The 461,373-nt window shown below is 54.7% G+C and carries 405 protein-coding genes, 9 tRNA genes, 3 rRNA genes, 5 pseudogenes, 1 riboswitch and 1 other annotated feature (2 of these 424 only partly in view); of the genes and pseudogenes, 252 read left to right on the top strand and 170 right to left on the bottom strand.

Features of this window, described 5'->3' with window-relative positions; genetic code table 11:
* Positions 1-804 carry the 5' portion of an aspartate ammonia-lyase gene (gene aspA, locus K7B04_RS02940; RefSeq protein WP_163447343.1) on the bottom strand. The gene continues 633 nt to the left of window position 1, outside the view, so only the first 804 of its 1,437 coding nucleotides appear in the window; it begins with the start codon at positions 802-804; its stop codon lies off the left edge, out of view.
* Between the two features lie 337 nt (positions 805-1,141).
* Between aspA and K7B04_RS02935 the strand changes: the two genes are divergently transcribed.
* A complete protein-coding gene (locus K7B04_RS02935; RefSeq protein ID WP_064546798.1) occupies positions 1,142-1,618 on the top strand; it encodes an FxsA family protein in 477 nt (158 codons plus the stop codon).
* Positions 1,619-1,670: 52 nt separating this feature from the next.
* Here the strand turns inward: K7B04_RS02935 and yjeH are convergent, their stop codons facing one another.
* Entirely contained in the window at positions 1,671-2,906 is a 1,236-nt protein-coding gene (gene yjeH / locus K7B04_RS02930) for an L-methionine/branched-chain amino acid transporter (RefSeq protein WP_163447344.1), read from the bottom strand.
* Positions 2,907-3,158: 252 nt separating this feature from the next.
* Here yjeH and K7B04_RS02925 point away from each other — a divergent pair, with 252 nt between their 5' ends.
* Positions 3,159-3,452 (top strand): co-chaperone GroES, encoded by a 294-nt coding sequence (locus K7B04_RS02925; protein WP_003855929.1) that lies wholly within the window; start codon positions 3,159-3,161, stop codon positions 3,450-3,452.
* 35 nt (positions 3,453-3,487) lie between these two features.
* Entirely contained in the window at positions 3,488-5,134 is a 1,647-nt protein-coding gene (gene groL / locus K7B04_RS02920) for a chaperonin GroEL (protein ID WP_064546803.1), read from the top strand.
* 71 nt (positions 5,135-5,205) lie between these two features.
* Here groL and iadA read toward each other — a convergent pair whose 3' ends face one another.
* From iadA to K7B04_RS02905, 3 genes are read right to left on the bottom strand one after another with little or no spacing between them, the layout of a single operon-like run.
* Positions 5,206-6,369 carry a beta-aspartyl-peptidase gene (gene iadA, locus K7B04_RS02915; RefSeq protein WP_163447345.1) on the bottom strand — a complete coding sequence of 388 codons (1,164 nt, stop codon included), beginning with the start codon at positions 6,367-6,369 and terminating at the stop codon, positions 5,206-5,208.
* Positions 6,370-6,378: 9 nt separating this feature from the next.
* Positions 6,379-6,840, bottom strand: coding sequence for a YjiG family protein (locus tag K7B04_RS02910; protein ID WP_163447346.1), 462 nt, complete (start codon positions 6,838-6,840; stop codon positions 6,379-6,381).
* Positions 6,821-7,498: a nucleoside recognition domain-containing protein gene (locus tag K7B04_RS02905; RefSeq protein ID WP_223803459.1), complete on the bottom strand. Its 678-nt coding sequence runs from the start codon at positions 7,496-7,498 to the stop codon at positions 6,821-6,823. The genes K7B04_RS02910 and K7B04_RS02905 overlap by 20 nt, the downstream gene beginning before the upstream one ends.
* Positions 7,499-7,741: 243 nt before the next feature.
* On the opposite strand from K7B04_RS02905, the gene K7B04_RS02900 reads away from it, so the two are divergent.
* Positions 7,742-8,095, top strand: a complete 354-nt coding sequence (locus tag K7B04_RS02900) for a DUF4156 domain-containing protein (RefSeq protein ID WP_163447348.1) — start codon at positions 7,742-7,744, stop codon at positions 8,093-8,095.
* A gap of 50 nt (positions 8,096-8,145) precedes the next feature.
* On the opposite strand, the gene epmB is transcribed toward K7B04_RS02900, so the two are convergent.
* A complete protein-coding gene (epmB, locus tag K7B04_RS02895; RefSeq protein ID WP_167577073.1) occupies positions 8,146-9,174 on the bottom strand; it encodes an EF-P beta-lysylation protein EpmB in 1,029 nt (342 codons plus the stop codon).
* Positions 9,175-9,214: 40 nt separating this feature from the next.
* On the opposite strand from epmB, the gene efp reads away from it, so the two are divergent.
* The 3 genes from efp to sugE all read left to right on the top strand — a co-directional run bounded on the left by efp (position 9,215) and on the right by sugE (position 10,554).
* The gene (efp, locus tag K7B04_RS02890; RefSeq protein WP_163447350.1) at positions 9,215-9,781 is read left to right on the top strand and encodes an elongation factor P; all 567 of its coding nucleotides are present in this window, start codon (positions 9,215-9,217) and stop codon (positions 9,779-9,781) included.
* Positions 9,782-9,950: 169 nt separating this feature from the next.
* A complete protein-coding gene (gene ecnB / locus K7B04_RS02885) occupies positions 9,951-10,097 on the top strand; it encodes a lipoprotein toxin entericidin B (RefSeq protein ID WP_035894229.1) in 147 nt (48 codons plus the stop codon).
* A 139-nt stretch (positions 10,098-10,236) separates the two neighbouring features.
* Complete coding sequence (gene sugE / locus K7B04_RS02880) at positions 10,237-10,554, top strand: quaternary ammonium compound efflux SMR transporter SugE (protein ID WP_167577072.1); 318 nt, start codon at positions 10,237-10,239, stop codon at positions 10,552-10,554.
* A gap of 107 nt (positions 10,555-10,661) precedes the next feature.
* Here sugE and frdD read toward each other — a convergent pair whose 3' ends face one another.
* From frdD to frdA, 4 genes are read right to left on the bottom strand one after another with little or no spacing between them, the layout of a single operon-like run.
* A complete protein-coding gene (frdD, locus tag K7B04_RS02875; protein ID WP_064546815.1) occupies positions 10,662-11,018 on the bottom strand; it encodes a fumarate reductase subunit FrdD in 357 nt (118 codons plus the stop codon).
* A 10-nt stretch (positions 11,019-11,028) separates the two neighbouring features.
* The gene (gene frdC / locus K7B04_RS02870) at positions 11,029-11,424 is read right to left on the bottom strand and encodes a fumarate reductase subunit FrdC (protein ID WP_064546818.1); all 396 of its coding nucleotides are present in this window, start codon (positions 11,422-11,424) and stop codon (positions 11,029-11,031) included.
* 10 nt (positions 11,425-11,434) lie between these two features.
* Positions 11,435-12,169, bottom strand: coding sequence for a succinate dehydrogenase/fumarate reductase iron-sulfur subunit (locus K7B04_RS02865; protein WP_167577071.1), 735 nt, complete (start codon positions 12,167-12,169; stop codon positions 11,435-11,437).
* A complete protein-coding gene (frdA, locus tag K7B04_RS02860) occupies positions 12,162-13,952 on the bottom strand; it encodes a fumarate reductase (quinol) flavoprotein subunit (RefSeq protein ID WP_163447353.1) in 1,791 nt (596 codons plus the stop codon). The genes K7B04_RS02865 and frdA overlap by 8 nt, the downstream gene beginning before the upstream one ends.
* A 311-nt stretch (positions 13,953-14,263) precedes the next feature.
* On the opposite strand from frdA, the gene epmA reads away from it, so the two are divergent.
* A complete protein-coding gene (gene epmA / locus K7B04_RS02855) occupies positions 14,264-15,241 on the top strand; it encodes an elongation factor P--(R)-beta-lysine ligase (RefSeq protein ID WP_065356629.1) in 978 nt (325 codons plus the stop codon).
* 225 nt (positions 15,242-15,466) lie between these two features.
* On the top strand, positions 15,467-16,969 hold the full coding sequence (yjeM, locus tag K7B04_RS02850; protein ID WP_163447354.1) for a glutamate/gamma-aminobutyrate family transporter YjeM: 1,503 nt from the start codon (positions 15,467-15,469) through the stop codon (positions 16,967-16,969).
* A 76-nt stretch (positions 16,970-17,045) separates the two neighbouring features.
* On the opposite strand, the gene K7B04_RS02845 is transcribed toward yjeM, so the two are convergent.
* Together K7B04_RS02845 and K7B04_RS02840 are read right to left on the bottom strand one after the other, a co-directional pair.
* Positions 17,046-19,139, bottom strand: a complete 2,094-nt coding sequence (locus K7B04_RS02845; protein ID WP_223803458.1) for a glycoside hydrolase family 36 protein — start codon at positions 19,137-19,139, stop codon at positions 17,046-17,048.
* 21 nt (positions 19,140-19,160) lie between these two features.
* On the bottom strand, positions 19,161-20,399 hold the full coding sequence (locus K7B04_RS02840; RefSeq protein WP_163447356.1) for an oligosaccharide MFS transporter: 1,239 nt from the start codon (positions 20,397-20,399) through the stop codon (positions 19,161-19,163).
* Between the two features lie 248 nt (positions 20,400-20,647).
* Here K7B04_RS02840 and K7B04_RS02835 point away from each other — a divergent pair, with 248 nt between their 5' ends.
* The gene (locus K7B04_RS02835; RefSeq protein ID WP_167577067.1) at positions 20,648-21,646 is read left to right on the top strand and encodes a LacI family DNA-binding transcriptional regulator; all 999 of its coding nucleotides are present in this window, start codon (positions 20,648-20,650) and stop codon (positions 21,644-21,646) included.
* Between the two features lie 107 nt (positions 21,647-21,753).
* On the opposite strand, the gene mscM is transcribed toward K7B04_RS02835, so the two are convergent.
* From mscM to rsgA, 3 genes are all read right to left on the bottom strand, one after another.
* Complete coding sequence (mscM, locus tag K7B04_RS02830) at positions 21,754-25,077, bottom strand: miniconductance mechanosensitive channel MscM (protein ID WP_163447358.1); 3,324 nt, start codon at positions 25,075-25,077, stop codon at positions 21,754-21,756.
* Between the two features lie 20 nt (positions 25,078-25,097).
* The gene (gene asd, locus K7B04_RS02825; RefSeq protein ID WP_167577065.1) at positions 25,098-26,060 is read right to left on the bottom strand and encodes an archaetidylserine decarboxylase; all 963 of its coding nucleotides are present in this window, start codon (positions 26,058-26,060) and stop codon (positions 25,098-25,100) included.
* A 119-nt stretch (positions 26,061-26,179) separates the two neighbouring features.
* Positions 26,180-27,235, bottom strand: coding sequence for a small ribosomal subunit biogenesis GTPase RsgA (rsgA, locus tag K7B04_RS02820; protein WP_191091013.1), 1,056 nt, complete (start codon positions 27,233-27,235; stop codon positions 26,180-26,182).
* A gap of 107 nt (positions 27,236-27,342) precedes the next feature.
* On the opposite strand from rsgA, the gene orn reads away from it, so the two are divergent.
* From orn to K7B04_RS02800, 4 genes are all read left to right on the top strand, one after another.
* Positions 27,343-27,888, top strand: a complete 546-nt coding sequence (gene orn, locus K7B04_RS02815; RefSeq protein WP_223803457.1) for an oligoribonuclease — start codon at positions 27,343-27,345, stop codon at positions 27,886-27,888.
* Positions 27,889-28,068: 180 nt separating this feature from the next.
* Positions 28,069-28,144 (top strand) — tRNA-Gly (locus tag K7B04_RS02810).
* A gap of 28 nt (positions 28,145-28,172) precedes the next feature.
* Positions 28,173-28,248 (top strand) — tRNA-Gly (locus K7B04_RS02805).
* Between the two features lie 27 nt (positions 28,249-28,275).
* Positions 28,276-28,351 (top strand) — tRNA-Gly (locus K7B04_RS02800).
* Positions 28,352-28,620: 269 nt separating this feature from the next.
* Here the strand turns inward: K7B04_RS02800 and queG are convergent.
* Positions 28,621-29,760 (bottom strand): tRNA epoxyqueuosine(34) reductase QueG, encoded by a 1,140-nt coding sequence (gene queG / locus K7B04_RS02795; protein WP_163445870.1) that lies wholly within the window; start codon positions 29,758-29,760, stop codon positions 28,621-28,623.
* On the opposite strand from queG, the gene nnr reads away from it, so the two are divergent.
* From nnr to K7B04_RS02695, 20 genes are all read left to right on the top strand, one after another.
* Entirely contained in the window at positions 29,759-31,285 is a 1,527-nt protein-coding gene (gene nnr / locus K7B04_RS02790) for a bifunctional ADP-dependent NAD(P)H-hydrate dehydratase/NAD(P)H-hydrate epimerase (protein WP_223803456.1), read from the top strand. The genes queG and nnr overlap by 2 nt on opposite strands.
* Positions 31,278-31,739 carry a tRNA (adenosine(37)-N6)-threonylcarbamoyltransferase complex ATPase subunit type 1 TsaE gene (gene tsaE / locus K7B04_RS02785; protein ID WP_163445868.1) on the top strand — a complete coding sequence of 154 codons (462 nt, stop codon included), beginning with the start codon at positions 31,278-31,280 and terminating at the stop codon, positions 31,737-31,739. The genes nnr and tsaE overlap by 8 nt, the downstream gene beginning before the upstream one ends.
* A 16-nt stretch (positions 31,740-31,755) precedes the next feature.
* Positions 31,756-33,120 carry an N-acetylmuramoyl-L-alanine amidase AmiB gene (gene amiB / locus K7B04_RS02780; protein ID WP_223803455.1) on the top strand — a complete coding sequence of 455 codons (1,365 nt, stop codon included), beginning with the start codon at positions 31,756-31,758 and terminating at the stop codon, positions 33,118-33,120.
* Positions 33,121-33,129: 9 nt separating this feature from the next.
* Positions 33,130-34,974, top strand: coding sequence for a DNA mismatch repair endonuclease MutL (gene mutL / locus K7B04_RS02775; RefSeq protein WP_223803454.1), 1,845 nt, complete (start codon positions 33,130-33,132; stop codon positions 34,972-34,974).
* Positions 34,967-35,917 carry a tRNA (adenosine(37)-N6)-dimethylallyltransferase MiaA gene (miaA, locus tag K7B04_RS02770; protein ID WP_064546853.1) on the top strand — a complete coding sequence of 317 codons (951 nt, stop codon included), beginning with the start codon at positions 34,967-34,969 and terminating at the stop codon, positions 35,915-35,917. The genes mutL and miaA overlap by 8 nt, the downstream gene beginning before the upstream one ends.
* Positions 35,918-36,066: 149 nt before the next feature.
* Positions 36,067-36,372 (top strand): RNA chaperone Hfq, encoded by a 306-nt coding sequence (hfq, locus tag K7B04_RS02765; RefSeq protein WP_052284691.1) that lies wholly within the window; start codon positions 36,067-36,069, stop codon positions 36,370-36,372.
* Between the two features lie 75 nt (positions 36,373-36,447).
* Entirely contained in the window at positions 36,448-37,728 is a 1,281-nt protein-coding gene (hflX, locus tag K7B04_RS02760; protein WP_163445865.1) for a ribosome rescue GTPase HflX, read from the top strand.
* Positions 37,729-37,884: 156 nt separating this feature from the next.
* Entirely contained in the window at positions 37,885-39,144 is a 1,260-nt protein-coding gene (gene hflK, locus K7B04_RS02755; protein ID WP_163445864.1) for an FtsH protease activity modulator HflK, read from the top strand.
* 2 nt (positions 39,145-39,146) lie between these two features.
* The gene (hflC, locus tag K7B04_RS02750) at positions 39,147-40,151 is read left to right on the top strand and encodes a protease modulator HflC (RefSeq protein ID WP_064546859.1); all 1,005 of its coding nucleotides are present in this window, start codon (positions 39,147-39,149) and stop codon (positions 40,149-40,151) included.
* A gap of 70 nt (positions 40,152-40,221) precedes the next feature.
* A complete protein-coding gene (locus K7B04_RS02745; protein WP_064546860.1) occupies positions 40,222-40,419 on the top strand; it encodes a DUF2065 family protein in 198 nt (65 codons plus the stop codon).
* A gap of 102 nt (positions 40,420-40,521) precedes the next feature.
* Entirely contained in the window at positions 40,522-41,820 is a 1,299-nt protein-coding gene (locus K7B04_RS02740) for an adenylosuccinate synthase (protein WP_163445863.1), read from the top strand.
* 228 nt (positions 41,821-42,048) lie between these two features.
* On the top strand, positions 42,049-42,474 hold the full coding sequence (nsrR, locus tag K7B04_RS02735) for a nitric oxide-sensing transcriptional repressor NsrR (RefSeq protein WP_064546863.1): 426 nt from the start codon (positions 42,049-42,051) through the stop codon (positions 42,472-42,474).
* A 38-nt stretch (positions 42,475-42,512) separates the two neighbouring features.
* Positions 42,513-44,969, top strand: a complete 2,457-nt coding sequence (gene rnr, locus K7B04_RS02730; RefSeq protein WP_167577061.1) for a ribonuclease R — start codon at positions 42,513-42,515, stop codon at positions 44,967-44,969.
* A gap of 75 nt (positions 44,970-45,044) precedes the next feature.
* Complete coding sequence (locus K7B04_RS02725; protein ID WP_223803453.1) at positions 45,045-45,932, top strand: AraC family transcriptional regulator; 888 nt, start codon at positions 45,045-45,047, stop codon at positions 45,930-45,932.
* Positions 45,933-46,010: 78 nt separating this feature from the next.
* Positions 46,011-47,084, top strand: coding sequence for a Gfo/Idh/MocA family oxidoreductase (locus tag K7B04_RS02720; protein WP_167577059.1), 1,074 nt, complete (start codon positions 46,011-46,013; stop codon positions 47,082-47,084).
* Positions 47,085-47,097: 13 nt separating this feature from the next.
* Entirely contained in the window at positions 47,098-47,826 is a 729-nt protein-coding gene (locus K7B04_RS02715) for a ThuA domain-containing protein (RefSeq protein ID WP_223803452.1), read from the top strand.
* Positions 47,823-48,791, top strand: coding sequence for a sugar phosphate isomerase/epimerase (locus tag K7B04_RS02710; RefSeq protein ID WP_223803451.1), 969 nt, complete (start codon positions 47,823-47,825; stop codon positions 48,789-48,791). Before K7B04_RS02715 ends, K7B04_RS02710 begins: the two co-directional genes overlap by 4 nt.
* 2 nt (positions 48,792-48,793) lie before the next feature.
* Complete coding sequence (locus K7B04_RS02705; RefSeq protein ID WP_167577056.1) at positions 48,794-49,861, top strand: Gfo/Idh/MocA family oxidoreductase; 1,068 nt, start codon at positions 48,794-48,796, stop codon at positions 49,859-49,861.
* Positions 49,862-49,989: 128 nt separating this feature from the next.
* Positions 49,990-50,721: a 23S rRNA (guanosine(2251)-2'-O)-methyltransferase RlmB gene (rlmB, locus tag K7B04_RS02700; protein WP_163445856.1), complete on the top strand. Its 732-nt coding sequence runs from the start codon at positions 49,990-49,992 to the stop codon at positions 50,719-50,721.
* Between the two features lie 110 nt (positions 50,722-50,831).
* Positions 50,832-52,445 carry an isovaleryl-CoA dehydrogenase gene (locus K7B04_RS02695; protein ID WP_223803450.1) on the top strand — a complete coding sequence of 538 codons (1,614 nt, stop codon included), beginning with the start codon at positions 50,832-50,834 and terminating at the stop codon, positions 52,443-52,445.
* A 57-nt stretch (positions 52,446-52,502) separates the two neighbouring features.
* Here K7B04_RS02695 and yjfN read toward each other — a convergent pair whose 3' ends face one another.
* Positions 52,503-52,790, bottom strand: a complete 288-nt coding sequence (yjfN, locus tag K7B04_RS02690; RefSeq protein ID WP_275957282.1) for a DUF1471 family protease activator YjfN — start codon at positions 52,788-52,790, stop codon at positions 52,503-52,505.
* A gap of 116 nt (positions 52,791-52,906) precedes the next feature.
* The gene (bsmA, locus tag K7B04_RS02685; RefSeq protein WP_223803449.1) at positions 52,907-53,215 is read right to left on the bottom strand and encodes a biofilm peroxide resistance protein BsmA; all 309 of its coding nucleotides are present in this window, start codon (positions 53,213-53,215) and stop codon (positions 52,907-52,909) included.
* A gap of 205 nt (positions 53,216-53,420) precedes the next feature.
* On the opposite strand from bsmA, the gene yjfP reads away from it, so the two are divergent.
* Positions 53,421-54,149 carry an esterase gene (gene yjfP, locus K7B04_RS02680; RefSeq protein WP_163445852.1) on the top strand — a complete coding sequence of 243 codons (729 nt, stop codon included), beginning with the start codon at positions 53,421-53,423 and terminating at the stop codon, positions 54,147-54,149.
* On the opposite strand, the gene ulaR is transcribed toward yjfP, so the two are convergent.
* Entirely contained in the window at positions 54,146-54,901 is a 756-nt protein-coding gene (ulaR, locus tag K7B04_RS02675; RefSeq protein WP_167577052.1) for an HTH-type transcriptional regulator UlaR, read from the bottom strand. The two genes, yjfP and ulaR, sit on opposite strands and share 4 nt — an antisense overlap.
* A 149-nt stretch (positions 54,902-55,050) precedes the next feature.
* The gene (gene ulaG, locus K7B04_RS02670; RefSeq protein WP_223804112.1) at positions 55,051-56,115 is read right to left on the bottom strand and encodes an L-ascorbate 6-phosphate lactonase; all 1,065 of its coding nucleotides are present in this window, start codon (positions 56,113-56,115) and stop codon (positions 55,051-55,053) included.
* Positions 56,116-56,477: 362 nt separating this feature from the next.
* Between ulaG and ulaA the strand changes: the two genes are divergently transcribed.
* The 6 genes from ulaA to K7B04_RS02640 are packed head-to-tail and all read left to right on the top strand — an operon-like array spanning position 56,478 to position 60,883.
* On the top strand, positions 56,478-57,878 hold the full coding sequence (ulaA, locus tag K7B04_RS02665) for a PTS ascorbate transporter subunit IIC (protein WP_163445849.1): 1,401 nt from the start codon (positions 56,478-56,480) through the stop codon (positions 57,876-57,878).
* Positions 57,879-57,889: 11 nt separating this feature from the next.
* The gene (ulaB, locus tag K7B04_RS02660) at positions 57,890-58,195 is read left to right on the top strand and encodes a PTS ascorbate transporter subunit IIB (protein WP_163445848.1); all 306 of its coding nucleotides are present in this window, start codon (positions 57,890-57,892) and stop codon (positions 58,193-58,195) included.
* A gap of 9 nt (positions 58,196-58,204) precedes the next feature.
* A complete protein-coding gene (ulaC, locus tag K7B04_RS02655) occupies positions 58,205-58,672 on the top strand; it encodes a PTS ascorbate transporter subunit IIA (protein ID WP_223803448.1) in 468 nt (155 codons plus the stop codon).
* 12 nt (positions 58,673-58,684) lie between these two features.
* Entirely contained in the window at positions 58,685-59,335 is a 651-nt protein-coding gene (locus K7B04_RS02650; RefSeq protein ID WP_223803447.1) for a 3-keto-L-gulonate-6-phosphate decarboxylase UlaD, read from the top strand.
* Positions 59,336-59,345: 10 nt separating this feature from the next.
* The gene (locus tag K7B04_RS02645; protein WP_167577049.1) at positions 59,346-60,200 is read left to right on the top strand and encodes an L-ribulose-5-phosphate 3-epimerase; all 855 of its coding nucleotides are present in this window, start codon (positions 59,346-59,348) and stop codon (positions 60,198-60,200) included.
* Positions 60,200-60,883, top strand: coding sequence for an L-ribulose-5-phosphate 4-epimerase (locus K7B04_RS02640; RefSeq protein WP_223803446.1), 684 nt, complete (start codon positions 60,200-60,202; stop codon positions 60,881-60,883). The genes K7B04_RS02645 and K7B04_RS02640 overlap by 1 nt, the downstream gene beginning before the upstream one ends.
* Before the next feature lie 80 nt (positions 60,884-60,963).
* Here the strand turns inward: K7B04_RS02640 and K7B04_RS02635 are convergent, their stop codons facing one another.
* Positions 60,964-61,239: a DUF1471 domain-containing protein gene (locus K7B04_RS02635; RefSeq protein WP_163445843.1), complete on the bottom strand. Its 276-nt coding sequence runs from the start codon at positions 61,237-61,239 to the stop codon at positions 60,964-60,966.
* Positions 61,240-61,577: 338 nt separating this feature from the next.
* On the opposite strand from K7B04_RS02635, the gene rpsF reads away from it, so the two are divergent.
* The 5 genes from rpsF to K7B04_RS02610 all read left to right on the top strand — a co-directional run bounded on the left by rpsF (position 61,578) and on the right by K7B04_RS02610 (position 64,094).
* A complete protein-coding gene (gene rpsF / locus K7B04_RS02630; RefSeq protein WP_042321529.1) occupies positions 61,578-61,973 on the top strand; it encodes a 30S ribosomal protein S6 in 396 nt (131 codons plus the stop codon).
* A 6-nt stretch (positions 61,974-61,979) separates the two neighbouring features.
* Positions 61,980-62,294, top strand: coding sequence for a primosomal replication protein N (gene priB / locus K7B04_RS02625; RefSeq protein WP_064546888.1), 315 nt, complete (start codon positions 61,980-61,982; stop codon positions 62,292-62,294).
* Positions 62,295-62,298: 4 nt separating this feature from the next.
* Positions 62,299-62,526 carry a 30S ribosomal protein S18 gene (rpsR, locus tag K7B04_RS02620; RefSeq protein WP_000135199.1) on the top strand — a complete coding sequence of 76 codons (228 nt, stop codon included), beginning with the start codon at positions 62,299-62,301 and terminating at the stop codon, positions 62,524-62,526.
* Between the two features lie 41 nt (positions 62,527-62,567).
* Entirely contained in the window at positions 62,568-63,017 is a 450-nt protein-coding gene (gene rplI / locus K7B04_RS02615; RefSeq protein ID WP_163445842.1) for a 50S ribosomal protein L9, read from the top strand.
* Positions 63,018-63,164: 147 nt separating this feature from the next.
* A complete protein-coding gene (locus K7B04_RS02610) occupies positions 63,165-64,094 on the top strand; it encodes a DMT family transporter (protein ID WP_163445841.1) in 930 nt (309 codons plus the stop codon).
* A gap of 85 nt (positions 64,095-64,179) precedes the next feature.
* On the opposite strand, the gene K7B04_RS02605 is transcribed toward K7B04_RS02610, so the two are convergent.
* Positions 64,180-64,821, bottom strand: coding sequence for an OapA family protein (locus K7B04_RS02605; RefSeq protein WP_223803445.1), 642 nt, complete (start codon positions 64,819-64,821; stop codon positions 64,180-64,182).
* 206 nt (positions 64,822-65,027) lie between these two features.
* Here K7B04_RS02605 and fklB point away from each other — a divergent pair, with 206 nt between their 5' ends.
* The 3 genes from fklB to nudI all read left to right on the top strand — a co-directional run bounded on the left by fklB (position 65,028) and on the right by nudI (position 67,945).
* Positions 65,028-65,648, top strand: a complete 621-nt coding sequence (fklB, locus tag K7B04_RS02600) for an FKBP-type peptidyl-prolyl cis-trans isomerase (protein WP_035893271.1) — start codon at positions 65,028-65,030, stop codon at positions 65,646-65,648.
* Between the two features lie 302 nt (positions 65,649-65,950).
* A complete protein-coding gene (gene cycA, locus K7B04_RS02595) occupies positions 65,951-67,357 on the top strand; it encodes a D-serine/D-alanine/glycine transporter (RefSeq protein WP_163445839.1) in 1,407 nt (468 codons plus the stop codon).
* A gap of 162 nt (positions 67,358-67,519) precedes the next feature.
* On the top strand, positions 67,520-67,945 hold the full coding sequence (nudI, locus tag K7B04_RS02590) for a nucleoside triphosphatase NudI (RefSeq protein WP_163445838.1): 426 nt from the start codon (positions 67,520-67,522) through the stop codon (positions 67,943-67,945).
* 36 nt (positions 67,946-67,981) lie between these two features.
* Here the strand turns inward: nudI and ytfE are convergent, their stop codons facing one another.
* Entirely contained in the window at positions 67,982-68,644 is a 663-nt protein-coding gene (gene ytfE / locus K7B04_RS02585) for an iron-sulfur cluster repair protein YtfE (RefSeq protein ID WP_223803444.1), read from the bottom strand.
* A 231-nt stretch (positions 68,645-68,875) separates the two neighbouring features.
* On the opposite strand from ytfE, the gene K7B04_RS02580 reads away from it, so the two are divergent.
* Positions 68,876-70,525: a methyl-accepting chemotaxis protein gene (locus K7B04_RS02580; RefSeq protein ID WP_223804111.1), complete on the top strand. Its 1,650-nt coding sequence runs from the start codon at positions 68,876-68,878 to the stop codon at positions 70,523-70,525.
* A gap of 3 nt (positions 70,526-70,528) precedes the next feature.
* Here the strand turns inward: K7B04_RS02580 and K7B04_RS02575 are convergent, their stop codons facing one another.
* The 3 genes from K7B04_RS02575 to K7B04_RS02565 all read right to left on the bottom strand — a co-directional run bounded on the left by K7B04_RS02575 (position 70,529) and on the right by K7B04_RS02565 (position 73,324).
* Positions 70,529-71,494 (bottom strand): DMT family transporter, encoded by a 966-nt coding sequence (locus tag K7B04_RS02575; RefSeq protein WP_223803443.1) that lies wholly within the window; start codon positions 71,492-71,494, stop codon positions 70,529-70,531.
* 75 nt (positions 71,495-71,569) lie between these two features.
* A complete protein-coding gene (locus K7B04_RS02570; protein WP_223803442.1) occupies positions 71,570-72,394 on the bottom strand; it encodes an AraC family transcriptional regulator in 825 nt (274 codons plus the stop codon).
* A gap of 81 nt (positions 72,395-72,475) precedes the next feature.
* Positions 72,476-73,324 (bottom strand): SDR family oxidoreductase, encoded by an 849-nt coding sequence (locus K7B04_RS02565; RefSeq protein WP_223803441.1) that lies wholly within the window; start codon positions 73,322-73,324, stop codon positions 72,476-72,478.
* 84 nt (positions 73,325-73,408) lie between these two features.
* On the opposite strand from K7B04_RS02565, the gene K7B04_RS02560 reads away from it, so the two are divergent.
* Positions 73,409-73,795 (top strand): helix-turn-helix domain-containing protein, encoded by a 387-nt coding sequence (locus K7B04_RS02560; protein WP_167577044.1) that lies wholly within the window; start codon positions 73,409-73,411, stop codon positions 73,793-73,795.
* Positions 73,796-73,817: 22 nt separating this feature from the next.
* Here the strand turns inward: K7B04_RS02560 and cpdB are convergent, their stop codons facing one another.
* Entirely contained in the window at positions 73,818-75,761 is a 1,944-nt protein-coding gene (gene cpdB / locus K7B04_RS02555) for a 2',3'-cyclic-nucleotide 2'-phosphodiesterase (protein WP_223803440.1), read from the bottom strand.
* 212 nt (positions 75,762-75,973) lie between these two features.
* Between cpdB and cysQ the strand changes: the two genes are divergently transcribed.
* Complete coding sequence (cysQ, locus tag K7B04_RS02550; protein ID WP_163445830.1) at positions 75,974-76,720, top strand: 3'(2'),5'-bisphosphate nucleotidase CysQ; 747 nt, start codon at positions 75,974-75,976, stop codon at positions 76,718-76,720.
* On the opposite strand, the gene K7B04_RS02545 is transcribed toward cysQ, so the two are convergent.
* Positions 76,717-77,271, bottom strand: coding sequence for a YtfJ family protein (locus K7B04_RS02545; RefSeq protein ID WP_163445829.1), 555 nt, complete (start codon positions 77,269-77,271; stop codon positions 76,717-76,719). The genes cysQ and K7B04_RS02545 overlap by 4 nt on opposite strands.
* 324 nt (positions 77,272-77,595) lie before the next feature.
* On the opposite strand from K7B04_RS02545, the gene K7B04_RS02540 reads away from it, so the two are divergent.
* The gene (locus K7B04_RS02540) at positions 77,596-77,802 is read left to right on the top strand and encodes a DUF1107 domain-containing protein (protein ID WP_064546918.1); all 207 of its coding nucleotides are present in this window, start codon (positions 77,596-77,598) and stop codon (positions 77,800-77,802) included.
* A 56-nt stretch (positions 77,803-77,858) separates the two neighbouring features.
* On the opposite strand, the gene araC (K7B04_RS02535) is transcribed toward K7B04_RS02540, so the two are convergent.
* The 9 genes from araC (K7B04_RS02535) to K7B04_RS02495 form a co-directional block, all read right to left on the bottom strand.
* The gene (araC, locus tag K7B04_RS02535) at positions 77,859-78,731 is read right to left on the bottom strand and encodes an arabinose operon transcriptional regulator AraC (protein WP_167577041.1); all 873 of its coding nucleotides are present in this window, start codon (positions 78,729-78,731) and stop codon (positions 77,859-77,861) included.
* Between the two features lie 20 nt (positions 78,732-78,751).
* Complete coding sequence (locus K7B04_RS02530) at positions 78,752-80,761, bottom strand: beta-galactosidase (protein WP_167577040.1); 2,010 nt, start codon at positions 80,759-80,761, stop codon at positions 78,752-78,754.
* 18 nt (positions 80,762-80,779) lie between these two features.
* Positions 80,780-82,003, bottom strand: a complete 1,224-nt coding sequence (locus K7B04_RS02525) for an oligosaccharide MFS transporter (protein ID WP_163445826.1) — start codon at positions 82,001-82,003, stop codon at positions 80,780-80,782.
* A 192-nt stretch (positions 82,004-82,195) separates the two neighbouring features.
* Entirely contained in the window at positions 82,196-83,539 is a 1,344-nt protein-coding gene (locus K7B04_RS02520) for a hemolysin family protein (RefSeq protein ID WP_163445825.1), read from the bottom strand.
* Between the two features lie 143 nt (positions 83,540-83,682).
* The gene (locus tag K7B04_RS02515) at positions 83,683-85,227 is read right to left on the bottom strand and encodes an MFS transporter (protein WP_163445824.1); all 1,545 of its coding nucleotides are present in this window, start codon (positions 85,225-85,227) and stop codon (positions 83,683-83,685) included.
* A gap of 88 nt (positions 85,228-85,315) precedes the next feature.
* A complete protein-coding gene (locus K7B04_RS02510; protein WP_223803439.1) occupies positions 85,316-86,338 on the bottom strand; it encodes a Gfo/Idh/MocA family oxidoreductase in 1,023 nt (340 codons plus the stop codon).
* Positions 86,339-86,350: 12 nt separating this feature from the next.
* Positions 86,351-87,418 (bottom strand): Gfo/Idh/MocA family oxidoreductase, encoded by a 1,068-nt coding sequence (locus tag K7B04_RS02505; RefSeq protein ID WP_223803438.1) that lies wholly within the window; start codon positions 87,416-87,418, stop codon positions 86,351-86,353.
* A 2-nt stretch (positions 87,419-87,420) separates the two neighbouring features.
* Entirely contained in the window at positions 87,421-88,599 is a 1,179-nt protein-coding gene (locus tag K7B04_RS02500) for a Gfo/Idh/MocA family oxidoreductase (RefSeq protein ID WP_223803437.1), read from the bottom strand.
* 19 nt (positions 88,600-88,618) lie between these two features.
* Positions 88,619-89,773, bottom strand: a complete 1,155-nt coding sequence (locus tag K7B04_RS02495; protein WP_223803436.1) for a Gfo/Idh/MocA family oxidoreductase — start codon at positions 89,771-89,773, stop codon at positions 88,619-88,621.
* Between the two features lie 189 nt (positions 89,774-89,962).
* Here K7B04_RS02495 and K7B04_RS02490 point away from each other — a divergent pair, with 189 nt between their 5' ends.
* Positions 89,963-91,021 (top strand): LacI family DNA-binding transcriptional regulator, encoded by a 1,059-nt coding sequence (locus K7B04_RS02490; protein WP_223803435.1) that lies wholly within the window; start codon positions 89,963-89,965, stop codon positions 91,019-91,021.
* Here the strand turns inward: K7B04_RS02490 and msrA are convergent.
* Positions 91,018-91,662 (bottom strand): peptide-methionine (S)-S-oxide reductase MsrA, encoded by a 645-nt coding sequence (gene msrA, locus K7B04_RS02485; protein WP_167577034.1) that lies wholly within the window; start codon positions 91,660-91,662, stop codon positions 91,018-91,020. The two genes, K7B04_RS02490 and msrA, sit on opposite strands and share 4 nt — an antisense overlap.
* A 270-nt stretch (positions 91,663-91,932) precedes the next feature.
* Here msrA and tamA point away from each other — a divergent pair, with 270 nt between their 5' ends.
* The 3 genes from tamA to K7B04_RS02470 are packed head-to-tail and all read left to right on the top strand — an operon-like array spanning position 91,933 to position 97,786.
* Positions 91,933-93,666: an autotransporter assembly complex protein TamA gene (gene tamA, locus K7B04_RS02480; RefSeq protein ID WP_167577033.1), complete on the top strand. Its 1,734-nt coding sequence runs from the start codon at positions 91,933-91,935 to the stop codon at positions 93,664-93,666.
* Positions 93,663-97,439, top strand: coding sequence for an autotransporter assembly complex protein TamB (gene tamB, locus K7B04_RS02475; RefSeq protein ID WP_223803434.1), 3,777 nt, complete (start codon positions 93,663-93,665; stop codon positions 97,437-97,439). The genes tamA and tamB overlap by 4 nt, the downstream gene beginning before the upstream one ends.
* Positions 97,440-97,441: 2 nt before the next feature.
* The gene (locus K7B04_RS02470) at positions 97,442-97,786 is read left to right on the top strand and encodes a gamma-glutamylcyclotransferase (RefSeq protein ID WP_064546942.1); all 345 of its coding nucleotides are present in this window, start codon (positions 97,442-97,444) and stop codon (positions 97,784-97,786) included.
* Between the two features lie 102 nt (positions 97,787-97,888).
* On the opposite strand, the gene ppa is transcribed toward K7B04_RS02470, so the two are convergent.
* Entirely contained in the window at positions 97,889-98,416 is a 528-nt protein-coding gene (gene ppa / locus K7B04_RS02465; protein WP_064546944.1) for an inorganic diphosphatase, read from the bottom strand.
* 402 nt (positions 98,417-98,818) lie between these two features.
* On the opposite strand from ppa, the gene ytfQ reads away from it, so the two are divergent.
* The 5 genes from ytfQ to K7B04_RS02440 all read left to right on the top strand — a co-directional run bounded on the left by ytfQ (position 98,819) and on the right by K7B04_RS02440 (position 105,081).
* Positions 98,819-99,775 carry a galactofuranose ABC transporter, galactofuranose-binding protein YtfQ gene (gene ytfQ, locus K7B04_RS02460; RefSeq protein WP_163445815.1) on the top strand — a complete coding sequence of 319 codons (957 nt, stop codon included), beginning with the start codon at positions 98,819-98,821 and terminating at the stop codon, positions 99,773-99,775.
* A 130-nt stretch (positions 99,776-99,905) separates the two neighbouring features.
* Positions 99,906-101,408 (top strand): galactofuranose ABC transporter, ATP-binding protein YtfR, encoded by a 1,503-nt coding sequence (gene ytfR, locus K7B04_RS02455; protein ID WP_163445814.1) that lies wholly within the window; start codon positions 99,906-99,908, stop codon positions 101,406-101,408.
* Between the two features lie 10 nt (positions 101,409-101,418).
* Positions 101,419-102,444, top strand: coding sequence for a galactofuranose ABC transporter, ATP-binding protein YtfT (gene ytfT, locus K7B04_RS02450; protein WP_223803433.1), 1,026 nt, complete (start codon positions 101,419-101,421; stop codon positions 102,442-102,444).
* Positions 102,431-103,432, top strand: coding sequence for a galactofuranose ABC transporter, permease protein YjfF (gene yjfF, locus K7B04_RS02445; RefSeq protein WP_163445812.1), 1,002 nt, complete (start codon positions 102,431-102,433; stop codon positions 103,430-103,432). Before ytfT ends, yjfF begins: the two co-directional genes overlap by 14 nt.
* Before the next feature lie 86 nt (positions 103,433-103,518).
* On the top strand, positions 103,519-105,081 hold the full coding sequence (locus tag K7B04_RS02440; protein WP_163445871.1) for a methyl-accepting chemotaxis protein: 1,563 nt from the start codon (positions 103,519-103,521) through the stop codon (positions 105,079-105,081).
* 149 nt (positions 105,082-105,230) lie between these two features.
* Here the strand turns inward: K7B04_RS02440 and fbp are convergent, their stop codons facing one another.
* Complete coding sequence (gene fbp, locus K7B04_RS02435; RefSeq protein WP_064546953.1) at positions 105,231-106,229, bottom strand: class 1 fructose-bisphosphatase; 999 nt, start codon at positions 106,227-106,229, stop codon at positions 105,231-105,233.
* Between the two features lie 177 nt (positions 106,230-106,406).
* On the opposite strand from fbp, the gene mpl reads away from it, so the two are divergent.
* Together mpl and K7B04_RS02425 are read left to right on the top strand one after the other, a co-directional pair.
* On the top strand, positions 106,407-107,774 hold the full coding sequence (gene mpl, locus K7B04_RS02430) for a UDP-N-acetylmuramate:L-alanyl-gamma-D-glutamyl-meso-diaminopimelate ligase (RefSeq protein WP_167577029.1): 1,368 nt from the start codon (positions 106,407-106,409) through the stop codon (positions 107,772-107,774).
* Between the two features lie 155 nt (positions 107,775-107,929).
* On the top strand, positions 107,930-108,451 hold the full coding sequence (locus K7B04_RS02425) for a GNAT family N-acetyltransferase (protein WP_223803432.1): 522 nt from the start codon (positions 107,930-107,932) through the stop codon (positions 108,449-108,451).
* 36 nt (positions 108,452-108,487) lie between these two features.
* Here K7B04_RS02425 and yjgA read toward each other — a convergent pair whose 3' ends face one another.
* Positions 108,488-109,039 carry a ribosome biogenesis factor YjgA gene (gene yjgA / locus K7B04_RS02420; RefSeq protein ID WP_064546960.1) on the bottom strand — a complete coding sequence of 184 codons (552 nt, stop codon included), beginning with the start codon at positions 109,037-109,039 and terminating at the stop codon, positions 108,488-108,490.
* A 106-nt stretch (positions 109,040-109,145) separates the two neighbouring features.
* On the opposite strand from yjgA, the gene pmbA reads away from it, so the two are divergent.
* The 12 genes from pmbA (at position 109,146) to K7B04_RS02360 (ending at position 119,954) form a co-directional block, all read left to right on the top strand.
* Complete coding sequence (gene pmbA, locus K7B04_RS02415) at positions 109,146-110,486, top strand: metalloprotease PmbA (RefSeq protein WP_163445809.1); 1,341 nt, start codon at positions 109,146-109,148, stop codon at positions 110,484-110,486.
* Between the two features lie 60 nt (positions 110,487-110,546).
* A complete protein-coding gene (cybC, locus tag K7B04_RS02410) occupies positions 110,547-110,933 on the top strand; it encodes a cytochrome b562 (protein ID WP_223803431.1) in 387 nt (128 codons plus the stop codon).
* Positions 110,934-111,222: 289 nt separating this feature from the next.
* Complete coding sequence (locus K7B04_RS02405) at positions 111,223-111,561, top strand: glycine dehydrogenase (protein WP_077248635.1); 339 nt, start codon at positions 111,223-111,225, stop codon at positions 111,559-111,561.
* A 10-nt stretch (positions 111,562-111,571) separates the two neighbouring features.
* A complete protein-coding gene (locus K7B04_RS02400) occupies positions 111,572-111,934 on the top strand; it encodes an SFCGS family glycine-rich protein (protein ID WP_004206501.1) in 363 nt (120 codons plus the stop codon).
* 2 nt (positions 111,935-111,936) lie between these two features.
* Complete coding sequence (locus K7B04_RS02395; protein ID WP_163445807.1) at positions 111,937-112,236, top strand: DUF4312 family protein; 300 nt, start codon at positions 111,937-111,939, stop codon at positions 112,234-112,236.
* 21 nt (positions 112,237-112,257) lie between these two features.
* Positions 112,258-113,034, top strand: coding sequence for a DUF4311 domain-containing protein (locus K7B04_RS02390; RefSeq protein ID WP_065358445.1), 777 nt, complete (start codon positions 112,258-112,260; stop codon positions 113,032-113,034).
* Positions 113,035-113,046: 12 nt separating this feature from the next.
* On the top strand, positions 113,047-113,691 hold the full coding sequence (locus K7B04_RS02385) for a DUF4310 family protein (RefSeq protein ID WP_065358444.1): 645 nt from the start codon (positions 113,047-113,049) through the stop codon (positions 113,689-113,691).
* A gap of 41 nt (positions 113,692-113,732) precedes the next feature.
* Positions 113,733-114,866 (top strand): amidohydrolase/deacetylase family metallohydrolase, encoded by a 1,134-nt coding sequence (locus tag K7B04_RS02380; protein ID WP_223803430.1) that lies wholly within the window; start codon positions 113,733-113,735, stop codon positions 114,864-114,866.
* The gene (locus K7B04_RS02375; protein WP_223803429.1) at positions 114,850-115,968 is read left to right on the top strand and encodes a DgaE family pyridoxal phosphate-dependent ammonia lyase; all 1,119 of its coding nucleotides are present in this window, start codon (positions 114,850-114,852) and stop codon (positions 115,966-115,968) included. The genes K7B04_RS02380 and K7B04_RS02375 overlap by 17 nt, the downstream gene beginning before the upstream one ends.
* Entirely contained in the window at positions 115,965-116,705 is a 741-nt protein-coding gene (locus K7B04_RS02370; protein ID WP_163445804.1) for a KDGP aldolase family protein, read from the top strand. The genes K7B04_RS02375 and K7B04_RS02370 overlap by 4 nt, the downstream gene beginning before the upstream one ends.
* A 164-nt stretch (positions 116,706-116,869) precedes the next feature.
* Entirely contained in the window at positions 116,870-118,021 is a 1,152-nt protein-coding gene (locus tag K7B04_RS02365) for a lactonase family protein (RefSeq protein ID WP_167577022.1), read from the top strand.
* A 22-nt stretch (positions 118,022-118,043) separates the two neighbouring features.
* Positions 118,044-119,954, top strand: a complete 1,911-nt coding sequence (locus K7B04_RS02360; RefSeq protein ID WP_163445802.1) for a PRD domain-containing protein — start codon at positions 118,044-118,046, stop codon at positions 119,952-119,954.
* A 17-nt stretch (positions 119,955-119,971) separates the two neighbouring features.
* Here K7B04_RS02360 and nrdG read toward each other — a convergent pair whose 3' ends face one another.
* From nrdG to treR, 5 genes are all read right to left on the bottom strand, one after another.
* A complete protein-coding gene (nrdG, locus tag K7B04_RS02355; RefSeq protein ID WP_163445801.1) occupies positions 119,972-120,436 on the bottom strand; it encodes an anaerobic ribonucleoside-triphosphate reductase-activating protein in 465 nt (154 codons plus the stop codon).
* A 108-nt stretch (positions 120,437-120,544) separates the two neighbouring features.
* A complete protein-coding gene (nrdD, locus tag K7B04_RS02350) occupies positions 120,545-122,683 on the bottom strand; it encodes an anaerobic ribonucleoside-triphosphate reductase (protein WP_223803428.1) in 2,139 nt (712 codons plus the stop codon).
* 384 nt (positions 122,684-123,067) lie between these two features.
* Complete coding sequence (treC, locus tag K7B04_RS02345) at positions 123,068-124,711, bottom strand: alpha,alpha-phosphotrehalase (RefSeq protein WP_223803427.1); 1,644 nt, start codon at positions 124,709-124,711, stop codon at positions 123,068-123,070.
* A 55-nt stretch (positions 124,712-124,766) separates the two neighbouring features.
* Positions 124,767-126,188 carry a PTS trehalose transporter subunit IIBC gene (gene treB, locus K7B04_RS02340; protein WP_163445798.1) on the bottom strand — a complete coding sequence of 474 codons (1,422 nt, stop codon included), beginning with the start codon at positions 126,186-126,188 and terminating at the stop codon, positions 124,767-124,769.
* 194 nt (positions 126,189-126,382) lie between these two features.
* A complete protein-coding gene (gene treR, locus K7B04_RS02335) occupies positions 126,383-127,330 on the bottom strand; it encodes a trehalose operon repressor TreR (protein WP_223803426.1) in 948 nt (315 codons plus the stop codon).
* Between the two features lie 358 nt (positions 127,331-127,688).
* Here treR and mgtA point away from each other — a divergent pair, with 358 nt between their 5' ends.
* On the top strand, positions 127,689-130,397 hold the full coding sequence (gene mgtA / locus K7B04_RS02325; protein WP_223803425.1) for a magnesium-translocating P-type ATPase: 2,709 nt from the start codon (positions 127,689-127,691) through the stop codon (positions 130,395-130,397).
* 60 nt (positions 130,398-130,457) lie between these two features.
* On the opposite strand, the gene ridA is transcribed toward mgtA, so the two are convergent.
* The 4 genes from ridA to K7B04_RS02305 all read right to left on the bottom strand — a co-directional run bounded on the left by ridA (position 130,458) and on the right by K7B04_RS02305 (position 132,469).
* Positions 130,458-130,844 (bottom strand): 2-iminobutanoate/2-iminopropanoate deaminase, encoded by a 387-nt coding sequence (ridA, locus tag K7B04_RS02320; RefSeq protein ID WP_000047541.1) that lies wholly within the window; start codon positions 130,842-130,844, stop codon positions 130,458-130,460.
* Positions 130,845-130,917: 73 nt separating this feature from the next.
* A complete protein-coding gene (gene pyrI / locus K7B04_RS02315; protein ID WP_163445795.1) occupies positions 130,918-131,379 on the bottom strand; it encodes an aspartate carbamoyltransferase regulatory subunit in 462 nt (153 codons plus the stop codon).
* A 12-nt stretch (positions 131,380-131,391) separates the two neighbouring features.
* On the bottom strand, positions 131,392-132,327 hold the full coding sequence (gene pyrB, locus K7B04_RS02310; RefSeq protein WP_223803424.1) for an aspartate carbamoyltransferase: 936 nt from the start codon (positions 132,325-132,327) through the stop codon (positions 131,392-131,394).
* A 37-nt stretch (positions 132,328-132,364) separates the two neighbouring features.
* Entirely contained in the window at positions 132,365-132,469 is a 105-nt protein-coding gene (locus tag K7B04_RS02305) for a pyrBI operon leader peptide (RefSeq protein ID WP_191091012.1), read from the bottom strand.
* A 264-nt stretch (positions 132,470-132,733) separates the two neighbouring features.
* Between K7B04_RS02305 and K7B04_RS02300 the strand changes: the two genes are divergently transcribed.
* Positions 132,734-133,186 (top strand): YhcH/YjgK/YiaL family protein, encoded by a 453-nt coding sequence (locus K7B04_RS02300; RefSeq protein ID WP_163445792.1) that lies wholly within the window; start codon positions 132,734-132,736, stop codon positions 133,184-133,186.
* Positions 133,187-133,225: 39 nt separating this feature from the next.
* Here the strand turns inward: K7B04_RS02300 and argF are convergent, their stop codons facing one another.
* Complete coding sequence (gene argF / locus K7B04_RS02295; RefSeq protein ID WP_065358336.1) at positions 133,226-134,230, bottom strand: ornithine carbamoyltransferase; 1,005 nt, start codon at positions 134,228-134,230, stop codon at positions 133,226-133,228.
* 160 nt (positions 134,231-134,390) lie between these two features.
* On the opposite strand from argF, the gene rraB reads away from it, so the two are divergent.
* The 3 genes from rraB to K7B04_RS02280 all read left to right on the top strand — a co-directional run bounded on the left by rraB (position 134,391) and on the right by K7B04_RS02280 (position 136,595).
* A complete protein-coding gene (gene rraB, locus K7B04_RS02290) occupies positions 134,391-134,810 on the top strand; it encodes a ribonuclease E inhibitor RraB (protein WP_163445790.1) in 420 nt (139 codons plus the stop codon).
* Positions 134,811-134,861: 51 nt separating this feature from the next.
* Positions 134,862-135,620 (top strand): tRNA isopentenyl-2-thiomethyl-A-37 hydroxylase MiaE, encoded by a 759-nt coding sequence (gene miaE, locus K7B04_RS02285; protein ID WP_163445789.1) that lies wholly within the window; start codon positions 134,862-134,864, stop codon positions 135,618-135,620.
* A 144-nt stretch (positions 135,621-135,764) separates the two neighbouring features.
* Complete coding sequence (locus K7B04_RS02280) at positions 135,765-136,595, top strand: topoisomerase II (RefSeq protein ID WP_163445788.1); 831 nt, start codon at positions 135,765-135,767, stop codon at positions 136,593-136,595.
* Positions 136,596-136,620: 25 nt separating this feature from the next.
* Here the strand turns inward: K7B04_RS02280 and K7B04_RS02275 are convergent, their stop codons facing one another.
* The 4 genes from K7B04_RS02275 to pepA form a co-directional block, all read right to left on the bottom strand.
* Positions 136,621-137,124, bottom strand: a complete 504-nt coding sequence (locus K7B04_RS02275; RefSeq protein ID WP_163445787.1) for a GNAT family N-acetyltransferase — start codon at positions 137,122-137,124, stop codon at positions 136,621-136,623.
* A 218-nt stretch (positions 137,125-137,342) separates the two neighbouring features.
* Complete coding sequence (locus K7B04_RS02270; protein ID WP_223803423.1) at positions 137,343-140,198, bottom strand: valine--tRNA ligase; 2,856 nt, start codon at positions 140,196-140,198, stop codon at positions 137,343-137,345.
* Entirely contained in the window at positions 140,198-140,641 is a 444-nt protein-coding gene (gene holC / locus K7B04_RS02265) for a DNA polymerase III subunit chi (RefSeq protein WP_163445785.1), read from the bottom strand. The genes K7B04_RS02270 and holC overlap by 1 nt, the downstream gene beginning before the upstream one ends.
* A gap of 113 nt (positions 140,642-140,754) precedes the next feature.
* Positions 140,755-142,266 (bottom strand): leucyl aminopeptidase, encoded by a 1,512-nt coding sequence (gene pepA / locus K7B04_RS02260; RefSeq protein ID WP_064546996.1) that lies wholly within the window; start codon positions 142,264-142,266, stop codon positions 140,755-140,757.
* 153 nt (positions 142,267-142,419) lie between these two features.
* Between pepA and K7B04_RS02255 the strand changes: the two genes are divergently transcribed.
* The 3 genes from K7B04_RS02255 to lptG all read left to right on the top strand — a co-directional run bounded on the left by K7B04_RS02255 (position 142,420) and on the right by lptG (position 144,716).
* Entirely contained in the window at positions 142,420-142,470 is a 51-nt protein-coding gene (locus K7B04_RS02255) for a hypothetical protein (protein ID WP_223804110.1), read from the top strand.
* Between the two features lie 63 nt (positions 142,471-142,533).
* Complete coding sequence (lptF, locus tag K7B04_RS02250) at positions 142,534-143,634, top strand: LPS export ABC transporter permease LptF (protein WP_223803422.1); 1,101 nt, start codon at positions 142,534-142,536, stop codon at positions 143,632-143,634.
* Positions 143,634-144,716 carry an LPS export ABC transporter permease LptG gene (lptG, locus tag K7B04_RS02245; RefSeq protein ID WP_163445783.1) on the top strand — a complete coding sequence of 361 codons (1,083 nt, stop codon included), beginning with the start codon at positions 143,634-143,636 and terminating at the stop codon, positions 144,714-144,716. The genes lptF and lptG overlap by 1 nt, the downstream gene beginning before the upstream one ends.
* Before the next feature lie 163 nt (positions 144,717-144,879).
* On the opposite strand, the gene K7B04_RS02240 is transcribed toward lptG, so the two are convergent.
* Positions 144,880-146,379, bottom strand: coding sequence for a helicase HerA-like C-terminal domain-containing protein (locus tag K7B04_RS02240; protein ID WP_163445782.1), 1,500 nt, complete (start codon positions 146,377-146,379; stop codon positions 144,880-144,882).
* A gap of 134 nt (positions 146,380-146,513) precedes the next feature.
* Between K7B04_RS02240 and K7B04_RS02235 the strand changes: the two genes are divergently transcribed.
* A complete protein-coding gene (locus tag K7B04_RS02235) occupies positions 146,514-148,151 on the top strand; it encodes a dihydroxyacetone kinase subunit DhaK (protein ID WP_223803421.1) in 1,638 nt (545 codons plus the stop codon).
* A gap of 45 nt (positions 148,152-148,196) precedes the next feature.
* On the opposite strand, the gene K7B04_RS02230 is transcribed toward K7B04_RS02235, so the two are convergent.
* The 3 genes from K7B04_RS02230 to K7B04_RS02220 form a co-directional block, all read right to left on the bottom strand.
* Entirely contained in the window at positions 148,197-149,216 is a 1,020-nt protein-coding gene (locus K7B04_RS02230) for an NAD(P)-dependent alcohol dehydrogenase (protein WP_223803420.1), read from the bottom strand.
* 74 nt (positions 149,217-149,290) lie between these two features.
* The gene (locus K7B04_RS02225; RefSeq protein ID WP_163445779.1) at positions 149,291-149,872 is read right to left on the bottom strand and encodes a class I SAM-dependent methyltransferase; all 582 of its coding nucleotides are present in this window, start codon (positions 149,870-149,872) and stop codon (positions 149,291-149,293) included.
* Positions 149,872-150,885 carry an HNH endonuclease gene (locus tag K7B04_RS02220; RefSeq protein ID WP_163445778.1) on the bottom strand — a complete coding sequence of 338 codons (1,014 nt, stop codon included), beginning with the start codon at positions 150,883-150,885 and terminating at the stop codon, positions 149,872-149,874. Before K7B04_RS02220 ends, K7B04_RS02225 begins: the two co-directional genes overlap by 1 nt.
* 275 nt (positions 150,886-151,160) lie before the next feature.
* Here K7B04_RS02220 and K7B04_RS02215 point away from each other — a divergent pair.
* The 10 genes and pseudogenes from K7B04_RS02215 (at position 151,161) to K7B04_RS02170 (ending at position 162,926) form a co-directional block, all read left to right on the top strand.
* Positions 151,161-151,245: transfer RNA gene (locus tag K7B04_RS02215), tRNA-Leu, on the top strand.
* A 199-nt stretch (positions 151,246-151,444) separates the two neighbouring features.
* Positions 151,445-152,704 carry an integrase arm-type DNA-binding domain-containing protein gene (locus K7B04_RS02210; RefSeq protein ID WP_223803419.1) on the top strand — a complete coding sequence of 420 codons (1,260 nt, stop codon included), beginning with the start codon at positions 151,445-151,447 and terminating at the stop codon, positions 152,702-152,704.
* A gap of 246 nt (positions 152,705-152,950) precedes the next feature.
* Positions 152,951-153,961 (top strand): DUF4917 family protein, encoded by a 1,011-nt coding sequence (locus K7B04_RS02205; protein WP_063411620.1) that lies wholly within the window; start codon positions 152,951-152,953, stop codon positions 153,959-153,961.
* A 43-nt stretch (positions 153,962-154,004) separates the two neighbouring features.
* Positions 154,005-154,580, top strand: coding sequence for a restriction endonuclease subunit S (locus tag K7B04_RS02200; RefSeq protein ID WP_223803418.1), 576 nt, complete (start codon positions 154,005-154,007; stop codon positions 154,578-154,580).
* Positions 154,581-154,599: 19 nt separating this feature from the next.
* Entirely contained in the window at positions 154,600-156,207 is a 1,608-nt protein-coding gene (locus tag K7B04_RS02195) for a type I restriction-modification system subunit M (RefSeq protein WP_223803417.1), read from the top strand.
* Positions 156,207-157,412: a restriction endonuclease subunit S gene (locus tag K7B04_RS02190; RefSeq protein WP_223804109.1), complete on the top strand. Its 1,206-nt coding sequence runs from the start codon at positions 156,207-156,209 to the stop codon at positions 157,410-157,412. Before K7B04_RS02195 ends, K7B04_RS02190 begins: the two co-directional genes overlap by 1 nt.
* Before the next feature lie 58 nt (positions 157,413-157,470).
* Positions 157,471-160,386, top strand: coding sequence for a type I restriction endonuclease subunit R (locus tag K7B04_RS02185; protein WP_223803416.1), 2,916 nt, complete (start codon positions 157,471-157,473; stop codon positions 160,384-160,386).
* 144 nt (positions 160,387-160,530) lie between these two features.
* A pseudogene (locus K7B04_RS02180) lies at positions 160,531-160,689 on the top strand (M48 family metallopeptidase); the annotation flags it as partial.
* A 157-nt stretch (positions 160,690-160,846) separates the two neighbouring features.
* On the top strand, positions 160,847-161,761 hold the full coding sequence (locus K7B04_RS02175; protein WP_223803415.1) for a restriction endonuclease: 915 nt from the start codon (positions 160,847-160,849) through the stop codon (positions 161,759-161,761).
* 391 nt (positions 161,762-162,152) lie between these two features.
* Positions 162,153-162,926: a hypothetical protein gene (locus K7B04_RS02170; protein ID WP_223803414.1), complete on the top strand. Its 774-nt coding sequence runs from the start codon at positions 162,153-162,155 to the stop codon at positions 162,924-162,926.
* A 202-nt stretch (positions 162,927-163,128) separates the two neighbouring features.
* Here the strand turns inward: K7B04_RS02170 and K7B04_RS02165 are convergent, their stop codons facing one another.
* The 5 genes from K7B04_RS02165 to K7B04_RS02145 form a co-directional block, all read right to left on the bottom strand.
* A complete protein-coding gene (locus tag K7B04_RS02165) occupies positions 163,129-164,493 on the bottom strand; it encodes an FRG domain-containing protein (RefSeq protein ID WP_223803413.1) in 1,365 nt (454 codons plus the stop codon).
* A gap of 405 nt (positions 164,494-164,898) precedes the next feature.
* Complete coding sequence (locus tag K7B04_RS02160) at positions 164,899-165,210, bottom strand: hypothetical protein (protein WP_210180473.1); 312 nt, start codon at positions 165,208-165,210, stop codon at positions 164,899-164,901.
* A gap of 68 nt (positions 165,211-165,278) precedes the next feature.
* Positions 165,279-166,862, bottom strand: a complete 1,584-nt coding sequence (locus tag K7B04_RS02155) for a hypothetical protein (protein WP_210180474.1) — start codon at positions 166,860-166,862, stop codon at positions 165,279-165,281.
* A gap of 701 nt (positions 166,863-167,563) precedes the next feature.
* A complete protein-coding gene (locus tag K7B04_RS02150; RefSeq protein ID WP_223803412.1) occupies positions 167,564-168,595 on the bottom strand; it encodes an inovirus-type Gp2 protein in 1,032 nt (343 codons plus the stop codon).
* A gap of 350 nt (positions 168,596-168,945) precedes the next feature.
* Positions 168,946-169,149 (bottom strand): AlpA family phage regulatory protein, encoded by a 204-nt coding sequence (locus tag K7B04_RS02145; protein WP_023315141.1) that lies wholly within the window; start codon positions 169,147-169,149, stop codon positions 168,946-168,948.
* A 345-nt stretch (positions 169,150-169,494) separates the two neighbouring features.
* Here K7B04_RS02145 and K7B04_RS02140 point away from each other — a divergent pair, with 345 nt between their 5' ends.
* The 15 genes and pseudogenes from K7B04_RS02140 to rrf all read left to right on the top strand — a co-directional run bounded on the left by K7B04_RS02140 (position 169,495) and on the right by rrf (position 182,889).
* Complete coding sequence (locus K7B04_RS02140) at positions 169,495-170,658, top strand: hypothetical protein (RefSeq protein WP_210180477.1); 1,164 nt, start codon at positions 169,495-169,497, stop codon at positions 170,656-170,658.
* A 352-nt stretch (positions 170,659-171,010) separates the two neighbouring features.
* Positions 171,011-171,445, top strand: coding sequence for a hypothetical protein (locus K7B04_RS02135; RefSeq protein WP_068795348.1), 435 nt, complete (start codon positions 171,011-171,013; stop codon positions 171,443-171,445).
* Between the two features lie 59 nt (positions 171,446-171,504).
* The gene (locus K7B04_RS02130; RefSeq protein WP_210180478.1) at positions 171,505-172,344 is read left to right on the top strand and encodes a hypothetical protein; all 840 of its coding nucleotides are present in this window, start codon (positions 171,505-171,507) and stop codon (positions 172,342-172,344) included.
* Positions 172,345-172,950: 606 nt separating this feature from the next.
* On the top strand, positions 172,951-173,772 hold the full coding sequence (locus tag K7B04_RS02125; RefSeq protein WP_210180481.1) for a DUF932 domain-containing protein: 822 nt from the start codon (positions 172,951-172,953) through the stop codon (positions 173,770-173,772).
* Between the two features lie 70 nt (positions 173,773-173,842).
* Positions 173,843-174,313, top strand: a complete 471-nt coding sequence (gene radC / locus K7B04_RS02120; protein WP_223803411.1) for a DNA repair protein RadC — start codon at positions 173,843-173,845, stop codon at positions 174,311-174,313.
* An 8-nt stretch (positions 174,314-174,321) separates the two neighbouring features.
* A complete protein-coding gene (locus tag K7B04_RS02115) occupies positions 174,322-174,543 on the top strand; it encodes a DUF987 domain-containing protein (RefSeq protein ID WP_223803410.1) in 222 nt (73 codons plus the stop codon).
* A gap of 33 nt (positions 174,544-174,576) precedes the next feature.
* Positions 174,577-174,942, top strand: a complete 366-nt coding sequence (locus K7B04_RS02110; protein WP_223803409.1) for a type IV toxin-antitoxin system YeeU family antitoxin — start codon at positions 174,577-174,579, stop codon at positions 174,940-174,942.
* A gap of 33 nt (positions 174,943-174,975) precedes the next feature.
* Positions 174,976-175,329 (top strand): TA system toxin CbtA family protein, encoded by a 354-nt coding sequence (locus K7B04_RS02105; RefSeq protein ID WP_210180485.1) that lies wholly within the window; start codon positions 174,976-174,978, stop codon positions 175,327-175,329.
* A gap of 78 nt (positions 175,330-175,407) precedes the next feature.
* The gene (locus tag K7B04_RS02100; RefSeq protein ID WP_210180486.1) at positions 175,408-176,244 is read left to right on the top strand and encodes a DUF4942 domain-containing protein; all 837 of its coding nucleotides are present in this window, start codon (positions 175,408-175,410) and stop codon (positions 176,242-176,244) included.
* Between the two features lie 682 nt (positions 176,245-176,926).
* Positions 176,927-177,089: pseudogene (locus K7B04_RS24540) on the top strand (type VI secretion system tube protein Hcp); the annotation flags it as partial.
* A 685-nt stretch (positions 177,090-177,774) separates the two neighbouring features.
* Positions 177,775-179,313: ribosomal RNA gene (locus tag K7B04_RS02090) — 16S ribosomal RNA — on the top strand.
* A 70-nt stretch (positions 179,314-179,383) separates the two neighbouring features.
* A tRNA-Ile gene (locus K7B04_RS02085) sits at positions 179,384-179,460 on the top strand.
* A gap of 39 nt (positions 179,461-179,499) precedes the next feature.
* Positions 179,500-179,575: transfer RNA gene (locus tag K7B04_RS02080), tRNA-Ala, on the top strand.
* Between the two features lie 198 nt (positions 179,576-179,773).
* A 23S ribosomal RNA gene (locus K7B04_RS02075) occupies positions 179,774-182,681 on the top strand.
* Between the two features lie 92 nt (positions 182,682-182,773).
* Positions 182,774-182,889: ribosomal RNA gene (gene rrf, locus K7B04_RS02070) — 5S ribosomal RNA — on the top strand.
* The 16S, 23S and 5S rRNA genes sit together here with 2 tRNA genes alongside, the layout of an rRNA operon.
* 78 nt (positions 182,890-182,967) lie before the next feature.
* Here rrf and K7B04_RS02065 read toward each other — a convergent pair.
* The 7 genes from K7B04_RS02065 to trpS all read right to left on the bottom strand — a co-directional run bounded on the left by K7B04_RS02065 (position 182,968) and on the right by trpS (position 192,673).
* Complete coding sequence (locus tag K7B04_RS02065; RefSeq protein WP_223803407.1) at positions 182,968-183,711, bottom strand: Crp/Fnr family transcriptional regulator; 744 nt, start codon at positions 183,709-183,711, stop codon at positions 182,968-182,970.
* A 51-nt stretch (positions 183,712-183,762) separates the two neighbouring features.
* Positions 183,763-185,133 (bottom strand): MFS transporter, encoded by a 1,371-nt coding sequence (locus tag K7B04_RS02060; RefSeq protein WP_223803406.1) that lies wholly within the window; start codon positions 185,131-185,133, stop codon positions 183,763-183,765.
* 66 nt (positions 185,134-185,199) lie between these two features.
* A complete protein-coding gene (locus tag K7B04_RS02055; protein WP_163449109.1) occupies positions 185,200-186,312 on the bottom strand; it encodes a mandelate racemase/muconate lactonizing enzyme family protein in 1,113 nt (370 codons plus the stop codon).
* 171 nt (positions 186,313-186,483) lie between these two features.
* Positions 186,484-187,608 carry an ABC transporter permease gene (locus tag K7B04_RS02050; RefSeq protein ID WP_163449108.1) on the bottom strand — a complete coding sequence of 375 codons (1,125 nt, stop codon included), beginning with the start codon at positions 187,606-187,608 and terminating at the stop codon, positions 186,484-186,486.
* Positions 187,608-190,337 (bottom strand): ribosome-associated ATPase/putative transporter RbbA, encoded by a 2,730-nt coding sequence (gene rbbA, locus K7B04_RS02045; RefSeq protein ID WP_223803405.1) that lies wholly within the window; start codon positions 190,335-190,337, stop codon positions 187,608-187,610. The genes K7B04_RS02050 and rbbA overlap by 1 nt, the downstream gene beginning before the upstream one ends.
* Positions 190,334-191,401 carry an HlyD family efflux transporter periplasmic adaptor subunit gene (locus tag K7B04_RS02040; protein WP_167576979.1) on the bottom strand — a complete coding sequence of 356 codons (1,068 nt, stop codon included), beginning with the start codon at positions 191,399-191,401 and terminating at the stop codon, positions 190,334-190,336. The genes rbbA and K7B04_RS02040 overlap by 4 nt, the downstream gene beginning before the upstream one ends.
* 264 nt (positions 191,402-191,665) lie before the next feature.
* Complete coding sequence (gene trpS / locus K7B04_RS02035) at positions 191,666-192,673, bottom strand: tryptophan--tRNA ligase (RefSeq protein WP_223803404.1); 1,008 nt, start codon at positions 192,671-192,673, stop codon at positions 191,666-191,668.
* A gap of 646 nt (positions 192,674-193,319) precedes the next feature.
* Here trpS and K7B04_RS02030 point away from each other — a divergent pair.
* The 7 genes from K7B04_RS02030 (at position 193,320) to K7B04_RS02000 (ending at position 201,821) form a co-directional block, all read left to right on the top strand.
* Positions 193,320-193,658 (top strand): YebF family protein, encoded by a 339-nt coding sequence (locus K7B04_RS02030; RefSeq protein ID WP_163448861.1) that lies wholly within the window; start codon positions 193,320-193,322, stop codon positions 193,656-193,658.
* Positions 193,659-193,753: 95 nt separating this feature from the next.
* Positions 193,754-194,221 carry a MarR family transcriptional regulator gene (locus K7B04_RS02025; protein WP_163448860.1) on the top strand — a complete coding sequence of 156 codons (468 nt, stop codon included), beginning with the start codon at positions 193,754-193,756 and terminating at the stop codon, positions 194,219-194,221.
* Positions 194,222-194,225: 4 nt separating this feature from the next.
* Positions 194,226-195,293 carry an HlyD family secretion protein gene (locus K7B04_RS02020; RefSeq protein WP_064547065.1) on the top strand — a complete coding sequence of 356 codons (1,068 nt, stop codon included), beginning with the start codon at positions 194,226-194,228 and terminating at the stop codon, positions 195,291-195,293.
* Positions 195,283-196,344: a DUF2955 domain-containing protein gene (locus K7B04_RS02015; protein WP_167576976.1), complete on the top strand. Its 1,062-nt coding sequence runs from the start codon at positions 195,283-195,285 to the stop codon at positions 196,342-196,344. The genes K7B04_RS02020 and K7B04_RS02015 overlap by 11 nt, the downstream gene beginning before the upstream one ends.
* 80 nt (positions 196,345-196,424) lie before the next feature.
* On the top strand, positions 196,425-198,095 hold the full coding sequence (locus K7B04_RS02010; RefSeq protein ID WP_167576975.1) for a hypothetical protein: 1,671 nt from the start codon (positions 196,425-196,427) through the stop codon (positions 198,093-198,095).
* Positions 198,096-198,333: 238 nt separating this feature from the next.
* Positions 198,334-200,745: a hypothetical protein gene (locus tag K7B04_RS02005; protein ID WP_223803403.1), complete on the top strand. Its 2,412-nt coding sequence runs from the start codon at positions 198,334-198,336 to the stop codon at positions 200,743-200,745.
* The gene (locus tag K7B04_RS02000; RefSeq protein ID WP_167576973.1) at positions 200,742-201,821 is read left to right on the top strand and encodes a glycoside hydrolase family 88 protein; all 1,080 of its coding nucleotides are present in this window, start codon (positions 200,742-200,744) and stop codon (positions 201,819-201,821) included. The genes K7B04_RS02005 and K7B04_RS02000 overlap by 4 nt, the downstream gene beginning before the upstream one ends.
* A gap of 98 nt (positions 201,822-201,919) precedes the next feature.
* On the opposite strand, the gene K7B04_RS01995 is transcribed toward K7B04_RS02000, so the two are convergent.
* From K7B04_RS01995 to K7B04_RS01980, 4 genes are all read right to left on the bottom strand, one after another.
* Positions 201,920-202,189, bottom strand: a complete 270-nt coding sequence (locus tag K7B04_RS01995) for a DUF3343 domain-containing protein (RefSeq protein ID WP_223803402.1) — start codon at positions 202,187-202,189, stop codon at positions 201,920-201,922.
* The gene (gene yjiL / locus K7B04_RS01990; protein WP_223803401.1) at positions 202,186-202,947 is read right to left on the bottom strand and encodes a putative 2-hydroxyacyl-CoA dehydratase activator YjiL; all 762 of its coding nucleotides are present in this window, start codon (positions 202,945-202,947) and stop codon (positions 202,186-202,188) included. Before yjiL ends, K7B04_RS01995 begins: the two co-directional genes overlap by 4 nt.
* 8 nt (positions 202,948-202,955) lie before the next feature.
* Positions 202,956-204,107 (bottom strand): double-cubane-cluster-containing anaerobic reductase, encoded by a 1,152-nt coding sequence (locus K7B04_RS01985; RefSeq protein ID WP_223803400.1) that lies wholly within the window; start codon positions 204,105-204,107, stop codon positions 202,956-202,958.
* 89 nt (positions 204,108-204,196) lie between these two features.
* Positions 204,197-204,439: a DUF2164 domain-containing protein gene (locus K7B04_RS01980; RefSeq protein WP_064547081.1), complete on the bottom strand. Its 243-nt coding sequence runs from the start codon at positions 204,437-204,439 to the stop codon at positions 204,197-204,199.
* A 112-nt stretch (positions 204,440-204,551) separates the two neighbouring features.
* Here K7B04_RS01980 and K7B04_RS01975 point away from each other — a divergent pair, with 112 nt between their 5' ends.
* A complete protein-coding gene (locus K7B04_RS01975; RefSeq protein WP_223803399.1) occupies positions 204,552-205,496 on the top strand; it encodes a TauD/TfdA family dioxygenase in 945 nt (314 codons plus the stop codon).
* Between the two features lie 2 nt (positions 205,497-205,498).
* Here K7B04_RS01975 and K7B04_RS01970 read toward each other — a convergent pair whose 3' ends face one another.
* Complete coding sequence (locus tag K7B04_RS01970; RefSeq protein ID WP_163448851.1) at positions 205,499-206,935, bottom strand: PLP-dependent aminotransferase family protein; 1,437 nt, start codon at positions 206,933-206,935, stop codon at positions 205,499-205,501.
* Positions 206,936-207,113: 178 nt separating this feature from the next.
* Here K7B04_RS01970 and K7B04_RS01965 point away from each other — a divergent pair, with 178 nt between their 5' ends.
* On the top strand, positions 207,114-207,278 hold the full coding sequence (locus K7B04_RS01965; protein ID WP_223803398.1) for a DUF1127 domain-containing protein: 165 nt from the start codon (positions 207,114-207,116) through the stop codon (positions 207,276-207,278).
* Between the two features lie 40 nt (positions 207,279-207,318).
* Here K7B04_RS01965 and K7B04_RS01960 read toward each other — a convergent pair whose 3' ends face one another.
* Complete coding sequence (locus tag K7B04_RS01960) at positions 207,319-207,960, bottom strand: LysE family translocator (protein WP_223803397.1); 642 nt, start codon at positions 207,958-207,960, stop codon at positions 207,319-207,321.
* A gap of 47 nt (positions 207,961-208,007) precedes the next feature.
* Positions 208,008-208,751 carry an AraC family transcriptional regulator gene (locus K7B04_RS01955; RefSeq protein ID WP_223803396.1) on the bottom strand — a complete coding sequence of 248 codons (744 nt, stop codon included), beginning with the start codon at positions 208,749-208,751 and terminating at the stop codon, positions 208,008-208,010.
* Between the two features lie 222 nt (positions 208,752-208,973).
* On the opposite strand from K7B04_RS01955, the gene K7B04_RS01950 reads away from it, so the two are divergent.
* Complete coding sequence (locus K7B04_RS01950; RefSeq protein ID WP_223803395.1) at positions 208,974-211,514, top strand: penicillin acylase family protein; 2,541 nt, start codon at positions 208,974-208,976, stop codon at positions 211,512-211,514.
* A gap of 137 nt (positions 211,515-211,651) precedes the next feature.
* A complete protein-coding gene (locus K7B04_RS01945) occupies positions 211,652-213,022 on the top strand; it encodes an NAD-dependent succinate-semialdehyde dehydrogenase (RefSeq protein WP_223803394.1) in 1,371 nt (456 codons plus the stop codon).
* A 46-nt stretch (positions 213,023-213,068) separates the two neighbouring features.
* Here K7B04_RS01945 and yjiA read toward each other — a convergent pair whose 3' ends face one another.
* The 3 genes from yjiA to btsT all read right to left on the bottom strand — a co-directional run bounded on the left by yjiA (position 213,069) and on the right by btsT (position 216,496).
* On the bottom strand, positions 213,069-214,022 hold the full coding sequence (yjiA, locus tag K7B04_RS01940; protein ID WP_223803393.1) for a GTPase: 954 nt from the start codon (positions 214,020-214,022) through the stop codon (positions 213,069-213,071).
* An 11-nt stretch (positions 214,023-214,033) separates the two neighbouring features.
* Positions 214,034-214,237: a YbdD/YjiX family protein gene (locus K7B04_RS01935; RefSeq protein ID WP_035893372.1), complete on the bottom strand. Its 204-nt coding sequence runs from the start codon at positions 214,235-214,237 to the stop codon at positions 214,034-214,036.
* Positions 214,238-214,345: 108 nt separating this feature from the next.
* Positions 214,346-216,496, bottom strand: coding sequence for a pyruvate/proton symporter BtsT (btsT, locus tag K7B04_RS01930; RefSeq protein WP_065357081.1), 2,151 nt, complete (start codon positions 216,494-216,496; stop codon positions 214,346-214,348).
* 420 nt (positions 216,497-216,916) lie between these two features.
* On the opposite strand from btsT, the gene K7B04_RS01925 reads away from it, so the two are divergent.
* The 3 genes from K7B04_RS01925 to K7B04_RS01915 are packed head-to-tail and all read left to right on the top strand — an operon-like array spanning position 216,917 to position 221,478.
* Complete coding sequence (locus K7B04_RS01925) at positions 216,917-218,206, top strand: ABC transporter substrate-binding protein (RefSeq protein ID WP_223803392.1); 1,290 nt, start codon at positions 216,917-216,919, stop codon at positions 218,204-218,206.
* 11 nt (positions 218,207-218,217) lie between these two features.
* Positions 218,218-219,300, top strand: coding sequence for a glycoside hydrolase family 88 protein (locus K7B04_RS01920; protein WP_223803391.1), 1,083 nt, complete (start codon positions 218,218-218,220; stop codon positions 219,298-219,300).
* Positions 219,301-219,315: 15 nt separating this feature from the next.
* Positions 219,316-221,478: a glycosyl hydrolase family 28 protein gene (locus tag K7B04_RS01915; RefSeq protein WP_223803390.1), complete on the top strand. Its 2,163-nt coding sequence runs from the start codon at positions 219,316-219,318 to the stop codon at positions 221,476-221,478.
* A gap of 5 nt (positions 221,479-221,483) precedes the next feature.
* Here K7B04_RS01915 and K7B04_RS01910 read toward each other — a convergent pair whose 3' ends face one another.
* Complete coding sequence (locus tag K7B04_RS01910) at positions 221,484-222,392, bottom strand: GntR family transcriptional regulator (protein WP_163448841.1); 909 nt, start codon at positions 222,390-222,392, stop codon at positions 221,484-221,486.
* Between the two features lie 146 nt (positions 222,393-222,538).
* Between K7B04_RS01910 and K7B04_RS01905 the strand changes: the two genes are divergently transcribed.
* The 3 genes from K7B04_RS01905 to tsr all read left to right on the top strand — a co-directional run bounded on the left by K7B04_RS01905 (position 222,539) and on the right by tsr (position 226,585).
* Positions 222,539-223,582, top strand: coding sequence for a zinc-binding alcohol dehydrogenase family protein (locus K7B04_RS01905; protein WP_275957288.1), 1,044 nt, complete (start codon positions 222,539-222,541; stop codon positions 223,580-223,582).
* Between the two features lie 86 nt (positions 223,583-223,668).
* Positions 223,669-224,679, top strand: coding sequence for an Ldh family oxidoreductase (locus tag K7B04_RS01900; protein ID WP_163448839.1), 1,011 nt, complete (start codon positions 223,669-223,671; stop codon positions 224,677-224,679).
* 238 nt (positions 224,680-224,917) lie between these two features.
* Positions 224,918-226,585 carry a methyl-accepting chemotaxis protein gene (tsr, locus tag K7B04_RS01895; RefSeq protein WP_223803389.1) on the top strand — a complete coding sequence of 556 codons (1,668 nt, stop codon included), beginning with the start codon at positions 224,918-224,920 and terminating at the stop codon, positions 226,583-226,585.
* A 26-nt stretch (positions 226,586-226,611) separates the two neighbouring features.
* On the opposite strand, the gene K7B04_RS01890 is transcribed toward tsr, so the two are convergent.
* The 15 genes from K7B04_RS01890 to K7B04_RS01820 form a co-directional block, all read right to left on the bottom strand.
* Entirely contained in the window at positions 226,612-227,127 is a 516-nt protein-coding gene (locus tag K7B04_RS01890; protein WP_223803388.1) for a GNAT family N-acetyltransferase, read from the bottom strand.
* Between the two features lie 39 nt (positions 227,128-227,166).
* The gene (locus K7B04_RS01885) at positions 227,167-227,643 is read right to left on the bottom strand and encodes a hypothetical protein (protein WP_223803387.1); all 477 of its coding nucleotides are present in this window, start codon (positions 227,641-227,643) and stop codon (positions 227,167-227,169) included.
* Positions 227,644-227,646: 3 nt separating this feature from the next.
* Entirely contained in the window at positions 227,647-228,387 is a 741-nt protein-coding gene (locus K7B04_RS01880) for a winged helix-turn-helix domain-containing protein (protein ID WP_223803386.1), read from the bottom strand.
* A 109-nt stretch (positions 228,388-228,496) separates the two neighbouring features.
* The gene (locus K7B04_RS01875) at positions 228,497-229,465 is read right to left on the bottom strand and encodes a spore coat U domain-containing protein (protein ID WP_223803385.1); all 969 of its coding nucleotides are present in this window, start codon (positions 229,463-229,465) and stop codon (positions 228,497-228,499) included.
* Complete coding sequence (locus tag K7B04_RS01870) at positions 229,456-231,675, bottom strand: fimbria/pilus outer membrane usher protein (RefSeq protein WP_223803384.1); 2,220 nt, start codon at positions 231,673-231,675, stop codon at positions 229,456-229,458. The genes K7B04_RS01875 and K7B04_RS01870 overlap by 10 nt, the downstream gene beginning before the upstream one ends.
* Positions 231,659-232,414, bottom strand: a complete 756-nt coding sequence (locus tag K7B04_RS01865) for a molecular chaperone (protein WP_223803383.1) — start codon at positions 232,412-232,414, stop codon at positions 231,659-231,661. The genes K7B04_RS01870 and K7B04_RS01865 overlap by 17 nt, the downstream gene beginning before the upstream one ends.
* Before the next feature lies 1 nt (position 232,415).
* On the bottom strand, positions 232,416-232,910 hold the full coding sequence (locus K7B04_RS01860; RefSeq protein ID WP_223803382.1) for a spore coat U domain-containing protein: 495 nt from the start codon (positions 232,908-232,910) through the stop codon (positions 232,416-232,418).
* 231 nt (positions 232,911-233,141) lie between these two features.
* Positions 233,142-233,675 (bottom strand): LuxR C-terminal-related transcriptional regulator, encoded by a 534-nt coding sequence (locus K7B04_RS01855; RefSeq protein WP_163448831.1) that lies wholly within the window; start codon positions 233,673-233,675, stop codon positions 233,142-233,144.
* A 5-nt stretch (positions 233,676-233,680) separates the two neighbouring features.
* A complete protein-coding gene (locus tag K7B04_RS01850) occupies positions 233,681-234,316 on the bottom strand; it encodes an EAL domain-containing protein (protein ID WP_223803381.1) in 636 nt (211 codons plus the stop codon).
* A 194-nt stretch (positions 234,317-234,510) separates the two neighbouring features.
* Positions 234,511-236,805: a phosphatidylglycerol--membrane-oligosaccharide glycerophosphotransferase gene (opgB, locus tag K7B04_RS01845; RefSeq protein WP_167576950.1), complete on the bottom strand. Its 2,295-nt coding sequence runs from the start codon at positions 236,803-236,805 to the stop codon at positions 234,511-234,513.
* 186 nt (positions 236,806-236,991) lie between these two features.
* Positions 236,992-237,483: a DUF2501 domain-containing protein gene (locus K7B04_RS01840; RefSeq protein WP_223803380.1), complete on the bottom strand. Its 492-nt coding sequence runs from the start codon at positions 237,481-237,483 to the stop codon at positions 236,992-236,994.
* 69 nt (positions 237,484-237,552) lie between these two features.
* Positions 237,553-238,290 (bottom strand): DNA replication protein DnaC, encoded by a 738-nt coding sequence (gene dnaC, locus K7B04_RS01835; protein ID WP_163448828.1) that lies wholly within the window; start codon positions 238,288-238,290, stop codon positions 237,553-237,555.
* A 2-nt stretch (positions 238,291-238,292) separates the two neighbouring features.
* Entirely contained in the window at positions 238,293-238,832 is a 540-nt protein-coding gene (gene dnaT / locus K7B04_RS01830; RefSeq protein ID WP_163448827.1) for a primosomal protein DnaT, read from the bottom strand.
* 115 nt (positions 238,833-238,947) lie between these two features.
* A complete protein-coding gene (locus K7B04_RS01825; RefSeq protein WP_163448826.1) occupies positions 238,948-239,421 on the bottom strand; it encodes a threonine/serine exporter in 474 nt (157 codons plus the stop codon).
* The gene (locus tag K7B04_RS01820) at positions 239,412-240,188 is read right to left on the bottom strand and encodes a threonine/serine exporter ThrE family protein (RefSeq protein ID WP_223803379.1); all 777 of its coding nucleotides are present in this window, start codon (positions 240,186-240,188) and stop codon (positions 239,412-239,414) included. The genes K7B04_RS01825 and K7B04_RS01820 overlap by 10 nt, the downstream gene beginning before the upstream one ends.
* Before the next feature lie 279 nt (positions 240,189-240,467).
* On the opposite strand from K7B04_RS01820, the gene pobA reads away from it, so the two are divergent.
* The 4 genes from pobA to bglJ all read left to right on the top strand — a co-directional run bounded on the left by pobA (position 240,468) and on the right by bglJ (position 244,196).
* On the top strand, positions 240,468-241,652 hold the full coding sequence (pobA, locus tag K7B04_RS01815; RefSeq protein WP_223803378.1) for a 4-hydroxybenzoate 3-monooxygenase: 1,185 nt from the start codon (positions 240,468-240,470) through the stop codon (positions 241,650-241,652).
* A gap of 3 nt (positions 241,653-241,655) precedes the next feature.
* Complete coding sequence (locus K7B04_RS01810; protein WP_167576947.1) at positions 241,656-242,546, top strand: helix-turn-helix domain-containing protein; 891 nt, start codon at positions 241,656-241,658, stop codon at positions 242,544-242,546.
* Positions 242,547-242,826: 280 nt separating this feature from the next.
* Complete coding sequence (locus K7B04_RS01805; RefSeq protein ID WP_223803377.1) at positions 242,827-243,552, top strand: response regulator transcription factor; 726 nt, start codon at positions 242,827-242,829, stop codon at positions 243,550-243,552.
* Complete coding sequence (gene bglJ / locus K7B04_RS01800) at positions 243,513-244,196, top strand: DNA-binding transcriptional activator BglJ (protein ID WP_223803376.1); 684 nt, start codon at positions 243,513-243,515, stop codon at positions 244,194-244,196. Before K7B04_RS01805 ends, bglJ begins: the two co-directional genes overlap by 40 nt.
* Here the strand turns inward: bglJ and K7B04_RS01795 are convergent.
* Complete coding sequence (locus K7B04_RS01795; RefSeq protein ID WP_163448820.1) at positions 244,193-244,663, bottom strand: YbaK/EbsC family protein; 471 nt, start codon at positions 244,661-244,663, stop codon at positions 244,193-244,195. The two genes, bglJ and K7B04_RS01795, sit on opposite strands and share 4 nt — an antisense overlap.
* 337 nt (positions 244,664-245,000) lie before the next feature.
* On the opposite strand from K7B04_RS01795, the gene K7B04_RS01790 reads away from it, so the two are divergent.
* Complete coding sequence (locus K7B04_RS01790; protein ID WP_163448819.1) at positions 245,001-246,344, top strand: PTS sugar transporter subunit IIC; 1,344 nt, start codon at positions 245,001-245,003, stop codon at positions 246,342-246,344.
* A 37-nt stretch (positions 246,345-246,381) separates the two neighbouring features.
* Here the strand turns inward: K7B04_RS01790 and fhuF are convergent, their stop codons facing one another.
* Both fhuF and K7B04_RS01780 read right to left on the bottom strand, forming a co-directional pair.
* A complete protein-coding gene (gene fhuF / locus K7B04_RS01785; RefSeq protein WP_163448818.1) occupies positions 246,382-247,170 on the bottom strand; it encodes a siderophore-iron reductase FhuF in 789 nt (262 codons plus the stop codon).
* Between the two features lie 102 nt (positions 247,171-247,272).
* Positions 247,273-248,337 carry a GGDEF domain-containing protein gene (locus K7B04_RS01780; protein WP_163448817.1) on the bottom strand — a complete coding sequence of 355 codons (1,065 nt, stop codon included), beginning with the start codon at positions 248,335-248,337 and terminating at the stop codon, positions 247,273-247,275.
* A 228-nt stretch (positions 248,338-248,565) separates the two neighbouring features.
* Here K7B04_RS01780 and K7B04_RS01775 point away from each other — a divergent pair, with 228 nt between their 5' ends.
* Entirely contained in the window at positions 248,566-248,805 is a 240-nt protein-coding gene (locus K7B04_RS01775; protein WP_163448816.1) for a DUF1435 domain-containing protein, read from the top strand.
* A 35-nt stretch (positions 248,806-248,840) separates the two neighbouring features.
* Here the strand turns inward: K7B04_RS01775 and K7B04_RS01770 are convergent.
* The 4 genes from K7B04_RS01770 to rsmC all read right to left on the bottom strand — a co-directional run bounded on the left by K7B04_RS01770 (position 248,841) and on the right by rsmC (position 250,418).
* Positions 248,841-248,927, bottom strand: a tRNA-Leu gene (locus K7B04_RS01770).
* Between the two features lie 35 nt (positions 248,928-248,962).
* Positions 248,963-249,048, bottom strand: a tRNA-Leu gene (locus K7B04_RS01765).
* A gap of 27 nt (positions 249,049-249,075) precedes the next feature.
* A tRNA-Leu gene (locus K7B04_RS01760) sits at positions 249,076-249,162 on the bottom strand.
* Positions 249,163-249,386: 224 nt separating this feature from the next.
* Positions 249,387-250,418, bottom strand: a complete 1,032-nt coding sequence (gene rsmC, locus K7B04_RS01755; RefSeq protein WP_223803375.1) for a 16S rRNA (guanine(1207)-N(2))-methyltransferase RsmC — start codon at positions 250,416-250,418, stop codon at positions 249,387-249,389.
* Between the two features lie 227 nt (positions 250,419-250,645).
* Between rsmC and K7B04_RS01750 the strand changes: the two genes are divergently transcribed.
* The 9 genes from K7B04_RS01750 (at position 250,646) to K7B04_RS01710 (ending at position 258,518) form a co-directional block, all read left to right on the top strand.
* Positions 250,646-251,059 (top strand): DNA polymerase III subunit psi, encoded by a 414-nt coding sequence (locus tag K7B04_RS01750; RefSeq protein ID WP_167576944.1) that lies wholly within the window; start codon positions 250,646-250,648, stop codon positions 251,057-251,059.
* The gene (rimI, locus tag K7B04_RS01745; protein ID WP_167576942.1) at positions 251,028-251,474 is read left to right on the top strand and encodes a ribosomal protein S18-alanine N-acetyltransferase; all 447 of its coding nucleotides are present in this window, start codon (positions 251,028-251,030) and stop codon (positions 251,472-251,474) included. The genes K7B04_RS01750 and rimI overlap by 32 nt, the downstream gene beginning before the upstream one ends.
* Before the next feature lie 17 nt (positions 251,475-251,491).
* Positions 251,492-252,169: a pyrimidine 5'-nucleotidase gene (gene yjjG, locus K7B04_RS01740; RefSeq protein ID WP_163448862.1), complete on the top strand. Its 678-nt coding sequence runs from the start codon at positions 251,492-251,494 to the stop codon at positions 252,167-252,169.
* 92 nt (positions 252,170-252,261) lie between these two features.
* On the top strand, positions 252,262-253,851 hold the full coding sequence (gene prfC / locus K7B04_RS01735; protein WP_163448812.1) for a peptide chain release factor 3: 1,590 nt from the start codon (positions 252,262-252,264) through the stop codon (positions 253,849-253,851).
* 396 nt (positions 253,852-254,247) lie between these two features.
* Positions 254,248-254,844: a molecular chaperone OsmY gene (gene osmY, locus K7B04_RS01730; RefSeq protein WP_167576941.1), complete on the top strand. Its 597-nt coding sequence runs from the start codon at positions 254,248-254,250 to the stop codon at positions 254,842-254,844.
* A 128-nt stretch (positions 254,845-254,972) separates the two neighbouring features.
* On the top strand, positions 254,973-255,134 hold the full coding sequence (locus K7B04_RS01725) for a DUF1328 domain-containing protein (RefSeq protein WP_064547200.1): 162 nt from the start codon (positions 254,973-254,975) through the stop codon (positions 255,132-255,134).
* 121 nt (positions 255,135-255,255) lie between these two features.
* Complete coding sequence (locus tag K7B04_RS01720; protein ID WP_223803374.1) at positions 255,256-256,317, top strand: patatin family protein; 1,062 nt, start codon at positions 255,256-255,258, stop codon at positions 256,315-256,317.
* Positions 256,314-257,093, top strand: coding sequence for a metal-dependent hydrolase (locus tag K7B04_RS01715; RefSeq protein ID WP_223803373.1), 780 nt, complete (start codon positions 256,314-256,316; stop codon positions 257,091-257,093). The genes K7B04_RS01720 and K7B04_RS01715 overlap by 4 nt, the downstream gene beginning before the upstream one ends.
* Positions 257,094-257,240: 147 nt before the next feature.
* Complete coding sequence (locus K7B04_RS01710; RefSeq protein WP_163448808.1) at positions 257,241-258,518, top strand: NupC/NupG family nucleoside CNT transporter; 1,278 nt, start codon at positions 257,241-257,243, stop codon at positions 258,516-258,518.
* Here the strand turns inward: K7B04_RS01710 and K7B04_RS01705 are convergent.
* Complete coding sequence (locus K7B04_RS01705) at positions 258,513-259,376, bottom strand: YjjW family glycine radical enzyme activase (protein WP_223803372.1); 864 nt, start codon at positions 259,374-259,376, stop codon at positions 258,513-258,515. The two genes, K7B04_RS01710 and K7B04_RS01705, sit on opposite strands and share 6 nt — an antisense overlap.
* Positions 259,348-260,898: a YjjI family glycine radical enzyme gene (locus K7B04_RS01700; protein WP_223803371.1), complete on the bottom strand. Its 1,551-nt coding sequence runs from the start codon at positions 260,896-260,898 to the stop codon at positions 259,348-259,350. Before K7B04_RS01700 ends, K7B04_RS01705 begins: the two co-directional genes overlap by 29 nt.
* Positions 260,899-261,156: 258 nt before the next feature.
* On the opposite strand from K7B04_RS01700, the gene deoC reads away from it, so the two are divergent.
* The 5 genes from deoC to yjjJ all read left to right on the top strand — a co-directional run bounded on the left by deoC (position 261,157) and on the right by yjjJ (position 266,999).
* Positions 261,157-261,936 (top strand): deoxyribose-phosphate aldolase, encoded by a 780-nt coding sequence (gene deoC / locus K7B04_RS01695; RefSeq protein ID WP_064547166.1) that lies wholly within the window; start codon positions 261,157-261,159, stop codon positions 261,934-261,936.
* A 179-nt stretch (positions 261,937-262,115) separates the two neighbouring features.
* On the top strand, positions 262,116-263,438 hold the full coding sequence (gene deoA / locus K7B04_RS01690; protein ID WP_223803370.1) for a thymidine phosphorylase: 1,323 nt from the start codon (positions 262,116-262,118) through the stop codon (positions 263,436-263,438).
* 52 nt (positions 263,439-263,490) lie between these two features.
* Positions 263,491-264,714, top strand: coding sequence for a phosphopentomutase (gene deoB, locus K7B04_RS01685; protein WP_163449615.1), 1,224 nt, complete (start codon positions 263,491-263,493; stop codon positions 264,712-264,714).
* Between the two features lie 58 nt (positions 264,715-264,772).
* The gene (deoD, locus tag K7B04_RS01680; protein ID WP_000224865.1) at positions 264,773-265,492 is read left to right on the top strand and encodes a purine-nucleoside phosphorylase; all 720 of its coding nucleotides are present in this window, start codon (positions 264,773-264,775) and stop codon (positions 265,490-265,492) included.
* A gap of 178 nt (positions 265,493-265,670) precedes the next feature.
* The gene (gene yjjJ, locus K7B04_RS01675) at positions 265,671-266,999 is read left to right on the top strand and encodes a type II toxin-antitoxin system HipA family toxin YjjJ (protein ID WP_223803369.1); all 1,329 of its coding nucleotides are present in this window, start codon (positions 265,671-265,673) and stop codon (positions 266,997-266,999) included.
* A 4-nt stretch (positions 267,000-267,003) separates the two neighbouring features.
* Here the strand turns inward: yjjJ and lplA are convergent, their stop codons facing one another.
* Both lplA and K7B04_RS01665 read right to left on the bottom strand, forming a co-directional pair.
* Entirely contained in the window at positions 267,004-268,020 is a 1,017-nt protein-coding gene (gene lplA, locus K7B04_RS01670; RefSeq protein WP_223803368.1) for a lipoate--protein ligase LplA, read from the bottom strand.
* A gap of 18 nt (positions 268,021-268,038) precedes the next feature.
* Complete coding sequence (locus tag K7B04_RS01665; protein ID WP_079943222.1) at positions 268,039-268,671, bottom strand: YtjB family periplasmic protein; 633 nt, start codon at positions 268,669-268,671, stop codon at positions 268,039-268,041.
* Between the two features lie 104 nt (positions 268,672-268,775).
* Between K7B04_RS01665 and serB the strand changes: the two genes are divergently transcribed.
* The 11 genes from serB to K7B04_RS01610 all read left to right on the top strand — a co-directional run bounded on the left by serB (position 268,776) and on the right by K7B04_RS01610 (position 280,021).
* Positions 268,776-269,747 carry a phosphoserine phosphatase gene (gene serB, locus K7B04_RS01660; RefSeq protein WP_163449612.1) on the top strand — a complete coding sequence of 324 codons (972 nt, stop codon included), beginning with the start codon at positions 268,776-268,778 and terminating at the stop codon, positions 269,745-269,747.
* A 10-nt stretch (positions 269,748-269,757) separates the two neighbouring features.
* Complete coding sequence (radA, locus tag K7B04_RS01655; RefSeq protein WP_163449611.1) at positions 269,758-271,140, top strand: DNA repair protein RadA; 1,383 nt, start codon at positions 269,758-269,760, stop codon at positions 271,138-271,140.
* Between the two features lie 118 nt (positions 271,141-271,258).
* Positions 271,259-272,485, top strand: a complete 1,227-nt coding sequence (nadR, locus tag K7B04_RS01650; RefSeq protein ID WP_163449610.1) for a multifunctional transcriptional regulator/nicotinamide-nucleotide adenylyltransferase/ribosylnicotinamide kinase NadR — start codon at positions 271,259-271,261, stop codon at positions 272,483-272,485.
* A gap of 468 nt (positions 272,486-272,953) precedes the next feature.
* Positions 272,954-273,730: an ABC transporter permease gene (locus tag K7B04_RS01645; protein ID WP_167576922.1), complete on the top strand. Its 777-nt coding sequence runs from the start codon at positions 272,954-272,956 to the stop codon at positions 273,728-273,730.
* Complete coding sequence (locus K7B04_RS01640) at positions 273,727-274,389, top strand: ABC transporter ATP-binding protein (RefSeq protein ID WP_163449576.1); 663 nt, start codon at positions 273,727-273,729, stop codon at positions 274,387-274,389. The genes K7B04_RS01645 and K7B04_RS01640 overlap by 4 nt, the downstream gene beginning before the upstream one ends.
* Positions 274,390-274,417: 28 nt before the next feature.
* Entirely contained in the window at positions 274,418-275,542 is a 1,125-nt protein-coding gene (locus K7B04_RS01635) for a stealth family protein (RefSeq protein ID WP_223803367.1), read from the top strand.
* Positions 275,543-275,689: 147 nt separating this feature from the next.
* On the top strand, positions 275,690-276,766 hold the full coding sequence (locus K7B04_RS01630) for a glycosyltransferase family 2 protein (RefSeq protein ID WP_223803366.1): 1,077 nt from the start codon (positions 275,690-275,692) through the stop codon (positions 276,764-276,766).
* Positions 276,706-277,977, top strand: coding sequence for a CDP-glycerol glycerophosphotransferase family protein (locus K7B04_RS01625; protein ID WP_223803365.1), 1,272 nt, complete (start codon positions 276,706-276,708; stop codon positions 277,975-277,977). The genes K7B04_RS01630 and K7B04_RS01625 overlap by 61 nt, the downstream gene beginning before the upstream one ends.
* Positions 277,978-277,979: 2 nt before the next feature.
* Positions 277,980-279,158, top strand: coding sequence for a DUF6270 domain-containing protein (locus K7B04_RS01620; RefSeq protein WP_167576918.1), 1,179 nt, complete (start codon positions 277,980-277,982; stop codon positions 279,156-279,158).
* Positions 279,159-279,239: 81 nt separating this feature from the next.
* A complete protein-coding gene (locus K7B04_RS01615; protein WP_223803364.1) occupies positions 279,240-279,572 on the top strand; it encodes a hypothetical protein in 333 nt (110 codons plus the stop codon).
* Entirely contained in the window at positions 279,515-280,021 is a 507-nt protein-coding gene (locus K7B04_RS01610) for a hypothetical protein (protein ID WP_346015170.1), read from the top strand. The genes K7B04_RS01615 and K7B04_RS01610 overlap by 58 nt, the downstream gene beginning before the upstream one ends.
* Positions 280,022-280,254: 233 nt before the next feature.
* Here the strand turns inward: K7B04_RS01610 and K7B04_RS01605 are convergent, their stop codons facing one another.
* The 6 genes and pseudogenes from K7B04_RS01605 to ettA all read right to left on the bottom strand — a co-directional run bounded on the left by K7B04_RS01605 (position 280,255) and on the right by ettA (position 288,725).
* Complete coding sequence (locus K7B04_RS01605; RefSeq protein ID WP_163449318.1) at positions 280,255-281,502, bottom strand: capsular biosynthesis protein; 1,248 nt, start codon at positions 281,500-281,502, stop codon at positions 280,255-280,257.
* Between the two features lie 16 nt (positions 281,503-281,518).
* Positions 281,519-283,540, bottom strand: a complete 2,022-nt coding sequence (locus tag K7B04_RS01600) for a capsular polysaccharide biosynthesis protein (RefSeq protein WP_223803363.1) — start codon at positions 283,538-283,540, stop codon at positions 281,519-281,521.
* 59 nt (positions 283,541-283,599) lie between these two features.
* Entirely contained in the window at positions 283,600-284,124 is a 525-nt protein-coding gene (locus K7B04_RS01595; RefSeq protein ID WP_223803362.1) for a hypothetical protein, read from the bottom strand.
* A 1-nt stretch (position 284,125) separates the two neighbouring features.
* Positions 284,126-285,412 (bottom strand): annotated as a pseudogene (locus K7B04_RS01590) (polysaccharide biosynthesis/export family protein); the annotation flags it as partial.
* A 31-nt stretch (positions 285,413-285,443) separates the two neighbouring features.
* A complete protein-coding gene (locus K7B04_RS01585) occupies positions 285,444-286,613 on the bottom strand; it encodes a capsule biosynthesis protein (RefSeq protein ID WP_223803361.1) in 1,170 nt (389 codons plus the stop codon).
* A 444-nt stretch (positions 286,614-287,057) separates the two neighbouring features.
* A complete protein-coding gene (gene ettA, locus K7B04_RS01580) occupies positions 287,058-288,725 on the bottom strand; it encodes an energy-dependent translational throttle protein EttA (protein WP_223803360.1) in 1,668 nt (555 codons plus the stop codon).
* Positions 288,726-288,944: 219 nt separating this feature from the next.
* On the opposite strand from ettA, the gene sltY reads away from it, so the two are divergent.
* The gene (gene sltY / locus K7B04_RS01575; protein ID WP_223803359.1) at positions 288,945-290,882 is read left to right on the top strand and encodes a murein transglycosylase; all 1,938 of its coding nucleotides are present in this window, start codon (positions 288,945-288,947) and stop codon (positions 290,880-290,882) included.
* Between the two features lie 63 nt (positions 290,883-290,945).
* Positions 290,946-291,275, top strand: coding sequence for a trp operon repressor (gene trpR, locus K7B04_RS01570; protein ID WP_163449313.1), 330 nt, complete (start codon positions 290,946-290,948; stop codon positions 291,273-291,275).
* Between the two features lie 57 nt (positions 291,276-291,332).
* On the opposite strand, the gene yjjX is transcribed toward trpR, so the two are convergent.
* Positions 291,333-291,851 (bottom strand): inosine/xanthosine triphosphatase, encoded by a 519-nt coding sequence (yjjX, locus tag K7B04_RS01565; protein ID WP_167576908.1) that lies wholly within the window; start codon positions 291,849-291,851, stop codon positions 291,333-291,335.
* 53 nt (positions 291,852-291,904) lie between these two features.
* Here yjjX and gpmB point away from each other — a divergent pair, with 53 nt between their 5' ends.
* Positions 291,905-292,552, top strand: a complete 648-nt coding sequence (gpmB, locus tag K7B04_RS01560) for a 2,3-diphosphoglycerate-dependent phosphoglycerate mutase GpmB (protein WP_163449311.1) — start codon at positions 291,905-291,907, stop codon at positions 292,550-292,552.
* Here gpmB and robA read toward each other — a convergent pair.
* Positions 292,549-293,418 carry an MDR efflux pump AcrAB transcriptional activator RobA gene (robA, locus tag K7B04_RS01555; protein WP_163449310.1) on the bottom strand — a complete coding sequence of 290 codons (870 nt, stop codon included), beginning with the start codon at positions 293,416-293,418 and terminating at the stop codon, positions 292,549-292,551. The two genes, gpmB and robA, sit on opposite strands and share 4 nt — an antisense overlap.
* A gap of 211 nt (positions 293,419-293,629) precedes the next feature.
* On the opposite strand from robA, the gene creA reads away from it, so the two are divergent.
* Positions 293,630-294,112 carry a protein CreA gene (gene creA, locus K7B04_RS01550; RefSeq protein ID WP_163449309.1) on the top strand — a complete coding sequence of 161 codons (483 nt, stop codon included), beginning with the start codon at positions 293,630-293,632 and terminating at the stop codon, positions 294,110-294,112.
* 40 nt (positions 294,113-294,152) lie between these two features.
* On the opposite strand, the gene arcA is transcribed toward creA, so the two are convergent.
* Positions 294,153-294,869: a two-component system response regulator ArcA gene (gene arcA / locus K7B04_RS01545; protein ID WP_015966004.1), complete on the bottom strand. Its 717-nt coding sequence runs from the start codon at positions 294,867-294,869 to the stop codon at positions 294,153-294,155.
* Between the two features lie 96 nt (positions 294,870-294,965).
* On the opposite strand from arcA, the pseudogene yjjY reads away from it, so the two are divergent.
* The 7 genes and pseudogenes from yjjY to K7B04_RS01510 all read left to right on the top strand — a co-directional run bounded on the left by yjjY (position 294,966) and on the right by K7B04_RS01510 (position 301,766).
* Positions 294,966-295,107 (top strand): annotated as a pseudogene (gene yjjY, locus K7B04_RS01540) (protein YjjY).
* Positions 295,108-295,507: 400 nt separating this feature from the next.
* Positions 295,508-296,194, top strand: a complete 687-nt coding sequence (locus K7B04_RS01535; RefSeq protein WP_223803358.1) for a tRNA/rRNA methyltransferase — start codon at positions 295,508-295,510, stop codon at positions 296,192-296,194.
* 189 nt (positions 296,195-296,383) lie between these two features.
* A complete protein-coding gene (gene thrL, locus K7B04_RS01530; RefSeq protein WP_074398816.1) occupies positions 296,384-296,473 on the top strand; it encodes a thr operon leader peptide in 90 nt (29 codons plus the stop codon).
* Positions 296,412-296,529 (top strand) — a sequence feature (Thr leader region). It overlaps the preceding gene by 62 nt.
* A gap of 25 nt (positions 296,530-296,554) precedes the next feature.
* Positions 296,555-299,017, top strand: a complete 2,463-nt coding sequence (gene thrA, locus K7B04_RS01525; protein WP_223803357.1) for a bifunctional aspartate kinase/homoserine dehydrogenase I — start codon at positions 296,555-296,557, stop codon at positions 299,015-299,017.
* 1 nt (position 299,018) lies between these two features.
* Positions 299,019-299,948, top strand: coding sequence for a homoserine kinase (thrB, locus tag K7B04_RS01520; protein ID WP_167576902.1), 930 nt, complete (start codon positions 299,019-299,021; stop codon positions 299,946-299,948).
* A gap of 3 nt (positions 299,949-299,951) precedes the next feature.
* On the top strand, positions 299,952-301,238 hold the full coding sequence (gene thrC / locus K7B04_RS01515; protein WP_163449305.1) for a threonine synthase: 1,287 nt from the start codon (positions 299,952-299,954) through the stop codon (positions 301,236-301,238).
* Between the two features lie 195 nt (positions 301,239-301,433).
* Complete coding sequence (locus tag K7B04_RS01510) at positions 301,434-301,766, top strand: DUF2502 domain-containing protein (protein ID WP_163449304.1); 333 nt, start codon at positions 301,434-301,436, stop codon at positions 301,764-301,766.
* A 32-nt stretch (positions 301,767-301,798) separates the two neighbouring features.
* Here K7B04_RS01510 and yaaA read toward each other — a convergent pair whose 3' ends face one another.
* Both yaaA and K7B04_RS01500 read right to left on the bottom strand, forming a co-directional pair.
* Positions 301,799-302,572, bottom strand: coding sequence for a peroxide stress protein YaaA (yaaA, locus tag K7B04_RS01505; RefSeq protein WP_163449303.1), 774 nt, complete (start codon positions 302,570-302,572; stop codon positions 301,799-301,801).
* 66 nt (positions 302,573-302,638) lie between these two features.
* Positions 302,639-304,069 carry a sodium:alanine symporter family protein gene (locus K7B04_RS01500; protein WP_223803356.1) on the bottom strand — a complete coding sequence of 477 codons (1,431 nt, stop codon included), beginning with the start codon at positions 304,067-304,069 and terminating at the stop codon, positions 302,639-302,641.
* Positions 304,070-304,322: 253 nt separating this feature from the next.
* Between K7B04_RS01500 and tal the strand changes: the two genes are divergently transcribed.
* Positions 304,323-305,276, top strand: a complete 954-nt coding sequence (tal, locus tag K7B04_RS01495; protein ID WP_163449301.1) for a transaldolase — start codon at positions 304,323-304,325, stop codon at positions 305,274-305,276.
* A 57-nt stretch (positions 305,277-305,333) separates the two neighbouring features.
* Here tal and K7B04_RS01490 read toward each other — a convergent pair whose 3' ends face one another.
* Entirely contained in the window at positions 305,334-306,272 is a 939-nt protein-coding gene (locus K7B04_RS01490; RefSeq protein ID WP_223803355.1) for an Rpn family recombination-promoting nuclease/putative transposase, read from the bottom strand.
* 194 nt (positions 306,273-306,466) lie between these two features.
* On the opposite strand from K7B04_RS01490, the gene mog reads away from it, so the two are divergent.
* Together mog and K7B04_RS01480 are read left to right on the top strand one after the other, a co-directional pair.
* A complete protein-coding gene (mog, locus tag K7B04_RS01485) occupies positions 306,467-307,054 on the top strand; it encodes a molybdopterin adenylyltransferase (RefSeq protein WP_167576893.1) in 588 nt (195 codons plus the stop codon).
* A gap of 125 nt (positions 307,055-307,179) precedes the next feature.
* On the top strand, positions 307,180-308,475 hold the full coding sequence (locus K7B04_RS01480) for an MFS transporter (protein WP_223803354.1): 1,296 nt from the start codon (positions 307,180-307,182) through the stop codon (positions 308,473-308,475).
* Positions 308,476-308,513: 38 nt separating this feature from the next.
* On the opposite strand, the gene K7B04_RS01475 is transcribed toward K7B04_RS01480, so the two are convergent.
* The 4 genes from K7B04_RS01475 to K7B04_RS01460 all read right to left on the bottom strand — a co-directional run bounded on the left by K7B04_RS01475 (position 308,514) and on the right by K7B04_RS01460 (position 311,939).
* Positions 308,514-309,899: a hypothetical protein gene (locus K7B04_RS01475; RefSeq protein WP_223803353.1), complete on the bottom strand. Its 1,386-nt coding sequence runs from the start codon at positions 309,897-309,899 to the stop codon at positions 308,514-308,516.
* 183 nt (positions 309,900-310,082) lie between these two features.
* Positions 310,083-310,649: an acetate uptake transporter gene (satP, locus tag K7B04_RS01470; RefSeq protein WP_163449296.1), complete on the bottom strand. Its 567-nt coding sequence runs from the start codon at positions 310,647-310,649 to the stop codon at positions 310,083-310,085.
* A gap of 127 nt (positions 310,650-310,776) precedes the next feature.
* Positions 310,777-311,502 carry an acidic protein MsyB gene (gene msyB, locus K7B04_RS01465; protein WP_167576887.1) on the bottom strand — a complete coding sequence of 242 codons (726 nt, stop codon included), beginning with the start codon at positions 311,500-311,502 and terminating at the stop codon, positions 310,777-310,779.
* 32 nt (positions 311,503-311,534) lie between these two features.
* Entirely contained in the window at positions 311,535-311,939 is a 405-nt protein-coding gene (locus K7B04_RS01460) for a DUF2541 family protein (RefSeq protein ID WP_223803352.1), read from the bottom strand.
* Positions 311,940-312,296: 357 nt separating this feature from the next.
* On the opposite strand from K7B04_RS01460, the gene dnaK reads away from it, so the two are divergent.
* From dnaK to K7B04_RS01440, 4 genes are all read left to right on the top strand, one after another.
* Positions 312,297-314,219, top strand: coding sequence for a molecular chaperone DnaK (gene dnaK / locus K7B04_RS01455; protein WP_163449293.1), 1,923 nt, complete (start codon positions 312,297-312,299; stop codon positions 314,217-314,219).
* An 87-nt stretch (positions 314,220-314,306) separates the two neighbouring features.
* A complete protein-coding gene (dnaJ, locus tag K7B04_RS01450) occupies positions 314,307-315,443 on the top strand; it encodes a molecular chaperone DnaJ (RefSeq protein ID WP_163449292.1) in 1,137 nt (378 codons plus the stop codon).
* 428 nt (positions 315,444-315,871) lie between these two features.
* Positions 315,872-316,822: a LysR family transcriptional regulator gene (locus tag K7B04_RS01445; RefSeq protein ID WP_167576883.1), complete on the top strand. Its 951-nt coding sequence runs from the start codon at positions 315,872-315,874 to the stop codon at positions 316,820-316,822.
* Between the two features lie 115 nt (positions 316,823-316,937).
* Positions 316,938-317,282 carry a phage holin family protein gene (locus tag K7B04_RS01440; RefSeq protein ID WP_223803351.1) on the top strand — a complete coding sequence of 115 codons (345 nt, stop codon included), beginning with the start codon at positions 316,938-316,940 and terminating at the stop codon, positions 317,280-317,282.
* A 68-nt stretch (positions 317,283-317,350) separates the two neighbouring features.
* On the opposite strand, the gene K7B04_RS01435 is transcribed toward K7B04_RS01440, so the two are convergent.
* Both K7B04_RS01435 and K7B04_RS01430 read right to left on the bottom strand, forming a co-directional pair.
* Entirely contained in the window at positions 317,351-317,884 is a 534-nt protein-coding gene (locus tag K7B04_RS01435; RefSeq protein WP_223803350.1) for a putative peptidoglycan-binding domain-containing protein, read from the bottom strand.
* 16 nt (positions 317,885-317,900) lie between these two features.
* A complete protein-coding gene (locus tag K7B04_RS01430; RefSeq protein WP_163449288.1) occupies positions 317,901-318,344 on the bottom strand; it encodes a transcriptional regulator in 444 nt (147 codons plus the stop codon).
* Positions 318,345-318,682: 338 nt separating this feature from the next.
* Here K7B04_RS01430 and K7B04_RS01425 point away from each other — a divergent pair, with 338 nt between their 5' ends.
* The 14 genes from K7B04_RS01425 to nhaR all read left to right on the top strand — a co-directional run bounded on the left by K7B04_RS01425 (position 318,683) and on the right by nhaR (position 335,338).
* A complete protein-coding gene (locus K7B04_RS01425; RefSeq protein WP_223803349.1) occupies positions 318,683-320,800 on the top strand; it encodes a glycosyl hydrolase family 18 protein in 2,118 nt (705 codons plus the stop codon).
* A 78-nt stretch (positions 320,801-320,878) separates the two neighbouring features.
* Positions 320,879-323,860: a chitinase gene (locus K7B04_RS01420; RefSeq protein ID WP_223803348.1), complete on the top strand. Its 2,982-nt coding sequence runs from the start codon at positions 320,879-320,881 to the stop codon at positions 323,858-323,860.
* A gap of 300 nt (positions 323,861-324,160) precedes the next feature.
* A complete protein-coding gene (locus K7B04_RS01415; protein ID WP_223803347.1) occupies positions 324,161-324,847 on the top strand; it encodes a winged helix-turn-helix transcriptional regulator in 687 nt (228 codons plus the stop codon).
* Positions 324,848-325,207: 360 nt separating this feature from the next.
* Positions 325,208-325,762, top strand: coding sequence for a fimbrial protein BcfA (locus tag K7B04_RS01410; RefSeq protein WP_167576873.1), 555 nt, complete (start codon positions 325,208-325,210; stop codon positions 325,760-325,762).
* 68 nt (positions 325,763-325,830) lie between these two features.
* On the top strand, positions 325,831-326,517 hold the full coding sequence (locus tag K7B04_RS01405) for a fimbria/pilus periplasmic chaperone (protein ID WP_223803346.1): 687 nt from the start codon (positions 325,831-325,833) through the stop codon (positions 326,515-326,517).
* A gap of 22 nt (positions 326,518-326,539) precedes the next feature.
* Complete coding sequence (locus tag K7B04_RS01400; protein WP_223803345.1) at positions 326,540-329,134, top strand: fimbrial biogenesis usher protein; 2,595 nt, start codon at positions 326,540-326,542, stop codon at positions 329,132-329,134.
* Complete coding sequence (locus tag K7B04_RS01395) at positions 329,135-330,142, top strand: fimbrial protein BcfD (protein ID WP_223803344.1); 1,008 nt, start codon at positions 329,135-329,137, stop codon at positions 330,140-330,142.
* Complete coding sequence (locus tag K7B04_RS01390) at positions 330,143-330,676, top strand: fimbrial protein BcfE (RefSeq protein WP_167576865.1); 534 nt, start codon at positions 330,143-330,145, stop codon at positions 330,674-330,676.
* A gap of 15 nt (positions 330,677-330,691) precedes the next feature.
* Positions 330,692-331,210: a fimbrial protein BcfF gene (locus tag K7B04_RS01385; protein WP_223804107.1), complete on the top strand. Its 519-nt coding sequence runs from the start codon at positions 330,692-330,694 to the stop codon at positions 331,208-331,210.
* Positions 331,203-331,910: a pili/flagellar-assembly chaperone gene (locus K7B04_RS01380; RefSeq protein WP_223803343.1), complete on the top strand. Its 708-nt coding sequence runs from the start codon at positions 331,203-331,205 to the stop codon at positions 331,908-331,910. The genes K7B04_RS01385 and K7B04_RS01380 overlap by 8 nt, the downstream gene beginning before the upstream one ends.
* A gap of 31 nt (positions 331,911-331,941) precedes the next feature.
* Positions 331,942-332,775, top strand: a complete 834-nt coding sequence (locus K7B04_RS01375; RefSeq protein ID WP_223803342.1) for a DsbA family protein — start codon at positions 331,942-331,944, stop codon at positions 332,773-332,775.
* A gap of 24 nt (positions 332,776-332,799) precedes the next feature.
* The gene (locus tag K7B04_RS01370) at positions 332,800-333,087 is read left to right on the top strand and encodes a hypothetical protein (protein WP_223803341.1); all 288 of its coding nucleotides are present in this window, start codon (positions 332,800-332,802) and stop codon (positions 333,085-333,087) included.
* 154 nt (positions 333,088-333,241) lie between these two features.
* Complete coding sequence (gene nhaA, locus K7B04_RS01365; RefSeq protein WP_223803340.1) at positions 333,242-334,411, top strand: Na+/H+ antiporter NhaA; 1,170 nt, start codon at positions 333,242-333,244, stop codon at positions 334,409-334,411.
* A gap of 27 nt (positions 334,412-334,438) precedes the next feature.
* Entirely contained in the window at positions 334,439-335,338 is a 900-nt protein-coding gene (gene nhaR / locus K7B04_RS01360; RefSeq protein ID WP_163448213.1) for a transcriptional activator NhaR, read from the top strand.
* 94 nt (positions 335,339-335,432) lie between these two features.
* On the opposite strand, the gene rpsT is transcribed toward nhaR, so the two are convergent.
* Positions 335,433-335,696: a 30S ribosomal protein S20 gene (gene rpsT, locus K7B04_RS01355; protein ID WP_003018940.1), complete on the bottom strand. Its 264-nt coding sequence runs from the start codon at positions 335,694-335,696 to the stop codon at positions 335,433-335,435.
* 123 nt (positions 335,697-335,819) lie between these two features.
* Here rpsT and K7B04_RS01350 point away from each other — a divergent pair.
* From K7B04_RS01350 to rihC, 7 genes and pseudogenes are all read left to right on the top strand, one after another.
* Positions 335,820-335,999, top strand: a pseudogene (locus K7B04_RS01350) (DUF2575 domain-containing protein).
* A gap of 25 nt (positions 336,000-336,024) precedes the next feature.
* A complete protein-coding gene (gene ribF, locus K7B04_RS01345; RefSeq protein ID WP_064547274.1) occupies positions 336,025-336,963 on the top strand; it encodes a bifunctional riboflavin kinase/FAD synthetase in 939 nt (312 codons plus the stop codon).
* Between the two features lie 37 nt (positions 336,964-337,000).
* Entirely contained in the window at positions 337,001-339,850 is a 2,850-nt protein-coding gene (ileS, locus tag K7B04_RS01340) for an isoleucine--tRNA ligase (protein ID WP_223803339.1), read from the top strand.
* A complete protein-coding gene (lspA, locus tag K7B04_RS01335) occupies positions 339,850-340,338 on the top strand; it encodes a signal peptidase II (RefSeq protein WP_223803338.1) in 489 nt (162 codons plus the stop codon). The genes ileS and lspA overlap by 1 nt, the downstream gene beginning before the upstream one ends.
* Positions 340,339-340,478: 140 nt before the next feature.
* On the top strand, positions 340,479-340,928 hold the full coding sequence (gene fkpB, locus K7B04_RS01330; RefSeq protein ID WP_064547280.1) for an FKBP-type peptidyl-prolyl cis-trans isomerase: 450 nt from the start codon (positions 340,479-340,481) through the stop codon (positions 340,926-340,928).
* Position 340,929: 1 nt separating this feature from the next.
* A complete protein-coding gene (gene ispH / locus K7B04_RS01325) occupies positions 340,930-341,880 on the top strand; it encodes a 4-hydroxy-3-methylbut-2-enyl diphosphate reductase (RefSeq protein ID WP_163448216.1) in 951 nt (316 codons plus the stop codon).
* A gap of 66 nt (positions 341,881-341,946) precedes the next feature.
* A complete protein-coding gene (gene rihC / locus K7B04_RS01320; protein ID WP_223803337.1) occupies positions 341,947-342,861 on the top strand; it encodes a ribonucleoside hydrolase RihC in 915 nt (304 codons plus the stop codon).
* Here the strand turns inward: rihC and K7B04_RS01315 are convergent, their stop codons facing one another.
* Positions 342,862-343,767 carry a LysR family transcriptional regulator gene (locus tag K7B04_RS01315; protein WP_223803336.1) on the bottom strand — a complete coding sequence of 302 codons (906 nt, stop codon included), beginning with the start codon at positions 343,765-343,767 and terminating at the stop codon, positions 342,862-342,864.
* 92 nt (positions 343,768-343,859) lie between these two features.
* On the opposite strand from K7B04_RS01315, the gene K7B04_RS01310 reads away from it, so the two are divergent.
* The 8 genes from K7B04_RS01310 (at position 343,860) to K7B04_RS01275 (ending at position 355,567) form a co-directional block, all read left to right on the top strand.
* The gene (locus tag K7B04_RS01310) at positions 343,860-344,492 is read left to right on the top strand and encodes an alanyl-tRNA editing protein (RefSeq protein WP_223803335.1); all 633 of its coding nucleotides are present in this window, start codon (positions 343,860-343,862) and stop codon (positions 344,490-344,492) included.
* Between the two features lie 269 nt (positions 344,493-344,761).
* Positions 344,762-345,583: a 4-hydroxy-tetrahydrodipicolinate reductase gene (gene dapB, locus K7B04_RS01305; protein ID WP_223803334.1), complete on the top strand. Its 822-nt coding sequence runs from the start codon at positions 344,762-344,764 to the stop codon at positions 345,581-345,583.
* A gap of 455 nt (positions 345,584-346,038) precedes the next feature.
* Positions 346,039-347,187, top strand: a complete 1,149-nt coding sequence (gene carA / locus K7B04_RS01300) for a glutamine-hydrolyzing carbamoyl-phosphate synthase small subunit (protein WP_223803333.1) — start codon at positions 346,039-346,041, stop codon at positions 347,185-347,187.
* Positions 347,188-347,205: 18 nt separating this feature from the next.
* Positions 347,206-350,430, top strand: a complete 3,225-nt coding sequence (gene carB, locus K7B04_RS01295; protein ID WP_223803332.1) for a carbamoyl-phosphate synthase large subunit — start codon at positions 347,206-347,208, stop codon at positions 350,428-350,430.
* Between the two features lie 193 nt (positions 350,431-350,623).
* Positions 350,624-351,388: a transcriptional regulator gene (locus K7B04_RS01290; RefSeq protein WP_163448223.1), complete on the top strand. Its 765-nt coding sequence runs from the start codon at positions 350,624-350,626 to the stop codon at positions 351,386-351,388.
* 10 nt (positions 351,389-351,398) lie between these two features.
* A complete protein-coding gene (locus K7B04_RS01285; protein WP_167577348.1) occupies positions 351,399-351,863 on the top strand; it encodes a hypothetical protein in 465 nt (154 codons plus the stop codon).
* A 287-nt stretch (positions 351,864-352,150) separates the two neighbouring features.
* On the top strand, positions 352,151-352,762 hold the full coding sequence (locus K7B04_RS01280) for a helix-turn-helix transcriptional regulator (RefSeq protein WP_223803331.1): 612 nt from the start codon (positions 352,151-352,153) through the stop codon (positions 352,760-352,762).
* Between the two features lie 75 nt (positions 352,763-352,837).
* Entirely contained in the window at positions 352,838-355,567 is a 2,730-nt protein-coding gene (locus K7B04_RS01275; protein WP_223803330.1) for an autotransporter outer membrane beta-barrel domain-containing protein, read from the top strand.
* A 60-nt stretch (positions 355,568-355,627) separates the two neighbouring features.
* Here K7B04_RS01275 and celB read toward each other — a convergent pair whose 3' ends face one another.
* From celB to K7B04_RS01260, 3 genes are read right to left on the bottom strand one after another with little or no spacing between them, the layout of a single operon-like run.
* A complete protein-coding gene (gene celB / locus K7B04_RS01270) occupies positions 355,628-356,977 on the bottom strand; it encodes a PTS cellobiose transporter subunit IIC (protein WP_223803329.1) in 1,350 nt (449 codons plus the stop codon).
* 49 nt (positions 356,978-357,026) lie between these two features.
* Positions 357,027-358,331 (bottom strand): 6-phospho-beta-glucosidase, encoded by a 1,305-nt coding sequence (locus K7B04_RS01265; RefSeq protein WP_223803328.1) that lies wholly within the window; start codon positions 358,329-358,331, stop codon positions 357,027-357,029.
* 16 nt (positions 358,332-358,347) lie between these two features.
* Complete coding sequence (locus K7B04_RS01260) at positions 358,348-358,653, bottom strand: PTS sugar transporter subunit IIB (protein ID WP_106925318.1); 306 nt, start codon at positions 358,651-358,653, stop codon at positions 358,348-358,350.
* Positions 358,654-358,917: 264 nt separating this feature from the next.
* Here K7B04_RS01260 and K7B04_RS01255 point away from each other — a divergent pair, with 264 nt between their 5' ends.
* Positions 358,918-360,003, top strand: coding sequence for a MurR/RpiR family transcriptional regulator (locus tag K7B04_RS01255; protein WP_163448229.1), 1,086 nt, complete (start codon positions 358,918-358,920; stop codon positions 360,001-360,003).
* Positions 360,004-360,053: 50 nt separating this feature from the next.
* On the opposite strand, the gene K7B04_RS01250 is transcribed toward K7B04_RS01255, so the two are convergent.
* Positions 360,054-361,274: an amino acid deaminase gene (locus K7B04_RS01250; protein WP_163448230.1), complete on the bottom strand. Its 1,221-nt coding sequence runs from the start codon at positions 361,272-361,274 to the stop codon at positions 360,054-360,056.
* A 202-nt stretch (positions 361,275-361,476) separates the two neighbouring features.
* Here K7B04_RS01250 and K7B04_RS01245 point away from each other — a divergent pair, with 202 nt between their 5' ends.
* Both K7B04_RS01245 and K7B04_RS01240 read left to right on the top strand, forming a co-directional pair.
* Positions 361,477-362,907, top strand: coding sequence for a D-aminoacylase (locus K7B04_RS01245; protein WP_223803327.1), 1,431 nt, complete (start codon positions 361,477-361,479; stop codon positions 362,905-362,907).
* Positions 362,908-362,931: 24 nt separating this feature from the next.
* Complete coding sequence (locus K7B04_RS01240; RefSeq protein WP_163448231.1) at positions 362,932-363,327, top strand: RidA family protein; 396 nt, start codon at positions 362,932-362,934, stop codon at positions 363,325-363,327.
* A gap of 232 nt (positions 363,328-363,559) precedes the next feature.
* Here the strand turns inward: K7B04_RS01240 and K7B04_RS01235 are convergent, their stop codons facing one another.
* Positions 363,560-364,423, bottom strand: a complete 864-nt coding sequence (locus K7B04_RS01235) for a MurR/RpiR family transcriptional regulator (RefSeq protein ID WP_163448232.1) — start codon at positions 364,421-364,423, stop codon at positions 363,560-363,562.
* Positions 364,424-364,588: 165 nt separating this feature from the next.
* On the opposite strand from K7B04_RS01235, the gene K7B04_RS01230 reads away from it, so the two are divergent.
* From K7B04_RS01230 to folA, 5 genes are all read left to right on the top strand, one after another.
* Positions 364,589-365,476 (top strand): ROK family protein, encoded by an 888-nt coding sequence (locus tag K7B04_RS01230; RefSeq protein ID WP_223803326.1) that lies wholly within the window; start codon positions 364,589-364,591, stop codon positions 365,474-365,476.
* 102 nt (positions 365,477-365,578) lie between these two features.
* On the top strand, positions 365,579-365,818 hold the full coding sequence (locus K7B04_RS01225) for a YgdI/YgdR family lipoprotein (RefSeq protein WP_163448268.1): 240 nt from the start codon (positions 365,579-365,581) through the stop codon (positions 365,816-365,818).
* A gap of 193 nt (positions 365,819-366,011) precedes the next feature.
* Positions 366,012-366,545, top strand: a complete 534-nt coding sequence (kefF, locus tag K7B04_RS01220; RefSeq protein WP_163448234.1) for a glutathione-regulated potassium-efflux system oxidoreductase KefF — start codon at positions 366,012-366,014, stop codon at positions 366,543-366,545.
* Positions 366,538-368,406, top strand: coding sequence for a glutathione-regulated potassium-efflux system protein KefC (kefC, locus tag K7B04_RS01215; RefSeq protein WP_167576833.1), 1,869 nt, complete (start codon positions 366,538-366,540; stop codon positions 368,404-368,406). Before kefF ends, kefC begins: the two co-directional genes overlap by 8 nt.
* 148 nt (positions 368,407-368,554) lie before the next feature.
* Complete coding sequence (gene folA / locus K7B04_RS01210) at positions 368,555-369,034, top strand: type 3 dihydrofolate reductase (RefSeq protein ID WP_223803325.1); 480 nt, start codon at positions 368,555-368,557, stop codon at positions 369,032-369,034.
* A gap of 87 nt (positions 369,035-369,121) precedes the next feature.
* Here the strand turns inward: folA and apaH are convergent, their stop codons facing one another.
* Genes apaH through lptD form a run of 6 tightly spaced genes read right to left on the bottom strand, consistent with a single transcriptional unit; the run spans position 369,122 to position 375,857 of the window.
* The gene (gene apaH / locus K7B04_RS01205; protein ID WP_163448236.1) at positions 369,122-369,970 is read right to left on the bottom strand and encodes a bis(5'-nucleosyl)-tetraphosphatase (symmetrical) ApaH; all 849 of its coding nucleotides are present in this window, start codon (positions 369,968-369,970) and stop codon (positions 369,122-369,124) included.
* Positions 369,971-369,972: 2 nt separating this feature from the next.
* Positions 369,973-370,350 carry a Co2+/Mg2+ efflux protein ApaG gene (gene apaG, locus K7B04_RS01200; RefSeq protein ID WP_163448237.1) on the bottom strand — a complete coding sequence of 126 codons (378 nt, stop codon included), beginning with the start codon at positions 370,348-370,350 and terminating at the stop codon, positions 369,973-369,975.
* Positions 370,351-370,353: 3 nt separating this feature from the next.
* On the bottom strand, positions 370,354-371,175 hold the full coding sequence (gene rsmA, locus K7B04_RS01195; RefSeq protein WP_064547358.1) for a 16S rRNA (adenine(1518)-N(6)/adenine(1519)-N(6))-dimethyltransferase RsmA: 822 nt from the start codon (positions 371,173-371,175) through the stop codon (positions 370,354-370,356).
* Entirely contained in the window at positions 371,168-372,157 is a 990-nt protein-coding gene (gene pdxA, locus K7B04_RS01190) for a 4-hydroxythreonine-4-phosphate dehydrogenase PdxA (RefSeq protein WP_223803324.1), read from the bottom strand. Before pdxA ends, rsmA begins: the two co-directional genes overlap by 8 nt.
* A complete protein-coding gene (surA, locus tag K7B04_RS01185) occupies positions 372,157-373,443 on the bottom strand; it encodes a peptidylprolyl isomerase SurA (protein WP_163448239.1) in 1,287 nt (428 codons plus the stop codon). Before surA ends, pdxA begins: the two co-directional genes overlap by 1 nt.
* Before the next feature lie 53 nt (positions 373,444-373,496).
* Positions 373,497-375,857 (bottom strand): LPS assembly protein LptD, encoded by a 2,361-nt coding sequence (gene lptD, locus K7B04_RS01180; protein ID WP_223803323.1) that lies wholly within the window; start codon positions 375,855-375,857, stop codon positions 373,497-373,499.
* A gap of 183 nt (positions 375,858-376,040) precedes the next feature.
* On the opposite strand from lptD, the gene djlA reads away from it, so the two are divergent.
* The gene (gene djlA, locus K7B04_RS01175) at positions 376,041-376,865 is read left to right on the top strand and encodes a co-chaperone DjlA (protein ID WP_223803322.1); all 825 of its coding nucleotides are present in this window, start codon (positions 376,041-376,043) and stop codon (positions 376,863-376,865) included.
* A gap of 102 nt (positions 376,866-376,967) precedes the next feature.
* On the opposite strand, the gene rluA is transcribed toward djlA, so the two are convergent.
* From rluA to araB, 6 genes are all read right to left on the bottom strand, one after another.
* The gene (gene rluA / locus K7B04_RS01170) at positions 376,968-377,627 is read right to left on the bottom strand and encodes a bifunctional tRNA pseudouridine(32) synthase/23S rRNA pseudouridine(746) synthase RluA (RefSeq protein WP_163448242.1); all 660 of its coding nucleotides are present in this window, start codon (positions 377,625-377,627) and stop codon (positions 376,968-376,970) included.
* A gap of 11 nt (positions 377,628-377,638) precedes the next feature.
* On the bottom strand, positions 377,639-380,545 hold the full coding sequence (rapA, locus tag K7B04_RS01165) for an RNA polymerase-associated protein RapA (RefSeq protein ID WP_163448243.1): 2,907 nt from the start codon (positions 380,543-380,545) through the stop codon (positions 377,639-377,641).
* A 130-nt stretch (positions 380,546-380,675) separates the two neighbouring features.
* Complete coding sequence (polB, locus tag K7B04_RS01160; RefSeq protein ID WP_223804106.1) at positions 380,676-383,045, bottom strand: DNA polymerase II; 2,370 nt, start codon at positions 383,043-383,045, stop codon at positions 380,676-380,678.
* A gap of 103 nt (positions 383,046-383,148) precedes the next feature.
* On the bottom strand, positions 383,149-383,844 hold the full coding sequence (gene araD, locus K7B04_RS01155; protein ID WP_223803321.1) for an L-ribulose-5-phosphate 4-epimerase: 696 nt from the start codon (positions 383,842-383,844) through the stop codon (positions 383,149-383,151).
* 177 nt (positions 383,845-384,021) lie between these two features.
* On the bottom strand, positions 384,022-385,524 hold the full coding sequence (gene araA, locus K7B04_RS01150) for an L-arabinose isomerase (RefSeq protein ID WP_223803320.1): 1,503 nt from the start codon (positions 385,522-385,524) through the stop codon (positions 384,022-384,024).
* A gap of 11 nt (positions 385,525-385,535) precedes the next feature.
* Positions 385,536-387,242 carry a ribulokinase gene (gene araB / locus K7B04_RS01145; RefSeq protein WP_223803319.1) on the bottom strand — a complete coding sequence of 569 codons (1,707 nt, stop codon included), beginning with the start codon at positions 387,240-387,242 and terminating at the stop codon, positions 385,536-385,538.
* Positions 387,243-387,580: 338 nt separating this feature from the next.
* Between araB and araC (K7B04_RS01140) the strand changes: the two genes are divergently transcribed.
* A complete protein-coding gene (gene araC / locus K7B04_RS01140) occupies positions 387,581-388,426 on the top strand; it encodes an arabinose operon transcriptional regulator AraC (protein ID WP_163448247.1) in 846 nt (281 codons plus the stop codon).
* 129 nt (positions 388,427-388,555) lie between these two features.
* Entirely contained in the window at positions 388,556-389,323 is a 768-nt protein-coding gene (locus tag K7B04_RS01135) for a DedA family protein (protein WP_163448248.1), read from the top strand.
* 37 nt (positions 389,324-389,360) lie between these two features.
* Here K7B04_RS01135 and thiQ read toward each other — a convergent pair whose 3' ends face one another.
* From thiQ to sgrR, 4 genes are all read right to left on the bottom strand, one after another.
* Positions 389,361-390,059, bottom strand: a complete 699-nt coding sequence (gene thiQ, locus K7B04_RS01130) for a thiamine ABC transporter ATP-binding protein ThiQ (RefSeq protein WP_163448249.1) — start codon at positions 390,057-390,059, stop codon at positions 389,361-389,363.
* On the bottom strand, positions 390,043-391,653 hold the full coding sequence (gene thiP / locus K7B04_RS01125; RefSeq protein ID WP_167576815.1) for a thiamine/thiamine pyrophosphate ABC transporter permease ThiP: 1,611 nt from the start codon (positions 391,651-391,653) through the stop codon (positions 390,043-390,045). Before thiP ends, thiQ begins: the two co-directional genes overlap by 17 nt.
* Positions 391,629-392,612, bottom strand: a complete 984-nt coding sequence (thiB, locus tag K7B04_RS01120; protein ID WP_223803318.1) for a thiamine ABC transporter substrate binding subunit — start codon at positions 392,610-392,612, stop codon at positions 391,629-391,631. Before thiB ends, thiP begins: the two co-directional genes overlap by 25 nt.
* Before the next feature lie 30 nt (positions 392,613-392,642).
* Positions 392,643-392,741, bottom strand: a riboswitch (TPP riboswitch).
* 35 nt (positions 392,742-392,776) lie between these two features.
* On the bottom strand, positions 392,777-394,432 hold the full coding sequence (sgrR, locus tag K7B04_RS01115; protein WP_223803317.1) for an HTH-type transcriptional regulator SgrR: 1,656 nt from the start codon (positions 394,430-394,432) through the stop codon (positions 392,777-392,779).
* 87 nt (positions 394,433-394,519) lie between these two features.
* Here sgrR and sgrT point away from each other — a divergent pair, with 87 nt between their 5' ends.
* Positions 394,520-394,672 (top strand): glucose uptake inhibitor SgrT, encoded by a 153-nt coding sequence (sgrT, locus tag K7B04_RS01110; RefSeq protein ID WP_074398820.1) that lies wholly within the window; start codon positions 394,520-394,522, stop codon positions 394,670-394,672.
* A gap of 88 nt (positions 394,673-394,760) precedes the next feature.
* A complete protein-coding gene (locus K7B04_RS01105) occupies positions 394,761-395,939 on the top strand; it encodes a sugar efflux transporter (protein WP_167576808.1) in 1,179 nt (392 codons plus the stop codon).
* Between the two features lie 48 nt (positions 395,940-395,987).
* Here the strand turns inward: K7B04_RS01105 and K7B04_RS01100 are convergent, their stop codons facing one another.
* From K7B04_RS01100 to K7B04_RS01080, 5 genes are all read right to left on the bottom strand, one after another.
* Positions 395,988-396,953 (bottom strand): carbohydrate kinase, encoded by a 966-nt coding sequence (locus K7B04_RS01100; RefSeq protein ID WP_223803316.1) that lies wholly within the window; start codon positions 396,951-396,953, stop codon positions 395,988-395,990.
* A gap of 10 nt (positions 396,954-396,963) precedes the next feature.
* On the bottom strand, positions 396,964-398,331 hold the full coding sequence (locus K7B04_RS01095; RefSeq protein WP_223803315.1) for a NosD domain-containing protein: 1,368 nt from the start codon (positions 398,329-398,331) through the stop codon (positions 396,964-396,966).
* Between the two features lie 32 nt (positions 398,332-398,363).
* Positions 398,364-400,052, bottom strand: coding sequence for a glycoside hydrolase family 32 protein (locus tag K7B04_RS01090; RefSeq protein WP_223803314.1), 1,689 nt, complete (start codon positions 400,050-400,052; stop codon positions 398,364-398,366).
* Complete coding sequence (locus tag K7B04_RS01085; protein WP_163448257.1) at positions 400,036-401,457, bottom strand: glycoside-pentoside-hexuronide (GPH):cation symporter; 1,422 nt, start codon at positions 401,455-401,457, stop codon at positions 400,036-400,038. Before K7B04_RS01085 ends, K7B04_RS01090 begins: the two co-directional genes overlap by 17 nt.
* Positions 401,458-401,594: 137 nt before the next feature.
* Positions 401,595-402,605: a LacI family DNA-binding transcriptional regulator gene (locus K7B04_RS01080; RefSeq protein ID WP_223803313.1), complete on the bottom strand. Its 1,011-nt coding sequence runs from the start codon at positions 402,603-402,605 to the stop codon at positions 401,595-401,597.
* A 233-nt stretch (positions 402,606-402,838) separates the two neighbouring features.
* On the opposite strand from K7B04_RS01080, the gene idnO reads away from it, so the two are divergent.
* The 3 genes from idnO (at position 402,839) to K7B04_RS01065 (ending at position 406,020) form a co-directional block, all read left to right on the top strand.
* Complete coding sequence (gene idnO, locus K7B04_RS01075; protein WP_223803312.1) at positions 402,839-403,603, top strand: gluconate 5-dehydrogenase; 765 nt, start codon at positions 402,839-402,841, stop codon at positions 403,601-403,603.
* 58 nt (positions 403,604-403,661) lie between these two features.
* Positions 403,662-404,945, top strand: a complete 1,284-nt coding sequence (locus K7B04_RS01070; protein ID WP_223803311.1) for an MFS transporter — start codon at positions 403,662-403,664, stop codon at positions 404,943-404,945.
* 82 nt (positions 404,946-405,027) lie between these two features.
* The gene (locus tag K7B04_RS01065; protein ID WP_223803310.1) at positions 405,028-406,020 is read left to right on the top strand and encodes a LacI family DNA-binding transcriptional regulator; all 993 of its coding nucleotides are present in this window, start codon (positions 405,028-405,030) and stop codon (positions 406,018-406,020) included.
* A 45-nt stretch (positions 406,021-406,065) separates the two neighbouring features.
* On the opposite strand, the gene leuD is transcribed toward K7B04_RS01065, so the two are convergent.
* Genes leuD through leuA form a run of 4 tightly spaced genes read right to left on the bottom strand, consistent with a single transcriptional unit; the run spans position 406,066 to position 410,747 of the window.
* Positions 406,066-406,671, bottom strand: a complete 606-nt coding sequence (leuD, locus tag K7B04_RS01060; RefSeq protein ID WP_223803309.1) for a 3-isopropylmalate dehydratase small subunit — start codon at positions 406,669-406,671, stop codon at positions 406,066-406,068.
* A 10-nt stretch (positions 406,672-406,681) separates the two neighbouring features.
* Positions 406,682-408,082: a 3-isopropylmalate dehydratase large subunit gene (leuC, locus tag K7B04_RS01055; RefSeq protein WP_064547409.1), complete on the bottom strand. Its 1,401-nt coding sequence runs from the start codon at positions 408,080-408,082 to the stop codon at positions 406,682-406,684.
* 2 nt (positions 408,083-408,084) lie between these two features.
* Complete coding sequence (leuB, locus tag K7B04_RS01050) at positions 408,085-409,176, bottom strand: 3-isopropylmalate dehydrogenase (RefSeq protein WP_163448264.1); 1,092 nt, start codon at positions 409,174-409,176, stop codon at positions 408,085-408,087.
* Positions 409,176-410,747, bottom strand: coding sequence for a 2-isopropylmalate synthase (gene leuA / locus K7B04_RS01045; protein WP_065356506.1), 1,572 nt, complete (start codon positions 410,745-410,747; stop codon positions 409,176-409,178). The genes leuB and leuA overlap by 1 nt, the downstream gene beginning before the upstream one ends.
* Positions 410,748-411,530: 783 nt before the next feature.
* Here leuA and leuO point away from each other — a divergent pair.
* From leuO to mutT, 23 genes are all read left to right on the top strand, one after another.
* Positions 411,531-412,496, top strand: a complete 966-nt coding sequence (gene leuO, locus K7B04_RS01035) for a transcriptional regulator LeuO (protein WP_163448066.1) — start codon at positions 411,531-411,533, stop codon at positions 412,494-412,496.
* A 390-nt stretch (positions 412,497-412,886) separates the two neighbouring features.
* Positions 412,887-414,611, top strand: a complete 1,725-nt coding sequence (ilvI, locus tag K7B04_RS01030; RefSeq protein ID WP_163448064.1) for an acetolactate synthase 3 large subunit — start codon at positions 412,887-412,889, stop codon at positions 414,609-414,611.
* Between the two features lie 2 nt (positions 414,612-414,613).
* On the top strand, positions 414,614-415,105 hold the full coding sequence (ilvN, locus tag K7B04_RS01025) for an acetolactate synthase small subunit (RefSeq protein WP_035893016.1): 492 nt from the start codon (positions 414,614-414,616) through the stop codon (positions 415,103-415,105).
* Between the two features lie 252 nt (positions 415,106-415,357).
* On the top strand, positions 415,358-416,362 hold the full coding sequence (cra, locus tag K7B04_RS01020; RefSeq protein WP_163448063.1) for a catabolite repressor/activator: 1,005 nt from the start codon (positions 415,358-415,360) through the stop codon (positions 416,360-416,362).
* A gap of 594 nt (positions 416,363-416,956) precedes the next feature.
* Positions 416,957-417,415: a division/cell wall cluster transcriptional repressor MraZ gene (mraZ, locus tag K7B04_RS01015; RefSeq protein WP_064547419.1), complete on the top strand. Its 459-nt coding sequence runs from the start codon at positions 416,957-416,959 to the stop codon at positions 417,413-417,415.
* A 2-nt stretch (positions 417,416-417,417) separates the two neighbouring features.
* Complete coding sequence (gene rsmH, locus K7B04_RS01010; RefSeq protein WP_163448062.1) at positions 417,418-418,359, top strand: 16S rRNA (cytosine(1402)-N(4))-methyltransferase RsmH; 942 nt, start codon at positions 417,418-417,420, stop codon at positions 418,357-418,359.
* Positions 418,356-418,721: a cell division protein FtsL gene (gene ftsL / locus K7B04_RS01005; protein ID WP_163448061.1), complete on the top strand. Its 366-nt coding sequence runs from the start codon at positions 418,356-418,358 to the stop codon at positions 418,719-418,721. The genes rsmH and ftsL overlap by 4 nt, the downstream gene beginning before the upstream one ends.
* Before the next feature lie 15 nt (positions 418,722-418,736).
* Positions 418,737-420,503: a peptidoglycan glycosyltransferase FtsI gene (locus tag K7B04_RS01000; protein ID WP_163448060.1), complete on the top strand. Its 1,767-nt coding sequence runs from the start codon at positions 418,737-418,739 to the stop codon at positions 420,501-420,503.
* The gene (murE, locus tag K7B04_RS00995; RefSeq protein WP_223803308.1) at positions 420,490-421,977 is read left to right on the top strand and encodes a UDP-N-acetylmuramoyl-L-alanyl-D-glutamate--2,6-diaminopimelate ligase; all 1,488 of its coding nucleotides are present in this window, start codon (positions 420,490-420,492) and stop codon (positions 421,975-421,977) included. Before K7B04_RS01000 ends, murE begins: the two co-directional genes overlap by 14 nt.
* Positions 421,974-423,332 (top strand): UDP-N-acetylmuramoyl-tripeptide--D-alanyl-D-alanine ligase, encoded by a 1,359-nt coding sequence (gene murF, locus K7B04_RS00990; protein WP_223803307.1) that lies wholly within the window; start codon positions 421,974-421,976, stop codon positions 423,330-423,332. The genes murE and murF overlap by 4 nt, the downstream gene beginning before the upstream one ends.
* A complete protein-coding gene (mraY, locus tag K7B04_RS00985; protein ID WP_106925400.1) occupies positions 423,326-424,408 on the top strand; it encodes a phospho-N-acetylmuramoyl-pentapeptide-transferase in 1,083 nt (360 codons plus the stop codon). The genes murF and mraY overlap by 7 nt, the downstream gene beginning before the upstream one ends.
* A gap of 2 nt (positions 424,409-424,410) precedes the next feature.
* Positions 424,411-425,727 (top strand): UDP-N-acetylmuramoyl-L-alanine--D-glutamate ligase, encoded by a 1,317-nt coding sequence (gene murD, locus K7B04_RS00980; RefSeq protein ID WP_163448057.1) that lies wholly within the window; start codon positions 424,411-424,413, stop codon positions 425,725-425,727.
* The gene (gene ftsW / locus K7B04_RS00975; protein WP_163448056.1) at positions 425,727-426,998 is read left to right on the top strand and encodes a cell division protein FtsW; all 1,272 of its coding nucleotides are present in this window, start codon (positions 425,727-425,729) and stop codon (positions 426,996-426,998) included. Before murD ends, ftsW begins: the two co-directional genes overlap by 1 nt.
* Entirely contained in the window at positions 426,995-428,062 is a 1,068-nt protein-coding gene (gene murG / locus K7B04_RS00970) for an undecaprenyldiphospho-muramoylpentapeptide beta-N-acetylglucosaminyltransferase (protein ID WP_065356513.1), read from the top strand. The genes ftsW and murG overlap by 4 nt, the downstream gene beginning before the upstream one ends.
* A 53-nt stretch (positions 428,063-428,115) precedes the next feature.
* A complete protein-coding gene (gene murC, locus K7B04_RS00965; protein WP_163448055.1) occupies positions 428,116-429,591 on the top strand; it encodes a UDP-N-acetylmuramate--L-alanine ligase in 1,476 nt (491 codons plus the stop codon).
* Positions 429,584-430,504: a D-alanine--D-alanine ligase gene (locus tag K7B04_RS00960; protein ID WP_064547440.1), complete on the top strand. Its 921-nt coding sequence runs from the start codon at positions 429,584-429,586 to the stop codon at positions 430,502-430,504. The genes murC and K7B04_RS00960 overlap by 8 nt, the downstream gene beginning before the upstream one ends.
* A 1-nt stretch (position 430,505) precedes the next feature.
* Positions 430,506-431,339, top strand: a complete 834-nt coding sequence (gene ftsQ / locus K7B04_RS00955) for a cell division protein FtsQ (RefSeq protein ID WP_064547442.1) — start codon at positions 430,506-430,508, stop codon at positions 431,337-431,339.
* On the top strand, positions 431,336-432,598 hold the full coding sequence (ftsA, locus tag K7B04_RS00950; RefSeq protein WP_064547444.1) for a cell division protein FtsA: 1,263 nt from the start codon (positions 431,336-431,338) through the stop codon (positions 432,596-432,598). Before ftsQ ends, ftsA begins: the two co-directional genes overlap by 4 nt.
* A gap of 63 nt (positions 432,599-432,661) precedes the next feature.
* Complete coding sequence (gene ftsZ / locus K7B04_RS00945) at positions 432,662-433,813, top strand: cell division protein FtsZ (RefSeq protein ID WP_035893043.1); 1,152 nt, start codon at positions 432,662-432,664, stop codon at positions 433,811-433,813.
* 100 nt (positions 433,814-433,913) lie between these two features.
* Positions 433,914-434,831 carry a UDP-3-O-acyl-N-acetylglucosamine deacetylase gene (lpxC, locus tag K7B04_RS00940; RefSeq protein WP_064547446.1) on the top strand — a complete coding sequence of 306 codons (918 nt, stop codon included), beginning with the start codon at positions 433,914-433,916 and terminating at the stop codon, positions 434,829-434,831.
* Between the two features lie 257 nt (positions 434,832-435,088).
* The gene (secM, locus tag K7B04_RS00935; protein ID WP_223803306.1) at positions 435,089-435,595 is read left to right on the top strand and encodes a secA translation cis-regulator SecM; all 507 of its coding nucleotides are present in this window, start codon (positions 435,089-435,091) and stop codon (positions 435,593-435,595) included.
* Between the two features lie 64 nt (positions 435,596-435,659).
* Entirely contained in the window at positions 435,660-438,365 is a 2,706-nt protein-coding gene (gene secA, locus K7B04_RS00930) for a preprotein translocase subunit SecA (RefSeq protein WP_163448054.1), read from the top strand.
* A gap of 59 nt (positions 438,366-438,424) precedes the next feature.
* On the top strand, positions 438,425-438,814 hold the full coding sequence (mutT, locus tag K7B04_RS00925) for an 8-oxo-dGTP diphosphatase MutT (RefSeq protein WP_064547452.1): 390 nt from the start codon (positions 438,425-438,427) through the stop codon (positions 438,812-438,814).
* Between the two features lie 35 nt (positions 438,815-438,849).
* Here mutT and yacG read toward each other — a convergent pair whose 3' ends face one another.
* The 3 genes from yacG to coaE are packed head-to-tail and all read right to left on the bottom strand — an operon-like array spanning position 438,850 to position 440,417.
* Positions 438,850-439,044 carry a DNA gyrase inhibitor YacG gene (gene yacG / locus K7B04_RS00920; protein ID WP_163448053.1) on the bottom strand — a complete coding sequence of 65 codons (195 nt, stop codon included), beginning with the start codon at positions 439,042-439,044 and terminating at the stop codon, positions 438,850-438,852.
* 9 nt (positions 439,045-439,053) lie between these two features.
* A complete protein-coding gene (gene zapD / locus K7B04_RS00915) occupies positions 439,054-439,797 on the bottom strand; it encodes a cell division protein ZapD (protein ID WP_167576788.1) in 744 nt (247 codons plus the stop codon).
* Positions 439,797-440,417, bottom strand: coding sequence for a dephospho-CoA kinase (coaE, locus tag K7B04_RS00910; protein WP_163448051.1), 621 nt, complete (start codon positions 440,415-440,417; stop codon positions 439,797-439,799). The genes zapD and coaE overlap by 1 nt, the downstream gene beginning before the upstream one ends.
* 224 nt (positions 440,418-440,641) lie before the next feature.
* On the opposite strand from coaE, the gene K7B04_RS00905 reads away from it, so the two are divergent.
* A complete protein-coding gene (locus K7B04_RS00905; RefSeq protein ID WP_064547460.1) occupies positions 440,642-441,685 on the top strand; it encodes a GMP reductase in 1,044 nt (347 codons plus the stop codon).
* A gap of 32 nt (positions 441,686-441,717) precedes the next feature.
* Here K7B04_RS00905 and hofC read toward each other — a convergent pair whose 3' ends face one another.
* From hofC to nadC, 4 genes are all read right to left on the bottom strand, one after another.
* Positions 441,718-442,917 (bottom strand): protein transport protein HofC, encoded by a 1,200-nt coding sequence (gene hofC, locus K7B04_RS00900; protein WP_223803305.1) that lies wholly within the window; start codon positions 442,915-442,917, stop codon positions 441,718-441,720.
* Positions 442,910-444,295, bottom strand: coding sequence for a type II secretion system protein GspE (gene gspE / locus K7B04_RS00895; RefSeq protein ID WP_223803304.1), 1,386 nt, complete (start codon positions 444,293-444,295; stop codon positions 442,910-442,912). Before gspE ends, hofC begins: the two co-directional genes overlap by 8 nt.
* 14 nt (positions 444,296-444,309) lie before the next feature.
* Positions 444,310-444,747: a prepilin peptidase-dependent pilin gene (ppdD, locus tag K7B04_RS00890; protein ID WP_223803303.1), complete on the bottom strand. Its 438-nt coding sequence runs from the start codon at positions 444,745-444,747 to the stop codon at positions 444,310-444,312.
* A 176-nt stretch (positions 444,748-444,923) separates the two neighbouring features.
* Positions 444,924-445,817, bottom strand: coding sequence for a carboxylating nicotinate-nucleotide diphosphorylase (gene nadC, locus K7B04_RS00885; RefSeq protein WP_223803302.1), 894 nt, complete (start codon positions 445,815-445,817; stop codon positions 444,924-444,926).
* An 87-nt stretch (positions 445,818-445,904) separates the two neighbouring features.
* On the opposite strand from nadC, the gene ampD reads away from it, so the two are divergent.
* Both ampD and ampE read left to right on the top strand, forming a co-directional pair.
* On the top strand, positions 445,905-446,468 hold the full coding sequence (gene ampD, locus K7B04_RS00880; RefSeq protein ID WP_167576778.1) for a 1,6-anhydro-N-acetylmuramyl-L-alanine amidase AmpD: 564 nt from the start codon (positions 445,905-445,907) through the stop codon (positions 446,466-446,468).
* Entirely contained in the window at positions 446,465-447,319 is an 855-nt protein-coding gene (gene ampE, locus K7B04_RS00875) for a beta-lactamase regulator AmpE (RefSeq protein ID WP_223803301.1), read from the top strand. Before ampD ends, ampE begins: the two co-directional genes overlap by 4 nt.
* 38 nt (positions 447,320-447,357) lie before the next feature.
* On the opposite strand, the gene K7B04_RS00870 is transcribed toward ampE, so the two are convergent.
* The 3 genes from K7B04_RS00870 to aroP form a co-directional block, all read right to left on the bottom strand.
* Positions 447,358-448,308: a family 43 glycosylhydrolase gene (locus K7B04_RS00870; RefSeq protein WP_223803300.1), complete on the bottom strand. Its 951-nt coding sequence runs from the start codon at positions 448,306-448,308 to the stop codon at positions 447,358-447,360.
* Positions 448,308-449,717, bottom strand: a complete 1,410-nt coding sequence (locus tag K7B04_RS00865; protein WP_223803299.1) for an MFS transporter — start codon at positions 449,715-449,717, stop codon at positions 448,308-448,310. The genes K7B04_RS00870 and K7B04_RS00865 overlap by 1 nt, the downstream gene beginning before the upstream one ends.
* 165 nt (positions 449,718-449,882) lie before the next feature.
* On the bottom strand, positions 449,883-451,253 hold the full coding sequence (aroP, locus tag K7B04_RS00860; protein ID WP_065356526.1) for an aromatic amino acid transporter AroP: 1,371 nt from the start codon (positions 451,251-451,253) through the stop codon (positions 449,883-449,885).
* 537 nt (positions 451,254-451,790) lie between these two features.
* Between aroP and pdhR the strand changes: the two genes are divergently transcribed.
* The 5 genes from pdhR (at position 451,791) to K7B04_RS00835 (ending at position 459,473) form a co-directional block, all read left to right on the top strand.
* On the top strand, positions 451,791-452,555 hold the full coding sequence (gene pdhR, locus K7B04_RS00855; protein ID WP_064547482.1) for a pyruvate dehydrogenase complex transcriptional repressor PdhR: 765 nt from the start codon (positions 451,791-451,793) through the stop codon (positions 452,553-452,555).
* 156 nt (positions 452,556-452,711) lie between these two features.
* On the top strand, positions 452,712-455,375 hold the full coding sequence (aceE, locus tag K7B04_RS00850; protein WP_163448041.1) for a pyruvate dehydrogenase (acetyl-transferring), homodimeric type: 2,664 nt from the start codon (positions 452,712-452,714) through the stop codon (positions 455,373-455,375).
* 14 nt (positions 455,376-455,389) lie between these two features.
* Positions 455,390-457,282, top strand: a complete 1,893-nt coding sequence (aceF, locus tag K7B04_RS00845; protein WP_223803298.1) for a pyruvate dehydrogenase complex dihydrolipoyllysine-residue acetyltransferase — start codon at positions 455,390-455,392, stop codon at positions 457,280-457,282.
* 206 nt (positions 457,283-457,488) lie between these two features.
* On the top strand, positions 457,489-458,913 hold the full coding sequence (gene lpdA, locus K7B04_RS00840) for a dihydrolipoyl dehydrogenase (RefSeq protein WP_064547498.1): 1,425 nt from the start codon (positions 457,489-457,491) through the stop codon (positions 458,911-458,913).
* A 275-nt stretch (positions 458,914-459,188) separates the two neighbouring features.
* On the top strand, positions 459,189-459,473 hold the full coding sequence (locus K7B04_RS00835) for a hypothetical protein (RefSeq protein ID WP_163448039.1): 285 nt from the start codon (positions 459,189-459,191) through the stop codon (positions 459,471-459,473).
* 56 nt (positions 459,474-459,529) lie between these two features.
* On the opposite strand, the gene K7B04_RS00830 is transcribed toward K7B04_RS00835, so the two are convergent.
* Positions 459,530-460,336 (bottom strand): DUF2950 family protein, encoded by an 807-nt coding sequence (locus K7B04_RS00830; RefSeq protein WP_223803297.1) that lies wholly within the window; start codon positions 460,334-460,336, stop codon positions 459,530-459,532.
* Positions 460,337-460,347: 11 nt separating this feature from the next.
* On the bottom strand, positions 460,348-461,373 hold the 3' portion of the coding sequence (locus tag K7B04_RS00825; RefSeq protein WP_223803296.1) for a DUF3300 domain-containing protein. 639 nt of this gene lie beyond the right edge of the window; the window shows 1,026 of its 1,665 coding nt (coding positions 640-1,665); the start codon falls outside the window, past its right edge; the stop codon is at positions 460,348-460,350.

The raw sequence follows: 461,373 nt of genomic DNA, 5'->3' as shown, positions 1-461,373 counted from the left end.
AATCAGATCTTCTGCCGGAACGACCGGCAGATTACTGACTTCAGCCAGTTTCTGTACCGCTAACTGCTGGTAGCCATCCGGGGTGTTCAGACGGGTACCGATGGCGGTGGCGCCAAGGTTTACTTCCAGCAGCAGCTCCGCGGTGCGCAGCAGGTTTTTGGTCTCTTCGTTCAGCAGCACGCTGAAGGCGTGGAATTCCTGGCCCAGGGTCATTGGTACCGCGTCCTGCAGCTGGGTACGGCCCATTTTCAGCACGTCCTGGAACTCAACGGCTTTACGCTGGAAGCCTTCACCTAACTGATGAATGGCATCAACCAGCTTCACAATTGAGGCGTACACCGCGATGCGGAAACCGGTCGGGTAGGCATCGTTAGTGGACTGGCATTTGTTGACGTGGTCGTTCGGGTTCAGGTACTGGTATTCACCTTTCTGGTGGCCCATCAGCTCCAGGCCGATGTTCGCCAGTACTTCGTTGGTGTTCATGTTGACAGAGGTGCCCGCGCCGCCCTGATAGACGTCTACCGGGAACTGATCCATGCATTTGCCGTTATTCAGAACTTCATCACAGGCCGCAATGATGGCATTCGCCACACCCTTAGGAATGGTTTGTAGCTCTTTGTTCGCCAGGGCCGCCGCTTTCTTCACCATGACCATCCCGCGAACGAACTCCGGGATGTCGCTGATTTTACTATTACTGATGTAAAAGTTTTCAATCGCTCTCAGAGTATGAACGCCGTAGTAAGCGTCAGCAGGAACTTCCCTGGTACCTAACAGATCTTCTTCGATACGAATGTTGTTTAGCATGTGAACCTTCTTTTGCGAGCTGCCAATGATTTCACCAAATACGCAGGATTTTTGTGGTCATGCGTTTTTCTGACCGCAGATTATTTCCTTAAACGGCCCGGTGTCCATGATCATATGCTGATGATAGCGGATTGCAGTAATCTGGATCACTTATTATCAGACGTAACTGATAAGAATTATTGATTTGTGAAATGAATCACCGCTTGACGATTGTTGACAAAAATATGGGCCGCCGCTGATTGAAATGCGGCGATTCACCACCATTTCAATTTAGTGCAGAGAATGATGACTCGCTGCAAGCGCGTGATACGCGTTGTTGACTTCACAGGAGATGCCAGTGCGCTGGATACCGTTAATTGCCATATTTCTCTATGTTTACATTGAGATCTCTATTTTTATCCAGGTCGCCCATGTGTTTGGCGTCCTGATGACGTTGATTCTGGTTATTTTTACCTCGGTGATCGGCATGTCGCTGGTCCGTAACCAGGGCTTCAAAAACCTGATGCTGATGCAGGAAAAAATGCAGGCGGGCGAAAGCCCGGCGGCGGAGATGATCAAAAGCGTATCGCTGATCCTCGCGGGCCTTCTGCTGCTTCTGCCGGGCTTCTTTACCGACTTCCTGGGGCTGGTATTGTTGTTGCCGCCGGTGCAGAAGCACCTGACCGTGAAGCTGATGCCGCACCTGCATTTCGGGCGCATGCCGGGTGGCGGTTTTGCCGGTGGCACCAACGGCGGGCAGACCTTTGACGGGGAGTATCAGCGTAAAGACGAGCGCCCTGACCAACTGGACCATAAAGACGATAACCGTCCTTAAGCCATCGTAATGATAAAAGCCGGAGCGCGTTATGCACTCCGGCTTTTTAAGTCTATGCCTTCCTTTTCGGCAGCAGCACCCACAGCGCAGCCAGCATTATCACCGCGTACAGGCTCTTCCACCCCACCATCGCCAGCAGCAGCAGGCACAGCGCCACGCCCATCACCGACAATACCCGGTAACGCCCGCTCAGCAGCTTGCAGCCTGCCAGCATGCACAGCAGATAAATCATGATAAAAATGCCGTTGGCGTAAATGATGAGCGCATCCAGATTGATGTTAAGCCAGTAGCTGGCCAGCGTGCTCACCATGCAGCTGCCAATCACCACGCTTAACGCGTTGCGCGGCACCAGGCCGGGGGAAAGGCGAGCCAGATAGCTGTCTGGCTTATGCTGCGCCTGCGACCACACCAGCCGGGCAAAGCTTTGGATATAGATGTTAAGGCTGGCGAAGCAGGCGAGGAACCCGACCACGCTTGCCACCCACAACGCCTGCACACCGAACAGCTGTACCACGATGGTTGGCAATGATGCTGCGGCGGTGTTGGCGGCACCGTAGGCATGGAAGTGCAGTACCAGCACTGTACAGGCCCAGTAGACAATACCCGCTAGCAGCAGGCCGACGATCAGCGCGCGCGGGAAGTCACGCTCCGGATGGCGGAACTCCGATGCCATATGGGCAAACGCCTCCAGGCCGACAAAGCACCAGAACATGACCGACAGCGCGGCGAATAGCGGCGATATTTCGACATCCGGAAGCGCCGGGAAAGGGATGGCTTTCAATGAGATATCGCCATAGACCCAGATTGCGGCCAGCAGGGCGACAATTAATATCGCAACCAGCGTTTGCAGGTTCGCGCTCGAACTGGCGCCGCGCAGGCCCAGCCACCAGACGAGGCCGAGCGTAGCCATTTCAGCCATCAGCAGTTGCCAGCCGTGCCAGCCAAATAGCGCCTGGGTAAAGCCCGAGGCGATGTGCAGCGCGGCGGGCAGACCGACGGGGATCACCGACAGGAACAACCAGCCGGTGACGCGTGCCAGGCGCGGGCCAAAGGCCATCTCCACAAAGTGCGCGACGCCGCCTGCACTGGGGAAGTGCCGGCCAAGCAGCGCGAAGACGATCGCCACCGGGAAAACCAACACTATCAGCGCCGGCCAGGCCCATAGGCTGGTCTCCCCGGCGACGATGGCGCCCAGCGCCGGAACGGCGAACACGCCGGTGCCCAGCAGCGACGTCGACAATAACCCCACTCCCTGAGCGAAACCCAACTCCTGTTTCAGACCTGACATGACTTGTTTCCATACCCTGGCAAAGGGCAAAATTTTAACACATCACCTCTTCTTATGACCCCGCGGCATTGTGCTGTTCTAAGCCGGTATTTCAGCGATTTATCGCGATTCGTATCGGGTACGAAATTTTTTTTAGGGTGACCCCTTGAAGGCCAAAATAACCACCCCCATCTCTCTGGCACTAGCCGGAAAACCGTGTACGGCCCGGCGTCACCCATAACTGATAATGACTTTCTCAAAGGAGAGCTATCAATGAGTATTCGTCCGTTACATGATCGTGTGATCGTCAAACGCAAAGAAGTTGAAACCAAATCTGCTGGCGGCATCGTCCTGACCGGTTCTGCGGCAGCAAAATCAACTCGTGGCGAAATCATCGCTGTCGGTAAGGGCCGCATCCTGGAAAACGGAACCGTGCAGCCGCTGGACGTTAAAGTTGGTGACATCGTGATTTTCAACGATGGCTACGGCGTGAAATCTGAGAAGATCGACAATGAAGAAGTGTTGATCATGTCTGAAAGCGACATCCTGGCAATTGTTGAAGCGTAAGAGCTACGCGCGAACGAATTTGAGGAATAGAAGAAATGGCAGCTAAAGACGTAAAATTTGGTAACGACGCTCGTGTGAAAATGCTGCGCGGCGTTAACGTACTGGCAGACGCAGTTAAAGTGACCCTGGGTCCGAAAGGCCGTAACGTAGTGCTGGACAAATCCTTCGGCGCACCGACCATCACTAAAGATGGCGTATCCGTAGCACGTGAAATCGAGCTGGAAGACAAGTTCGAAAACATGGGCGCGCAGATGGTGAAAGAAGTGGCCTCTAAAGCGAACGACGCTGCAGGCGACGGTACCACCACCGCCACCGTACTGGCGCAGGCTATCATCACCGAAGGCCTGAAAGCTGTTGCTGCGGGCATGAACCCGATGGATCTGAAACGTGGTATCGACAAAGCTGTCGCTTCCGCTGTTGAAGAACTGAAAGCGCTGTCCGTACCGTGCTCTGACTCTAAAGCCATTGCTCAGGTAGGTACTATCTCCGCTAACTCCGACGAAACCGTAGGTAAACTGATCGCTGAAGCGATGGACAAAGTCGGTAAAGAAGGCGTGATCACCGTTGAAGACGGTACCGGCCTGGAAGACGAACTGGACGTAGTAGAAGGTATGCAGTTCGACCGTGGCTACCTGTCCCCGTACTTCATCAACAAACCGGAAACCGGTGCTGTTGAGCTGGAAAGCCCGTTCATCCTGCTGGCTGACAAAAAAGTCTCCAACATCCGCGAAATGCTGCCGGTTCTGGAAGCCGTTGCGAAAGCAGGCAAACCGCTGGTTATCATCGCTGAAGACGTTGAAGGCGAAGCGCTGGCTACTCTGGTGGTCAACACCATGCGCGGTATCGTGAAAGTCGCTGCTGTTAAAGCACCGGGCTTCGGCGACCGTCGTAAAGCTATGCTGCAGGACATCGCAACCCTGACCGGCGGTACCGTTATCTCTGAAGAGATCGGTATGGAGCTGGAAAAAGCGACCCTGGAAGACCTGGGTCAGGCGAAACGCGTTGTGATCAACAAAGACACCACCACCATCATCGATGGTGTGGGTGAAGAAGCTGCAATCCAGGGCCGCGTTGCTCAGATCCGCAAACAGATTGAAGAAGCAACTTCTGACTACGACCGTGAAAAACTGCAGGAACGCGTAGCGAAACTGGCTGGCGGCGTTGCGGTAATCAAAGTCGGTGCGGCTACCGAAGTTGAAATGAAAGAGAAGAAAGCACGCGTTGATGACGCCCTGCACGCGACCCGTGCTGCGGTAGAAGAAGGCGTGGTTGCTGGTGGTGGTGTCGCGCTGGTTCGCGTTGCCGCTAAACTGGCTGGCCTGACTGCTCAGAACGAAGATCAGAACGTCGGTATCAAAGTTGCGCTGCGCGCAATGGAAGCACCGCTGCGTCAGATCGTTTCCAACGCCGGTGAAGAACCGTCTGTTGTGGCGAACAACGTGAAAGCGGGCGAAGGTAACTACGGTTACAACGCAGCTACTGAAGAATACGGCAACATGATCGACTTCGGTATCCTCGACCCAACTAAAGTGACCCGTTCTGCTCTGCAGTACGCAGCTTCCGTTGCTGGCCTGATGATCACCACCGAGTGCATGGTGACCGACCTGCCGAAAGGCGACGCGCCTGATTTAGGTGCTGCTGGCGGTATGGGCGGCATGGGCGGTATGGGCGGCATGATGTAATCGTGCGCTAACCGCTTTAGCGACAAGAAACCCGAGCAGTGATGCTCGGGTTTTTTTATCTCTCGGTTTTGTTACTCAAAGGTGCCTTTCACACAGGCGTGACCGTCTCGGACCATCTGGCGGCCCCTGGCCCATACTTCCCGAATCCGTAAATCTGCTTCCAACACCAGAAAATCCGCGTCACAACCGGGTATAAGCCGGCCTTTATGCGTCAGCCCGAGAAACTCCGCGACGTTTCTGGTCAGCGGCAGCAGCGCCTCTTCCAGCGGCAGATGATGCTGCTGAACCAGCTGTTGCAGCGTCTCCAGCAACGACTCGAACCCGGCGACGCCAAGGCCGACCAGGTTGCCGTGGCGGTCAAATTCTGGCTGACTGCCGTTGCCGTCGGAGCTTAACGTTAGCCGTGCGAGCGGGACCTGCGCTTCACGGGCCATCACGATGGCGCTTGCCGGATCAATAGGCTCGTTGATGCTGGTGGTGATATCAATATAGCCGCCTTCGCTGGCATAACGTAGCGCCGCCTGGAACAACGCCTGTGCGCGATTGACGTGGGTAGGCAGTAGTTTGGTGATCGGTACGTCGGCTGTGCGCAATATTTCATATAGTGGTTCCAGCAGGCGGGGGCTATTGCCGAGGTGGAACACGGAGATGCCTGCTTTCGCCCCAAGCAGCCCGCCTACGCGAGACTGTGCTGCCATATTGGCAAGCTGATGGGTATCGGGCGCTGAGGAACGGTGATCGGAGATGGCGCATTTCACGCCGATGATTTTATCAATCAGCGCGACGTCTTTTTGCACGCTATCGGTAATGGTTGGCGAAGGCAATCCGTAAGCGCCGGTGAGCATCCAGGCGCTGATTCCTTCGAACTCCAGGGCGCGTGTTTTTGCCAGCAATGACTCCGGATGACGTGTTGTTCCATCGGTGCCGAGCAGGCCAACGACGGCGGTGACTCCGGCCTCAACCAGTTTTGACAACCTGACCTCCGGCGTCCGGGTGTGTGGGCCCGCTTCTCCGCCGCCGCCAATCAGATGGACGTGCTGATCGATAAATCCTGGGCAGACGATAGCCCCGTTGAGATCGCTGACCGGGCATGCTTCGGGGACGCTTTCGCTGTTTGCGTTGGTGATGGCGACAATTTTTCCCCCAGCGACCAGCAGATCGCAGATACCCCGATCGTCAGGGGCATAGAGATGCGCATTGCGAAATAAGCGGGGTTCCAGTAATGAAAAGTTCATGGTTTTCCCTTAGAAAAGAAGCTGCATCACCCACATAGAGAGCAGGGCGTTGATGACGCAGATGGCAATAATATGCGGATAGTATTTAGGGTTAACGCCGGCGGTGCCAAGACAGCGGCCGGTATTTTGCACCGGGTTGCCCATCAGGTAGATGGCGGGCAGCAGGACGGTAGCATCGTGACCACTGAGCGTACCGGCCGCCACCAGGCTGGCGCAGACGCCTACGCCGCCGCCCATACTCATTACCGACGCCAGTAGAACGGTCGCTGCTTCGCCGGGAAGCCCCCACAGCGCCATAATCGGCTCACACACTTTGCCGACAATATCCAGTAACCCGGTGACCTTCAGCGCCTGAATAATGACAAACGCCATCACGACGTTGGGTAACAGGCTGGTGGTGGCGATGGTAAAACCGCGGCGGGCACCGTCGATAAACATATCCATCACATTCTTACGCGGCTGGGCGATCATTTTTATCCTCCTGGTTGTGACGGTTTTCCATTTGCGCGATCCACAGACGTAAGAAATTAGCGCCGATGAACTTAAACACCAGAATCACGGCTAGCGGTGTGATGACAGGAACGGTCACCACCGTAAACAGGGCGGCGCCGGAGGAGAAATAGTTAGTGATGATGGCGCTACCGCTGGTCTGGAAAGTGGCGAAAATCGCCCGCTCCCGATCGCTGATGGCCCCTTCATCGGTGAGCTCTTTGGTCATGCCCGCCGCGGCGTCGGTATTTTGCAGGTTGGCGATCAGTGCCAGCGAACAAATGCCCGGAATGCCTAATAGCGGTCGCAGTATCGGCGTCATTAGCTGCTGCGCGGTGCGCAGCCCGCCAAGCCCTTCGGTTACCGCGATGATGCCAAGCGATAAAATCACCGAGGGCGCCAGCTCCAGCGCGAATAAAAAGCCATCTTTGGCTCCAGTGCCGCCGATGCCGCGGAACGACAGCGCGTTTTGCCCTTCGGCGTTAACCTGGCCAAAACTGCCGTTCAGTACGGTAAAATCAAACACCCGCCACCACTCTGTGCTTTTGGCGAAAAAACCGGAGAAGAAAATAATGGTCAGAAAAAAAGCCAGATAACCCACCCATTTGACGTTCCTCTCTCCTGAGGATGTTTTACTCATATCGTCTCCTTTTTGATTGTGCTGTGTAGCGAACAAAAGTTGTACGCCAGCAACACTAAAGACGATTGAGTGTGAAAAGACGATATCCCGGGGAGTAATATCAGAATTTGTTTAGGGGGATGAGGCGAATGATGTGCAATATCGGTAGCAGAAATGCGCGGGGGTTTTTCTTTTGGTCATCTTTTTAGTATAAGGTTTACACACGGACGACATGCGTCCAGCTCATTGATTGTGGGGAATAACATGCAGGTAAAATTTTTAGCAGGGATTGTCGGCGCGGCATTGCTGTTAGCGGGCTGTAGCTCTACCACCGAGCTGACCTCAGCCGGCCAGAGCGTGCGCTTTGTCGAAGATAAGCCGGGGGCAGAATGCCAGCTGCTGGGTACTGCTAACGGCGCGCAGAGCAACTGGCTTTCCGGCCAGCAGGGCGCAGAAGGCGGTTCAATGCGCGGGGCGGCAAACGCGCTGCGCAACCATGCGGCCGAAATGGGCGGCAACGTGATTTACGGTGTCAGCAGCCCGACGCAAGGCATGCTCTCCAGCTTTGTTCCTACCGACAGCGAAATGAACGGCCAGGTTTATAAGTGCCCGAACTGATGCGCTGTACACCCTCTCTTAGTCACTAAGAGAGGGTTGGCTCCATCCTCTTACCGCTGGCGCAGCTGCAAATCCAGCGGCGTCTTGCTTGGCTCTCCGCCAATCTCACGCGCCAGCTTCGGCACCATATAGCCGGAGACCAGCGTTAACAGCTCCCGCATAATCTCTCGTGCTTCGTCATCGCTGACGAGGAAATGCGCCGCGCCCTGCACTTTATCCAACACGTGCAGGTAATAGGGCATCACACCGGCGTCAAACAGCGCGTTACTGAGATTTGCCAGCGTTTGAGCGTTATCGTTCACGCCACGCAGCAGTACGCTCTGGTTAAGCAGCGTGACGCCGATACGGCGCAAGCGCGACATGGCGGCGCGGAACTCAGCGTCGATTTCATTGGCGTGGTTGATATGATTCACCAGCAAGATCTGCAATGACGAGCGTGCAAAACGTTCGACCAGCGCGTCGGTAATGCGCGCCGGGATGACGATTGGCAGCCGGCTGTGAATGCGCAGACGCTTAATATGCGGGATCGCCTCTAAGTGAGTGAGCAGCCAGTCCAGCTCGTGGTCCTTCGCCATTAGCGGGTCGCCGCCGGAGAAGATGATTTCGTCGAGCTCAGGATGCGCGCTCACGTAGTCCAGCGCCGCCTGCCAGTTACGCTTATTGCCCTGGTTTTCGGCATACGGGAAGTGGCGACGGAAACAATAGCGACAATTTACCGCACAGCCGCCTTTCACCAGCAGCAGGGCGCGGTTGTGGTACTTGTGCAGCAAACCGGGTACCACGCTGTGCTGTTCTTCCAGCGGATCGGTGGAGAATCCCGGCGCGGTAACAAACTCTTCTTGTGCAGTAAGTACCTGACGTAAAAGAGGATCGTTCGGGTTGCCTTTCTCCATGCGTGCGACGAACGCACGCGGGACGCGCAGGGCGAAAAGACGCTTAGCCTCACGGCCAGCAAGCAAATTTTCATCGGCGTCTATATTCAAAAGACGGAATAGTTCATCCGGATCGGTGAGAACATCGGCAAGTTGCATCAACCAATCTTCTCTGGATGGGGTATTTAGGGTTACAATATGCGCCATTTTGTGGCTTAGCTACCATTTAACAATTTCAGAGGGCCTTATGGCGACTTACTATAGCAACGATTTCCGTGCTGGTCTTAAAATCATGATGGACGGCGAACCGTACGCGGTTGAAGCCAGCGAATTCGTTAAACCAGGTAAAGGTCAGGCGTTCGCGCGCGTTAAGCTGCGTCGTCTGCTGACCGGCACCCGCGTAGAGAAAACCTTCAAATCTACCGATTCCGCTGAAGGCGCAGACGTTATCGATATGAACCTGACTTACCTGTACAACGACGGTGAGTTCTGGCACTTCATGAACAACGAAACCTTCGAACAGCTGTCCGCTGACGCGAAAGCGATCGGTGACAACGCGAAGTGGCTGCTGGACCAGGCTGAGTGCATCGTGACCCTGTGGAACGGCCAGCCGATCGCAGTGACCCCGCCGAACTTCGTAGAACTGGAAATCGTTGAAACCGATCCAGGTCTGAAAGGCGACACCGCAGGTACTGGCGGCAAGCCGGCTACCCTGTCTACTGGCGCAGTGGTTAAAGTTCCGCTGTTCGTCCAGATTGGCGAAGTGATCAAAGTGGATACCCGCTCCGGCGAATACGTATCCCGCGTGAAGTAATTCATGCTTTGATCCGTTCGGCGCAGCAGCCCTGCTGCGCCAGCCATTCCCCTTATCGTTTTGCCGCTTCGTCTTAGTCTGAAAAAAATCGCTCAAATCCAACATGCTGGGTGAAGTTGTCTATGCTTATGAAGCAAGATAACGAAAACTGGCTATTAAGGATGACATTATGGTGAAAAAAGCGATTGCAGCATTTTTTACGGTTCTGGTTCTTTCCTCTGCCCTGACCGCCTGTAATACGACACGAGGCATTGGTGAAGATATTTCAGACGGTGGTAGCGCGATTTCTGGGGCAGCAACCAAGGCGCAGCAATAAATCTATAGTGACGGTACAACACGCTGTTGTACCGTCGTTTTTCGTGTCCTATACTGCCCGTGTTTTTTCTAACACCTTGCGGGACGACCTGTAAGCGTATCTCTCATCCGGGGACGGCCCCATCGTTATGGAGCCAAACATGTCCTGGTTAATTCTCTTTATTGCCGGCCTTCTTGAAGTGGTCTGGGCCGTTGGCCTGAAATACACTCACGGTTTTAGCCGTCTGGTGCCGAGCGTTATTACCATCGTGGCGATGGTCGTTAGTATGGCGCTGCTGTCGTGGGCGATGAAAAGCCTGCCAGTGGGCACGGCCTATGCGGTCTGGACGGGAATTGGCGCAGTAGGCGCAGCGATTACCGGTATTCTGCTGTTGGGCGAGTCCGCCAGCCCGATGCGTATCGCCAGCCTGGCGCTGATTGTCGTGGGGATTATTGGCTTAAAGATAAGCGCACATTAAGGTTTTGGCGGCCATTGTAGGCCGGATAAGGCGTAGCCGCCATCCAGCAATTCGCCTGATGGCGCTGCGCTTATCAGGCCTACAGGCCTTGCACAGCGCCAATTAGGTTAAATAAACAGCACGCCGACCAGCGTCACCACCGTCAGAATGGCTGCCAGACCGTAGAACACCCATTTGCCGTTAGGCACGTGGATTTTCAGGTCGTGCATCGCGTGGTGAATACGGTGTAAACCGCACCACAGCGGCAGGACGATCATCAGGAAGATAAACGCGCGGCCAATCAGGCTCTGAGCGAAGCCCAGTACGCGTTCGTAGCTGAACGCGTCGCCGGAGGCCATCAGCGGCAACAGGATGCCGACCAACAGCACCATCACCGGCGCGATGATTGCGCTCCACATGCCGCCCGCGCCGAACAGGCCCCAGAATACCGGTTCATCGGAACGTTTTGGATTAGGGTTAATCATGCCAGTCTCCTTACCAGAACAGGGCGATAAACAGAATCACCACGCTGACCACCGCGGTCACCACCCAAAGCCCTTTGATGATTGGCTCCGGCCCCATTTTTTCGCTTTTCACGATGATATTGGCGGCTTTCGGCGCCAGTTCGAACCAGGTTTTGGTGTGCAGTAGCGCGGCGGCCAGGGTGATCAGGTTCAACACCACGACGATCGGGTTTTGCAGAAAACCGACGTAACCTGCCCAGCTTTCCGCGCCGTGCTTCAGTGCAAACAGGCCGTAGATCAGCACGATGCTGAACCACACCGTTGGCACCGCCGTGCCTTCACGCAGCATATAGAAGCGATAAAACGGCAGCTTTTTCCACCAGGTGGACGGCATTGGCCGTACATAGGGTTTGCGTTTAGTCGTCATCATGCACTCCTTAGCGTGGTTTCAGGGTAGCGATAAGAAAGTCTTTCGAGCTTTCCACTTTTCCCTGCTGAATAGCGGCGGCCGGGTCGACGTGTTTCGGACATACTTCGGAGCAGTAGCCGACAAAGGTACAAGTCCACACGCCATTCTGGCTGTTCAACTGTGCCATACGCTCCTTCTTACCGTGGTCGCGACTGTCTTCGTTGTAGCGATGCGCCAGGGTAATCGCCGCCGGGCCGATGAACTCAGGGTTCAGGCCAAACTGCGGGCAGGCGGCGTAACACAGACCGCAGTTGATGCAGCCGGAGAACTGATGGTATTTCGCCATCTGTGCCGGGGTTTGCTTATTGGGACCCTGCTCCGGCGTGCGTGGGTTGCCGATAATGTAGGGCTTAATGGCCTCCAGACTCTCGATAAAGTGGGTCATATCGACCACCAGATCGCGCTCAATCGGGAAGTTGGCCAGCGCTTCTACCTTCATGCCTTTCGGGTATTCGCGCAGGAACGTCTTACAGGCGAGTTTCGGCACCTTGTTGACCATCATGCCGCAGGAGCCGCAGATTGCCATGCGGCAGGACCATCGATAGCTCAGGTCAGGCGCGAGGTTATCTTTGATGTAGCCCAGCGCGTCAAGCAGTGAGGTTTGCTCATCGTAAGGCACTTCATAGAAGGCGCTGTGCGGCGCGCTGTCCACTTCCGGGTTGTAGCGCACGATTTCAATTTTTAAATTCTGCATCTCAGCCATTCGCCGTCTCCTTCTTCTCGGCCGCTTCAGCTTCCGCGCCATACACGCGTTTTGCCGGTGGCAGGGTCGTTATCTTCACATCGCTGTAGTCGAGGCGGGTGGTGCCATCGGCGTCGCGGAAGGCGAGGGTATGCTTGAGGAAATTGACGTCATCACGTTCGGTGCAGCCTTCATCCAGACGCTGGTGCGCGCCGCGCGACTCTTTACGCGCCATGGCCGAGTGCGCCATACATTCTGCGACGTTCAGACCGTGGCCCAGCTCAATGGTGTAGAGCAGGTCGGTGTTGAAGACGCTGGAGGTGTCGGTAATGCGTACGCGTTTGAAGCGCTCCTGCAGTTCAGCCAGTTTATCGATGGTTTTCTGCATCAGCTCTGGCGTACGGTAGATGCCGCAGCCTTCTTCCATCGACAGGCCCATTTCATCGCGGATTTTCGACCAGTTTTCGTTGCCTTCCTGGTTCACCAGCGCTTTCAGACGGTTTTCGATGTCGCTGACCTGCGCGTCCAGCGCGCTGCCGTTGGCTTCACCGGCTGTGGCCGCGCGGGCCATCGCCTGTTCGCCGGCCATGCGGCCAAAGACCACCAGTTCCGCCAGCGAGTTGGAACCGAGGCGGTTAGCGCCGTGCAGGCCCACGGAGGAACATTCGCCGACGGCAAACAGCCCTTTAATGCGGGTTTCGCACTGCTGGTCGGTTTCGATGCCGCCCATGGTGTAGTGTGCGGTCGGGCGCACCGGAATCGGCTCTTTCACTGGGTCGACGCCCACGTAGGCTTTCGCCAGCTCGCAGATAAACGGCAGACGCTCCAGCAGCTTTTTCTCGCCGAGGTGGCGCAGGTCGAGGTAGACCACGTCGCCGCGCGGCGTCGGAATGGTGTTGCCTTTGCGCCATTCGTGCCAGAAGGCCTGGGACACTTTGTCGCGCGGACCCAGCTCCATATATTTGTTCTTCGGCTCGCCGAGCGGGGTTTCCGGGCCCATGCCGTAGTCCTGCAGATAGCGGTAGCCGTTTTTGTTGACCAGAATACCGCCTTCACCGCGGCAGCCTTCCGTCATCAGAATGCCGGAACCCGGCAGACCCGTCGGGTGATACTGAACGAATTCCATGTCGCGCAGCGGGACGCCGTGGCTTAACGCCATACCCATGCCGTCGCCGGTAACGATGCCGCCGTTGGTGTTATAGCGATACACGCGGCCCGCGCCGCCGGTCGCCATGACCACCGCGTTGGCGCGAATCTGCACCAGCGTGCCTTCCATCATGTTCATCGCCACCAGGCCACGGGCCTGACCGTCGTCGACCAGAATGTCGAGGACGAAGTGTTCATCAAAACGCTGGATTTGCGGGAACTGTAAGGAGGTCTGGAACAGGGTGTGCAGCATGTGGAAGCCGGTTTTATCGGCGGCGAACCAGGTGCGTTCAATCTTCATTCCGCCGAAGCGACGGACGTTAACGCTGCCATCAGGACGGCGGCTCCACGGGCAACCCCACTGTTCTAGCTGGGTCATTTCAGTTGGGCAGTGATGGACGAAGTAATCGACGACGTCCTGTTCGCAAAGCCAGTCGCCGCCGGCGACGGTGTCGTGAAAATGGTACTCGAAGCTATCATGGTCCTGTGCGACGGCGGCGGAACCGCCTTCTGCGGCCACAGTGTGGCTGCGCATAGGGTAAACTTTTGAGATCAAAGCAATTTTGGCTTGCGGGTTGGCCTGAGCGGCTGCGATGGCAGCACGTAGTCCCGCTCCGCCTGCGCCTATAATGGCAAGATCGGCTTGAAAGGTTTGCACGACATTCCTCCAGATTATTGTTATTTCACAACACGCTACGTGGGGGGATATCACGTGGCCTGCGCAAAAACGTTTCCACTGCTCCTTTATGGGTAAAGCAGTATACCCGCCGGGTTGATGGGGAAATTTGATGTGTTCGATTTTTTTGTCGTTATGTGCGCTTTATTTATCACTGTAGCTGATGAATTACGTTCTGGAATTACCTAAGGAAATCTTCTGTTCTGCCCTGCGAGAAATTACTGAGCAATATTTGTGTCATGTGCCGCTTGCGGGTAGACTTCGTGCCCTTGTCTGAAATCGGAGAAAAAACCATGAGCGAGACGGCAACCTGGCAGCCGAGCGCATCCATCCCTAACCTGTTAAAACGCGCGGCGTTGATGGCGGAAATCCGTCGCTTCTTTGCTGACCGCGGCGTACTGGAGGTGGAGACGCCATGCATGAGCCAGGCGACGGTGACTGACGTACATCTGGTCCCGTTTGAGACGCGTTTCGTCGGTCCGGGTCATTCCCAGGGGATGAACCTTTATCTGATGACCAGCCCGGAGTACCACATGAAGCGCCTGTTGGCAGCGGGATGTGGCCCGGTATTTCAGCTGTGCAGAAGTTTTCGTAACGAAGAGATGGGCCGTCACCATAACCCGGAATTCACCATGCTGGAGTGGTATCGCCCACACTTCGATATGTATCGCCTGATCAACGAAGTGGACGATCTGCTGCAGCAGGTGCTGGAGTGTCAACCGGCGGAAAGTCTTTCTTATCAGCAGGCGTTCCAGCGCCATCTGGAAATTGACCCGCTGTCGGCCGATAAAACCTTGCTGCGCGAAGTGGCGGCGAAGCTCGACCTCAGCAACGTCGCAGATAACGAAGAAGATCGCGATACGTTACTGCAACTGCTGTTTGCCTTCGGCGTTGAACCGCACATTGGTAAAGATCGCCCGACGTTCGTTTATCACTTCCCGGCAAGCCAGGCATCGCTGGCGCAGATTAGCGCTGAAGATCACCGCGTCGCTGAGCGCTTCGAGGTGTACTTTAAAGGGATGGAGCTGGCGAATGGTTTCCACGAGCTGACCGACGCGCGCGAACAGCAGCAGCGTTTCGAGCAGGATAACCGCAAACGCGCCGCGCGTGGTCTGCCGCAGCAGCCGATCGATCAAAACCTGCTGGACGCGCTGGCAGCCGGTCTGCCGGACTGCTCTGGCGTAGCGTTGGGCGTCGATCGCCTGATTATGCTGGCGCTGGGTGTCGAGACCCTGTCTGAGGTGCTGGCGTTTAGCGTGGATCGGGCATAAGTTCGATAACGTTCTCTTTCACAAAATAAAATGGCGCTTTATGCGCCATTTTCTAGTCATATCATCCCTAAATCCCTTTTATGGTCACAAGAAAGTTCTGGTTATTTGCTATCATCCGGCCAGCACATTCTCGCGTCGATTCCCCACTGCCTTGTTTCTGACAAGTTTGCAGCGCGTAGCCCTGTCGACGTGTAAAAAAACGATCCAGAGTTAAGGGAGGGTCAAATGACCCCATCAATAAAAAAGATGAGCCTGATCGGTCTCATCCTAATGATATTTACGTCTGTTTTTGGTTTTGCCAATAGTCCATCCGCGTTTTACCTGATGGGATATAGCGCCATCACCTGGTATATATTTTCAGCATTATTATTTTTTATTCCATTTGCTTTAATGATGGCTGAGATGGGATCGGCCTACCGCAAAGAAGAGGGCGGGATCTATTCCTGGATGAATAACAGCGTAGGCCCACGCTATGCGTTTATTGGCACCTTTATGTGGTTCTCGTCTTACGTTATCTGGATGGTCAGCACTTCCGCGAAAGTGTGGGTGCCGTTTTCAACGTTCCTGTTTGGTTCGGATATGACCCAGCACTGGGGCGTTGCGGGGCTGCAATCGACCCAGGTCGTGGGCCTGCTGGCCGTCATCTGGATGGTACTGGTCACCACCGTAGCGGCGAAAGGGATTAATAAAATCGCCCGTATTACCGCCGTCGGCGGTATCGCCGTGATGTGTCTTAATTTAGTTTTATTGTTAGTCAGTATTGCGATTTTGTTATTAAACGGCGGTCACTTTGCCCAGCCGATTAATTTCACCGCTTCACCAAACCCAGGTTATCAATCTGGCCTGGCGGTATTATCGTTTGTGGTCTTCGCCATCTTTGCCTACGGCGGTATTGAAGCGGTGGGCGGTCTGGTGGATAAAACCGATAAGCCGGAAAAGAACTTCGCCAAAGGGATTGTATTCGCTGCAATTGTTATTTCTATCGGTTATTCACTGGCGATTTTCCTGTGGGGCGTGAGCACTAACTGGCAGCAAATTCTCAGCGACCGTTCGGTTAACCTTGGCAATATTACCTACGTGCTGATGACCAGCCTCGGTTCCACACTGGGCAACGCGCTGCACCTGTCGCCGGAAGCGGCGGCAAGTGTCGGCGTGTGGTTTGCGCGTATTACCGGGTTGTCGATGTTCCTCGCCTATACTGGCGCATTCTTTACCCTCAGCTATTCGCCGCTGAAGGCGATTATTCAGGGCACGCCGAAGGCGCTGTGGCCCGCTTCCATGACGCGGCTGAATGAAAACGGCATGCCGTCGACAGCAATGTGGATGCAGTGCGTGCTGGTGAGTCTGTTTATCCTGCTGGTGTCGTTTGGCGGCGATACCGCATCGGCGTTCTACAACAAACTGACGCTGATGGCGAACGTGTCGATGACTTTGCCGTACCTGTTCCTCGCGCTGGCCTTCCCGTTCTTTAAAGCGCAAGCAGGCCTTGAACGCCCATTCGTGATTTTCAAAACCAAAATGTCGACCGTGCTGGCGACGAGTGTGGTGGTGCTGGTGGTGACGTTTGCCAACATCTTTACCGTTATTCAGCCGGTGATTGAGGCGGGAGACTGGAGCAGCGCGCTGTGGATGATCGGCGGGCCAATCTTCTTCTCGCTGCTGGCGATGGCGATTTATGAAAACTATCATCGCCGCGTCAACGTTCAGCCGAGTCTGGCGACGGAATAGTGCCCGATGGCGCTACGCTTATCGGGCCTACGATGCAATGGTAGGCCGGGTAAGCGCAGCGCCACCCGGCAGTTTGTTAACGCCTAATCTCAAAAATCGCCGCCGAACGTGGCGGCATCGTGACCGTTAATACGTCATTGTCCCAGGCCGTTGCGTGTTGCACGGTGGATGGATATCCCTGAACTATCTTACCTTTCAGCCCGGTCAGTGGGAGTTCACAGCTCGCCTGATCGCCTTCTCGTCGCCACACCGCCAGCCACACTTTTCCATCCTCGGCCTGCATCCCCAGCGCTACCCACTCGTCGGTGAAGCTCGATAGCCCCAGCGGCCAGAACGGCAGCGCCGTTTTTAGCTGCTGGCGTAGGGTCTTGTAGTAGCGAATCGCATCCTGTACCTGACGGAATCCTTGCCCGGACAGCTCCGCCAGATGGCCGCTCTGGTGTATGCGCAGCAGCATCGCCGACACCTGGTTAAAGATCACCGCCTGCTCATCATCGTCGCGTAGCGGATAGGACCAGATGGCGGCCTGTTCAGGTGTCACCGCCGTTGGCGCGTTGGCGGCAATGGTGGCGTACTTGAGATAATCTTCCTGATCGCTGGTGGACTGAATCGAGCAGCGGCTCAGCATCGCGTAGTCCATGCGCAGACCGCCGCTGCCACAGTTTTCAATAATCAGCTGCGGATAACGGGCGAAGACCGCATCGAGCCACGCCAGATACGCGCGGTTGTGTTTAAGCAGGCCGTCACCGGCGCTGTCGGCGTGTTGCTCGGTACCGATCCCCGGTTCGATGTTGTAATCCATTTTGATGTAGCCCACGCCGTATTCGGTGACCAGACGGTCAATAACCTCGTCGGCGTGGCGCAGTACCGCCGGACTGGTGAAGTCCAGCTGGTAGCGGCTGCGGTCAAACACTCTCTTACCGTGGCGCATAAAGAACCAGCTGTCGTCGGTTTCCGCCAGCTTCGGCGACTTCACGCCCATCACCTCCAGCTCCAGCCACAGACCGGGGATCAATCCCTTCTCGCGGATGTAGCCAATCACGTACTGAATGCCTTCCGGGAAACGCTCGGCGCTCGGTTGCCACTGACCCACGCCGTTCCACCATTCGCCTTTGTCATACCAGCCGCAGTCGATGCAGAAGTATTCCGCGCCCGCCTCGGCGGCGGCATCGATAAGCGGCAGCAATTTCGCGGTGGTGGGGTCGCCGAACAGGCAGTTCATATAGTCGTTAAAGATGACGCCCAGCCGTTGGTTATCGTCGTTAACGCGACGGGTGCGGCGGCGGTACTGCGTGAGGGTCGCGATGGCGTCGGTAAAGCCCGATTTAGTCACGCCAACCGCCACCGGCACCGAGCTGAACTCATCGCCCGGCTGTAGGTGTTTAAACCAGTGATGGTAAAACTCGTTCGGTCCGCCGATTTGCAGGTACAGATGGTTGGCCTGATCGCCAATCTCCCAGTGCCAGGAGCCGTTGTGCTCAATCTGCCAGAACAGGCCTGCGCCAGTGTGTTTATCTTCCAGATAGCCCATCGGCAGGTACTCTTTGCTCGACCACGCTCCGGTGTTGGTGTAGTGCAACGGCTTGGATGAGCGCTGCAGTCCCTTCTGGATGCATGGCATAAAGCCCAGTTCGTCGAAGGTATATTGCCGCCACTGTAGCTCGCGGGTCCAGCTGTTGTGGGGAATGTGCAGGCTAAAATTGTCGCCCCAGTTTTTGGCGCTCTCTTTCTCGATGCCGTTAATCACAAAGCTGGAGAGGTACTCAACGGTAAACGGCGCATTCCCCTGGTTGCGGATGACGCTCCAGCTTCGCAGCAGTGAGAGCCGGGTATAAAACTGATAGTGTACTTCTACCTCGGCGGCGGTATTCCTATCGAACAGCGTAAATACCAGCTTGCGGCCATCGGCGTTGCGGGTATCTTGATGCTGGCGATAGCGAAGCGTATAGCCAGGCGCGGTGGCGGTGAAGCCCGCGCCGTGGCGCTCCAGCGGCTTATCAAGGCCGGAGATGTTTACCTCCACCAGGTTAAAACGCGACAGTTCATCGGCGTTGTGTCCGAGGGTTTCAGCATCGAACGGTAGGGCGGAAAAGTGCAGCAGGCGCGCCCGCTCTTGTAAATCAAAGACCATGGTGATGCCGTTTTCAATCACGGTAAATAAGGCTGACATAGCGACTCCTGAATGACAGAGTTAAGCCGCAGGCGCGGGTTGCAGTACCCGGTTGCCTGAAAGCGTAAAGACGGAAATAACGGTGAAGCACAGGGCGATGGCGCCAAGGATGGTGTAGGACTCTTTAAAACCCATCACGTCGTACATGTTGCCGATGGCAGTGCTCATAAAAATCTGGCTGAACTGTTTGGCGAACTGGAAGCCAATCAGGTAGACGGTGGCGGAGAGCCGCCAGTCGAAGTTGGCTGAGATGTATTTCAGCGTGGCGATAATCAGAATTGAACTTTCAAAGCCGTGCAGCAGCTTCATGGTGGATATCAGGATCGGGCCAGTGGCCATCGCGCTGCCGATAATGCGGAACGCCATAATAAAGCCGCAGTAGAGCAGGGCGTTCTTCGGCCCGATGCGGTTGACGATCGCCGGGGCGAAGAACATGGTCAGTGCGTCAAGGAAGATTTGCACCGTGTAGAGGTAGCCAAACACTTCCGCGCCGCGTTCACGGGTTTCGAAGAAGCTGCTGTAGTAAACGGCAAACTGCTGGTCGTAGGTTTCATACACCGCGCCGACGCCCACCATGTAGAGCACCAGGAACCAGAAGCGGCGGGTTTTCAGCAGGGCGAACACGTCGCCGCGATCGATCTTCAGACGCTGTGGATTCAGCGCGTCCATGCCGCCCTGCTGGCCAGGACGGAAGAAGCACAGTAGTACCGCCAGCACCAGCCCCGCGCAGCTGGCCATGATAAAGATATAATCGGGATTGATGGCAAACAGCTTGCCGGAGATAAACGTTCCGACCGCCGCGCCGATGCCGCCCCACATTCTGGCGCGGCCAAATTCGAAGCCTTCGAGGCGCGAGACTTTATCGATCCACGCTTCGCAAATCCCGCAGCCGCAACCAAACGCCAGGCCGATAAACGCGCCGCCCGCCAGGGCCCCGGCGATGATGTTGATTTTCAGCAGCGGCGCGAAAACGAAGATCCACCACGGAGCGAAGGCGATCATCAGACCGGCCAGCATCCACATCAGATGCTTACGGAAATTGAGCTTGTCGGCCAGTATGCCGAAAACCGGCTGGAAGACCACGGCCACGATGGCGATGCAGGTATACACCATGCCGACTTCCGTGGAATCAATGCCGATTTTTTCCGTGAGCCACAGCGACAGCCAGGGGAAGCAGGCCCCCCAGCAGATGAAGAAAAAGAGAAACCAGATGCTGGAGAGCAGGTAGTTCTCTTGCTTAACACCCTTTGCCAGTAACATATAAAACCTCATTTTTAGTAAACAAGATGCTGTTACTTTAAAAATTAACCCGTACTCAGGGAAAGAAAGCCGTTGGCGAAGCGTGAATACGATCATGTTTAGCCGCGATCTGAGCAATATTTTTCATGCAGATAGCGGCATTATCCATACATGGCAGCGCGTTGCCGTGGGGGGCTGGAAATTGGTCGTTGCGGTGAAAAGCGCATAAAACTATAGTGAACAAAAATTTGTTTCTTTTTGGGAGTATCATGACGAAGCCGGTCAGGATCAGAAGTATTGCCGAGGCGTGCGGGCTTTCCGTTGCTGCAGTGTCCCGGGCGCTAAAAGGGCAGCCGGGGCTTAAAGAGGAGACCCGCCAGCGGGTGATGGCGGTGGCGCAGGAGATGGGGTATGACTTTTCCCGTCTGCGTGGCGATAAGGTAAAACGCGTGCTGTTTTTGCTCCATCGTCAGCATGATATCGCCCGCGCGCTGCCGTTTTACTCGCTGCTGCTGCTGGGCGTGGAAGATCACTGCCGCGAAAAAGGGATCGCGATGAGCTTTCTGTCGATCGGCCCCGGCGATAACGTTGAGGAGCAGATCGCGCTACATCATCCCGACGCGCTGATCTGCGCAGGTTACTTTGAAAGTACGCTGATTATGGCCGTACAGAAAACCCAACTGCCGATGGTGCTGGTTGATCTGTGGGCGCCGGGCTTGCCGTGCGTTAACGTCGATAATCAGCGTGGTGGTTATCTGGCGACGCGTCACCTGATAGACACGGGCCGCAGGAGGATTGCTTTCCTCGCCAGCACGGCCACGCACTACAGTATTCGCCAGCGTGAGAAGGGTTACCGTCAGGCGCTGTACGAGTCGCAAATGATAATGCCGCCGGAGTATGAAGTGATCGCCTCGCCGCTGGTGGATACCAGCCAGTCGCTGATCGCGGCGATGAATGAGCTACTGTCGCTGACGGAGCCGCCGGACGCCATTTTTGCCTACAACGACGTGACAGCGATTGCCGCGATGAATATCTGCGAACAGCGCGGGTTCCGTGTACCGCAGGATATTGCGATTGTCGGCTTTGACGATATTGAGCCCGCCGCCTGGAGCCGTCCGGCGCTAACTACCATCGCGGTAGATAAACATCAGTTGGGCTACCGGGCGGTAGGGCTGCTGTTGGAAGAGGCCACGGCGGCGGATGAGATGCTACCGGTGACGCTGGTGGTGAGAGGCAGCACAGGAAAAGTCAGAAAGAGCACTCAATAAACAATCAGCATCTAACGGTGCTGGGGAGAGGCATTCTGGCATAGAGCTAAACCCTCACCCCAGCCCTCTCCCTTTGCAAGGGAGAGGGTGCGCACCGAGCCCCTTTGTTACAGGCTGCCTGGCGTGCGGCTGGCGCGGCCCGTTGAGGTCAGCGTAGTGGCGGATTTCTTACCGTTCAAACTTTCCAGACGCATCTGGAACGGTGGGAACGGCATATCAATACCGTGCTCGCGGAAGCCCGCCAGAATCAGCTGGTGCAGCTCGTGGCGCAGCGGCATACGGTGGCCCATCTCGGCGGCGTAGATACGCAGCTCGAAAATCTGAATCCCTTGCTGTAAATCCACAAGGAATGCTTCCGGCGCAGGTGTGTCAATCACCAGCGAGCAGCGGTGCGCGGCGGTTAACAGGATTTGTGCCACCTCTTCGCTGTTGGCATCCGACGGGGCCGGAATACTCAGCACCACGCGGGTCACCGAATCCGACAGCGACCAGTTGATGAACTGCTCGGTGATAAAGGCCTTGTTCGGCACGATAATCTCTTTGCGGTCCCAGTCGCTGATGGTGGTGGCGCGGGTGTTGATTTTGGTCACGCTGCCGGTCAGGTCGCGAATGGTGACCGTATCGCCAATACGAATCGGCTTCTCAAACAGGATGATCAGGCCGGAGATAAAGTTGGCGAAAATCTCCTGTAAGCCAAAGCCGAGACCGACACCGAGTGCGGCGACCAGCCACTGCAGCTTCGACCACTCAATGCCAATCATCGAGAACCCAACCAGCCCGCCTATCAGCAGCAGCAGATATTTGGTGATGGTGGTAATGGCATAGCCGGTGCCCGGTGTCAGCGACAGGTGCTGCAGAATCGCCAGTTCCAGCAGCGCGGGGAGGTTACGCACCAGTTGGGTGGTGATAATCAGCACCAGAATGGCGATGAGCACGGCGCCGAGGGTAATCGGTTCAATGCTCTCCACGCCTTGCACCGTTGAGGTCACGTCCCACAGGGAGATGTTTTCGAGGAAGCCAAACGCCGAGTGGATTTCCGACCACAGGATGATCACCGACACCAGCGCGATCAGCATCAGAATGGAGCGTACCAGACGCAGCGACTGCTCGCTGATGGTATCGAGGTTCACTTCGCTCACCTCCTGCTCGGCAGACCCTTCCAGGCTGGTGGCATGCGTTTCTTCCTCGCCGCGGGCGCGGTGCGCCAGCATTTCGGCACGCTTGTGTTTAGCACGGTCAAAGGCCAGACGGCGGCGTTGGATCAGCATCCAGCGGCGGATGACGTGGTAAATCACCAGCAGCAGGAACCAGATGGCTACCGAGGTCTCCAGGCGCGCCAGCAGAGCCTGCGCGGTGGCGAGGTAGCCCACGGCGGCGGCGAAAATGGCGATCAGCGGCGCGCCGGTCATCAGGTTCCACAGCAGCAGGTTGATGCGGTTTTCACCGTTGCCTTCTTTGTCGAGATAGAGCGGAATTCCGGCGCGCTTCAGGCTGAGCGTGACCACCGCTAGCGCGCCGCAGATCAGGATAAAGCACAGTCTACCGAGCGATGCGGAGAACTCACGGTCGTTGAGATTATCGAACATGATCAGCGCCATAATCAGCGGCACGATAAGCCCGATGCTCATCAGGTAATAGCGCATGGCGCGCGCCACGCGGAGCTGCGGCCAGCCAAAGTGAACAATAAACAGGCCGTTGGTACGGGCGAAGGCGGCGCAAATCATCACCACCCACAGGAGCGGCACGGTGGCGGTGACGCCGTCGCCTATCGCCACGGCAAGCGGGTAGGGCCACGCCTCCTGCAGACCATAGCCCAGCGTTGCCCACAGCACCGGCAGCGGCGATGCCACCAGAATCGACCAGAACACCGTGCGCATGGTCAGCCAGAAGTGGTCCTGGGTGACTTTGCCGACGCGGGCGCTGGAACGCTCCAGGAAGCGCGTGAAGTGTTTACGGGAGCTGATGCTGAAGCCCACCAACAGCAGCGCTCCGAAGAGCGGGAACAGCGTCTGACGGCTGGTGAGCATCATCATGGTGGCCTTGCCGAGCTGGCTGAAGGTGTCGAGCGAAATCAGCCGGCGCAGGTCCTGCACAATTTCAATCGGCCAGCTGAAGTCGATAGGCCGCACGTCGGAGGTCCAGAACAGATAGCGGTGAGTGGCTTCGTTCACCTCTTTGAGCGCGTCTTCCAACTGGCTGTTGGAGACTTTCAGCTTGGTCAGTTCGAGGATCAGCGTGTCGCCGCCCTGCAGCAGCGAGTTCAGCAACTCGCGCTGGGTGCGCAGCTGGGCTTCCAGAATGCGATTTTCTTCGCTGGTCAACGGCTGGCCGTCAGCCTGGCGAATTTGTCGCAGCTGCGGCTGCTTATTGAGCAGATCTTCATAACGTAAGCGGTGAACGCGCAGCTGCGCCATCTCGGTATCGAGCTGCTGTGGCTTCGGCATCTCCGGCAGACGTGCAACCTGCGCGCGCAGGGCTTCGCCCAGCAGATTGGAGGAACCGAGCCACTGCGACTGTTCGCGCAGGGTGTTCAGCGCCTGGCGTACCTGCAGCGTCTGGTTAGCCGCCTGCCGCTGCTGGGAAGCGACCAGATCCATGCGCTGCGCCTGCTGGTTTAACGCCTGGGAAAGCTCACGGTTGATTCTGAACTGTTCCACGATACTGGCCGGCAGGTTTTCGCTGTTTTCCGCCAGCAATTCGGTGCTTTCCAGTGCGCGTTCCGCTTCGCGCTGGCGCTGACTGTTAAGCTGATTGCGTAAAGCTTGCAGGTAGGCGTCGAGCTGTTCGCCCTGCTTTTGCGCCAGCTCTGAACGCATGCGCGCCAGTTCCTGGCGGTTATTGGCGGAAAGCTGCGCCAGCTCCAGCTCATCAACCAGCGCCTTCAGCTTGCTGGCGTCGGCCTGTAGGCTCAGATTTTGCGCCTGCGCCAGCGGCGTATTGCCGGTCTGGGTGCCGATACGGCGTTCAACGTCGTTGAGCTGGCGGCGGGCGTCGGTCTGCTGCTGCGGAAGCTGGTTGAGGGAGTCGGCAATATCGCGGGCGCGTTCCTGCTCCTGCTGAGCCTGGCGACTTTTTTCCAGTAGCTGGCTGCTGACCTGCAAAATCTCCTGGTTCAGCGCGTCGGTGGTCATGCCATCCGGCACCTGACGTGGTTCATCACGCAGATTGTTGAGCTGATTGCGCAGCGTCTGGGAAAGTTTGGGGAAGTTGTCGATAACCTGCTGGTACTGCGCGGCACGTTCGAGCGAGCCTTTCTGCTCCTCCAGCGCGGTGAGGGCGCTTTGCAGCGCCTCGACGGTATCAGGCTGAGCGGGCTTCGCCGCTTTCGCCTGTTCTAATTCCTGGGCAATTTGCCGGGCGTTGGGGGCGGTCGCTGCGAACGCCCCCTGGCTGAGGCACCAGGCCATCAGTAAAGTGATAATCAGGCGCACGTCAGACCCTTATTTGGTTATTAGCTTTTTTCTTGCGTGTCGTCAGCCTGTGGGGCGACGTCCTGCTCTACCACGGTTTCTGCAACAGCTTCAACAACCGCTTCCGGTTCGGCTACCGCTTCGGTAGAGACGGCCAGCGGCTCGCCCAAACGGGTGACGGAGAGGTTTTGCAGATGCTCAACCAGCGTCACTTTGCCCGGCGCAAACAGGTTGATGACCGTTGAGCCCAGCTTAAAGCGGCCCATTTCCTGGCCCTTCAGCAGCGCAACGGAGCCTTCCTGATCGCCCGCCGGGTAGGTCCAGCGTTTGATGATGCCTTCGCGCGGCGGGGTGACGGTGCCGGCCCACACGGTTTCGATGCTGCCAACGATGGTCGCACCCACCAGAATCTGGGCCATCGGGCCGAATTCGGTATCGAACAGGCAGATAACGCGCTCGTTACGCGCAAACAGGTTCGGTACGTTCTGCGCGGTCAGGTGGTTGACGGAGAACAGATCGCCCGGCACGTAGATCATTTCGCGCAGGATACCGTTGCACGGCATGTGGACGCGGTGATAGTCGCGCGGCGACAGATAGGTGGTGGCAAAGGTGCCGTTGCGGAACAGGTCGGCCATGATGTAGTTGCCGGCCAGCAGCGCTTCCAGCGAATAGTTGTGGCCCTTCGCCTGCAAAATTTTGTCGTCTTCAATGGCGCCAAGCTGGCTGATCGCGCCGTCGGCGGGCATCACCAGTACGCTTGGGTCGGTGTTGACCGTGCGGACGTCTTCACGCAGCGGACGAACGAAGAAATCGTTAAAGGTGCGGTAGCTGGCGGTATCCGGCTTCTGCGCCTCTTTCATATCGACCTTGTAGAACTTCACGAACAGATCGATAACCAGTTTGGTCAGCCATCCCGCTCGTTTGCTCGCACCCCAGCCTGCGAGACGCGTAAGCCACAGTTTAGGCAGAATGTATTGCAGTGAAAGTTTAAACGAGTTTAACAAGGTAGCCTCCAGGCCATTATGTGTCGATCCTGATCCAACGCCAGGCGTTGGATCTTTAAAGAAAAGCGGCCGATTCTAGCGAGAGTTGACGCAAATGTCAGTCGGCAAAATCATAGTTCTCAATTATCGATGTCTGAAAAGTTTTTACGCGTTTTTACCTGCGCCATGGTTTCCAGAATGCGGTGATAATTTTCAAAACGCGTCTCGGCGATCTTCCCTTCCTCTACGGCTTCGCGGATGGCGCAGCCTGGGTCGGTGTCGTGTTTACAGTCGCGGTATTTACAGTGGCCGAGATAGTCATGGAATTCGACAAACCCGTTGGTGATTTGTTCCGGATCGAGGTGCCACAGGCCAAATTCACGTACGCCGGGGGAGTCAATCACGTCGCCGCCGTGCGGGAAGTGATACAGGCGCGCCGCGGTGGTGGTGTGCTGGCCCAGACCTGAGACGTCGGATACGTCGTTGGTCAGAATGCGGTCGTCGTTCAGCCCCAGCAGAGCGTTCAGCAGGCTCGATTTTCCGACGCCAGACTGCCCGGCAAAAATACTGATGCGGTTAGTCAGCGCTTCTTCCAACGGTTTCAGGCCATCCTGAGTATGGCTGGACGCCATCAGAACGGTATAGCCAATCTTGCGGTAGATATCCATCTGCTCGTTGACGAACGCCATGCCTTCATCGTCCAGCAGGTCGATTTTGTTCAGCACCAGCAGCGGCTCGACGTTGAGTGTTTCGCAGGCCACCAGATAACGGTCGATAATATTCAGCGACAGCTCCGGCAAAATGGCGGAGACGATGACGATCTGATTGATATTGGCGGCGATCGGCTTCACGCCGTCGTAAAAGTCCGGGCGGGTGAGTACCGAAGTACGCTCGTGAACCGCTTCGACGATCCCTTTTACGTTGACGCCTTCAGCAGCGGCTTTCCCCGGACGCCAGACGACGCGGTCACCGGTGACCAGCGAACGGATAGTGCGGCGGATGTTGCAGCGGTGGGTTTCGCCATCGGCGGACTCCACGTCGGCGTGCATCCCAAAGCGGCTGATGACGATGCCTTCGGCGGCTTCGCCAAACAGATTATCGTCGTAATCGGGCTTCTCCGCGGCTGTTGTCAGGCGGCGCTGGTGGTTAGCCTTAACGCGGCGCTGCTGACCTTTGGAGAGTTTATTTTTACTCAATCGTGCTGACTCCTGGTCGCCCATATCGGGCAAAACCTCTATGATACACGCTAATTAATACTAGTTAACCTACCGCGGCAGGTATGACAAGAAGGGTGGAAAATAGCATGAGTGCAGATGAAAACAACCTGATTTGGATCGATCTGGAGATGACTGGCCTGGATCCCGAGCGCGATCGCATTATTGAAATCGCTACGCTGGTGACCGACGCGCAGCTCAATATCCTGGCGGAAGGGCCAACCATCGCTGTCCATCAGTCTGATGCTCAACTGGCGCTGATGGATGACTGGAACGTGCGTACCCATACCGGCAGCGGCCTGGTGGATCGCGTGAAGGCTAGCACTATGGGCGACCGTGAAGCCGAACTGGCGACGCTGGAGTTCCTCAAGCAGTGGGTTCCGGCGGGCAAATCGCCCATCTGCGGCAACAGCATCGGTCAGGACCGTCGCTTCCTGTTTAAATACATGCCGGAGCTGGAGGCCTACTTCCACTACCGCTATCTGGACGTGAGCACGCTGAAAGAGCTGGCGCGTCGCTGGAAGCCGGAAATTCTGCCGGGCTTTAAAAAGCAGGGCACTCACCAGGCGATGGATGATATTCGCGAGTCGGTGGCGGAGCTGGCCTACTATCGTGAGCATTTTATTCAACTTTAAGGTGAAAACGGGGTGAATCGGCGTTAAAGTAATCAACCTGCCGATTTATCCATCAGTTGAACGAATTTTTTAAAAAATCGCTTCAGGGGGGGTTGCAGGGGGAAAGAATTCTCGTATAATGCGCCTCCCGTAACGAAGCAGAAATGCGAATTACGACAGCAACAAAAATTGCCAGATTTTGCGGGAATAGCTCAGTTGGTAGAGCACGACCTTGCCAAGGTCGGGGTCGCGAGTTCGAGTCTCGTTTCCCGCTCCAAAAATTTGAAAGCAGTAGACGCACCCAAGCGGGAATAGCTCAGTTGGTAGAGCACGACCTTGCCAAGGTCGGGGTCGCGAGTTCGAGTCTCGTTTCCCGCTCCAAAATTTGAAAGCAGTAGACACACCCAAGCGGGAATAGCTCAGTTGGTAGAGCACGACCTTGCCAAGGTCGGGGTCGCGAGTTCGAGTCTCGTTTCCCGCTCCAAATTTTCTTCCAGAATAAAATCACTTCCACAACGCAATCAGCCGTTGAGGTTGTTTTTTTCATTTCCGAAATACTCTTGTAAACAGACTTATCCACAGGCTGTCATCAGCTTCTTCGCCCGCTGATGTGATTAAGATTTTTACAAATAAAATTATCTCATTGATATATATGGAAATATATCATTTCAAAATGTTAGCGAGATCGCTTGACGAACTTTGGCGTGTTGAAACGCAATGTCTTTTTATTTTTACTCACAGGCTGTGAATAGATTACGCGTCGCGCGGCAGACCTTTTTCCACCACCCTTACCAGACGCTGTTTCTTCGGTAGCTGGACCTCTATCGCTCCCTCATTACGACGCGCAATTTGCTGCGCAATCGCCCATGTTATGTGCTCATCGAGAAGTGGGTGCTCACCTCGGCGACTCTCCAGCGCGTTAAGCGCGGCTTCGCTCCACGGGGCGTTGCCCAGTGCGACGGCAATATTGCGCAGCCAGCGCAGGTGGCCGATACGCCGAATAGCGGAACCTTCGGTCACTTTGAGAAAATGGGCTTCACTCCAGGCGAACAGTTCAACCAGCTCAGGGGCGTGAAGCGCCTTGCGCGGGCTGAAGTCAGCTTCGTCGGTAAGCTGTGAGAAGCGGTTCCATGGGCAGATTAGCTGACAGTCGTCACAGCCGTAAATACGATTGCCCAATAGTGGACGAAATTCTTCCGGGATCGCGCCTTCCAGTTCAATGGTCAGGTAAGAGATGCAGCGGCGAGCGTCGACGGTATAAGGCTCAACGATCGCCCCGGTGGGGCAGATGGTCATACAGGCCACGCAGCGCCCGCACTCTTCGGCCACCGGCTGGTCGACGGGCAGCGGAATATCCACCAACAGTTCACCAAGGAAAAAGAACGATCCGGCGTCGCGGTTGAGGATAAGTGAGTGCTTACCTGTCCAGCCGATGCCCGCTTTTTCCGCTAATGGGCGCTCAAGAACAGGCGCCGAGTCGACAAACGGTCTAAAATTCAGCGAGACGCACTGTTCCTGAATCATTTCGCCGAGCTTTTTAAGGCGGTTACGCAACAGCTTATGATAATCACGCCCCAGGGCATAACGGCTGACGTAACCGAGTTCGGGGTTTTTCAGCGTGCGGGCAAAGGCTGCATTGGCGGGAAGGTAGTTCATGCGAACGCTAATCACCCGGAGCGTTCCGGGTTGCAGTTCGTGCGGGCGAGCGCGCATCATTCCGTGCCGCGCCATCCATTCCATCTCGCCGTGGTATTGTTTATCCAGCCATGCCTGCAGTTTGGGCTCGGAGGCGCTGAGATCGGTATCGGTGATGCCGACCTGCTGAAAGCCCAGTTCAGTGCCCCACAGTTTGATTTGTTGCGCTAATTGATTGAGATCGAGGGGCTGTGACATGACGGACCATACATTGACAAGAAACCCCCAAAGTATACCACACTCCATTTGGCCTGCGGATGCGCTGCGTCGCGCCGAAAAAACGGCGGCAGCGGATCTCGGCATCTCCCTTTATGAACTCATGCAACGCGCCGGTCAGGCGGCGTTTGAGGTGGCCCGCGCGGCGTATCCCGACTCTCGCCACTGGCTGATGCTTTGCGGCCATGGTAATAACGGCGGCGACGGCTACGTGGTCGCGCGCCTGGCACAGGCGGCGGGGATTCGTGTCACGCTGCTGGCGCAGGATAGCGAAAAACCGCTGCCGGACGAGGCGCACGCCGCCCGCGAGGCCTGGCTGGAAGCGGGCGGCGTTATCCACGCGGCGGATATCCCGTGGCCAGAGGATACCGATCTGATTATCGATGGCTTACTGGGTACCGGGCTGCAAAATGCGCCACGTGACCCCATCGCAGGCCTGATAGCGCAAGCGAATTGTTTCCCGGCGCCGATTATCGCGCTGGATATTCCCTCCGGGCTTAACGCCCAGACCGGTGCGACGCCGGGTGTGGTGATTAATGCTGCGCACACCATCACGTTTATTGCTCTGAAACCGGGGCTATTGACCGGTAAAGCGCGCGATGTGGTCGGCACGCTGCACCATCATGCGCTGGGATTAGACTCCTGGCTGGCTGAGCACCCCACCACCATTCGCCGCCTGGATGCCTCGCAACTGGCGCAGTGGCTGACGCCGCGTCGTCCTACTTCGCACAAAGGCGATCACGGTCGTCTGGTGCTGATCGGCGGCGACCACGGCACCGCCGGGGCCATCCGCATGGCCGGTGAGGCGGCGCTGCGGGCGGGGGCTGGCCTGGTGCGTGTACTCACCCGTGCGGAAAACGTCGGGCCGATTATCACCGCTCGCCCAGAACTGATGGTGCATGAGCTGACGCCGCAGCTGCTTGATGAAAGCCTGGAATGGGCTGATGTGGTGGTGATTGGCCCCGGCTTGGGTCAGGCTGAGTGGGGCAAACAGGCGCTGCGCAAAGTGGAAAACATCCGTAAACCGACGCTTTGGGACGCCGACGCTTTGAACCTGCTGGCATTCAATCCGGATAAACGTCACAATCGCGTGATCACGCCGCACCCCGGCGAGGCCGCGCGTTTGCTCAACTGCCGGGTGGCAGAAATTGAGAGCGATCGCTTACTTTCTGCGCAACGTCTGGTACAACGGTACGGTGGCGTCGTGGTGCTGAAAGGCGCGGGGACGGTGGTGGCTGATGAACACGGCTCGCTCAGTATTATTGACGCCGGAAATGCCGGTATGGCCAGCGGTGGCATGGGCGATGTGCTTTCGGGCATTATTGGCGCATTGCTGGGGCAGGCCTTATCGCCGTATGATGCTGCGTGCGCGGGGTGTATCGCCCACGGCGCGGCGGCAGACAAGCTGGCTGCGCGCTATGGTACCCGCGGAATGCTGGCGACCGATCTCTTTTCCACGCTACGGCGTGTTGTTAACCCGGATGTGATTGACGTAGACCATGATTAATCGAGTGATTCCTTTACCTGACGAGCAGGCAACCCTGGACCTTGGCAACCGAGTGGCGCAGGCCTGCGTCGGCGCAACGGTCATCTATCTGTACGGCGATTTAGGCGCGGGGAAAACCACCTTCAGCCGCGGATTCCTGCAGGCGTTGGGGCATAACGGCAACGTCAAAAGCCCGACCTATACGCTGGTTGAACCGTACCAGCTCGATAACCTGATGGTTTACCATTTTGATCTTTACCGCCTTGCGGATCCCGAGGAGCTCGAATTTATGGGGATCCGCGATTATTTTGCTAACGATGCCATCTGCCTGGTGGAATGGCCGCAACAGGGCGCTGGTGTTCTGCCCGAGCCGGATATCGAAATACACTTAGATTACCAGGCGCAAGGGCGTGAGGCGCGCATTGCCGCGGTCTCCTCATTAGGTGAGTCTCTGCTGGCGCGGTTGGCCGGTTAATTTAAGGGATCCCAGGATGATTTTTCGCGCAAAAGGGTGGTTGATGGCGGCGCTGATGCTGGTGGGCGCACCGGCAATGGCGGCGAGCTTGTCCGATATTCAGGTAGCGAATAGTGAAACGCAGGCGCGGATCACCTTCAGCTTTATGGGCGACCCGGAATATAACTTTAGCCAGGATGACAAACGCAGCGTGGTGCTTGATATCAAGCAAACGGGCGTGATTCAAGGCTTGCCGCTGCGCTTTAGCGGCAACAACCTGGTGAAGGCGATCCGTTCCGGCACGCCGAAAGACGATCAGTCGCTGCGGCTGGTGGTCGATCTCACCGAAAACGGCAAAACCCGTGCGGTGAAGCAGCAAAACGGCGCGAATTACACCGTGGTGTTTACCATCAACGCCGACGTTCCACCGCCTCCACCGCCGCCTGTCGTCGCGAAGCGCGTGGAAACGCCAGTCGTCACGCCGGCACCGGTACCAAGCCAGCCCGCGCGCAACCCGTTTAGCGGCAACAGCAGCAATAGCGGCAGCAGCTTCAGCACGGAACGTCAGCCGGCGATTGCCAGCAATACCACGCCGGCACCGCGTCCGGCGGCCCGTGCGCGCAGCGTTTCCGGTGATAAAGTGATCATCGCGATCGACGCCGGTCACGGCGGCCAGGATCCGGGGGCGATTGGCCCTGGCGGTACGCGCGAGAAGAATGTCACCATCGCTATTGCCCGAAAACTCAGAGCGTTGCTCAACGACGATCCGATGTTTAAAGGCGTGTTGACTCGCGACGGCGACTATTTTATTTCGGTGATGGGCCGCTCCGACGTGGCACGTAAGCAGAACGCCTCCTTCCTGGTATCCATTCACGCGGACGCCGCGCCAAACCGCGACGCTACCGGCGCGTCAGTCTGGGTGCTCTCTAACCGTCGCGCCAACAGCGAGATGGCGGGCTGGCTCGAACAGCATGAGAAACAGTCTGAGCTGCTGGGCGGCGCGGGCGACGTGCTGGCAAACAGCCAGGCCGATCCGTATCTGAGCCAGGCGGTGCTGGATCTGCAATTCGGCCATTCCCAGCGTGTAGGGTATGATGTGGCGACCAACGTCATCAGCCAGCTGCAGCGCGTCGGTAATCTGCATAAGCGTCGTCCTGAACACGCCAGCCTCGGTGTGCTGCGTTCGCCGGATATCCCGTCGATCCTGGTTGAGACCGGCTTTATCAGTAACAGCAGCGAAGAGCGCCTGCTGGACAGCGACGACTATCAGCAGAAAATTGCTGAAGCCATTTATAACGGTTTACGTAACTATTTTACGGCGCATCCGATACAATCCGGCCCTCGTGACGAACAGTCGCAGACCGCCAGCGCCGCATCATCCAACAGGACGCTTGTTAACTAAGGAGTTTTCATGCCGATTCAGGTTTTACCGCCGCAGCTTGCGAACCAGATTGCCGCGGGTGAAGTGGTTGAGCGGCCTGCCTCGGTAGTGAAAGAACTGGTGGAGAACAGTCTCGATGCGGGGGCAACCCGCATCGATATTGATATCGAACGCGGTGGAGCAAAGCTTATTCGCATCCGCGATAACGGCTGCGGTATTAAGAAAGATGAGCTGGCGCTGGCGCTGGCGCGTCATGCGACCAGCAAAATTGCCTCGCTTGACGATCTGGAAGCGATCATCAGCCTCGGTTTTCGCGGCGAAGCGCTGGCGAGTATCAGTTCGGTCTCGCGGCTGACGCTGACCTCGCGCACTGAACAGCAGCAGGAAGCCTGGCAGGCGTACGCGGAAGGCCGCGACCAGGACGTCACCGTTAAACCGGCTGCCCATCCGGTCGGCACGACGCTGGAAGTGCTGGATCTCTTCTACAACACACCCGCGCGGCGCAAGTTTATGCGCACCGAAAAAACCGAATTCAATCATATCGATGAGATCATTCGCCGCATTGCGCTGGCGCGCTTCGATGTGAGCTTCAACCTGACCCACAATGGCAAAATGATTCGCCAGTATCGCGCGGTAACAGAAGGGGCGCCGAAAGAACGCCGTCTGGGAGCCATTTGCGGCGTACCGTTCCTGGAACAGGCGCTGGCGATTGAGTGGCAGCACGGCGACCTGGCGATGCACGGCTGGGTGGCCGACCCGAAACACACTACCGCCGCGCTGTCTGAGATTCAGTATTGCTACGTTAATGGTCGCATGATGCGCGACCGGCTGATTAACCACGCCATTCGACAGGCCTGTGAAGACAAGCTCGGCGCAGATCAGCAGCCGGCGTTTGTGCTGTATCTGGAGATTGATCCGCACCAGGTGGATGTGAACGTCCATCCGGCTAAACACGAGGTGCGTTTCCACCAGTCGCGTCTGGTGCATGACTTTATCTATCAAGGCGTGTTGAGCGTGCTGCAACAACAGCTGGACGCGCCGTTGCCCTTAGCGGAAGACGATGAACCTGCCCCGCGCGCGCTGCCGGAAAACCGCGTCGCGGCTGGGCGTAATCAGTTTGCCGAACCGGCGGTGGCGCGCGAGCCGGAAGCGCCGCGCTATCAACCCGCTTCCGGTGGTAGCCGTAGCGGCGGCGCCAGCTGGCCGAACGCGCAGCCGGGCTACCAGAAACAGCAGGGGGCACTCTATCGCCAACTGCTGGATACGCCGGTAAATCGCCCGGAACCAGCGAAACCCGTGGCTGAAAACCTGGCGGGGCACAGCCAAAGTTTTGGCCGTGTGCTGGCTATCATTGATGAGCGCTGCGCGCTGCTGGAGCGTGACGGTAAGCTTAATCTGCTGTCGTTACCGGTCGCAGAACGCTGGCTGCGTCAGGCGCAACTCACTCCCGGCGGGGCCACCATTTGCGCCCAGCCGTTGCTCATTCCTCTGCGCCTGAAAGCGTCAGAGAACGAGCGGAAAACCCTGGAAAATGTGCGGGAAATGCTGGGCCAGTTGGGCATCGAAATCCTGCTGGAAGGGCAGCACGTCACGATTCGCGCCGTGCCTTTACCCTTACGACAACAAAATTTACAAATCTTGATTCCTGAACTGATAGGCTACCTGGTGGAGAAAACTCAGGTTGATGCCGGTAACGTGGCGCAGTGGTTGGCCCGTCATCTGGCAAGCGACCACGCGCAGTGGAATACCGCGCAGGCCATCGCGATGCTGGCTGACGTTGAACGTCTTTGCCCGCAGCTGGTCAAAGCTCCGCCGGGTGGTTTGTTACAACCCGTTGATTTAGATTCTGCGATGAACGCCCTGAGACATGAGTGACGTAACCGAGGCGAGCCTGCCTAAGGCAATTTTTTTGATGGGGCCGACTGCCTCGGGCAAAACGGCGTTAGCCATTGAGCTGCGTAAAGTTTTGCCAGTAGAGTTGATTAGTGTGGATTCCGCCCTCATCTATCGAGGAATGGATATCGGTACTGCAAAGCCGAGCGCGGAAGAGCAGCTTGCTGCCCCGCACCGGTTGATGGATATCCTTGACCCTGCGCAGGCCTATTCGGCGGCGGATTTTCGTCGTGATGCGCTGGCGCAGATGGCCGAGATCACTGCCGCAGGGAAAATTCCGCTGCTGGTCGGTGGAACAATGTTGTATTTCAAGGCGTTGCTTGAAGGTTTATCACCGCTGCCCTCGGCTGACCCGGAAGTCCGGGCCCGCATTGAGCAGCAGGCAGCAGAGCGAGGATGGGGAGCGCTGCACCAGCAGCTACGGGAAATTGACCCCGTTGCCGCCGAGCGCATTCATCCGAATGATCCGCAAAGACTTTCCCGAGCACTGGAAGTTTTTTTCATTTCGGGTAAAACTTTAACGGAGCTGACGCAAACGTCAGGAGACGCTCTGCCCTACAAGGTGCATCAGTTCGCCATCGCCCCGGCGAGCCGTGAACTGCTCCATCAGCGCATTGAGCAGCGTTTTCATCAGATGTTGGCTTCGGGTTTTGAAGCAGAAGTGCGGGCGCTATTTGCCCGTGGAGATTTGCATACGGACATGCCTTCCATTCGTTGTGTGGGATATCGCCAGATGTGGTCATACCTTGAAGGCGAAATTACCTATGATGAAATGGTTTATAGAGGAGTTTGTGCCACGAGACAGCTAGCCAAGCGCCAGGTGACATGGTTACGCGGTTGGGAAGGGGTTCACTGGTTAGATAGTGAACAGCCGGAGCAGGCGTTTAACCAACTATTACAGGTAGTGGGTGCTAGTGTAGACTGAATGTGTACAATTGAGTCGTATCGTGCGCAATTTTCGGAATCGTAAGGTTCATACGCAACATCGTTCGGGCTGTATCAAAGCAGATAACGCAGAAGCGGCTTGAGGGATGGCGTGTATAAGTACAAATAAGCATATAAGGAAAAGAGAGAATGGCTAAGGGGCAATCTTTACAAGATCCGTTCCTGAACGCACTGCGTCGGGAACGTGTTCCAGTTTCTATTTATTTGGTGAATGGTATTAAGCTGCAAGGGCAAATTGAGTCTTTCGATCAGTTCGTGATCCTGTTGAAAAACACGGTCAGCCAGATGGTCTATAAGCACGCAATTTCTACCGTTGTTCCGTCCCGTCCGGTTTCCCATCACAGCAACAATGCTGGCGGCGGCACCGGTAGCAACTACCATCACGGTAGCAACGCGCAGGGTTCTGCACAGCAAGACAGCGAAGAAACCGAATAAGGTTGATGGCTGTTAATCCATGTCGGGGAGCCAGCATGTCTGGGTTCCCCGCTGGTATTTCAGGAGATATAACGCTTGTTTGACCGTTATGACGCCGGTGAGCAGGCGGTGCTGGTACACATCTATTTTACGCAAGACAAAGATATGGAAGACCTCCAGGAGTTTGAATCTCTGGTCTCTTCCGCCGGTGTCGAAGCAATGCAGGTGATTACTGGTAGCCGTAAAGCGCCGCACCCAAAATATTTTGTTGGTGAAGGTAAGGCTGTCGAGATTGCGGAAGCCGTCAAAGCGACAGGTGCTTCCGTTGTGCTGTTCGATCACGCACTAAGCCCAGCACAGGAGCGTAACCTTGAGGCCCTGTGTCAATGCCGGGTTATCGACCGTACCGGTCTGATCTTAGATATTTTTGCTCAGCGTGCGCGTACCCATGAAGGTAAGCTGCAAGTTGAGCTGGCGCAGCTGCGCCATCTGGCCACGCGCCTGGTGCGCGGCTGGACGCACCTTGAAAGACAAAAAGGCGGTATCGGTTTGCGTGGCCCGGGTGAAACCCAGCTCGAAACCGACCGTCGTTTGCTGCGTAACCGCATTATGCAAATCCTCTCGCGCATTGAGCGCGTGGAGAAACAGCGCGAGCAGGGGCGACGCTCGCGCGTGAAGGCCGATGTTCCGACGGTATCGCTGGTGGGATACACCAACGCCGGGAAATCGACGCTGTTTAACCACATCACGCAGGCAGAGGTCTACGCCGCTGACCAGCTGTTTGCCACCCTTGATCCGACGCTGCGTCGCATAGACGTGACGGATGTGGGTGAGACGGTGCTGGCCGATACCGTAGGCTTTATTCGCCACCTGCCACATGACCTGGTGGCGGCATTTAAGGCCACATTGCAGGAAACGCGCGAAGCCACGCTGCTGCTGCATGTGATTGACGCCGCGGACGTTCGTGTGCAGGAAAACATCGATGCGGTAAATACCGTTCTCGAAGAGATCGACGCGCACGAGATTCCGACCCTGCTGGTGATGAATAAGATCGATATGCTCGACGATTTTGAGCCGCGTATCGACCGTGATGAAGAGAACAAACCTATCCGGGTGTGGCTGTCTGCACAAACCGGGGTAGGGATACCACTCCTTTTTCAGGCGTTGACCGAACGACTGGCCGGCGAAGTGGCGCAGCATACGTTGCGTTTACCTCCGCAGGAAGGGCGTTTGCGTAGTCGCTTTTATCAGCTTCAGGCAATCGAAAAAGAGTGGATGGAGGAAGATGGCTGCGTCAATCTGCAGGTTCGTATGCCGATTGTCGACTGGCGTCGCCTCTGTAAACAAGAACCGACACTGGCAGACTACGTCGTCTGACCGTGCAGCTTGCCTGAAAACATTAGCCCTTTGGGCACCCAGCGGTTCAGGTCGCCTCAGCGCGACCGCGACAACCAGGACGGCGTCGCGGTTATCAGCCAAATGATCTGGACTGGGAAAAGGTATATCACCGCATAACAAATATGGAGCATAAACATGGCGTGGAATCAGCCCGGTAATAACGGACAAGACCGCGACCCGTGGGGAAGCAGCAATAACCAAGGCGGCAACTCCGGGGGGAATGGAAATAAAGGCGGTCGCGATCAGGGGCCGCCGGATTTGGATGATATCTTCCGTAAGCTGAGCAAGAAGCTCGGTGGTTTTGGGGGCGGTAAGGGCGGTTCCGGCAGCGGCTCGTCTCAGGGGCCACGCAGCCCGATGGGCGGACGCATTGTCGGTATCGCGGCAGCTGCCGTGGTCGTCATTTGGGCGGCCAGCGGGTTCTATACCATTAAAGAAGCCGAGCGCGGTGTTGTAACGCGCTTTGGTAAGTTCAGCCACCTGGTTGAGCCGGGTCTGAACTGGAAGCCGACCTTCATCGATGAAGTGACACCGGTGAACGTGGAAGCCGTACGCGAACTGGCCGCGTCTGGCGTGATGCTGACTTCCGATGAAAACGTCGTGCGCGTCGAAATGAACGTGCAGTACCGTGTGACCGATCCGCAGCGCTATCTGTTTAGCGTGACCAGCGCCGACGACAGTCTGCGCCAGGCCACCGACAGCGCCCTGCGTGGCGTCATCGGTAAATACACCATGGACCGTATCCTGACCGAAGGTCGTACCGTTATTCGTAGCGATACCCAGCGCGAGCTGGAAGAGACCATTCGTCCGTACAACATGGGTATTACCCTGCTGGACGTCAACTTCCAGGCCGCTCGTCCGCCGGAAGAAGTGAAGTCTTCCTTCGATGATGCGATTGCCGCACGTGAGAACGAGCAGCAGTACATCCGTGAAGCTGAAGCGTACACCAACGAAGTTCAGCCGCGTGCTAACGGTCAGGCGCAGCGTATTCTGGAAGAAGCGCGTGCGTATAAGACTCAGACCGTGCTGGAAGCACAGGGTGAAGTGGCTCGCTTTGCCAAGATCCTGCCGGAATATAAAGCTGCTCCGCAGATTACCCGCGAGCGTCTGTATATCGAGACCATGGAGAAAGTGCTGAGCCATACCCGCAAAGTGCTGGTTAGCGACAACAAGAACGGCAACCTGATGGTGCTGCCGCTGGATCAGATGCTGAAAGGCGGCAACGCCCCAGCAGCAAAGAGCGATAGCAGTGGTGCGAATAACCTGTTGCGCCTGCCGCCTGCGTCCTCTTCCAGCAGTAGCGCGAGCAACACCTCGTCTGCCAGTCAGGGCAATATCATGGACCAACGCCGCGCCAACGCGCAGCGTAACGACTACCAGCGTCAGGGGGAATAACGATGCGTAAGTCAGTTATTGCGATTATCATCATCGTGCTGGTAGTGCTGTACACCTCTATCTTCGTGGTTAAAGAAGGCGAGCGCGGAATTAAGTTCCAGTTCAGCAGCGTGGTGCGCGACAGCGATAAGAAACCGTTGATTTATGAGCCGGGCCTGCACTTTAAGGTGCCGTTCATTCAGTCGGTGAAAATGCTGGACGCGCGTATCCAGACCATGGATAACCAGGCCGATCGTTTCGTGACCAAAGAGAAGAAAGACCTGATCGTCGATTCCTACATCAAGTGGCGCATCAGCGACTTTAGCCGTTACTTCCTGGCGACCGGCGGCGGCGACGTCTCCCAGGCCGAAGTGCTGCTGAAGCGTAAGTTCTCTGACCGTCTGCGTTCTGAAATTGGTCGTCTGGACGTGAAAGACATCGTTACCGACTCCCGCGGCCGTCTGACCCTGGAAGTTCGCGATGCCCTGAACTCCGGTTCTTCCGGTGCGGAAGATGAAGTGGCCACTCCGGCAGCCGATAGCGCGATTGCGGAAGCCGCAGAGCGCGTTGAGCAGCAGGCGAACATCAAAGGGCCAACCATTAACCCGAACAGTATGGCGGCGTTAGGTATTGAAGTGGTCGATGTGCGTATCAAGCAGATCAACCTGCCGACCGAAGTGTCTGAAGCTATCTACAACCGTATGCGTGCCGAGCGTGAAGCCGTTGCTCGTCGTCACCGTTCTCAGGGTCAGGAAGAGGCAGAAAAACTGCGCGCTACCGCCGACTATGAAGTGACGAAGACGCTGGCAGAAGCGGAGCGTCAGGGTCGTATCCTGCGAGGTGAAGGCGATGCCGAAGCAGCTAAGCTGTTCGCTGATGCCTTCAGCCAGGACCCGGACTTCTACGCCTTTATCCGTAGCCTGCGTGCTTACGAGAAGAGCTTCGACAGCAATCAGGACGTGATGGTGCTGAGCCCGGATAGCGATTTCTTCCGCTATATGAAAAACCCGGGTACCACCGCTCGCTAAGCGCGCGGTCGCCTGAATAAAACCACCGCCTCCTTCGGGAGTCGGTGGTTTTCTTTTATAAGGATGAAAAATGAATTCCACAATCTGGCTGGCGCTTGCGCTGGTGTTAGTTCTCGAGGGCCTCGGTCCGATGCTCTATCCGAAAGCATGGCGTAAGATGATTTCTACGATGACCCAATTACCGGATACGATGTTACGTCGATTTGGCGGCGGTCTTGTGGTTGCTGGCGTGGTGATCTACTACATGTTGACGAAAACGATTGGCTGATTAAAAAGCCAGCGCCAAAGTGCCATTTTGTGGTGAAAAAGTGCTGTATATCTGAAAAAGCGATGGTAGAATCCATTTTTAAGCAATGGGTGATTTTGAAAAATGGGTAACAACGTCGTCGTACTGGGCACCCAATGGGGTGACGAAGGTAAAGGGAAGATCGTCGATCTTCTGACTGAGCGTGCAAAATATGTTGTTCGCTATCAGGGTGGCCACAACGCAGGCCATACTCTCGTAATCAACGGTGAAAAAACCGTCCTCCATCTTATTCCATCAGGTATTCTCCGCGAGAATGTAACCAGCATCATCGGTAACGGTGTTGTGCTTTCTCCGGCTGCGCTGATGAAAGAGATGAAAGGCCTGGAAGACCGTGGTATCCCGGTTCGCGAACGTCTGCTGCTTTCCGAAGCATGCCCGTTAATCCTCGACTATCACGTCGCACTGGATAACGCTCGCGAAAAAGCGCGTGGCTCCAAAGCTATCGGTACGACCGGTCGTGGTATCGGCCCGGCTTACGAAGATAAAGTGGCTCGTCGCGGTCTGCGCGTGGGCGATCTCTTCGATAAAGCGACTTTCGCCGACAAACTGAAAGAAGTGATGGAATATCACAACTTCCAGCTGGTGAACTTCTATAAAGTTGACGCAGTTGACTACCAGAAAGTACTGGACGACGTGATGGCGGTTGCCGACATCCTGACCAGCATGGTGGTTGACGTTTCTGACCTGCTGGACCAGGCGCGTAAACGCGGTGACTTCGTGATGTTCGAAGGCGCGCAGGGTACGCTGCTGGATATCGACCACGGTACCTATCCGTACGTAACCTCTTCCAACACCACCGCAGGTGGCGTAGCAACCGGTTCTGGCCTTGGCCCGCGCTATGTTGACTACGTACTGGGTATCATCAAAGCGTACTCCACTCGCGTGGGTGCCGGTCCGTTCCCGACCGAACTGTTTGATGAAACCGGTGAATTCCTGTGCAAGCAGGGTAACGAATTCGGCGCTACCACCGGCCGTCGTCGTCGTACCGGCTGGCTGGACGCGGTTGCCGTACGTCGTGCTGTGCAGATCAACTCGCTGTCTGGCTTCTGCCTGACCAAGCTGGATGTTCTGGACGGCCTGAAAGAAGTGAAGATCTGCGTGGGCTACCGCATGCCGGATGGCCGCGAAGTGACCACCACCCCGCTGGCGGCGGATGATTGGGAAGGTATCGAGCCAATCTACGAAACCATGCCGGGCTGGTCTGAAACCACCTTTGGTGTGAAGGAACGTAGTGGCCTGCCGCAGGCAGCGCTGAACTACATCAAGCGTATTGAAGAACTGACCGGCGTGCCGATTGATATTATTTCAACTGGCCCAGACCGTACTGAAACCATGATTCTGCGCGACCCGTTTGACGCGTAATTTTGGTTCATGGTGCAGCGCCTGATGGCGCTGCGCTTATCAGGCCTACTCGCTTTATAGGCCGGATAAGACGCAAAGCGTCGTCATCCGGCTTAATCGTGCGTTAAACCCTCGCTTTTTTCCTTCCCGAAAGAAATAAATTAGCGGCTCACAGGCTGGCTGGTTTATCATCAATATAATTAATATCAACAGGCTCATCCTGTTTTTCCCCTTTTCCCTGAGGTTGATGTGCAGTTAACAAGTTTTACCGATTATGGACTACGCGCGCTGATTTACATGGCATCGCTGCCGGAAGGCAATATGACCAGCATCTCGGAGGTAACCGAGGTCTACGGCGTGTCGCGTAACCATATGGTTAAAATTATCAATCAGCTGAGCCGCGCCGGGTACGTGACGGCGGTGCGCGGGAAAAATGGCGGTATCCGGCTGGGTAAACCGGCTAAGGATATTCGCGTGGGGGACGTGGTGCGCGAACTCGAACCACTGTCGTTGGTGAACTGCAGTAGCGAGTTTTGCCACATTACGCCTGCCTGTCGTTTGAAACAGGCGTTATCTCAAGCCGTGCAAAGTTTTCTCAAGGAGCTGGATAACTACACACTGGCCGATTTGGTTGAACACAATCAACCGCTATACAAATTATTGCTGGTGGAGTGACGAATATCTTCACCAGAGATGACAACGGAGGAACCGAGATGTCACAAGATCCTTTCCAGCAACGCGAAGCTGAAAAATACGCTAATCCTATCCCTAGCCGGGAATTTATCCTCGAACATTTAACAAAACGTGAAAAACCGGCTAATCGTGAAGAACTGGCCGCAGAGCTGAATATTGAAGGCGAAGAGCAAATCGAAGCGCTTCGCCGCCGCCTGCGCGCGATGGAGCGTGACGGGCAACTGGTCTTCACCCGCCGCCAGTGCTACGCGCTGCCGGAACGCCTGGACCTGCTAAAAGGCATGGTTATCGGCCATCGCGATGGTTATGGCTTCCTGCGCGTCGAAGGACGCAAGGATGACCTGTACCTGTCGAGTGAGCAGATGAAAATGTGCATGCACGGCGATGAAGTGCTGGCGCAGCCGCTGGGTGCGGACCGTAAAGGTCGCCGCGAAGCACGCATCGTTCGCGTGCTGGTGCCGCGTAACGCACAGATTGTTGGCCGCTACTTTACCGACGCGGGCGTCGGCTTTGTGGTTCCGGACGACAGCCGTCTGAGCTTTGATATCCTTATCCCGCCAGAGTCGCTAATGGGTGCGCGTATGGGCTTTGTGGTGGTGGTTGAACTGACCCAGCGCCCAACCCGTCGTACCAAAGCGATCGGCAAAATCGTCGAAGTGCTTGGCGATAACATGGGGACCGGCGTGGCCGTTGAAATGGCGCTGCGCACCCATGAAATTCCTTATGTCTGGCCGCCAGCGGTAGAAGCGCAGGTAGCAGGATTAAAAGAAGAAGTGCCGGAAGAGGCCAAAATTGGCCGCGTTGATCTGCGTGATTTACCGCTGGTCACCATCGATGGCGAAGACGCCCGCGACTTTGACGATGCGGTCTACTGTGAGAAAAAACGCGGCGGCGGCTGGCGTTTGTGGGTAGCGATTGCTGACGTAAGCTACTACGTTCGTCCTCCGACACCGCTGGACAACGAGGCCCGCAGCCGCGGGACGTCGGTGTACTTCCCCACGCAGGTCGTCCCGATGCTGCCAGAAGTGCTCTCCAACGGTCTGTGTTCGCTGAACCCGCAGGTTGACCGTTTATGTATGGTCTGTGAAATGACCGTCTCAAACAAAGGGCGTTTAACCGGCTTTAAATTCTATGAAGCGGTGATGAGCTCGCATGCGCGTCTGACTTATACCAAAGTCTGGCACATGCTGCAGGGCGATCAGGAACTGCGCGAACAGTACGCGCCGCTGGTCAAACACATTGAAGAGCTGCATAACCTCTACAAAGTGCTGGATCAAGCGCGTGCCGAGCGCGGCGGGATCTCGTTTGAAAGCGAAGAAGCGAAGTTTATCTTCAACGCCGATCGTCGTATCGAACGTATTGAACAGACCCAGCGTAACGATGCGCACAAGCTGATTGAAGAGTGCATGATCCTGGCCAACATCTCGGCGGCGCGTTTCGTTGAGAAAGCCAAAGAGCCTGCGCTGTTCCGTATTCACGACAAGCCAACGACTGAAGCGATCACCGCGTTCCGTTCCGTGCTCTCTGAACTGGGCCTCGAATTGCCGGGTGGCAACAAACCGGAGCCGCGCGACTACGCTGAGCTGCTGGAATCCGTTGCCGACAGACCGGATGCCGAAATGCTGCAAACCATGCTGCTGCGTTCGATGAAGCAAGCGATTTACGATCCGGAAAATCGCGGTCACTTCGGCCTGGCGCTGCAATCCTATGCGCACTTTACCTCGCCGATTCGTCGTTATCCTGACCTGTCGCTGCACCGCGCCATCAAGTATCTGCTGGCGAAAGAGCAGGGGCATAAGGGCAATAGCACCGAGACCGGCGGCTACCACTATTCCATGGAAGAGATGCTGCAACTCGGCCAGCACTGTTCGATGACCGAACGCCGCGCTGATGAAGCGACCCGTGACGTTTCCGACTGGCTGAAATGCGACTTTATGCAGGATCAGGTGGGCAATGTCTTTAACGGCGTGATTGCCAGCGTCACCGGCTTTGGCTTCTTCGTCCGTCTGGATGAGCTGTTTATCGATGGCCTGGTGCATGTCTCCTCGCTCGATAACGACTACTATCGCTTTGACCAGGTTGGCCAGCGTCTGATCGGTGAATCCGGCGGCCAGACTTATCGCCTTGGCGACCGTGTAGAAGTTCGCGTCGAAGCGGTGAATATGGACGAGCGCAAAATCGACTTCTCGCTGATCTCCAGCGAGCGCGGCCCGCGCAACGTTGGTAAAACCGCACGAGAAAAATCGAAGAAAGAAGCGGGTGGCAAACCGGGCGGTAAACGCCGTCAGGTTGGCAAGCGCGTGAACTTCGAACCGGACAGCGCCTTCCGCGGCGAGAAGAAAGGTAAGGCGAAAGCGAAACCTGCTTCCAGCGAAAAGGGGGCGGCGAAGAAGGCCAAAAAGCCTTCGGCGAAGACGCAGAAGATAGCCGCCGCCACTAAAGCGAAGCGGGCGGCGAAGAAGAAAATAGCAGAGTAATGCTTTCAATACCCCTCTCCTTTGGTGAGGGGTATTTTATTAGCGAGCAGTAAGTAAGGATACGTCAGGGAGACAATGACAGTGAGTCACTACCTTGAGATACCCCATCTTGCGCGTGAGTTTCCGTTTCGGCGCTTTGTCCATAAAGGTGAAGTACTGGCTTATCCCCACTGGCATAAAATGGTGGAGATAATCTATGTCACCCGCGGTGTGCTTCATCTTGGCGTCAACGATATTCCGATCGTGATGCGTGCAGGCGAGATTCAGTTTATCAATGCCGGAGACACGCATTACTTTCTGGCATCACCCAATAGTGAGAGAATTGTTGTCCAGTTTGACGCCTTTCTTTTTCATGGTGATGAAGCCCTGCAACTCGACGGCCAGCCAGGTCTGCGACATCGGTTATCAACAATGTGTACCCACAGCCAGCAATGGCCATCCGCGACAACGTTAGCGATGCAGAATCTGCTGCTGGCGATTAATCGGGAGGATGAAGAACGGACCGTTGGCTACAAGTATGTGATTAAGGCCCGGCTGTTGGAGATGATTGCTTTGATTTACCGGGAGGTGCCGATAAGCCAGCATCACCCAGCGCGCCCCCTGAATGCCACAGCGGCCTTTAAATCAGAAAAGACTCTGGCCCGGCTGGATCGCATATTCTCCTACGTTGAACATCATTATCATGAATCTCTAACTTTGGATGATATAGCCAAATTTATGGGATTTAACGTCTGCTATTTTACCCGTTTCTTTAAAAACAATACCGGTACCACATTTATTCGTTTTTTACATAATTACCGCCTGAATAGAGCCAAGTGGTTGTTACTCAATGAAGATATTTCTATCTCGGAAGTGGCGGAACGCGTTGGTTTTACTAGCGTAAAAAATTTTCATCACGTTTTTAAACAGGATACGGGTGTCGCGCCGCGCCAATATAAAAAGTCAATATCCGGGATAAAATGAGCTAAAAGCCGGGACGAATTAGTCTCCGTTGTTTTGTACCATGTTAGTGTACATAAATTAAACGGAGGTTACCGGAGTATGATCCGAATCGGTATTATTGGCTGCGGTGGTATTGCAAATGGTAAACATCTTCCCTCGCTCGCCCAGCTTCCCGATGTTGAAATCGTGGCGTTTTGTGATATTGAAATTGAACGCGCGCAGAAAGCCCAACAAGAATATGGCGCGGAGGGCGCTCAGGTCTATATTGACTATCGTGAACTGCTGGCCGATAAAAATATTGATGTTATTCATGTCTGCACGCCAAATATTTCGCATTCATCTATTTCTATTGCCGCACTGGAAGCCGGTAAGCACGTGATGTGCGAAAAGCCGATGGCAAAAACCGCGGCCGAAGCTCAGGCAATGGTGGATGCGGCGTTGCGTACCGGAAAAAAGCTAACCGTGGGTTACCAGAACCGCTTTCGTAAAGACTCCCGTTATTTGCATCGGGTATGCGAAAACGGTGAACTGGGAGAGATTTACTACGCAAAAGCCAAAGCTATTCGCCGCCGTGCGGTACCCACATGGGGCGTTTTTCTGGACGAAGAAGCGCAGGGCGGCGGCCCGCTGATTGATATTGGCACCCATGCGTTGGACCTGACGCTGTGGATGATGAACAATTACCGGCCCAAATATGTCGTGGGCAATACCTACCATAAATTGTCCTCAATGAAAGATGCCGCTAATGCCTGGGGGCCCTGGGATCCGCAGAAGTTCACCGTCGAAGACTCGGCGTTCGGTTTTATCACCATGGAAGACGGTGCGACGATCGTTCTGGAGTCGAGTTGGGCGCTTAATACGTTGGATACCGGTGAAGCAAAAACCTCACTTTCAGGCACCAGAGGGGGGGCGGATATGCAGGACGGTTTACGGATTAATGGCGAAGCCTATGGCGCGACGTTTGAAAAACAGATTCAACTGGGTAGCGATGGCGTTGACTTTTACGATGCCGCCGATGATGACCCCGCGTTGTTGGAGGCCCAGGCCTGGATTGACGCCGTACGTCACGACAGCCCGTTAGTGGTGACGCCGCAGCAGGCGCTGGTGGTGACGCAAATTCTCGAAGCCATCTACCAATCTGCCGAAACGGGGCAGCCGGTCTATTTTTCGTAGAGGGGAGGATCTAATGACTCGCGTTACGGTCTGGAATGAGTATCGTCATGAGCAGCAGGACCCGGCGATTGCTGCCATTTACCCGCAAGGTATCCACGGGCAAATCGCCTCTTTTTTGCAGGCAGCGGGGTTTACGACCCGAACGGCAACACTGGATGAACCCGAACATGGTTTAACCGACGCGGTGCTGAATGAGACGGATGTTTTAATCTGGTGGGGGCATATTGCCCATAATGAAGTCGACGATAGCGTCGTGGCACGTATTCAGCAATGGGTGCTGAAAGGAATGGGGTTGATTGTCCTGCACTCCGGGCATATGTCAAAAATATTCATGAGACTCATGGGAACCAGCTGCGACCTGAAATGGCGTGAAGCCGATGAGCAGGAGCGTATTTTTGTTATTGATCCCACGCATGATATTGTAAAAGGAATTCCTGAAAGCTTCGTGCTCGAAAAAGAAGAAATGTACGGTGAACATTTTGATATTCCAGTTCCGGATGAAACGCTGCTTTTAAGCTGGTTTGAGGGCGGGAACGTTTTTCGCAGTGGTATTACCTATAAGCGCGGTAACGGGCGAATATTTTATTTTCAGCCCGGCCATGAAAGCTATCCTACCTATTACAACACGCATATCCAGAAAATTATCTGTAATGGCGTGGAATATTGTGCGCCACGCGGTAACTGCTATCCCGTGTATGGTAAAGATAAAAACCACTACCCGATTTCAGGAGCGGAAAAATGAAACTTGGTGTATTTACTCCATTATTTGCCGACCTCTCTCTGGATGAAATGTTGGATAAAGTTCAGCAAGCGGGACTGGATGCTGTGGAGGTGGGCACCGGCGGCTGCCCGGGAAACCACCACTGTCCTATTGATGAGCTATTAGCCAGCGAAACCAGCCGGGCAGCGTACATAGCAAAATTCCAATCTCGGGGAATCATTATCAGCGCCTTGAGCTGTCACGATAATCCTATTTCGCCGGTAAAAGCTGAGCGCGAAGCGGCCGATGCCCTGTTACGCAAAACGATTAAGCTGGCGTCGCTGCTGGGCGTGCCGGTAGTGAATACATTTTCCGGAACAGCAGGAAGCGATGAGCATGCAACGGCGCCCAACTGGCCGGTAGTGGCCTGGCCGACGGTGTACAGCGATATTAAGACCTGGCAATGGGAAAACAGGCTTATCCCCTACTGGCGGGAAATTGGCCTGCTGGCGCAGGCGCATAAGGTGAAAATTGGCATTGAGCTGCATGGCGGTTTTCTGTGCCACACGCCGTATACCCTACTGAAACTGCGTGAAGCAACCTGCGACGCTATTGGCGCCAACCTAGACCCCAGTCATCTGTGGTGGCAGGGTATCGATCCGGTCGCGGCCATTAAGATCCTGGGTGAAAAGGGGGCGATTCATCACTTCCATGCCAAAGATACCTGGTTGGATCAGGACAATATCAACATGTATGGCCTGACTGATATGCAGCCCTACGGCGATGTCCGCACGCGCGCGTGGAATTTCCGCACGGTGGGTTATGGTCACAGCATCCAGCAATGGGCGGATATCATGAGCGCGCTGCGCACATGGGGTTATGACTACGTGGTCAGCATTGAGCATGAAGACCCGTTGATGTCGGTGGAGGAAGGGTTTGCGCGGGCGGTCACTCATCTGCAATCGATATTGATTCGTGAACAGCCGTTGAATATGTGGTGGGTATAGCGATGGACGGTAACTTTCTACAGATGGCGATTGTCGGCTATGGCGGTATGGGAGCGTATCACGTCAATCTGGCGCATGCCAGCGAACGGATACGGGTAAAAGGCGCGTTTGATATTAACGCTTCCCGTCTGCGATTGGCTCTATCACATGGCCTGGTCGCGTATCCGAGTTTTGATGCGCTGCTTGACGATAAAGATGTCGCGTTGGTCCTGATTGCCACACCTAACGACGTGCACAAAGCGCTGGCCATTCGAGCGCTGGAAGCCGGTAAGCATGTGATATGCGAAAAGCCCGTGACCCTGACGACATTGGAGTTCCAGGAGGTGCTGGCCGTTGCGGAAAAAGTCGGACGTGTTTTTATGGTGCATCAGAACCGACGCTGGGACGATGACTACCTGATCGTCCGCCGCCTACAGCAGGACAAATCGATCGGCGAGATTTTTCATCTTGAATCTCGGGTGCAGGGCGCTAACGGCATTCCTGGAGACTGGCGGCACAGCCCGGCGCAGGGCGGAGGGATGGTGCTTGACTGGGGTGTTCATTTGCTGGATCAGCTACTGCTACTGGACCGCAGCGAGATTAACCGGGTTTACGCTTCACTTAGCTACGCGCTGGGTCATGAGGTTGACGATGGTTTTACCGCGCATATTACCTTTACCAGCGGTCTGACCGCGCATATTGAGGTCGGTACGACAAACTATATTAAGCTGCCGCGCTGGTATGTGAAGGGGACGGAGGGCACTGCGCTGATCGCCGATTGGGATCTCAGCGGATACGTGGTCGCGCCCGATAGACAGGCGGAGGTCACTGACCCTTTACCCATCCAGGCCGGCGTCGGTTTAACTAAAACCATGGCGCCGCCCAATGAGGATGCGGTAGTCACGTGGCCGTTGCCGAAACCGTTATCTCCGCGGGTTGGCTTCTACGACAATGTGGCGGAGGTTATCCTCGATGGTGCTGAACCGATGGTAAAAAACGCGGAAGTGCTGCGGGTGATGAACCTGATGGCGGCGATCTTTACCTCCTGGCATGAGCGGCGGGCGGTCGAAAACATCGATCGCTTAATCTGATTATCACCCAGACAGATCCTTCGCCCGCGGAGCATTCGCTCTGCGGGCGTTGTCGGTTATAATAGCCGTAACAACATGGGTATTGCCCATATAATCCGGCGCATTCCCGCCTCAAACGAGTACTTTTAATGAGTGAAATGATTTACGGTATCCATGCGGTGCAGGCACTGCTGGAGCGCGCACCTGAACGTTTTCAGGAAGTGTTTATTCTGAAAGGCCGCGACGATAAGCGCCTGATGCCGCTGATCCACGCGCTGGAAGCGCAGGGTGTGGTGATTCAGCTGGCGAACCGTCAGTACCTGGATGAGAAAAGCGAAGGTGCCGTGCACCAGGGCATCATCGCACGCGTGAAGCCGGGCCGTCAGTATCAGGAAAACGATCTGCCGGATCTGATCGCTTCACTCGACAGCCCGTTCCTGCTGATCCTCGACGGCGTGACCGACCCACATAACCTCGGTGCTTGCCTGCGTAGCGCCGATGCCGCTGGCGTGCACGCGGTTATCGTGCCGAAAGATCGCTCGGCACAGCTGAATGCAACGGCGAAAAAAGTGGCCTGCGGCGCCGCCGAAAGCGTACCGCTGATCCGCGTGACCAACCTGGCGCGCACCATGCGCATGCTGCAGGAAGAGAACGTATGGATTGTCGGCACTGCCGGTGAAGCGACCCACACGCTGTACCAGAGCAAAATGACCGGCGCGATGGCATTGGTGATGGGCGCGGAAGGCGAAGGTATGCGCCGTCTGACCCGTGAGCACTGCGACGAGCTGATCAGCATCCCGATGGCGGGGACTGTCTCTTCGCTGAACGTCTCCGTGGCGACGGGTATCTGTCTGTTCGAAGCGGTACGCCAGCGCAGCTAACGCGCAACTTCTACAGTTTGATCCTGGCCACCCTTTTGGGTGGCTTTTTATTGTGCATCGTCCCTGACCGTCCATAATTAATCTGTTGCCTATTGACGGAGGGAGACACAATGCACTGGCAAACTCACACCGTTTTCAATCAGCCTGTTCCCTTAAATAACAGTAACCTGTTCCTTTCTGATACCGCACTTTGCGACGCCATTACTCGCCACGGCGCCAGTTGGGATAGCGAACTGTTGGCGAGTATCGGACAGCAGCTGGGTACCGCCGAGTCCTTAGAGTTAGGCAGGCTGGCGAACGCCCATCCCCCAGAGCTTTTACGCTACGACCCCCAGGGGCAGCGGTTGGACGACGTGCGTTTTCACCCGGCCTGGCATCTGCTGATGCAGGGGCTGTGCGCCAACCGTGTGCACAACCTTCCCTGGGAAGAAGACGCGCGCAGCGGCGCGTTTGTGGCTCGCGCCGCGCGCTTTATGCTGCATGCGCAGGTGGAAGCCGGCACGCTATGCCCGATTACCATGACTTTCGCCGCCACGCCGCTATTACAACAAGCACTGCCGCCGCTGTTTGCCGACTGGCGCGCGCCGTTGCTGAGCGACCGCTACGATCCGCATCAGCAGCCTGGTGTGCAAAAGCGGGGTCTGCTGATTGGCATGGGGATGACCGAAAAGCAGGGTGGTTCGGATGTGCTGAGTAACAGTACGCGTGCAGAGCGGCTGGAGGATGGCAGCTATCAACTTACCGGACATAAATGGTTTTTCTCGGTACCCCAGAGCGATGCCCATCTGGTGCTGGCGCAGGCCAATGGCGGACTGACCTGCTTCTTTGTGCCGCGACTGCTGCCTGATGGCACGCGCAACGCCATTCGCCATGAGCGGTTGAAAGACAAGCTGGGCAACCGCGCGAATGCCAGCAGCGAAGCAGAGTTTCAGCAGGCGCTCGGCTGGGCGTTGGGCGAAGAAGGCGAGGGGATTCGGCAGATCCTCAAAATGGGCGGCCTGACGCGCTTTGACTGCGCGCTGGGCAGCCACAGTTTGATGCGCCGCGCCTTGTCGGTGGCGCTGTATCATGCCTTCCAGAGGCAAGCGTTCGGGCATAACCTGGTTGATCTGCCGCTGATGCGTCAGGTGTTGGGTAAGATGGCGCTCCAGCTCGAGGGGCAGACGGCGTTCCTGTTCCGCCTGGCCAACGCCTGGGAGCAGCCACACGACGCGCTGTGGGCGCGACTCTTCACGCCCGCCGCCAAGTTCGCCATCTGCAAAGCGGGCATTCCGTTCGTGGCTGAGGCGATGGAGGTGCTGGGCGGGATAGGCTACTGCGAAGAGAGCGAGCTACCACGCCTGTATCGCGAGATGCCGGTGAACAGCATCTGGGAAGGCTCCGGCAATATCATGTGTCTTGATGTGCTGCGCGTGTTGATGAAACAGCCGGATTCGCTTGCGCTGCTGGCGGCTGAGTGTGCGGAGGTGAAAGGGCTGGATCGCCATTTCGATCGCCACTGGCGTCAGCTTCAGCAGCGGCTACGCAAGCCGTCACAAGCTCAGGGCCGTGAGATTACCGGGCAACTCTATTTGCTGGGGGTAGGCGCGCAAATGCTGCGCTATGCATCTCCACCTGTGGCTCAGGCCTGGTGTCGTATGATGCTTGATCCGCGCGGCGGCGTGCTGCTGTCTGAACAGGTGATAAGCGAAGTATTACATCGGGCGACGGGCAGGGGAAGGTAGTACATGAAGGGGGGAAGAAGCGTGATAGATGAACGCTTCTTCCTTTAGCGGCTGGTCTCAGGCATAGATAATCGCCTGTGCACGCCAGTTATCTTGCTGGGGTTCTTCGTACATCTGAACAATACGATACCAGGAGGCACCCTGTTCATCTGCCTTACGGGCGATAACCTGTTCGACGTCTTCCAGACTTCCGGCAACATTGTTCACTGAAATCAGGCCGATCTCATTGAGCCCGGTGACACAATCAGCACTGGCGAACTCTGCCGATTGCGCCGCAGCAGCGTGCCTGCCGCCTGACAAAAGCAGGGTAGATAAGGTAAGTGATTGTTTCATCGTCAGCTCCATTTCATTTAACCCACCAGGGCAGTCCATAGCAGACGCATGTTCCGTACTCCGACAGAGGCGTCATTGTGCATCAAGGAAACGTGAAACGGTGCAAACCTACGTAAAGCTGCTCAAGGTTACTTACGGTAAAGGATTGCCTGCGAATACCACTGCCCGGGCACGACGGTATCGTCTATCATCACGATCACGTAGTAATCCGCTTTCTGCGCGGTGGCTTTCGCCCTGATGGTCTCTTCAACGTCCATCGGCGAGCCGTAGATCAGCGCGCTAACCGTACCCATGCGCTGCAAACCTTCCGTCTGGTTGCGACGAATCTCCTGCGGGTGGTCGGTTGCCGGAGGCGGCGCTTCAGGCGTGCCTTCCAGCAGGGTACAACCGCTCAGCGAGAGCGCCAACAACAGTGGGATTAACCGTTTTATCGTCATTTCCCGTTTCCTGATAGCCATAGTGTAGTGGGGAAAAATTTCCCTTTTGGGTTAATGTTCCTGATTTGTTAACCATAGCGCTATTTTCGAATGAAAATAACCTGAAACCGTAACCGGGTTCTCAATGTTATCAATCAGGGGTATTGTCGTTACATTATTGAATCCATTTCGTCTGCTATATCAGCATAGCTAAAGGAGAGGCCCGATGATTGAACTGGAAACTCGCACATTAGCAGGGCAGCAAGTTCTGCATGCCTGGCCTAAAGGAGGCGCGGAAAAGGCGCTGCCGACTATCGTGTTTTATCACGGATTTACCTCTTCTAACCTGGTTTATAGCTATTTTGCCGTAGCGCTGGCGCAGGGCGGTTTTCGGGTGGTGATGCCCAACGCCGCGGAACACGGCGAGCGTTATAACGGCGACGGTGCCGAGCGATTGCAGCATTTCTGGCAAATTTTGCTACAGAATTTCACCGAGTTTCCGGCGCTGCGCGACGCGCTGCTGGCAAGCGGAATGGTGAGCGAAGGGCGGCTGGCGGTGGCTGGCGCATCGATGGGGGGCATGACCGCGCTGGGGTTGATGACGCATCATCCCGAACTGAAGTGTGTCGCCAGCCTGATGGGCTCGGGCTATTTCACCGGGCTTTCCGCTACGCTGTTTCCACCTCAGCCACAGCAGCGGGAACGCCTGATGGCTCCGCTGGCAAAATGGGACGTGGGCCATCAGTTGGCGCGCCTGTCCGACAGGCCACTGTTACTGTGGCACGGTGAAGAAGATGATGTGGTGCCAGCCGGAGAAACCTTCCGCCTGCAGCAGGCGTTGCGGGATGCCGGGCTGGATACGCATCTCACCTGCCTCTGGCAGGCGGGCGTTCGCCACCGTATTACGCCAGAGGCGCTGGACAGCACGGTGGCGTTTTTCCGCCAGCATCTTTAAACGCGGATCACTTGCACGCCTTGATCCTCCAGCTTTTTGAGGATCTCCGGGTCGGCCTGCTTGCCGGTGATGAGCAAATCTATCTCATCGGCGCGGCTGAACAGCATGCCTGCGCGCTCGCCAACCTTACTGCTGTCGACCAGCACCGCCAGTTTACCGACGACATTGAGCATTTTCTGTTCTGCCATCGCGGTAAGCATGTCGGTTTTGTACAACCCCTCCGCCGTTAGCCCTTTACCGCTGGTAAACATCCAGTGTCCGGCGTAGAGGCTATTCTCGCTGCCCTGCGGGCTCAGAGTAATCGCGTGGCTGCGGTTGTACTGCCCCCCCATGATGATCACGCTGTCGTGTTCTTTGTCGATCAGATAGTTCGCCAGCGGCAGATAGTTGGTGATGATCTGCACCGGTTTGCCGCAAATTTCCTGGCCGACCAGAAAGGCCGTTGAACCGCAGTTGATGACCACGCTCTCGCCGGGCATCACCAGTTGCGCGGCGGCTTTGGCGATGCGCACCTTTTCATCGTGGTTTTGCGCCTGGTGAATGTTCATTGGCGACCAGCGCGGGGCCTGCTGACTGATGGCTTCGGCACCGTTACGCACCTTCTTCAGCTTGCCGCTTTCATCCAGTTTGTTGATATCCCGGCGAGCCGTCGCGGGGGAAATCCCCAGACGGGAAATCACCTGCTCTACTGTAACAAAGCCCGCCTGTGCCAGCAGTTCCAGTAGAATCTGATGTCTTTGCGCTTCCGTCATGAGCTATTCCGAAAAAAAATGATGAGTAAAGATGATATTTGAAATATCAGCAAATTACTAAAACTATATACGCGAGGGAAGGGGAAAAGGTGGCGGAATTCCCCGGCATCGTTGTGCTCGGCCGAGCGTAGCGATGCCGGGAAGCCTGACTACAGGAACGATTTGAAAGGCAGATCCGGTTCAATCGTGAAGCAGTCGTCAAAACCGCGTGGATAATGGTATTCAAAGTTGTCTTTATCCAGCGGCCAGGTAAATTTGCCGCCCACTTGCCAGATGAAAGGTTTGAATCCGTACTTCAGGCGATCTTTTTTCATCTCCCACAGCACACGAATTTCCTGCGGATCGGCCTGGAAGTTTGACCAGATATCGTGGTGGAACGGAATCACAACTTTGGCGTTCAGCGCTTCCCCCATACGCAGGATATCGGCGCTGGTCATTTTGTCGGTAATCCCGCGCGGGTTCTCGCCATAAGAGCCCAGCGCCACGTCAATATGATGCTCGTTGCCGTGTTTCGCGTAGTAGTTGGAATAGTGGGAGTCGCCGCTGTGGTACAGGGTTCCGCCTGGGGTTTTGAACAGATAGTTCACTGCGCGCGCGTCCATACCGTCCGGCAGAACGCCGGCCGCTTTCTGGTCCGCCGGCAGCGTAATCAGCGCGGTACGGTCAAAGGCATCAAGTGCATGAATTTCAATGTCTTTAACTTTAACGATGTCGCCCGGTTTTACCACGATACAGCGTTCTTTCGGCACGCCCCAGCCTATCCACAAGTCTACGCAGGTTTGCGGGCCGATAAACGGCACGTTATCGGCACAGTTCTGCATGACCGCGGCGGTAACGTTGACGTCGATATGATCGTTATGATCGTGTGTTGCCAGTACGGCATCGATCTGGCGAATAGCGAAAGGATCCAGCACGAAAGGCGTGGTGCGCAGGTTAGGCTGCAGCTTTTTCACCCCAGCCATGCGCTGCATCTGGTGGCCCTGCTTCATCAACGGGTTGCCATGGCTCTGTTTGCCGGTACCGCACCAGAAATCGACACAGACGTTGGCGCCCCCTTCTGATTTCAGCCAGATTCCAGTGCAGCCAAGCCACCACATCGCAAAGGTCCCCGGCGCGACCTGCTCTTGTTCAATCTCTTCATTTAGCCAGCTCCCCCACTCCGGGAAGGTGCTCAGGATCCAGGATTCTCGCGAAATGGTCTCTATTTTACTCATCATGTTTTCCTCTGAAATACGTCACAAGTAATCATTTGGTGATTTGTTGTGATTGATATTCTCACCATTTTTTCACAAATGCAATGGGGGGATTTTGGTCTGATTCGCTGTTTTAGTCCATTTTGTAACGATTAATCAGCAATGGTTAGTCTATGTTTTATTTTTAATTTATTGATTTATATTGTTTATTTTTATTTTTTCTTAAGAGATCACTATTCCATGTTAAGCATAAGCTTATTATTGCGGCGTCCGTCACACTTAATCAAATTAAATCTTGTTGTGATTATTTTTGATTATTAGAGTGTTTAGCACCCGGCTGAACAGGGCTGTCGGTTCAGCATCCTCATTTACTGGAGAGCGTTATGGAGATCCTCTACAACATCTTTACCGTCTTTTTTAACCAGGTGATGACCAACGCCCCGCTGCTGCTGGGTATCGTGACCTGTATCGGCTACATCCTGCTGCGTAAAAGCGTGAGCGTGATTATCAAGGGCACCATCAAAACCATTATCGGTTTTATGCTGCTGCAGGCGGGTTCCGGCATTCTGACCAGCACCTTTAAACCGGTGGTGGCGAAAATGTCTGAGGTTTATGGCATCAACGGCGCGATTTCCGATACCTACGCATCCATGATGGCGACCATTGAACGTATGGGCGAGGCCTATAGCTGGGTGGGATATGCGGTGCTGCTCGCGCTGGCGCTGAACATCTGCTACGTGCTGCTGCGGCGAATTACCGGCATCCGCACCATCATGCTCACCGGCCACATCATGTTCCAGCAGGCCGGGCTTATCGCCGTATTCTTCTATATCTGTGGTTATTCCATGTGGACCACCATTATCTGCACCGCGGTGCTGGTGTCGCTCTACTGGGGGATTACCTCCAACATGATGTACAAGCCGACTCAGGAAGTGACGGATAACTGCGGCTTCTCCATCGGCCACCAACAGCAGTTCGCGTCGTGGATTGCTTACAAGGTAGCGCCGTATCTCGGTAAAAAAGAGGAGAGCGTTGAAGAGTTAAAACTGCCGGGGTGGCTGAATATTTTCCATGACAATATCGTCTCGACGGCGATTGTGATGACCGTCTTTTTCGGCGCCATTCTGCTCTCCTTCGGCCTTGACGTGGTGCAGGCCATGGCCGGTAAGACCCACTGGTCTATCTATATCCTGCAAACCGGCTTCTCGTTTGCCGTGGCGATTTTCATCATTACCCAGGGCGTACGCATGTTCGTCGCCGAGCTTTCGGAGGCCTTTAACGGCATCTCGCAGCGGCTGATCCCCGGCGCCGTGTTGGCGATTGACTGTGCCGCCATCTATAGCTTTGCGCCGAATGCCGTGGTGTGGGGCTTTATGTGGGGCACCATCGGCCAGTTGATTGCCGTTGGCATCCTGGTGGCCTGCGGCTCTTCCATCCTGATTATTCCTGGCTTTATCCCGATGTTTTTCTCCAACGCCACCATTGGCGTGTTCGCGAACCACTTTGGCGGCTGGCGAGCGGCGCTCAAAATTTGTCTGGTGATGGGGATGATTGAAATCTTCGGCTGCGTGTGGGCGGTGAAACTCACCGGCATGAGCGCCTGGATGGGCATGGCTGACTGGTCGATTCTGGCACCACCGATGATGCAGGGCTTTGCCTCCATTGGACTGATTTTTATGGCCGTCATTATCGTGATTGCCCTGGCTTATATGTTCTTCGCTGGCCGCAGTCTGCGCGCCGAGGAAGATGCACAAAAACAAATGGCAGAAGTTTCTGCTCACTAAGGAGTGTGATTATGACCGTACGTATCCTGGCTGTATGTGGTTGTGGGCAAGGCAGCTCCATGATTATGAAAATGAAAGTCGACCAGTTCCTCAAAGAGCAGGGCGTAGACCATACGGTAAACAGCTGCGCCGTCGGCGAGTACAAAAGTGAACTGAGCGGAGCCGATATCATTATTGCCTCCACCCATGTGGCGAGCGAAATCACCGTCTCCGGCAACAAATACGTGGTAGGGGTGCGCAACATGCTCTCGGCGGCTGATTTTGGGCCGAAGCTGATGGAAGTGATCAACGCGCATTTTCCGAAAGACGTTAAGTAAGGGTCAGTCATGAAGCTACGTGATTCATTGGCGGAAAATCATTCCATCCGCCTGCAGGCAGAAGCGAACAGCTGGCAGGAGGCGGTCAAACTGGGCGTTGACCTGCTGGTGGAGGCCGAGGTGGTTGAGCCTCGCTACTTCCAGGCCATTCTCGACGGCGTGGAGCGTTTTGGCCCCTATTTTGTGATTGCGCCAGGCCTGGCTATGCCGCATGGCCGGCCAGAGGAAGGGGTGAAGAAAAACGGCTTTGCGCTGGTCACGCTGAAAACACCGTTGGTGTTCAACCATGAAGATAACGATCCGGTCGATATCCTTATTACCCTGGCGGCGGTAGATGCCCGCACGCATCAGGAAGACGGCATCATGCAGATCGTCAATCTGTTTGAAGATGAAGCTAACTTCGACCGTTTACGCGCCTGCCGCAGCGAGCAGGATGTACTGGATTTAATCGATAGCGCCACCGCGGCGGCTGTGTAAGGGAGAATCAAAATGTCATTACCAATGTTGCAGGTGGCGCTGGATAACCAGACGCTGTCCCACGCTTATGAAACCACCCGCCTGATTGCGGAAGAGGTCGATATTATCGAGGTTGGCACCATTCTTTGCGTGGGTGAAGGCGTACGTGCCGTCCGCGATCTGAAGGCGCTGTACCCGCATAAAATCGTGCTGGCGGACGCCAAAATCGCTGATGCGGGCAAAATTCTCTCCCGTATGTGTTTTGAGGCCAACGCCGACTGGGTCACCGTGATCTGCTGTGCTGATATCAACACTGCCAAAGGCGCGCTGGAGGTGGCGAAAGAGTTTAGCGGCGACGTGCAGATCGAGTTAACCGGTTTCTGGACCTGGGAACAGGCACAGGAATGGCGCAATGCGGGTATTCAGCAGGTTGTCTATCACCGCAGTCGCGATGCGCAGGCCGCGGGCGTGGCGTGGAGTGACGCGGATATCAGCGCGATTAAGCGTCTGGCGGATATGGGCTTTAAAGTCACCGTCACCGGTGGGCTGGCACTGGAAGACCTGCCGCTGTTCGCCGGCATTCCAATCCACGTCTTTATCGCCGGGCGCAGCATTCGCGATGCGGCATCCCCGGTGGAAGCGGCGCGTCAGTTTAAGAGTTCTATTGCTCAGCTCTGGGGCTAAGGAGCGGCCTATGTTGTCGAAACAAACGCCGCTTGGCATCTACGAAAAAGCGCTCCCTGCCGGGGAGTGCTGGCTCGAACGTCTGCGGCTGGCGAAAACGCTGGGTTTTGATTTTGTTGAAATGTCGGTTGATGAAACCGACGAGCGCCTTGCGCGTCTCGACTGGAGCCGCGAGCAGCGCTTAGCGCTGGTGAGCGCGATTGCCGAAACCGGCGTACGCGTACCGTCGATGTGCCTGAGCGCCCATCGCCGTTTCCCGCTCGGCAGTGAAGATGACGCCGTTCGCAACCAGGGGCTGGAGATCATGCGTAAAGCCATCCAGTTTGCCCAGGATATCGGCATTCGGGTAATTCAACTGGCGGGCTACGACGTTTACTACCAGCAGGCGAACGATGAAACGCGCCGTCGCTTCCGTGACGGGCTCAAAGAGAGCGTTGAAATGGCCAGTCGTGCGCAGGTGACGCTGGCGATGGAGATCATGGATTACCCGTTGATGAACTCGATCAGCAAAGCGTTGGGTTACGCGCACTACCTCAATAATCCGTGGTTCCAGCTCTATCCCGACATCGGCAACCTGTCGGCGTGGGATAACGATGTGCAGATGGAGCTTCAGGCGGGGATGGGGCACATTGTGGCCGTACACGTGAAGGACACGAAACCCGGCGTGTTCAAGAACGTGCCCTTTGGTGAAGGCGTTGTCGATTTCGAACGTTGCTTCACCACGCTGCGGGAAAGCGGCTACTGTGGACCCTATCTGATTGAAATGTGGAGCGAAACGGCTGCCGATCCGCTGGCGGAAGTGGCGAAAGCCCGCGATTGGGTGAAAGCGCGGATGGCCCGCGCCGGTTTGCTGGAGGCGGCATAATGAAAACGCTAAAGCAGCAAGTGTTTGAAGCCAATATGGATCTGCCGCGCTACGGGCTGGTGACCTTTACCTGGGGCAACGTCAGTGCCATTGACCGCGAGCGCGGCGTGATAGTGATCAAACCCAGCGGCGTCGCCTATGAGACGATGAGCGTGGACGACATGGTGGTGGTTGATATGGCTGGAAACGTGGTGGAAGGGCGGTTCCGGCCCTCTTCCGATACCGCCACGCATCTGGCGCTATACCAACGCTACCCGTCGCTTGGCGGCGTCGTGCATACCCACTCGACTCACGCCACGGCCTGGGCGCAAGCCGGATTGGCGATCCCGGCTCTGGGCACCACTCATGCCGACTACTTCTTTGGCGATATTCCCTGTACGCGCGGCCTGAGCGAGGTTGAAGTGCAGGGGGAGTATGAGCTGAACACAGGTAAGGTGATTATCGAAACGTTGGGCGACGTTGAGCCACTGCATACGCCAGGCGTTGTGGTTTATCAGCACGGCCCGTTTGCCTGGGGTAAAGACGCGCACGATGCGGTGCATAACGCCGTGGTGATGGAAGAGGTGGCTCGAATGGCGTGGATTGCGCGCGGGATTAACCCAGCGCTCAGCCCCATCGACGGCTATCTCATGAATAAACACTTTATGCGTAAACACGGGCCAAATGCCTACTACGGACAGTAGCTGGCGGCACTAATGTGGCTCCGGAATCTGTACATCCCTGGGATGTGACGGGTCTGATTCCGGAGCCTTTTTTATCGCTATTAGCGATACAGCGCGGCGCTGGCGTGGATCAAGCCGTCGCTGCCCGGTTCATGCACCAGGATTGGCTGGAAGTATTTTGCTCCCTGAGCATCGCTCTCCTGACTGAGCGCCCGATCGGCCTCTTGCTCAGTGGCGATATTATGATTGATATAGATAACCCCCAGGCTGTGAACATCGTCCATGTTACGCGCCTGACGGCCATCGATCTTAATGGCGGCCTGTGCGCTGGCGCTAACCAGTAGCGTAGCGATAATGGCAATCATGATGTTTTTCATACTCGACTCCTGACTCACGGTCCTGACGGTTACTCGGCTCTCCTGTGGTGGTGGGGGGCTTCTGATTTAAGTGTAATCACTCTTTAGCGGATGTATCGCGACCATTTCTGATGCTGTCGTTCAAAAAAATGCATCATCCGTTACTGTTCAATTTTAAATCATCTACTTAGATCAACTTCACGCTTTGTGCGAACTTTTTGTGCAATTAGCTTGAGTTTCAGGGGGGAGGCAAGTATTATGACGCGTCAATTTTTCAGCCGCCCTTTAACACGTTCCTTGCCTCCATGGGCCGCGGCTGACCCAGACAGGAGGCTGAATAATCCGTAAGGAGCAATTCGATGCGTCATTACGAAATCGTTTTTATGGTCCATCCTGACCAGAGCGAACAGGTTCCGGGTATGATCGAGCGTTACTCTGCTGCCATCACTGGTGCAGAAGGCAAGATCCACCGTCTGGAAGACTGGGGCCGCCGTCAGCTGGCTTACCCGATCAACAAACTGCACAAAGCTCACTACGTTCTGCTGAACGTTGAAGCGCCGCAGGAAGTGATCGATGAGCTGGAAACTACCTTCCGCTTCAACGATGCCGTTATCCGCAGCATGGTTATGCGTACTAAACACGCTGTTACTGAAGCATCTCCGATGGTTAAAGCGAAAGACGAGCGTCGTGAACGTCGCGATGATTTCGCTAACGAAACCGCAGATGATGCTGAAGCTGGGGATTCTGAAGAGTAATTTCTGATGACCAACCGTCTGGTGTTGTCCGGCACCGTGTGCAGGATGCCCCTTCGAAAGGTCAGTCCATCAGGAATTCCTCATTGCCAGTTCGTGCTTGAGCATCGTTCTGTGCAGGAGGAAGCCGGGTTTCACCGGCAGGCGTGGTGCCAAATGCCTGTAATAATCAGCGGGCAGGAAAACCAGGCCATTACTCACAGTATAACGGTCGGTAGCGCAGTCACCGTGCAGGGCTTTATCTGTTGCCACAAAGCAAAGAATGGCCTGAGCAAAATGGTACTGCATGCCGAGCAGATTGAATTGATAGATTCTGGAGACTAGCCATATGGCACGTTATTTCCGTCGTCGCAAGTTCTGCCGTTTCACCGCGGAAGGCGTTCAAGAGATCGACTATAAAGATATCGCTACGCTGAAAAACTACATCACCGAAAGCGGTAAGATTGTCCCGAGCCGTATCACCGGTACCCGTGCAAAATATCAGCGTCAGCTGGCACGCGCTATCAAACGCGCTCGCTACCTGTCCCTGCTGCCGTACACTGATCGTCATCAGTAATCGGTCACGGTCCATTAATACGACTTTGAGAGGATAAGGTAATGCAAGTTATTCTGCTTGATAAAGTAGCAAACCTGGGTAGCCTGGGTGATCAGGTTAACGTTAAAGCGGGCTACGCTCGTAACTTCCTGGTCCCGCAGGGTAAAGCTGTTCCTGCTACCAAGAAAAACGTTGAATTCTTCGAAGCACGCCGCGCTGAACTGGAAGCCAAACTGGCTGAAGTTCTGTCTGCTGCTGAAGCTCGTGCTGCGCAGATCAACGCACTGGAATCCGTAACCATCGCGTCTAAAGCTGGCGACGAAGGTAAACTGTTCGGTTCCATCGGTACTCGCGACATCGCTGACGCTGTAACTGCAGCTGGCGTTAAAGTTGCTAAGAGCGAAGTTCGTCTGCCGAACGGCGTTCTGCGTACCACTGGTGAGCATGAAGTGGACTTCCAGGTTCACAGCGAAGTGTTCGCTAAAGTTATCATCAACGTTGTTGCTGAGTAATCTGCAACCCACGTTTTGATAACAACAAGACGCCGGCCTCGTGCCGGCGTTTTGCCTTTCTGAGCCACCACTTTTCGACTGGCTATTTTTCATCCTTTTCGCGATAATCAAAAAATTAAAACAATATTTTAATTTTTTGGTGAAAGAATGGACACTCTCCGCCAGCATCCGCTATTTTCCCGCAAGAACGTTGTCTACCTCTGTGCCGCATTCTGCTGTCTGCTGTGGGGCAGTGCTTATCCGGCTATCAAGAGCGGATACGAAATTTTCCAGATTGCTGCCGACGATATCCCGACTAAAATCGTTTTTGCCGGCTACCGCTTTCTGTTTGCCGGACTGCTGCTGTTGCTGCTGGCGATGGCGCAGCGAAAGCCTATCGCACGTTTAAGCCCGCGCCAGTTCGGCCAGCTCACGCTGCTGGGGCTCACGCAGACCTCGCTACAGTACATCTTCTTCTACATTGGTCTGGCCTTCACCACCGGGGTGAAAGGGTCCATCATGAATGCGACCGGAACCTTCTTCAGCGTGCTGCTGGCGCACTTCATCTACCAGAACGACAAACTCAGCTATAACAAGACGCTGGGCTGTATTCTCGGGTTTGCCGGGGTGATGGTGGTGAACTTCAACAGCGGCCTGATGGACTTCAGCTTTAGCCTGCTGGGCGATGGTTCGGTGGTGCTGGCGGCGTTTATCCTGTCGGCGGCATCGCTGTACGGTAAGCGCATTTCCCAGACGGTCGACCCGACGGTAATGACCGGCTATCAGCTGGCGATTGGCGGCCTGGCGCTGGTGATTGGCGGCTACCTGAGCGGCGGCACGCTGACTTTCCACGGTCTCTCCTCGGTGGCGATTCTCGGCTACCTGACGCTGCTCTCCTCGGTGGCCTTTGCGCTGTGGAGTATCCTGCTTAAGTACAACCGCGTCGGGATGATCGCGCCGTTTAACTTCCTGATTCCGGTATCGGGGTCGGTGCTATCGGCAATTTTCCTCGGGGAAAATATTCTCGAATGGAAATATGCGATTGCGCTGGTGCTGGTGTGTTCGGGGATTTGGTGGGTGAATAAGGTTAAGCGGTAATGCCTGATGGCACCCCGCTTATCAGGCAAACGTCACGATTTTGTAGGCCGGATAAGGCGAAGCCGCCATCCGGCACTCTGCACGGTTAGCGGGCGCGAATAAAGCTGCCGTCCGCCTGACGGGTAAACAGCACCTGCCCGTTATCGGATTCAATGGTCAGCCCGGTCACTACGCCGTTGGCGTTCTTACGAATCTGTACCTTTTGTCCGTTCTTGAGGTTGCTGAGCGGTTTGCCTGCCCCTTCTACCTGTGCCATCGCGTAAACGTCAGTCGGCGGCAGATTGTTGTCGCGGAACAGCTGCGCCATCGTTTTCCCTGCCTCAACCTGATAGGTTCGCCATTCGGTACTGCTGCTGCTTTCCTGGTACGGCTGAGTGCGCGAAACAGGGGCCTGCTCCTGTTCATTTGGCTGCTCTTCCTGCACCGGCTCGGGTGCGACCGGGGCGACTTGGTCGAGGTCGTTAGACGGCGTCACCAGTTGGGCATGCAAAGGCTGCGCGTCGGGCTGCGGCTGTGACTGCGACTGGAAGTCGAGCTGTGCGGTACGGCTGACCGGCGTCACCGGGGCGTCGTCAGCGGAAGGCAACAGGAACCCGACAATGATGGCCAGGGCAGCGATAATCACACCTCGGCGGTGTGCAAGCGGCAACGGATCCAGGATGCGAAGATTGTCCGGCGCGTGCCAGATCTTCTCCAGCAAAGGTTTTAGTTCAAATCTCCCGGGCATGGCTCTCCTCCTGCTCCGTGTCATTGCTATCCATTATAGATAACTGCCTGATGAACGTGCTAAAGCGTTCTCTCATCATATCCTATGGGCGATCGGTATTGTTTCTTTTTCCCGGCAATTTGTCATCTTTCCTGACACAAAGTTTTACCCTGTGCGGCGTGGCTGCTATGCTGCCCGCTACTTTATACCCGAAGAAAGGAAAGACGATGGCCACCCCGACTTTTGACACCATTGAAGCACAGGCAAGCTACGGTATCGGCCTGCAGGTAGGACAGCAGCTGAGCGAGTCCGGTTTGCAGGGTTTACTGCCGGAAGCACTGGTTGCCGGTATCGCCGATGCGCTGGAAGGCAAGCAGCCTGCTGTGCCGGTAGACGTTGTTCATCGCGCGCTGCGTGAAATCCACGAACGCGCTGATGCGGTGCGTCGCGAGCGTTTTGCCGCGATGGCGGAAGACGGCGTGAAATATCTGGAAGAAAACCGTGAGAAAGAAGGCGTGAACAGCACCGAGTCCGGCCTGCAGTTCCGCGTACTGACTCAGGGCGAGGGGGCAATCCCGGCGCGTACCGATCACGTTCGCGTACACTACACCGGTAAACTGATCGACGGCACCGTCTTCGACAGCTCCGTGGCACGCGGCGAACCAGCTGAGTTCCCGGTTAACGGCGTTATCGCTGGCTGGATTGAAGCGCTGACCCTGATGCCGGTCGGCTCTAAGTGGGAACTGACTATCCCTCACAGCTTGGCCTACGGCGAGCGCGGTGCGGGGGCTTCTATCCCTCCGTTCAGCACGCTGGTCTTTGAAGTTGAGTTGCTGGAAATCCTGTAATTCTGGCATTTATCCTCTCTCCGCCTGGGGGGAGGATATAAAATCCTTAAGTTTGATATATCCTGGGATTTAATCTTGCAAATGCCGCTGTTGCGTGTATTTTTGTGAGCTGTTTCCCATAGGTGAGGTGATATAACACTCACTTTAAACATAAAATTAACATTATATTTAAATCATAGTATTCATCCCTCCGATTCTTACCTAATATCGAGACATCCTATAACCGGGATCGTTTTGCATGACGACATAAAGGGCCAGTAGAGCCCGCACAACACAGACAGAAACAACAGGAAGAAAATCACATGGTTGATCAGATCAAAGTCGCTGCTGCTTCAGAGCAGGAGCCGGCTGAACAGTCGCTACGGCGAAACCTTACTAACCGACATATTCAGTTGATTGCGATTGGCGGCGCCATCGGTACCGGGCTGTTTATGGGCTCGGGGAAAACAATCAGTCTCGCAGGGCCGTCGATCATCTTTGTTTATATGATCATCGGTTTTATGCTGTTCTTCGTCATGCGCGCGATGGGTGAGCTGCTGCTCTCCAATCTCGAATATAAATCATTCAGCGACTTTGCGGCCGATCTGCTCGGCCCGTGGGCGGGTTATTTCACCGGCTGGACCTACTGGTTTTGCTGGGTAGTCACCGGGATGGCGGACGTCGTCGCGATCACCGCCTATGCCCAATTCTGGTTCCCCGGGTTGTCTGACTGGGTCGCCTCGCTAGCGGTGGTCCTGCTGCTGCTGGGCCTCAACCTCGCCACCGTGAAGATGTTTGGTGAGATGGAGTTCTGGTTTGCGATGATCAAAATCGTCGCCATCGTGGCGCTGATTATCGTCGGCCTGGTGATGGTGTTGACGCACTTTACCTCGCCAACCGGCGTAGAGGCGTCGTTCGCGCATCTGTGGAACGACGGCGGCTGGTTCCCGAAAGGCATTAGCGGCTTCTTTGCTGGCTTCCAGATAGCGGTGTTTGCGTTCGTGGGGATTGAGCTGGTGGGCACCACCGCCGCAGAAACCAAAGATCCGGAGAAATCGCTGCCGCGCGCGATCAACTCGATTCCGATTCGTATCATCATGTTCTACGTCTTTGCGCTGATCGTGATTATGTCCGTGACGCCGTGGAGTTCAGTCGTACCGGATAAGAGCCCGTTCGTTGAGCTGTTCATGCTGGTGGGCCTGCCGGCTGCGGCGAGCATTATCAACTTCGTGGTGCTGACCTCAGCGACTTCTTCCGCCAACAGCGGCGTGTTCTCTACCAGCCGTATGCTGTTCGGTCTGGCGCAGGACGGCGTAGCGCCGAGCCTGTTCGCCAAGCTTTCCAAACGTGCGGTACCGGCGAAAGGGCTGACCTTCTCCTGTATCTGCCTGCTGGGCGGCGTGGTGATGCTGATGGTCAACCCAAGCGTAATCGCGGCTTTCACCATGATCACCACCGTATCGGCGATTCTGTTCATGTTCGTCTGGACGATTATTCTGTGCTCCTACCTGGTGTACCGTAAGCAGCGTCCGCACCTGCATGAAAAATCCATCTACAAAATGCCGCTGGGCAAGGTGATGTGCTGGGTGTGCATGGCGTTCTTCGCCTTTGTTCTGGTCCTGCTGACGCTGGAAACCGATACCCGTGAAGCGCTGATGGTGACGCCGATTTGGTTCATCGTGCTGGGGCTGGGGTGGATGTTCCTGCGTAAGAATCAGCGGGCTAAGTAAGATATTTGCCCTCTCTCCGGCCTTCTCCCCAGAGGGCCGTAGAGGAAAACCGTACAAAGCGCCCATTGTGGCGCTTTCTTCGTTTTTGCGCCCCATCTCGTAGCCCCCCTTTTCTCAACGTGCTAATTTCAAAGCCATAAACGAAAAGCGTATGGAGATAAAATGCGTCAGAGAACAATTGTTTGCCCGGTGATTCAAAACCAAGGCGAATACCTGCTGTGCAAAATGGCCGACGACCGCGGCGTTTTCCCCGGCCAGTGGGCGCTGTCCGGTGGCGGCATGGAGGCGGGAGAAACCATGGAAGAAGCGCTGCGTCGCGAAATCCGCGAAGAGCTGGGCGATGCGCTGGAGATTACCGAGGTGAAGCCGTGGGCCTTCCGTGACGATGTACGGGTGAAAACCTACGCTGACGGTACCACGGAACAAATCTATATGATTTATCTCATCTTCGACTGCGTGAGCGCCAATCGTGATGTGACGTTTAATGAAGAATTTCAGGAGATTGCCTGGGTGAAACCCGAAGCGTTAGCGGGGCTGGATCTCAACGTGGCAACGCGAGAAACCTTCCGCCAGAAAGGGCTGCTGTAAAAAAACGCCTCCCGAATGGAGAGGCGTGGGATAACGTTATTCGCCTTTGAGCGCGCGCGGGAACAACACGTTATTCTCGAGGCTGATGTGCTCCATCAGGTCGTCAATCAGCTCGTTGATGCCGTTGTACATCGCCTTCCAGGTGGTGCAGGCTTCCGGCGGAATGGTGACGTTCTGGGTAGTGTGCTTGATCACTTCCAGCAGTTCGCCCGCTTCATCGTGCTCGCTTTCCATTACGCTAATCGGCCCGATGGCCTGGCTACCCATCCCCTGTTTGATCATCGGGAACAGAATCTGCTCCTCTTTCATCATGTGGCTGGAAAGCTCCTGGTGCAGCATGGTCAGGTATTTCGCCAGCCCTTTTGGCACGTTCGGTTTGTCGGCATGAACACGTTCAACTTTGGTTGCCTGCAGAATCAGCTCCGGCAGTTGTTCACGGTGACGGTCGTGATAACGCACCACGATGTGGTCGATGATTTCGGCCAACGGCGCGGCGCGCCAGTCTTTGTCCACCGGCTCTTCTGCCAGTTTTGCCAGCTCGGCTTCAATCACGGCAACGTCCAGATCTTTGCGAGTGGCCGCACGGCCAAGCGTCTGCTTACCGCCGCAGCAGTAATCCATATCATATTTACGGAACAGCGCGGATGCGCGTGGGATGGAGAGCGCCAGCTCGCCTAAAGGTTGGTCGCGAAAGGCCATAGCAGTTACCTCGTCATCAATAATATAAGGTGTATTTTAAATGCATCTTTAAGGCGAGGATATACCCCTTTATGGGGAGAGGATTTTAAGTGATGGTTGTCACAAAAAATTATTGCCCTTTAACGTGCTGAATCTTATTGAGAATAGCGCTGGTAAGACCTGAATCGATTAAATAAGCCCGTCGTGCTGCCGATAGTGAGACTTCAGATCACCTGCACAAAAAGGCAAATGATGTTTAAAAGAATAAAAGTAATCACCGTACTGATTGTTGTTCTGGTCGCGTTGGGCGCGATGCAGATGATTTCAGCCGGTGTATTTGTACGCGCGCTGAATAACGATAAGCAGAACTTTACCGTCTCTCAGCTTTCCAGCCAGAACGTGGCCGAGTTTACCGACGCATGGATTAGCCTTAACCAGGCTCGCGTGACCCTTAACCGCGGCATGCTGCGTCTGCAGGGGACGATGGCGAGCAGCGTCAACGGCGGCGAACTGAAAACGCTGGTCGATACGGCGAATAATCTGCTGGCTGAAGCAAAACATCATTACGACAAATATTACGCGCTGCCGGAAACGCCGGGGCTGGATAGTCACCTGTCGGACAGCCTGGAGAAACAGTACGGCATCTATTCCGCCACGCTGGCACGCATGAATGAGCTGCTGGCGGAAGGCAAGCTGGAGGAGATGTTTAAGCAGAATGCCGAACAGAAGCAGCGGGCTATGCAGGCCGTCTATCAAGACTGGCGCGCGGTGCAGGCGTCGTTGACGAATGCCGGTATCAAACAAAATGAAAGCGACTATGTGCGTATTCTGTGGACGCTTGGCGCGATCATGCTGCTGGTGGTGGCGGTGATTGTGGTGAGCTGGATAGCCATGCAGCGCGTGTTGCTCAAGCCGTTGCATAACGTGATGGCGCACATTCGGCATATCGCAGAAGGCGATTTGACCAACGACATCAATACCGAGGGCAGCAATGAAATGGCCCTTCTGGCGCGTAACGTCAACGACATGCAGCAATCATTGGCGAAGACGGTAGGCGTGGTGCGTGAGGGCGCAGATACCATCTATACCGGTGCGGGCGAAATCTCTGCCGGCAGCAACGATCTCTCTTCGCGCACCGAGCAACAGGCGGCGTCGCTGGAAGAGACGGCAGCCAGCATGGAACAACTGACCGCGACGGTGAAGCAGAACGCCGATAACGCCCGTCAGGCGACACAGCTGGCCCATAACGCTTCGGAAACGGCGCAGAAGGGCGGTAATGTGGTTGACGGCGTGGTGCGCACAATGGATGAAATCGCCGCCAGTTCCAGTAAAATTGCGCAGATTACCAACGTGATTGATGGCATTGCCTTCCAGACCAATATTCTGGCGCTGAATGCCGCGGTGGAAGCCGCGCGCGCGGGCGAGCAGGGGCGCGGTTTCGCGGTGGTCGCCGGGGAAGTGCGTACGCTGGCGCAGCGTAGCGCCCAGGCGGCAAAAGAGATTAAAGGGCTGATTGATGACTCGGGCAATCGCGTCAGCGCCGGTTCCGCGCTGGTACACGAAGCCGGAGAGACGATGGCGGAGATCGTCAACGCGGTGACCCGCGTCAGCGACATCATGGGCGAAATCGCCTCGGCCTCTGATGAACAGAGCCGCGGTATCGATCAGGTGGGTCAGGCGGTTGCCGAGATGGACCGCGTCACGCAGCAGAACGCCTCGCTGGTGGAAGAGTCAGCCAGCGCGGCCGCCGCGCTGGAAGAGCAGGCCGCACGCCTGAACCAGACGGTAGCCGTGTTTAAAATCAGCCGCCAGCAGCAGCGCCAGCCCGCACCGGTGAAGAAAGCTTTCGCTCCGGCGGCAAAATCTACGCCGCTGAGCGAAGCGAACTGGGAAACCTTCTAAACCTCAGTACTCAGAAACCGGCACCACCGCCGGTTTCTGCGGTTTCGAGCGCACCGCAATCACCACGCCGATAACCAGCAGTGTAACACCGCTTAGCGTCAATATTGGCGGCATCTCCTGGCGCAACAGGAAGGTGTACAGTAGCCCCGCCAGCGTTTCAAAGACAATCAAGGGCCCGAGGATCACCGTCGGTAGCCGCTGACTCGCCACGTTCCAGCAGAGCGCGCCGACCCACGAGCACAGCACGGCGATAGCCATCATCAGGCCAATAAATACCGCTGGACGTGGGCCAAAAGGCAGTGAGAAATCCGGCGTCTGGGTATTTAGCCATGCGCAGGCCGCGATATAGCCCACGATGGAAACCGGCAGCGTCACCAGCGCCTGTGCGGTCGCCCACATTAATGGCGGCTGATGCGGATTCTCTCGCAGCCAGCGGGCGTTACGTAGCGCATACCACGCCCAGCAGACCACCGAAATACTCGCCAGCGCAATGCCCGAGCCGTAGCGCCAGCCGCTAAAGTTCGGTAGCCCCTGATGCAGCTCGGCGACGTTGACGCACAGCAGCCCAAAACCGATCAGCACCAGAGCGGGCATCAGCCGCAGCCAGGAAAGCTTGCCGTCGCGCTGGCTATAAAGCAGGTTGGCGAATACCGGTATCACCACCGGCAATGTGCCGATGATCATCGTGGAAACAGGCGCACCGGTGCGCTGAATCGCGCTGGCCAGGCAGAAGTAATAAATCAGGTTGCCCATCATGGTGAGCCATAGCGCCGTCCACCAGTCTTTGCGCGTGAGCTGGCACAGGCGTGCGCGGCCCAGCCAGGCCAGCGGCAGGGCTATCAGCCCCAGCGCCAGATAGCGCCCCATCGACTGTAATATCGCCGGGTAATCCGGCACGATAAGCGGCCCTACAAAAATCAGCCCCCACATCAAACCCGCTAACAGGGCGTACAGCACACCGCTAATCATCGTGATATCCACTTCGGTTAAACATGCGCAAAGTGTAGGAGGGGAAATGGATTCAGTATTGTACGAGATTGCTGATTAGCGACGGGTGACCTGTTTTTGATAACGCACGGGGGTAATGCCATAGCGCTGGGTAAAGGCTCGGGTGAGATGAGACTGGTCGGTCAGGCCGGTGGCCGCTGCGACTTCGGCAGCAGGCATGCCGCGGGTGAGAAACTCTTTGGCGCGCCACAGGCGTACCGCCATCAGCATCTGGTGCGGCGTGACGTGGAAGTGGGCCTTAAACTGGCGCTGGAAGTGCCACGGGCTCAGCGCCGCGACGTTCGCCAGCTCATCGAGCGTGATCGGATGCATGTAGTTGTCGTACAGATAGTCGCGCACGTGGGCGAAGCGGTGAATTCCTTCGGCCAGCACCGGCGCGTGACAGGCCAGCGGCTGGAATGTATCGATTAAATCCAGCAGCAGCCCTTTCTGCGCCAGCGGATCGTCGGTGTGCCATAAGGCATGGATCTGGCGGCCAATTTGCAGCGCGCGAAGCGGATCGTGACGGGTGGCATCGGCAAACCACCAGTGGCGAATGCCGGTGACGCTTTCAAGCAGATCGGGGTCGAGATAAATCATCCGGTAACGCCAGCCGTCGGCGGTTTCTGCTTCGCCGGTATGCAGCTCGTCCGGATTCATGGTGACGATAGAGTGGGTGGGCGCGACATGCTGGGTACCACGATAACGAAAGCGTTCAGCCCCGGCTTCAATCACGCCGATACCAAACGCTTCGTGGGTGTGGGGCTCAAAGGCGTAACGCGAGATATGGGCATGATACAGCTCTAAGCCCGGCACCTGCGCAAGGTGGCGAAAGCGCGCGCTGTCTTTCTCGTCGTTGAACTGTTCTGGTACGCCTTCCACGTCACTTCTCCCTCCGGGTCATCCCTTCATTATCAGATATGACCTGCGGAGGCGCTACCCCATTTAACCCATTCTTAACGCTTACAGGATACCTTTGACGCTGTCGGCAAGGGGCGTGCTCGGGCGACCAATCAGTTTGCTGAGCGTATGACTGTCGTCGAACAGGCCGCCTTTCGAGGCGCCGACGTCTGAGTCTGCGAGCATGTCAGCCAGTCCGGCAGGCAGGCCAACGCTCTTCAGCGCGGCGGCAAAATCCGCCTGGCTCAGGTTCTGGTAAACCACGTTCTTACCGCTTTGTTTTGCCAGTTCAGCGGCCAGTTCACTCAGCGTCCAGCCGTGATCGCCCGCCAGTTCATATATCTTCCCGGCATGACCGTCTTCGGCTATCACGCGCGCGGCGGCAGCGGCGTAATCGGCACGGGTCGCGGAGGCGATTTTGCCTTCACCGGCAGCCCCGATAAACACACCGTGTTCCAGTGCGGCAGGCGCGCTCGCCAGATAGTTTTCGGTATACCAGCCGTTGCGCAGCAGCGCGTAAGGAATGCCGGAGTCAGCCAGCATTTTTTCCGTGGCGACGTGCTCGTCGGCCAGCCCCAGCGGAGAGGTGTCGGCATGCAGCAGGCTGGTATAGGCGATGAATTTTACGCCTGCTGCTTGCGCGGCGTTAATGATATTGCGGTGCTGTGGCGCGCGCTGGCCGACTTCGCTGGAGGAGATAATCAGCAGCTTATCGACACCTTGCAGGGCCCTGGTTAACGCCGCTTCGTCGCCGTAGTCGGCCTGACGCACAACGACGCCTTTCTGGCTTAGCGCTTCGGCTTTTGCCGGGTTACGGACAATGGCCACCAGTTGATTGGCGGCAGTGGTGTTGAGCAGGTTAGCAAACACCTGTTGGCCCAGTTGACCAGTGGCTCCGGTAATCGCGATCATGGGTATTCTCCTTCGTGTTCGTATGGTGTTGTGGTAAGCTAACACCATAACTAACTTTTAGTAAGTACGTACGGAAAGGTAAGTATGAAAGAAAATAATCCGACGCTGACGCAAAAGATGCGTAACGGCAATTTGTTTGCCGAGCGCTGTCCCTCGCGAGACGTACTCAAACATGTGACCAGCCGCTGGGGCGTACTGATTCTGGTGGCGCTGCGTGAGGGCACGCACCGATTTAGCGACCTGCGGCGTAAAATGGGCGGCGTGAGTGAAAAAATGCTCGCCCAGTCGTTGCAGGCGCTTGAGCAGGATGGCTTTATCAACCGCGTTTCCTACCCGGTGGTACCGCCGCATGTAGAGTATAGCCTGACCCCGTTGGGAGAAGAGGTGAGCGAAAAGGTGGCGGCGCTGGCGGACTGGATTGAGGTGAACTTGCCGTTGGTGATGGCGCAACAGAGCCCGACACAGGCGTAAAACGCCTGTGTCGGCTCGTTGTTTACTTACTCAAATCCAGCTGATAAATCGCGAAGCCAATGTCATCGGTCGCCACCTGTTTCATCGGATACTGCGCTTTCTCTTTGATAAACGCCGCCGCTTTTTCTGACGGTGAGGTTTCGAAGCGGATATCCAGTTTGGTGTCGCTGTGAATCGGCGCTAAACGCCAGTTGTTGTCCGCCGCCGGGTGAATTTCACCGGCTTTCTTCGACTCGGCGCCAATCCAGGCCGCCAGCACTGAGCGGTTTTCGTCCGGCGAGGCGAAGGCGATGTGGCTATCACCCGTGCCCGCGAACTTACCACCGTAGGCACGGTAGTTGTTGGTGGCGACAAGGAACGTGGCGTTTGGATCGATCGGCTTGCCGTTGAAGGTCAGATGCTTAATACGCTCGGCCTTCGGGTTAACGACCTGACATTCACCGTTGTAACGTGCAGGCTGAGTGATATCAACCTGATAGTTCACACCGTCAATCACGTCGAAGTTATAGGTGCGGAAGCCGTCCCAGTTGATCAGAGACTGCGGCTTGCTGCTGTGCGGATCGATCTGGTTGAACTGCCCGGCAGAGCACTCCAGCCACTCTTTCACCTCTTTGCCGCTGGCTTTGACCACCACCAGGGTGTTCGGGTAGAGATAAAGATCGGCGGCGTTGCGGAAGGTGAGCTGGCCTTTTTCCACTTCGACATAGCTGGCCGGATCGTTCTTACGGCCACCCACTTTAAACGGCGCGGCGGCAGACAGCACCGGCAGTTTCGCCAGATCCGGATCGCCCTGAATATAGTGCTCAACGTAGGCCTTCTGCGCCATGTTAACCACCTGGACGGTTGGGTCGTCCTGCACCAGCGACAGGTAGCTGTACATGTTGTCGGAGGATTTCCCGATCGGCTTGCTGACGAACTCACGCGTAGCGTCGTGGTCGGCCTTCAGCGCATCGACCAGCTTACTGTCTTCTGCCGCCAGCGATTTCTTCGCCGCCGCATCGTAAATCGGTCGCGCCTGCGCCTGTGCCGAGGTCACTTGCCATTTGCCGCTGTCATTGTTCAGCACCAGATCGACCACGCCCAGGTGATCGCCCCACATCCCCGGCATGACCGCGGGAACGCCATTCAGAGTGCCTTTGGCGATATCCGCGCCTTTAATGCTGGCGAAGTCTTTGCTCGGGAACACCGCGTGGGCGTGGCCGAACATAATGGCGTCAACGCCCGGTACCTGGCTTAAGTAGTAGACCGAGTTTTCCGCCATCGCCTGGTAGGGATCGGCAGAGAGGCCGGAGTGGGCAATCACCACCACCACGTCCGCACCGTTGGCGCGCATCTCCGGCACGTACTTGCGGGCGGTTTCGGTGATGTCGTTAACGGTGACTTTGCCGCTCAGGTTGGCTTTATCCCAGGTCATGATCTGCGGCGGCACAAAGCCGATATAGCCGATTTTCAGCGTGTGCTTGCTGCCGTCTTTATCGACCACGTCCGTTTCTTTAATCAGATACGGAGTAAACATCGGTTTTTGGGTCTTAACGTCGATGATATTGGCGTTAATGTACGGGAATTTCGCACCCGCCAGCGCTTTGTGCAGATAATCCAGACCGTAGTTGAACTCGTGGTTGCCGAGGTTGCCCACCGTGTAGTCGAGCAGGTTCATCGCTTTATACACCGGGTGCGTATCGCCCTGCTTTAACCCTTTTGCTGCCGCGTAGTCGCCCATTGGGCTACCCTGAATAACGTCGCCGTTATCCACCAGCACGCTGTTCTTCACCTCGTCGCGAGCGGCGTTAATCAGGCTCGCCGTGCGGACCAGGCCGAACTTCTCGGTGGCGGTATCTTTGTAGTAATCAAAATCCATCATATTGCTATGAAGATCGGTGGTTTCCATGATACGGAGGTCCACCGTTGCCGCATTGACGCTGGCGGCGATCAGCGTGGCCAGAAGCGTTGCGCTAAACTTGATCATCAGAGGCATCCTTTTTTTCGATCTAAGACACAGATTTAAATGTATTTGTTTTCTGTTGCTTACAAGAATGTGAATCATGCCAGAAAATCATGACGGGAAATCGGCAGCGGTTCACAGTTATCCGGAACGATGATGGGAATAGCGGATTAAGCGGCAATACGATATAAATAAAACAATAAGTTAACACCACTGTAATTTTAACGAGGTGGAAAATGTTAGAACAAGTCTGTCAGCTTGCGCGCGATGCGGGCGATGCCATCATGGACGTGTACGATGGTAAGCAGCCGTTAGACATCGCCAGCAAGAAAGATGATTCGCCGGTGACTGCGGCCGACATCGCCGCTCACCATGTGATTATCAAAGGCCTGAAGGCGATGACGCCGGAAATCCCGATTCTCTCCGAAGAAGATCCGCCGGGCTGGGACGTGCGCCAGCACTGGCAGCGCTATTGGCTGGTGGACCCGCTGGACGGCACCAAGGAGTTCATCAAACGCAACGGTGAATTCACCGTCAACATCGCGCTAATTGAGAACGGTAAAGCGGTGCTGGGCGTGGTCTACGCGCCGGTGTTGAAGGTGATGTATAGCGCCGCCAACGGCAAGGCGTGGAAAGAAGAGTGCGGCGTGCGTAAGCCAATTCAGGTGCGCGACGCTAACCCGCCGAAAGTGGTGGTTAGCCGCTCGCACTATGCCAACGATGATGAGCTGAAAGAGTATCTGCAACAGTTAGGCGAGCATGATACGGCGTCGATTGGTTCGTCGCTGAAGTTCTGCCTGGTGGCGGAAGGCGAAGCGCAGCTTTACCCGCGCTTCGGGCCAACCAACATCTGGGATACCGCGGCGGGACATGCCGTCGCCGCCGCTGCCGGCGCGCACGTCAACGACTGGCAGGGAAAAACGCTGGATTACACCCCGCGTGAATCGTTCCTTAACCCCGGCTTCCGCGTTTCAATTTTTTAATTCAACAGCTTATGCAGCAGGGCGACGACCTGCTGCACTTCTGCCGCCGTCAGGCCACCGTCTTTTGCCCACTGCACTCGCCCGTCTTTATCCAGCACCACAATCGCTGAACTGCCTTCTTCAAGCTGCCAGGCTTTGCGCACTACGCCGTCGCTATCGACGACAAACTGCGACCACGGGAACAGTTTCTTATTGCTTTCAATGCTGCTGCGCACAAACATCGATGAACCCGGAATGGCGTCATCGGTATTCACGATGGTGGTGGTCTGATAGCGATCGTGCGGCAGATTGGCGGCCTTAATGGCTTCAATCAACGAGGCGTTTTTCTCTTTCGCTGACGAACGTCCGGCAATATGTTGCACGACGCGCACTTTGCCGGGGAGCTGCGCGCTATTCCAGCTTTTATAGCTAAACTTATCGTTATCAAGAATGAGTTCACCGCGATCGGCCACGCCAACGGGGGCCACGCGTTGTCCATTTGTGAAATTATGTGCGGCTGCCATTAACGGCATTAACAGGCATGAAACCGCAAGAAGCGTACGTAGAGTCATGGTTTTTCCTTTTTTATATGCAGGTGATCCGACCACTTGGTCGATGCTTTTAATCATAAGTGCGATTAATGGAGTTTTCCCGCAAAGGCGGTGCCAGTTTGTGGAGGAACGCACACAATCTCACGAAAATGAAGCCTTATACTGTCTTCGTCGTATAGCTGAAAAGAATGTTCTGAATTATTGTAATAAAAAAGTAAATTAGGACCTCTATGATAGAGGACCTCTGTTGTTATGGACTATAGTTAACGAGTACTTCACTTTGCGCCCCGGAGCGTTGAAGCCAAATGTGGATCAACTAGGGCGTAGTACTCGCAGGAGATTAGAATGAAAATTTTCCAACGCTACAACCCGCTTCAGGTTGCGAAGTATGTTAAGACCCTGTTTCGTGGACGGTTGTATATCAAGGACGTTGGCGCTTTTGAATTTGATAAGGGTAAAATTCTTATCCCAAAAGTCAGAGACATCCAGCACCTTTCTGTGATGTCTGAAGTGAACCGTCACGTACTGCGTCTTCAGACCGAAATGGCCTAACGCAGATACCACGCGGTAGAATTAAAAACGGCTCCTTATGGGAGCCGTTGATGTTTTTAGCCCTTCATCGCCGCATAGCGCTTGCGGTACTCCCCCGGCGGAATGCCGTTGTGTTTGCGGAACACCTTCGTGAAATAGACCGGGTCGCTATAGCCGATCGACAGCGCTACTTTATTCAGCGGCAGCGTGGTGGTCTGCAGTAACCACTTTGCCCGATTCACCCGCTGCATCTCGCGCCAGGCGTAGATGGTTTGCCCTAACTCATTCTTAAACAGATGCGCCAGTCTGGAAGGCGACAGGAAAACCATCGCTGCCAGCGTCTCAATTTTCATCTCCTGGGCAATATTTTCGTTCAGGTAATCACAGATAGCGTTGATGCGCGGGTCGTGGGCGTGGCGGTTGCTGATCGGCTGTAGCTGAAAGCAGCTCAAAATAAGCCGCTCCAGCGCGTTCATCGCCAGCGCTTCGGCGAGCGGGGCGGTATCGTTGTGGTGATGGATAACCTCATAAAAAAGATCGCGTAGCGCCTGCTGCTGCTGGGGATCGTTCACCGTGGTTTTGCCAATACTGTGGGTCGTGTGGTCCCACTTGAGCCAGTCGATCCAGTAAGGACGTGGAATAAAGTAGATCCACAGGTGGTCCCAATGTTCGCTGTGCTCATCGCGTCCGTAGTGGTGTGGCACGCCAGGCGGGAACAGCAGCAGTTCGTTTTCGCCAAACAGCAGCGACCCTTCTCCCGCCTTCGCGCGCGCCTGGCCGCGCAGGGTCAGGTTGATAATATAACCCTTCATCCCCTGCGGGCGGTTGATGTAGTAGTCGAGCTTTGAACCGCGAGTAATAGGCGTAAAGCCAGCGACGACCCAGGCGTTGAAGGTGAAAGTTTTTATCAATGGTGAGAAGTGCAAAAGCGCATTGATATCTAACTCCATAACTCCTCCGCCCGTTGCCGTTAACTTTCGATGATACTAAATTCCCAGCCTTTGAGACGCAATGGCTCGCCGAGCGTCACCGATTTACCGCTTAGCAGCTCGGTGCCGCTGGTTTCGGCGAGCATCTCTTGACTATCGCCGCTGTAGTTAAACAGGAAGTGAATGCGTTTGCCGTCGCGGTTACGCAGGGTTCTGGTAATGAAAGGATAGCGGTAGGCTGACGTGCGCGAATGGAGTTCCAGCCCGTCGGTCAGGGTGTCAAACAGCTGACTAATCAGCGCCTTGTGCGGCAGGAAGCCCACGTACAGCGCCCGGCCTTTGCCGTAGTTCGCTTCGGTCGCCGCCGCATACTCGCTCCAGGCCGGATGCTGATAGCGCAGCAGCGTGCGGGTCCCCGGCGCAGGCGTTAGCAGCTCCATCCACAGCTCGGCGGCGTTGTGTTCGCGGCAGTCCAGGGCCGAAGTACAGCCGACAACGGTCACGTCCTCCGGCAGGGTGAACTGGCTGTAGGTTACGCCACATGCGCTGTGCAGAATGCCCGGCTGCGCGCTGCTGCGCACCTTCACGTTTTCATCACTGAAGCCGGACTTAAAGCTAATCAGCGCCCGTCCTCCTTGCTCAACGTAGCGGTTAATCCGCGTGAGCAGACCGTCATCGGCGGCGTACAGGGCGGGTACGATCAGTATTTTGTAGCGCGACGTCTCCTCGGTGATGTCGTTGATGATATCCAGCGCGATGTTGTGGTCATACAGTGCATCGTGGAAGCGGCGGAAGATATCGTTATAGACGTTGCCCTGCGCGTCGCCGGGGCGGAACTGATTGAGTGCATCCATGGCTTCATTGTTAATCAGCAGCGCCACATCGTTCTCGGCTCGCAGTCCGGCTAGCTGAGGTGACAGGCGAGCGAAATCAGCGCCGATAGTAGTCGCTTCCTGCCAGGTCGCGTTGCGGGAAAAATCGTGGCTCAGCAGCCCCTTCCAGTAGGTTTCAAATGAATTGTGGATGGAGTGCCAGTGCCAGTACGAGACCATCGCCGCGCCCGACGCCACGTGACTAAAGGCCTGGAGCCGCAACTGGCCGGGGAAGGGCGTCCACTGGGCAAAGCCTTGCGCCTGGGTTTCCAGCACAAAGTAGTTATTGCCACCTTTTAGCGCGCGGGTAATGGCGCCGCCGAAGGCAATTTCTCGTCCGGTTAAATGCTTCTGGCTGGGATGATAAATATCGACCCCGGCAATATCCAGCGCTTTGGCTGCAGCGAAGTGGTCTACGCGCGGCTGGACGCCGAACGAATATCCACGCCATTCAAAATCAAAATTGTGGGTGACGAACTGGTGTGGCTGCGCATACTCGCGCACGATCTCCGCCTGCCACGCCAGATACTCCGTTACCTGCTGGCGCTGATAGCGCGAGAACGCACAGGCGAGGCTGGCATTGATGGTGTTTTCCACCGGTGGGAAGTCATCCCAACTGTCGATGCGGTTGCTCCAGTAGTCGAGGCCGAAGTCGCGATTCAACTGGTCGAGGCTGGGATATTTTTCCTGCAAGCTGCGCACAAAGCCTTCCTGCATATAGCGTCCGACGTTGTCGTAGTGCTTGGTTTCGTTATCCAACTGCCAGCCGATAATCGCCGGATGATCCTGCACATGGGCCATCAACGTGCGGATAATGTTCTCTGCATAGCGGCGAAACCTGGGGTTCACGATGTCCATAATCTGCCGTGGGCCGTACTTTTGCTGGCCTTCGGCGGTGGTCACCAGAATGTCAGGGTGCTTTGCCACCAGCCATGCCGGTACCGCGTAGGTCGGCGTACCGATAATCACCGCGATGCCTGCTTCGTGCATTGCGTTTAGCACGCGGTCAATGTGATAGAAATGGTATTCGCCTTCCTGCGGCTCCAGCGTACTCCAGGTCGATTCCGCAATACGCACTACGTTGATGCCTGTTTCACGCATCAGCGCGATGTCTTTCGCCAGGCGATCCTCCGGCATATATTCGTCGTAATAAGCGACACCATAATATAAATCAGACATGCAGATTACCTCGTGTAATTAGTGCGTGGTTGCGGAGTGCGGGGTGAAAAAGCGCGCGTTATCCAGCGTAATAAAGGAAATCAACGTAAAGCACAGCGCAATGCTGCCCAATACAACGTAGCTGCTGGTAAAGCCCATGCTCTGGTACATATGCCCAATTCCGGTTGAGAGGAAAATTGAGCTGAAACTCTTGGCGAACTGGAAACCAATCAGATAAACGGTGGCGGAAAGCAGCGGGTTGAAGTTGGCGCTGATATATTTCAACGCGGCCACCAGCAGCACGGAGCTTTCAAAACCGTGCAGCAGCTTAATCAGGCTGATGGAGACAGGGCCAATCGCCCAGGCGGAGCCGATAATGCGCAGACTCATGATCATGCCGCAGTACAGCAGGGCATTTTTCGGGCCGATTTTGTTGACGAACCACGGGGCGAAGAACATCACTACCGCATCGAGGAAGATCTGCCCGGTGGTCAGGTAGCCGAAGACTTCCGCACCACGTGCTTTGCTCTCAAAGAAGTGGCTGTAGTAGATGGCAAATTGCTGGTCGTAGGTTTCATAGACGGCGCCAACGCCAATCATATAGATAGCGAAGAACCAGAATTTCTTCAGCTTTAGTAGGGCGGCCGCGTCTCGAAAGGTGACAGGCGTAGCTTTGGTTTGCTGATGTACCGCGGCGTTGGACGTATCGACCTGGGTTTTCCAGACGATCAGCAGCAGGCAGACGCCCGCGGTGCTGGCCAGCCAGAAAATCATGTTCTGGTCGATGCCGTAGAGCTTGCCGGCGGCAAAGGTGCCAATGGCGGCGCCAATTCCGCCAAACATGCGCGCGCGGCCAAACTCGAAGCCGGAGGCGCGGCTGACCTTATCAATATAGGCTTCACAGATACCGCAGCCCGCGCCGTAGGCCATCCCGATGTATACCCCACCCGCCAGCGCGCCAAGAATGACGTTGTACTTCAGCAGCGGGGCGAAAACGTAGATCCACCAGGGGGCAAAAAGCGTGATGATGATGGCCAGCATCCACATCAGGTGTTTACGGTAGACCAGCTTGTCGGAGATAAAACCGAACAGCGGCTGCACGCACACTGCGATGATGGCGGTAAACGAATAGACCAGGCCAACGTCGGTATAGCTGATACCGATGGTTTCGGTCAGCCACAGCGACAGATAGGGGTAGCAGCAGCCCCAGCCGATAAAGAAAAACAGGAAGAACAGGCAGCTCATAGAGTAATTTTTATTCATGATACCCTCGTTTCCTTATCCAGGAATCTTGTTGTAGAGACGCGAGCAACGTTACCGTTTCGCGCCACGGGGAGTCATAAATGTTCCGCTATCGACCAGTACTAATCTGCTATGGCGAAACGGGCGTGAGCCGCTTCACATTCTGCGGGGAAGGAGGGTTTTACGGGCTACAGGCGTAGCCCGGTAAGGGAATCAGGCGGCGCCCTGTTCGCGTTCGGCGATGTCCGCCTGTTTCGGTACCAGCACCGTTGGTTTGTTGTCGATGCGGGTCACCAGCAGCTGATCGATACGGTAGTTATCGATATCCACCACTTCAAATTTATAGCCGGAGAATTTCACCGAGTCGGTGCGTTTCGGGATTTTTCGCAGCATAAACATCATGAAACCACCGATGGTTTCGTAGTTGTCCGACTGTGGGAAATCATCGATATCCAGCACGCGCATCACGTCGTCGATCGGTGTGCCGCCATCAATCAGCCAGGAATTCTCGTCACGGGCGACAATTTGTTCTTCCAGGCCTTGGCCGACCAGGTCGCCCATCAGGGTGGTCATCACGTCGTTGAGGGTGATAATGCCCACCACCAGCGCGTACTCGTTCATGATCACCGCGAAGTCTTCACCGGCGGTTTTAAAGCTTTCCAGCGCTTCGGACAGCGTCAGCGTATCCGGCACGATCAGCGTGTTGCGAATCTGCACACCGCTGTTCAGCGCCATGCTCTGGTTGGCCAGCACGCGGTTCAGCAGGTCTTTGGAATCGACGTAGCCAATGATGTGGTCGATATCTTCGTTACACACCAGGAACTTGGAGTGCGGATGCTCGGCCACTTTGTTTTTCAGGCTCTGCTCGTCTTCATGCAGATCGAACCAGATGACGTTTTCACGCGGCGTCATCGATGACGGTACGGTACGGGACTCCAGCTCGAACACGTTTTCAATCAGCTCGTGCTCTTGTTTACGCAGCACGCCCGCGAGTGCGCCGGCTTCCACCACTGCGTAGATATCGTCGGAGGTAATGTCGTCTTTACGCACCATCGGCAGTTTGAAGATACGGAAAATGATGTTAGCCATGCCGTTGAAGAACCACACCAGCGGCCGGAAGACCAACAGGCAGAAGCGCATCGGGTTGATGATACGCAAAGCCACCACTTCAGGCGCAATCATACCGATGCGTTTCGGAGTTAAGTCCGCAAACAGGATAAACAGGCCAGTGACCAGCGAGAAGGAGAGAATAAAGCTCAACTGCTCGGAGAGTTCCGCTGACATATAGTTGGAGAACAGCGAGTGAAACGCCGGAGAGAACGCCGCGTCGCCGACGATACCGCCGAGAATGGCAACCGCGTTGAGGCCAATTTGCACCACGGTGAAGAACATACCCGGGTTTTCCTGCATTTTCAGCACGCGTTGGGCGTTGATGTTGCCTTCATCGGCAAGCAGTTTCAGTTTGATTTTGCGCGATGCGGCAAGTGAAATCTCAGATATTGAGAAGAACGCACTGACGGCGATCAGGCAAAGTATGATGAATATACTGTTTAACATATCTTATCTAACCCGTGGGGCCAGATCCTCGGAAGGGAAGTTGATAAATCCGTGTGAAATACACATTGAAAACCGGCCCGAAGGCGTTGGGCCGGCAATTTCAGGGGTTAGTATAGCGTAAGGGACTGTAAAGCTGCCAGAGGTTAACCGTTAGTCGGTAACGGTGTGGTTTTTGCGCGACGCTTCGGTGTCGCATCCCAGACTTCATTATAGGCATAGCCCGTCAGTGCGTGGATGACGTCACGGGTCTCCCGATCGCAGTCTTCGGCGTTGCCGCCAAGCTTACGGCGGGCCACTTCTTTAACCAACAGGCTGTGAGTTTTCTGCGTCAGCTTAAAGCGATATGTGACATAGAAGCTGATGGCCAGTAGCCCGGCGGTGGCGAAAATCATCAGGCCAATAATCGCGTGCAGGGCGCTGGCCGGCTGCGCGCCGCCGCCTTTGACGAAGCCGCTCTCTTCGAGCACGATGCCAATCAGCATAATCGCTAATGCGACGGTGCTTTTGCGGGTCAGGACCATCACGCCCGCGAAAATTCCCTCGCGGCGCTGGCGGGTGACGATTTCATCAACGTCCGGAATAAAGCTGTAGATGTTCCACGGTATGTAGTACAGCCCGGCTTTCGCCAGCCCCAGCAGGACAAACACCGAAGAAAACAGCAGCGTCGGGACCTGGAGATTACCGATATAGACGGTAAACAGAAACGCCAGCACCAGCAGAATACTGCCGTAGGAGAGCCGCAGCGCCCCGGAGGGGGTGAGGTTGAATTTATTCATCAGCATCATAAAGCCGAACGTGCCGGGAATAGAGACAAAAGCGGCGATACTTAATAAACCGGAAACCATTTCGGCATCGTGATGCAGAGCATAAACCACGTAATAGGTAAATACCGAGCCAAAGACATCCATAGCGGTAAAAGAGCAAATATAAATTAAAATATGCTGACGAAATATTCTTATCTTAAATGAAGAAATAAGGTCGATTACCAGATATTTCAAATGGTTTAAAAGACCGCTGCTGCGTTGATTATCCGGCTGAAATTCATACTCTTCTCGTACATCTTTGGCTTCCCAGGTGCAGGCCCAGGTGGTAAATACTGCGACACAATAAATAACCGCAAAAACAATCCCGGTCAGGGTGTAGGTAAAGGAATTATCCTTACCGGTATATTGCATAATAATACCAGGGACGGAGACTGCCAGAAAACCGCCGAGGGCGGAACACATCATACGTACGCCGGAAAGCCGCGTCCGCTCGCTGAAGCGGTTGGTCATTTCAGCGGCCAGCGTCTCCCAGGGGACCAGTACCATCGCTGAGAGCAGTTCGATAGAGAGATAGGTGCCCAGGTAGTACCAATAGTTCATATCGGTCAGCCAGACGAGGGCGTAGAGAAACATCAGCGGAGAGCTAATCAATAAGAAAAAGCGGCGGCGGCCAAATTTACGGCCAAGCCAGGTATTGCCAAAGTTATCAGTAATGTATCCCATCACCGGGCTTAAAATAGCGTCGATAATACGTGCAATGGCAAATATTGAACCGGCTTCTAATACGGATAAACCGCAATAGGTAGTATAGAAAAATAAAAGCCATGTTCCGATAACGGCAAAGGCGCCGCCGCCAAATAAATCAGTGACTCCGTAGCCAATAGCAATGCCATAGCCAACACGACGTTCGGTTGGTTTCACCATAATATTATTATTCCTGTACTGGTAGGGTGTCGGTGCAGAGTGACCTCTGCACCTTATATTATTGACAGCAGGAAAAATCGGATGACGATCACTCGTTTATATTCACCCATTTCCTCAATAGTGACGATTGGTAAATGGTATTAACCATCTGTAATGATTTCGCCGCTTCGCGGATATCGCAGAAGCTGGCGGCCGCGGGAGTGTCTAACGCCTGATAAAAATGCAGTACGGCTTGTTGATGACCGATGCCCCAATAGCTTTTGCCCACGCCGTCTGGCGAGGCGTCGCTGGCCAACAGAACGTGCTCATCGGCGCAAATTTGCCACAGCGCGTTGTCATGCAACCGCAGCATGCCGTGTTCGAACTCTATTTCCAGCAGCAGCGGGGAGTCGCTGGCGTAGCAGTTACTGGCATAGAACAGGCCGCGCGCGCCGTTGTTAAAGCACAGCGTCACCATCGCGCTGTCTTCGGTCTCGATTTCGTCGGCCAGCAGGGTGCTGTCGACTACGCCCTTCAGACGCCGCACGCCGCCGCCAAACCACTGCATCAGATCCAGGGTATGAATGGCCTGGTTGATCAACAGGCTGCCCCCCTCGGTGGCGAAACTGCCGCGCCACGGACTCGCGGCATAGTAGTTGCCGGAACGTGACCAGGTGAGCACCGCTTTCACGGCGCGCATTGCGCCAAGCCGGCCTTCCTCAATGCAGCGTTGAATCGCCAGACTGGTAGGATTAAGGCGGTTCTGATAACAGACACCCACATGACGTTGGGCGATCGTGGCGGCGGCCTGAATGTCGCTCACCTCCTGCGGATTCATCACCACCGGCTTTTCGCAGAACACCTGTTTCCCTGCCGCCAGCGCGGCAAGGATCATCGGTTTATGCAGGTAATGCGGCGTGCAGATGTGCACCACGTCAATGGCATCATCCAGCAGCATCTCGCGATAGTCCTGATAAAACTGACAGCCATAGTCGGCAGCGAGCCGGCTCCCCTTTTCGCTATCGATATCGACTATCGCGCGTAGCACCGCGCCCGGAACGTGGCGCAGCGCGTCCACGTGACAGGTGTGAATAGCGCCGCAGCCGATAATCGCCGCATGACGTGTTTGCATCGCCGCCTCCTGTTATTCCACCGCGTTCGCCAGCATCTGCGCTTTTACGCACAGCTCGGCGGCCTTAAAGGTGTGCGCCTGGGTCATGGCATTTTCCGTACGGTTCAGGCAGTCCAGAATCAGCTGGCCGAAGTACGGGAAGCCCACCTGACCGGCGACCGGATAGCGGAATTCGCCCTCCTTGTTGACCAGATACACCACATCCTGCTCGCCGCGAGTGATATCGACGTACTTACGGATTTCAATGTAGCCTTCGGTGCCGAGCAGGGTCAGGCGACCGTCGCCCCAACTGGAGAGGCCGTCCGGGGTAAACCAGTCGCAGCGGAAGTAGCCAGTCGCGCCGTTATCCCCGGCCAGCATCGCGTCGCCGAAATCTTCGAACTGCGGATACTGCGGATGGTTAACGTTGCGCACCTGGCTTGCCACGACACGCGCGTCGGTGTTACCGGTGTAAAACAGAAACTGCTCAATCTGGTGGCTGCCGATATCACACAGGATGCCGCCGAAGAATTCCTTCTCATAGAACCAGTCCGGGCGACCTTCACCTTCACGGTGCGGGCCGACGCCGAGCGTCTGCATCACGCGGCCAATCGCGCCTTGCTGCACCAGTTGCCCGGCGAACACGGCGCTTTCAACGTGCAGACGTTCGCTGTAGTAAACCGCGTATTTGCGCCCGGTTGCCGCCACCTTACGTTTAGCGGCCTCCAGCTGCGCCAGCGTGGTTAGCGGCGCTTTATCGGTAAAGTAATCTTTACCCGCGTCCATCACCTTCAGCCCCAGCGCGCAGCGTTCAGAAGGTACGGCGGCACCAGCAACCAGCTGTACGCTGCTGTCGTTGAGGATGGTTTCCAGCGAAGGCGCAACCTGTACCTGCGGATACTGCTGGACGAACTTGTCGACTTTGGCTGGATCGGGGTCATAAACCCATTTCAGCGTCGCCCCAGCTTCAATCAGGCCGTTGCACATGCCATAGATATGACCGTGGTCCAACGCGGCGGCGGCAATAATAAACTCGCCCTCGCCGACAACCGGTTGCGGTTTACCCACCGGGGCGTAGTTCATACCGTCTTTGATACTCATGCTTATGCTCCTTTGTCCAAATTTTTACCCAACGGAATTGCGCCCACTTCCGAGAAGTTCTCCACCGAGGCGGCCTTTTCGTAGAAGTGCGGGGCGAGGGAAACCAGGCCACCGGTTTTGTACCAGGGCTCATCCGGGCTGACGGGAAGCGTCACCACCCGTCCGGTAATTGACGATTGATAAATCGCGGTGATCAGCTCCAGCGAGCGTTTGCCCTGCACGCCATCAATCAGCGGCTCACCGTGCTGTTCAACGGCATTGAGCAGGTCGTTAATCTGCCCGGCGTGTAGCGTGTATTTCAGCGGCGGCGTATGGCGGAACAGCGCATCCAGCCGCGCTTCACGTTCGTTGTCGTGTTGCTCTTGCGGGAATCCGTTGTCGGCGGAGACGCTGGCCCACACGTCCCACGGTGCGGAGATGCGCGCTTTATCGCCCTGAATCACGATTTTCTGGTCTTCACCGTGATGGACTACCGAGGCGGTCAATTGCGTCAGCGCGCCGCTGTCGTAGCGGAATATAGCGGCGGAAAGATCTTCCACTTCGGCGTTATCGTGGGCGACGTTCGTCATCATCGCCACCACCTCTTTCGGGAAGCCGAGCATCCACTGGATGGCGTCAATGTGGTGCACCGCATGGTTAAGCGTGCAGCCGCCGCCTTCTTTCTCCCACGTCCCGCGCCACCACAGGTCGTAGTAGCAGTGGCCGCGCCACCAGAAGGAGTCCACCTGCGCGTGGCAGATTTTCCCCAGTTCGCCGGAATCGACGACCTGCTTTAAGCGCCAGAAGGCGTCGGTAAAGCGGTTTTGGGCGATAATGGAGAGGATTTTGCCGCTGGCGCGTTGGGCGGCGATCATCGCGTCGCACTCTTCCAGCGAGGCCGCCATCGGCTTCTCGCACAGCACGTGTTTCCCGGCGTTGAGCGCGTCGATGCTGATTTCGGCGTGCACGTACGGCGGGGTACAGACGTCGACGATATCCACCTCAAGGCCGGACTCCAGTAGCGCCTGATGGCTGCTGAACACGGTGGCGTGCGTCAGCCCGTAGCGCACTTTCTTTTCCTGCGCCTTCTCCGGGTAGATATCGACCAGCGCCACAATCTGGCAGCGCTCGGCAAATTGCTGATAGCCCTGAATATGGCTGTGGGAGATGTTGCCGGTTCCCACAATCGCAATGCGTAACATGGTGTTCTCCTGCTGCGGATTACCAGGTGCCGGAGGCATCGAGAGTTTTACTGACCACCTGTTTATCGATGGAGGTGGCGATGCGTTCATCGAGCAGCTTTTTAAACAGGGCTTCGTCGAACGGCAGGTCAACCCAATCATCGGTCCAGGTTGAGAGGTGCATGGCGTTTGACAGCGTCAGGCCGTGAATACCCTCGGTACCCGGCGCCAGTAGCGGCGTGCCATGCAGCACCGCGGCGGCGAAATTGGCGGTGATGACGTGGTGGTCGCTGCACTCCGGCGCGACGGGAATGGTCACTTCCCAACATTCGGGTTCGCCAAAGCCGTTTTCCCAGCGGGCGTTAAATTCGGTTTCCGATTCCCGCAGCCGCCAGAAGCGCAGCTTGCCGTCTTCCACCACCACTTTGCCGCGATCGCCGGCGATCTCCAGACGGTTGGTCCCCGGCGCTTCGGCGGTGGTGGTGATAAAGACGCCGGTCGCGCCGTTGGCGTATTCGGCATAGGTGGTGACCTCGTTTTCCACTTCGATATCGCGATGTTTACCGAACTGGCAGAAAGCGCGCATCCGTACCGGCATACCGACCAGCCATTGCCATAAATCCAGCTGGTGTGGGTCCTGATTCAGCAGCACGCCGCCGCCTTCACCCTTCCAGGTGGCGCGCCAGCCGCCGGAGTTGTAGTAACTCTGCGAGCGATACCAGTTGGTGATGATCCAGTTGGAGCGGCGCAGTTCGCCCAGCTCGCCGCTGTCAATCAGATCTTTCACTTTTTGATACAGCGGGTTAGGGCGCTGATTGAACATCATGCCGAACACCACGTTGCAGCCGCGGGCGAATTCGTTCATCTCGCGCACCTGCGCGGTGTAGACGCCTGCCGGTTTCTCACACAGGGTGTGAATGCCGTGACGCATGGCCAGCATGGAGAGACCAGGATGGTCATAGTGCGGCGTGGAGATGATGACCGCGTCAATCAGCCCGCTTTTCAGCATCTCTTCGGCGTCGCTGAAGAGGGTGACGTCATTGCCAACCACCTGACGAATGGCGGAATGTTTGTCGGGATTGTTGTCACACACTGCCGTCAGGCAGGCTTCTTTTACCGTACCCGCCAGTAGGTATCGGGCGTGGACGGTCCCGATATTGCCCACGCCGATAATGCCAAAACGCACCTTATCCATGTTGCACCTTACGTAATAGAAATGACTGAAATCTGAAAATAGGGAAGCGGGCGAAGGTGGACAAACGGAATTTGTGAGAATGCTCGCAGGTAGAAAAGGAATATGCGCGGAAAACTGAAAATGGGTTTTAAAATCAGCGAACTGCATCTGCAAAAATTTGCAAAATATGATTGCGAGCGAGGTCACACAATGCCAGGTAAGCTCAAAATGGATGAAATTGCCGCCCGTACCGGCTACTCCATCAGTACCGTTTCCCGGGTGCTGAGCGGTAAATCCTACACCAGTGAAAAAGCGCGAGAGGCGATTGTGAAATGCGCCCGCCAACTCGGGGTGCTGGACTCGCTGGCTAACGGACGGCTGCTGATTAACGGCATTGCGGTGTTCGCGCCGGAGCGCACCTTTCAGGGGCGGGGCGATACCTTTTATCTGGAAGTCACGAAGGGGATTGCCGAAGCCAGCGCGCCGCATGATGTGTGGATCAGCCACTGTGCGCTGGAGGAGCAGCACGCCGACGTTAAATTATTCCTCGAAAAAGCCAGCCACAAGAGCATCAACGCGGTGATCATTATCGGCACGGATGATCCCATGATCCTTAAACTGGCCAGCACGCTGAATAAGCCTTGCGTGCTGATCAACTCCATCGACCGAGAGATGTCGCTGGACTCCGTGTCGCCCGACCACCGGGCGATTGGCTTTACCGCGATGCGCTATCTGTTTGAGCAAGGTCATCGGCGGGTTCTGACGATGACCTGCCTGCGTCGGGAAACGCTCTATGCCCGGCTGGACGGGATTAAAGAGGCCTATCGCTATCACCATGTTCCTTTCAACCCTCAGCATGACCTGCTGGTCACCGAGTGGTTTACGGCGGAAGAGGCGGAGCTGGCGCTGGACACCTGGCTGACGACCCACGATCGCGCGCAGTGGCCCGATGTTATCTTCCCCAACAGCACCAGCATGACTGAGGGGGTGATGAAGGCGCTGCGACGCCACGGGCTGCGTGTCCCCGAAGATATCTCTCTGATTACCACCGATTTTACGTGGAATCTGGAAAGCAGCCTGACTGCGCCGGTCACTGGCATTCTCGTGCCCTGCCGCGATCTGGGCATTGAAGCCGTACATCTGCTGCAAACCCGCCTCAACCGCCCGCAGTCGCCGGTCTACAACCTGTTATTACAGGGCAAAGTGATGGATTTTGGCACGGTGGCAAACGCGACGCGCCATGCGGCGCGTCTGGCGTTGGATGGTTAGCCCTGCAGCTGCGGCGGCAGGCACACGCCAATTCCCCCGATGCCGCAGTAGCCGTACGGGTTTTTATGCAGATACTGCTGGTGTTCATCTTCCGCGTAGTAGAACGGCTTCGCGAGGGCGATTTCGGTCGTGATATCACGTGCGTCGCCCGCGCTGCGCATGGCTTCCTGGAACTGTTGCAGGCTGGCGTGCGCTTCCTGTTCCTGTTCTGGGGTCAGTGGATAGATTGCCGAGCGATACTGTGTACCGTGATCGTTGCCCTGACGCATGCCCTGCGCCGGGTCGTGATTCTCCCAGAACACTTTCAGCAGTTCGCCATAGCTAATCACCGCCGGGTCATACACCACACGCACCGCTTCCGCGTGCCCGGTCTGCCCGCTACAGACTTCCCGGTATGTCGGGTTCGGCGTATAGCCGCCGGTGTAGCCCGCCGCAGTGCTGTAAACGCCGGGAAGCTGCCAGTACAGCCGCTCCACGCCCCAGAAACAGCCCATCGCAAACAGCGCGACCTCCATGCCTTCCGGCACGTGGGTCATTGAGTGTTCAGTCACAACATTGAGCGTTGCAACCGGCATGGGTGTATTTCTTCCGGGTAATGCATCCGATTGAGATACAATATGTTTTTTGTCGAACAAGCTCATAGGGACCGCCTCCGGGGAACAGTAATTTCCGTTAAGGTTGTAACCGGGCGTGTCTTTTAACACAATAACCACGCCGAATACGTCTAAATTTAAACATAAGAATAATTTGGGGCTCTGTCTTTATTTCAACCCGACAAAGAGTGGGTTTTTTAAGCTGACGTTGAATGCCGCGCGCCATCAGGGCGTGAAAAAGGCTAAAACGCAGTCATGGCCGCGGAGCGGACTTCCGTTTCCCTTTTGGGGTGGAAACAAGGATATTCAGGAGAAAACGTGCGACAAATCCGCCAGTTATGTGTGGTGAGCTTATTGCTGACCAGCGGTGTTGCCAGTGCAGCAAACATCCGACTACAGGTTGAAGGGCTCTCAGGCGAACTACAAAAAAACGTTCGAGCCCAGCTATCGACCATCGACAGCGACGAAGTATCGCCGGATCGTCGCTTTCGCGCACGCGTGGATGATGCCATTCGCGAAGGGTTGAAAGCCCTCGGCTATTACGAACCGACCATCGATTTTGAACTTAAACCACCGCCGGCCAAGGGGCGTCAGGTGCTGCTGGCCAAGGTGACGCCGGGTGAACCGGTGCGTATTGGTGGCACCGATGTGATTCTGCGCGGCGGGGCGCGTACCGACCGCGACTATCTGGATCTGCTGAAAACCCGACCCAAAATTGGCACGGTGCTCAACCATGGCGATTACGATCATTTCAAAGGGTCGTTAACCAGCGTGGCGCTGCGTAAGGGTTATTTCGATAGCGAGTTCAAAAAGAGCCAGCTTGGCGTGGCGGTCGATCGTCATCAGGCGTTCTGGGATATCGACTATGACAGCGGCGAGCGCTACCGCTTTGGTGACGTCACCTTCGAAGGCTCGCAGATTCGCGAAGAGTATTTGCAGCATCTGGTGCCGTTCAAAAAGGGCGACTATTACCAATCCAGCGATCTGGCGGAATTGAACCGTCGTCTGTCCGCCACGGGCTGGTTTAACTCGGTGGTTGTGGCGCCGGAGTTTGATAAATCACGGAAAACTAAGGTCTTACCGCTGCATGGTGTGGTATCGCCGCGCAGCGAAAATACCGTAGAACTGGGGGGAGGTTACTCCACCGACGTTGGCCCGCGGGTGAAAGCGTCATGGAAAAAACCGTGGGTGAACTCTTACGGTCACAGCCTGACGACCAGCCTCAGCGTTTCGGCGCCGGAACAGCAGCTGGACTTCAGCTATAAGATGCCGCTGCTGAAAAACCCGCTTGAGCAGTATTATCTGGTGCAGGGCGGTTTTAAAAGTACCGACCTCAACGACACCAAAGCCGACTCCACCACGCTTGCGGTCTCACGTTTCTGGGATCTTTCCAGCGGCTGGCAGCGCGCGATTAACCTGCGCTGGAGTCTTGACCACTTTACGCAGGCCGATGTCACCAACACCACCATGCTGTTTTATCCGGGGGTTTCTATCAGCCGTACCCGCTCACGCGGCGGCCTGATGCCCACCTGGGGCGACTCTCAGCGCTACTCGATCGACTACTCGAATACCGCCTGGGGTTCGGATGTCGACTTCTCGGTGTTTCAGGCGCAAAACGTCTGGATTCGTACCCTTTACGATCGCCATCGCTTTGTGATTCGTGGCAACCTAGGCTGGATTGAAACCGGCGACTTTGACCGCGTACCACCTGACCTGCGTTTCTTCGCCGGCGGCGACCGCAGTATTCGCGGCTACAAGTACAAGTCAATTTCCCCGGAAGACAGCAAAGGCAAGCTCATCGGGGCATCAAAACTGGCCACCGGCTCGCTGGAATATCAGTACAACGTGACGGGGAAATGGTGGGGCGCCGTGTTCATGGACGGCGGGGAAGCGGTCAGCGATATTCGCCAGAGCGACTGGAAAACCGGCGCGGGGGTTGGCGTACGCTGGCAGTCGCCAGTGGGGCCCATCAAGCTCGACTTTGCCGTCCCGGTGGGCGACAAAGATGAACACGGATTACAGTTTTACATCGGTCTGGGGCCTGAGCTATGACGTTATGGAAAAAAATAAGCCTCGGCGTACTGATTTTTGTCGTGCTGCTGCTGGGCATCGTGGGATTTCTGATTGGCACCACCACGGGGCTGCATCTGCTGTTTAACGCGGCGAACCGCTGGGTCCCGGGGCTGGAGATAGGCCAGGTCACCGGCGGCTGGCGCGATTTATCGCTGAAAAACGTCCGCTACACCCAGCCGGGCGTGGCGGTGGATGCCGGTGAACTTCATCTGGCGGTGGAGCTCAATTGCCTGTGGCACAGCAGCGTGTGCGTTAACGATGTCGCGCTCAGCAACATCAACGTGGCAATCGACAGCAGCAAAATGCCGCCTGCCGCGCCGGTGGAGGAAGAGGACAGCGGGCCGCTGAATCTCTCGACGCCGTATCCAATCACCTTGAAGCGGTTCGCGCTCAACAACGTCAATATCAAGATTGATGACACCACGGTGTCGGTGATGGACTTCAGCAGCGGCCTGACGTGGCAGGAGAAGAACCTGACGCTCACGCCAACCACGCTGCAAGGCCTGCTCATCGCTTTGCCGAAAGTCGCCGACGTGGCGCAGAAAGAGGTGGTGGAGCCGAAGATAGATAACCCGCAGCCGCAGGAAAAACCGCTCGGCGAAACCATGACCGAGCTGTTCTCGAAACCGGTGCTGCCGGAGATGACGGATGTGCATCTGCCGCTGAATCTGAATATCGAATCCTTTAGCGGCGAGCAGCTGCGTATTACCGGCGATACCGACCTGACGGTGTATAAGATGCTGCTGAAGGTCAGCAGCATCGACGGCAACATGAAGCTCGACGCGCTGGACATCGACTCCAGCCAGGGCACGGTGAACGCCAGCGGTACCGCGACGCTGATCAACGACTGGCCGGTAGACCTCACGCTCAACAGCACCCTGAATATCGACCCGCTGAAGGGCGAAAAGGTGAAGCTGAAGGTGGGCGGCGCGGTGCGCAAGCAACTGGAAGTGGGGGTTAACCTTTCCGGCCCGGTGGATATGGGCATTCGCGCGCAGGCGCAGCTGGCGGAAGCCGGGCTACCGTTCAACCTTGAGGTGAACAGCAAGCAGCTCTATTGGCCGTTTACCGGCGAGAAACAGTTCCAGGCCGATGACCTGAAGCTGAAGCTCGGCGGTAAGATGACCGACTACACCCTGTCGTTCCGCACCGCGGTGAAAGGGCAGGATGTGCCGCCGGCGAACATCACTCTCGACGCCAAAGGCAACGAGCGGCAGGTGAACCTCGACAAGCTCACCGTCGCGGCGCTGGAAGGCAAAACGGAGTTGACCGCGCTGCTCGACTGGCAGCAGGCGATCAGCTGGCGCGGCGAGCTGGCGCTGCATGGCATCAACACCGTGAAGCTGGCGCCGGACTGGCCGTCGAAGCTCGATGGCCTGATCAAAACTAACGGCAGCCTGTACGGCGGTAGCTGGCAGATGAACGTACCGGAGATGAAAATCAGCGGTAACGTGAAGCAAAATAAAGTGAAAGTCGATGGCTCTCTGCGCGGTAACAGCTATCTGCAATGGACCATTCCGGGGCTGCACGTGGCGCTGGGCAATAACACCGCCGACGTGAAGGGCGAGCTGGGGGTGAAAGACCTGGAGCTCGATGCCAATATCGACGCGCCGAAGCTCGACAACATGCTGCCAGGATTAGGTGGCACGGCGAAAGGGCTGGTGAAAATTCGCGGTACGGTCGATGCGCCGCAGCTGCTGGCGGACATCACCGCGCGTGGTCTGCGCTGGCAGGAGCTGTCGATTGGCCAGGTGCGCGTCGACGGCGACGTGAAATCAACCGATCAGATTGGCGGTAATCTCGACGTGCGCGTTGAGCGTATCGTGCAGCCGGATGTGAATATCGGGCTGGTGCATCTGGCGGCGAAAGGCAACGAAAAGCAGCACTCGCTACAGCTGCAAATTCAGGGCGAGCCGGTCTCTGGACAGCTGGCGCTGGCGGGGAGCTTTGACCGCAAAGAAGAACGCTGGAAGGGGGCGTTAAGCAATACCCGCTTCCAGACGCCGGTCGGCCCGTGGTCCATCAACCGTGATATCGCGCTGGACTACCGTAACCTGGAACAGAAAATCAGCATCGGGCCACACTGTTGGGTGAATCCGAACGCCGAGCTGTGCGTACCGCAGACAATTGATGCGGGCGCGGCAGGGCGTGCGGTGGTGAACCTCAACCGTTTCGATCTGGCGATGCTCAAGCCGTTTATGCCGGAGGAAACTCAGGCTAGCGGCGTGTTTAGTGGCAACGCGGATGTCTCCTGGGACACCACTAAGGAAGGGCTGCCACAGGGTAAAGTCACCCTCGCCGGACGCAACGTTAAGGTCACCCAGATCGTCAACAACGCGCCGCTGCCGGTGGCTTTCGATACGCTGAATCTGAGCGCCGATCTGCACAACAACCGCGCCGAATTGGGCTGGCTGATTCGCCTGACCAACAACGGCCAACTGGATGGACAGGTGCAGGTGACCGACCCGCAGGGGCGACGTAACCTCGGCGGTAACGTCAACATCCGTAACTTCTCGCTGGCGATGGTGAACCCGATCTTCTCGCGCGGTGAAAAGGCGGACGGCAAGCTGAACGCGAATCTGCGTCTCGGCGGCGATCTTCAGAGCCCGCTGATGTTCGGCCAGCTTCAGTTGAATGGCCTGGACGTTGACGGTAACTTTATGCCCTTCGACATGCAGCCAAGCCAGCTGACGATGAACTTCAACGGCGCCACCTCGACGTTGCAAGGGGAGGTGCGAACCTCACAAGGGCAGATCAGCCTGAACGGTGACGCTGACTGGCGGCAGATTGAAAACTGGCGCGCGCGTATTGCGGCGAAAGGCTCTCGCGTACGAATTACCGTGCCGCCGATGGTACGTCTCGACGTCTCGCCAGACGTTGTGTTTAACGCCACGCCGAGCCTGTTTACCCTTGACGGTAACGTTGATGTGCCGTGGGCGCGTATCGTGGTGAAAGAGGTGCCAGAAAGCGCAGTGGGCGTTTCCAGTGACGAAGTGCTGCTGAATAACGATCTCCAGCCAAAAGAGACCAAATCGGCTTCAATTCCGATCAACAGTAACCTGACTATCCACGTCGGCAACAACGTTCGTCTGGATGCGTTTGGCCTGAAAGCGCGCCTGACCGGCGACCTGAAGGTGGCGCAGGATAAACAGGGGCTGGGGCTTAACGGGCAGATCAATATTCCGGAAGGGCGCTTCCACGCCTACGGCCAGGATCTGATCGTCCGTAAAGGCGAGCTGCTGTTCTCCGGCCCGCCGGATCAGCCGCTGCTGAATATCGAAGCGATTCGTAACCCGGATGCCACCGAAAACGATGTGATCGCCGGCGTTCGCGTGACCGGCTCGGCGGATCAGCCAAAGGCGGAAGTCTTCTCCGACCCGGCGATGTCACAGCAGGAAGCGCTCTCCTACCTCGTTCGCGGACAGGGACTGGATAGCGGTCAGAGCGACAGCGCAGCGATGACCTCAATGCTTATTGGTATGGGGGTTGCACAAAGTGGTCAGGTTGTGGGTAAAATCGGCGAGACGTTTGGCGTAAGTAATCTGGCGCTGGATACCCAGGGGGTGGGTGACTCTTCCCAGGTGGTGGTCAGCGGATACGTATTGCCAGGTCTGCAGGTGAAATATGGCGTTGGGATCTTTGACTCGTTAGCGACGCTCACGTTACGCTATCGCCTGATGCCTAAGCTGTATCTGGAAGCGGTGTCTGGCGTAGACCAGGCGCTCGATTTGCTCTATCAGTTTGAGTTTTAGCAATGCGAATATTTGTTTACGGCAGTTTACGGCGCAAACAGGGCAACAGCCACTGGATGACCAACGCTCAGTGGCTGGGCGATCACAGCGTGACCGATTATCAACTGTACAGCCTGGGCCACTATCCAGGCGCGGTGCCCGGCGATGGCACGGTACACGGTGAAGTCTATCGGATTGATGCCTCGACGCTAGCCGAGCTGGATGCGCTGCGTACCAAAGCGGGCGAATACGCACGTCACCTCATTCAGACGCCGTATGGCAGCGCCTGGATGTACGTCTATCAGCGCCCGGTCGATGGGCTGAAGCTGATAGAAAGCGGCAACTGGTTGGATAAAGACCAGTATTGAATACGACAACGCCACCCTCGGGTGGCGTTGTTTTTTTATCAGCGTGGCCTACAAACAAAAACACCGCCCGGAGGCGGTGTTTTTAACGCTCAAAAAGAAATCTTATTTCTTCGCGCGCTCGAAGGAAGCAACGATTTCAGCTTTAGCCGCTTCAGCGTTGTCCCAACCGTCAACTTTAACCCATTTGCCCGCTTCGAGGTCTTTGTAGTGCTCGAAGAAGTGGGTGATCTGCGCTTTCAGCAGGTCCGGCAGGTCGTTCACATCTTTGATGTGATCGTATTCTTTGCTCAGCTTGGTGTGCGGTACCGCAACCAGTTTCGCATCTTCACCGGATTCGTCGGTCATTTTCAGAACGCCAACCGGACGGCAACGGATCACAGAACCCGGCTGCAGCGGGTACGGGGTCGGGACCAGTACGTCAACCGGGTCACCGTCCAGAGACAGGGTGTGGTTGATGTAGCCGTAGTTGCACGGATAGAACATCGCGGTGGACATGAAACGGTCAACGAACAGCGCGCCGCTCTCTTTGTCGACTTCGTATTTGATAGGATCTGCGTTAGCCGGGATTTCGATGACTACGTAGATATCTTCCGGCAGATCTTTACCCGCAGGGACGTTGAGTAAGCTCATGTCTGTTTCCTTTAGAATGTGTGGCAAATCAGTGCCCGGTATTATAGCCAACTCGCCGCGAAAGTCTTGGCCTGTTTTACATCTCCCGCCGTGAAACACGGTCTTTTCAGTGCCTTCTTATGGCAGGAAAATCCATAAAGTTAGCCGCATACTGAATAAAATCGTGGAACCGTTTACATTGCGCCAGGAAATGGGCTGATGCGGGTTAAAATTTCCACAAAATCGATAGCCTTCAACGGGTGCGCGACGCCTACTCCCTCCTGAACTTGTTCTGTTAATGGTAATTAACAAATAATTTACTTTTTTGAAGTGTGATGTAACGCATTCCGTTACATCTCCCATTGTCTATAGTTTTTCCGCAGATGAATATTTGACCAACAATAACCCTACGAGGATACCTCTATGTGGAAGCGCTTACTTCTTGTCACAGCAGTTTCCGCAGCCATGTCGTCTATGGTCATGGCTGCCCCTTTAACGGTGGGATTTTCACAAGTTGGCTCTGAATCGGGCTGGCGCGCGGCGGAAACCAACGTCGCGAAGCAGGAAGCGGAAAAACGCGGTATCACCCTGAAGATTGCCGACGGGCAGCAAAAACAGGAAAACCAGATTAAAGCGGTGCGTTCGTTTATCGCTCAGGGCGTTGATGCCATCTTTATCGCGCCGGTGGTGGCGACCGGCTGGGAACCGGTGCTGAAAGAGGCCAAAGAGGCCAAAATTCCGGTGTTCCTGCTCGACCGTTCTATCGATGTGAAAGATAAATCGCTGTACATGACCACCGTGACTGCCAACAACGTGCTGGAAGGGCAACTGATCGGCGAGTGGCTGATCAAAACCGTCGACGGCAAGCCGTGTAACGTGGTGGAACTGCAGGGGACCGTCGGCGCGAGCGTGGCGATAGACCGTAAGAAAGGTTTCGCTGATGCCATTTCGAAAGCCTCTAACATCAAGATTATCCGTTCCCAGTCCGGCGACTTTACCCGCAGCAAGGGGAAAGAGGTGATGGAGAGCTTCATCAAGGCGGAGAACAACGGTAAGAACATCTGCATGGTTTACGCCCATAACGACGATATGGTGATCGGTGCCATTCAGGCGATAAAAGAGGCCGGGCTGAAGCCGGGTAAAGATATCCTCACCGGCTCAATTGACGGTGTACCGGATATCTACAAAGCGATGATTGCCGGTGAAGCGAACGCCAGCGTCGAGCTGACGCCGAACATGGCCGGCCCGGCGTTTGATGCGCTGGAGAAATTCAAGAAAGACGGCACCCTGCCGGAAAAAGTGACGCTGACCAAGTCCACGCTGTATCTGCCGGATACGGCGAAAGAAGAGTTAGAGAAGAAGAAAAATATGGGCTACTAAGCGGCTGATACCCTCACCCCAGCCCTCTCCCTGTAAGGAAGAGGGAGCTGTTCGGTGCAGGGCTGTCAATCAGGCACAATACGCCCCCTCTCCCCCTCGGGGAGAGGGCCAGGGTGAGGGGGAGCGCACCATGACCACTGAAACCAACCCGGAAATCCTCCGCACCGAGGGGCTCTGCCAGTATTTTCCCGGCGTGAAAGCGCTGGATAACGTCAACTTCAGCCTGCGGCGCGGCGAAATTATGGCGCTGCTCGGCGAAAACGGCGCGGGTAAATCCACGCTGATTAAAGCGTTGACCGGCGTTTATCACGCCAACAGCGGCAGCATCTGGCTGGAAGGGCAGCAAATTCATCCGAAAAATACCGCGCATGCTCAGCAGCTGGGCATTGGCACGGTATATCAGGAAGTGAACCTGCTGCCAAACATGTCGGTGGCGGACAACCTGTTTATTGGCCGCGAGCCCAAACGCTTTGGCTTTATTCAGCGCAAAGAGATGGAAAAACGCGCCACCGCGCTGATGGCTTCCTACGGTTTTTCCCTCGACGTGCGCGAACCGTTAAACCGCTTTTCGGTGGCGATGCAGCAGATCGTCGCCATCTGTCGGGCGATCGATCTCTCTGCCAAAGTGCTGATCCTCGATGAACCGACCGCCAGCCTCGACACCAAAGAGGTGGAGATGCTCTTCACCCTGATGCGCCAGCTACGCGATCGCGGGGTCAGCCTGATTTTTGTCACCCATTTTCTCGATCAGGTGTATGCGGTGAGCGACAGGATCACCGTACTGCGCAACGGCACCTTCGTCGGTTGCCGGGAACCCCGCGAGCTGCCGCAGATTGAACTGGTAAAAATGATGCTGGGTCGTGAGCTGGAGAGCCAGGCGCTGCATCGCGCGGGACGCACGTTACTGAGTGATAAACCGGTGGCTTCCTTTGAAGGCTATGGCAAAAAAGGCACCATCGCCCCGTTCGATCTGCATGTCCGCCCTGGCGAGATCGTCGGCCTGGCGGGGCTGCTGGGATCCGGACGCACCGAGACCGCGGAAGTGATCTTCGGTATTCATCCCGCCGACAGCGGGCAGGCGACGATCAAAGGCAAGCCGCAAACCCTGCGATCGCCGCATCAGGCCTCGTGTCTGGGGATCGGCTTTTGCCCTGAGGATCGTAAAACGGACGGCATTATTGCCGCCGCCTCAGTGCGCGAAAACATTATCCTCGCGCTGCAGGCGCAACGCGGCTGGCTGCGGCCAATTCCGCGCAAAGAACAAAACGAGATTGCCGAGCGCTTCATTCGCCAGCTGGCGATCCGCACCCCCAGCGCCGAGCAGCCGGTGGAGTTTCTCTCCGGCGGCAATCAGCAAAAAGTGCTGCTGTCGCGCTGGCTGCTGACGCGCCCGCAGTTCCTGATCCTCGACGAACCGACGCGTGGGATAGACGTTGGCGCGCACGCGGAGATCATTCGCCTGATCGAAACCTTGTGTGCGGACGGCCTGGCGCTGCTGGTGATCTCGTCTGAACTGGAGGAGCTGGTGGGTTACGCCGATCGAGTGATCATCATGCGCGATCGCCAACAGGTGGCGGAGATCCCGCTCGCTGAGCTCTCTGTTCCCGCCATTATGAACGCGATTGCGGCCTAAGGAGTTAACCGTGATGCCCCGAACTGTCCCCCAAACCGATAAGCCAGCGCGCCGCTTTCGCTGGCCGCCGGGTATGCCGCAAATTGCGGCGTTAATCCTGGTGCTGCTGGTCGATAGCCTGGTGGCGCCGCACTTTTTCCAGATAACCTTACAGGATGGCCGTCTTTTCGGCAGCCCGATTGATATCCTCAACCGCGCGGCGCCGGTAGCGCTGCTGGCGATCGGCATGACGCTGGTGATCGCCACCGGCGGTATCGATCTTTCCGTTGGCGCGGTGATGGCTATCGCCGGCGCCACTGCGGCCTCAATGACCGTGGCCGGGCACAGTCTGCCGGTAGTGCTGATGGCGGCGATCGGATCCGGCGTGCTGGCCGGGCTGTGGAACGGCATCCTGGTCGCGATCCTGAAAATTCAGCCCTTCGTCGCCACGCTGATTTTGATGGTCGCGGGACGCGGCGTGGCGCAACTTATCACCTCCGGGCAGATCGTCACCTTCGACTCGCCGTCGCTGGCGTGGATCGGCAGCGGCAAGTTTCTCTTGTTCCCGACGCCGGTCATTATTGCGCTGGTGACGCTGATTATCTTCTGGCTGCTGACGCGTAAAACCGCGCTCGGTATGTTTATTGAAGCGGTGGGGATCAACATTCGCGCGGCGAAAAACGCCGGGGTGAATACCCGCATCGTGGTGATGCTGGCCTACGTGCTGAGCGGCATCTGTGCGGCGATCGCTGGCACGATCGTGGCGGCGGATATTCGCGGTGCCGACGCCAACAACGCCGGGCTATGGCTGGAGCTGGATGCGATTCTGGCGGTAGTGATCGGCGGCGGTTCGCTGATGGGCGGGCGCTTTAATCTGCTGCTTTCAGTGGTGGGCGCATTGATTATCCAGGGGATGAACACCGGTATTCTGCTCTCCGGCTTCCCGCCGGAGCTGAACCAGGTGGTCAAAGCGGTGGTGGTGATGTGCGTGCTGATCGTCCAGTCACCGCGCTTTATTCAGATACTGAAGAGGATGCGGGGCCATGATAAAACGTAACTTACCGCTGATGATCACCCTGGGGGTGTTTATCCTGGGTTATCTCTACTGTCTGACCCAGTTTCCCGGTTTCGCCTCGACGCGGGTGATTTGCAATATTCTGACTGACAACGCTTTCCTCGGGATTGTCGCGGTAGGCATGACCTTTGTGATCCTCTCCGGTGGTATCGATCTTTCCGTCGGCTCAGTGATCGCCTTCACCGGCGTATTTCTCGCCAAGGCGATCGGCTTTTGGGGATTATCGCCGCTGGTGGCCTTTCCGCTGGTGCTGGTGATGGGCTGCGCCTTCGGCGCGTTTATGGGCTGGTTGATTGACGCGCTGAAGATCCCGGCATTTATCATTACGCTCGCCGGGATGTTTTTCCTGCGCGGCGTGAGCTACCTGGTGTCTGAAGAGTCGATTCCTATCGATCACCCGGTATACGACACCCTTTCCGGACTGGCGTGGACCCTTCCCGGCGGCGGCCGTTTGAGCGCGATGGGGCTGTTAATGCTGCTGGTCGTGGTGTTGGGGATTTTCCTGGCCCACCGTACGCGCTTTGGCAATCAGGTCTATGCCATCGGTGGTAACGCCACCTCGGCTAACCTGATGGGTATTCCGACGCGTAGCACCATCGTGCGCATTTATATGCTGTCGACGGGGCTGGCAACGCTGGCGGGCATTGTGTTCTCCATTTATACCCAGGCTGGCTATGCGCTGGCAGGGGTTGGCGTGGAGCTGGATGCCATCGCCTCGGTGGTGATCGGCGGCACGCTGCTGAGCGGCGGCGTCGGTACGGTGCTGGGCACGCTGTTTGGCGTGGGCATTCAGGGGCTGATTCAGACCTACATCAACTTTGACGGCACGTTGAGCTCGTGGTGGACCAAAATCGCTATCGGCATTCTGCTGTTTATTTTTATTGCTCTCCAACGAGCGCTGACGGTGCTGTGGGAGAACCGGCAGAGTGCGGCTGTCACCCGCGTCGATCTCCCGGTAACAAAGAACTAACATACTGAAACGCTAAAGTTTTTCCGGTAGCAGCCGATACCAGTCATTTACGCCAAACAGTACCCCTGCTACCGGACAAAACTATGATGCTAAAAACGCTCTCTATCCGTACCGGCCTGCTGTCCCTGCTCGCCGTGATGACATTGCTGCTGATTCTGGTCAGCGGTATCGGCATTTATGCTCTCACCCAAAGTTCTGCCTCCCTCCAGCGTATCGACCATCTGCAAAGCGAGCAAATGACGCAGCTGAATGAGGGTTATACGCTGCTGCTGCGTGCGCGTAACGAAGCCGGCCAGGCGATCCGCTTGATGGAAATCGGCATGCTGGACGACGCGGCGAAGGCCGTCAAAACCCTTAACGGCGAAGTGACGCAGGGACAAAAAATTATCGCCAGCGTCAGCCAGTCATCGGTTGACGATGCTGATGGCGCAAAACGGATGGCGGATGTCGCGAAAAGCTATGAGGTCTATAACACTCAGGCGATCAAACCGATGCTGGCGGCGCTCGAGCAGCAGAACGTCGACGGTTATTACGATCTGCTGGAAAAAACGATGATCCCGGTGGCCCGCCAGTTTGATAACGCCATTCACGCCTTCCAGGATTGGGGGGAGTCGCGCGGGCAGATTGAAGTCGCGGCAGTACACAGCACCAAAAATCGCGTATTGGCACTGATGGTGTTGGCCATTGCGCTGACCGCAGGGGTGATAGCGCTGGCCTGGCTGCAACTGCAACATTTGCTGTTGAAACCGTTGGCATCGGCGATTGGTCAGCTTGAGCAGGTGGCGTCCGGGGATTTAACCCCTTCGCCGCTGAAAACCAGCAGCGCCGAAATTAAGCGTCTGAATGTGGCGATTGCCGGGATGCGCGAGTCAATGATGAACTCGGTTATGCGGGTGCGCGACGCCAGCTCACAGATTGATATCGGCAGCCGCGAGCTGACGGCGGGCAATAACCACCTGGCGCAGCGTACGGAGTCGACGGCCACCTCGCTGGAACAAACCGCCGCCAGCATGGAACAGCTGACCGCCACCGTGAAGCAGAACGCCGACAACGCCGAGCAGGCGCACAAGCTGGCGCGCGATGTCTCGGATACCGCCGATCGTGGCAGCGAGATGGTGTGTTATGTGATTGAAAAAATGCAGGATATCTCCGGCAGCGCGAAGCGTATTGCGGACATCCTGAGTGTGATTGATGGCATTGCCTTCCAGACCAATATTCTGGCGCTTAACGCCTCGGTAGAAGCGGCCCGTGCAGGTGAACAGGGGCGCGGATTTGCGGTCGTAGCCGGTGAAGTGCGTAACCTCGCCAGCCGCAGCGCCGATGCGGCGAAAGAGATTCGCCAACTGATTGCCGACTCGCAAACCCACGTCAATGAAGGCAGCGACCTGGCGCAGCAGGCGGGGGAAACCATGGATGAGATCGCCAGCGAAGTGATGCGGATGACCAAGCTGATGCGGGAAATTGCCAGCGCGTCGCAGGAACAGAGCCGCGGCATTGAGCAGGTGAATATTGCGGTGAGCCAGATGGATGAAACCGCACAGCAGAACGCGGCGCTGGTACAGCAGTCTTCGGCGGCAACCCGTTCGCTGGAAGAACAGTCGCAGGCGCTGGTGGCGGCGATGGCGTCGTTCCGGTTGCAGGTGGCGTAACCGGATTACCCCCTCACCCCGGCCCTCACCCCAAAGGGGCGAGGGAGAAAATCGACCGACCCCTCTGCTCATGTGGCGAGGGGGAAAACCGGACGGTCCCCTCTCCCCCATGGGGAGAGGGTTAGGGTGAGGGGGCATCCTCGAGGCGATTACGCGTCCGGGAACTCACGAATAAAGCGCTCAACGTCTTCAACCATATGGTCGTTGCCGACGAAGAATGAACGGCGCTGGTGCAGGCTTTCCGGCACGATATCCAGAATACGCTCTTTACCATCGCTGGCCTTGCCGCCGGCCTGCTCCGCGAGGAACGCCATCGGGTTGCACTCATACAGCAGACGCAGCTTCCCTTCCGGGTGGCTGGCGGTGCTTGGGTACAGGTAGATGCCGCCTTTCAGCAGGTTGCGGTGGAAATCAGCCACCAGAGAACCGATGTAGCGTGAAGTGTACGGGCGCTGCGTGGACTTATCTTCTTCCTGGCAGAACTTGATGTACTTCTTCACCCCGTTCGGGAATTTGATGTAGTTACCTTCGTTGATCGAGTAAGTGCTGCCGCGCTGCGGGAAGCGCATGCGCTCCTGACACAGGCAGAACACGCCCAGCGACGGGTCGTAGGTAAAGGCATGCACGCCACAGCCGGTGGTGTACACCAGCATGGTGGAAGAACCGTAAACCACATAACCGGCGGCTACCTGACGGTTACCCGGTTGCAGGAAGTCTTCCTCGGTCACCGGCGTACCCACTGGGGTAACGCGGCGATAGATGGAGAAAATGGTACCGACAGAGACGTTAACGTCGATATTAGATGAGCCATCCAGCGGGTCCATCAGGACCACGTATTTCGCGTGCTCGCAGCCGTCGAAGACGACGATTTCGTCTTCCTCTTCGGAGGCGATACCGGCGACGATGTCACGTGCACGCAGCGCAGCTTTCAGTTTCTCGTTCGCGAACAGATCGAGCTTTTGTTGTACTTCTCCCTGTACGTTTTCAGCGCCGCTGGCACCCAGGATATCGACCAGACCGGCCTTATTGATATCGCGGTGGATGATCTTAGCACCTAACTTTATTGCCGACAGCAAAGCAGTGAGCTCACCGGTTGCGTGGGAGAACTCGTGCTGCTTCTCGACAATAAATTCACCTAACGTTTTCATAACACTTTCCCTGACAGTGGATGTTGAGTAAAACGGCTGCAACAATACTAACAAAGAATAAAAAAAAATACGCACAGGTGAATCGCGCCAGCAAACTACGGAATATCCTGAAATGCATTTCTCTGCCGGCAAACATATGAGTAAAATGCGGGGCAGATAAAAAAAGGATAGTGACGTATGCGCATTCATATTTTGGGTATTTGTGGCACTTTCATGGGCGGTCTGGCAATGCTGGCTCGTTCGCTGGGTCACGAAGTCACGGGTTCGGATGCCAATGTGTATCCCCCGATGAGCACGCTGCTTGAAAAGCAAGGCATTGATTTAATTCAGGGCTATGACGCCAGCCAGCTTGATCCGCAGCCAGACCTGGTCATCATCGGCAACGCCATGACGCGCGGTAACCCGTGCGTGGAAGCGGTGCTGGAGAAGAACATTCCGTATATGTCCGGCCCGCAGTGGCTGCACGATTTCGTGCTGCGCGACCGTTGGGTTGTGGCGGTTGCCGGTACCCACGGTAAAACCACCACCGCTGGTATGGCGACCTGGATCCTCGAAGAGTGCGGCTACAAGCCGGGCTTCGTCATTGGCGGCGTGCCGGGTAACTTCGAGGTTTCCGCGCGCTTGGGCGACAGCCCGTTCTTCGTGATTGAAGCCGATGAATACGACTGCGCCTTCTTCGATAAGCGTTCCAAATTCGTGCATTACTGCCCGCGCACCCTGATCCTCAACAACCTTGAGTTCGATCACGCGGACATCTTCGACGATCTGAAAGCTATCCAGAAACAGTTCCACCACCTGGTGCGCATCGTGCCGGGTCAGGGCCGTATCATCCTGCCGGAGAACGACGCAAACCTGAAGCAGGTGATGGCGATGGGCTGCTGGAGCGAGCAGGAGCTGGTGGGTGAGCAGGGCCACTGGCAGGCGAAAAAGCTGAACACCGACGCCTCCGAGTGGGAAGTGCTGCTCGACGGTGAAAAGGTCGGTGAAGTGAAGTGGGGCCTGGTGGGCGAACACAACATGCACAACGGCCTGATGGCAATTGCCGCCGCGCGTCATGTCGGCGTGACGCCTGCTGACGCCGCCAATGCGCTGGGCAGCTTTATCAACGCCCGTCGCCGCCTGGAACTGCGCGGTGAAGCCAACGGCGTGTGTGTTTACGATGACTTCGCGCATCACCCGACCGCGATTCTTGCCACGCTGCAAGCGCTGCGCGGCAAAGTGGGCGGTACCGCGAAGATTATCGCCGTGCTGGAACCGCGCTCGAACACCATGAAAATGGGCGTCTGCAAAGACGACCTCGCGCCGTCTCTGGGCCGTGCGGATGAAGTGTTCCTGCTTCAGCCACAGCATATTCCATGGCAGGTGGCGGAAGTGGCGGAAGCCTGCGTGCAGCCAGCCCACTGGAGCGCCGACGTTGACGCGCTGGCGGATATGATCGTCAAAAGCGCCGAGCCGGGCGACCATATTCTGGTGATGAGCAACGGCGGGTTTGGCGGTATTCATCAGAAGCTGCTGGAAAGGCTGGAAAAGAAAGCTCAGCACTAAACGGCTGAGCTGGGCCCCTCACCCTAACCCTCTCCCCACAGGGGAGAGGGGACCGAACGAGCAGCGAGCACGATTGGTTTTCTCCCTCGCCCCTTGGGGAGAGGGCCGGGGTGAGGGGGCTCGCTCAATACAACACTCTCCCTCGGTACCCAAACATGCTCACCGCCAAAAAAATCACGACCACCGACTCCCCCTTATTCCCTCCGCTCGATGCCCTCTATACCCACGCCTTTCCGTGGCACGAACAGCGCGAACTCCAAGCCAAACAGCGCGCACTCCACGACCCGCACTACGCGCTGGAAGCGTGGTTCGACGGTGAGCTATTCATCGGGATGAGCGGGACATGGGCATTTGACGGCTATATCTACATTGAACATCTGGCCGTTGACAGCAGCCTGCGCTCACAGGGCTACGGTAAGCGCCTGCTGGGGCAGATTCTTAAGCGCGCGCCGACAACGATTCTGGAAATCGACCCGCTGACCACCGAGATTGCCCACAAACGTCTGCGTTTTTATGAGGGGATGGGGTTCTTCGCTAACCCGTGGCCGCATACGCACCCGACCTATCACGCCGGTATCGCCGATCACGCATTAATTGTGCTGAGCTATCCGCAGCCGATTGACGAGGCGCAGTACCAGCGTTTCAACGATGATTTACGTCGGGTGGTGATGGCATAAAAAAATACCCTCACGAAGAGGGCATTTTACGGAAGCTTATTCCTGGTTTTCAGACAGCTCGCGCAGATACTGGAAGATCTGGCGGGAAGATTTCGGCGGCTTGTTGCCGGCTTTTTCTTTCCTGGCGTTACGCACCAGCGAACGCAGCTGTTGGCGATCGGCGGCAGGCCACAGGTTCATCACTTCTTCGATGGCTTCATCGCTACCGTCGACCATACGATCGCGCAGTTGCTCCAGCTTGTGGAACACAACCACCTGCTGGTTGTGACGATTTTTCAGCTTATCCAGCGCCTGGCGGTAAGGTTCAACGTCACGCTGACGCAGCATTTTACCAATCAGTTGCAGCTGGCGGCGGCGGCCTTCCATCTTAATGCGCTGCGCCAGTTCAATGGCGGCACGCAGGTCGGCGTCCAGCGGGATTTTATCCAGCGCGTTCTTACCGAGCTCAACCAGTTCTACCCCAAGCTTTTTCAGCTCTTCGGCATCACGTTTAATTTCACTCTTGCTGACCCAGATAATTTCATCATCTTCGTCCTCGATATCATCACCGGGGACTTCGTCGAGCCAGTCTTCGGGCTGCTTTGTCATTTCAGGCTCCTTAAAAAAGAGGCTAATACTAACAGCTTGAGCGCATACTGAGAAAGGGTTCTCTGTTAGACTTCATTTAACTTTACCTCAGATTATGGCTTAGACGATGAAAGTGATCACACAAGTTGCGGAACAACGTATTGCGCTGGAAAAAGCGGTCTCCACGGCACTCGAGCTGGCAGCCGCTCAATCGGACGGCGCGGAAGTCGCGGTCAGTAAGACCACCGGTATCAGCGTCAGCACGCGCTACGGTGAAGTTGAAAACGTCGAATTCAACAGCGATGGCGCGCTGGGCATCACCGTTTATCACCAGAATCGTAAAGGCAGCGCCTCCTCTACAGACCTGAGCCCGGACGCCATCGCCCGTACCGTACAGGCGGCGCTGGATATTGCCCGCTACACCTCGCCGGACCCGTGCGCGGGCGTGGCGGACAAAGAACTGCTGGCCTTTGATGCGCCGGATCTTGACCTGTTCCACCCGGCGGAAGTCTCACCGGATGAAGCGATTGAACTGGCGGCCCGCGCTGAGCAGGCTTCCCTGAACGTCGACAAACGTATCACCAACACCGAAGGCGGCAGCTTCAACAGCCATTACGGCATTAAAGTGTTCGGCAACAGCCACGGTATGTTGCAGAGCTACAGCTCAACCCGTCATTCCCTTTCCAGCTGCGTGATTGCCGAAGCGAACGGCGACATGGAGCGTGATTACGCTTACACCATTGGCCGCGCGCTGGGCGACCTGAAGTCTCCGGAATGGGTCGGCGAAGAGTGCGCGCGTCGTACCCTGTCGCGCCTGGAACCGCGAAAACTCTCCACCATGCAGGCGCCGGTCATTTTCGCTAATGAAGTGGCGACCGGGCTGTTCGGTCACCTGGTCGGCGCGATTGCCGGTGGCTCGGTGTACCGTAAATCGACCTTCCTGCTGGACTCGCTGGGCAAGCAAATTCTGCCGGAATGGCTGACCATTGAAGAGCATCCGCATCTGCTGAAAGGGCTGGCTTCGACACCGTTCGACAGTGAAGGCGTGCGTACCGAACGTCGCGACATTATTAAAGACGGTATCCTGACCCAGTGGCTGCTGACCAACTACTCCGCGCGCAAGCTGGGCCTCAAGAGCACCGGTCACGCGGGCGGCATCCACAACTGGCGCATCAAGGGCCGCGGCCTGAGTTTTGAAAAGTTGCTTAAAGAGATGGGCACGGGTCTTGTCGTCACCGAACTGATGGGGCAGGGTGTTAGCGGCATCACCGGCGACTACTCGCGCGGTGCCTCAGGTTTCTGGGTGGAGAACGGTGAAATTCAGTATCCGGTGAGCGAAATCACCATCGCGGGCAACCTGAAAGATATGTGGCGCAATATTGTCACCATCGCCGACGATATTGAGACACGGAGTAATATCCAATGTGGTTCCGTACTGTTGCCGGAGATGAAAATCGCCGGGCAGTAATCACGTGTTGGGCGCATCCTGCTGCGCCCGTTCGCTTAAATAATAAAAAGGAAGTGAGCAATGCGTAAAAAACTGGTAGCGATGCTGGCGGTCTCCGCGCTGGCACTGGGTTCGGCTTCAGCGTTCGCCGACCTGGGTGAAGATATGGACACCCTGGCGGAAAATCTGCAGGTGGTGCAGAAAACCTCCGATGCGGGTGAGCTGAAAGCGGCGCTGACGAAGATGCGCACCGCGGCAGAAGACGCCAAAAAAGAGACCCCGCCGAAGCTGGAAGGCAAAGCGGCTGACAGCGCGGAAATGAAAGACTATCGTCATGGCATGGATACGCTGATTGGTCAGATTGACGGTGCGCTGAAGCTGGCGAACGAGGGCAAAGTGAAAGAGGCCCAGGCCGCTGCGGAAGAGTTCAAAACCACCCGCAACGAGAACCACAAGAAGTTCCGCTAACGCCTTTTCCGGAAGGTATCGCCCGATGCCTTCCGTCTTTCTCCCCCGTAAAACTTCATCGATATCACACTTTTCACCTTCATTTTGCCATTCGTCTTTCCAATGACCTTGTCCCTCAGACGTGACATTCATCACGCGAATATATCGAAATCGTTATTTTCGTGGCGAATGTGTGAATCCGATCACTCAGGCCGTCTACCTTTCCACTTCGAAGTGGAAAACAACTCGCTACAAACTCCCATCCCCCGGCGTTAGGTTTATCCCCAGAGACATTAGCGGGGTAACACGAGTGAATAACGGAGCGGTAATACACGACGCAGGGGAGCAGGCGCTACAGACCGAACGGCTGGCCGACAAAATGTTGCAGCAGGTGTTCGCACTGTTACGCCGCCGCGATATCACCCCTAACGACGTGCAGGAGCAAATGCTGACCTCCCACGTGCGGGCCATGGCCCACCGGTCAATCAGCGGCGAGCCGCTACCGGAAGTGGATGCCAGCCTGTTTGAAGAGATTTCTGACGATTCAATGATGCTTGCCCGCGAAGTGGTCGCGGCGTTTGGCAACCTGCCTGATGAAGAGGCCTGGCTGCTTTCCGTTCACTTCGAAGTAGCAAAAGACAACCTGTAAGGAGCAACAAATGGAACAGATCACCGTAGTAATTGGCGACCGCCTGGGTAAAGGACAAAAAGTTGCCGCTGGCGCGGAAAAAGCCGGTGCTCGTGCAGTGGTGGTACCGGGCGTGGCCGCCGATATGAAGCTGGGCGACATGATGAAGGCCGAGAACGCGACCTTCGGTATCTCCTTCTGCGGCAGCGGTGGTGCGGGGGCTATCACCGCCCAGACCAAATATGGCTACAAGGCGAAATACGGCATGCGTTCGGTGGAAGAGGGCGTGACTGCCATCAACGAGGGCTGCAACGTGCTGGGCTTCGGCTTTATGGACAAAGAAGAGCTGGGCGAACGCCTGGTAGAGGCCTGGAAGAAGAAGTACGGCGCTTGAGTATGAAAGAGCAATTCACCACCACGGTGAGGGTCACGGGCAAAGGCGAGAGCAAAACACGGGCGTTCGCCGATGCCCTGAACCACGTGCAGGCTGCGGTGATGAAAACATCATCGCATATCTTACTGCGTATTGAGCCACAGGATGTGCAGGTTGTTCATGCGCGCGAAGCGGTACGAAAAGAGGCGTTCTTATTCTTCTTTTTACGCCGTGAACGACGAGCGTACAGCGTGGAGCTGGACGTTACCGTCAACGTGACCGCCATTGATATCGATAAAGTGGATTTCGTCACGCAAACCTGATTTTTACCAAAGGGTCAGACTATGTTCCTGATAATTTTAATAAAATCGCTCATCATCGGCGGCCTGGTTGGCGTCGGCGTGGGCGCCGGAGCGGCACGCATGTTTCACGCGCCCACCACGCAGGGGATGGGGGCGTTTCGTACCTTGGGCGAGCTGAACTCCTGTGAAGGCGATCCGGCTTCCCACTTCTCGTTTGGCCTCGGTTTCTTCTTTAACGCCTGGGCTTCTTCCGTTGCAGCAGGCTCCTTCACCCAGGACGTTGACCACCGCATTATCCCGAACTGGGGCGCGGCGGCGTTGATGATCAAAAACCGCAACGTCGGTGAGACGCTGCATGACCCACGCAAAATGGCGATTGCCTGCGGCATCATCGGCATGATTGTCGTGGCCTTCCTTAACCTGACGGCCTCTTCCGTTCCGCAGGCGTTGCAGGTCACCGCCGTGAAGGTGCTGGTTCCGGCGGCCAACCTGCTGGTCAACACCGTGATGCCAGTTATTTTCTGGCTGGCGGCGATTGATGCCGGTAAGAAATCAGGCTTCTGGGCCACCATCTTCGGCGGCGCGGCGCAGCTGATTATGGGTAACGCCGTACCGGGTCTGGTGCTGGGCATTCTGATTGGTAAGGGCGTTGAAGAGAGCGGCTGGCATCGCGTCACCAAAGTGATGATGGGCGCCATCGTTGCGCTGTTCGTCCTGAGCGCCTTCTTCCGCGGTTTCGACATGAAGATGATTGAATCCTTCCACCTGACCGTACCGAACTGGCTGGATCTGATCCACAGCTCAATCAGCGGCAAATAACGGGAGCCTGACATGGAACAAAATAAAGGTTTTTGGTATGCCGACTGGTCGTTCCCGATCTTCGTTGGCCTGCTCTCCTCCGGCGTGTTCGCCGGGACGCATATGTACTACCTCTACGGCATCGGCGCCTTCAACGAAGTGGCCTTCGTGGCGATGCTGAAAGCCGGGATTGATACCGGGGCTTACGGCGCGGTGGCCGCGTTCGGCGCGAGCTTCCTGTTTGCCCGAATCATTGAAGGTTCGCTGGTGGGGATTCTGGACATTGGCGGGGCGATTCAGACCGGCGTGGGCCTCGGCGTTCCGGCGCTGCTGCTCGGCGCGGGCATCATGTTCCCGGTGACCAACTTTATCGCCTCCCTGATTACCGGGCTGGTGATTGGTCTGGCGATTGGCTACATCATCATTCTGGCGCGTAAATTCACCATCAACCAGAGCGATTCCACCTATGGGGCCGACGTGATGATGGGCGCGGGTAACGCCTCCGGCCGCTTCCTTGGCCCGTTGATTATCCTCAGCGCGATGACCGCCTCGATTCCCATCGGCATCGGTTCTCTGGTTGGCGCACTGCTGTTTTACATCTGGCAGAAGCCGATCACCGGCGGCGCGATCCTGGGGGCGATGATCCTCGGTTCCATCTTCCCGGTAGCGATTAGCTAAACCCTGCGGGCGCGCGGCGCCCGCCTTAACAGGAGAGAGATATGTTTGATTTACTCCTGCGCCGTGCGCGCCTCGTCGACGATACCCTGACTGATATCGCCATCAAGGACGGTTCAATCGTGGCGCTGGGCGAGATTAGCGCGCCTGCCCATAAAACCATTGCGCTGGACGGGAAATACTACGCCAGCGCCGGCTGGATTGACTCCCACGTCCACTGCTACCCGAACTCACCGATTTATCACGACGAACCGGACAGCGTCGGCATCGCTACCGGCGTCACCACCGTGATTGATGCAGGCAGTACCGGCGCGGATGACGTGGACGATTTCTACCAGTTGACCCGCAAAGCTGCGACCGACGTCTATGCACTGCTCAACATCTCCCGCGTGGGGCTGATTGCCCAAAACGAACTGGCCAATATGGCCAATATCGATGCGGAAGCGGTGAAGCAGGCGGTGGCGCGCCACCCGGACTTTATCGTCGGCTTGAAAGCGCGCATGAGCAGCAGCGTGGTCGGCGAAAACGGCATTACGCCGCTGGAGCGCGCTAAAGCCATCCAGCAAGAAAACGGCGACCTGCCGCTGATGGTGCACATTGGCAACAACCCGCCGAACCTCGATGAAATCGCCGAACTGCTGAGCGCTGGCGACATCATCACCCACTGCTACAACGGCAAACCGAACCGCATTCTCACCCCGCAAGGGGAGTTGCGGGGCTCTATCGTGCGTGCGCTGAAGCGCGGTGTACGGCTCGATGTCGGTCACGGCACCGCCAGCTTCAGCTTTGAGGTGGCGCGCCGGGCGATTGCGATGGGTATTCTGCCGCACACCATCAGTTCTGATATCTACTGCCGCAACCGTATCGACGGCCCGGTACGCTCGCTGGCGCTGGTGATGTCGAAATTTCTCGCCATCGGTATGTCGCTGCCGCAGGTGATTGATTGCGTGACCTGTCATGCCGCCGAGGGTTTACGCCTGACGCACAAAGGACGACTGGCCGTCGGTTACGACGCGGATATCACGCTGTTTACCCTCGCGCAGACGCCAACGGTGCTGGTGGATGCCGAAAAAGAGAGCCTTCAGGCTGACAAGATTCTGCTGCCGCTTGCTGCGATTCGCGCGGGCAAGGGCTATTTGACCGAACAAGGGAGCGCGGAAAATGCCTTCAATTTTTGAAAAATACGATTTAAAGCAAGTGATTAACACCTCCGGCCGCATGACCGCACTCGGCGTCTCTACGCCGCGCCCGGAAGTGGTGGAAGCCGCGATGGCGGGCATGAACCAGTACTTTGAGATGAAAGATCTGGTGAATAAAACCGGTGCCTATATTGCGAAGCTGCTGGATGTTGAAGGGGCGACCGTGGTGTCCTGCGCGTCCGCCGGTATTGCGCAATCCGTGGCGGCGGTGCTGGTGAAAGACAGCGACTGGCTGCTGGAAAACCTGCATGTCACCCCGATTGAGAACAACGAAATCGTGCTGCCGAAAGGCCACAACGTCAACTTCGGCGCGCCGGTCGGCACCATGGTGGCGCTGGGCGGCGGCAAGCTGGTGGAAGCGGGTTATGCCAACGAATGTTCTGCCGACCAGCTGGCGGCGGCGATTACCCCGCGTACGGCGGCCATTCTGTATATCAAATCTCACCACTGCGTGCAGAAAAGCATGCTTAACGTGGCGCAGGCCGCCAGCGTGGCGCGTAGCCATAACCTGCCGCTGATCGTTGATGCGGCGGCGGAAGAGGATCTGCATGCCTACTATCGTGCGGGGGCGGATCTGGTTATCTACAGCGGGGCGAAGGCGATCGAAGGGCCAACCAGCGGTCTGGTGATTGGTAAAACCCAATACGTCGAGTGGGTGAAGCGCCAGTCGATGGGCATTGGACGTGCCATGAAGGTCGGTAAAGAAGGCATTCTGGGCCTGACCTGCGCCATTGAGCACTATCTGACGGCGACCAAAGAGAGCGGTGAAGAGATGGTGGAGAAGATGACACCGTTCATTAACCAGCTCAATACGCTTAACGGCGTCACCGCGCGTGTGGTGTGGGATAGCGCGGGCCGCGATATCGCCCGTGCGGAAATTAAATTTGATGAAGCGGCGACCGGCGTGAATACCGGTGAGCTGGTGCAGGCGCTGAAGCAGGGCGAATACGCCATCTACTTCCGTGGCTATAAGGCCAATGAAGGCATTATCGAAGCCGATGTCCGCAGCGTGGATGCGCAGCAGTTAGCGATTGTTGCTCGCCGTATTGCAGAAGTTCTGAACAAGGAGAATCACGCATGAAACTGACCCCAAACTTTTACCGTGACCGCGTCTGCCTGAACGTGCTGGCCGGTAGCAAAGATAACGCCAGCGAGATTTATGAAGCGGCGGAAGGTCATGTGCTGGTGGGCGTGCTCTCCAAAAACTATCCGGACATCGCCAGCGCGGTGGCCGATATGCGCGAATACGCAAAGCGGATTGATAACGCGCTCTCCGTCGGGCTGGGCGCGGGCGACCCAAACCAGTCGGCGATGGTCAGTGAAATCTCCCGTCAGGTGCAGCCGCAGCACGTTAACCAGGTCTTCACCGGCGTGGCGACCAGCCGCGCGCTGTTAGGGCAGAACGAGACCGTGGTCAACGGCCTGGTCTCCCCAACCGGCACCGTCGGCATGGTTAAGATCTCCACCGGCCCGCTGTCCAGCAACGCGCCGGACGGTATCGTGCCGCTGGAAACCGCGATTGCCCTGCTGAAAGACATGGGCGGCAGCTCGATTAAGTACTTCCCGATGGGCGGCCTGAAGCACCGTGATGAGTTTATTGCGGTGGCGCAAGCCTGCGCGCGCCATGATTTCTGGCTGGAACCGACCGGCGGGATCGATCTGGAAAACTACGGCGAGATCCTGAAAATTGCGCTGGATGCGGGGGTAAGCAAAATTATCCCGCATATTTACAGCTCAATCATTGATAAAGACAGCGGCAATACGCGTCCGGCGGACGTGCGTCGGCTGCTGGAGATGACCAAACAGCTTGTTAAGTAGTGCCGATAGCCCCTCACCCCGACCCTCTCCCCACAGGGGAGAGGGAGAAAACCGACCGTGCCTTTGGCGCCTATCGTGCATAAAAGTATCGAACGGTCCCCTCGCCCCTTTGGGGAGAGGGTTAGGGTGAGGGGAATAACCCACCGAACCATCAAGGAGTCACCATGCCAACCGCTCGTCATCTGCTTGTTGCTTCACTCTCTTTGCTTGCTACCACGGTTACCGCCCAAACCCAGTATGCCTGGGTCGGCACCTACAATCCAAATGGCGAAGGTCTATACCGTTTTACGCTGGATGGTAAGACTGGCGCGCTACACGATAAAGCGCTGGTGAGTTCCCTGCCCAACGTCGCGCAGCTTACCGTCAGCCCTGATGGTAAGACGCTGTATGCCGCCAGTGAGGTGGAAAAAGGCGTGGTGCAGGCGTGGAGCATCGCCGCGAACGGCGAGCTTAAAAGTCTGAATCAGGTGGCCTCCGGCGGCGCGGGGCCGGTCTATCTCTCCTTGACGCCGGATGGTCGTCATCTTCTGGTCGCCAACTACGTGAGCGGGTCGATCGCGGTGCTGCCGGTGAAAGAGGACGGTAGTTTGGGCGAGGCGGTAGATGTGCATCAGGATCAGGGCCCGGCTGGCGCGGCGCGCCCGGCAGCCGCAGCGGAGGGGAGTTTTGCCATCAGCGATCATAACGGCCCGCACGCGCACATGGTTGCCAGCGATCCGAGCGGTCAGTTTGTGTATTCCACCGATTTGGGGCTGGACCGCATCTACCAGTACCGTATGGACCGCGCCAGCGGCAAGCTGACGCCGAACGATCCGCCGTTTATCGCCGCATCTTCGGCAGGGGCCGGGCCGCGACATTTTGTCTTTACGCCAGCAGGTGATGGGCTATGGTTGATTAATGAAGAATCCTCCACGCTGACCTTTTATCACCTCGATAAACAAAGCGGCCAGCTGCGCGAAGGCAAGACGGTTTCAGCGTTGCCAAAAGAGTACAAAGGCACCAGCTTTGCCGCAGGTCTGGTGTTAAGCCAGGACGGCAAGCAGCTGTATGTCGCCAATCGCCTCCACAACAGCATCGCTCACTTCACCGTGATGGCCGACGGCAGCCTGTCGCACCAGGAAGATATCTGGACGCGTGGCGACTATCCACGAACGCTAACGCTTGATAAGCAAGGACATTGGCTATATGTCATGAATCAGCGTAGCGATAATATTACTCGCTTTAGCGTGGCGCCGAAGGACGGCAAGCTGACGTTTTCACCGGACTATACGCCGGTTGGCAGCCCGTCTCAGATGGTGATTTCCACGCAACCTTAAGCCGTAACATGAAGGAACCGACATGCGATTTCCCAACCAACGTTTAGCGCAACTCTTTACCCTGCTGCAAAACGAAACGCTGCCCCAGGATGAGCTGGCGCAGCGGCTGTCGGTCTCAACCCGTACCGTACGCGCCGATATCACTGCGCTCAATGCGCTTTTGATGCATTACGGCGCGCAGTTTGTGCTGACGCGTGGCAGCGGCTATCAGCTAAAAATCGACGATCCCACGCGCTATCAAACGCTGGAAGAGAGTGCGCCGAAAACGCAGCATATCCCGCGTACCGCTCAGGATCGCGTGCACTTTTTGCTGGTGCGCTTTTTAACGTCGGCGTTCTCCATCAAGCTGGAGGATCTGGCTGACTCGTGGTTTGTCAGCCGCGCCACGTTGCAGAGCGATATGGTCGACGTACGCGAGCATTTTCAGCGCTATCAGCTGACGCTGGAGACGCGCCCGCGTCACGGCATGAAGCTGTTCGGCAGCGAAGTCTCTATTCGCGCTTGCCTGACCGATCTTTTGTGGGAGCTAAGCCAGCAGGGGCCGCTGAACCCGCTGATTCGTGAAGAGGCGTTTGATGCCAGTGTGCCAACCTTGCTGGAAGGCACACTGCAGGAGACGTTAACCCGTCACCATGTGCGTCTGACCGATGCGGGCGAACGCTTTATTTGTCTGTATGGTGCGGTGGCGGTACGCCGCGTACGCGACGGGTATCCGTTGGCGGATTTCAGCGCGGAAGATGTGGCGCAAAACGTGCGCGATGTCGCCCATGATTTCGCCAATACTCTGCAACAACTGGCAGGGAAAGGTTTTTCGCCGGCGGAAGAGGAGTGGCTGTGCGTGCACCTTGCTGCCCGCCAGGTGCAGGACGTCGACCCGGAAACCATTAGCGCCGACGATGACGAGGCGCTGGTGAACTACATCCTGAGCTATATCAATCAGCAATATAACTACAATCTACTGGACGACGCCCAGCTGCATGCCGACCTGCTGACCCATATCAAAACCATGATTACCCGGGTGCGTTACCAGATAATGATCCCCAACCCGTTGCTCGATAACATCAAGCAGCACTATCCCATGGCCTGGGACATGACGCTGGCGGCCGTCTCCAGTTGGGGAAAATATACGCCGTACGCCATCAGTGAAAACGAGATTGGTTTTCTGGTGCTGCATATTGGCGTCGGGCTGGAGCGCCACTACAACATTGGCTATCAACGTCAGCCGCAGGTGCTGCTGGTCTGCGATGCGGGTAACGCGATGGTGCGGATGATTGAAGCTATTTTGCAGCGTAAATATCCGCAGGTAGAAATTGGCGCCACGCTCTCCCAGCGCGAGTACGAACAGCGGGCGACGGTGGCGGAAGATTTCGTCATCTCGACGGTACGTATTAGCGAAAAAGATAAACCCGTTATCACGATTGCGCCGTTCCCCACCGACTATCAGCTGGACCAAATCGGTAAGCTGGTGCTGGTGGACCGTACCCGCCCATTTATGCTCAACAAATATTTCGATGAAGCGCATTTCCGCGTGATAGACGCGCCGATGGATCAGCAAACCTTGTTTGCCGAGCTATGCCAGCAGTTGCAGGAGGAAGGTTTTGTTGATGCCGCATTCCACGCGTCGGTGGTGGAGCGTGAAGCGATTGTCAGCACCATGCTCGGCGACGGCATTGCGCTGCCGCACGCCTTAGGGCTGCTGGCGCAGAAAACCGTGGTGTATACCGTTATTGCTCCCCACGGTATCGCCTGGGGCGACGAAACCGCACACATTATCTTCCTGCTGGCGATCAGCAAAAGCGAGTATGAAGAGGCGATGGCTATCTACGATATTTTTGTCACTTTCCTGCGCGAGCGAGCGATGGCGCGCCTGGCGGCGACCCGCAGCTTTGATGAGTTTAAGGCGGTGGCGATGGAGTGCGTCAGCCGTTTTTAAACGGCTGACGAAAGCGATTAACGCAGGTGGTGAACCACCTGATTGCTGCTGCCGCGCCAGATCAGCGCCGGGTCTTTTAAATCCTGCACAAACTTACCGTCAACCAGCACGTTGATCAGGTCGACGACCTCCATCTGCGCGGCATTCAGTTCGTCAATCTTGTAGCCAGTCCATACCCAGATATCTTTGCCTGGGCATTCAGCGTGGATGCGCTTCACCAGTTTGAGGATCTCCGGCACATTTTGCGGATGCAACGGGTCGCCGCCGGAGAGCGAAATTCCCTGGCGCTTGACGCGGGTGTCGTTAAGGTCGGCGATGATGCGGTCGGCCATCTCGGCGGTGAACGGCTGGCCAGAGTTCACGCGCCAGGTGCTCTTGTTATAGCAGCCAGGACATTCGTGAACGCAGCCAGCAACAAACAGGGTGCAGCGCGTGCCGGGGCCGTTGACGATATCAACCGGATAGTATTGATGGAAGTTCATTTTCGCGTTCCAGATTTTTGGCCGGTATACGGTCGTACAGCGAGCGGTAAAACGGTTCCCTCTCCCCTGAGGGGAGAGGGCTAGGGTGAGGGGATAAACCGCCCGGCCTTAACCGAGCTGCCCGTTACCCAGGTGCTTAACGCGGCGCTTCACTTCTTCCTGTTTACCGGCGTTGAACGGACGAGCATCCGGGCTGCCGAGGTAGCCGCACACGCGGCGGGTGACCGACACGCGAGCCGCGTCATGGTTACCGCATTTCGGGCAGGTGAAGCCTTTGCTGGTGCACTCGAACTCACCGGTAAAGCCGCACTCGTAGCATTCGTCGATCGGCGTGTTGGTGCCGTAGTACGGCACGTGCTGGTAGCTGTAGTCCCACACGTCTTCCAGCGCTTTCAGGTTGTGCTGAATGTTCGGATATTCGCCGTAGCAAATGAAGCCGCCGTTCGCCAGCGGCGGGTACGGTGCTTCAAAGTCGATTTTGTCGTACGGGTTAACTTTCTTCTCCACGTCGAGGTGGAAGCTGTTGGTGTAGTAGCCTTTGTCGGTAACGCCTTCCACCACGCCAAATTCGGCGGTGTCGAGACGGCAGAAGCGGTCGCACAGGTTTTCGCTTGGCGTGCTGTACAGGCTGAAACCGTAGCCGGTTTCCTCTTTCCACTGGTCAACGGCATCGCGCAGACGCTGAACGATCGCCACGCCTTTTTCACGCAGCATTTCGTTGTCGTACATATGCTGATTGCCGAACAGCGCGTTGATGGTCTCGTGGATACCGATGTAGCCCAGAGAGATAGAGGCACGACCGTTTTTGAAGATTTCTGAAACGTCGTCGTCGGCTTTCAGACGCACGCCGCAGGCCCCTTCCATGTAGAGGATTGGCGCGACACGGGCTTTCACCCCTTCCAGGCGAGCAATACGGGTCATCAGCGCTTTACGCGCCAGCACCAGACGTTCGTCCAGCAGTGACCAGAACGCGGCTTCATCACCTTTCGCTTCCAGCGCAATGCGCGGCAGGTTAAGGCTGATCACGCCGAGGTTGTTACGCCCATCATGCACCTGCTCGCCGTTTTCATTCTCCCACACGCCGAGGAAGCTGCGGCAGCCCATCGGAGTTTTAAACGAACCGGTGACTTTCACCACCTGATCGTAGTTGAGGATGTCCGGATACATGCGCTTGCTGGCGCACTCCAGTGCCAGCTGTTTGATGTCGTAGTTGGCATCGCCCGGCTTGTGGTTCAGGCCGTCGCGAATGGCGAACACCAGCTTCGGGAACACCGCGGTTTTGCGGTTTTTGCCGAGGCCCGCGATACGATTACGCAGAATGGACTGCTGAATCAGACGCGATTCCCATCTGGTGCCGAGGCCGAAACCAAAGGTGACGAACGGGGTCTGGCCGTTGGCGGTATGCAGCGTGTTGACTTCATACTCCAGCGACTGGAAGGCGTCGTAGCACTCTTTCTCCGTGCGGGAACGAGCGTATTCTTCCGCGTTCGGAATCTGCCATTCGTTGGCGATTTTACGGTGCTTGTTGAAGCTTTCAGTGACGAACGGCGCCAGCACTTCATCAATGCGGTTGATGGTGGTACCGCCATAAATGTGGCTGGCGACCTGCGCGATAATCTGCGCGGTTACCGCCGTGGCGGTCGAGATGGATTTCGGCGGCTCAATTTCCGCGTTACCCATTTTGAAGCCCTGGGTCAGCATGCCTTTCAGATCGATCAGCATACAGTTGAACATCGGGAAGAACGGCGAATAGTCGAGGTCGTGGTAGTGAATCACGCCGCGCTCGTGCGCCATGACCACGTCGTGCGGCAGCAGGTGCTGGCGAGCGTAGTGTTTGGCGACGATACCGGCCAGCAGGTCGCGCTGGGTCGGGATCACTTTGCTGTCTTTGTTGGCATTTTCGTTAAGCAACGCCGAGTTGGTCTGCTCAACCAGACCGCGAATTTCCTGGTTCAGGCGGCCGCGCTTCTCGCGCTGGCTGTCGCGGTCATGGCGATATTCGATGTAGGCGCGAGCGAGCTGTTTGTACGGCCCGGACATCAGCTGGTTTTCAACGGCGGTCTGGATTTCGTTGATATCAACCTGCGACTGGTCCTGCATTTGTTGGCTAACGATTGCTGCGACGGTGGCGCAATAGTCTGCGTCATCGACTCCCGCTGCTTTAGCTGCACGCAGAATTGCTTCTTTGATGCGCTCTGATTTGAACGGCACTTTACAGCCATCTCGTTTCATCACATGCGGTGTCATGATCACTCCAATATTTATAAGAACAGGTTATCCACAGAGGTGGGAAAACAGCGATTGGCGTATTTACTCCATTAACCAATACTTTCCCCCGCGTGCGGCCCAGGTTATCCACATACCGGCTATCTTTTTCGTGATTCTCATTGTGCAATGATAGACGATAAATACCATATGTAGGGCCGGGACGCATTTTAAGTTCTATATGTAGTGATTTGCATCAAAGATGTTTGCGCTTTTATTGATTCAGAACAAAGTAAAAATGCAAGAGTACAGATGACAGGCGTTGAGGGTAATGTAAATTTTTATGCTCAAGAAGTGTCCAAAAAAGGACCGAAAAACAGCGGGATGCGAAGAAGCCCGGCAGCGGGGCGCTACCGGGCCTGAGGTTTAACGCTGTAGCCACCAGATGGCTTCAAACGGTCGCAGCGTCATGCCGGCAGGGGTGGCGTAGTTGCTCATCAGCACCTCGCCATCGGTGGAGCCCGCCGGTGGCTCCCAGTCCTGTGGCTCGCCGCTGAGGTTCGCGGCGACCAGCAGCGTCTGCCCCTGCCACTGACGGCGGTAACACCACAGCGACGGATGCTCCGGCAGCAGATCCTGGTAGTCGCCCCAGGTCAGCACCGGTTCGGATTTACGCAGTGCAATCAACTGCTGGTAGGCGTAAAACACGGAATCAGGATCGGCCAGCGCACCTTCAACGTTGATGTCGGCAAAGTTATGGCTGACGCCAATCCACGGTTCGCCAGTGGTAAATCCGGCGTTAGGGCTGGCGTCCCACTGCATCGGCGTACGGCTGTTGTCACGGGATTTGCTGGCCAGAATCGCCAGCAGTTCGTCGGCATCGCGCCCCTGCGCCAGCAGCTCGTTATACATGTTGTGGCTTTCAACGTCGCGGTACTGCTCTATCGTCGTGAAGTGCGGGTTGGTCATGCCAATCTCTTCGCCCTGATAGATGTACGGCGTCCCCTGCATGCCATGCAGCACCATCGCCAGCATCTTCGCCGCCGTGATGCGATATTCATCTTCGTCACCAAAGCGGGAGACGATGCGCGGCTGGTCGTGGTTACACCAGAACAGCGCGTTCCACGCCCGGTTGTGCATGCCCTGCTGCCAGTGACTAAACAGCGATTTCAGCGCCACGAAATCCGGACGCGCCAGCGTCCACTTCTCGCCGCCAGGATAGTCCACCTTCAGGTGGTGGAAATTAAAGGTCATCGACAGCTCTTTACCGTCGAGAGAGGCGTATTGCTGACAGTTTTCGAGGGAGGTGGAGGACATCTCGCCGACGGTCATCAGGCCGCGCGGGGTAAAGACATCGCGGCTGAATTCCTGTAAAAACTCATGCGCGCGTGGGCCATCGGTATAGAAGCGGCGACCGTCGCCCTGATGATCGTCCGGGAAGGACTGGTCTTTAGAGATGAGGTTGATAACGTCGAGACGCAGGCCATCGACGCCGCGATCGGCCCAGAACTCACAGACCTTTTTCAGCTCGGCGCGTACCGCCTCGTTTTCCCAGTTGAGATCCGCCTGCTCGGTGGCGAACAGATGCAGATAGTACTGCCCGCTGGCCGCATCCCACTGCCAGGCGTTGCCGCCAAATTTCGAACGCCAGTTATTCGGCGGGGTGTCCGGGGTACTGTCGCGCCAGATATAGAACTGGCGGTACGGGCTCTCTTTATTCAGCGATTCTTTAAACCACGCATGGTGGGTGGAGGTGTGGTTGAGCACCATGTCCAGCACGATACGAATGCCGCGCTGATGTGCTTCGGCAACCAGCTTATCAAAATCGTCGAGCGTGCCGTAAGAGGGGTCGATCTCGGTGTAGTCAGCAATATCGTAACCGTTATCCACCTGCGGAGAGACGTAGAACGGTGTTATCCAGAGGGCATCAACGCCGAGCTTTTGCAGATAGTCGAGTCGTGAGGTCACGCCGCGCAGATCTCCCGTTCCGCTGCCGGTCGTGTCCTGGAAGCTTTTCGGGTAGATCTGGTAAATCACGCCGTTTTGCCACCAGTGAGGTAGTGTATTCATTGGGTTGTCCTCGAATAAGAATCAGGGGCGCAAATGCGCCCCGAAGAAGCTGTGTTTACATGACGGGCAGCGTGCCCTGACTCTCTTTGCGCTTGTATACCATCATGGTCAGAATAATCGGCACGACCACGGCGATGATCATCGCGATGCTATAAACGCCCCAGAAGGTCGGTTTGATTGACAGAATGCCTGGCAGGCCGCCGACGCCGATACCGTTCGCCAGCACGCCGTACAGGCCGCACAGCAGGCCCGCGATACCGGAACCAATCATCGCGCAGAGCATCGGGAAGCGGTATTTCAGGTTGATCCCGTACATGGCCGGTTCGGTGACGCCGAGGTAGGCAGAGATAGCCGCCGGAACCGAGATTTCACGCTCTTTAGCCTTACGACTGCAGATGATAATGCCGACGACGGCAGAGGCCTGCGCGATGTTCGACAGGGCAATCATCGGCCACACCGGGGTGCCGCCCATGCTCTGAATCATCTGCATATCAATCGCCAGCGTGGTCTGGTGCACGCCGGTAATCACCAGCGGCGCATACAGGAAGCCGAACAGCGCGGCGCCAATCGGCGCGAAGCTGCCGGTCAACAGGTGACGCACGGCGAAAGCAACGCCATCGCCAATCAGGCGACCGAATGGTCCGATAATCGCGTGAGCAAGGAATACCGCCAGAATCAGCGAGCACACCGGTACGATAACGAGGTACAGGTAGTCCGGCACGATGCGCTTAAGGCGCGTCTCAATAAAGCCGAGGGTCAGACCTGCCAGCAGCGCCGGGATAACCTGCGCCTGGTAGCCGACTTTAGCGATGGTAAACAGGCCGAAGTTCCACACTTCCGGCACCTGCTGACCCAGCAGATAGGCGTTCATCAGTTGTGGGGAAACCAGCGTCACGCCGAGCACGATGCCGAGAATCGGCGTACCGCCCATTTTCTTCACCGCCGACCAGCAGATACCGACTGGCAGGTAGAAGAAGATAGCTTCGCCAATCAGCCACAGGAAGTCATAGATGGTTTGCAGCGACGGGTGCATCTGCGCCAGCGTCTGGCCGTTGCTCATCGGCAGATCGCCGATCACGTTACGGAAGCCTAAGATCAAACCCCCGCTGATCAGCGCCGGCAGCAGTGGGAAGAAGATCTCGGCGAAGTGGGAGATCATCTGCTCGTGCCATTTCATGTTCTGGCGCGCCGCCTGTTTGGCTTGCTCTTTGTCCACGCCGGTCTGGCCGGTGGTGGCGAGCAGCGCCTGATAGTAGTCGCCCACTTCGGTGCCGATCACCACCTGGAACTGCCCGGCGTTGGTAAAGCAGCCCTTCACCATCGGCAGTTCTTCGATGGCTTTCGGATTGGCTTTGGCCGGATCGTTCAGCACAAAACGCAGGCGCGTGATGCAATGGCTGACGGTGGCGATGTTTTCGCGTCCGCCAACCAGCTCGATAAGTTTATCGATGTTCTTTTGTTCTATTTTTTTGCTCATGATAGGGCCTTCAAACAGAGATAAGATCTCCCCGATAACCGCCAATTCAGACTGCCCTGGTATGGGTAACCTGACGGACTCAGGATATGAACAGTGAGTAATACGCTGAATATAAGCGTAGCGGGTTTACGCATTTGGGAAAATGGGAACGTTCCCGAAACGCAGCAAAGATCACATTAAAGCAGACTTTACGCTTAGGCGAGGATGGCGGGGATCACTATCTGCTGCGGTTCGCGCTTACCGCCGATCAGGGCGATCAGCTGCTCTGCGGCGCGGCGTCCGGCCTCGGCATAGCCGGGATCGACGGTGATAATTTCTGGATGCAGGAACTTGGTCAGCGGGGTGTTACCGACGCTCGCTAGCTGGACGCTCTCGATGCGCTGTTCCTGGAAATATTTGCTGACGCCCAGCGCCAGGGTATCGGTGGCGCAAATGAGCGCAGTGGTCTCGGGGGCAATGACCTCACGTGCGAAGTCGTAGCCCTGTTTCATCGCCAGGCCCGGTAGCGCGGCCATCGGCGTGAGCTGATGGCGCTGGCAAAAGGCCTGATAGGCATCATGACGGCGCTGGCCGGTGGTGACATCGCTCGGCGGTACCCCGAGGAAGCTGATATGGCGGTGGCCGCGTTCATACAGGCGCTGCATCAGCAGTGTGATGGCGCCGTGATCGTCATAGCAAACTGAGGAGAAACCGCTGGCATCGCGGGCCATCAGCACCAGAGAGGGCTGCCAGTTGGCCAGCGTCTCTTCGGTGACGCCGGTAAACCCAAACAGGATCACGCCATCGATATTGCGGCGCTTGAGCATCGCCAGATGTTCTACGACCTTTTCGGGCGAGAACTGGCTTTCCATCATAATGGGGTCGTAGCCCTGCTCGTAGAAGGCGGGCAACATGGTTTGCACCGCCAGGTTTTCCGACAACGAATCCAGGCGAGTGACGATAATGGCGACCACTTTATCGCTTTGCCCGCGCATGGCGCGCGCGGAGCGAGAAGGGGAGAAGCCGTGCTGGAACATCACCGCTTCCACGCGTTCGCGGGTACGTTCACTGACGCCACTTTCGTTATTCAGCACGCGGGAGACGGTTGATTTGCCAACACCGCTCAGGCGAGCGATGTCTTTGATGGTCAGCCGATTTTGCATATAGTTGCCCCACGTGAATATTTTACCGTCAGACCCGATGGTTGACGTGCCGTTGAATTACCTGCCGTTATTATATCGCCCTAATAGCCACAAAACTTATTATTTTCTGCGTATAATGCGCGGCGTTTTCTACTATCAACCTTACCGGAGGCTTTATGGATCCCGATCCCACACCTCTCTCGCGCTGGAGAGTAACGTTCCGGTAAGTCAGTTTTGCGCTGCCTTGCCGATGATGTGAGGCAGTGACATTCCTTAATCATGTCCCTGCAAGATAAAAATTAAGTGCCTGTGCGGTACAGATTAGCTGTGCCCGTAGGCCTGACTGCGGTCGCGTCCGGCGACTGCAGGGGGATTTTGTATGCTGAAAAATTTAACCCGGCAGCTGTTCGCACAGCTTGGCCGCCACCTTCCGCGCCGTCTGGTACAGCGCGATCCGATGCCGACTCAGCAAAGCGTCGCCCATACGCCGATTCCATCCTCGCTCAGCGGGCACTGCCTGAAAATGGCCCGGCTCAATGAGCAGGAACTGTGGCACACCTTTAACACGCACCCGGAAGGGCTGAACGCGGCTGAAGTCGAGCAGGCGCGCGCCACTCACGGTGAAAACCAGCTGCCGGCTCAGCAGCCGCAGCCGTGGTGGGTGCATCTGTGGCTCTGCTACCGTAACCCGTTCAATATTCTGCTGACCGTGCTGGCCGCCGTCTCCTACGCCACGGAAGACCTGTTCGCCGCGGTAGTGATTGTGCTGATGGTGGGTATTTCTACGCTGCTGAACTTTGTCCAGGAAGCCCGTTCGACCAAAGCGGCGGATACCCTGAAAGCGATGGTGAGCAACACCGCGACGGTGCTGCGCGTCATCAATGACAAGGGCGAGAGCAACTGGGTGGAACTGCCCATCGACCAGCTGGTGCCGGGCGATATTATCAAGCTTGCCGCCGGGGATATGATCCCGGCGGATCTGCGCGTGATTCAGGCGCGTGACCTGTTTGTGGCTCAGGCATCGCTGACCGGAGAATCCTTGCCGGTTGAGAAAGTGGCGCAGACCCGCGAGCCGCAGCAAACCAACCCGCTTGAGTGCGACACCCTGTGCTTTATGGGCACCAACGTGGTCAGCGGCACCGCGCAGGCGATGGTGATTGCCACTGGCGCCAACACCTGGTTCGGGCAACTGGCCGGGCGCGTGAGCGAGCAGGAGAGCGAGCCTAACGCCTTCCAGAAGGGTATCAGCCGCGTCAGCATGTTGCTGATCCGCTTTATGCTGGTGATGGCGCCGATTGTGCTGGTGATTAACGGCTACACCAAAGGCGACTGGTGGGAAGCGGCGCTGTTTGCCCTCTCCGTAGCCGTTGGCCTGACGCCAGAAATGCTGCCGATGATCGTCACCTCGACGCTGGCGCGTGGCGCGGTGAAGCTGTCAAAACAGAAGGTTATCGTCAAGCACCTCGACGCCATTCAGAACTTTGGCGCGATGGACATTCTCTGCACGGATAAAACGGGCACCCTGACGCAGGATAAAATCGTGCTGGAGAACCATACCGATGTCTCCGGCAAGGTGAGCGAGCGCGTGCTGCAAACCGCGTGGCTGAACAGCCATTACCAGACCGGGCTGAAGAATCTGCTGGATACCGCGGTGCTCGAAGGCGTCGATGAGGCGGTGGCGCGCCAGCTCTCGACCGACTGGCAGAAAATCGATGAGATCCCGTTTGATTTCGAACGCCGCCGCATGTCGGTGGTGGTGAGTGAAAAGCCGGACGTGCACAAGCTGATTTGCAAAGGCGCGTTGCAGGAGATTCTCAACGTTTGTACCCAGGTGTATCACAACGGCGAAATCGTGCCGCTGGATGAGACCATGCTGCGCCGCATTAAGCGCGTGACCGACACCCTGAACCGTCAGGGGCTGCGTGTGGTCGCCGTGGCGAGCAAATACCTGCCGTCCCGTGAAGGCGACTACCAGCGCATTGATGAGTCTGACCTGATCCTCGAAGGCTATATCGCCTTCCTCGATCCGCCGAAAGAGACCACCGCGCCGGCGCTGAAAGCGCTGAAGGCCAGCGGCATTACGGTAAAAATTCTCACCGGCGACAGTGAGCTGGTGGCGGCAAAAGTGTGCCACGAAGTTGGGTTGGACGCGGGCGAAGTGATTATCGGTAGCGATATTGAGCACCTCAGCGATGACGAACTGGCGCAGCTTGCGGCGCGCACCACGCTGTTTGCCCGTCTGACGCCGATGCACAAAGAACGCATTGTGACCTTGCTGAAACGGGAAGGGCACGTGGTGGGCTTTATGGGTGACGGCATCAACGATGCCCCGGCGCTGCGCGCGGCGGACATCGGTATTTCCGTGGATGGCGCGGTGGATATTGCTCGTGAAGCGGCTGATATTATTCTGTTGGAAAAGAGCCTGATGGTGCTGGAGGAGGGCGTGATCGAAGGGCGTCGTACCTTCTCGAACATGCTCAAATACATCAAGATGACCGCCAGCTCGAACTTCGGTAACGTCTTCAGCGTGCTGGTGGCCAGCGCCTTCCTGCCGTTCCTGCCGATGCTGCCGTTACACTTACTGATTCAGAACCTGCTGTACGATGTATCCCAGGTGGCGCTGCCGTTCGATAACGTTGACGATGAGCAGATTCGTAAACCGCAGCGCTGGAATCCGGCGGATCTGGGGCGCTTTATGGTGTTCTTCGGGCCGATTAGCTCTATCTTCGATATTCTGACCTTCTGCCTGATGTGGTGGGTATTTAAGGCCAATACCCCGGAAATGCAGACGCTGTTCCAGTCCGGCTGGTTTATTGAAGGGCTGCTGTCGCAGACGCTGATTGTGCATATGATTCGTACCCGCCGCATTCCATTCGTGCAAAGCCGTGCCGCCTGGCCGCTGTTCGCGATGACGCTGCTGGTGATGGCGGTCGGTATCGCGCTGCCGTTCTCACCGCTGGCAAGCTATCTGCAATTAGAAGCATTACCGCTGAGCTACTTCCCGTGGCTGGTGGCGATTCTGGTGGGTTATATGACGCTGACGCAGATGGTTAAAGGGTTCTTTAGCCGCCGCTATGGCTGGCAGTAATCCCGCGTATAACATCAAGAAAGGCAGCCATTGGCTGCCTTTCTTCATACTGCATCGAAATTAGCGACGAACGGCAATCGCTTCGATTTCAATCTTCACGTCTTTCGGCAGACGCGCCACTTCAACGCAGGAACGCGCCGGGAAGGTGGCATTGTGCTCGGTGAAGAACGCTTCGTAAGTGGCGTTAACGGTCGCGAAATCGTTGAGATCTTTTACGAAAACGGTCGTTTTTACGATATCGCCCACTTTCAGGCCCGCGGCCTCAACGATCGCTTTGACGTTTTCCAGCGACTGGCGCGCCTGTGCGGACACGTCTTCCGGCACGCTGCCGGTTTTCGGGTCAACCGGGATCTGACCGGAAGTGATGATCATGCTGCCCAGGTCAACGCCCTGAACGTATGGGCCGATAGCTGCTGGTGCATTTTCCGTCGCAATAGTTTTGCTCATGATATCTCCAGATGAACTGCAGTAATTAGGTCGTAGCCATTATAGGGACGCCTAATTCCAATACCAACCGCAATTAGTTGGCCAGCACCACATAATGGGAAAACTCTTTTTCACAGTATTTGCATTTGAGTGCAACGTCATCGGCGCGTTTTTTCACTGCAAAGCTGGAGGAAACTGGCTCAGCGTGGCTGATGCAGTTGCTGTTTGGGCACACCAGCACGCTCTCAATACGATCCGGCAGGCTCGGACGCGATTTGCCCACCACTTCATAGTTGTCGATACGGTTCACGGTAGCCTGTGGGGCGTACAGCGACAGTTGGTTAACCTGCTCATCAGTGAGGAAGGTATTCTCAATTTTAATCAGATCTTTGCGGCCCATTTCACCGGACGGCAGGTTCAGACCGATGGTGATGCGCTGGTCAGTTTCGGTCAGCTTGAACAGCGTCAGCAGTTTAAAACCGACTTGTGCCGGGATGTGGTCGATCACGGTGCCACGTTTGATGGCTTCTACCTGCAATTTGTTGTCGTGTGTCATCGTCATTCCCTCTTACAGAGCCAGTTCGCTATTCAGTACCAGTGCCAGTAACGCCTGGCGGGCGAAGATGCCGTTGCCGGCCTGCTGGAAGTACCAGGCGTGCGGCGTCTTATCGACATCGGTAGTGATCTCGTCAATGCGCGGCAGCGGGTGCAGCACTTTCATATTGTCGCGTGCGCCGACCAGGTCTGCGGCGCGCAGGACAAACTGCGCTTTCACGTTGGCGTATTCGGACGGGTCGAGACGTTCTTTCTGCACGCGGGTCATGTAGAGAATGTCGACCTCGGCCATCACCTCTTCAATGGCGCTATGCAGGCTCCAGGCGATACCTTTCTCGTCGAGCATATCGAGGATGTACTGCGGCATCGCCAGCGCGTCCGGGGCGATGAAGTAGAAGCGGTTAGCGTTAAATTTCGCCAGCGCCTGGGTCAGTGAATGTACGGTGCGGCCATACTTCAGGTCACCAACCATCGCGATGTTGAGATTTTCGAGACGGCCCTGGGTTTCCTGAATGGTGAACAGATCCAGCAGCGTTTGCGTCGGGTGCTGGTTTGCGCCGTCACCGGCGTTGAGTACCGGAATACCGCCGGAGAATTCGGTCGCCAGACGCGCCGCGCCTTCCTGCGGGTGACGCATCACGATGGCGTCGACGTAGGTGCTGATGACGGAGATGGTGTCAGCCAGGGTTTCGCCTTTTTTGCCGAGCGAGGTGTTGGCGCTGTCGGAAAAACCCACCACGCTGGCGCCCAGGCGATGCATGGAGGTTTCAAACGAGAGGCGGGTACGCGTCGAGGCTTCGAAGAAACAGCTGGCAATGACCTTGTGCTTCAGCAGCTCAGGCTGCGGATTGGCTTTCAGTTTAGCGGCGGTCGCCAAAACCAGCTCAAGGTCTTCGCGGCTGAGATCGTTTATGGAAATGATGTGTTTTTGATACAGCGGATTAGCCATGTTTATCTCCTGACGACGGCGCAAAAAAAAAAGCCCCTTAAATAAGGGGCTTTACGAATACGGATGCAACGGAAAGGAAAAACGGCAGGCCAGCGTCTTTTTTCAGACGCGGTAAGACGCGATGTCGTACACACTGAACCATAATTCCTCCCGGCAAAACGGCTGGCATTATACGCAGCTTTGGTAAGGGATCAAGCGCTGAATTCACATTTTAATCAACGAAAACGATTCTCATAGAATGAGTATTCGCTTTTTATGCATTTAAATTCTTAACGCCACTCGCCTGGCACAAACTGTGCGCTAAACCGGCAGGACCGCAATAACAGGGTAAAAAGTGCTGGTATGGTATCGCGAATTTACGTATAACAACTAAAAATTGAAACATCGTTTTATTTGTGGAGTCATCATGATTATTGGCAATATTCACAACGTGCAGTCCTGGCTGCCGGAAGAACTGCGTCAGGCGATTGCCTACATTAAGGCTAACGTTACCGCGGAAACCCCGGAAGGGAAATACGACATTGACGGCAACCGTCTGTTTTATATGGTTTCAGAAAACATGACCGAGCCATTTGCCGAGCGTCGCGCCGAGTATCACGCGCGTTACCTGGATATCCAGGTGGTGCTGAGTGGTCAGGAAGGGATGGCGTTCAGCACCCAGCCTGCGGGCAAACCGGACACTGACTGGCTGGCCGACAAAGACATCGCTTTCCTGCCGGAAGGCGTGCAGGAAAAAATGGTGGTGATGAGCGAAGGTGACTTCGTGGTGTTTTACCCGGGTGAAGTACATAAACCGCTGTGCGCTGTCGGCACGCCGGCGAAAGTGCGTAAGCTGGTGGTGAAACTGCTGGTTGCCTGAGAAGTCACGCCCTGACCGTCAGGCCAGGGCGTAGCCCGCTTATTGGCTCAGCGTCGCCACCATCACGGCTTTGATAGTGTGCATGCGATTTTCAGCTTGATCAAACACGATGCTGGCTGGTGATTCAAAGACCTCGTCGGTCACCTCCATCCCACCGTGCATACCGTACTCAGCGGCCATTTTCTTACCCAGCGTCGTCTGGTCATCATGGAATGCAGGCAGGCAGTGCAGGAATTTGACCTGCGGGTTGCCGGTGAGCTTCATCATGGCGCTGTTGACCTGATAGTCGCGCAGCAGGGCAATACGTTCCGCCCACTTCTCTTTGGCTTCGCCCATCGAGACCCACACGTCGGTATAGATAAAATCGGCCCCTTTTACGCCTGCGGCGATATCTTCCGTCAGCGTCACGTTGCCGCCATTTTTCTGCGCCAGCGCTTTACACTCGGCCACCAGGCTCTCTTCCGGCCAGCACGCTTTTGGCGCCACAAGGCGCAGATCCAGGCCGGTTAACGCTGCGGCTTCCAGCATGGAGTTACCCATGTTGTTGCGCGCGTCTCCGGCATAGACCAACGTCATTTCGTTGAATGCTTTGCCCGGCAGGTGCTCCTGCATGGTCAGCAGGTCAGCCAGCAGCTGGGTCGGGTGGAATTCGTCGGTCAAGCCGTTCCACACCGGCACGCCGGAGTACTCGGCCAGCGTTTCGACCACTTCCTGGCCGTAGCCGCGATACTGAATGCCGTCATACATGCGGCCCAGCACGCGCGCGGTGTCTTTAATCGACTCTTTATGGCCAATCTGGCTGCCGCTGGAACCAAGATAAGTGACGCGAGCGCCCTGATCGTAAGCGGCAACTTCGAAAGAGCATCGGGTGCGGGTCGAGTCTTTTTCGAAGATGAGCGCGATGTTTTTACCGGTCAGGTTCGGCGACTCCGTGCCGCTTTTTTTATCCGCTTTTAGTTTTGCCGCGAGTTGCAGCAGCGTGGTGATTTCTGCAGGGGTAAAATCGAGTAATTTTAAGAAGTTCTTTTTATACAGAGTAGACATTTTTCCCTCACCTGGCTTAAGCCACTTATTGAATTAAAATTCACTTTATATGTATGAATATTCATTTGCAACCCCAATAACAAATCTTTATCGGAAAGGTGGAGGCAATGGCAACGGTATGTGACAATAAGAGTATCAGCCACATTATGAGGAAAGAGCCATGGCAAACCCGGAACACCTGGAAGAGCAGCGTGAAGAAACACGTCTGATTATTGAAGAACTGCTGGAAGACGGCAGCGATCCTGACGCGCTGTACACCATTGAGCACCACCTTTCCGCCGACGATTTCGAAAGCCTGGAAAAAGCGGCAGTCGAAGCGTTCAAGCTGGGCTATGAAGTGACTGAGCCGGAAGAGCTGGAAGTGGAAGAAGGCGACACCGTGATCTGCTGCGACATCCTCAGTGAATGCGCGCTGAATGCCGAGCTGATTGACGCACAGGTTGAGCAACTGATGAACCTGGCCGAGAAATTTGAAGTGGAATACGACGGTTGGGGCACCTACTACGAAGACCCGAACGGCGAAGAAGGCGATGACGACGAAGATTACGTCGACGAAGAAGACGACGGCGTACGTCACTAAGTCATCTTATCACCTACGGCAGCGCCCGCTGCCGTAGGTAAGGATTTCGGTATGGATTACCCGCAAATACTCTCCCCGGTTCTCAACTTTCTGCACTGTAAAACGCCTCAGGCATGGCTCGATAAAGCCCGCGATCCGGAAAATCTACCTCTGTTGCTGACTGACCATTTAGTTTGCGAGCTGAAAGCGGCGCAAACGGCAATGCTGCTGGTGCGTAAATATGTCGCCGACAAAGCGGGTTCGCAGGCGCTGCTCGACTGGCTTAAGCCGTATGAAGCCTTTGCCTTTCGTGAGGGAGAAGAGCCGGATTTCGCCGCGCTGAATAAGCAGATAAACAAAAGCGCGATGCCGCAGACTGACGACCCTTGGGGACGTCAGTTGATAGACAGCATGGTGCTGCTGATTAAAGAGGAGCTGCACCACTTCTGGCAGGTGCGTGAGGCGATGCAGCGTCGCAATATTCCCTATGTCAAAATTACCGCCAGCCGCTATGCCAAAGGCATGCTCAAAGAGGTACGAACCCACGAGCCGCTGACGCTGATTGATAAGCTGATTTGCGGAGCGTATATCGAAGCCCGCTCCTGCGAGCGCTTTGCCGCGTTAGCGCCTTATCTGGAGGCGGATTTGCAGGCGTTTTATCTGTCGCTGCTGCGATCCGAGGCGCGGCACTATCAGGATTATCTGGCGCTGGCACAGCAGATTTCGGCGAACGACATTGGCGATCGGGTGCGTTTTTTTGGGGAAGTGGAGGCTGGGCTTATCACTTCTCCCGATAATGAGTTCCGCTTTCATAGCGGCGTGCCGGTATAAGTTATCCGCCTGGCCTTACACCTTTCTAGCCTGCAGCAGAAAAATTTGGTGGCTGGAAATCGTTCATCTTTACCGCAATAATCGAAACTCATCACGGGGAAGCATAATCCCCGGAATAACGATTGATTTGGGTAAGGAAATTCAATGAACTGGGCACACGTATTACTGGCAGGGTATATCGGCGCGGTTATCGCCATCATCGTGGGGGTATTTCGCAAAAAAGGCTGGATTGGCAAGATCGCGGGCGGGGTGATTTTCGTGGTTGCGATCGTCGGCTGGAATCTGTTTGACGTGCATTACCTGATTCCGCGCGAAAGCCCGGACTATGGAAAAACGGAAGCGCAGAAATTCGAAGATGCGATGCTGACCATGCCCGTTTATCAGGTCATTAAAGAGCAGGAACCTGCTCTGTGGGAGCATATCCGCAACCAGTCGGCACAGATGAAAGAGGCCGGAAAAAGCGAGCAGCAGATTATTGACGCCATTCAGCCGCAGATCCTGCAGATGCAGATGGCGCGTTTGCAGCAGGCACCTGATGCCGAGGTGATTGGCTATATGAAGATTAATCTCGAGCAGATTGCTGCGGTGCAGAAAGTGGGGGACGACGAGTGCTTCCGTTTTCTGTTCCCGGCGGTAAAAGGTGGGATTAATCCGGTGCGCATTATTCCTCGCGAGATCATGGATCGTCGTATGGCGAGCGACATGGGCATGCTGTATGCCTCTCATGGCCCGAAAAAACATACCGTGACGGCAGAAGAAAAACAGCTGGCGCTTCAGGACCTGCAAACCCTCAGCCCGACGCTGGTGCAGCGTTATGGCCAGGATATTCAAATCATGGCTGACCCAAATAAAGGCGTGGGAAAAGAGAAGCTGACCTGTGACATGGTGCAGGATTTATGGGCTCAGGTACTTAAACTGCCGACCGCGCGTGCGGCCGGCGTGATACGCCTGATGTTGTCTGCCGAGATGCAATAACGTTGTCGTTCCCCTCAGGATAACCTCAGAGGGGTTTTAACATCCGGACTTCACAGTCGACGTGACCGGTGCAACCGAGGGGTTCCGCAATATGCGCGAACCCCAAACGCTCGTAAAGACGAATGGCTTCCGTCAGAAACGCGGTCGTTTCCAGATAGCACTGTTTAAACCCCTGCTCACGGGCGTGATCCAGCGCCATCAGTGCCAGCCGCTTCGCCAGCCCCTGACCGCGCACGCTCGGCAGGAAATACATTTTTTGCAGTTCGCAGATATCCGGTTCGCTACAACCTAACGGCGCAACACCGCCGCCGCCCACCACCTGACCATTCTGCTCAACCACCCAATACGCCGCGCCAGGCTGGCTGTAGACCTGAAACAACTCGTCGAGATTTGGGTCGGCCACGGTGTAGCCTTTATCAGCAGTCAGGCCATATTCGGCGGAGACCTGGCGAATCACATGGGCGATAGCCGCGTTGTCGTCGGCGGTGATGCGGCGTAGCGTCGCCGAGACAGGTGTAATGACACTCATAGCGAACTCATGACAGAAATGTGGAACATATGCAGTTAATACCACTGCGGTGAGGGGGAGCGCAAGCGAGGATAATTCAATAAAAAGCCTCTGAGCATTTGCATCAGAGGCTTTTGTCGTCTGCGGTGTCGGATGGCGCTACGCTTATCCGACCTACGTTGACGGTGCTGTAGGCCGGATAAGCGCAGCGCCATCCGGCAAACGTACAGGCACGATGATTACAGCGCGGCGATGACCGCCTGCTGCTCAATCAGCTTCGCTTTCGCTTCTGCATAACCGTCCAGCTTCTCACGCTCTTTGGCAATGACCGCTTCCGGCGCGCGGGCGACGAAGCCTTCGTTGGAGAGTTTGCCTTCGATACGGGCAATCTCACCTTCGATTTTCGCCACTTCTTTCGCCAGACGCGCCAGCTCATCTTCTTTGTTGATGAGGCCCGCCATCGGGATCAGCAGTTCGGCGCCGTCGATGATTTTGGTCACGGAAACCGGACCTTTATCATCGGCAGGCAGCACGGTGATGCTTTCCAGACGCGCCAGGTTCAGCAGGAAGCTACGGTTGTCGTTCACGCGACGCATCGCGTCAGCGCTGCAACCACGCAGCAGCAGCTCCAGCGGTTTGCCCGGGGCGATGTTCATTTCCGCACGAATGTTACGTACGGCAACGATCGCTTGCTTCAGCCATTCGGTATCGGCCAGCGCAGCTTCATCAACCTGCGCCGCGTTATATTCCGGGAACGGCTGTAGCATGATGGTGTCAGCGGTAATACCGCAAATGACCTTCACGCGCTGCCAGATAGTTTCGGTGATGAACGGGATGATCGGGTGTGCCAGGCGCAGCAGACCTTCCAGCACGGTAACCAGCGTATTGCGGGTACCGCGTAGTTCAGACTCGGAACCCCCGGTCATTACCGGCTTGGTCAGTTCCAGATACCAGTCGCAGAACTGGTTCCAGGTGAATTCATACAGAATGCCCGCGGCGATGTCGAAGCGGAAGTTATCCAGCGCTTCGCGGTACGCTTTCACGGTCTGGTTGAATTCCGCGAGGATCCAGCGGTCCGCCAGCGACAGCGTCATTTCGCCGCCGTTGAAGCCGCAATCCTGATCTTCGGTGTTCATCAGCACAAAGCGGCTGGCGTTCCACAGCTTGTTACAGAAGTTACGGTAACCTTCAAGACGCTTCATATCCCAGTTGATATCGCGGCCGGTCGAAGCCAGCGCCGCCAGGGTAAAGCGCAGGGCGTCGGTGCCGTGCGGCTCGATACCGTTCGGGAACTGCTTCTCGGTACGCTTGGCAATCTTCTCAGCCAGCTGCGGCTGCATCATGTTGCCGGTACGTTTTTCCAGCAGCTCCGGCAGGGAGATGCCGTCGACCATATCCAGCGGGTCAATAACGTTACCCTTGGATTTGGACATCTTCTGGCCTTCGTCGTCGCGAATCAGACCGGTCATGTAGACGGTATGGAACGGCACCTGCGGCTTGCCGTTTTCATCTTTGATGAAGTGCATGGTCATCATGATCATGCGGGCAATCCAGAAAAAGATGATGTCGAAGCCGGAAACCATCACGCTGGTTGGGTGGAACTGACGCAGAGCGTCGGTGTTTTCCGGCCAGCCGAGGGTGGAGAAGGTCCACAGCGCGGAGGAGAACCAGGTATCGAGAACGTCTTCGTCCTGACGAAGCTGAACGTCGGCGCCGAGGTTATTTTCCTGACGCACTTCGTCTTCTGTACGGCCAACGTAGACGTTGCCGTCGTTGTCGTACCATGCCGGGATACGGTGACCCCACCACAGCTGACGGGAGATGCACCAGTCCTGAATATCGCGCATCCAGGAGAAGTACATGTTTTCGTACTGCTTCGGTACGAACTGAATGCTGCCGTTTTCAACGGCTTCAACCGCTGGTTTCGCCAGCACGTCGGCACGCACGTACCACTGGTCGGTCAGCATCGGTTCGATAACCACGCCGCCACGGTCGCCGTAAGGGACGGTCAGGTCGTGCGGTTTGATTTCTTCCAGCAGGCCCAGCGCGTCAACGGCAGCGACGATGGCCTTACGGGCAGCAAAGCGTTCCAGTTTCTGGAACTCAGCCGGGATCGCATTGGAGTAAACGTCAGACTCTTCGCCTTTGGTGTCGTACACTTCCGCGGTTTCGCGGATGTCGCCGTCAAAGGTCAGAATGTTGATCATCGGCAGGGCGTGACGTTTCCCGACTTCGTAGTCGTTAAAGTCGTGTGCCGGGGTGATTTTCACGCAGCCGGTGCCTTTTTCCATATCGGCGTGTTCGTCGCCTACGATTGGAATACGGCGGTCGACCAGCGGCAGAATAACGAATTTACCGATCAGATCTTTATAACGCGGATCTTCCGGGTTCACGGCCACGCCAGTATCGCCGAGAATGGTTTCCGGACGGGTAGTGGCGACGACCAGATAATCTTTACCATCTGCGGTTTTCGCGCCGTCGGCCAGCGGATAGCGGATGTGCCACATCGAGCCTTTGGACTCGCGGTTTTCCACTTCCAGGTCAGAGATGGCGGTGCGCAGTTTCGGGTCCCAGTTCACCAGGCGCTTGCCACGGTAAATCAGGTCTTCTTTGTACAGGCGAACGAAGACTTCTTTCACGGCATTGGAAAGACCTTCGTCCATGGTGAAGCGCTCGCGCTCCCAGTCAACGGAGTTGCCGAGACGGCGCATCTGACGGGTAATGGTGCCGCCGGATTCCGCTTTCCACTGCCAGATTTTGTCGATGAACGCATCGCGACCGTAGTCGTGACGGGTTTTACCTTCTTCAGCGGCAATCTTACGCTCAACCACCATCTGGGTAGCGATACCCGCGTGGTCGGTACCGGCCTGCCACAGAGTGTTTTTACCCTGCATACGCTGGTAGCGGATCATGGTATCCATGATGGTTTGCTGGAAAGCATGACCCATATGCAAACTGCCGGTGACGTTCGGCGGCGGGATCATGATGCAGAAGGACTCTTTGCTTTCATCGCCGTTAGGTTTGAAATAGCCCTGCTTTTCCCAGTGCTCGTAAAGCGGCTGTTCGATATCTTGTGGGTTATATGTCTTTTCCATTATTTCCAGGTTGCCGTATTCAGGTTAAAACCAGCCACGCGGTAGGCTTTGTAGCGATCGCGTGCGAGTTGTTTCAGAGTTTCTTCGTAAGGGACGAAGTCTACCACTTCTGTGAAAGCGGTGGCAAAATCTGCAAAGTTTACCCGCAGACTTATCAGTATATCCCGTGGGCTGCTGTTGCGCCTGGCAGGCCAGGCGATCTCCACCGGCGCACCGCCTCTTGGGCCTTCGCCCGCCAGGTTATGCGGCACAAAACTTTCCGGAGGGCGGCTCCACAGGGCTTCATCCAGGCGAATGGCCTGCTGCTCGTCTTCGCAGGCGATCAGCACGCGCTTGCCCGCGCGCCAACGTTCTGCGGCAATTTCACACACCAGTTGCTCGACGGCGCTAAGCTCGTCGACGGTGGTGTCATTGTCCAGAAGATAGAACGTCGCATTCTTCATACATGGGGCTTCTTGTGGTGGATTTAAATCGCCCCCTGACTCCCTTCCCGAACGCGGGGAAGATTGGTTCCCTCTCCCCAGTGGGGAGAGGGTGAGGGTGAGGGGGTTGTGCCTTACTCTTCGCCGTTAAACCCGGCGCGGTTCAGCAGGAACTGCGACAGCAGCGCCACCGGACGACCGGTTGCGCCTTTGGCCTTACCGGAGCGCCATGCGGTGCCCGCGATGTCCAGGTGCGCCCAGTTGTACTTACGGGTAAAGCGTGCCAGGAAGCAGCCTGCGGTGATCGCACCGCCAGGACGGCCGCCGATGTTGGCCATATCCGCGAAGTTAGACTCCAGCTGTTCCTGATACTCATCACCCAGCGGCAGACGCCACGCGCGGTCACCCGACTGCTCGGACGCGCCAATCAGTTCGTGTGCCAGCGGGTTGTGGTTCGACATCAGACCGGTGATGTGATGACCCAGGGCAATCACGCAGGCGCCGGTCAGCGTCGCCACGTCGATAACCGCTTCCGGTTCGAAGCGCTCAACGTAGGTCAGCACGTCGCACAGCACCAGACGGCCTTCGGCGTCGGTGTTCAGGACTTCAACGGTTTGGCCAGACATGGTGGTTAGCACGTCGCCCGGGCGATACGCGCGGCCACCCGGCATGTTTTCACAACCCGCCAGCACGCCGATAACGTTAATCGGCAGCTGAAGCTCGGCAACCATACGCATCACACCGTATACCGCCGCCGCGCCACACATGTCGTACTTCATCTCGTCCATGCCTTCGGACGGCTTGATGGAGATGCCGCCGGAGTCGAAGGTCAAACCTTTACCGACCAGCACAATCGGACGAACGTCTTCAGATTCAACGCCTTTATACTCGATGACCGACATCAGTGATTCGTTCTGCGAACCGTTGCCGACCGCGAGGTAGGAGTGCATTCCCAGCTCTTTCATCTGCTGTTCGCCGATGACGCGGGTGATGACATTTTTGCTGTAACTGTCTGCCAGCTGACGCGCCTGTGAGGCCAGATAGGCGGCGTTACAGATGTTCGGCGGCATGTTGCCGAGGTCTTTCGCCGCTTTGATACCGGCGGCAATGGCCAGACCGTGCTGAATCGCACGTTCGCCGCTGGTCAGTTCACGGCGGGTTGGCACGTTGAAGACCATTTTACGCAGCGGACGACGCGGCTCGCTTTTGTTGGTTTTGAGCTGGTCGAAGCTGTACAGCGTCTCTTTCGCGGTTTCAACCGCCTGGCGCACTTTCCAGTAGTTATTGCGCCCTTTAACGTGCAGTTCGGTCAGGAAGCAGACGGCTTCCATTGAACCGGTGTCATTCAGGGTGTTGATGGTTTTCTGAATGACCTGCTTGTACTGGCGTTCGTCGAGCTCGCGCTCTTTGCCGCAGCCAATCAGCAGAATGCGTTCTGACAGCACGTTCGGTACGTGGTGCAGCAATAAGGTCTGCCCCGGTTTGCCTTCCAGTTCGCCGCGACGCAGCAGCGCGCTGATATAACCGTCGCTGATTTTATCGAGCTGTTCGGCGATGGGAGAGAGCCGACGTGGTTCGAATACGCCTACGACGATACAGGCACTCCGCTGTTTCTCCGGGCTACCACTTTTTACACTGAACTCCATGCACTACGCTCCTGAATCTTAAAGACAACGGCGGTGGCTACGGATAGAATTGCAAGCTTACGTAACTCATTTCCGCTGTTGCGGTGACTTCGTGTTAATCTTAACGTTATTACGGTCCTGGCACGTCAGAACAGGTCATGAAACGTGAAACCGCTGAGTCATTTAATCTTAGCGATGATTTCGACGACTCAAGAGAATAAATGACGTTTAAGCCATGAAACAAGCTATTTTCCTGCAATAAGACGGGTTTTTACGGGCGTATTTATAGTGATAATCATACGATATCTGGTGCGGGAGACGCTAAAAAGCCAGCTTGCCATCCTCTTCATCCTGCTTTTGATCTTCTTTTGTCAGAAACTGGTGAGGATCCTCGGCGCGGCGGTTGATGGTGATATCCCGACAAACCTGGTTCTCTCTTTGCTGGGGCTCGGCGTGCCTGAAATGGCGCAGCTTATCCTGCCGCTGAGCCTGTTCCTGGGTCTTCTGATGACGCTGGGGAAATTGTATACCGAAAGTGAAATTACGGTGATGCACGCCTGCGGCCTGAGTAAAGCCGTCCTGATTAAAGCGGCGATGGTACTGGCGCTGTTTACCGGCATCGTCGCGGCTGTCAACGTGATGTGGGCTGGGCCATGGTCTTCTCGCCATCAGGATGAAGTGCTCGCCGAAGCGAAAGCTAACCCCGGCATGGCGGCGCTGGCGCAGGGCCAGTTCCAGCAGTCAACCGATGGTAACGCGGTGTTATTCATTGAAGGTGTGAATGGCTCAAGCTTCCATGACGTCTTCCTGGCACAGCTGCGGCCAAAAGGCAGCGCGCGTCCTTCGGTGGTTGTTGCCGATTCCGGTCAGCTCTCGCAGCATAAAGACGGCTCTCAGGTGGTGACCTTAAATCAGGGGACCCGCTTTGAAGGTACCGCTATGCTGCGCGACTTCCGCATCACCGATTTTAAAAACTACCAGGCGATTATTGGCCATCAAGCGGTAGCCGCCGACCCGACCGATACCGAGCAGATGAGCATGAGCACGCTGTGGAATACGGACAATAACCGTGCTCGCGCCGAGCTGCACTGGCGCCTGACGCTCGTGCTGACGGTGTTCATTATGGCGCTGATGGTGGTTCCGCTCAGTGTGGTCAACCCGCGTCAGGGGCGTGTGCTTTCGATGCTGCCAGCGATGTTGCTCTATCTGGTGTTCTTCCTGCTGCAAACCTCGCTGAAATCGAATGCCGGCAAAGGCAAGCTAGACCCGGCGGTATGGATGTGGGCGGTTAACCTGCTGTATATCGCGCTGGCCGTGGCGCTGAACCTGTGGGACACCGTCCCAATGCGCCGCCTCCGCGCCCGCTTGACCAATAAAGGAACGGTATAATGCAGCCATTTGGTGTACTAGACCGCTATATCGGTAAAACCATTTTCACCACCATCATGATGACGTTGTTCATGCTGGTGTCGCTGTCCGGCATCATCAAGTTTGTCGACCAGTTGAAAAAGGCCGGGCAGGGGAGCTATGACGCGCTGGGCGCGGGTATCTATACCCTTCTCAGCATGCCGAAAGACGTGCAAATCTTCTTCCCTATGGCGGCGCTGCTTGGCGCGCTGCTGGGGCTGGGGATGCTGGCGCAGCGCAGCGAACTGGTGGTGATGCAGGCTTCTGGCTTCACCCGTATGCAGGTGGCGCTGTCGGTGATGAAAACCGCGATTCCGCTGGTGCTGCTGACCATGGCGATGGGCGAATGGGTCGCACCGCAGGGCGAGCAGATGGCGCGTAACTACCGTGCGCAGCAGATGTATGGCGGCTCGCTGCTCTCTACCCAGCAGGGCATGTGGGCGAAAGACGGCCACAGTTTTGTGTATATCGAGCGTGTTAAGGGCAACGACGAACTGGGTGGCGTGAGCATCTACAGTTTTAACAACGAGCGTCGTCTACAGTCTGTTCGCTATGCGGCTAGCGCCAAATTTGATACCGAACAGAAGGTCTGGCGTTTATCGCAGGTGGATGAATCTAACCTCTCGGATCCGAAACAGATTACCGGTTCGCAGACGGTGAGCGGTACCTGGAAAACCACCCTCACGCCTGACAAGCTTGGCGTCGTGGCGCTGGACCCGGATGCGCTGTCCATCAGCGGGCTGCACAACTATGTGAAGTATCTGCACGCTAGCGGTCAGGACGCCGGGCGTTACCAGCTGAATATGTGGAGCAAAATATTCCAGCCGCTTTCCGTGGCGGTGATGATGCTGATGGCGTTGTCGTTCATCTTCGGCCCGCTGCGTAGCGTGCCGATGGGCGTGCGCGTGGTGACGGGGATTAGCTTCGGCTTCGTGTTCTACGTGCTCGATCAGATCTTCGGCCCGCTCACGCTGGTATACGGCATTCCGCCGATTATCGGCGCGCTGTTGCCAAGCGCCAGCTTCTTCCTGATAAGCCTCTGGCTGATGATGCGAAAAGCGTAACCTCTCTTGTAGCCCGGCCAAGCGAAAGCGACGCCGGGTTTTTTATGCCTGGAATGGCTGTATTCCTTTTGTACATTGGCGCTGCCCCCGGGGCTCGGGCTACGGGATCATGTAGGCCGGATAAGGCGTTTACGCCGCCATCCGGCAAACAAACGGTACGAAACTAACGCCGCCGTCCACCCAGCAGGCTACCCAACATCCCACGCACAATCTGGTTCGTCACCTGACGCACGGCGCTTTTTGCCGCCGTCTGCACCAGACCATCGTGTTTGCCGCCGCGCGGACCGGTGGTGCCGAAGATAATATCTTTCAGCCCGCCAAGTATGCCGTCATCAACGCCCTGCTGACCTTTGGCCGGCGGAGCATCCGCCTGACCTGCGCTGTTCTGCACCCCTTTTTGCAGCATCTCGAACGCCGACTCACGGTCTATCTCATCCTCATACTTGCCATACAGCGGCGAGTTATTAATAAGACCATTGCGCTCGTCGTCGGTGACTGGCCCCATGCGTGAACATGGCGCAATCACCATCGCTCGCTCAACGACAGATGGGCTGCCTTTGGTATCAAGGAACGAGATAAGCGCCTCCCCGGTCCCTAACTCCTGAATCGCCTGCTCTGTGTTAAATGCCGGATTAGCGCGCATGGTCTGCGCCGCCGTCTTCACCGCTTTCTGATCTTTCGGTGTAAAGGCGCGTAGCGCGTGCTGCACGCGGTTACCAAGCTGGCCCAGCACCGCATCGGGAATATCCGATGGGTTCTGCGAGACAAAGTAGACGCCCACGCCCTTAGAACGAATCAGGCGGATCACCTGCTCGATTTTATCCAGCAGCACCTGCGGCGCATCGCTAAACAGCAGGTGCGCTTCATCGAAGAAGAAGACCAGCTTCGGCTTCTCGAGGTCGCCGGCCTCCGGCAACTGCTCGTACAACTCGGAGAGCATCCACAGCAGGCTGGCGGCGTACAGCTTCGGCATCTGGTAGAGCTTTTCCGCGCTGAGGATATTGATGATGCCTTTGCCATTGCTGTCGGTACGCATCCAGTCTTTGATATCCAGCATTGGCTCGCCGAAGAAGTGTTCGGCGCCTTGTTGCTCCAGCGTCAGCAGCCCGCGCTGGATAGCCCCCACGGAGGCGCTGCTGATATTGCCGTATTGGTTCTGGAAAGATTTCGCGTTATCGCCGATGTACTGGGTTATCGCGCGCAGGTCTTTGAAATCCAGCAGCAACAGCCCCTGATCGTCGGCAATGCGAAAGATGATGTTTAACACCCCGGACTGCACTTCGTTGAGGTTGAGCAGGCGTGCCAGCAACAGTGGGCCGAGGTCAGACACTGTTGCCCGCACCGGGTGGCCCTTCTCGCCAAAGATATCCCACACGACTACCGGATTCGCGTGCGGCTCCCAGTCGGTGACACCGATATTGTTCAGGCGCGCCATTAGCTTTTCAGAGGCCAGGCCTTCTTTTGCCACACCGGTCAGATCGCCTTTCACGTCCGCCATAAAGACCGGCACGCCAATCTCCGAGAACGACTCGGCCATTTTTTGCAGGGTGACGGTTTTCCCGGTACCGGTGGCGCCGGTAATCAACCCGTGGCGGTTGGCCATATTAGGCAGCAATTCAAGCTGCTTGTCCTGGGTGCGTGCGATCAGCAAAGGTGCGCTCATGGGTAATCCTCCATTTATTCTGCGTCGAGTATAGGCAAAACAACGATAACTCGCGGCAGTAAATTGTCTGTTTTGCGGCGCGTTATCCAGTGCGGACTATGCTTTGCATACGGTTTTCTTTTTTTTGGAAGGTTATGTCCAGATTCTTCTTTAACGATCGCAAACAGCTGGTCGACGATGCGCTGGAAGGCGTAGTGTTATCTGCGCCTCACGGCAACCTGGTTCGACTGGATATCGATCCGGCTATTCGTATTGTGGCTCGCGGTGACTGGGATAAAAGCCGGGTGGCGATTATCTCCGGCGGTGGCTCCGGCCACGAACCGGCGCACGCGGGCTTTGTCGGCAGAGGCATGCTCACCGCTGCGGTATGCGGCGATCTCTTCGCCTCCCCAAGCGTGGATGCGGTACTGAACGCCATCGTAGCGGTCACGGGCGACCGAGGTTGCCTGCTGATTGTCAAAAATTACACCGGCGACCGCCTCAACTTCGGGCTTGCCGCCGAAAAGGCCAAACGCTACGGCCTGAAGGTGGAGATGGTGATTGTCGCCGACGACGTTGCGCTCCCGGATAACAAACAGCCGCGCGGTATTGCGGGCACGGCGCTGGTGCATAAAGTGGCGGGCTACGCGGCGGAGCAGGGTAAATCGCTTAGCGAAGTGCACGAGATAGCCCAGCAGGCCAGCCGGGGCGTGTTCAGCCTGGGGCTGGCGATGGAAACCTGCAATCTGCCCGGTGGAGAGACCGAAGATCGCATTAAGCCCGGACAGGTGGAGCTGGGGCTGGGCATTCACGGCGAGCCGGGTGCCTCGACGGTCAGCAGCCATAACAGTAAACAGCTGATAGGCACGCTGGTTGAGACCCTGAAAGCCTCTGCGGGAGACAACCGTGTGGCAGTGCTGATCAACAACCTGGGCGGCGTGTCGGAGCTGGAGATGGCGCTGCTCACCAAAGAGCTGGCGCATTCCGTGCTGCGCGAGCAGATAGCCTATCTGATTGGCCCGGCGACGCTGGTTAGCTCGCTGGATATGAAAGGTTTCTCGCTGTCGCTGATTGTTCTTAATCAGGTCATCGAAGAAGCGCTGCTGGCTGATGTTGAAACCTCTGGCTGGGTGAAGGCGGTGGCTTTTGCGCCGCTCAAAACACTGACGCATGCCAAAGTGCACGACGCGTTGGAGGTTCAGCCATCGGAGAACCCACAGGTGCATGCGCTGGTGGCGCAAGCGACGCAGACGCTGCTGGGGCTCGAAGCGCGATTGAACGCGCTGGATGCTAAAGTGGGCGATGGCGATACCGGCTCGACCTTTGCGCTGGGCGCGCAGGATATCGCCACGCAGCTTAAACAAAATGCGCTGCCGTTGAACAACCCGGCGCAACTTTTGCAGCTGATTGGCGAGCGTCTTGCCACGGTGATGGGAGGCTCCAGCGGCGTGCTGATGTCGCTATTCTTTACCGCAGCAGGGCAGGCGTTAGCACAGGGGGAGACGCAACCGGATGCGCTACTGGCAGGGTTAAAGCAGATGAAGTTCTACGGTGGTGCCGCACCCGGCGATCGTACATTAATTGATGCCTTGCAGCCGGCGTTGGAAGCGCTGCGTGACAAGGGGCTGGCAGAGGCGATTGCGGCGGCGCAGCAGGGCGCTGATAGCACGGCGACCATGCAGAAAGCGAAAGCAGGACGCGCATCTTATGTGAACAGCGACAACCTGAACGGCGTGCCGGATCCCGGAGCCGTTGCCGTAGCGGAAGTCTTCGCGGCGTTTGCTAAAGGTTAATGACGCAGAGAGAAGATCCGGCGGCAGAACGCCGCCGGAGTGACATCAGGAATCAGCCTTCAACACCACACGGTAACGGGCTTTACCGTCACGCACGTGCTGGATGGCATCGTTGATTTTCGACATCGGGAACAGCTCAGTGATTGGCGCCACTTTGCTGCGACCGGCAAACTTCATCAGCTTGCGCAGTTCGAACGGGTTACCCGTTGCCGAACCGGAGATGCTACGGTCGCCGCCAATCAGAGTAAACGCCGGGACCGGCAGCGGCGTCAGCACCGCGCCGACGGTATGGAAGTTGCCGCCAGAGGCCAGCGCTTCAAAGTACGGCTGCCAGTTCAGATCCACGTTGACGGTGTTGATGATCAGATCAAACTGACCCGCCAGCTCTTTGAGCGCCTCCGGCGAACGGCTGTTGACCACGTGGTCCGCGCCCATCGCCCGTACTTCCTGCTCTTTCGACGGATTGGAACTGAACGCCGTCACCTCGGCACCCATCGCCCGCAACAGCTTAATGGCGATATGCCCCAGACCCCCAATCCCAATCACCCCCACGCGGCTGGTGGCGGTAACGTGATGCATCAGCAGTGGTTTAAAGACGGTGATCCCGCCGCACAGCATCGGGCCTGCGGTTTCGATATCAATGTTATCCGGCAGCGGAATAACCCATTGCCAGTCGGCGCGCAGCTTATCGGCAAAGCCACCGTGATTGAGGATGGTCGGCACCGATCCTTCGGTACAGTTGATCTGGTTGCCATCGATACAGGCATCGCAATGGCCGCAGCTACGCGCCGTCCAGCCAATGCCCACGCGCTGACCAATTTTCAGCCCTTTATTCTGTGCCGCGCTGCCCAGCGCCACCACGTGACCAATCACCTCGTGGCCTGCGACCAGCGGATATTGAGAGAACCCCCATTCGTTGTCGATCATCGACAGGTCCGAGTGGCAGATCCCGCAGTAATCCACCTTCACTTCAACGTCTTCCGGCAACAGCTCCCCGGCATCGTATTCCCAGACTTCCAGTTCTGCCCCGGCATTTTTCGCGGCGTAGCTTTTTATGATGGACATCGTGTATCTCTCAGTGTGGTGTTGAACTGAGAGTGTAGAGCATGTGGGGGCAGGGCGCTTGGCGGAAGGGGGGATTAAGCACGCTTCTGTAACAGTGCGTTTAACCACATCTCGCTGCGGCTGGGCCGCTTATCTTCCGTTGTCCAGTGAGCGACAAGTGTAATACCCGCAAGCCCTGCCAGCAGAGTATTCAGCCCTTGCTCATTGAGATCGGTAAAGTGGCGGCCATCTTTGATTCGTTCGCCGTCGCCATATTTAAAGGAGACGTACCAGATGCCGCCGGGCTTAAGCGCCTGCGCCAGTTTTGCCATGGCATCCGGGAGTTCGGTGGCGCTGACGTGCAGCAGCGAGGCACAGCACCAGATGCCGTCGTAACGATTAACGGTATTGACGTCGCTAAAGGTCATTTGCTTAACCGGCAGACCGGTATGCTGACTGGCAAGCTTTGCCATTTCCGTTGTCGCGTCAAAAGCCTCAACCTGATAGCCCTGCTGTGAAAATGCTTTGCTATCGCGCCCCGAACCGCATCCGGCATCCAGAATCCAGCCGCCTTGCGGAATATGCTCCAGAAAAGGCGTATGGAGCGAGCTCATATCGACGTTAACCGTCGAGCTAAAAAAATCGTCGGCGTGGTACTGATAGTATTCAAGCGTCATCAGAAAGTATCCGTTCCCTGCGCGGCAGGTTCCCATTGGTGGAAAAGAACTTGTAGCGCATCGTTCCAACTGGTAGCGAGGAATTTTTCGCGCTGCGCCGTCGCCGTTCCGGTTTGCCTGATCAATGTTTCGCGTAGCGGCAGGTGGCTATTGATAAAGTATTCGTTTCTATCGTGCAAGCGCTGGAGCAGCTTGCGGGACGGCAGGCGAGCGAACTTGCCTTTCTCGCCCCGGTTGCACTCCTTACATGCCAGCACCAGATTCCAGACGCCATTCACGTTACGCACCTGCTCACGCGCCTTCCACGGGATAAAGTGGTCAACGTCAGCAAACTGTTCATCGTCCGGCTTCAGGCTGATCGGCGCATAACAGTAGAAGCAGCGCCCCTTCTGGTAGCCGTTGAGGCTATCACGACAGCTCGAGATGGCCACGCGGCGATCGCTACTGCGGCTAAACAGTATCTGATCGTTATCGTCGTACTCCACGTTGATAAGTTGGCTGGCGATATTCATCGCCCACGCCTGCTCGACCAGGCTCCAGCGCGCGTTGGTTTCAAAGCTGAGGTTTTGATACTGCAGGCGCTCACCCAGACGATAAAAATTCTCCGTCAGTCGGATGCCCTTATGGGTCTTGCGCTCATCAATAAAAAAACGTTTCTCAATCTCGCCCTGATTCACGTTGTGGAAAGCATCAATCACATTGTTGAACCCCTGACGCACCGTAATGGCGGTTAACGCATCGCGGGTGATCTCCCCCGCATTGAACTGGGAACAGGCGGTAATAAACTGGCTGCTGCGTGAGGTTATCTGCTTCGGTGCATGTTGCAGATGGCGACAGAGATGTTCGCTGAACGGCACAGCCAGATCGTCCAGTAAGATCAGATCTCTACCTTTAGGTTTGAGATCGTACAGCGCATGCGCCAGCGCGAACTTATAGGACGCGACGTTTTTGCCAAAAAGAATAATCCCGCGCCAGTAGTTTTCGAGCGTCGGTTCAACCTGATAGAAGCGCATGACGGTGTCCTGAAAGCGGTGACTGTTATTACAGGATTTAGTTACGCGATCTCATATCAAATAAAGGGAAATGTAAACCGACCTGGTCACGTTGCATTTTTTTGCGAGGCGGATTCCAGGAAAAAGCACTGGCTGGCGGCTGAGTTAGCGGTGGTTAAGGGTTTTGTAGGGGAGTCGATGTTTTTTTAGACACTTAGTGGCGGAGTGGGTGTCTGACGCTTGCATGGTGGCGCGTGACAGGTATAATCCACAACGTTTTCCGCATACCTTTCCGTGCCGGAGTGGCGAAATCGGTAGACGCAGTTGATTCAAAATCAACCGTAGAAATACGTGCCGGTTCGAGTCCGGCCTTCGGCACCATCGGAACATCAATAGACGTCAACGGACGTCTTTTTTTGTGCCTGAAATCCAGTATCCGCAAGGCTTCGCCCCGCTTTTCAGTCAACCGACGTCAATCTGAGTTACCCTACATCAACATGCTTGTGAGTATAGAACCGAGTATATATGCTGGTTCGATAATGCTTATATACTCACGGCAACATATGGAAGGAATACCATCATGGCCCTGACTGATACCAAGGTACGTGCGGCAAAACCCGAAGCAAAGGAATACTCGCTAGTAGATGGCGACGGCATGTTTTTACTGGTACACCCTAACGGCTCCAAATACTGGCGCTTTCGTTTCCGCTTTGGGGGCAAACAACACCTGATGGCTTTTGGTGTTTACCCTGAAACGTCCTTGGCTGATGCTCGTCAAAAGAGGGAGGAGACCAGGAAGCTTGTTGCTGCCGGTGTTGATCCCCGTGAGCATAAGCGTGCAGTAAAAGAAGAAAAGGCAAAAGAGGTTGTTACGTTCGAGTCTGTTGCCAGAGACTGGCACGCCAGCAATCGAAAGTGGTCTAAGTCACACAGTGCTCGGGTTCTTAAAAGTCTGGAAGATAATTTGTTCGATGCGATTGGTAAGCGAAATATCGCAGATTTAAAAACTCAAGACTTACTAAAGCCACTTAAAGCCGTAGAGATGTCTGGACGTCTTGAGGTGGCGGCGCGTCTGCAACAACGAACAACATCAATTATGCGATTTGCTGTGCAAAGCGGTTTAATCGACTACAACCCCGCGCAAGAGCTCGCTGGAGCGATTGCCACCGCTAAACGACAGCATCGTGCTTCGCTGGATTTTGATCGTATTCCAGAACTACTTCATCGAATTGATTCTTACACAGGCAGACCACTAACACGTTTAGCTGTGGAGTTGACGTTGTTGGTCTTTATTCGGTCTAGTGAACTACGATTTGCTCGTTGGTCGGAGGTTGATTTTGAAACTGCGATGTGGACGATTCCAGGGGAACGTGAACCACTTGAAGGTGTTAAGCATTCACACCGAGGATCAAAGATGAGGACTCCTCATCTTGTTCCTTTATCTCATCAAGCACTCGCTATTCTGGAAAAGATCAAAAGATTGAGTGGAAACCGTGAACTAATCTTCGTTGGTGATCACGACTCGCGCAAGCCGATGAGTGAGAACACAGTGAATAAAGCACTTCGAGTGATGGGCTACGATACGAAAGTTGAAGTATGTGGGCACGGTTTTAGAGCCATGGCTTGCAGTACCTTAGTTGAATCGGGGTTGTGGTCGAGGGATGCGGTAGAGCGACAAATGAGTCATCAGGAGCGTAACTCTGTGCGTGCGGCTTATATTCATAAGGCCGAGCATTTGGGGGAGCGTAGGTTGATGCTGCAGTGGTGGGCGGATTATCTGGATGCGAATAGAGAGAAGGGAGTTAGTCCGTTTGATTTTGCAAAGCAAGCAGCAAGATAAGCCCTTTTAAGGATTATAACTCCTTGAAAATAAGAAACTTTAAAGCGTTATTTAGCGCTTGAGATGAACAGTTTTTCTGTAATTCTTCAAAATTACACAGAAAAGGATTGACGACAACACAGCGTTGTTGTCTAATGGCCTCAGCTTCAAGCGAGGTAATTTTTAAAAATTACCAATTTGAACATGAGTGGGTGAGTTCTTGCCGGAATACCCACAAATCTTAAATATGAAAGCGAGGGTTGAAACATGGTAACAATTAAACAATGGGCCGAGATTGAGGCCAACTACGATGATACTTTACTTTTGGGGAATGGTGCAAGTATCGCTGTTAATAGCGATTTTGCCTATCGTAGCTTATGTCAGAAGTTGACCGAGCTCAGTTCAGATGGGCAGCTGACAGCCTTGTTCGAACTATTTGATACGCAAGATTTTGAGTTGATTCTGCATCGTCTGTGGATTGCAACCCAAGTAAATCAACAACTCGGTGTGCCTGAAAATGCAACGACTGAGGGGTATAAATTACTTAGAAATCTGTTGATTCAATGTGTGAGCCAAAATCATCCTGAACATCATGAGATATCGGGTGTGCTAGCTAAAATTCGCTCTTTTATAGGCAAATTCAAGACGATTTTATCCCTGAATTACGATCTCATTGTGTACTGGGCATCTTTGCTTGAAGATACAACTACCGGAAAATTAAAGGATTGCTTCATAAATCGTTTGTTTAATGAACAGCTAGATTGGAGTGAATTTAGAGACTTACATTGGAAGGATCGTGAAAGAGGTTACAAGACGACTAGCTTAGTCTTCTACCCACATGGTTCTTTGATTTTGGCCCAAGACTTCAGTGGTCAAGAGTCCAAATTACACACTAATCCTCGTGGTGACGGAAATTATCTTCAGCAAATATCTCGGCAATGGGATTCTGCAGCAGTTACACCAGTTTTTGTTTCTGAGGGGACAAGTAAGCAAAAACTAAGTGCGATTGCTCGTAGTCGTTATCTTGACACTGTTTATCGTGAAGTACTGCCAGAGAAAAAGGAAAGTATCGTGATCTATGGATGGAGTATGGGGGAAAATGATACCCACATACTCGATGCCCTGAAAAAAAGTCAGCCATCAAGGATTGCGATTTCAGTGTATGGCACTGACTCCTCTGGCTGTGATGCAATTGAAGGTATGTTAAAAGCGGTGTTTGGTGACGGTTTGCTTGTCGAGTTTTTCGACAGTGAAAGCGCCAACTGCTGGTGCCATTAACTAAGCGAAAGGGGGCGTAGCCCCCTATTGTACGAGGATAAAAATGGGAAAAATCGTCTATAGCGACATTGCAAATTTTATCCCCGGAGTAAACCTGTCACGCATAGAGTCAGAAGAATCAGGTAAAGCGTATCGCTTTTATACAGCACAGTTGCATCAGATCGATGACTGGCAACCTGAAGTGATAGTTTCTGATAAAGAACAGGTAGTTAAGAGTATGTCGTTACTCAAAGTGACAAGAGAAAACGATGTCATTATTAACTTAGCGAACGCTAAAGCTGTTCTTGTTAAGCAGGAGCACGCAGGGCGAATATTGGGCAATAACTTTGTTAAGGTCGAGTTGGATGTTAGCAGAGTCTCTCCATTGTTTTGGATTTGGCATTTCAATGAGAGCAAAGCTATAGCCCAACAAAAATCATTTGTTCTACAGGGGTCAACTGTACCTAAGTTAACTCTGCAAATGGTTCGTCAATTTGAACTCGATTTACCTGGACTAAAAAAGCAACAAGCGATAGGTGAGCTGTATCTTCATCTCAGGATGAAAGATTACTACGAGTACAACTTGATGAAATTAAAGCAACAATATTATTTTGCCAAACTAGAAAATTTATCAAAATAATCAACGAGTAAGGTTTTTTATGTCTCCTCAGATTGAAGCGCAAAATTTAAGTGAACTGCAAGGCCGCCTGTGGAATATCGCCGATACCCTGCGCGGTAAGATGAATGCCGATGAATTCCGCGACTACTGCTTAGGCTTTATTTTCTACAAATATCTTTCTGAAAAATTCGTTGCTTACGCTAATAAAATTTTGGCGGAAGATGGCATTCAATACAACGAGCTGACTCCTGAACATCCGGCGTATCAGGACATTGTTGACGCAGTAAAAGAGGATAGTATCCCGTCCTTAGGCTACTTTTTGCCGCCAACCGATCTGTTCCACACTATGGCAGAACGAGTTGCTAAAGATCCCAAAGGTGCAGGCACCGGCTTTATTCTGGAAGACCTCGCCACTACACTACGCAGCATTGAACAAAGCACGTTGGGCACCGACTCCGCGGATGACTTCAGCAACCTCTTTGAAGATCTCGATTTAGGTTCCAGCAAGCTCGGCAACACTGCTAAGGCTAAAAATGAGCTGATCGGCAAAGTCGTCACTGAACTCGACAAACTGAGCTTTAACCTCAGCGAAACAAGTTCCGACATTCTGGGTGATGCCTACGAGTACCTGATCGGTCAGTTCGCCTCAGGCGCTGGTAAGAAAGCCGGTGAGTTCTATACCCCGCAGCCGGTTTCCACCCTGCTGGCTAAAATCGTCACTACCCACAAGCTGAAGCTCAAAAATGTGTATGACCCGACCTGTGGCTCGGGTTCATTGCTGCTGCGTGTGAAACGTGAAGCCTCATCAGTTGGTAAGATTTACGGTCAGGAGATGAACCGTACTACCTATAACTTGGCGCGTATGAACATGATCCTACACGGGGTTCACTATGCGGATTTTGAGATCATTCAGGAAGATACGCTGGAACAACCGCAGCATATGCATCTGAAATTTGACGCCATTGTCGCGAACCCACCGTTCTCCGCCAAGTGGAGCGCCAGCCCGCTGTTTATGAACGATGACCGCTTTGCCCAATACGGCAAACTGGCACCCTCGAGCAAAGCAGACATGGCGTTTGTGCAGCATATGTTCTATCACCTGGAAGATGACGGCACGATGGCGGTAGTTCTGCCTCATGGGGTCTTGTTCCGTGGTGCAGCGGAAGGTCATATTCGTCAATTTATGATTGAGAAGCTGAACTGTATTGATGCGGTGATTGGCCTGCCAGCCAATATCTTCTACGGCACCAGTATTCCGACCTGCGTGCTGGTATTGCGCAAGTGCCGAAAGCACAACGACACTATTCTGTTTATCGACGCCAGCAATGACTTTGAGAAGGTGAAAACACAGAACCGCCTGCTGCCGGAGCATATCGACAAAATCGCCGATACCTATAACGACTGGAAAGCTGTCGAGAAGTACAGCCATATCGCTACGCTGGAAGAGATACGTAGGAACGATTACAACCTCAATATTCCGCGCTATGTTGATACTTTTGAGGTGGAAGAAGAGATTGATCTCAACGCCGTGGCGCAGGAAATTCGTGAGCTGGAAGGGAAAGTGGCTGAGATTGATAAGACCATTACTGGATTCTGTCAGGAACTGGGGATTGATACGCCGTTTACGTTAGTGGAGGGGAATAAGTGATGGTGCCAAAGCTAAGGTTTAAATCATTCTCAGCCCCCCTAGAAAAGCATAAAATTGAGGATATTTTAGCTCGCTTCGTTTCCCCTGTATCTGTATCTAAAATAGAAAAGTATCGAGAAATAGGGATTCGCTCACATGGGAGGGGTTTATTCCATAAAGAGGAGTTGTCCGGTTTTGAATTAGGGAATAAACGCGTTTTTTGGATAAAGAAAGATGCTATTATTTTTAACATTGTTTTTGCTTGGGAACAAGCGGTAGCAATTACTTCGTCGGAAGATGAGGGATGTATTGCATCTCACCGATTCCCAATGTACTTACCTAAAGATTACAAATGTAATACTGACTATATCAGAAGGTACTTCCTGACGAAAAAAGGTAAATACTTATTAGAACTTGCATCCCCTGGTGGTGCTGGTCGAAACAAAACCCTAGGCCAAAAAAACTTTGATGAGTTGGTTGTAACTATTCCTGATGTTACAGAACAAAGCAAAATTGCCGATTTTCTATCATCGGTTGACGAAAAAATCACGTTGCTGAACAAGCAGTTTGGCCTGCTGTGTCAGTACAAAAAAGGCATAACGCAGAAGATTTTTAGTCAGGGATTGCGATTTAAGGATGAAAGAGAAAATGAGTTTTCGGAGTGGGAGTATATAGAATTAAAAGAGATAGCCTCAAAAGTTAATATAAAGAATAGAGACAACTCTGTCAATGTAGTGCTAACTAATTCGGCTACTCAGGGAATTATTAGTCAGGATAGTTATTTTGAAAGGGAAATTGTTACCGAAAGTAATTTAGCAGGATATTATGTTGTGAGTGTGGGGGATTTTGTCTACAACCCAAGAATATCTGCAACAGCTCCAGTTGGCCCTGTAAAAATGAATGAATTAATTCAGGGTGTGATGTCTCCTTTATACACGGTATTTCGTTTTAAAAGAGGCTCGCTAAACTTTTACAAATATTTTTTTGAAAGTTCAGTATGGCACGATTACATGAAAAGCGTAGCTAATAGTGGTGCCAGACATGACCGTATGAATATTTCAGGCGCAGATTTTTTCGGTCTTCCGATCCCCCAACCTACTGAGGAAGAACAAATCAAAATCGCCAATTTCCTATCTGCCCTTGACGATAAGATCGGCCTAAAGAAAGCAGAACTGGACAAGTTAAAAATCTGGAAGCAGGGCCTGCTCCAGCAAATGTTTATATAATATTCATTCGGTCCGACCTGCACCGGGCTAGTACATTAACTAAAGGCGCTACACACTGATGGCAACGCAAAGCGAATACGAGTTAGAAACGCAGCTGGTGGAACAACTGGTTGGCATGCACTACGAACGGGTGAATGTCACCGATGAATCCAGTATGAAAGCCAACCTGCGTAAGCAGATTGAAATCCATAACCGACTGGAAGCCTCTCCGCTAACTGACGGCGAATTTAACCGTGTTTTCTTACACCTGACAAAAGGCAATGAGGTCATCGATCGCGCTAAGATCCTGCGCGATCGCTACCAGCTATTGCGTGATGATGGCACTGAGAAATGGCTCAGCTTTATCAATAAAGAGGAGTGGTGTCAGAATGAATTTCAGGTGACGAGTCAGGTGAAGCAGTTCAATGCTGAGCAAAATACGCGTAAAACCCGCTTCGACGTCACGCTACTGATCAACGGCCTGCCGCTGGTGCAAATCGAACTTAAGCGTCGCGGCCTAGGATTGAAAGAGGCCTTCAACCAGATCGATCGCTACCATCGGGATGCGTTCTGGGTCGGCAGCGGTCTGTTCCAGTATGTCCAGATCTTTATTATCAGCAATGGCGTGGATACCAAATACTACGCCAACAACCGTGCCAACCATTTCGAGCAGACCTTCTTCTGGACCGATGAAAAGAATAATCCGCTCAAAGCGCTGGAGAAATTCACAGACGCTTTTCTGAAGGTTTGTCACATCGCCAAAATGATCACCCACTACACGGTGCTGAATGAAACCCGTAAATGCCTGATGGTGATGCGCCCCTATCAGTTTTATGCCTGTGAGGCGATGATCCGCCATGTGAAAGAGAATCTGCACAAGCAGGGACGGCCGGAGAACGGCTATATCTGGCACACCACCGGCTCAGGTAAAACGCTAACCTCGTTTAAAGCCAGCCAGGTGATCATGGAGATGCCGGAAGTGAATCGCGTCATTTTTGTGGTCGATCGCCGGGATCTGGATTATCAGACGGCAAAAGAGTTTAACGGTTTTGCGAAAGACAGCGTGGATACCACCAACAACACCAGTACGCTGATAAAACATCTCAAGCAAAGCAGCACCAAGCTTACGCTGACTACCATTCAGAAGCTGAATAACGCCATCACCCACGAAGGGTATAAAGCGCAGCTCGCACATCTGCGTAAAGAACGCATCGTCTTTATCTTCGATGAATGCCATCGCAGCCAGTTCGGTGATACGCATAAAGCGATTGTGAATTTCTTCGAGAATGCGCAGCTGTTTGGTTTTACCGGGACGCCAATCTTTGCCGATAACGTCAATATCACCAATGGTGTCAAACAGACCACCGAACGGTTGTTCGATAAATGCTTGCATAAATACGTGATTGTCGACGCCATCCGGGATGAAAACGTTCTGCGCTTTGCCGTGGAATATGTCGGTACTTACAAGCGCAAAGAAAGCAGCAATGAGATCGATATCGATGTGGAGGATATCGACACCAAAGAGGTGATGGAAAGCGACATCCGGTTGGGCAAAGTGACCGACTACATCCTTGCCCACCATAACGCCAAGACCCGCAATCGCGAGTTCACCGCGATGTTCTGCGTCGGGTCAGTCGATATGCTGATCACCTACTACAAACTCTTTAAAGAAAAGCAGGCCGCACTGCAGGCGGCGGATGCCAACTACAAGCCATTAAAAATTGCCACCATCTTCACTTATGCCGCCAATGAAGCGGACAAAAGTGATAAAGAGGCGGTAAACGGTCTGCTGGATGAAGAGGATATTAGCCTGCCGCAAGGCGCGAAAGTTGATACCTCGAGTCGCGATCATCTGGATAGTTTTATCAAGGATTATAACGAGCTGTATGGCACCAGCTACTCGGTCAATGATTCAAAGAGCTTCTACAATTACTACAAAAATATTGCCCAGCGCACCAAAGAGAAAGGCATCGATATTCTTCTGGTGGTGAATATGTTCCTCACCGGTTTCGACAGCCCGGCGTTGAACACGCTATATGTTGATAAAAACCTGCGTTTTCACGGCCTGGTGCAGGCGTTTTCCCGCACCAACCGCATTCTCAACGAGAAGAAAAGTCACGGGAATATCGTCTGCTTCCGTAATCTGAAGAAAGCGACCGACGATGCTATCGCCCTTTTCTCGAACAAAGATGCCTCTTCTACGGTGCTGGTCAAACCCTTTGACGAGTATTTCGGGGATTATCAGGACGCTGTCGATCGCTTGTTAACGCTGACGCCAACGGTGGAAAGCGTGGACGATTTACCGGATGAAGAAGCACAATTGGCGTTTGTAACGGCGTTCCGTGATGTGATGCGTTTGAAAAACATCCTCGAAAGCTTTGCCGATTTTGACGATGCGGCTAAACCGCTGTCGGACCAGACGCTGGCCGATTTCACCAGTAAATACCTCGATATTCACGACAAGGTGAAAAAGCACTCCAGCAAAGAGAAAGTCTCGATTCTTGAAGACGTAGATTTTGAAGTTTCGCTGATTCATCGCGACGAAATTAACGTTGGCTACATCCTGCGTCTGCTGGCGGGCATCCAGGCGATGCCGCCAAAAGAGCAGCAGGAGCAGAAGAAAAAGATCATGGATATTGTCGACAGTGACGTCACGCTGCGTAGCAAACGTGAGCTTATCGATAACTTTATCGAAAAAAGTCTGCTGCATGCCTTGCATGACGAAGATATCACTCAGGTGTTTGAAGCCTATGTCGAACAGGAAAAAGGTAAGGCACTGGCTATTCTATGCAGCGAAGAGCGACTCGATTCCATTAAGCTGAACGGCTTACTGGAAAACTACCTCTTTACCGACGTGATGCCGCGAGAGGATGAGGTAGCGGAAACGCTGACCTGGACGCCAAAGATTCTGGAACGCAAAAGCGTGCGAGCTCGGGTCTATGACCGTGTGCGCGATGTGATTGAAACGTTCATCAATGGGATGCGCGGATTTTAATATGCAAGGGCCAACTCACCTATGGCCCTTTAGTTCACGTTTTCTATATAAAAAATCATTGTGTTCATGGCTATGTTCGTCATTGATCTCGGATCAATGAGGGTCATGTTAACTTGATGGAAATCGGACAATTAATCACTGCGTAAGCGTATTGATAACGTGATCCTGCATGAGCTGTGTCATATTGCCGAGCATAACCATAGCGAGCGTTTTTACCGGCTGATGGGACAAGCTATGCCGGAGTGGGGAGTAGCAAAAATGCGGTTGGATGAGATGGCAGGGGTGTTATTTTTTGATTTATGATGTTGAGATGAAATTTTATCTTGGTCAGTAAAATCAATGAGGTATATGTTCATCTCCTCACCAGTTGGAAGTACACTCAGTTACTAAGTAACTTACCAGACTCCAGCTGATTGGTTTGACTCAACCGTCTAATAAAAACCTTATCAGGAATGTTTATATGGCTGTTCCTACCTACGATAAATTTATAGAGCCAGTACTCCGTTTTCTGGCAGGTAAACCTGAGGGCGTACCTGCTCGCGATGCGCATGAAGCTGCGGCAGATGCACTTAATCTTGATGATAATCAGCGAGCAGAAGTGATAGCCAGTGGTCAGTTGGTTTATAAAAACCGGGCAGGCTGGGCACATGACCGTCTGAAGCGAGCTGGATTATCGCAAAGTTTATCCAGAGGAAAATGGTGCTTAACGCCCGACGGGGTTAAATGGGTACAGGCCCATCCCCAGCCACTCGCCGAAGAGGAAGTGAACCACCTGGCCTTTGATTTCATGAATGTGAAGTTAAAACAGCAGCCAGATGCTGTCGATCTTGATCCAAGACCAGCGGCACCGAACCAGGAAGAGCTGGCAAAAAGCAGCCCTGACGATCGTCTTGATCAAGCGTTAAAAGAGCTGCGGGATGCTATTGCTGATGAGTTACTGGAAAACTTGTTGCAGGTATCTCCGGCGCGCTTTGAGGTTATCGTACTGGATGTACTTCATCGTCTGGGATATGGCGGACATCGGGATGATCTTCAGCGCGTAGGCGGTACTGGAGATGGTGGCATCGACGGCATTATTTCGCTTGATAAATTGGGGCTGGAAAAAGTTTACGTGCAGGCTAAGCGCTGGCAGAACACAGTTGGTCGCCCTGAACTTCAGGCGTTTTATGGTGCGCTGGCCGGACAAAAGGCCAAACGTGGGGTATTTATTACCACCTCCGGCTTCACCTCTCAGGCACGAGATTTTGCCCATTCCGTTGAGGGAATGGTGCTGGTTGATGGCGAACGTTTAGTTCATTTGATGATTGAAAACGAGGTTGGCGTTTCCTCTCGTTTGGTTAAAGTGCCCAAACTGGACATGGATTACTTTGAGTAATGATTGATCAGAACCGAATGAGAACCTCGGTTATTTGTTGACGAAGGGAGCTTTGTTTTATTTCAGGCTCTAAGGCTTGTGGGAGTGAATAAAAGACTTTTATTCATACCACGAGTTAAATTCCACTATGCCCAGACTTTATTTTTAATCGCTTGCTCAATAGGCCGGAATAATTACATTCCAATATGTCCATGTTTTCGGTAATACGGCGGGTGGCAACACTCGCCGATGAGATCATGCAGCAGTCAGGAAAATTAATAATTAACAAAGAGATAGAGGGTTAAGTATGGATATTTCTACTTATGACGAAAATGGCTTGCTGCATCTTTTATAACCTGTAATGCTGAGAGCACGAGCAGTACTGGAGCAGCATTATTGGAAATAGAAAATTATGGATAAAGCAGAAGTTCTGGAGAGGAATGATTGGGTTGAAACCACCATCGAAGATTTTTCACAGATAGTGAAGGGGATCTCGCGAAAGAACTACCCGCCATTGCGCTGTCTCGCCTGTGAAAAGCCGGTGCATGATAGTGGACTGGTTACCCCTAATCCTAATTATCGCCCCAGATTCTCGCATTCAGCGCCTCCAGATAATGGAGAGCTTTGCCCACTAAGTGCTGAAACACGCCGTTTCAGCGGGTTAGCCGGGAATGACAGAGTTGCAACAACAGAGTTAGCCAGAACACGTCGAGCTCAGTTTATGGACTTCTCCAGTCTATGTAAGGCTTGGATTGTCTGCCGCTACTTACGGGGAGGAAAGGGAAAGCTTGGCCAAAAGTCGTTTATTCGATTGGTCAGGATAGCTGACAGCTTTGGGATCTGGCGCTATAGCTATCTCCCTGAATGGGGCATTCCTCTTCTTTTAATGCTGATGGACAATCATCCAACACCTAATGGTAAGTCTGCATTTTTTTATGCACTTAAGAAAGACAGGGCTCGCCGGGGTGTTGAGTGGCAAAACCTAAATGTTCGGCTGGAGGCACATTGGGTAAGTAACGGTGAACTTATTGCTCCAAATCCTGAGAGACCAGCTTCATTCCTGCTAGAGATACCCTTCAAGAGGGATGTCGTTAATGACATCCTTAGCAAGGAGGATATCTCATGGTGTACTGAGGATAAGCTTGTGGAACTATATGCATTCAGTATCAGTAAAGCGGATGTTTGATAACTCGATATATACGAGCACACAAGCGTTTTACGTTAATTTAATGGTTGTTGTACTAACGGTACAAAACTGACCTAATCGGCATGATAATCGTTACCGCAGTAACAAGCCCCGGCGAATAATATCGAGTGGGTGACATCCTGATTGCCTGCAGATGTGCGACTACCTCAAGTAAGCCCAGTAGCCGCGCAAGCGGTTTTTTTCATTTCAGCCGGTTAAGGATCTCTTCACCCTTCGTTCGGCGGGCAATTTCTCTCGCCGTCTCTTCAATACCGGGGTAGATGGTACTGGGTTTGATATTAAGCCTGCTAAGCTCCTGCAGGATCGCTTTCTTGTTGCTGATATAGATTCGGTCTACCTTTAGACCGCTGTGGCCGGTATCCGGCAGGACAGCCTCATGCCCGAAAAGCAGAAATGCACCGGACTGAGATGAAATCCTCTGGTTGGCAATTCTCCCGCGCACAAAAAGGATACGGCTCAAGTCGCCTGGAAGTATTGCGTCTTCGAAGTACGGTTTTTCGGAGCGGATGAAATGAATTAGCCTCTTCATTTCCGTAGATTTTTTGTTTCGATGATCAATGGGAATGTCAGTTTCCGGAATGATCTTATTTTTATCTTCCATACTAAGCAGGGACAAGTTAGTTATGCAACTTACGGTGTCAGAGTTATAAAACTTGATGTCGTCCGCCTGGACGGTAAAAATTTTCACATCCCCTGTTTTCTCTTCCTCCGCGTTTTTATCGAGCATGTCTGCGCAGCAGAAATATAGGGCGACCAGCGGATTGGCTGTGACGTCCAGCAGGCGGGTAGGCAGACCATAGTGTTGCATGCGGACCAGCTTATCTATCATGAAATGGTCCTGATAAAATTCAGCCGGATGGGCCGTCAGGATCTCGTTAATCATGTTCTTTTCTTTATGCCTGTAGAGAGGCACGGCCTCCTCTTCACGGAAGAGGGAAGGCTCCAGCTTGTACTTATAGTCGCTGTGTCCGCGATAAAAGACTTCCTGCCCTTCCTGAGCCTTAAATTCATTTATTTTCTGCAGGAACGCCTCTACCGACGTCACGCTCTGCTCGCGTTCATACAATCCTGGCGGTGGCGGTGGCGGAACATTGGCAAGCGGGGGGCTCGGAAGTCTTAACCCAAAAGCATTCATGACTTCAGGAAGGCTGACTTCCTTGATGGCCCAGTGGGTCCTCGACGTTTCAAATAGATGAAAGAAGAACCGATCACCCAGCACTTTGAAGTTATCGACAGCCACTTTCTGGTAGGCATAATCGATGCGGACTGCATAATCTAAATTTTTCCCGTTGACTGCTACACTCTCAAGCATACCCACCCGGATATTGGATACTAGGCGTGACCGTCCATCCAGATTCTGTTCATTCACGAACTCAGTCATCAGCAGGCAAGGTATGAGCTTAAGTTTATCGAGGACCGTTTTATTCACTTCTCTGTAAATGATCGAGAGCCTGTCATTCGTGTATTCCAGATAACGACTCAGGGGCATTGAGCTGTGGGCAAGTTGGCCCACGGGAACGTTCCAGTCTTCATCACTCACTTTCATTATCAGATTTATCACGGGCTTCCCTTCATGTTCATCATTGAGCATATGGTGAGATAACTTTATTCCTGTAAGAGCTTTAAATAAACAGGAAATCCCTACTGGTAATTGACCGTAAGCCTAATATCAGCACAATGCATTTAACCAGAAGTTACAGTAATGTCTGCCTGCTGTTAAGACCAAAATGAATGCAGAACAACTGCGAAACAGGATTAAAGTAATTTCATTATAATATTAAAATATCTGTATCAGATGATTTTTTCAATCCGTATGATGTCCTCAGGGGGAACAGCAATCCCCTCCCGGTCGATACCCCAGTTTGAACAGCTATCCGGAGGCTGATGACGCACTGTTGTATAAGCATAAGCGAGGGCCGCCTCTGAACCTGGCTACTGGGCGCCGCATCTGCTAGCATTCTGATAACAGCTGCGAATGATTGTTAAGTGGAAGAATGCCGTACGGGAAATGGTTATCAGCAACGGTACGGGTGCTATGAAACCAGAATGCTGAAATCACTTCGTCAGGCTCGGTAAGATTGTTGATGGTGTATTCAAAAAGAAGCTGATTAGCTGTTTTCGGAATATGCGGGGCCGCTGTAATGACTTTTTCAAGAACAATATCAAGTAGTACCATTTCTAGTTCAGGAACCGTGCAACCAAAACCTTTACTGAGGGTAATAAGAGTGTTATCCCGTCCTGAGCAGTTGAGCACAAACCCCATAGAAATCTCCTTTTAGAAATATGCGTATTATTTAATAAATTTAGAAAGACCTACTTAATAATAACATCTCATTTTTCTTCATCTTCGAAGTATGATTGCGGCCCTCCTGCCAGACGGTAACTTTCCCTGAGGTCATCCAAATTTTTTTCTTTATAGAAAGGTTCTGCGAAATGTTTTTCATAAACGTTAATCAGGCTTTTATTTCTGGTCGCATGGAATCTTTTTTTTACATCATGAGCTTCCAGCACGTGTATTTTATAGCGTTTCCTGACTGCGTTATTATCACGAAATTTTTCAAGCGATAACTTGCTGTCTGCGCCCAGTTTCCCCGTGGTCCAGAATTCGACATGAATGTCGGCTTCTGGCTTCTCTTTTTTGGCGGCATCGAAAAATACAGGTACCTGATCTCCTATCCAGTGTTTAACGTCTTCATGCTTGACAAAGGAATAGGGTTTGTAGCCTTTGCATTCAATAAACCTTACCTCCTGATATCCCTTAGCGATGAACACATCACTTTCTGCTTTTTTACCGTCAGCAGAACGGAAAACTTTTCCTATCTCAACGGCACCTTCATGTTTCATCACTTCAGCAACAAGATATTCGAAGAGTGCCCCCTGCAGCTGCGCCGCGGCACCTTTAACATTCGTTAGCGCAACCATAATAGAATCAATTTTTTCCAGGTTAGAGCTGGAATTTGTGAAGTAATAGAATAGAAAATCGTTCAGCTCGCGCAGTGACTTTGCAAACTCTTCACCGAACAGATTTTCTGGCGTAGCGGGGATAACGCCCTCCTTCTTCAGAGCATGAAACGCATCTTTGTCGAACTGACTGGCGGCCAGCATAAAAAGACTTTTACCTACGTTTCTTATACTCCTTAGCGATTTACATTTAGCTATAAAGGGCTGTACCTGGGCCAGAGTGACTTTGGTCCCCAGCAGAACGTCACAGGCAAAAAAACCTGGCTTGTTTACATCGCTTCCCTGTGTAACAAGAGGAGACAAATAGCTGGGACCTGTAAAATCGAACAGATAATTTGAAATAGCAGGTGGCTTCCCTTCTTCATCCTGCCTCGTCCTTGCCAGGTTATAGCTGATCAGATTGAGGTTCTGACTCCACTGAACCATCGTCGCGATGAAAATGCTCTCTGTCACCAGACGCGCGTGTATCTGTCTCGATACGGAATCGTACCGCCTTTCATCTTTTTCTCTGAGAGCGATGCATTCTCCAATTTCAGGCAGGATAATTTCAGTGCATAAACCGATTTTCACCAGCCTTTGCCAGACTACTGTGAACGGAATTTTTTTCTTCATGGCTACAGGTGAACCACTTGCAGCACCAAAATCACGCTTAGGAATGATTCCGCCTCTGGCCAGAAGGGCGCTCAGTGCAAGCCCCAATGCTGAACCACTCTCTATCAGCTTATCGGTCAGTACCTGCCAGAACTCATCGCTACCATAGGAGTCCCTGAGATATACAAACTGTTCCCTCTTTGGGAATACATTTTTAATGCTGTTTATCTCATCGGCTAAAACAGCCCGTGAGATAACCTTCCTCGCATTTTCAGCAGAGATGTTTTTGCTTTGAATCAGCAGATCCGCCAGCGTTGAACTCAGGCAGGGACCTTCGCGCTTTAAAAGAGAGATGAGTGTCATAGTATCTTTGTCACACTGCGCTATTAATAATTACAAACATAACATGCTCGGCTCTATTTTAAAAAGGACACTCGATTATTTTATTAAATATCAATTACTTATGCATTATATTTCATTATTAAGTCATTAATTTGTCGCGATTGATGTTTTTTGGTTTTTTATTCTGACCTCTTCAAGGGCGTATATCTGGCACCAAGCTGTCGATACAGCCTATTACGCATCAGTTGCATAAATCCAGTCAGCACATTGAGGACATATCTTCTCCCCATGCCAGCAGACATGGCACCAGCAACATCGCCATTGCCGTATAGTAGTGTTAGCCGGTAGAAGGCGCTTTTGTGGAGACGGTATAGTTTGTGATGAGGTTTGCTCTTGCACTGTCTGGTGCTTGTTGAATCGACATTTTTTAAGCCGAGCGACATTGTTGATATGCCCCGGAAGATGCACAAACGTTTTGGTCGCTGTTAGAGGGTCAAACTGAACACCGATCTGCAGTTTGCAGTAAATGCAATGCAATGAATCAAAATCAACCTGTTGAACAGAGTCTGGTGTAACCCATTCACCATGTACGGTGACGGCGTGAGTGGCTAAAACAAAGTAATTCATCATGAACTCCGAGAAAAATAAAAAAGCCAGCATGGTTAGCTGGCTTTGTAGATAGATGGGGCAATGAAGTAAGCGTCTGGTACAGCGGGTTAGATTTACCGGCTGCTTTTTGTTCTCTTCCTGTTTTTCAATGAACGTACTTCTCCGCGACCAAAGGTTCTGGCATTTCCAGGGAGAACCAGACGTGCGCAGGCATCGATTTTGGTGATGTAACTTAGCGCCTTAAGCAATCCCTTATCCATACTACTGTCACCGCGTTCCAGTTTGCCGAGGCAGCAATCCTCATAACGCGCTTTGTTAGCGTTGCAGTTGTAGTAGATGCCTTTACCTTTAGTGATGGTGTGTTTCCAGTATTCACCGAAAGCATGAGCAATCACGCCATCCTGTTGTGCCTTATTGCCATTTAAGATGAATAGCATGTGGTAATGAAATTTACGCTGTGGCGCATATTCCAGTTTCCACACTGTCCCGAGAACATGGCGAAACAATGGATTTTTTTTCATGTTGCGAAATAGCTGCTGGCGATGCTTACGGGCTTCATCAGCAGTGATGTCAGCCTTATGCTCATTTGCCCATGATAAATCAATCCGCAAGACCAGCAGTCGAGAATGACGCTCCTGCAGGTGACTGATGTAATTCATCACTCCCTTCAGGTTTTTAACCGAAGCTCGCTGGTATTTTCTGTAGGCCTGTTTAAACCCGGCCTGACTCACAGCGAACCGGTAATCCTGTACCAGTTTGTTCAGCATTTCTGCCGTGGTAACAGTATCTGCTCCTACTATTTTCCCGTTATGGATACGGGCATGTAAATCAGTGTTATTAAATAAATTCCGAAGTGTAGCAATACGTGGATTAGCTATTCGTACTTTCATCGCTTCTTGCGGCAGTACATTAAGATAACGGATTGCATCAAGAATGATGGCTGACTCTGCACTCTCTTTATAACCTGATCGGTTATACAGAATAGTGAAAGGTAACTTATGTCCTCTGCTGATATTATTAAGGCAACTATCAAGTTGTTCTAACCTGAATCTGAATTCATTGTCATCGGATATGGTGAGATAGGGAGTGTTATTCTCAATGTGATATTCAGCATGAGATAACATGAATGATTCTGGTAAGTCCATAATGTATTTCTCTGAAGCCAGTCAGTAATGACTGGCTGGCAATGTATAAAGGTGGTTACTGGACGAGGGGCTTCATCTGATATGAAGCATGAATAGTAATATCAGAAATAGTGTCTGTGTGATAACAAAGTCTAAGTGTATGACGCCATTAATGAGTGTGATATAGCGTGTTTATATGAAGTGATATTGATTGGTGATTGAATGTGTTAATTAATGATTGGTAATGCATTAAATACAATAATAAATAAACCGACTATGCAACTCACATTAAGGCCATGTGCCATAAGGCACGAGAGCATAAAATCATGGTGTGAAGTTAGTGACCTTTTCATCACTATCTTTGGAGTCTTTTATGCTCTTGACTCATTAACACGGGCTTCTAACCATTCTTTTATCTCACGTTCAATCCAGCGGGAACTGCGGCCAAATTTCACCGGTTTTGGGAACTTACCGTCCTGCGCCATTTTATAAAACCACTTATCGGACAAACCGGTTAGTTCAGTAATAAACTGCATGCTGACAAATTTATCCTCGTGAATATTAATCGTGCTCATGACATGTCTCCAAAAATGTATCAGGAGGACACCGGATGGCATCCTTTCATGTCATAGGCCTCATATGTACAGATTTACTTTTCCCTGACGTTATTTCATAAGAAAAGGATTGCCAGTCGAGACGGGGATAACTATCAACCACACATCAAAAATCTGGCGCAGCTACACTTTCACACAGTCAATTCATGGTGTTCTCAGAGGCAGTTTTTCACTAAAAAAGTGCCTAATTACAGGGGTTGCATTAGACTTCCACCCTACGATTTACACTATGATTATTGCTATGAATTACCCTATGAATTACTATACATGCATTGCAGTTCACATAATAAAAAGAGGTAATTCCTTGTGAGTGATGAGTTATGGATCGACATTAAAAGCTCGCGTGATATCAGGTTATTTCTGTGGCTAAATGGGGATGATGTCGCTATTTACAATTATCGTTTGAAAGATAGCAGCAAGAAATACAGCGCAGATCTGATTTATGGAGAAGATTATAGATTAGCAGCAGAGGCAATAAATGACGCGTTTCGTCTGTTTTATAAAGACCCAGATATACTTCGTGCATATGCATCTAATTTTAAAAAAGCCAAAGATGCAATGTTGCCATTAAAAGAATTCAACTGGTTTAAACGCTGCAATGATGCCTGTTACTTTACCTGGGTGTATATAAGGGCTCTCAGTAATAAAAATAAAGCACTTGGTAGTTTTAATATAAATGAACCGTGCACTGTTTATACCCGGACGTATTATCACCGGCTGATTAAAATTCAGTATCCTGTAAGCCATAGTGAACGCCTTGAGTGCATAAAAGATTTTTTTGACAGGTCATCGATGGATCTTTCATCAAAACTATTGATAATGTCGAAGATAAGATACGAGTGGGACAGACACTCTCCTTTAGTAAATAACCTCCCCCTAAAGAAATCTGAGAAAGTAAAAATACAATGGGCGTGGGACTATATTTCTAAGGACAAGGTTAACGTTATCATTGGTTCAATAAAGAGAGCGCAAGCTAAGATAGCAAAAGGAACTCAACCCCATCAGGACAATATACCTTCTGAGCATATTTTTAATGAGGCGTACAAAGCAGCTTTACAGGGCTACGTCCACAACCCTCATTTCGTTAGCCTTTTCAGGCCATCAACGACAACTGAGAAGTATCTTGCACTACGTTGTATTTATATTTGCATGTATTGTTACGACAATAATTTTTTATCCAGATTTAAGAAATCGTGGGAATCATCGGTTTACAGGAAGACAAAGAAGAAAGTCACGGTTCGCGAAAAATCAACGTCAGAACCAGTAGGGCGGGAATTCAGTAATGTAACTGATGCAGAGAAAATCATCGCAAAAATACCTTCAGAAGCTGAAAAGCTTCATGATAAATTACTCTTACAAACATCCAATGAAAAGCTAAATAAAATTACATCTACTCCTGAAATTGATGCCGGAGAAAACAAAAAAGTCAAAGATGACTCAGTAAATAACTGGTATGGCATTCCTTTTTAGAGTTTTCTATTTATAAATAAAAAAGGCCACGATGAAAGTGGCCAATAATTGTCAACATCACTCACTCCAGATTATTTCAAACCTATATCACCCAACTGAGAACACCGGCATATCTTTGTCTGGACGAATATCTCATTGATCATCAATACCGATCGATACTCAATTAAAAGATAGTTTTCACCTATCAATATGTTGGTAATTGATCGTTTTTATTATAGATAATAACGATCAATTTGTTGAAACTGATCTGTATTAACGATTATCCCATTCCCTCTCAAATGCATACGATCAGGTGGCCTTTTGTTCAGCAAAGGGCCATTTTTCGTTTGCAAAACAACAGCAAGGATTCTCTATGTTGAAGATAAGCTCCGCATTCTTTTTCAGTACGGCACTGTTCAGCGCAGCGGTGCACGCCATGGGCCAGGAGCAACAATGGGGCAACTGGTTTGGCACTGTTAATGCGATGGAGTTTGAACTGAATACCGACAATAGCGCCGGAGAACGCATGACGCTCACCTGCCGGGACAGTCATCTGATATTGAACTACAGCGGGTCTGATAAGAAACCCTTAGGTGTACCAGATGAAGGTCAGGAAGGCATGGGGATTAATATCAACGCTGTACATTACCTGCCAGGCAAGGCGGCTTTCATCGCACTCAAAAACACAGACAGCCATGGGCAGATTGAAATCACCCGAATCAATAAACCCTTATCTCACCCATTCAGTACCGCAGGACTCAAGGACGCTCTGGAGGACCTTAACTGGGAAGACTGCATCAGCCATTAATCACCCCATCCGGTAGCTCATGCTCCCACATTGTTAATCATCAGCAAGGATATCTGTATATGGCGACATTCCTTTCACGCCTGATTTTGATCTGTACCCTTTCAATCCCGGCCTTCAGTTTTGCCATCACCATTCCCGGTAACATTCATCCAGAGCGATACACATTCTTTCTGACAGATAACGGCGGTGAAATGCTTCGCGAAATGAACGATGCAGCAGTCAGCGTAAAACTCAACAACAGAGTTGGTTTTAGCGCTGAGGCACAAAACAAGGCTGCTGCTGCGAACATATCTCCTTTGCTGTACGCAGCATCACCCCTTGAACAGAACTTTATCCGCTACGACAGTAAACCGGTTAAGGCTCTGACTTGTCTCGTAACGACCCGCACTATGCCGGGTCAGAATAAAAATTACACATGGGAGGAAACCTACTGCCTTGATGAAACCGGTGCTGCTTACATTGGCACAAAAGGCTGGCCGTCACGCACCATCGTTGAAAAGAGCTGTGCGGTGGGTGCCTCTGGTTGTCCTGTATATCTTGGCCTGAACAATGATCCACCGACCCTGCGGAATGATGCTGCGCAATATATTCCTTACAGCAGCAAACGCGTAAGTGGGCAGAAAGAAAGTAACTCTCAGCCAAAAGCAGCAACTGGAGAAATCGTAGCAGAGCAGGATGGTTATGTGGTGAATTACGTCAAAGCCAGCAGTTGTGCTGACAACAAACTGATTGTCAAAAACACAAGCTCCGGGAAAACTGCTGCAATTGCAGGATTAAATGGTTGCTCTTTCGACCCGAAGAAAAATGTAGTAATTATCTTTCCTCTAAATGAATACGTCGGTGTTTACAGTGGCCCCACAAACGCTTCTGAGGAAATAGCCTCCGTCGATCTCCCCTGATTACTCACCTGGTCCGGTATGCGCTTCCTGCGGTACCGGACGTTTTATGGACAGACCTATGAAAAGCCACAAACTCCCGGACGATACAGCGCCAGATACAGCACCTCTGGATCTGACCTGGCCCGTTGTTTTCAGCGTCGCGGGACTCACTCTACTAAGAAGTAAGTCGGTCGTATGCCAGACCATGGGAGCCAGCCTGATGACCTTTAGCCTGATAAGACTCATAAAAAAACTCGCCATTCTTGCCTGAAAGCTGATTCCCGAAAAAAGCTGAAGTGTTGCGTCATCAAAGGGCTGGCTGCGATCGCGGAGGACAGGATTAATGATCATGCCTTTGTTTTATCGGTATGCGGCAAAACGTATGAACACCTGCCTCCCGTCATAAGGCGAGTCGTGAAGTACGAATGGTGCATTCGATGCTTCCAGCACGGTAAACCTTTCATTCTGCGTCGATTACAACATCACCAGCTCGATGAGCTAATCCCGCCGACATTACCTGACAGTGAACTGTCGCCACAGCAAGAGCAGCCACCCGCTACTCCCTGAATACCCTCCATAGCCACTTCACGGAAGTGGCTTTTATGCCCATTTATAAAGGAATTAACTATGACTCGTTTAGCTAGCCGCTTTGGTGCGGTCAATCTTGTTCGCCGCGACCGCCCGTTAACCCGAGACGAACTGGCACACTATGTACCGAGTGTGTTCAGCGAAGAAAAGCATGAATCCCGCAGCAACCGATACACATATATTCCGACAATTACCCTGCTCGATGACCTTCAACGCGAAGGCTTCCAGCCATTCTTTGCCTGCCAGACCCGAGTCCGGGACCAGAGCAAGCGAGAGCACACCAAACACATGCTGCGCCTGCGTCGCGAAGGCCAGATCACTGGCAAACAGGTGCCAGAAATCATCCTGCTTAACAGCCATGACGGTTCAAGCTCATACCAGATGTTGCCGGGGTTATTCAGATCGGTTTGTCAGAATGGGCTGATTTGCGGTGAGTCGTTCGGAGAGGTGCGCGTGCCGCATAAAGGCAATGTGGTGGAGAAAGTCATTGAAGGGGCTTACGAAGTGCTGGGGATATTTGACCGGGTGGAGGAGAAGCGCGATGCCATGCAGTCGCTTTTGTTACCGCCACCAGCACAAGAGGCGATGGCGAAAGCGGCATTAACCTATCGCTTTGGTGAAGAGCATCAGCCGGTGACGGAAAAGCAGATACTTTCTCCACGCCGCTGGCAGGATGAAAGTAATGACTTATGGACTACTTACCAGCGTATTCAGGAAAACCTGATTAAAGGTGGGCTGTCCGGTCGAACGACTAAAGGTCAACGCTCCCATACACGCGCCGTTAAAGGCATCGACAGAGATGTGAAACTTAACCGTGCCCTTTGGGTGATGGCCGAGAATATGCTGCAACTTGCCTCATGAAGCTTTTTACCAACCCTATCTTCACGTCCCGCCACTAAACCGGCGGGGCTTTTTGTTTTAAGGAGCAATTATGTCCGCACTCAATTTATCCCCGGTATTCCTGCCAAATGAGCAACGCGTTATCCGTCGGGCGTTACGACTATTGGAAAAGTATCAGCGCCAGCCGAATGAGTCTTTTAACTCCACCTGCTTCACCAAGACCTGGCTTCAGCTACAAATGGCTTACCAGGAGCGGGAAGTCTTCATCGTGATGTATCTCGACAATCAGCATTGCCTGCTGGAGCGAGAAACACTGTTTACCGGCACGCTCAGCCATACCGAAGTGCATCCCCGCGAAGTGGTTAAATCAGCCCTGAAACATAACGCCGCTGCGGTCATTTTGGCGCATAACCATCCATCCGGCACGACAGAAATCAGTCAGCAGGACAAACATATTACTCAGAGGATTATGAAAGCGCTGGCACTAGTAGAAGTACGTGTGCTGGATCATCTTGTGGTGGGAAACGAGGTTGTGTCATTTGCTGAATGTGGCTGGTTGTGAGGTGCAGAATGAAAATAATCAGTAAGTGCCAGGCGATGCATATTTATCGTCAGCATCCCGAATCCAAGCTATCTGCCTTCTGTACAGGCCACTACCGGTGGCATGGTAGTGTCTGCCATTACTACGGACGTGAAGTTCAGGATATCAGCGGTGTACTCGCTGTTTTTGTTGAGCGTCGTCAGGACCGGGCGGGCCCGTATGCCATTCTTCGCAGCGTGACGATTAATTAGTCATCTCTTTAACAGTTATAAAGGAATATGTTAATGCAGTCGACCACCTTATCCGGCACATCAGCGGAGAGCGCATCCTGCTTTCAGTGGGGATTAATACGTAATATCACGCCGTGCTTCGGCGCTCGCTTGGTTCAGGAAGGCAACCGTCTCTACTTTCTGGCTGACCGAGCTGGGTTTAATGGCTCATTCATTGACGATGAAGCATTGCGCCTGGACCAGGTGTTTCCACTAATAATGAAACAGCTCGAGCGGATGCTCACCACTGGTGAGCTTGATCCCCGCAGTCAGTACTGCGTCACTCTGCATCACAACGGACTCACCTGCGAAGCTGACACTCTCGGCTCTCATGGCTACGTTTATATTGCTATTTATCCCCAGTCAACTGTAACTAGGTAACACCTTCCTCTTCCTTTATCAGGGTTTCAACTCATGCATATATCAACTGTACCGGCCACGGTGCCGGTTGCGTCACTCCTGTCGCCCGTGCAGGTCTGGCAGCAGCTTTTAACCTATCTGCTTGAGCATCATTACGGCCTTACGCTCAACGACACACCATTCCGTGATGATTCCGCCATACAGGAACATATCGAAGCAGGAATAACACTGGCTGATGCGGTGAATTTTCTGGTTGAACGTTATGAACTGCTACGCACTGACCGCAAAGGGGTTAAATGGCAAGAGCAGGCACCCTTCCTAACCGCTATCGATATTCTCAGGGCCAGGCGAGCTATCGGATTAATGAATATAAATTCTTCGAGCACCATTCCTGATTTTTACCTCTGAACTTCCCACCTTATTTATTCATCGCATAATGCGCCTGCCATTTCCGGCAGGCGTGTTTGCTTTTATGGATGATTGACGATGCAAACAGAACCCGATGTATTAACGGAACACAATGAACTCATCTGTTCGACCAGTATAGAACGAGTAGTTTCTGGCCGCGATGCAGCACTGCTGCAGATTGAAAAGCTCATCCAGCAGCTGGATGCTATTTCACGGTTAACCTCAGAAGTCGGTGGGGGGACCGCACAAGACTGGGCGATGAAATCTGGACACCGCTACGATAGTTGGCTGACTGAAAAGGTTGATAAAGCGATGCCGGCTATCACGCGTAATATCGACTGCAGTATCTGGCGCGATTTGATGTTGAAATCCGGCATGATGGCATTGATGGATGCACAGGCTCGCGACCAGTGGCATAAGAACCTGGAGGAGGGGGATCTTCCTGCTATCAGCGAGGCAAATATCCTCAGTACCTTTGAACAGTTGCATCTGAACAAAATGGATGTTTTTGAACGCGGCATTATCAACGTTTTCAAAGGGCTCTCATGGGATTACAAAACCAATAGCCCCTGCAGCTTTGGTAAGAAGATCATCATTAATAATCTGGTGACGTATAACAGATGGGGATTTAGTCTGAACTGGGGCTGGCGACGGGATCAGTTGGCTGACCTGGAGCGGATGCTGTTGTTACTCGATGGCAAACCAGTACCTGACAACCGTGGTGATATCTCTGTCAGATTGATGGAACATATTCGGGATAACCCGGCTAAGGATGCTTACGAGGATGAGTTCTTCAGTATTCGTTACTTTCAAAAGGGAACCGCGCATCTGACGTTCAAGCGTTTGGAGTTGATAGAAAGGATGAATGACATTATTGCCAAATACTATCCAGGGATGTTAGCCAAGCCCTGGTGAAGCGGCGAGTTTCAGCTGCTTCCTGTTGGTAAAAACAGCTCAAAAATGGGAGAATATATGTTCACATAACTCATTGATTTTCATTGATTGCTAACTAAAGTTGATTGAGTATACAAGTGAGTATACAAAGTAATATTAACTTATTAAATATTCATTTAATTCAGATTGTTAGGTTTTATTTGCGAGTCCGGCCTTCGCACTGGTCTTATTCCTTTTGTTTTACAAGTTATTGCAATGCCAAAGAACACCTAATTTTCTCCAAAAAGGCGCTTCCCCCCTTCCAGTCATCCAAATAAACACCATCCAGTACAATCCTTGAACTATTATTAATACCACCAATCCCCCCAGCTCACGGCGCTATCTATCCAGGAAAACTAATCCTAATAACCTCACCCCACATACATATCAGCATTGAGAGCAGCCAGCGCGGGCATATCGCCCACTATCACCATTATTGTCGGTGCGCCCGGACGGTGCCGGGAATATATGGCATCGGCTCTAGCAGGCCGAGTACTGCGGTTGTGGCGGTGGCGACCGTAGGACTGGCTGTAAGTATCCCGCATAATCGTGCCATCGGCATACCGTTTAGCATCACCCGGTGACAGGAATGACCATCAACGGCGCGGGGGGCATCCCAAACGAGCACATCATCGTCGCGCTTACACAGACCGCTGGGCAACCTTTGGTTGTTTCCACAGTTTCTGGTAGTAAACCAGTTGAAACGGTGTCGCTCAATTTCACCAAAATTAAATGGGAGATCACCGTGCAAAAAACGGGTGGCGAATAATAAAGGAGGTAATGCCTCTTCGGTCTGGGATTTGGTGCAAAACCTCACGGATAAATAATGACGAACATGCTTATTCCGCTAACGCAGTTTACCAGCTTATGGCGGCGGTTATCTCCCGCAGCGAGTCAGTGAGGCGCGAACTGGTCCGCTTCTGCAATACGTGTGCTTTCTGATAAGCGGTGGGTGTTTGCAAACAGAGGCTGGCGATGACCTTATGAGGAAAGGGGGAGCGCTAGTTGCCGGATGCCAGCGGAAAAGCGCAATCTCGCTTAAGTAAATAGACGGAGCGACATTGATAAATACAAATCATAAGGCCTGGATAATAGTGGTAATCGAGATATTTGTGGATAACTCTGTGCGTAAATGGGTATAAGACGGCATTCTGCTGTGGATTGCAGCAGTCAGTCATTTTTCTGCAATTTAAGGGTTGCGGCCCCGGGGAAACTCCCTATAATGCGCCTCCATCGACACGGCGGATGTGAATCACTTCACACTAAGTAGCCGGGTTGGTTGAAGAGAAAAACCTGAAAATGAGGGTTGACTCTGAAAGAGGAAAGCGTAATATACGCCACCTCGCGACAGAGCGCTAAAGCGCGTCGCAACTGCTCTTTAACAATTTATCAGACAATCTGTGTGGGCACTCGAAGATACGGATTCTTAACGTCGCAAGACGAAAAATGAATACCAAGTCTCTGAGTGAACACGTAATTCATTACGAAGTTTAATTCACGAGCATCAAACTTAAATTGAAGAGTTTGATCATGGCTCAGATTGAACGCTGGCGGCAGGCCTAACACATGCAAGTCGAACGGTAGCACAGAGAGCTTGCTCTTGGGTGACGAGTGGCGGACGGGTGAGTAATGTCTGGGAAACTGCCCGATGGAGGGGGATAACTACTGGAAACGGTAGCTAATACCGCATAACGTCGCAAGACCAAAGTGGGGGACCTTCGGGCCTCACACCATCGGATGTGCCCAGATGGGATTAGCTAGTAGGTGGGGTAACGGCTCACCTAGGCGACGATCCCTAGCTGGTCTGAGAGGATGACCAGCCACACTGGAACTGAGACACGGTCCAGACTCCTACGGGAGGCAGCAGTGGGGAATATTGCACAATGGGCGCAAGCCTGATGCAGCCATGCCGCGTGTATGAAGAAGGCCTTCGGGTTGTAAAGTACTTTCAGCGAGGAGGAAGGCGTTGTGGTTAATAACCGCAGCGATTGACGTTACTCGCAGAAGAAGCACCGGCTAACTCCGTGCCAGCAGCCGCGGTAATACGGAGGGTGCAAGCGTTAATCGGAATTACTGGGCGTAAAGCGCACGCAGGCGGTTTGTTAAGTCAGATGTGAAATCCCCGGGCTCAACCTGGGAACTGCATTTGAAACTGGCAAGCTTGAGTCTCGTAGAGGGGGTAGAATTCCAGGTGTAGCGGTGAAATGCGTAGAGATCTGGAGGAATACCGGTGGCGAAGGCGGCCCCCTGGACGAAGACTGACGCTCAGGTGCGAAAGCGTGGGGAGCAAACAGGATTAGATACCCTGGTAGTCCACGCCGTAAACGATGTCTATTTGGAGGTTGTGCCCTTGAGGCGTGGCTTCCGGAGCTAACGCGTTAAATAGACCGCCTGGGGAGTACGGCCGCAAGGTTAAAACTCAAATGAATTGACGGGGGCCCGCACAAGCGGTGGAGCATGTGGTTTAATTCGATGCAACGCGAAGAACCTTACCTACTCTTGACATCCAGAGAACTTAGCAGAGATGCTTTGGTGCCTTCGGGAACTCTGAGACAGGTGCTGCATGGCTGTCGTCAGCTCGTGTTGTGAAATGTTGGGTTAAGTCCCGCAACGAGCGCAACCCTTATCCTTTGTTGCCAGCGGTTAGGCCGGGAACTCAAAGGAGACTGCCAGTGATAAACTGGAGGAAGGTGGGGATGACGTCAAGTCATCATGGCCCTTACGAGTAGGGCTACACACGTGCTACAATGGCATATACAAAGAGAAGCGACCTCGCGAGAGCAAGCGGACCTCATAAAGTATGTCGTAGTCCGGATTGGAGTCTGCAACTCGACTCCATGAAGTCGGAATCGCTAGTAATCGTAGATCAGAATGCTACGGTGAATACGTTCCCGGGCCTTGTACACACCGCCCGTCACACCATGGGAGTGGGTTGCAAAAGAAGTAGGTAGCTTAACCTTCGGGAGGGCGCTTACCACTTTGTGATTCATGACTGGGGTGAAGTCGTAACAAGGTAACCGTAGGGGAACCTGCGGTTGGATCACCTCCTTACCTTAAAGAAACGTTCTTTGAAGTGCTCACACAGATTGTCTGATGAAAAATAGCAGTAAAGAATCTCTGCAGGCTTGTAGCTCAGGTGGTTAGAGCGCACCCCTGATAAGGGTGAGGTCGGTGGTTCAAGTCCACTCAGGCCTACCAAATTCGTCCCGCGGATTTGAGGGAGATTCGGAATACGATGGGGCTATAGCTCAGCTGGGAGAGCGCCTGCTTTGCACGCAGGAGGTCTGCGGTTCGATCCCGCATAGCTCCACCATCTTTACTGCAACAAACCAAGAAAACTTCAGAGTGTACCTAAAAAGGTTCACTGCGAAGTTTTGCTCTTTAAAAATCTGGATCAAGCTGAAAATTGAAACGACACACTGTGTCTGTTCTCCGTAACAAGAACAGATAAGCGGTGTGTTCGAGTCTCTCAAATTTTCGCAATCAGAAGTGAAACATCTTCGGGTTGTGAGGTTAAGCGACTAAGCGTACACGGTGGATGCCCTGGCAGTCAGAGGCGATGAAGGACGTGCTAATCTGCGATAAGCGTCGGTAAGGTGATATGAACCGTTATAACCGGCGATTTCCGAATGGGGAAACCCAGTGTGATTCGTCACACTATCGTTAACTGAATACATAGGTTAACGAAGCGAACCGGGGGAACTGAAACATCTAAGTACCCCGAGGAAAAGAAATCAACCGAGATTCCCCCAGTAGCGGCGAGCGAACGGGGAGCAGCCCAGAGTCTGAATCAGCTTGTGTGTTAGTGGAATGGTCTGGAAAGTCCGACGGTACAGGGTGATAGTCCCGTACACCAAAATGCACAGGTTGTGAACTCGAAGAGTAGGGCGGGACACGTGGTATCCTGTCTGAATATGGGGGGACCATCCTCCAAGGCTAAATACTCCTGACTGACCGATAGTGAACCAGTACCGTGAGGGAAAGGCGAAAAGAACCCCGGCGAGGGGAGTGAAAAAGAACCTGAAACCGTGTACGTACAAGCAGTGGGAGCACCCTTTGGGGTGTGACTGCGTACCTTTTGTATAATGGGTCAGCGACTTATATTCTGTAGCAAGGTTAACCGTATAGGGGAGCCGAAGGGAAACCGAGTCTTAACTGGGCGTTAAGTTGCAGGGTATAGACCCGAAACCCGGTGATCTAGCCATGGGCAGGTTGAAGGTTGGGTAACACTAACTGGAGGACCGAACCGACTAATGTTGAAAAATTAGCGGATGACTTGTGGCTGGGGGTGAAAGGCCAATCAAACCGGGAGATAGCTGGTTCTCCCCGAAAGCTATTTAGGTAGCGCCTCGTGAATTCATCTTCGGGGGTAGAGCACTGTTTCGGCTAGGGGGTCATCCCGACTTACCAACCCGATGCAAACTGCGAATACCGAAGAATGTTATCACGGGAGACACACGGCGGGTGCTAACGTCCGTCGTGAAGAGGGAAACAACCCAGACCGCCAGCTAAGGTCCCAAAGTCACAGTTAAGTGGGAAACGATGTGGGAAGGCTCAGACAGCCAGGATGTTGGCTTAGAAGCAGCCATCATTTAAAGAAAGCGTAATAGCTCACTGGTCGAGTCGGCCTGCGCGGAAGATGTAACGGGGCTAAACTGTGCACCGAAGCTGCGGCAGCGACGCTTATGCGTTGTTGGGTAGGGGAGCGTTCTGTAAGCCTGCGAAGGTGTCTCGTGAGGGATGCTGGAGGTATCAGAAGTGCGAATGCTGACATAAGTAACGATAATGCGGGTGAAAAACCCGCACGCCGGAAGACCAAGGGTTCCTGTCCAACGTTAATCGGGGCAGGGTGAGTCGACCCCTAAGGCGAGGCCGAAAGGCGTAGTCGATGGGAAACAGGTTAATATTCCTGTACTTGGTGTTACTGCGAAGGGGGGACGGAGAAGGCTATGTTAGCCGGGCGACGGTTGTCCCGGTTTAAGCATGTAGGCGGAGCGTTTAGGTAAATCCGGACGCTTACTAACGCTGAGGTGTGATGACGAGGCACTACGGTGCTGAAGTAATAAATGCCCTGCTTCCAGGAAAAGCCTCTAAGCATCAGGTAACATCAAATCGTACCCCAAACCGACACAGGTGGTCAGGTAGAGAATACCAAGGCGCTTGAGAGAACTCGGGTGAAGGAACTAGGCAAAATGGTGCCGTAACTTCGGGAGAAGGCACGCTGATATGTAGGTGAAGTGGTTTACCCATGGAGCTGAAATCAGTCGAAGATACCAGCTGGCTGCAACTGTTTATTAAAAACACAGCACTGTGCAAACACGAAAGTGGACGTATACGGTGTGACGCCTGCCCGGTGCCGGAAGGTTAATTGATGGGGTTAGCGGCAACGCGAAGCTCTTGATCGAAGCCCCGGTAAACGGCGGCCGTAACTATAACGGTCCTAAGGTAGCGAAATTCCTTGTCGGGTAAGTTCCGACCTGCACGAATGGCGTAATGATGGCCAGGCTGTCTCCACCCGAGACTCAGTGAAATTGAACTCGCTGTGAAGATGCAGTGTACCCGCGGCAAGACGGAAAGACCCCGTGAACCTTTACTATAGCTTGACACTGAACACTGGTCCTTGATGTGTAGGATAGGTGGGAGGCTTTGAAGCGCGGACGCCAGTTCGTGTGGAGCCATCCTTGAAATACCACCCTTTAATGGCTGGTGTTCTAACGTAGACCCGTAATCCGGGTTGCGGACAGTGTCTGGTGGGTAGTTTGACTGGGGCGGTCTCCTCCTAAAGAGTAACGGAGGAGCACGAAGGTTAGCTAATCCTGGTCGGACATCAGGAGGTTAGTGCAAAGGCATAAGCTAGCTTGACTGCGAGAGTGACGGCTCGAGCAGGTGCGAAAGCAGGTCTTAGTGATCCGGTGGTTCTGAATGGAAGGGCCATCGCTCAACGGATAAAAGGTACTCCGGGGATAACAGGCTGATACCGCCCAAGAGTTCATATCGACGGCGGTGTTTGGCACCTCGATGTCGGCTCATCACATCCTGGGGCTGAAGTAGGTCCCAAGGGTATGGCTGTTCGCCATTTAAAGTGGTACGCGAGCTGGGTTTAGAACGTCGTGAGACAGTTCGGTCCCTATCTGCCGTGGGCGCTGGAGAATTGAGGGGGCTGCTCCTAGTACGAGAGGACCGGAGTGGACGCATCACTGGTGTTCGGGTTGTCATGCCAATGGCATTGCCCGGTAGCTAAATGCGGAAAAGATAAGTGCTGAAAGCATCTAAGCACGAAACTTGCCCCGAGATGAGTTCTCCCTGACTCCTTGAGAGTCCTGAAGGAACGTTGAAGACGACGACGTTGATAGGCTGGGTGTGTAAGCGTAGCGATACGTTGAGCTAACCAGTACTAATGAACCGTGAGGCTTAACCTTACAACGCCGAAGATGTTTTGGCGAAGAGACTGATATTCAGCTTGATTACAGATTAAATCAGAACGCATAAAGCGGTCTGAAAACAGAATTTGCCTGGCGGCTGTAGCGCGGTGGTCCCACCTGACCCCATGCCGAACTCAGAAGTGAAACGCCGTAGCGCCGATGGTAGTGTGGGGTCTCCCCATGCGAGAGTAGGGAACTGCCAGGCATCAAATAAGTGAAGAAGCCCATCCTGACGGATGGGCTTTTTTGCGTCTGTACGAAATAGAAAAGCGCTCAGATCGCGCTATTCGTCTTCATCAGCATATAACTGCCTGAGTGCATTGATATTGACGATTAAAATTTTGCCGTACTTCGCGTCTATCCATCCCAATTTCTCCCACGCAACCAACCGTTTATTGATGGTTTGGCGAGTTGTATTAATGATTGTCGCCAGATCGTCCTGCGTCAGATAGAGATTGATCAACACTCCCCGTTCATGCGGCTCGCCGTATCCCTCTGATAGGCTGACTAACCGCTTTGCGAGGCGCGCAGACACCGATAACAACGTGCTGTCATGCAGCATGGTGAAGGCATTGCGTACCACTTTACACAATAGTAACGCCAGAAAACGATGAAGAATCGGGTAGTTTTGCAGAAGGAACTCAACATCGCGGGGCTTTAGCGTCAGGAGTATCGTCTTACCGATCGCCCTCGCATCGTGGGTGCGGGTAGACTTATCGATCATGCCAATTTCGCCGAACCAGTTGCCCGGCGAAAGATAGCGGAAAATACACTCTCTGCCATCGGCAGAGACGGAACTCACCTTCACGGAACCGGTGATGACCGCATACAAACCCAGCGATTCATCACCGCGGTAGTGAATGATTTCACCATTCTCGTATTGATACAGAGTGGCGCGGGACACCATCTGTTCAATGAGATAATCCGGTAGTGCGCGAAACCAACTGCTGCCAAGCAGAATCGTGTTGATCTCCTCTGGCGAAATGACGGGATCATGTGACGGTGCTACGGCCAATATCTTAACCATCGTTGTGACTGCCTGAGGTTGATTGTTGTCGTAGCACTGTATCATTTCCTGTTAATCAGAGTGGCGCAGATATTTTGCCTCGCTGGCCGATACGTTGCGGTTGGCGGGCGGCGTGTTCATGGGCTTTTCAATGCCGAACCGACGGAGCGCCAGAATCATCAGGCTGCCCGCTGCCGTCACCATGGCCAGGAAATAGAGCCCCGCCTGTGCAGAGTGAAAGGTTTGTTCCGCCCAGACGCGCAGGTTTGGTGCCACAAATCCTCCCAGATTCCCCATCGAGTTAATCAACGCGATGCCCGAAGCGGCTGCCGCACCGCCAAGATAAGAAGAGGGGAAGGTCCAGTATAACGGCTGCATTGCCAGGTGCCCGGCAGCAGCGACGCACAGAGCGACAATGGCAATCAACGGGATACTGTCTGCGAGCCCGGAGATGGCAATCCCGACGGCGCCGGACATAAAGGTGATAGAGGCAACATAACGACGCTCCTGCAATCTTTCCGAAATACGCGGCACGTAGTACACCGCGATAGCCGCGCACAGCGGTGGAATAGCGGTAATGAAACCGACCAGTAAGCCCACTTTGGTGCCCATCAGCGTAGCGATTTGCGTCGGCAGGAAGAAGTAGATCCCATAACCGCATACCTGCACCGTAAACCAGATCAGGCATAAATAAAGCACACGGATGTCCAGCAGCGCTTGCCACACCCCTTTCGGACCGTGGGCGAGTTTGACCTGTTCCTCCTGATCCAGCGTTTTATTTAGCGCCTCTTTTTCCTGTTTTGTCAGCCAGCTAGCGTTATCAGGGCGGTCATCAAGATAGAAGAAGACCCAGATGCCAACGGCGGAGGCGAGCAGACCTTCCACGAGGAACATCAACTGCCAACCGTGCAAACCAAATGCCAGTACCGTGCCCTCAAGCGACAGCAGTGAACCGGAAAGCGGCCCGCCGATGATGAAGGCCAGCGGTGCGCCAAACAGAAAGTAGCCGGTGACGCGCGCGCGGATATGCTGCGGGAACCAGAAGGTCAGATAAAGAATAACCCCGGGAAAGAAACCTGCTTCGCTGACGCCAAGCAGGAAGCGTAAGAAGATAAAAACCGACTCCGTGTGGGCAAACATCATCGACGCGGACACGAGGCCCCAGGTCACCATAATACGCGCAAGCCAGACGCGAGCGCCGATACGATAAAGCAGTATATTGCTGGGGACTTCAAACAGCGCATAGCCGATAAAGAAGATCCCGGCGCCGAAAGCGTAAGCCGCATCACTGAGGCCGGTATCCAGCTGAAACTCTTGTTTGGCAAAGCCAATGTTGGAACGATCCAGATAGGCCAGAATAAACATCAACGTCACCATCGGGATGATCCGACGAATGGATTTACGGATTGCCAGTGATAAATCCTGATCGGTAGGGGCGGGCATAAATCACCTCTTTGTATTTGTCATTATTGTTGTGGCCCGAGCCGTGCCCGGGCGATACAGGTTGGTTTATCTTACGCTAAAGCGCTCAAGCGCCTCCTGGCGAAGGGTAGTGCCGGCGCCAGGCGCGGTGGGCAGAGAATAGTAGCCCTCGTTGACTTCCACCGGATCGACGAAGCAGTCCAGCGTCCAGGGGATAAATTCCAGCAATGAGCAGGAAGGATGCGCCATGACCAGGTGCAGCTGCGCCTGCATCATGTCACCGTGATGTGGCGTGACCGGCAGATTGAAAGCCTGACCCAGATCGGCAATTTCCCAAACCGCCGTCAGCCCCCCACAACGCGTTGCATCGGGCTGCAGGTAATCCACGGCACCCGCCAGCACAAATTCTTTAAATGAATCAAATTGATAGAGAAGCTCGCCCAGCGCAATCGGCGTGTGGATATGTTCAGCCAGCGTACGGTGGCTTGCGACGTCATCGTGCCACATTGGCTCTTCAAACCAGGTGATATCGAAATCCGCCAGCCGTGAGCCGTATTGTTTGGCGGTACTGATGTCCCATTTGGCGTTCGCGTCGACCATCAGATTCACGTCATCGCCGATCGCCTTTCTGACGGCCTCAATACGTTTGAGATCCTCACGCGGGTCCGGCTTGCCGATTTTCATTTTGATGGCATTAAACCCTTCTTCAAAAATCATTTTCTTGCAGTCATCAACCAGCTCCGCCGTATCACGGACCAGCCAGCCGCAGTCGGTGTTATAGGCGAGAACGCGGGTGTTTTTCGAGCCGCCAAAGACTTTCCATAGCGGCTGCTCGACCATTTTGGCTTTAAGATCCCACAGCGCGATATCAATGGCAGAGAGCGCCATTTGCATCAAACCGCCGCGACCAACCCAGATATTGGTCGAACTGCGCGACATCTTACGGTGCAGATAGCGGACTTCGCTGGCATCTTCGCCGATCAGCATGGGGCCGAAAACGTCCTGAATGATCGTGGTGATAAGGCGGTCGGTGGTGATATCGGCATGGGTGCCGGTATAGCCATAGCCAACAAGACCGGTATCCGTTTCGATCATCACCCCCGGCATTCCCCAATGGGTAATGCTATGGGTTGAGTCGCCGATAATATTTTTCGTGACCGGCACGTGCATAATAAACGTGGTGAGTTTGGTGATTTTCATTGCTGCTTCCTGTGTCTGTATGTCCTGACGGATGGCCGCAATGTAACAACGGCCCTCCGGCAAGGCTGTCAAACGGTTGACACATCCTCGGAAGCGGAAGGGATTAACTGCGTTTTTTGAAGTGGATCGCGAATTTGGCCGCTGCCTGCCGGGGTGACAGACAGCGTGATATCAGGCCATCTCTCCAATCGTCTTACGAAAACGAACCAGCGCGATAGTAAAAAAGACGCCGCCAATTGCCAGCAACGTTAAGAACTGCGGCCAGACGATGGCAAAGTCCGCCCCACGATAGAGAATGGCCTGTGCCAGGCTGACAAAATGCGTCGTCGGCATAGTTTGCATAATATCCTGCACCAGCTGCGGCATGCTCTCGCGCGGCGTGGACCCACCGGAAAGCATCTGTAGCGGCAGCAGCACCAGGATCATCAACAGCCCCAGTTGCGGCATTGAGCGGGCAATCGTCCCCATAAAAATACCGATCGACGTCGTGGCAAACAGGCTCAACGCCACCCCCAGCATAAACAGCGGGATCGATCCTTCAATCGGCACTTGCAGCACGCCTTGCACCATCAATATCAGCGACAGCCCCGACACCACCAGAACAACCAGCCCCATCGACCAGATTTTGGCAAGCATTATCTCAAACGGCGTCACCGGCATCACCAGCAGGTGCTCCACCGTTCCATGCTCGCGCTCGCGAATCAGCGCTGAACCGGTCAGGACAATCGCCAGCATGGTGATATTGTTGATAATCGCCATCACTGCGCCAAATCGTTCCTGTTCAAGGTTGGGGTTAAAGCGCATCCTCACCGCCAACTCCACCGGCAGCACGCTATTTTCGCGGTAGCGGGACACAAAGCTGTTCACCTCGGCGGTCACGATATTCTGGATATAGCCATTGCCGGTAAAGGCCTGACTCATGCGTGTGGCGTCAACGTTTACCTGCAAATCAGGCTGCCTTCCTGCCAGCACATCTCGTTGAAAATTAGGCGGAATGTTAATGGCGAAGGTATAGCGCCCGGCATCCAGCCCGGCGTCCATTTCATCGGCGGTGATAAGCTCCGGCTCCAGAAACCACGGACGATAGAAACTATTGATAATCCGTGAGGAAAGCTGCGATTTATCCATGTCGGCAATGGCGATTGGCGCCAGGTGCAATGAGCCCGGCATCACCGTCGCGGAGGAGTAAACCGAGACGGTAAAGGCAAAGACGATCAGCGCCAGCATTGCTTTATCGCCCAGCAGGCTGCGCAGCTCTTTCACACCGAGGTTATAAATATTGCGTAATCCGCGCATTACCCCTCCTGTTTTTTCAGCAGCCATACGGAAAGCCCCAATACCAGCGGTACGGCAATCAGTAAGGGAATAAACGATCCCCACAGGTCACCCAGACCCAGCGCCTTCGAGAAGGTGCCGCGGGCGATAGTCAGGAAATGGCTGGTTGGATAAATCTGGCCAATCCAGCGTCCAGGCCCTTCGAGCGAGGCTACCGGGTCGATCATGCCGGAAAACTGCGTGGCGGGGATCAGCGTAATGATCGCCGTACCAAAGATCGCCGCAATCTGGCTCTTCATAAAGGTGGAGAACAGCAGCCCCAGCCCGGTGGCGATCGTCACGTTTAGCAGCGCCGCCAGCGTGAGCGTCAGGAAGCTGCCCTTGTGCGGTACGCCGAAGACAAACACCGACAGCGCGCACAGCAGCAGAAAGTTGAACATCCCCAGCACGATGTACGGCACCTGCTTGCCGAGCAAAAACTCGCTGCGGGTGGTTGGCGTGACGTACAGATTGATGATCGACCCCAGTTCTTTTTCCCGCACTACGCTCAGCGCGCTGAGCATCGCCGGGATCATCATCAGCAGCAGCGGGATCACCGCAGGGACGATCGCCGGCAGGCTTTTCACGTCCGGGTTATAGCGATAGCGTGTCTCGATAGAAATCAACGACGTATCCCGGCTGGCAGAAGGCTGACGCCCAGCCATCTCCTGCAACCACGCAAGGTGCATCGCCTGCACGTAGCCGCGCACCGTTTCCGCGCGGTTTGGCATCGCGCCATCCACCCACACGCCAATCTGCACCGGCGTGCCGCGGGCAATATCGCGGCCAAAGTTAGGTGGGATCTCTATCGCCACCGCCAGCTCGCCGTCGCGCATGCGACGGTCGAGATCGTCGTAGCTATACAGCGGCGGCTGCTCGATAAAATAGCGCGATCCGGCAATGTTCTGCGTCCAGCCCTGACTGCTAACCGTTTGATCGCGATCGAGTACCGCAAAACGCAGATCCTCGACGTCCATGCTGATTCCGTAGCCCATGATAAACATCAGGATCACCGTACCGAGCAGCGCCAGCGTTGAGCGCACCGGATCGCGCTGCAGCTCCAGCGCCTCGCGGCGGCTGTAGCTGAACAGGCGGCGCAGACTAAAGGCCTGGCGCGGCAGCTCGTTCTCACTCTTACGCGGCGTATCCACCATTTCCGCGACGGGAGCCGGGTCAGAAGCCTCCTGCAGATAAGCGATAAAAGCCGCTTCCAGCGTGGCTGCGCCGCGCTGTTCCACGAGCGCCTGCGGCGTATCGCTGGCCAGCACCTTGCCCGCATGCATCAGTGAAATACGGTCGCAGCGCTCCGCCTCATTCATAAAGTGGGTGGAGATAAAAATGGTGACTTTATCTCGTCGCGCCAGATCCACCATCAGCTGCCAGAACATATCGCGCGCGACCGGATCGACGCCGGAGGTCGGTTCATCGAGGATCAGCATCTCCGGGCGATGAATCACCGCCACCGCCAGCGAAAGGCGCTGACGGATCCCCAGCGGCAGCGCTGCGGGCAGGGCATCTTCGACCTCGGTAAGCATAAAGCGCTGGCTCATTTCCGCCACACGGCCAGGGATCTGATCATCCGGTATATGGAACAGCTTTGCATGCAGCTCCAGGTTCTGACGTACGCTCAGCTCGCTATAGAGCGAAAAAGCCTGCGACATATAGCCGACGCGGCGGCGGGTGGCGATATCTTTCGGATCCACCGGCTGACCGAACAGCCAGGCCTCGCCCTCGCTGGCGGGCAGCAGCCCGGTCAGCATTTTCATGGTGGTGGATTTACCGCAGCCGTTAGACCCCAGAAAGCCAAAAATCTCGCCGCGGGCAATGCGGAAGTTAACGTGGTCAACCGCGACAAAATCGCCGAAGCGCATCGTCAGGCCACGAGCTTCAATGGCAATCTCTTCTTCGCTCGCGTCGCGTGGTGGGATGATCACCTGCTGGTGCGCATTGCGCTGCGCTTCTGGCAGCAGCGCGATAAACGCCTGTTCCAGCGTCTGGCTGTCGGTTTGCGTACGCAGTTCTTCCGCGCTGCCGGTGGCCAACACCTCCCCGTCGTTCATCGCGACCAGCCAGTCGAAGCGCTCGGCTTCTTCCATATAGGCGGTAGCGACCAGTACGCTCATGTCAGGCTGGCGCTCGCGGATACTGTCGATAAGCGTCCAGAATTGCGCGCGGGAGAGGGGGTCGACGCCGGTGGTGGGTTCATCGAGGATCAAAAGCTGCGGATCGTGGATCAGCGCGCAGCACAGGCCCAGTTTCTGCTTCATACCGCCGGAGAGCTTCCCGGCCGGACGATCGCGGAACGGCGCCAGCCCGGTGCTGTGCAGCAGCTCATCAATACGCGCTTCGCGCTCGTGTTTATCGTGACCGAACAGACGGGCGAAGAAGTCGACGTTTTCGTACACCGACAGCGTGTGATAAAGGTTTTTACCCAATCCCTGCGGCATCCAGGCGATCTTCGGGCAGACATCGCGACGATGTCGGGCGTCGCGCATATCGCCGCCAAGCACCATCACATTACCCTGTTCAATCACTCGCGCGCCGGCAATCAGCGACAGCAGACTGGATTTGCCCACACCGTCCGGGCCAATCAGCCCCACCATGCAGCGAGACGGAATGGTCAGCGTGATGTCGTTGAGCGCCACTGTCGTGCCGAAACGCTGTCCGACGTGCTCAAGCCGAGCGACCGGGGGATGTGCGTCCTGTTTCATTGCGGCAGCCTCACCATCAGCATGGCAGGCCACTGCTGTTGGTTATCCAGTCGGACATAGGCCATGCCCGGCAGACCGGTTTTCACATATTCCAGGTGTTCTGCCAGCAGCTCGGGCGGAATGCGCGCCTTAACGCGGAACATCAATTTAAGCCGCTCGTCGCTGGTTTCTACGGTTTTCGGCGTGAACTGGGCGACGCTGGCGACAAAGCTGATATGGGCAGGGATCACCAGATCCGGCGCGGCGTCGAGGATCAGACGCACCTCGCTGCCGAGTGCCAGCAGGCCAGCCTGCTCGGTTGGCAGGAAGAAGGTCATATAGACGTCGGCCAGGTCGACCATATTCAGCACCCGACCACCGGCGGCCAGCACTTCGCCGGGTTCGGCGACGCGGTACTGAATACGTCCGTCGCGCGGCGCTTTCAGCGTGCTATCGTCAATGTCGGCCATGATACGTCGCTCGGTGGCCTGAGCGGCTTCAACGCGGGTTTGCGCCTGGATAATGCTGGTACGTGCCGCTTCGATGGCCGCTTTAGCCGCAGAAACCTGGGCGCGGGCAGATTCCAGCGCAGCCCGACCGCTTTCGGCGGCGGCGCGGTCATCATCAAGTTGCTGAGCGGATACCGCGCCGCGCTGCGATAGCGTGCTGGAACGGGCGTGGCGTTTTGACGTTGAGTCAAGTTCAGCCTGGCGCTGTTTCACCACCGCTTCGCTGGCGCGCATTTCGCTTTGTCGCTGGTCGAGCAGGGCTTTTGCCGCGGCGACGGCGCTCTGCGCCTCTTTAATCTGCGCGGCGGCTTCGAGCCGCTGTTCATTCAGGACGCGGGTGTCCATCTTCGCCAGGATCTCGCCCTGGCGGACAAACTGCCCCTCTTTGACCAGAATCGCCTCGATACGTCCGGCGGTTTTGCTGGCGATATCCACTTCGGTGGCTTCAATTCTGCCGTTGCTGCTGGCGAAGCCTTCTGGTAGCCCCGGTGGACGCAGCATCCACCATGTCACGGCGGCAATGGCCACCGCTAAACCGACGAGATACCAGGCCCAATGCCGCTTGAATTTGTCCATACGCTACCCGCTCTGTTCCCTGTTACTGAGTGGCGCGCGTTTCGTACTGAGGAGGGGAAAGGATGCTGTGAAGTGTGCTACTCATGTGGTCATCATCAGCAATCCTGGCCGTAAATGAAACACGCATAAATATAGCTACTGTCAATGTCATACTAGCATCGGCATTGATTATGTCCATACCATTAACAGGGACTTGCTGATTGTGTAACACGATTAATCAAAACAGGCGAAGGGCATCCGCACAGCCTGATGCCCTTATGGCGCTCAGAACAAAATGGGGAGCCCCAGCCCGCGCTTGACCGCGTGCAGCGTCTGCTGCGTCACTGCATGCGCCCGCTCACTGCCCTGGCGTAAGAGATCCAGAAGCATCGCTTTATCCTGAATGACGGTCGCGCGGCGTTCGCGAATGGGGGCCAGCAGCTCCTGCAAACAGGTTTCCAGTTCGTTCTTACACTGCCTGTCGCCCAGCCCGCCGCGCTGGTAGTGCGCCTTCATCTCCGCGACCAGCGTTTTGTCGGGATGGAAGGCATCAAGGTAGGTAAAGACGACGTTGCCCTCAATTTTTCCCGGGTCGGCCACGCGCAGATGGTTGGGGTCAGTAAACATGGCGCTGACCGCCTGGTGGATCTCCGCCTCGCTGGCTGACAGCGTCAGCGTATTACCGAGCGATTTCGACATTTTAGCGCCGCCGTCAATTCCCGGCAGGCGGCTGACGTCGCTGAGCAGCGCTTTGCAGTGGCGTAGCACCGGTTCGGTCGTCAGGCTATTCATCTTGTGCACGATCTCGTTGGTTTGTTCGATCATCGGTAGCTGATCGTCGCCAACGGGCACCCGATCGGCACCAAATGCGGTAATGTCGGCGGCCTGGCTGATGGGATAAACCATAAAGCCCACCGGCAGCGCGCGCGAGAAACCTTTCTGCGCAATCTCGTTTTTCACCGTCGGGTTACGCTCCACGCGGGCGACGGTAACAATATTCATATACAGCGCGGTCAGCTCCGCCAGCGCGGGCAGGGCGGATTGCAGGCAAATGGTGGTGCGTTGCGGGTCGATGCCGACGGCGAGATAGTCGGCCATGACTTCCAGTATGTTGTGGCTGATTTTCTGCGGATTGCTGCCGTTGTCGGTCAGCCCCTGCAGGTCGGCAATCAGAATAAACTGTTGGTGTTCATGCTGAAGCTGCACGCGTTGGCGCAGCGAGCCAGCATAATGTCCAAGATGTAGCTGTCCGGTAGGACGGTCGCCGGTAAGAATGGTGTGTGTGGTGTTCATCAGTCGCTCCTTATAAGACATAAAGCCGAAAGACGTGACTGAAAAACAACAAAGCCGCCTTCCGGCGGCTTTGAAAAAGATAACGTAACCCGTGCCGCCTGTTATAAAGGCAGCCACCAACGATTTGAGCGGGTAACGGTTACGTTTGTGTTCATCCGGACATCGTGCCATCAACCCGGCTTGGTTGTCTACCCCTGACATGATCAGTACGGCGAATTTTTTACGAAATGATTAGCCAATTTTTTCCAGAAAATAATAACGTTACGTAACCTTATTGATATTTAATTATGAGGGTGACGTTTGATTATATCCCTTATATACATTACCACTAATATTCAAAATAATTTGTGTTTGTCATGCGAAAATAGCGAATTGTGTAGCATTATTTATTAGATCTAAACTACTGCGCCGTTGCAGCAACTAAGCCGTTACTTCGTTGTTGTATAACAAAATAAACACCATGCATTAACAATGAAATACTCGTAATGGAGGAGGTTTAATCCTTTTTATTGAGTTGTTTGTTCGATATTTACGAAACAATACCAATGCATTGCTTTACATGTTTTTATTTATTTTTAGAATAATCTCAGATGCCATAATTATTTAACTCAACATACCTACCTTCAGCATGAGAAAGACATTATTAGTGACCGCACTATTTTGTAGCCTGCTGACTGCGGGCATCACCACCATATTTGTTGTTCATGAGATGTATCCTGATACCACCTCTGTGTGCCGTATTGATTTTTCCCGTAAAGCGCTGCTGCGCGTCAAAGATGATTATCTACGCGGCCGTTTTCCCCACTGGTATCGTGAAAAGCGCACGCTGGGCACCCTGACGCCAGAACTCACCTTCGGCGAAGTTTCGATTGAAGAAGATGAGTATCGCGTGCCGTTCGTGGCGAAAGGGCCATCGGCCAGGCTCGCACGTATTGGCTTTGTTGATTGCGAAACCATGGACGTCGAATACATCGCCGGTCAGTAGGGCCATTTTACAATCCATGCTGTTTAGGTAGTTCGTTCCTTGATAGTTATCATGGTAAGTATTATCGTAATCGTACGACACGATCGGAGATTGCCATGACTGAAGATGAACTGTTTGCCCGTCGCCCGATGGGGATGCGTATGGCCATGGTCGTGCGCCAATGGCGTTCTATCATCGATCATGCGATTACCGACACCGGCTTGACCCAGTCCAGCTGGACGGTGCTGATGCAGCTGCATCAGCTGGGTGATAACGTCTCAGTCAGCGAGCTGGCGGAAATGCAGGGGATCGAACTGCCGCCGCTGATGCGTACGCTCACCCTGCTAGAACAGCAGGGCTACCTGCTGCGGACGGTATCGCCGTACGATAAACGAATTCGCCTGCTGACGCTGACCGACGAAGGTCGGGCGGTGCTCCAGACGCTAAACCAGGTGATTGAAGCCTTACAGGCGCGCGTGTCCACCGGCATTCCCGCCGCTGACATGGCGAAGTTTAGCGACACCCTGAATCAAATAGCCTGCAATCTGCGGAATATCCGCGAAGAAAATAATAAAACCGAATAACACCATGATGACGCCAGAACAGAAATTTGCCCGCTGGGTAAGGGTGAGTATTGCCTCTTTCCTGCTGATGTTTGCCTATTTTATCGTTGCCGATATCTGGATCCCGCTCACGCCGGACTCCACGGTGATGCGCGTGGTGACGCCGATTTCGTCCCGCGTTTCCGGCTACGTCTCGCAGGTGTATGTGCACAACAACAGCACGGTGAAAAAGGGGGACCTGCTGTATGAGCTGGACCCAACGCCGTTCCAGAATAAGGTCGATGCCGCGACGCTGGCGCTGGCCCAGGCAAAGCTGAGCAATCAACAGCTGGACGCGCAGATTGCCGCCGCCGAGGCCAACCTCAAAACTGCCCAGCTTACCGCGCGTAACGATCGCGTGACCTACGATCGCTATCAAAGCCTGAGCCGGATGCAAAACGTCTCGCAGGCCGATCTCGATAAGGTGCGCACCACCTGGCAGACCAGCGAGCAGTCGGTGAGTGCATTGCGCGCCTCGATTCACAATCTGCAAATTCAGCGCGGCGAGCGCGATGACCGTCGCAACGTCACGCTCCAGCAATATCAGACCACATTGCGGGAAGCGCAGCTCAATCTCGAGTGGACGAAAATTCGCGCTGAAGCTGACGGCACCGTCAGTAATTTGCAGCTGAGTCCCGGCCTGTACGCCTCGGCGGGCAGCCCGGTGATGGCAGTGGTCAATCAGCAGACCGACATCGTCGCCGATTTCCGCGAAAAAAGCCTGCGCCACACGCGTCAGGGAACCGACGCGGCGGTGGTATTTGATGCTATGCCGGGTAAAGTCTTCGCCGCGCGAGTGACCAGCAGCGACGCCGGGATCCTTGCCGGTCAGGAAGAGGTGAACGGCGAGCTATCGCAGCCGGAGCAATCTACCCGCTGGGTGCGCGACGCGCAGCGTATGCGCATTCACGTGGCGCTGGACGAGCCGCTGGAGAAAACCTTGCCGACCGGCGCGCGCGCTACCGTTCAGCTATATAACAGCGAAGGCGCGTTTGCCCGCTTCTTCTCCGGTCTGCAAATCCACCTGATAAGCTGGTTGCACTATGTCTATTAACACCCTCGCGCAGGTCTTTACCCCTCACGGCAATATCGTCTACACGGCGAACGATTTCCGTCAGACCTTGCGCATCTCTTTTGCCGGTATGCTGGCGTTGAGTATTTCGAGCTTTTTCGATACCCAGTACGGCGTTTTCTACGTGGTTTACCCGCTGCTGCTCACCGCGCTGGTGCCGGTGTTTAATCGCCATGTGGCGAAACAGTTTATCTTTAGCGCTTCGCTAAACTGCCTGGAAATGGTGCTGATCATCGGCTATTTGAGCCAATGGCCGGTGATGATGACGGTAGTGGTATTCGCGCTGTACGTCATGCGTTTTCGCTTTATGAGCAAAGGGCCGCTGTTCCTGTTCGGCTCGATGGGCGTGGTGTGCCAGAGCGTGATGCTCAACTTTATGAGCTACCCGACGGCCAACTGGCATACGCTGCTGTTTTCAAATATCGAAGCCAGCGTTCTGGCGGTGGCGCTCAGCGCGCTGATGCATTACCTGATTCCGGATGCTGAGCCGCGCAAGCCGCCGCCGCTGATTGAAAAAGACGCTGCCCGCGTGCGCCATGAATCGCTGCTCTCCGGCAGCGTGGCGACGATTATCTTTATCGTCTTTCAGATTAGCGATCTTAGCGACTCGCTGTCGGCGCTGATGGCGGGGATTCTGATCCTGTTCCCCATGCACTACCGCGGCGCGGTGATCAGCTCCATCTGGCGCGTCGCTGGCGTGGTGCTGGCCTGCTTGTACATCCTGGTGGTGCAACTGATCCTCTACGATCACAGCAGTCACATGCTGTTGATGATGCCGTTAATTGGCCTGGGGCTGGCCTTCAGCGCGCGGCTGCATGTGATGGAAAAAGTGGGGGCGGGCGTTGGCTTTGCCAGCATCACCACCATCGGCATTATGTTCGGCCAGAATCTGCAGCCGGACGGCGACCTGGTGTTCAGCGATCTCTACCGCGCCACCTCGGTCACGATTTCGCTGCTGGCCACGCTGACGATGGTGTTTATTCTGCACCGCCTGCTCAACTGCTTTGCGCCAACGCGCTTTATTGTGAAGTAGCGCACTTCAGGACGCTGATTGTTCTCTACCATCTGTGTTTACAATAGCCGCTCGCCGAGGTGGCGTGATGGAGAGAGACAATGTGGAAGACGCGTGCGCTGGAACTGAATAACCAGGAGTTCTGGAACTGGGACAAAGCCTGCCAGCTGGTGCAGTGGGCGGCCCGCCATGAGTTTACGACCGTGGTGGTGGGGCAAACGGACCTGTTTGATAAGCTCGTTTCGCCGAAAGGCTACACCCCGCATCAGTACAACGATCGCCTCTCCAGCCAGCAGCGCGCGCGCTGCGTGTACCTCAACCGGCTGGCCGGTTACTGCCAGCAGCATGGGCTGAAATTTTATCTTCAGGCCAAAGAGCTCAGTTTTCCCGCTGACCTGCTGGCGGCGCACCCGCAGCTGATTGATAAAGACGGCAGCATCCGCTTCGACGTCGAATTCTGGTGTCAGTATCTGGCGGATAAACTCACCTTACTGTGTCAGCAGATCCCGGCGATCAGCGGGCTGCTGGTGGCGCTTTCCAATACCGACGGCCTGCTGCCGATCTCCCGCCCCAACTGGGAGCTGACCGGCCAGGACGACCCGTCGCCGCATATTGATCCCCGCAGTCTCTCCCGCTATACCCAGTGCTTCAGCGCTATGGCTCGCGCAGTGATGCGTGAAAATAAGCACCTGGTGCTGCGCGCTTTTCCGGCGGGTAACCACGATATCAGCAACGTGATGGAGGCCATCCGCACGTTGCCGGAGTGCGTTTCGGTGTCCATTAAACTGACGCCGGAGCGCTTCTGGCCAACCTTCCCCAACAACCCGGCGCTGCTGGATGTCGAGGACCGCGATGTGTGGGTGGAGCTGGATCTGGTGGGGGAAGAGGTGGGCTGGGGCGTGTTCCCCTTCCCGCGTATCGATGAGCTTCAGGGCCGCTTGCTGTGGTGCCGGGGCAACCCCACGATTACCGGCGCGGTGTGCAAAACCAGCTGGGAAGGGGTCGATAACCACTGGGTGATGGGCACGCTGAGCGAATGCAACCTGGTGGCCTGTAGTCAGATTCTGGCGCGGGAAAACGAGCATCTGACCCGCGCGGCGCTGCTGACCCACTGGCTGGATGAGTGCTACGGCTGGCGTCCCGATGAGGCAACCTTCGACGAGTTTCAGTCGCTGATGGGCCAGGCCGGGCAGGTGCTGTATCAGGCTATCTACGTGCGCGACCACGTCTTCCATCGCCACAGCCAGGTGCCTGCGAGCTATGGTCAGGCGGTGTGGAGCCTGTACGGTCAGCTTAACCGCAACCACTGGCTACCCGGCTCGGAGCGCGATATTTTCTTTAGCGCCAGCGACGTCGAGACCTCCGCGCGTAACCTGTCGCTGATTGCGGAAGAGAAAGACAGCGCCTGGCAGGCGGCGGTAACTCTACGCGAACAGGCGCTGGCCTTTGCCGACCGCGCGGCGTTTCCCTTCTCGTTGCACCAGCGCTGGCAGGAAGAGTGGCAGGGATTTGACCTCTACTGTCTGCTGTTCCGTCACGCGCAAAAAGCCTTTTTCACGCTGCACTTCGCGCGGCTGGTGGAGAACAGCTGGAGCATGCGCGAGATTTGCCAGGTGAATATTCAGGAGCTGTACCGCTGCGCGGCGGAAATGGACAGCTTCTGCGCCCGACATACCGAGGCCTCTCCGGGGCTGCATGTGATGTTCGATCCCACCCGTGTGCGCATGCTGGCCGATAGCCTGAGCCATGAACTGACCCAACTGAAGGGGTAAAATGTGATTTACCTCACGAATCATTAAGTGCATTTCGCCGGGGAACGTGAGTTTTCCCGGCATTCATCGTCACACAGACTCTGCTGGTGTGACTCTTATCACGTTTTATCCTTCCGGCGGCAAGAGATTGTGAATGACCAGGCAGTTCCGCGAAGGCGCGCGCTCCTGCGCATAGCATGCTTCCCATCCTTTCCAGAAAATAGCGCTTAATTATTTAGCGGTTATTGAGGAAACAACGATGAGGCTGATTGCGGGCGAGGCGCTGACGCGCTTTACGGTGTCACTGCCGCACCATGAACGGTTTGCCGAATTCTTTACCGGTGAATCGGTAGATGAGCCGATGGACTATCAGTTCGCCAACGGCAAAGGCCCGGCGCAGGAATCCTTCTGCCGACGCATCTTCCGTCGCGACACGGCTTTGCGCACGGTGTCGCCAGCGCGTGCCTTACCGGCGGCGGCTGTCACCTGGACCGGGGCCAGCAATACCGTCACCTTCTCCGGCGTACAAAACGTAGCGACCCACTGCCAGCGCTGGCTGCGCGTGACGCTGCATGCGCCGCAGGCAGGCGATTATCCGTTCGAGATTGCCACCTGCGGCGGCGTGCGTATCTGGCGTGATGACCAACAGGCCGTGTGCTTTACGCCGTTCACCCGCAACACGCTGCAAACGCAGGTTGTTGATATTGCGCTTCAGCAGGGGGAAAACGCGCTGCTGATTCATCTCGATGAGCTGTTTGAGCGCGACACGATCTTTGCTTTGCGCATGATCTACCTGGGCGACACGCCGCTGGACGCGACGCTCCCGAGCGTGAATAACGCTGACGTCGACACGCTTCAGGCGGTGCTGGACTCGCTGCCCGCCACGGCGACCGCGCAGCATCAGCAGTTGAATCTGCCCTGCCAGGCAGAGCGTGCGCTGCATCTGCGTGGCGCTATCCATAGCCTGGGTAACGACGTCATTGCGACCTGTCCGCTGGATTTTGGCGTGGTCGAGAGCGATAGCTCGGGGCTGGTGTTACCCCTCCCGGCAAGCGTTGAAATGGGGCACTACCGTCTTGAACTGACCGCTCGTTTGGGCGACGTCACCATGAGCCGCAACCTGAGCCTCACCGTACTGGCCAACGACGTCCTGCCCGGCGGTGAAGGCGTGCTGGAGACCCGTAAGCGCGTGGCGCTGAGCTATATCGCCGAACACGGCGTGCCGCGCACTGGCCGCCTGCTGGCAATGCTGCACGTTGGCGACAGCGGCCCGCTGGCGCAGGAACTGCTGATTAGCACGCTCCAGCGCATCAGCGCTCGCCAGGACTGCTCGGATTTCTCGATGGTGCCGCTGCTGTGGATCTGGCATGACTTCCACGGCGAACACTTCCCGGCGGTGCTGTGGAAACGCGTGCGTTCCGCCATTGTCGGCTATCGCTACTGGTATGACGAACTGGGCAACGATGTGATGTGGTACTGGAGCGAGAATCACGCGCTCTGTTTCCACACCGCTCAGTACCTCGCCGGGCAGATGTTCCCTGATGATCTGTTTACTGCATCGGGGCGTCGCGGTCGCGAGCAGCAAGCGATCGCCACCCAGCGTCTGCATGCCTGGTTTGATGCGGTTGAGCAGCAGGGTTTCGTGGAGTGGAATTCGGCCCCGTATTACCCGGTAGACTACATCGGCCTGTTCGCGCTCTATCAACTGGCCGACGACGCCACGCTGCGCCAGCGCGCGCGCCATCTGATTGACCGTCTGATGATGACCAGCGCGCTGCACTACCAGTCCGGTATTGCCGCGGGCACCATGGGGCGTGTCTATGAGAAAGAGCTGCTGGCAAGCCAGATGAGCGAGCTTTCCGCCTTTGGTCACGTCGCCTGGGGCGGCGGCCGCGTCAACCGTAAGTGCGCCTCGCTGCCGTTCTTTTGTCTGAGCGACTATGTGCCGCCCCTGGAATCCGCGCGCTATGCGCGTCTGAATCACGGCACGCTGAGCGCCCACTACCAGTGCGGCGGCGGCAATATTGTGGCGTGGAAGCAGCCGGCGGTGAGCCTCTCCAGCTGTGTCGATCATCATACCGGTGCGCGTGGGCATCAGCAGCATCTGGTTGATGTGCAGTTTGCTACGCGACCGGACGCTCGCCTGTGGATTAACCACCCAGGCGACGTTGCGCCGGGCAGCGAAGCGCGTCCTTCCTTCTGGGCCGGTAACAGCGTGCTGCCGCGGCTGATGCAGGTAGAAAACCGGGCGCTGATGTTGTGGCAGTTAGACGAACATGACGTGCTGGGCTGGACGCATCTCCACCTGTGCAGCGAAGCCTATGACGAGGTTCGCCCGCTGACGCAAGGCTACGCGATGCGCGCAGGCAACGCGTTTGCCGCCGTGCTCTGCTCGCAGCCGCTGACCGTTATCGGTGATGAAGTTCGTGCTGAAGGCCGCCGCGTTGCGTGGTGGCTGGAAGTGGGCGAGGGCGATTTTGAAGCTTTCTGCCAGCGCGTTCAGGGTCTGCGCATTGCGCACCAAGGGGACGTCGCACGCCTCAACGATGGTCAACAAACGCTGATGCAACTGAGCTGGCAGGGTGAATGCCTGCACAACGGCGCAACCGCCGCGTTCCCGACGCTGGTGGGCAATGAACTTCAGATTACGCTGTCAGGAGACGCGCAATGAACAATGCAATATTAAGCCGTCTCCTGGAGCAGGTGGTTCAGGGCTTCTGCCGCCTGAAAAACATGGGCGAAGTCGACACCAGCGGCGGCGAGGGGTTTGCCATCCACTTTGAAGAATGGGAATGGGAGGTGGGCGTTGGCCTTTACGGTTTCTGGCAGTACGCCCGCCAGCAGAACGATGCCAACCTGCAACAGTCGATCCTCACATGGTATGAAGATCAGCTGGCGAAGGGGCTGCCGGAGATCCAGATCAACACCACCGCGCCGATGATCACGCTCGCGCTGGTAGCCGGACATACCGGGCGCGACGATCTGCTGAAAGTAGTCAACGACTGGGCCGATTCCCTGCTGCGCACGCTGCCTAAAACCGAAGAGGGCGGGTTCCAGCACGTGGTAAAAGAGCAGCCGAACACCGGCCATCTGTGGGACGACACGCTGTTTATGACCTGCCTGTTCCTCGGTACGGCGGGCGTGGTGCTCAAGCGTAAAGATCTGATCGATGAAGCGTCTTATCAGTTCCTGCTGCACACCCGCTACCTGTGCGAACCGGCGAGCGGCCTGTGGTATCACGGCTGGACGTTTGTCGGCAAACACCACTTCTCCGAAGCCTTCTGGGCGCGCGGCAACGCGTGGATCACCGTGGCAATCCCGGAGTTTATCGCCCTGCTTGGCGATAGCCTCGACGCCAGCGTGAAGCGCTATCTCTCGGTGGTGGTGGCGCGGCAGGTCAATACGCTGTGCGAACTACAGGCTGAGAATGGGATGTGGCATACGTTGCTCGACGATCCGCTGTCGCCGCAGGAATCCTCCGCCACTGCCGGGATCGCTTACGGCATGCTGCGCGGCGTGCGGATGGGGATCCTCGACGAGAAAGTGGCGGAACATGCGATGCGAGCCTGGCACGCGCTGCGCGACAGGATCGACGAAGGCGGGATCGTGCTGGAAGCCTCAAAAGGGACGATGGTTGGCCCGGATCTGCAATACTACTGCGATATCGCTATGGCCCCGGTGCCATATGCCCAGGCGCTGATGATGCTGCTGCTGCTGGAGTTGCAGCAGGAGAAGTGGAGCCATTAAGCTGCGGGGCGTGCCGGATGGCGCTGCGCTTATCCGGCCTACGGGCGATTCTGTAGGCCGGGTAAGGCGAAGCCGCCACCCGGCAAAACCGTGGGCGGTTATGCTTCGCCCGGGTTGTGTGATGGTGCAGGGAATGTATGCAACAGTTGAAAACCCTCGTCGCAGCCGTAAATACTCTCCGTCGCGCCGGGAATCACCCAGCGCAGTTCGTCACCCTGCGGGCAATGCAGATAAATACACAGCCCACAGCCGCCGCGCAGCTGGCGCGGAATATCCGCCACCCGAAAGGTGATGCCCGCCGCCTGTAGCGCTTTGCGGGTTTGCACCACCCCGAGCGTGGAGTGAAACAAAAACAGATACTCCGTCATTTTTTCACCCGTTGCCCGATCATCGCTGCGCCGATCGCCCCGGCAAACTGCGCGTCCGGGTGCGTCTGCACCGGCATATTCACATGCGCCGACAGCATTCTGCTAAATGCCGCGCAGTGGCTGACACCGCCGGTAAACAGCAACGGCCCCTGCGCCGACAGCCTGCCGATAAAGTTGGCGCTGCGCCGCGCCATAGCGTTGACGACGCCCGCCAGAATCGCCTCTGGCGGCACGCCCGCCGAGCGCAGACTGATCACCTCGGACTCGGCAAACACCGTGCACATGCTGGTAATGGCGTGGGGTTCAACGCCTTCCGTCAGCGCATCCAGTTGCTCGACGCTGGCACCCAGCGTGCGGGAAATCACTTCCAGGAAGCGCCCGGTGCCCGCCGCGCATTTGTCATTCATCAGGAAATCGGTGAGATTGCCCTCTTCATCCAGCTGAATCACCTTGCTGTCCTGACCGCCAATATCAATCACCGTGCGGGTTTCCGGTAGCAGCAGCCGTGCGCCGCGCCCGTGGCAGGAGATCTCCGTTACCTGCTTATCGGCAAAATCAACCAGCTGGCGGCCATAGCCGGTGAGCGTCAGGAACGGCCGCGCTTCCAGCCCGGCGCGCAGCGTCTCCCACGCCTCAACGATCGCGTCAGCGGGGCGAAACGGTGTAGGGGTGAGGAAGCGACGGCGGATAACGCCGTCTTCCAGCAGGATACCTTTGGTGGCGGTTGACCCTGAATCAATGCCTATTGATAGCGTCACGCGTGCTCCTACAGCATTTCAATAAAGGCCGCGACGCGGGTACTAAGCTGACCGATATCGGCGGTGGAGTAGTCGGTTTCAATGGCAATGTAGGGAAGGTTATGCTGCTGGCGCACGTGGCGCTTAATCGCCATCGATTCAACGGCATAGGTATGGCAGGCCTGCAAAATCACGTCCACCACGCCGTCGGCCTGGTACTCTTCCACCATCTGGCTGAGCAGCGTTAAGCGCTGGTCGTTAGGCGAGATACACGAGCAGCCGATGGCGAGATACTTGTCGGTGAGCGCGTCGTACACGTCGCCGTCCTCGTCGACGCAGCGCTCGGTGGCTTTAGCGCCGGTGCAGTTTTCAAAACCGACCACCCAGCCGCCGTTATCCTCAATGGCTTTCACCACTTTCTCCGCCGCGCCGCCGATCGGGCAGCCGGTGATCAGAATGCGCGGGCGGGCGTCCAGCCGCTTGCCGTTTTCCCACTCCTGACGCACGCGCTCGGCCATGCCGTTCAGCTCGTCAATCAGCGTCTCTTTATCGAAGCGGAAGGTTGCGCCGTACACCACTTTCAGAATATCGCTGCCGCTGAGCGCCGGAGGATTGAGCTGCCCGACGCGGTAGAAGTTAGCCAGCGCCCGGCGCTCGCGGTTTTTGAGGGCGATGGCCTCGCGCAGGGAGGCTTCGGTAATCGCCGTGCCAAAACGTGCTTCAACCGCCTGCTGGAGGCGCAGAATCTCCGCTTTCCACAGCGCGCGGGAGGCGGCATCGGCGGCGCTGTTCGGTAGCTGCATCACGTGTACCGGCTTAAACTCGGCCATGTACTCGTACATCTTCTTCTTGCCATCGCAGGTGGTTTCACCGACCACCAGATCGGAGAAATAAAAGTAGGGGCATTTATCGGTTTTGCCGAAGCCGTAGCTGCTTTTGATCAGCGGACAGAGGTTGCGTGGCAGGTCTTTTTCGGCCTCTTCAATGGTTTCATCAGAGGTGGAGCACAGTGAGACCACTACCGCGCCCGCCGCCATCGGAATTTCCTGCGGCATAAAGGTGCAGTAGGTGCCGACCAGCGGCGTGCCTTGCTCTTTGAGATCCATCACGGTAAGAAAGCCTTTCTGGCGGGCTTCGGAGAACTGATCGAAAATGGCGGGTAGATCGGTGATAAGCGACATGATTTTCCTTCCCCGTAACACGGGAGACGATAAAATGAGCCGCTATTATAACCACGTATAATTTGTGGTTATATTGATCCGCGATCCGCTTAGAGAATTTTCTTCAGATCCATCTCTTCCTGAATGCGTTCGCTCCACGCGAAGTGGGTACGAATCGCTTCATCAATCCCGGCGTTATAAAAGGCCGGCCCCAGTTTTTCGATAATAAAATCAATAAAGAACTCGGCGTCGAACTGCTCCAGCTCGAGGTCGAACTGTTTTTCGCAGTAGTCGGTCAACTGGTCGCGCAGCTTCTCGCGTTCGGCAGGGGTAAGGGTGATTTCCGTGGTCATAGTGGCTCCTGTGTATTGCCGTCTGGCAGCTATCAATATCACAAACTCGACTTTGTCACCCGCCTGGATATTTCTATATTCGGGTTTCTGACGATTTTAAAGGGGCGCAATCATGACTGCTGTGAACACTGCTGATACCGATTTTCCTTTATTAAATTTACGTCGCGTGGCGGGCAATATCGGCGCGGAGATCCGCGATATCCGTCTTTCCGCCGAGCTGGATGCTGAGACTTTCGCCCAGCTCGACGCGGCGCTGGTCAAATACAAAGTGCTGTTCTTCCGCCAGCAAAGCCATCTTACCGATGCCGAACATCAGGCCTTCGGCGCGCGTTTTGGCAAAGTTGTCGCCCACCCGACGGTCCCTTCCCCGGAAGGCACCAAACTGTTTGAACTCGACGCCTCCAAAGGCGGCGGCCGCGCCGACTCCTGGCACACCGACGTCACCTTCGTTGACGCCTTCCCGAAAATCTCCATCCTGCGCGGCGTCACCATCCCGGAATATGGCGGCGACACCGTGTGGGCCAACACCGCTCGTGCCTACGAACAATTGCCGGAGACGCTCAAGCGCTTCGTCGACACCCTGCACGCGGTGCACAGCAACGACTATGACTACGGTGCCGAGCGCACCATCGTCGAAGCGCACCGCCTGGCGCATCACCAGAAGGTATTTGTCTCATCGCTGTGGGAAGCCGAGCACCCGGTGGTGCATGTCCACCCGGTCAGCGGCGAACGTGCGCTGTTACTCGGCCATTTCGTGAAGCGTCTGGTGGGCTTTAGCTCGCGGGAATCCGCGCAGCTGTTCGAATTGCTGCAAAACCGCATCACCCGCCTCGACAACACCGTGCGCTGGCAGTGGCAGCAGGACGACGTGGTGATTTGGGATAACCGCAGCACCCAACATTACGCGGTCAACGACTACGGCACCCAGCCGCGCGTGGTGCGCCGGGTGACGGTGGAAGGGGAGATTGCGATTGGTGTGGATGGCAGCCGCAGCCGCACGGTTTCAAAACCGCAGGATGCGGCGAATGGGGAAAGTGCGGTGAGTGCGGCGTCGTAATACTAGCGTTGGGCGGTGGATTCATCCCATTCCATCGCCACCTTCACCGCCATCCCCAACTGCACCATCACCTCCCGATGCTTCTCGATTGGCGGCAGCGCGCAGTTGATCCTTAAGCAGTTCCGGTATTTCCCCGACGCCGAAAACAGCGATCCCGGCGCGACCTGGATCTTCATCCGGCACAGTTGCTGAGCGACGCACACCATATCGACCTGCTCCGGCAGCTCTACCCACAGCATAAAGCCGCCGGTCGGGCGGGTCACGCAGATCCCGCAGGGGAAAAACTCGCGCAGCCAGCAGGTGTAGATCTCCAGGTTGCGCTGGTAGATCTGGCGCATGCGGCGCACGTGGCGGTGGTAGTGGCCTTCGCGGATAAAGTTGGACGCCGCCAGCTGCGTGGAGGGGACGTTGGTGCCGCTGGCGGCATACTTCATCTGCAACAGCTTATCGTAATAGCGACCGGGGGCTATCCAGCCGATGCGCAGGCCAGGCGCGATGGTTTTGGTAAATGAGCTACACAGCATCACCCGGCCGTCGATATCCCACGAGTGGATGGTGCGCGGGCGCGGATAGTCGGTGGCCAGTTCGCCGTAGATGTCGTCCTCGAAAATCACAATATCGTAGCGCTGCGCCAGGTTTAGCACCGCGCGTTTGCGGGCGTCGGGCATGATAAAGCCCTGCGGGTTGTTGCAGTTGGGGACGAGGATCACCCCTTTGATCGGCCACTGATCGAGCGCCAGCTCCAATGCTTCGACGCTGATCCCGGTATTGGGATCGGTCGGGATCTCGATCGCCTTCAGGCCCAAACCGCGCAGTAGCTGCATGGTGCCGTAATAGGTGGGGGATTCTACGGCGATAATATCGCCCGGCTGGCACACCGACAGCAGCGCCAGCGACAGCGCGTTGTGGCAGCCGCTGGTGATAACCAGATCGTCAGCGTTGACGACCGAGCCGCCGTCAAGCATCAGGCGAGCGATCTGTTCGCGTAGCTCACGACGTCCGGCCAGCTCATCGTAGTTCAGCACTTCACTGATATTGTGTTGCACCACGCGGCTCATCTCGCGCCATAGCGGTTTGAGGGTGGACTGGGTGACGTCCGGCGAGCCGCCGCCGAAGGGTATGATGGATTTATCGCTGCGAGCCTCCAGCATGTTCAGTACCTGATCCCACTGGGTGATCTCCACCGGACGCTGCACCGGGCGCGACATATGAGGCACCGGCGGCTGCGCTTTCTGCGGCGCGACGAAGTAGCCGGAGCGCGGCTGTGGCGTAATGAGCTGGCGCTGCTCCAGCATCTGATAGGCCTGCTGCACGGTGCTGATACTCACGCCGTGTTCCTGGCTCAGGCTACGTACGGAGGGAAGCTTTTCGCCGTGGCGATACAGCCCTTGTTCAATTCGCTCGGCCAGCAGGTTGGCCAGATGTTGGTAACGCGTCATTGCTGTATCCCCGTTTGTCGCCATACAGATGAAAAAATCAGTACAGTCAGGCGAAAAAAACCGCACGCAGGTATCGTTTTAGCGAATCTGTATGTTAAAGAAAAGTGTTTTTTGAATCTGTATTGCAACAGCAGAAATCCGCGAAGATAAAGCCTCTGGCAAGGTGAGGAGGCAAAGTATGGAATTTCACGAGAATAGAGCGAAACAGCCGTTTATTGGGTTTGTGCTGGTGTGGCGATTTGTCAAAAGCTGGTGGCGCGTGCAGCAAACGCGCCGCATATTGCAGCGAATGAGCGACGAACAGCTCAGAGATGTGGGCTTACGGCGAGATGAACTGCGTTAACATTTGGGCGGCGTCGCCGAACACGCCGCCCATTCTCGTTTTAGCCCAGGATAAATTGCCACAGGATCCAGCCGCCAAAGCCGATCAGGATACCGCCCGCGGTGCGCTCGATTTTCCAGATCAGATTTCCCAGACGCCGCTGAACCTGCGGCAGCGCGAGCAGTATCACCAGCAGTAAATCCCACAGCAGCACCACGCTGGTCATCCAGATACCGCAGGCCGCCTGTTGCGCCACGGTGACGTTCGGCCCAAGCAGCGCGGTCATCAGCGCCAGATAAAACAGCGCGTTTTTCGGGTTCAGTAGCGAAGAGGCGAGCCCTAAAAGCAGCTGTTTCGCGAGCGAGGGGCAGATTTGTGCGCAATGGCGCCATTCGAGCGGTGCGGCGCGGCTTTTCAGCAACGCGTAGCCTATCCACAGCAGATAGGCGGCGCCCAGTAGCTCAATGATGTCAAAGAGCAGCGGCGCCTGGCGCAGCAGCCCGGAGCCAATTACCACCAGCAGGATATACAACCCGTTGCCCGCCGCGATGCCCAGGCACAGCCCGACGCTGCCGCGCAGGCGATAACGGACGGCATAGCCCACCAGTAAAAAGAAATCCGGCCCGGGGCTCAGCAGCGCCATAAAATGCGCCAGCGCCAGCGCGGGAAACGCCGGGGGAAGTAACGTTGTGACCTGTTCCATAGCGACCTCAGTGAAAATACTGAAGGCAGCTTATGCCGGCTTACGCGCTAATTATTGTCAGATATTGATCGGCCAAGCGCGTACTGGCGCGGCGTGGCGGCGGTGTAGCTGACGAAGGTTTTATGGAAATGACTCTGGTCGGCAAAGCCGCTTTGGTAGGCGACATCGGCGATATCGTCCCCGGCGCGCAGCCGTGCTTTGGCGTACTCCACGCGGGAATTATTGAGAAAGCTGCCGGGGGTCAGGCCCGTATCCTGCTTGAACGTTCGGATTAGGGTCTCTTTGCGCAGCGAAAAGCGCGTGGCGAACTCATCAAGAGAGGGCGGAGATACGGGGTTAGCCAACAGCGCCTGCTGCAATTGCTGGCTGGTGGCGCGCAGCGTTTCTTCACCGTTCGCGCTCAGTGAAAGGGCGGATAACAGCGCGGTCAGCGCGTCGGTGGACATCTGCTCGACCACGTTGAGATACAGACGGAACAGCGCGCCGTGGCGAATCACCTGTCGGGCTAATGGCAGTGGCGTGTCGATGTAGAGCATATGGTAGCTGCGCGGTTTCCCCTGTATCGGGTTGCAGCTATGCGGCGCGTGGGCGGGGATAACGATAAGGTCTCCGGGGGATAAAAGATACTCCAGCCCGTCACAGACGCAGCGCGTTCCGCCTTCGAGAATCGCCCCTATCGAGAGCTGCGGGTGGCTGTGGCGCTTGTAGGCCTGCGTGCTCTGCCAGGTGCTGCGCCGCTCAAGTCCAGGCAGTCGGGTGAAGGTCTGATGAATATCGCGTGGTGTGGTCATTCGTTCGTCCCGGCGGTTTTTTATTTTTATACCACATCAGGAAAAAGCGGGCAGGGGTGTGTGAAAATCAAACGATTCGCTTTAGATCACATTAACAGATTTAATGTATCAAATAACTGCTATCAGACTCACAGTTCGCACTGAAACTATTCGCCTGATATAGATAAGTGCTGCTTCACAGCTAGTATCAACTCGCTAATCATACACCTGCAAGAGGATACAATGAAAAATACAAATCGTATGATCGTGAACTGTGTTGCTGCTTCCCTGATGTGTTCCTGGAGCCTTACCGCACTGGCGGCAGGTACCCAGACCGAGGTCAAGATTGTTCGCGATGAATACGGCATGCCGCATATTTACGCTGATGATACCTATCGGCTGTTTTACGGCTATGGCTACGTGGTGGCGCAGGATCGCCTGTTCCAGATGGAGATGGCGCGACGCAGCACGCAGGGCACGGTCTCTGAAGTGCTTGGCAAGTCGTTTGTGTGTTTTGATAAGGACATTCGCCAGAACTACTGGCCGGACTCTATTCGCGCGCAGATCGCCGCGCTTTCTGCGGAAGATAAATCTATCCTGCAAGGCTATGCCGACGGTATGAACGCCTGGATTGATAAGGTGAACGCCAACCCCGGCAAGCTGCTGCCAAAACAGTTTGCCACCTTCGGTTTCGCCCCGCAGCACTGGCAGCCTTTTGATGTAGCGATGGTTTTTGTCGGCACCATGGCGAACCGCTTTTCTGACAGCACCAGCGAAATTGATAACCTGGCGCTGCTGACCGCTCTCAAAGACAAGTACGGCAAACAGCAGGGGATGGCGGTCTTTAACCAGCTGAAATGGTTGGTTAACCCGTCCGCGCCGACCACCATTTCCCCTGAGGAGAGCCACTACCCGCTCACCTTCGACCTTCAGAACACGCAAACGGCAGCGCTGCTGCCGCGCTATGATCGCCCGGCACCGATGCTCGACCGGCCAGCAAAAGGCGCCGATGGCGCGCTGCTGGCGCTGACGGCGGGGCAAAACCGGGAAATCATCGCCGCGCAGTTTGCGCAGAGCGGGGCCAACGGGCTGGCGGGCTACCCGACAACCAGCAACATGTGGGTGATTGGCAAAAGCAAAGCGCAGGATGCAAAGGCCATTATGGTCAACGGCCCGCAGTTTGGCTGGTACGCGCCTGCGTATACCTACGGCATTGGCCTGCACGGCGCGGGCTATGATGTCACCGGGAATACGCCGTTCGCTTATCCAGGGCTGGTGTTTGGTCACAACGGTACGATTTCATGGGGGTCTACCGCCGGTTTCGGCGATGATGTCGACATTTTTGCCGAAAAATTATCGAAGGATAAACCGGGCTATTACCAACATAACGGCCAGTGGGTGAAAGTGCTGAGCCGCGAAGAGACCATTAAGGTCAAAGACGGCCAGCCGGAGACCTTTACCGTCTGGCGCACTCTGCACGGCAACGTGATTCAAACCGACCCCGCAACAGAAACGGCCTACGCCAAAGCGCGCGCGTGGGACGGCAAAGAAGTGGCCTCGCTGCTGGCGTGGACTCATCAGATGAAGGCCAAAAACTGGCAGGCGTGGACGCAGCAGGCGGCAAAACAGGCGCTGACCATCAACTGGTACTACGCCGACGTTAACGGCAATATCGGCTACGTGCATACTGGCGCGTACCCTGACCGCCAGCCGGGCCACGACCCGCGCTTGCCGGTGCCCGGTACCGGCAAGTGGGACTGGAAAGGGCTGCTCTCGTTCGATTTGAACCCGAAAGTGTATAACCCGCAGTCGGGCTATATCGCCAACTGGAACAACTCACCGCAAAAAGATTACCCGGCGTCCGATCTGTTTGCCTTCCTGTGGGGCGGCGCGGATCGCGTGACCGAGATTGACCGCATTCTTGATAAGCAGCCGCGCTTTACCGCCGATGAGGCCTGGGACGTGATCCGCAAAACCAGCCGTCAGGACCTGAACCTGCGGCTGTTCCTGCCCGCGCTGAAAGACGCGACGGCTAGCCTTCCGGTGAGCGACCCGCGTCGTCAACTGGTGGATACGCTGGCGGTCTGGGATGGCAGCAACCAGCTGAACGAAGGCGGTAAAACCTATCAGCAGCCGGGGTCGGCGATTCTGAATGCGTGGCTGACCAGCATGCTGAAGCGAACGGTGGTCGCGGCGGTGCCGAAGCCGTTCGGCGACTGGTACAGCGCCAGCGGCTATGAGACGACGCAGGACGGGCCCACCGGCTCGCTGAACATCAGCGTGGGGGCGAAGATCCTTTATGAGGCGCTGCAGGGGGAGAGGTCGCCAATTCCACAGGCGGTCGATCTGTTTGGCGGAAAACCGCAGCAAGAGGTGGTGCTGGCGGCGCTGGACGATGCCTGGCAGACGCTGTCAACACGCTACGGTAATGACCTGAACGGCTGGAAAACCCCGGCGATGGCGCTGACTTTCCGGGCCAACAACTTCTTCGGCGTGCCGCAGGCGGCAGCGGAAGAGGCGCATCATCAGGCGGAATACCAGAACCGTGGCACGGAAAACGACATGATCGTATTCTCACCGTCATCCAGCAAAAGCCCGGTGCTTGCCTGGGACGTAGTCGCGCCGGGTCAAAGCGGGTTTATTGCCCCGGACGGCAAGGCGGATAAACACTATGACGATCAGCTGAAAATGTACGAGACCTTCGGGCGAAAATCGCTGTGGTTAACGCCGCAGGAAGTCGACGCGCACAAGGAATCGCAGGAAGTATTGCAGGTGAAGCGGTAATCGATGAGCTGTCATTCCCCGTCTTGTCCGGCGGGGGATGTTAATTCGGAAACCTCCGTTTATACCCAACTTTACGCCCATATCCAGTCATCTTGACTACGCTTAATACCCTAAGCGGTAAAACAAGGAGACGCAATATGGCTTACCAGACAGTTAATCCTGCCACTAACCAGCTTATTAAGGAATACCCCTCGCATAGCGATGCGGACGTTGAAGCGGCGCTGAAGGCCGCCGACGCGCTCTATCACTCCGACTGGGCGAAAGGTGATATAGACCAACGCTTGCCGGTGCTGCATAAGCTTGCCGATCTGATTGACGAGCGCGCGGAGGAGCTGGCTAAAATCGCCAGCCAGGAGATGGGCAAACTGATTGAACAGAGCCGTGGCGAAGTGAAACTCTGTGCGCAAATTGCCCGCTACTACGCCGATAACGCGAAGCAGTTTTTAGCGCCGGTGAAGTACAAATCTGAATTGGGCGAGGCGTGGGTAGAGCATCACCCGATTGGCGTGCTGATGGCCGTTGAGCCGTGGAATTTCCCGTATTACCAACTGATGCGCGTACTGGCGCCGAACCTCGCGGCGGGTAACCCGGTGCTGGCCAAGCACGCCAGCATTGTGCCGCACTGCGCAGAGACCTTTGCGCACCTGGTCCGCGAAGCGGGCGCGCCGGAAGGGGCGTGGACTAACCTCTATATCTCTCAGGATCAGGTGGCGAAGATTATCGCCGATGATCGCGTACAGGGGGCGGCGCTGACCGGCTCGGAAAAAGCGGGTAGCGTGGTGGCCGCACAGGCGGCGAAGCACATTAAAAAATCGACCCTCGAGCTGGGCGGTAACGACGTGTTCGTGGTGCTGGACGACGCGAATCTGGAAAAAGCGGTGAAAATTGGCGTCAATGCCCGCTTGAATAACGCCGGGCAGGTTTGTACCGCGGCGAAGCGCTTTATTTTGCATGAGAAAATCGCCGATGCCTTCCTGGAAAAATTCACCGACGCCTTTAAGCAGGTGAAGATTGGCGATCCGCTGGATGAAAGCACCACGCTGGGGCCGTTGTCCTCGAAGGATGCGCTGGAAACGCTGACCAAACAGGTGAACGCGGCGGTGAAAAATGGCGCGAAACTGCACTTAGGCGGTAAGCCGGTGCAGCGTGACGGCAGCTTTTTTGAACCGACCATTCTGACTCATATCACCCGCGATAATCCGGCGTACTTTGAAGAGTTCTTTGGCCCGGTGGCGCAGATTTATGTCGTGAAGAGTGACGACGAGGCGGTGGCGCTGGCCAACGACTCCCACTACGGTCTGGGCGGCGCGGTGTTCAGCCAGGATATTGAGCGGGCGAAGAAAATGGCCTCGCGCATTGAAACCGGTATGGTCTACATCAACTGGCTGACCGATACCGCGGCCGAGCTGCCGTTTGGCGGCGTGAAGCGTTCCGGCTACGGGCGCGAGCTGTCGGATCTGGGGATTAAAGAATTTGTGAACCAGAAGCTGGTGGTGGTGCGGAAATAGCGGCGCGTTGATGCCCTCCTGGCTGGGAGGGCATCAGGTCTTGCGGCTATTGGCGTAAACCGGCAAACGCCGCGCGAATCTCTTCTTCCGGCAGTTGGATGCCAATAAACACCAGCGTGCTGTGCGGCGTTTCGTCGCCCCACGGTCGGTCCCAGTCGGCGCTGTACAAGCGCTGTACGCCCTGGAACAGCAGGCGGTTTGGCTCGCCGTCAATCCACAGCATTCCCTTGTAGCGCAGCAGCTTGTCGGCGAAGTCCAGCAGGAGATTCTCCATCACGCGGGAGACGTCGCTGATATCCACCGGGTAATCCAGCTCCACCACAATCGACGACACGTCGTTTTGCTTGTCGGCCATAAAGTGGAAGCGTGGTGTTGAGGTGATGTTCTCTTCCAGCATAAAGCCGTTGGTGTTGAACAGCAGGCCGAGGTCGATATCGCCGTGGGTAACGGTGTAAATCGGCGCGCGGGCGTTGATGCGCGTCAGCCGCTGGCGCAGCTTTTCGCTTTCGCCGGCGACATCGGTTTTGGTGAGCAGAATGCGGTCGGCGTAGCCTACCTGCGACTGGGCGATGGTGAACTGATTCATCTGATCGTTAGCATGTACCGCGTCAACCAGCGCAATCACGCCGTCCAGCAGGTAGCGTTCGCACAGCACGTCGTGGGAGAAAAAGGTCTGAATGATCGGGCCGGGGTCGGCCATGCCGGTGCATTCAATCACCAGGCGGTCAAAGTGGATGTTGCCGTTGTCGAGGTTATCAAGCAGGTCGAGCAGCGCGTCTTCCAGCTCGATAGAGCGGGTGCAGCAAATGCAGCCGTTGGTCAGGGTTTTGATCTGCGTGGCGCGGTCGCCAATCAGCTGGTCGTCGACCGAGACCTCGCCGAATTCGTTTTCAATCACGGCAATTTTGAAGCCGTGCTGCTCGTTGAGAATGTGGCGCAGCAGGGTGGTTTTGCCCGCGCCGAGGAAACCGGTAAGTAGAGTGACTGCAATCGGTGCCATGTTGTCTCCTTTTAGCAGCAGCGCATGCCGCCTTTTCCGTCGCCGCCGTAGCGTGCCTGCTGGCGCTCGCGGAAGAACTCTTCGTAGGTCATGTACGGCTTATCCGGATGGTTGGTCTGCATATGCTCGACGTAGTTGTCGTAATCCGGAATGCCAATCAGCATTTTCGCCGCCTGACCGAGGTATTTTTTTGCTTGTCCTAAGTTACCAAACATAGACCATCCTGATAAGACAAAGCCCGACGAGGTTATCTCTATCGGGCTGGGGAACACGTTTTCCCTCACCCCGGCCCTCTCCCGGCGGGAGAGGGAGGGTTCGGTGGATTAGTGGTGCGAAGAAGTCTTCACGCCGCCTTCCGGTACCGGCACGTACGGTGTCTCTTTGTCGGTACGTTTATCGCTATTGCGCACCTGCATCCAGGTTTTGAAACCGTAGAAGATGATGCTGTACACCACCACCAGGAACAGAATGCTCAGGCCCGCGTTGGTGTAGTTGTTGATAACGATATGGTTCATGTTGGCAATCTGCTGTGCGGTCAGTTCGCCACCGGCGGCAATCTTCTCTTTGTACTGGTTAGCCATGTAGAAGAAGCCTTCCATCTGCGGGTTGGAGCTGAACAGCTTCAGGCCCAGCGCCCAGGTGGTGCAGATCAGCAGCCATACTGCCGGGATGGTGGTCACCCAGATGTATTTGGTGCGCTTCATCTTAATCAGGATAACGGTGCCCAGGACCAGCGCCACGGCGGCCAGCATCTGGTTAGAGATGCCGAACAGCGGCCACAGGCTCTTCACGCCGCCCAGCGGGTCAACCACGCCTTGATACAGCAGGTAGCCCCACAGACCGACGCAGCCCGCGGTAGCGACCACGCCAGCCACCAGAGAGTCGGTTTTCTTCAGGAACGGCACGAAGTTACCGAGCAAATCCTGCAGCATAAAGCGGCCCGCACGGGTACCGGCGTCCAGCGCGGTGAGGATAAACAGCGCTTCGAACAGAATACCGAAGTGGTACCAGAAGCCCATGTCAGCCATCGGCAGGACTTTGTGGAACACGTGAGCAATACCGACAGCCAGCGTAGGCGCGCCGCCCGCGCGGTTCAGGACCGACGGTTCGCCGATGTCTTTCGCGGTTTGCAGGATCTGCTCTGGCGAAATCACGAAGCCCCAGGAACTGACGGTCGCCGCCGCATGCGCGGTCACATCTTTCAACTGCGCAGCGATCAGCGCCGCGTTCTCACCGCCCATTTCGTGCAGGTTCGGCATCGTGATGCCAAGGCCCGCTGGCGGGGTGTTCATCGCAAAGTACAGGCCAGGCTCGATAATGGAGGCCGCAACCAGCGCCATAATCGCCACGAACGACTCCATCAGCATCGCGCCGTAACCGATAAAGCGCGCGTCGGTTTCATTCGCCAGCAGCTTCGGCGTGGTGCCGGAGGAGATCAGCGCGTGGAAGCCTGAAACGGCGCCACAGGCGATGGTGATAAACAGGAACGGGAACAGCGCGCCTTTCCACAACGGGCCGGTACCGTCGATGTACTGGGTTACCGCCGGCATTTTCAGATCCGGGTTGAGGATCACGATGCCCAGCGCCAGGCCGACGATAACGCCGATTTTCAGGAAAGTGGCGAGGTAGTCGCGCGGTGCCAGAATCAGCCATACCGGCAGCAGAGCGGAGATAAAGGCGTAGCCAATCAGCGCGAAGGTGATGGTGGTGTCTTTAAAGGTCAGCGCCGGGCCCCAGTACGGGTCGTGGGCAATCACGCCGCCGAAGTAGATGGAAGCCACCAGCAGCACGATACCAATTACCGACACTTCACCGACGCGGCCCGGGCGGATAAAGCGCATGTAGATACCCATAAACAGCGCAATCGGCACGGTCGAGCAGACGGTGAACACGCCCCACGGGCTTTCCGCCAGCGCTTTCACCACGATCAGCGCCAGCACGGCGAGGATGATGATCATAATCAGGAAGCAGCCGAACAGGGCAATCGAACCCGGCACGCGGCCCATCTCTTCTTTGACCATTTCACCCAGCGAGGAACCGTTACGGCGCGTGGAGATAAACAGCACCATAAAGTCCTGCACCGCGCCCGCGAGCACCACGCCCGCCAGCAGCCACAGCGTACCCGGCAGGTAGCCCATCTGCGCGGCCAGTACCGGCCCCACCAGCGGACCTGCGCCGGCAATCGCGGCGAAGTGGTGGCCGAACAGCACGTAGCGGTTGGTCGGCACGTAGTTCAGGCCATCGTTGTTAATGACCGCCGGCGTCGCGCGCGTCGGGTCGAGCTTCATCACCTTCTGGGCGATGTACAGGCTGTAGTAGCGATAGGCCACCAGATAAACGGAAACCGACGCCACGACGATCCACAGGGCACTGACGTGCTCACCGCGGCGCAGAGCGACGACCGAGAGGCAAAACGCACCGATGATTCCGAGAATCACCCAGGGTATGTGCTTGAATAGCTTTTTCGTATCCATAGTAAAACCTGGTTTTTAAGATTAATAATCAGCCGAAGCTGCCGTTGTTTTTTGGGTTTGGGGGTTGAGGAGGTCTTGATTCTGCTGATGAGTTTGCCAGACCTACGCGCGCGTAAAGTTGGGTAAATGGGTGAGCGGTTAAAAGCGGAGGCTAAGCGGTCACTTTTCGCGGTAAGCGGTTGGGCAACCTTTGTCCTACGCGGAAATATGTGATTGAGATCGCAAGTTTTTTTCCCGTCGCCGTTTCCCTACGCGCAACTACGTATGATTAAAAACCAATAAAAAACACTATTGTCACTAATTGATCACAACTCAGGGGGATGACCGTCTCCACGCCGCTGCTTTTTCCCGACTATTGGCTCAACCCGGCCGGTGAGCCATTCAGCCCGCTGGCCTGTACCCCTAAAAAGGATTAACACAATGAATAATAAGCGGCTAAAAGCACTTTGTTGGGTTCTGGGCGCGGGAATCTTGTGGCCAGCGGTAGGGCACTCCGCCACGGAATTACGCATGTCGTGGTGGGGCGGCAACCAGCGCCATCAGGCGACCACCGAGGCGATTAAAGCCTTCGAAGCACAGAACCCTGACGTCAAAATCAATACCGAACCGAGCGGCTGGGATGGTTACTTATCGCGTTTGAGTACCCAACTGGCAGGGAACACCGAACCGGACGTGATGCAGATTAACTGGAACTGGCTGGTGATGTTCTCAAAAAACGGCGACGGGTTTTACGATATTAACCGCCAGTCGTCGATTATCGACCTCAGCCAGTTCTCCAGCCAGGGCAAGCAACTGGTGACGATGAACGGCAAGCTGAACGGCGTGCCGGTGGCCATGACCGGTCGCTCGATGTACTACAACCCCGAACTGTGGAAAAAAGCGGGCGTTGCCTATCCGCAAACCTGGGAGCAGATGATTGCCGCGGGGCCGGTGTTTAAAACCAAGCTGGGAGACGACTACTATCCGTTTATCCTCGCCAATCACGACACCACCATCATGACGTTTCTGAACTCCTATATGGTACAGAAATACAATATCCCGATGATTGACCCGCAGAAGAAAGACTTTACCTACACCCGTGAGCAGTGGCTGGATTATTTCGGCATGTATAAGAAGCTGGTGGACAATCATGTTATCCCGTCTATGAAGTACCTTTCATCCTTTGGTAAAGCCAACGCCTGGGAAATTAAACCGTGGCTGGACGGCAAAATTGGCGGCGTGCACACCTGGAGCACCGACGGCACCTTTGCCGGCAGCCTGCGCGCGCCTGCGCATCTGGAAGTGGGGCCTTATCCAATGCTGCCCGGCGCGACCGATGCCGGCATCTTCTTTAAACCGGCGATGATGTTCTCCATCGGTAAAAACAGCAAACACCCGGAGCTGGCGGCGAAGCTGATTAACTTCCTGCTTAATGACCCACAGGGCATTAAAGCGATGGGCCTCCAGCGCGGCGTACCGCTGAGCGCCGAGGCCGTCAAGGTCTTGCAGCAGGAAGGCGTGTTGGATAACAGCCAGATTCAGGTGCAGGGGCTGGCACAGGTGGATCAACTGATGGGCAAAATCGAACCGTCACCGTGGTTTGAAAACCCGCAACTGCTGTCCTACTTCCTTGATGCCGTTCAACGCTATGACTACGGGCAGCTCACCCTCGAACAACTGGCCGATGAATTCCCTCAGCGCGCGCAGCGTGTGCTGAAAAAGATCATGTAATTGAGGTGGTTATGTCGCAATTATTAAAAGAGTCCATTTTAAGCAAGCTGGATACCCTGTTTAATGAAGTGATTGTGGTGCGCACCGATGACGCCGAGCTGAAAAAACAGAAAGTTATCGCTTCTGACCTGTCGATTGAAAACTGGGACTGGTCGCAGGGCGTGGGGATTTATGGTATCTGGCGTCTCTATCAGATTACCCGCGAGCCGCGCTACCTTGACTATTTGAAGGGCTGGTTCTCACGGCGCATGGTCGAAGGGCTGCCGGAGAAAAATATCAACCGGATGGCGCCGATGCTGACCGCCACCTGTATGGCGGCGGAACTCGGCGAAACGGGCTGGCTGGCGGATATCGCCGAGTACGCCGACTGGATCGACACGCGCCTGCTGCGCACCCAGGAAAACGGCTATACCCACTGTACCAGCGACCATCTCAACGAAGAGCAGCTGTGGGTCGACACGCTGTTTATGAGCGGTCTGTTCCACGCCAGGGCGTCGCAGCTGCTCAATAAACCGCACTACATGGACGATGTGGCGTATCAATTCTTACTGCACATCAAATACCTCGTTGACCGTCGCAGCGGGCTGTGGATGCACGGCTGGAGCTTTATCGAGCGCAACAACTACGGTGCGGCGCTGTGGGGGCGCGGTAACGGCTGGGCGGCGGTCGGCAGCGTCGATTTTCTGGAGATGGCAAACGCGGATACCGCCAACACGCGGTTTATCCGCGAGGCGTTTCTCCGCCAGATGCAGGCGGCGGTGCACTACCAGCATAACAACGGGATGTGGTCGACGTTAATCGATCACCCTGAGAGCTATCAGGAGGCGTCAGGGACCGCGGGGCTGACCTATGCGTTGCTGAAAGGCGCGCGGCTGGGTCTTTTGGATAACCGCTGCCGCGACGCGGGTTGGGCGGGCATCCAGGCGCTGATTGCACGGATTAACGATCAAGGGGAAGTGGCTGACGTGTCGGCGGGCACATCGGTGGGGCGCGACCTCCAGCACTATCTGGATATTCGCGTTCGTCAGCGCGCCTACGGGCAGTCGCTGGCCATGCTGGCGCTAGGGGAAGCGCTTGCCCATTTAAACGGATAACTTAAGGACAAGGTCATGACGACAAACCCTTGCGCGGTGCTGAGCGTCGAGGAAGAGCAAAACATTCTGGCGCGGATCCATGATCCGCGCATTCCTTCAGCCGAGGTGAACGTGCGCGATTTTGGCGCCGTCGGCGACGGCGTCACGCTGGACACGCAGGCGATTCAGCGGGCTATCGCTTATCTCCACCGCCAGGGTGGCGGCAGGGTGATTGTGCCCGCCGGGCGCTATCTTACCGGCTCTCTAGCGCTGCTCAGTCATATAAATCTGCATCTGGACAGCCCGCAGAGCGTGCTGTTGTTCACGACCGAGACCACCGAAGCGCACTACCCGCTGGCCTTCGGCCACTGGGAGTGCTCGCCGCTGTGGAACTACCGGGCGCTGATTTACGCCTGCGATGCGCAAAATATTGCGCTCACCGGGCGAGGCGTGCTGGACGGTCAGGCCAGCGACGGCGTCTGGTGGCACTGGACGCATCAGATTGAGCACGCCTGGTCGACCTCCGCCCGCAACCTGCAGCGCCCCGCCAGCCTGCGGCTGCGTGAAATGAACCTCAACGGTGTGCCGGTGGCGGAGCGGCGCTTTGGCGACGGGCACTACCTGCGGCCCATGTTTATCCAGACGCTGCGCTGTCAGAATGTGCTGCTGGAAGGCGTCACGCTACGCAATTCGCCGATGTGGCAGGTGAATCCGGTCATGTGTCGCAACGTCACCATCCGACGCATGACGCTACGCTCCCATGGCCACAATAACGATGGCGTCGATCCCGAAAGCTGCTGTGATGTGCTGATTGAAGACAACCTGTTCGACTCCGGCGATGACTGCATCGCCATAAAATCCGGGCGCGATCGCGACGGGCGTGAAGCCAACATTCCCTGTGAAAACATCATCATCCGCAATAACCGTTTTGCCGACGGTCACGGCGGTATTGCGCTGGGCAGCGAGATGAGCGGCGGCATTCGCAACGTGTTTGCCGTGGGGAATGAATTTGACAGTCCGGCGCTAACCTACCCGCTACGTCTCAAGGCTAACGCCCTGCGCGGCGGCGTAATCGAAAACATCTGGCTGCGTCACTCGCGGGTTAAACGGGTGCGTGACGCGGTGGTTCACGCCACCATGAACTATGCCGAGGGTGTCTACGGCAGTCATCTACCGCGTTTCCGCAATATCGTGATTGAAGACCTGGAAGCGAGCGGCGGTGAATACGGTCTGTTTATTGAAGGTCTGGCGCAGTCGCCGATTGAAGGTCTGGTGCTGAAGGATATTCGCATCACCGACGTCGACCATCCGCTGCATGCCGCCCACTGGGGCAGCGGCGTGAAGATGGAAAACGTCACCATTAACGGGCTGGCGTACCCTCGACCGGTGCAGCTTTTCATTCGCGGACTGCCGCAGGTGGGTGACTATCTGCGGGCGATTGCGCAGTTGCCGGGTGATGATGAAGCGGTCCTGCATTATTCGTGGTGGCTGGGAAAAACGGCGGAAGGGCCAATGACGCCGCTGGGCGAGGGCGATATTCTGGCGCTGACGCCGACCATGGCCGGGCGCTTCGTGCGCTGCCGGGTCAACCACGGTGAGATGAGCCTGCTGAGTAAACCGTGGCTGATTCAGCCGGAAGGCAGCATCGATCTGGCGAACGGCAATTCGGTTAATGCCGGTATTTTGCGCGCGCGCGGAGTGATCGAAGAGGAAAGCGGCGCGGAGTGTATTACCCGCTTTGAACTGGCGCAGATGATCATTCGCCTGTGGGGATTGCAGTATCAGCCGTCGAATGGAGTCGTCATCCAGGATATTGCCCCGGACTCCGTCTGGTATCCTGGCATTGCCGCGCTGATTCAGCGCGGCATGATGGCGCTGGTGCAGGGCAAGTTCCTGCCCGACAGGCCGATCCGCCGTGAAGAAGCGGCCACGGTGGCGATGATGAGCTGCGGCGTATCGTACCGTAACGCATCAACGATGCTGCAATCGACCTTCACAGACGGACGTATCCTGCGTGATATCTACCTGACTAACGCCCAGCGGGCGGTGGCTTTTGGCTTTATGCGCTGCGATGAAGAAGGGCGCTTCCGTCCGCGCCGCTATCTGCGCCGCCATGAGGCGCTGGAGATGCTGTTGGCGATTGGTCACTTCATGGGCGATCAGGATGCGCCGCAGCGGCAGGTGAAGCCGCTGCGCTAGCGAAATTAACGGCGAGCGGTTTGATCGATCGAACGGATCATCGACTGTTTCGCCGTCATTAAATGGTTGCGCAGCGCCAGGGTGGCGTCGATCTCGTTACGGCAGATCAGCGCGATCAGGATCATCATATGTTCATCAATGGCGATAATATTACGCTGCTTAAGATCGCTTTCATCCCACTGATAGTGGAAGTGGAAAATAACCGAGATAATCTCCAGTGATTGATTGAAAAATATATTATCAGCAGCCGAAAGTAATAATGCATGAAAATCCCGATCGAGCTGGGAGAATGTTTTTACGTTATCGCCAATGCGATCTCTTAATTGGCGATGATGTTCCAGTAATGTTTTCGCCTGCAGCCAGTGAGGATCGCCATCGGGCAAATTAAGGAAGCGCTGAAGGGCGTGTAATTCCAGCATTTCGCGTAATTCAAAAAGCTGCTCGGCGTAGGCTCGGTCAAATTCTTTCATGCGCCAGAAGCCGCGTTTTTCGCTGACAATCAGATTATAGCGACCAAATTTTAGCAAATATTCCCTGGCGGCCACCGGGCTGACCCCGGCCATTTTTGCCAGCGCTATTTCGCTCATCACTTCCCCGGCCTTCAGCTGCCGCTGGTTAATCATCGAAAAGAACGCCTGTTCAAAAATCTGCGTCTGCTCTTCGAGCGGCGCCTGGGTGCATTCGAAGCCGTCCAGCGCATCGGGTTTACGTAGCACGATGTAATCATTGCCAATTTTTTCCAGCACGCCGCGCTGTTGCAGATGGGTGAGAATGTGCCTGACGGTGGTGCGGCTAATGTTGTACATCTCGGCCAGCGCCGACTGCACCGGCAGCGGAGAGGGGATATGGCCGCGGGCGATACCTTCAATAATCTGGTTCACCACGCTACGGCGTAAATTCTGCGAACGGCTCATGCTGACATCCTCCTGATAATCATTAAAAACGAATTTAAAACCTATTTCTGCGTTGGCATTCACAAGAATTTGTGGCGTGACTGCTGAATTATTACGAAATCCACAATAACAAGGAGAACAAAAAAGGAGAAGTTCAAATGAATATTATGAAAGCGTTAGTTTGTCAGCAACCGGGTGAATGGGCATGGCAATCAAGAAATATTCCAAAGCCACAAAAAGATGAGGTGTTAATAAAAATAAAAACGGTAGGGATATGTGGCACCGATATCCATGCATGGGGCGGTAAACAGCCTTTTTTCAGCTACCCACGGGTATTAGGGCATGAAATTTGCGGCGATATTGTTGAGGTCGGCAGCGAGGCGCAACAATGGCAGATTGGGCAGCAGGTGGCGGTGATCCCCTATGTGGGTTGCAATACCTGTAGCGCCTGTCGCGAGGGGCGCGGCAACTGCTGCGAGAATATCGCGGTGATCGGCGTGCATCGCGACGGCGGCTTTAGCGAATATCTTTGCGTACCGCAGCAGAACGTACTGCTGGCGGAAGGGATTGCGCCGGAAGCCGTTGCGCTCATTGAACCGTTCGCCATCAGCGCCCATGCGGTGCGGCGCGCGGCGGTACGGGCGGGGGATGAGGTGCTGGTGGTTGGCGCGGGGCCAATCGGTCTGGGCGCGGCTGCCATTGCCAAAGCGGAAGGCGCGCGGGTCGTGGTGGCGGATGTCAGCGATGAACGACGTGCGCATGTGACGGATCAGCTGGATCTTCCAGCGCTGGACCCGCTGGCGGCGGATTTCGACGCCCGGCTGCGCAGCCTGTTTGGCGGCAATCTGGCGCAAAAGATCGTGGATGCGACCGGAAATCCGCAGTCAATGAACCGTGCGGTGGATCTGATCCGTCACGCTGGCAGCATCGTGTTTGTTGGTTTGTTTAAGGGCGATCTGCAGTTTTCCGATCCGGAGTTTCATAAAAAAGAGACCACCCTGATGGGCAGTCGCAACGCCACCGCCGAGGATTTTGCCCGCGTTGGCGAACTGATGCGCAGCGGCGAGCTGAGTGCCGGAATGCTACTGACCCACCGGTTGCGCTTTAGCGAACTGGGTAGCACCTTTGAGCGCGACGTCATCAATAATCCACGGTTGATTAAAGGCGTGATAGAGTTTGCAGAGAACATCGACGGCGCCTCCGGGTATTAATGTGATTTAAATCACTGCGTTAACCAAGTAAAACCTGCGCCTCCGTCTACGCTTTATGCCAGTAAAACAATAATACGGAGAACTACATGACAACGGTCAACATCGCACTCAACGACGCTTACACGCTGGCCTTCGAGGTCCTGCGTGCCAACGGTTTTTCACAACCTCATGCCGACGCCATCGCGCGTAACGTAACGGCGGGTGAACGCGACGGCTGCGCATCGCACGGCCTGTGGCGTCTGCTCGGCATTGTGGAAACCCTGCGCAAAGGCAAAGTTTCGCCGGACGCCGAACCGACGATCGTCGATCAGGCTCCGGCGATCGTCAAAGCTGATGCGCATGGCGCGTACTCGCTGTGCGCGTATGAACAGGCGCTGCCGCTACTGATTGAAAAGGCGCGCCACTGCGGCATTGCGGCGTTGGCGATCAACCGTTGCGTGCATTTCTCCGCGCTGTTTGCCGATGTTGAGCCGTTGACCGAGGTTGGGTTGGTGGGCTACGCCTGCACACCGAGCCACGCATGGGTGGCGCCAGCCGGCGGAACCCAGCCGCTGTTTGGCACCAACCCGATTGCGTTTGGTTGGCCGCGCGGTGACAAGCCGCCGTTTATCTTCGATATGGCGACCAGCGCGGCGGCGCGGGGTGAAATTCAGCTCCATCAGCGGGCCGGTAAAGCGATTCCGGAGGGCTGGGGTATCGATAGCGACGGTCAGCCGACCACCGATCCGCAGGCGGTACTCGACGGTGCGATGCTGACATTCGGCGGACATAAAGGATCTGCGCTGGCTGCTATGGTGGAACTGTTCGCCGGGCCGCTGATTGGCGATATGACCAGCGCCGAATCGCTGGCGTGGGATAACGGCGCGGGTGGCCTGCCTTACGGCGGTGAGCTGATTCTGGCGCTTGACCCAGCACGGTTCCTCGGCGATGACGCTGCATCCCATCTGGCGCGCGCCGAGACGCTGTTTAGCGGCATGCAGGCGCAGGGGGCGCGACTACCGGGTGAGCGTCGCTACCAGGCGCGCCAGCAGAGTGAACAGCAGGGGTTGAATCTTTCGCGTAGCCTGTATGAGGAAATCTGCGCGCTGCGTAAATAGCCTCTCTGAGTAGGCCGGATAAGGCGGAGCCGCCATCCGGCAATTTGTGCCGCTCTGCCTGGTGGCGCTACGCTTATCAGGCCTACATCCACTCTGGACGCGACGACAACGCCATGGCCTCGCGTCAATCCATAACGTCCGAATATTCCACCTTCCCCGCGTATTAATAGTCACATTTTCTATAAAGTTTTTCCTTTCGCCGCCGAAAATTCGTTATTCGTCTGGAGGAAAGAGAAACATGTTAAAGCGTATTAAAATCGTCACCAGCCTTGTGCTGGTTTTGGTGTTGTTTGGCTTGTTGCAAATGGTCTCAGGGGGCCTGTTCTTTAACTCACTGAAGCATGACAAAGAGAACTTCACTATCTTACAAACCGTGCGTCAGCAGCAGTCCGGGCTGAACGGCAGCTGGGTTGCCCTGCTGCAAACCCGCAACACGCTTAACCGCGCCGGGATCCGCTACATGATGGATCAGAACAACATCGGTAGCGGCGCCACCGTTGCCGAGCTGATGCAGATTGCCACGAAATCGCTGGCTGAAGCGGAAAAACGCTGGGCCGAGTATGAAGCGATGCCGCGCGACCCGCGGCAAAGTGAAGCCGCGGCGCTGGAAATTAAGCGTAACTACGATATCTATCACGGCGCGCTGGCGGAGCTGATTCAGCTGCTGGGGGCCGGCAAGATTAACGACTTCTTCGACCAGCCGACCCAAGGTTATCAGGATGGTTTTGAGAAAGCGTACGTCAACTATTTGCAACAGAACGACAGCCTCTACGAGCTTGCGGTAAAGGACAGCAATGCATCTTATACCCAGGCGATGTGGATCCTGTTCGGCGTGATGATTGCCGTGCTGGCGGTGATCGTCACCGTCTGGCTGGGCGTACGTAAGACGCTGATTGCGCCGCTCAATCGTCTCATTGACAGCATTCGTCATATTGCCGGTGGCGATCTGGTGAAACGCATTGATGTGGAAAGCGATAACGAAATGGGCCAGCTGGCGCATTCGCTGCGTCATATGCAGGGTGAGCTGGCGCGCACCGTCGGGGAAGTGCGTCAGGGTGCCGATGCCATATACAGCGGCGCGAGTGAAATCGCGATGGGTAATAACGATCTTTCCTCGCGTACCGAGCAGCAGGCGGCTTCGCTGGAAGAGACCGCCGCCAGCATGGAAGAGCTGACCGCAACCGTGAAGCAGAACGCCGAAAACGCGCGCCAGGCCAGCCATCTGGCGCTGAGTGCGTCGGAAACCGCGCAGAAGGGCGGTAAAGTGGTCGATAATGTTGTGCAGACGATGCGCGATATTACCGCCAGTTCGCAGAAAATTGCCGATATTATTAGCGTTATTGACGGAATTGCCTTCCAGACCAATATCCTGGCGCTGAACGCTGCGGTCGAAGCCGCCCGTGCGGGCGAACAGGGCCGAGGTTTTGCGGTGGTGGCCGGTGAAGTGCGTAATCTGGCGCAGCGCAGTGCCCAGGCGGCGCGTGAGATTAAGAGTCTGATTGAAGATTCGGTTAATCGTGTCGATCTCGGCTCCACGCTGGTGGAAAGCGCCGGGGAAACCATGGATGAGATCGTGAATGCGGTGACCCGTGTGACCGACATCATGGGGGAAATCGCCTCTGCATCGGATGAACAGAGCCGCGGTATCGATCAGGTGGGTCTGGCGGTGGCCGAGATGGATCGCGTGACCCAGCAGAACGCCTCGCTGGTGGAAGAGTCCGCCGCCGCCGCCGCTGCGCTGGAAGAGCAGGCCAGCCGCTTGACGCAGGCCGTTGCGGTATTCCGCATCCAGCAAAATCAGACCAACAGCGGGCGCGAAACGGTGAGCGCTGCGCCGATGCCTGCGCCGACCCTGCTGCGTAAAGCGGCAGCAACCGACGGTGGGGAAAACTGGGAAACCTTCTGACCCGGATGCGCCCTTTAACGGGCGCGTTAACGTAGTGCCAGGCGCATGGCGCAGCGAGACTCCGCTGCCAGGCCGTGCGCCGCTTCTTCACGCAGTTTTTGCCGCAGCGCGTCGCTAAGTAATGCCTCAGGCACGATTTCAAACCCCATCCGCGCATACCACGGCGCATTCCACGGCACCTCGCGAAATGTTGTGAGCGTGAGAGCACTGAAGCCTTTTTCTCGCGCCTGTTCGATCGCATAAGCCATCAGGCGACGGCCAAGACCGCGCCCCTGCCAGTCAAGGTGGAGCGAAAACTCGACGATAAAAAGCGAAGCGTTGTGCGCTTCCGCCAGCAGAAAACCCACGGGACGATTGTCTGCCAGCGCTAACCAGCTCATGGCCTGGCTGACGAAGTGCTGATGACGTTCGGCGCAGATCACCGGGCCGGCGGCGAGCCAGCTGAATTCAGGCAATAGCATGAAGCGCTGCGCGGCGGCGCGTTCAATCGCCGGTAGGGCGGAAATATCCGCCGGGGATGTCGGACGAAAGGTGTAGATCATGCGCTGAGTATAACCTGATGCCTGATACCCGTGTGACCGTTATCCGGCGCAGAGCAGAATCGGCGAGTAAAAATTGCTGATAACCACGGCTTTATCCGGCGTTGTGCGGATGCTCAGCAACCTTTTCTGACCTGCGGTAATGCCCAGTGCGTACTGTTCAAACACCCCTGCAGGCACGTTATCGTGGCCAAATTTTTCTACCTGGGTGATGTACAGCTGATAGAACGATTCATGCACGTACTGCCAGTTAAAGCTTTCCTGACGTGAGACCTTCATGTTCTGGCCGTTATTCATTACATCGCCGTTGATATTGAAATAGCCCGTACCGTTCGGCGTAAAGTGCATCACGACCATCCCTTCAAAGGTGAAATGGTTATCCAGGCGGCTATCTTTGTAGGTCAGGCTGCCCTGGCAGGTCATGGAAAGGCGCGTGCTTTGGTGTATCCACAGCAATGTACCGAGGATCAGCAGCGCATTGAGTGCGATGATGCAAAAAAGTTTTTTCTTCTGTTTCACTCTCTACCACTCGTAAAAGTACAGCGTCTGGCAGGTGCTGGCCTTGCTGCGAAACTGGGAACACTGCGACAGGACCAGGCGGCCTTCTTCGCCATAGAGAACGGGATCCTGAATATGTATGTAAAAAATTGAGCTGGGCAGGCAGGAGAAAGCGCCTTCATTTTTGATCTGTCCGAGCAGCGTCTGGGCTTGCTTTTGGAATACGTCAGAGAGCGGCGCCAGCGTATAGACCGGACAACTGTCGATGTGAGCCAGCAGATATGGCTCAATTTGCTGGCGCTGGGTATTCCAGATGAGCGCGGCGGCGCACAGGAGCGTCACGGTGGCGGTCACGATACCATAAAGCCAGTTTCGTCTTTTGGGGACCGCGCGTTTGCTGCTTACCGGCGCGGGCGCAGAGACGGGCGCATTGAGCGGCACGACGCTGATATCCGCGCTGAGCATAAACCCGACTTTGGGAACGGTGACGATAAACAGGTTGTCTGGCACCATCCCTGCCAGCATTTTGCGCAGGATGCTGATGTACTGATTCAAGGAGTTGCTCGACCCGCGCAGGCCGCGATCGTCCCATACCTGCTGGAGAAAGACCTCGCGTTCGACCACCATCCCGTGATGGGCAATCAGCAGGTTCAGGATGGTTTGCGCCGTACAGGTCAGCGTCTGACTCTCGGCGTCAGCGCTTTGTAAGGCCAGTGAACCATCCTCGTTGTCATACACGATGGCATCGGCAAGCAGGTATTTCATGAAATTGTCAGCGATCCGCCTAAGAGAAAAAAGAGTGACCCGGTGCGGGAAGGAAACTGTACCGTGAATTGTTATCGGTAACATTGATCCAGGCCGCGCATTATTTAGATTAATAAGTGAGCGTCACCACAACATTATCGCTAAACAGGCCCGTGCCGGTGAGGGGTTGCGTTGGCACCGTGCCATACACGGTGACCGTCTGCACACTCCCGTCGTGATGACTCATTTCCATCGTATTGTTTCCCGGTGTTTCGCCCCATGGGCGGGTGGCGGCGGCATCCTGCCAGAGGGCGTATTGCAGACACTGCTGGCGATCGTTACACATCTGGCGCTGAGTACCCGAGGCATGCTCACCACGGCTGATGCCCAGTGAATAAGTGGTACCAACCGGGCAGCGCGCGCGAATGCTGGCCGTCGAGGCCAGACGGGACGTCAACGCCGTGCTGCCCACGGTGCCAAAGCTGAGCGACGTGACGCTCTGAATAAAGCAGCTATCGGAGAGCGTGGCGCTGGCGTTGGATGAGGCATCCGTCGCTACCCCCTGCCACTTACCATCCTGACAACTGGCAAGCGTCTCTTTTCGGGTAGCGCTGTTCCACGTCAGTTTCAGCCCCAAAGTATAGTTGAAGTAGCTACGCACCGGCAGGTTGCTTTGCCCGGCGGGAATGGTGGCGAGCAGTGGAAAGCTGCCGCTGGAGGTCTGATTGCCGCCTATCGTTAGCGTGGTTTGCAGCGCGCGTCCCGCGCCGCCAGAGGTCAGTTCCAGGCTGTTATCCAGCGTGCTGTAAAGACGAAACAACATCGTGTACTGCTTACCTTCTTCATCTGCGTTGGAGGTCATTTTAAACGGTGCCGATTCCAGGCTGTTCAGACAGATGTTGAAGTAGCGCGTTTCGCCGTAATCGGCGTAGCAGGTGAACTTTACGCTTGACTGCGCCGAGCCGGGATTGCCCGCGACCAGCGTGCCGAAGGCGGTGGAGGCGCCCTGAGTTATCCAGCAGTTAGCGGCTTGTGCGCGGCTTGAAAGCAGCGCGAGCGTCAACAGTAGCAGTAAGGTGAGGGGCAATTTTAATGACACAACAAGGTTCCCAGATTGAGCATCGTGGCAGAGGAGGGCGCGGTGGGAAACGTTACGTTGCAGTAGCCAATCGGCGTATGAATACGTAATGAACCCGGCATTGGCGGGTTTTCCAGCCAGATATAGCCGTCACGCCCGACAACAGACTCCACGCCGGGATAGCTGACGCTGCTGCCGACCGGGATCGGTTGGTGCTGGTGGTCGAAAAGTTGGGCCGACACCAGGCGTGCGCGATGCACCTGAAAATCGACCTTCACCGCCGTGGTCATCCCGGGCCGGGCATGAATTTCGGTTAACGGTGTAACGATCTCCGGCGGTAGACTGAGTGGGTCGAGCGAGATTTTGGCGTTATGGTAGAGCGGTAAATCCGTCAGCAGCAGATAGCCGTTTTTATCGGTTTTGCCCGCTTGACGGTTTTCGACGGCGATGGGCACATCGCCAATACCGTTCGTGGAGATCAACGCGATTCCCTGCCGGTTGTAGCGCAGCGCATAGGGGTGATTTTCCAGCAGCATCATCGAACCTTCTCCGCTGAGATAGCGGTTGGCGCTGCTCTGGTCACGGTCCAGTCCCGCATGCCACTCGCCGTATTGGCCAAGGTAGCCGATATCCGCATGCGCCTGGCGCGACGCGCTGCCCATGTTCTGGCTTACCTGCCACGACCAGCCGCCCAATTGGCTATCCGGCTGGTGGCGATAATCCCAGCGAGACGAGGGATTTCCCGCCTGGAGTGAGAGTGAGTCGCGGTTGCCCAGCGGAACGGAGAGCATGAGCTGGAAGGTTTTATCACCGCTGTTCAGCGCATGGGTAAACCCCAGCGTGGCTGACACCCGGTTATGAAAGGATTTTGACCAGCTGGCGTTGAGGTAGCGGGCGCTATCCTGACGTACCCAGCCAACGCCCAGCGTTCCCCAGTCGGGGACGGTTTGACTCATCCACACGTTATCGCTGTGTTGTACCGGCAGGCTACCGCTAACGCGGGCGATATCTGCCCAGGCGTTGCTGCTGCGGCTGGTATTCGCGGAGAGCCCGAGTCCTTGAGTATTCCACTGGTAACCGATACCCCATTTGTTCCCTTCTCCTTGCGGACTTTGGCTGACGGCCGTGTGACCGCTGATAATTCCGGCCAGCGGTGAGATCAACCAGTCGCTGGCGATACCGATGTTGTGTGCGTCGCGATGTTGCTCAGTGTGGCCGCTGACCGTCAGGCGATTACTTACGCCGTAGCGCCAGCCCGCGTCGAGCAGCGGTGAGGCGGCGTAATCGTTAGAGCGCGTGGCATAGTTTTTTCGTAGCCAGCCGACGTCCAGCGAACTGCTGCTCACGCCTTGCGCCAGCATATCCGGCGCGCCGTACAGATCGAGCGTGACTTCGCGGCGCTGGCCGTTGATGTCGGTGATGACAACCTGCGCCTGCCCACTGCCGGAAAAGGTGGGCAAGGTATCGAGAATGTAGCTGCCAGGCGTGACCTGCTGGTGGCTTTGCTGCAGCCCATCAATGTACAAGTCGACGGTAGACGGCAGCACCACACTATCGCTGAACTGCGCGCGTGGCGCGGTGTTCAACTGTGGATCGAGCTGGAAATTACGCGCCAGATGCAGGCCAGCGAAACGTACCTGACGGCTCCAGCTAACACCGGTAGTCACGTTGTCGCCAAGCGCAACGCTGGTGAGCCACTGCGGGAAGTCGTGCTGCCAGGTGGTCATCAACCGGGTCTGCGTGGTGCCCTCGTCGTGTTGCCCGTGTGGAAATCGGCTGTTCATACTGCTGCTGAGCTGCCCCGGTAGCCAGCCGGAGGTTTGTAGCTGGCTTTGCAGGCTGGTTTGCTGTTGGCTGGCGGCCTCGCTGGAATAAAGGGAATAGTCGAGCGTGAGGTTGCCCAGCGGCTGGGCCTGTTGGGCGTATGTGAAAGTGGAATGTGGCTGACTTTCCAGATGCTGGACGTGTGTTAGCGCCTGCTCTGGAAGGGTAAGCGACAGCTGCTGTTGCAGACTGTCGAAGTTGACCTGAATGTCTGGCAGAGTGGACAGATTGAGCCACCCCGCGTTCGCCTGCTCAGATGCAATACCCAACTTGACCGCATCGTGAGTGGCTATCCACAGCGCATTATCCACCACACGCACGGCCCACAGTCCATCGTAAGCGTAGTGGTTAACGGTGACGGAAAGGTATTGCGTGTTGGCGGTGGGAGGTTCAGCGTGAAGGGTCATCGACAGAAGCCACAGCAGCAGAATGCACGTTAAGCAGGCTGGCTTGGGTATGTTCATTCAGATACGCGCGCAGGGAAGAAGGCGGATGGCGATGAAGCTGTTTAAACGGCAGCACGAATCGTTGACCGGGTAGGACGTAACCTGCCAGCCCGGAGAGCGTTTGCGCCACCTGTCCCTGCGCGTCGATCGCCTCGACGTGACTCAGGCGTATATGCACAGTACCCTTGTTCTGACAGCTGATGCTGGCATCCTGTCGCGTACAGGTGAGCTGAGTATCTTCAGCTTTGCTCTCCGTTTGCTCGCTGGCGATAAACAAGGGAATGGAGTAGCGCAGCAGAAAATGGACGCCGTTCTGCTCCGTGCCAGCCTGATGCCCGCCGGGGAGCTCATCAACCAGCAGTCGGAAGCTCTGTTCCTGTGGGTGGGCCATGGGGTTGAGCACCACAATGCGCACCAACTGCTGCTGCCCCGGTTTCAATGCGGTCACTGCCGGACTGCTGACGATGTCGTCGGTCAGCGTCAGCACGTCTTTGCCCTCTGACTGCGACCAGTCATACACGCGAATCTGCGCATGGATTGGCTCACTGCCGGTGTTGGTCAAATACAAGGCCGTCGCCCGCTGGGTAGCATTAAGGTTCAGCATTACCGGTGCAACCTGGAGCGTGGCGCTGATGGCATAGCGAGCGAAAACCACGATCACGGCCAGCCAGCAAAGGGCAAAGAGGGTGATTCTGCGCATCTTAGTACACCAGATTTAGCGTGACGTTATCGCTGTACAGGCCCGCTTTGGCGTTGGTCAGCGCGCCTGCTTCGATAACGCCAACAATCGTTTCTGACTGCGGCTGCCCAGTTCCGGTGCCTTCAATGCCGCCGCTAGCGTTCACCGGCGTTTTCTTGCTTTCATCCGAATAGAGCCGATAAGCGATGTTCTGCGCATTGATACTGCTGTCCTCGGGCTTAAGCCAGAAGGTTCCGTCGCTTTCGCCGTCACTGCTGGCCGCTGACAGGGTAAACGGCGTGCCGTTGGTACACAGAACACTTAGCTGGGTCATCGCGTTGATTTCGCTGGCTTCATCGGAGCCATGGCTAGCGAAGTTGAGATCGTTGGCCTGCAGCGTGCAGGATTTCAGCACCTCAAGCGAGACATGCATCGTTGCTGTCGCTGAGCTATTGGCTAGCGCAGTTTGATAAATTGCACACAATAAGCTGAAAATGACGAGGGGCATCCTTTTCATGGTGAACTCCGATAAATGAAATCACTCAGTGGTTTAATAAGCCTATTTTTTCGGCATGATGAATGCGCAGAGAATAAATTCGACGATGCGATTAAAGATATCTTTATCTGCTAAATCTAAGCTTATTCCTGATAATGTAATAAAAATGTTCAGTGTAAGTTTCTGAGGTATTTCCTTCCGGAAACACTCGCGTAATTCTTGCTTCGCAACAGATATGATTTCCCTGGTTTATTACTGATGAAGCGAATGGTTTTCTATCGTTCTTATTTTTCGGTGTAATTCCGCTAGCGTATTGCAATGGAATTTCGCCATCGCATTTCGTCGATGTGTATAGATCGTTTTAGGGGATTTATGCAGCATACGGGCAATGGTATTGGGGGAAAAACCCATAATTATCAGCAAGCAGATGTGGATCTCTGAGTGTGTTAACGGTGATTCTTTACGCATGCAGCGGCGAAATTCAGGGTGCTTAAGCTGCTGGGTGAGCTGCTTTATCGACAGTTTGTCGCTGAGTACGCAAACGCGCCCTGGCGGCAGAAACTGCTGGATTTCCTGCGTCCGATTCTCTTCGGTAATGATCAGCCATTTTGTTTCGCTATTATCACAGAGGATCTTTTCGCGCAGTTCAAAGACGCAGTTGTCATTGTCTTTATTAAACCACTGTAGTGTGGGGGCGGGGTTAACCATATAAGGAAGTGCATGTTTCACTCCCTGCCACAGGAAATAATTTTTACTCAGGATTACCAGCTGATAAGGTGCAAACATATTGATTACTTATTCCACAGAAAACCTTGACCATAATTAGCGTGAGAATCACAGGCTAATTGATAGTCAGCGAGCGTTTCGATGCCTTCCACAAGGACTTCATCGGCAATCTTTTGGCAACAACGGGCCAGCTTAAAAAATGGTTCTTTGCATTTGCGTGCCGTCCAGAACGCGTGTTTATCAATTTTGGCCCCGGAAAAGTGATAATTCTGTTCAACCAGGCAGGGCAAAATGTCGTCATGAACGTCGTCAGCCCAGACGGCAATCCCCATTCCTCTTACGACGTTGATACACGCACGTAGCTGCTGACTCTTCGCAGGGGTCAGCGCCATCAGTTGATCCAGATCGGTCAGCTCAACGGCAATGCGTTCGGGCGCGACAACCTGCTCTTCGAGCTGTTGCAAAAAGTGAGGTGTCAGCATGACGTCCGCGCTGGCGTTCAGGTAATACTTGCCGGAGCCCGCGGTGTTGATCACATGCGCAAGCTGGGCGAAGAAAAGTTCGACTCTGGCATCGAGGGCCAGGTTGCTGAAAAAATGCTCGAGGTTTATCTGATCTGCTGCGGTTGAGAGAACTTCCCAGGCAACGATACGTTCATTATGTAAGACGCGGATGGATTCGAATTTATAACCTGTGAGCATGATTACGCAGCAATGTTGACCAATGTTTTTCAATATTGGTAAATGCTATGTAATTTGCTTTTGTTGGTATATTTATAAATATGAATTCGATTTATATGGTTTTTATGACTTATTTATAAGCTGTTTATAGGTTTTTATTTTTACGAAAGTAGGTGAGGGAAAGGGGGGCGTTATGCCCCCACGCGCTTCATGTATTAGCCTTGCGCATCGATCACTTTGATTTCCACCATTCCTATACCTAGCTGGCGCGGAGAGTGGCCGAGGATATTGCCCTCGTTAGTTGACTGCGGGTCTGGCGGCACAATGACCAGCGTGCTGGCAGCCGACGGGTTGTCGAAGTGCAGCGTAGTGGTGGTCACATCGTGGCTAAGCGTGATTGTCTGTTCGCTGTTGCCCACGCGAACCGGGATCGGTTTATCCGCGTTTGGCCCAAAGGCTTTGGCAGTGATCACCAGGTCGAAGCGCTTCGGCAGCGGGTGCTGATACTCAATTTTTACCTCCTCGCCAAGCTGGGCGTTGGACCAGCGGCCCCAGGCTTCCGGGCGAGAGATGCCGCTAAAGCTTTTCACTTCTTCCGGCGCGCCCGCGACGTTAAAGATAAAGCTATCGGCTTTGTAGCGGATATCGTTGTCGACTGTTTTCAATGAATCGACGTTGCCTTTGTAGCGCACCATATCGATCACCGTGTCTTTAAACTCGGTTTTACCGTTCCACTGCGTTTTGTCGACGTGCTGTACTTTTTGCTCGCCGCCAAGTTGGCCCTGCGACACGCACCAGTCGGTAGACAACGCCAGATTTGGTGACCACTGTTGCGCCATTTTGTAGCAGCGATCGACCCAAACGAAGTTATCACGTGGGGCAAAATCGGCCAGCTGGTAGCGCAGCGGCGCGGAGTATTCGCTTTCCGGCAGCGGCTCAACGCGGTTATCCGACACGCGCAGCAGCAGCGGCAGGCGGAAGTGGCTCCCGGAAAAAGCAATCATGTTTTTCTGGGTGTCGATAGAGAAGTTTTTGATCTCTTTCGGGAAGTTCCACAGGCGAATAATGTCCGGTTTCCACGCCAGAACCTTCTCTTTCATGTTCAGGAACACTTCAGACAGCGACTGCCCGGACAGGCTGCTGCGGCCCAGGCCGATAAAGTTGTCGCCGCCGAGCATATCCAATACCGTTGCGCCGTTATCCATGGTGTTACGTTTTACCGCCAGCACGTCCTGCTCGTCGGGTTTATCACCGCGAATCACAAAGAACAGATTGCTGCGGTCTTGTTTATTCAGGTAGTCCCAGGCGGTGTTTTTCATCGCCAGATGGTCGGAAGAAACCACGATAATCGTATTTTTAAACCAGGGGGACGCTTTGATTTTATTAATAAATTCCGCAATATTTTCCTGGCTACAGGTCACTGCGCTGAACGACTGGTTGGCTTTACCGTTGATATCGTATTTTTTGCGATTGCAGGTACGTGAGATAAAACCGTCGGGGTGGTGGGTATCGACGGTTAAGGTGAACAGCGAGAAGCGCTTGCCTTCGCGGGATAGCGTCTCAAATTTCTTCCACGCTTCGTCGAGAACGGTATCGTCGTAGTAGCCCCAGTCGTTTTTGTAGGCCGGGTCCGCAACGGTGGTTTTCAGCTCTTCCGCGCCGTACAGATTGTCGAAGCCGTGCGATTTCAGGAACACGTCTTTGCCGGCGAAACGCAGGTTGGCGCCCTGCACGAAATAGTTTTCGTAGCCGGAGTTTTTAAGGATATCGCCAAGGCAGATATTTTGCGGGAAGAAGCTCGACAGCGATGCGGAGGCGTTGCCTTCGAACGGCGCGAACAGCGGGATGCCGCACTGGGAGGCAACCATGCCGGCAATGGTGTAATCGGTACCCGGCAGCTGCATGGTATGGCTGAAATCCAGACTCTGGTTTTTCAGCTCGCCCAGCTCTGGCGTCAGGTTGGGGAAGGCATCGTTGTCAAAGTAGGTGCGTTCCAGGCTCTCGCCATAGATATAGACGAGGTTCAGCCTGGGGTTCGGGATCGTTTTCGACGGCTCTTTATAGTACGCCGAGAAATCAGGATCGCCGTCGCGCGACTGGGATTTTACCAGTTCGCTAATCTGGCGGAACGCCGGGCTGGCGTCGACCGAGCCGACGGCCAGAATCAGCGCCAGCAGGCTGTAGCCAAAATGGTGAGGATGATGACGGCGTCGGCGCAGTAGCCAGCCTAACGCGCTAAAAACGGCGACCAGCGCGACGACGAGGCCGACTCCAGGAAGAATGTATTTGCTGACGCCCGCGCCTGTCAGGCTGTTGGTCAGCGTATAGAGCACCGCATCGTTGATACCGTCACCGGTAAAGTAGTCGCTGGCATACAGGGTAATATTCAGGACCACAAACAGGCCCAGTACCGTTAACGTGGCGGCAAACCACCATTTATTGCGCCCGGCCTTCCAGGCGTATATCGCAATGGAAGCCAGAAACAGAACGAGGGATAACAACTCTGACACTACACGTCCTCAACCGCGCCAGGTTTTCTGGCTACACAGAAAGTAACTTCACAATGTAATTGTGCCGTCATCTGTCTGCAATTCTAACGTAGTGAAAGTGTGCTGTTATTCGGAATTGGTTTAGAAATGAGCGTTATTTGAGCGATTTCGGGCGGCGAGTGTGAGTCCCGCCACCCAAATTGACTATCAGGAAATGAAGCTAACACCTTGTTTCAGGACGAAATCACAGGCTTTTGCTTTCACTTTTTTACCCAGTTCAGTGTTCCCCAGGCTGTCGAGATCGAGTTTCTGACCGTCTTTGGCGTTCAGCAGCCCCTCAAGGCCTTCCATGTAGCCGGTATCTTTCTTCTGCTCAGTCGCGGTGTTGAGGCCCAGTTTATCCAGTACCTGATTTTTTACGTTATCCACGTTGGCGACGGAAGTCAGTTTTTCTTTCGCGCAGTACCCCATGATGCCGGCGGCATTGTTCATGCTGCTGGCGCTCAGCGACTGACTGCCACCGTTAAGCAGATTGGTCAGCGTTGAGATGGACGTTCCGCCGCTCTGTGACGAGCTGCTGCTGCCGGCGAGGGAGCTGGCTGCGCTACTCAGATCATTCAACGATACGGCGCTCGCAGCGGTAGAAATAAACGCGCTGGCAATGATTACGCGGCAAAGCATCGATTTTACAGATTTCATGGGGTCTACTCGTGTGTGCAATTATAAATGGACGTGATAAGTATACGCCTGTCATTCATAAGATATATCTTAATACTCTTTCCCGGTCACCCGGCTGCGGTAACTTTCCCAGTTGAAGATGACCCACAGGCTGTTACCGAGGCGCATGCGGTCCATCACTCGTTCACCCAGCAGCTTGTTCATTTCATCGAGATTGCTGTTGGTGAGCATGCCGGTCGGGCGCTTGGACGACGAGCGGCGATCGACAATCTGGTTGATGATCACCTTCTCATAGCGCGATTCGGTCTGCATGCCGATCTCATCGATGACCAGCAGATCAACGTTGCTTAAGTCGCTTAACAGCTGTTCTTCGCTGGTTTCACGGTTGCTGAAGGTCTCTTTCATTGCCGACATAATATCGGCGACGGTAATAATCAGCACTGATTTCCCACGCAGCAGCAGTTCGTTGCAGATGGCGGCGGCAAGATGGTTTTTACCGGTGCCTGGCTTGCCGGAGAAGATAAAGCTCGCGATATTGCCGTCGAATTCGTCAACGTATTGTCGCGCCTTCGCCAGCGCGTTCATCTGGCCTTCGTTTTCCACGCGATAGTTATCGAACGAGCAGTTCTGGTGCAGCGGACGAATGCCGGAGCGGTTAAAGGTACGCTGCATTTTCATCGCGCGGTTTTCACGCGCCAGCGCCGCCGCGCGGATCTCGCCCTGTTCTTTCTGCCAGGCCAGCAGCTCTTCGCCCGTTTTAAAGGCGGGTTCAATATGCGCCGGCATCATCTTTTGCAGGCGTTTCATTAATTCGCCAACGTTTTTCATGCTCAACCTCTGAAACCCGGTGGAATCTGACGGTCAGGTTCGCTGACCGCGTTAACGTCGCGCCGCATCTGGCCACTGTTATTCGCCCGGCTCATCTGTACGCTGCGCGCTAATTTTTGCTGCCATTGCACGTGGTGGAAGACTTTGCCTTCCGCCTGCCAGTAGGCGACGAAGGAGGCCAGCTCTTCCGGCGTGACCGGCTCGCTTAAGGCGATCCCCCACAGCGCGGAAAGACGCAGAAACTCGGCATCGGGCTGCCATCCTGCGTACATGGCAAATTTTCCCATCGGTACGGAGACCGGTGCCGCCGTGGGTTCTTCAAAGAACTGGGCGTCCAGCGTCACGTCGCTGCCCGGACGGGCAAGCTTTTCTTCCAGCGCCAGCAATTGCGCCAATCGCTCCGGCGTGACGGCATAGAACGCCGGCGCATTATTGGCAAACACGGCGACCGCGCCGCCCTGGGTTTGCGCAAGAATGGCTGCCGGATCGGCCACGAAAGCGTCAATACCAATCACGTTTGGCGTTAAAATACGAGAAGACATAACACACTATCTCAATACTGAAAAATACGGGAAGGGTGCGGGAAATCCGCACGAATACTGCACATAGTAGCACAAGCCGGGGGAAGGGCGGCACTCTCCAGCACCGCCCCCAGGATCATACCCGTGGGCGCTTGCGATACAGCCACAGCCCGGGAATCGACAGACCGATGGAGAGCGCGCCAACGATGGAGGACGCCTTCAGGAAGTTACTCAGCAGGGTGATCATCAGCTCTTCAGAATAGCCAAAATGGCTGATTTTGACCGCCGAGATCATGGCCGTGTAGGCCGAAATACCCGGGAACATCGGGATCACGGCGGCCACGGTGAAAATTTTCGGATGCGCCAGATACCAGCGCGACCACTGGATGCCGATGCTGCCCACCAGCATGGCGGCCAGGAAGGTGGCCCATTCGATATTGAAGCCCGCGGTCATCATGCAAAAGCGCGAAGCGTGGCCGATGGCCCCCAGCAGGGCGCACCATGGCAGCGCGCGGTGCGGCACGTTAAAGACCATGGCGAAACCAACCGCTGGAATGGCCGACAGCACCATGTCCTGCGCCAGCAGCAGTACAAAATCGATTACACCCATCCGCGCAGCCCCCATAAGGTCATGGCCATCACCACGCCGACGCAGGTGGCAAGGGTTAACAGACTGGCAATCGCCCAGCGCGCCAGGCCGGTGTTGATATGCCCTTTGAACATGTCGGCGACGGCATTAATTAGCGGGAAGCCCGGCACCAGCAGCAGGACGCTGGCCGCCATGGCGACGGTCGAAGTCTGATGAAAGGCGGGCAACTGTAGCATCAGACCGGAGATGGTGGTCGCCACGAAGGCGGTCAGCCCAAAGTTAATCTGCGGATGCATGGAACGGTGCGTGAGCAACTGGCGGATGTACATGGCAATAGTACTGGCGCAGAAGGTGACCAGCGCGCCGTCCCAGCCGCCGTTGTTCAGTTTACAGAAGCAGGCGCACGACAGCCCGACCATCAGCACGACCAGCCAGCGCGGATAGCGAAGCGGTTTTATCTGCGCAAAACGTTTACCGACATCTTTATAGTCCAGCAGCTTGTGCTCGGCCATGATGACGATGTGCTGTACTTCGGTGACCACGTGCATGTTAATGCCGCGATCGCTGTTTTTACGCGTGGACGTCAGGCAGAGACCATCCTTGATGGTGGTTAGCACGATGGCGTTCGATGAGATGGCGCTTTCGACGCTGTCCATCCCCAGCGCCCGGCCCAGCCGCGTTGACAACTCCTCCACCAGGGCGCTCTCCGCCCCGTGCTGCAATAAAAAAAGCCCGCACTGAATACATAGCCGCGTAACGATGCGTTGTTCTGACTGATCGACTTCCATAAGCACCCTGGTACCCAAAACGCCTGTGTAATGACCTACTTGTACCCGAAGAGTTGGTCTGTACTCTCCGCGCCGGATCAAACAATGTGCAAAAATTCAGCGTTCGTCACCAGAGGGCGAAGAGTTGATATCGCCCACACTTTTGCAAAACTGTTCGAAAGTGCAAATTTTGAACGGATTCTGGCCTTCTTTTTCGTTACTGACTTATCAAAAATGCATTCTGAAACTTTATGTATACACAAAACAAACAAATAATTAACCAGAATGTGAGGTCACCCTATGAACACGCAAGTCGCCATTATCGGTGCCGGGCCTTCGGGGCTGCTGTTAGGCCAGCTGCTGCATAACGCCGGGATTAAAACCGTTATCCTTGAGCGCCAGACGCCGGAGTATGTACTGGGGCGCATTCGCGCGGGCATTCTGGAAAACGGTACCGTTGAGTTGCTGCGTGAAGCGGGAGTTTCTCGCCGCATGGACGCAGAAGGGCTGATTCACCACGGCGTGGAGTTTCTGTTTGCCAACCAGCGCATTCCCGTGCCGCTGAGCGAGCTCACGGGGGGGAAAACGGTGATGGTTTACGGCCAGACCGAAGTGACGCGCGATTTAATGGAGGCGCGACAGGCGTGCGGCGCCCAGACCATTTATGGCGTAGAACAGGTCGAGCTGCACGATCTCAAGAGTGATAAACCTTGTGTGACGTTTGTGAAAAATGGCGAAACGTGTCGGCTGGAATGTGATTTTGTCGCGGGTTGCGACGGGTTCCACGGTGTTTCGCGACAGAGCATTCCCCGCGAGATTCTGCGCGAGTACGAAAGTATCTGGCCGTTCGGCTGGCTGGGGCTGCTCGCGGATACGCCGCCGGTAAATCACGAACTTATCTATGCACACCATGAACGTGGGTTTGTATTGTGTAGTCAGCGCTCACTAACAAGAAGCCGCTACTATCTCCAGGTCCCGCTCAGCGATAAGGTCGAGCAGTGGTCTGATGAACGCTTCTGGGAAGAATTGAAACGTCGTCTGCCGGATGAATTGAGTCAGAAGTTAGTGACTGGTCACTCACTTGAGAAGAGCATCGCGCCGCTGCGTAGCTATGTGGTGGAGCCAATGCAGTATGGCCGAATGTTCCTTGTCGGTGATGCGGCGCACATTGTCCCACCGACGGGCGCCAAAGGGTTGAACCTGGCGGTGTCGGATGTGAATTATCTGTGGCGTATTTTGCGTCAGTACTACCGCCATGGCCGCGAAGATTTGCTTAGCCACTATTCGCAGCTGGCGCTGAACCGGGTGTGGAAAGGCGAACGCTTTAGCTGGTTTATGACGCATCTGCTACACGATTTCCAGGACAAGAGCGCGTTCGACAGAAAAATGCAGGAGGCGGATCGCCAGTATTATCTGGGATCGCGCGCCGGGCTGACGACCATTGCGGAGAACTATGTTGGGTTGCCTTATGAAACAGTGGAATAGAACATGAAGCGTGCGGGCGTGGCGACACCACAGTCGGATATCGTGCCGGTCTTTAAGCTCTATGGTGAGCAGATAGGCTGGCCCACGCCTGACCTGTTGCACTGTGAGTCGATACTCCAGCGCAGCAGCCTGTATGAGTGGCATATCCGCGTGCATCAGCATGCGGAACTGGTGCAGTTGCTCTATTTGCACAAGGGGCAGGCGGAAATTGAAGTGGAGGGCGAGCGCTACGTGGTCAACGAGTCCAGTATCCAGGTTGTGCCGTCGCTGTGCGTGCACGGTTTTCGCTTTTCACCCGGTACCCAGGGCTACGTACTGTCGCTAGCGCTTCCATTGCTGAGCAAGCTGGAGGCGCAGTTCGGTGGCCAGCTTGATGTGCTTAGCCAGCCAGGTTGTATTCCGGTTAAGCGTTCAAGTCGTCATATTCGGTCGGTGTTTACGACGCTGCTTGAGGAGTATACGCACGAGAACGATGCGCGTGAGATGATGCTCTATTCACTACTGGGCGTGTTACTGGTTTGGCTAAATCGGCAGGGCACGCCGTCAAAGGTGATTGAAGACAAAAGCGAGCGCAAGCGCGGCGTGCTTCGGCAGTTTGCGCGGCTGGTTGAAAGCCATTATCGCGAGCATTTGTCGCTGGCGGAATATGCGCAGCGGCTCGGGGTATCGACAACCCATTTAAACTGCCTGTGCCGCGAATTCCATGGGGCCAGCGCGCTGAGCGTACTGCACCAGAGACTGTTGCTGGAGGCCAAAAGAAGCCTACAGTACACCAGTATGACCATCACTCAGGTGTCTGACTATCTGGGGTTTAGTGATGTCACCTATTTTTCCCGTTTTTTCAGAAAACGGGGGGGCATGACGCCCAAAGAATTCAAAATGAAAATGCAATAACGAGGAAAAAATACAGGGCGCGAATTTTAAATTTTCTTATAACTTAATTAATATTTTCTAAGTTAGTGCTTTCCAGACGACATGCCATACTACCTTCGTCAATCCCACCAGTACATCCATGTGGCAAAATATTTATTGGTCCGGTAACGACAACATAATAATAATTTTATTGCAGTAAAGGGAATAGAAACGGATGGGTTCAGTTTCCTGTTAATACTTTGCATAGTATTAAATAATTTTATATTCAGGAAATGAATCTTCGAATGGATACGGAGGTTTTATGTCGCCAGAATACTGCAAATTCGCGGTGATTATCAGCAAAATACCGGTAATGCAGTCTGGGCTCAGTACGATAATGGAAACGCATTTTCCTGATTATGAGCTCAATTTTTGCCAGTCTCTTGAAGAGTTAACGTTACTTCAGTTACGTCGTACTGACGTAGTCATTGTTGATTTTTCGGGGGAGGTCAGACACCCTCGCGCGCTTTGCGAACAATACTACACGCTGTTGTCCCAATATCGTGATATTCACTGGATCTTCATGATTAGTCGGCAATATTACCCGCTCGCCGTTGAGTTTTTAATGCGCCCGGAAAGCACGTTGCTTTCAGATTCAGATCCCATCGATCGTCTTATCAAGGCCGTCCAGCAAGGGGGCGTCAGTACGGAAAAGATCAGTCAGACGCTGCTTTCCATGCAAAACAACGATGAGATTGATGGTGAAAATGATCAATTAATCATGCTTACGCTATCAGAACGTAAGGTATTGCGTCTGCTGGCTAAAGGCTGGGGGATTAATCAAATCGCCGCATTATTGAAAAAGAGCAACAAGACGATCAGCGCGCAGAAAAATAGCGCAATGCGTCGGTTGTCATTGCGCAGTAATGCGGAAATGTATGCCTGGATCAATAGCAATCAAGGGATGAAGGAACTCAATCTCTACTCGGCTTATGGGGAACAAGCGGAATGGAAAAGCACAGCAGGAAGCAGTGCGTCGCTATCATAGAACATTGTATGATGGCTGAAATGGGGCTGCGTCATCTGTTGGCGCATTCTCATTATCGAAATTTTACTTTTCACTTTTATCGATCTATTCGTGAATTTAAGCTGGCGCTCCGTCAGACCTCTTTTGATGTATTAATCTGCTGCCTGTCCGGTACAAGGGAGCCGCGGATTGAGTGTCTGCTTACGATGGAGGAGATTGCGCGTCATGACGCCGGAATAACACGTATCGTTCTGGCGAACGATAGCGTAGAGGCAGAACTTATTAAGCATCTCTCACCAACTTATCTTCACGGAGTACTGAGTAAATCCAGTCCGTTAGCGGAGCTTCAGCAGAGTATGCAGGATCTACTGCGAGAGGCGGCGCTTGGTCATGAATACATTGATGCATCCTTACTGCATCATGAAAGTCGCAGTCTGAGTCCGACCGAAAATATTATTCTGCGTTATATGACTTACGGCTATTCGCTGATGGAAATTGCGCAGCGCCTGGATAGAAACATCAAAACTATCCGTGCGCACAAATTCAATGCGATGACGAAGCTCGGTGTGAATTCAGACGTTGGACTGCTGAGTGCCGCTGACTTATTGGTGTCTCTGCCCGACAGGAATATCGCATATAACCAGAGACCATCCCATTCTGTTTAATGGGATGATGGTAAGCAGACGTCAACCCACGTTGCCGAGGTCAGGCTGGCCATTCTTTGCGGAGAGATGCGTACCGCGCTATGAATGGCGCCCGCCGCCGGGAGAACTTCGTCATAGGCCTGCAGTGAGATATCGCAATAGACGTCCAGCGGGTTTTCCAGACCAAACGGGCATACGCCGCCGACGGGGTGTCCGGTCAGCATGACCACTTCATCACTGCTGAGCATGCGAGCCTTCGCCCCGAACGTTTCTTTCAGCTTTTTATTGTCCAGACGGGCATCGCCTTTGGCGACCACCAGAATGACACGGTCTTTGATCTTTAACGACAGAGTTTTGGCAATCTGTCCAGGCTCAACCTGGTGAGCGGCGGCGGCCAGCGCGACGGTCGCAGTGCTTTGCTCAAGCTCAATAATATTGATGTCGGGCGCGTGCTCGGCAAAGAATTCTCGTACAGACTGTAAGCTCATCATGGTCTCCTGATTTTTCGGCGAGTCACTCTGTCATAAAGCTACCTTGGTTGTAAATATTTCGACTAAGTTGTGCAAAAATTGTTTGATTTCTGGATCTCCTTCACATTCGCTGCAACCGGTTACAGTAACCGGTTGCAGTTCGTGTTCAGTCGATTGATACTGCGAGGGTAACTTCCTTTGTATCCATAATAAGAGCCATATATGAACTGTATCCCTATGAACAATATGTCAGGTCGCGTTGCTGCAACCGCAGAGCGTTCACAGTTTGCCCAGTCGTATGTCGGCAAAATCGTTGTTGCTGTGCTTACGTCTAAAGCCTGTCAGGAGGGCTGCTATGTCTGCTAATCACGCTGCATTTAATTTGATATTTCGTTTTGTAGAAAACTACGTTAGTCCAGTTGCTGGGCGTATTTCATCTCAGCGCCACGTCATGGCTATCCGTGACGGCTTTATCTCTGCTATGCCTTTCATGATTGTGGGGTCGTTCTTGCTGGTATTCGCATACCCGCCATTCTCGCCGGATACCACCTGGGGCTTTGCTCGCGCATGGCTGGACCTGGCGAAACAGTTTGAAGGCCGCATTCTCACGCCGTTTGATATGACGATGGGCATTATGTCTATCTATATCTGTGCCGCCATCTCCTACAACTTAGGTAAACACTACGAAAAGACCAATCAGCTCGATCCCTTCATGTGTTCGATGCTGTCAATTATGGCCTTCCTGCTGGTTGCCGCACCGAAAACTAACGGCACTCTGCCGGTAGATAGCCTCGGCGGAACCGGGATCTTCACCGCCATCCTCGTCGCCGTTTATTGCGTAGAGATGATGCGTTTTCTGAAAATCCGCAACATCGGGATCCGTTTACCGGACCAGGTGCCGCCGATGATCAAAAACTCCTTCGACCTGCTGATTCCTGTGCTGGTGGTGGTGCTGACGCTTTATCCGCTGAGCCTGTTTATTCAGAGCCAGTTCGATATGCTGATCCCTCAGGCCATCATGTCGGTGTTCAAACCGTTAGTGTCCGCGGCTGACTCCTTACCGGCTATTCTGCTGGCGGTACTGATTGGCCACCTGCTGTGGTTCGCAGGGATTCACGGGGCGGCGATTGTATCCGGCATGCTGCAGATGTTCTGGCTGACCAACCTCGGTTTGAACCAGACCGCGCTGGCACAAGGGGCACCTCTGCCGCACATCTTTATGGAAGCGTTCTGGACCTTCTTCATCGTGGTCGGCGGTTCAGGCGCCACCATGGGTCTGGTATTCTGCTATCTGCGTAGCCGCTCGGCACACCTGCGCTCGATTGGCCGTCTGAGCGTGGTGCCAAGCCTGTTCAACATCAACGAGCCGGTGATTTTCGGTACGCCTATCGTAATGAACCCGGTGTTCTTTATTCCGTTCCTGCTGGCGCCGATGGTTAACGCTATTCTGGCCTGGGCCGCAATGAAGCTGGATCTGATTGGCCGAGTGATCTCTGTTGTTCCGTGGACTGCGCCGGCACCTATCGGTGGCGCGTGGGCATTAGGTTGGGATTTCCGTGCGGCGATTCTGGTCGTGTTGCTGGCCTGTGTTTCGGCAATTATCTACTACCCGTTCTTCAAGGTGTATGAGAAACAGTTGCTGGCACAGGAAGAGGAAGAAGCACAGCGTTCGGCTGAAGAGAGCCAGCAGGTTGCTTAATGATTAGAAAATCGACGGGGCGTTATCGCCCCGTTGGTTATTTTAGCGTGCAGTCGCCGCATTGCTGGACGTCTGGCAGGCGATAGCGCTGACAGCAGGTACGCCGCGCCAAACGACCTTCTCTTACCACAACGGTACGCCAGAGCGGATTATCCTGACCATTCGCCAGCGTCTTGCTAAAGAAGTATCGCTGACGCAGTTGGTTCACCTGTTCTTCACCCAGTAAAGCCATCATTTCCCCGAGATACCAGTTAATTAAATAACCGGTATTACTCCAGATAAGCTTTCCATTAATGTCGCCAGTCGCTTCCAGCGCTTCAATAACCGGCGTGATTCCCTGAATCACCAGATGATCCATACGCTCGACGAGCGGCTTTTGGCTGGCGCGCAGATCGTGGCGTACGTCGACCCAGAAGCAGGCTGCACGGCCGGTTTCGTGGAATTCGACGTGGATATGTTCTGGCGAGACGGCGATAGCCGATTCTTCGGTCAGTAACGCCAGCATCAGCGGTGGTACCATCAGGCCGAGATACCACTGCGCCCAGAGTGAAATCAACGGCTTGTTTTCACGGGGCTGCGTTGGCTGGTTACGGTAGATATGATCAGAGTAAATAGCCAGCAGAGAACGCAGTTCCGTTGGTTTTGCCCACTCGGCTAGCGTTCTGGCGTTGCCTGGCGGCGTCTCGTCCAGGCGAAACATCTCCAGCATATGCGGACGATGCTCGGCGATTTTCGCGCGTACCGAGTCAGCGAACGCGTGTTCCCACGAAGGAAGCGGCGCGCGCCAGATGAGATCATCAGCAATCGGAGCGGAACGATAGGCCATAGTATTAGCTAGATACAAAACTAAATGATAATGATTAGCAATCCTAGCTATAGATAAAAACAAGCGCAAGCGGTTTATCGCTCGCGCTTGTTTTTTGTGAACTCAGATGGCGGGAAGCCGTTCGCTGGTCAGGGCGTTGTTACGCCCCTGGTGTTTGGCTTCGTACAGCGCCTTATCCGCCATCTGGATTGCCGCGTCGATATCGTTATCCTCTAACGGGGCAATGCCGATACTGACGGTGACATGGGTGGCGACGCTGGCATTAAACATATGTGGGATCTTCAGATCGTAGACCTGCTGACGAATGCGCTCTGCCGTCAGGATGGCATTATTCAGATCACACTGTGGCAGCAGGACCAAAAATTCTTCGCCACCGTAGCGGGTCACAATGTCGCGAGAACGCACCGCATTGCGAATCGCAGCAGAAACACGCATCAGCGCCTGATCGCCCATCATATGACCGTAGTGGTCGTTGTAGGCCTTAAAATGGTCGATATCCAGCAGCAGCACCGAATGTTGCGCCGGGCCAAGCGCTTTCAGGGAATCCAGGCGGAACTGGAAGCCGCGACGATTATACAAGCCGGTAAGTGGGTCGAGCATGCTCAGGCCGTTCAGCGTTTCGCGTTCCTCCAGCAGTTTGTACATCAACCCCTGGGCAAAGCTGTCGTTACGCCGCTGGATGATGTGCTGAATGGTAATGCCGATTAATGGTAGCGCGAAGCAGTAGACCATTCGCCACCACTCTTCCGAATTGCTGCTGAACAGGCAGACAATAAAAGTCGGTAATGAATGCAGCACAAAGGCAACGATATTATTTGAAAAGGCAATAGTTCCAACAAATAACACGCTAAATAGCGCAACCATTTGAAAGTTATCATTTACCGTGGGGAGTACAAAAGTTTTACTTAAAATATGCCAGCCCCACAGGCAGCCAAATATTGCCGAAACTATCGGCAGGTTGAGTTTTACTCTCGCGTATCGCCAGTTCCACAGCAGCATAGCGCCGCTGCCCACCGCAATGAGCATTGCCGGTAAGGGAAATATATGTACATCATATATCGGACTGAACACCGACAGCGCCGATGAGACCAAATTGAGAAACAAAAACAGCCGGAACGTTAGCTGATATTTTTGCGCACGCAGGGTGCGCCATGATTGTACAGTCATTGTTTGAAGTTGTAGTCAGCCTTAAATAAATAAGTAACTGCATCAAAAGCAACAATAATGCAGGAAGAGTTGTGCGTTTGCTTTATATTTGACATGTTGGTTTTTTAGACAACTTAACACCATATAATATTCATGTCATTAATGAATATGAAACCTTAGCGCAATAGCAGACAAATGACAAAAAAGACTATATGATATTGGTAATCATTATCATTTGAAGGTCTGGTCATGTTGCAAAAAACGTTAGGCAGCGGTTGGGGCGTAGTGCTTCCGGGAGTGATTATGGCGCTACTCAGCACCATGGAGCTTTCTGCCGATGTCTGGCGCGGAGTGATTGTCTGCGGGCTGCTGCTAAGCAGTGCGATGATCTGGCATCGTCAGCTAAGGCATTTTGTACTGTTGCCGTCTTGTATTGCGTTAATTGGCGGTATTGTACTGATTATAATGAATTTAAAATCGATGGGATGAAGCGAGAAAGGAAATCAGGAAGAGAACGAGGAAACTGGTGCGAGGGGGGGGACTTGAACCCCCACGTCCGTAAGGACACTAACACCTGAAGCTAGCGCGTCTACCAATTCCGCCACCTTCGCACAGATATCTCGTTACTTTTGTTATATCGCCTCGTTGGTGCGAGGGGGGGGACTCGAACCCCCACATCCTAAGGACACTAACACCTGAAGCTAGCGCGTCTACCAATTCCGCCACCTTCGCACAGTGCGAGCGATATAACGTGGATTATGGTGCGAGGGGGGGGACTTGAACCCCCACGTCCATAAGGACACTAACACCTGAAGCTAGCGCGTCTACCAATTCCGCCACCTTCGCATACCATCGATTCTTTATGAAAGAATCGTTACCACGGAGGCGAATTCTAGAGATTTTACGCTGTGCGTCAATAGTTAATTATCGAAGACTGCGCGATTGCCGAAAAAAAAGGCGTTTATGCGGATTTTGCCGTTTGTTGCAGGCCGGATAAGCGTTAGCGCCATCCGGCCTTGTTCGATGCAGCACCGGATATCGGCGTAAATGCCTTATCCGGCCTGCATTGATTAGGCTTTTTTCGCCTGACGGGTCATAACGGTGCGGTACACCTTGAAACGGCCAGTCTGGGCAATGACTTCATGGAAGCCAAAGGTCTCATCCAGCACTGCCGGATACGGCAGGAAGGCGTTGGCCACGATGCGTAGCTCGCCGCCGCTGTTCAGATGACGCACGGCGCCACGAATCAGCGTTTGCGCGGCGTCCAGGCTGGTCTGCATGCCATCGTGGAACGGCGGGTTGGAGATGATCATATCGAAACGACCGTTCACCTCAGAGAAGACGTTGCTCGCCAGCACGTCGCCTTCAATGCCATTTGCCGCCAGGGTTGCGCGGCTGGCTTCGACCGCCGGAGCGCTCACATCGCACAGGGTCAAACGAACCTTCGGCGAGTGGCTGGCCAGCGTCGCCGCCAGCACGCCCGCGCCGCAGCCGACGTCCAGCACTTTACCTTTGGTGTGTGGCGTCAGGGTGGAGAGCAGCAGCTGGCTGCCGACATCCAGCCCGTCACGGCTGAAGACGCCCGGTAGGGTCTTAATGGTCAGCTTATCAAGCTGATATTCGCCCCAGAATGTTTCCGCATCGAACGCCGGCTGTTTTTCCAGACGACCGTGATACAGGCCGCAGCGGCGAGCGCTGTCGACTTTATTCAGCGGCGCGAACTCTGCCAGCATCTGTTCGGCGCTGCGCACGCCGCTGCGGTTTTCGCCAATGACGAAAATATCGGTACCCACCGGCAGCAGAGACAGAATGTTCATCAGCTGGAACTGGGCTTCCGGTTTGTTCTTTGGCCAGTAGTAGATAAAGGTGTCGCTGTCGGCGACGTCTTCCGCCTGCGCCACAAGGCCAAAGCGGACGTTGTCGCCCATCTGGCGGCTCAGCACCTGCCAGTGGTGAAACTGCTGGGTATGTGCGCGGCTTGCGGCGGTCTCAAGACGTGCGGGCAGGTCATCCTGCAGATCGCCGGCAAAGAAAATACGGCTCTGTTCGAAATCGTCACTGTGGCGCAGCAAGACTTCACTTGCCGGGGTAAAAGCAGACATGAATGGTTCCTCATTAAACTCAGGCCGCGATTATACACGTCATCCTTCAAGTTGCCTCTATGTTGGCTGCACTCATTCACCCCAGTCACGTACTTTTGTACGCTCCTGGGGATTCATTCGCTTGCCGCCTCGATGCAACTCGAATGATTTTGTGTATATAGAGTGTAATTGGCGCAGTTTCGATGAATTTGCTATATTTGCGCCCTTGATAGACAGGAGCGTTGCACATGACATCCCGGCGAGACTGGCAATTACAACAGTTGGGTATTACCCAATGGTCACTGCGTCGCCCTGGGGCGCTGCAGGGTGAAATTGCGATTACGCTTCCACAGCACGTTCGCTTAGTCATTGTCGGCGAGGATCTGCCCGCGCTGACGGAACCGCTGATGGGCGATATTCTGCGCGCTCTGCGTCTGACGCCGGACCAGGTTTTACCGCTGACGCCCGATCGCGTCGCGATGCTGCCGCAGGAGAGCCGCTGCCACTGCTGGCGGCTAGGTAATGATGAGCCCGTCACGCTGGAAGGGGCGGTGATTTCGACGCCGCCGTTTAATGAACTGCAAGCCAGCGCGCCCGCGCGCGCCGCGCTTTGGCAACAAATTTGCGCCCATGAACACGATTTCTACCCTCAGCACGACTGATTTACCCCGCGCCTTCGCGATTGAAACGCGCGCTCATGCGTTTCCCTGGAGTGAAACAACCTTCGCCAGTAATCAGGGAGAGCGCTATCTGAACCTGCAGCTGTCGGTCGACGGTGAAATGGCCGCCTTTGCGATCACGCAGGTGGTGCTGGATGAAGCGACGCTGTTCAATATTGCCGTCGACCCGGCATATCAGCGCCGTGGGCTAGGGCGCGAGCTGCTTGAACATCTCATTGATGCGTTAGAAGCCCAGGGCGTGGTCACGCTATGGCTGGAAGTCCGCGCGTCAAATCATGCCGCTATTGCCCTGTATGAAAGTTTAGGCTTTAACGAGGCGACGATCCGTCGCAACTATTATCCCACGGCAGAAGGCCGCGAGGATGCCATTATTATGGCGCTGCCCATCAGTATGTAAGACAAGGTGAAAAGATGATGAAGTGGGACTGGATTTTCTTCGATGCCGACGAGACGCTGTTTACGTTTGACTCGTTTAGCGGCTTACAGCGGATGTTTCTCGACTATAGCGTGACCTTTACCGCGGAAGATTTCCAGGACTATCAGGCGGTGAATAAGCCGCTGTGGGTCGATTACCAGAACGGCACGATCACTTCTCTCCAGCTTCAACATCAGCGCTTTACCGGCTGGGCGGAACGTCTGAACGTTCATCCGGGCGATCTGAACGATGCCTTTATGAACGCGATGGCCGAGATTTGTGCGCCCTTGCCGGGGGCGGAGTCACTGCTGAACGCTCTGAAAGGCAAAGTGAAAATGGGGATTATCACAAACGGTTTTACCTCATTACAGCAAACGCGTCTTGAGCGTACTGGCTTTAGCAATCACTTTGATTTGCTGATCATTTCTGAAGAAGTCGGCGTCGCCAAACCGGATCGCCAGATCTTTGATTACGCCCTTGAACAAGCCGGTCATCCGGACCCTTCCCGCGTGCTGATGGTCGGCGATACCGCCGAGTCTGATATCCGCGGTGGAATGAACGCTGGCTGGGCAACCTGCTGGCTGAATGCGCACCAGCGCGCGCTGCCGGAAGGCATCACGCCTGACTGGACGGTAACCTCATTGCCTGAACTGGAGCGACTCCTGTGTAAACAGTGATTGCCAGCCCCCCTTTGATGGGTAAAATAGCCGCAATTTTTTCGTATTCAACATGCGCGGCGCGTTGCCGCGTTTACTAAGAAGATTGAATTATGACGTTGTCTCCTTATTTGCAAGAGGTGGCCAAGCGCCGCACTTTTGCCATTATTTCTCACCCGGATGCCGGTAAAACGACGATTACTGAAAAGGTGCTGTTATTCGGACAGGCCATTCAGACCGCCGGTACGGTAAAAGGCCGTGGTTCCAGCCAGCATGCGAAATCCGACTGGATGGAGATGGAAAAGCAGCGTGGTATCTCGATTACCACGTCGGTAATGCAGTTCCCATACCGTGACAGCCTGGTGAACCTGCTGGACACCCCGGGGCACGAAGACTTCTCCGAGGATACCTATCGTACGCTGACAGCGGTCGACTGCTGCCTGATGGTCATCGACGCCGCGAAAGGCGTAGAGGATCGTACCCGCAAGCTGATGGAAGTCACCCGTCTGCGTGATACGCCGATCCTGACCTTCATGAATAAACTCGACCGTGATATCCGCGATCCGATGGAAGTGCTGGATGAAGTTGAGCGCGAGCTGAAAATCGGCTGTGCGCCGATTACCTGGCCGATTGGCTGCGGCAAGCTGTTCAAAGGCGTTTACCACCTCTATAAAGATGAAACCTATCTGTATCAGACGGGTAAAGGCCACACCATTCAGGAAGTGCGTATCGTTAAAGGGCTGAACAGCCCTGAGCTGGACGCGGCGGTAGGTGAAGAGCTGGCCCAGCAGTTGCGTGACGAGCTGGAACTGGTGCAGGGTGCGTCCAACGAGTTCGATAAAGAGCTGTTCCTGGCAGGGGAAATTACTCCGGTCTTCTTCGGTACCGCGCTGGGCAACTTCGGCGTTGACCATATGCTCGACGGTCTGGTGGAATGGGCGCCAGCGCCGATGCCGCGTAAAACCGATACCCGCCTGGTGGAAGCGCAGGATGAGAAGTTCTCCGGCTTCGTGTTTAAAATTCAGGCCAACATGGACCCGAAACACCGCGACCGCGTGGCGTTTATGCGCGTGGTGTCGGGGAAATATGAAAAAGGCATGAAGCTGCGTCAGGTGCGTATCGGTAAAGATGTGGTTATCTCCGACGCGCTGACCTTTATGGCGGGCGACCGTTCGCACGTTGAAGAAGCCTATCCGGGCGACATCATCGGGCTGCACAACCACGGTACCATCCAGATCGGCGACACCTTTACTCAGGGCGAGATGATGAAGTTCACCGGTATCCCGAACTTCGCGCCGGAACTGTTCCGTCGTATCCGTCTGAAGGATCCGTTGAAGCAGAAACAGCTGCTGAAAGGGCTGGTACAGCTGTCGGAAGAGGGCGCGGTGCAGGTGTTCCGTCCGATTGCCAACAACGATCTGATCGTGGGCGCCGTGGGTGTACTGCAGTTCGACGTGGTCGTTGCGCGTCTGAAAAGCGAATACAACGTTGAAGCGATTTACGAATCGGTGAACGTCGCCACCGCCCGTTGGGTAGAGGGTAAAGACGCGAAGAAATTCGAAGAGTTCAAGCGTAAAAACGAAGTTCAGCTGGCGCTGGACGGTGGCGATAATCTGACCTACATCGCCCCGACCATGGTAAACCTGAACCTGACGCAGGAACGTTATCCTGACGTTGAGTTCCGCAAAACTCGCGAGCACTAAAACCCCCTTCAGGGTGCGGCAGCCGCTGCACCCTGACACTTTTCCTTCCTTTTTAGCCTGTTACGGAAAGTTCTTAATTCCGCTCCTTTTTCCATTAACTGTCTGTTTTTTGCCCAACGAAGCGGGCGCTTTCAAAATTGTGATCTATATTTAACAAAGCGATGACATCTGTGTCGGCTTTAAATTCTGTTAGTCACGCCATGTAAAGTGCTTAAAGCTGACACTTATTTTCATCGCAATATTAATAACTGGATAAGGGCGCGTTTTCGCGGTGATTTGTGACCCGGAGAATTGGGGCTGTCGTGAAATACGTGGTCAGGGGCTTCGTCCCCTATTCAGCAATGCAACCTGCGTGTTGCAAATGCTCAAATTGCGGGCAAAACATACAGGAATATTTTGATGATGAAAAAACTGACGATGTCTAAAACGCTGCTTGCCGTGATGCTGACTTCTGCTGTGGCTACCGGTTCCGTCTACGCAGAAACGACAACGATGGACAAGGCTCAGGCCAGTGCTGAAAGTGCAGGGAATAAAGTGGGTAACTTTATGGATGACAGCACCATCACGGCAAAAGTTAAAGCCGCCCTGCTGGACAACGAGAGTATTAAGAGCACGGATATCTCTGTGAAAACAGACAAAAAAGTCGTGACCCTGAGCGGCTTTGTACAAAGTCAGGCGCAGGCGGAAGCGGCTGTCGCAGCGGCGAAAACCGTTGAGGGCGTTGCTTCTGTGAGTGACAAACTCCACGTCCGCGACAGTAAAGAAAGCTCGATAAAAGGCTATGCCGGTGATACGGCAACGACCAGCGAAGTGAAAGCCAAGCTGCTGGCTGACGACATCGTACCCTCACGTAACGTGAAAGTTGAGACGACAGACGGCGTTGTGCAGCTGTCGGGTACCGTGGAATCCCAGGCGCAAAGCGAGCGTGCGGAAAGTGTCGCTAAAGCCGTTGAAGGTGTGAAAAGCGTCAAAAATGATCTGAAAGTGCAGTAATAAGTGGTCATCTTGTCTCCTGAAATTTGGCAGGAGACAAGATGTGCACCACACTAAAAAAAGTGCCGATGGGTGGCCTGGACGCTCATAGCAAGCGGGCGACATTAACTATGGTAAAGGAGAAGCTTATGTTTCGTTGGGGCATTATATTTCTGGTTATCGCGTTAATTGCCGCCGCATTAGGATTTGGTGGACTGGCAGGTACCGCTGCATGGGCAGCGAAAATCGTGTTTGTTGTGGGGATTATCATCTTCCTGGTGAGCCTGTTTACCGGGCGTAAACGGCCCTAGAGCATCGCGTACGAAATAGCATGAAATCAAAGCCAGTCCAGCGGACTGGCTTTATTAGTTTTAGCCGACGCGAATTTAGGCTACTTTGTTAGTCTGAGAACTAAAAAACAGGTAGGTAGAGGTGGGGCAGCGTATACCCGTCACGCTTGGCAATATTGCGCCATTATCGCTGAGGCGTTTCACTCCTGGTCGCATGGCGCTGGTCTGCGAGGGGGGAGGGCAACGTGGTATCTTCACCGCAGGGGTGCTTGATGAGTTTATGCGGGCACAGTTCAACCCCTTCGATCTCTACTATGGCAGCTCGGCGGGGGCGCAGAATATTTCTGCCTATCTGTGTAACCAACCGGGATACGGGCGTAAAGTCATCATGCGTTACACCACCCGTCGGGAGTTTTTCGACCCGGTTCGTTTTGTCCGCGGCGGCAACCTTATTGACCTGGATTGGCTGGTCGGCTCAACCGCTGGGCAAATGCCGCTGGCAATGGACACCGCCGAACGCCTGTTTGAACGGGGAAAATCCTTTTATATCTGCGCCTGTCGCAGTGATGACTATACGCCGAGCTATTTTTCACCCACCCGGCATAACTGGCTCGATATTATTCGGGCGTCCAGCGCGATTCCGGGCTTCTATCGCCCCGGCGTGGCGCTGGATGGGATTAGTTACTTTGATGGCGGCGTGAGCGATGCGATCCCGGTGCGCGAAGCAGCAAAGCAGGGGGCGAAGACGCTGGTGGTGATCCGCACCGTGCCATCTCAGATGTACTATACGCCGCAGTGGTTTAAACGAATGGAACGCTGGCTGGGGGAGAGTAGCCTGCAGCCGCTGCTGAATCTGGTGCAACACCATGAAACCAGCTATTCCGAAATCCAGAAATTTATCGAGAATCCCCCGGGTAATCTGCGTATTTTTGAAATCTATCCGCCGAAACCGTTGCTGAGTATGGCGCTTGGCAGCCGTATTCCCGCCCTGCGGCAGGATTACAAAACAGGGCGTTTGTGCGGTCGCTATTTTCTGGCGACGATCGGGAAGCTGTTGGCGGAAAAACCGCCGTTAGCGCGCCATATTTCACCCGGCGTGAGGTCTATTCCTACGCTACCGGTCGCAAACGATATTCCTACGGCGGCGATGTCCGACGTGTCGCCCATCAATGACACTCTCTTCAATAATGAGGATCTGGCTTGAACAGCAGCTTCATTGATACCCATTGCCATTTTGATTTTCCACCGTTTACCGGCGATGAAGAGGCCAGTCTTCAACGCGCGGCGGCAGCCGGTATTAGCAAGATAGTGATCCCGGCAACCGAGGCTGACAATTTCACTCGTGTGCTGGCGTTAGCCGAACGCTTTCCTTCTTTGTATGCCGCGATTGGCCTGCATCCCATTGTTGTGGAACGCCATAGCGATGAGAGCCTGGCACAACTGGAAGTGGAACTCTCCCGTAAGCCCTCCAAATTGGTTGCGGTGGGAGAAATTGGTCTCGATCTCTACCGCGAAAACCCGCAGTTTGAACGCCAGCAGTACCTGCTGGACGCACAGCTGCGGCTAGCCAAACATTACGATCTGCCGGTAATCCTTCATTCGCGACGCACGCACGACAAGTTGGCGCTGCATCTGAAGCGGCACAACCTGCCGAGAACAGGGGTGGTGCATGGTTTTTCCGGTAGTCTGCAACAGGCTGAGCGGTTTGTGCAGTTAGGCTATAAAATTGGCGTCGGCGGCACGATTTCGTATCCGCGCGCCAGTAAGACGCGTGACGTGATGGCCCGGTTGCCGCTTTCGGCGCTGGTGCTGGAAACCGATGCGCCGGATATGCCGCTCAATGGCTATCAAGGGCAGCCTAATCGTCCCGAGCGCATTGCCGAGGTGTTTACGCATCTGTGTGCGCTGCGCCCGGAATCACCGCAACAGATAGCTCATACCCTTTACGAGAATACCTGTGCGCTCTTTTTGGGCTTGTAGGGTGACTTAGGTCTCGTTATTGAGTATTAACTCTCCGCTATTGCGAAAAACCTGTGACATTAAACGAAAAATATAATTGCGGAACGTTATAATCGGCCTCGCTGGTTTGCCGTAATCTTTATATTTTTCAATACACAGGGACTCTGTATGCAAATCCTCATGGGACTTATCGGCATGGTGGTGCTGCTCGCCATTGCCTTACTTCTATCGAGTAATCGTAAAGCAATCAATCTTCGCACCGTGCTGGGAGCCTGGCTTTTGCAGGTGGGCATCGGTGCATTAATCCTCTATGTGCCTGCCGGGCGTAAGGTGCTGTTGGCGATGTCGGAAGGCGTGGCTAACGTTATCGCTTACGGCAACGAAGGGATCGGCTTCCTGTTCGGCGGTCTGGTCTCCGACAAGATGTTTGAAGTCTTTGGCGGCGGTGGTTTCGTCTTTGCGCTGCGCGTGCTGCCGGTCATCGTCTTCTTCTCCTCGCTGATTGCCGTTTTGTATTACCTCGGCATTATGCAGTTTGTCATCCGTATTCTCGGGGGCGGCCTGCGCAAGGTGCTCAAAACGTCGCGTACCGAATCACTTTCTGCGACTGCGAACATCTTCGTTGGCCAGACGGAAGCGCCGCTGGTTGTCCGTCCGTACATTGCCACGATGACGCGTTCTGAGCTGTTTGCCGTAATGTGCGGCGGTCTGGCATCAGTAGCCGGTTCCGTGCTGGCGGGTTACGCGCAGATGGGCGTGCCGTTGGAATATCTGATTGCCGCATCGTTTATGGCGGCGCCGGGTGGCCTGCTGTTCGCTAAGATTATGGTTCCTGAAACCGAAACGCCGCAGGATTCCCCTACGCTGGAGCAGAATTCGAAAGATCCGGATGCGCCAACTAACGTGCTGGACGCCGCGGCATCGGGCGCGGCATCCGGGATGCAGCTGGCGCTGAACGTGGGCGCAATGCTGCTGGCGTTTATCGCGCTGATTGCGTTGCTGAACGGTATCCTCTCTGGCGTGGGCGGCTGGTTCAACTACCCGGAACTGTCGTTGCAGCTGATCCTGGGCTGGGTGTTCTCGCCGCTGGCGTGGGTTATTGGGGTACCGTGGAGTGAAGCGACGGTAGCAGGCTCGTTTATCGGCCAGAAGCTGGTGATTAACGAATTTGTGGCCTACATGAACTTCGGCGAATACCTGAAGGCGGATGCAGAAGTGGCGGCAGCAGGGCTACAGGTCATTTCAAACCACACCAAAGCGATTATCTCTTTCGCGCTGTGTGGGTTTGCTAACCTCTCGTCTATTGCCATTCTGATTGGCGGCCTGGGCAGCATGGCGCCGAAGCGCCGTCAGGATATTGCCCAGTTGGGCCTGAAGGCGGTGGCCGCCGGGACGCTCTCCAACCTGATGAGCGCCACCATTGCCGGCGTGTTCCTCGCCCTATAAGTACAGCGCCGGAGGGATAATTTGCGTTATTCCTCCGGCACGTAGCGCCTGGCTTAAGGCTTCGATATCCTGAGGCCCGGCGCTACGCCATGTTCTGGCTTCACCATAAACGCCATGTGCATGAAAAGCGTTCAGACGAATAGTCACCTCACCCAGCCCGCCGATAAATCCGCTCAGCGCCTCCGCCTCCTGTAGATAATCCGTTTGGTCGGGAATGACTAACAATCGCAGTTCAGCCAGCATGTCGTGTTCAGCCAGCCATTGAATGCTTTGCTTTATCCGCACGTTGCTTCTGCCGGTCAGCGCGAGATGACAGGCATTGTCCCAGGCTTTTAAATCGACCATCACGCCGTCACACACCGGACGCAGCTTTTTCCAGCCGCCGATGGGCAATTCACCATTGCTGTCGACCAGACAGGTCAGATGCTTAAGCGCCGGCGTGGCCTTCAGGCGAGTGAACAGCTCGCAGACAAACGGCAGTTGAGTGGTGGCTTCGCCGCCGCTGACGGTAATGCCTTCAATAAACGGCGCCACCTTGCTGATGTGCTCAATCACCTGCTCAACGCTCATCGACTGCGCCATCGGCGTTGCCTGCTGCGGGCACAGGTGCAGGCAGGTATCGCACTGCTGGCAGACGTCGGGTTGCCACACTACGCGACCAGCCTCAAGGCTGAGCGCCTGATGCGGACACTGCGGCACGCATTCGCCGCAATCGTTGCAGCGCCCCATAGTCCACGGATTGTGGCAGTTCTTACAGCGTAGGTTGCAGCCCTGCAGGAACAGGGCCAGGCGGCTGCCCGGCCCGTCGACGCAGGAGAACGGGATAATCTTACTGACTAAAGCGCATCTGCTGTTCATGGCTCACGACACGAGGTTGACGTTCCAGAATACGGGTATTACGCGCGGCTTCTTCACCGAGCCAGGTAGTATTGGTACGTGAGCCTTCCGCGCGGTATTTTTCCAGATCGGACAGGCGCACCATATAGCCGGTGACGCGCACCAGATCGTTACCGCTGACGTTAGCACTGAATTCACGCATCCCCGCCTTGAACGCGCCAAGGCACAGTTGCATCACCGCCTGCGGGTTACGTTTCACGGTTTCATCGAGGGTCAGAATGTCGCTAATGCCCGCGGCGTAGAAAGCATGGTGCGGTGCGACGGCCAGCAGATGGCTAATCGGGTCCGGTTCATCGCCGTAAGGCAGACGCGCGCCTGGCGTGGTGCCGGTGTCGGAGCTGATGCCAGACTGTGCGTGTAGCAGCGCGCGCTGCTGCCAGCCGTACTGCACCGGCGTTTGGGCGACGAACTCGGCCAGCGCCGCGCTGATGCGATAAGCCAGCGTATTGGCCTGCTCATCTTTACCGTAGCGCCCGGCAATGCTGTTGCGTTCACACAGGATGTTGACCGCTTCCGCCAGCGAGTAGATCCCGAACATCGGTACAAAACGGTCCGGGCTTATCAGCCCTTCGCTCACCAGGAAGCTATTCTCAAAGAAGTGAGACTGCTCGTAGAGGAAGCGGCAGCGGGCATCAATGATATCGATTTGCAGCTGGCAGTAGTGTGGCAGGACGCGGCTGAAGAAATCGTCAATCGAGTCGCTGCGTTGGGCAACCTGCTGCAGATTCATGCGAACCAGGGTGCTGCCGCCGCCGGCGATCGGCAGAGAGTTGTAACAGCTCACGATGCCATATTGGCCTTTTGTGAAAATTTTATCATTCACCGGGCCGTTAGCGATATGTGGTTTACTGCACTCGCAAATATTTTGTGCCACCTGTAACAGCAGATCGTCAGGTGTGATTTGCGGATCGTAGATAAAGGTTAGATTAGGCGCAACCTGCTTTAATTCAGCGTCAGCACGTAAAATGGCGCGTGTAACCGGCGTATCGTGCGGGCCAATATTTACGTGTGTGAAGGCATCGGGCAGCGTGCGATCGAGATAGCGCCAGAAACGTTTTATTCGAACATCGATTTCATCTTGTGTTAGAATTCTAACATAAGGTGACAGCAACGCATCAAGATGGCCGAGATACACCGGCATCGCCGTCACAGAAGGAACATGGTGATACAGGATGGTCAGCAGCGACAGAGCGTCGTCCAGATCCTGCGCACCTTCCAGCTCCAGCCATGCGGAGCCGTTGGCGAGAAAACGTTCGTAGTCCGGCAGGACATAGCGCGGTTTGTAGGGGGCGTGTCCTTCGAACATATCGCAGATAACGCCCTCGCTCAGCGCGGCTTGCGCCTGCTCTGATAGCTCAGGATAGGGCAGGGCATTCTCGGCTTCTAATGCCAGGAAATGGCGTTTTTGTTCCGGGGATAACACGGAGCTTGTCACAATTTGCTGGCAGTGTTGCAGCAGTGATGATTCTGGCGAAGTGGACATGTTGAGTTCCTCAGACGAGCGATGCGCGAAGTGTATGAGAAACGATGAAGGCATCTTTTGATCCGAGCCGTTGAAGTGGTGCTTTATGGCCCATCTTTGGTGGCAAAGTTTGATTAAGATCTCGTTGTTGTTATGCAAATTTGTACGAAGTTTTCACTAAGTGTGATGAAAGTCGAAGTGTGAGCGCGGGGCGGTGTTACAATAATCACAGACCCGCAAGGTAACGATTTAAACGGCAATACGCCGTTGGAGAGCAAAATGACTGATTTAAAGGCAAGCAGCCTGCGTGCACTGCAACTGATGGACTTAACCACCCTGAACGAAGATGACACCGATGCGAAAGTGATCGCCCTGTGCCATCAGGCGAAAACGCCAGTGGGCAACACCGCCGCTGTCTGCATCTATCCGCGTTTCATCCCGATCGCGCGTAAAACGCTGAAAGAGCAGGGAACGCCTGACATCCGTATTGCCACCGTGACTAACTTCCCGCACGGCAATGACGATATTGATATTGCTCTGGCGGAAACCCGCGCGGCGATTGCCTATGGCGCTGACGAAGTTGACGTGGTCTTCCCGTACCGCGCGCTGATCGCCGGGAACGAGCAGGTTGGTTTTGATCTGGTCAAAGCCTGTAAAGACGCCTGTGCGGCGGCTAACGTGCTGCTGAAAGTGATCATCGAAACCGGTGAACTGAAAGAAGAAGCGCTGATTCGTAAAGCGTCTGAAATCTCTATCAAAGCCGGCGCTGATTTCATCAAAACCTCTACCGGTAAAGTGCCGGTGAACGCGACCCCAGAAAGCGCACGCATCATGATGGAAGTGATCCGTGATATGGGCGTACAGAAAACCGTGGGCTTTAAGCCTGCTGGCGGCGTGCGTACCGCAGAAGACGCGCAACTGTTCCTGTCTATCGCGGACGAACTGTTTGGCGCGGACTGGGCCGACTCCCGTCACTACCGCTTCGGCGCTTCTTCTCTGCTGGCTAGCCTGCTGAAGGCGCTGGGCCACGGCGACGGTAAGAGCGCAAGCAGCTACTAAGTTTGCATGTTCGACGGGTGTTCCCTCACCCCGCCCCTCTCCCTGGAAGGGAGAGGGAGAAAACCGGGTAACGTCATGACAGACAAACGATGTCATACGGTTCCCTCTCCCCACGGGGGAGAGGGCTAGGGTGAGGGGGCATCCCCGCAGCCTCGCTATTAACTCCAAAGGAGGGTACCTTGTTTCTCGCTCAAGAAATTATTCGCAAAAAACGTGATGGCCTGGCGCTGAGTGATGAAGAAATTCGTTTCTTTATCAACGGCATTCGCGACAACACCATCTCTGAAGGGCAGATTGCCGCGCTGGCGATGACCATTTTCTTCCATGATATGAGCATGCCGGAGTGTGTCTCGCTGACCATGGCGATGCGAGATTCAGGCACCGTCCTCGACTGGAAGAGCCTCAACCTCAACGGCCCGATTGTCGACAAGCACTCTACCGGCGGCGTCGGCGACGTCACTTCGCTGATGCTTGGCCCGATGGTAGCGGCCTGCGGCGGCTATGTTCCGATGATCTCCGGTCGCGGCCTCGGCCATACCGGCGGCACGCTCGACAAACTGGAAGCCATTCCGGGCTTCGACATCTTCCCGGACGACAACCGTTTCCGTGAAATTATTAAAGACGTGGGTGTGGCGATTATTGGGCAGACCAGCTCGCTCGCACCGGCGGACAAACGTTTTTACGCCACCCGCGACATTACCGCGACGGTGGACTCCATCCCGCTGATCACCGCTTCCATCCTCGCCAAAAAACTGGCGGAAGGTCTGGACGCGCTGGTGATGGATGTGAAAGTCGGCAGCGGTGCGTTTATGCCGACCTACGAACTCTCAGCTGCGCTGGCGGAAGCCATCGTCGGCGTTTCCAATGGCGCAGGCGTCAAAACCACGGCGCTGCTGACCGACATGAATCAGGTGCTGGCCTCCAGTGCGGGTAATGCGGTGGAAGTACGTGAGGCCGTGCAGTTCCTGACAGGTGAATATCGCAACCCGCGTCTGTTCGACGTCACGATGGCGCTGTGCGTGGAGATGCTGATCTCCGGCAAGCTGGCGAAAGACGACGCCGAAGCGCGTGCCAAACTGCAGGCGGTACTGGATAACGGTAAAGCAGCGGAGATCTTTGGCCGGATGGTTGCGGCGCAGAAAGGCCCGACCGACTTCGTTGAAAACTATGCGAAATATCTGCCAACGGCGATGCTGAGCAAAGCTGTCTATGCTGATACTGAAGGTTTCGTCAGCGCGATGGACACCCGCGCGCTGGGTATGGCGGTGGTTTCTATGGGCGGCGGCCGTCGTCAGGCGTCTGACACCATTGACTACAGCGTTGGCTTTACCGACATGGCTCGTCTGGGCGACAGCATCGACGGGCAGCGCCCGCTGGCGGTGATTCATGCGAAAGATGAATCAAGCTGGCAGGAAGCGGCGAAAGCCGTCAAAGCGGCAATTAAACTGGACGATAAAGCCCCAGAAATTACACCGACAGTCTATCGTCGTATTACCGAATAGCGATATACTGATCTGATCGCTTTTTTGCAGCGCAAGATGTATGGAGAACAAGATGAAACGTGCATTTATTATGGTGCTGGACTCCTTTGGGATTGGTGCAACGGAAGACGCTGACCGCTTTGGCGACGTTGGCGCGGATACCATGGGCCACATTGCCGAAGCCTGCGCCAAAGGTGAGGCTGACCACGGTCGTAAAGGCCCGCTGACGCTGCCTAACCTGACCCGTCTGGGCCTGGTGAAAGCCCATGAAGGCTCTACGGGTAAAATTGCTGCCGGAATGGACGGCAACGCGGAAGTGGTGGGCGCATACGCCTGGGCGCATGAGCTCTCCTCCGGTAAAGATACGCCGTCAGGCCACTGGGAAATTGCCGGCGTGCCGGTACTGTTCGACTGGGGCTATTTCAGCGACCACGAAAACAGCTTCCCACAAGAACTGCTGGATAAACTGGTTAAGCGTGCCAATCTGCCGGGTTATCTCGGCAACTGCCACTCTTCCGGTACGGTCATTCTGGACCAGCTCGGCGAAGAGCATATGAAAACCGGCAAGCCGATTTTCTACACCTCCGCTGACTCCGTGTTCCAGATCGCCTGTCACGAAGAGACCTTTGGCCTGGATAAACTCTACGAGCTGTGTGAAATCGCGCGTGAAGAGCTGACCGAAGGCGGCTACAACATTGGCCGCGTTATCGCGCGTCCGTTTATCGGCGACAAAGCGGGTAACTTCCAGCGTACCGGCAACCGTCACGACTTGGCCGTTGAACCGCCAGCGCCGACCGTGTTGCAGAAACTGGTGGACGAGAAAAACGGCCACGTGGTTTCCGTCGGTAAGATTGCGGACATTTACGCTAACTGTGGCATCACTAAGAAAGTGAAAGCCACCGGTCTGGACGCGCTGTTCGACGCGACCATCAAAGAGATGAAAGAAGCGGGCGATGAGACCATTGTCTTCACCAACTTCGTCGACTTCGACTCGTCCTGGGGCCACCGTCGCGACATCGCGGGCTATGCCGCAGGCCTGGAACTGTTCGACCGCCGTCTGCCAGAGCTGATGGAGCTGGTGGGGGAAGATGACATTCTGATCCTGACCGCTGACCACGGCTGCGACCCGAGCTGGACCGGTACTGACCATACCCGTGAGCACATTCCGGTGCTGATCTACGGCCCGAAAGTAAAACCGGGCTCGCTGGGCCACCGCGAAACCTTCGCGGATATTGGTCAGACGCTGGCGACTTACTTTGGTACGTCGCCAATGGAATACGGCAAAAACATGCTGTGAGTATTTGGGCGGGAGGATTTCCCGCCCTTCGTCTATTTATAAAATAAAGGATATTACGATGGCTACCCCACATATTAACGCTGAAATGGGCGATTTCGCTGATGTCGTGCTGATGCCGGGCGACCCGCTGCGCGCGAAGCACATTGCTGAGACTTTCCTCGAAGATGTCCGTGAAGTGAACAATGTTCGCGGCATGTTAGGTTTCACCGGTACTTACAAAGGCCGTAAGATCTCCGTGATGGGCCACGGCATGGGTATCCCGTCCTGCTCCATCTACACCAAAGAGCTGATCACCGATTTCGGCGTGAAGAAAATCATTCGCGTAGGTTCCTGTGGCGCTGTGCGCATGGACGTCAAACTGCGTGACGTGGTGATCGGTATGGGTGCTTGCACCGACTCCAAGGTGAACCGTATTCGTTTCAAAGATCATGACTTCGCGGCTATCGCTGACTTCGACATGGTCCGTAACGCGGTTGACGCGGCAAAAGCGCTGGGCGTAGACGCGCGCGTAGGCAACCTGTTCTCCGCAGACCTGTTCTATTCTCCGGACGGCGAAATGTTCGACGTGATGGAAAAATACGGCGTACTGGGCGTGGAAATGGAAGCGGCGGGTATCTACGGCGTTGCGGCTGAGTTTGGTGCGAAAGCGCTGACCATCTGCACCGTGTCCGACCACATCCGTACCCACGAGCAGACCACTGCCGCTGAACGTCAGACGACCTTCAACGACATGATCAAAATCGCGCTGGAATCTGTGCTGCTGGGCGACCAGGAGTAAGCAGTAAATCGACCCGGACGAGGTGCGTCAAGGCCTGGTCCGGGTAATGTCAGCGTTATATCAAATCTCTTCCGATAATCTATTCATATTTCCTCTCGCTCTCTCTTTGTTTGTGTTGACAATCAAAGGTCTGTGTCCTTAAATCCATTCAAGTATCTATTCATTAATCTATTCATCTATGAGCGCATTAACCGATTTGCTCCTACAGGGGCCGAGTTCCGCCGCTGAATTAAGATCATCGCTGGCCATTAGTCAGGCAACGTTCTCTCGTCTGGTTTCCGCGCATCAGGACGTCATCCAGTTTGGTAAAGCCCGTGCAACGCGCTACGCGCTTGTTCGGCCTGTTCGCGGCGTTGCGGCCTTTCCCCTCTGGCAGGTCAATGCACAAGGGCAGGCCACTAAGTTTGGCGTTCTTTATCCGTGTTGGCCTCAGGGGAGTTGCCTGGTTGCGCTTGATACAGGTGAATGGCAATGGTTTGACAGCCTGCCATGGTATCTGACCGATCTTCGGCCACAGGGATTCCTTGGGCGAGCCTGGGGAAGGGCCGTGGCTGGGTATGCGCATCTGCCTGATGACATCCGGTTGTGGCAAGAGGATGAAGTCCTGTATGCGCTGCGGGCGTATCAGGGTGAGAATGCGGGCGGCTGGATCGTGGGTGAGGAAAATTACCAGCGTTGGGTGACCGCGCCGGATGCGACGGCAATTACGCAGGCCGAAAAACTCAACCGCTATCAACAACTGGCGGAAGATGCGCTCGCAGGTGAGGTCATCGGCTCTTCAGCCGGTGGTGAGCAGCCTAAATTTGCCTGCTTTGCAGAAACAAGATGGGGCAATCAGCACGTGCTGGTGAAATTCAGCACGCGTGAAAGGAACGCCGTTTCTGAACGCTGGAGCGATCTCTTGATTGCCGAGTCCATCGCATTAGCCGTGCTTTCTTCCGCCAACATTGACGCCAGTTCAGCCACGGCGATTTGCAGCGAGGGAGGACAGGTCTTTCTGGAAAGCATTCGCTTCGACTGCACCGGGATACGTGGTCGTCGGCAAATTGTTTCCCTGGAGGCATTGCAAGGCGAGTATGCATCTTCGCCAGGCATCTGGCCGGTGGTCACGCATCGGCTTGCCGGGCAGGGCATTATAGATGCTGTTGCCCATCAGCAAATTGAGAAAATTTGGGCGTTTGGTCGGCTTATCGCCAACAGCGATATGCATGCGGGTAACCTCTCGTTTTATTACTCCGATGCCCCGATGGCGCTCGCGCCTGTCTATGATATGTTGCCGATGGCTTACGCTCCGGCGGCATCGGGCATGTTGCGCTACGCGCCTGTCGACATCCGTGTGGAGGCAACAATCGATAAGAAAGCGTGGGAATTTGCCTTGCCGTTGGCCGAGCGCTTTTGGCTGCTGGTCGCTGATGATAGACGCATCAGCGCGGGCTTTCAGGAGATTGCCCGCGCGATGGTGGGTAAATTGAAGTTAGCCGCGCAGACCATCGGGCGGCTGGCGTAGACGCTTAGCGTACAGCTTGAGCCATCCATGCAGCCAGTTCTCGCAGCTCACCTTTCTGAGCCGGGAATTCAGCAATTAAAGATTCGCAGGCCTGCTCCAATACATCCACTCGATACTGGCAGCCCTGTAAACGCTCGCCCAGTGCCTCAAGCGGCGCCGGATTCAGGCTATCGGTAAATACCTGAGTGCGGGTAATCACGCCTTTCTCAACGTCGAAATGTAGCTCGACGCCACCCCAGGTAAAACGTTCATCCAGCAGATGGCTGAACGCCGGCGCCTGGCCAAAATTCCACTCCCAACTGCTTTGTCGGGCAAAGGTTTCGGCGAAGTTGGGCAGGTCTGGCACGTTATCCGGCGAGATAATTTCTGCTTCGACGCGCTCACCGTAGTGGCGGAAAAACGCTTCGGTTACGGCTTCGCAAATTTGCTGGTGGGTAATATCCGGCAGCAGTTCAACCAGGTTCGCTACGCGCCCACGCACGGAGGTAATCCCCTTTGCCTGGAGCTTTTTCTTGTCTGGATTCAGATAATTGGCCAGTCGGCTGAGATCGGCATTCAGCAGCAGCGTGCCGTGGTGGAAACCACGATCTTTCGTTTCCCGGTAGGCTGAGCCGGAGACTTTACGATCGCCTTCATCCGTTTTAACGATCAGATCGTTTCGCCCTGAGGCTTCAGCCGTAATGCCAAGTGAATTCAGTGCCTCCAGCACGATAGCGGTAGAGACGGTCTTGTCGTACTCCGGTTTACCCGCCATAAAGGTAAAGCAGGTGTTGCCAAGGTCGTGGAACACCGCGCCGCCGCCGCTGCTGCGACGCGCCAGGCGGACGTTATCTTCTTCCATACGCCGGGTATTGCACTCTTTCCATGGGTTCTGCGCGCGGCCGATAACGACCGTGTCCGCGTTGCGCCACAGGAATAGCACCCGCTGGGTGGCGGGCATCTGGCGAAAAATACACTCCTCGACGGCGAGGTTGAACCACGGATCGTGAGAGTCAGAAAGCAGCAGGCGCAACGTTGTCATAGCGATTTCCTTTTCTGATTAATCTTTATCTTCGTCCTGTACGGGCTTGTTGGCGGTGAGCAGGAACGGCGACTGCTGCCAGCGAGTACGTTTGCCGCGCAGCAGCGTGCGTGCCAGTACCACGCCAATGGCCAGCGACAGCAGCAGCATCAGGCGTAAAATATTGGTGGTGTTATCCACCTGACGGGATTCGGTGGCGATGGTGTGCGTATCGAGCGTCAGACGCAGATAGCCGAGCGGGCCATTTTTTCCCTGAATAGGTTCAACAATCTGCTGGTTGAAGTAGCTCCCGGCCTTTTTGCCGTCCAGCGCCAGACGGTCGCGAAGCTCAACCTGTTCGCCGGCGCGCGCGATAAGGTCGCCCTGCTCATCATAAACGCCCGCGTCGAGGATTCGGCTTTTCACGGTAAGTTGTTTCAGCAACTGGCCGATTTTTTTCTCGTCCGGCGTTTCCGTTTTCATCATCGGTGCCAGATTGAGCGACACCTGATACGCCAGCGTCCTCGCCAGATCTTCCAGCTGCGGATTGCGTTGTTTCTGGCTTTGCTGACTGAACCAGGACGCCCCCTGCATCAGCGCGACGAGCAGCGCCAGACAGATAAGAACAATCACCGTGCGATGCAGTCGAAATTTCAGTTTTGCGCGAACCATATTCCACCTTTGAAAATTTACAGCTTAATGTTGCCAGAAGCGCTGGTTACAAGGTAGCCTCATGCGTTATTTTCCTGGGCTTAATAAAGAAGATTGGAGCTGTAATGCCAAACAGTTTGACCTGGTGCGACCTGCCTGAAGATGTCTCCTTGTGGCCTGGGTTGCCGCTTTCGCTCAGCGGTGATGAAGTGATGCCGCTGGATTACCACGCTGGCCGTAGCGGCTGGCTGCTGTATGGCCGCGGCCTGGATAAAGCGCGTCTGACAACCTACCAGCGCAAGCTGGGCGCGGCGATGGTCATTGTGGCAGCCTGGTGCGTGGAAGACTATCAGGTGATTCGTCTGGCCGGATCGTTAACGCCGCGCGCGACGCGACTGGCGCATGATGCCGGGCTGGATGTCGCGCCGCTGGGGAAAATCCCGCATCTGCGCACGCCGGGCCTGTTGGTGATGGACATGGACTCCACGGCCATTCAGATTGAGTGCATTGATGAAATCGCTAAACTGGCCGGCACCGGCGAGCTGGTGTCGGAAGTCACCGAACGCGCGATGCGCGGCGAGCTGGACTTCAGCGCCAGCCTGCGCCAGCGTGTGGCGACGTTGAAAGATGCGGATGCCGATATCCTGCGTCAGGTGCGCGAAACGCTGCCGCTGATGCCGGGGCTGACTCAACTGGTGCTGAAGCTGGAAACGCTGGGCTGGAAGGTGGCGATCGCCTCCGGCGGCTTCACCTTCTTTGCCGAGTATCTGCGCGACAAGCTGCGCCTCACCGCCGCGGTGGCTAACGAGCTGGGCATTCGCGATGGCAAACTGACCGGCGAAGTGGTTGGCGATATCGTCGACGCGCAGTATAAAGCGAAAACGCTGCTGCAGCTGGCTGAAAAATATGAAATTCCGCATGCGCAGACCGTGGCTATCGGCGACGGTGCCAATGACCTGCCGATGATCAAAAAAGCCGGTCTGGGGATTGCGTATCATGCCAAACCCAAAGTGAATGAACAGACGGAAGTGACTATCCGTCATGCCGATTTGATGGGGGTGTTCTGCATCCTCTCCGGCAGCATGAATCAGAAATAAAGAGGTTAACGTGGCGAAAGCTCCTAAACGCGCATTTGTTTGTAATGAGTGCGGTGCGGACTACCCGCGCTGGCAGGGGCAATGCAGCGCCTGTCATGCGTGGAATACCATCACCGAGGTGCGCGTAGCGGCTTCTCCCACGGTCGCGCGTAATGAGCGCCTGAGCGGCTATGCCGGTAATGCTGGCGTGGCTAAGGTGCAGAAGCTGTCGGAAATCAGCCTGGAAGAGCTACCGCGCTTCTCGACCGGCTTTAAAGAGTTTGACCGCGTGCTGGGTGGCGGTGTGGTACCCGGCAGCGCCATTCTGATTGGTGGTAACCCGGGGGCGGGGAAATCGACCCTGCTGCTGCAAACCCTGTGCAAGCTGGCAGAGCAGATGAAAACCCTGTACGTCACCGGCGAAGAGTCGTTGCAGCAGGTGGCGATGCGCGCGCATCGTCTCGGCCTGCCGACGGCGAACCTGAATATGCTCTCGGAAACCAGTATCGAGCAGATTTGCCAGATTGCGGAAGAAGAGCAGCCGAAGCTGATGGTGATCGACTCCATCCAGGTGATGCACATGGCGGATATTCAGTCGTCGCCGGGCAGCGTCGCCCAGGTGCGTGAAACCGCTGCCTATCTGACGCGCTTTGCTAAAACGCGCGGTGTCGCCATCGTCATGGTGGGGCACGTCACTAAAGACGGCTCGCTGGCGGGCCCGAAGGTGCTTGAACACTGCATCGACTGTTCGGTGCTGCTTGACGGTGATGCCGACTCGCGTTTCCGTACGCTGCGCAGCCATAAAAACCGCTTTGGCGCGGTGAATGAACTGGGCGTGTTCGCCATGACCGAACAGGGGCTGCGCGAGGTGAGTAACCCGTCCGCCATCTTCCTCAGCCGCGGTGATGAGGTCACTTCCGGCAGCTCGGTGATGGTGGTGTGGGAAGGTACCCGCCCGCTGTTGGTCGAGATTCAGGCGCTGGTCGATCATTCGATGATGGGCAACCCGCGACGCGTCGCCGTTGGTCTGGAGCAAAACCGTCTGGCGATTCTGCTCGCCGTTCTGCACCGCCACGGTGGCCTACAGATGGCCGACCAGGACGTGTTTGTTAACGTGGTGGGCGGCGTGAAGGTGACTGAAACCAGCGCCGATCTTGCGCTGCTGCTGGCGATGGTCTCGAGCCTGCGCGATCGACCGCTGCCGCAGGATCTGGTGGTGTTTGGCGAAGTCGGGCTGGCCGGTGAAATTCGTCCCGTACCAAGCGGGCAGGAGCGTATTTCAGAAGCAGCGAAGCATGGTTTCCGCCGGGCAATCGTTCCGGCCGCCAACGTGCCGAAAAAAGTCCCGGAAGGGATGAAGGTGTTTGGCGTGAAAAAACTCTCCGACGCGCTAAACGTCTTTGACGATCTATAATGTCTGACTCTGGCGTCGTACTGCGACGCCGCTCTCTTTCCCCGGATAGTACCGTGAGTACATCCGGGTTTTTTGTATAATGGGTAGATGGTTTACCCCAATTCAGCAGGAGGCTCTTGTGTCGTCGTTCGACTATCTCAAAACCGCAATTCGTCAAAAAGGCTGCACGTTGCAGCAGGTTGCAGACGCAAGCGGCATGACCAAGGGCTATTTAAGCCAGCTCCTCAATGCCAAAATTAAAAGCCCCAGCGCGCAAAAGCTGGAGGCGCTACATCGTTTTCTTGGCCTTGAGTTTCCTCGTCAGCAAAAAAATATCGGCGTGGTCTTCGGTAAATTCTATCCCCTGCATACGGGACATATTTATTTGATTCAGCGCGCCTGTAGCCAGGTGGATGAGCTGCATATCATCATGGGTTACGACGACACGCGCGATCGCGCGCTGTTTGAAGATAGCGCGATGTCGCAACAGCCTACGGTGCCTGATCGTCTGCGTTGGCTGCTCCAGACCTTTAAATACCAGAAGAACATTCGCATTCATGCTTTTAACGAAGAAGGCATGGAGCCATATCCCCACGGCTGGGACGTATGGAGCGCGGGGATGAAAACCTTTATGGAGGAGAAGGGGATTCAGCCAAACTGGATCTACACTTCTGAAGAGTCCGATGCGCCGCAATACCTCGAACATCTGGGAATTGAAACGGTGCTGGTGGACCCGAAACGGACGTTTATGAATATCAGCGGCGCACAGATCCGTGAGAACCCGTTCCGCTACTGGGATTACATCCCTACGGAAGTGAAGCCGTTCTTCGTGCGTACGGTGGCGATTCTCGGCGGTGAGTCCAGCGGCAAATCGACGCTGGTCAACAAGCTGGCGAATATCTTCAACACCACCAGTGCGTGGGAATATGGCCGTGACTACGTTTTTTCTCATCTCGGCGGCGATGAGATGGCGTTGCAATATTCCGACTACGACAAAATCGCGCTCGGTCATGCGCAGTATATCGACTTTGCGGTGAAGTACGCTAACAAGGTGGCGTTTATTGATACTGACTTTGTCAGCACTCAGGCCTTCTGTAAAAAGTATGAAGGACGTGAACATCCATTTGTACAGGCGCTGATTGATGAGTATCGCTTTGATCTGGTTATTCTTCTGGAGAACAACACGCCGTGGGTGGCTGATGGGCTGCGCAGCCTGGGGAGTTCGGTAGACCGCAAAGAGTTTCAGACGCTGCTGGTATCGCTGCTTGAGAAGAACAATATTGCGTTTGTGCACGTTGAGGAAGCGGACTATGACTCGCGGTTTTTGCGGTGTGTGGAGTTGGTCAGGGAGTTGATGGGAGATTGACCGTTATTGGGGTTTTTCAGATGAGAAACCCCATTATATATATTGAATGAGACCTTGCTACTGTCAATATTATATTAATTCCTGTGCTATAAATTTTATTTATTTTGATTATTAATATTTTAAACCAATCATAAAGTGTACTCTTATTGCTACACTGTATTTTTATAATAAAAATTATTAGTCATTATTTATTTTAAAACGTTTTTTTAATTTAATTAAATCACATAGACTACGAAATAACATCATATTGAGTACAATGTAGTAAGGTCGTAGTGCCTTCTGAAATGTTCAATGGAGTGATATTTCGGGTCTCTTCAATAGCTGAAATATATAAGGCAAGTATTTAATATATTTGTCTCTCGCCACTAAAACATTTCCTGAAAATATAAATCTTTCCCTGTTAGCGGACTGGTTGCTATGAGCCATGGGCGGTAGCGTGCCAAAAATAAAATTATGGATAGAGGTTGTATGGCAAGAAGTGGCTTGGAAGTCCAGCAGGCAGTGATCAAAGCATTATTCATGCGGGAAATAAAAACGCGGTTTGGGAAGTATAGACTTGGGTATTTGTGGGCGGTGCTGGAGCCAGCGGCACATTTGATGGTGTTGGTGGTTATTTTCGGGTTTGTGATGCATCGAACCATGCCGGATATTTCATTTCCTGTTTTTCTGATTAATGGGATAATTCCCTACTTTATGTTTAGCGATATAACAAATCGTTCAATTGCTGCGATAGATGCTAATCAGGGGTTGTTTAATTACCGTCCTGTGAAACCTATTGACACTGTTATAGCAAGAGCAATTCTCGAGTTTTTCATCTATCTATTTGTATATATAGTTCTGATGACTATTTTATGGTGGCTCGGGGAGCCAGTATTTTTCCCTAATATGGTCATATTTTTGGCAACCTGGTGTATTTTGTTGATCTTTTCGACAGGTATTGGTCTGATTTTTATGGTCATTGGTAATTTATTTCCAGAAACGGAAAAATTCTTACCGATAGTGATAAAACCATTTTATTTCATATCATGTGTCATGTTCCCGTTGCATGCAGTACCGAAAGAGTATTGGCCATATCTTCTATGGAACCCAATTGTTCATATTGTAGAGCTTACAAGAGCCTCCGTGGTCGTTGGTTATTATAGTGATGGTGTAAGTCTAAATTATATTGCTATCGTGGCATTGTTCGTAATGTTTTTTGGGCTAGCTTTTTACTCATGCCGTGAGGAGAAAATGTTGACATCATGATAAGAATAAATAATTTAACTAAATCATATATGACAAAAAAAGGACGTCATTATGTTTTCAAAAATATTAATATGGAATTTCCAGAGAACAAAAGTGTTGGACTCATCGGGAGAAATGGTGCTGGAAAATCAACACTACTCCGAGTTATAGGTGGGATTGATCGGCCTGATAGCGGTCGTATAGAAACCAGTAAAAGTATTTCATGGCCGGTGGGATTATCTGGAGGTTTTCAGGGAAGTCTAACTGGCCGAGAGAATGTTAAGTTTGTATCTAGACTATATGCATTGAAGAAAGATCTGAAAGAAAAAATTTCCTATGTAGAAGAGTTTTCTGAGTTGGGAAAATATTTTGATATGCCAATAAAAACTTACTCATCAGGCATGAAATCACGTTTGGCATTTGGGTTAAGTATGGCATTCAAATTTGACTATTATCTTGTTGATGAGGTTACAGCTGTTGGCGATGCTAGATTCAGAAATAAATGCCTTGATATATTTAATGAAAAAAGGAAAGAGTCAAGCTTTTTAATGGTGTCTCATAATCTTTATTCACTTAAAGAGTATTGTGATATAGCGTGTTTAATGCTTGATGGACATGGTTTTGAGTTATTCGAAAACATAGACGAGGCAATTGCAATATATAAAAATAAATATGTTTAGATATTGTCAGTATTCAATTGGAGGGCATGTGGTTAAAAACATAAGCAGGAAGATAAAGAAATTCATAAAATGCCCAAGTATATTTTTTAGAGACTATTTTTTAAAAAAGAAGCCAATTATAAGGAATGAGATTAGATGTTCAGAAGAGGAGGAGAACATACTATTACGCCATGATCTGGAATTGGAAAGTATGATACCAACAAATTTTCCAATTGATGTTGTTTACACATGGGTAAACAACAAAGATTCCTGCTGGAAACAGAAAATGGAAAATAATAAAAATGATGAAATATCCTACGCTGCATATGCAACGGACGAAGCGAGATTCAGTAATCATGATGAGCTTTATTATTCAGTGATTAGTGTATTAGAGAATATGCCGTGGGTTAGAAAAATATTTATCGTTACTGACAAACAAATACCTCTATGGTATGAAGGTAATGAAACAAGTAATATTATTATCGTTGACCATAAGGACATAATAAGCACTGAGTATTTGCCAACTTTTAATTCGCATGTGATAGAGGCTAATTTACATAAGATAGAAAATCTATCGGAGCATTTCATTTATTTCAATGATGATGTTTTTGTCGGTAGACCTTTACTTCCAAGCCATTTCTTCGGCCGTAATGGCATATCATCATTATTTATTGCTCATAAAAGTTTGAGTGTAATGCGATCTCGGGGGGCTATAACACCGACACTCTCAGCATCGTTCAATTCAAAAAAAATCCTCAAAGAATTTGGACTGGATGTGGATAATCCATTAGTACATACGTATGTGCCACTGCATAAATCAACATATGAATATTTATGGAGTAATTATAATGAACAGATTGAGTCATTTCTTGGCAATAAATTTAGAGCAGAAGATGACCTAAATTTAGCCACATTTTTAGTTCCATGGATGTCATACTGCTTGGGAAAGGCTTATCCCAAGAGAGATATTTGTTATTACTTTAATGTTAGATCTCCAAGTGCAGCAGATTTTTATAAAACAATAAAAAAAGCCAGTGAAACAAAGACAATGCCTCATTCTTTTTGTGCCAATGATTTTAATTCTGTTGAAAATAAAAAAATTAACAATTACGAGAAAAGACTTCAGCACATGCTTAGCACTCATTTTTCCGAAGATAACAGAAACATATCTTGAATGTAATATTGTTTATTAAATAAGTATAATACGAAGATTATAAAAACCTTAATATAATATTATCTATAGTTGATGATATTATACTGGCGATATTATATGAATTTTTAATGAAATTTGTTCAAAGTGATTCAATATAGTGAGATGGAGATGAAATCTAATTGTAAGGAAGCAATCATTACTGTAATCATACCAGTATATAGAGTAGAGAAATATATAAAGGAATGTCTCGATTCAGTTTTGTCACAGAAACTTGGAAAGTGGAAAAAAAAATATTACGTTGAAATTATATGTATTGACGACGGTTCTCCAGATAATTCAGCATCTATAATTTCAGGGTTAATGCGAGAAAATAATAACATTATATTACTCCATCAATTAAACCAAGGTCAGTCTGTTGCAAGGAATAATGCTATTTTAATTGCCAAAGGGCGTTATATAATATTTCTTGATTCTGATGATCTATTGCCACCTGATTCATTTACAGCGTTGTTGAGTGTTGCTGAAGATACTGGTTCGGATGTTATTGTATCACATGCGAAAGCATTTAATTCACGGCGTTCATGGTATATAGAGCCTCATGCTGAGGTTGCCTGCTCATCGTTCCGGAAAGTGAAATTTACTCATAGAGCTATTTTAATTAATAGTTCTCCTCCTTGGGGGAAAATGTATAGTCGAAAACTTTTAATGGATTATAAAATTACGTTTCCGGAGGGTATTAAATTAGCTGAGGACTGGATTTTTGTGATACATGCTATGTATAGAGCTAATCATGTATCCTCCACCCATGAAGTAACCTATCTTTATAGAGGGCGAGATGATGAAGATAACCCATCATGTACACAATTAGTAAACAAGAAGGTTTTTACTGATTTGTTGAAGGTTTATGAATTATCGAAAGAATTCAGACTTGCACCACAGCAAATAGCTTATGCTCAGATGTTTATATTGCGCAGTATATTATATAGGCTATCTAAGTTTTCAATCGATAATCCAATAGGCGAGTGCAAAGCGATCTATAAAATGGTAAGAGGATTCTTGCATGACGTTATTGGTATCGATAAGATAAATCTTTTTACTCCAATAAGACGTTTGCCTCTCCTCCTCATTTACTATGGTTTTTACTCGGAAGCGCATAGGGTAATGAATTTGAAGTATACTGATGGGTGTGTTCAAAAGGAAAGGCAGTCGCCTGTGATAATATTGTATCTGATTATTATTCATTAGTTAACAAACAGAAAGAAATAAAATCATTTAGAAAAAAACTAAAAGATAAAAAGAAAAAAATAGCCCATGTTTATTGGGACGTTAAATATAATTTAGCTAAATGGACCTCTAATATAATATACAAGGAAAATAATATTTCTCTAATCGGTGAGCGTTTGGGAAATACTGCTAATGATTCGAGCTATTTTCTATTTGATTATATACAAAAGAATAGAACTGAAGTTAGAGATGAGTATTACTATGTTATTAAAAAAGGTGCTCGAACTGCTGTTAACTTAAAGGGAATGAAAAATGTATTGTCATATGGATCCTTTAAGCATTTCATGGTTTTTCATGCGGCGAAAAAATATATTTTCAGCGATAGTATGAGAGATGTCTTTTTTCATTGGAAGGATGTGGCTGAAGAGCATGATTCAAAGGGAAAATATTTTCTTCAGCATGGTGTTTTTGCTACGAGTCGGGCTGCTGGTTACTATGATTGTAACTCAATGATGAGAAGAAATGAATTACCTGATAAGTTTATAGTCAGTTCCGATATTGAAAAAAGATTGGTGTGCAAAAATTTTGACTTTGAACCAGAGAGAATTTGTGTCACGGGGCTTTCTCGGTTTGACCGGCTCCCTAAAAATAACAATGTTAAAAATAAGAAAGTATTATTGTTGTTTACATGGCGTGATGAACTTAGTTCGGTTAGTCAAGACAGATTTATTAAATCTAAGTACTATAAGAAACTTATGGAAGTATTGAATGATGAGAATTTAAAATCAATTTTACTTAACTATGGTTATACCATAGAGGCATGTCTACACCATAAGATGAGTCAGTTTATCACAACCACCAATGGTGAAAGTACTTTCAAAGTCTACAGTATGAATGAGGTTAATGTTCAGGATTTGTTAATCGGTTCTGATATTATGATTACCGACTTTTCATCTGCTAGCTTCGATATGGTTTATCAAAATAAACCAGTTATATACTACTGGTTTGATGAAGTTTCATTTTTTGCAAAAAGGGGAGGGCCTTTGATTGACCCATTGAAAGAAATGCCAGGACCTGTTTGCCGTAATGTGAATGATATTGCCGCTACTTTAGCCTCTCTTTTTGAGAATAAAGCTATGGTTCCTAAACAATATCATTCAATGTATAAACAGTTTTTTAAGTATCGTGATAACAAAAATTGCAAACGGATTGTTAGTGTAATCGAGGGATGAAAATGTTTACAAAATACGTATTTACGTCATCAATATCTTCTGATGTAGAGTATGGTGAAGGCTTTGATAGTGGTGTTAAATTATCTTTGTTGAGGCTTGATGATTACTTAAGTGGTAGAGCAAATACCTTTGAAAATTCTCCATTTAATATAGAGATGGCAAGGTTTTTCGTTAATATATCGAAGATTGATGATGTTGTTTTTGATATTGTTTCCCCTAAGACTGAGCTCGATTATTCAAAGTTGTTTGATAACCTTGTTGATTTTATAACTCTTATTCCTGAAAGAGTCAATGTTGAGATAATTGAGCCTGATTTTGATGAGAAGGGACTTGGCGCTAAGCTCGAGTGTTCAATATTTAATAATATATCTAAAGTTGTATCCTCTAATCGCAGTCTTACCAGATTAATAAAAAGTAACTATAAAATTAAACCAGTACCAACTTCAATACTGGGTAGTTGTTGTTCCAGGGATATGTTGAACTACTATCATAAATATAACAAGTCATCAAATTTTAAAGTGGAACTTTTAACAATGAATGTATCGTACTCATCGTTATTTGATCTCCCCTTAAAGTTCAGTATGGATGATCTTAATATTAATAAGGAAAATATTAAGAATACGTTGTCTGTAGATCTGATAAAAGCTATACCAAATGCAATTGTCCAATCTTTAAAATCTGATTCTATCGTGATTCTGGATTTCATGGATGAGAGGTTTGATCTGGTTGAATATAAAAGCAGTAAAGTCACTAAATCCTGGGACTTTATGAATACAAAATTGTATAAGAAGCTGAAAGATACAACAACAATACCATTTGATGACGAGAGTAAAATCCACTCTGTGATAGAGAATGCAAAAAAAATGATTGTATTCCTCTCTAACTATATTCCACTGAAGAATATTGTTATCAATGAATCGGTCATGTCTACTTTTTTCTTTGATGATAATGTTTTTAATATTTTTGATGAAGAAAAATACAATTATGCAAGATATAATTTAATGCATGTAAAAATTATCGATGCTCTTAAAAAAGAATTTAATGAATTGACATTTGTGGGGGCTCCGGCTTATCTCAACTTTGGTGATGTACATCACCAATGGGGTTCTCACCCATATCATTATAATGAAGGATATTACTTATATAAAGTTAAAAAAATATTATTAAATAGTGTTGCGTAATATTTTATATTAGAATAAATGGGTTGCGATATTGGCAACCCTTTGTTTTTATTGGGTAATTATATTGTCGAGGAGGCTTCATTGAATCTATCTATAACTAATTCTGAAAATAATGAAATTGTCGGGGAGTTTGTTTCATTTGAGAATTCAACAATTAGATTTTCCGGTACTGGTAATATTCTATTCATAGATAAGGGCGTTAATTTAAAAAGAACAAATATATACTTTAATGGAAGTAATAGTATTCTATATTTGAGTGAGAGTTATAAACCTTATACTGTTAATTTATATATCAATAATAACAATATTATTTTTTTTGGTAAAAATAATTATTTCAATGGAGTTGTAAACTTTATATCATCAGAATCAAAAAACATTTTTATTGGGGAGGGGGGCTTTTTTCTAGTGGTATAACAGTAAGGAATTCTGATGCTCATCTTATTTATGATAAAACAACAAAAAAAAGGATAAATGAGTCAGAAAGTATTTATATTGGTGATCATGTTTGGTTGGGGCAAGATGTCCTCGTGTTAAAAGGATGTCAAATAGGTTCCGGGAGTATATTAGGTGCCGCAAGTGTTGTTTCTAATAAGCGTATACCATCAAACTCCGCGTGGGCTGGCAACCCGGCTAAAAAAGTACGTGAAAATATTTATTGGTCAGGAGAGTGTGTACATGCCTGGACTAATTCTGAGACGAATAAATATTTAATTAAAGAAGACCCTTTCCCTGTTTTTTTTGATGAGAAAAGTATTCCTATTGATGATTTTGAGAGAAATATTATGAGTATAGAAAACACACAAGAACGAATTGATTATATACTTAAAAACTTTAATAACCCACGTTCAAGAATGTTTATTTGATGTTATGATACTTCAGGGGAGATATGAATTCAGATTTATCGTTCTCTGAATCTCCATCCAGACAGAGAGAAAAGTCTCTACTTATTACATTAATTATATTCATTGAATATTATGTTTAATATGTGTATATATTTATTGGTCGTAATTTTAATGAGTATCCACCGCAAGTAATCTTGCGGTTAATCACCTATTTTTGTTTTGGCTTTATACTTTGTCTTGTGAGGATACAGTATCTATTGCAAGAACCACTTCCCAATAGTTATTTTGTCATGATGATTAGCTTGGTATTTGAGCATTTCTGGAGATTTTCTGCCGTAAAACACGGCATTGATTTGTGTGTTTTTTCTTAAGTAAGAATTAAATTTATTAAATAGATGCTTATCTGGTTTGAAATTTGAAGTCCAGTATTGATTTAAACTTCCTTGATAAGTTAAGCCTTTAATATCATACAGTGCTCGCCCCATAACCTTTAATGGCTTATTATGTATGAGTGCTGAAAGCCCTGCTGTGCTGTTTATTGTTATAACAGCTTTTGAATGGGACAATAATTGAGGCATCGATAGATCATGAACATACATAACCCGATCGCTTATCCCATACTGTTTACCTAGTTTCGAGATTAATGGTCTGTATAGACGGTGGCCGCGATCCATTGGATGATGTTTAAAGACAAGGAAATCGGCTGGTGAAGCCTTTCTGGAGAAAGAGTACATTACATCATTGATATAGTTTCGGACATCCTTGTAAGGGCTGTGATTACGGATTTGGCTGTCGTTATAAACTTGTAGAATAGCCAGAAAATAGCGTTGGTCGAGCTTAGTTTCTAATAAGCTCATAACATGTCTCTCCTTGAATCGATACCATAGTTTTCTCCATCCTGCACGGATCCAACATTTACTTTCATACCATGGAGAAAAGACTTTATGATGCCGGTAGAGAGGAAACTGTTTTCGATAACACCAGCTAATCAAATAATACCACATAGCGTGCCAGATACGTAACTTAGTTGATGGCTTTAAGCTGTGAACCTGAAGCTCTTTCTGGTCTGGTAAATTTCGATAAAATTCTGGATCTCTAGGTATGGAAGAGTATGCATTCACGCCATCTTTTTCCAGAGTAATAAAATGAGGTCGTAAATACCCTTCCTCGAAAGCAAGAAAACGGATACCTTTCGATTGTGCCCAGCGTTTGGCTGCTTGGTGTAATTGACGACAATCACCAAAACAAATGATTGTATCGAAGTGATATTCGCTCCAGGTTACTTTTAGCCAGTGAGGGAATTCCTTGGGGGTTTCCTTAAATGTTAGATAATTTCTTTTTCTGCAGTAGAAACGATCTCCCGCGTTAAATATAACATTAATAGCTTCTCTTTCTTGAGATTCTAACCATTCCGCCATGTCATTAAAAAAAGGACCCATAGGCCCTTGGAGTAATAGATAGCGTTTGCCTGTTAATAAATTTCTTAGTGCGTTGCTTTCCATGCGGTAACTCTCTAATTTATTTTTTGTATAGTTGATGTAAATTTATCGCTTTGCGAATATATCGTTCTATACGAGTTCTTTTTTTACTCACTTGATTGATGTTATTTCGTGGCCCTTCACTTAAAAAATTTATTGCATTATTAATATCTATTAGATTTCTATTTTTTGGGTGTATGTATATTGGGTAAGAGATTATTGTATGATAGAAAAGGTCATCAAGTTTCAATACCCTCTTTCTTCGCTCGCATTTATGTTCATCTGTGGTTAGTCCCCATCCGGCATAAAATGGCAGGCCGTAGCAAAATACACGCTTTCCGTGGACCAATGCTTCAAATCCAGATAGGGATGTCATAGTATGTACTTCATCTATCTGTTGAATACACTCAATTATATCGGCATCAATAGCTATGCAGTCTGCTAACTGGAGTATATCTTGCTCCTGAATATGGCCAGGCCTATTTCCAGCTAGTACATCAGGATGTGGCTTATAGATGATGAAAGCATTAGCGTTACGTTCACGTACAATACTTAATAATGACATATTGGTTTTTATTGAAAATGTACCTGTTGCAATAGAGGCATCATCTTCGACCTGTCCGGTGACAAGAATGGTTTTTTTATTTTTAGCTTGTTTTGGTAATACCCATTTGCTACCTAAATTATATTTACTTAATTTGCTTGTGATTATTTTTTTTCTGATTTCTGCCGAGAGAAATCTTTGCGCATCTGTCAATGTAGAGGTATTCAGTAAGTGCTCCAGGTCACTCGGTCTGCTCGCATCGTAGTAAATTCCTGTTTTATCAAGAACTAAAGAAAGAGGGGGAAGTAATTCTGAACCCAGACCGCAGGAACGTAGAAATCCATCCTCCATACGCCAGACGGGAATGCCAACTTGGGAAGCTTTCTGGGACCATGTTTGTTCTCCCTTTACGCCCCATACCACGCAAGCAGTTGATTTTTTACAATGAGTCGAGAAACTGACCTTATTCTCAGGTATCTTTAGAAATGGTTTAACGATGCTTCTTTTCCATAATGTCATACCTGGCGCCCATAAATGTCCACGCAGGCTAATATTCTGTTTTCTATAAAGATATAAGTAATTTAGAACATCAAAGAGTGATCCTGGTTCACCGGTTGCAGGGACGATATATCGGGTATATTGTAGCCAGGCTGCGGCGACCAGAGCCGTTAATGGGGCAGAGCCGCGGCGATTAGCCAGGTCTGAAGCTAAGGGGTGTCTGTCATCGGTGAGTCCCCAGCCAGCATACCAGGGCAGCCCAAAACAGGTGACTTTTTTCCCTGCAAGTAGAGCTTCAATACCGTATTGTGAAGTGACTGTATATACCGACGATACCTGACTAAGAAGTGACTGTGGGCTTAAATCTTCAGTAATCAGTCGGATATGTTGGTCATTGGTTAACTTATCGAAATATCCTTTTTTCTTGCCTGTAAGGACGTCTGGATGTGTTTTTACCCAAATCTCACTCTGAGGATTTTCTTTTTTTGCGCAGGCAAGCATTGCTGCAAACTGCTTTTCGCTTGCACCACCTAAAGTGACTGAAACATCACCATAGGTTTGATCTACTACTAAAACAATGTCGGAATCATGAATTTCCGTAAACGGAAGTGCATGGTTGTACTTTGACAGATCATTTTCAACAATGAATTGGATCGCCCGCTCCGCATCACCTTGTAACCCCTGCGTCCTGGCTTCCTCTTTGATCAACACTTCCAGACGACTAGGATGGCTAGCGTCATAGTAAATTCCTAAATCATCGATAACTAATCCAAGTGGAGGTGCGCCATTCACACCCAACCCCAATGAGCGGGTAAATCCATCCTCCAGGCGTAAAACTGGCAGCCCAGTTTTTACCGCTTTCTCGATCGGTCGCTGTGCTGAAGGACGTTCACCCCAGACGGCAATAGCATTGACTTCTGTTGGTATGTCGGAGAAAGAGGATAACTTACAGCAAGTTTCTCCCAAAAAGCTTTGAAGGTGAGGGATTTGCCAGATACCCGAGGAGTAGATGCCTATCATCCTGAATTGCTTCCATTTTGATTTTAATGGGGTGGAGAAACCTCTGCACCCCCAAGTTGTTACAAATCCAGAATGACTTTCGCTGCCACAGCCATCTGGTAAAGAATGGTGGAAATGCCGCGCGTGACTTCCAGGTTCTTGGTTTCGTACTTCGGCAGTACCATGATTTCATCACCCGGACGAATGTCATCGACGTCGTCAGCATCCACCGCGGAGCCATCCTGATGGATGACGATAATTTTTGACTGCCCGGATTTTTGCGTCAGGCCACCACATTTCTCAATGTAATCATCCACATCGAGCTTTTGCTCCCAGGAGATGGCGTTGGGGAATAGCACTGAGCCGTGGATCATCACCAGCGACGTTTTTTCCGGGATGGTAATGACATCGCCATCTTCCAGAATCACGCTGTCGAGATTGCTTTCGTTAAGCACGACCTGGCCCTTCGGCACTACGTTGCGCGCTTTAGCAACGAAGCGGCTGACCAGCTGCGCTTCCTGTACGCGCAGGCGAGCTTCTTCCTGGGTAGCTGACTGTGAGGAGAGGGAGGCTTCTTCCAGCTTCTGCAAAGAGGTGTTGAGCATCTCTTGGCACTACGTTGCGCGCTTTAGCAACGAAGCGGCTGACCAGCTGCGCTTCCTGTACGCGCAGGCGAGCTTCTTCCTGGGTAGCTGACTGTGAGGAGAGGGAGGCTTCTTCCAGCTTCTGCAAAGAGGTGTTGAGCATCTCTTTCTGGCGTACCGCGACCGAGTGGCGATACAGCTGGATGCTGCTGAGCTGCGACATGCTGTTGGTTTTTAGCTGCGCCAGCACCTGTTTCATCGTCGAACCGTACGGCAGTACCACCGCGTGTTCTCCGGAGTGCGCGCCTTCAATCCGTACCTGGATGGTACCGGCGTAGCGGTCTGAACTGATGATCAGCTTGTCGCCGTCCTGCAGCATTTTCCCCGCAGCGCTACTGAGCGGATAATACTCCGTCCGTTTCATCGCTCCCTGCTGGCGGATGATGGTAAAGTGCGTCGCGCCTGGTTTTGGCCGTGACCATGCCAGCGCTTCTGTGACGGGGATGCTGCTGTCATGGAATTCGAAGTCATAGCTGTTATAGACGTCGCCTTCAACGCTGAAGGTGTACTGACGGGGGCCAACGACGATAGTGTCGCCGTCAGCGAACTGCGACAGGTTTAGCGAGCCGTTGAGCAGGAAATCGTACAGGTTAATGTGCGAACGCACGGTTTTACCACGTTTCACGGTGATATCGACGTAGCTTCCGCGATCGCTATCTACGCCACCCGCTTTGCTCAGATAAGAGAGCAGAGAATCGGAGGCCACGCCGCCGTACAGCCCCGGATTTCTCACGTAGCCAGTGACGAACACTTTTACCGGCTGAGCCTGTAGCAAAGAGGCATATACGTTAACGTTAGACTGATATACCTCTTTAATTTTAGTCGTCACCAGGCTGTTAAGCTGGCCGTTGCTGACGCCGTTGACCTTTAACGGCCCGACATTAGGGACGAAAATATTCCCTTTCGGATCGACGGTCAGCGCGCCGTCAAAATTAAACGCACCCCAGAGTCGAATCTGGATGGTGTCGCCTAATCCGATGATATAGCCCGGATTAAAACCAATGCTGGTACCACTGTCGGCGGTGGAACCATTAAATAGCTGCGCACCAAACATACGGCTTAGCGGCGGCGCGGGCAGTGCGATCGGCGTATTGTCGAATCCGTTACTATCGGTGCTCTGTGCTTTTGCTGCCAGCAGTTGAGGCAGTCCAGCGGCCCCTGTCAACTGCGGATCGGCGGTAATTCCCACCGCCAGCGCCTGACAGGATTGCAGGATACTCAATACAAGAATCGTTTTAACTAATTTCATAATAGACTCTGTTAATGATATTGGCGGTTAATTAGTCTTTGTGATCTTCAATAATGGCGATCAATAATTTGGCCGTGCCAAAGAGCAGACAACACACCAATAACCAGCTGGCTAAAAGATACGGCACGTTCGGGAAACGCGATTCTTGCGGTAGCTGCGGCGAGCTAATGACAGACAGCGTTTTTAATTTTCGCGCACTTTCCAGTCGGGTTTTTTCGATAGCCTGCAGTGCGAGCGCATACAGGTCGTTATCAAATTTCACCGTAGTTTTAAGATCTTCAAAATCTGCCGCCATGCTGTTGAGTTTTTTGCCGTCCGGCGCAGTAATTTTATTTTGCTCAACATCGATCTGCGCTTGTAACGATTTAATCGCATTTTTAGTACTGACCACCTGCGGGGCATCTTCGCGTAAATAGGTCAGCAGGTTGCGCAGGTCGGCTTCCATCTCAATCTTTTTGGCAATCAGCGTGTTGACCAGCGTGGTTGCTGCTTCAGCGGAGGCGGCAGGGTCCAGCACGTTATTACTGTTCTGATAGGCCAGAAGCTGGCTCTTGCTGGTGTTCAGACGCGCCTTTGTTTCTTCTAACTGCTGCTCGGCAAACTGCATTTGCTCGCGGGCGATCCGATGCGATAGCTCGTTAATAAAGCGCTCGGACTCCTTCAGCACCGCCTGGTTAAACGCCTGGGCGAACTCTGGGGTAAAGCCCTGTGTCTGAATCGACAGTAGCCCGGTTTTCTCGTCGTAGTTGACGGTCAGGCGAGAACGGTAGTACTCAAGGTAGCGTTCAGCGGTAATGTCGGCAGGCAAATGGAACAGAAAATCCCAGCCGCTTTGACTAAACGCCTGATGGAAATCGAGTTTCTTATCGAGCGTTTGCAGCATATCCGGCGAGTTGATGTACTCTTTCAGGTACAGCGAATCTTCGGCGGAAGAGGGGTTAGATGCCCCCAGCAGCAGGCCGAAATTCAGGCTGGAACTGTCGAGATCGTTAGGGCGCTTGACCGCGACCTTAGACTCGCTGACGTAGCGGGGCTGGCTGAAAATCACCAGATAAATAATCAGCAGACACATTGGTGCCGCGATAACCGCTTTCCACAGATGATGCTGAATATCAACCTGGCGGATTTTTTTTAACGCCGCGCGGGCCAGTTTTTTTTTCCTGGCAATAAAACGGCTGGATAGTACATTATTTATTTTCATGAGCTATTCAGTGAGCTTAATTAATATGGTGAATAGATTTTCTTGAAATGATGAATAGGGCTATCCGCACCATTTATTTCGCTTGTTCAATCTGAATGTCGCACGATAGATAAGGTGATAAAACATCGCATTCCTTTATGTATATATCAATATACGTTTTTATATTCGATGGATTCCTGTCCATGAATAACTATCATGAATTATGGCAAGGCCTGATTCATGCGGCATTTTTAGCACAGTCGTTAAAGCATCACAATAGTGATTATATATGACGGGATTTTCTTAATAGGGTTGTATTTGATTGAGCTATATATAGGCGAAGGATAGGAGATATTATCGATTTAAAAATGATAATTCAGGCTATTGCTGAATATTTTAATTATTTCTTTGTTGTTTATTAAGTATTATTAAAGCGGATGGCTTGCGCCATCCGCTTGAGAGACATTACTTCGCAATACGTTTGTACTTGATACGCTTCGGCTCCAGCGCATCGGCGCCCAGCGTGCGTTTTTTGTACTCTTCGTATTCGGTAAAGTTACCTTCGAAGAACTCAACCTTACCTTCATCCTGGTAGTCCAGAATGTGGGTGGCGATACGGTCAAGGAACCAACGGTCGTGCGAGATAACCATCGCGCAGCCCGGGAATTCCAGCAGGGCGTTTTCCAGCGCGCGCAGGGTTTCAATATCCAGGTCGTTGGTCGGTTCATCGAGCAGCAGCATGTTGCCGCCAACCTGCAGCAGCTTCGCCAAATGCAGACGGCCACGCTCACCACCGGACAGCTCGCCGACGCGTTTGCCCTGATCCACACCTTTGAAGTTGAAGCGGCCCACGTAGGCACGGCTTGGCATCTCGGTGTTGCCGATCTTCATGATATCCAACCCGCCGGAAACTTCTTCCCACACGGTTTTGCTGTTATCCATTGCGTCACGGAACTGGTCAACGGAGGCCAGCTTGACGGTTTCGCCCAACGAGATAGTACCGCTGTCAGGCTGTTCCTGACCGGACATCATGCGGAACAGAGTGGATTTACCCGCGCCGTTTGGACCGATGATGCCGACAATGGCGCCTTTCGGTACTGAGAAGCTCAGATCGTCGATCAGCACGCGATCGCCGTAGGATTTACACAGGTTGCTGACCTCAACGACTTTATCGCCCAGACGAGCTCCTGGTGGGATAAACAGTTCGTTGGTTTCGTTACGCTTCTGATATTCGGTGTTGTTCAGCTCTTCAAAGCGCGCCAGACGGGCTTTACCCTTAGACTGACGGCCCTTCGCGCCCTGACGAACCCACTCCAGCTCTTTCTCAATGGATTTACGGCGAGCCGCTTCCTGAGACGCTTCCTGTGCCAGACGCTGATCTTTCTGCTCCAGCCAGGAGGAGTAGTTGCCTTCCCACGGAATGCCTTCACCGCGGTCAAGCTCCAGGATCCAACCTGCGACGTTGTCGAGGAAGTAACGGTCGTGGGTAATCGCTACGACGGTACCTTCGAAGTCGTGCAGGAAGCGTTCCAGCCACGCCACGGATTCGGCATCCAGGTGGTTAGTCGGTTCGTCGAGCAGCAGCATGTCTGGTTTTTCCAGCAGCAGGCGGCACAGCGCGACGCGGCGGCGTTCACCACCGGAGAGGTTAGCAATTTTGGCATCCCAGTCCGGTAGGCGCAGGGCGTCAGCGGCACGCTCGAGCTGCACGTTCAGGTTGTGACCGTCGTGCGCCTGAATAATCTCTTCGAACTTGCCCTGTTGCGCGGCCAGCTTATCGAAGTCGGCATCCGGTTCAGCGTACTTCGCATACACTTCATCCAGGCCTTTCAGCGCGTTAACCACTTCGGAAACCGCTTCTTCAACGGATTCACGAACGGTATGCTCAGGGTTCAGCTGCGGCTCCTGCGGCAGGTAGCCAATCTTGATGCCCGGCTGCGGGCGCGCTTCGCCCTCGATATCGGTATCGATACCAGCCATGATTTTCAGCAGGGTGGATTTACCGGCGCCGTTCAGACCCAGAACACCGATTTTTGCGCCAGGGAAGAAGCTCAGCGAGATGTTTTTAAGAATATGACGTTTCGGCGGAACCACTTTGCCGACACGATGCATGGTATAAACGAATTGAGCCACGTGGACTTCGCCTCTTTTATAGTGATGAATAGAGTTTTCAAAGGCGAAGTGTAGCTGTTTTCCCCGCCCAATCCCAGCAGGCAAATTCAGGTGCGCGACATCGCAGATAAAACGTAAAAAAGTGTTCATGGCGTGGCGCATTAGCCGATCAGTCGTTAGCATCAAATGATTACGCGGCATGATGCTGCACCGACGTAACGTGACAACGAGGAAGAGCTTGTGCAAAAAGCCCAACAATTTACGTGGCGTCTGCTGGCAGCCAGTGTCTGCCTGCTGACAATCAGTAGCGTTGCCCGCGCCGATTCACTGGATCAACAACGTAGCCGTTATGCGCAAATCAAACAGGCCTGGGATAACCGCCAGATGGACGTGGTCGAGCAACTGATGCCGACCCTGCGGGATTACCCGCTGTACCCGTACCTACAATATCGCCAGATAACCAGCGACCTGATGAATACCCCGACGTTAGCAGTCAGCAACTTTGTGCAGGCTAACCCAACGCTGCCTCCGGCCCGTACCCTTAAAAACCGCTTCGTTAACGAGCTGGCGCGCCGCCAGGATTGGCGTGGCCTGCTGGCTTTTAGCCCCGATAAGCCCGGTACCGCCGAGGCGCAGTGCAACTATTACTATGCCAAATACAATGTGGGCGATACCCAGGGAGCCTGGGAGGGCGCGAAAACCCTGTGGCTGACCGGGCAGAGTCGGCCTAATGCCTGCGATCCGCTGTTCAGCGCCTGGCGGGCATCCGGGACGCAGGATCCGCTGGCATACCTTGAGCGCATTCGTCTGGCAATGAAGGCGGGCAACACCAGTCTGGTGAAAGCGCTAGCCTCGCAAATGCCTGCCGAGTATCAAACTATCGCGACGGCGATTACTGATTTGGCCAATAACCCAAATACCGTGCTGACCTTTGCGCGTACAACCGGGGCGACGGATTTCACCCGTCAACTGGCGGCGGTAGCGTTTACCAGCGTCGCGCGTCAGGACGTGGAAAATGCGCGTCTGATGATCCCGATGTTGATTCAGGCGCAACAACTCAATGACGAACAAGCTCAGGAGCTGCGCGATACCGTTGCCTGGCGTCTGATGGGAACGGATGTGACCGACGAACAGGCGCGCTGGCGTGATGATGCCATTATGCGCTCGCAGTCGACCTCGTTGGTTGAACGCCGGGTGCGTATGGCGCTCGGTACGGGAGATCGTTCTGGTTTGAATACGTGGTTGGCGCGGCTGCCGATGGAAGCGAAAGAGAAGGATGAATGGCGTTACTGGCAAGCCGATCTGCTGATGGAGCGGGGGCGCGATGACGAAGCGCGCAGCATCCTGCTGTCGCTGATGCAGCAGCGCGGCTTCTATCCGATGGTGGCCGCGCAGCGTCTGGGCGAACCTTACACGCTGCGGGTAGAAAAAGCGCCGGGGGCCATTTCCTCCGCGCTCACCGGCGGGGCGGAAATGGCGCGCGTACGCGAGTTAATGTACTGGAATCAGGATAATACGGCGCGTAGCGAGTGGGCCAACCTGGTGAGCAGCCGCAGCCAGACGGAGCAGGCACAGTTAGCGCGTTACGCTTTCGATCAACACTGGTGGGATCTGAGCGTGCAGGCGACGATTGCGGGTAAACTGTGGGATAACCTACAGGAGCGTTTCCCGCTGGCTTATAACGACCTGTTTGTGCGTTATACCTCCGGTAAAGACATCCCGCAAAGCTACGCCATGGCGATTGCGCGCCAGGAAAGCGCGTGGAATCCGAAGGTAAAGTCGCCGGTTGGCGCTAGCGGTCTGATGCAGATTATGCCGGGTACCGCGACCCATACGGTGAAAATGTTTAATATGCCGGGCTACAGCAATCCGGCGCAGTTGTTGGATCCTGAGACCAATATCAATATTGGCACCAGCTACCTGCAGTATGTGTACCAGCAGTTTGAAAATAACCGTATTTTTGCTTCAGCGGCGTATAACGCTGGGCCTGGGCGTGTGCGCACCTGGCTTGGCAATAGCGCCGGGCGCATTGATGCGGTGGCCTTTATCGAGAGCATTCCGTTCTCGGAAACGCGCGGCTATGTCAAAAACGTGCTGGCTTACGACGCCTACTATCGCCACTTTATGGGCCAGAAAGAAGACGTGCTCAGCAGTAATGAATGGCAACGGCGTTACTGATAGGTTAGACCTGTGTTATGCTTGTACTCGTTTAAGAGTACAAGCATAACATGGTGGCCCGAGATGACCCAACAATCCCCTTATTCAGCGACGGTGGCTGAGCAGCGTAACCAGGAGTGGCTTCGCTTTGTGGAGCTTCTGCGTCTGGCATATACCGACGACCTTGCACTGCCGTTGCTCAATTTAATGATGACCCCGGATGAGCGCGAAGCGCTGGGCACCCGCGTGCGGATTATCGAAGAACTGCTGCGCGGAGAAATGAGCCAGCGTGAGCTGAAAAACGAGCTGGGCGCGGGGATCGCGACGATCACCCGTGGATCGAACAGCCTCAAATCGGCACCGGTAGAGCTGCGCCAGTGGCTGGAGCAAACCCTGCCCAAAACGCAACGGTAGGCCCGCCATCCGGCAACGTGCGCCGTTGTGCCTGATGGCGGCTTCGCCTTATCAGGCCTACTCGCGGTAGAGCGCGTTATGGAACGGGCTTAACGCAAGCACAACCGCCTGGTGGTATACGCTGCTGCGGGTCAGCACGCCGGCGGTGAAGACGCCAATCGCCCCTTCTTTATTACCAATTTTATCGATGCCGGTGTACTTCGACATCACCGGGCCGAGCGCTTCTCCCGCCCGCACCTGTTCGAGAATCATCTCTGGCAGCGGGAGCGTTGCTGAACGCGCTTCACCACGCTGGTCGCGGCTTTCAATCACCACCCAACTGAAGGTCGCACCTTCATCAATTCCTGCTTCAATTGCCACCCAAAAATCCGCATCCGGGCGTACGGCTTTGGCATTCGCGACACGATTACGCGCCCCGGCGCGGGTTTCCTCGCTGCCGAAGGGCTGCTCTGGTACGCCCGTATCGACGGAGATGGCGTCGATTTGGCAGGTACCTTCGCCAAAGATCAGCTCAAAAGCCGCAAGAATTGCCTGAATTTTAGCAGGATTGGTGGTAGCGGAGACAACTTGATGCATAATCTACACAACTCAGATAATAAAATGTCATCGCAGTATAACGGATAAAAAACATGTTACAGGTATATCTTGTTCGCCATGGCGAAACCCGTTGGAACGCCGAGCGGCGTATTCAAGGCCAGTCCGATAGCCCCCTGACGGCTAAAGGAGAGCAGCAGGCGGTGCAGGTGGGGGAGCGCGTGCGCACCTACGGCATCACGCATGTTATCGCCAGCGATCTGGGCCGTACGCGCCGTACCGCCGAGATTATTGCCGATGCCTGCGGCTGCGGCGTGACCCTGGACGCGCGCCTGCGCGAGCTGGATATGGGCGTGCTGGAGCAGCGTCATCTTGATTCTCTGACTGCAGAAGAAGAAGAGTGGCGTCGGCTGGTGGTCAACGGCACGCCGGATGGTCGTATTCCGCAGGGCGAGTCGATGCAGGAGCTGAGCGAGCGTATGCACGCGGGTCTGGCTGCCTGTCTGGATCTGCCGCCGGGCAGTCGTCCGTTGCTGGTGAGCCACGGGATTGCGCTGGGCTGTCTGGTGAGTACGATTCTGGGGTTACCCGCGCACGCGGAGCGTCGTCTGCGTCTGCGTAACTGTTCTATCTCACGGGTGGACTATCAGGAAAGCCTGTGGCTGGCGCCGGGATGGGTAGTGGAAACAGCAGGGGATATCTCGCATCTCGATACCCCTGCTCTGGATGAGCTACAGCGTTAGCGACGAATCGGGATCAGGTACTCGCAGCGCAGCATAATTGGCGGTTCCTGATGCCGTGCTTCGTCCTGTGGGAAGAAGCGTTCGATATCCTGGCCCTTACGGCGGGTCAGGTTGAGCATTGGCATGCAGGTGCCGTACAGCGTCAGGATAAACTCCTGCAGGCCGGTTCCCAACCCTTCATAGGTGAACATCACGTACTCGCCGCCTTCCAGCGTGACCGGATGGGCATCGTTGATGTGGCCGTTAGCCAGCTCCGGTGTGAGCGCTGTGGTGTAGAACACTTCCTGCTCATCATCTTTTTCGAGGCTCGGGCGCGGTTCATGCAGCCCGTACAGCATTGACGGAATAGAGGGTGAGTTGCCGAGGAAATCAGTCCAGAACTGAACTCGCATTTGCTGGCGGAAGTCGGAAATCTCTTCCAGCTTGCAGGTATAGCTCTGGGTGACGCCCACCAGGTGGGTGGACGGTAGGGTAATGAATTCGTATTTTGGCATCGTGAACTCACCCAGGCGCAGCGGTGGACGCATCCCGAAGGAGCTCCAGTCCGGCGAGCGACGATACAGTGCCGGCGTCAGCGTAAACTGCTTTTTAAACGCGCGGGTGAACGTCTGCTGGGAGTCAAAACGATACTGCAGCGCGATATCCAGGATAGGACGCGCAGTCAGACGCAGTGCGACGGCAGATTTAGACAGACGGCGGGCGCGAATGTAAGCGCCGATGGCATGGCCGGTGACATCTTTGAACATGCGTTGCAGGTGCCATTTAGAATAACCCGCTTTTGCCGCCACATTATCCAGCGATAAAGGCTGATCCAGGTGCCCTTCTAGCCAAACGAGGAGATCGCGAATAATTCCAGCCTGATCCATAAAGTGCCCTCATCCTTAAAATCTTATGTGCCTGTTACCAAAGTAGCGGATAATAGCATCTTTTGCTGTTTTAGCATTCAGTGTTTTTTTTATGCATAAATGCGTTTTTACATAAGATTCGGCGCTGTTTTTTGTAAAGCTGTGATCTTTAAACACTTTCTAATTAGATGTTGAATAATCACACAACTCAATCGACGGAAATGGTAACAATATGAAATACAAGAAATTAATGGCAGGTCTGTTACTCGGCGTCTCCAGCCTGGCGGTTCACGCGGAGCAGATTGGTTCTGTGGATACGGTATTCAAAATGTTTGGGCCGGATCATAAAATCGTGGTGGAGGCTTTTGACGATCCCGATGTCAAAAACGTGACCTGCTATGTCAGCCGGGCGAAGACGGGCGGCATTAAAGGCGGGCTGGGGCTGGCTGAAGACACCTCGGATGCAGCCATTTCCTGCCAGCAGATTGGCCCGGTTGAGCTCAGCGACAAAATTAAGAGCGGTAAAGCGGACGGTGACGTGGTCTTTAAAAAGCGTACGTCGCTGGTGTTTAAATCGCTACAGGTTGTGCGTTTCTATGACGAAAAACGCAACGTGCTCGCCTATCTGGCCTACTCCGACAAGGTGGTGGACGGTTCGCCAAAAAACGCGATTAGCGCCGTACCGATTATGCCGTGGGGCACTGCGGCAAAGTAGGGAGTAAAAAAAACGGCGCTTAACGCGCCGTTTTGTTTTCTTATTCCTGCAGCTCGCCGCAGAAGCGGTAACCTTCGCCGTGAATGGTGGCGATGATTTCCGGCGTATCCGGCGTAGACTCGAAATGTTTACGGATGCGACGAATGGTCACGTCAACCGTACGGTCGTGCGGCTTCAGCTCACGGCCCGTCATTTTCTTCAGCAGTTCAGCACGAGACTGAATCTTGCCCGGGTTTTCACAGAAGTGCAGCATGGCGCGGAATTCACTGCGCGGCAGCTTGTACTGTTCACCGTTCGGGCTCACCAGGGAGCGGCTGTTGATGTCCAGCTCCCAGCCGTTGAACTTGTAGCTTTCTACGCTACGACGTTCTTCGCTGACGGTACCCAGGTTCATGGTACGGGACAGCAGGTTACGTGCACGGATAGTCAGTTCACGCGGGTTGAACGGCTTGGTGATGTAATCATCTGCACCAATTTCCAGACCGAGGATCTTGTCGACTTCATTGTCGCGGCCGGTCAGGAACATCAGGGCGACATTTGCTTGCTCGCGCAGTTCGCGTGCCAGCAGAAGGCCGTTTTTCCCCGGCAGGTTGATATCCATGATTACCAGGTTGATATCATTTTCAGACAGGATCTGATGCATTTCCGCGCCATCGGTCGCTTCGAAAACATCGTAGCCTTCTGCTTCGAAAATACTTTTTAACGTGTTGCGTGTTACCAACTCGTCTTCAACGATAAGAATGTGCGGGGTCTGCATGTTTGCTACCTAAATTGCCAACTAAATCGAAACAGGAAGTACCAATAGTCCCTGACCTGCCTGATGCATGTCGAAAATTAACATGATCGGCGTAACGTGACTAAAGTACGTAATTGCGTTCTTGATGCACTTTCCATCAACGTCAACAACATCATTAGCTTGGTCGTGGGTACTCTTCCCTCTGGACCCGACAGTGTCAAAAACGGTTGTCATCCTAACCATTTTAACAGCAACATAACAGGCAAAGAGACACCAGACTGCCAATAAACCTACGCTTCGTTGACATATATCAAATTCAATTGTAGCACGTTAACAGTTTGGTGAAATCATCGCTCTGGAATGATAACGCCTATCACATTTTTTCCACAACTCAACTAGTTGCACAGGTTAACTGATAAATGTGATGAATCCAATTACTATCACCATGTGCGAATGAAAATAGTTCATATAAACAGTAAGATATCCGCTGTCTGTTAACATATAAAACGAAAGATTTCGCACTGAATAGTTTAGCGTTTTTTATATGTTATGAAACATCATTTCAGTGATTTTTGTTGCATTTTTGTAAATTCGCGCTGCGCAATATGTTGATGTACATCACATTATTGCCTGAGAACAGTAAGTTAAGAGAACTTTAAATGCACTTATCTATTGTGCTGGTTTCGCCAGCAAGGGCCGAAAATATCGGTGCCGCCGCCCGCGCCATGAAAACCATGGGATTTAATGACATGCGTATCGTTGATAGCGTTGCGCACCTGGAACCCGCCGCGCGATGGGTGGCTCATGGCTCTACCGACATCCTTGACGGCATCACCTGCTACCCAACGCTGGCGGAAGCGCTGCACGATGTGGATTTCACCGTAGCGACTACCGCGCGCAGCCGTGCCCGATTCCACTATTACGCCACGCCGCAGGAACTGGTGCCAATGTTGACCGAAAAAGCGCAGTGGATGGACCATGCCGCGCTGGTGTTTGGCCGTGAGGATTCCGGGTTAACCAATGATGAACTGGCGTTAGCGGATGTGTTAACCGGTGTGCCGATGGTGGCGGATTATCCGTCGCTGAATCTCGGGCAGGCGGTGATGGTGTATTGTTATCAGCTTTCCTCACTGTTACAAAACGCGAACTCCCCAGCAACGACAGGTGACGAAAATCAGCTGATTGCGTTAAGGGCGCGTATCAGCAAATTGCTCGAGCGACTCGAGGTAGCCGGAGATGTAAAACTGGCCGATTGGCTGCAACAACGTATTGGCTTACTTGAGCAACGCGATACGGCAATGTTGCATCGTTTGCTGCATGATATTGAAAAAAATATGACAGAGTAAAATTCTGTCATTGTATTTTCGTATGGTGTTATTGGTTGGTATTTTGCAAAACTTATGGCCGTTGTGGTGGTTTGTCGGCGAATGAACGGGCGGATGTGAATTGATTGCGAAACGTGACGAAGTTAGAAATTCATTGACTTAGTGGGCCAGATACTTTAACCAATAGGGGTATAAGGCACAGACAGCTAAATGACAGAGCACACAACATCCATGATTCGCATCAGCAGCATTATGACCATTACCACCACCACTATTACCACAGGTAACGGTGCGGGCTGACGCGTACAGGAAACACAGAAAAAAGCCCGCACCTGAACAGTGCGGGCTTTTTTTTCGACTGAAGATCAAGGGGTAAAAACCATGCGAGTCTTGAAGTTCGGCGGTACATCAGTGGCAAATGCGGAACGGTTTCTGCGTGTTGCCGACATCCTGGAAAGCAACGCCAGGCAGGGGCAGGTAGCAACCGTGCTTTCTGCCCCGGCAAAAATCACCAACCATCTGGTGGCGATGATTGAAAAAACCATTGGCGGCCAGGACGCGCTGACCAACATCGCCGACGCTGAACGTATCTTTGCTGAACTTCTTCAAGGGCTTGCTACCGCCCAGCCGGGTTTTCCGCTGGCGGAACTGAAGGCGGCCGTTGAGCTCGAATTTGCCCAGATCAAACACATTCTCCACGGTATCAGTCTGCTCGGTCAGTGCCCGGACAGCGTCAACGCTGGCCTGATCTGCCGCGGCGAAAAGCTCTCTATCGCCATCATGGCCGGGCTGCTGAGCGCCCGTGGCCACAAGGTGACGGTGATTAACCCGGTTGAGAAACTGCTGGCCGTTGGCCACTACCTTGAATCGACAGTCGATATTGCTGAATCTACTCGCCGCATTGCCGCCAGCCAGATCCCGGCGGACCATATGGTGCTGATGGCGGGCTTTACCGCCGGTAACGATAAGGGGGAACTGGTGGTGCTGGGGCGTAACGGCTCCGACTACTCCGCCGCCGTGCTGGCCGCCTGTTTACGCGCAGACTGTTGCGAGATCTGGACCGACGTCGACGGCGTTTATACCTGCGACCCGCGTCAGGTACCGGACGCGGTGCTGCTGAAGAGCATGTCGTACCAGGAAGCGATGGAGCTTTCCTACTTCGGCGCCAAAGTGCTTCACCCGCGTACCATTGCCCCTATCGCCCAGTTCCAAATCCCTTGCTTGATTAAAAACACCGGCAACCCGCAGGCTCCAGGTACGCTAATCGGCGCCAGCAGCGACGATGACGCGCTGCCGGTCAAGGGCATCTCCAACCTCAATAATATGGCGATGTTCAACGTCTCCGGCCCGGGGATGAAAGGCATGGTCGGCATGGCCGCTCGCGTGTTTGCTACCATGTCGCGCGCGGGCATCTCCGTGGTGCTCATTACTCAATCCTCATCTGAGTACAGCATCAGCTTCTGCGTGCCGCAGAGCGACTGTGCGCGGGCGAAGAAGGCGATGGAAGATGAGTTCTATCTGGAGCTGAAAGAAGAACTGCTGGAGCCGCTGTCGATCATGGAGCGTCTGGCGATCATCTCCGTTGTCGGCGATGGTATGCGCACGCTGCGCGGCATCTCGGCGAAGTTTTTTGCCGCGCTGGCCCGGGCTAACATCAACATCGTAGCGATTGCCCAGGGTTCCTCTGAGCGTTCAATCTCCGTGGTGGTCAACAACGACGACGCCACCACGGGCGTTCGCGTAACGCATCAGATGCTGTTTAACACCGACCAGGTGATTGAAGTCTTCCTGGTGGGCGTCGGCGGCGTCGGCGGGGCGCTGCTTGAGCAGATTAAACGTCAGCAGGCGTGGCTGAAGAAAAAGCACATCGACCTGCGCGTCTGCGGCGTGGCGAACTCCCGCGCGCTGCTGACCAGCGTGCATGGGCTGAATCTGGAAAACTGGCAGGCGGAGCTGGAGGAAGCTAAAGAGCCGTTTAACCTTGGGCGTCTGATTCGTCTGGTGAAAGAGTATCACCTGCTGAACCCGGTGATCGTTGACTGTACTTCCAGCCAGGCGGTAGCCGATCAGTACGCTGATTTCCTGCGCGAAGGTTTCCACGTGGTGACGCCGAACAAAAAGGCCAATACCTCGTCGATGGACTACTACCACCAGTTGCGTCACGCGGCTGGCCAGTCGCGCCGCAAATTCCTCTACGACACCAACGTCGGGGCGGGGCTGCCGGTCATTGAAAACCTGCAAAACCTGCTCAACGCGGGCGATGAGCTACAGCGCTTCTCTGGCATTCTTTCTGGCTCACTGTCGTTTATCTTTGGCAAGCTGGACGAAGGCATGAGCCTGTCGGCGGCAACTAAAGTGGCGCGTGAGATGGGCTATACCGAACCGGATCCGCGTGATGATCTCTCGGGTATGGACGTGGCGCGTAAGCTGCTGATTCTGGCGCGCGAAACCGGGCGTAGCCTTGAGTTGAGTGATATTGTGGTCGAATCGGTGCTGCCAGAAAGTTTTGACGCCACCGGCGATACTGAGAGCTTTATGGCGCGTCTGCCGCAGCTTGACGATGAATTTTCCGCCCGCGTGGCGAAAGCGCGTGATGAAGGCAAAGTGCTGCGCTATGTTGGCAACATCGAAGAAGACGGCGTCTGCCGGGTGAAAATTGCCGCCGTTGACGGCAACGACCCGCTGTTCAAAGTGAAAAACGGCGAGAACGCGCTGGCGTTTTATAGCCACTATTATCAGCCGCTGCCGCTGGTGCTGCGCGGCTATGGCGCAGGCAACGATGTTACGGCGGCAGGGGTATTTGCCGATCTTCTGCGCACATTGTCATGGAAGTTAGGAGTTTAAAATGGTTAAGGTGTATGCCCCGGCTTCCAGTGCCAATATGAGCGTCGGGTTTGATGTACTGGGTGCCGCCGTCACGCCGATCGACGGCAGCCTGCTGGGCGACAACGTATCGGTTGAGGCGGCAGATCGCTTCAGCCTGCAAAATTTAGGGCGCTTTGCGGATAAACTGCCGAGCGAACCGCACGAAAACATCGTGTATCAGTGCTGGGAACGCTTCTGCCAGGAGATTGGCAAAGAAATCCCGGTGGCGATGACGCTGGAAAAAAACATGCCGATTGGTTCAGGGCTGGGTTCCAGCGCCTGTTCCGTGGTCGCCGCGCTGGTGGCGATGAATGAACACTGCGGCAGGCCGCTGGATGAAACCCGGATGCTGGCCCTGATGGGCGAGCTGGAAGGACGTATCTCCGGCAGCGTGCATTACGACAACGTCGCGCCGTGCTATCTCGGCGGAATGCAGCTGATGATCGAAGAGAATGACATTATCAGCCAGCAGGTGCCGTGCTTTGACGACTGGCTATGGGTGCTGGCCTATCCGGGCATTAAGGTCTCTACCGCGGAAGCGCGGGCGATTCTGCCCGCTCAGTATCGTCGTCAGGACTGCGTGGCTCACGGCCGTCATCTGGCGGGCTTTATTCACGCCTGCTATTCCCGTCAGCCGCAGCTGGCGGCAAAACTGATGAAAGACGTGATTGCCGAGCCGTACCGAACCAAACTGTTACCGGGTTTCAGCGAAGCACGTCAGGCGGTAGCCGGCATTGGCGCCGTGGCCTGTGGCATCTCCGGCTCCGGGCCGACGCTGTTTGCCCTGTGCGACAAAACCGAGACCGCGCAGCGCGTGGCGGACTGGCTCGGTCAGCATTATTTGCAGAATCAAGAAGGCTTCGTTCATATTTGCCGGCTGGACACGGCGGGCGCACGAGTAGTGGGATAACCGATGAAACTCTATAACTTAAAAGATCACAATGAGCAGGTCAGCTTTGCGCAGGCCGTGACTCAAGGGCTTGGCAAGCAACAGGGGCTGTTCTTTCCGTTAGATTTACCGGAATTCAACCTGACCGACATTGATGAACTGCTGACGCAGGATTTCGTCACCCGCAGCGCGAAAATTCTCTCCGCGTTTATCGGCGATGAGATCCCGGAAGCCGAGCTTGCCGCGCGTATCGCGACGGCGTTCACCTTCCCGGCGCCGGTGAATAAGGTGCAGGAAGACGTGGGTTGTCTCGAACTGTTCCACGGCCCGACTCTGGCGTTCAAAGACTTCGGCGGCCGCTTTATGGCGCAGATGCTGACTCATATCGCTGGCGACAAGCCGGTGACTATCCTGACGGCGACCTCCGGCGATACCGGCGCCGCCGTGGCGCACGCGTTCTACGGTCTGCCGAACGTCAAAGTGGTGATCCTGTACCCGCGCGGTAAGATCAGCCCGCTGCAGGAAAAATTGTTCTGTACCCTGGGTGGCAACATTGAAACCGTGGCGATCGACGGCGACTTCGACGCCTGTCAGGCGCTGGTGAAGCAGGCGTTCGATGACGAAGAGTTGAAAGTCGCGCTGGGGCTGAACTCCGCTAACTCCATCAACATCAGCCGCCTGCTGGCGCAGATTTGCTACTACTTCGAAGCGGTGGCGCAGCTGCCGCAGGAAGCGCGTAATCAGCTGGTGATTTCCGTGCCAAGCGGTAACTTTGGCGATCTGACCGCGGGCCTGCTGGCCAAGTCGCTCGGCCTGCCGGTGAAACGCTTTATCGCCGCCACCAACGCCAACGACACCGTGCCGCGCTTCCTGCAGGACGGCAAATGGGCGCCGAAAGCCACTCAGGCGACGTTGTCTAACGCCATGGACGTCAGTCAGCCGAATAACTGGCCGCGCGTGGAAGAGCTGTTCCGCCGTAAAATCTGGCGTCTGAACGAGCTGGGCTATGCGGCGGTGGATGATGAGACCACCAAAGCGACCATGCGTGAGCTGCAAGCGTTGGGCTACACCTCTGAACCGCACGCGGCGATTGCCTACCGCGCGCTGCGTGACCAGCTGCAACCGGGTGAATACGGCCTGTTCCTCGGTACCGCCCATCCGGCGAAGTTCAAAGAAAGTGTGGAAGAGATCCTCGATGAAACGCTGCCGCTGCCAAAAGCGTTGGCGGATCGCGCCGATCTGCCGCTGTTATCGCATAACCTGCCAGCCGACTACGCTGCGCTGCGTAATCTGATGATGAGCAAGGCGTAATGTCTCCGTTTCCCCTTCCAGCATGGAGGGGGAATCAGGGAGAAATTATGCAGGAATTCGGCAGGAAAAAAGGAGAATTTCCCAATAAATGCGGGTGGTTACAATATAGGATTGCGGAGAATAACAACGCGGGTTCCGCGGCGGTAATCTCTCTTCATCGGCCATACTGGCGAACGAAGAACCAAGGAGTTACCCATGTTAAAACCTGCGATGTTTGCACTGGCAATGATGCTGGCGGCTCCGGTTATCACTCAGGCCGCAGAGATTACGCTGGTTCCGGCTGTGAAACTGCAAATTGGCGACCAGGACAATAACGGTCGTTACTGGGACGGCGGCCACTGGCGCGACCACGGCTGGTGGAACGATCACTATGAATGGCGCGACAACCGCTGGCATGCCCACACGCCACCGCCGCCGCATCACGATAACCGCGGGCACGATGACCATCATGACAATCGTCACGATGACCACGGTCATGATAATCACGGTCACGGCGACGATCATCGCCCACCGTCAGGCCATCATTAATCGCGAATTCAGGTAGCCTGCGGGCTACCTGCTTACTGTTCGTGGCGCTTGAAGACTAACTCTTCGGCGCTCGAACTTTCCGCATCAAAGAAATACCCTTCGCTATTAAAACCGGTCAACTGCTCTGGTTTTGACAGACGGTTCTCAATGATGTAGCGGCTCATTAGCCCGCGCGCCTTTTTGGCGTAGAAGCTAATCACCTTAAACTTACCGTTTTTCTCATCGAGGAAGACGGGCTTAATGATTTGCCCCTTCAACGCTTTCGGCTTCACCGAGCGGAAGTATTCATCTGATGCCAGATTCACCACGATATCGTCGCCCTGATCGTGCAGCGCGGCGTTCAGCGTATGGGTGATTTCCTCACCCCAGAACTGATACAGATCTTTCCCGCGCGGGTTCTCAAGACGAATCCCCATTTCCAGACGATAAGGCTGCATGAGATCCAGCGGACGCAGCACGCCATACAGGCCGGAGAGCATACGCAGGTGCTTCTGGGCGAAGTCAAAATCGGCTTCGCTGAAGGTTTCCGCCTGAAGCCCGGTATAAACATCGCCTTTAAACGCCAGAATCGCCTGGCGGGCGTTCTCCGGCGTGAAGTCCGGGTGCCAGTCGTGGAAGCGGGTGGCGTTTAAATCCGCCAGCTTGTCGCTAATCCCCATCAGCGCTTTAATCTGCGGCGCTGAAAGCTTGCGCGCAACGCCGATCAGTTGCTGAGAGTGCTCCAGCAGCATCGGCTGGGTATAGCGCGTGGTGGCCAGCGGGCTTTGGTAGTCGAGCGTTTTAGCAGGAGAAATCAGAATCAGCATATCCAGTCCTTGCAGAAAATTTCACGCAACTTTAACAAAAAAAGGGCCGCAGGTGATCGATTGCTGCTATTGGCGCGGTGGTTGATCCCAACTTTCCGGCGCGAGCTGTTGGGCGATCTCCGGATAATAGTCAGGATCGAACACCGGCGTGACGCCAAGTTTACGCTGGCGTAGGTAATCACGGGCGATGATTCTGACCACCGGAGACAGCAACAAAATGGCCGACAAGTTAGTGATTGCCATCAGCGCCATAATCACGTCAGCCATCTGCCAGACGACAGGCAAGCTGAGCTGACTGCCGATGACCACCATCAACAGAGTGCCAATACGCAGCAGCCAGATGGCCCAGGGCTTATTGCAGCGTAAGAAGATCAGATTGTTTTCGGCGTAAACGTAGTTGGCGACGATCGACGTAAAAGCAAACATCACCATGACTATCGCCACAAAACTTGCGCCCCAGTTGCCAACCAGCACGTTCATCGCGTGCTGAATAAGCTGAATGCCGTCATAGCCGGTGGTTTTGGTGCCGTGACCCGACAGCAATACAACCATTGCGCTGGCGCTACAGATAACGATGGTATCAATCAGCACGCCAATCATTTGTACGATGCCCTGCGCCGCCGGATGAGGGGGGAAGGAGGCCGCGGCGGCGGCCGCGTTAGGCGTGGACCCCATCCCCGCTTCGTTGGAGAACATGCTGCGCTGGAAGCCGCTGGTAATCGCCTGGCTGACGCTGTAGCCGACGGCGCCAGCCGCCGCTTCTTGCAGGCCAAAGGCGCTGCGAATAATCATGTTGATGATGTCGGGCATTTCACCGATATGCCACAGCGAGATCAGCAGGCAGGTAACAACCCACACCAGTCCCATCAGCGGCACCAGCCACTGGCTAAGCCGCGCCACGCCTTTCATGCCGCGCATCATGACCAACAGGGCGAAGAAGGCCACTACGACGCCGGTGAAGTTGAAGGGAATGTCGAAAGCATAATTCAATGCGTGTGCCATGGAATTGGCCTGCACGGTATTGAAGATGAGCCCGTAGGCGAGCAACAGGAACAGGGAGAAGAGCACGCCCATCCAGCGCATGCCCAGTCCGCGCGTCATATACCAGGCGGGCCCGCCACGGAACTGCCCGTTGGCGTCACGTTCTTTGTAGAGCTGTGCCAGCGAGCACTCGGCGAAGCTGCTCGCCATGCCGATAATCGCCGCGACCCACATCCAGAACACCGCGCCGGGGCCGCCGACGGTAATCGCCAGCGCCACGCCTGCCAGGTTACCGCTGCCGACGCGCGCGGCCAGGCTGATGCACAGCACCTGGAATGAAGTTAATCCGCCTTCGCCCGGTTTCAGGCTTCTTTTCAGACTTTTGCTAAACTGACGGATGTAGCGAAACTGGATGTAGCCGGTTCTCCATGTAAACCAGATACCACAGCCAAGGAGCAGGTAAATCATTACCGAGCCCCACAGTATTTCGCTGATAAAAGACAGGAAATCAGGCATTAAACGTCCTCTTGTCTATGCCAAAACGGGCGGCTGAACCCCGGAAGCTAACGGTGCTTCACACGATTCGATTCAGCCAATGTAAGCGTTACCATATTCAGCGCGCACCACGGCCACGTCTGAAAGTCCAATGCATGAGTTTATCATACTCTGCGCTCTCATGATGTCGGCGGTTGCGCTGAGAGAGCGGCGTGATATTATCGAGGCAGACCGGTTACATCCCCCTAACAGCTGTTTAAAGAGAAACACTATCATGACGGATAAATTGACATCTCTGCGTCAGTACACAACCGTAGTGGCTGACACCGGAGACATCGCAGCAATGAAGCTGTATCAGCCTCAGGATGCGACAACCAACCCTTCCCTGATTCTGGGCGCAGCACAGATTCCTGAGTACCGTAAACTGATTGACGATGCGGTAACGTGGGCGCGTAGCCAGAGCAGCGACCGTGCGCAGCAGGTTGTAGATGCTACCGACAAACTGGCCGTGAACATCGGTCTGGAAATCCTGAAACTGGTCCCGGGCCGTATTTCTACCGAAGTTGACGCGCGTCTCTCCTATGACACCGAAGCGTCCATCGCCAAAGCCAAACGTCTGATCAAAATGTACAACGATGCTGGCATCAGCAACGATCGCATCCTGATCAAACTGGCTTCTACCTGGCAGGGCATCCGCGCGGCGGAGCAGCTGGAAAAAGACGGTATCAACTGTAACCTGACCCTGCTGTTCTCCTTCGCTCAGGCGCGTGCTTGTGCGGAAGCGGGCGTATACCTGATCTCCCCGTTTGTTGGTCGTATTCTGGATTGGTACAAAGCCAATACTGATAAGAAAGAATACGCGCCTGCGGAAGATCCAGGCGTCGTTTCCGTGAGCGAAATCTACCAGTACTACAAAGAGCACGGCTATGAAACCGTAGTGATGGGCGCAAGCTTCCGTAACATCGGCGAAATCCTTGAGCTGGCCGGCTGCGACCGCCTGACCATCGCACCTGCGCTGCTGAAAGAGCTGGCAGAAAGCGAAGGCCCGCTGGAGCGTAAACTGACCTTCACCGGTGAAGTGAAAGCGCGTCCGAGCCGCATCACCGAGTCTGAGTTCCTGTGGCAACACAACCAGGATCCGATGGCGGTAGACAAACTGGCGGAAGGTATCCGTAAGTTTGCGATTGACCAGGAAAAACTGGAAAAAATGATCGGCGACCTGCTGTAATCTTGTCAGGCCGTAACGCAACAGCCCGCTTCTCTTTGCCGAGAGCGGGCTGTTTTTTTAATGCTGTAGTGAGGGGAGCTCTTCGGCGCTTACGCCGGTCATTTCAATGATATCGGCTGCCGGGATACCTTTTTCGAGCATCGCCCGCGCTATTTTACGCGACGCTTCGCGTTCCCCGGTTTGGATACCTTGTTGCATCCCCTGCTGTATTCCCTGCTGTATTCCTTCGTTGCGGCCTTCCTGCTTTAACTGCTCTGCTAACGTCATCAGTTCGTCTCCATACTGAGGCGCGCGCTGCGCCATTTCGTACAGCAATGTGCGGGCATCCTGAGCCTCTCCCGCCTGAAGCATATAGTTTACCAGTGCAATCACCTGTTGTCCGCTGATGTGATTGCGGGTTAACAGGATGGCGAGCTTATCGAGAAGCCGGGTGAGATCGCGCTGGCGAATGTGTTTTTGAATTAAAGTCAGCGCCGCCATACTCCGGTGGCGCATGATTTCATCATCGGGGATAACCGTGATATCAACCAGCGGGAAATTTTGGCTATAAATACGCCCAGCAACCACCGGGTCGCTGAATTCATCCAGCCAGTTCATTGAATTGGGGTAAGGGCTTCTTCGGCCCTGATAAAACAAAATGGGGATCACCAGGGGCAGCGCGTTGTGACCCGCCTCCAGATGTCGCTGCATAGCGGCAATCGCATAGCGCATCAGACGAAAGGCCATATGTCTGTCTGGTGAACTCTGATGCTCTATTAACACGTGGATGTAGCCGTCACCGCAAGCGGTTTTAAGCGAGTACAGCATATCGCTGAAATAGGGATGTAAGTCTTCTTCGATAAAGCTTCCAGACTCTAGCTGTAGTGTTTGTAGGTCGCACAGCTGTAAAAGCGCAGGAGGAAGATGGATTGCGATAAAATCGCGTGCAGTTTCCATCGTCGAGAGAAACGTTTTAAACACTAAATCATGCGGCGTGGGTGTCCTGTTCTTTCGCATGTCTGGCCCTCCGTGGAAGCGTGTGGGCGGAGTCTGCCACCACGGTTATTTTCTCGATAGCAAATTATCAATCGCCAGGCTGATTTTGCGGCGAGCCTCGGGAAACGGCAGGAGATTACCCCTCCGGTGTCTTAGTATTACCGACCATTCACGTGTATCATTCTGCTCAACAGTACAGTTTTAACGGAATAATCATGAACACTTTACGCATTGGCTTAGTTTCTATCTCTGACCGCGCATCCAGCGGTGTTTACCAGGACAAAGGCCTGCCGGCGCTTGAAGAGTGGTTGGGCAGCGCACTGGCGACGCCATTTGAAATCGAAACCCGACTGATCCCCGATGAGCAAACCATTATCGAGCAAACCCTGTGTGAGTTGGTTGATGAGATGAGCTGCCACCTGGTGCTGACCACCGGCGGTACCGGCCCGGCGCGTCGCGATGTGACGCCGGATGCCACGCTGGCGATTGCCGACCGCGTGATGCCGGGTTTTGGCGAGCAGATGCGTCAGGTGAGCCTGCACTTTGTGCCGACGGCGATCCTCTCTCGTCAGGTGGGCGTGATTCGTAAACAGGCGTTGATTCTCAACCTTCCGGGGCAGCCGAAGGCCATACAGGAGACGCTGGAAGGGGTTAAAGATGCTGAAGGTAAGGTGCTGGTGAACGGTATCTTTGCAAGTGTACCGTATTGTGTACAGTTGCTGGAAGGGCCCTATATCGAGACCCATCCGCACGTTGTAGCAGCATTTCGTCCTAAGAGCGCGCGTCGCGAGACTTTATCCTGAATGTGATGCTTTTCTGACATAACCTATCATTCCTCTGGAGTGCGATAGGGTTTACGGTATAGTCATTTTTGCTTTACACAAATCGTAAACTTATATCAACAGCTCAACTTTGCGAATGGTTTGTTATGTCACATTACACCCGACCTCTGAATCGACAAGATTATAAAACGCTGACGCTGGCCGCCCTGGGCGGCGCGCTGGAGTTTTATGATTTCATCATCTTCGTCTTCTTTGCCGCCGTGGTCGGGGAGCTTTTCTTCCCGGCAGATATCCCTGAATGGCTGCGCCAGGTACAAACTTTCGGCATCTTTGCGGCTGGCTATCTGGCTCGCCCGCTGGGTGGCATCATTATGGCGCACTTCGGCGATCTGGTCGGGCGCAAAAAAATGTTTACCCTCAGCATCCTGCTAATGGCGGTGCCGACGCTGGCGATTGGCCTGCTGCCGACGTATGCCACTGCCGGGCTGGTGGCGCCGTTGCTGCTGCTGTTGATGCGTATTTTGCAAGGGGCCGCGATTGGCGGTGAAGTCCCGGGGGCGTGGGTGTTCGTGGCCGAGCACGTCCCGGCGCGGCGCATTGGTATCGCCTGCGGCACGCTGACGGCAGGGCTGACGGTGGGGATCCTGCTGGGCTCCGTGGTGGCAACGCTCATTAACACGCAGCTTACCGTGCAGGCGATCCACGACGGCGGCTGGCGAATTCCATTCCTGCTGGGCGGCGCGTTTGGCCTGGTGGCAATGTACCTGCGACGCTGGTTGCAGGAGACGCCTGTTTTTCTCGAAATGCAGCAGCGCAAAGCGCTGGCGCAAGAACTGCCGATCAAGTCGGTGGTGCTCAAGCATAAGCAGGCGGTGGTGGTTTCGATGCTGCTGACCTGGCTGCTCTCCGCAGGTATTGTCGTGGTGATTCTGATGTCACCGGTGTGGCTGCAAAAGCAGTACGGTTACGCCCCCGCGCTGACGTTACAGGCTAATAGCGTGGCGACGGTGATGCTGTGCGTTGGCTGCCTGCTGGCAGGGTTAATCGTCGATCGTGTCGGAGCGAGCAAGACGTTTATTGTTGGCAGTATTTTACTGGCCTGCTCAAGCTGGTTCTTCTATCACCTCGCGGGAACGCATCCTGAGCAACTGTTCCTGTTGTACGGGCTGGTAGGTCTGTGCGTTGGCGTGGTTGGCGCCGTGCCTTACGTGATGGTGCGCGCCTTCCCGGCGGAGGTGCGCTTTAGTGGTATTTCCTTCTCCTACAATGTCTCTTACGCCATTTTTGGCGGCCTGACGCCGATTGCCGTCACCATGTTGATGGGCGTTTCGCCGATGGCGCCAGCCTGGTATGTGCTGGCGCTGTCGTTGATTGGCCTTGGGCTCGGCATCTGGCTGCGTAAAGAGATACCCGCAGTAAGCAGCGCCCCTGCCGAGGCGTAAGCCGACACCACGCGGCGTCGACCCCGGCGTCGCGTGTGCTAGCGAATAATGGTGACGTCTTTAAAGGTAAACCGTTTTTTCTGCCCCGCCTCCTGATAACCGATGCGAATGAAGACGCGCAAATTTTCCAGCCAGGCGTAATCGCTGCTCATTGCTCTGCCATCGCCCCGATCGTCGGTACAGATAAGTTCGATATAGCGCCCAGGGAAAGCCTTGTTCAGCGTTGAGGCATCGCGCCACGGGCCTTCCACACGACAATCCTGACGCTTCGATTTTCTTCCCTCCGGGGCGGTATCATCTTGCAGTACCGCATGCCAGTGGTACGGCTGGCCAGCCTCCGGCCTCACGCTAAAGTTGGTTTCCAGCGTCTGGGCGATGAACGGGCTATTTTTCATCGAATCCCACTGTTTCAGATCAACGATATTGAATAACCGATGGTACTGGCTATAGAACGTCACCCCTTTGAGTATCAGCGTATCAAGCGTGAGGGTACTGCCGTCCGGCAGCCTGTCGATGCGCGTTTTGCCCTTAATATCGCTGTCGCCAGGCCACACCGGCGTATAGGTGAGGCTGGAAAACACAGGCGCGTTACTCCCGTTTTTCAGTACCTGCGCTGCTGTCTTGCTTACCGTTTCGGGAAGCGGGTAACGGGCTAAGGCCGCAGGATCGTTGTGCTCGAAATCGGGGATTGTCAGCGGCGCATCAGCTTCGGTTTTCTGCCGGGCTACCCACGCGCCGCTGCCGGTAAACGTGTTGAGATCCTGTAGGACACACAGTTTCTTCACGGGGACAGTAAGCGTGGTGGGGAGGGAAGTGAAGGCGGAATCCGTGGTTGTGGTGTTGTCAGTCACAACGTTGGCATTCAGAGAGAACGTTCGTTCAATGCGCGCCTGCTGGTTATCGCAATTAACCTGCATCTGGCTGATTTTAAAGTCGTAGGGCGCGTCATATTTCTTTTCGCGATGAACCTGAGCGTAATCCGTGCCTACGCGCAGATTGAGCATATTGCCCTCGCGATGGCTGTTATTCAGGTCGATAAACGGCTGGTCGCCGTTCTTATCTGCGGCAGTGAGTCCTACCCAACGAGGCGGCGCGACGTTTTGTTTGCAGACATCGAGTGCAGGGTTGGTGCTGAGCAGGCTATCGGCATCGGGCTCGAAAGGGACGCCGGGAATATAGCGGGCGAAAGAGTTACCGCCGTAGGCGCGGATATTGTTCCCGGTTACCGTGTGCAGGTTCATATACAGCAGCGTTTTTTCATGGGTTTGGCAATCAACGTTTAACCAAAGATGATTACGTGATCCCTCTGACATCGTAATCCGGTACACGGTATTGATGCTATCCCCGACGCGTACGGTATTTTCCTTATCCCAGTCAACGCTTCTGACTTCAGGCGTTGGTAGCGCACTGGCACCAACGGGCATCAAGGCTCCACAGGCCAGAATCAGGGGGCAAGCTGAGGTGAGGCGCATCATCAATAATCCTTCTTATCATGAGAAGTTATTGAAAATAGCGCAAATTATCAGGAAGCGATAATCCCAGTATCGGTAGTTTATGGGTAAAAAAAACGCCGGACAGGCCCGGCGTTTTTCAGGATGAGGCGAGGATCAGTGTTTTTCACCAATCGGCAGTACGGTGCGACCGAACTGTTCGTTCAGCACTTCACCCATTGCCAGGTAAATAGCGCTCGCGCCACAAACCAGGCCAACCCAACCCGCTACGTGAATAATTGCTTCGTTGCCGTTGATGTTGCCAATCGCCAGCAGCGCGAACAGCACGGTCAGGCTCAGGAACACGAACTGCAGCATGCGTGCGGCTTTCAGGGTACCGAAGAACATGAACAGCGTGAACACGCCCCACAGGCCCAGGTAAGCGCCGAGGAACTGCGCGTTAGGTGCGTCGGACAGACCCATCTTCGGCAGCAGCAGAATGGCGACCAGAGTCAGCCAGAAAGAGCCGTAAGAGGTGAAAGCGGTCAGACCGAAAGTATTCCCTTTCTTGTATTCCAGCAGGCCCGCGAAAATCTGCGCGATACCGCCGTAAAAAATACCCATAGCGAGAATAATGCCGTCAAAGGCGAAGAAACCGGCGTTATGCAGGTTAAGCAGAATGGTGGTCATGCCGAAGCCCATCAGGCCCAGCGGTGCCGGGTTAGCCAACTTAGTGTTGCCCATAATTCCTCAAATCATCATTGAATGGTGAAATAATCTCCCCACTGCTGGGGGCGCGGCATCATAATCAGGAGTAAACGGGCTGTCTATGATCTGATCAGGGGAAAATGAACTATTTTCCCCCTTTAACTCATCCGGCACGTTGTAACGCCGCGCGGGCAATCATTCGACGCAGGCAGGCAATGCGCAGCACAGCAGGAATGGTGACGCGATAGGCGCTACCGCTGACGGCTTTCACGCCGTTCACCGCGGCGCCAACTGGGCCGCCAAGACCGGCGCCGCGCATCAAACCGTGGCCGATGACGCTGACGGCGGCATGTTTATGCAAAATATGGCTGAGCTGGCTGTCCAGCAGGTGTTCAATGCCGTGATCCAGACGATGGTGATCGATAAGCTGCGGCAGTAAAGCTTCCACTTCCATGACCTTCAGCTGGATTGCCGCGTGAAAGCGGGCTTTCTGTTCGTCGTTCATCCGCTTCCACGCATGGCGAACAAACTGTTCCAGCAGCTGTTTCTCAATGGCCGCGGTCGGCATCGTTTTGTCGGCTTTCAGCCCCAGACGTTTGGCGACATCGCGCAGGATTTCACGGTACAGCTTGCCGTGGCCGCGGATCTGGTTGGCGATGCTATCGCCGCCAAAGTGCTGAAATTCGCCAGCGATCAACTGCCAGTTGCGACGGTGCTGCTCCGGATGGCCCTCCATCGACATGTACAGCTCATTGTGCAGCAGCGCGCTCGACAGGCGACGTTTGCCTTTTTCATTGTGGGTCATCAGCACAGCTAAGCGCGCCAGCTGTTCTTCGCTACAGTGCTGGAGGAACACGAGATCTTCATCGTTCAGATAGGAGACTTTCATTTACGTTCGTGACTTATGTTAGCGGAGCAAGATTAATCGTCGCCGACGATTTTCAGCGATGCCATGTCGGAAGAGTTGACGGTATGGCCTGAGAAACTGATTTTGGACACGCAGCGTTTGTTGTCATTGTCGCTGTTGATGTTAATCCAGTCCGTCGTTTGGCCTTCTTTGAGTGAAGATGGAACGTTGAGGCTTTGGCTGCTGCTGCGGGCGGCCTTAAAGTACACCGAAGCGCCGCTCAGCTGTGCGTCGCCGCGATCCACGCTGAGTTTGATGCGCTTCACGACTCGACATACCGGGAGCTTCAGGGTGAGATCGTTAGTTTCGTTGCGGGGAAGGGCGATAACGCCCAACGTTTTGTGGTCGTTGGCGTAGGCGGAACTGGCCAGCAGCAGACCAAACGCCAGACTGACTGAGACGTTAAAAAGGGTTTTCATTGTATTCCTTACCGGAGGGGCCATTTTAGTGAGCAAAATGCTGCGCCAAATTTTATTCCTCGTCGGTTCGGTTTTCAGCGCTGAATTATGACAACTTATGACAGCAATTAACTGAATAAATTGATGTTTTTATATTTATGTCGTGAATGCGTTTGGCGAAACGCCGGAAATAAAACCGCACTGAATGAAAAATTTTTAATTTTGCCCCTTGATGGATGACGTTGCGACCCCATCTTGTAGTCAACCGCAGTGAGTGAGTCTGAAAAAAAACGATTCAGGGCAGTTGAAACCGTAGGTTTCGCCCTTATTACAGATTCACAACCACATGTTGACTGAATTTTTAGTGGAGACGTTTAGATGGGTAAAATTATTGGTATCGACCTGGGTACTACCAACTCTTGTGTAGCGATTATGGATGGCACTACCGCTCGCGTTCTGGAGAACGCCGAAGGCGACCGCACCACGCCTTCTATCATTGCTTATACCCAGGATGGTGAAACTCTGGTTGGTCAGCCGGCTAAACGTCAGGCAGTGACAAACCCGCAAAACACCCTGTTTGCGATTAAACGCCTGATTGGTCGCCGCTTCCAGGACGAAGAAGTTCAGCGTGACGTTTCTATCATGCCGTACAAAATCGTTGCCGCAGACAATGGCGACGCATGGCTTGATGTGAAAGGCACCAAAACTGCACCGCCGCAGATCTCTGCTGAAGTGCTGAAAAAAATGAAGAAAACGGCTGAAGATTACCTGGGTGAGCCGGTAACTGAAGCGGTTATCACCGTACCTGCTTACTTCAACGATGCTCAGCGTCAGGCAACCAAAGATGCTGGCCGTATCGCAGGTCTGGAAGTCAAACGTATCATCAACGAACCAACCGCAGCCGCGCTGGCTTATGGTCTGGATAAAGAAGTCGGCAACCGTACTATCGCGGTTTACGACCTCGGTGGTGGTACTTTCGATATCTCCATTATCGAAATCGACGAAGTTGATGGCGAAAAAACCTTTGAAGTTCTGGCAACCAACGGTGATACCCACCTGGGTGGTGAAGACTTCGATACCCGCCTGATCAACTACCTCGTTGACGAGTTTAAGAAAGATCAGGGCATCGACCTGCGTAACGACCCGCTGGCGATGCAGCGCCTGAAAGAAGCCGCTGAGAAAGCGAAGATCGAACTGTCTTCCGCTCAGCAGACCGACGTGAACCTGCCGTACATCACCGCAGACGCGACCGGTCCGAAACACATGAACATCAAAGTGACCCGTGCGAAACTGGAAAGCCTGGTAGAAGACCTGGTTAACCGTTCTATCGAGCCGCTGAAAGTTGCGCTGCAGGATGCTGGCCTGTCCGTATCCGATATCCAGGACGTTATCCTGGTCGGTGGTCAGACTCGTATGCCAATGGTGCAGAAGAAAGTTGCTGAGTTCTTCGGTAAAGAGCCGCGTAAAGACGTTAACCCGGACGAAGCTGTTGCTATCGGCGCAGCGGTTCAGGGCGGCGTTCTGACCGGTGAAGTAAAAGACGTGCTGCTGCTGGACGTTACCCCGCTGTCTCTGGGTATCGAAACCATGGGCGGTGTGATGACTGCGCTCATCAACAAAAACACCACCATCCCAACTAAGCACAGCCAGGTGTTCTCTACCGCTGAAGACAACCAGTCTGCGGTAACCATCCACGTGATTCAGGGTGAGCGTAAACGTGCATCTGATAACAAATCACTGGGTCAGTTCAACCTGGACGGTATCAGCCCGGCACCGCGCGGTATGCCGCAGATCGAAGTTACCTTCGATATCGATGCTGACGGTATCCTGCACGTTTCCGCGAAAGACAAAAACAGCGGTAAAGAGCAGAAGATCACCATCAAGGCATCTTCCGGTCTGAACGAGGAAGAAATTCAGAAGATGGTTCGCGATGCAGAAGCGAACGCAGAATCTGACCGTAAGTTCGAAGAGCTGGTTCAGACCCGTAACCAGGGCGACCATCTGCTGCACAGCACTCGTAAGCAGGTTGAAGAAGCAGGCGAACAGCTGCCGGCTGACGACAAAACCGCTATCGAGTCTGCGCTGACCGCGCTGGAAGCGTCTCTGAAAGGCGAAGACAAAGCGGACATCGAAGCGAAAATGCAGGCGCTGGCGCAGGTTTCCCAGAAACTGATGGAAATCGCTCAGCAGCAGCACGCACAGCAGCAGGCTGGCGCAGCAGGCGCTGATGCTTCCGCGAACAATGCGAAAGACGACGACGTTGTTGACGCAGAGTTCGAAGAAGTGAAAGACAAAAAATAATCGCCCTGATGCAGGGTAATTAATCGGCACGGGCGAAGAGGTTTCCTCTCCGCCCGTGCTCGCATGTTAAGGGGCTGAACAATACCAATGGCAAAGCAAGATTATTACGAGATTTTGGGCGTCTCCAAAACAGCGGAAGAGCGCGAAATCAAAAAGGCGTACAAACGCCTGGCCATGAAATACCACCCGGACCGCAACCAGGGTGATAAAGAGGCCGAAGCCAAGTTTAAAGAGATCAAAGAAGCGTACGAAATCCTGACCGACGCGCAAAAGCGTGCGGCCTACGATCAGTATGGCCATGCGGCCTTTGAACAGGGCGGTATGGGCGGTGGAGCCGGTGGTTTCGGCGGCGGCGCGGACTTCAGCGATATCTTTGGTGACGTATTCGGCGATATCTTCGGCGGTGGTCGCGGTCGCCAGCGCGCATCTCGTGGCGCAGACCTGCGCTACAACATGGATCTGACGCTGGAAGAAGCGGTTCGCGGTGTGACCAAAGAGATCCGCATCCCGACGCTGGAAGAGTGCGATGTCTGCCACGGCAGCGGCGCGAAGGCGGGTTCACAGCCGCAAACCTGTCCAACCTGTCACGGTTCCGGCCAGGTGCAGATGCGCCAGGGCTTCTTCGCCGTACAGCAGACCTGTCCGCACTGTCAGGGCCGTGGTACGCTGATTAAAGATCCGTGCAACAAATGTCACGGTCACGGTCGCGTTGAGAAGACTAAAACCCTGTCTGTTAAAATTCCGGCAGGCGTGGACACCGGCGATCGTATTCGTCTGAGCGGTGAAGGTGAAGCCGGCGAGCACGGCGCACCGGCAGGCGATCTGTACGTTCAGGTGCAGGTGAAACAGCACGCTATCTTTGAGCGTGAAGGTAATAACCTGTACTGCGAAGTGCCGATCAACTTCTCCATGGCGGCGCTGGGCGGCGAGATTGAAGTGCCGACGCTCGACGGTCGCGTGAAGCTGAAAATTCCGGGTGAAACGCAAACCGGCAAACTGTTCCGCATGCGCGGCAAGGGCGTGAAATCCGTTCGCGGCGGCGCGCAGGGCGACCTGCTGTGTCGCGTGGTGGTAGAAACCCCGGTCGGTCTGAACGAGAAGCAGAAGCAGTTGTTGAAAGACCTGCAGGAAAGCTTCGGCGGCCCAACTGGCGAAAATAATAGCCCGCGTTCGAAAAGCTTCTTTGACGGCGTGAAAAAGTTCTTTGACGATTTAACCCGTTAATTGACGACTGATTCTCCGTTTTATTTGTAGCCTGGGTTTTCGCGCCCAGGCTTTTTTATGTTAATCACCGACTCACCTCCTTGTGCGTGTTTATCCGTTCCCGTTTAGAATCCACAAAATAGATACCGCTAACTGCCATTGTTACCGATGGGTACAGATCTCTGCACGTCTGCATATTTGCTACGACAGGAAATTGAGTTATTGTGAGCATAAATGATTTGTATTGTAGGTCAAAATGCGATAGAGCCGACCCTTTTCGCGGCCAGGGATGGGGCTATTATGGGTCTGGAGGATTTGTACTGCATGATAAATATACAACAGCATCTTTCGGGGCGGCGGCCTGAATAGAGGGGAGCTGTTTGTAGTCGATACACCGATAGCTCGAAGTATTACGAGTCTATTGCTTTTCTAATATTTAAGGGCTAACAGTGGATGGGGGAAAAGGCGCCAATAAGGATTTTGATTATAATTTAATCAAGATACTGGATGCCGTGATTTCCGCTGGCAATGCGACAAAAGCCGCCAAACGATTAAGTATTACGCCTGCCGCAGTTTCTCTGGCGCTGCGGCGCCTGCAAAATCATTATCAAGAGGAACTCTTTGTCAGAGGTAAAGAGGGCCTCCTGCCTACCGCTAAGGCGATAGAGATTCATCACCATTTTCGCCAGGTGATGGAGTTGATTAACGGCACGTTTCATTCTCCAGTCAGTAAAGAAGAGTCTGCTCAGATAACCGTTTTGGGCAGCGATACGATTGAAAGTTACTATTTCTCGCAGCTTTATAACAACGCTGTATTTGAGCGTGTGTTAATCAATCATTTCTCTTCCCACAATATGAGTCGTGAGCGGGTGATTGAACAGCTCTTTACCGCCGAATGTGATTTGGTCATCAGTCAGGAACCCATTAGCGTTCCCGGTATTGATAATCAGATGATTGATAGCTTTAAGAGCTTTGTTTGTATCTGTGCCGCTAATCATATGTTTAGTCAACTCTCGCAGCTGACGTTGCATCATTTCTATTCATCGCGCCATGCGCTCTATAAGATGAATATCAGTAACCCGATGATGGGTGAAGATAATGGTTTACTGAGAGATGATTCTCCTTATAAAGGTCAGCGCGAGGTGGGCTATTGTAGCGACTCCGTTAACAGTCTGGTGAGTACCGTTGAACGTACCTCGTTAATCGCGATCATGCCTTTAAAAATGGCGCTGTTTTATAAGAATCAGCGTAAGTACGATATTAAGTTTGTGCAGCCGCCGCCGGAGCTCACTTTCCGCTCTATCCAGGTCTATGCGTCATGGAAAAAAAACAGTAAAAATCTTGCCGTCATTACTGATGTTGTTTCGATGCTGCATACGCTCTCCTCATTCCGCCGTTAAGGCGGCCCATGCGGTACGTATCAGGTGAAATGATGCCTGATGATTATTGTTTCTCCTGGAGGCTGCTTACACTTCTGTGAATAAATACCTCATCATATTTATACAGGAGTTTAATATGGCTATTCCCAATCATTTACCGACTACCGAAGTCGTTTTACTGGAAATTGAAATTCTACTGACCGTTGTCGCCATTGGTGCCTGGGGCGGCTTTGTCAGCTATTTTATTCGCAAGGAAAAGCAGTCTGAGAAGAACGCTTATCAATGTATTACGCACTGTTTGGTTCAGGTGGTGATCTCTTGTTTTACCAGCTTTTTACTGAGCGCCATTGCCATTGAACAAGGCTTTAGTTTTAATATGGTATTGCTTGCCGCCGGTTTAGGTGGCGTATTCGCTGCGCCAATACTCAAAATTTTGGGTGAGCGAGTGAAGAAATATATCAATGACGTTAACGTGCGTTAACCGTTGTACTGTGCTGAGTCGATAAGAGACTCGTCCCTGAGTCTTTTATCTTCAGCCTGATAGCCTATTTATGTGATTCTGTTTTTTATCCAGCCATAAATAAACTCTTCATTTTCCTTGCGTTTCTCGGTGATGTCTAAATACCAGGCTCCCTGGCTGCAGTTTAATGCTTTTACCAACGTGCTTTCTCCTTCTTTTCCTCGCCACGACAAAAAATGCTCCAGTGCGGCAAGCGTTTGAGGGCCAATGCGTCCGTCTACCTTGATATTATTATATTTTTTTTCTTCGCGATTAAATACGTTTAACCAGCGCTGAAGCCAGGTGCACGGATAGTGTGTACCGATATTGACCGCGGCATCGCAGAGTTCAAAAGAGATGGGGTAGGAGATCTGGGCAATGTGTTCAAACCCAGGTTTAATCCAGTAGTCGCTTTCCAGGATCGCATACGCTTCAATACGCGACAGATCCTGCATGCTGCCGGAGTAGCCATGTGCCCGGGCTACTGCCTCCGTAATGCCCCAGTGAGTGAGTCCTCCTTTATCTTTTCCATTGTTGCTAAAGTTGCCTTCCATCACCAGAATACCATCGATAATTGGGTTCATTTTTCATTCCTTTGAATTAATGAATATGCATGTACATTACACTGCCTAACGTCACCGAAAACACGGTGGTTAACGCGGCCAGCGTTTTTCTGAAGAACTGCTTTTTATTCTTTTTCGCCGTCGGGTCGATGATGCTGATCGCGATATCTTTATTAATCTGCAAACCCTGACGTGGGATAGTGATAAACAGGTCGTTAATGCCCAGCGTTTTTAAATCCCGGCGAATTAAATACAGAATTTGCGTCAGGTTTGCATCATTCACAAATTGACTGCGAGCCCCCCATAACTCCTCCGCTATTTTTTGACGCTCAATGATTTCCTGATGCGCATTTTCAATAATGAAGCTGAGGCATTTCGCTCGCATCGCCGTCATTTTGATGGCCTGTGAGTTTGTGCTGGTTCTCAGTTCATACTTCCCTTCATTGTAAATACAACTTTCATTAATGAGATAAGTTTTCATAACGTCGTCCTTTAGTTATTACACTTTAATGGGTTGCTGCCGAATATAGGGTATGGGAATCACCCTAAGCTATTAATACTCATCATGTTTATAGTAATGTCATCTTTGCGTGAGATATGCATCACATTATCTGTAGTGAATTAAATGATATTTAATATCCAGGTAAATGATATTTAAGATGATGTTTGTTTATGGCTCATTGGCGTCATCACCAACCATTTCTCGGGAGTGTGTTATAAATATGATGTTTAGTGATTAGCCATTTTTTATCGCCAGCGGGATGATGGGCCCCGCAGCATGAACTGCGATATTTTTTCAGACTTAAAAGGAAATTTAAAATGGCTACGAGCAAACTGATCAAGAACGATACGCTTACTGAAACCAGCAATGCAGCAGATGGTTTTAATCCCGCAAAAGATGACAGTAAATTAAGTTATACCTCTGCACGAGTGGCAAAGCCGGTATACAACAAATATAAAGCATCCGCGTCTAAACCGAAGGTATTCGGTTATTACACCGATTGGTCGCAGTACGATAGCCGTTTACAGGGGATTGATATTCCGGAAGAGCGTGGCCGCGGCTATGATTTAACCAATGTTTCGCCAACTGCTTATGACAAATTGATTTTGGGTTTTGTCGGTATTACCGGTTTTAAGAAAAATGACAAACTGCAGCGCGACGTCGTTGCGGAAGCCGCGGCGGCCTGCGGCAAAGTGAAATACGAACCAACCTTTCTCGATCCATGGGGTGATTTTCAGTCTTATGTGAATCTGGGCTTTGATGTCAGCGGTTGGGATGTTGACCCAATGACCGTGACTCAAGCGAATGCGAAAGGGATGCTGGGCGCGCTGCGAGATTTACAGGCAAAGGCGAAAGCACAGGGCCATACGCTGGCGCTGTCGATGAGCATCGGTGGCTGGAGCATGAGTAACGGCTTCCATGAAACGGCTGCTTCAGATTCCTCACGCAAGATTTTTGCTAAAGGCGTGGTGAAACTGTTCAAACAATTCCCGATGTTCAGCGAAGTGGATATCGACTGGGAATACCCGAATAACGAAGGCGCCGGTAACCCGTTTGGTGAGGAGGATGGCGCAAACTACGCGCTGCTGATCGGTGAACTGCGTAAGCAACTGGATTCCGCGGGTCTGAGCAACGTGAAGATTTCTATCGCGGCTTCCGCAGTGACCACGATTTTTGATTACGCCAAAGTGAAAGATCTGATGGCCGCTGGCCTGTTCGGCATCAACCTGATGACCTATGACTTCTTCGGCACTCCGTGGGCGGAAACGCTGGGCCACCACACCAATCGTAAAGCGTTGGTTGAAGGCGGCTGGTCTGTGGAAACGATTGTCGATCATCTGCTGGCCGAAGGTTTCCCTGCCGATCGCATCAACATTGGTTACGCCGGCTATACCCGCAATGCGCGTAATGTGGAAATTGAGTCTCTGTCGCCGCTGAAAGGCGCCTACAATCCGGGCAAAGTGCTGCCAAATGGTGAGTATGAAACCACCACCGGATCTTTCGAATCCGGCACCAGCGAATGGTATGACGTGATTTATAACTACCTGGATCTGGAAAATCAGAAAGGCCGTAACGGTTTCAACGTGTATACCGACCAGGTGGCGGATGCCGACTACTTGTTTAACCCGGAATCCAAACTGTTTATGTCTCTGGACACCCCGCGTACCGTGAAAGCGAAAGGCGAATATGCCGCGAAGCTGGGGCTGGGCGGTGTGTTCACCTGGACCATCGACCAGGACAACGGCGTGTTGGTTAACGCGGTGCGCGAAGGGCTGGGTTATGAGATGGAGTCTGAAACCATCGATATGGAGCCATTCTACTTTGAGGGCATCAACGTTGAGCAGGAGGAGAAAGACGACGCGGTTACCGACATCAACCATGCGCCGAAAGCGGCCATTGAACTGCTGGTTGTGGGTGGTTCAACCGTACAACTGTCTGGCGCAGGCTCTTCTGATGAAGATGACGATGCGCTGTCCTATAGCTGGGGCGTGCCTTCCGATATCGCGGTAGCGGATAAAACAGCGGAAGTGATTGAGTTTGTTGTGCCGGAAGTGAGTGAAAAAACCGCGATGCAGTTCACGCTGTTTGTTCGCGATTGCTACAACGAACCGTCCACACAGCAGCGCTTTGTGCTGACCGTGGTTCCTGCGCTGTCTCAGGTACAGCCCGAACCGAAAGAAGAGGAAGACGAGATCGTGCCGCCGGTTGAGCCGGAAGATGATACGACCCCCGCGGCCGATGAGACGCCGGCAGCGGACGAAACCACCCCTTACGCGCTATGGGATGCCACTACGGTGTATGGCGCAAGCTGGGGCGCTTTCGAAATCGTTAGCTGGAAAGGCCATAACTACCAGGTGAAATGGTGGTCTGTTGGCGACCAGCCGGACCTGAACTGCGGTAACGGCGGTGCATGGACTGACCTTGGCGCTTACTAATAGGGCAGCAGCATAACGCATGGCACAAGCCCCGGTATTCCGGGGCTTTTTTCCACCAGGGAATGAGGAATCTCGTTTATGAGCGTCTCCATAAAGCACAGCAGTATTGATGAAAACAACTGGTATCAGAAGATCACCTTAACCTTTACGAATAATGGCAGTGACGCCGTGGATATGAATCAGGCGGCGATTCGTTTTACCGGCAACGGCCATCAGGATCCGTGGGGCAACTTTGGCGGCACGCTGAAAGGCGATATGCCGCTGACCCTAAGCAGCCAGATGCAGGGCATGCTGGATGCGAATGAGATCGTTATTCATCACAGCCGCGCGCTGCTGTTAGCGCCGGGGCAGAGCGGTACATTCTTCTTTAGTTTTGCGGCGACGCGGGTGCCGGTCGCCATTTCCGACTTTACGCTCACGCTGGCTGCTGCCGCGCAGGACGATATTGTCCCTGCCGATGACATGGAACAGGAGCCAGAGTCAGTCATTCCCGACGTTGCGCCGGATACGCCTTCTTCTGAAGCGGCGGAAGGCGAGGCTCCGGCGCTGAGCGTCAGTACGCTGAATCCCCAGAGCTGGTACCAGCGCGTCACGTTGACGCTGACCAACCGCTATTCGCAGCCGATCGATTTGAACCAGCTACAGCTGGCTTTTACCGCCGCGGGCCATCCCGATCAGTACAGCCCGTTTAGCGGCAGTATGCTGGGAAACCAGCCGGTGACGCTGAGTAGCGATGGTGGCTGGCCGATAGAAAAAAACACCATCGTGATTCATCATCACGGCGAGCTGCCGTTGGCGGCTGGCGCGAGCGCGGAATTGCAGTTTTATCTCGCTGCCACACAAACCCCGGTCACGATTAGCGAACTGAAGGCCACCCTGGCGCACGATCCTACCCGTCAGGGGCAACTGGCACTGCGCTTCCCGGCAGTCGCGACAAATACGTCGCTTAAACCGACGATTGACCTGCAGTTCCCCGATGCTCAGGTTCAGCGTCTGGTGGGTGAGTGGGGGCAGACGTTGACGATTGGCGATCTCGCGGCGGGTATTTATGGCATTAACGTCCTGACGCTATGTGACGATGAAATGCGGATTTCACCGCAGCGAGCGCAGTTTTCCCTGACGCTTGCCGCCAGCGATGACATTCAGGAATGCGCGATTGAATATCTGCCGCCTGTCGAGTTTGCGACAGCGGCGTTGAATCTCAATGCCGTTGGCTTAACCGGCGCCGAGATGGTGGTGGAGCTTTGGTCGCCTGCCGGCGTATGCGAACAGACGCTGACGATGGGCGTTAACCAGACGGAGTGGGTGACGCAGCTGCTGGCGGATCATGACTATGCTATTTGCCTGCAACCGACTGTCATTAACAATCAGTCGATAACCACGCCTGAATCCCCCACGGTGTTTACCCCGATTGCCGGGCAGGTGAACACGGTGGAGGTCGCGTTCCAGCAAGCTGCCGTGGACAGCCGCGAGTTTGTCGAAGTCCAGATGACGGTTCTGGGCCTACCGAAGGGCGCCGCGCCGCAGCGTTATCGACTTTTTAATAGTCAGTACCAGTATGTATTCACGCTGGCCAGCGATAGCCAGCCGCAAACGCTGCCGATGCGCTTACAGCCGGGCCAGTATTCGCTACAGGTCGCGGATGTTTTCATCGAGGGAACGCCGTGGCGCTGTGAACAAGACGCGCCGATCCGCGTATGGCAAAGCATCAACCACATCACGCTGGAGTTTGTTCAGGGGGGGCCGCTGCGAGTGAAAGGCTGGCCGGACTATCTGGCGCACGGCGGGGTGACGGTGAATGCGCCGGAGACGGTATCGCTGTATCGCGATGTGCCGTTTAGCGCCCTGTTTAAATACGATGGTTTTGACGGTGGCGGCGACCCGATTCCGGCAGCGGAAGTCGACCGGAACGGCGATGGTTTCCTGGACTACGATTCTCTGCCGGTCCATAAAACGGTTGCGTTGGTCCGCGAGATTGAAAAAGAGGCAGGGCGGCCGATTATGCCGGTGATGGTGGTGTACACCGCGAACGCCAGCGGCGGCAGCGCACTGGCCGATTTGCAAAACAGCCAGCGGCTACGTAACCACTTTGGCAACTTTATTACTCAGTGCCTGGCCGCGCAGTCATACAAGGATAGCGAGCACGCGGTTCCGGCGACTTTCGTGCTCAACCCGGATTTACTGGGCGCGATGCAGCAAGAGCCGTATGGCTATACCGCTGTTCGCCAGGCGAACAGCATGCAGGTGAACGTGCAGTTGGCGGCGGCAGTGAATGCGTTGCCAGCGATACCCGGTTTTATCGCGCCACAGCTACCAACCTTTAGCAATGATATTTATGGTTACGTACAGGCGATTAACTATATCGTCCGCCACTTTGCACCGGACGTGGCATTCGGCTGGCAGACCAACGTCTGGGCGACTGGTACGGCGGATTGGGTGCTGAAGGCCAATGCCAATCCTGCTTCCATTGGCGCGGCAATGGCGGCCTTTATCAACGAACTTGGCGTTTACCGCGGTGAATACGCCCCGGATTTTATCGCCTTTGATAAATTCGAACGTGATTGTTTCAGCTCTGATGCGCTGGCGCACTATGGCTGGAATGCTAACTGCTGGCTTAACTATCTGGGGATGGTCAAGCAGGCGGCGCGGGATCTCGGCAGACCCGCAATGCTTTGGCAAATTCCAGGCGGTCATATGCCGACGGCGGCGGAAGGTACCAGCAGAATTGCGGCGGCGCACTTTGCCTCCGGCGGTACGTTCTTTATGGGCGATAAGCGAATAGGCAGTGATATCAGCGCGATAACGTCCGGCTTGCTGAATACGGCGGTCAACAGTGCGACGTACGGCGTGGCGACGGTGGGCGATTTTCTTCGTCAGGATGGTGGCTATGATTGGGGGCAAATGCAGGCGCTGAACCTGCCTGACTATCACGTTTTTTCTGTACTTTGGGGCGGAGGTTCGACGATTAGTATTACGACGATCCATTCCAACGGTGAAGATGGCGGATGGTTAGCTGAAAAAATGGTCGAATATTATGCCGCGCCACGTTATTTCCGCTGATATTGAGTTCTGTGGATTGGTGTTCGTATGATGCAACAGGCCGGATACTGACGGTTCCGGCCTCTCATTTTTGGTGGTTGCAGTAGCGTGTTTTTTTCTTTGTTAAAAAAAATTAAGTGTATTTTTGTATTTGTTTTTTATTTTTGTTTTAAGAATATGCTTAATTTGGTATTTATACGTTTTTTGTGCTGTTGCTAATCATAATTTCTAAAGTATTACGTTATGTATTATTAATTGAAGCCGATCTAATGACTCGATATTGTTCAATGACCAATCATCATCTATATGTATGAAATAATAATGAATTTAGACTTTTCTGGTAATGAGAATGCATTGCATTCATTTATTTTTTCTCAGCAGGCTAAACCCCATGCGGCGATCGATACTCTTTTTTCATCGCTGCTGCCATTTGGTCAACCATTTATTTTGCAAACGGGTGAAGAGCTGTTTTTCGATTCAGAACAAGGTTATCGGATTGTATTATTGGAGGAGGGGATTCTCTCGTACTGCCGACGTGATGACAATATGCACATTAGTTCCGGTTTTGCGCCTTCGGTGATGGGATTAGTCGATTGTTATGGCATTACTTACGATGTGACAACCCGACCTGAACACTATCTTATTGCCGAAACCGAGTGCAGTGGGCGCACCGTGCTGCTGTCTGACTTTATCAGAATCGCCGATGAATGCGACCTTTGGCACGATGTGGCCCGCTTTCTGGCCTATCGTTTAATGGTCATGTGCGCACGCGACCGTGAGCTGGTTGGCGTCGACTCTTACCTGAAGGTGCGCGCGTTGTTGATTGAGGTATGGGCCTATCCGCAAGGGTACCGAAAGAACATCAATGTGCTGTCCTTTATTCAACGTCGCACCGGGATCTCTCGCAGTCGGGTATTGAAAATTTTGTCTGAATTAAAAAAGGGGGAGTATGTCCAGATCGATAATGGTCGTCTTGTTGGTCTCAAGAAATTACCTGTAGCTTATTAGTGAATGATTGTTGTTAATATGTTGAGAGTATTTTTCAAAAATAAAAATATACCGACAGGTCACTTATCATGGTTTTTTAGATAAATCAATAGGCCATGCGCCATAGGGCGTTTGTCTTTCTGTTTTTCCTTTTAATACAGTTGGTTGTGTTCGGTCCTTTAAAGATAAAGGATGTTTATTGCATCCTTTATTAGACTTAATTAATAATTAAAATACGTCATCATCATTGTGTTTAATGAAATTAACCTGGTCTTTTAATTAAGTCTTTACGAGCTATTGTTTTTAAATTCAGGTTCGTTTTTCAATTTAATCTTATCAGGGTGTTTTGATTCCATTTTTGGTTAATTTAAAAGGAAATCTATGAAAAAGCATTTATTTGCCATGGCGGCTATCGCGATTGCCATGGGGGGAACGATGTCGGCTTCGGCTGCGCAACTCACCGATACCAATACCGCTGTGTCCGGTGGCACCGTTAATTTTATTGGTCAGGTTGTTGATGCCGCCTGTTCTGTTTCCGCTGATTCAATCAATCAGACCGTGCAGTTGAGCCAGGTTCGCGCCGCGAAGTTGACCACCGCGGGCATGGTAGCCAACCAGAAGGAGAACTTTACGATCAAGCTGGAAGATTGCGATACCTCCGTTAAACAGAACGCGGCGGTGATCTTTAACGGCCAGCAGGACGCTAACCTGGCGGGCACGCTGGCGAATACGGCGGGCGCGGGTTCGGCAACCAACGTTGCGCTGCAGCTATATGGCCCGGATGGGCAGGTGCTCAACGTGGGGGATACCTCCTCCAGCGTGGTGCTGAACAACGGCGAAAACGTTATTCCACTGAGTGTGGACTATATCGCGACCGGTGAAGCGACGGCGGGCAATGTCAGCGCGACTGCCACATTCAGCATGGTCTATTCCTGATCTTCTCTGGCTCTCTTTCGCGTGTGGGGCGCGAAAGAGAGCGTCGTCGTTATCCGGGTACGTAAAACATGAGTAAACAAACAAGACAGATGATGCGGTGCTTGCTGCTATTGGCCACCTTGAGTGTCGCCCAGATGGCGCAGGCGGGGGGGATCGCGCTGGGATCGACCCGCGTAATCTACCCGGCAGGCGCGAAGCAAGCGTCTCTGTCCGTCATAAATTCTGCCGCCAATAACGTCTTTTTGATTCAGTCGTGGGTGTCTAACGGCGAAGGGCTACGTTCACCCGATTTTATCATTACGCCGCCGCTGTTTGTCATGCCGCCGAAGAGCGAGAATTTGCTGCGGATTATGTACATAGGCCCGGCGCTGCCAACAGATCGGGAGAGCGTCTTTTACCTGAACAGCAAGGCCATCCCTTCGGTGGACAAAAATAGCCGCTCCGGCAATTCGCTGCAGATTGCCACCCAGAGCGTGATCAAGCTGTTTGTCCGTCCTGACGGGCTTCCCATGTCGTCGGTGCAAGCGCCCGCAACGCTGCGCTGCCATAACGACAATGGCCGATTAACCATTAGCAATCCCTCTCCGTACTATGTGTCGCTGGTGGAACTGTATGTCGGCGGCAAGAAGCTGGCAAACAACATGGTGTCGCCGAAAGGACAATTGACGCTGAACGCGCCAGCGGGACGCACCGTTTTTCAGACGGTCAATGATTTTGGCGCCACGACGCCAGCGCAAACCTGCCTGCCAGATTGATATATCGCCGGATGTTAACGCCATGAAGCGCTCTTTGCACAATACCGCCAGACCTGCGTTGACGAGCCTGGCCCTGGCGTTAGCCAGCGCGTTGGCGGCGCCAAAAGGTTGGGCGGAAAACTATTTTAACCCCGCTTTTCTTTCCGACGATCCGTCGGCGGTGGCCGATCTCTCAACGTTTAACCATAACAATCAGGCCCCTGGTATTTACCGTGTTGATATCTATCTGAATAAAACACGGCAGGCGAGCCGGGATATCACCTTCAACCCGCGCAAACCGGGGCAAACGGCCAGCGATAACAGCGGGTTAAGCGCTTGTCTGACCCCTGCGATGCTGCGGGATATGGGGGTGAACGTCGCCGCTCTGGCGACGTTGGCGAAGGCCGGGCCAACCGACTGTATCGATATTGCAGCCGCCATTCCCGCCGCTTCGGTGAGTTTTGATTTTGCCCAGCAGCGACTGAACATCAGCATCCCGCAGGCGGCAATGGTCAATAACGCCAGGGGCTACATTCCTCCGCAAAACTGGGATGAAGGGGTGAATGCGCTGTTGCTGAACTATACGTTTACCGGGGCCAACAGTAGCGATAAGAGCGTTGATGGCTCGGCGGAAAATAACTATTTTCTGGGACTGAACGGTGGCCTAAACCTGGGGGCATGGCGTCTCCGTGACGATTCCACCTGGAACTACAACAGCAGCAGCCGGGATAACAAGAGCGACTGGCAGCATATCAGCACCTATCTGGAACGGGATGTTGTGGCGCTGAAAAGCGAACTGACGGCGGGGGATAGCTACACCCCCGGCGGCGTGTTTGACAGCCTGCCGTTTCGCGGCGTGCAGATAGCTTCCAACGACAACATGTTGCCTGACAGTATGAAAGGGTTTGCGCCAACCATTCACGGCATCGCCAGCAGCAATGCGCAGGTCACCATTCGTCAGAACGGCTATGTCATCAACCAGCGCTATGTCCCGCCGGGCCCCTTTACCATTAACGATCTCTACCCGACGGCCGCCAGCGGCGATTTAGTCGTTGAGGTGAAAGAATCCGATGGCAGCACCAGCAGCTATAGCGTGCCGTACTCCGCCGTTCCGGTGCTGCAACGAGAGGGCCGATTAAAATACGCCGCCTCGCTGGCGGAATATCGCGGCGATAGCAGTCAGAAAGAGGACGTAACATTCGGCCAGGCGACGTTGATGTGGGGGCTGCCCCACGGTTTGACCTTATACGGCGGTACGCAGTTTGCCGAGCATTATAAAGCCGCGGCGCTGGGGGCTGGGGCCAACATGGGCGACTGGGGGGCCATTTCGCTGGATATGACTCAGGCCTACAGCACCCTGGCTGATGACAGTGAGCATCAGGGGCAATCGCTGCGCGTGCTGTACGCGAAATCACTCAATCCGCTTGGGACCAACCTGCAACTGCTGGGATACCGCTACTCGACCTCCTCGTTTTATACGCTGGATGAAACGACGTGGAAAAGGATGTCGGGTTATGACGGCAATCGGGAAGACGATGGCGATACAACCAACGGGTCTGATTACTACAACCTTTACTACACCAAACGCGGCAAGGTGCAGCTGAATATCTCCCAGCAGCTAGGCCGCTACGGCTCCTTTTTCATTACTGCGAGCAAGCAAAGCTACTGGCATACCGATGAAACTAACTCGCTGCTGCAGGTGGGGTATAGCGATACCGTCGGTGGCATCTCATGGAGCGTATCGTACAACGACAGCCAATCGCCTGGGGAGGCGGAGAGCGATCAGATTCTGTCGCTGAACATGTCCTTGCCGCTGACGCAGTGGCTGAGCCATGGCGATGATCTCACGCGCTCGCCGCATAACGCCTACGCCACCTTTAGCGCCAGCAGCGACAAACAGCATAACGTGACGGAAAACATGGGGATTAACGGTACGTTGCTGGATGAAAACAACCTCAGTTATAGCGTTCAACAGGGCATGCAAAATCACGGTGGCGGCGAGAGCGGTGCGGCCAGCATGGAGTATGACGGCAGCCGCGGCGACGCGAGCGTGGGTTACAACATGAATGATAACGGCAACTACCAGCAGGTGAACTACGGCCTGAACGGCGGGCTGGTGGTGCATTCTCACGGCGTGACCCTCAGCCAGCCGCTGGGAAGCACCAATATCCTGGTGGCAGTGCCGGGCGCGGCGGGTGTCGGTATTGAAGAGGAGTCCGGTATTCATACCGACGGTCATGGCTATGCCGTGGTTCCTTATGCCACGACCTATCGACAAAACCGGATGGCGCTCGACGTGAACACTCTGGCGAATGATGTCGATATCGATGATTCGGTGACCAATGTCGTGCCTACCGAAGGCGCGTTAGCGGTGGCTCGCTTTCAAGCGCGGGTAGGGCAGCGCGCGTTGCTGACCGTGCGCTATCACGGCAAGGCTGTGCCGTTTGGCGCGACGGCAACGACCGAGGGCATTGACGCCATTGTCGGCGACGATGGCGAGGTGTATCTGCCCGGGCTGGCGAATCAGGGCGCGCTGCAGCTTCAGTGGGGGAAACAGGCGAATCAGCGCTGTGAAGCGCATTACCAACTGCCAGCGGCCTCACAGGCGCTGGTCCGACAAACCGTGGAATGTAACTAAATGAAAGTACGCGTGTTATTACTCCTGCTGGCCGGTGTGCTGCTGGCGCAGCATGCGTTGGCCGACGTCTGTAAAAACGTGAACGGCTCCCCTTCCAGCGTGGATTACGACCTGACGACAACGCTGACTGCCGCGCAGAACCAGGCGGGCAAGACCGTGCAGCTGGCGAGAAGCCAGGAGGTGAATGTGCAGGCGGTATGTCCCGCGGGATCGGCTCCCTATAATCACACCTATCGTTCCTATGTCTCGCCTTATCCCGTCGTGGAAACCGACGGGCGCTGGCAATACTTAAAGCTCGACCCGGATTATCTGGAAGGCGCCATGCAGATTCAGGATTCGGCGGTGGGTAATTTCTACCCGCCTGTTAACTATTACATGATGGGGACTGACGGTAACGTCAACACTGGCACGCCATTCTATATTCGCGATTCCAACCTTATTTTCCAGTTGAAGGTCGTGAAGCCTTTCGTGGGATCCGTCGTCATCTCACCCAAGACGATGTTCAGCGTCTACGTAACAACCAACAACAGCGATCTTCTTACTGACGTGGTTTACAACATTGTCTACAGCGGCAGCATCACCGTGCCGCAAAGCTGCGAAATCAATGCCGGACAAACCATTGTTGTCGACTTTGGTTCGCTGTATAGCGGCAATTTTACGCATGCGGGAGAGAAACCGCCGGGCGTGAGGACGCGCAACTTTAACGTCCCGGTTAAGTGCAACGGCGTGGATTCGACGGTCAACATGAGCATGCGCGTGATGGCGACCGCCGATAGCCATTTTCCCCAGGCGATCGCCTCAAGCAACCCCGATGTCGGCGTGGTGGTGGAAACCCGCGACGGCAATGTACTCACGCCTGATGACCTCAGCAGTCGCGCCCCTTTTGTTACGGACGATCGCGGGTGGGCAAACATCGCCCTGCAAGCTTATCCGGTGAGTACAACCGGAAACGTGCCGGCGGAAGGGGCCTTCACGGCGCTGGCTAACCTACGGGTGGATTTCGATTAAATGGACAAACGCCTGTATCTCTTTGCTGCGCTGGCGCTGGCGCCTTTATGCCGGGCTGATGATTCGGGCTACAACCTCGAATTTACCGGCACTATCGTGGCGCAAACCTGCGATGTTGATATCTCCAGCCTGAGCCAGAGTATCGATCTCGGGCAATTTTCGGTGGACGACTTTCCGTCCGCCGGAACGACGACAAAGTTTAAGCCTTTCAACATTAACCTGAAAAACTGCTCACGAGAGATCAGCGGTACCAGAATCTGGTTTACCGGCCAGGCCGACAGTGACAATCCGTCGCTGCTGGCGCTGACCGACACCGGAATGGGCAACGAAAATATGCTGGCCAGCGGCGTGGGCGTTGAAATCCTCGATGAAAACCAGAATGACGTCAGCATCAACAACAGCGACTCGGCGGTTTATCCGCTTAAAGCGGGGCGAAACACGCTCTCGTTTTACATCCGCTACAAATCCACTCAGCCCGTCGTGACCTCAGGTAATGCGACGGCGGTGATGTATTTCGATCTTCAGTATGAATAAGGGGCGGCAGTGAACATTCATCTTTGCGCCGCTTGCGGCATTGCGTTGAGTCTGGCGGCGTTCGCGACGCTGGCCCACGATGGACGTGTCTACGTCACTGGCACTATCACCAATAACACCTGCACGCTTTCGCCAGATTCACAGAATATGACCGTGGCGATGGGCGACGTCTCTAACCGCCAGTTTTTGCATCCTGGCGAGGGGGCCGCCTGGCAGTCGTTTGCTATCGATCTGTTGAACTGTGGTTCAACCGCCAGCGGTGTTTCGGTGAGCTTTAGCGGCAGTGAGGATGAGAGCAATCACAATCTGTTGGCGCTGACGCCCGAAGAGGGCAATGCCACCGGCGTGGGGATCGCGCTGTATGACACAAACAAAAATGCCATCCCGCTGGGCGCTGACAGTGCGACGATGCCGCTGATCGGCGGGCAGGCGTCCGTACATCTACAGTTTTATGCGCGTTATGTGGCGGATGGCGGCACGGTCGCATCCGGCACGGCAAACGCTTCGGCGACATTTAAGCTGACCTATGAATAAGTTGATTCTTCGCCTGGCGACAATCGGGTTATTGCTGTCGCTCTCTCCGGCACGGGCTGGCGTGGTGATTGGCGGCACGCGGTTTATTTATCCGGCTGGCACCTCATCGCTCAGCGTACCGCTGCGCAATACCTCTGCCACAAGCTGGCTGATCAATAGCCATATTCAGTCTGCCGTACGTTGGCCTGGCGCCGACCCGACCCCTGTCGCTTCACCGCCGTTTATCGTCACGCCACCGCTCTTCCTGCTTGCCGCAGGCCAGGAGAATACGCTGCGTCTGGTGTACAGCGGCGGCTCGTTGCCGAACGACAGAGAGAGCCTTTTTACGCTCAGTATTGCCGCGATCCCTTCCGGGAAACCGAGTGCCAACAGCGTGCAGATGGCTTTTCGTTCGGCCATGAAACTGCTTTATCGCCCCTCCGGGCTGAGCGGCGACCCGCAGCAGGCGTACCGGCAACTGCGCTGGAGCCTGGCCCCGGACGGCCTTTCGGTGCACAACCCAACGCCTTATTACATCACCCTTTTTTTACTGAACATTGACGGTAGCGCGAGGGATGGCGCGGGCGTCGTCGCCCCTTTTTCCACCCGGCGTCTGCGCGGATGCCAGAAGGCGGCGCACTGCGCGATTCGTTGGCAAAGCATTAATGATGATGGCCGGGTGATGCCGCCGGTGGTCTTTAACGCCGTTGAAAATCGCTAATTTTTCCCCTTTAGAGAATGAGGACTCTCGTATGTTACATCCTGTTTTAGCACGCCGTTCATGGGCGGCGCTGGCATTGTTCAGCGCCATCTCGCTTCCCGCGATGGCGACCGATAACGCGCAGATTGGCCCAGAGGCCGAAGCCTATATTGCCAGCCATCCTGACAAAGTCGGGCAGGCGGTTGCGACGTATCTGGCGAATCATCCCGAGTTTTTAGTGGCGGCTAGCGAAACCCTGCATCAACGCCAGCAAATTGCCCAGCAGCAGGCTTACGTGCAGTTGGCGTCGCAGTATCGTGCCGATTTGCTGAGCGATAGCAGCCCTTCCGTCGGCCCTGCCGATGCGAAAGCCGCCGTGGTCATGTTCTTCGATTACCAGTGTTCGTGGTGCAGCAAAATGGCGCCGGAAGTCGAAAATCTGGTCAAAGCGAACCCCGATACGCGCTTTATTTTTAAAGAGTTTCCGATTTTTGCCTCTCGCTGGCCGGCATCCGGACTGGCGGCGCGCGTCGGCGAGCAGGTCTGGCTGACGCACGGCGGCGCGAAGTATCTCGACTGGCACAATGCCCTTTACGCGACGGGTAAAGTGGAAGGCGCGCTGACGGACAAGGATATTTATTCTCTGGCGCATCACTATCTGAATGACGCGCAAATTGCGGCGGTGAATAGCGCGCAAAGTAGCGGCCGTATTCATGATGCGTTGATGCTCAATCAGGCGCTGGCGCAGCATATGGACTTCACTGGCACGCCAGCCTTTGTGGTGATGCCGCAGGCGGCCAATGCCGATAGCAAACGGATCTCTGTCGTTCCCGGCAGCACATCGCAGGATGCATTACAGATGGCGATCCTGAAAGCAAAAGGGTAATGCGCTGATGGCGAGGTTCACGGAATGAGAAATCGGGTAGGCGGCACGGTGCTTATTTTGCTATTGCCGTGGGCATGTACCACAGGCGCGGCCGCGATTGGCAATATTGTCTTTTCCGGCAGCGTGGTGGAAATGGGCTGCTGGAATGAGACGGATGCGCTTGAGGTTCTTTGTCATCGTCACGATAGCGTTGAGCGTCACGTCATTGTGGAGAATCTGACCACGCCGATCGCGCAGCCGTACGCATCGGTCGAAACCCATTATCTCGATGAAGACAAGCAACTGACGCTGTTGCGCATTGTCTATGATTAACTTTTGCAACGCTGAATACTTCGGTATGTCCGGCTTTCTTTTGATTATATTTCGTTAAAAACGAATCGTTGAGCAATAATAATCTTATTTTTTCGAGCAGTTAAGGGGTTTAGAATGGTTTAAACGAGTTATTGACGGAACAGAGAGAGTAAAAGTGAAGCATCTTCAGCGTTTCTTTAGCAACGATGCCTCTGGGGGCATTATCCTCATTATTGCTGCCGTACTGGCGATGCTGATGGCGAACATGGGATTCACCAGCGGCCTGTATCGGGCTTTTTTAGATACCCCGGTGCAGGTTCGCGTCGGCGCCCTTGAGATCAACAAAAACATGCTGCTGTGGATTAACGATGCCCTGATGGCGGTGTTTTTCCTGTTGATTGGCCTCGAGGTTAAACGCGAGATGATGCAGGGATCGTTAGCGACGCGTCGTCAGGCGATTTTCCCGGTCGTGGCCGCGCTGGGTGGTATGGTCGTGCCCGCGCTGGTCTATCTGGCGTTTAACGCGCAGGATCCGGTGGCCAGCAGCGGCTGGGCGATTCCGGCGGCAACGGATATCGCTTTTGCACTTGGCGTGCTGGCGCTGCTCGGCAGCCGGGTTCCGGCATCGCTCAAGATCTTCCTGATGGCGCTGGCAATTATCGACGACCTGGGCGCTATTGTGATTATTGCGCTGTTCTACACCAGCGATTTATCGCTGCTGTCGCTTGCCGTCGCGGCCGTTGCTATTGCGGCGCTGGCTGTCCTGAATCTGAGCGGCGTACGGCGCACCGGTATTTATATTCTGGTCGGCGTCATTTTGTGGACCGCGGTGCTGAAGTCGGGCGTGCATGCCACGCTGGCGGGCGTGATCGTGGGCTTCTTTATTCCGCTGCGCGAGCAGGACGGCAAGTCGCCAGCGAAACAGCTTGAGCACGTTTTACACCCGTGGGTGGCCTTTATGATCCTGCCGCTATTTGCCTTTGCGAATGCGGGCGTCTCGCTGCAAGGGGTGACGCTGGACGGGCTGACTTCGCTGCTGCCGCTGGGCATTATCGCCGGTCTGTTTATTGGCAAACCGCTGGGCATTAGCGTGTTCTGCTGGCTGGCGCTGAAGCTGAATCTGGCAAAGCTGCCGGAAGGCACCCGCTTTGCGCAGATTATGGCCGTGGGCCTGCTGTGCGGGATTGGTTTTACGATGTCTATTTTTATCGCCAGCCTGGCCTTTGGCAGCGTCGATCCGTCGCTGATTAACTGGGCGAAGCTTGGCATTCTGATCGGCTCCGTCCTGTCAGCGGTGGTGGGATACAGCTTGCTACGTGCACGCTTAAAGCCGGTAGCGAAATGAGAATGAAAGGAGAGGGGAGCACAGGGCATGTCGCATATTAACTACAACCATCTTTACTACTTCTGGCATGTCTACAAGGAAGGTTCTGTCGTGGGCGCGGCGGAGGCGCTGTACCTCACGCCGCAGACCATTACCGGACAGATTAAGGCACTGGAAGAGCGCCTGCAGGGCAAGCTGTTTAAACGTAAAGGGCGCGGCATTGAGCCGACGGAGCTCGGGGAACTGGTCTTCCGCTACGCGGACAAAATGTTCACCTTAAGCCAGGAGATGCTGGATATCGTGAACTACCGTAAGGAATCGAACCTGTTGTTCGACGTCGGCGTAGCCGATGCGCTGTCGAAACGGTTGGTCAGTGGCGTACTGGATGCCGCCGTGGTGGAAGGTGAGCAAATTCATCTGCGCTGTTTTGAGTCGACGCATGAAATGTTGCTCGAGCAGCTCAGTCAGCACAAGCTGGATATGATTATCTCTGACTGCCCGATCGACTCCACGCAGCAGGAAGGGCTGTTCTCGGTCAAAATCGGTGAGTGCAGCGTGAGCTTCTGGTGCACCAATCCGCCGCCGGAGAAACCTTTCCCGGCCTGTCTGGAAGAGCGACGTTTGCTGATTCCGGGCCGCCGCTCCATGCTCGGGCGTAAGCTGCTGAACTGGTTTAACGTGCAGGGGCTGAAGGTCGAGATACTTGGTGAGTTTGACGATGCGGCGCTGATGAAGGCCTTTGGCGCGGCGCATAACGCCATATTTGTCGCGCCGACGCTCTATGCCCACGACTTTTATGCCGACGACAGCATTGTGGAAATTGGCCGTATGGATAACGTGATGGAAGAGTATCACGCAATTTTTGCCGAACGCATGATTCAGCATCCATCGGTACAGCGTATCTGCCATAGCGACTATTCGGCGCTGTTTGCCGAACCGTCGAAGTAATCTTGTCGCCCGGCATGCCGGGCGACGTCAATCGCAGGCATAAAAAAACCCGCTTTACGCGGGTTTTTCTACAAAGCTGATAACAAGCGGGCGATTAAGCCAGTTTGTTGATCTGTGCAGTCAGGTTTGCTTTATGACGTGCAGCTTTGTTTTTGTGGATCAGACCTTTAGCAGCCTGACGGTCCACGATCGGTTGCATTTCGTTAAATGCTTTCAGTGCAGTAGCTTTGTCGCCAGCTTCGATAGCTGCGTATACTTTCTTGATGAAAGTACGCATCATAGAGCGACGGCTAGCGTTGTGTTTGCGAGCCTTTTCAGACTGAACGGCGCGCTTCTTAGCTGATTTGATATTAGCCAAGGCCAACTCCCAAATGTGTTCTATATGGACAATTCAAAGGCCGAGGAATATGCCCGTTTAGCCTTCTTTTGTCAATGGATTTGTGCAAATAAGCGCCGTTAATTTGACAACGCTGCATTACGTATTGATGGCGCAGGATTCTACCAGCTTGTCGCCGATGAATACAGTCTTTCCGGCACAAAAATCACGCGTCTCGACTATATTTTCTTGCCTTTTTAACGGATGCTGATGAAATCATTCCCTCTTTCCGTTACGAGGTGTAATCGCCGGTTAACCTTGACTGCTGTACAAGGTATACTCTGACGATTTTCACTCTTTTGAGCCAGACATGAAGCTGATACGCGGCATACATAATCTCAGTCAGGCCCCACATGGGTGCGTTCTGACCATTGGTAATTTCGACGGTGTGCATCGTGGGCATCAGGCGTTACTGCAAGGCTTACGTGCCGAGGGCAGAGCGCGCGGTTTGCCTGTGGTGGTGATGATTTTTGAACCGCAGCCGCTGGAGCTCTTCGCGGCTGACAAGGCCCCTGCGCGCTTGACGCGCCTGCGCGAAAAGCTGCGCTATCTGGCCGAGAGTGGAGTGGACTACGTCCTGTGCCTGCGTTTTGATCGCCGCTTTGCGGCGCTGACCGCGCAGGACTTTATCAGCGAGCTGCTGGTGAAGCGGCTGGGCGTGCAGTTCCTTGCCGTGGGGGATGATTTCCGCTTTGGCGCTGGTCGTCAGGGGGATTTCTTGTTATTACAGAAGGCGGGCGCGGACTTCGGTTTCGACATCACCAGCACGCAAACCTTCTGCCATGGCGGAGTACGCATTAGCAGCACCGCGGTGCGCCAGGCATTGGCCGACGATAATCTCGAGCAGGCGGAACGTCTGCTGGGTCATCCTTTTATTATCTCCGGGCGCGTGGTGCACGGCGATGAACTGGGCCGCACAATTGGTTTCCCGACGGCGAATTTACCGCTGCGTCGTCAGGTTTCCCCTGTTAAAGGGGTTTATGCGGTGGAAGTGGCAGGGCTGGGCGACAAGCCGCTGCCGGGCGTGGCTAACATTGGCACGCGTCCAACGGTTGCGGGCATGCGCCAGCAGCTGGAGGTTCATTTGCTGGACGTTGCAATGGACCTGTACGGTCGCCATATAGATGTGATACTGCGTAAAAAGATACGCAACGAGCAGCGATTCGCGTCGCTTGATGAGCTTAAGGCTCAAATCGCACGCGATGTGCTAACGGCCCGGGAGCATTTTGGGCTATCAACACCGGCTTAATGCCTGAACACGTTTTAAATACGGAATCGATAATCTGATGAGTGACTATAAATCTACCCTGAATTTGCCGGAAACAGGGTTCCCGATGCGCGGCGATCTCGCCAAGCGTGAACCGGGGATGCTGGCGCGTTGGACCGATGATGACCTGTACGGCATCATTCGTGCAGCCAAAAAAGGCAAAAAAACCTTCATTCTGCATGATGGCCCTCCATATGCGAATGGCAGCATTCATATTGGTCACTCGGTTAACAAGATTCTGAAAGACATTATCGTGAAGTCCAAAGGACTTTCCGGTTACGACTCGCCGTACGTCCCGGGTTGGGACTGCCATGGCCTGCCGATCGAACTGAAGGTAGAGCAGGAATACGGTAAGCCAGGTGAGAAATTCACCGCGGCAGAATTCCGCGCCAAGTGCCGCGAATATGCCGCCACTCAGGTTGACGGCCAGCGTACCGACTTTATCCGTCTGGGCGTGCTGGGCGACTGGCAGAAGCCGTACCTGACCATGGACTTCAAAACCGAAGCCAACATCATTCGCGCGCTGGGTAAAATCGTCGCTAACGGCCACCTGCACAAAGGCGCGAAGCCGGTGCACTGGTGCGTTGACTGCCGTTCTGCGCTGGCGGAAGCGGAAGTTGAGTATTACGACAAAACCTCCCCGTCTATCGACGTCGCGTTCCACGCCGCCGATCAGGACGCGGTAAAAGCGAAATTTGGCGCGTCCAACGTGACTGGGCCTATCTCGCTGGTTATCTGGACCACCACGCCGTGGACTCTGCCAGCTAACCGCGCCATTTCCCTGGCGCCGGACTTCGATTATGCGCTGGTGCAGATCGACGGTCAGGCGGTGATTCTGGCCAGCGATCTGGTCGAAAGCGTGATGAAACGCATTGGCGCCGCTGACTACACCATCCTCGGTACCGTCAAAGGCGCTGAGCTGGAGCTGCTGCGCTTTACCCACCCGTTCATGGGCTTCGATGTGCCGGCTATCCTCGGCGATCACGTCACCCTGGATGCGGGTACCGGCGCGGTGCATACCGCCGGTGGCCACGGCCCGGACGACTACGTGATCAGCCAGAAATACGGCCTGGAAATCGCGAACCCGGTTGGCCCGGACGGCTCATACCTGGCGGGTACCTATCCGGAGCTGGACGGTGTGAACGTCTTTAAAGCCAACGACAAAATCGTTGCGCTGCTGACGGAGAAAGGCGCGCTGCTGCACGTCGAAAAAATGCAGCACAGCTATCCGTGCTGCTGGCGTCATAAGTCGCCGATCATCTTCCGTGCGACCCCGCAGTGGTTCGTCAGCATGGACCAGAAAGGCCTGCGCATTCAGTCTCTCAAAGAGATCGACCGCATTGAACAGGAAGGCCTGGCGAAAGAAGATCTGAGCGGCTGGATCCCTGCATGGGGTAAAGCGCGTATCGAATCCATGGTGGCTAACCGTCCTGACTGGTGTATCTCCCGTCAGCGTACCTGGGGCGTGCCGATGGCGCTGTTCGTGCATAAAGACACCGAAGAGCTGCACCCGCGCACCACCGAATTGATGGAAGCGGTGGCCAAATACGTTGAGAAAGATGGCATTCAGGCGTGGTGGGATCTCGACCCGCGTGAAATCCTCGGCGACGACGCAGACAACTACGTCAAAGTGCCGGATACGCTGGACGTATGGTTCGACTCCGGTTCAACCAGCTACTCCGTTGTTGACGCCCGTCCGGAATTCGGCGGTCACGCAGCGGATATGTACCTGGAAGGTTCCGACCAGCACCGCGGCTGGTTCATGTCCTCGCTGATGATCAGCGTCGCCATGAAAGGCAAAGCGCCATACCGTCAGGTACTGACCCACGGCTTCACCGTCGATGGTCAGGGCCGTAAGATGTCCAAATCTATTGGTAACACCGTTTCTCCGCAGGACGTGATGAACAAACTGGGCGCGGATATCCTGCGTCTGTGGGTGGCATCCACCGACTACACCGGCGAAATGGCGGTGTCTGACGAAATCCTGAAACGTGCTGCCGACAGCTATCGTCGTATCCGTAACACCGCGCGCTTCCTGCTGGCGAACCTCAACGGGTTCGATCCGAAGAAAGACATGGTGAAACCGGAAGAGATGGTCGTGCTGGATCGTTGGGCCGTCGCCTGTGCGCAGGCCGCTCAGGAAGATATCGTGAAAGCGTACGCTTCCTACGATTTCCACGAAGTGGTACAGCGTCTGATGCGCTTCTGCTCCGTTGAAATGGGCTCGTTCTACCTCGACATCATCAAAGACCGCCAGTACACCGCGAAAGCCGACAGCGTGGCGCGTCGTAGCTGCCAGACTGCGCTGTACCATATCGCAGAAGCACTGGTTCGCTGGATGGCGCCAATCATGTCCTTCACCGCCGATGAAATCTGGGGCTACCTGCCGGGCGACCGTGAGAAGTATGTCTTCACCGGCGAATGGTATGAAGGGCTGTTCGGTCTGGACAATGCCGAAGAGATGAACGACGACTTCTGGGAAGAGCTGCTGAAAGTTCGTGGCGAAGTGAACAAGGTTATCGAACAGGCGCGTGCTGACAAGAAAGTCGGTGGTTCCCTCGAAGCGGCAGTGACCCTGTACGCGGATGCGGAGCTGGCGGCCAAACTGACGGCGCTGGGTGACGAATTACGATTTGTCCTGTTGACCTCCGGGGCGACCGTTGCCGATTATGCAGCGGCGACCGCTGACGCTCAGCAGAGTGAACTGCTGAAAGGTCTGAAAGTCGCGCTGAATAAAGCCGAAGGTGAGAAGTGCCCGCGCTGCTGGCACTATACTCAGGATATCGGCAAGGTGGCGGAGCACGCAGATATCTGCGGACGCTGTGTGAGCAACGTGGCCGGTGACGGCGAAAAACGTAAGTTTGCCTGATGAGTAAATCGATTTGTGCAACAGGGCTGCGCTGGCTGTGGCTGGTCGTCGCCGTGCTGATTATCGATCTGGGCAGTAAATACCTGATCCTCCAGAACTTTACTCTGGGGGAAACGGTGTCGCTGTTCCCGTCGCTTAATCTCCATTATGCGCGTAACTACGGCGCCGCGTTCAGCTTCCTGGCTGACAGCGGCGGTTGGCAGCGCTGGTTCTTCGCGGGTATCGCTATCGGTATCTGCGTGGCGCTGGCGGTACTGATGTACCGTTCCAAAGCTACGCAGAAGCTGAATAACATCGCCTATGCGCTGATTATTGGCGGCGCGCTGGGTAACCTGTTCGACCGTCTGTGGCACGGTTTTGTCGTCGACATGATCGATTTCTACGTCGGCGACTGGCACTTTGCCACCTTCAACCTGGCCGATACGGCAATTTGTATCGGCGCGGCGTTGATTGTGCTGGAAGGCTTCCTGCCGAAAAAGCAGGCGTAAGATAATGCCGGATGGCGCTGCGCTTATCCGGCCTACGATCCATTGTAGGCCCGGAAAGCGTCGCGCCATCTGCAATCGCTACGCCGAACACATAACAATAATCGTCATTTCAATGTCGTAAGATAGAAGGCTGTACCTGCATGTCTAACTCGATTCAAAGCAATAGCGCGGTGCTGGTGCACTTCACGCTGAAACTGGACGATGGCTCTACCGCTGAGTCAACCCGTAACAACGGCAAACCGGCGCTGTTTCGTCTGGGCGATGCCTCCCTGTCTGAAGGGCTGGAGCAGCATCTTCTCGGCCTGAAGGCCGGGGACAAAAAATCCTTCTCTCTGGAGCCGGATGCGGCGTTCGGTATCTCGACGCCCGACCTGATCCAGTATTTCTCCCGCCGCGAATTTATGGATGCGGGCGAGCCGGAAATCGGGGCGATCATGCTGTTCACCGCGATGGATGGCAGCGAAATGCCGGGCGTGATCCGCGAAATCAACGGTGATTCCATCACGGTTGATTTTAACCATCCGCTGGCGGGTCATACCGTTCATTTTGATATTGAAGTACTGGAAGTCGATCCGGTACTGGAGGCGTAACATGCAGATCCTGTTGGCCAACCCACGCGGCTTTTGTGCAGGCGTTGACCGCGCTATCAGCATTGTTGAAAATGCGCTCGCCATTTATGGCGCGCCAATCTACGTTCGTCACGAAGTGGTGCACAACCGCTACGTGGTGGACAGTCTGCGTGAACGCGGCGCGATTTTTATCGAGCAGATTAGCGAAGTGCCGGACGGCGCTATCCTGATCTTCTCCGCGCACGGGGTCTCCCAGGCCGTCCGTAACGAGGCTAAAAGCCGCGAGCTCACGGTGTTCGACGCGACCTGTCCGTTAGTCACGAAAGTGCATATGGAAGTGGCGCGCGCCAGCCGTCGTGGTGAAGAATCCATTCTGATTGGCCATGCTGGCCACCCGGAAGTGGAAGGTACGATGGGTCAGTACAGCAACCCGAAAGGGGGCATGTACCTCGTTGAGTCGCCGGAAGATGTGCTGAAGCTGGCGGTGAAAGACGAAAGCAAGCTGTCGTTTATGACCCAGACCACGCTCTCGGTGGACGATACCTCCGACGTTATTGATGCCTTACGCCAGCGCTTCCCGAAAATCGTTGGTCCGCGCAAAGACGATATTTGCTACGCCACCACGAACCGCCAGGAAGCCGTGCGATCGCTCGCCCAGCAGGCCGACGTGGTGCTGGTGGTTGGCTCGAAAAACTCGTCCAACTCCAACCGTCTGGCCGAACTGGCGCAGCGGATGGGCAAAGCGGCCTATCTGATTGACGATGCGGCGGACATCCAGGAAGCCTGGGTGAAAGACGCCGCCTGTGTCGGCGTGACAGCTGGAGCTTCCGCGCCGGATATTCTGGTGCAGAACGTGATTGCCCGCCTGCAATCGCTGGGCGGCGGCGAAGCCATCACCCTTGAAGGCCGCGAAGAGAATATTGTTTTCGAAGTTCCGCGCGAACTGCGTGTGGATGTTCGTGAAGTCGAATAAATTATTTCTCCCGCGAATGTGAAAAAATGCCAGGCTTAACGTCTGGCATTTTTTTAGGGAGAAATCATGCGTCTACCTATTTTTCTGGATACCGATCCCGGTATTGATGATGCGGCGGCGATTGCCGCTGCGCTGTTTGCCCCGGAGCTGGATCTTCAACTGATGACCACCGTTGCCGGCAACGTCTCGGTCGAAAAAACCACCCGTAACGGCTTACAGCTCCTGCATTTCTGGGACGCCGATGTTCCACTTGCACAAGGGGCCGCCGCGCCGCTGGTGCGTCCGCTACGTGACGCCGCCTCGGTTCACGGCGAGTCGGGCATGGAAGGCTACGACTTTGTTGAGCACAACCGTCAGCCGCTGGCCAAACCGGCGTTCCAGGCGATCCGTGATGCGCTGATGCATGCGCCGCAGCCGATTACGCTGGTGGCTATCGGGCCACTCACCAATATTGCGCTGCTGCTGACTCAGTATCCGGAGTGTCGTTTTAATATCCGTCGCCTGGTGATCATGGGCGGCTCCGCCGGGCGCGGTAACTTTACGCCGAACGCCGAGTTCAACATCGCTATCGACCCGGAAGCCGCGGCGCTGGTGTTCCGCAGCGGTCTGGAGATTGTGATGTGTGGGCTGGACGTCACCAATCAGGCCGTGTTGACGCCGGAGTATCTGTCTACGCTTCCCGCGCTCAATAAGACCGGCAGCATGCTTCACGCGTTGTTCAGCCACTATCGTAGCGGCAGTATGCAGAGCGGCCTGCGGATGCACGACCTCTGCGCCATTGCCTGGCTGGTCCGTCCGGACCTGTTTACGCTGCACAGCTGCTTTGTGGCGGTGGAAACCCAGGGGCAATACACTGCTGGCACCACGGTGGTGGATATTGAAGGGCGTCTGGGGCAGCCCGCTAACGCGCAGGTGGCGCTGGATCTTGATGTGGAGGGTTTTCGTCAGTGGGTGGCTGAGGTATTCGCCCGTGCGCCGTAATCAGGTGTGTAGCGGTACCTTCTCGCTGAGATAGTCAATCATCGCCCGCATTCTGGCGGGCATATGTTGATTGCGCGTCCACAGCAGCCACAGCTCGCCGCTGTAGTCGCTAATAAATTCCCATTCTGGCAGGACCTGGACGATCTCTCCGCTTGCAAGTGCTTCGCGGGCGGTAAAGAGCGGCAGGCTGCCGATTCCCAGATCATTTTTTACCGCATCCAGACGTACGCCAGTGTGGTTGGCGGCGTAGCGGCCATGAGTCTGAATGGTCTCCACGCGTTCACCGCGGCGAAACTTCCAGCGCGAATCCGCAGGGGTCTCGCCAAGGCTGATACAGCTATGGTCGCGCAGTGCCTGCGGGTGTTCTGGCATACCGTGCTCGCGTAAGTACGCGGGGGTAGCGCATATCACATGTCTAACCGGCATCAGCGGTTTCCCGTACAAGCCAGGGGAGGGAGACTGACTGATGCGCAGCGCAAGGTCGACGCCGTCGTCGATTAAATCCATATAGCGGTCTTCCAGCCGCAGACAGACGTCCACCTGCGGGTAGCTGGCAAAGAATTCGGCCATCAGAGGGTGAATAACAAACCGTCCCACCGCCTTGGGCACGCTGAGGGTCAGCTTACCTTGCGCGATGCTTTGTCGGCTGCTGCCCGAGTCGACGGCCATTTGTGCCGCATGCAGCATCTCCAGTGCATGTTCATACACCATTTTTCCCGTTTCGCTGAGCGCCAGCTTGCGCGTTGTACGATGCAACAGTTTGCTGCCCAGCGCCTGTTCCAGACGTGAAACGCTGCGGCTAATCGCAGAGGGGGTGGTGCCTGAGGCTTTCGCGGCGGCGGAGAAATTCCCCTGCTCAATAATCAACACAAAGGTGGCAAGGTCGGGAAGAAGGTTAGGGTTCATTTGTGCGTACCAGGCAAAGATGCATTGAGCAGGCGTGGGATTATCCCTACGAGTAAAGTGAATATACTCTTCTCATCAAGAGGAGAACAACCATGACCGAACGTCTTTATTACACCTGTGATAACACCGAAGGCCAAGCCACGGTGATGAGCTGTACGGCGCGAGCGGAAGGAGGCTATGCGGTGGTGCTGGATGGCACGCTTTTTCACCCACAGGGCGGTGGGCAACCCGCGGATGCCGGCTGGATTGATGAGATCCCCGTCGAGACGGTGATCGCGCGTGATGACGACGTGCTACATATCGTAGCAACACCGATTGAGCCTGGCGTAGTCAAGTTGAGGGTTGATGCGTCACAGCGTCAGCTGCATGCGCGGCTGCACTCTGCGGGGCATCTTATCGGCCTGGCGGGTACAGAGTACGGATGGCAACCGGTGAAAGCGCACCACTGGCCTGGCGAAGGGCGCATTACGTTTTCCGCAAAAGGTAGCAGTTCGCTGCCGGATTGTGCCTCGCTGCTAGCGAAAATCAGCGCCTGGCAGGCGGAGGATCTTCCTCGCCGGGTGACATTCGACGGCGGTTTGCGCGAAGTCGGGTTTGGTGAGCTTCCCGCTTACCCTTGCGGTGGGACGCATGTTGCGCGTTTATCCGACATTGGGCAGGTGACGATTACCCAGGTGAAGATGAAAAAAGGGCAGATGATCGTTAACTACACGCTTGTGTCGTAAAACCGGGCTTGCGAAAGTCGCTATGCAGATTGGCTGTATTTTGTTCGGTTTTCCCGTCGTTTTCCCATCGGCTTACCGCTTACTGAGCGAGTTTGACTTCTTTCCTTTGCTGCGGCAATGATTCATCCTGCGGGATGAATCATGTCTTTTACTGATATTCCCCTCTGTTTATCATTAAATTCTAATTATGGGTGTTTTCAGCTAGCGACCTCCGGGCGCGCTGGTTACTCTGAAAACGATTTACGCAATTTTTACAAAAGAGAATAGCTATGCATGAAGCACAAATCCGCGTCGCCATTGCCGGCGCCGGCGGCCGCATGGGACGGCAGTTAATCCAGGCCGCCATGGCGATGGAAGGTGTTCAGCTGGGCGCCGCGCTGGAGCGTGAAGGCTCTTCCTTGCTGGGCAGCGATGCTGGCGAACTGGCGGGGGCGGGAAAGTCCGGCGTGACCGTTCAAAGCAGCCTTGAGGCGGTAAAAGATGATTTTGACGTGTTCATCGATTTTACCCGTCCGGAAGGTACGTTGACGCATCTGGCGTTTTGCCGCCAGCAGGGTAAAGGGATGGTGATTGGTACTACCGGCTTTGACGATGCTGGTAAACAAGCCATTCGCGAGGCGTCACAAGAGATTGCGATCGTTTTCGCCGCAAACTTTAGCGTCGGCGTTAACGTCATGCTCAAGCTGCTGGAGAAAGCCGCGAAGGTAATGGGCGACTACACCGATATTGAAATTATTGAAGCGCACCACCGCCATAAAGTGGATGCACCGTCGGGTACGGCGCTGGCAATGGGCGAGGCGATCGCCGGGGCGCTGGATAAAGATCTGAAGGACTGCGCGGTCTACTCGCGTGAAGGTTATACCGGTGAACGCGTGCCGGGCACGATTGGTTTTGCGACCGTACGCGCGGGCGACATTGTCGGCGAACACACCGCCATGTTTGCCGATATTGGCGAGCGTGTGGAGATAACGCATAAGGCTTCCAGCCGCATGACGTTTGCTAACGGAGCGGTAAGATCGGCATTGTGGCTTAAGTCGAAGCAAAACGGTCTTTTTGATATGCGTGATGTGCTGAATTTGAATGAACTATAAGTATTTATTACCCATCGTGATGTGGTTATTGTAGTCGTAATTACTTGATTACACAGGGCAATATTTTATTGCCCTTTATTTTATCTTTTTTTTATTGCTTTTGTATTCAGATGCTTATTTTTATAAGATATCTACATTAAAAGTGTTGGTTAAATGTAAATTTTGACCATCTGGTCTACTTTTTAAGGCGTCCTCTCATCATTTTACAGTCTTTCTGCTCCGCAAGCGTTTTCTCCCATGAGTTAGTTGATCTTTTTGATGCCTGGAGGCGGCTTGATTCGCCAGTGGCGCAAAATAATAATAAAAATTGCCCTTTGAGGTAGACTTTTGCCGAGGCTGTCACTAGAATGCCGCCGTTTGCCAGAAATTCATCGGTAAGCAGATTTGCATTGATTTGTGCCGTTGTTATGAATTAATATGCAAATAAAGCGAGTAAATATTCTCTGGAGGGTGTTTTGATTAAGTCAGCGCTATTGGTTCTGGAAGACGGAACCCAGTTTTACGGTCGGGCCATAGGGGCAACAGGTTCGGCGGTTGGGGAAGTCGTTTTCAATACTTCAATGACCGGTTATCAAGAAATCCTCACTGATCCTTCCTATTCTCGCCAAATCGTCACTCTTACTTATCCCCATATTGGTAATGTCGGCACCAATGCCGCCGATGAAGAATCTTCTCAGGTTCACGCTCAGGGTCTGGTTATTCGCGACCTGCCGCTGATTGCCAGCAACTTCCGCAACACCGAAGACCTCTCTTCTTACCTGAAACGCCATAACATCGTGGCGATTGCCGATATCGATACCCGTAAGTTGACGCGATTGCTGCGCGAGAAGGGCGCTCAGAACGGCTGCATCATCGCAGGCGATAACCTGGATGCTACGCTGGCCTTAGAAAAAGCCAAAGCGTTCCCGGGCTTAAATGGGATGGACCTGGCAAAAGAAGTGACCACGGCTGAATCCTACAGCTGGACGCAGGGTAGCTGGACGCTGGCGGGTGACCTGCCGGAAGCCAAGTCCGCAGAAGAGCTGCCGTTCCACGTGGTGGCCTACGATTTTGGCGCCAAGCGCAACATCCTGCGCATGCTGGTTGACCGCGGCTGCCGCCTGACCGTGGTACCGGCGAAAACCTCCGCTGAAGAAGTGCTGGCGATGAATCCGGACGGCGTGTTCCTGTCTAACGGCCCTGGCGACCCGGCACCGTGCGACTACGCCATCGACGCGATTGAGAAATTCCTCCAGACCGACATTCCGGTATTTGGCATCTGCCTCGGCCATCAGCTGCTGGCGCTGGCGAGCGGTGCGAAGACCATCAAGATGAAATTTGGTCACCACGGTGGTAACCACCCGGTGAAAGACATGGATAAGAATGTGGTGATGATCACCGCGCAGAACCACGGCTTTGCAGTTGATGAAGACTCGCTGCCAGCCAACCTGCGCGTGACCCACAAATCCCTGTTCGACGGTACCCTGCAAGGGATTCACCGTACCGATAAACCGGCGTTCAGCTTCCAGGGCCACCCAGAGGCGAGCCCAGGCCCGCACGATGCGGCACCGCTGTTCGACCACTTTATCGAGCTTATTGAGCAATACCGTCAGTCCGCGAAATAATCAGGAGTAATAAGAGCCATGCCAAAACGTACAGACATAAAAAGTATCCTGATTCTGGGCGCGGGCCCGATTGTTATCGGTCAGGCGTGTGAGTTTGACTACTCCGGCGCCCAGGCGTGTAAAGCGCTGCGCGAAGAGGGCTACCGCGTTATTCTGGTGAACTCCAACCCGGCCACCATCATGACCGACCCGGAGATGGCCGATGCGACCTACATCGAGCCGATTCACTGGGAAGTGGTGCGCAAAATCATCGAAAAAGAGCGTCCGGATGCGGTGCTGCCGACCATGGGCGGCCAGACGGCGCTGAACTGCGCGCTGGAGCTGGAGCGTCAGGGCGTGCTGGAAGAGTTCGGCGTAACCATGATTGGCGCCACCGCCGACGCGATTGATAAAGCAGAAGACCGTCGTCGCTTCGATGTGGCAATGAAGAAAATCGGCCTCGACACCGCGCGTTCCGGTATCGCACACACTATGGAAGAAGCGCTGGCGGTTGCCGCTGACGTGGGCTTCCCGTGCATCATCCGGCCTAGCTTTACCATGGGCGGCACCGGCGGCGGTATCGCTTACAACCGTGAAGAGTTCGAAGAAATCTGCGAACGCGGTCTGGACCTCTCGCCAACCAACGAGCTGCTGATTGATGAGTCGCTGATCGGCTGGAAAGAGTACGAGATGGAAGTGGTGCGTGATAAAAACGACAACTGCATCATCGTCTGTTCTATCGAAAACTTCGATGCGATGGGCATCCACACCGGTGACTCTATCACCGTGGCCCCGGCGCAGACCCTGACCGACAAAGAATACCAAATCATGCGTAACGCCTCGATGGCGGTACTGCGTGAAATCGGCGTTGAAACCGGCGGTTCTAACGTCCAGTTCTCGGTGAACCCGAAAGACGGCCGCCTGATCGTTATCGAAATGAACCCGCGCGTCTCCCGCTCCTCGGCGCTGGCCTCCAAAGCTACCGGCTTCCCGATTGCCAAAGTTGCTGCGAAACTGGCGGTGGGTTACACCCTCGACGAACTGATGAACGACATCACCGGCGGCCGTACGCCGGCCTCCTTCGAGCCGTCTATCGACTACGTTGTCACCAAGATTCCACGCTTCAACTTCGAGAAATTCGCTGGCGCTAACGACCGTCTGACCACCCAGATGAAATCCGTTGGTGAAGTGATGGCGATTGGTCGCACGCAGCAGGAATCCCTGCAAAAAGCGCTGCGCGGCCTGGAAGTGGGCGCCACCGGTTTTGACCCGAAAGTGAGCCTCGACGACCCGGAAGCGCTGACCAAAATCCGCCGCGAGCTGAAAGACGCGGGCGCAGATCGTATCTGGTACATCGCCGATGCGTTCCGCGCAGGCCTCTCCGTCGACGGCGTGTTCAACCTGACCAACATCGACCGCTGGTTCCTGGTGCAGATTGAAGAGCTGGTGCGTCTGGAAGAGAAAGTGGCGGAAGTGGGCATCAACGGCCTCGACGCTGATTTCCTGCGTCACCTGAAGCGCAAAGGTTTCGCCGATGCGCGTCTGGCGAAGCTGGCGGGCGTGCGCGAAGCGGAAATCCGCAAGCTGCGCGACCAGTACAACCTGCACCCGGTCTACAAGCGCGTGGATACCTGCGCGGCGGAATTCGCCACCGATACCGCCTACATGTACTCCACCTATGAAGAAGAGTGCGAATCTAACCCGTCCGTTGACCGCGATAAAATCATGGTCCTCGGCGGCGGCCCGAACCGTATCGGTCAGGGTATTGAGTTTGACTACTGCTGCGTACACGCCTCGCTGGCGTTGCGCGAAGACGGTTACGAGACCATTATGGTCAACTGTAACCCGGAAACCGTCTCCACCGACTACGACACCTCAGACCGTCTGTACTTCGAGCCGGTCACGCTGGAAGACGTGCTGGAAATCGTGCGCATCGAGAAGCCGAAGGGCGTTATCGTGCAGTACGGCGGCCAGACCCCGCTGAAGCTGGCGCGTGAACTGGAAGCCGCAGGCGTACCGGTTATCGGCACCAGCCCGGACGCCATCGACCGCGCGGAAGACCGTGAACGCTTCCAGCACGCGGTTGACCGTCTGAAGCTGAAGCAGCCGGCGAACGCCACCGTCACCGCCATTGAACAAGCGGTTGAGAAGGCGAAAGAGATTGGTTACCCGCTGGTGGTGCGCCCGTCTTACGTCCTGGGCGGCCGCGCGATGGAAATCGTCTACGACGAAGCCGACCTGCGTCGCTACTTCCAGACCGCGGTCAGCGTGTCTAACGATGCGCCGGTGCTGCTGGACCGCTTCCTTGATGATGCGATTGAAGTGGACGTTGACGCCATCTGCGACGGCGAAATGGTGCTGATTGGCGGCATCATGGAACACATCGAGCAGGCGGGCGTACACTCCGGCGACTCCGCCTGTTCCCTGCCAGCCTACACGCTGAGCCAGGAGATTCAGGATGTGATGCGCCAGCAGGTGCAGAAGCTGGCCTTCGAGTTGCAGGTGCGCGGCCTGATGAACGTGCAGTTTGCGGTGAAAGACAACGAAGTCTACCTGATTGAAGTCAACCCACGTGCGGCGCGTACCGTACCGTTCGTCTCCAAAGCCACCGGCGTACCGCTGGCGAAAGTGGCGGCGCGCGTGATGGCCGGCAAATCGCTGACCGAGCAGGGCGTGACCAAAGAAATTATCCCGCCGTACTACTCGGTGAAAGAAGTGGTGCTGCCGTTCAACAAATTCCCGGGCGTAGACCCGCTGTTAGGGCCAGAAATGCGCTCTACCGGGGAAGTGATGGGCGTAGGCCGTACCTTCGCGGAAGCGTTCGCTAAGGCGCAGCTGGGCAGTAATTCCACGATGAAGAAACAGGGCCGTGCGCTGCTCTCCGTTCGCGAAGGCGACAAAGAGCGCGTGGTGGACCTGGCCGCTAAGCTGCTGAAACAAGGCTTCGAGCTGGATGCCACCCACGGTACCGCGATTGTGCTGGGCGAAGCCGGTATCAACCCGCGTCTGGTGAACAAGGTGCATGAAGGTCGTCCGCACATTCAGGACCGTATCAAGAATGGCGAATACACCTACATCATCAACACCACCGCAGGTCGTCAGGCGATTGAAGACTCCAAGCTGATTCGCCGCAGCGCGCTGCAGTACAAAGTGCACTACGACACTACCCTGAACGGCGGTTTCGCTACGGCGATGGCGCTGAATGCAGATGCCAAAGAGAAAGTGACCTCTGTACAGGAAATGCACGCACAGATTAAAAAATAAGTGCAAGCAACAAAAAACGCCGGGCATCTGCCCGGCGTTTTTTTTATCACATCTACGTAGCAGAATGACGACCAATACAGTACGTTATCGTAATTCTGGATGATAAGGTAACGTGCCGCAAAGCTGTGCAGAGCTATACTTTACGGTATCGATAAATCCTCTCCGCGATCCGCTTTGGCATGGTAACAATACGATGTTATGGATAATTAACGGCAATATAGAGTTCAATCCGGAGAGGAATCGTCTGGCGTCATTATCCCGGCCAGAGCTTACCGTTATTCTGACCACCCCAGCCAGCCGCTGTTTACATCTTTTACTGGAAAACGCCCCTGCCGTTGTCGCACAGCAAACTTTCTTTCAAAAAGTGTGGGAAGAGGGCGGCATGGTGGTGCCTGCCAATACGCTTTACCAAAACATCTCTATTATTCGCCGTGGATTACGCACCGTTGGTGAAACAGAAGATACGCTGATTACCACCGTCCCACGTAAAGGTTTTCAGATTGAACCTGGGGTGGATATTTTAACCATCAACAAGGCCGCTGCACAGGAAAGCGAAAAAAAAGCGTCGCCTCCTCGGCCGTTACCGCGCCGTCACTTTAAACGTAATATTGCGCCACTGTGGATGCTCGCATCGCTGATCGTCGGCATGGTTCTGGGATATATAAGCTGGCAGACCGTTCCAGATAAAAATTTTTACGATCGGTACGCATTGGTGGAAACGGCGCAGGGTTGTCATTTCTTTTCCAGAAATGAAGATATCAGCAGCGTAAGCCGATTTGAAAGTTATAAAACAATGATTCTCAAAACGGGTATGGATTGTCAAAAATACCCGTGGGTTTATTTCCTCTCTGGTAGTCACATCCCAGGGTTGGTGGCGCTGATTTGTCAGCGCCCTTATAAGACGCGCGGAGATACCGGCTGTATTACTCTTTTCTTCCGTGGAGCGATGCATGAGTAGACGATTGCTGTTGTCGAGCTGTCTGGCACTGCTGTTTCTGGGCGCAGGAATGGGGCATTTTCTTCATTTGCGTATGGAAAGAAACCGCGATCCAGAGAAATGTACGGCCCCCGTAATGGTGTTTTATAAAAACACCAAAGCAAATTTGACGCTGGATTTTATGTATTCGCTGGAAAAACACACCGGGGTGGTGTCCGTCAACGGGACGTATTACGTCGATAATAAAGTCAGTGACGTTATCCGCCGTGATGTTTCCTATACATGGAGTGAAAACAAAGATAGCACCCACTTTGTCTCGAAGGATATCAATAAGGTGACGCGTGATGAAACGCTACCGGATGCCGTCATCGCAACGATTTTACCCGACTTTTATGTCTATCCGGGTAAAACGATCAATTACACGATCCTGACACAAGGCCACCGTGGCTTTATGTTTACCATCGGCAAGCGTCCGGTGTTCCTCTGTACACATTAATTCTGGCGACATCCCCTGTCGCTTGCTGTTGATATGACAGGTATAACCCCCTGGTGTTGGGGGAGCTGGGTTTCATTGTAAAATGCAATAAATACAAACAGATACTTCATTTAAGAATTCATATAAGAACTTTATAAGGCTTAATAACAGGACTTCACTTCAGGCTTTTCGGAGTTTTATTTATATTTCATCGCCATCAGCCATTGGTTGAGTAAATAGATGATAGGTAGTGGTTCATTTATTTATTCATGGGATATTAAGAGAACATACGAAAGGCATCATATTGAATGGAAAAAGCACGTTCGAAAGCTGTTCGTTGCATCAGCTGTGAGTTAGCCTGCCAGCTATTTCCTGATGCCGATCTGCGAACTCAGTATTGTTGTAATACTGAGTTTGCCATTTGGCCAGAGGGGAATTCCTTTCTGAAAAGAGGCATCATTGAAAGGTTATTGCTAAGCAATAAAAATCATTTATCTAAAGGGTTTATCTTTGTTGATTTTTCTTTACCAAACTTGCGGGCTTTTTCTCAGCCGCAATGGCTTGATTGGTTGGCCAATAGCGGTATGTATATTGTTATTATTGCTGATAGTAGCCTCACTCCCCTGGCTAACTATTGGTTTTTGAATAATGATAACGTTCATGGCGTTATTTACGCTGATGATGATGTTCTGGTGCAGCAACAAAGCATTCATCGTTTATTTACCGGTCGGCGTAAGAATATCAAGCGTGGGCGCACGTTGAACGCTGCAGAGTTTCTCTTGCTGAATAGTTTTATTTCAGGAGTCGGTATTCAGCAGGAAATCAATATCAGCAGTATTAATAAAATCTATGCGTATAAACGTAGTCTCGAGAGCAAATTGGGACAGCGTATTCAAACGATTTTATTAAATATTCTATAGCCATATTTTTATTCATATTGTCCACGTCATTGCGATGTGGAGGACGCTCTACGCCCGAATGCAGGAGGCAAATAAATGCGTACCCCCAAGTATTACTCACGAATTGCTCTCGCGATATCAATCGCATTAGGCTCAGTAGTCTATCCGGCTCATGCAGCCTGGGTCGATATTGATAGCCTACCTTCCAGTGGACTGGTGAGCCAATTGCCACCAGAGCTACAGGCGCTTATTCCGGCTCAGGCGAATGCGAACTTCGCCAAAACCAGCACCATGCCGAATTACGTTTATCAGTGGAGTGCAGGTACTATTCCTGTATATGGCAATAATTTAACGCTCAATGGTCCTGGGATGGAAGCGTTTGAGCATTCCCTGACCGTCATTCAAAATAGCGCCACAGGAAGCCCAGGCGTTATTTTTGGCGACGACCTGACGATTCGCACGCAGTCGAAGAATGCCGCGAACAATGGTAAAGATGTCGATGGTATTCGCACTCATGGGGCAAATACTCCGAGTAACCCGGTGTTCATTATTACTGGCGACCGAACCCGCATCTACGTGGATGGTCAGGATGGTGATGGTATTAATGCCGGGTACAACTCGCTGAGCCAGGGCTGGACGGGGTCGGCCAATATTTATGTCGGCGACGATCTGTACATCAAAACCACCGGCAGCCAGGGGCGTGGCATTACCGCTAACGCCATGAGAGATGCATCACTGGCTAAAAATACGATTATCGTCGGCAATCGTGCGCACATCGTGACGACCGGCAGCGGTTCGGAAGGGTTACGCACCGGACAAAGTGGTTCCTTGATCCGTTTGGGTGATGACGCCACTATTGAGACCCTCGGCGACTCTTCAACGGGGATTTACGCGGCTTCTTCTTCCACAACCGAGCTTGGCAACAACGCCACGATTACGGTGAACGGGGCCAGCGCGCACGGGGTATATGCTACTAACAGTACCGTTAATTTGGGCAATAATGCCGCCATTAATGTGAATAGCGCCAGTAAAGCCGCCTCATACAGCAAGGCTCCTCGCGGTTTATATGCAATCTCTCGCGGTAGCATTAACCTGGCGGGTGGCGCGACGATCGCCATAGCGGGCGACAACAGCAGTGAAAGCTACGCCATCAGTACTGAAACTGGCGGTATCGTTGACGGCTCCGCGGGGGGGCACTTCCGGGTTAACGGTGATATTCACGCCGCTGGCGCGACTGCGGCTACCAGTACGTTGTCGCAGCAGAACAGCACGATTACGCTCAATATGACGGACAACTCGCTGTGGAACGGGGCGTCGTATATCACCAGCACCACGGCGGGCACTGGCGTAATCTCTGTACAAATGCGCGATGCGACATGGAATATGACCCATAGCTCAACGCTTACCGACCTGACGCTGAACAGCGGTGCGACCGTTAATTTTAACCATGTCGACGGCGAGCCATGGCAGACGCTGACTATCAATGAAGATTATGTCGGCAATGGCGGTAAGCTGGTCCTGAACACCGTGCTTAATGGCGATGGCTCTGAAACGGACATGCTGAAGGTTCTTGGTAACACCTCGGGTAACACATTTGTCGCGGTGAATAACATCGGTGGGACAGGCGCGCAAACCCTCGAAGGGATTGAAATCATCAACATTGCAGGCAATTCCGACGGTACTTTTGAAAAAGCGAGCCGTATTGTTGCCGGGGCCTATGACTACAACGTGGTTCAGAAAGATAAAAACTGGTATTTGACCAGCTACATTCAACCGAAAGATCAGGAGCCTCCTGTGGACCCTGACCCAGTCATTCCTGAGCCAGAGGAGCCGACTCCGCAGCCGGTCACTGAGCATCAGATCCGCCCGGAAGCAGGCAGCTATCTTGCCAACAACTCTGCGGCGAACACGCTGTTCATGACGCGTTTGCATGACCGTCTGGGAGAAACCCAGTACACCGATATGCTCACAGGGGAGAAAAAGGTGACCAGTCTGTGGATGCGAACTGTCGGTGGTCATGCCCGTTTCAAAGACGGTAGCGGACAGCTGAAAACCCAAAGCAATAGCTATGTGTTACAGCTGGGCGGCGACCTGGCACAGTGGAGCCGTGACGGCCTTGACCGCTGGCACATTGGCGCGATGGCGGGCTACGCCAACGGTCAGAGCCGTACGCAGTCGTCCGCAACCGGTTATCATTCCCGTGGCGAGGTCAGCGGCTATAGCGTCGGCCTTTATGGCACCTGGTATGCGAATGATATCGACAAGTCAGGGACTTATGTGGATACCTGGGCGCTGTATAACTGGTTTGATAACAAGGTGATGGGACAGGATCAGGCGGCTGAGAAGTACAAATCTAAGGGTATTACCGCCTCCGTTGAAGCCGGCTATAGCGTTAAATTGGGCGCAAGCGAAGGCAATAGCTACTGGCTGCAGCCGAAAGCACAGGCGGTGTGGATGGGCGTGCAGGCTGACGATCACCGCGAAATGAACGGTACCCGCGTGAAGGATAACGCCAGCGGTAATCTGTTGACTCGCCTGGGGGTCAGAGCTTACATCAAGGGCCACAACGCTATCGATAATGGCCAGTCACGAGAGTTCCAACCGTTTGTGGAAGCGAACTGGATACACAACACGCAGGCTGCCAGCGTGAAAATGGATAACGTGAGTAACGATATGCGTGGCACGAAGCATATCGGTGAACTGAAAGTGGGCGTGGAAGGGCAAATTACCCCGCGTCTGCAGGTATGGAGTAACGTGGCGCAGCAGGTTGGCGATAAAGGTTACAGCGATACCCGCGGTATGCTGGGCGTGAAGTACGGTTTCTGATAAAGGAAATCTTTTGTAGCCCGGCGGCGCTTGCTTGGCCGGGCTACGGTTATAGGTGAATTACTGTTCCGTAGCTGGTGTCGCCGCTGCGGTCTGCTGCGTTTTACTCGCCATCTCCTCGCGATATTTCAAATTATCCCAGATGCGGAAGAACGGGTAATACATCACCAGCGAAATCCCGAGGTTGACGATTTGCAGCACCGAGCCGGAAATATGCCCGCCGGTCGCCAGGTAGCCACTGACCACAATCGGTGTAGTGAACGGAAGCGCAATGCCCGCCGGTTTGGCGACTAAACCGGTGGTCATCGCCACGTAGGAGACAATCACCAGCACCACTGGCGTAAGGATAAACGGCACCACCAGATACGGGTTCATCACGATCGGAATGCCAAACACCATGGGTTCGCTGATGTTAAACAGGCTGCCCGGCGCGGCAATTTTACCCAGCTGTTTCATCTGCACGCTGCGGCTGCGTAAGATCATAAAGATAACCAGCCCTAACAGCGCCCCGGTACCGCCCGGCGCAATCCACAGGTCGTAGAACTGCTGGGTGATAATGTGGGGAATCGGCAGGCCGTTCTGGAACGCTTCCAGGTTTTCGGACATGTTGCTCAGCCAGACCGGGCGGATAAACACCAGTACGATGGTGTCGCCGTGCAGACCCAGCATCCACAGAATGCCAATCAGCAGCACTGAAATAATCATCCCCGGCAGCGAGCCGCCGACGTGGCTCATCGGAATACCGACCAGCTCGGTGATCATGGTGTTGATATCGCCAAACGGCGTCGCTTCAACCAGCAGGCGAAGCGCCAGCACCACTGCCAGCACGCAGAAACCCGGGATCAGCGCGAGGAACGATTTGGCCACCGCCGGCGGTACGCCTTCCGGCATGCGGATGACCAGGTTGCGGTCGTTAACGAAGCGGTAGATTTCGGTGGAGAGCAGGGCAATCAGAATTGCCACGAACAGCCCCTGACTGCCAATCTGCCCCATAGGCATGACGCCTTTGACCAGCTGCGCCACGTCGCTACCCGCCGGGGTAAACATGATGTGCTGTGGAATGGTCATCACGAAGGCCACCAGGGAGACAGCCCCGGCGGTCAGCGGGTCGAGGGTGCGGTACTTCTCCGCCAGACGGTAGGCGATACCGAAGCTGGAGATCAGCGCCATGATGTCGTAGGTCGCTTTCACCGGATAGAGCACCTTTTCCTGCCACGTTGGGCCGAAGAGCTCGGTCATCAGCGTACCGTAGCCCGGCACCGGCAGATAGGCGAAGATCAGGAAGAACGAGCCTATCAACATAAACGGCATGTTCAGGATGATCCCGTCACGCACCGAAAGCACATGTTTTTGTCCGGCGATTTTGAGCGCGGTCGGTAAAACGTATTTATCTATTATCGACTTATTCACAGACACCCCCTGCCCGGTGCAGACGTTGCTGACCGGGCTATTGTTGTATTTATTGTTGGCTGAACTGCGGCAGCCACGCTTTATTGATGGTGAGCACTTCATCGACCAGCGCCGACGCCAGATTCACATCGGCGACCAGCGGGTTGGCAACCAACGCCAGCAGCGCTTTTTGCTTGTCACCGTGCACGGCGGCATCGATGGTCAGACGCTCAAAATCCTTGACCTGCTGGGTCAGGCCGTTCATCAGCGGCGGCAGTTTGCCAAAGGCCAGCGGATGCGCGCCCAGCGCATCAATCAGGCAATTGGTCTCTATCACCGCGTCGTCCGGCAGTCCTTGAATGGCACCGTTATTGGCGGTATTCACCACCATCTCAATGCCAAGATTGTTGTGCAGCGCGTTAATCAACTGCACCGCCACTTCGGAGTAGAACGAACCGCCGCGCTGGCTCAGCTCTTCTGGTTTCTTGTCCAGATTCGGGTCGGCATACAGCTTGAACAGCGACGCTTCGACCTTCATCACCTGCTCGGCGCGAGTGCCTTTGCTGTCGGCATCCGCCAGTTCGTCTTCCAGCATGGTGCGGGTCTGCCAGAAATAGCGGTGATACGGGCAAGGAATGGCGCGCAGCGCGCGCAGTAGCACCGGTGGCCACGGAATGGCCTTGATATTGTTCATCGACAGCTGCTCGCCGTCGCACAGCATCTCGATAACCTCGTCGGTCGCATCGCGGCCCGCCGCCAGCACCTGATGTACCCAGACCATATGGTTCAGGCCGGCAAAGCGCAGCGAGACGTCGTCGTATGGCAGCTTGAGCATATCGGCAATCATGTGGTGCATGGTCACCGGCACGTTGCACAGGCCAATGATCTTTGCCTTGCTGTGGCGCGACACCGCTTCAGTAACGATACCTGCGGGGTTGGTGAAGTTGATGATCCATGCGTCAGGCGCCAGACGTTCGACGCGTCTGGCGATATCCAGCATCACCGGAATGGTGCGCAGCGCCTTGGCGAAGCCGCCAACGCCAGTGGTTTCCTGGCCCAACAGTTTATGGCTCAGGCCCAGACGCTCATCGGCGGCGCGGGCCGGTAACTGACCCACACGCAACTGGGTGAGCACAAAACTTGAGCCTCTGATGGCGTCGTCCGCATCGAAGTGAACCGAGACTTTTACCGCCTCCAGCCCGTTGCGATCGAGCATGCGACGAGAGAGCGCCGCGATAATTTCAACTTTTTCGCGGCCCGCTTCGACATCAACCAGCGCCAGTTCCGCCATTGGCAGGGAAGCATGACGCGCAATTAATCCTTCAACCAGTTCCGGGGTGTAGCTGCTGCCCCCGCCAATCACGGTAATTTTCATCGCTTTCTCCTGGGCCTCAGGCCATCAGTTGGATCGCTTTATCAAGTACGCGATCGCCGCGCATGGTGCCGTAGTCCATCATGTCGATCACTTCGACCGGTTTACCCAGCGGCGCGGACAGTTCGCGCAGGCGAGAGAGTTCGAACTGCACCTGCGGGCCCAGCAGCACCACATCCGCCTGCGGCAGCATGCTTTCTATCTCGGCAACCGGATAGGCGTTGATCTCCACCGCCAGCGCGCGTTTTTCCGCTTCGGCACGCATCTTCTGCACCAGCATGCTGGTGGACATTCCGGCGGCGCAGCACAACATGATCTTTTTCATGACAATATTTCCCTCGTTTGAAAACATATTTCACACATTAGCGGTTTTACGTAGCATGTATGAAAATTATTTTCATGAGTGTGATCGACGTTAAAATATTGCTTTACGGCATGTCAGAGGGATAAAAATGTGATCGCGATAAGATAAATGAATCTTTGCCGCCGGTTAATCGCATAACGTGTCGCCCTTCGGCTGAATGAATTGAAAAATAATTTCAATAAATTATGATGTTTTTAATGAGCCGCACATGAGGACACTCTGGTTATGGATATTGTTTATCAGCTGGTGCATGGGTTATCCGGACTGCCTGCGCAGGAATCCCGGCTGGCGCGCTTTTTCCTCGATAATTTTGCCCAGATCCCCGAGGCGACGATTGAAGAGCTGGCAGCAAAGGCTGGCGTCAGCCCGGCGACGCTGCAACACTTTTCGCGCAGCATTGGCTGCGCGGATATCAATGACTTTATTGGCCAGGTGCGCCATCAGCAGCAGGAGAGCCGCTTGAATAAAACGGCTGCCCCCATGCTGGGCGATGCGGCATGGATGGATCCGCATACTCTGCAACAGTTGGCGAAAAATGCGGGCGTCGGTAGCGATGTGCTGGACCGTTTTTCTCACTCGATTGGCCGCGACAGCAATGAGGATATCCTCAGCCTGATCCGTCAGCGGTTGCAGGATTTCAGCCAGCAGGAATCGCGCGTGGCGCAGACTATCCTCAGCGATGTCGCCTTTGCCGCCTCGGCCACCATTGACCAGTTGGCAACGGCGGCGGGCGTCAGCCCGGCGACCATCACCCGTTTTGCCCGTGCGGCGGGCTGTGACGACATTCGCGATCTGCGCATGAAGCTGGCGCAGGCCAGCGCGCCGGTGGCGGCGGGCGATCTGCCGGGGCCGTGGCGTGAAAGGCTCAGCCAAATCCAGCATTCGTTGAATGCCCAGCTCAGCGAACTTTCGTCCACAGAGGTTGAACGTGCCGCGGGTCTGCTAAAACAGGCCCGTGCGGTGCATATCTTTAGCGCCAGCACCGCCGACAGCCCATTTGCCAGCCTGCTGCAGTATCGGTTGCTTACGCTAGGTTATCCAGCCAACGTCTGCCAGGATCCGGCGCTGATGGGCATTACCGCCTCAATGCTGGGGGCGGGGCAGGTGCTGGTGGTGTTTGCCGGTAGTCCGGCGGGTAACGCGTTAGCGGCGGCCGTGCATCAGGCACGCTGGGCAGGGGCGGAGATCGTCATCATCGGACAGCAGGAAAGCGCACTGAGTCACCCACAAAACGTGACGCTACCGCTCAACGATCCGCGTTACGGAGCGCTGTTGGTGATGGATTTGCTCTGCAATGCAATGGCCCAATAGGGTCACCCCGGTGTTGGCGTTTACACGCCTCGTCCGGGCATGCTCCGGGTTCAGAACCCCGTTTCCAGCGTTTCCAGCACGTTGTAGTCCTCATCAACCAGCAGCAACGCTTTCCACTTATCGAACGTCAGGCAAGGGTGTGAAGTTGCAAAGATCAGAATGTCTCCCACCTTCACATCGGTACCTGGCGCAAGCTTCAGCATCGCGTGCTGATCCATAATGCCGGTAGCTTCGATGCTGTGCGCTGCCAGCGGGAGCGCCTTACCGTCGCGATAGTGGGCGATAGGCTGCGGTAATCCTGCGTCAAACGCGCTATCGCGTTTGCCGAAATTGACGATCGCACGATCGCTTTCCGGCACCGATTGCACCATGGCCACCAATTCCAGCGCGGAGGCCAGATCGCCGCCGAGATCGCAGGCGGTCTGGTCGCGCGCCAGAATGTCATTCTGCGCTTGTTGGTAGATGCCGGCATCGTGCGTGATGTAGCAGCCAGGGCGAATCACGACCCGGCAGTTCGCCGGTTTAGCGGCGGACAGCCACACGTTGCACACCACGTCATACCAGACCGACCCGGCGCCAGTGAGGATAAATTCCCCGTCAACATAGCGTTCAAGCTGGCAGGCAAGCGCCGCGGCATCGCGCAGCAGTGCTTCAACCTTCGGCTGTGGGTTGTCGCCGTGCAGCACGCCTTCATACAGCTCCAGCCCACGTAGACGAATCGCCGGAAGCGACGAAATCTCCCCGGCGAGCGTCAGCGCTTGTTCAGCAGTGCGGCAGCCGCAGCGTCCGCCAGGTACGCCCAGCTCCAGCAGAATATTCAGGGTTTGGTTTTTCGCGGCGAAAAAGGCGGAGAGGGCGCGTGCGTTATCGAGGCTATCGACACAGCAGAAGTACTCAACTTCCGGGTATGCGCCTTGCAGTTCGGCAATTAACTGCATATTGGCTTTGCCGACCAACTGATTGACCATCAGCACGCGGCGAATTCCGCTCGCCATCGCGACGCTGGCCTGCCATGCGCTACCGACGCCAATTGCCCAGGCTCCCGCCTGCTGCTGTTGCTGAAAAATCCACGGCGTCATGGAGGTTTTTCCGTGCGGCGCCAGCGACACGCCGCGCGTGTCGGCATAGCGTTGCATCCAGTGAATATTGTTTTCTAGTGCCGCTTTTTTGATGAGGGCGGCAGGCAGGCAGACGTCTTCGTTAAGGAGATTCGCCGGGGTGAATAGCGGGGCGGATTTGTGGGGGACGAGGGTATTGTTCTGGTATTTCATAACATTATTCCTTCGTAATCGGATTTTGTATCATCGTTTTGTTTGTATTTAATTTATTGTAAATAATGGTTATTTATATAAATTATAATATTTAATGAATTAAAGTATCATAATTCCATGTTGGTTTTGCGTAGTCTTTCACTGTTTTCTGTGCTTGTAAATGGTCAAATTTGAGTCAGAAAACGACGGGAGTAAAGAAGCGATGCAGTTTGATTATCTGTTCAGGAATGTCACGGTGATTGATGGTAGCGGTGGCCCGCAGTATCGCGCCGACGTGGCGGTTAAGGGTGACCGTATTGCGGAAATCGCGCCTGCCATTCACGGTGAGGCGCTGCACGACATTGACGGCCACGGGCGTGTGCTCGCGCCTGGGTTTATCGACGTACACACCCACGATGATATCAACGTGATTCGCATGCCGGAGTACCTGCCCAAAATCAGCCAGGGCGTGACTACGGTGATTGTCGGCAACTGCGGGATCAGCGCGGCCTCGGCCAGCATCAAAGGTGAGGTGCCGGATCCAATGAATCTGCTCGGCGAAGCGGCGCACTTTATCTACCCGACGGTCGACGATTATGCACGGGCGGTAACCGAGGCACGCCCGGCGGTGAACGTCGGCACGCTGATTGGCCATACCGCGCTGCGTAATAATTATATGGACAACCTGTTCCGCCCGGCGAACGACGATGAAATTCAGGCCATGCGCGCGCAACTGCGTCTGGCGCTGGCACAGGGAGCCCTTGGGCTGAGCACCGGTCTGGCTTACGCGTCGGCATTCCAGTCAACAACCGAAGAAGTGATGGCGCTGGCTGAAGAGCTGGCGGCAGGCAACGGTATTTATACCACTCACCTGCGCTCGGAGTTTGAGCCGATTCTCGAGGCGCTCGACGAGGCGTTTCGCGTCGGTCACCACGGTAAGGTGCCGGTGGTGGTTTCGCATCATAAATGTGCGGGTGCCAACAACTGGGGGCGGACGGTGGAGACGCTGAAACTGTTCGATGCGGTGCGTCAGCAGCAGGATGTCTCCTGCGACTGTTATCCGTACTCCGCCAGTTCGTCGACGCTGGACATGAAACAGATCACGGCGGATTTCGACATCGTTATCACCTGGTCCACGCCGCACCCGGAAATGGCGGGGCAGTCGTTAAAACAGATTGCCGAAAGCTGGTCGCTGACCCTGGAAGAAGCGGGCCAGAAGCTGATGCCTGCCGGGGCGATTTACTACAACATGGATGAGCAGGACGTGCGTCGCGTGTTGCGCTACCCGCTGACGATGGTCGGTTCAGACGGCCTGCCGAACGATCCGATGCCGCATCCGCGTCTTTGGGGCGCTTTCCCACGCGTGCTGGGCCACTACAGCCGCGACGAAAAACTCTTTCCGCTAACCACGGCTGTCCACAAAATGACCGGTATGTCCGCGGCGCGTTTCCAGCTTGCCGAACGCGGGCTGGTGAAGTGTGGCTACTTTGCCGATCTGGTGCTGTTTAACCCGGACACTATCCGCGATGTGGCGAGCTTCAGCGACCCACAGCGCCCGGCCGCTGGCATTGAGGCGGTGATGGTCAACGGCGTGATGAGCTATGGTCAGAATAACAACGTTATCGGGCGTGCCGGGCGATTCTTACGCCGATAGGCCGCCAAAAATAAAGGAGCAACAATGAGCATTAAACGTTATGGCGTGGGCGGCAGTACCGGCACCGGCGGGCAGCATCTGCCGTTTGCAAAAGCGGTGGAAGCGGGCGGCTGGCTGTACGTCTCCGGGCAAACGCCGATGAAGGATGGCGAAGTGGTGGAAGGCGGTATCGTCGAGCAGTCGCGTCTGGCGATTCAGAACTGCGTGGACATTATGCAGGAGGCGGGATATACGCTGGCTGATGTGGTGCACGTGAAGGTTTATCTTACCGATGCGCGTTACTTCCAGTCGTTCAACAAGGTGTTCCGCGAATTCTTTGCCGACCACCCGCCAGCGCGGGTGTGCTGCGTGGCGGATCTGGTGGTGGACTGTAAGGTTGAGGTGGATTTGACCTGTTACAACGCGGAGCGGGTGAAGTAATTTGCGGGGTGTTGCGAGTTTTACCCTCACCCCGGCCCTCTCCCTGGAAGGGAGAGGGAGAAAAGCGTGCCCATTTTGAGCGGCGAAGCCCCAAACCGTACATTCGGTCCCCTCTCCCCTTCGGAAGGGAGAAGGAGAAAAGCGTGCCCATTTTGAGCGGCGAAGCCCCAAACCGCACATTCGGTCCCCTCTCCCCTTAGGGGAGAGGGTTAGGGTGAGGGGAAAAACCGCACTAATCCCCCAGCGGCTGCCGATCAACCCCGCCCCGATGGCTATCCAGCGCCAGCTTAATCCGGCGCAGCCGGTTCTTGGTTTGCGTCTTATCCACCATTGCCAGCTCGGTCGCCAGCACGTCGACCATTGCCAGCATCGCATAGCGCGAAGTACTGGGCTTAAAGATATAGTCGTTTTCCCGCACGATTAGCGGCAGCACCACATCGGCATTGCTGGCCAGCGGTGTCCCCTCGGGCGTAATGGCAATGACTTTGGCCCCGTATTGACGGGCGATCGCCGCGCTTTCCACCACTTCCTGCGTGTAGCCGCCGAGGGACAGCGCCAGTACCACATCATTGGGCGCGACTGAGGAACACATCATCCGCACCAGTAGCCCGTCGCTTTGACTCACCACCGGTAACCCCAGTCGAAACAAGCGAAACTGCACTTCCTGTGCGCAAATGGTGGAGCCGCCGCCCATGCCGATAGCGAGGATCTGCCGCGCTCCGCTCAGCCACTCGACGGCGCTGTTTAGCGTCGCGGGCTCCAGCGCCCGGCGGTTAATCTCCAGCACGTTGATGATCGTTTCGTAGATCCCTTGCACCCCTTCCAGATCCGGTACGTCGAGGATAAAACGCTGCCCAACCGCCAGCGACTGCGCCAGCTTCACCTTTAGCTCGCGCACATCCTTGCAACCAATGGCTCGGGCAAAGCGGGTGATCGATGCCTGGCTGGTTTCGGTCTGCCGCGCCATTTCGGCGATCGGCAGAGTGGTTGCGGCCTGAACGTCGTCGAGGATGAACTGCGCAATGCGCTTCTCGGTGGCGGTCAGCTCAACAAAACGGTCGGTAATGCAGGAAATGATGTCAATGGAAACGGACATGGTAAGCCCCTGAAAATGAATAGCCGGTACTTTGTACCATAGAAATCCTACGTCGCGGGTATCCCTGGGGTTCATTGTTGCGAGCAGGCGCAAGTTTCGGCCTTTGTGCCCCCGGCATAATAACCCGGTTTCTTTCCGCGATTATTAGTTAACTATGGGATGTGTATGGCTATTTTATTGTTTGATTGGGGCGGCACGTCGATTAAATACGGCGTATGGGAGCAGGATTCGCTGGCAGAAACCGCGTCGGTCAAAACGCCGGACAGCTGGGATAAAATGAAGGCGCAGCTGTTGGCAATTTTCCACGACTATCGCCAGCGTTATACCATTCAGGGCGTGGCGGTCAGTGCGCCCGGCAACGTTGACCCGCAGCGCGGTGAGATTGGCGGGCTGAGCGCTATTCCGTATATCCATCGCTTCCCCATCGTTGAAGAGCTGACGGCGCTGTTCGGGCTACCGGTCAGTATTGAAAACGATGCCAATGCGGCGGGCATTGCCGAAGCGGCGATGGGAGCGGGGAAAGACTATCGTCATGTGCTGTTTATCATTGTCGGCTCCGGCGTTGGCGGCGCGATTGTGGAAGATAAGATCCTGCGCCGCGGCAGCCATCGCTATGCCGGAGAGTTTGGTCTGATGACGCTGGATAACGGACAAACTTTCAGCGAGCTGGGGACCGCAGTGGCGATGGCCAGACGCTATGCGCAACGCCTGTCGCTGCCGGTAGAGAGCGTTTCAGGGGCCGATGTTTTTCGCCTTGCCGAAGCGGGAGACCTTGTCGCTGGCGAAGAGGTTGAACGGTTTTACCACTGGATGGCGGTTGGGTTGCTGAATTTGCAGGTGTGCTATGACCCGGATTGTCTGGTGATCGGCGGGGGTATTTCCGCTAATGAGGCCATCTTTGCGGGTATTCAGGCTCGACTTCGGGCACTGGTGGCAGAAAAGCAGCTCACGGAATTTATGCCCACGCTGTTGCTCTGCCAGTATCGTAACGAGGCCAACCTGATCGGCGCAGCGGAGAGTTTCAGGCAGAAATTCGGCGAAAATCGCCGATAATGCCGCTTCGGAGCTTTCTGGTTTCCTTCCTGCATTCTGGCGGCTAACCTAAAATGGTTAGAGTGATAATGAATATTCGCTGAAAAGCAGGAGGGAAACATGATGCATTATAAATATAAACGACTGACCGCAGCGATTCTGACCGCGGGTGCGCTCTTTACCGTTGCTGGCTGTTCATCCAACCAGGCGCTGAAGACGACCGACGGCAAGACCATCGTAACCGACGGTAAACCTCAGGTTGATGAAGATACTGGTCTGGTGTCGTACAAAAATGCGGAAACCGGGCAAACTGAACAGATTAACCGTGACCAGGTTCGCTCAATGAATGAGCTGAATAACTAAACGTTATCCGTGGCCCTGCAGTTTCAATGCAGTGCGGGGCCAGCGTATAACGCTTATGGCGGCAGGTTCTCTGCCGCTTTCCTTTCAACAATGCCATCCCCCCATTTCTTGCGATTGTGTTAACAGATCCTGTAAGTGTCATCATTAACTGTCTAAACTCAGCAATACAATAATGAAGTAAGACAGGCTAATCATGATTCTGATTGTTTATGCGCATCCTTATCCGCATCACTCGCATGCGAATAAACGGATGCTTGAGCAGGTAAGGACGCTCGACGGGGTGGAAATCCGTTCTCTCTATCACCTCTATCCGGATTTTAATATTGACGTTGCCGCCGAACAGGAGGCGCTGTCTCGTGCCGATCTGATCATTTTGCAACATCCGATGCAGTGGTACAGCACGCCACCGCTGCTTAAGCTGTGGCTGGATAAAGTGCTGGCGCACGGTTGGGCCTATGGCCACGGCGGCACGGCGCTGCACGGCAAAAGCGTGATGTGGGCGGTCACCACCGGAGGGGGCGAAAGCCATTTTGATATTGGTTCGCACCCGGGGTTTGAGGTTTTGGGCCAACCGCTGGAAGCCACTGCCGTCTACTGCGGCATGAAATGGCTGCCGCCGTTTGCCGTACACTGCACGTTTATCTGCGACGAAGAGACGCTACAGGTGCAGGCGCGCCACTATAAACAACGGCTGTTGGCCTGGCAGGAGGAGCACAATCATGGATAGCCATACGCTCATACAGGCGTTGATTTATCTCGGTTCGGCGGCGCTGATTGTGCCCATCGCCGTACGTCTGGGGCTCGGCTCGGTGCTGGGTTACCTGATTGCGGGCTGCATTATCGGCCCATGGGGACTGAGGCTGGTGACCGATGCGGAAGCTATTTTGCACTTTGCCGAAATTGGCGTGGTGCTGATGCTGTTTGTCATCGGCCTGGAGCTGGATCCGCAGCGGCTGTGGAAACTGCGCGCCTCGGTGTTTGGTGGCGGCCTGCTGCAAATGGTGTTGTGCGGGGCGCTTATCGGTGTGTTCTGCATCTTCCTTGGTCTGCGCTGGCAGGTAGCTGAGCTGATCGGCATGACGTTGGCGCTGTCGTCTACCGCCATTGCCATGCAGGCGATGAACGAACGTAACCTGACGGTGACGCAGGTTGGGCGTAGTGCTTTCGCGGTGCTGCTGTTCCAGGATATCGCCGCGATTCCGCTGGTGGCGATGATCCCGCTGCTGGCAAGCAGCGGCGAGTCGACCACCCTTGGCGCGTTTGCCTTTTCGGCGTTGAAGGTTGCTGGCGCGCTGGTGCTGGTGGTGGTGCTTGGGCGCTACGTGACGCGCCCGCTGCTGCGCTTTGTGGCGCGCTCCGGCCTGCGTGAAGTGTTCAGCGCCGTGGCCTTGTTCCTCGTCTTTGGCTTCGGTTTACTGCTGGAAGAAGTGGGGCTGTCGATGGCGATGGGGGCGTTCCTCGCCGGGGTGCTGCTCGCCAGCTCCGAGTACCGCCATGCGCTGGAAAGCGATATCGAACCGTTTAAAGGCTTGCTGCTGGGGCTGTTCTTTATTGGCGTGGGAATGTCGATTGACTTCGGTACGCTCATCCACCATCCGCTGCGTATCATTACGCTGCTGGTTGGTTTTCTGGTGATCAAATCCGTGCTGCTGTGGCTGATTGCCAAACCGCTGCAGGTGCCGCGTTCGCAGCGTCTGTGGTTTGCGGCGTTGCTGGGGCAGGGCAGTGAATTTGCCTTCGTGGTCTTCGGTGCCGCCCAGATGGCGAATGTGCTGGATGCTGAATGGGCGAAGGCATTGACGTTGGCGGTTGCGCTGTCGATGGCGGCTACGCCGGTTCTTCTGGTGTTGTTGACGCGGCTGGAAAAACGCGCCAGTGCAGGCGATGCGCGTGAAGCGGATGAAATTGACGAAGAGCAGCCGCGGGTTATCATCGCTGGGTTTGGTCGTTTTGGTCAGATTGCCGGTCGTTTGCTGCTCTCCAGCGGGGTTAAAATGGTGGTCCTCGATCACGACCCGGACCATGTCGACACGCTGCGTAAATTCGACATGAAGGTGTTTTACGGCGATGCCACCCGAGCCGACCTGCTGGAGTCCGCTGGGGCGGATAAAGCGGAAGTCTTGATTAACGCCATTGACGATCCTCAGGCCAGCCTGGAACTGACCGAACTGGCGAAAGAGCACTTCCCGAATCTGACGATCATCGCCCGTGCCCGCGACGTCGAGCACTATATCAAGCTACGTCAGGCGGGCGTTAGCGCGCCAGAGCGTGAAACCTTCGAGGCGGCGCTGAAGTCCGGGCGTCAGGCGCTGGAGTCACTCGGGCTGGGCGCGTACGAAGCGCGAGAGCGCGCCGATTTGTTCCGTCGTTTTAACGTTCAGTTGATGGAAGAGATGGTGGAGATGGCCGAGAACGACGCGACCTCGCGGGCGGCGGCATTTAAACGTACCAGCGCTATGTTGACCGAAATTATCAACGAAGACCGTAACCATCTGTCGGTGATTCAGCGTCACGGCTGGCAGGGGACGGAAGAGGGAAAACACAGCGGTAACCCTGAAGATGAGCCGGAAGTCAAACCGACGCTCTAGTGATGTGTAATGCTGGCTGTCCACTTTCCCTTCGTGGACTTGCCAGCAAATCTGAAAATTTTCTTATTCTTTACCTGGCTGCCAGTCGACGAAAGATTATGCTTTCCGTATAGTGGCGACAATTTTTTTCGCATCTGGGATACACTCAATGATCAGTCTGATTGCTGCGCTAGCGGTCGATCGCGTCATCGGTATGGAAAACGCCATGCCGTGGGACCTGCCGGCCGATCTGGCCTGGTTTAAACGCAACACCTTAAACAAACCTGTGGTGATGGGTCGTCTGACCTGGGAATCCATCGGTCGCCCGCTGCCGGGACGTAAGAACATTGTTATCAGCAGCCAGCCGGGCACTGATGACCGCGTGCTGTGGGTTAAATCGGTCGATGAAGCCGTTGCCGCCTGCGGCGACGCGGAAGAAATTATGGTCATCGGCGGTGGGCGCGTGTATGAGCAGTTCCTGCCGAAAGCGCAGAAGCTGTATTTGACGCATATCGACGCCGAAGTGGAAGGCGATACCCATTTCCCGGACTACGATCCGGACCAGTGGGAGTCAGTGTTCAGCGAGTTCCACGATGCGGACGAGCAGAATTCCCACAGCTACTGTTTTGAAGTGCTTGAGCGCCGTTAAGGCTGCGCTTAAATAAAAATGCCGGGTTTCGACCCGGCATTTTTTTGCTTATTCCATCAGACGACGTGCTGTCGTGGATGCATGGTGCTACGAAGCTACCGCCTCGCTCTCGCCCGGCGCCAGCCGACGGTTCGACGGTTGCACAAAATACGTTTTATCTTCCCAGCGCAGGCAGGTCAGATCGCCGCCCCAGCAGCAACCGGTATCCAGCGCGTAAATATTCTCCGGCGTGCCTTTACCTTCCAGTGAAGCCCAGTGCCCAAACGCTACGCTGTACTCCTCGGTCACCGGCCCCGGCAGCATAAACCAGGGTTTGAGCGGCGCGGCCACGTTCTCTGGGGACTCTTTGCTGTACATATCCAGCTGGCCGTTCGGGAAGCAATAACGCATACGGGTGAAGGCGTTGGTAATGAAACGCAGGCGCGCGAGGCCGCTCAGATCACGCGACCAGTTGTTCGGCATATCACCGTACATCGCATCAAGGAAGAAGGGATAGGAGTCACTTGAAAGCACGGCTTCCACGTCGCGGGCGCATTGTTTTGCCGTTTCGAGATCCCACTGTGGCGTAATGCCCGCGTGCGCCATCACCAGCTTTTTCTCTTCATCCACCTGCATCAGCGGTTGACGACGTAACCAGTTAAGCAACTCGTCTGCATCTGGTGCTTCCAGCAGCGGGTTCAACCGGTCTTTCGGCTTGTTGCGGCTAATACCCGCAAACACCGCCAGCAGGTGCAGATCATGGTTACCCAATACGATTTTGACGTTATCGCCCAGCGATTTCACGTAGCGCAGGACGTCCAGCGAGCCAGGGCCGCGCGCAACCAGATCGCCCGTTAACCACAGGGTATCTTCGCCCGGCGTAAATTCCACCTGCTGTAAAAGGGCGATTAATTCATCGTAGCAACCGTGAACGTCGCCAATAAGGTATGTAGACATGATTAATGAATCAGCGTGGGAACAAAGAGACGGAAAACGGGAATGTCGATAGAGAACGGCACGCCGTCGACATCGACCATATCATAGTGGCCCTGCATGGTGCCGAGCGGGGTCTCCAGCACGGCGCCGCTGGTGTACTGATACTCTTCGCCAGGTTCGATGTGCGGTTGAACGCCAACCACCCCCTCGCCCTGGACTTCGGTTTCGCGGCCGTTACCGTTGGTGATAAGCCAGTAACGGCCCAGAAGCTGAACCGCGCTTCGCCCGAGATTGCGGATGGTCACCGTGTAGGCGAAGACGTAACGCTCTTCTTCCGGTTGGGAGTGCGTCTCAATGTAGACGCTCTGTACCTGGACGCAAACTCGTGGCGAATCGATCATGGTTTAGCTCTCCTTGGAGGGCGCATTTTCTGCCAGATAGTTGGCCATCTTGCAGTACTGCGCAACAGAGATATTTTCTGCTCGCATCGCCGGGTCGATGCCCAGCTCCGTCAACACCTCAACACTGAACAGGTTGCCAAGGCTGTTGCGGACCGTCTTACGACGCTGGTTGAACGCCTCGGTCGTAATACGGCTCAGGACGCGAACATCTTTTACCGGGTACGGCATGGTGCTGTGCGGCACGAGACGTACGACGGCAGAGTCGACTTTAGGTGGCGGTGTGAAAGCGCTCGGCGGCACTTCAAGAACCGGGATCACGTTACAGTAATACTGCGCCATGACGCTCAGACGACCATAGGCTTTACTGTTCGGCCCGGCAACCAGACGGTTAACCACCTCTTTTTGCAGCATGAAGTGCATGTCTGCAATGGCGTTAGTATAGCTAAACAAGTGGAACATCAGCGGCGTGGAGATGTTATACGGCAGGTTGCCGAACACGCGCAGCGGCTGGCCCAGCGTCTGGGAGAGCTCGCCGAAGTTCATGGTCATGGCATCCTGCTGATAAATCGTCAGCTTCGGCCCGAGGAACGGGTGTGTTTTCAGACGCGCGGCCAGATCGCGGTCAAGCTCGATCACGGTCAGTTCGTCAAGGCGTTCGCCAACCGGTTCGGTCAGTGCGGCGAGGCCCGGGCCGATTTCAACCATGGCCTGGCCTTTTTGCGGATTGATGGCCGCAACAATGCTGTCGATCACGAACTGATCGTTGAGAAAGTTTTGCCCGAAGCGTTTACGGGCTAAGTGGCCCTGATGGACTCGATTATTCATTAGAGTTAACAATCATTTTGATGGCGAGATTAAGCGCCGTAATAAAACTGCCGACGTCCGCTTTTCCAAGGCCTGCCAGTTCAAGGGCGGTGCCGTGGTCAACGGAGGTGCGAATAAAGGGTAAACCGAGCGTAATATTCACGCCACGGCCAAAGCCCTGGTATTTTAGCACGGGAAGGCCCTGATCGTGGTACATTGCCAGCACGGCATCGGCATGGTCAAGATACTTCGGCTGAAAAAGGGTGTCGGCAGGCAGCGGCCCGCTCAGATTCATCCCTTTTGCCCGCATCTCTTCGAGTACCGGAATAATGGTATCGATCTCTTCCGTACCCATATGGCCGCCTTCGCCCGCATGGGGGTTCAGGCCGCAGACGAGTACGTGTGGCTCGGCGAGACCAAACTTATTCCGCAAATCATCGTGCAGGATGGTGATGACCTCCCGCAGCAGATCCGGCGTGATGGCGTCGCTGACCGCTTTTAGCGGCAGGTGCGTGGTCGCCAGCGCGACGCGCAGTTCTTCGGTCGCCAGCATCATCACCACTTTCGCCGCGCCCGAACGCTCTTCAAAGAACTCGGTATGCCCGGTAAACGGGATGCCTGCGTCGTTAATAATGCCTTTGTGCACAGGCCCGGTGACCAGCGCGGCAAATTCGCCGTTCAGACAGCCGTCACAGGCACGCGCCAGCGTCTCGACGACGTAGCGACCGTTCTCCACGTTTAATTCACCCGGTGCCACCGGCGCATGCAGCGCAACGGGCAGCAGCGTTAGCGTACCGGCGCGTTGCGGTTTTGCAGGCTGTTCGGGAGCGTAGGGGAGAAGCGTGAGGGGAAGACCAAGAAGTTTCGCCCGCTCGGTGAGCAGGCTGGCATCAGCGCAGACGACCAGTTCAAGCGGCCAGTCGCGCTGGGCCAGTTGGATCGCGAGATCCGGACCAATCCCGGCGGGTTCGCCGGGAGTGATAACGACACGATGTTGAGTCATTAGTTGCTCAGAATTTTAACGTAAGCGCTGGCGCGCTGTTCCTGCATCCAGGTAGCCGCTTCTTCAGAGAACTTACGGTTCATCAGCATACGATAGGCACGATCTTTCTGCGCCGCATCGGTGCGGTCAACGTTGCGGGTGTCCAGCAGCTGAATCAGGTGCCAGCCGAAGGAAGAGTGAATCGGGGCGCTAATCTGGCCCTTGTTCAGCTTCATCAGCGCATCGCGGAACGACGGATCGTAGATGTCCGGGGTGGCCCAACCTAAATCACCGCCCTGGTTAGCCGAGCCTGGATCCTGAGACAGCTCACGAGCCGCTTTCTCAAAGGTGGTTTTGCCACTGCGGATATCCGCGGCAACCTGTTCCAGCTTCGCGCGAGCCTGGTCGTCGGTCATCACCGGAGATGGCTTAAGCAGAATGTGGCGAGCGTGGGTTTCGGTCACAGAGATGCTCTGAGACTGGCCGCGCATATCGTTGATTTTCAGGATGTGGAAGCCCACGCCGGAACGGATTGGACCGACGATATCGCCTTTCTTCGCGGTGCTCAGTGCCTGAGCGAAGATGGCTGGCAGTTCCTGAATACGACCCCAGCCCATCTGGCCGCCTTTCAGTGCCTGTTGGTCTGCGGAGTAGGTGATGGCGAGCTTGCCGAAGTCAGCGCCGTTACGCGCCTGCTCAACGATAGATTCGGCCTGGCTCTGTGCTTCGTTCACCTGATCGGAGGTTGGGTTTTCCGGCAGCGGTACCAGGATGTGGCTGAGGTTCAGCTCGGTGCTGGCGTCGTTCTGGTTACCAATCTGGTTTGCCAGCGCGTCCACTTCCTGCGGCAGAACGGTAATGCGGCGACGCACTTCGTTGTTGCGCACTTCAGAAATCAGCATCTCTTTACGGATCTGGTTGCGATAGGTGTTGTAGTTCATCCCGTCGTACGCCAAGCGGCTACGCATCTGATCCATCGTCATATTGTTCTGCTTGGCGATGTTGGCAATGGCCGCGTCGAGCTGCTCATCGGAGACTTTGACGCCCATTTTCTGCCCCATCTGCAGGATAATCTGATCCATAATCAGACGCTCCAGAATCTGGTGACGAAGTGTCGCATCATCCGGCAGCTGCTGGCCAGCCTGGCCAGCGTTCATCTTAACGGATTGCATCAGGCCATCGACGTCGCTCTCGAGGACAACGCCATTATTTACGACGGCTGCTACTTTATCGACAACCTGTGGGGCAGCGAAGCTGGTATTCGCAACTAAGGCGATACCGAGAAGCAGCGTTTTCCAGTTCTTCATACTTTTTCCATTTCAATTAACCGCAGTGCGGATGATGTGTCTAACCAGTTACTTTACAGCGAACTCTGGTACGGCATGATGTTGGAACGCAGCATCTGCTGGGTACCCAGACCGTAGTTAGAGCTCAGACCACGCAGCTCAATGTTGAAGCCGATGGAGTTGTCATATTTCGACTGCCCGCCGGTTGAACCGTTGTAATCCCAACCGTTGAGCTTGCGCTCGTAGCCGACGCGAATCGCGTAACAGCAGGAGTTGTACTGCACGCCCAGCATCTGATCGGCGGGACTGTGTGTGTTGGTGTCAAAGTAGTAGGCACCGACGACGGACCAGCGATCGACAATCGGCCAGCTGGCCGTTGCGCCCACCTGCGAGATACCGTTACGGTACTGCTCGGCGGTGGAGTAGGTCGGCAGCGTTGCCTGAATGTATTCCGGGCTGGCGTAGCGATAGGTCAACTGCACCAAACGTTCGTCATCCTGGCGGTATTCGATCGCCGAACTGCTGTTAGCGATGTTGTTCAGACGCGTATCGTACTGAATGCCGCCACGCAGACCCCATTTGTCGCTGATGCGCCAGTAGGTATCGCCTGCCCATACCAGTGAACCCGTTTTGTTGTCTTTCTCCCAGTTAATGTTGTCATCACCGGTGCGAGACTCGGTGAAATAGTAGATTTGACCAACAGAAACGTTAAAACGTTCAACGGCGGCGTCATCATAAACACGTGATGTGACGCCGGTCGTGATCTGGTTTGCGGAGGCAATGCGGTCGAGACCACTGTAGGTACGATCGCGGAACAGGCCGGAGTAGTCGGACTGCAGCAGCGTGGAGTCGTAGTTGTTGATCTTGCTCTGATCGCGGTACGGCACGTACAGATACTGTACACGCGGCTCCAGCGTTTGAGTGTAGCCCGGGCTGAGCACCATATCGCGCTCGAACACCATCTTCCCATCGACTTTCAGCTGCGGCATGGTGCGGTTGACGGAGCTTGCCAGCTGATTATGGCTGCTGTCGCTGTTGTAGTCGTCGATATTGGTCTGGTTATAGTGCGTTGCCAGCAGCTTGGCTTCGGTGTTCAGGCTACCCCAACGGTTGCCCAGCGGCAGGTTGATGGTTGGCTCAAGGTGAACACGCGTCGCTTCTGGCAGGCTGCCGTTGCTGTTAACGAACTTCACCGCCTGGGCATAGACATGGGTGTCAAAAGGCCCTACGTCGTTCTGGTAGAAGTTAACATCCAGCTGTGGTTCAGCAGAATAGGAGTTGCTGTTCTGGCGGTCAAAGACCTGGAACTGTTTGGTCGACACGGTGGCGTCGAAGTTTTGATCCGCATAGCCTACGCTCAGCTTCTGCGTGGCATAGCCGTCGGTACTGGAACCGTACTTCGAGTCAAAGTCGTTGAAGTAGTCCGGATCGCTGACTTTGGTGTAGTCGGCATTAAAGCGCCACACCTGATCCATCACCCCGGCGTGACGCCAGTAGAACAGCCAGCGGCGGCTGTTATCGTCGCTCGGGTGGTCGTTAGAATAGACGCTGTCCGAAGGCAGATAGTCCAGCTCGAAAAGGCCTTGTCCGGCCTGGGTCAGATAGCGGAATTCGTTCTCCCACATGACGCCGCCGCGCTTATCCATGTAGTGCGGCGTGATCGTCGCATCCATGTTTGGCGCGATGTTCCAGTAGTACGGCAGCATGAACTCGAAGCCGTTGGAACTGCCGTACTTGGCGTTGGGGATCAGGAAGCCTGAACGACGCTTGTCGCCAACTGGCAATTGCAGGTACGGGCTATAGAACACCGGCACGGGGCCAATTTTGAAGCGGGCATTCCAGATCTCGGCGACCTGCTCTTCGCGGTCGTGGATGACTTCGCTGCCCACCACGCTCCAGGTGTTAGAACCCGGCAGGCAGGAGGTAAAGGTACCGTTTTCCAGAATGGTATAGCGGTTTTCGCCGCGCTGTTTCATGACGTCGGCGGTACCGCGGCCCTGACGGCCAACCATCTGGTAATCGCCTTTCCAGACGTTAGTATCTTTGGTATTCAGGTTTGACCAGGCTTTTGGCCCTTTCAGAATCACCTGATTATCGTCATAGTGGACGTTGCCGAGCGCATCAACGGTGCGCACCGGCGTAGCCATACCCTCAGCCTGCTTTTGGTGCAGCTGAACTTCATCAGCCTGCAGGCGGCTATTACCCTGATTAATATCGACGTTGCCTTTAAATGAGGCATTATCCGGGTAGTTGCCATCAGCGTGGTCGGCCGTAATGGTGACAGGCTGCTCGTTTGTCGGGCCGCTCACCAGTGGACGATCGTAGCTCGGTACGCCAAGCATACATTGAGAGGCGAGATCGGCTGCCATTCCCTGCTGGCTGTACAAGGCGCTGGCGATCATGGTCGCGAGGAGAGTGGGAATACGTTTTTTCATACGTTGTATTTGTTGTTCCGTCATCTATAGCATTGCGGCATGCAAACGGTCAGAGACTAACGTACTCATCGTTCTCACGCTAGTTTTATCCTGCCCGTTCTCGCCAGAGGTGTTATGCACGGCATTGAATGACAGGTATGATAATGCATATTTTAGCCGCTGGCATGACGATTTGGGGAGTATATGCAGTATTGGGGAAAAGTGATTGGTGTGGCGGTTGCCCTGATGATGGGCGGCGGCTTCTGGGGCGTAGTCCTCGGGCTGCTCGTGGGCCACATGTTTGATAAGGCGCGCAGCCGTCGCGTGAACTGGTTTGCTAACCAACAGCAGCGTCAGTCGCTGTTTTTTGCGACCACGTTTGAAGTGATGGGGCACCTGACCAAATCGAAAGGGCGCGTGACGGAGGCGGATATTCATATTGCGAGTCTGTTTATGGACCGCATGAATCTGCACGGTGAGTCGCGCACGGCGGCGCAGCAGGCGTTTCGCGTCGGTAAGTCGGATAATTACCCGCTGCGCGAAAAGATGCGTCAATTCCGTAGCGTGTGCTTCGGGCGTTTCGATCTGATTCGGATGTTTCTTGAAATCCAGATTCAGGCGGCGTTTGCCGACGGATCGCTGCACCCGAACGAGCGCGACGTGCTGTACATCATTGCCGAAGAGCTGGGTATCTCCCGTGACCAGTTTGACCAGTTTCTGCGTATGATGCAGGGCGGCGCGCAGTTTGGCGGCGGCTATCATCAGCACTCTCAGGGCGGTCAGGGTGGCGGCTGGCAGCAGGCGCAGCGCGGGCCGACGCTGGAGGATGCCTGCAACGTGCTGGGCGTGAAGCCGAGCGACGATACCACGACCATCAAGCGCGCCTATCGTAAGCTGATGAGCGAACATCACCCGGATAAGCTGGTGGCGAAAGGGCTGCCGCCGGAGATGATGGAGATGGCCAAGCAGAAGGCGCAGGAAATTCAGAAGGCGTACGAGCTGATTAAAGAGCAGAAAGGGTTTAAGTAAGCGCCCGGCCCTGTCCCCAAAGGGGCGAGGGAGAAAAGCGAAACCTGAAGCGCATGCGAACGGTTACCTCTCCCCTGTGGGGAGAGGTAAAACTGGCGCGGTCTAAAAATCCACTGGCGCCTTAAACGTCATGCTATTGCCAAACTTTGGATGCGTAATGGTTAACGTCTCGGCGTGCAGCTGCAACCGCGGCGCCATCGCCAGCGCCTCGTCGTGGGCGTAGAAGCGATCGCCGAGAATCGGGTGGCCCAGCGCCAGCATGTGCACGCGCAGCTGGTGAGAGCGCCCGGTAATCGGTTTGAGCTTCACCCGCGCGGTGTTATCCGCCGCATACTCCAGCACTTCATATTCCGTTTGCGCCGCCTTGCCGGTTTCATAACACACTTTCTGCTTTGGCCGGTTCGGCCAGTCGCAAATCAGCGGTAAATCCACCAGACCTTCCTGCGGTTGCGGATGTCCCCACACGCGCGCCACGTACTGCTTTTTCGGCTCGCGCTCGCGGAACTGGCGCTTCAGCTCCCGTTCCGCAGCTTTGGTCAGGGCCACTACGATCACACCGCTGGTCGCCATATCCAGACGGTGTACGGACTCCGCCTGGGGATAATCGCGCTGCACGCGGGTCATGATGCTGTCTTTATGCTCCTCAAGACGGCCCGGGACGGACAACAAGCCGCTCGGCTTGTTGACCACCATAATGTGCTCATCCTGATAGAGAATAACCAGCCACGGGTCCTGCGGCGGATGGTAGTTTTCCATTCCCATAACGGCTCCGGTTACTGGTGAGTGACGACGATCAGACGCAGCGCGTCCAGACGCCATCCTGCCTGGGACAGGCTTTCCATCACCTGCTGACGGTTGCTTTCAATTGCCGAAAGCTCATCGTCGCGGATGTTCGGGTTCACCGCCTTCAGGGCTTCCAGACGCGACAGTTCGGCGCTGAGTTTCTCGTCCGCCTCTTCACGCGCGGCGGCAATCAGCGCCTGCGCGGCTTTCTCAATCTGCGCTTCGCCTTTTTGCAGGATTGTGTGCACATCCTGCTGCACCGCGTTCACCAGCTTGCTGCCGGTATGGCGATTCACCGCGCTGAGCTGACGGTTGAAGGTTTCAAACTCGACCTGCGCGGCGAGGTTGGTGCCATTTTTGTCGAGCAGCATACGCACCGGCGTAGGCGGCAGGAAGCGGTTGAGCTGCAGCTGCTTCGGCGCCTGAGCTTCCACCACGTAGATCAGCTCCAGCAGCAGCGTGCCGACCGGCAGCGCTTTGTTTTTCAGCAGCGAAAGGGTACTGCTGCCGGTGTCGCCGGAGAGGATCAAATCCAGCCCGTTGTGAATCAGCGGGTGTTCCCAGGTCAGGAACTGCGCGTCTTCGCGCGACAGGGCGATGTCTCGTTCGAAAGTGACCGTGCAGCCGTCTTCCGGCAGGCCCGGGAAGTCCGGCACCAGCATGTGGTCGGACGGCGTCAGGACGATCAGGTTCTCACCGCGGTCGTCCTGGTTAATGCCGACGATGTCGAACAGGTTCATCGCGAAGGCGATCAGGTTGGTGTCGTCATCCTGCTCTTCAATGCTTTCCGCCAGCTTCTGCGCTTTTTCGCCGCCGTTGGAATGGATCTCCAGCAGACGGTCGCGGCCCTGTTCGAGCTGCGCCTTCAGCGCGTCGTGCTGCTCGCGGCTGGATTTAATCAGCTCGTCGAAGCCTTCGGTGGTTTCTGGCGCGGCCAGATAGGTGATCAGCTGGTCGTGCACGCTGTCATAGATAGTACGACCGGTCGGGCAGGTATGTTCAAAGGCGTCCAGACCTTCGTGGTACCAGCGCACCAGCACGGACTGCGCGGTTTTCTCTAAATAAGGTACGTGGATCTGAATATCGTGCGCCTGGCCGATACGGTCCAGACGGCCAATACGCTGCTCCAGCAGGTCCGGGTTGAACGGCAGGTCGAACATCACCAGGTTGCTAGCGAACTGGAAGTTACGGCCTTCGGAGCCGATTTCCGAGCACAGCAGCACCTGCGCGCCACTGTCTTCTTCACCAAACCAGGCGGCGGCGCGGTCGCGTTCGATAATCGACATGCCTTCGTGGAACACGGCGGCACGGATGCCTTCACGCTCGCGCAGCACTTGCTCCAGCTGGAGCGCGGTAGCCGCTTTGGCGCAGATAACCAAAACCTTCTGGGAGCGATGGCTGGTCAGGTAGCCCATCAGCCACTCAACGCGCGGGTCGAAGTTCCACCAGGTGCCGGTATCGCCTTCAAACTCCTGATAAATCTGTTCCGGGTAGAGCATGTCGCGCGCGCGCTCTTCGGCGCTTTTGCGGGCGCCCATAATGCCGGAAACCTTAATTGCCGTCTGGTACTGCGCCGGCAGCGGCAGTTTGATGGTGTGCAGCTCGCGTTTCGGGAAGCCTTTCACGCCGTTACGGGTGTTACGGAACAGCACGCGGCTGGTGCCGTGGCGGTCCATCAGCATGCTGATCAGTTCCTGGCGCGCAGCCTCGGAGCCTTCGCGATCGCTGTTGGCGGTTTGTAGCAGCGCTTCGATATCCTGCTCGCCAATCAGCTCGCCGAGCATGTTCAGCTCGTCGTTGCTGAGCTTATTCCCCGCCAGCAGCAGCGCCACGGCGTCGGCCACTGGACGGTAGTTTTTCTGTTCTTCGACAAACTGCTCAAAATCGTGGAAGCGGTTCGGGTCCAGCAGGCGCAGACGGGCAAAGTGGCTTTCCATTCCGAGTTGTTCCGGCGTTGCGGTCAGCAGCAGGACCCCCGGTACACGCTCGGCCAGCTCTTCAATGGCCAGATATTCGCGACTTGGCGCGTCTTCGCTCCACACCAGGTGGTGCGCTTCGTCGACGACCATCAGATCCCACTCGGCATCGCACAGATGCTCCAGGCGCTGCTTGTTGCGGCGCACGAAGTCCAGCGAGCAGATCACCAGTTGTTCGGTTTCAAACGGGTTGTAGGCATCGTGCTGGGCTTCGGCATAGCGCTCGTCGTCGAACAGCGCGAAGCGCAGGTTGAAGCGGCGCAGCATTTCAACCAGCCACTGATGTTGCAGGGTTTCCGGAACAATAATCAGCACGCGCTGAGCGGCGCCGGAGAGCAACTGCTGGTGCAGGATCATCCCGGCTTCAATGGTTTTCCCTAAGCCCACTTCGTCTGCCAGCAGTACGCGCGGCGCATGACGACGGCCGACGTCATGGGCGATGTTGAGCTGATGGGGGATCAGGCTGGTGCGCTGGCCGCGCAGGCCGCTCCACGGCATGCGGTATTGCTCGCTCTGGTATTTACGCGCGCGGTAGCGCAGCGCAAATCGGTCCATACGGTCAATTTGCCCGGCAAAGAGACGGTCTTGCGGCTTGCTGAACACCAGTTTGCTGTCGAGCAGCACTTCGCGCAGCATCACGTTGGTTTCTTCGGTATCCAGGCGGGTGCCGATATATGCCAGCAGGCCATTTTCTTCTTTAACTTCATCAACGAGCAACTGCCAGCCTTCATGGCTTGTGATCGTGTCGCCGGGGTTGAACATTACGCGGGTCACGGGGGAGTCACTACGGGCGTACAGACGGTTCTCTCCGGTTGCCGGAAAGAGCAGGGTGACGGTGCGTGCATCCATTGCAACAACAGTACCAAGTCCCAGTTCGCTTTCTGTATCGCTGATCCAGCGTTGACCAAGTGTAAAAGGCATATATGTTCGGCTCTATCTTTAATAAATTGCAGGCAATATTCAGCCACCACCTGAAAGGAGGCGGCGAGTGAATTTGGTCCAGGAATGGAAAGGGCGCTATGGTACTGGATGGCGGGACGTTAGTCACCTGTCAAAACAACCCCAGTTGCCCCGTCACTATTGTAGCAAAATCGTCGTCAACAAAGGGGAGAATTCCTTCGGCGACGGGGGCTAATTGTTTGGTGAGATAGTGGTCGTAGTCGAGCGGCGACTGCTGGTAGTCCAGTGGCTCCGGGCCGTTGGTGGTCCAGACGTAGCGGATGCTACCGCGCTGCTGGTACTGCAGCGGACGTCCTAACCGCACGTTCTGTTCATCAGCAAGGCGCGCGGCGCGGACATGCGGCGGCACGTTGCGCTGATAGTCTGCAAGCGGACGCCGCAGCTGCTTGCGGTAGACTAACTGTTCATCCAGCTCGCCGTTCATCAGCTTATCAATGGTTTCGAGGATAAAATCCCGGTACGGTTCGTTGCGGAAGATGCGCAGATACAGCGCCTGCTGGAACTGCTGCGCCAGCGGTGTCCAGTCGGTGCGTACGGTCTCCAGCCCCTTATACATCATCCGCTGCTTGTCGCCGTCCTGAATCATCCCGGCATAGCGTTTCTTGCTGCCGGTATCGGCACCGCGAATGGTCGGCATCAGGAAACGGCAAAAGTGGGTTTCAAACTCCAGTTCCAGCGCGCTGGTCAGCCCGCTTTTTTGCAGCTCGTCGGCCCACAATTGGTTCACGAAGCCGACCAGCGCGCGGCCAATGGTTGCTGCCTCTTCTTCGCCATGTGCGCGTTTGAGCCAGACGAAGGTGGAGTCAGTATCGCCGTAAATCACGTCATAGCCCTGAGACTCAATCAGCGCCCTGGTCTGGCGCATGATCGCGTGGCCGCGCATGGTGATAGATGACGCCAGGCGCGGATCGAAAAAGCGGCAAGCGCTGGTGCCCAGCACGCCATAGAAGGCGTTCATGATGATCTTTAGCGCCTGAGAAAGCGGCTTATTTTTCTGCTGTTTGGCTTCATCACGGGCGTGCCAGATCTGGCTGACGATCCCTGGCAGACAGTGTTTGTCACGCGAAAACCAGGCATCCAGAAAACCTTCGGTACTGTGCGCCGCATCGGGGTGAGCCATCCCTTCAATCAGCCCTACCGGATCGATCAGGAAAGAACGGATGATCGACGGGTACAGGCTTTTGTAGTCGAGGACCAGTACCGAGTCGTACAAGCCGGGGCGGGAGTCCATGACATAACCGCCGGGACTGGCCTGCGGCGGCACTTCGCCGAGATTCGGCGCGACGTAGCCGAGGCGATGCATCCGCGGAAAATAGAGGTGGCTGAAAGCCGCGACCGAACCGCCGTGCCGATCGACCGCCAGGCCGTTGACCGTGGCGCGCTCCAGTAAAAAAGGCATGATCTCGGTCTGGTGGAAGATGCGCGTCACCAGTTCGCAGTCTTTGAGGTTATAGGTCGCCAGTGCGGGCTTATCTTCGGCGAAACGGCGGTCAATTTCGTCCATTCGATCCCACGGGTTATCTATCGCCTTGCCTTCGCCCAGCAGCTCGCGGGCGACGTTCTCCAGCGAAAACGAGGTGAAGTTCCAGAAGGCGGATTTCAGCGCCTCGATGCCGTCGATAATCAGCCGCCCGGCGGCCTGAGCGAAGAATACGCCGTTCTTAAAGCCGTGTTCACGCCACTCCAGTTCGCTGCCGCCGCGCCCGAGCAATAGCGGCACTTTGTAGCGTTCGGCGCTTTTTTGCAGTACGCGCAGGTCGAACTGCACGACGTTCCAGCCAATCAGCACGTCCGGGTCATGTTCGGCAAACCAGGCGTTGAGTTTTTCCAACAGCAGCGGGCGGCTGGCGACATATTCGAGATGAAAATCGACCTGCGGCGGCTGCGCGGGCAGGCTGCCGAGCATGTAGACGGTGCGTTGCCCGCAGCCTTCCAGCCCGATGCAGTACAGTTCGCCGTGGCGGCTGGTTTCGATATCCAGCGATACCCATTTCAGCGGCGGGCGGTACTCGGGGTGCGGCTTCATGCGTGCGTTACGCAGCCCGGTTGCCGATTTTTCGCCTTCAACCCACACGGGGGCGGTGATAAAGCGCTCCATCAGATAGCGCTCTGGTGGGCGGATATCGGCTTCGTAGACGGTGATGCCATTTTCGCGCAGCACTTTTTCCAGCCGTATAAGCTGGCGATGGGCGCGACAGTAGAGGCCGAAAACCGGCTGACGGTGGAAATCTTTGAGGGCCAGCGGGGCTACCCGTACGCCGTTTTCGCCGTGCAGCAGGCGTTCAACCTGCGTACGCTGAGATTCCGGGATAAATGCGACGGACTCCTGCGGTGGCAGGGTGACCTGTAACGGGCCGTCGTCGGTCGCCAGCCAGAAAGCCAGTTCAGTGCCCTGCGGCGTATCCCGCCAGTGGCGGGTGAGTAAAAAACCGGCTTGTGGCTGCGTCACGCGTGCTCTCATCAACAAAAAACCAGGCTTGAGTATAGCCTGGTTTAGATAAAGAAGCTGGTGTTTTATACAGGTGTTGCCGGGGGATTCCGGAGTAGGCTGCGCCTCGTCCAGGCTACTGCCCGTAATACGCTTTCGCGCCGTGCTTGCGCAGATAGTGCTTATCCAGCAGCGTCTGCTGCATCTCCGGTAACTGCGGCGCCAACTGGCGGCAGAAGATGCCCATATAGGCGATCTCTTCCAGCACGATGGCGTTATGCACCGCGTCTTCGGCGTTTTTCCCCCACGCGAACGGGCCATGAGAGTGGACCAGTACGCCGGGCATTTGCGCCGGATCAATGCCGTTATCACGGAAGGTTTCGACAATGACCGCGCCCGTTTCCCATTCGTAGTCGCCGTTGATTTCCTCATCGGTCATCAGGCGAGTGCAGGGCACCGGGCCGTAAAAATAGTCGGCGTGGGTGGTCCCTGTCGCCGGAATTGGCTGCCCGGCCTGCGCCCAGATGGTGGCGTGACGCGAGTGGGTGTGCACGATGCCACCGAGCGTTGGAAACGCCTGATACAGCAGGCGATGAGTCGGTGTATCGGAGGATGGCTTTTTGTTGCCTTCCACCACTTCTCCGGTTTCCAGGCTGACCACCACCATATCTTCGGCGGTCATCACGCCGTAATCAACGCCGGACGGCTTAATCACCAGCACGCCATGCTCGCGGTCGACGGCACTGACGTTGCCCCAGGTGAGGGTGACCAGATTGTGTTTTGGCAGGGCCAGATTAGCGTTCAGGACCTGGCGTTTGAGTTCTTCTAACATGTTTTGCTCCGAGTCTGAATTTCCCTCACCCCGACCCTCTCCCATAGGGAGAGGGGGAAGGGCGGAGTCTGTGCCCGATTGGTTCCCTCTCCCCGTTAGTGAGGGGGAAGGGCGGAGTTCTCGCTCGATCGGTCCCCTCTCCCGTTGGGAGAGGGTTAGGGTGAGGGGGAAAGCGGCTTAACGTTTGGACCCGTAATACACTTCGTTCCAGCGCAGCGCGTCTTTAAAGGCCGGCATGCGGGTGTCGTTGTCGATCACCGCAATTTCGATATCATGCAGCTCGGCGAACTGGCGCATATCGTCCAGCGTCAGTGCGTGGCTGAACACGGTGTGGTGCGCACCGCCCGCAACGATCCACGCTTCAGACGCGGTTTCGAGGTTTGGATGCGCTTTCCACAGGGCGTTCGCTACCGGCAGCTTCGGCAGATCGTGCGGGGTTTTTACGGTTTCAATGGTGTTAACCAGCAGGCGATAGCGATCGCCGAGATCGATCATGCTGGCGACGATCGCCGGGCCGGTTTGGGTGTTGAAGATCAGACGCGCCGGATCGGCCTTGCCGCCGATGCCGAGGTGCTGGACGTCGAGCAGCGGTTTCTCTTCCACCGCGATAGACGGGCACACTTCCAGCATGTGTGAGCCGAGCACCAGGTCGTTACCGCCGTTAAAGTGGTAGGTGTAGTCTTCCATAAATGAGGTGCCGCCCTGTAGACCGGTCGACATCACTTTCATAATGCGAAGCAGGGCGGCGGTTTTCCAGTCGCCTTCGCCCGCAAAGCCATAGCCTTGCTGCATCAGGCGCTGCACGGCGAGGCCCGGGAGCTGTTTCAGGCCGTGCAAATCTTCAAAGGTGGTGGTGAAGGCGTGGAAGCCGCCTTCTTCGAGGAAGCGCTTCATGCCCAGCTCGATGCGTGCGGCGTCCAGCACATTCTGGCGCTTGTCGCCGTGAATCTGGGTAGCTGGAGTAAAGCGGTAGCTGCTTTCGTATTCGTCAATCAGCGCGCTGATTTCACCGTCGGTAACTGCGTTGACGACCTGCACCAGGTCGCCCACCGCCCAGGTATTCACGGAGAAACCGAACTTGATCTGCGCCGCGACTTTATCGCCGTCGGTGACCGCCACTTCACGCATGTTGTCGCCAAAGCGGCACACTTTCAGCTGACGAGTATCAATCTTAGAGACCGCCTGGCGCATCCATGAGCCAATGCGCTCTTGCGCATGTTTGTCCTGCCAGTGGCCGGTAACCACGCTGTGCTGCTGACGCATGCGTGCGCCGATGAAACCGAACTCGCGGCCGCCGTGTGCGGTCTGGTTCAGGTTCATAAAGTCCATATCGATGCTGTCCCACGGCAGCGCCGCGTTGAACTGGGTATGGAATTGCAGCAGCGGTTTATTGAGGATGGCGAGGCCGTTGATCCACATCTTCGCCGGAGAGAAGGTGTGCAGCCAGACGACCAGACCGGCACATTTCTGGTCGTAGTTCGCGTCGCTGCAGATGGCGGTGATTTCGTCCGGGCGGGTACCCAGCGGCTTCAGCACCAGCTTGCACGGCAGTTTCCCTTCGGCGTTTAAGGCATTGACCACGTGCTCCGCATTTTGCGTCACCTGACGCAGCGTTTCCGGCCCATACAGGTGCTGGCTACCAATGACAAACCACACTTCATAATTATCAAAAACGGTCATGTTCGTATCCTTTAATGAGTCAGGGCTGCGCGGGTAGCGGCGGTTTTTTCCGACGAAGCAGCAGGGAGATAATGGTGTTCAGCGCTTTCGGCCCATTGCTGGTAGCGCTGATAGAGTTCTTCAAAGCGTGCAGCCTGCGCCGGGCGTGGCTGTAAGGTATGTTCTACGCGGCTGGCCATTTTGCCCTGCGCGGTCGGGATATCGGCGTAAACCCCGGCGGCTACCGCGGCGAAGATAGCCGCACCCAGCGCGCAGCATTGGTCGGAGGCGACAATTTGCAGCGGACGGTTCAGCACGTCGCAGCAGGCCTGCATGATGACGCGGTTTTTACGCGCGATGCCGCCCAGCGCCATGACGTTGTTCACTGCAATACCCTGGTCGGTGAAGCACTCCATGATGGCGCGCGCGCCAAAGGCGGTGGCGGCAATCAGCCCGCCAAACAGTGCCGGAGCGTCGGTGGCGAGGTTTAAATCAGTAATGACCCCTTTCAGGCGCTGATTTGCGTTCGGGGTGCGGCGACCATTAAACCAGTCGAGCACCACCGGTAGATGGTCGAGCGACGGGTTAGCGGCCCAGGCTTCGGTCAATGCAGGTAACAGCTGTTTCTGGCTGGCTTTGATCTGCTCTTTCAGCTCCGGGTGCTGTGCGGCAAGCTGCTCCAGCGGCCAGCCAAGTACGCGACCAAACCAGGCATAGATGTCGCCGAATGCGGATTGACCTGCCTCCATACCGATAAAGTCCGGCACTACGCTACCGTCAACCTGGCCGCAGATACCTTTCACCGTACGGCTGCCAACGCTCTGTTTATCAGCAATCAGAATGTCGCAGGTTGAAGTACCAATGACTTTCACCAGCGCATTAGGCTGTGCGCCTGCGCCAACCGCACCCATATGACAGTCGAATGCGCCGCCGGAAATGGCGACTTGGGTAGAAAGCCCCAGGCGCTCCGCCCATTCGGCGGTTAGCGTGCCGACCGGCACGTCGGCAGTCCAGGTTTCGTTAAACAGCGGGCAGGGCAGATGCTGGTTGATAATGGGATCCAGTTCGTCGAAGAACGACGCCGGCGGCAGGCCGCCCCAGCTTTCGTGCCACAGCGATTTATGCCCGGCACTGCAGCGACCGCGACGGATATCCTGCGGGCGGGTGGTGCCGGAAAGCAGCGCGGGAACCCAGTCGCACAGCTCAATCCACGATGCTGCGGCTTGCGCCACGGCGGGGTCTTCGCGAGTGACATGAAGAATCTTGGCCCAGAACCATTCGCTGGAGTAAATACCGCCAATATAGCGAGAGTAATCTTCTTTGCCCGGCTGGTGGCACAGGCGGGTGATGGCCTCTGCCTCTTCTACTGCGGTGTGATCTTTCCACAGTACGAACATGGCGTTCGGGTTGTCGGCAAACTCCTCTTTCAGCGCCAGCACGTTGCCGTCAGCGTCAATCGGCGCTGGGGTAGAGCCGGTGCTGTCAACGCCGATGCCGACCACGTCCGCGCGCTGTGCGCTGGAGAGTTCGGCCAGCACGCCCTTCAGCGCCGCTTCCATGGATTCAATATAGTCGCGCGGGTGGTGGCGAAAACGGTTGTTCGGCGCGTCGCAGAAACGCCCTTCCTGCCAGCGCGGATACCACTCAACGCTGGTCGCGATTTCTTCCCCCGTCGCGCAATCTACTGCCAGGGCGCGGACTGAGTCACTGCCAAAATCGAGGCCAATTGCGATTGCCATCGTGTTACTCCATCTCAATGAAAACGTGATAGTGAAACAGTAGATATCCCCGCAAAAAAACGTCAGGCTGGAACCGCTAATCTTATGGATGATCTTGCTGTGACCTCACAAAGTGTGACGCCGTGCAAATAATCAATGTGGACTTTTCTGTCGTCTTTATAGACACTTCAGTTGTGGTTATGAGCCGGCTTCTCTTGCGGCTTTATTCTCTAAGTGCTTTGAAATAACAGGGTTGACAGCCGCGTCGGTTCTGTTATTCATTGAGCGCGGCGGCCGTGCCGATAAAAAGCCGAATATGGATAATTGGTTTCTTTAAATATCAGTGAGAGCGTGCAGAAATGGCTGAAATGCAAAACGATCCCCTGCTGCCTGGTTATTCCTTTAACGCCCATCTGGTGGCGGGGTTAACGCCGATTGAAGCCGGTGGTTACCTGGACTTTTTCATCGACCGACCGCTGGGCATGAAGGGGTTTATTCTGAACCTGACGGTGCGCGGTGAAGGGGTGATTGAAAACCAGGGCAAGCAGTTTGTCTGCCGCCAGGGTGACATGCTGCTGTTCCCGCCGGGCGAAATTCACCACTATGGCCGCCACCCGGACGCGAGCGAGTGGTATCACCAGTGGGTCTATTTCCGCCCGCGCGCCTACTGGCACGAGTGGCTAAACTGGCCCGCCATCGTGGCGCAAACCGGTTTTTATCGCCCGGATGAAGCGCACCAGAGCGAAATTTCCGAGCTGTTCGGTAAAATTATCGACGCCGGACAGGGCGTAGGGCGCTATTCCGAACTGCTGGCCATCAACCTGCTTGAGCAACTGCTGCTGCGGCGCATGGAGGCGATCAACGAATCGCTGCATCCGCCCATGGATAACCGCGTACGCGATGCCTGCCAGTACATCAGCGATCATCTTGCCGATAGTCAGTTTGATATTGCCAGCGTGGCCCAGCACGTCTGCCTGTCGCCATCAAGGCTGTCGCATCTTTTCCGCCAGCAGTTGGGCGTTAGCGTGCTGAGCTGGCGTGAAGATCAGCGCATCAGCCAGGCCAAGCTGCTGCTGAGCACCACGCGCATGCCGATTGCCAGCGTCGGGCGCAATGTCGGCTTTGAAGATCAGCTCTATTTCTCCCGGGTCTTTAAAAAATGTACCGGTGCCAGCCCCAGCGAATTCCGCGCCGGCTGTGAATAAAAAGTAAAGAAAAGGAAATGCACTGTGTCGGCTTTTGTCTTTGCCAGTAAACTATTTAGACAATTGATGGCTTGACGATGCAGAGGGGGCTCTGGAGAATCCCTGCTTCGTTTTCAAACCGGGCACACTATGCAAGCATTGCTGGAACACTTTATTACGCAGTCCACGACCTACTCGCTGATTGCGGTGGCGCTGGTGGCGTTTCTGGAATCACTGGCGTTAGTGGGGCTGATTTTGCCGGGCACCGTGATGATGGCAGGCCTGGGCGCGCTTATTGGCGGCGGCGAGGTGAACTTCTGGCAGGCGTGGCTGGCGGGGATCGTGGGCTGCCTGCTGGGTGATTGGATCTCCTTCTGGCTGGGTTGGCGCTTTAAAAAGCCGCTGCACCGCTGGTCGTTTATGAAGAAAAACAAAGCGCTGCTCGATAAAACCGAATACGCGCTGCATCAGCACAGTATGTTTACGATTCTGGTTGGCCGCTTTATTGGGCCCACTCGCCCCGTGGTTCCCATGGTGGCGGGCATGCTCGATCTGCCGATTGCCCGGTTTATTCCCCCGAATATCATTGGTTGCCTGCTGTGGCCGCCGCTCTATTTCCTGCCGGGGATCCTCGCCGGCGCGGCGATTGATATTCCCGCCGATGAAAATAGCGCCAGCTTTAAGTGGCTGCTGCTGGCGGCGGCGTTGCTGTTGTGGCTCGGCGCGTGGCTGTGCTGGCGACTGTGGCGTAGCGCAAAGGAGAATCACGACCGTCTCAGCAACGTGCTGACGCGTCAGCGTTTACTGATTCTGGCACCGCTGATTCTGGGCGTTGGCGTGGTGGCGCTGGTCAGCGTGATTCGTCATCCGCTGATGCCAGTGTATATCGAGATTTTGCGTAAGGTGGTCGGGCTGTAATGTGCCGGATAAGGCGCAGCCGCCATCCGGCAATCCCTCACTCAGCGATACCTAACAGTGCCGAAGCGCTGGCCTTACCGCTCAGCAGCGCTTCGGTCTTACCATCCCAGGCGATTCGCCCTTCCGCCACCACCATTGCTCGCGCCGCAATTCGCGCCGCGTCTTCAACGCTGTGCGACACCATCAGCAGCGTCAGATTCTGGCGCTGACACACGTCGTCGACTAATTGCAGCATCTCCTGACGTAGCGCCGGATCGAGCGCGGAAAAAGGTTCGTCCAGCAGCAGAATGGGTTGCTGCCGCACCAGGCAACGGGCCAGCGCGGCGCGCTGGCGCTGGCCGCCGGAAAGCTCGCCCGGCAGTCTTTCCAGCATTGATTCAATCCCCATTTGCCCGGCGATGACCTGTAGCCTGCGTTGCTGATCGTCGGTGAGCTTGAGACGCGGGCTCATCCCCAGGCTGATGTTCTGGCGCACCGTCAGGTGGCTGAAGAGATTATTTTCCTGAAACAGCATCGACACCGGTCGCTGGGACGGCGGCGTATGCGTATGGACGCGGCCTTCCAGCATGATGGTGCCGCTGGCGGGCGTCAGAAATCCAGCGATCAGATTGAGCAGCGTCGATTTCCCCGCGCCGCTTGGGCCGAGCACCGCAATTTTCTCGCCCTGGGCAATCGTGGCGCTAAAGCGCATCGGCAGGTGCTGATACAGCCAGGTCACATCATTCAGTTTTAGCATGGCGTCCGGGTAACTTTTCAATCACGGTAAAGAGCAGGAAGCAGAGCAGTAACAGTATCAGCGCCGTCACCGCGCCGTCCTGACTGCGGTAGGCGCCAATCTGCTGGTAAAGATAAAACGGCAGCGTGCGGAAATTCTCGTTGCCGAATAACGCCACCACGCCGAAATCGCCGATCGACAGCACGCAGGCAAACGCCAGCGCTTGCGCCAGCGGTCTTTTGAGGGCGCGTAATTCAATTACCCGCAGGCGAGTAAACCCGCTAAGTCCCAGCGACTCGCAGAGAATGCTGTAGCGTGCAGTGATGTCGCGCATCGGCGTTTCCAGCACCTTCAGCGCGTAGGGTACCGCCATCAGCGCGTTGGTGAAGATGACAATCCCGTCGGCGGAGTCGGGCAGGCCGATGGTGTTATTAAGCAGCAGGAAGAAGCCGGTGGCCAGCACGATGCCCGGCATCGCGAGAATCAGCATCCCGCTCAGTTCCATCGTCTGACCGGCCAGCGGCTGGTTACGCGCCCGCAGCTCGCGACTGCTCCACAGCAGCATCATTGTGAGCGTCACGCTAAGCAGACCTGCGGCGAGAGCAATACGCAGCGACGTGCCCAGCGCCTGCCATAAAATCGGCTGGCTAAAGACGGAGAGCATCGACGGGTGAATGCCATCTACCACCACCGCCAGCAGCGGCGGCAGCAGTAACAGCAGGGTCAGGAAGATGAGTACACCATCGGCGATGCGGCTATGCCAGCGATCGTCCGGGTCACGCCAGCCTTGAATCTGGCTATTGCCCACCGCAATGGCCCGGCTCATACGCTGGCTAAGCAGCACCAGCGCCAGACAGCAGGTCATCTGAATCAACGCCAGCATTGCCGCTCGCGCCGGATCGTAATCAAAGTTCAGCGCCTGGTAGATCGCCAGCTCAATGGTGGTGGCGGAAGGCCCGCCGCCCAGCGACAGCACGGTGGCGAAGCTGGCGAAGCAGAGCATAAAAATCAGCGTGGCGATGGGCAGAATCTGTCGCCGCATCCAGGGCCATTCCACGTAGCGGAAGAACGGGTAGCCGCGCATTCCAAGCTGAGCGGCAAGCTGGCGCTGCTCGCCGGGGATTTGCTCCAGCGCTTGCAGCAGCAGACGGGTCGCCATCGGCATGTTGAAAAAGACGTGCGCCAGCAGAATGCCCTGCAGGCCGTAGGGGGAGAAATTCCACTGCCAGCCGAGCCAGGCATACAGTTGCGCCAGCCATCCCTGACGGCCATAGACGGTCAGAATGCCGAAGACGGCGACCAGCACCGGCAGGATGAGGGTCATCGCGCACAGGCGCAGCAACAGCTGACGGCCGGGGAAACGGCGTCGATAGAGCGCGCGGGCAAGGAAAATGGCGGGCAGCACCGATAACAGCGCAGAGAGAAACGCCTGCCAGAAGGAGAAGCGCACCACGTGCCACAGATAGCTATCGCCGAGCAGCGTTGACCACGACGTTTCGGGGGCGTTTAGCCACAGCGCCAGAAAAGCCGCCAGAGCGACGGCCACCATCAATGTGGTGGCCGTAAGCCCTGGGTAGAGCCAACCCGGAATTAGCGGCTGGCGGCGCGGAGCCATGTATTAATCCAGTTTTGACGTTCGCTGGCGACCTGCTGCGGCGTGAACTCAAGCGAGGTCTGCGGTTTCACCAGGCTGTTAAAACCTTCCGGCAGCGCAACCTGGGTTACCGGATACATCCAGTTGCCGGTCGGGATGGCGTTCTGGAAAGCTGGAGAGACCATAAATTGCAGGAATTTGTCCGCCAGTTTTTGCTGCTTGCTGGCCGCGGTTTTTGCCGCCACTTCGACTTGCAGGTAATGGCCTTCGGCAAACGGCGCCGCCGCGTAGTTGTCTTTCTTCTCTTCAATGATGTGATAGGCCGGGGAGGTGGTATAGCTCAGCACCAGGTCGCCTTCCCCTTTCAGGAACAGGCCGTAGGCTTCGCTCCAGCCTTTGGTAACGGTGACGGTCTTCGCCGCCAGTTTCTGCCAGGCTTCCGGCGCTTTATCGCCGTACACTTTCTGCATCCACAGCAGCAGGCCTAAGCCCGGCGTGCTGGTGCGCGGATCCTGGTAGATAACGCGCCATTTCTGCTCGCTCTCAACCAGCTCTTTCAGGCTTTTCGGCGGGTTTTTCAGCTTGTTTTTATCGTAGACGAAAGCGAAGTAGCCATAGTCGAATGGCACAAAGATGTCGTTGTTCCAGCCGCCCGGCACGTTGACGGCGCTGGCCGGAACGTTACTTTTGGCGAACAGTTTGGTGTCGGTCGCGGCCTGCAGCAGGTTGTTATCCAGCCCCAGCACGACGTCCGCTTTACTGTTTTTCCCTTCCATGCGCAGACGGTTGAGCAGCGAGACGCCATCTTCCAGCGCCACGAATTTCAACTCGCAGTCGCAGTCGGCTTCGAACGCTTTTTTCACCGCCGGGCCTGGGCCCCAATCGGCAGCAAAGGAGTCGTAGGTATAGACCGTCAGCACGGGTTTTGCGAACGCGGGCGCGGTAACCAGCACCAGCAGGGGGAGTAATTTCTTGAGCACTTTGCACCTCAGTAAATGGGTGGCAAAGGATTTTGAGTTAGCCTCAAATCCCTTCGCCGGGATTATCCGGATCAGGTTCGACGGGTCTCTCTCAGCCGCGCACGACGCACAGCACCCCGTTGAGAACGGCACATTGTAATGATTACGTGAATAAATCAAAAGCCCTACGGCTCCGGCGGTGCAAACCAGGCGGATTTAAAGTCAAACCAGCCCAGCGTATTCATCCGTACGCCGCGCATACTGCGCTGCCCCTGGAGCATCAGCCAGTGATGAATCAGCGGCACCACCGACTGATTAGCGAGCAACTGCTGGCACCAGTCGGCTTGCGGCAGGTTGCCCGCGCGCCAGCGCCGCGCGTCCTGTTCCCAGTCAATGGGGATACAATGGCGAATCATCGGCACTTCATACAGATAGGCGAACAGTGAAAAATCGAGCGGCAGCGTAAAGTTGGCGCTGTTAAGCCAGATATCGCTGACCACCTCGCCGCGGTGCCATTCGTCGTAGTCCACTTCCTGAATGTTGAGCTTGACCTGATGCTCCGCCAGCAGCGTTTCCATAATCTGGCCGATGGTCCGGTGCTCGACGTGATCCCGATAATAGGTGAGGGTGACGGACTCCAGCCCGGCCGGTTTCTCGCAGGCGCGGCTGCGCGCATGGTGCCAGCGCGGCAGCAGGCCGTAGGCGGGAAACCAGTGGCTCTGATGCTGCTCGCCCGCGCGGTAGAGCAGGTTGTTGGGATGAAACAGGTGGCTCAGCCACTGGCGTACCGTTGGGTTACGGCCCAATGTGCTCCGCGCATCGAACAGCAGGTAATAGCAGCCTTCTTCCAGCCGGCTTTCGACGGCTTTTTCACTTTCGGTAGAGCCTTCAAGCGTCAGGCCACCGTTTGGCGCTTCGCTGATTTCTGGCAGCACCCACACGTTAACCTCGTCAATCAACGCCCGGAAACCGAAATAGTCATCAAAGGCGAGGATCTTCAGTTGGTTAAGGTTATTGCGCGCGACCGAGTAGGGGCCGGTTCCTACCGGCATCCGCGAGAAATTAGGCAGCGTTTGCCATTCGCGCGGCAGAATCATCGCCGACACCTGGCTCAGCAGCCACGGCAGCCAGCGGTCAGGCTCGGCCAGATGCACGTCCAGCACCCATGCGGTAGGAGAGTGGATCTGCGTGATGTTGGAGAACAGCGGCAGCGTCATGCTGCGCTCCAGTGAGGCAATAACGTCTTCCATCTCCAGTTCGCGCCCATGATGGAAATGGATGCCGGGACGCAAATAAAAACGCCAGTGTAAGGGGGAAATTTCCTGCCAATGGTGAGCAATATCGGCTTCCAGTTCCCCATTTGCCTCATTTACCCGCGTTAAGGCGTTGAAAATCTGCCGGGCGATGTGGGTTTCCGAGCGGCGAAGCGCGGTGCCAGGCAGCAGGTTGTGCATCGGGCGATAGTAGAGCACCCGCAGAATGTGCCGACCCTGACGGAAGCTGCGCCCCAGATGCGAGACCAGCATCTGGCGTACTGCCGCTTTATCGCCGACCAGTTGCACCAGTTGATCGATGCGATCCTGCTCCAGCAGATCCTCCGCGCGCTGCTGCTGAAGCGCCAGCCCGGTATAGAGGAACGTGAGTCTGGAACGCTTGCCGCGCCCGGCTTCCGCTTCCCAGGTGAGCCAGCCCCGAGCCTCCATGGTGTTGAGTAATGTCCGCATATGACGACGTGAACAGCTCAGTAGCGCCGCCAGATCGTTAAGCGTCGTCTCCTGCGATTTTCCCTCGCAGCACTGCCATAAACGGATGAACTGCTGCTGTAAGCGACCTGAAGGCATAAAAGGGGAACTCCTGGTAAAAACTCAGCAATTTATTAATCCCTATATTAGGCCAATAATGGATTTCGATGAAGCGAGGAGGTGTGTATGAAGAGGTCTACCATCCATCAGTTTTACCAGCGTTATTTCGCAGCGACCAAAAATGTTTCCTGGCTGGCCCGCCAGGCAACGGCACAGCGGCTTGAAGTGCTGAACTCTCTGATGCAATGGGAAGTTACGAAATCGGCCTCTGAGCATTAATTCGCCAAATCATGTGTGACTGAGTATTTGCCAGCAGGTATCATCTGCTGGCTTTTTTTTATTCTTTCGCGTGCTTAAAGGATTTCACATGCTCTGGTTAATGACGATGGGACGACGTCTCAACGGTGTGTACGCCGCTTTTATGCTGGTGGCATTTATGATGGGCGTGGCGGGGGCGCTACAGGCGCCGACGCTGAGCCTGTTTCTCAGCCGTGAAGTGGGCGTCCAGCCGTTCTGGGTCGGCCTGTTTTACACCGTTAACGCGATCGCCGGGATCGCGGTCAGCCTGGCGCTGGCCAGGCGATCCGACAGCCGGGGCGACCGACGCAAGCTGATCATGTTTTGCTGCCTGATGGCGGTAGGTAACGCGCTGCTGTTTGCCTTCAACCGCCACTACCTGACGCTGATTACCTGCGGCGTGATGCTGGCATCCATCGCCAACGCCGCGATGCCGCAACTGTTTGCGCTCGCCCGTGAGTACGCCGACAGCTCGGCGCGCGAGGTGGTGATGTTTAGCTCGGTGATGCGTGCCCAGCTGTCGCTGGCGTGGGTGATTGGCCCGCCGCTGGCGTTTATGCTGGCGCTGAACTACGGCTTTACCACCATGTTCGCCATCGCGGCGGGGATCTTTATCCTGAGCCTGACGCTAATTGCGCTAACGTTACCCTCGGTGGCGCGAGTCGAGCAGCCTGCTGACGCGGTGCAGAATCAGATTAGCGGCTGGAAAGACAGCAACGTACGGATGCTGTTTATCGCTTCCACGCTGATGTGGACCTGTAACACGATGTATATCATCGATATGCCGTTGTGGATCAGCAGCGATCTTGGTCTGCCGGATAGCCTGGCGGGGATCCTGATGGGCACCGCCGCGGGTCTGGAGATTCCGGCGATGATCATTGCGGGCTACTACGTGAAGCACTTCGGTAAGCGTCGGATGATGGTCACTGCAGTGGCCGCCGGGGTGCTGTTCTACGTTGGGCTTATCTTCTTCCACAGCCATACCGCGCTGCTGATATTACAGCTGTTTAACGCCGTGTTTATCGGCATTGTCGCCGGGATTGGCATGCTGTGGTTCCAGGACCTGATGCCGGGACGCGCCGGGGCGGCGACCACATTGTTTACCAACAGCATTTCGACCGGGGTGATCCTGGCCGGGATCATTCAGGGCGCGCTGGCGCAAAACTTTGGCCACTTCTCGGTGTACTGGGTGATTGCGGGGATTTCGGTGGTAACGCTGGCGATGACTGCGCGGGTTAAGGACGTATAAGCCCGGTAGACCGGGCCACTCGCTCGTGGCCCGGCAACGTCGTCCGCCTTATGCTTCCCGGTCGAGACAGGTGTTGACCTCGGCGGCATGAGGTATTGCGTCGATCGCGCCAAAGCGGGTGCAGGTTAGCGCGCCGCAGACGTTGGCCCAGAGAACGGCTTTCTGCATGTGATCGTAGTTATCAAACTGACAATCTGGTTTTGCTATTTGCTGTAGCAATGCGCCAATAAAAGCGTCGCCGGCTCCGGTTGAATCAATGGAGGCAATGGCGATAGACGGAACCAACTGTTGCCTGCCTGAGCGATGGCTGAGCCATGTCCCCCGGTGTCCGCAGGTGACGGTGACATAGCTGACGCCCGCCTGGTGCAGTTGCTCACAGCCCTTCTCATTCGTTTTTTCGCCGGTGAGGAAGGCAAGCTCCTCTTCGCTGACTTTGACGATATCCGCCTGGTGGAACCAGGGCCTACAACGCGTGATAAACTCCTGTGGATTGTCGCCCCAGAGTCCATCCCGGTAGTTGGGGTCGAATGAGATGATGATGTTTCGTTGGGGGGCTTCCTGCAAAAGGCGCCGGTAGGTGGAATAAAGTTCGCCATCCAGCAGCCCGGTTGCGGCCCCAAAGTGAACGATGCCGACATCGTCGAGAAAATCATTGGGCAGATCCTGCCACGCCAGTTCGGCGTCCGCACCGCGACAGAAGGTAAAATCGCGCTCGCCATCGCTTTGCAGAGCCACAAAGGCCAGCGTGGTGGGCGTGATGCTGCGCGCTAGCCCTGACATATCGATGTTGTCAGGCCGTAGGGTCTCCATCAAAAAATCGCCAAAAGGATCGAGACCCACTTTCGTCGCCAGCTTTGCCTGCCCACCGCTACGATTGATGGCAATGGCGACGTTGGCCGGTGCGCCGCCTGCTTTTTTTAGAAAGTTTTCGCCATTCTTCAGGTCAATGCCGATATCGGTACACACAAAATCAATGAGCATCTCACCGATACAGGCAATCTTGTTGTGATTCATCGCGCTCTCCTTACTGCAACGCGTTGAACGTAGGCGTAGCCCGGAAGGCGTTAGCCGTTCTGTCCAGCATCACCTGTGATTCGGTGCCTGAATCGAGGATCGTGTTGTGCTGCGATGTCTGCTCCACCAGCACCGCGGTAACATCCAGCGGTTTCAGGCTGGCGGTGGTCAGCAGGGACTCGACCTGTGCTGCAAAGCAGGCGTCTTCTTCTGAGGTTGACGGCTGCGAGGTTGATGCTTCGGTCGTGGCGACAATATGGTTGTTGGCAATATAGTTTCCTTTCCCGGCAACGACACGAATGATGACCGGTTTTGTCTCCGCCGGTTTGAGATACTGCGTATCGATAGTCTCCGAAATATGGTTGGATATTATCGAGTTATTGCTACCGTTGATACGCAGCAAGCCGTATGAATCTTCTAAACCGTTGTCGTAACCTTGCATCGGCGGCCAGGGTTCGTGGTCACGTAAGAAATGGTTAGCGGAAACCAGATTTTCAGCGCAATTTTCTTCCAGCACTAGCATTCCGGGATAGAACGAATGGAAGCGGTTGCTGGTGATTGAAGAACGCACCACGCCAGATAAATGCACGCTGCTTGAACCGCGGGGGAATATATTGTTGGTGGCGATCAGCAGTCCGCCGAAGTTCTGTGCGTAAATGGAGTAACCTTTATAACCTGCGCCGATCAGGTTATCGGTTATTTTCGATGCCTGTCCGGCACCGCGTAGCTCAATGCAGTTCCCGCACTCGGCGATAAAGTTATTATGAATCGCCATCGCATCGCTATTATAGGTGGTGAGACCATGCTCCAGATAGATAAAGCCCATGCCCGTGATGCGGAAGGAATCTTGCGCCGTGGCGATATAAATTCCTGTTTTTCCATTGGTGTAGGTGTTCTCGGGGTCATTATTGCCCGACCCATCATCGACAAAGTGCAGGCCATCAATGCAGAAATTTTCAAACGCCACCGAGCTAATGCGGGGCGCGCCGCTGCGCTTCACGTAAAACGCCGCACCGGCCCATTCCTCATCACCTGATTGGGGGGCGAGATCGACCAGAATACGGCTACCGCCCGGCCAGAGATCGTGTAAATTTTCCCATTCATTCGCCGGAGTATTAAAACGAATGCTGGAAGAAACAAAGCCGTGGCCTGCCCCCATAATTTTCAGATAGCTGATATCAATCAATACCTGGGTTGTCAGGTGATAGTCTCCCGGCGGAATATAGATAGCCGCACCAGGTTTGCCGCCATCATTAATATCGGTTTCCGTTTGTCGACTTTTAATATCTGCAATGATGCTGTTGATGACTTCGCCGATATCTTTATAGGGATTCCCAACGTGCCATTGAGTGACGTCGTAGTGGTTATTGCTCGTCATAAATAAATCCTTCTCGAAAATAAAACCCGGTATTATTTCTGGGAATACGTTGACTGATAGTGTGTGAGCGTTGCCGGAGCACCCGTTATCTGTACTTGAGTCAGATGGCTACAGGAGTAATAGCGGCGTGTACCGCAAACGCTGCCCTGTAGAGCAAAGACTTCAACAATACCGGCGTCGAAGAACAACGTAATGTCACCGACATCGGCCAGCGGCGTGCTGTAGCGCCCATCGTCCTGGCCTTGTTCACTGAGGGTCAGGGTTGTGCCGTCATGTGCCAGGGTAATTTGCTGGCCGCTATCGCCGGTCAATGTCAGGCAGAAAGGCGCGGTAGCGGTGAAATCGATCGCGCAGGCCTTAACGCCTTCGGAGGCAGACCAGGCGAGACGGTCCTTCAGCGTATGTTGACTAATCTCCAGTGATTCCGGCGGGCGTACCGGCGTCATGCACAGCTGCTGCTTGTTATTCAGATGGAAGCGGCGCGGCAGCGACATTTCACCGCAGTATGCCGAATCGACGGTTTTCTGCGTCGCCCAGTTATACAGCCAGGCAAAGCCGATGCGTTGGTCAGCCTCGCCCCAGGTTTGCAGCGCATAGAAATCCGTCCCAAAATCGAGAGTTTGTAGCGGCTGCGTTGAGGGGATGAAGTTGCCGTTGCGGAATTCCCCGGTTTGCGCAAACAGCAGGTTGTGCCGCCCCGTTGTGGGTTCGGTGTAGCCAACAACACCAATGATCAGCACCCACACGCCGTCGAGGCAAAAGAAGTCGGGGCACTCGATGCAGCGGCCGCCGTTCTCACGGAAGTAGGCGGGGGCGACGTACAGTACGTGATGGAATGCCCAGTTTTCGCTGTCATCGGAGTGGAACAACAGCATGGCGGGATCGCCGTTGACCGACGCGCCGAGGATCATATAGAACGTCTTATCGGCCTCTTCATACCAGACTTTGGGATCGCGGAAGTCGCAGTCCACGCCTGGAGGGAGATCGGTCAGGACGGTTTTTACCATTGCGGGCTTATCGTTATATTTGTCCGGCACGGCCATTTTTTGCACTTCGCGATAGCCACGATACAGGTCATAAGCCGGGAGGCGTTCGGTATACCAGAAACGAGTTTGGCCCTGTTTGTCGGTGTAGGCGCTACCGGAGAAGGCCCCGCCTGTCGCGCCCAGTGCCGTTAAATTTTGCTCTGGCTGGAGAAAAATAGGGTAGTGCCGCCAGTGGTACAGATCGCGGCTAACGGCATGGTTCCAGTGCATCGGCCCCCACTGCGTTGAGTGCGGATGATACTGGTAGAACAGATGCCATTCACCGTTTTGGTAATGCAGGCCATTAGGATCGTTCATCCAGCCGGTGCGCGGGGAAAAGTGTAGCGCCGGGCGCAGCGGCTCCTGCTGATACCAGGCGGCGAGATCATTGTTATTCAGTAAGCGGAAGTCATCTGCCTGTGTAGCAATAAAAGAGACGCCGTCTTTCGAGAGTGAATCCGGGTGCCAGGTATAGCACAGCGATATTTCGCTGTGCTCCGACAGCCACTCCAGATGGGCGACGCCATCCTGCCACGCCGTCCAGGTAAAATATTGGTAGTAGCGCGATGCTTCCTGAATTTTAAACACCATTGTGCCGTTCACGTTAATAACCAATAACGGCTGCGTTGTCGGCAGTGTCTCTTTCAGCCACAGATCTATACGCTGGCCTTTTTTAATATCAAACGACAGGGACATCTTTTAACTCCTGCGGTAGGTTACGACCCTTTTCCAGTTCGCGTTTCGCGAGGTCGCTTTTAATTTTCTCGAGGAACGTGTTATTGAGCTTGAAGTAGCGCACCATAAACGCGCTGATGAAATAGCTGGCCATGGGCAGCAATGAGAACATCATGATGATGCCGTTGATGGTTTGCGGATTTTGCTCGGGTTTGTTGGCAACGTAGCCGGTGTAGGCCAGGATCCAGGCGACGATAGCGCCTGCAACGGCTAAGCCCATCTTCAACATAAACAGGTTGCCGGCGAAGGAAATCCCCGTCAGACGCTTACCAAATTTCCAGTCGCCGTAGTCGTCAACATCCGACATCATCGCCCACAGAATGGGACCGGACTGGATTAAATGCAGAATGTTAATCACGATGAACAGTGACAGCAGCGGCGTCAGCGACGTTGGGTCGATAAACCACAGCGCCAGCGATAGCAGGCCAAGAATAATGTTGATAACGCGGAACAGCACCACCTTATCGAAACGGTCGGTCAGCGGTTTTGCAATGACGCTGCCTAACATATTGCAGGCAACGCCCAGCGCCATAAAGAAAGTAATAAAGCCAACGGATTCTTTCATCACGTAGGTGGCGTAATAGATGGTGACGCCGCCGCGAATAAAGGCCGGGAAGACGTTGAGGAAGGTGATGGAAATCATCAGCAGCCACTGATCATTCCTGGCAATATCCTTCAGATCTTTTATTAACGATTCATTTTCCTTGATGGAAACTACGCGTTCTTTAATGCTGGAAAAGCAAAACAGGAACATTAAGGTTGCGGCACCGCCCATGATCATCATGGTCATCTGAAAACCCGAGGCGCGGTCGCCATTACCCAGCCAATCGGTTAATGGCAGAATAGACGATGAGATAATTAAAGTTGCCAACCCATTCAGGAAAAAACGCCAGGACAGACATCCCATGCGTTCCTTTTGGTTAAGCGTAATCACGCCGCCTACCGAGCAATAGGGAATGTTAATAGCGGTATAAATTAAGGACATAATCAGATAGGTAATCCAGGCGTAAATAATTTTACCGTTCATACTCAAATCTGGGGTGGTAAACATCAGGACGGCACACAGGCCGAACGGCACCGCCATCCACAGCAACCATGGACGGAACTTGCCCCAACGAGTTCGGGTTCGGTCGCAAATAGCGCCCATGGCTGGGTCGCTAAACGCGTCAAATACACGGATAACCAGAAACAGCGTGCCGACTAACCCGGCATCAAGCCCGTAGACATCGGTATAAAACCAGGTCAGATATAGCGCCAGAACGCTCCAGATCATCCCCGAACCGGCGTCACCCATGCCGTAACCTATTTTTTCTTTCAGGCTGAGTTTTTCGTACGGATCTCGCCGTACTATTGTTTCAGTATGCATTAGTACACACCTCATTATTGCGCGGTAGCGCAGTGATAAATAAACGACATGGGCCGGGATGGCCGATGATAGAGATAAAATAATTTTAGCGATAAAATTCCTGGCACAATTAAATGTGCTGAGGGGTTATAAGTAGTTTATAGGGCCGTTATATTAATATTGACACTGCTCTCGCGAATAATCAGTCGCGAGACAATTTCATACATTTCTATATTGTCCTGCTGTTTTTTATGGTTGACCATTTGAAACGCCAGGTGGGCGATTTCATTAATAGGCTGTGCGACGCTGGTTATTTTTTTTGTTTGAGCCAGCAGCGTATTATCGAAACTCGCGATGGCAATATCTTGCGGCAGAGAGAGACCTTTCTTTTTGAGTCCATCAATCACATAGTTAGCGGCCACGTCATTATAAATTAGCAGGCAGGAGCAGGTGGTATTCGGCTGCGTCAGTTTTTCAATGATGATATCAAGGGTGGCGATATGTTCAGATATTTTCTCCCCTTCGCCTTTTGGTATCCAGAACTGGTTTTCGTCGGCGACGGTTAAACCATGGCGGGTTATTTTTTTGCTATAGGCAGAGACTTTTCTGTTATCGACGCCATCCTGGGCAATAAAGCCAAATGAGGTATGCCCGGTATGGATAAAATGTTCAGCAATACTCTCAGCGCCCTTGCTTTCGTTAATCGACACCGAATTGAAAAAGCGCGAAACCTGGGTGACCACCGCGACCGGAATGTTGGTGATCGTTAACCATTCCGCCAGTTCTCTTTCGGCTTCGGTCGGCACCCACAGCAAGCCGTCAATGCCCATCCCCACCAGGGTTTGCAGCAGCTGTTTATCCTGCTGTGGCTGATTCTGATGCGTTTTCACAATCACCGATTTACCGATATATCTTGCCTCTTCCTCGAAGGTCGCCAGCAATTCACAAAAGTGTGGGTTGACCAGATTAGGGAGCACCACGCCAATCAGCCCTGAACATTTGCCAGTGAGCTGAAACGCACTCTTGTTTGGCACGTAGCAAAGATAATCCATTGCGTCGCGTACCGCTTTGCGGGTCTCCGGGATCACGCTGGGTTGATTATTGAGCACTCTGGACACGGTAGCGGTCGATACACCGGCCTTTTTCGCGACGTCTTTAATCGATGCCATGATGGTTAAATGACTCCTCCTAATGATGGCGCTCACTATAAAGTGTGATAGATGTCAAAAATGCCAGCCAGTTCACATGTTGCTTTGTTACATGAAAATTGCGCTACGTTCTCATCTTGTGCGTAAGTGCCGACTTGATCACAGAACGATCATTTTCCCTCTCCTGGATCTTCTTTTTTCTACTGTTACGCGTATACAGTTACGCGTAACAGTTATCAAAAAAGGAGTTTTTTATGAAAAACCTATTCGACCTGAGCGGTAAACGCGCGCTGATTACCGGCTCCGCGCAGGGGATTGGTAACCTGCTGGCCAGCGGTCTGGCGGCGCACGGCGCGGAGATTGTGATTAACGACATCACCCAGCAGCGTGCGCAGGCGGCGGCGGACAAGCTGGTGGCTGAAGGCTATCGCGCCGTAGGCTACGGTTTTGACGTGACCAATGGGGAAGACGTGGCGCAGGCCATCGCGCAAATCGAAAGGGAAGTGGGAGCCATTGATATTTTAATCAACAACGCCGGTATCCAGCGTCGTTATCCCTTCACCGAATTCCCGGAAGCGGAGTGGGACAAAGTGATTGATGTGAACCAGAAATCGGTCTTTCTGGTGTCGCAGCAGGTTTCCCGCTACATGGTGCAACGCCGCCGCGGGAAGATTATTAATATCTGCTCGATGCAGAGCGAGCTAGGGCGCAAGACCATTACCCCGTACGCGGCGTCAAAGGGGGCGGTCAAAATGTTAACTCGTGGGATGTGTGTGGAACTGGCGGAATACAATATTCAGGTTAATGGCATTGCCCCCGGTTATTTCGCCACCGACATGACCACCGCGCTGGTCAACGATGAGGCATTCTCCGCCTGGCTGTTCCAGCGCACGCCCGCCGCCCGCTGGGGTAACCCGGAAGAGCTGATTGGCGCGGCGGTTTATCTTGCCGCGCCGGCTTCTGACTTTGTTAACGGACACCTTCTTTTTGTCGATGGCGGCATGCTGGCTGCCGTCTGAATGCTAACGGGGCCGCGGGACGCGACCTCATCATCTAATGATAATCCGAGGAGTGAGTATGAATATGCTCGCAAAACTGCCGGCGCGTCGCTGGTGGTATTTAATGCCGATTATTTTTATTACCTACAGCTTAGCTTATCTCGACCGCGCCAATTACGGCTTTGCCGCTGCCGCCGGTATAGAACATGATTTAGGAATTACTCAGGGAACCGCATCGTTAATTGGCGCGCTGTTCTTCCTGGGCTATTTCTTCTTCCAGGTGCCGGGCGCGATGTATGCCGTTAAGCATAGCGTGCGCAAAATGATCTTTTGCAGCCTGATCCTTTGGGGGCTCTGCGCCGCGGCGACCGGTTTTGTGAGTAACATTCCCACGCTGATGGCTATTCGCTTTATTCTTGGGATCGTTGAGGCGGCGGTGATGCCCGCGATGCTGATTTATATCAGCAACTGGTTTACCAAAACCGAACGTTCGCGCGCCAATACCTTTTTGATTCTCGGTAACCCCGTTACGGTGCTGTGGATGTCGATTGTCTCCGGCTACCTGATTGAAGCCTGGGGCTGGCGTGAAATGTTTATTTTCGAAGGCATTCCGGCGGTGATTTGGGCGTTCTGCTGGGTGATTCTGGTGCGTGATAAACCGGCGGATGCGGGTTGGTTAAGCGCGCAGGAAAAAGAGGCGTTACAGCAGGCGATGGATCGCGAGCAGCGCGACATTAAGCCGATGCGTAACTACGGTGAAGCAATGCGCTCGCGCAGCGTGATCATGCTTTGCGCGGTGCATGCGCTGTGGAGCATCGGCGTGTATGGCTTCATGATGTGGATGCCGTCGATTCTGAAAAACGCGGCGCAGATGGACATTGTGGCAGTGGGCTGGCTGGCGGCGGTGCCGTATCTGGCGGCAATCTGCCTGATGCTGACCGTCTCCTGGCTGTCCGATAAGTTCCAGAACCGTAAGCTGTTTATCTGGCCGCTGCTGTTGATTGCCGCCATCGCGTTCTTCGCCTCGTGGATGCTGGGCAACCAGTCTTTCTGGCTCTCCTACGCGCTGCTGGTCGTGGCTGCCGCCTGTATGTATGCGCCTTATGGACCGTTCTTTGCGCTGATTCCCGAACTGCTGCCGCGCAACGTCTCCGGCGTCTCGATGGGGATGATCAACAGCTTCGGCGCGTTAGGCGCATTCCTCGGCGCGTGGCTGGTGGGGTACCTCAACGGCGTGACCGGCGGGCCGGGTGTCTCCTACACCTTTATGGCAATCGCCCTGCTGGCGTCGGTGGTGCTGATGTATTGCGTTCGAGCGCAAAATGAAACCACCTCGCCGTCGGCTGAGATGGCCACGCGTTAAGGTTGAGCGAGGAGTGCAGTCGCTAACCGGCTGTGATAAGGTTCTCTGCGAGCATAATGGGCTGTTGGTCGTAGAGAACCTCATGAAAAACAATCGGATGACATTACAGGATATTGCCGCGCTGGCCGGGCTGAATAAGATGACGGTCAGCCGTTATCTGCGCGACCCGAATCAGGTGTCGCAACGCAGCCGCGAATTGATTTCGAAAGTCATGGAAGAGAACAACTACATTCCCAACCGCGCCCCGGAAATTCTGCTCAACGCCCGCAGTAAAACCATTGGCGTACTGATCCCCTCGTTTCGCAACCAGATCTTTGCCGACGTGCTGGCGGGGATTGAATCCGTCACCTCGGCCTGCCAGTACCAGACGCTGATCGCCAACTACGAATATGACGCCGAGCGCGAAGAGCGCGAGGTGCTGAACCTGCTCTCCTACAATATCGACGGCCTGATCCTCACCGGAAAACTGCATACCGAACGGATGGTACAGTACGTGCGCGCCAGCGGCGTTCCGGTCGCAGAGTTGATGGATATAAGCGGACAGTATCTCGATATTCAGGTTGGCTTTGATAACGAAAAAGCGGCGTACGAAATGACGCAGGCCTTTATTGACAGCGGTAAACGCAACATTGCGTTCTTTGGTTCGATGGATGACCCCCGCGACCTTAGCCGTTACCGTGGTACCGAGAAGGCGCTGGCGGCACAGGGGCTGGAAGCTTATCACCTGGCGCCAAAAACGATTTCGTCGGTGGCGCTGGGCCGCAAGATGTTCCAGCAGGCGATGGCGGAAAAAGCGGATATTGACGCGATTTTCTGTACCAACGATGACCTTGCCGTCGGCGTGCTACTGGAGTGTCAGGCGCAGCAGTTCGACGTGCCGGGAAAAATGGCGATTGCCGGTTTCCACGGGCTGGAAATTGGCCGCGCGCGGCTGCAAAAAATTGCCAGCGTGATTACGCCGCGCTTTGAGATTGGTAAGACGGCGGCGGATATTTTGATTAAGCGCTTGAACGGGAAAGATGCGCCGGGCAGCGTCAACCTCGGTTACCAGATCTATTACGGCGATACGCTGTAGGCGGAAAGAAGAGGCTGGCCACCGTGCGGTGACCAGTGGGAGAGATTACTGCATAAACGCCGGCTGTTTGTTCTCGTAGGCCGAGATGGCGTCTTCGTGTTGTAAGGTCAGGCCAATGCTGTCCAGACCGTTGAGCATACAGTGGCGGCGGAAGTCGTCGATTTCAAAGCTGTACGATTTATCGCCCGCTTTCACCACCTGCGCTTCCAGATCCACTTCAAATTTAACGCCCGGATTCGCCTGTACCAGCTTGAACAGCTCATCGACCTGCGCGTCACTTAACGTTACCGGCAGCAGCTGGTTGTTGAAGCTGTTGCCGTAGAAAATGTCGGCGAAGCTCGGGGCGATAACCACTTTAAAACCGTAGTCGGTCAGCGCCCACGGCGCGTGCTCACGGGATGAGCCGCAGCCGAAGTTTTCACGCGCCAGCAGAATCGACGCCCCTTTGAACTCCGGGAAGTTCAGCACGAACTCGGGGTTCGGCTGCTCGCCTTTATCGTCGAGGAAGCGCCAGTCGTTAAACAGGTGCGCGCCAAAGCCGGTGCGGGTCACTTTCTGCAAAAACTGCTTTGGGATGATGGCATCGGTATCGACGTTCGCGGCATCCAGCGGCACCACCAGTCCCGTATGTTGGGTAAATTTCTCTGCCATGATGGTTTCCTTATTTCATGCTACGAATGTCGGCGAAATGGCCGGTTACCGCGGCTGCCGCCGCCATCGCCGGGCTTACCAGGTGCGTACGACCGCCGCGGCCCTGACGGCCTTCAAAGTTACGGTTGCTGGTGGAGGCGCAGCGCTCGCCGGGATTCAGGCGATCATTGTTCATCGCCAGGCACATTGAGCAGCCCGGCAGACGCCATTCAAAACCGGCTTCGATAAAGATCTTATCCAGACCTTCCGCTTCCGCCTGCGCTTTCACCGGGCCGGAACCCGGCACCACCAGCGCCTGCACGCCCGGCGCCACTTTACGGCCTTTGGCGATTTCCGCCGCCGCGCGCAGATCTTCAATGCGTGAGTTGGTGCAGGATCCGATAAAGACTTTATCGATCGCCACGTCTGTCAGCGGGATCCCCGGCTTCAGGCCCATGTAAGCCAATGCTTTCTCGGCGCTGGCGCGCTCGACCGGATCGTTGAATGAGGCCGGATCCGGAATGTTGTCATTCACGGAGATAACCTGGCCCGGGTTAGTCCCCCAGGTGACCTGCGGCGCAATCTCTTCCGCTTGCAGGGTGACGACGCTGTCGAAAGTGGCGCCTTCATCCGTTTGCAGGGTTTTCCAGTAGGCGACGGCATCGTCAAAATCTTTGCCTTTCGGCGCGTGCAGACGACCTTCGACATAGTTGAAGGTGGTCTGGTCTGGCGCGACCAGGCCTGCTTTCGCGCCCAGCTCAATCGCCATGTTGCACAGGGTCATGCGGCCTTCCATGGTCAGGTCGCGAATCGCTTCACCGCAGAATTCCACCACGTGCCCGGTGCCGCCAGCGCTGCCGGTTTTACCGATAATCGCCAGCACGATGTCTTTGGCGGTGATGCCCGGCGCGGCTTTGCCGTTCACTTCAATCTTCATGGTTTTGGCGCGGCCCTGTTTCAGGGTCTGCGTTGCCAGCACGTGCTCAACCTCTGAAGTCCCGATCCCGAACGCCAGCGCGCCAAACGCGCCGTGGGTGGCAGTGTGGGAGTCGCCGCAGACAATGGTCATCCCCGGCAGGGTAACGCCCTGTTCCGGCCCCATTACGTGCACGATGCCCTGGTACGGATGGTTCAGGTCATACAGCTCGACGCCGAACTCGTTGCAGTTCTTAATCAGCTCCTGCATCTGGATACGCGCCATCTCGCCGGAGGCGTTGATGTCTTTGGTCTGCGTGGAGACGTTGTGATCCATGGTGGCGAAAGTTTTGCCCGGCTGACGCACCGGCCGGTTGTGCGCACGCAGGCCGTCAAACGCCTGCGGCGAGGTCACTTCGTGCACCAGATGGCGGTCGATATACAGCAGCGGCGTTTCGTTCGGCGCTTCATAGACCACGTGGGCATCAAACAACTTCTCGTATAAGGTCTTCGCCATGGTTACACCCCTTCGGCAACATAGCGGGCAATGATATCGCCCATTTCATCGGTGCTGACCGCCGCGCCGCCGCGGGCTAAATCACTGGTACGTACGCCTTCTTCCAGCGCGCGGTTGATGGCGCTTTCAATGGCGGTGGCCGCGTCGTTGGCGTCCAGGCTGTAGCGCAGCAGCAGCGCCAGCGACAGGATCTGCGCCACCGGGTTGGCGATGTTCTTGCCGGCGATATCCGGCGCGGAGCCGCCCGCAGGTTCATACAGGCCAAAGCCTTCTTCGTTCAGGCTGGCGGACGGCAGCATGCCCATGGAGCCGGTGATCATCGCACACTCATCGGAGAGGATGTCGCCGAACAGGTTAGAACACAGCACGACGTCAAACTGCGACGGGTCTTTAATCAACTGCATGGTGGCGTTGTCGATGTACATATGCGCCAGCTCAACGTCCGCATACTCTTTACCGATTTCGCTGACGATTTCACGCCACAGAATGGAAGACTGCAGCACGTTAGATTTATCAATCGAGGTCACTTTGTGACGACGTTTGCGCGCGGACTCAAAGGCGATGCGAGCGATACGTTCGATCTCAAAGCGGTGATACACCTCGGTATCGAATGCCTTCTCGTGCTGGCCGCTGCCTTCGCGACCCTTCGGCTGGCCGAAGTAAATGCCGCCGGTCAGTTCGCGCACGCACAGGATGTCGAAGCCGTTAGCGGCGATGTCGGCACGCAGCGGGCAGAACTCTTCCAGCCCCTGATACAGCTTCGCCGGGCGCAGGTTGCTGAACAGTTTGAAGTGCTTACGCAGCGGCAGCAGCGCACCGCGCTCCGGCTGCTGGTTGGGCGGCAGGTTTTCCCATTTCGGACCACCCACGGAACCAAACAGAATGGCGTCGGCCTGGTCGCAGCCGTCCACCGTTGCCTGCGGCAGCGGTTCGCCATGGCGGTCAATGGCGATGCCGCCGACGTCGTAGTGGCTGGTGGTAATGCGCATGTCAAAACGTTGACGTACGGCTTCCAGGACTTTCAATGCCTGTGCCATCACTTCAGGGCCAATTCCGTCACCTGGTAACACAGCAATATGATAATTCTTCGACATCACACGGTTTCCTTGTTGTTTTCTTTATTCTTGATCTTGCGTTGCAATTCTTTTTCAACTTCGGCGGCACGCCAGATATTGTTCAGCACGTGCACCATCGCTTTGGCGGAGGATTCGACGATATCCGTCGCCAGGCCCACGCCGTGGAAGCGGCGACCGTTGTAGTTCACCACGATATCCACCTGGCCCAGCGCGTCTTTACCCTGGCCTTTGGCGTTCAGATCGTATTTGACCAGCTCGACGTCGTAGCCGGTGATACGGTTAATCGCCTGGTAAATGGCGTCAACCGGACCGTTACCGTTCGCCGCTTCGGCTTTAGTCTCTTCACCACAGGCCAGCTTCACCGATGCAGTGGCGATATCGCTGGAGCCGGACTGCACGCTGAAGTAGTCCAGGCGGAAATGTTCTGGCTCTTCCTGCTGCTTGTTGATGAACGCCAGCGCTTCCAGGTCGTAATCGAAGACCTGGCCTTTTTTGTCCGCCAGCTTCAGGAACGCGTCGTACAGATGGTCCATGTTGTAATCGGTATCTTTGTAACCCATCTCTTCCATGCGGTGCTTCACGGCAGCGCGGCCAGAGCGGGAGGTCAGGTTCAGCTGTACCTGGTTCAGACCGATGGATTCCGGGGTCATGATTTCGTAGTTTTCGCGGTTCTTCAGCACGCCATCCTGGTGAATACCGGAGGAGTGGGCGAAGGCGCCGGTGCCGACGATGGCTTTGTTGGCCGGAATCGGCATATTGCAGATCTGGCTGACGGTCTGGCTGGTGCGCCAGATTTCGTTGTGGTTGATGCGGGTGTGCACATTCATGATGTCTTTGCGCACTTTGATCGCCATGATGACTTCTTCCAGCGAACAGTTGCCCGCGCGCTCGCCGATGCCGTTCATTGCGCCCTCAACCTGACGAGCACCGGCATGGACCGCGGCCAGAGAGTTACCTACCGCCATGCCCAGGTCGTCGTGGGTGTGAACGGAGATAATCGCTTTATCGATGTTTGGCACGCGCTCGTACAGGCCGGTAATAATGTTGGAGAATTCAAATGGCAGGGTGTAACCGACGGTGTCTGGAATGTTGATCGTAGTGGCACCGGCATTAATCGCCGCTTCGACGACACGCGCCAGTTGGTCAATTGGAGTACGGCCAGCATCTTCACAGGAAAACTCAACGTCGTCGGTGTAGTTACGCGCCCGTTTCACCATGTAGACCGCGCGCTCGATGACTTCGTCCAGGGTGCTGCGCAGCTTGGTGGCGATGTGCATCGGTGAGGTGGCGATAAAAGTATGAATACGGAATGCTTCAGCGACTTTTAATGACTCGGCGGCAACATCAATATCCGCCTCTACGCAGCGGGCCAGCGCGCAGACGCGGCTATTTTTAATGTTGCGGGCGATGGTCTGGACGGATTCGAAATCGCCCGGAGAAGAGACCGGAAACCCGACTTCCATCACGTCAACGCCCATACGCTCGAGGGCAAAAGCAATTTGCAGCTTCTCTTTCACGCTCAGGCTTGCCTGTAATGCCTGTTCACCATCACGTAAGGTCGTATCAAAAATAATGACTTGCTGGCTCATGGTTTAGGTCCTTGGTTAACTTGGGCGCCTTGCTACGAGCATAAAAAAACCCGCGCAGCGGCGCGGGTTTATAGTTTTACTGATGATGACTAACGCTGAACGTCGCACACCAGCCTACCGCGCACAGAAGAGGCGTTTAGTAGTAGTAGGCCGTTGAAACGAGTGGTGCGGAACATGTCATCATTCTCCAGATGAATTCGATATGCTTTTAGTGGTACTGGATATGCTTTCTGATGTCAACCCTGAATCGTGAAAAGAGGGGACGCCGGGGAAGAATTTCAGCGAGTGGAATTAGCTAATTGTGCTGATGGATGTCTCACTTTATAGTGAATGATTCGTTATGGTTATTCATGATTTTAATATTTTGTCGCATTTGCATACCAATATTCGCAACCGCTCATGGCTCTGTTACTTCTCTGTGCGGGTTCTATCATTATGATAATATTGAATTTAAATTTGTGTATACGTATATCTGTGAAGGTAAAGCAGCTTATGCTGATACATAATTGTTAATTCTGATAGTAGAAAAAATAAAACAATTTAATAAAGCCTCATTTTTTACAGTCCTTTTCTGTCTGTTGTGTATTCGCGGTATCTATTGTTAAACTAAGTGTCATTCGTTTGGTGATATAAATAAGAGAGACTTTATTGAGTTAAAGGCGCTCTTTGTATCTTTATATATTCCTATTTTTATTTAATTCTCTTTCTTGGATCTTATATGCATGGTAAATCATATAGCCTCAACATATTATTGCGTTTCCGCAAAGGGAGTTTTGTATGATCATGGAGTCTGATAACGTAATTAACGCGCCGGAGAAGCCGCGTGTATCGACAAACGAAGGAACGAAACCACAACTGCGAATGGTCGATTTAAATTTACTGACGGTTTTCGATGCGGTGATGCAGGAGCAAAATATTACCCGCGCTGCGCATATGCTGGGTATGTCGCAACCGGCGGTAAGTAATGCTGTCGCCCGTTTGAAGGTCATGTTTAACGACGAGCTTTTTGTTCGCTATGGTCGCGGCATTCAGCCGACGGCGCGCGCTTTTCAGCTCTTCGGCTCTATCCGTCAGGCGCTGCAACTGGTGCAGAATGAACTGCCGGGTTCCGGTTTTGAGCCGCTGAGCAGCGAACGCGTATTTAATCTGTGCGTGTGCAGCCCGCTGGATAATTATCTGACCTCTATTATCTTAAATAAGGTGAATGAAGTCGCGCCACATATTCATATGGTGTTTAAATCATCCTTAAATCAAAATACTGAACATCAACTGCGTTATCAGGAAATTGAGTTTGTTCTGGGTTATGAAGAGTTCCGTCGCCCTGAATTTGCTTGTGTTCCGTTATTTAATGACGAAATGGTGTTGGTGGTCAGCAAGAAACACCCACGTATTAATGGTCCGGTTTCGGAATCTGAGCTTTATCAGGAAGAACATGCGGTGGTTTCTCTGGATCGCTATGCGTCTTTTAGTCAACCGTGGTACGACTCGGTGGATAAACAAAGCCGTATTGCCTATCAGGGGATGGCACTAGTCAGCGTCTTAAATGTGGTGTCCCAAACTCATCTGGTCGCCATTGCGCCGCGCCGTTTAGCGGAAGAGTTTTCCGAACAGCTGAACCTGCAGGTATTACCGCTGCCGTTGAAGTTAAATAGCCGTACCTGCTATCTTTCCTGGCATGAAGCGGCCGGGCGGGATAAAGGCCACCAGTGGATGGAAGAACTGCTGGTTAATGCTTGTCGCCAGCAATAATGTCGTCGCGATAAACAGGATGCATTGGCATCCTGTTTATCTTGTCAGTGATTAAAAAATTAAAATATTATTCTGTTGTCTTCCGGTAGTATTGGCCTCGATAAAGTGAAAAATGCAGGTTTTGCTGTAATGCCGCCATTCGTCCGAGTATCTACGCTCTCCTTTTCTTATCGCTGAAGTAATCCACCATCATTTTCCCCTTTCTCTTTATTTTTTATCTTCTGGGTACTGCATCTACGCCGGATGGGTGAATTGCCTGCCTGGTGGCGAGCGGTTATGTTAGGTCGTGACCTTAATTCAGCGCCGGTGGATGGCTGACGCGCCGTCGACGCATGACCGTCGGAAAATGACTTCCCCGGTCATCAAGAAAGTAAAGCCTGGAGGCAAATCATGGAGATGTTGTCAGGAGCCGAGATGGTCGTCCGATCGTTGATCGATCAGGGCGTAAAGCAGGTATTTGGCTACCCGGGGGGCGCGGTCCTCGATATTTATGACGCGCTACACACGGTAGGCGGCATTGACCACGTGCTGGTGCGCCACGAACAGGCGGCGGTGCACATGGCTGACGGTCTGGCGCGCGCCACCGGTGAAGTGGGGGTGGTGCTGGTCACCTCTGGTCCAGGGGCGACGAACGCCATCACCGGGATTGCCACTGCCTACATGGATTCCATCCCGCTGGTGGTACTTTCTGGCCAGGTGGCAACCTCTCTGATTGGTTATGACGCATTTCAGGAGTGCGACATGGTCGGGATCTCCCGTCCGGTGGTGAAGCACAGCTTCCTGGTGAAACAGACTGAAGATATTCCCACGGTATTGAAGAAGGCTTTCTGGCTGGCGGCCAGCGGTCGTCCTGGCCCGGTGGTGGTCGATCTGCCGAAAGATATTCTTAGCCCGGCGAACAAACTACCGTACGTGTGGCCGGACGCGGTCAGTATGCGTTCTTACAATCCAACCACGACTGGCCATAAAGGGCAGATCAAACGCGCGCTGCAAACGCTGATTGCAGCGAAAAAGCCGGTGGTATACGTCGGTGGCGGGGTGGTTAATGCCGAGTGCCACACGCAACTGCGCACGTTGATAGAAAAACTCAACCTGCCGGTCGCTTCCTCATTAATGGGGCTCGGCGGCTTCCCGGCGACCCATCGTCAGGCGCTAGGCATGTTGGGTATGCACGGTACCTATGAAGCCAACATGACCATGCATCATTCCGACGTGATTTTCGCTGTTGGGGTGCGCTTTGATGACCGTACCACCAACAATCTCGCGAAGTACTGCCCGGATGCCACGGTGCTGCACATTGATATTGATCCGACGTCGATCTCCAAAACGGTACCGGCGGATATTCCGATCGTTGGTGATGCGGGTCTGGTGCTCGATCAAATGCTCGAGTTGCTGGATCAAGAAAGCGTCGCCCAGCCGCTGGATGACATTCGCGACTGGTGGCAGCAGATTGAACAGTGGCGCGCCCGTCACTGCCTGAAGTATGACGACAAGAGCGAACAAATTAAGCCCCAGGCGGTGGTCGAAACCGTCTGGAAACTGACCCAGGGCGACGCCTACGTGACATCCGACGTGGGCCAACATCAGATGTTTGCCGCGCTGTACTACCCGTTTGATAAGCCGCGTCGTTGGATCAACTCCGGCGGTCTTGGCACCATGGGCTTTGGCCTTCCCGCTGCACTGGGCGTCAAAATGGCGCTTCCGGAAGAAACCGTCATTTGTGTGACCGGCGATGGCAGCATCCAGATGAACATTCAGGAGCTGTCGACTGCGCTGCAATACGAACTGCCGGTGCTGGTGCTGAATCTGAACAACGGCTATCTGGGGATGGTGAAACAGTGGCAGGACATGATTTACTCCGGCCGTCACTCCCAGTCCTATATGCAATCGCTGCCGGACTTTGTGCGCCTGGCGGAAGCTTATGGTCATGTGGGCATTCGCATTACCCGCCCGGACGAGCTGGAGAGTAAGCTCGCTGAGGCGCTGGAGCAGGTGCGCAATAACCGCCTGGTGTTTGTCGACGTCGCCGTCGACGGTAGCGAGCACGTCTACCCGATGCAGATTCGCGGCGGGGCGATGGACGAGATGTGGCTGAGCAAAACGGAGAGAACCTGATTATGCGCCGGATATTATCTGTACTGCTGGAAAACGAGTCCGGGGCGCTGTCGCGCGTGATTGGGCTTTTCTCACAACGCGGCTACAACATTGAGAGCCTGACCGTTGCGCCTACCGACGATCCGACGCTGTCGCGCATGACCATTCAGACGGTCGGCGACGAGAAGACCATTGAACAGATCGAAAAACAGCTGCATAAGCTGGTGGACGTGCTGCGGGTCAACGAGCTGGGGCAGGGGGCGCACGTCGAGCGTGAAATCATGCTGGTGAAGGTACAGGCCAGCGGCTATGGTCGTGACGAAGTGAAACGCAACACGGAGATATTCCGTGGACAGATTATCGACGTTACGCCGTCGCTCTATACCGTCCAACTGGCGGGCACCAGCGATAAGCTGGATGCCTTCCTGGCATCGTTGCGCGACGTGGCGCGAATCGTTGAAGTGGCGCGTTCGGGTGTAGTTGGCCTGTCGCGTGGCGACAAGATTATGCGTTAATTGTGTTGTGCTGAAGCCGTAACCAGCAACGGTAGGCCGGATAAGGCGTTTACGCCGCCATCCGGCAACTTGCGCGGTTTCGCCGGATGGCGCTTCGCTTATCCAGCCTGCAACTCATCGCTTAATCGTAGCCCGGCCTGAAGTCGGGCTTTTTTTTGCGAAATCAGCAATAAGTGCGAACAAAACCTATTGCCGATCGGATCATTCTGCGTTTAGATGTTACGGATTATACTTATAAAGCAAGGGGCAATTGTGAAACTGGATGAGATCGCCCGGCTTGCCGGTGTTTCCCGAACCACCGCCAGCTATGTGATTAACGGCAAAGCGAAGCAGTACCGCGTCAGTGATAAAACTGTCGAAAAGGTGATGGCGGTCGTGCGCGAGCACAACTACCATCCTAACGCGGTCGCCGCTGGGCTGCGTGCAGGACGCACGCGTTCTATCGGGTTAGTCATCCCGGATCTGGAAAACACCAGCTATACCCGCATCGCCAACTATCTTGAGCGTCAGGCGCGCCAGCGCGGCTATCAGCTGCTGATTGCCTGCTCGGAAGATCAGCCAGATAACGAGATGCGCTGCATTGAGCATCTGTTGCAGCGTCAGGTTGATGCGATCATTGTTTCTACCTCATTGCCGCCGGAGCATCCGTTCTATCAGCGCTGGGCGAACGATGCGTTCCCGATTGTCGCCCTTGACCGTGCCCTTGATCGCGAACACTTCACCAGCGTGGTGGGCGCTGACCAGGATGACGCTGAAATGCTTGCCGCCGAGCTGCGTACCTTCCCGGCTGAAACCGTTCTTTATCTCGGCGCGCTGCCGGAGCTGTCGGTCAGCTATCTGCGCGAGCAGGGGTTCCGTACCGCCTGGAAAGACGATCCGCGCGAAGTGCACTTCCTCTACGCCAATAGCTATGAACGTGAAGCCTCGGCGCAGCTGTTCGAGAAATGGCTTGAGACGCACCCGATGCCGCAGGCGCTGTTTACTACATCGTTTGCGCTGTTACAGGGCGTGATGGATGTGACGCTGCGCCGTGAGGGTAAGTTGCCGACCGATCTGGCCATTGCCACCTTTGGCGATAACGAGCTGCTCGATTTCCTGCAGTGTCCGGTGCTGGCGGTTGCCCAGCGTCACCGCGATGTGGCTGAACGCGTGCTGGAGATTGTGCTGGCAAGCCTTGATGAACCGCGTAAGCCAAAACCGGGTTTGAGCCGTATTCGCCGTAATCTGTATCGTCGCGGTAGCCTGAGCCGTCGATAACCTTTTTGCGATGGGGCGGCGAAATGTCGCCTTCATTGCATAAAACATTATTCTTATGTGGATATTCAGATTATTCCTCATTTTTGGTTAGCACTCTATTTAATACGCCTCATTTGTCCCCCTACCGCGCTTATTATTGTGAACACAAAGTAAAAATATATTATTTGTGTATTATTTTGTTACATTCGCCGCGCGGATTGCCGAAATAACAAACACTTCTCAACTCTCCTACCAGAATGGGCGAGCCCAGGGGACGTCATTCCCCTCCGGGGCGCGCCACAGGGGACTGTTAACGCGCATCATAATGTCCTAAAATGCCGCTCGCGTCGCAAACTGACACTTTATATATTCTTTTGATGATATTTAGTCGCGTTAACGTGATGTGAATCCCTTTGTATTTTTCTTGCGGGTATTCATGACGTTAATTTGCCTCGTCTGTTGGATAATTTTTAATCAGAGCTATTGTTGGCCTTAAATAGCGGTATTTTGGACTCTGTTGGCATTCATGCTGGCTTGACAAGCTTTTCCTCTGCTCCGTAAACTCCTTTGAGTGGGAATTTGTGGGTTAAAGTGGTAATAAGGGGTGAGGCTGGCATGTTCCGAGGGGCAACGTTAGTCAATCTCGACAACAAAGGGCGTTTAGCCGTCCCTGTCCGATATCGGGACACGTTGATCGAGAGCGCTACCGGTCAAATGGTTTGTACCATTGACATCCATCACCCCTGCCTGCTGCTTTATCCTCTGCCCGAATGGGAAATTATCGAGCAAAAGCTATCGCGTTTGTCGAGCATGAATCCCGTTGAGCGCCGCGTGCAGCGGCTGCTGTTAGGGCATGCCAGCGAATGTCAGATGGATAATGCCGGGCGGTTGTTAATCGCGCCGGTTTTACGGCAACACGCCGGATTGACCAAAGAAGTGATGCTGGTCGGGCAGTTCAACAAGTTTGAACTGTGGGATGAGACGGCCTGGTATCAACGGGTCAAGGAAGATATCGACGCTGAGCAATCTGCTTCAGGGGCGCTGTCGGAGCGATTGCAGGATTTGTCCTTATAAATATGATGGAAAACTTTAAACACACCACGGTACTGCTGGACGAAGCGGTTAACGGTCTGAATATTCGTCCGGACGGTATCTATATTGATGGCACCTTTGGTCGCGGTGGTCACTCGCGCCTGATCCTCTCGCAGCTTGGCGAGCAGGGGCGTTTGATTGCGATCGATCGCGATCCAGAAGCGATTGCGGTGGCGAAGACCATCGATGATCCACGCTTTTCCATCGTGCATGGCCCTTTCTCTGCGCTGGCGGACTACGTCGCCGAGCGCGATCTCGTTGGTAAGATCGACGGGATTCTTCTCGATCTTGGCGTTTCTTCACCGCAGCTTGACGATGCCGAGCGCGGTTTTTCGTTTATGCGCGATGGCCCGCTGGACATGCGTATGGACCCAACTCGCGGCCAGTCTGCCGCTGAATGGCTGCAAACGGCTGAAGAAGCGGATATCGCCTGGGTGATTAAAACCTTCGGCGAAGAGCGCTTTGGTAAACGTATCGCCCGCGCCATCGTTGAGCGCAACCGCGTGGAACCGATGACCCGAACCAAAGAGCTGGCGGAAGTCATTTCCGCCGCGATGCCGGTGAAAGACAAATTCAAACACCCCGCAACCCGTACCTTCCAGGCGGTGCGCATTTGGGTGAATAGTGAGCTGGAGGAGATAGAGCAGGCGCTAAAAAGCTCGCTTGGCGTGCTGGCCCCGGGTGGGCGGCTTTCGATTATCAGCTTCCATTCGCTGGAAGACCGCATTGTGAAACGCTTTATGCGTGAGCAGAGCCGCGGTCCACAGGTTCCGGCGGGGATCCCGATGACCGAAGAGCAACTCAGAAAACTAGGTGGCCGTCATTTACGAGCATTAGGCAAGTTGATGCCGGGCGAAGAAGAAGTGGCTGAAAATCCACGAGCTCGTAGTTCAGTTCTGCGTATTGCAGAGAGGACGAACGCATGATCAGCAGAGTGACAGAGGCCCTGAGCAAAGTAACCGGGTCGTTAGGAAATGGCGAACGTCATGCCTTGCCTGGCGTAATTCGCGACGACCTTTTGCAGTTTGGGAAGCTGCCACTCTGTCTGTTCATTTGCATTATTGTGACGGCGGTGACGGTGGTGACAACCGCCCACCATACCCGTCTGTTAACGGCCCAACGCGAACAGTTGGTGCTGGAGCGCGATGCGTTAGACATTGAATGGCGGAACCTGATCCTCGAAGAGAATGCTCTCGGCGATCATAGCCGAGTCGAACGTATCGCTACTGAAAAGTTGCAGATGCAACATGTTGATCCATCAAAAGAAAACATTGTTGTTCAGAAATAAGGATTATTGCAACGCATGAAACCGGCGGCAAAAACGCTTAAGCCAAAACGTCAGGAAGAACAGGCCAACTTTATCAGTTGGCGTTTTGCGTTGCTTTGCGGCTGTATTTTTATGGCGCTCGCGTTCCTGCTGGGACGCGCGGCCTGGTTGCAAATTATTGCCCCTGATAAGCTGGTGCGCGAGGGCGACATGCGCTCTTTACGCGTCCAGCAGGTCTCCACTTCCCGCGGCTTGATTACTGACCGCTCCGGGCGTCCGCTGGCGGTGAGCGTGCCGGTAAAAGCCATCTGGGCCGACCCGAAAGAGCTGCACGAAGCGGGGGGCGTGGTGCTGAACAACCGCTGGAAGGCGCTGGCCGATGCGCTGAATATGCCGCTCGATCAGCTGGCTAACCGCATCAACACCAACCCGCGCATGCGCTTTATCTATCTGGCCCGTCAGGTAAACCCTGATATGGCCGATTACATCAAAAAGCTGAAGCTGCCGGGGATTTATCTGCGTGAAGAGTCGCGCCGTTACTACCCGTCAGGGGAAGTGACTGCTCACCTCATTGGCTTCACCAACGTCGATAGCCAGGGGATTGAAGGGGTTGAGAAGAGTTTCGATAAATGGCTCACCGGCCAGCCGGGCGAGCGTATCGTGCGTAAAGACCGCTATGGCCGGGTGATTGAAGATATCTCCTCCACCGATAGCCAGGCCGCGCACAACCTGGCGTTGAGCATTGATGAACGTCTGCAGGCGCTGGTTTACCGTGAACTGAATAACGCCGTGGCGTTTAACAAAGCGGAATCCGGTAGTGCCGTGCTGGTCGACGTGAGCACGGGTGAAGTGCTGGCGATGGCCAACAGCCCCTCTTACAACCCGAACAACTTCACCGGCACGGCGAAAGACACCATGCGTAACCGGGCGATCACCGACGTCTTCGAACCGGGTTCAACCGTCAAACCGATGGTGGTGATGACCGCGCTTCAGCGCGGCGTGGTGCGTGAAAACACCGTACTGAATACCATTCCATACCGTATTAACGGCCACGAAATCAAAGACGTGGCGCGCTACAGCGAATTGACCCTGACCGGGGTACTACAGAAGTCGAGTAACGTCGGTGTTTCCAAGCTGGCGTTAGCGATGCCGTCCTCAGCGTTAGTAGATACTTACTCACGTTTTGGGCTGGGAAAAGCGACCAATTTGGGGTTGGTCGGAGAACGCAGTGGCTTATATCCTCAAAAACAACGGTGGTCTGACATAGAGAGGGCCACCTTCTCTTTCGGCTACGGGCTAATGGTAACGCCGTTACAGTTAGCGCGAGTCTACGCAACGATTGGCAGCTATGGGATCTACCGTCCGCTGTCGATAACCAAAGTTGACCCGCCGGTTCCCGGCGAGCGCGTGTTCCCGGAATCGATCGTTCGCACCGTCGTCCATATGATGGAAAGCGTGGCGCTGCCTGGCGGCGGCGGCGTGAAGGCGGCGATCAAAGGCTACCGTATCGCGATTAAAACCGGTACGGCGAAAAAAGTCGGTCCGGACGGGCGCTATATCAACAAATACATTGCTTACACCGCGGGCGTCGCGCCAGCCAGCCAGCCGCGCTTTGCGCTGGTGGTGGTGATTAACGACCCGCAGGCGGGTAAATACTACGGTGGCGCCGTTTCCGCGCCGGTGTTTGGTGCCATCATGGGCGGCGTACTGCGCACGATGAACATTGAGCCGGATGCGCTGGCAACGGGCGACAAGAGTGAATTTGTGACAAATCAAGGCGAGGGATCAGGTGGCAGATCGTAATTTGCGCGACCTTCTTGCTCCGTGGGTGCCGAATGCACCGGAGCGAGTACTGCGAGAGATGACGCTCGACAGCCGTGTGGCTGCATCGGGCGATCTGTTCGTAGCGGTAGTGGGTCATCAGGCGGACGGGCGTCGTTATATCCCGCAGGCAATTGCGCAGGGTGTTGCTGCCATTGTCGCCGAGGCAAAAGATGAAGCGACCGACGGTGAAATCCGTGAAATGCACGGCGTGCCGGTTATTTACCTCAGCCAGTTAAACGAACGTTTATCGGCGCTGGCCGGGCGTTTCTATCATGAACCGTCCGACATCCTGCGTCTGGTGGGCGTGACCGGTACCAACGGTAAAACCACCACGACGCAGCTAATCGCACAGTGGTGCCAGCTGCTGGGCGAAACCAGCGCGGTGATGGGCACGGTAGGCAATGGCCTGCTGGGCAAAGTGATCCCGACGGAAAACACCACCGGTTCGGCGGTTGACGTTCAGCATGTGCTCTCCGGCCTGGTGGCCGAAGGCGCAACGATGGCGGCGATGGAAGTATCGTCCCATGGTCTGGTACAGCATCGCGTCGCGGCGCTCAAGTTTGCCGCTTCCGTGTTCACCAACCTGAGTCGCGATCACCTTGATTATCATGGTGATATGGAGCACTACGAAGCAGCGAAATGGCTGCTGTACTCTACGCATCACTGCGGCCAGGCGATTGTTAACGCCGATGACGAGGTGGGCCGTCGTTGGCTCAGCCGTCTGCCGGATGCGGTGGCGGTGTCGATGGAAGACCATATTAATCCGAATTGTCATGGTCGCTGGCTGAAAGCCACCGCCGTGAACTACCACGACAGCGGCGCGACCATTCACTTTGACTCCAGCTGGGGCGAAGGCGAAATTGAAAGCCGTCTGATGGGCGCCTTTAACGTCAGCAACCTGCTGCTGGCGCTGGCAACGCTGCTGGCGCTGGACTATTCCCTGAGCGATCTGCTGAAAACCGCCGCGCGCTTACAGCCGGTTTGCGGTCGTATGGAAGTGTTTAGCGCGCCGGGCAAGCCGACTGTGGTGGTCGATTACGCTCACACCCCGGATGCGCTGGAGAAAGCGTTACAAGCCGCACGCCTGCACTGTGCGGGCAAACTGTGGTGCGTCTTTGGTTGCGGCGGCGATCGCGATAAGGGCAAACGTCCGCTGATGGGGGCGATTGCCGAAGAGTTCGCTGACGTCGCCGTTGTCACCGATGACAATCCGCGCACCGAAGAGCCGCGCGCGATTATCAACGATATTCTGGCCGGGATGGTCGATGCCGGGCATGCGAAAGTGATGGAAGGCCGCGCGGAAGCGGTGACCAACGCCATCATGCAGGCTAAAGAGAACGACGTGGTGCTGCTGGCCGGTAAAGGCCACGAAGATTATCAAATCGTTGGTAACCGTCGTCTCGACTATTCCGACCGCGTGACCGCAGCCCGTCTGCTGGGAGTGGTGGCATGATTAACGTCACGTTGAAGCAACTGGCCGACATTCTGCGCGGCGAACTGCATGGCGACGATCGTCTGATTGCCGATGTCACGACCGACACGCGTAAATTAACCCCGGGTTGCCTGTTTGTGGCGCTGAAGGGGGAACGTTTTGACGCGCACGACTTTGCGCAAACGGCGAAAGATGGCGGCGCGGGCGCGCTGCTGGTCAGCCGCAAGCTGGATATCGACCTGCCGCAGCTGGTGGTCGCCGATACCCGCCTCGCCTTTGGCGAACTGGCAGCATGGGTACGTCAGCAGGTGCCAGCGCGCGTGGTGGCGCTGACCGGTTCTTCCGGTAAAACCTCGGTTAAAGAGATGACCGCGGCGATTCTTAGCCAGTGCGGCAACACGCTTTATACCGCGGGCAACCTAAATAATGACATCGGCGTGCCGATGACATTACTGCGCCTGACGGCAGAGCATCAGTATGCGGTTATTGAACTGGGCGCCAACCATCAGGGCGAAATCGCCTGGACCGTCAGCCTGACTCGTCCGGAAGCGGCGCTGGTGAACAACCTGGCGGCTGCGCACCTTGAGGGCTTCGGCTCGCTGGCAGGCGTAGCGAAAGCCAAGGGCGAGATTTTTACCGGACTGCCGGAAAACGGTATCGCAATTCTGAACGCGGATAACAACGACTGGGCCAACTGGCAGCAGGTGATTGGCGATCGTACCGTATGGCGCTTTTCGCCAAATGCGGCGGGTAGCGATTTTAGCGCCGCGAACGTGCGCATTACCTCGCAAGGCACTGCGTTCACGATAAATACGCCAAAGGGCAGCGTGGACGTACTGCTGCCGTTGCCGGGCCGTCACAACATCGCTAATGCGCTGGCGGCGACCGCGCTGGCGACGGCGGTGGGCGCAGACCTGAGTGCGGTAAAAGCCGGGCTGGCGCAGTTGAAAGCGGTGCCGGGGCGTCTGTTCCCGATTCATCTGACGGATAGCCAACTGCTGCTGGACGACTCCTACAATGCGAACGTCGGTTCCATGACCGCCGCGGTGCAGGTGCTGTCTGAAATGCCGGGCTACCGCGTGCTGGTGGTGGGCGACATGGCGGAACTGGGCGCTGAGAGTGAAGCGTGCCACATCCAGGTCGGTGAAGCAGCGAAAGCGGCGGGTATCGACCGTGTGCTGAGCGTCGGCAAATTAAGCCAGGCGATTAGCGCGGCGAGCGGGGTAGGGGAGCACTTCACCGAGAAAGATTCGGCGATTGCGCGTCTGAAATCGCTCATTAATGAACATAAAACGATCACCATTCTGGTGAAAGGATCACGCAGTGCCGCCATGGAACAGGTCGTACGCGCTGTACAGGAGAACGGGACATGTTAGTGTGGCTGGCCGAACATCTGGTCAAATATTATTCCGGCTTTAACGTCTTTTCCTATCTGACGTTTCGCGCCATCGTCAGCCTGCTGACCGCGCTGTTCATCTCACTTTGGATGGGCCCGCGGATGATCGCCCGCTTGCAAAAAATGTCGTTCGGCCAGGTCGTGCGTAACGACGGTCCGGAATCTCACTTCAGTAAACGCGGTACGCCGACGATGGGCGGGATCATGATCCTCACCGCGATCACGGTGTCTGTACTGCTGTGGGCTTATCCGTCTAACCCATATGTATGGTGCGTGCTGACGGTGCTGATCGGCTACGGCATTATCGGTTTTGTCGATGACTACCGCAAAGTGGTGCGCAAAGATACCAAGGGTCTGATCGCCCGCTGGAAGTACTTCTGGATGTCGGTGATTGCACTGGGCGTGGCCTTTGCGCTGTATCTGGCCGGTAAAGATACGCCAGCCACCGAGCTGGTGGTGCCGTTCTTTAAAGACGTGATGCCGCAACTGGGTCTGTTCTACATCCTGCTGGCCTATTTCGTGATTGTCGGGACGGGTAACGCGGTCAACCTGACCGATGGGCTTGATGGCCTGGCGATCATGCCAACCGTCTTCGTCGCGGCAGGTTTTGCGCTGGTGGCGTGGGCGACCGGTAACATGAACTTTGCCAGCTATCTGCACATTCCTTACCTGCGTCATGCGGGCGAGCTGGTGATCGTCTGTACGGCGATTGTCGGCGCGGGCTTAGGCTTCTTGTGGTTCAACACCTATCCGGCGCAGGTCTTCATGGGCGACGTGGGTTCCCTGGCATTGGGCGGCGCGCTGGGCATTATCGCCGTGCTGCTGCGTCAGGAGTTCCTGCTGGTGATCATGGGCGGCGTCTTCGTGGTGGAAACCCTGTCGGTGATCCTGCAGGTAGGCTCCTTCAAGCTGCGCGGTCAGCGCATCTTCCGTATGGCGCCGATTCACCACCACTATGAATTGAAAGGTTGGCCGGAGCCGCGCGTGATTGTGCGCTTCTGGATTATTTCGCTGATGCTGGTGCTGATTGGCCTGGCAACGCTGAAGGTACGTTAATCATGGCAGATTACCAGGGTAAAAACGTCGTCATCATTGGTCTTGGACTGACCGGGCTGTCCTGCGTGGATTTCTTCCTCGCGCAGAACGTGACGCCGCGCGTGATGGATACCCGAGCGACCCCACCCGGCCTGGATAAGTTGCCGGAAGCGGTAGAGCGTTATGTGGGTGGGCTAAATGAAGACTGGCTGATGGCGGCCGATCTGATCGTCGCCAGCCCTGGTATCGCGCTGGCTAACCCGGCGCTAAGCCGCGCCGCGGACGCAGGCATTGAAATCGTAGGCGATATCGAGCTGTTCTGCCGTGAAGCGCAGGCGCCGATTGTCGCCATCACCGGTTCCAACGGCAAAAGCACCGTCACAACGCTGGTTGGCGAAATGGCGAAAGCGGCGGGCGTCAACGTCGGTGTGGGCGGCAATATCGGCCTGCCCGCGCTGATGCTGCTGGATCCGGCTCGCGAACTGTATGTACTGGAACTTTCCAGCTTCCAGCTGGAAACCACCTCCAGCCTGCACGCGGCGGCGGCCACGATCCTTAACGTTACCGAAGATCATATGGACCGCTACCCGCTGGGCCTGCAGCAATATCGCGCGGCCAAGCTTAAGGTCTATGAGAACGCTAAAGTATGCGTGGTAAACGCCGACGACGGCCTGACCATGCCGGTGCGCGGTGCCGACGAACGCTGCGTCAGCTTTGGCGTTGACGTGGGCGACTATCACCTGAACCGCCAGCAGGGCGAAACCTGGCTGCGCGTAAAAGGTGAAAAAGTATTGAACGTCAAAGAAATGCCGCTTACCGGGCAGCATAACTACAGTAACGCTCTGGCGGCGCTGGCGCTGGCAGACGCTGTCGGCCTGCCGCGCGCGACCAGCCTGAAAGCGTTGACCACCTTTAGCGGGTTGGCTCATCGCTTCCAGATTGTGCTTGAGCACAACGGCGTGCGCTGGATTAACGATTCTAAAGCCACCAACGTTGGCAGCACGGAAGCGGCGTTAAATGGCCTGCATGTGGCGGGTACGCTGTATCTGCTGCTGGGCGGCGACGGCAAATCTGCCGACTTTGCGCCGCTGCAGCGTTATCTGACCGGCGACAACATTCGTCTGTACTGCTTTGGCCGCGACGGCGGTGAACTGGCCGCGCTGCGTCCGGAAATCGCCACCCAGACCGAAACCATGGAAGAAGCGATGCGCCTGATTGCGCCGCAGGTGAAGGCGGGCGATATGGTGCTGTTGTCTCCGGCCTGCGCCAGCCTTGACCAGTTCAAAAGCTTTGAGCAGCGCGGCGACGTGTTTGCTCGTCTGGCGAAGGAGTTAGGTTGATGCGTTTATCGCTCCCGCGCCTGAGACTGCCTCAACTGAGGCTGCCGCGTTTGCCGGGCATGCGCATTTTCGCGTGGCTGTTTGGCTGGCTGTATACCGCGCTGAAGGGCTGGGTGATGGGCTCGCGGGAAAAAGATACCGATAGCCTGATTATGTACGACCGCACGCTGCTGTGGCTGACGCTCGGCCTCGCGGCGATTGGTTTTATTATGGTGACTTCGGCGTCCATGCCCGTCGGGCAACGTCTGGCGAACGATCCGTTCCTGTTCGCCAAACGTGATGGCTTGTATCTGATTCTGGCCTTCTGTCTGGCGCTGATCACGCTGCGTCTGCCGATGTCGTTCTGGCAGCGCCACAGTACCTTTATGCTGATTGCGTCCATCTGCATGCTGCTGATTGTACTGGTGGTGGGGAGTTCGGTTAACGGGGCGTCGCGCTGGATTGCGCTCGGTCCGCTGCGTATTCAGCCCGCCGAGCTGACCAAGCTCTCGCTGTTTTGCTATATCGCCAACTATCTGGTGCGTAAAGCGGACGAGGTGCGCAACAACCTGCGCGGCTTCTTAAAGCCGATGGGCGTGATTTTCGTGCTGGCGATTTTACTGCTGGCGCAGCCTGACCTGGGGACCGTGGTGGTGCTGTTCGTCACGACGCTGGCGATGCTATTCCTTGCCGGCGCCAAGCTGTGGCAGTTCATCGCCATTATCGGTATGGGCATTTCAGCGGTGGTGCTGCTGATTCTCGCCGAACCGTATCGTATTCGCCGCGTGACCTCCTTCTGGAACCCGTGGGAAGACCCGTTCGGCAGCGGCTACCAGTTAACCCAGTCGTTGATGGCCTTTGGCCGCGGCGAGATGTGGGGTCAGGGCTTAGGCAACTCGGTACAGAAACTGGAGTACCTGCCGGAAGCGCACACCGACTTCATCTTCGCCATCATCGGTGAGGAATTGGGTTATATCGGTGTGGTACTGGCACTTTTAATGGTATTCTTCGTCGCTTTCCGCGCCATGTCCATCGGTCGCAAAGCGCTGGAGATTAACCAACGTTTTTCTGGCTTCCTGGCTTGCGCAATCGGCGTGTGGTTCAGTTTCCAGGCGTTGGTGAACGTAGGGGCGGCAGCCGGTATGCTGCCGACGAAAGGCCTGACGCTGCCTCTGATCAGCTACGGTGGCTCCAGTCTTCTGATTATGTCGACTGCCATTATGTTCTTGTTACGAATTGATTATGAAACACGCCTGGAGAAAGCGCAGGCGTTTACCCGAGGTTCTCGATGAGCGGTCAAACAAAGCGGTTAATGGTGATGGCGGGCGGTACCGGCGGACATGTGTTCCCGGGGCTGGCGGTTGCGCACCATTTAATGGATCAGGGCTGGCAGGTGCGCTGGCTGGGAACCGCGGATCGTATGGAAGCCGACCTCGTACCGAAACATGGCATTGAGATTGATTTCATTCATATTTCCGGGCTGCGTGGCAAAGGCGTGAAGGCGCTGCTGCTGGCGCCGATGCGTATCTTCAACGCCTGGCGGCAGGCGCGGGCGATCATGAAACGTTTTAAGCCGGACGTGGTGCTCGGAATGGGCGGTTACGTCTCTGGCCCCGGCGGTTTGGCGGCGTGGTCACTGGGCATTCCGGTGGTACTGCACGAGCAGAACGGTATTGCCGGGCTGACCAATAAATGGCTGGCGAAGATTGCCACCAAAGTGATGCAGGCCTTCCCTGGCGCATTCCCGAATGCTGAAGTCGTGGGCAACCCGGTACGCGTTGACGTGCTGGCGCTGCCACTGCCGGAACAGCGTCTGGTCGGGCGCGATGGCCCCATTCGCGTGCTGGTGGTTGGCGGTTCACAGGGCGCGCGCATCCTGAACCAGACGATGCCGCAGGTGGCGCAACGTCTGGGCGATGCGGTGACTATCTGGCACCAGAGCGGTAAAGGCGGTCAACAGACCGTGGAGCAAGCCTATGCCGATGTCGGTCAGGCTCAGCATAAAGTGACCGAGTTTATTGACGATATGGCGGCGGCCTATGCGTGGGCTGATGTGGTGGTGTGTCGCTCCGGCGCGCTGACGGTGAGTGAGATTGCGGCGGCGGGGCTGCCGGCGATTTTTGTGCCGTTCCAGCATAAAGACCGCCAGCAGTACTGGAACGCGTTGCCGCTGGAAAAAGCGGGCGCGGCAAAGATCTACGAGCAGCCGCAGTTTACGGCACAAGCGGTCGCGGACACGCTGGCAAGCTGGGATCGCAACACCTTGTTAGAGATGGCTGAACGCGCGCGCGCGGCGGCTATCCCGGATGCTACCGAGCGGGTAGCAAAAGAAGTGAGCCTGGCAGCAAAGGCTTAATCATTGCGGCGCGCTGGCGTCGCCCGAATTTTAGAAGTGATGGCGTTTAAAGAATGAATACACAACAACTGGCGAAACTGCGTTCTATCGTGCCCGAGATGCGTCGCGTCCGGCACATTCACTTTGTTGGCATCGGCGGCGCCGGGATGGGCGGTATTGCCGAAGTACTGGCCAACGAAGGGTATCAGATCAGCGGTTCCGACCTGGCGCCAAACCCGGTAACGCAGCAGCTGAGCAAGCTGGGCGCCACCATCTATTTCAACCATCGCCCGGAAAACGTGCGCGATGCGAGCGTTGTTGTGGTGTCGACGGCGATTTCTGCCGATAACCCGGAAATCGTGGCGGCGCATGAAGCGCGCATTCCGGTGATTCGCCGCGCAGAGATGCTGGCAGAACTGATGCGTTTTCGTCATGGCATCGCCATTGCCGGTACGCACGGCAAAACCACCACCACCGCAATGGTGGCCAGTATTTACGCGGAAGCGGGGCTGGACCCGACCTTCGTTAACGGCGGCCTGGTGAAAGCGGCAGGTGTACATGCGCGTCTCGGTCACAGCCGTTATCTGATTGCGGAAGCCGATGAGAGCGACGCGTCGTTCCTGCATTTGCAGCCGATGGTGGCCATTGTCACCAACATCGAAGCTGACCACATGGATACCTACCAGGGCGACTTCGAAAATTTAAAGCAGACGTTCATTAATTTCCTGCACAATTTGCCGTTTTATGGTCGTGCCGTGATGTGTGTGGACGATCCCGTTATTCGCGAGCTGTTGCCGCGCGTGGGTCGTCAGATTACTACCTACGGTTTTAGCGACGATGCCGACGTGCGCGTCGAAGGCTACCAGCAAATAGGCCCGCAGGGACACTTCACGCTGGTGCGTCAGGACAAAGAGGATCTGCGCGTGACGCTGAACGCGCCGGGCCGCCATAACGCGTTAAACGCGGCGGCGGCGGTTGCAGTGGCCACGGAAGAGGGCATTGAAGATGACGCGATTCTACGCGCGCTGGAGAGCTTCCAGGGCACCGGTCGTCGCTTCGATTTCCTGGGCGAATTCCCACTGGCGGAAGTGAATGGTAAAGAAGGCTCGGCGATGCTGGTGGATGATTACGGTCATCACCCGACGGAAGTGGACGCGACGATTAAAGCCGCGCGCGCTGGCTGGCCGGAGAAAAAACTGGTGATGGTCTTCCAGCCGCACCGTTATACCCGTACGCGCGATCTGTATGACGATTTTGCGCACGTGCTGACTCAGGTCGACGCGCTGCTGATGCTCGACGTTTACCCGGCTGGCGAAGCGCCGATTCCGGGCGCGGACAGCCGTTCGCTGTGCCGTACTATTCGCGGGCGTGGAAAAGTGGACCCGATTCTGGTCTCCGACCCGGCGCAAGTCGCTGAAATGCTGGCATCAGTACTGACGGGTAATGATCTTGTTCTAATTCAAGGCGCGGGAAATATTGGTAAAATCGCGCGTAACTTAGCTGAAATCAAACTGAAGCCGCAAACTCAGGAGGAACCGCGTCATGGCTGATAAAATCGCGGTTCTTCTCGGCGGTACTTCCGCCGAGCGCGATGTGTCGCTCAACTCCGGCGCGGCGGTGCTGGCCGGCCTGCGTGAGGCTGGTGTTGACGCCCATGCGGTCGACCCAAAAGAGACCGATGTTACCCAATTGAAAAATATGGGGTTTCAGAAAGCGTTTATTGCGCTGCACGGTCGAGGCGGGGAAGATGGTACGTTGCAGGGGCTGCTGGAGCTGATTCAACTGCCTTACACCGGCAGCGGTGTGATGGCATCGGCCATCTCGATGGACAAACTGCGCAGTAAATTGCTGTGGCAGGGGGCCGGATTACCGGTCGCGCCGTGGGTAGCCATTGAGCGCCAGGCCTTTGAAAATGGGCTGTCTGAGGATGTTCAGGCGCAGATTGCCGGGCTGGGATTGCCGCTGATCGTCAAGCCGAGCCGTGAAGGTTCCAGCGTCGGCATGTCGAAAGTGACCGAGATTGCAGAACTGGCACCTGCGTTAGCGCAGGCGTTTCAACATGATGATGAAGTTCTGATTGAGAAATGGCTCAGTGGCCCTGAGTTTACGGTCGCGGTGCTTGGTGAAGAAATTTTACCTTCAGTTCGCATCCAACCGGCCGGAACCTTCTATGATTATGAGGCGAAGTATCTGTCTGATGAGACAAAATATTTCTGCCCTGGTTGTGAAGAATCAGCCCAGGAAGCGGCAATGCAATCTCTGGTGCTGAAAGCCTGGAAAGTTTTGGGTTGTCAGGGGTGGGGTCGTATCGACGTCATGCAGGACAGCGATGGGCAGTATTATCTGCTGGAGGCGAATACGTCTCCGGGGATGACCAGCCACAGTCTGGTGCCGATGGCGGCGCGTCAGGCGGGAATCAGTTTCTCGCAGCTGGTAGTACGAATTCTGGACCTGGCGGGGTGATATGTCGCAGGCTGCGCTGAATACGCGGAACCGTGAAGAAGAAGAGTATGCGGCTTCACGGCGCAATAATGGAACGCATTTAGCGGGGATTTTGTTCCTGCTGGCGGTGTTGTGTACCGTGTTTGTGAGCGGCTGGGTCGTGCTTGGCTGGATGGAAGATGCGCAGCGTTTGCCCATCTCAAAACTGGTCGTCACCGGCGATCGTCATTACACGCGTAATGATGATATCCGCCAGTCCATACTGGCATTGGGCTCGCCGGGAACCTTTATGACTCAGGATGTCAACATCGTTCAGAGTCAGATTGAACGCCTGCCGTGGATTAAACAGGCAAGCGTAAGAAAGCAGTGGCCGGACGAATTGAAGATTCATCTGGTTGAATATGTGCCAATTGCGCGTTGGAATGATCAGCACATGGTGGATGCGGAAGGTACGGCCTTCAGCATTCCGGCCGATCGAACCAGCAAGCAGAATTTGCCTATGCTCTATGGCCCGGAAGGCAGCGCAAGCGAAGTCTTGCAGGGTTATCACGACATGGGCGCGGTGCTCGCGAAAGGGAAGTTCACGTTGAAGGTTGCGGCGATGACCGCGCGCCGTTCGTGGCAGCTGACGCTTGATAACGGTATCAAGCTGAATCTGGGGCGGGGCGATACGATGAAGCGGCTGGCGCGTTTTCTGGAACTGTATCCGGTTCTGGAACAGCAGGCGCAAACTGAGGGTAATCGGATTAGCTATGTTGATTTGCGTTATGACTCGGGGGCGGCAGTAGGCTGGGAACCTGCTCCTGCGGCGGACACTAATCAACAACAGAATCAGGCACAGGCAGAACAACAATGATCAAGGCGACGGACAGAAAACTGGTAGTTGGACTGGAGATCGGCACTGCAAAAGTAGCCGCTTTAGTAGGGGAAGTTCTGCCCGACGGAGTGATTAATATCATTGGGGTCGGCAGTTGCCCATCCCGAGGGATGGATAAAGGCGGGGTTAACGACCTGGAGTCGGTAGTCAAATGCGTACAGCGCGCTATCGATCAGGCGGAACTGATGGCGGATTGCCAGATCTCTTCTGTATATCTGGCGCTTTCCGGCAAACACATTAGCTGTCAAAATGAGATAGGCATGGTGCCTATTTCTGAAGAAGAGGTCACGCAGGAAGACGTTGAGAACGTGGTGCATACGGCGAAGTCCGTACGCGTGCGTGATGAGCACCGTGTTCTTCATGTGATTCCGCAGGAATACGCGATTGATTACCAGGAAGGGATCAAAAACCCGGTCGGCTTGTCCGGCGTGCGTATGCAGGCCAAGGTACATCTGATTACCTGCCACAACGACATGGCGAAGAACATCGTCAAAGCGGTTGAACGCTGTGGTCTGAAGGTCGATCAGCTGATTTTCGCCGGGTTGGCGTCAAGTTATTCGGTTCTGACCGAAGACGAACGTGAGCTGGGCGTCTGCGTGGTGGATATCGGTGGCGGTACAATGGATATCGCCGTGTATACTGGCGGTGCATTGCGCCACACCAAGGTGATCCCATACGCGGGGAACGTGGTGACCAGCGATATCGCCTATGCGTTTGGTACGCCGCCAAGCGATGCCGAAGCGATCAAAGTGCGCCACGGTTGCGCATTAGGCTCCATTGTGGGCAAAGATGAGAGCGTTGAAGTGCCGAGCGTGGGTGGACGTCCGCCGCGCAGCCTGCAGCGCCAGACATTGGCCGAGGTCATTGAGCCGCGTTACACCGAGCTCTTAAATCTCGTCAATGAAGAGATTTTACAGTTACAGGAACAGCTTCGTCAGCAAGGGGTCAAACACCACCTGGCGGCGGGGATTGTGTTGACCGGCGGCGCGGCGCAAATTGAAGGCTTAGCGGCCTGCGCGCAGCGGGTGTTCCATACGCAGGTGCGTATTGGCGCACCGCTGAACATTACCGGTCTGACGGACTATGCCCAGGAGCCGTATTATTCCACGGCAGTGGGCCTGCTGCACTACGGGAAAGAGTCCCACTTGAGTGGTGAAGCGGAAGTAGAAAAGCGCGTAACTGCATCGGTTGGTTCGTGGATCAAACGACTGAATAGCTGGTTACGCAAAGAGTTTTAATTTTTTAAAGAGACCAACGCACATTAACGGTCTCAGGCGACAGGCACAACGGAGAGAGAAACTATGTTTGAACCTATGGAACTGACCAACGACGCGGTGATTAAAGTCATCGGCGTCGGTGGCGGCGGCGGTAATGCCGTTGAACACATGGTGCGCGAGCGCATCGAAGGCGTTGAATTCTTCGCAGTTAACACCGACGCGCAGGCACTGCGTAAAACGGCTGTTGGCCAGACTATCCAGATCGGTAGCGGTATTACCAAAGGTCTGGGTGCGGGTGCCAACCCGGAAGTAGGCCGTAATGCGGCTGACGAAGACCGTGAAGCGCTGCGTGCAGCACTTGACGGTGCAGACATGGTCTTTATCGCAGCCGGCATGGGCGGCGGTACCGGGACCGGTGCAGCGCCAGTGGTTGCGGAAGTGGCCAAAGATTTAGGTATCCTGACCGTTGCCGTCGTGACCAAGCCTTTCAACTTTGAAGGCAAAAAGCGTATGGCATTTGCGGAGCAGGGGATCACCGAGCTGTCCAAGCACGTTGACTCGCTGATCACCATCCCGAACGACAAGTTGCTGAAAGTATTGGGCCGCGGTATCTCCCTGCTCGACGCGTTTGGTGCAGCGAACGACGTATTGAAAGGTGCAGTCCAGGGTATCGCTGAGCTGATCACCCGTCCGGGCCTGATGAACGTCGACTTTGCAGACGTGCGCACCGTGATGTCCGAAATGGGCTACGCGATGATGGGCTCCGGCGTGGCAAGCGGTGAAGATCGTGCGGAAGAAGCGGCTGAAATGGCTATCTCTTCCCCGCTGCTGGAAGATATCGACCTGTCCGGCGCGCGTGGCGTTCTGGTCAACATTACTGCGGGCTTCGACCTGCGTCTGGATGAGTTCGAAACCGTGGGTAACACCATCCGTGCGTTTGCATCGGATAACGCGACCGTGGTTATCGGTACTTCACTTGACCCGGATATGAACGACGAACTGCGTGTTACCGTCGTTGCCACCGGTATCGGCATGGACAAACGTCCTGAGATTACCCTGGTGACCAACAAGCAGACGCAGCAACCGGCGCTGGATCGTTATCAGCAGCACGGTATGGCACCGTTGACGCAAGAACAGAAACCGGCAGCTAAAGTGGTAAACGACAATACGCCGCAGACCACTAAAGAACCGGATTATCTGGATATCCCGGCGTTCCTGCGTAAGCAAGCTGATTAAGAATTAGCTGGAAGTTGGGAATCTGCGCTCTTTGTGCTAAACTGGCCCACCGAATGTGTAGTACACTTCGGTTGGATAGTTAATTTGGCGAGATTATACGATGATCAAACAAAGGACACTTAAACGTATCGTTCAGGCGACTGGCGTCGGTTTACACACCGGCAAAAAGGTCACACTGACGCTACGCCCTGCGCCGGCAAATACCGGGGTCATCTATCGTCGCACCGACTTGAATCCACCGGTAGATTTTCCGGCTGATGCCAAATCTGTGCGTGATACTATGCTCTGTACTTGCCTGGTCAACGAGCATGACGTGCGGATTTCTACCGTAGAGCACCTGAACGCCGCGCTGGCGGGTCTGGGTATCGATAACATTGTTGTTGAAGTCGATGCGCCAGAGATCCCGATTATGGACGGTAGTGCTGCGCCATTCGTTTATCTGTTGCTGGATGCCGGCATCGATGAGCTGAACTGTGCGAAGAAATTTGTCCGTATTAAAGACACCGTTCGCGTTGAAGATGGCGACAAATGGGCTGAATTCAAACCGTACAATGGTTTCTCGTTGGATTTCACCATCGACTTTAACCATCCGGCGATTGACTCCAGCACCCAGCGTTATGCGATGAATTTCTCCGCAGACGCCTTTATGCGCCAGATCAGCCGTGCACGTACCTTCGGTTTCATGCGTGATATCGAATATCTGCAGTCCCGTGGCCTGTGCCTGGGCGGTAGCTTCGATTGTGCCATCGTTGTTGACGATTATCGCGTACTGAACGAAGACGGCCTGCGTTTTGAAGATGAATTCGTTCGTCACAAAATGCTCGATGCCATCGGTGACTTGTTCATGTGTGGTCACAACATTATTGGTGCATTTACCGCGTACAAATCCGGTCATGCACTGAATAACAAACTTCTGCAGGCGGTCCTGGCAAAACAGGAAGCTTGGGAATTTGTGACCTTCGAAGACGACGCAGAACTGCCTCTGGCGTTCAAAGCACCGACAATGGTTCTGGCATAAGCCTGACCATTTCGTAAATTCGACTGGCAACCTGGCACTCTCTCCGGTCAGGGAACCAGTCGTTTTTTCTTTTTATCCCCGTCAATCCGTTTTCCTGCCGTTGCCCGCTTAAAGATCACACTCCAGTGCAACCGCTGCTTTCTTAACCCGTTTTTCGTTGCTGTTTTCGTCATTCCTGCTGCTGTAGCGCAGCATTAATGGTAATATTCCCGGGCTAAAATAGAATAACGGTACTGAAACCGAAGGTGGAACTTTACGTGAGTGGAATGCTGACGCGTTGGCGACAGTTTGGTAGACGCTACTTCTGGCCGCATCTCCTGTTGGGGATGGTTGCTGCCGGTTTTGGCCTGCCTGCGCTTGCGAATAATACCGAGCCAGCTTCTCCCGCCCGCGCAACAACCAGTAATCATAATCCGACGCAGAGAATCGACTTCTCTCAACTGGCGCGGCTGGAAAATAACCGTCGTCCCTCATTCAGCGTCGACTACTGGCATCAGCACGCCATTCGCACCGTTATTCGTCACCTTTCTTTTGCCATGGCGCCGACGGCGTCACCGGTTGCTGAGTCAACATCTCCGTTGCAGGCCGCGCAACATCTGGCGCTGCTGGATACGCTAAATGCGTTGCTGAACGTTGAAAGTCAGCCGTCCCTTATTATTGCTCAGGGCGCAGCGTTACCTGCGCTCTCACCTCACGTCTTTAGTATCCCAGCCTGGGTGAGCCAGGTGCAGGGCATCCGCGCCGGGCCGCAGCGCCTCGTCTGAAAATAACCGCTTTATTTCCTTTATTTTTCTGACTCCGAAATGTCGGGGCGTTTGAGATTTTATTATGTTAATCAAATTATTGACCAAAGTTTTTGGTAGTCGTAACGATCGTACCCTGCGCCGCATGCGCAAAGTTGTCGCTATTATTAACGCGATGGAACCGGAGATGGAAAAACTCTCCGATGAAGAGCTGAAAGCGAAAACCAATGAATTCCGCGCGCGCATTGAAAAAGGCGAAACCGTTGAGAGCCTGATTCCTGAAGCGTTTGCCGTGGTGCGTGAAGCCAGTAAGCGTGTGTTCGGGATGCGTCACTTTGACGTCCAGCTGCTCGGCGGTATGGTGCTGAACGACCGCTGCATCGCGGAAATGCGTACCGGTGAAGGTAAAACCCTGACCGCAACGCTGCCTGCCTACCTGAATGCGCTGTCCGGCAAGGGCGTGCACGTGGTGACCGTCAACGACTATCTGGCCCAGCGTGATGCCGAAAACAACCGTCCGCTGTTCGAATTCCTCGGCATGACCGTTGGTATTAACATGTCTGGCCTGCCAGCGCCTGCGAAGCGTGAAGCCTACAATGCCGACATCACCTACGGTACCAACAACGAATACGGTTTTGACTACCTGCGCGACAACATGGCGTTCAGCCCGGAAGAGCGCGTACAGCGTAAACTGCACTATGCGCTGGTCGATGAAGTCGACTCCATCCTGATCGATGAAGCGCGTACGCCGCTTATCATTTCCGGCCCGGCTGAAGACAGCTCGGAAATGTACAAAAGAGTGAACAAAATCATTCCTCACCTGGTCCGCCAGGAGAAGGAAGATTCCGACACCTTCCAGGGTGAAGGTCACTTCTCTGTGGATGAAAAAGCGCGTCAGGTTAACCTGACCGAACGCGGTCTGGTGCTGATTGAAGAGCTGCTGGTGAAAGAAGGTATTATGGAAGAAGGCGAGTCGCTGTACTCTCCGGGCAACATTATGCTGATGCACCACGTGACCGCCGCGCTGCGCGCCCACGTGCTGTTCACCCGCGACGTTGATTACATCGTCAAAGATGGCGAAGTTATTATCGTCGACGAACATACCGGTCGTACCATGCAGGGCCGTCGCTGGTCTGATGGTCTGCATCAGGCCGTAGAAGCCAAAGAAGGCGTTGAAATTCAGAACGAAAACCAGACGCTGGCGTCCATTACCTTCCAGAACTACTTCCGTTTGTATGAAAAACTGGCCGGTATGACCGGTACGGCGGACACCGAAGCGTTTGAATTCAGCTCCATCTACAAGCTGGATACCGTGGTCGTGCCAACCAACCGTCCGATGATCCGTAAAGATATGCCGGACCTGGTCTACATGACCGAAGCGGAAAAAATTCAGGCGATTATCGAAGATATCAAAGAGCGTACCGCGAAAGGCCAGCCGGTGCTGGTGGGGACCATCTCCATCGAGAAATCTGAAGTGGTTTCCCACGAGCTGACCAAAGCGGGCATCAAACATAACGTCCTGAACGCCAAATTCCACGCCAGCGAAGCAGACATCGTTGCGCAGGCGGGCTACCCGGCAGCGGTCACCATCGCCACCAACATGGCGGGTCGTGGTACCGATATTATGCTCGGCGGTAGCTGGCAGGCTGAGGTTGCACAGCTGGAAGATCCAACCCCAGAACAAATTGCGCAAATCAAAGCTGACTGGCAGGTACGTCACGACGCGGTACTGGCGGCAGGTGGTCTACACATTATTGGTACCGAACGTCACGAATCTCGTCGTATCGATAACCAGCTGCGCGGCCGTTCCGGTCGTCAGGGTGATGCGGGTTCTTCTCGTTTCTACCTGTCGATGGAAGATGCCCTGATGCGTATCTTCGCCTCTGACCGCGTGTCCGGCATGATGCGTAAGCTGGGGATGAAACCGGGCGAAGCCATTGAGCACCCGTGGGTCACCAAAGCGATTGCTAACGCACAGCGTAAAGTGGAAAGCCGCAACTTTGATATCCGTAAGCAACTGCTGGAATACGATGACGTTGCCAACGATCAGCGTCGCGCTATCTACACCCAGCGTAACGAACTGCTGGATGTGACCGACGTGAGCGAAACCATCAACAGCATTCGTGAAGACGTGTTTAAAGCGACTATCGATGCCCACATTCCTCCACAGTCGCTGGAAGAAATGTGGGATATTCCGGGTCTGCAGGAACGTCTGAAAAATGACTTCGATCTCGAACTGCCGATTGCTGAATGGCTGGATAAAGAGCCTGAGCTGCACGAAGAGACGCTGCGTGAGCGTATTCTGGAAAGCGCGGTTGAAGTCTACAAGCGTAAAGAAGAAGTGGTTGGCGCTGAAATGATGCGTCACTTCGAAAAAGGCGTGATGCTGCAAACTCTCGACTCCCTGTGGAAAGAGCACCTGGCGGCAATGGACTACCTGCGTCAGGGTATCCACCTGCGTGGCTATGCGCAGAAAGATCCGAAGCAAGAGTACAAGCGCGAATCCTTCTCCATGTTTGCTGCAATGCTGGAATCTCTGAAGTATGAAGTGATCAGCACCCTGAGCAAGGTGCAGGTACGCATGCCGGAAGAAGTTGAAGCCATGGAACAGCAACGTCGTGAAGAAGCCGAGCGTCTGGCGCAGATGCAGCAGCTGAGCCATAAGAGCGATGACGAAGCCGTCGCGGAAGATCTGGCCGCACAAACCGGCGATCGCAAAGTGGGTCGTAACGATCCGTGTCCTTGCGGTTCCGGTAAAAAATACAAACAGTGCCATGGCCGTCTGAGCTAAGGTCATAATAAGAAAACAAAAGGCGCAGAGTTCTGCGCCTTTTTTATGGATAAGACAAAATGAAAATACTGCAAATATCCGTCGGCATCATTCGCAATGCCGCAGGCGAAATTTATATCACCCAGCGTGCAGCCGATGCGCACATGGCGCATAAATGGGAGTTCCCGGGTGGTAAAATTGAAGCGGGGGAGTCACCGCAGGAAGCGGTTATCCGTGAACTGCAGGAAGAGGTTGGGATCGTGACCACCTCGCTGCAGCCGTTTGATAAGCTGGAGTATCAGTTCCCCGATCGCCACATTACGCTGTGGTTCTGGTTGGTTGACAGCTGGGAAGGCGAGCCGTGGGGCAAAGAAGGGCAGCCGGGACGCTGGGTTGCGCAACAGGATTTGGTGGCGGACGAATTCCCGCCAGCGAACGTGCCGGTGATTGAAAAGCTGATCGCGGGTTGATATGTGATGACGCCGGGCCGTTCCCGGCGTCGGATTTACTGCTGCTCTTCGCTCCAGTCATCGCTGTCGGAGAGATCGCCGCTGCTCGGGATTCGCTTCTCCTCCGCCGCCCATTCGCCAAGGTCAATCAGCTGGCAGCGCTTGGAGCAAAATGGGCGATAGGGGCTTTGTTCGCCCCAGACAACCGGTTTGTTGCAGGTGGGGCAGTTTACGGTGGTGACGTCAGACATCTTCTCTCCTTAGCAGCACGCCAGTTCAAAATCCAGACGCTCCGGTACCACGCCGTGCTCGCTGTCCAGCGGCATAAAGCGGATAGCAAAGCGGCTCTTGTGGCCGGAGATCTGCGGGTAAAGCTGCGAGGTCAGTTCAAGCTTCAGACGCAGCAGGTCGGCATCTTCACCGTTGTCCTGGTAAAAACCGTTCAGGCTGGTTTGCTTGCGGAACTGCGCTGAATTGCGTACCAGATCGAGAATTAACGTCAACGCCTGATTGAGCGGCTCCAGGCTTGCCAGCCAGGTTTCCACCAGCGCATCGCGCTGATGCTGTTTAGCGTGTAGCCAGATATGCAGCGTCGGCAGGTCGAAGCTGCAGCAACCTCCCGGAATACTCAGACGCTGACGCACCAGCGCAATCAGGCGATCTTCACGCAGGAACTGCCCGATACGCGGTGCCGCCATCAGGATGCTGCTGCTATTTTTCAATTGCTGACGCAGGGCGTCGATACGGCTGAGATCAACACCCGGGACTTCGCTCCAGGCGTTCAGTTTACGCTGTTGGCGTTCCAGCTCTTTGAGCAGTTCTGTGCGGATATCGCCGCGTTCGAACACATCCAGTAAATCCCCGACGTTGCGAAAAAAGTGCAGCGCGCTGGCGTGATCTCTGATGGGTAAATTGGCATTCAATTGCTCAGTCAGAAATTCAATACGCAGCCAGGTACGCATTTTTTCGTTTAGCGGATGCTCAAAAAGGATGTGGGTGTGCATTACGATTTTTCCTGTGATACAGCCTGTGCCGCGAGCTCAAGATAGTGCGCGTGAAGGCGAGCAACATCCGATGCAATGGCATCTGGTGTGCCGTTGTTATTAATAACGTCGTCAGCCACGGCCAGACGCGCTTCGCGCGTGGCCTGGGCTGCAAGAATATTTTCCGCATGCTCTCGCGACACGTTGTCGCGCTGCATGGTACGAAGAAGCTGGGTCTCGCGTGATACGTCAACGACCAGTACGCGATCGGCCCGCTCGTAGAGTTTGTTTTCCACCAGAAGAGGAACGACCCAAAGCACGTAAGGCGAGGTGGCCTGACGAAGCTGACGCTGTGTTTCCTGCTGAATCAAAGGATGCAGGAGGGCGTTGAGCCAGGCTTTTTCCTCCGGGTTGGCGAAAATACGTTCGCGTAGCTCCCGGCGGTTTAGCGCCCCTTCCGGGGTCAGAATGTGGTGGCCGAAATGTTCGGTAATGGCTGCTAGCGCCGGCGTGCCGGGTTCGACAACCTGACGGGCAAGAATATCGGCATCAATCACGTTAATTCCCAGGCAAGAAAACGCATCTGCGACCGTGCTTTTGCCGCTGCCGATGCCGCCCGTTAACGCCACTGTGTAAGTCATACCGCTTAGCCCTGGAATTTTAGTATGAAAATCATTTGGTTAAAAAACTGACGCCTGAAGTGTGCGAATCAAAGATGCACGGTACTATTCGCCAGGTAAATTTATGGGATTGTAGCTTAAAAAAAGTGAAAATCGCAGTCTTGCGAAGACCTGATTAGTGCGTATGATTGCATTACTGGAGTTGTGCTCTCAATTTAATTGCCATTAACCCCAGGAATTCGCACATGCGTATCGAAGAAGATCTGAAGTTAGGTTTCAAAGACGTTCTTATCCGCCCTAAACGCTCTACTCTTAAAAGCCGTTCCGATGTTGAACTGGAACGCGAATTCACCTTTAAACATTCAGGCCAACGCTGGTCAGGCGTACCGATTATTGCTGCGAATATGGACTCCGTGGGGACTTTCGGGATGGCAAAAGCGCTTGCCTCTTTCGATATCCTGACCGCCGTACATAAGCACTACTCCGTTGAAGAGTGGAAAGCCTTTGTGCAGGCCGAGTCTGAAGACGTGCTCAAGCACGTGATGGTCTCTACCGGGACCTCCGACGCCGACTTCGAAAAAACGCAGCAGATCCTCAAGCTGAACTCAGCGCTGAACTTTGTCTGTATTGATGTGGCTAATGGTTACTCTGAGCACTTTGTACAGTTTGTAGCGAAAGCGCGTGAAGCATGGCCGACGAAAACTATCTGCGCAGGCAACGTGGTGACCGGCGAGATGTGTGAAGAGCTGATTCTGTCTGGCGCAGACATTGTGAAAGTGGGTATCGGTCCGGGTTCCGTCTGCACAACCCGCGTGAAAACTGGCGTCGGTTATCCGCAACTGTCCGCAGTGATTGAATGTGCTGATGCGGCGCATGGACTTGGCGGCCAGATCGTCAGCGATGGCGGCTGCACCATGCCGGGCGACGTAGCCAAAGCTTTTGGCGGCGGCGCCGACTTCGTGATGTTGGGCGGCATGCTGGCTGGTCACGATGAAAGCGGCGGCGTGATTGTCGAAGAGAATGGCGAGAAATTTATGCTGTTCTACGGCATGAGCTCTGAGTCTGCGATGAAGCGCCACGTGGGCGGCGTTGCTCAGTACCGCGCGGCAGAAGGCAAAACCGTGAAGCTGCCGCTGCGTGGCCCGGTCGATAACACCGCGCGTGATATCCTTGGCGGCCTGCGTTCAGCGTGTACCTACGTTGGGGCCTCTCGCCTGAAAGAGCTGACTAAACGCACCACCTTTATCCGGGTACAGGAACAAGAGAACCGCGTGTTCAACAGCCTGTAACCCCTTTAACGCTGGCGCCGTATGCGCCAGCGTTATCCCGCTCCGCTGATGGCGTCTCCCAGATGAAAAATGGGCAGATACATCGCGACGACCAGCGTTCCGATAATTAACCCCGTGACGATAAGCAGCAATGGTTCCAGTATCGACGTCAGGTTTTCTGCCAGATTCTGAGTGCTCTCATTGTGATGCCGGGCCAGATTCTCCAGCATTTCATCCAGCGCCCCGGACGCTTCTCCGGTCCTTACCAGCTGTAAGCATAAAGGTGTAAACACGCCACTGTTTTCCATGGCCTGCCAGATCGTGCAACCCTGCGCCACGTCGTGATGTAGCCGGGTGATAACCTCACGCCACCACGGGCAACTAAGCGCTTCCTCAACGGTCTCCAGCCCCTGCAAAAAGGCGATGCCTGCGCTCTGCGTCAGCGAAAGGACGGTAAAAATCTGGCTGAGCATCTGGCCACGCCTGAGCTTGCCCATGATCGGCAGCGCGAGCAATATCCGCTGACGAATACGCTGCCATGGCGGGTGGTTTTTTAACGCGGCGCTTAGTATCACAGGCAACAGCAGAAAAACCAAAAGAGGAAGGTACCACCGCTCAATAAAGGTGGCGCTTGCCATGACGGCCTGTGTCAACGCGGGCAACGGCGTGTTGAAGGTGCGATAGATGGCGGTAAATTCTGGCAGTACAAAGCTGACCATCGCCACCACCACCAGTACGGCCAGCGATAAAATAATCAGCGGATAGCGCAGCGCCTTTTTCACCTTTGCCGTCAGCAGCAGTTGCGCTTTCTGTTGCTGAGAGAGCGCCAGACAGCATTGTTCCAGCTTACCGGTGATTTCACCGGTGCGAATCATCGCCAGGTAGAGTGGGGGAAAAGCCTGCGGCCACGGTTTCAATCCTTCCGATAACGTGACACCTTGCGCCAGACGGCTAGCCAGGGAGTCGAGAAGGGCACGCCATTGCGGTGCCGGGTGCTGCTGGCTGAGGAGCGCCAGGCTGTCTGATAACGTGAGTCCAGCCTGCAACAGGGTTGCCAACTGACTGATTACCGCGCAGCTGTGCTGTGCCCGCCAGAGTGACGGGTTTATCGCACGGCGCTTTAACGAGAGGGCGATAATGTTCTGTTGCGTGAGCGCCATCAGCGCGCCAGGCCGATGGCTGGCCCAGAGCGTACCGCGATGCTCGATGCCGTTGGGGTCAAGCCCACGCCAGTACCAAAGCTGTTCACGCATCGTGTGGGAGCCCTAGCACGCGCAGTAATTCTTCCTGCGTGGTTAGCCCTTGCTCGACGGCCCGGCAGCCATTTTCAAACAGCGTTTTCATACCCGCTTCCCGAGCATGTATCATCAGTTCCGCCGGACTGCGTCCATTAACGATCCCCTGTCGTAGTGTGGGCGTAAGCGGCAGCAGTTCAAACAGCGCGAGACGGCCCTGATAACCATGGTAACAGTGCGGGCAGCCCGGTGCCGTCCAGTGCGGCAGCGGGCGTGGCCATAGCGATCGTGGGAGCGGCTGTTCACCGGGCGATGTCTGGCGGCAGTGTGGGCAGAGTCGCCGAACCAGTCTCTGTGCGACGACCATTAACAGTGCCGATGACACCATCCAGCGCGCCACCCCCATTTGCTCGAGGCGTACCAGCGTTTCGACGGTGGAGTTGGTATGCAGCGTCGAGAGCACCAGATGACCGGTCTGCGCGGCTTTGATGGCGATCTCCGCCGTCTCGCCGTCGCGGATTTCACCGACCATCACGATATCGGGGTCCTGACGCAGCAAGGCGCGCAGTACGTTCTGGAAGGTCAATCCGGCGCGTGGGCTAATCTGTGTCTGATTCAGACCATCAAGAGGGATCTCAATGGGGTCTTCCACACTGCAGATATTGACGTTACTCCGGTTGCGGCTTTGCAGCGCGCTGTAGAGCGTCACCGTTTTTCCGCTGCCCGTCGGCCCGGTGACCAGAATCAGCCCTTGCGGTTGATTTAACGCAGACTGAAGCTGCATTAGCTCATTGTCTGATAGCCCCAAACGCTGAAGATCAAGCGCCTGTTCCACCTTATGCAGCAGACGCAGCACGGCTTTCTCGCCGTAACGGCAGGGAAGCGTCGAGAGCCTGAATGAGAGCGGCTTATCGGCAATATCTATCGTGAACTGCCCGTCCTGAGGTAAGCGCCGCTCGGCGATATCGAGGCCGCCGAGCACCTTAAGCCGGGCAATCAGCGGTGCCATTAACGGCAGAGCAATGGGGGCGAGAGGATGCAGCACGCCATCGACACGAAGCCGTACGCGAAGCGCATGTTCGGTCGGCTCAAAATGGATATCGGACGCGCGTTGAACCAGCGCTTGTTTGAGCAGATGGTTGAGCAGGTCAACCGCGTTATCACTTTCATCATGCGGCCTGGCATTGGTTAAAGGCGTCGACTGCTGCAGATATTTGTCCATCCTCTCCTGCGTCCAGCATTCAATATCGATGCGCTTTTGGGTGGCAAAGCGGAGCGAATCCATCAGCTCGCCTGGCGGCGTACCCACGACCGCGATACTCAGTTCATCGGCCGCGTTGCTGAGCAGTACCGCATGGTGACGTTGGCACAACGTTAACAATTGTTCCTGTTTCATCATTGCCCCTTCGCTTACTGAACATCAAAGCGGAAAACGTCTTCACAGGCCTGCTGGAGTGCGCCATCGTTCTGGATATCACAGGTGCGCTGCCAGCCGGTGATGCCGTTGGCGTTGTCCCAGCTGGGGACGAGGGTAACGGTCAGGCCGTTGAGGCTCTCCTGGCCGGTCAGGATAACCGTGCCCTGCGCGACGCTCATGGCTGAAACATAACGCGTGGTGGTCGGTGAGGGGATGCCATTGCTGCCTGCATCGCAGTTATCCAGCCCGCCGCGGTCGAGTGCGCACAGTTCGATCGCGGTGCGGTAGGGAACAAAGGTTTGCAGCATATCGGTTAGCGCTGCTTTGCGTAGGTAATTCTGGTAGGCCGGGATACCAATGGCGCTAAGAATGGCAATGATGCCGATAACGACCATCAGTTCGATGAGAGTAAAACCTTGTTGTTTGTTCATGTTCTGCTCCTTGCTGAAACTGGCGCTACTCTGGCAGAGGTTAACGCGGTCAGCGAGGGGCGAAGCGGTGTTCAGGAAGTCGCCTCCCAGCGTTTTTACTGGGGTTGCAGATGTGCAGGGGGAAGTGGAACGACGATCGGAAAAAATGCCCTCGCGGTGGAGGGCATTATCAGGGGTTAGCGGAAACGCATCGACAGATCGAGCGCTCGCACATGCTTGGTTAGCGCGCCGACGGAGATGAAGTCGACGCCGGTTTCAGCGAACTCGCGGATGGTGTCGAAGGTCACGTTGCCCGAGACCTCCAACTGAGCCTGGCCTTGGGTAATGTTTACCGCTTCACGCATCTGCTCGGTATCAAAGTTATCAAGCATGATGATGTCGGCACCGGCCTTCAGCGCTTCACGCAGCTCTTGCAGGGTTTCCACTTCGACTTCAACCGGCACGTCCGGATGCAGCCAGAACGCTTTCTCTACTGCCTGACGCACGGAGCCGGAGGCAATAATGTGGTTTTCTTTGATCAGGAACGCATCGGATAATCCCAGGCGGTGATTGGCGCCGCCGCCGCATAGCACGGCGTATTTTAGCGCGGTGCGCAGGCCCGGCAGCGTTTTGCGGGTATCCAGCAGTTGGGTGTGCGTACCTTCCAGCAGGTCGACGTATTTACGCACTTCGCTGGCGACACCGGAAAGCGTTTGCACGAAGTTCAACGCCGTGCGCTCGCCGGTGAGCAGAACGCGGGACGGGCCGTTAATTTCAAACAGCGGTTGATTAGCGATGACGGTATCGCCATCTTCAACGTGCCAGGTCAGGGTGACGTCATCGCCCGCCAGTTGAATAAAGACCTCTTCAACCCAGCGTTTACCGCAAAATACGCCGTCTTCACGCGTAATCACGATGGCATGAGACTGTGTTTTTTCCGGTAAGAGTTGTGCGGTAATATCGTTCTGTGCGTTCACTTCTCCGCCCAGATCTTCGCGCAGCGCCTGAGCGACAGCGTTAGGGATATCGAGATTAATACGTTCAAGTAGCGCGTCACGTCGATGGTCTGGGTTATAGCGGCGAGGCGGCATAATAAAGCTCCAAATTGGTAACGATGCAAAAGATTGAAACATGCTACTCTGAACCAGCAAGTATCACCATATTTTAGGAGATCCTGAATGCAGTTAGATAAGGGCTGGCTGGTGGGCGTTCGGCAGGTGCCGTCCCCTCATCACGATACTCGCCCACAGGATGAGGCCCCCTCGCTGCTGGTTGTGCATAATATTAGCCTGCCGCCCGGTCAATTTGGCGGCCCGTGGATAGATGCCCTGTTTACTGGCACGCTCGACCCCAACGCCGATCCATTTTTTGCGGAAATTTGCCATCTGCGGGTGTCAGCCCACTGCTTGATCCGTCGTGATGGTGAGATTGTGCAGTACGTTCCCTTTGATAAACGCGCCTGGCATGCCGGCGTTTCCAGCTATCACGGGCGCGAGCGATGTAATGATTTCTCTATCGGTATTGAACTTGAAGGTACCGATACGCTGGCCTACACCGATGCGCAGTATGCGCAGCTGGCGGCCTTAACCCAGTTGCTCATTGCCGAATATCCCCTCATTGCCGATAACATGACTGGCCACAGTGATATCGCGCCTGTGCGCAAAACCGATCCCGGCCCGGCGTTTGACTGGGCGCGTTTTCGCGCGCTGGTCACCCCCTCGTCAGATAAGGAGATGACATGACGTTGTTTACCACGCTTCTGGTTCTGCTTGCCGAGCGCCTGTTTAAACTCGGCGAACACTGGCAGCTCGACCACCGTCTGGAAGTGCTGTTTCGCCGGGTGAAGCACTATTCTCTGGGCGCCACGTTGCTGATGACCATCGCGGCAATGGCCGTGGTCGGAATTATTCAGCGTGTGCTCGATGGGCTGCTGTTTAACGTGCCACAGCTTATTTTCTGGATTCTTCTGGGGCTGTTGTGTATCGGCGCGGGCCGCGTTCGTCTGCATTATCACGCCTATCTGAAGGCGGCATCGCGCAATGATGCCCACGCCCGTGAGGCGATGGCCAGCGAGCTGACAATGATTCATGGCGTCCCGCCGGGTTGCGATGAGCGCGAGTTCCTGCGCGAATTGCAGAATGCGCTGCTGTGGATCAACTACCGTTTCTACCTGGCCCCGCTGTTCTGGTTCGTGGTGGGGGGCTCGTGGGGGCCGATGGCGTTGATAGGCTACGCGTTTTTGCGTTCGTGGCAGTCTTTCCTCGCGCGTTATCAGACGCCGCATCATCGCTTGCTGTCAGGGATAGACGCAATCCTGCATGTGGTGGATTGGGTTCCTGTTCGTTTGGTTGGCGTGGTATATGCGCTGATTGGCCACGGTGAGAAGGCGCTTCCGGCGTGGTTTGCTTCGCTGGGCGACCGGCATTCTTCGCAGTATCAGGTGTTGACGACGCTGGCGCAGTATTCGCTTGCCCGCGAACCGCACGTGGATAAGGTGGAAACGCCAAAAGCCGCGGTCTCGATGGCGAAGAAGACGTCGTATGCGGTGGTGGTGGTAATGGCGCTGCTGACGATTTATGGAACGTTAGTGTAGTTTTTGCCCGGTAAACGTCGCGTTACCGGGCAATGCGTTTATAGCGTATCTGCCGGCGGGATGCCGAAGTCTGGCATTCCGTCTTCCGTCCAGCGGACCGTTTTCAGGCGGGTGTGGCGATTCGGGTCGTACAGCGGGTCGCCTTCAATTTCCGTGTAGTTCCTCGCGTGATACACCAGCACATCATCACCTTCCGGCGTCTGCGTAAAGCTATTGTGTCCAGGACCGTACTGACGATTTTCGTAGCTGGTGGTGAATACCGGCTCCGGTGACTTATGCCAGTTTTCCACGTTGGTCATGTCGGCATCTTTATCAATCCACAGCAGGCCCATGCAGTAGTTTTCGTCGGTGGCGCTGGCGGAGTAGCTGATAAACAGGCGGTTGCCGTGAGTGACGACGGCAGGCCCTTCGTTCACGAGAAAACCGCGACATTCCCAGTCGAACTCGGGTTTGCTGAGCATGACGGGCTTACCTTTCAGGGCCCACGGGTTTTCCAGCTCAGCCAGATACAGGTTGGAGTTGCCGGCAATCTCCGGAGACTTTTGCGCCCACAGATACCACCGTTTACCCTGATGTTCGAAGGTGGTGGCGTCGAGACAGAAGGTGTCGAACTGCGTTTTTACCTGACCTTTCTCAACCCATTTCCCGCTGAGCGGATCGGCGTCGCTGCACTCCAGCACAAACATGCGGTGCTGGAACATCCCCAGACTGTCGAACGCCTGAGTGTGGGCGGCGGCGAAGTAGATATACCATTTGCCGTCAATGTGGTGCAGCTCCGGCGCCCAGATAAGGTTGCTCATCGGGCCGCTGTCCGGCTTGCGCCAGACCACTACCGGCTCAGCGGTGCGCAGGCCGTCGAGGTCCGTGGCGCGGCGGATCTCCAGCCGGTCATATTCCGGCACAGAGGCGATAAAGTAGTACGTATCCTTATGGCGCAGAATAAACGGATCGGCGCGTTGCTCAATAAAGGGGTTAGGCCAGTTCTTCATCAGGCTTTCCTTACGTGTTCAGTCGTTTTCAATTCTTGCTGGTATTCATTCAGCTCGCGGTAGTTATTGCGGCGTTTTTCGAGATCTTCCTGAATCTGTTTCATCAGGTTGCGGTCAACTTTCAGCAGACGGACCACGCCAGCGGTAATCAGATAGCCCACGCCAGGAATCACGGTGAACAGCAGCATAATACCGTTGAGGGTGGTGTCGCTTTGCGCCTTGGCACCCGCGTCGTAGCCATACCAGGAGAGCAGGAAGCCAACCATGGCACCGGCAACCGCAAGCCCCACCTTCAGGAAGAACAGGTTGCCGGAGAAGCTGATGCCGGTGATACGTTTGCCGGTTTTCCATTCGCCATAGTCATCAACGTCGGCCATCAGCGACCAGTGCAGCGGAGACGGGATCTGGTGCAGCACGTTCAGCAGGAAGTAGAGCACCACGATCAGCACGGTGGCGTGCGGGTCGAAGAAATAGAAGGCGATAGAGAAGACGGCCAGTACGATGTTCGTCCAGAAGAAGACCTGCAGTTTACACCAGCGATCGGTCAACACTTTGGCCAGCATACTGCCGAACATCATGCCGACCACGCCCAGACTGATAAAAATAGTGGCGAAGTGCGTGCTTTCGCCCATCACCCAGGTGACGTAGTACATGGTGGCGGCCATGCGAATAAAACCCGGGCAGACGTTGCACAAAGTCAGCAGCAGAATGCGTACCCACTGATCGTTTTTCCAGACGTCTTTTAAATCCTGCTTCAGTTCATCGTTGGTCTGTACCGCCGGGCGTACGCGTTCACGTACGGTGGCAAAGCAGAACAGGAACATACACATGCCGATAAAGGCCAGCACGGTCATCGCCATCTGATAGCCTTTGGCTTTGTCTTCGCCGCCAAACCAGTCGGCCATCGGCAGGAGGGTCAGCGACAGCAGCAGGGTGGCGATGCCAACCAGTACAAAGCGATAGGACTGGCAGGCGACGCGCTCTTTCGGGTCGTTGGTAATCACGCTACCCAGCGAGCAGTAAGGAATGTTGATGGCGGTATAGGTGATCGATAACAGGAAATAGGTGACAAACGCATAGATAACTTTGCTGCTATAGCTCCAGTCTGGCGTGGTGAACATCAGCACGCTGAACAGCGCATAGGGGAAGGCTATCCACAGCAGCCATGGACGAAAGCGGCCATACTTACTGCGCGTACGGTCGGCCAGCGCGCCCATAATCGGGTCGGTAACGGCGTCGATAACGCGGATTGAGAGCAGCAGTACGCCCACCAATGCTGGCGCCAGTCCAAAAATATCGGTGTAAAAATAGTTAACGAACAGCATGATAGCGCCGAAGATGATGTTGCATCCTGCATCGCCCATGCCATAACCAATCTTCTCTTTTACTGACAGTTTACTTGCGTCCATCGCCAGATCTCTCTTGGGGAATATGGAGAAGATTATTGCCAGTTAAAGGGTGAAATGCGTAGCAGGATAACGTTGTTGATATGGAGAAAGCTGCTGCGAAAATGAAACTGTGAGGCAGGTAACATCAGGGAAAAAGCCCCCTCCGGGAGGAGAGGGCCTGTCAGATTAGTGCGCTTTTACGGTTTTGGCGCTCTTCTGCTTAAACATAAAGCCGATGCCCAGAATGATGATCCATACCGGAATCAGCCATACGGAGATGGCCATGCCCGGAGTCATCACCATAATCACCAGCACGGCAGCCATGAAGACCAGGCAGATCCAGTTCCCCAGCGGGTAGAACAGCGCCGGGAAGCGTGTGGTGACGCCCTGTTGCTGTTTGGCTTTGCGGAACTTGATGTGCGCCAGGCTAATCATCGCCCAGTTAATGACCAGTGCAGAAACCACCAGCGCCATCAGCAGTCCGAATGCGGACTCTGGGGCCAGGTAGTTGATCAGCACGCACAGCGCAGTCACGACGGCGGAAACTAAAATAGAGCTCACCGGCACGCCGCGTTTGTCGACGTTCAGCAGCGCTTTCGGGGCATTGCCCTGCTGCGCCAGGCCGAAAAGCATACGGCTGTTGCAGTAGACGCAGCTGTTGTACACGGAGAGCGCGGCGGTCAGGACCACGATATTCAGGGCATTCGCTACGAACGAGTCGCCCAGTTCATGGAAGATAAGCACGAACGGGCTGACATCCGCGGTGACGCGGGTCCACGGCATCAGCGAGAGCAGTACCGCCAGCGAGCCCACATAGAAAATCAGGATACGGTAGATAACCTGGTTGGTGGCTTTTGGAATGCTCTGCTCCGGGTTATCTGCTTCCGCCGCGGTAATCCCAACCAGCTCCAGGCCGCCGAAGGAGAACATGATGATCGCCATCATCATCACCAGCCCCGTCCAGCCATGCGGCAGGAAGCCGCCTTGTTCCCACAGGTTGCGCACGGTGGCCTGCGGGCCTGCGCTGCCGCTGAACAGCAGCCATGCGCCGAACAGGATCATCGCGATAACCGCGATAACTTTGATGATGGCAAACCAGAACTCCATCTCACCGAACACTTTAACGTTGGTCAGGTTGATGGCGTTGATAATCACAAAGAAGGCTGCCGCGGAAGCCCAGGTAGGGATCTCGGGATACCAGAACTGGATGTATTTACCCACTGCGGTGAGTTCCGCCATGGCAACCAGGACGTACAGCACCCAGTAGTTCCAGCCAGAAGCAAAGCCCGCGAAGTTACCCCAGTACTTGTAGGCAAAGTGGCTGAATGAGCCGGCTACAGGCTCTTCAACCACCATTTCACCGAGCTGGCGCATGATCATAAAGGCAATAAAACCGGCGATTGCGTAGCCGAGAATAATACCGGGACCGGCGGATTGAATGACGGAGGCGCTGCCAAGAAACAGGCCGGTGCCGATAGCGCCGCCCAGAGCAATCAGCTGGATATGGCGGTTCTTCAGGCCGCGCTTAAGCTGCGCGCCTTGCTGTTGACCTTCCATTGTGAAACCTCGTGTGTGGTTATTATTGTGACGCTGTTGTGCGTATGTACTTAAGAAATTCCGTTTTCTGTATTGTTATGTTTACGAAAAGCTTTTCTTAAAAAGAGGTAAGGCTCTTTCGTCATGAGCAGAATAGTGGTAAGCGCGAAGGAATGCACCTGCTTTATGAAGGGGTGATGACAGATTGGATAAAAAGACAACAACGGTCACGCCGCGCTGAAATGGCGTCATCGCGATAATATTGAATTAATAATCATTAAATTGAATAAAAATTCATTTATGGCGGGATTGAAACGGTTCAGTTTGCTTAATATTGTTTGGTTTTAGTTAATTGTACTTCTTTATAGGTAAAGTCATTTTTTGTGCAAAGTTACATTTCTGAAACATCATTTCTGTAATGTTGTTAAAAAGTGCCGGGTTTACTGATTTCAATCAAAACCTGTATGGACATAAGGTGAATACTTTGTTACTTTAGCGCTACGAACTTGAAATTGGTAAGACCAATTGACTCCGGGCTAATGGCAGAGACAGGGAACAATGGCCTACAGCAAAATCCGCCAACCAAAATTATCCGATGTGATTGAGCAGCAGTTGGAGTTTTTGATTCTTGAGGGGACGTTACGCCCCGGCGAAAAACTTCCACCTGAACGCGAACTGGCTAAACAGTTCGACGTTTCTCGCCCTTCGCTGCGTGAGGCGATTCAACGCCTTGAAGCCAAAGGGCTCCTGCTTCGTCGCCAGGGCGGCGGGACTTTTGTTCAGAGCAGCCTATGGCAGAGCTTCAGCGATCCGCTGGTTGAGCTACTGTCCGACCACCCTGAATCCCAGTTTGATCTGCTAGAGACCCGTCACGCGCTGGAAGGTATCGCGGCTTATTACGCGGCACTGCGCAGCACTGATGAAGATCGCGTACGCATTCGCGAGCTGCATCAGGCCATCGAACGGGCTCAGCAATCGGGCGACCTTGACGCTGAATCTGACGCCGTCGTCCAGTATCAAATTGCGGTCACTGAAGCGGCTCACAACGTGGTGCTACTTCATTTGCTACGGTGTATGGAGCCGATGCTGGCGCAAAACGTTCGTCAAAACTTTGAGTTGCTCTACGCCCGTAGGGAAATGCTCCCGCAGGTCAGCAATCATCGTACCCGTATTTTTGAAGCGATCATGGCCGGCGAACCCGAGCAGGCGCGCGAAGCGTCTCATCGCCACCTGGCCTTCATTGAAGAGATTTTGCTGGACAGAAGCCGTGAACAGAGCCGCCGTGAGCGCTCATTACGTCGTCTCCAGCAGCGAAAGGATTAAGCTTTTTCCCGGCAGCTGTTTGACCGGGAAATGTGAAAATGCGCCATTGAGAGCGCGGCAACTAAACGCAGAACCTGTCTTATTGCGTTTTCCCACGAAAGCGCAATGGGACAGGTTCCAGACAAATCAACGTACTAGATAGATAAGGAATAACCCATGTCAGAACGTTTACACAATGACGTGGATCCGATCGAAACTCGCGACTGGCTACAGGCGATCGAATCGGTCATCCGTGAAGAAGGTGTTGAGCGCGCTCAGTATCTTATCGACCAACTGCTTTCTGAAGCACGCAAAGGCGGCGTTCAGGTAGCGGCGGGTGCAAGTGCTAGCGGTTACGTCAACACTATTGCCGTTGAAGATGAACCGGAATACCCGGGCAATCTGGAGCTGGAGCGTCGTATTCGTTCTGCTATCCGTTGGAACGCCATCATGACCGTGCTGCGTGCGTCTAAAAAAGACCTCGAGCTGGGCGGCCACATGGCTTCCTTCCAGTCTTCTGCGACCTTCTACGAAGTGTGCTTCAACCACTTCTTCCGCGCACGTAACGAGCAGGATGGCGGCGACCTGGTGTACTTCCAGGGCCACATCTCCCCGGGCGTCTACGCGCGTGCTTTCCTGGAAGGCCGTCTGACCGAAGAACAAATGAACAACTTCCGTCAGGAAGTTCACGGTAAAGGTCTGTCTTCCTACCCGCACCCGAAACTGATGCCGACCTTCTGGCAGTTCCCGACTGTATCTATGGGGCTGGGCCCGATCGGCGCTATCTATCAGGCTAAATTCCTGAAATACCTGGAACACCGTGGTCTGAAAGACACCTCCAAACAGACCGTTTACGCCTTCCTGGGCGACGGCGAGATGGATGAACCAGAATCTAAAGGCGCTATCACCATCGCGACCCGTGAAAAACTGGACAACCTGGTCTTTGTTATCAACTGTAACCTGCAGCGTCTTGATGGCCCGGTTACCGGTAATGGCAAAATCATTAACGAACTGGAAGGCATCTTCGCGGGCGCTGGCTGGAACGTTATCAAGGTTATCTGGGGCGGTCGTTGGGACGAACTGCTGCGTAAAGATACCAGCGGTAAACTGATCCAGCTGATGGAAGAAACCGTTGACGGTGACTACCAGACCTTCAAATCCAAAGACGGCGCTTACGTGCGTGAGCACTTCTTCGGTAAATATCCGGAAACCGCAGCGCTGGTTGCCGACTGGACTGACGAGCAGATCTGGGCCCTGAACCGTGGTGGTCACGATCCGAAGAAAGTCTACGCTGCACTGAAAAAAGCGCAGGAAACCAAAGGCAAAGCTACCGTAATCCTCGCCCATACCATTAAAGGTTACGGCATGGGTGACACCGCTGAAGGTAAAAACATCGCTCACCAGGTGAAGAAAATGAACATGGACGGCGTTCGCTACGTCCGCGATCGTTTCAATGTGCCGGTTGCCGATGCTGATATCGAAAAACTGCCGTACATTACCTTCCCGGAAGGTTCTGAAGAGCACACCTATCTGCACGCCCAGCGTCAGAAACTGCACGGCTACCTGCCAAGCCGTCAGCCGAACTTCGATGAGAAGTTAGAGCTGCCGACTCTGGAAGATTTCGCGCCGCTGCTGGAAGAGCAGAACAAAGAAATCTCTACCACTATCGCGTTCGTACGTGCTCTGAACGTGATGCTGAAGAACAAATCCATCAAAGACCGCCTCGTGCCGATCATCGCCGATGAAGCGCGTACCTTTGGTATGGAAGGTCTGTTCCGTCAGATTGGTATCTACAGCCCGAACGGTCAGCAGTACACCCCGCAGGACCGCGAGCAGGTTGCCTACTACAAAGAAGACGAGAAAGGCCAGATTCTGCAGGAAGGTATCAACGAACTGGGTGCTGGCGCATCCTGGCTGGCGGCTGCGACCTCTTACAGCACCAACAACCTGCCGATGATTCCGTTCTACATCTACTACTCCATGTTCGGGTTCCAGCGTATCGGTGACCTGTGCTGGCAGGCTGGCGACCAGCAGGCTCGCGGCTTCCTGGTAGGTGGTACTTCCGGTCGTACGACGCTGAACGGCGAAGGTCTGCAGCACGAAGATGGTCACAGCCATATTCAGTCTCTGACTATCCCGAACTGTATCTCTTACGATCCGTCTTACGCGTACGAAGTTGCGGTCATCATGCACGATGGTCTGGAGCGTATGTACGGTGAGAAACAAGAGAACGTTTACTACTACATCACCACGCTGAACGAAAACTACCACATGCCGGCAATGCCAGCAGGTGCCGAGGAAGGTATCCGTAAAGGTATCTACAAACTCGAAACCATCGAAGGTAGCAAAGGTAAGGTTCAGCTGCTGGGCTCCGGTTCTATCCTGCGTCACGTCCGTGAAGCAGCGCAGATCCTGGCGAAAGACTACGGTGTGGGCTCTGACGTGTACTCTGTGACTTCCTTCACTGAACTGGCGCGTGATGGCCAGGATTGTGAGCGCTGGAACATGCTGCACCCGCTGGAAACGCCGCGCGTTCCGTACATCGCTCAGGTGATGAACGACGCACCGGCAGTTGCCTCTACCGACTATATGAAACTGTTTGCTGAGCAGGTTCGTACTTATGTACCGGCTGATGATTACCGCGTACTGGGTACCGACGGCTTTGGCCGCTCTGATAGCCGTGAAAACCTGCGTCACCACTTCGAAGTTGATGCTTCCTACGTGGTTGTAGCGGCACTGGGCGAACTGGCTAAACGTGGCGAAATCGATAAGAAAGTGGTTGCGGAAGCAATTACCAAATTCAACATCGATGCAGAAAAAGTTAACCCGCGTCTGGCGTAAGAGGTAAAAGAACAATGGCTATCGAAATCAATGTACCGGACATCGGGGCTGATGAAGTTGAAATCACCGAGATCCTGGTCAAAGTAGGCGACAAAGTTGAAGCTGAACAGTCGCTGATCACCGTAGAAGGCGACAAAGCCTCTATGGAAGTTCCGTCTCCTCAGGCTGGTATCGTTAAAGAGATCAAAGTCTCTGTTGGCGACAAAACTGAGACCGGCAAACTGATCATGATTTTCGATTCCGCCGACGGTGCAGCAGCAGCTGCACCTGCCAAGGCAGAAGAGAAGAAAGAAGCGGCTCCGGCAGCAGCACCTGCTGCAGCGGCAGCTAAAGACGTACACGTTCCGGATATCGGCGGTGACGAAGTTGAAGTGACCGAGATTCTGGTGAAAGTGGGCGACACCGTGACCGCAGAGCAGTCGCTGATCACCGTAGAAGGCGATAAAGCCTCTATGGAAGTCCCGGCGCCGTTCGCGGGTACCGTGAAAGAGATCAAAGTGAACACCAGCGACAAAGTGTCTACCGGCTCTCTGATTATGGTCTTCGAAGTTGCGGGCGCGGCACCAGCGGCTGCACCGGCTCAGGCAGCAGCGCCTGCCGCAGCGGCGGCTCCGGCAGCAGCTTTGGGCTCCAAAGAAGTTAACGTACCGGATATCGGCGGTGACGAAGTTGAAGTCACTGAAGTGATGGTTAAAGTGGGCGATAAAATTGCCGCTGAGCAGTCACTGATTACCGTAGAAGGCGACAAAGCCTCTATGGAAGTTCCGGCACCGTTCGCGGGCACCGTGAAAGAGATCAAAATCAGCACCGGCGACAAAGTCAAAACCGGTTCTCTGATTATGGTCTTCGAAGTGGAAGGCGCAGCACCTGCTGCCGCGCCGGCTCAGGCAGCAGCTCCGGCTCCGGCCGCCGCGCCTGCACAAGCAGCAGCGCCTGCTCCGGCCGCAAAAGCGGAAGGCAAATCTGAGTTTGCTGAGAACGACGCTTACGTCCACGCTACTCCGCTGATTCGTCGCCTGGCGCGCGAATTCGGCGTGAACCTGGCGAAAGTGAAAGGGTCTGGCCGTAAAGGTCGTATCCTGCGCGAAGACGTTCAGGCTTACGTGAAAGACGCTATCAAGCGTGCGGAAGCGGCTCCGGCTGCAGCAGCAGGCGGCGGTATTCCGGGCATGCTGCCTTGGCCGAAAGTGGACTTCAGCAAGTTTGGTGAAATCGAAGAAGTGGAACTGGGCCGTATCCAGAAAATCTCTGGTGCTAACCTGAGCCGTAACTGGGTGATGATCCCGCACGTTACCCACTTCGATAAGACCGATATCACCGATCTGGAAGCGTTCCGTAAACAGCAGAACGCCGAAGCTGAAAAACGTAAACTGGACGTGAAATTCACCCCAGTGGTCTTCATCATGAAAGCCGTTGCCGCCGCTCTGGAACAGATGCCGCGCTTCAACAGCTCTCTGTCCGAAGATGGTCAGCGTCTGACGCTGAAGAAATACATCAACATCGGCGTTGCGGTAGATACCCCGAATGGTCTGGTTGTTCCTGTCTTCAAAGACGTGAACAAGAAGAGCATTACCGAGCTGTCTCGCGAACTGACCACCATCTCCAAGAAAGCGCGTGATGGCAAGCTGACTGCTGGCGAAATGCAGGGCGGTTGCTTCACCATCTCCAGCATCGGCGGCCTGGGTACCACCCACTTCGCGCCGATTGTGAACGCGCCGGAAGTGGCGATCCTCGGTGTCTCCAAGTCCTCTATGGAGCCAGTGTGGAACGGTAAAGAGTTTATGCCGCGTCTGATGATGCCGATTTCGCTCTCCTTCGACCACCGCGTTATCGACGGTGCGGATGGTGCGCGCTTTATCACCATCATCAACAACATGCTGTCTGACATTCGCCGTCTGGTGATGTAATGAAAAAGCCGGCCTGACGGCCGGCTTTTTTCTGGTAACCTCGGAGTGGTTAGGGGTTATCAGCAACAAAGGACAAAATCGTTTGCCGTTTGTTGTTTAAAAATTGTTAACAATTTTGTAAAATACACGCGGATAGAACGTCCCGGTGGATGATGGGCGTAATAACTATAACGTCAGACCGCCGGATACAAATGATAGAGGTCATGATGAGTACTGAAATTAAAACTCAGGTCGTGGTACTTGGGGCGGGCCCGGCGGGTTACTCTGCTGCTTTCCGTTGCGCTGATTTAGGTCTGGAAACCGTAATCGTAGAACGTTACAGCACCCTTGGTGGTGTTTGTCTGAACGTTGGCTGTATCCCTTCTAAAGCGCTGCTGCACGTAGCAAAAGTTATCGAAGAAGCCAAAGCGCTGGCTGAACACGGTATCGTCTTCGGTGAGCCGAAAACGGATATCGACAAGATTCGTACCTGGAAAGAGAAAGTCATCACTCAACTGACCGGCGGTCTGGCTGGTATGGCCAAAGGCCGTAAAGTGAAAGTGGTTAACGGTCTGGGTAAATTCACCGGGGCGAACACCCTGGAAGTGGAAGGCGAAAACGGCAAAACCGTGATCAACTTCGACAACGCGATCATCGCGGCGGGTTCTCGTCCAATTCAGCTGCCGTTCATTCCGCATGAAGATCCGCGCATTTGGGACTCCACAGACGCACTGGAACTGAAAGAAGTGCCAAAACGCCTGCTGGTTATGGGCGGCGGTATCATCGGTCTGGAAATGGGTACCGTGTACCACGCGCTGGGTTCAGAGATTGACGTGGTTGAAATGTTCGACCAGGTTATCCCGGCTGCTGACAAAGATATCGTTAAAGTCTTCACCAAGCGCATCAGCAAGAAATTTAACCTGATGCTGGAAACCAAAGTGACTGCCGTTGAAGCGAAAGAAGACGGTATTTACGTTTCCATGGAAGGCAAAAAAGCGCCGTCTGAAGCAAAACGCTACGACGCGGTGCTGGTGGCTATCGGCCGTGTACCGAACGGTAAAAACCTCGACGCAGGCAAAGCTGGCGTGGAAGTTGACGACCGTGGCTTCATCCACGTTGACAAACAGCTGCGCACCAACGTGCCGCACATCTTTGCTATCGGCGATATCGTCGGTCAGCCGATGCTGGCGCACAAAGGTGTTCACGAAGGTCACGTGGCTGCCGAAGTTATCTCCGGTAAGAAACACTACTTCGATCCGAAAGTTATCCCGTCCATCGCGTACACTGAGCCAGAAGTTGCATGGGTTGGCCTGACTGAGAAAGAAGCGAAAGAGAAAGGCATCAGCTACGAAACCGCCACCTTCCCGTGGGCTGCTTCTGGCCGTGCTATCGCTTCCGACTGCGCAGACGGTATGACCAAACTGATCTTCGACAAAGAATCTCACCGTGTGATCGGTGGTGCGATTGTCGGCACCAACGGCGGCGAGCTGCTGGGTGAAATCGGTCTGGCGATCGAAATGGGCTGTGACGCTGAAGACATCGCGCTGACCATCCACGCGCACCCGACTCTGCACGAGTCCGTGGGCCTGGCTGCCGAAGTGTTCGAAGGTAGCATCACCGACCTGCCGAACCCGAAAGCGAAGAAGAAGTAATTCTTTTTCCCGGTTATCGGAATGACATAAGCGGCCTGAGGGCCGCTTTTTTTATGCTTTCTGTCACAAAGCTGTGTCGAAGCGTAGCAAAGATTGTGAGGCTGGTAACACATGCCGGCGGTGCTCAATCGACCAACGTCCGCTGTACGCGACGATCCCGTTATTTGCCCCCGTATTAGCCGTCCCCTCGGGAAACGTTCTGTTATATCTTGCCGTTATTTGAATAATAATAACGATATAAAATAGTAGCATGCTAATAAATTGAGGTGCTAGATATGAAAACGATTCTGACAACGGCAGCGCTGGCTGCGACCCTGATTTCCGGTATGGCTTTTGCGCAGGACGCCACCATCCCCTGGGCGGATAACAGCGGCGGTACCGAGAGCACGCATATTGCGGCGATGGGACAGGATCTGAATGCACAGCATCAGCAGGTGACAAAAACGCAGGAAGGCGTCTGGGCGGATAACTCCGGCAGCATCAGTGCGGATGAAGCCGCGTTGACCAGCAGCAAACCGCCGGTGAAAGGCCATCCAGAGCTCATGCCTCATCAGGGGTAAGAGCACATTGAGGTTTTAAAATACCCGGCAGCGTCTCCACGCTGCCGGGTATTTTTTTATTCGGCGACGGCCTTCCAGCCGACGCTGGAGTCCGGTGAGAACTGGGTAATCGCCTGCGCTTTTTGCGCCGTCTCTGCACCTAAGTTCGCTTCGTAAACGCGGTCGGTCTTATCGACCATAAAGCTCATGATGCCCGTTTGCCCCCACTCAACCGGCCAGGCCAGCAGAGCGACTTCGCCTTTATCGCCGTTGGCGATAATGCGGAAATGGTAGCCGTGATAGCCTTCACCTGGCACCGAAGGGCTGAAGTTTGGCCCCAGAGGGCTAGGATCTTCTCCTGGTTTGATGGGCCAGTAGAGGCCGTCCTTTTTCCCGTCGCTGCTGATAATTTTCTGCGCCCAGGCGTGGTTCAACTGATAGTAATCTTGCTGGGCATCCACGTAGGCGTGCATGGCTTCAATAGCCGAAAGCTCGTTGCGGCCTATTGCGCGGGTCAGGATCTCATCCTCGCCAGCGGCGATATTAAACTCCCAGCCTTTGTCGTTTTTCTCTATGGGGATGGGCAGCCGCCAGCCATCGTTGCCAACATCCAGCCAGGCGGTGTTGCCCTGCAGGACGATCCGATGTCCGAGCCGCCAGTCGCGAAGAAAACGAGCAACGGCCTCCTGGTCAACGCCGTCAGGGGGTAAAAACTGCTGCCAGTTTTCGCCGAAGAGTGTATCCAGCTTGCTGTTGTCTTCGTGGCTGACCGCATCAACCAGCGCGCTGGCTGCCTGGTCTGGCGTCGAAAAGGTCTGCTGCGCCCACGCCATCAGCGGCGACATCGTCAGCGCCAGCAGCGCTATCTGTATCTGCTTTTTCATCTTGTTATCCTTTAGCGTCGACGGAACTCATGGTGCTCAGCAAGGCCACCGCTACGCTGCTCACCGCCGAGGCCGGAAGCGCGACGGCTCTCCAGCCCGCGTGACTGCTGTGACTGCCAGGAGGGGGCGCGGCTTTCGTTGCCGCTGAAAACATTACTGCGCGCGCCTTCACGCTGTGCCTGTAATGCGCTGCGCTGGCCCATCATGTCCTGATTAAGGTGCAGTTTCTCGCCGTTCTGACGCTCACGTTGCAAGCTCTGTCGCTGGCTGTCGTTCAACTGTGGATGCGACTGCTGGATGTGCTGCGCGGCCTCACGCGGCTGGGTATTCCGCGTGGCGTTATGGCTCGTCGGGGCGTCGTAGCCGCGGAAGTTATTGCGCTGCGCGGTGTGGTTGAGCTGCTGCGATGCGGCGCGGCGCTGAGCGTCTCGCGAATCACCGGCCGCTGGCGTCGCGCCGTTGCTATGCGTGCGCTGGTTAAGCTGCTGCATTGCCGCTTGACGCTGTGTATCGCGGTTCGGCGCAGTATGCTGGGTGGCGCTGAGGCCGCCCGCCACATCGGTCTGGTGCGGGGCAACTAACGCCGGAGTCTGGTGAGTGGCGCTCAGCCCGCCGGCGACGTTGGTCCGGTGGAACTGATTGGCCACCGTATTATTCGGATAAGGCGTATTACCGCGATAGGCCGGATTATGCTGCCAGTTGCGGGTTTCGCCGCTCAGGTTTGCTCCGGTTATCTTATTGAAATTATTTACATTAATATTGATATTATCGCCATTATGCTGGTAGCCGCCATGATCATAATGATCGTCATCGTGATGGTGATCATCATCGTGGTGGTGATCGTCATCATCCCAGTCAATGTTGCTGAAAATCGCGTAGGTTGTCGCCACGCCCAGGCTATAGCCAAAGCCACGCACGAAGCTATCGGCAAACTGTTCCCCGGGGGGCGGCGGCAGATAAACCGGTGGCGCAGAGGTATAAGGCCAGCTGTTGCCATAAACAACCGTCGGGTTGTAGTTCGGAACGTACACCACTTG

This window comes from Kluyvera sp. CRP (genome assembly GCF_019930565.1).
Lineage (GTDB): Bacteria > Pseudomonadota > Gammaproteobacteria > Enterobacterales > Enterobacteriaceae > Kluyvera > Kluyvera georgiana_A.
Note: the sequence above shows the minus strand (reverse complement) of the source record. Positions and strands in the feature narration are given on the sequence as shown.

Coding starts and splice junctions, on each gene's coding strand:
- yjeH (WP_163447344.1), bottom strand. CDS start 2,906: ATGTCAGGTCTGAAACAGGAGTTGGGTTTCGCTCAGGGAGTGGGGTTA.
- K7B04_RS02925 (WP_003855929.1), top strand. CDS start 3,159: ATGAGTATTCGTCCGTTACATGATCGTGTGATCGTCAAACGCAAAGAA.
- groL (WP_064546803.1), top strand. CDS start 3,488: ATGGCAGCTAAAGACGTAAAATTTGGTAACGACGCTCGTGTGAAAATG.
- iadA (WP_163447345.1), bottom strand. CDS start 6,369: ATGAACTTTTCATTACTGGAACCCCGCTTATTTCGCAATGCGCATCTC.
- K7B04_RS02910 (WP_163447346.1), bottom strand. CDS start 6,840: ATGATCGCCCAGCCGCGTAAGAATGTGATGGATATGTTTATCGACGGT.
- K7B04_RS02905 (WP_223803459.1), bottom strand. CDS start 7,498: ATGAGTAAAACATCCTCAGGAGAGAGGAACGTCAAATGGGTGGGTTAT.
- K7B04_RS02900 (WP_163447348.1), top strand. CDS start 7,742: ATGCAGGTAAAATTTTTAGCAGGGATTGTCGGCGCGGCATTGCTGTTA.
- epmB (WP_167577073.1), bottom strand. CDS start 9,174: ATGGCGCATATTGTAACCCTAAATACCCCATCCAGAGAAGATTGGTTG.
- efp (WP_163447350.1), top strand. CDS start 9,215: ATGGCGACTTACTATAGCAACGATTTCCGTGCTGGTCTTAAAATCATG.
- ecnB (WP_035894229.1), top strand. CDS start 9,951: ATGGTGAAAAAAGCGATTGCAGCATTTTTTACGGTTCTGGTTCTTTCC.
- sugE (WP_167577072.1), top strand. CDS start 10,237: ATGTCCTGGTTAATTCTCTTTATTGCCGGCCTTCTTGAAGTGGTCTGG.
- frdD (WP_064546815.1), bottom strand. CDS start 11,018: ATGATTAACCCTAATCCAAAACGTTCCGATGAACCGGTATTCTGGGGC.
- frdC (WP_064546818.1), bottom strand. CDS start 11,424: ATGACGACTAAACGCAAACCCTATGTACGGCCAATGCCGTCCACCTGG.
- K7B04_RS02865 (WP_167577071.1), bottom strand. CDS start 12,169: ATGGCTGAGATGCAGAATTTAAAAATTGAAATCGTGCGCTACAACCCG.
- epmA (WP_065356629.1), top strand. CDS start 14,264: ATGAGCGAGACGGCAACCTGGCAGCCGAGCGCATCCATCCCTAACCTG.
- yjeM (WP_163447354.1), top strand. CDS start 15,467: ATGACCCCATCAATAAAAAAGATGAGCCTGATCGGTCTCATCCTAATG.
- K7B04_RS02845 (WP_223803458.1), bottom strand. CDS start 19,139: ATGTCAGCCTTATTTACCGTGATTGAAAACGGCATCACCATGGTCTTT.
- K7B04_RS02840 (WP_163447356.1), bottom strand. CDS start 20,399: ATGTTACTGGCAAAGGGTGTTAAGCAAGAGAACTACCTGCTCTCCAGC.
- K7B04_RS02835 (WP_167577067.1), top strand. CDS start 20,648: ATGACGAAGCCGGTCAGGATCAGAAGTATTGCCGAGGCGTGCGGGCTT.
- orn (WP_223803457.1), top strand. CDS start 27,343: ATGAGTGCAGATGAAAACAACCTGATTTGGATCGATCTGGAGATGACT.
- nnr (WP_223803456.1), top strand. CDS start 29,759: ATGACGGACCATACATTGACAAGAAACCCCCAAAGTATACCACACTCC.
- queG (WP_163445870.1), bottom strand. CDS start 29,760: ATGTCACAGCCCCTCGATCTCAATCAATTAGCGCAACAAATCAAACTG.
- tsaE (WP_163445868.1), top strand. CDS start 31,278: ATGATTAATCGAGTGATTCCTTTACCTGACGAGCAGGCAACCCTGGAC.
- amiB (WP_223803455.1), top strand. CDS start 31,756: ATGATTTTTCGCGCAAAAGGGTGGTTGATGGCGGCGCTGATGCTGGTG.
- mutL (WP_223803454.1), top strand. CDS start 33,130: ATGCCGATTCAGGTTTTACCGCCGCAGCTTGCGAACCAGATTGCCGCG.
- miaA (WP_064546853.1), top strand. CDS start 34,967: ATGAGTGACGTAACCGAGGCGAGCCTGCCTAAGGCAATTTTTTTGATG.
- hfq (WP_052284691.1), top strand. CDS start 36,067: ATGGCTAAGGGGCAATCTTTACAAGATCCGTTCCTGAACGCACTGCGT.
- hflK (WP_163445864.1), top strand. CDS start 37,885: ATGGCGTGGAATCAGCCCGGTAATAACGGACAAGACCGCGACCCGTGG.
- hflC (WP_064546859.1), top strand. CDS start 39,147: ATGCGTAAGTCAGTTATTGCGATTATCATCATCGTGCTGGTAGTGCTG.
- K7B04_RS02745 (WP_064546860.1), top strand. CDS start 40,222: ATGAATTCCACAATCTGGCTGGCGCTTGCGCTGGTGTTAGTTCTCGAG.
- K7B04_RS02740 (WP_163445863.1), top strand. CDS start 40,522: ATGGGTAACAACGTCGTCGTACTGGGCACCCAATGGGGTGACGAAGGT.
- rnr (WP_167577061.1), top strand. CDS start 42,513: ATGTCACAAGATCCTTTCCAGCAACGCGAAGCTGAAAAATACGCTAAT.
- K7B04_RS02725 (WP_223803453.1), top strand. CDS start 45,045: ATGACAGTGAGTCACTACCTTGAGATACCCCATCTTGCGCGTGAGTTT.
- K7B04_RS02720 (WP_167577059.1), top strand. CDS start 46,011: ATGATCCGAATCGGTATTATTGGCTGCGGTGGTATTGCAAATGGTAAA.
- K7B04_RS02715 (WP_223803452.1), top strand. CDS start 47,098: ATGACTCGCGTTACGGTCTGGAATGAGTATCGTCATGAGCAGCAGGAC.
- K7B04_RS02710 (WP_223803451.1), top strand. CDS start 47,823: ATGAAACTTGGTGTATTTACTCCATTATTTGCCGACCTCTCTCTGGAT.
- K7B04_RS02705 (WP_167577056.1), top strand. CDS start 48,794: ATGGACGGTAACTTTCTACAGATGGCGATTGTCGGCTATGGCGGTATG.
- rlmB (WP_163445856.1), top strand. CDS start 49,990: ATGAGTGAAATGATTTACGGTATCCATGCGGTGCAGGCACTGCTGGAG.
- K7B04_RS02695 (WP_223803450.1), top strand. CDS start 50,832: ATGCACTGGCAAACTCACACCGTTTTCAATCAGCCTGTTCCCTTAAAT.
- yjfN (WP_275957282.1), bottom strand. CDS start 52,790: ATGGAGCTGACGATGAAACAATCACTTACCTTATCTACCCTGCTTTTG.
- bsmA (WP_223803449.1), bottom strand. CDS start 53,215: ATGACGATAAAACGGTTAATCCCACTGTTGTTGGCGCTCTCGCTGAGC.
- yjfP (WP_163445852.1), top strand. CDS start 53,421: ATGATTGAACTGGAAACTCGCACATTAGCAGGGCAGCAAGTTCTGCAT.
- ulaR (WP_167577052.1), bottom strand. CDS start 54,901: ATGACGGAAGCGCAAAGACATCAGATTCTACTGGAACTGCTGGCACAG.
- ulaG (WP_223804112.1), bottom strand. CDS start 56,115: ATGAGTAAAATAGAGACCATTTCGCGAGAATCCTGGATCCTGAGCACC.
- ulaA (WP_163445849.1), top strand. CDS start 56,478: ATGGAGATCCTCTACAACATCTTTACCGTCTTTTTTAACCAGGTGATG.
- ulaB (WP_163445848.1), top strand. CDS start 57,890: ATGACCGTACGTATCCTGGCTGTATGTGGTTGTGGGCAAGGCAGCTCC.
- ulaC (WP_223803448.1), top strand. CDS start 58,205: ATGAAGCTACGTGATTCATTGGCGGAAAATCATTCCATCCGCCTGCAG.
- K7B04_RS02650 (WP_223803447.1), top strand. CDS start 58,685: ATGTCATTACCAATGTTGCAGGTGGCGCTGGATAACCAGACGCTGTCC.
- K7B04_RS02645 (WP_167577049.1), top strand. CDS start 59,346: ATGTTGTCGAAACAAACGCCGCTTGGCATCTACGAAAAAGCGCTCCCT.
- K7B04_RS02640 (WP_223803446.1), top strand. CDS start 60,200: ATGAAAACGCTAAAGCAGCAAGTGTTTGAAGCCAATATGGATCTGCCG.
- K7B04_RS02635 (WP_163445843.1), bottom strand. CDS start 61,239: ATGAAAAACATCATGATTGCCATTATCGCTACGCTACTGGTTAGCGCC.
- rpsF (WP_042321529.1), top strand. CDS start 61,578: ATGCGTCATTACGAAATCGTTTTTATGGTCCATCCTGACCAGAGCGAA.
- priB (WP_064546888.1), top strand. CDS start 61,980: ATGACCAACCGTCTGGTGTTGTCCGGCACCGTGTGCAGGATGCCCCTT.
- rpsR (WP_000135199.1), top strand. CDS start 62,299: ATGGCACGTTATTTCCGTCGTCGCAAGTTCTGCCGTTTCACCGCGGAA.
- rplI (WP_163445842.1), top strand. CDS start 62,568: ATGCAAGTTATTCTGCTTGATAAAGTAGCAAACCTGGGTAGCCTGGGT.
- K7B04_RS02610 (WP_163445841.1), top strand. CDS start 63,165: ATGGACACTCTCCGCCAGCATCCGCTATTTTCCCGCAAGAACGTTGTC.
- K7B04_RS02605 (WP_223803445.1), bottom strand. CDS start 64,821: ATGCCCGGGAGATTTGAACTAAAACCTTTGCTGGAGAAGATCTGGCAC.
- fklB (WP_035893271.1), top strand. CDS start 65,028: ATGGCCACCCCGACTTTTGACACCATTGAAGCACAGGCAAGCTACGGT.
- cycA (WP_163445839.1), top strand. CDS start 65,951: ATGGTTGATCAGATCAAAGTCGCTGCTGCTTCAGAGCAGGAGCCGGCT.
- nudI (WP_163445838.1), top strand. CDS start 67,520: ATGCGTCAGAGAACAATTGTTTGCCCGGTGATTCAAAACCAAGGCGAA.
- ytfE (WP_223803444.1), bottom strand. CDS start 68,644: ATGGCCTTTCGCGACCAACCTTTAGGCGAGCTGGCGCTCTCCATCCCA.
- K7B04_RS02580 (WP_223804111.1), top strand. CDS start 68,876: ATGTTTAAAAGAATAAAAGTAATCACCGTACTGATTGTTGTTCTGGTC.
- K7B04_RS02575 (WP_223803443.1), bottom strand. CDS start 71,494: ATGATTAGCGGTGTGCTGTACGCCCTGTTAGCGGGTTTGATGTGGGGG.
- K7B04_RS02565 (WP_223803441.1), bottom strand. CDS start 73,324: ATGATCGCGATTACCGGAGCCACTGGTCAACTGGGCCAACAGGTGTTT.
- K7B04_RS02560 (WP_167577044.1), top strand. CDS start 73,409: ATGAAAGAAAATAATCCGACGCTGACGCAAAAGATGCGTAACGGCAAT.
- cpdB (WP_223803440.1), bottom strand. CDS start 75,761: ATGATCAAGTTTAGCGCAACGCTTCTGGCCACGCTGATCGCCGCCAGC.
- cysQ (WP_163445830.1), top strand. CDS start 75,974: ATGTTAGAACAAGTCTGTCAGCTTGCGCGCGATGCGGGCGATGCCATC.
- K7B04_RS02545 (WP_163445829.1), bottom strand. CDS start 77,271: ATGACTCTACGTACGCTTCTTGCGGTTTCATGCCTGTTAATGCCGTTA.
- K7B04_RS02540 (WP_064546918.1), top strand. CDS start 77,596: ATGAAAATTTTCCAACGCTACAACCCGCTTCAGGTTGCGAAGTATGTT.
- araC (WP_167577041.1), bottom strand. CDS start 78,731: ATGGAGTTAGATATCAATGCGCTTTTGCACTTCTCACCATTGATAAAA.
- K7B04_RS02530 (WP_167577040.1), bottom strand. CDS start 80,761: ATGTCTGATTTATATTATGGTGTCGCTTATTACGACGAATATATGCCG.
- K7B04_RS02525 (WP_163445826.1), bottom strand. CDS start 82,003: ATGAATAAAAATTACTCTATGAGCTGCCTGTTCTTCCTGTTTTTCTTT.
- K7B04_RS02520 (WP_163445825.1), bottom strand. CDS start 83,539: ATGTTAAACAGTATATTCATCATACTTTGCCTGATCGCCGTCAGTGCG.
- K7B04_RS02515 (WP_163445824.1), bottom strand. CDS start 85,227: ATGGTGAAACCAACCGAACGTCGTGTTGGCTATGGCATTGCTATTGGC.
- K7B04_RS02510 (WP_223803439.1), bottom strand. CDS start 86,338: ATGCAAACACGTCATGCGGCGATTATCGGCTGCGGCGCTATTCACACC.
- K7B04_RS02505 (WP_223803438.1), bottom strand. CDS start 87,418: ATGAGTATCAAAGACGGTATGAACTACGCCCCGGTGGGTAAACCGCAA.
- K7B04_RS02500 (WP_223803437.1), bottom strand. CDS start 88,599: ATGTTACGCATTGCGATTGTGGGAACCGGCAACATCTCCCACAGCCAT.
- K7B04_RS02495 (WP_223803436.1), bottom strand. CDS start 89,773: ATGGATAAGGTGCGTTTTGGCATTATCGGCGTGGGCAATATCGGGACC.
- K7B04_RS02490 (WP_223803435.1), top strand. CDS start 89,963: ATGCCAGGTAAGCTCAAAATGGATGAAATTGCCGCCCGTACCGGCTAC.
- msrA (WP_167577034.1), bottom strand. CDS start 91,662: ATGAGCTTGTTCGACAAAAAACATATTGTATCTCAATCGGATGCATTA.
- tamB (WP_223803434.1), top strand. CDS start 93,663: ATGACGTTATGGAAAAAAATAAGCCTCGGCGTACTGATTTTTGTCGTG.
- K7B04_RS02470 (WP_064546942.1), top strand. CDS start 97,442: ATGCGAATATTTGTTTACGGCAGTTTACGGCGCAAACAGGGCAACAGC.
- ppa (WP_064546944.1), bottom strand. CDS start 98,416: ATGAGCTTACTCAACGTCCCTGCGGGTAAAGATCTGCCGGAAGATATC.
- ytfQ (WP_163445815.1), top strand. CDS start 98,819: ATGTGGAAGCGCTTACTTCTTGTCACAGCAGTTTCCGCAGCCATGTCG.
- ytfR (WP_163445814.1), top strand. CDS start 99,906: ATGACCACTGAAACCAACCCGGAAATCCTCCGCACCGAGGGGCTCTGC.
- yjfF (WP_163445812.1), top strand. CDS start 102,431: ATGATAAAACGTAACTTACCGCTGATGATCACCCTGGGGGTGTTTATC.
- K7B04_RS02440 (WP_163445871.1), top strand. CDS start 103,519: ATGCTAAAAACGCTCTCTATCCGTACCGGCCTGCTGTCCCTGCTCGCC.
- fbp (WP_064546953.1), bottom strand. CDS start 106,229: ATGAAAACGTTAGGTGAATTTATTGTCGAGAAGCAGCACGAGTTCTCC.
- mpl (WP_167577029.1), top strand. CDS start 106,407: ATGCGCATTCATATTTTGGGTATTTGTGGCACTTTCATGGGCGGTCTG.
- K7B04_RS02425 (WP_223803432.1), top strand. CDS start 107,930: ATGCTCACCGCCAAAAAAATCACGACCACCGACTCCCCCTTATTCCCT.
- yjgA (WP_064546960.1), bottom strand. CDS start 109,039: ATGACAAAGCAGCCCGAAGACTGGCTCGACGAAGTCCCCGGTGATGAT.
- pmbA (WP_163445809.1), top strand. CDS start 109,146: ATGAAAGTGATCACACAAGTTGCGGAACAACGTATTGCGCTGGAAAAA.
- cybC (WP_223803431.1), top strand. CDS start 110,547: ATGCGTAAAAAACTGGTAGCGATGCTGGCGGTCTCCGCGCTGGCACTG.
- K7B04_RS02400 (WP_004206501.1), top strand. CDS start 111,572: ATGGAACAGATCACCGTAGTAATTGGCGACCGCCTGGGTAAAGGACAA.
- K7B04_RS02395 (WP_163445807.1), top strand. CDS start 111,937: ATGAAAGAGCAATTCACCACCACGGTGAGGGTCACGGGCAAAGGCGAG.
- K7B04_RS02390 (WP_065358445.1), top strand. CDS start 112,258: ATGTTCCTGATAATTTTAATAAAATCGCTCATCATCGGCGGCCTGGTT.
- K7B04_RS02385 (WP_065358444.1), top strand. CDS start 113,047: ATGGAACAAAATAAAGGTTTTTGGTATGCCGACTGGTCGTTCCCGATC.
- K7B04_RS02380 (WP_223803430.1), top strand. CDS start 113,733: ATGTTTGATTTACTCCTGCGCCGTGCGCGCCTCGTCGACGATACCCTG.
- K7B04_RS02375 (WP_223803429.1), top strand. CDS start 114,850: ATGCCTTCAATTTTTGAAAAATACGATTTAAAGCAAGTGATTAACACC.
- K7B04_RS02370 (WP_163445804.1), top strand. CDS start 115,965: ATGAAACTGACCCCAAACTTTTACCGTGACCGCGTCTGCCTGAACGTG.
- K7B04_RS02365 (WP_167577022.1), top strand. CDS start 116,870: ATGCCAACCGCTCGTCATCTGCTTGTTGCTTCACTCTCTTTGCTTGCT.
- K7B04_RS02360 (WP_163445802.1), top strand. CDS start 118,044: ATGCGATTTCCCAACCAACGTTTAGCGCAACTCTTTACCCTGCTGCAA.
- nrdG (WP_163445801.1), bottom strand. CDS start 120,436: ATGAACTTCCATCAATACTATCCGGTTGATATCGTCAACGGCCCCGGC.
- nrdD (WP_223803428.1), bottom strand. CDS start 122,683: ATGACACCGCATGTGATGAAACGAGATGGCTGTAAAGTGCCGTTCAAA.
- treC (WP_223803427.1), bottom strand. CDS start 124,711: ATGAATACACTACCTCACTGGTGGCAAAACGGCGTGATTTACCAGATC.
- treB (WP_163445798.1), bottom strand. CDS start 126,188: ATGAGCAAAAAAATAGAACAAAAGAACATCGATAAACTTATCGAGCTG.
- treR (WP_223803426.1), bottom strand. CDS start 127,330: ATGCAAAATCGGCTGACCATCAAAGACATCGCTCGCCTGAGCGGTGTT.
- mgtA (WP_223803425.1), top strand. CDS start 127,689: ATGCTGAAAAATTTAACCCGGCAGCTGTTCGCACAGCTTGGCCGCCAC.
- ridA (WP_000047541.1), bottom strand. CDS start 130,844: ATGAGCAAAACTATTGCGACGGAAAATGCACCAGCAGCTATCGGCCCA.
- pyrI (WP_163445795.1), bottom strand. CDS start 131,379: ATGACACACGACAACAAATTGCAGGTAGAAGCCATCAAACGTGGCACC.
- pyrB (WP_223803424.1), bottom strand. CDS start 132,327: ATGGCTAATCCGCTGTATCAAAAACACATCATTTCCATAAACGATCTC.
- K7B04_RS02305 (WP_191091012.1), bottom strand. CDS start 132,469: ATGGTTCAGTGTGTACGACATCGCGTCTTACCGCGTCTGAAAAAAGAC.
- K7B04_RS02300 (WP_163445792.1), top strand. CDS start 132,734: ATGATTATTGGCAATATTCACAACGTGCAGTCCTGGCTGCCGGAAGAA.
- argF (WP_065358336.1), bottom strand. CDS start 134,230: ATGTCTACTCTGTATAAAAAGAACTTCTTAAAATTACTCGATTTTACC.
- rraB (WP_163445790.1), top strand. CDS start 134,391: ATGGCAAACCCGGAACACCTGGAAGAGCAGCGTGAAGAAACACGTCTG.
- miaE (WP_163445789.1), top strand. CDS start 134,862: ATGGATTACCCGCAAATACTCTCCCCGGTTCTCAACTTTCTGCACTGT.
- K7B04_RS02280 (WP_163445788.1), top strand. CDS start 135,765: ATGAACTGGGCACACGTATTACTGGCAGGGTATATCGGCGCGGTTATC.
- K7B04_RS02275 (WP_163445787.1), bottom strand. CDS start 137,124: ATGAGTGTCATTACACCTGTCTCGGCGACGCTACGCCGCATCACCGCC.
- K7B04_RS02270 (WP_223803423.1), bottom strand. CDS start 140,198: ATGGAAAAGACATATAACCCACAAGATATCGAACAGCCGCTTTACGAG.
- holC (WP_163445785.1), bottom strand. CDS start 140,641: ATGAAGAATGCGACGTTCTATCTTCTGGACAATGACACCACCGTCGAC.
- pepA (WP_064546996.1), bottom strand. CDS start 142,266: ATGGAGTTCAGTGTAAAAAGTGGTAGCCCGGAGAAACAGCGGAGTGCC.
- lptG (WP_163445783.1), top strand. CDS start 143,634: ATGCAGCCATTTGGTGTACTAGACCGCTATATCGGTAAAACCATTTTC.
- K7B04_RS02240 (WP_163445782.1), bottom strand. CDS start 146,379: ATGAGCGCACCTTTGCTGATCGCACGCACCCAGGACAAGCAGCTTGAA.
- K7B04_RS02235 (WP_223803421.1), top strand. CDS start 146,514: ATGTCCAGATTCTTCTTTAACGATCGCAAACAGCTGGTCGACGATGCG.
- K7B04_RS02230 (WP_223803420.1), bottom strand. CDS start 149,216: ATGTCCATCATAAAAAGCTACGCCGCGAAAAATGCCGGGGCAGAACTG.
- K7B04_RS02225 (WP_163445779.1), bottom strand. CDS start 149,872: ATGACGCTTGAATACTATCAGTACCACGCCGACGATTTTTTTAGCTCG.
- K7B04_RS02220 (WP_163445778.1), bottom strand. CDS start 150,885: ATGCGCTTCTATCAGGTTGAACCGACGCTCGAAAACTACTGGCGCGGG.
- K7B04_RS02210 (WP_223803419.1), top strand. CDS start 151,445: ATGGCCCTGACTGATACCAAGGTACGTGCGGCAAAACCCGAAGCAAAG.
- K7B04_RS02205 (WP_063411620.1), top strand. CDS start 152,951: ATGGTAACAATTAAACAATGGGCCGAGATTGAGGCCAACTACGATGAT.
- K7B04_RS02200 (WP_223803418.1), top strand. CDS start 154,005: ATGGGAAAAATCGTCTATAGCGACATTGCAAATTTTATCCCCGGAGTA.
- K7B04_RS02195 (WP_223803417.1), top strand. CDS start 154,600: ATGTCTCCTCAGATTGAAGCGCAAAATTTAAGTGAACTGCAAGGCCGC.
- K7B04_RS02190 (WP_223804109.1), top strand. CDS start 156,207: ATGGTGCCAAAGCTAAGGTTTAAATCATTCTCAGCCCCCCTAGAAAAG.
- K7B04_RS02185 (WP_223803416.1), top strand. CDS start 157,471: ATGGCAACGCAAAGCGAATACGAGTTAGAAACGCAGCTGGTGGAACAA.
- K7B04_RS02175 (WP_223803415.1), top strand. CDS start 160,847: ATGGCTGTTCCTACCTACGATAAATTTATAGAGCCAGTACTCCGTTTT.
- K7B04_RS02170 (WP_223803414.1), top strand. CDS start 162,153: ATGGATAAAGCAGAAGTTCTGGAGAGGAATGATTGGGTTGAAACCACC.
- K7B04_RS02165 (WP_223803413.1), bottom strand. CDS start 164,493: ATGAAAGTGAGTGATGAAGACTGGAACGTTCCCGTGGGCCAACTTGCC.
- K7B04_RS02160 (WP_210180473.1), bottom strand. CDS start 165,210: ATGGGGTTTGTGCTCAACTGCTCAGGACGGGATAACACTCTTATTACC.
- K7B04_RS02155 (WP_210180474.1), bottom strand. CDS start 166,862: ATGACACTCATCTCTCTTTTAAAGCGCGAAGGTCCCTGCCTGAGTTCA.
- K7B04_RS02150 (WP_223803412.1), bottom strand. CDS start 168,595: ATGGACTTACCAGAATCATTCATGTTATCTCATGCTGAATATCACATT.
- K7B04_RS02145 (WP_023315141.1), bottom strand. CDS start 169,149: ATGAGCACGATTAATATTCACGAGGATAAATTTGTCAGCATGCAGTTT.
- K7B04_RS02135 (WP_068795348.1), top strand. CDS start 171,011: ATGTTGAAGATAAGCTCCGCATTCTTTTTCAGTACGGCACTGTTCAGC.
- K7B04_RS02130 (WP_210180478.1), top strand. CDS start 171,505: ATGGCGACATTCCTTTCACGCCTGATTTTGATCTGTACCCTTTCAATC.
- K7B04_RS02125 (WP_210180481.1), top strand. CDS start 172,951: ATGACTCGTTTAGCTAGCCGCTTTGGTGCGGTCAATCTTGTTCGCCGC.
- radC (WP_223803411.1), top strand. CDS start 173,843: ATGTCCGCACTCAATTTATCCCCGGTATTCCTGCCAAATGAGCAACGC.
- K7B04_RS02115 (WP_223803410.1), top strand. CDS start 174,322: ATGAAAATAATCAGTAAGTGCCAGGCGATGCATATTTATCGTCAGCAT.
- K7B04_RS02110 (WP_223803409.1), top strand. CDS start 174,577: ATGCAGTCGACCACCTTATCCGGCACATCAGCGGAGAGCGCATCCTGC.
- K7B04_RS02105 (WP_210180485.1), top strand. CDS start 174,976: ATGCATATATCAACTGTACCGGCCACGGTGCCGGTTGCGTCACTCCTG.
- K7B04_RS02100 (WP_210180486.1), top strand. CDS start 175,408: ATGCAAACAGAACCCGATGTATTAACGGAACACAATGAACTCATCTGT.
- K7B04_RS02065 (WP_223803407.1), bottom strand. CDS start 183,711: ATGGTTAAGATATTGGCCGTAGCACCGTCACATGATCCCGTCATTTCG.
- K7B04_RS02060 (WP_223803406.1), bottom strand. CDS start 185,133: ATGCCCGCCCCTACCGATCAGGATTTATCACTGGCAATCCGTAAATCC.
- K7B04_RS02055 (WP_163449109.1), bottom strand. CDS start 186,312: ATGAAAATCACCAAACTCACCACGTTTATTATGCACGTGCCGGTCACG.
- K7B04_RS02050 (WP_163449108.1), bottom strand. CDS start 187,608: ATGCGCGGATTACGCAATATTTATAACCTCGGTGTGAAAGAGCTGCGC.
- rbbA (WP_223803405.1), bottom strand. CDS start 190,337: ATGAAACAGGACGCACATCCCCCGGTCGCTCGGCTTGAGCACGTCGGA.
- K7B04_RS02040 (WP_167576979.1), bottom strand. CDS start 191,401: ATGGACAAATTCAAGCGGCATTGGGCCTGGTATCTCGTCGGTTTAGCG.
- trpS (WP_223803404.1), bottom strand. CDS start 192,673: ATGAACACCACACACACCATTCTTACCGGCGACCGTCCTACCGGACAG.
- K7B04_RS02025 (WP_163448860.1), top strand. CDS start 193,754: ATGACTGAAGATGAACTGTTTGCCCGTCGCCCGATGGGGATGCGTATG.
- K7B04_RS02020 (WP_064547065.1), top strand. CDS start 194,226: ATGATGACGCCAGAACAGAAATTTGCCCGCTGGGTAAGGGTGAGTATT.
- K7B04_RS02015 (WP_167576976.1), top strand. CDS start 195,283: ATGTCTATTAACACCCTCGCGCAGGTCTTTACCCCTCACGGCAATATC.
- K7B04_RS02010 (WP_167576975.1), top strand. CDS start 196,425: ATGTGGAAGACGCGTGCGCTGGAACTGAATAACCAGGAGTTCTGGAAC.
- K7B04_RS02005 (WP_223803403.1), top strand. CDS start 198,334: ATGAGGCTGATTGCGGGCGAGGCGCTGACGCGCTTTACGGTGTCACTG.
- K7B04_RS02000 (WP_167576973.1), top strand. CDS start 200,742: ATGAACAATGCAATATTAAGCCGTCTCCTGGAGCAGGTGGTTCAGGGC.
- K7B04_RS01995 (WP_223803402.1), bottom strand. CDS start 202,189: ATGACGGAGTATCTGTTTTTGTTTCACTCCACGCTCGGGGTGGTGCAA.
- K7B04_RS01985 (WP_223803400.1), bottom strand. CDS start 204,107: ATGTCGCTTATCACCGATCTACCCGCCATTTTCGATCAGTTCTCCGAA.
- K7B04_RS01980 (WP_064547081.1), bottom strand. CDS start 204,439: ATGACCACGGAAATCACCCTTACCCCTGCCGAACGCGAGAAGCTGCGC.
- K7B04_RS01975 (WP_223803399.1), top strand. CDS start 204,552: ATGACTGCTGTGAACACTGCTGATACCGATTTTCCTTTATTAAATTTA.
- K7B04_RS01970 (WP_163448851.1), bottom strand. CDS start 206,935: ATGACGCGTTACCAACATCTGGCCAACCTGCTGGCCGAGCGAATTGAA.
- K7B04_RS01965 (WP_223803398.1), top strand. CDS start 207,114: ATGGAATTTCACGAGAATAGAGCGAAACAGCCGTTTATTGGGTTTGTG.
- K7B04_RS01960 (WP_223803397.1), bottom strand. CDS start 207,960: ATGGAACAGGTCACAACGTTACTTCCCCCGGCGTTTCCCGCGCTGGCG.
- K7B04_RS01955 (WP_223803396.1), bottom strand. CDS start 208,751: ATGACCACACCACGCGATATTCATCAGACCTTCACCCGACTGCCTGGA.
- K7B04_RS01950 (WP_223803395.1), top strand. CDS start 208,974: ATGAAAAATACAAATCGTATGATCGTGAACTGTGTTGCTGCTTCCCTG.
- K7B04_RS01945 (WP_223803394.1), top strand. CDS start 211,652: ATGGCTTACCAGACAGTTAATCCTGCCACTAACCAGCTTATTAAGGAA.
- yjiA (WP_223803393.1), bottom strand. CDS start 214,022: ATGGCACCGATTGCAGTCACTCTACTTACCGGTTTCCTCGGCGCGGGC.
- K7B04_RS01935 (WP_035893372.1), bottom strand. CDS start 214,237: ATGTTTGGTAACTTAGGACAAGCAAAAAAATACCTCGGTCAGGCGGCG.
- btsT (WP_065357081.1), bottom strand. CDS start 216,496: ATGGATACGAAAAAGCTATTCAAGCACATACCCTGGGTGATTCTCGGA.
- K7B04_RS01925 (WP_223803392.1), top strand. CDS start 216,917: ATGAATAATAAGCGGCTAAAAGCACTTTGTTGGGTTCTGGGCGCGGGA.
- K7B04_RS01920 (WP_223803391.1), top strand. CDS start 218,218: ATGTCGCAATTATTAAAAGAGTCCATTTTAAGCAAGCTGGATACCCTG.
- K7B04_RS01915 (WP_223803390.1), top strand. CDS start 219,316: ATGACGACAAACCCTTGCGCGGTGCTGAGCGTCGAGGAAGAGCAAAAC.
- K7B04_RS01910 (WP_163448841.1), bottom strand. CDS start 222,392: ATGAGCCGTTCGCAGAATTTACGCCGTAGCGTGGTGAACCAGATTATT.
- K7B04_RS01905 (WP_275957288.1), top strand. CDS start 222,539: ATGAAAGCGTTAGTTTGTCAGCAACCGGGTGAATGGGCATGGCAATCA.
- K7B04_RS01900 (WP_163448839.1), top strand. CDS start 223,669: ATGACAACGGTCAACATCGCACTCAACGACGCTTACACGCTGGCCTTC.
- tsr (WP_223803389.1), top strand. CDS start 224,918: ATGTTAAAGCGTATTAAAATCGTCACCAGCCTTGTGCTGGTTTTGGTG.
- K7B04_RS01890 (WP_223803388.1), bottom strand. CDS start 227,127: ATGATCTACACCTTTCGTCCGACATCCCCGGCGGATATTTCCGCCCTA.
- K7B04_RS01880 (WP_223803386.1), bottom strand. CDS start 228,387: ATGAAATACCTGCTTGCCGATGCCATCGTGTATGACAACGAGGATGGT.
- K7B04_RS01870 (WP_223803384.1), bottom strand. CDS start 231,675: ATGACCCTTCACGCTGAACCTCCCACCGCCAACACGCAATACCTTTCC.
- K7B04_RS01865 (WP_223803383.1), bottom strand. CDS start 232,414: ATGCGCAGAATCACCCTCTTTGCCCTTTGCTGGCTGGCCGTGATCGTG.
- K7B04_RS01860 (WP_223803382.1), bottom strand. CDS start 232,910: ATGAAAAGGATGCCCCTCGTCATTTTCAGCTTATTGTGTGCAATTTAT.
- K7B04_RS01855 (WP_163448831.1), bottom strand. CDS start 233,675: ATGTTTGCACCTTATCAGCTGGTAATCCTGAGTAAAAATTATTTCCTG.
- K7B04_RS01850 (WP_223803381.1), bottom strand. CDS start 234,316: ATGCTCACAGGTTATAAATTCGAATCCATCCGCGTCTTACATAATGAA.
- K7B04_RS01840 (WP_223803380.1), bottom strand. CDS start 237,483: ATGAAATCTGTAAAATCGATGCTTTGCCGCGTAATCATTGCCAGCGCG.
- dnaC (WP_163448828.1), bottom strand. CDS start 238,290: ATGAAAAACGTTGGCGAATTAATGAAACGCCTGCAAAAGATGATGCCG.
- dnaT (WP_163448827.1), bottom strand. CDS start 238,832: ATGTCTTCTCGTATTTTAACGCCAAACGTGATTGGTATTGACGCTTTC.
- K7B04_RS01825 (WP_163448826.1), bottom strand. CDS start 239,421: ATGGGTGTAATCGATTTTGTACTGCTGCTGGCGCAGGACATGGTGCTG.
- K7B04_RS01820 (WP_223803379.1), bottom strand. CDS start 240,188: ATGGAAGTCGATCAGTCAGAACAACGCATCGTTACGCGGCTATGTATT.
- pobA (WP_223803378.1), top strand. CDS start 240,468: ATGAACACGCAAGTCGCCATTATCGGTGCCGGGCCTTCGGGGCTGCTG.
- K7B04_RS01810 (WP_167576947.1), top strand. CDS start 241,656: ATGAAGCGTGCGGGCGTGGCGACACCACAGTCGGATATCGTGCCGGTC.
- K7B04_RS01805 (WP_223803377.1), top strand. CDS start 242,827: ATGTCGCCAGAATACTGCAAATTCGCGGTGATTATCAGCAAAATACCG.
- bglJ (WP_223803376.1), top strand. CDS start 243,513: ATGGAAAAGCACAGCAGGAAGCAGTGCGTCGCTATCATAGAACATTGT.
- K7B04_RS01795 (WP_163448820.1), bottom strand. CDS start 244,663: ATGAGCTTACAGTCTGTACGAGAATTCTTTGCCGAGCACGCGCCCGAC.
- K7B04_RS01790 (WP_163448819.1), top strand. CDS start 245,001: ATGTCTGCTAATCACGCTGCATTTAATTTGATATTTCGTTTTGTAGAA.
- fhuF (WP_163448818.1), bottom strand. CDS start 247,170: ATGGCCTATCGTTCCGCTCCGATTGCTGATGATCTCATCTGGCGCGCG.
- K7B04_RS01780 (WP_163448817.1), bottom strand. CDS start 248,337: ATGACTGTACAATCATGGCGCACCCTGCGTGCGCAAAAATATCAGCTA.
- K7B04_RS01775 (WP_163448816.1), top strand. CDS start 248,566: ATGTTGCAAAAAACGTTAGGCAGCGGTTGGGGCGTAGTGCTTCCGGGA.
- rsmC (WP_223803375.1), bottom strand. CDS start 250,418: ATGTCTGCTTTTACCCCGGCAAGTGAAGTCTTGCTGCGCCACAGTGAC.
- K7B04_RS01750 (WP_167576944.1), top strand. CDS start 250,646: ATGACATCCCGGCGAGACTGGCAATTACAACAGTTGGGTATTACCCAA.
- rimI (WP_167576942.1), top strand. CDS start 251,028: ATGAACACGATTTCTACCCTCAGCACGACTGATTTACCCCGCGCCTTC.
- yjjG (WP_163448862.1), top strand. CDS start 251,492: ATGAAGTGGGACTGGATTTTCTTCGATGCCGACGAGACGCTGTTTACG.
- prfC (WP_163448812.1), top strand. CDS start 252,262: ATGACGTTGTCTCCTTATTTGCAAGAGGTGGCCAAGCGCCGCACTTTT.
- K7B04_RS01725 (WP_064547200.1), top strand. CDS start 254,973: ATGTTTCGTTGGGGCATTATATTTCTGGTTATCGCGTTAATTGCCGCC.
- K7B04_RS01710 (WP_163448808.1), top strand. CDS start 257,241: ATGCAAATCCTCATGGGACTTATCGGCATGGTGGTGCTGCTCGCCATT.
- K7B04_RS01705 (WP_223803372.1), bottom strand. CDS start 259,376: ATGAACAGCAGATGCGCTTTAGTCAGTAAGATTATCCCGTTCTCCTGC.
- K7B04_RS01700 (WP_223803371.1), bottom strand. CDS start 260,898: ATGTCCACTTCGCCAGAATCATCACTGCTGCAACACTGCCAGCAAATT.
- deoC (WP_064547166.1), top strand. CDS start 261,157: ATGACTGATTTAAAGGCAAGCAGCCTGCGTGCACTGCAACTGATGGAC.
- deoB (WP_163449615.1), top strand. CDS start 263,491: ATGAAACGTGCATTTATTATGGTGCTGGACTCCTTTGGGATTGGTGCA.
- deoD (WP_000224865.1), top strand. CDS start 264,773: ATGGCTACCCCACATATTAACGCTGAAATGGGCGATTTCGCTGATGTC.
- yjjJ (WP_223803369.1), top strand. CDS start 265,671: ATGAGCGCATTAACCGATTTGCTCCTACAGGGGCCGAGTTCCGCCGCT.
- lplA (WP_223803368.1), bottom strand. CDS start 268,020: ATGACAACGTTGCGCCTGCTGCTTTCTGACTCTCACGATCCGTGGTTC.
- K7B04_RS01665 (WP_079943222.1), bottom strand. CDS start 268,671: ATGGTTCGCGCAAAACTGAAATTTCGACTGCATCGCACGGTGATTGTT.
- serB (WP_163449612.1), top strand. CDS start 268,776: ATGCCAAACAGTTTGACCTGGTGCGACCTGCCTGAAGATGTCTCCTTG.
- K7B04_RS01645 (WP_167576922.1), top strand. CDS start 272,954: ATGGCAAGAAGTGGCTTGGAAGTCCAGCAGGCAGTGATCAAAGCATTA.
- K7B04_RS01640 (WP_163449576.1), top strand. CDS start 273,727: ATGATAAGAATAAATAATTTAACTAAATCATATATGACAAAAAAAGGA.
- K7B04_RS01630 (WP_223803366.1), top strand. CDS start 275,690: ATGAAATCTAATTGTAAGGAAGCAATCATTACTGTAATCATACCAGTA.
- K7B04_RS01620 (WP_167576918.1), top strand. CDS start 277,980: ATGTTTACAAAATACGTATTTACGTCATCAATATCTTCTGATGTAGAG.
- K7B04_RS01605 (WP_163449318.1), bottom strand. CDS start 281,502: ATGGAAAGCAACGCACTAAGAAATTTATTAACAGGCAAACGCTATCTA.
- K7B04_RS01600 (WP_223803363.1), bottom strand. CDS start 283,540: ATGATAGGCATCTACTCCTCGGGTATCTGGCAAATCCCTCACCTTCAA.
- K7B04_RS01595 (WP_223803362.1), bottom strand. CDS start 284,124: ATGCTCAACACCTCTTTGCAGAAGCTGGAAGAAGCCTCCCTCTCCTCA.
- K7B04_RS01585 (WP_223803361.1), bottom strand. CDS start 286,613: ATGAAAATAAATAATGTACTATCCAGCCGTTTTATTGCCAGGAAAAAA.
- trpR (WP_163449313.1), top strand. CDS start 290,946: ATGACCCAACAATCCCCTTATTCAGCGACGGTGGCTGAGCAGCGTAAC.
- yjjX (WP_167576908.1), bottom strand. CDS start 291,851: ATGCATCAAGTTGTCTCCGCTACCACCAATCCTGCTAAAATTCAGGCA.
- gpmB (WP_163449311.1), top strand. CDS start 291,905: ATGTTACAGGTATATCTTGTTCGCCATGGCGAAACCCGTTGGAACGCC.
- robA (WP_163449310.1), bottom strand. CDS start 293,418: ATGGATCAGGCTGGAATTATTCGCGATCTCCTCGTTTGGCTAGAAGGG.
- creA (WP_163449309.1), top strand. CDS start 293,630: ATGAAATACAAGAAATTAATGGCAGGTCTGTTACTCGGCGTCTCCAGC.
- arcA (WP_015966004.1), bottom strand. CDS start 294,869: ATGCAGACCCCGCACATTCTTATCGTTGAAGACGAGTTGGTAACACGC.
- K7B04_RS01535 (WP_223803358.1), top strand. CDS start 295,508: ATGCACTTATCTATTGTGCTGGTTTCGCCAGCAAGGGCCGAAAATATC.
- thrL (WP_074398816.1), top strand. CDS start 296,384: ATGACAGAGCACACAACATCCATGATTCGCATCAGCAGCATTATGACC.
- thrA (WP_223803357.1), top strand. CDS start 296,555: ATGCGAGTCTTGAAGTTCGGCGGTACATCAGTGGCAAATGCGGAACGG.
- thrB (WP_167576902.1), top strand. CDS start 299,019: ATGGTTAAGGTGTATGCCCCGGCTTCCAGTGCCAATATGAGCGTCGGG.
- thrC (WP_163449305.1), top strand. CDS start 299,952: ATGAAACTCTATAACTTAAAAGATCACAATGAGCAGGTCAGCTTTGCG.
- K7B04_RS01510 (WP_163449304.1), top strand. CDS start 301,434: ATGTTAAAACCTGCGATGTTTGCACTGGCAATGATGCTGGCGGCTCCG.
- yaaA (WP_163449303.1), bottom strand. CDS start 302,572: ATGCTGATTCTGATTTCTCCTGCTAAAACGCTCGACTACCAAAGCCCG.
- K7B04_RS01500 (WP_223803356.1), bottom strand. CDS start 304,069: ATGCCTGATTTCCTGTCTTTTATCAGCGAAATACTGTGGGGCTCGGTA.
- tal (WP_163449301.1), top strand. CDS start 304,323: ATGACGGATAAATTGACATCTCTGCGTCAGTACACAACCGTAGTGGCT.
- K7B04_RS01490 (WP_223803355.1), bottom strand. CDS start 306,272: ATGCGAAAGAACAGGACACCCACGCCGCATGATTTAGTGTTTAAAACG.
- mog (WP_167576893.1), top strand. CDS start 306,467: ATGAACACTTTACGCATTGGCTTAGTTTCTATCTCTGACCGCGCATCC.
- K7B04_RS01480 (WP_223803354.1), top strand. CDS start 307,180: ATGTCACATTACACCCGACCTCTGAATCGACAAGATTATAAAACGCTG.
- K7B04_RS01475 (WP_223803353.1), bottom strand. CDS start 309,899: ATGCCCGTTGGTGCCAGTGCGCTACCAACGCCTGAAGTCAGAAGCGTT.
- satP (WP_163449296.1), bottom strand. CDS start 310,649: ATGGGCAACACTAAGTTGGCTAACCCGGCACCGCTGGGCCTGATGGGC.
- msyB (WP_167576887.1), bottom strand. CDS start 311,502: ATGAAAGTCTCCTATCTGAACGATGAAGATCTCGTGTTCCTCCAGCAC.
- K7B04_RS01460 (WP_223803352.1), bottom strand. CDS start 311,939: ATGAAAACCCTTTTTAACGTCTCAGTCAGTCTGGCGTTTGGTCTGCTG.
- dnaK (WP_163449293.1), top strand. CDS start 312,297: ATGGGTAAAATTATTGGTATCGACCTGGGTACTACCAACTCTTGTGTA.
- dnaJ (WP_163449292.1), top strand. CDS start 314,307: ATGGCAAAGCAAGATTATTACGAGATTTTGGGCGTCTCCAAAACAGCG.
- K7B04_RS01440 (WP_223803351.1), top strand. CDS start 316,938: ATGGCTATTCCCAATCATTTACCGACTACCGAAGTCGTTTTACTGGAA.
- K7B04_RS01435 (WP_223803350.1), bottom strand. CDS start 317,884: ATGAACCCAATTATCGATGGTATTCTGGTGATGGAAGGCAACTTTAGC.
- K7B04_RS01430 (WP_163449288.1), bottom strand. CDS start 318,344: ATGAAAACTTATCTCATTAATGAAAGTTGTATTTACAATGAAGGGAAG.
- K7B04_RS01425 (WP_223803349.1), top strand. CDS start 318,683: ATGGCTACGAGCAAACTGATCAAGAACGATACGCTTACTGAAACCAGC.
- K7B04_RS01420 (WP_223803348.1), top strand. CDS start 320,879: ATGAGCGTCTCCATAAAGCACAGCAGTATTGATGAAAACAACTGGTAT.
- K7B04_RS01415 (WP_223803347.1), top strand. CDS start 324,161: ATGAATTTAGACTTTTCTGGTAATGAGAATGCATTGCATTCATTTATT.
- K7B04_RS01410 (WP_167576873.1), top strand. CDS start 325,208: ATGAAAAAGCATTTATTTGCCATGGCGGCTATCGCGATTGCCATGGGG.
- K7B04_RS01405 (WP_223803346.1), top strand. CDS start 325,831: ATGAGTAAACAAACAAGACAGATGATGCGGTGCTTGCTGCTATTGGCC.
- K7B04_RS01400 (WP_223803345.1), top strand. CDS start 326,540: ATGAAGCGCTCTTTGCACAATACCGCCAGACCTGCGTTGACGAGCCTG.
- K7B04_RS01395 (WP_223803344.1), top strand. CDS start 329,135: ATGAAAGTACGCGTGTTATTACTCCTGCTGGCCGGTGTGCTGCTGGCG.
- K7B04_RS01390 (WP_167576865.1), top strand. CDS start 330,143: ATGGACAAACGCCTGTATCTCTTTGCTGCGCTGGCGCTGGCGCCTTTA.
- K7B04_RS01380 (WP_223803343.1), top strand. CDS start 331,203: ATGAATAAGTTGATTCTTCGCCTGGCGACAATCGGGTTATTGCTGTCG.
- K7B04_RS01375 (WP_223803342.1), top strand. CDS start 331,942: ATGTTACATCCTGTTTTAGCACGCCGTTCATGGGCGGCGCTGGCATTG.
- K7B04_RS01370 (WP_223803341.1), top strand. CDS start 332,800: ATGAGAAATCGGGTAGGCGGCACGGTGCTTATTTTGCTATTGCCGTGG.
- nhaR (WP_163448213.1), top strand. CDS start 334,439: ATGTCGCATATTAACTACAACCATCTTTACTACTTCTGGCATGTCTAC.
- ribF (WP_064547274.1), top strand. CDS start 336,025: ATGAAGCTGATACGCGGCATACATAATCTCAGTCAGGCCCCACATGGG.
- ileS (WP_223803339.1), top strand. CDS start 337,001: ATGAGTGACTATAAATCTACCCTGAATTTGCCGGAAACAGGGTTCCCG.
- lspA (WP_223803338.1), top strand. CDS start 339,850: ATGAGTAAATCGATTTGTGCAACAGGGCTGCGCTGGCTGTGGCTGGTC.
- fkpB (WP_064547280.1), top strand. CDS start 340,479: ATGTCTAACTCGATTCAAAGCAATAGCGCGGTGCTGGTGCACTTCACG.
- ispH (WP_163448216.1), top strand. CDS start 340,930: ATGCAGATCCTGTTGGCCAACCCACGCGGCTTTTGTGCAGGCGTTGAC.
- rihC (WP_223803337.1), top strand. CDS start 341,947: ATGCGTCTACCTATTTTTCTGGATACCGATCCCGGTATTGATGATGCG.
- K7B04_RS01315 (WP_223803336.1), bottom strand. CDS start 343,767: ATGAACCCTAACCTTCTTCCCGACCTTGCCACCTTTGTGTTGATTATT.
- K7B04_RS01310 (WP_223803335.1), top strand. CDS start 343,860: ATGACCGAACGTCTTTATTACACCTGTGATAACACCGAAGGCCAAGCC.
- dapB (WP_223803334.1), top strand. CDS start 344,762: ATGCATGAAGCACAAATCCGCGTCGCCATTGCCGGCGCCGGCGGCCGC.
- carB (WP_223803332.1), top strand. CDS start 347,206: ATGCCAAAACGTACAGACATAAAAAGTATCCTGATTCTGGGCGCGGGC.
- K7B04_RS01290 (WP_163448223.1), top strand. CDS start 350,624: ATGTTATGGATAATTAACGGCAATATAGAGTTCAATCCGGAGAGGAAT.
- K7B04_RS01280 (WP_223803331.1), top strand. CDS start 352,151: ATGGAAAAAGCACGTTCGAAAGCTGTTCGTTGCATCAGCTGTGAGTTA.
- K7B04_RS01275 (WP_223803330.1), top strand. CDS start 352,838: ATGCGTACCCCCAAGTATTACTCACGAATTGCTCTCGCGATATCAATC.
- K7B04_RS01265 (WP_223803328.1), bottom strand. CDS start 358,331: ATGAAAATTACCGTGATTGGCGGGGGCAGCAGCTACACCCCGGAACTG.
- K7B04_RS01260 (WP_106925318.1), bottom strand. CDS start 358,653: ATGAAAAAGATCATGTTGTGCTGCGCCGCCGGAATGTCCACCAGCATG.
- K7B04_RS01255 (WP_163448229.1), top strand. CDS start 358,918: ATGGATATTGTTTATCAGCTGGTGCATGGGTTATCCGGACTGCCTGCG.
- K7B04_RS01250 (WP_163448230.1), bottom strand. CDS start 361,274: ATGAAATACCAGAACAATACCCTCGTCCCCCACAAATCCGCCCCGCTA.
- K7B04_RS01245 (WP_223803327.1), top strand. CDS start 361,477: ATGCAGTTTGATTATCTGTTCAGGAATGTCACGGTGATTGATGGTAGC.
- K7B04_RS01240 (WP_163448231.1), top strand. CDS start 362,932: ATGAGCATTAAACGTTATGGCGTGGGCGGCAGTACCGGCACCGGCGGG.
- K7B04_RS01235 (WP_163448232.1), bottom strand. CDS start 364,423: ATGTCCGTTTCCATTGACATCATTTCCTGCATTACCGACCGTTTTGTT.
- K7B04_RS01230 (WP_223803326.1), top strand. CDS start 364,589: ATGGCTATTTTATTGTTTGATTGGGGCGGCACGTCGATTAAATACGGC.
- K7B04_RS01225 (WP_163448268.1), top strand. CDS start 365,579: ATGCATTATAAATATAAACGACTGACCGCAGCGATTCTGACCGCGGGT.
- kefF (WP_163448234.1), top strand. CDS start 366,012: ATGATTCTGATTGTTTATGCGCATCCTTATCCGCATCACTCGCATGCG.
- kefC (WP_167576833.1), top strand. CDS start 366,538: ATGGATAGCCATACGCTCATACAGGCGTTGATTTATCTCGGTTCGGCG.
- folA (WP_223803325.1), top strand. CDS start 368,555: ATGATCAGTCTGATTGCTGCGCTAGCGGTCGATCGCGTCATCGGTATG.
- apaH (WP_163448236.1), bottom strand. CDS start 369,970: ATGTCTACATACCTTATTGGCGACGTTCACGGTTGCTACGATGAATTA.
- apaG (WP_163448237.1), bottom strand. CDS start 370,350: ATGATCGATTCGCCACGAGTTTGCGTCCAGGTACAGAGCGTCTACATT.
- rsmA (WP_064547358.1), bottom strand. CDS start 371,175: ATGAATAATCGAGTCCATCAGGGCCACTTAGCCCGTAAACGCTTCGGG.
- pdxA (WP_223803324.1), bottom strand. CDS start 372,157: ATGACTCAACATCGTGTCGTTATCACTCCCGGCGAACCCGCCGGGATT.
- surA (WP_163448239.1), bottom strand. CDS start 373,443: ATGAAGAACTGGAAAACGCTGCTTCTCGGTATCGCCTTAGTTGCGAAT.
- lptD (WP_223803323.1), bottom strand. CDS start 375,857: ATGAAAAAACGTATTCCCACTCTCCTCGCGACCATGATCGCCAGCGCC.
- djlA (WP_223803322.1), top strand. CDS start 376,041: ATGCAGTATTGGGGAAAAGTGATTGGTGTGGCGGTTGCCCTGATGATG.
- rluA (WP_163448242.1), bottom strand. CDS start 377,627: ATGGGAATGGAAAACTACCATCCGCCGCAGGACCCGTGGCTGGTTATT.
- rapA (WP_163448243.1), bottom strand. CDS start 380,545: ATGCCTTTTACACTTGGTCAACGCTGGATCAGCGATACAGAAAGCGAA.
- polB (WP_223804106.1), bottom strand. CDS start 383,045: ATGAGAGCACGCGTGACGCAGCCACAAGCCGGTTTTTTACTCACCCGC.
- araD (WP_223803321.1), bottom strand. CDS start 383,844: ATGTTAGAAGAACTCAAACGCCAGGTCCTGAACGCTAATCTGGCCCTG.
- araA (WP_223803320.1), bottom strand. CDS start 385,524: ATGACCGTTTTTGATAATTATGAAGTGTGGTTTGTCATTGGTAGCCAG.
- araB (WP_223803319.1), bottom strand. CDS start 387,242: ATGGCAATCGCAATTGGCCTCGATTTTGGCAGTGACTCAGTCCGCGCC.
- araC (WP_163448247.1), top strand. CDS start 387,581: ATGGCTGAAATGCAAAACGATCCCCTGCTGCCTGGTTATTCCTTTAAC.
- K7B04_RS01135 (WP_163448248.1), top strand. CDS start 388,556: ATGCAAGCATTGCTGGAACACTTTATTACGCAGTCCACGACCTACTCG.
- thiQ (WP_163448249.1), bottom strand. CDS start 390,059: ATGCTAAAACTGAATGATGTGACCTGGCTGTATCAGCACCTGCCGATG.
- thiP (WP_167576815.1), bottom strand. CDS start 391,653: ATGGCTCCGCGCCGCCAGCCGCTAATTCCGGGTTGGCTCTACCCAGGG.
- sgrR (WP_223803317.1), bottom strand. CDS start 394,432: ATGCCTTCAGGTCGCTTACAGCAGCAGTTCATCCGTTTATGGCAGTGC.
- sgrT (WP_074398820.1), top strand. CDS start 394,520: ATGAAGAGGTCTACCATCCATCAGTTTTACCAGCGTTATTTCGCAGCG.
- K7B04_RS01105 (WP_167576808.1), top strand. CDS start 394,761: ATGCTCTGGTTAATGACGATGGGACGACGTCTCAACGGTGTGTACGCC.
- K7B04_RS01100 (WP_223803316.1), bottom strand. CDS start 396,953: ATGAATCACAACAAGATTGCCTGTATCGGTGAGATGCTCATTGATTTT.
- K7B04_RS01095 (WP_223803315.1), bottom strand. CDS start 398,331: ATGACGAGCAATAACCACTACGACGTCACTCAATGGCACGTTGGGAAT.
- K7B04_RS01090 (WP_223803314.1), bottom strand. CDS start 400,052: ATGTCCCTGTCGTTTGATATTAAAAAAGGCCAGCGTATAGATCTGTGG.
- K7B04_RS01085 (WP_163448257.1), bottom strand. CDS start 401,457: ATGCATACTGAAACAATAGTACGGCGAGATCCGTACGAAAAACTCAGC.
- K7B04_RS01080 (WP_223803313.1), bottom strand. CDS start 402,605: ATGGCATCGATTAAAGACGTCGCGAAAAAGGCCGGTGTATCGACCGCT.
- idnO (WP_223803312.1), top strand. CDS start 402,839: ATGAAAAACCTATTCGACCTGAGCGGTAAACGCGCGCTGATTACCGGC.
- K7B04_RS01070 (WP_223803311.1), top strand. CDS start 403,662: ATGAATATGCTCGCAAAACTGCCGGCGCGTCGCTGGTGGTATTTAATG.
- K7B04_RS01065 (WP_223803310.1), top strand. CDS start 405,028: ATGAAAAACAATCGGATGACATTACAGGATATTGCCGCGCTGGCCGGG.
- leuD (WP_223803309.1), bottom strand. CDS start 406,671: ATGGCAGAGAAATTTACCCAACATACGGGACTGGTGGTGCCGCTGGAT.
- leuC (WP_064547409.1), bottom strand. CDS start 408,082: ATGGCGAAGACCTTATACGAGAAGTTGTTTGATGCCCACGTGGTCTAT.
- leuB (WP_163448264.1), bottom strand. CDS start 409,176: ATGTCGAAGAATTATCATATTGCTGTGTTACCAGGTGACGGAATTGGC.
- leuA (WP_065356506.1), bottom strand. CDS start 410,747: ATGAGCCAGCAAGTCATTATTTTTGATACGACCTTACGTGATGGTGAA.
- leuO (WP_163448066.1), top strand. CDS start 411,531: ATGGAGTCTGATAACGTAATTAACGCGCCGGAGAAGCCGCGTGTATCG.
- ilvI (WP_163448064.1), top strand. CDS start 412,887: ATGGAGATGTTGTCAGGAGCCGAGATGGTCGTCCGATCGTTGATCGAT.
- ilvN (WP_035893016.1), top strand. CDS start 414,614: ATGCGCCGGATATTATCTGTACTGCTGGAAAACGAGTCCGGGGCGCTG.
- mraZ (WP_064547419.1), top strand. CDS start 416,957: ATGTTCCGAGGGGCAACGTTAGTCAATCTCGACAACAAAGGGCGTTTA.
- rsmH (WP_163448062.1), top strand. CDS start 417,418: ATGATGGAAAACTTTAAACACACCACGGTACTGCTGGACGAAGCGGTT.
- ftsL (WP_163448061.1), top strand. CDS start 418,356: ATGATCAGCAGAGTGACAGAGGCCCTGAGCAAAGTAACCGGGTCGTTA.
- K7B04_RS01000 (WP_163448060.1), top strand. CDS start 418,737: ATGAAACCGGCGGCAAAAACGCTTAAGCCAAAACGTCAGGAAGAACAG.
- murF (WP_223803307.1), top strand. CDS start 421,974: ATGATTAACGTCACGTTGAAGCAACTGGCCGACATTCTGCGCGGCGAA.
- mraY (WP_106925400.1), top strand. CDS start 423,326: ATGTTAGTGTGGCTGGCCGAACATCTGGTCAAATATTATTCCGGCTTT.
- murD (WP_163448057.1), top strand. CDS start 424,411: ATGGCAGATTACCAGGGTAAAAACGTCGTCATCATTGGTCTTGGACTG.
- ftsW (WP_163448056.1), top strand. CDS start 425,727: ATGCGTTTATCGCTCCCGCGCCTGAGACTGCCTCAACTGAGGCTGCCG.
- murG (WP_065356513.1), top strand. CDS start 426,995: ATGAGCGGTCAAACAAAGCGGTTAATGGTGATGGCGGGCGGTACCGGC.
- murC (WP_163448055.1), top strand. CDS start 428,116: ATGAATACACAACAACTGGCGAAACTGCGTTCTATCGTGCCCGAGATG.
- K7B04_RS00960 (WP_064547440.1), top strand. CDS start 429,584: ATGGCTGATAAAATCGCGGTTCTTCTCGGCGGTACTTCCGCCGAGCGC.
- ftsQ (WP_064547442.1), top strand. CDS start 430,506: ATGTCGCAGGCTGCGCTGAATACGCGGAACCGTGAAGAAGAAGAGTAT.
- ftsA (WP_064547444.1), top strand. CDS start 431,336: ATGATCAAGGCGACGGACAGAAAACTGGTAGTTGGACTGGAGATCGGC.
- ftsZ (WP_035893043.1), top strand. CDS start 432,662: ATGTTTGAACCTATGGAACTGACCAACGACGCGGTGATTAAAGTCATC.
- lpxC (WP_064547446.1), top strand. CDS start 433,914: ATGATCAAACAAAGGACACTTAAACGTATCGTTCAGGCGACTGGCGTC.
- secA (WP_163448054.1), top strand. CDS start 435,660: ATGTTAATCAAATTATTGACCAAAGTTTTTGGTAGTCGTAACGATCGT.
- mutT (WP_064547452.1), top strand. CDS start 438,425: ATGAAAATACTGCAAATATCCGTCGGCATCATTCGCAATGCCGCAGGC.
- yacG (WP_163448053.1), bottom strand. CDS start 439,044: ATGTCTGACGTCACCACCGTAAACTGCCCCACCTGCAACAAACCGGTT.
- zapD (WP_167576788.1), bottom strand. CDS start 439,797: ATGCACACCCACATCCTTTTTGAGCATCCGCTAAACGAAAAAATGCGT.
- coaE (WP_163448051.1), bottom strand. CDS start 440,417: ATGACTTACACAGTGGCGTTAACGGGCGGCATCGGCAGCGGCAAAAGC.
- K7B04_RS00905 (WP_064547460.1), top strand. CDS start 440,642: ATGCGTATCGAAGAAGATCTGAAGTTAGGTTTCAAAGACGTTCTTATC.
- hofC (WP_223803305.1), bottom strand. CDS start 442,917: ATGCGTGAACAGCTTTGGTACTGGCGTGGGCTTGACCCCAACGGCATC.
- gspE (WP_223803304.1), bottom strand. CDS start 444,295: ATGAAACAGGAACAATTGTTAACGTTGTGCCAACGTCACCATGCGGTA.
- ppdD (WP_223803303.1), bottom strand. CDS start 444,747: ATGAACAAACAACAAGGTTTTACTCTCATCGAACTGATGGTCGTTATC.
- nadC (WP_223803302.1), bottom strand. CDS start 445,817: ATGCCGCCTCGCCGCTATAACCCAGACCATCGACGTGACGCGCTACTT.
- ampD (WP_167576778.1), top strand. CDS start 445,905: ATGCAGTTAGATAAGGGCTGGCTGGTGGGCGTTCGGCAGGTGCCGTCC.
- ampE (WP_223803301.1), top strand. CDS start 446,465: ATGACGTTGTTTACCACGCTTCTGGTTCTGCTTGCCGAGCGCCTGTTT.
- K7B04_RS00870 (WP_223803300.1), bottom strand. CDS start 448,308: ATGAAGAACTGGCCTAACCCCTTTATTGAGCAACGCGCCGATCCGTTT.
- K7B04_RS00865 (WP_223803299.1), bottom strand. CDS start 449,717: ATGGACGCAAGTAAACTGTCAGTAAAAGAGAAGATTGGTTATGGCATG.
- aroP (WP_065356526.1), bottom strand. CDS start 451,253: ATGGAAGGTCAACAGCAAGGCGCGCAGCTTAAGCGCGGCCTGAAGAAC.
- pdhR (WP_064547482.1), top strand. CDS start 451,791: ATGGCCTACAGCAAAATCCGCCAACCAAAATTATCCGATGTGATTGAG.
- aceE (WP_163448041.1), top strand. CDS start 452,712: ATGTCAGAACGTTTACACAATGACGTGGATCCGATCGAAACTCGCGAC.
- aceF (WP_223803298.1), top strand. CDS start 455,390: ATGGCTATCGAAATCAATGTACCGGACATCGGGGCTGATGAAGTTGAA.
- lpdA (WP_064547498.1), top strand. CDS start 457,489: ATGAGTACTGAAATTAAAACTCAGGTCGTGGTACTTGGGGCGGGCCCG.
- K7B04_RS00835 (WP_163448039.1), top strand. CDS start 459,189: ATGAAAACGATTCTGACAACGGCAGCGCTGGCTGCGACCCTGATTTCC.
- K7B04_RS00830 (WP_223803297.1), bottom strand. CDS start 460,336: ATGAAAAAGCAGATACAGATAGCGCTGCTGGCGCTGACGATGTCGCCG.